General features: G+C 72.5%; 413 protein-coding genes, 5 tRNA genes, 5 pseudogenes and 2 riboswitches (2 of these 425 cut by a window edge). Of the genes and pseudogenes, 184 read left to right on the plus strand and 239 right to left on the minus strand.

Going from position 1 to position 452,687, the window contains the following annotated elements; all coding sequences use genetic code 11:
* The 3 genes from B446_RS15780 to B446_RS15790 all read left to right on the plus strand — a co-directional run.
* Positions 1 to 449 carry the 3' portion of a TIGR03089 family protein gene (locus tag B446_RS15780; protein ID WP_020940445.1) on the plus strand. It extends 307 nt beyond the left edge of the window, so only the last 449 of its 756 coding nucleotides appear in the window; its start codon lies beyond the left edge, outside the window; it ends in the stop codon at positions 447 to 449.
* A gap of 381 nt (positions 450 to 830) precedes the next feature.
* A complete protein-coding gene (locus tag B446_RS15785; protein ID WP_043478401.1) occupies positions 831 to 1,997 on the plus strand; it encodes an LCP family protein in 1,167 nt (388 codons plus the stop codon).
* A gap of 229 nt (positions 1,998 to 2,226) precedes the next feature.
* The gene (locus tag B446_RS15790; protein ID WP_020940447.1) at positions 2,227 to 3,987 is read left to right on the plus strand and encodes an LCP family protein; all 1,761 of its coding nucleotides are present in this window, start codon (positions 2,227 to 2,229) and stop codon (positions 3,985 to 3,987) included.
* Positions 3,988 to 4,062: 75 nt separating this feature from the next.
* Here the strand turns inward: B446_RS15790 and B446_RS15795 are convergent, their stop codons facing one another.
* Positions 4,063 to 5,097, minus strand: coding sequence for a glycosyltransferase family 2 protein (locus B446_RS15795; RefSeq protein ID WP_020940448.1), 1,035 nt, complete (start codon positions 5,095 to 5,097; stop codon positions 4,063 to 4,065).
* Positions 5,098 to 5,348: 251 nt separating this feature from the next.
* Between B446_RS15795 and B446_RS15800 the strand changes: the two genes are divergently transcribed.
* Positions 5,349 to 6,722, plus strand: a complete 1,374-nt coding sequence (locus B446_RS15800) for an LCP family protein (RefSeq protein WP_020940449.1) — start codon at positions 5,349 to 5,351, stop codon at positions 6,720 to 6,722.
* A 56-nt stretch (positions 6,723 to 6,778) separates the two neighbouring features.
* Here B446_RS15800 and B446_RS15805 read toward each other — a convergent pair whose 3' ends face one another.
* Positions 6,779 to 7,327, minus strand: coding sequence for an acyl-CoA thioesterase (locus tag B446_RS15805; RefSeq protein ID WP_043475677.1), 549 nt, complete (start codon positions 7,325 to 7,327; stop codon positions 6,779 to 6,781).
* A gap of 119 nt (positions 7,328 to 7,446) precedes the next feature.
* Between B446_RS15805 and B446_RS15810 the strand changes: the two genes are divergently transcribed.
* Together B446_RS15810 and B446_RS15815 are read left to right on the plus strand one after the other, a co-directional pair.
* A complete protein-coding gene (locus tag B446_RS15810) occupies positions 7,447 to 8,757 on the plus strand; it encodes an LCP family protein (protein WP_020940451.1) in 1,311 nt (436 codons plus the stop codon).
* Positions 8,758 to 9,440: 683 nt separating this feature from the next.
* On the plus strand, positions 9,441 to 11,063 hold the full coding sequence (locus tag B446_RS15815) for an LCP family protein (protein WP_020940452.1): 1,623 nt from the start codon (positions 9,441 to 9,443) through the stop codon (positions 11,061 to 11,063).
* 71 nt (positions 11,064 to 11,134) lie between these two features.
* Here B446_RS15815 and B446_RS15820 read toward each other — a convergent pair whose 3' ends face one another.
* Both B446_RS15820 and B446_RS15825 read right to left on the minus strand, forming a co-directional pair.
* Complete coding sequence (locus tag B446_RS15820) at positions 11,135 to 11,497, minus strand: four-helix bundle copper-binding protein (protein ID WP_020940453.1); 363 nt, start codon at positions 11,495 to 11,497, stop codon at positions 11,135 to 11,137.
* A gap of 197 nt (positions 11,498 to 11,694) precedes the next feature.
* Positions 11,695 to 12,852, minus strand: a complete 1,158-nt coding sequence (locus B446_RS15825) for an acyl-CoA dehydrogenase (RefSeq protein ID WP_020940454.1) — start codon at positions 12,850 to 12,852, stop codon at positions 11,695 to 11,697.
* 180 nt (positions 12,853 to 13,032) lie between these two features.
* Between B446_RS15825 and B446_RS15830 the strand changes: the two genes are divergently transcribed.
* Positions 13,033 to 14,376, plus strand: coding sequence for a UDP-glucose dehydrogenase family protein (locus B446_RS15830; RefSeq protein ID WP_020940455.1), 1,344 nt, complete (start codon positions 13,033 to 13,035; stop codon positions 14,374 to 14,376).
* Between the two features lie 119 nt (positions 14,377 to 14,495).
* Here B446_RS15830 and B446_RS15835 read toward each other — a convergent pair whose 3' ends face one another.
* Positions 14,496 to 15,002: a CGNR zinc finger domain-containing protein gene (locus B446_RS15835; RefSeq protein WP_020940456.1), complete on the minus strand. Its 507-nt coding sequence runs from the start codon at positions 15,000 to 15,002 to the stop codon at positions 14,496 to 14,498.
* 124 nt (positions 15,003 to 15,126) lie between these two features.
* Here B446_RS15835 and B446_RS15840 point away from each other — a divergent pair, with 124 nt between their 5' ends.
* Both B446_RS15840 and B446_RS15845 read left to right on the plus strand, forming a co-directional pair.
* On the plus strand, positions 15,127 to 15,486 hold the full coding sequence (locus tag B446_RS15840) for a VOC family protein (RefSeq protein WP_020940457.1): 360 nt from the start codon (positions 15,127 to 15,129) through the stop codon (positions 15,484 to 15,486).
* Between the two features lie 15 nt (positions 15,487 to 15,501).
* Entirely contained in the window at positions 15,502 to 15,885 is a 384-nt protein-coding gene (locus B446_RS15845) for a VOC family protein (RefSeq protein ID WP_020940458.1), read from the plus strand.
* A 102-nt stretch (positions 15,886 to 15,987) separates the two neighbouring features.
* Here the strand turns inward: B446_RS15845 and B446_RS38210 are convergent.
* The 4 genes and pseudogenes from B446_RS38210 to B446_RS15860 form a co-directional block, all read right to left on the minus strand.
* Positions 15,988 to 16,107 (minus strand): annotated as a pseudogene (locus tag B446_RS38210) (membrane dipeptidase); the annotation flags it as partial.
* A gap of 264 nt (positions 16,108 to 16,371) precedes the next feature.
* Positions 16,372 to 17,559 (minus strand): dipeptidase, encoded by a 1,188-nt coding sequence (locus B446_RS15850; RefSeq protein WP_020940459.1) that lies wholly within the window; start codon positions 17,557 to 17,559, stop codon positions 16,372 to 16,374.
* A gap of 5 nt (positions 17,560 to 17,564) precedes the next feature.
* The gene (gene purE / locus B446_RS15855; protein ID WP_078614717.1) at positions 17,565 to 18,089 is read right to left on the minus strand and encodes a 5-(carboxyamino)imidazole ribonucleotide mutase; all 525 of its coding nucleotides are present in this window, start codon (positions 18,087 to 18,089) and stop codon (positions 17,565 to 17,567) included.
* The gene (locus B446_RS15860) at positions 18,086 to 19,225 is read right to left on the minus strand and encodes a 5-(carboxyamino)imidazole ribonucleotide synthase (RefSeq protein WP_043475678.1); all 1,140 of its coding nucleotides are present in this window, start codon (positions 19,223 to 19,225) and stop codon (positions 18,086 to 18,088) included. The genes purE and B446_RS15860 overlap by 4 nt, the downstream gene beginning before the upstream one ends.
* A gap of 181 nt (positions 19,226 to 19,406) precedes the next feature.
* On the opposite strand from B446_RS15860, the gene B446_RS15865 reads away from it, so the two are divergent.
* On the plus strand, positions 19,407 to 19,910 hold the full coding sequence (locus B446_RS15865; RefSeq protein ID WP_043475680.1) for a GtrA family protein: 504 nt from the start codon (positions 19,407 to 19,409) through the stop codon (positions 19,908 to 19,910).
* Between the two features lie 23 nt (positions 19,911 to 19,933).
* Here B446_RS15865 and B446_RS15870 read toward each other — a convergent pair whose 3' ends face one another.
* Positions 19,934 to 21,208 (minus strand): ATP-binding protein, encoded by a 1,275-nt coding sequence (locus B446_RS15870; RefSeq protein WP_020940463.1) that lies wholly within the window; start codon positions 21,206 to 21,208, stop codon positions 19,934 to 19,936.
* A gap of 41 nt (positions 21,209 to 21,249) precedes the next feature.
* Positions 21,250 to 21,927: a response regulator transcription factor gene (locus B446_RS15875; protein WP_020940464.1), complete on the minus strand. Its 678-nt coding sequence runs from the start codon at positions 21,925 to 21,927 to the stop codon at positions 21,250 to 21,252.
* 491 nt (positions 21,928 to 22,418) lie between these two features.
* On the opposite strand from B446_RS15875, the gene B446_RS15880 reads away from it, so the two are divergent.
* A complete protein-coding gene (locus B446_RS15880) occupies positions 22,419 to 23,924 on the plus strand; it encodes a peptide MFS transporter (protein WP_020940465.1) in 1,506 nt (501 codons plus the stop codon).
* A 72-nt stretch (positions 23,925 to 23,996) separates the two neighbouring features.
* On the opposite strand, the gene B446_RS15885 is transcribed toward B446_RS15880, so the two are convergent.
* The 6 genes from B446_RS15885 to B446_RS15910 all read right to left on the minus strand — a co-directional run bounded on the left by B446_RS15885 (position 23,997) and on the right by B446_RS15910 (position 29,460).
* On the minus strand, positions 23,997 to 25,310 hold the full coding sequence (locus B446_RS15885) for a hypothetical protein (RefSeq protein WP_052352158.1): 1,314 nt from the start codon (positions 25,308 to 25,310) through the stop codon (positions 23,997 to 23,999).
* 2 nt (positions 25,311 to 25,312) lie between these two features.
* Entirely contained in the window at positions 25,313 to 26,398 is a 1,086-nt protein-coding gene (locus B446_RS15890; protein ID WP_020940467.1) for a hypothetical protein, read from the minus strand.
* Entirely contained in the window at positions 26,395 to 27,261 is an 867-nt protein-coding gene (locus tag B446_RS15895; protein ID WP_020940468.1) for a hypothetical protein, read from the minus strand. The genes B446_RS15890 and B446_RS15895 overlap by 4 nt, the downstream gene beginning before the upstream one ends.
* 28 nt (positions 27,262 to 27,289) lie before the next feature.
* The gene (locus B446_RS15900; protein WP_043475684.1) at positions 27,290 to 27,991 is read right to left on the minus strand and encodes an LPXTG cell wall anchor domain-containing protein; all 702 of its coding nucleotides are present in this window, start codon (positions 27,989 to 27,991) and stop codon (positions 27,290 to 27,292) included.
* 216 nt (positions 27,992 to 28,207) lie between these two features.
* Positions 28,208 to 28,777, minus strand: coding sequence for an ATP-binding protein (locus B446_RS15905; protein ID WP_020940470.1), 570 nt, complete (start codon positions 28,775 to 28,777; stop codon positions 28,208 to 28,210).
* A 305-nt stretch (positions 28,778 to 29,082) separates the two neighbouring features.
* Positions 29,083 to 29,460: an STAS domain-containing protein gene (locus B446_RS15910; protein WP_020940471.1), complete on the minus strand. Its 378-nt coding sequence runs from the start codon at positions 29,458 to 29,460 to the stop codon at positions 29,083 to 29,085.
* Positions 29,461 to 29,706: 246 nt separating this feature from the next.
* Here B446_RS15910 and B446_RS15915 point away from each other — a divergent pair, with 246 nt between their 5' ends.
* Together B446_RS15915 and B446_RS15920 are read left to right on the plus strand one after the other, a co-directional pair.
* Complete coding sequence (locus B446_RS15915) at positions 29,707 to 30,609, plus strand: RNA polymerase sigma factor SigF (protein ID WP_020940472.1); 903 nt, start codon at positions 29,707 to 29,709, stop codon at positions 30,607 to 30,609.
* Between the two features lie 308 nt (positions 30,610 to 30,917).
* Positions 30,918 to 32,471, plus strand: coding sequence for an RICIN domain-containing protein (locus B446_RS15920; protein WP_020940473.1), 1,554 nt, complete (start codon positions 30,918 to 30,920; stop codon positions 32,469 to 32,471).
* A gap of 21 nt (positions 32,472 to 32,492) precedes the next feature.
* Here the strand turns inward: B446_RS15920 and hutI are convergent, their stop codons facing one another.
* From hutI to hutU, 4 genes are read right to left on the minus strand one after another with little or no spacing between them, the layout of a single operon-like run.
* Complete coding sequence (hutI, locus tag B446_RS15925) at positions 32,493 to 33,668, minus strand: imidazolonepropionase (protein ID WP_020940474.1); 1,176 nt, start codon at positions 33,666 to 33,668, stop codon at positions 32,493 to 32,495.
* A gap of 38 nt (positions 33,669 to 33,706) precedes the next feature.
* Entirely contained in the window at positions 33,707 to 35,044 is a 1,338-nt protein-coding gene (locus B446_RS15930) for a formimidoylglutamate deiminase (protein WP_020940475.1), read from the minus strand.
* Positions 35,041 to 36,258 (minus strand): allantoate amidohydrolase, encoded by a 1,218-nt coding sequence (locus tag B446_RS15935; RefSeq protein ID WP_020940476.1) that lies wholly within the window; start codon positions 36,256 to 36,258, stop codon positions 35,041 to 35,043. The genes B446_RS15930 and B446_RS15935 overlap by 4 nt, the downstream gene beginning before the upstream one ends.
* Positions 36,255 to 37,919, minus strand: a complete 1,665-nt coding sequence (hutU, locus tag B446_RS15940; protein WP_020940477.1) for a urocanate hydratase — start codon at positions 37,917 to 37,919, stop codon at positions 36,255 to 36,257. Before hutU ends, B446_RS15935 begins: the two co-directional genes overlap by 4 nt.
* A 110-nt stretch (positions 37,920 to 38,029) precedes the next feature.
* On the opposite strand from hutU, the gene B446_RS39215 reads away from it, so the two are divergent.
* The 5 genes from B446_RS39215 to B446_RS15960 all read left to right on the plus strand — a co-directional run bounded on the left by B446_RS39215 (position 38,030) and on the right by B446_RS15960 (position 40,470).
* The gene (locus B446_RS39215) at positions 38,030 to 38,179 is read left to right on the plus strand and encodes a hypothetical protein (RefSeq protein WP_158506760.1); all 150 of its coding nucleotides are present in this window, start codon (positions 38,030 to 38,032) and stop codon (positions 38,177 to 38,179) included.
* 178 nt (positions 38,180 to 38,357) lie between these two features.
* Positions 38,358 to 38,747, plus strand: coding sequence for a hypothetical protein (locus tag B446_RS15945; RefSeq protein ID WP_020940478.1), 390 nt, complete (start codon positions 38,358 to 38,360; stop codon positions 38,745 to 38,747).
* Positions 38,744 to 39,562: a hypothetical protein gene (locus B446_RS15950; RefSeq protein WP_043475692.1), complete on the plus strand. Its 819-nt coding sequence runs from the start codon at positions 38,744 to 38,746 to the stop codon at positions 39,560 to 39,562. The genes B446_RS15945 and B446_RS15950 overlap by 4 nt, the downstream gene beginning before the upstream one ends.
* A gap of 31 nt (positions 39,563 to 39,593) precedes the next feature.
* A complete protein-coding gene (locus B446_RS15955) occupies positions 39,594 to 40,088 on the plus strand; it encodes a roadblock/LC7 domain-containing protein (RefSeq protein ID WP_020940480.1) in 495 nt (164 codons plus the stop codon).
* Positions 40,089 to 40,098: 10 nt separating this feature from the next.
* Positions 40,099 to 40,470, plus strand: coding sequence for a hypothetical protein (locus B446_RS15960; RefSeq protein ID WP_020940481.1), 372 nt, complete (start codon positions 40,099 to 40,101; stop codon positions 40,468 to 40,470).
* Positions 40,471 to 40,499: 29 nt separating this feature from the next.
* Here the strand turns inward: B446_RS15960 and B446_RS15965 are convergent, their stop codons facing one another.
* The 3 genes from B446_RS15965 to B446_RS15975 all read right to left on the minus strand — a co-directional run bounded on the left by B446_RS15965 (position 40,500) and on the right by B446_RS15975 (position 43,658).
* Complete coding sequence (locus B446_RS15965; RefSeq protein ID WP_020940482.1) at positions 40,500 to 41,054, minus strand: hypothetical protein; 555 nt, start codon at positions 41,052 to 41,054, stop codon at positions 40,500 to 40,502.
* 226 nt (positions 41,055 to 41,280) lie between these two features.
* Positions 41,281 to 42,153, minus strand: a complete 873-nt coding sequence (locus B446_RS15970) for a MurR/RpiR family transcriptional regulator (RefSeq protein ID WP_020940483.1) — start codon at positions 42,151 to 42,153, stop codon at positions 41,281 to 41,283.
* Positions 42,150 to 43,658, minus strand: a complete 1,509-nt coding sequence (locus B446_RS15975; RefSeq protein ID WP_043475694.1) for an aromatic amino acid ammonia-lyase — start codon at positions 43,656 to 43,658, stop codon at positions 42,150 to 42,152. The genes B446_RS15970 and B446_RS15975 overlap by 4 nt, the downstream gene beginning before the upstream one ends.
* 210 nt (positions 43,659 to 43,868) lie before the next feature.
* Between B446_RS15975 and B446_RS15980 the strand changes: the two genes are divergently transcribed.
* Positions 43,869 to 44,294, plus strand: a complete 426-nt coding sequence (locus B446_RS15980; protein ID WP_020940485.1) for an integral membrane protein — start codon at positions 43,869 to 43,871, stop codon at positions 44,292 to 44,294.
* Between the two features lie 309 nt (positions 44,295 to 44,603).
* On the opposite strand, the gene B446_RS15985 is transcribed toward B446_RS15980, so the two are convergent.
* Positions 44,604 to 45,995 (minus strand): cystathionine beta-synthase, encoded by a 1,392-nt coding sequence (locus tag B446_RS15985; protein ID WP_020940486.1) that lies wholly within the window; start codon positions 45,993 to 45,995, stop codon positions 44,604 to 44,606.
* Between the two features lie 163 nt (positions 45,996 to 46,158).
* Between B446_RS15985 and B446_RS15990 the strand changes: the two genes are divergently transcribed.
* The 3 genes from B446_RS15990 to B446_RS16000 all read left to right on the plus strand — a co-directional run bounded on the left by B446_RS15990 (position 46,159) and on the right by B446_RS16000 (position 49,683).
* Entirely contained in the window at positions 46,159 to 47,178 is a 1,020-nt protein-coding gene (locus B446_RS15990; protein WP_193384464.1) for an SGNH/GDSL hydrolase family protein, read from the plus strand.
* 166 nt (positions 47,179 to 47,344) lie between these two features.
* Positions 47,345 to 48,565, plus strand: coding sequence for an acetyl-CoA C-acetyltransferase (locus tag B446_RS15995; protein WP_020940488.1), 1,221 nt, complete (start codon positions 47,345 to 47,347; stop codon positions 48,563 to 48,565).
* Between the two features lie 308 nt (positions 48,566 to 48,873).
* Complete coding sequence (locus B446_RS16000; RefSeq protein WP_043475696.1) at positions 48,874 to 49,683, plus strand: hypothetical protein; 810 nt, start codon at positions 48,874 to 48,876, stop codon at positions 49,681 to 49,683.
* Positions 49,684 to 49,714: 31 nt separating this feature from the next.
* Here the strand turns inward: B446_RS16000 and B446_RS16005 are convergent, their stop codons facing one another.
* Positions 49,715 to 50,026: a hypothetical protein gene (locus B446_RS16005; RefSeq protein ID WP_078614718.1), complete on the minus strand. Its 312-nt coding sequence runs from the start codon at positions 50,024 to 50,026 to the stop codon at positions 49,715 to 49,717.
* 99 nt (positions 50,027 to 50,125) lie between these two features.
* Here B446_RS16005 and B446_RS16010 point away from each other — a divergent pair, with 99 nt between their 5' ends.
* Positions 50,126 to 50,356 carry a DUF4287 domain-containing protein gene (locus B446_RS16010; RefSeq protein WP_020940491.1) on the plus strand — a complete coding sequence of 77 codons (231 nt, stop codon included), beginning with the start codon at positions 50,126 to 50,128 and terminating at the stop codon, positions 50,354 to 50,356.
* Positions 50,357 to 50,411: 55 nt separating this feature from the next.
* Here B446_RS16010 and B446_RS16015 read toward each other — a convergent pair whose 3' ends face one another.
* Together B446_RS16015 and B446_RS16020 are read right to left on the minus strand one after the other, a co-directional pair.
* Entirely contained in the window at positions 50,412 to 51,272 is an 861-nt protein-coding gene (locus B446_RS16015) for a Bax inhibitor-1/YccA family membrane protein (protein ID WP_020940492.1), read from the minus strand.
* 389 nt (positions 51,273 to 51,661) lie between these two features.
* Positions 51,662 to 51,745, minus strand: a tRNA-Leu gene (locus B446_RS16020).
* Positions 51,746 to 52,136: 391 nt separating this feature from the next.
* On the opposite strand from B446_RS16020, the gene B446_RS16025 reads away from it, so the two are divergent.
* Together B446_RS16025 and B446_RS16030 are read left to right on the plus strand one after the other, a co-directional pair.
* Positions 52,137 to 52,907: an ABC transporter ATP-binding protein gene (locus B446_RS16025; RefSeq protein ID WP_020940493.1), complete on the plus strand. Its 771-nt coding sequence runs from the start codon at positions 52,137 to 52,139 to the stop codon at positions 52,905 to 52,907.
* Complete coding sequence (locus tag B446_RS16030) at positions 52,907 to 55,435, plus strand: ABC transporter permease (protein WP_020940494.1); 2,529 nt, start codon at positions 52,907 to 52,909, stop codon at positions 55,433 to 55,435. Before B446_RS16025 ends, B446_RS16030 begins: the two co-directional genes overlap by 1 nt.
* 67 nt (positions 55,436 to 55,502) lie before the next feature.
* Here B446_RS16030 and B446_RS16035 read toward each other — a convergent pair whose 3' ends face one another.
* From B446_RS16035 to B446_RS16105, 15 genes are all read right to left on the minus strand, one after another.
* Complete coding sequence (locus tag B446_RS16035) at positions 55,503 to 56,792, minus strand: SAM-dependent methyltransferase (protein ID WP_020940495.1); 1,290 nt, start codon at positions 56,790 to 56,792, stop codon at positions 55,503 to 55,505.
* Between the two features lie 175 nt (positions 56,793 to 56,967).
* Positions 56,968 to 58,350, minus strand: a complete 1,383-nt coding sequence (locus B446_RS16040; protein WP_020940496.1) for an NAD(P)/FAD-dependent oxidoreductase — start codon at positions 58,348 to 58,350, stop codon at positions 56,968 to 56,970.
* A 445-nt stretch (positions 58,351 to 58,795) separates the two neighbouring features.
* Entirely contained in the window at positions 58,796 to 59,737 is a 942-nt protein-coding gene (locus tag B446_RS16045) for a Ppx/GppA phosphatase family protein (RefSeq protein WP_020940497.1), read from the minus strand.
* Complete coding sequence (locus B446_RS16050; protein WP_020940498.1) at positions 59,734 to 60,291, minus strand: DUF501 domain-containing protein; 558 nt, start codon at positions 60,289 to 60,291, stop codon at positions 59,734 to 59,736. Before B446_RS16050 ends, B446_RS16045 begins: the two co-directional genes overlap by 4 nt.
* A gap of 47 nt (positions 60,292 to 60,338) precedes the next feature.
* Entirely contained in the window at positions 60,339 to 60,815 is a 477-nt protein-coding gene (locus B446_RS16055; RefSeq protein ID WP_020940499.1) for an FtsB family cell division protein, read from the minus strand.
* Between the two features lie 104 nt (positions 60,816 to 60,919).
* Positions 60,920 to 62,227, minus strand: a complete 1,308-nt coding sequence (gene eno, locus B446_RS16060; RefSeq protein WP_043475700.1) for a phosphopyruvate hydratase — start codon at positions 62,225 to 62,227, stop codon at positions 60,920 to 60,922.
* Between the two features lie 332 nt (positions 62,228 to 62,559).
* Positions 62,560 to 63,246 carry a transglycosylase family protein gene (locus B446_RS16065; protein ID WP_020940501.1) on the minus strand — a complete coding sequence of 229 codons (687 nt, stop codon included), beginning with the start codon at positions 63,244 to 63,246 and terminating at the stop codon, positions 62,560 to 62,562.
* A 4-nt stretch (positions 63,247 to 63,250) separates the two neighbouring features.
* A riboswitch (cyclic di-AMP (ydaO/yuaA leader) is annotated at positions 63,251 to 63,419 on the minus strand.
* 186 nt (positions 63,420 to 63,605) lie between these two features.
* Complete coding sequence (locus B446_RS16070) at positions 63,606 to 64,664, minus strand: transglycosylase family protein (protein ID WP_020940502.1); 1,059 nt, start codon at positions 64,662 to 64,664, stop codon at positions 63,606 to 63,608.
* 168 nt (positions 64,665 to 64,832) lie between these two features.
* Positions 64,833 to 66,101: a cytochrome P450 family protein gene (locus B446_RS16075; RefSeq protein WP_020940503.1), complete on the minus strand. Its 1,269-nt coding sequence runs from the start codon at positions 66,099 to 66,101 to the stop codon at positions 64,833 to 64,835.
* Between the two features lie 104 nt (positions 66,102 to 66,205).
* Positions 66,206 to 67,198, minus strand: a complete 993-nt coding sequence (locus B446_RS16080) for a nucleoside triphosphate pyrophosphohydrolase (RefSeq protein ID WP_043478414.1) — start codon at positions 67,196 to 67,198, stop codon at positions 66,206 to 66,208.
* A gap of 85 nt (positions 67,199 to 67,283) precedes the next feature.
* Complete coding sequence (locus B446_RS16085) at positions 67,284 to 67,928, minus strand: SurA N-terminal domain-containing protein (protein WP_043475704.1); 645 nt, start codon at positions 67,926 to 67,928, stop codon at positions 67,284 to 67,286.
* 138 nt (positions 67,929 to 68,066) lie between these two features.
* The gene (locus tag B446_RS16090; RefSeq protein WP_020940506.1) at positions 68,067 to 68,894 is read right to left on the minus strand and encodes a glycoside hydrolase domain-containing protein; all 828 of its coding nucleotides are present in this window, start codon (positions 68,892 to 68,894) and stop codon (positions 68,067 to 68,069) included.
* A 123-nt stretch (positions 68,895 to 69,017) separates the two neighbouring features.
* Positions 69,018 to 70,511: a serine/threonine-protein kinase gene (locus B446_RS16095; protein WP_268825441.1), complete on the minus strand. Its 1,494-nt coding sequence runs from the start codon at positions 70,509 to 70,511 to the stop codon at positions 69,018 to 69,020.
* A 38-nt stretch (positions 70,512 to 70,549) separates the two neighbouring features.
* Positions 70,550 to 71,179: a hypothetical protein gene (locus B446_RS16100; protein ID WP_020940508.1), complete on the minus strand. Its 630-nt coding sequence runs from the start codon at positions 71,177 to 71,179 to the stop codon at positions 70,550 to 70,552.
* Between the two features lie 151 nt (positions 71,180 to 71,330).
* Positions 71,331 to 73,628, minus strand: coding sequence for an N-6 DNA methylase (locus tag B446_RS16105; RefSeq protein ID WP_020940509.1), 2,298 nt, complete (start codon positions 73,626 to 73,628; stop codon positions 71,331 to 71,333).
* Between the two features lie 188 nt (positions 73,629 to 73,816).
* Here B446_RS16105 and B446_RS16110 point away from each other — a divergent pair, with 188 nt between their 5' ends.
* Positions 73,817 to 74,050: a hypothetical protein gene (locus B446_RS16110; RefSeq protein ID WP_020940510.1), complete on the plus strand. Its 234-nt coding sequence runs from the start codon at positions 73,817 to 73,819 to the stop codon at positions 74,048 to 74,050.
* A gap of 122 nt (positions 74,051 to 74,172) precedes the next feature.
* Positions 74,173 to 74,925: a hypothetical protein gene (locus B446_RS16115; RefSeq protein WP_020940511.1), complete on the plus strand. Its 753-nt coding sequence runs from the start codon at positions 74,173 to 74,175 to the stop codon at positions 74,923 to 74,925.
* 230 nt (positions 74,926 to 75,155) lie between these two features.
* Here B446_RS16115 and B446_RS16120 read toward each other — a convergent pair whose 3' ends face one another.
* The 4 genes from B446_RS16120 to B446_RS16135 form a co-directional block, all read right to left on the minus strand.
* Positions 75,156 to 75,875, minus strand: a complete 720-nt coding sequence (locus B446_RS16120) for an HNH endonuclease family protein (RefSeq protein ID WP_043475706.1) — start codon at positions 75,873 to 75,875, stop codon at positions 75,156 to 75,158.
* Between the two features lie 258 nt (positions 75,876 to 76,133).
* Positions 76,134 to 79,667 carry a transcription-repair coupling factor gene (gene mfd / locus B446_RS16125; RefSeq protein WP_020940513.1) on the minus strand — a complete coding sequence of 1,178 codons (3,534 nt, stop codon included), beginning with the start codon at positions 79,665 to 79,667 and terminating at the stop codon, positions 76,134 to 76,136.
* A gap of 230 nt (positions 79,668 to 79,897) precedes the next feature.
* Positions 79,898 to 82,477 carry an ABC transporter permease gene (locus B446_RS16130; RefSeq protein ID WP_020940514.1) on the minus strand — a complete coding sequence of 860 codons (2,580 nt, stop codon included), beginning with the start codon at positions 82,475 to 82,477 and terminating at the stop codon, positions 79,898 to 79,900.
* Complete coding sequence (locus B446_RS16135; protein WP_020940515.1) at positions 82,474 to 83,262, minus strand: ABC transporter ATP-binding protein; 789 nt, start codon at positions 83,260 to 83,262, stop codon at positions 82,474 to 82,476. The genes B446_RS16130 and B446_RS16135 overlap by 4 nt, the downstream gene beginning before the upstream one ends.
* A gap of 460 nt (positions 83,263 to 83,722) precedes the next feature.
* Between B446_RS16135 and B446_RS16140 the strand changes: the two genes are divergently transcribed.
* From B446_RS16140 to B446_RS16150, 3 genes are all read left to right on the plus strand, one after another.
* On the plus strand, positions 83,723 to 85,219 hold the full coding sequence (locus B446_RS16140) for an MFS transporter (protein ID WP_020940516.1): 1,497 nt from the start codon (positions 83,723 to 83,725) through the stop codon (positions 85,217 to 85,219).
* 192 nt (positions 85,220 to 85,411) lie between these two features.
* Positions 85,412 to 85,819 carry a DUF485 domain-containing protein gene (locus B446_RS16145; RefSeq protein WP_020940517.1) on the plus strand — a complete coding sequence of 136 codons (408 nt, stop codon included), beginning with the start codon at positions 85,412 to 85,414 and terminating at the stop codon, positions 85,817 to 85,819.
* The gene (locus B446_RS16150; protein ID WP_020940518.1) at positions 85,816 to 87,456 is read left to right on the plus strand and encodes a cation acetate symporter; all 1,641 of its coding nucleotides are present in this window, start codon (positions 85,816 to 85,818) and stop codon (positions 87,454 to 87,456) included. Before B446_RS16145 ends, B446_RS16150 begins: the two co-directional genes overlap by 4 nt.
* Before the next feature lie 24 nt (positions 87,457 to 87,480).
* Here B446_RS16150 and B446_RS16155 read toward each other — a convergent pair whose 3' ends face one another.
* The 3 genes from B446_RS16155 to B446_RS16170 form a co-directional block, all read right to left on the minus strand.
* A complete protein-coding gene (locus tag B446_RS16155; RefSeq protein ID WP_043475709.1) occupies positions 87,481 to 88,365 on the minus strand; it encodes a hypothetical protein in 885 nt (294 codons plus the stop codon).
* 220 nt (positions 88,366 to 88,585) lie between these two features.
* Entirely contained in the window at positions 88,586 to 91,606 is a 3,021-nt protein-coding gene (locus B446_RS37065) for an SUKH-4 family immunity protein (RefSeq protein WP_078614719.1), read from the minus strand.
* A gap of 10 nt (positions 91,607 to 91,616) precedes the next feature.
* Positions 91,617 to 92,642, minus strand: coding sequence for an SMI1/KNR4 family protein (locus B446_RS16170; RefSeq protein WP_043475714.1), 1,026 nt, complete (start codon positions 92,640 to 92,642; stop codon positions 91,617 to 91,619).
* A gap of 253 nt (positions 92,643 to 92,895) precedes the next feature.
* Here B446_RS16170 and B446_RS16175 point away from each other — a divergent pair, with 253 nt between their 5' ends.
* Positions 92,896 to 93,420 carry a YwqJ-related putative deaminase gene (locus tag B446_RS16175; RefSeq protein ID WP_043475716.1) on the plus strand — a complete coding sequence of 175 codons (525 nt, stop codon included), beginning with the start codon at positions 92,896 to 92,898 and terminating at the stop codon, positions 93,418 to 93,420.
* Between the two features lie 52 nt (positions 93,421 to 93,472).
* Positions 93,473 to 93,967 (plus strand): SUKH-3 domain-containing protein, encoded by a 495-nt coding sequence (locus B446_RS16180; protein ID WP_020940523.1) that lies wholly within the window; start codon positions 93,473 to 93,475, stop codon positions 93,965 to 93,967.
* Between the two features lie 301 nt (positions 93,968 to 94,268).
* Here B446_RS16180 and B446_RS16185 read toward each other — a convergent pair whose 3' ends face one another.
* Positions 94,269 to 95,570: a sensor histidine kinase gene (locus tag B446_RS16185; protein ID WP_043475719.1), complete on the minus strand. Its 1,302-nt coding sequence runs from the start codon at positions 95,568 to 95,570 to the stop codon at positions 94,269 to 94,271.
* Positions 95,571 to 95,736: 166 nt separating this feature from the next.
* Between B446_RS16185 and B446_RS16190 the strand changes: the two genes are divergently transcribed.
* From B446_RS16190 to B446_RS16220, 7 genes are all read left to right on the plus strand, one after another.
* Positions 95,737 to 96,606, plus strand: a complete 870-nt coding sequence (locus B446_RS16190; RefSeq protein ID WP_043475722.1) for a hypothetical protein — start codon at positions 95,737 to 95,739, stop codon at positions 96,604 to 96,606.
* A gap of 14 nt (positions 96,607 to 96,620) precedes the next feature.
* Positions 96,621 to 96,696 (plus strand) — tRNA-Gln (locus B446_RS16195).
* 124 nt (positions 96,697 to 96,820) lie between these two features.
* The gene (gene glmU, locus B446_RS16200; protein ID WP_078614720.1) at positions 96,821 to 98,269 is read left to right on the plus strand and encodes a bifunctional UDP-N-acetylglucosamine diphosphorylase/glucosamine-1-phosphate N-acetyltransferase GlmU; all 1,449 of its coding nucleotides are present in this window, start codon (positions 96,821 to 96,823) and stop codon (positions 98,267 to 98,269) included.
* A gap of 152 nt (positions 98,270 to 98,421) precedes the next feature.
* On the plus strand, positions 98,422 to 99,402 hold the full coding sequence (locus B446_RS16205; protein WP_020940527.1) for a ribose-phosphate diphosphokinase: 981 nt from the start codon (positions 98,422 to 98,424) through the stop codon (positions 99,400 to 99,402).
* A gap of 207 nt (positions 99,403 to 99,609) precedes the next feature.
* Positions 99,610 to 100,206: a 50S ribosomal protein L25/general stress protein Ctc gene (locus tag B446_RS16210; RefSeq protein WP_020940528.1), complete on the plus strand. Its 597-nt coding sequence runs from the start codon at positions 99,610 to 99,612 to the stop codon at positions 100,204 to 100,206.
* A 69-nt stretch (positions 100,207 to 100,275) separates the two neighbouring features.
* The gene (gene pth, locus B446_RS16215) at positions 100,276 to 100,878 is read left to right on the plus strand and encodes an aminoacyl-tRNA hydrolase (RefSeq protein WP_043475725.1); all 603 of its coding nucleotides are present in this window, start codon (positions 100,276 to 100,278) and stop codon (positions 100,876 to 100,878) included.
* 51 nt (positions 100,879 to 100,929) lie between these two features.
* The gene (locus tag B446_RS16220; protein WP_193384465.1) at positions 100,930 to 101,436 is read left to right on the plus strand and encodes a hypothetical protein; all 507 of its coding nucleotides are present in this window, start codon (positions 100,930 to 100,932) and stop codon (positions 101,434 to 101,436) included.
* A gap of 74 nt (positions 101,437 to 101,510) precedes the next feature.
* Here the strand turns inward: B446_RS16220 and ppc are convergent, their stop codons facing one another.
* Complete coding sequence (gene ppc / locus B446_RS16225; RefSeq protein ID WP_020940531.1) at positions 101,511 to 104,243, minus strand: phosphoenolpyruvate carboxylase; 2,733 nt, start codon at positions 104,241 to 104,243, stop codon at positions 101,511 to 101,513.
* Positions 104,244 to 104,552: 309 nt separating this feature from the next.
* Between ppc and B446_RS16230 the strand changes: the two genes are divergently transcribed.
* Positions 104,553 to 105,560, plus strand: coding sequence for an acyl-CoA desaturase (locus B446_RS16230; RefSeq protein WP_043475728.1), 1,008 nt, complete (start codon positions 104,553 to 104,555; stop codon positions 105,558 to 105,560).
* A complete protein-coding gene (locus tag B446_RS16235) occupies positions 105,557 to 106,234 on the plus strand; it encodes a TetR/AcrR family transcriptional regulator (RefSeq protein WP_043475731.1) in 678 nt (225 codons plus the stop codon). The genes B446_RS16230 and B446_RS16235 overlap by 4 nt, the downstream gene beginning before the upstream one ends.
* A gap of 31 nt (positions 106,235 to 106,265) precedes the next feature.
* On the opposite strand, the gene B446_RS16240 is transcribed toward B446_RS16235, so the two are convergent.
* Positions 106,266 to 106,625: a VOC family protein gene (locus tag B446_RS16240; RefSeq protein WP_020940534.1), complete on the minus strand. Its 360-nt coding sequence runs from the start codon at positions 106,623 to 106,625 to the stop codon at positions 106,266 to 106,268.
* 2 nt (positions 106,626 to 106,627) lie between these two features.
* On the minus strand, positions 106,628 to 107,446 hold the full coding sequence (locus B446_RS16245) for a trans-aconitate 2-methyltransferase (protein ID WP_020940535.1): 819 nt from the start codon (positions 107,444 to 107,446) through the stop codon (positions 106,628 to 106,630).
* An 89-nt stretch (positions 107,447 to 107,535) separates the two neighbouring features.
* Between B446_RS16245 and B446_RS16250 the strand changes: the two genes are divergently transcribed.
* On the plus strand, positions 107,536 to 108,033 hold the full coding sequence (locus B446_RS16250; RefSeq protein WP_020940536.1) for a MarR family winged helix-turn-helix transcriptional regulator: 498 nt from the start codon (positions 107,536 to 107,538) through the stop codon (positions 108,031 to 108,033).
* On the opposite strand, the gene B446_RS16255 is transcribed toward B446_RS16250, so the two are convergent.
* Entirely contained in the window at positions 107,992 to 108,759 is a 768-nt protein-coding gene (locus B446_RS16255) for a response regulator transcription factor (RefSeq protein ID WP_020940537.1), read from the minus strand. The genes B446_RS16250 and B446_RS16255 overlap by 42 nt on opposite strands.
* A 265-nt stretch (positions 108,760 to 109,024) precedes the next feature.
* Here B446_RS16255 and B446_RS16260 point away from each other — a divergent pair, with 265 nt between their 5' ends.
* Positions 109,025 to 109,480, plus strand: a complete 456-nt coding sequence (locus B446_RS16260) for a GNAT family N-acetyltransferase (protein WP_193384466.1) — start codon at positions 109,025 to 109,027, stop codon at positions 109,478 to 109,480.
* Positions 109,481 to 109,487: 7 nt separating this feature from the next.
* Here B446_RS16260 and B446_RS16265 read toward each other — a convergent pair whose 3' ends face one another.
* The 4 genes from B446_RS16265 to galT all read right to left on the minus strand — a co-directional run bounded on the left by B446_RS16265 (position 109,488) and on the right by galT (position 113,258).
* Complete coding sequence (locus B446_RS16265) at positions 109,488 to 109,979, minus strand: hypothetical protein (RefSeq protein WP_020940539.1); 492 nt, start codon at positions 109,977 to 109,979, stop codon at positions 109,488 to 109,490.
* Between the two features lie 62 nt (positions 109,980 to 110,041).
* Positions 110,042 to 111,208 carry a galactokinase gene (gene galK / locus B446_RS16270; protein WP_020940540.1) on the minus strand — a complete coding sequence of 389 codons (1,167 nt, stop codon included), beginning with the start codon at positions 111,206 to 111,208 and terminating at the stop codon, positions 110,042 to 110,044.
* On the minus strand, positions 111,208 to 112,170 hold the full coding sequence (gene galE, locus B446_RS16275; RefSeq protein WP_020940541.1) for a UDP-glucose 4-epimerase GalE: 963 nt from the start codon (positions 112,168 to 112,170) through the stop codon (positions 111,208 to 111,210). The genes galK and galE overlap by 1 nt, the downstream gene beginning before the upstream one ends.
* Entirely contained in the window at positions 112,167 to 113,258 is a 1,092-nt protein-coding gene (galT, locus tag B446_RS16280) for a galactose-1-phosphate uridylyltransferase (RefSeq protein WP_020940542.1), read from the minus strand. The genes galE and galT overlap by 4 nt, the downstream gene beginning before the upstream one ends.
* 181 nt (positions 113,259 to 113,439) lie before the next feature.
* Between galT and B446_RS16285 the strand changes: the two genes are divergently transcribed.
* Together B446_RS16285 and B446_RS16290 are read left to right on the plus strand one after the other, a co-directional pair.
* A complete protein-coding gene (locus B446_RS16285; RefSeq protein ID WP_020940543.1) occupies positions 113,440 to 115,131 on the plus strand; it encodes a sodium:solute symporter family protein in 1,692 nt (563 codons plus the stop codon).
* Positions 115,132 to 115,152: 21 nt separating this feature from the next.
* Positions 115,153 to 115,500, plus strand: coding sequence for a hypothetical protein (locus tag B446_RS16290; protein ID WP_020940544.1), 348 nt, complete (start codon positions 115,153 to 115,155; stop codon positions 115,498 to 115,500).
* A gap of 96 nt (positions 115,501 to 115,596) precedes the next feature.
* Here the strand turns inward: B446_RS16290 and B446_RS16295 are convergent, their stop codons facing one another.
* The 11 genes from B446_RS16295 to rsmI all read right to left on the minus strand — a co-directional run bounded on the left by B446_RS16295 (position 115,597) and on the right by rsmI (position 130,109).
* Complete coding sequence (locus B446_RS16295) at positions 115,597 to 116,283, minus strand: helix-turn-helix transcriptional regulator (RefSeq protein ID WP_020940545.1); 687 nt, start codon at positions 116,281 to 116,283, stop codon at positions 115,597 to 115,599.
* Between the two features lie 228 nt (positions 116,284 to 116,511).
* Positions 116,512 to 118,329 carry a PQQ-binding-like beta-propeller repeat protein gene (locus tag B446_RS16300; RefSeq protein ID WP_020940546.1) on the minus strand — a complete coding sequence of 606 codons (1,818 nt, stop codon included), beginning with the start codon at positions 118,327 to 118,329 and terminating at the stop codon, positions 116,512 to 116,514.
* A gap of 124 nt (positions 118,330 to 118,453) precedes the next feature.
* Positions 118,454 to 120,262 (minus strand): PQQ-binding-like beta-propeller repeat protein, encoded by a 1,809-nt coding sequence (locus B446_RS16305; protein ID WP_020940547.1) that lies wholly within the window; start codon positions 120,260 to 120,262, stop codon positions 118,454 to 118,456.
* Between the two features lie 235 nt (positions 120,263 to 120,497).
* A complete protein-coding gene (locus tag B446_RS16310; RefSeq protein WP_020940548.1) occupies positions 120,498 to 122,306 on the minus strand; it encodes an ABC-F family ATP-binding cassette domain-containing protein in 1,809 nt (602 codons plus the stop codon).
* 1 nt (position 122,307) lies between these two features.
* Entirely contained in the window at positions 122,308 to 123,624 is a 1,317-nt protein-coding gene (locus B446_RS16315; protein ID WP_020940549.1) for an ankyrin repeat domain-containing protein, read from the minus strand.
* Positions 123,625 to 123,989: 365 nt separating this feature from the next.
* A complete protein-coding gene (locus tag B446_RS16320) occupies positions 123,990 to 124,898 on the minus strand; it encodes a 4-(cytidine 5'-diphospho)-2-C-methyl-D-erythritol kinase (protein ID WP_020940550.1) in 909 nt (302 codons plus the stop codon).
* Positions 124,895 to 125,764 (minus strand): 16S rRNA (adenine(1518)-N(6)/adenine(1519)-N(6))-dimethyltransferase RsmA, encoded by an 870-nt coding sequence (rsmA, locus tag B446_RS16325; RefSeq protein WP_020940551.1) that lies wholly within the window; start codon positions 125,762 to 125,764, stop codon positions 124,895 to 124,897. Before rsmA ends, B446_RS16320 begins: the two co-directional genes overlap by 4 nt.
* A gap of 70 nt (positions 125,765 to 125,834) precedes the next feature.
* The gene (locus B446_RS16330; protein WP_020940552.1) at positions 125,835 to 127,400 is read right to left on the minus strand and encodes a resuscitation-promoting factor; all 1,566 of its coding nucleotides are present in this window, start codon (positions 127,398 to 127,400) and stop codon (positions 125,835 to 125,837) included.
* A 171-nt stretch (positions 127,401 to 127,571) separates the two neighbouring features.
* A complete protein-coding gene (locus B446_RS16335; RefSeq protein ID WP_020940553.1) occupies positions 127,572 to 128,471 on the minus strand; it encodes a TatD family hydrolase in 900 nt (299 codons plus the stop codon).
* Positions 128,472 to 128,551: 80 nt separating this feature from the next.
* Positions 128,552 to 128,977: a hypothetical protein gene (locus B446_RS16340; RefSeq protein WP_020940554.1), complete on the minus strand. Its 426-nt coding sequence runs from the start codon at positions 128,975 to 128,977 to the stop codon at positions 128,552 to 128,554.
* Positions 128,978 to 129,257: 280 nt separating this feature from the next.
* Complete coding sequence (gene rsmI, locus B446_RS16345; protein WP_020940555.1) at positions 129,258 to 130,109, minus strand: 16S rRNA (cytidine(1402)-2'-O)-methyltransferase; 852 nt, start codon at positions 130,107 to 130,109, stop codon at positions 129,258 to 129,260.
* A 105-nt stretch (positions 130,110 to 130,214) separates the two neighbouring features.
* Between rsmI and B446_RS16350 the strand changes: the two genes are divergently transcribed.
* Entirely contained in the window at positions 130,215 to 131,963 is a 1,749-nt protein-coding gene (locus tag B446_RS16350) for a dolichyl-phosphate-mannose--protein mannosyltransferase (RefSeq protein ID WP_020940556.1), read from the plus strand.
* Positions 131,964 to 132,128: 165 nt separating this feature from the next.
* Entirely contained in the window at positions 132,129 to 133,787 is a 1,659-nt protein-coding gene (locus B446_RS16355) for a penicillin-binding transpeptidase domain-containing protein (RefSeq protein ID WP_020940557.1), read from the plus strand.
* 9 nt (positions 133,788 to 133,796) lie between these two features.
* On the opposite strand, the gene B446_RS16360 is transcribed toward B446_RS16355, so the two are convergent.
* Complete coding sequence (locus B446_RS16360; RefSeq protein ID WP_043475739.1) at positions 133,797 to 134,135, minus strand: SsgA family sporulation/cell division regulator; 339 nt, start codon at positions 134,133 to 134,135, stop codon at positions 133,797 to 133,799.
* Positions 134,136 to 134,308: 173 nt separating this feature from the next.
* Between B446_RS16360 and B446_RS16365 the strand changes: the two genes are divergently transcribed.
* The 6 genes from B446_RS16365 to B446_RS16390 all read left to right on the plus strand — a co-directional run bounded on the left by B446_RS16365 (position 134,309) and on the right by B446_RS16390 (position 139,228).
* On the plus strand, positions 134,309 to 135,358 hold the full coding sequence (locus tag B446_RS16365) for an energy-coupling factor ABC transporter permease (protein WP_020940559.1): 1,050 nt from the start codon (positions 134,309 to 134,311) through the stop codon (positions 135,356 to 135,358).
* Between the two features lies 1 nt (position 135,359).
* Positions 135,360 to 136,121 carry a cobalt ECF transporter T component CbiQ gene (gene cbiQ / locus B446_RS16370; protein WP_020940560.1) on the plus strand — a complete coding sequence of 254 codons (762 nt, stop codon included), beginning with the start codon at positions 135,360 to 135,362 and terminating at the stop codon, positions 136,119 to 136,121.
* On the plus strand, positions 136,109 to 136,870 hold the full coding sequence (locus B446_RS16375; protein ID WP_043475741.1) for an energy-coupling factor ABC transporter ATP-binding protein: 762 nt from the start codon (positions 136,109 to 136,111) through the stop codon (positions 136,868 to 136,870). The genes cbiQ and B446_RS16375 overlap by 13 nt, the downstream gene beginning before the upstream one ends.
* A complete protein-coding gene (locus B446_RS16380) occupies positions 136,867 to 137,343 on the plus strand; it encodes a MarR family winged helix-turn-helix transcriptional regulator (protein WP_020940562.1) in 477 nt (158 codons plus the stop codon). Before B446_RS16375 ends, B446_RS16380 begins: the two co-directional genes overlap by 4 nt.
* 167 nt (positions 137,344 to 137,510) lie before the next feature.
* A complete protein-coding gene (locus tag B446_RS16385) occupies positions 137,511 to 137,966 on the plus strand; it encodes an organic hydroperoxide resistance protein (protein ID WP_020940563.1) in 456 nt (151 codons plus the stop codon).
* 89 nt (positions 137,967 to 138,055) lie between these two features.
* Positions 138,056 to 139,228 carry a serine hydrolase domain-containing protein gene (locus tag B446_RS16390; protein WP_043475743.1) on the plus strand — a complete coding sequence of 391 codons (1,173 nt, stop codon included), beginning with the start codon at positions 138,056 to 138,058 and terminating at the stop codon, positions 139,226 to 139,228.
* A gap of 49 nt (positions 139,229 to 139,277) precedes the next feature.
* On the opposite strand, the gene B446_RS16395 is transcribed toward B446_RS16390, so the two are convergent.
* The 5 genes from B446_RS16395 to B446_RS16415 form a co-directional block, all read right to left on the minus strand.
* A complete protein-coding gene (locus tag B446_RS16395; protein WP_020940565.1) occupies positions 139,278 to 139,553 on the minus strand; it encodes a DUF1876 domain-containing protein in 276 nt (91 codons plus the stop codon).
* A gap of 55 nt (positions 139,554 to 139,608) precedes the next feature.
* Complete coding sequence (locus B446_RS16400) at positions 139,609 to 140,514, minus strand: NAD(P)-dependent oxidoreductase (protein WP_020940566.1); 906 nt, start codon at positions 140,512 to 140,514, stop codon at positions 139,609 to 139,611.
* A gap of 187 nt (positions 140,515 to 140,701) precedes the next feature.
* On the minus strand, positions 140,702 to 141,211 hold the full coding sequence (locus B446_RS16405; protein ID WP_020940568.1) for a YbaK/EbsC family protein: 510 nt from the start codon (positions 141,209 to 141,211) through the stop codon (positions 140,702 to 140,704).
* Positions 141,212 to 141,380: 169 nt separating this feature from the next.
* Complete coding sequence (locus B446_RS16410; RefSeq protein ID WP_020940569.1) at positions 141,381 to 143,621, minus strand: MMPL family transporter; 2,241 nt, start codon at positions 143,619 to 143,621, stop codon at positions 141,381 to 141,383.
* Between the two features lie 157 nt (positions 143,622 to 143,778).
* Positions 143,779 to 144,384: a TetR/AcrR family transcriptional regulator gene (locus B446_RS16415; RefSeq protein ID WP_020940570.1), complete on the minus strand. Its 606-nt coding sequence runs from the start codon at positions 144,382 to 144,384 to the stop codon at positions 143,779 to 143,781.
* Between the two features lie 148 nt (positions 144,385 to 144,532).
* On the opposite strand from B446_RS16415, the gene B446_RS16420 reads away from it, so the two are divergent.
* The gene (locus tag B446_RS16420; protein ID WP_043475747.1) at positions 144,533 to 148,105 is read left to right on the plus strand and encodes a S41 family peptidase; all 3,573 of its coding nucleotides are present in this window, start codon (positions 144,533 to 144,535) and stop codon (positions 148,103 to 148,105) included.
* Positions 148,106 to 148,250: 145 nt separating this feature from the next.
* On the opposite strand, the gene B446_RS16425 is transcribed toward B446_RS16420, so the two are convergent.
* From B446_RS16425 to B446_RS16440, 4 genes are all read right to left on the minus strand, one after another.
* Positions 148,251 to 148,472, minus strand: a complete 222-nt coding sequence (locus B446_RS16425) for a hypothetical protein (protein WP_043475750.1) — start codon at positions 148,470 to 148,472, stop codon at positions 148,251 to 148,253.
* A 94-nt stretch (positions 148,473 to 148,566) separates the two neighbouring features.
* Positions 148,567 to 149,451 carry an SDR family oxidoreductase gene (locus tag B446_RS16430; RefSeq protein ID WP_020940573.1) on the minus strand — a complete coding sequence of 295 codons (885 nt, stop codon included), beginning with the start codon at positions 149,449 to 149,451 and terminating at the stop codon, positions 148,567 to 148,569.
* Entirely contained in the window at positions 149,448 to 150,446 is a 999-nt protein-coding gene (locus B446_RS16435; protein ID WP_020940574.1) for an alpha/beta fold hydrolase, read from the minus strand. The genes B446_RS16430 and B446_RS16435 overlap by 4 nt, the downstream gene beginning before the upstream one ends.
* Entirely contained in the window at positions 150,443 to 152,065 is a 1,623-nt protein-coding gene (locus B446_RS16440) for a flavin-containing monooxygenase (RefSeq protein ID WP_043475753.1), read from the minus strand. Before B446_RS16440 ends, B446_RS16435 begins: the two co-directional genes overlap by 4 nt.
* Positions 152,066 to 152,266: 201 nt before the next feature.
* On the opposite strand from B446_RS16440, the gene B446_RS16445 reads away from it, so the two are divergent.
* The 3 genes from B446_RS16445 (at position 152,267) to B446_RS16455 (ending at position 154,168) form a co-directional block, all read left to right on the plus strand.
* Entirely contained in the window at positions 152,267 to 152,887 is a 621-nt protein-coding gene (locus tag B446_RS16445) for a MerR family transcriptional regulator (RefSeq protein ID WP_043478429.1), read from the plus strand.
* 155 nt (positions 152,888 to 153,042) lie between these two features.
* Positions 153,043 to 153,444 carry a recombinase family protein gene (locus tag B446_RS16450; RefSeq protein ID WP_043475756.1) on the plus strand — a complete coding sequence of 134 codons (402 nt, stop codon included), beginning with the start codon at positions 153,043 to 153,045 and terminating at the stop codon, positions 153,442 to 153,444.
* Between the two features lie 19 nt (positions 153,445 to 153,463).
* A complete protein-coding gene (locus tag B446_RS16455; RefSeq protein ID WP_043475759.1) occupies positions 153,464 to 154,168 on the plus strand; it encodes a recombinase family protein in 705 nt (234 codons plus the stop codon).
* A 42-nt stretch (positions 154,169 to 154,210) separates the two neighbouring features.
* On the opposite strand, the gene B446_RS16460 is transcribed toward B446_RS16455, so the two are convergent.
* Positions 154,211 to 155,005 (minus strand): exodeoxyribonuclease III, encoded by a 795-nt coding sequence (locus B446_RS16460; protein WP_020940577.1) that lies wholly within the window; start codon positions 155,003 to 155,005, stop codon positions 154,211 to 154,213.
* Positions 155,006 to 155,085: 80 nt separating this feature from the next.
* On the opposite strand from B446_RS16460, the gene B446_RS16465 reads away from it, so the two are divergent.
* Positions 155,086 to 155,562, plus strand: coding sequence for a GNAT family N-acetyltransferase (locus tag B446_RS16465; RefSeq protein ID WP_020940578.1), 477 nt, complete (start codon positions 155,086 to 155,088; stop codon positions 155,560 to 155,562).
* A gap of 48 nt (positions 155,563 to 155,610) precedes the next feature.
* On the opposite strand, the gene B446_RS16470 is transcribed toward B446_RS16465, so the two are convergent.
* From B446_RS16470 to galU, 7 genes are all read right to left on the minus strand, one after another.
* Positions 155,611 to 155,684: transfer RNA gene (locus B446_RS16470), tRNA-Ala, on the minus strand.
* Between the two features lie 93 nt (positions 155,685 to 155,777).
* Entirely contained in the window at positions 155,778 to 156,971 is a 1,194-nt protein-coding gene (gene glpR / locus B446_RS16475) for a gephyrin-like molybdotransferase receptor GlpR (RefSeq protein WP_020940579.1), read from the minus strand.
* Positions 156,972 to 157,143: 172 nt separating this feature from the next.
* Positions 157,144 to 157,782, minus strand: a complete 639-nt coding sequence (locus B446_RS16480) for a GNAT family N-acetyltransferase (RefSeq protein WP_020940580.1) — start codon at positions 157,780 to 157,782, stop codon at positions 157,144 to 157,146.
* Positions 157,783 to 157,802: 20 nt separating this feature from the next.
* Positions 157,803 to 158,318: a MogA/MoaB family molybdenum cofactor biosynthesis protein gene (locus tag B446_RS16485; RefSeq protein ID WP_020940581.1), complete on the minus strand. Its 516-nt coding sequence runs from the start codon at positions 158,316 to 158,318 to the stop codon at positions 157,803 to 157,805.
* On the minus strand, positions 158,315 to 158,827 hold the full coding sequence (moaC, locus tag B446_RS16490) for a cyclic pyranopterin monophosphate synthase MoaC (RefSeq protein ID WP_020940582.1): 513 nt from the start codon (positions 158,825 to 158,827) through the stop codon (positions 158,315 to 158,317). Before moaC ends, B446_RS16485 begins: the two co-directional genes overlap by 4 nt.
* 113 nt (positions 158,828 to 158,940) lie before the next feature.
* Positions 158,941 to 160,263 carry a gephyrin-like molybdotransferase Glp gene (gene glp, locus B446_RS16495; RefSeq protein WP_020940583.1) on the minus strand — a complete coding sequence of 441 codons (1,323 nt, stop codon included), beginning with the start codon at positions 160,261 to 160,263 and terminating at the stop codon, positions 158,941 to 158,943.
* Positions 160,260 to 161,171 (minus strand): UTP--glucose-1-phosphate uridylyltransferase GalU, encoded by a 912-nt coding sequence (gene galU, locus B446_RS16500; protein ID WP_020940584.1) that lies wholly within the window; start codon positions 161,169 to 161,171, stop codon positions 160,260 to 160,262. Before galU ends, glp begins: the two co-directional genes overlap by 4 nt.
* A 75-nt stretch (positions 161,172 to 161,246) precedes the next feature.
* On the opposite strand from galU, the gene B446_RS16505 reads away from it, so the two are divergent.
* A complete protein-coding gene (locus B446_RS16505) occupies positions 161,247 to 161,900 on the plus strand; it encodes a 5-formyltetrahydrofolate cyclo-ligase (RefSeq protein ID WP_106960581.1) in 654 nt (217 codons plus the stop codon).
* 76 nt (positions 161,901 to 161,976) lie between these two features.
* On the opposite strand, the gene B446_RS16510 is transcribed toward B446_RS16505, so the two are convergent.
* Positions 161,977 to 164,832 (minus strand): penicillin acylase family protein, encoded by a 2,856-nt coding sequence (locus B446_RS16510; protein ID WP_020940586.1) that lies wholly within the window; start codon positions 164,830 to 164,832, stop codon positions 161,977 to 161,979.
* 218 nt (positions 164,833 to 165,050) lie between these two features.
* On the opposite strand from B446_RS16510, the gene B446_RS16515 reads away from it, so the two are divergent.
* The 6 genes from B446_RS16515 to mscL all read left to right on the plus strand — a co-directional run bounded on the left by B446_RS16515 (position 165,051) and on the right by mscL (position 171,031).
* Positions 165,051 to 166,604 (plus strand): potassium/proton antiporter, encoded by a 1,554-nt coding sequence (locus B446_RS16515; RefSeq protein WP_020940587.1) that lies wholly within the window; start codon positions 165,051 to 165,053, stop codon positions 166,602 to 166,604.
* Between the two features lie 335 nt (positions 166,605 to 166,939).
* On the plus strand, positions 166,940 to 168,238 hold the full coding sequence (locus tag B446_RS16520; RefSeq protein WP_020940588.1) for an MFS transporter: 1,299 nt from the start codon (positions 166,940 to 166,942) through the stop codon (positions 168,236 to 168,238).
* Positions 168,239 to 168,305: 67 nt separating this feature from the next.
* Positions 168,306 to 168,632 carry an FmdB family zinc ribbon protein gene (locus B446_RS16525; protein WP_020940589.1) on the plus strand — a complete coding sequence of 109 codons (327 nt, stop codon included), beginning with the start codon at positions 168,306 to 168,308 and terminating at the stop codon, positions 168,630 to 168,632.
* A 135-nt stretch (positions 168,633 to 168,767) separates the two neighbouring features.
* On the plus strand, positions 168,768 to 169,601 hold the full coding sequence (locus B446_RS16530; protein WP_020940590.1) for an S-methyl-5'-thioadenosine phosphorylase: 834 nt from the start codon (positions 168,768 to 168,770) through the stop codon (positions 169,599 to 169,601).
* A gap of 155 nt (positions 169,602 to 169,756) precedes the next feature.
* Positions 169,757 to 170,404 carry an RcpC/CpaB family pilus assembly protein gene (locus tag B446_RS16535; protein ID WP_078614724.1) on the plus strand — a complete coding sequence of 216 codons (648 nt, stop codon included), beginning with the start codon at positions 169,757 to 169,759 and terminating at the stop codon, positions 170,402 to 170,404.
* A 138-nt stretch (positions 170,405 to 170,542) separates the two neighbouring features.
* Entirely contained in the window at positions 170,543 to 171,031 is a 489-nt protein-coding gene (mscL, locus tag B446_RS16540) for a large conductance mechanosensitive channel protein MscL (RefSeq protein WP_020940592.1), read from the plus strand.
* Between the two features lie 19 nt (positions 171,032 to 171,050).
* On the opposite strand, the gene B446_RS16545 is transcribed toward mscL, so the two are convergent.
* Positions 171,051 to 171,230 (minus strand): hypothetical protein, encoded by a 180-nt coding sequence (locus B446_RS16545; RefSeq protein ID WP_020940593.1) that lies wholly within the window; start codon positions 171,228 to 171,230, stop codon positions 171,051 to 171,053.
* Between the two features lie 94 nt (positions 171,231 to 171,324).
* On the opposite strand from B446_RS16545, the gene B446_RS16550 reads away from it, so the two are divergent.
* The 4 genes from B446_RS16550 (at position 171,325) to B446_RS16565 (ending at position 175,956) form a co-directional block, all read left to right on the plus strand.
* Positions 171,325 to 172,578 (plus strand): low temperature requirement protein A, encoded by a 1,254-nt coding sequence (locus B446_RS16550; protein ID WP_020940594.1) that lies wholly within the window; start codon positions 171,325 to 171,327, stop codon positions 172,576 to 172,578.
* A gap of 22 nt (positions 172,579 to 172,600) precedes the next feature.
* On the plus strand, positions 172,601 to 173,632 hold the full coding sequence (locus B446_RS16555) for a P1 family peptidase (protein ID WP_043475762.1): 1,032 nt from the start codon (positions 172,601 to 172,603) through the stop codon (positions 173,630 to 173,632).
* Between the two features lie 199 nt (positions 173,633 to 173,831).
* Positions 173,832 to 175,052 (plus strand): L,D-transpeptidase, encoded by a 1,221-nt coding sequence (locus B446_RS16560; RefSeq protein ID WP_020940596.1) that lies wholly within the window; start codon positions 173,832 to 173,834, stop codon positions 175,050 to 175,052.
* Positions 175,053 to 175,209: 157 nt separating this feature from the next.
* Positions 175,210 to 175,956 (plus strand): DUF6227 family protein, encoded by a 747-nt coding sequence (locus B446_RS16565; RefSeq protein ID WP_020940597.1) that lies wholly within the window; start codon positions 175,210 to 175,212, stop codon positions 175,954 to 175,956.
* A gap of 207 nt (positions 175,957 to 176,163) precedes the next feature.
* Here the strand turns inward: B446_RS16565 and B446_RS16570 are convergent, their stop codons facing one another.
* The 5 genes from B446_RS16570 to B446_RS16590 form a co-directional block, all read right to left on the minus strand.
* Positions 176,164 to 176,418 (minus strand): hypothetical protein, encoded by a 255-nt coding sequence (locus tag B446_RS16570; protein ID WP_020940598.1) that lies wholly within the window; start codon positions 176,416 to 176,418, stop codon positions 176,164 to 176,166.
* Between the two features lie 110 nt (positions 176,419 to 176,528).
* Positions 176,529 to 178,742: a PTS fructose transporter subunit IIABC gene (locus B446_RS16575; protein ID WP_020940599.1), complete on the minus strand. Its 2,214-nt coding sequence runs from the start codon at positions 178,740 to 178,742 to the stop codon at positions 176,529 to 176,531.
* Positions 178,743 to 179,134: 392 nt separating this feature from the next.
* Entirely contained in the window at positions 179,135 to 180,082 is a 948-nt protein-coding gene (gene pfkB / locus B446_RS16580; protein ID WP_020940600.1) for a 1-phosphofructokinase, read from the minus strand.
* Positions 180,079 to 180,840: a DeoR/GlpR family DNA-binding transcription regulator gene (locus tag B446_RS16585; protein WP_020940601.1), complete on the minus strand. Its 762-nt coding sequence runs from the start codon at positions 180,838 to 180,840 to the stop codon at positions 180,079 to 180,081. Before B446_RS16585 ends, pfkB begins: the two co-directional genes overlap by 4 nt.
* Positions 180,841 to 181,029: 189 nt before the next feature.
* On the minus strand, positions 181,030 to 182,547 hold the full coding sequence (locus tag B446_RS16590) for an MFS transporter (RefSeq protein ID WP_020940602.1): 1,518 nt from the start codon (positions 182,545 to 182,547) through the stop codon (positions 181,030 to 181,032).
* Between the two features lie 62 nt (positions 182,548 to 182,609).
* Between B446_RS16590 and B446_RS16595 the strand changes: the two genes are divergently transcribed.
* Positions 182,610 to 183,581: a helix-turn-helix transcriptional regulator gene (locus tag B446_RS16595; RefSeq protein ID WP_020940603.1), complete on the plus strand. Its 972-nt coding sequence runs from the start codon at positions 182,610 to 182,612 to the stop codon at positions 183,579 to 183,581.
* A 120-nt stretch (positions 183,582 to 183,701) separates the two neighbouring features.
* Here B446_RS16595 and B446_RS16600 read toward each other — a convergent pair whose 3' ends face one another.
* The 3 genes from B446_RS16600 to B446_RS16610 form a co-directional block, all read right to left on the minus strand.
* A complete protein-coding gene (locus B446_RS16600) occupies positions 183,702 to 184,592 on the minus strand; it encodes a TetR family transcriptional regulator (protein ID WP_419184157.1) in 891 nt (296 codons plus the stop codon).
* A gap of 523 nt (positions 184,593 to 185,115) precedes the next feature.
* Complete coding sequence (locus tag B446_RS16605; protein ID WP_020940605.1) at positions 185,116 to 186,114, minus strand: sigma-70 family RNA polymerase sigma factor; 999 nt, start codon at positions 186,112 to 186,114, stop codon at positions 185,116 to 185,118.
* A gap of 479 nt (positions 186,115 to 186,593) precedes the next feature.
* Positions 186,594 to 187,382 carry a dioxygenase gene (locus tag B446_RS16610; protein ID WP_020940606.1) on the minus strand — a complete coding sequence of 263 codons (789 nt, stop codon included), beginning with the start codon at positions 187,380 to 187,382 and terminating at the stop codon, positions 186,594 to 186,596.
* Between the two features lie 96 nt (positions 187,383 to 187,478).
* On the opposite strand from B446_RS16610, the gene B446_RS16615 reads away from it, so the two are divergent.
* Entirely contained in the window at positions 187,479 to 187,988 is a 510-nt protein-coding gene (locus B446_RS16615) for a MarR family winged helix-turn-helix transcriptional regulator (RefSeq protein WP_020940607.1), read from the plus strand.
* 321 nt (positions 187,989 to 188,309) lie between these two features.
* Here B446_RS16615 and B446_RS16620 read toward each other — a convergent pair whose 3' ends face one another.
* Positions 188,310 to 189,848, minus strand: a complete 1,539-nt coding sequence (locus tag B446_RS16620; protein ID WP_043475765.1) for an MFS transporter — start codon at positions 189,846 to 189,848, stop codon at positions 188,310 to 188,312.
* Positions 189,849 to 190,102: 254 nt separating this feature from the next.
* Positions 190,103 to 190,744: a TetR/AcrR family transcriptional regulator gene (locus tag B446_RS16625; RefSeq protein ID WP_020940609.1), complete on the minus strand. Its 642-nt coding sequence runs from the start codon at positions 190,742 to 190,744 to the stop codon at positions 190,103 to 190,105.
* A 291-nt stretch (positions 190,745 to 191,035) separates the two neighbouring features.
* On the opposite strand from B446_RS16625, the gene B446_RS16630 reads away from it, so the two are divergent.
* Complete coding sequence (locus B446_RS16630) at positions 191,036 to 192,331, plus strand: M6 family metalloprotease domain-containing protein (protein ID WP_043475768.1); 1,296 nt, start codon at positions 191,036 to 191,038, stop codon at positions 192,329 to 192,331.
* Between the two features lie 87 nt (positions 192,332 to 192,418).
* A tRNA-Arg gene (locus B446_RS16635) sits at positions 192,419 to 192,494 on the plus strand.
* 76 nt (positions 192,495 to 192,570) lie between these two features.
* Here B446_RS16635 and B446_RS16640 read toward each other — a convergent pair.
* The 10 genes from B446_RS16640 to B446_RS16685 all read right to left on the minus strand — a co-directional run bounded on the left by B446_RS16640 (position 192,571) and on the right by B446_RS16685 (position 199,364).
* Positions 192,571 to 193,725 carry a tyrosine-type recombinase/integrase gene (locus B446_RS16640; protein WP_020940611.1) on the minus strand — a complete coding sequence of 385 codons (1,155 nt, stop codon included), beginning with the start codon at positions 193,723 to 193,725 and terminating at the stop codon, positions 192,571 to 192,573.
* A complete protein-coding gene (locus tag B446_RS16645) occupies positions 193,725 to 193,907 on the minus strand; it encodes a helix-turn-helix domain-containing protein (protein ID WP_020940612.1) in 183 nt (60 codons plus the stop codon). The genes B446_RS16640 and B446_RS16645 overlap by 1 nt, the downstream gene beginning before the upstream one ends.
* Positions 193,900 to 195,180, minus strand: coding sequence for a replication initiator (locus B446_RS40255; protein WP_078614725.1), 1,281 nt, complete (start codon positions 195,178 to 195,180; stop codon positions 193,900 to 193,902). Before B446_RS40255 ends, B446_RS16645 begins: the two co-directional genes overlap by 8 nt.
* Before the next feature lie 156 nt (positions 195,181 to 195,336).
* A complete protein-coding gene (locus B446_RS16655) occupies positions 195,337 to 195,582 on the minus strand; it encodes a hypothetical protein (RefSeq protein WP_020940614.1) in 246 nt (81 codons plus the stop codon).
* A 24-nt stretch (positions 195,583 to 195,606) separates the two neighbouring features.
* Complete coding sequence (locus B446_RS16660; protein WP_020940615.1) at positions 195,607 to 195,801, minus strand: hypothetical protein; 195 nt, start codon at positions 195,799 to 195,801, stop codon at positions 195,607 to 195,609.
* A gap of 16 nt (positions 195,802 to 195,817) precedes the next feature.
* Positions 195,818 to 196,009, minus strand: a complete 192-nt coding sequence (locus tag B446_RS16665) for a mobile element transfer protein (protein ID WP_020940616.1) — start codon at positions 196,007 to 196,009, stop codon at positions 195,818 to 195,820.
* A gap of 11 nt (positions 196,010 to 196,020) precedes the next feature.
* A complete protein-coding gene (locus B446_RS16670) occupies positions 196,021 to 196,641 on the minus strand; it encodes a DUF2637 domain-containing protein (RefSeq protein ID WP_020940617.1) in 621 nt (206 codons plus the stop codon).
* 33 nt (positions 196,642 to 196,674) lie between these two features.
* The gene (locus B446_RS16675; RefSeq protein ID WP_020940618.1) at positions 196,675 to 198,051 is read right to left on the minus strand and encodes an FtsK/SpoIIIE domain-containing protein; all 1,377 of its coding nucleotides are present in this window, start codon (positions 198,049 to 198,051) and stop codon (positions 196,675 to 196,677) included.
* A complete protein-coding gene (locus B446_RS16680) occupies positions 198,051 to 198,407 on the minus strand; it encodes a hypothetical protein (RefSeq protein WP_020940619.1) in 357 nt (118 codons plus the stop codon). Before B446_RS16680 ends, B446_RS16675 begins: the two co-directional genes overlap by 1 nt.
* 168 nt (positions 198,408 to 198,575) lie before the next feature.
* Complete coding sequence (locus B446_RS16685; RefSeq protein WP_020940620.1) at positions 198,576 to 199,364, minus strand: GntR family transcriptional regulator; 789 nt, start codon at positions 199,362 to 199,364, stop codon at positions 198,576 to 198,578.
* Positions 199,365 to 199,473: 109 nt separating this feature from the next.
* Between B446_RS16685 and B446_RS16690 the strand changes: the two genes are divergently transcribed.
* From B446_RS16690 to B446_RS40260, 6 genes and pseudogenes are all read left to right on the plus strand, one after another.
* Entirely contained in the window at positions 199,474 to 199,881 is a 408-nt protein-coding gene (locus B446_RS16690; protein ID WP_043475774.1) for an NUDIX hydrolase, read from the plus strand.
* A gap of 46 nt (positions 199,882 to 199,927) precedes the next feature.
* Entirely contained in the window at positions 199,928 to 200,356 is a 429-nt protein-coding gene (locus B446_RS16695; protein WP_043475777.1) for an ATP-binding protein, read from the plus strand.
* On the plus strand, positions 200,356 to 200,733 hold the full coding sequence (locus tag B446_RS16700; RefSeq protein ID WP_043478445.1) for a hypothetical protein: 378 nt from the start codon (positions 200,356 to 200,358) through the stop codon (positions 200,731 to 200,733). Before B446_RS16695 ends, B446_RS16700 begins: the two co-directional genes overlap by 1 nt.
* 470 nt (positions 200,734 to 201,203) lie before the next feature.
* The gene (locus B446_RS37075; RefSeq protein ID WP_078614726.1) at positions 201,204 to 202,616 is read left to right on the plus strand and encodes an AAA family ATPase; all 1,413 of its coding nucleotides are present in this window, start codon (positions 201,204 to 201,206) and stop codon (positions 202,614 to 202,616) included.
* 4 nt (positions 202,617 to 202,620) lie between these two features.
* Entirely contained in the window at positions 202,621 to 203,553 is a 933-nt protein-coding gene (locus tag B446_RS39225) for a DUF4435 domain-containing protein (RefSeq protein ID WP_158506764.1), read from the plus strand.
* A gap of 1,536 nt (positions 203,554 to 205,089) precedes the next feature.
* Positions 205,090 to 205,269 (plus strand): annotated as a pseudogene (locus tag B446_RS40260) (ATP-binding protein); the annotation flags it as partial.
* A gap of 21 nt (positions 205,270 to 205,290) precedes the next feature.
* Here B446_RS40260 and B446_RS38225 read toward each other — a convergent pair.
* Complete coding sequence (locus B446_RS38225; RefSeq protein ID WP_237751124.1) at positions 205,291 to 206,031, minus strand: class I SAM-dependent methyltransferase; 741 nt, start codon at positions 206,029 to 206,031, stop codon at positions 205,291 to 205,293.
* 161 nt (positions 206,032 to 206,192) lie between these two features.
* Between B446_RS38225 and B446_RS16715 the strand changes: the two genes are divergently transcribed.
* From B446_RS16715 to B446_RS16730, 4 genes are read left to right on the plus strand one after another with little or no spacing between them, the layout of a single operon-like run.
* The gene (locus B446_RS16715) at positions 206,193 to 206,600 is read left to right on the plus strand and encodes an SseB family protein (protein ID WP_043475780.1); all 408 of its coding nucleotides are present in this window, start codon (positions 206,193 to 206,195) and stop codon (positions 206,598 to 206,600) included.
* Positions 206,600 to 207,247 carry a hypothetical protein gene (locus B446_RS16720; RefSeq protein ID WP_020940628.1) on the plus strand — a complete coding sequence of 216 codons (648 nt, stop codon included), beginning with the start codon at positions 206,600 to 206,602 and terminating at the stop codon, positions 207,245 to 207,247. The genes B446_RS16715 and B446_RS16720 overlap by 1 nt, the downstream gene beginning before the upstream one ends.
* Positions 207,248 to 207,253: 6 nt before the next feature.
* Positions 207,254 to 211,960 carry a putative T7SS-secreted protein gene (locus B446_RS16725; protein ID WP_020940629.1) on the plus strand — a complete coding sequence of 1,569 codons (4,707 nt, stop codon included), beginning with the start codon at positions 207,254 to 207,256 and terminating at the stop codon, positions 211,958 to 211,960.
* Positions 211,961 to 211,967: 7 nt separating this feature from the next.
* A complete protein-coding gene (locus tag B446_RS16730; RefSeq protein WP_020940630.1) occupies positions 211,968 to 212,363 on the plus strand; it encodes an immunity 7 family protein in 396 nt (131 codons plus the stop codon).
* Between the two features lie 48 nt (positions 212,364 to 212,411).
* On the opposite strand, the pseudogene B446_RS16735 reads toward B446_RS16730, so the two are convergent.
* Positions 212,412 to 212,900, minus strand: a pseudogene (locus B446_RS16735) (alpha/beta hydrolase); the annotation flags it as partial.
* Positions 212,901 to 213,620: 720 nt separating this feature from the next.
* A complete protein-coding gene (locus B446_RS16740) occupies positions 213,621 to 215,174 on the minus strand; it encodes an alpha/beta hydrolase (protein WP_043475783.1) in 1,554 nt (517 codons plus the stop codon).
* A 520-nt stretch (positions 215,175 to 215,694) separates the two neighbouring features.
* On the opposite strand from B446_RS16740, the gene B446_RS16745 reads away from it, so the two are divergent.
* Positions 215,695 to 216,210, plus strand: coding sequence for a DinB family protein (locus B446_RS16745; RefSeq protein WP_043478461.1), 516 nt, complete (start codon positions 215,695 to 215,697; stop codon positions 216,208 to 216,210).
* Between the two features lie 49 nt (positions 216,211 to 216,259).
* Positions 216,260 to 216,901: an SIMPL domain-containing protein gene (locus B446_RS16750; RefSeq protein ID WP_020940634.1), complete on the plus strand. Its 642-nt coding sequence runs from the start codon at positions 216,260 to 216,262 to the stop codon at positions 216,899 to 216,901.
* Between the two features lie 91 nt (positions 216,902 to 216,992).
* On the opposite strand, the gene B446_RS16755 is transcribed toward B446_RS16750, so the two are convergent.
* A complete protein-coding gene (locus tag B446_RS16755; protein ID WP_020940635.1) occupies positions 216,993 to 217,451 on the minus strand; it encodes a hypothetical protein in 459 nt (152 codons plus the stop codon).
* Between the two features lie 109 nt (positions 217,452 to 217,560).
* Complete coding sequence (locus B446_RS16760) at positions 217,561 to 218,187, minus strand: hypothetical protein (protein WP_020940636.1); 627 nt, start codon at positions 218,185 to 218,187, stop codon at positions 217,561 to 217,563.
* A 219-nt stretch (positions 218,188 to 218,406) separates the two neighbouring features.
* On the opposite strand from B446_RS16760, the gene B446_RS16765 reads away from it, so the two are divergent.
* The 3 genes from B446_RS16765 to B446_RS16775 all read left to right on the plus strand — a co-directional run bounded on the left by B446_RS16765 (position 218,407) and on the right by B446_RS16775 (position 221,374).
* Complete coding sequence (locus tag B446_RS16765) at positions 218,407 to 219,912, plus strand: helix-turn-helix domain-containing protein (protein WP_020940637.1); 1,506 nt, start codon at positions 218,407 to 218,409, stop codon at positions 219,910 to 219,912.
* A gap of 113 nt (positions 219,913 to 220,025) precedes the next feature.
* Positions 220,026 to 220,610: a sigma-70 family RNA polymerase sigma factor gene (locus B446_RS16770; RefSeq protein WP_020940638.1), complete on the plus strand. Its 585-nt coding sequence runs from the start codon at positions 220,026 to 220,028 to the stop codon at positions 220,608 to 220,610.
* Entirely contained in the window at positions 220,607 to 221,374 is a 768-nt protein-coding gene (locus B446_RS16775) for an anti-sigma factor (protein WP_020940639.1), read from the plus strand. Before B446_RS16770 ends, B446_RS16775 begins: the two co-directional genes overlap by 4 nt.
* Positions 221,375 to 221,433: 59 nt before the next feature.
* Here B446_RS16775 and B446_RS16780 read toward each other — a convergent pair whose 3' ends face one another.
* Positions 221,434 to 222,093, minus strand: coding sequence for a fasciclin domain-containing protein (locus tag B446_RS16780; protein WP_020940640.1), 660 nt, complete (start codon positions 222,091 to 222,093; stop codon positions 221,434 to 221,436).
* A gap of 478 nt (positions 222,094 to 222,571) precedes the next feature.
* Between B446_RS16780 and B446_RS16785 the strand changes: the two genes are divergently transcribed.
* Positions 222,572 to 223,477: a slipin family protein gene (locus B446_RS16785; RefSeq protein ID WP_020940641.1), complete on the plus strand. Its 906-nt coding sequence runs from the start codon at positions 222,572 to 222,574 to the stop codon at positions 223,475 to 223,477.
* A 31-nt stretch (positions 223,478 to 223,508) separates the two neighbouring features.
* A complete protein-coding gene (locus B446_RS16790; RefSeq protein WP_020940642.1) occupies positions 223,509 to 224,033 on the plus strand; it encodes a glutathione peroxidase in 525 nt (174 codons plus the stop codon).
* Between the two features lie 111 nt (positions 224,034 to 224,144).
* Here the strand turns inward: B446_RS16790 and B446_RS16795 are convergent, their stop codons facing one another.
* The 3 genes from B446_RS16795 to B446_RS16805 form a co-directional block, all read right to left on the minus strand.
* Complete coding sequence (locus B446_RS16795; protein ID WP_020940643.1) at positions 224,145 to 224,336, minus strand: DUF397 domain-containing protein; 192 nt, start codon at positions 224,334 to 224,336, stop codon at positions 224,145 to 224,147.
* A gap of 190 nt (positions 224,337 to 224,526) precedes the next feature.
* Positions 224,527 to 225,384: a helix-turn-helix domain-containing protein gene (locus tag B446_RS16800; protein ID WP_020940644.1), complete on the minus strand. Its 858-nt coding sequence runs from the start codon at positions 225,382 to 225,384 to the stop codon at positions 224,527 to 224,529.
* A 241-nt stretch (positions 225,385 to 225,625) separates the two neighbouring features.
* Entirely contained in the window at positions 225,626 to 226,375 is a 750-nt protein-coding gene (locus tag B446_RS16805) for a GOLPH3/VPS74 family protein (RefSeq protein WP_020940645.1), read from the minus strand.
* Positions 226,376 to 226,541: 166 nt separating this feature from the next.
* On the opposite strand from B446_RS16805, the gene B446_RS16810 reads away from it, so the two are divergent.
* Positions 226,542 to 229,100: a D-alanyl-D-alanine carboxypeptidase gene (locus tag B446_RS16810; protein WP_234967501.1), complete on the plus strand. Its 2,559-nt coding sequence runs from the start codon at positions 226,542 to 226,544 to the stop codon at positions 229,098 to 229,100.
* Positions 229,101 to 229,285: 185 nt separating this feature from the next.
* Complete coding sequence (locus B446_RS16815; protein WP_020940647.1) at positions 229,286 to 231,319, plus strand: integral membrane protein; 2,034 nt, start codon at positions 229,286 to 229,288, stop codon at positions 231,317 to 231,319.
* A gap of 31 nt (positions 231,320 to 231,350) precedes the next feature.
* On the opposite strand, the gene B446_RS16820 is transcribed toward B446_RS16815, so the two are convergent.
* Entirely contained in the window at positions 231,351 to 232,196 is an 846-nt protein-coding gene (locus B446_RS16820) for a hypothetical protein (protein ID WP_020940648.1), read from the minus strand.
* Positions 232,197 to 232,282: 86 nt separating this feature from the next.
* Between B446_RS16820 and B446_RS16825 the strand changes: the two genes are divergently transcribed.
* Entirely contained in the window at positions 232,283 to 233,068 is a 786-nt protein-coding gene (locus B446_RS16825; protein ID WP_020940649.1) for an SDR family oxidoreductase, read from the plus strand.
* A 127-nt stretch (positions 233,069 to 233,195) separates the two neighbouring features.
* Positions 233,196 to 234,752, plus strand: a complete 1,557-nt coding sequence (locus B446_RS16830; RefSeq protein ID WP_020940650.1) for a sodium:solute symporter family protein — start codon at positions 233,196 to 233,198, stop codon at positions 234,750 to 234,752.
* 8 nt (positions 234,753 to 234,760) lie between these two features.
* Here the strand turns inward: B446_RS16830 and B446_RS16835 are convergent, their stop codons facing one another.
* The 4 genes from B446_RS16835 to B446_RS16850 form a co-directional block, all read right to left on the minus strand.
* A complete protein-coding gene (locus B446_RS16835; RefSeq protein WP_020940651.1) occupies positions 234,761 to 235,876 on the minus strand; it encodes an ADP-ribosylglycohydrolase family protein in 1,116 nt (371 codons plus the stop codon).
* 187 nt (positions 235,877 to 236,063) lie between these two features.
* On the minus strand, positions 236,064 to 236,324 hold the full coding sequence (locus tag B446_RS16840) for a hypothetical protein (RefSeq protein ID WP_043475786.1): 261 nt from the start codon (positions 236,322 to 236,324) through the stop codon (positions 236,064 to 236,066).
* Positions 236,321 to 236,668, minus strand: a complete 348-nt coding sequence (locus B446_RS16845; protein ID WP_020940653.1) for a hypothetical protein — start codon at positions 236,666 to 236,668, stop codon at positions 236,321 to 236,323. Before B446_RS16845 ends, B446_RS16840 begins: the two co-directional genes overlap by 4 nt.
* A 74-nt stretch (positions 236,669 to 236,742) precedes the next feature.
* The gene (locus B446_RS16850; RefSeq protein WP_020940654.1) at positions 236,743 to 237,522 is read right to left on the minus strand and encodes a hypothetical protein; all 780 of its coding nucleotides are present in this window, start codon (positions 237,520 to 237,522) and stop codon (positions 236,743 to 236,745) included.
* A gap of 428 nt (positions 237,523 to 237,950) precedes the next feature.
* Here B446_RS16850 and B446_RS16855 point away from each other — a divergent pair, with 428 nt between their 5' ends.
* Positions 237,951 to 238,484: a DUF2165 domain-containing protein gene (locus B446_RS16855; protein ID WP_020940655.1), complete on the plus strand. Its 534-nt coding sequence runs from the start codon at positions 237,951 to 237,953 to the stop codon at positions 238,482 to 238,484.
* Here the strand turns inward: B446_RS16855 and B446_RS16860 are convergent.
* Genes B446_RS16860 through B446_RS16870 form a run of 3 tightly spaced genes read right to left on the minus strand, consistent with a single transcriptional unit; the run spans position 238,477 to position 242,582 of the window.
* Positions 238,477 to 239,052 carry a hypothetical protein gene (locus B446_RS16860; RefSeq protein ID WP_020940656.1) on the minus strand — a complete coding sequence of 192 codons (576 nt, stop codon included), beginning with the start codon at positions 239,050 to 239,052 and terminating at the stop codon, positions 238,477 to 238,479. The two genes, B446_RS16855 and B446_RS16860, sit on opposite strands and share 8 nt — an antisense overlap.
* Before the next feature lie 59 nt (positions 239,053 to 239,111).
* Positions 239,112 to 241,697 (minus strand): bifunctional FO biosynthesis protein CofGH, encoded by a 2,586-nt coding sequence (locus B446_RS16865; protein WP_043475789.1) that lies wholly within the window; start codon positions 241,695 to 241,697, stop codon positions 239,112 to 239,114.
* 24 nt (positions 241,698 to 241,721) lie between these two features.
* On the minus strand, positions 241,722 to 242,582 hold the full coding sequence (locus tag B446_RS16870) for a TIGR03619 family F420-dependent LLM class oxidoreductase (protein WP_020940658.1): 861 nt from the start codon (positions 242,580 to 242,582) through the stop codon (positions 241,722 to 241,724).
* A 45-nt stretch (positions 242,583 to 242,627) separates the two neighbouring features.
* Between B446_RS16870 and B446_RS16875 the strand changes: the two genes are divergently transcribed.
* Positions 242,628 to 244,070, plus strand: a complete 1,443-nt coding sequence (locus tag B446_RS16875; protein ID WP_078614730.1) for a CehA/McbA family metallohydrolase — start codon at positions 242,628 to 242,630, stop codon at positions 244,068 to 244,070.
* Between the two features lie 174 nt (positions 244,071 to 244,244).
* Complete coding sequence (locus B446_RS16880) at positions 244,245 to 244,652, plus strand: nitroreductase/quinone reductase family protein (RefSeq protein ID WP_020940660.1); 408 nt, start codon at positions 244,245 to 244,247, stop codon at positions 244,650 to 244,652.
* A gap of 8 nt (positions 244,653 to 244,660) precedes the next feature.
* Here B446_RS16880 and B446_RS16885 read toward each other — a convergent pair whose 3' ends face one another.
* The 6 genes from B446_RS16885 to B446_RS16910 all read right to left on the minus strand — a co-directional run bounded on the left by B446_RS16885 (position 244,661) and on the right by B446_RS16910 (position 252,108).
* Positions 244,661 to 246,112, minus strand: a complete 1,452-nt coding sequence (locus tag B446_RS16885) for an aldehyde dehydrogenase family protein (RefSeq protein ID WP_020940661.1) — start codon at positions 246,110 to 246,112, stop codon at positions 244,661 to 244,663.
* Positions 246,109 to 247,839 (minus strand): N-acyl-D-amino-acid deacylase family protein, encoded by a 1,731-nt coding sequence (locus B446_RS16890; protein WP_020940662.1) that lies wholly within the window; start codon positions 247,837 to 247,839, stop codon positions 246,109 to 246,111. Before B446_RS16890 ends, B446_RS16885 begins: the two co-directional genes overlap by 4 nt.
* Before the next feature lie 94 nt (positions 247,840 to 247,933).
* Complete coding sequence (locus B446_RS16895) at positions 247,934 to 249,052, minus strand: LLM class flavin-dependent oxidoreductase (protein WP_078614731.1); 1,119 nt, start codon at positions 249,050 to 249,052, stop codon at positions 247,934 to 247,936.
* 120 nt (positions 249,053 to 249,172) lie between these two features.
* A complete protein-coding gene (locus B446_RS16900) occupies positions 249,173 to 249,943 on the minus strand; it encodes an SDR family NAD(P)-dependent oxidoreductase (protein WP_020940664.1) in 771 nt (256 codons plus the stop codon).
* Positions 249,944 to 249,952: 9 nt separating this feature from the next.
* Complete coding sequence (locus B446_RS16905) at positions 249,953 to 250,876, minus strand: LLM class F420-dependent oxidoreductase (RefSeq protein WP_043478470.1); 924 nt, start codon at positions 250,874 to 250,876, stop codon at positions 249,953 to 249,955.
* Positions 250,873 to 252,108, minus strand: coding sequence for an amidohydrolase family protein (locus B446_RS16910; protein WP_043475796.1), 1,236 nt, complete (start codon positions 252,106 to 252,108; stop codon positions 250,873 to 250,875). Before B446_RS16910 ends, B446_RS16905 begins: the two co-directional genes overlap by 4 nt.
* A gap of 189 nt (positions 252,109 to 252,297) precedes the next feature.
* On the opposite strand from B446_RS16910, the gene B446_RS16915 reads away from it, so the two are divergent.
* Together B446_RS16915 and B446_RS16920 are read left to right on the plus strand one after the other, a co-directional pair.
* Complete coding sequence (locus B446_RS16915; RefSeq protein WP_020940667.1) at positions 252,298 to 255,267, plus strand: AfsR/SARP family transcriptional regulator; 2,970 nt, start codon at positions 252,298 to 252,300, stop codon at positions 255,265 to 255,267.
* A gap of 196 nt (positions 255,268 to 255,463) precedes the next feature.
* Entirely contained in the window at positions 255,464 to 255,652 is a 189-nt protein-coding gene (locus B446_RS16920; RefSeq protein ID WP_020940668.1) for a hypothetical protein, read from the plus strand.
* 87 nt (positions 255,653 to 255,739) lie between these two features.
* Here the strand turns inward: B446_RS16920 and B446_RS16925 are convergent, their stop codons facing one another.
* Entirely contained in the window at positions 255,740 to 257,332 is a 1,593-nt protein-coding gene (locus tag B446_RS16925; protein ID WP_020940669.1) for a FadD3 family acyl-CoA ligase, read from the minus strand.
* Positions 257,333 to 257,415: 83 nt separating this feature from the next.
* Here B446_RS16925 and B446_RS16930 point away from each other — a divergent pair, with 83 nt between their 5' ends.
* From B446_RS16930 to B446_RS16940, 3 genes are read left to right on the plus strand one after another with little or no spacing between them, the layout of a single operon-like run.
* Entirely contained in the window at positions 257,416 to 258,570 is a 1,155-nt protein-coding gene (locus B446_RS16930) for a lipid-transfer protein (RefSeq protein ID WP_020940670.1), read from the plus strand.
* Positions 258,571 to 258,576: 6 nt separating this feature from the next.
* The gene (locus B446_RS16935) at positions 258,577 to 258,984 is read left to right on the plus strand and encodes a Zn-ribbon domain-containing OB-fold protein (protein ID WP_020940671.1); all 408 of its coding nucleotides are present in this window, start codon (positions 258,577 to 258,579) and stop codon (positions 258,982 to 258,984) included.
* Positions 258,981 to 259,757, plus strand: a complete 777-nt coding sequence (locus tag B446_RS16940) for an enoyl-CoA hydratase/isomerase family protein (protein ID WP_078614732.1) — start codon at positions 258,981 to 258,983, stop codon at positions 259,755 to 259,757. The genes B446_RS16935 and B446_RS16940 overlap by 4 nt, the downstream gene beginning before the upstream one ends.
* Before the next feature lie 4 nt (positions 259,758 to 259,761).
* Here B446_RS16940 and B446_RS16945 read toward each other — a convergent pair whose 3' ends face one another.
* The 3 genes from B446_RS16945 to B446_RS16955 all read right to left on the minus strand — a co-directional run bounded on the left by B446_RS16945 (position 259,762) and on the right by B446_RS16955 (position 263,595).
* Complete coding sequence (locus B446_RS16945) at positions 259,762 to 260,286, minus strand: hypothetical protein (RefSeq protein ID WP_234967503.1); 525 nt, start codon at positions 260,284 to 260,286, stop codon at positions 259,762 to 259,764.
* Between the two features lie 64 nt (positions 260,287 to 260,350).
* Positions 260,351 to 262,672 (minus strand): PQQ-binding-like beta-propeller repeat protein, encoded by a 2,322-nt coding sequence (locus B446_RS16950; protein WP_020940674.1) that lies wholly within the window; start codon positions 262,670 to 262,672, stop codon positions 260,351 to 260,353.
* Positions 262,673 to 262,872: 200 nt separating this feature from the next.
* Positions 262,873 to 263,595: a VOC family protein gene (locus tag B446_RS16955; protein ID WP_193384467.1), complete on the minus strand. Its 723-nt coding sequence runs from the start codon at positions 263,593 to 263,595 to the stop codon at positions 262,873 to 262,875.
* A gap of 134 nt (positions 263,596 to 263,729) precedes the next feature.
* Here B446_RS16955 and B446_RS16960 point away from each other — a divergent pair, with 134 nt between their 5' ends.
* Complete coding sequence (locus B446_RS16960; protein ID WP_043475805.1) at positions 263,730 to 264,365, plus strand: TetR family transcriptional regulator; 636 nt, start codon at positions 263,730 to 263,732, stop codon at positions 264,363 to 264,365.
* Positions 264,366 to 264,440: 75 nt separating this feature from the next.
* On the opposite strand, the gene B446_RS16965 is transcribed toward B446_RS16960, so the two are convergent.
* Complete coding sequence (locus B446_RS16965) at positions 264,441 to 264,896, minus strand: Lrp/AsnC family transcriptional regulator (RefSeq protein WP_020940677.1); 456 nt, start codon at positions 264,894 to 264,896, stop codon at positions 264,441 to 264,443.
* Positions 264,897 to 264,978: 82 nt separating this feature from the next.
* On the opposite strand from B446_RS16965, the gene B446_RS16970 reads away from it, so the two are divergent.
* Positions 264,979 to 265,599 carry a LysE family translocator gene (locus tag B446_RS16970; protein ID WP_020940678.1) on the plus strand — a complete coding sequence of 207 codons (621 nt, stop codon included), beginning with the start codon at positions 264,979 to 264,981 and terminating at the stop codon, positions 265,597 to 265,599.
* A gap of 3 nt (positions 265,600 to 265,602) precedes the next feature.
* Here B446_RS16970 and B446_RS16975 read toward each other — a convergent pair whose 3' ends face one another.
* Together B446_RS16975 and B446_RS16980 are read right to left on the minus strand one after the other, a co-directional pair.
* Positions 265,603 to 266,079, minus strand: coding sequence for a nitroreductase family deazaflavin-dependent oxidoreductase (locus B446_RS16975; protein WP_020940679.1), 477 nt, complete (start codon positions 266,077 to 266,079; stop codon positions 265,603 to 265,605).
* Entirely contained in the window at positions 266,079 to 267,281 is a 1,203-nt protein-coding gene (locus B446_RS16980) for an acyl-CoA dehydrogenase family protein (RefSeq protein WP_020940680.1), read from the minus strand. Before B446_RS16980 ends, B446_RS16975 begins: the two co-directional genes overlap by 1 nt.
* Before the next feature lie 128 nt (positions 267,282 to 267,409).
* Here B446_RS16980 and B446_RS16985 point away from each other — a divergent pair, with 128 nt between their 5' ends.
* Together B446_RS16985 and B446_RS16990 are read left to right on the plus strand one after the other, a co-directional pair.
* Positions 267,410 to 268,582, plus strand: a complete 1,173-nt coding sequence (locus B446_RS16985; protein WP_020940681.1) for a thiolase C-terminal domain-containing protein — start codon at positions 267,410 to 267,412, stop codon at positions 268,580 to 268,582.
* Positions 268,583 to 268,661: 79 nt separating this feature from the next.
* The gene (locus tag B446_RS16990) at positions 268,662 to 269,330 is read left to right on the plus strand and encodes a pyridoxine/pyridoxamine 5'-phosphate oxidase (protein ID WP_043475808.1); all 669 of its coding nucleotides are present in this window, start codon (positions 268,662 to 268,664) and stop codon (positions 269,328 to 269,330) included.
* Positions 269,331 to 269,340: 10 nt separating this feature from the next.
* Here B446_RS16990 and B446_RS16995 read toward each other — a convergent pair whose 3' ends face one another.
* Positions 269,341 to 269,736 carry a Zn-ribbon domain-containing OB-fold protein gene (locus tag B446_RS16995; RefSeq protein ID WP_020940683.1) on the minus strand — a complete coding sequence of 132 codons (396 nt, stop codon included), beginning with the start codon at positions 269,734 to 269,736 and terminating at the stop codon, positions 269,341 to 269,343.
* Complete coding sequence (locus tag B446_RS17000) at positions 269,733 to 270,185, minus strand: DoxX family membrane protein (RefSeq protein WP_020940684.1); 453 nt, start codon at positions 270,183 to 270,185, stop codon at positions 269,733 to 269,735. Before B446_RS17000 ends, B446_RS16995 begins: the two co-directional genes overlap by 4 nt.
* 157 nt (positions 270,186 to 270,342) lie before the next feature.
* On the opposite strand from B446_RS17000, the gene B446_RS17005 reads away from it, so the two are divergent.
* From B446_RS17005 to B446_RS17020, 4 genes are all read left to right on the plus strand, one after another.
* Entirely contained in the window at positions 270,343 to 271,521 is a 1,179-nt protein-coding gene (locus B446_RS17005; protein ID WP_020940685.1) for a flavin-containing monooxygenase, read from the plus strand.
* A gap of 114 nt (positions 271,522 to 271,635) precedes the next feature.
* On the plus strand, positions 271,636 to 273,882 hold the full coding sequence (locus tag B446_RS17010) for an acetate--CoA ligase family protein (protein ID WP_020940686.1): 2,247 nt from the start codon (positions 271,636 to 271,638) through the stop codon (positions 273,880 to 273,882).
* The gene (locus B446_RS17015) at positions 273,873 to 274,667 is read left to right on the plus strand and encodes an enoyl-CoA hydratase/isomerase family protein (RefSeq protein WP_020940687.1); all 795 of its coding nucleotides are present in this window, start codon (positions 273,873 to 273,875) and stop codon (positions 274,665 to 274,667) included. The genes B446_RS17010 and B446_RS17015 overlap by 10 nt, the downstream gene beginning before the upstream one ends.
* Before the next feature lie 85 nt (positions 274,668 to 274,752).
* Positions 274,753 to 275,364: a flavin reductase family protein gene (locus tag B446_RS17020; RefSeq protein ID WP_020940688.1), complete on the plus strand. Its 612-nt coding sequence runs from the start codon at positions 274,753 to 274,755 to the stop codon at positions 275,362 to 275,364.
* On the opposite strand, the gene B446_RS17025 is transcribed toward B446_RS17020, so the two are convergent.
* Entirely contained in the window at positions 275,361 to 276,665 is a 1,305-nt protein-coding gene (locus B446_RS17025; RefSeq protein ID WP_043475811.1) for an MFS transporter, read from the minus strand. The two genes, B446_RS17020 and B446_RS17025, sit on opposite strands and share 4 nt — an antisense overlap.
* A 70-nt stretch (positions 276,666 to 276,735) precedes the next feature.
* Between B446_RS17025 and B446_RS17030 the strand changes: the two genes are divergently transcribed.
* A complete protein-coding gene (locus tag B446_RS17030; protein ID WP_020940690.1) occupies positions 276,736 to 277,842 on the plus strand; it encodes a GlxA family transcriptional regulator in 1,107 nt (368 codons plus the stop codon).
* Here the strand turns inward: B446_RS17030 and B446_RS17035 are convergent.
* The 3 genes from B446_RS17035 to B446_RS17045 are packed head-to-tail and all read right to left on the minus strand — an operon-like array spanning position 277,764 to position 280,892.
* On the minus strand, positions 277,764 to 278,813 hold the full coding sequence (locus B446_RS17035) for a Zn-dependent alcohol dehydrogenase (protein WP_020940691.1): 1,050 nt from the start codon (positions 278,811 to 278,813) through the stop codon (positions 277,764 to 277,766). The genes B446_RS17030 and B446_RS17035 overlap by 79 nt on opposite strands.
* Positions 278,813 to 279,961 (minus strand): acyl-CoA dehydrogenase family protein, encoded by a 1,149-nt coding sequence (locus B446_RS17040; protein ID WP_020940692.1) that lies wholly within the window; start codon positions 279,959 to 279,961, stop codon positions 278,813 to 278,815. The genes B446_RS17035 and B446_RS17040 overlap by 1 nt, the downstream gene beginning before the upstream one ends.
* 19 nt (positions 279,962 to 279,980) lie before the next feature.
* Complete coding sequence (locus B446_RS17045; protein WP_020940693.1) at positions 279,981 to 280,892, minus strand: SDR family NAD(P)-dependent oxidoreductase; 912 nt, start codon at positions 280,890 to 280,892, stop codon at positions 279,981 to 279,983.
* Positions 280,893 to 280,978: 86 nt separating this feature from the next.
* Between B446_RS17045 and B446_RS17050 the strand changes: the two genes are divergently transcribed.
* Positions 280,979 to 281,914, plus strand: a complete 936-nt coding sequence (locus B446_RS17050) for a cyclase family protein (RefSeq protein ID WP_020940694.1) — start codon at positions 280,979 to 280,981, stop codon at positions 281,912 to 281,914.
* 302 nt (positions 281,915 to 282,216) lie between these two features.
* Here the strand turns inward: B446_RS17050 and B446_RS17055 are convergent, their stop codons facing one another.
* The 5 genes from B446_RS17055 to B446_RS17070 all read right to left on the minus strand — a co-directional run bounded on the left by B446_RS17055 (position 282,217) and on the right by B446_RS17070 (position 286,446).
* Positions 282,217 to 282,687, minus strand: a complete 471-nt coding sequence (locus B446_RS17055; protein WP_020940695.1) for an ATP-binding protein — start codon at positions 282,685 to 282,687, stop codon at positions 282,217 to 282,219.
* A gap of 18 nt (positions 282,688 to 282,705) precedes the next feature.
* Entirely contained in the window at positions 282,706 to 282,843 is a 138-nt protein-coding gene (locus B446_RS39235; protein ID WP_158506766.1) for a hypothetical protein, read from the minus strand.
* Between the two features lie 392 nt (positions 282,844 to 283,235).
* The gene (locus B446_RS17060; RefSeq protein ID WP_043478473.1) at positions 283,236 to 284,117 is read right to left on the minus strand and encodes an acyl-CoA dehydrogenase family protein; all 882 of its coding nucleotides are present in this window, start codon (positions 284,115 to 284,117) and stop codon (positions 283,236 to 283,238) included.
* A gap of 2 nt (positions 284,118 to 284,119) precedes the next feature.
* Positions 284,120 to 285,253 (minus strand): acyl-CoA dehydrogenase, encoded by a 1,134-nt coding sequence (locus B446_RS17065; protein WP_020940697.1) that lies wholly within the window; start codon positions 285,251 to 285,253, stop codon positions 284,120 to 284,122.
* Entirely contained in the window at positions 285,253 to 286,446 is a 1,194-nt protein-coding gene (locus tag B446_RS17070) for an amidohydrolase family protein (RefSeq protein ID WP_020940698.1), read from the minus strand. The genes B446_RS17065 and B446_RS17070 overlap by 1 nt, the downstream gene beginning before the upstream one ends.
* Positions 286,447 to 286,592: 146 nt before the next feature.
* On the opposite strand from B446_RS17070, the gene B446_RS17075 reads away from it, so the two are divergent.
* Complete coding sequence (locus tag B446_RS17075) at positions 286,593 to 288,110, plus strand: class I adenylate-forming enzyme family protein (protein ID WP_020940699.1); 1,518 nt, start codon at positions 286,593 to 286,595, stop codon at positions 288,108 to 288,110.
* On the opposite strand, the gene B446_RS17080 is transcribed toward B446_RS17075, so the two are convergent.
* Positions 288,094 to 288,606, minus strand: coding sequence for an EF-hand domain-containing protein (locus B446_RS17080; protein ID WP_020940700.1), 513 nt, complete (start codon positions 288,604 to 288,606; stop codon positions 288,094 to 288,096). The genes B446_RS17075 and B446_RS17080 overlap by 17 nt on opposite strands.
* 292 nt (positions 288,607 to 288,898) lie before the next feature.
* Positions 288,899 to 289,279: an STAS domain-containing protein gene (locus B446_RS17085; RefSeq protein ID WP_043475820.1), complete on the minus strand. Its 381-nt coding sequence runs from the start codon at positions 289,277 to 289,279 to the stop codon at positions 288,899 to 288,901.
* Positions 289,280 to 289,613: 334 nt separating this feature from the next.
* On the opposite strand from B446_RS17085, the gene B446_RS17090 reads away from it, so the two are divergent.
* Complete coding sequence (locus B446_RS17090; RefSeq protein ID WP_020940702.1) at positions 289,614 to 290,216, plus strand: sigma-70 family RNA polymerase sigma factor; 603 nt, start codon at positions 289,614 to 289,616, stop codon at positions 290,214 to 290,216.
* Positions 290,217 to 290,350: 134 nt separating this feature from the next.
* On the plus strand, positions 290,351 to 291,604 hold the full coding sequence (locus tag B446_RS17095; RefSeq protein WP_106960697.1) for a zf-HC2 domain-containing protein: 1,254 nt from the start codon (positions 290,351 to 290,353) through the stop codon (positions 291,602 to 291,604).
* Positions 291,605 to 291,617: 13 nt separating this feature from the next.
* Here B446_RS17095 and B446_RS17100 read toward each other — a convergent pair whose 3' ends face one another.
* From B446_RS17100 to B446_RS17110, 3 genes are all read right to left on the minus strand, one after another.
* Entirely contained in the window at positions 291,618 to 292,397 is a 780-nt protein-coding gene (locus tag B446_RS17100; protein WP_020940704.1) for an SDR family NAD(P)-dependent oxidoreductase, read from the minus strand.
* A gap of 57 nt (positions 292,398 to 292,454) precedes the next feature.
* Entirely contained in the window at positions 292,455 to 293,339 is an 885-nt protein-coding gene (gene purU, locus B446_RS17105) for a formyltetrahydrofolate deformylase (protein ID WP_020940705.1), read from the minus strand.
* Between the two features lie 131 nt (positions 293,340 to 293,470).
* On the minus strand, positions 293,471 to 293,971 hold the full coding sequence (locus B446_RS17110) for an SCO4402 family protein (protein ID WP_043475822.1): 501 nt from the start codon (positions 293,969 to 293,971) through the stop codon (positions 293,471 to 293,473).
* 117 nt (positions 293,972 to 294,088) lie between these two features.
* On the opposite strand from B446_RS17110, the gene B446_RS17115 reads away from it, so the two are divergent.
* Positions 294,089 to 295,417, plus strand: a complete 1,329-nt coding sequence (locus B446_RS17115) for an ABC transporter substrate-binding protein (RefSeq protein WP_078614904.1) — start codon at positions 294,089 to 294,091, stop codon at positions 295,415 to 295,417.
* Positions 295,418 to 295,448: 31 nt separating this feature from the next.
* Here B446_RS17115 and B446_RS17120 read toward each other — a convergent pair whose 3' ends face one another.
* A complete protein-coding gene (locus tag B446_RS17120; RefSeq protein WP_020940708.1) occupies positions 295,449 to 297,062 on the minus strand; it encodes a hypothetical protein in 1,614 nt (537 codons plus the stop codon).
* Positions 297,063 to 297,263: 201 nt separating this feature from the next.
* Positions 297,264 to 298,649, minus strand: coding sequence for a hypothetical protein (locus B446_RS17125; RefSeq protein WP_020940709.1), 1,386 nt, complete (start codon positions 298,647 to 298,649; stop codon positions 297,264 to 297,266).
* A gap of 276 nt (positions 298,650 to 298,925) precedes the next feature.
* Here B446_RS17125 and B446_RS17130 point away from each other — a divergent pair, with 276 nt between their 5' ends.
* From B446_RS17130 to B446_RS17140, 3 genes are read left to right on the plus strand one after another with little or no spacing between them, the layout of a single operon-like run.
* Positions 298,926 to 299,579 (plus strand): bifunctional DNA primase/polymerase, encoded by a 654-nt coding sequence (locus tag B446_RS17130; protein ID WP_020940710.1) that lies wholly within the window; start codon positions 298,926 to 298,928, stop codon positions 299,577 to 299,579.
* A gap of 55 nt (positions 299,580 to 299,634) precedes the next feature.
* Positions 299,635 to 300,411, plus strand: a complete 777-nt coding sequence (locus B446_RS17135; RefSeq protein ID WP_043475824.1) for an ABC transporter ATP-binding protein — start codon at positions 299,635 to 299,637, stop codon at positions 300,409 to 300,411.
* Positions 300,408 to 301,997, plus strand: coding sequence for a hypothetical protein (locus tag B446_RS17140; RefSeq protein WP_020940712.1), 1,590 nt, complete (start codon positions 300,408 to 300,410; stop codon positions 301,995 to 301,997). The genes B446_RS17135 and B446_RS17140 overlap by 4 nt, the downstream gene beginning before the upstream one ends.
* 27 nt (positions 301,998 to 302,024) lie before the next feature.
* Here the strand turns inward: B446_RS17140 and B446_RS17145 are convergent, their stop codons facing one another.
* Positions 302,025 to 302,885 (minus strand): alpha/beta fold hydrolase, encoded by an 861-nt coding sequence (locus B446_RS17145; protein ID WP_020940713.1) that lies wholly within the window; start codon positions 302,883 to 302,885, stop codon positions 302,025 to 302,027.
* A 348-nt stretch (positions 302,886 to 303,233) separates the two neighbouring features.
* Entirely contained in the window at positions 303,234 to 303,926 is a 693-nt protein-coding gene (locus tag B446_RS17150; protein WP_020940714.1) for a metal-dependent transcriptional regulator, read from the minus strand.
* 214 nt (positions 303,927 to 304,140) lie between these two features.
* Between B446_RS17150 and B446_RS17155 the strand changes: the two genes are divergently transcribed.
* Positions 304,141 to 304,896 carry an SIS domain-containing protein gene (locus B446_RS17155; RefSeq protein WP_020940715.1) on the plus strand — a complete coding sequence of 252 codons (756 nt, stop codon included), beginning with the start codon at positions 304,141 to 304,143 and terminating at the stop codon, positions 304,894 to 304,896.
* A 25-nt stretch (positions 304,897 to 304,921) separates the two neighbouring features.
* On the opposite strand, the gene B446_RS17160 is transcribed toward B446_RS17155, so the two are convergent.
* The 3 genes from B446_RS17160 to pdxH all read right to left on the minus strand — a co-directional run bounded on the left by B446_RS17160 (position 304,922) and on the right by pdxH (position 307,950).
* Positions 304,922 to 306,367, minus strand: coding sequence for a PAS domain-containing protein (locus B446_RS17160; protein ID WP_020940716.1), 1,446 nt, complete (start codon positions 306,365 to 306,367; stop codon positions 304,922 to 304,924).
* An 87-nt stretch (positions 306,368 to 306,454) separates the two neighbouring features.
* The gene (locus B446_RS17165; protein ID WP_020940717.1) at positions 306,455 to 306,940 is read right to left on the minus strand and encodes a GNAT family N-acetyltransferase; all 486 of its coding nucleotides are present in this window, start codon (positions 306,938 to 306,940) and stop codon (positions 306,455 to 306,457) included.
* A gap of 323 nt (positions 306,941 to 307,263) precedes the next feature.
* Positions 307,264 to 307,950 carry a pyridoxamine 5'-phosphate oxidase gene (gene pdxH, locus B446_RS17170; RefSeq protein WP_020940718.1) on the minus strand — a complete coding sequence of 229 codons (687 nt, stop codon included), beginning with the start codon at positions 307,948 to 307,950 and terminating at the stop codon, positions 307,264 to 307,266.
* 166 nt (positions 307,951 to 308,116) lie between these two features.
* On the opposite strand from pdxH, the gene B446_RS17175 reads away from it, so the two are divergent.
* A complete protein-coding gene (locus B446_RS17175; protein WP_020940719.1) occupies positions 308,117 to 309,217 on the plus strand; it encodes a citrate synthase 2 in 1,101 nt (366 codons plus the stop codon).
* 94 nt (positions 309,218 to 309,311) lie between these two features.
* Here B446_RS17175 and B446_RS17180 read toward each other — a convergent pair whose 3' ends face one another.
* The 11 genes from B446_RS17180 to B446_RS17230 all read right to left on the minus strand — a co-directional run bounded on the left by B446_RS17180 (position 309,312) and on the right by B446_RS17230 (position 324,923).
* Positions 309,312 to 310,343, minus strand: coding sequence for an isopenicillin N synthase family dioxygenase (locus tag B446_RS17180; protein WP_020940720.1), 1,032 nt, complete (start codon positions 310,341 to 310,343; stop codon positions 309,312 to 309,314).
* Positions 310,344 to 310,634: 291 nt separating this feature from the next.
* Positions 310,635 to 311,240: a TetR/AcrR family transcriptional regulator gene (locus tag B446_RS17185; protein WP_043475833.1), complete on the minus strand. Its 606-nt coding sequence runs from the start codon at positions 311,238 to 311,240 to the stop codon at positions 310,635 to 310,637.
* Positions 311,228 to 311,965: an enoyl-CoA hydratase family protein gene (locus B446_RS17190; RefSeq protein ID WP_020940722.1), complete on the minus strand. Its 738-nt coding sequence runs from the start codon at positions 311,963 to 311,965 to the stop codon at positions 311,228 to 311,230. Before B446_RS17190 ends, B446_RS17185 begins: the two co-directional genes overlap by 13 nt.
* Positions 311,962 to 313,530, minus strand: a complete 1,569-nt coding sequence (locus tag B446_RS17195) for a 4-coumarate--CoA ligase family protein (protein WP_020940723.1) — start codon at positions 313,528 to 313,530, stop codon at positions 311,962 to 311,964. The genes B446_RS17190 and B446_RS17195 overlap by 4 nt, the downstream gene beginning before the upstream one ends.
* Positions 313,531 to 313,576: 46 nt before the next feature.
* Positions 313,577 to 314,737, minus strand: a complete 1,161-nt coding sequence (locus B446_RS17200) for an acyl-CoA dehydrogenase family protein (protein ID WP_020940724.1) — start codon at positions 314,735 to 314,737, stop codon at positions 313,577 to 313,579.
* Between the two features lie 84 nt (positions 314,738 to 314,821).
* Positions 314,822 to 316,663 (minus strand): acetyl/propionyl/methylcrotonyl-CoA carboxylase subunit alpha, encoded by a 1,842-nt coding sequence (locus B446_RS17205; RefSeq protein ID WP_020940725.1) that lies wholly within the window; start codon positions 316,661 to 316,663, stop codon positions 314,822 to 314,824.
* A gap of 8 nt (positions 316,664 to 316,671) precedes the next feature.
* Positions 316,672 to 318,270, minus strand: coding sequence for an acyl-CoA carboxylase subunit beta (locus B446_RS17210; RefSeq protein WP_020940726.1), 1,599 nt, complete (start codon positions 318,268 to 318,270; stop codon positions 316,672 to 316,674).
* Positions 318,267 to 319,943, minus strand: a complete 1,677-nt coding sequence (locus tag B446_RS17215) for an acyclic terpene utilization AtuA family protein (RefSeq protein ID WP_043475836.1) — start codon at positions 319,941 to 319,943, stop codon at positions 318,267 to 318,269. Before B446_RS17215 ends, B446_RS17210 begins: the two co-directional genes overlap by 4 nt.
* Complete coding sequence (locus tag B446_RS17220) at positions 319,940 to 320,734, minus strand: TIGR03084 family metal-binding protein (protein WP_020940728.1); 795 nt, start codon at positions 320,732 to 320,734, stop codon at positions 319,940 to 319,942. The genes B446_RS17215 and B446_RS17220 overlap by 4 nt, the downstream gene beginning before the upstream one ends.
* 192 nt (positions 320,735 to 320,926) lie before the next feature.
* Positions 320,927 to 321,880 (minus strand): EamA family transporter, encoded by a 954-nt coding sequence (locus tag B446_RS17225; protein WP_020940729.1) that lies wholly within the window; start codon positions 321,878 to 321,880, stop codon positions 320,927 to 320,929.
* A 202-nt stretch (positions 321,881 to 322,082) separates the two neighbouring features.
* Positions 322,083 to 324,923, minus strand: coding sequence for an FAD-binding and (Fe-S)-binding domain-containing protein (locus B446_RS17230; RefSeq protein WP_043478482.1), 2,841 nt, complete (start codon positions 324,921 to 324,923; stop codon positions 322,083 to 322,085).
* A 157-nt stretch (positions 324,924 to 325,080) separates the two neighbouring features.
* On the opposite strand from B446_RS17230, the gene serC reads away from it, so the two are divergent.
* Positions 325,081 to 326,199, plus strand: coding sequence for a phosphoserine transaminase (gene serC / locus B446_RS17235; protein WP_020940731.1), 1,119 nt, complete (start codon positions 325,081 to 325,083; stop codon positions 326,197 to 326,199).
* Between the two features lie 112 nt (positions 326,200 to 326,311).
* On the opposite strand, the gene B446_RS17240 is transcribed toward serC, so the two are convergent.
* Complete coding sequence (locus B446_RS17240) at positions 326,312 to 327,292, minus strand: hypothetical protein (RefSeq protein ID WP_020940732.1); 981 nt, start codon at positions 327,290 to 327,292, stop codon at positions 326,312 to 326,314.
* Positions 327,293 to 327,405: 113 nt separating this feature from the next.
* Between B446_RS17240 and B446_RS17245 the strand changes: the two genes are divergently transcribed.
* The 3 genes from B446_RS17245 to B446_RS17255 all read left to right on the plus strand — a co-directional run bounded on the left by B446_RS17245 (position 327,406) and on the right by B446_RS17255 (position 329,765).
* Positions 327,406 to 328,089: a GDSL-type esterase/lipase family protein gene (locus B446_RS17245; RefSeq protein ID WP_020940733.1), complete on the plus strand. Its 684-nt coding sequence runs from the start codon at positions 327,406 to 327,408 to the stop codon at positions 328,087 to 328,089.
* Positions 328,090 to 328,163: 74 nt separating this feature from the next.
* Positions 328,164 to 328,724, plus strand: a complete 561-nt coding sequence (locus B446_RS17250) for a Uma2 family endonuclease (protein ID WP_020940734.1) — start codon at positions 328,164 to 328,166, stop codon at positions 328,722 to 328,724.
* Positions 328,725 to 328,772: 48 nt separating this feature from the next.
* Positions 328,773 to 329,765 (plus strand): aldo/keto reductase, encoded by a 993-nt coding sequence (locus B446_RS17255; RefSeq protein ID WP_020940735.1) that lies wholly within the window; start codon positions 328,773 to 328,775, stop codon positions 329,763 to 329,765.
* Positions 329,766 to 329,919: 154 nt separating this feature from the next.
* On the opposite strand, the gene thpR is transcribed toward B446_RS17255, so the two are convergent.
* The 3 genes from thpR to B446_RS17270 all read right to left on the minus strand — a co-directional run bounded on the left by thpR (position 329,920) and on the right by B446_RS17270 (position 333,216).
* On the minus strand, positions 329,920 to 330,492 hold the full coding sequence (gene thpR / locus B446_RS17260) for an RNA 2',3'-cyclic phosphodiesterase (RefSeq protein WP_020940736.1): 573 nt from the start codon (positions 330,490 to 330,492) through the stop codon (positions 329,920 to 329,922).
* A 919-nt stretch (positions 330,493 to 331,411) separates the two neighbouring features.
* Positions 331,412 to 332,683 (minus strand): MFS transporter, encoded by a 1,272-nt coding sequence (locus B446_RS17265; RefSeq protein ID WP_020940737.1) that lies wholly within the window; start codon positions 332,681 to 332,683, stop codon positions 331,412 to 331,414.
* 95 nt (positions 332,684 to 332,778) lie between these two features.
* Positions 332,779 to 333,216: a MarR family winged helix-turn-helix transcriptional regulator gene (locus B446_RS17270; RefSeq protein WP_020940738.1), complete on the minus strand. Its 438-nt coding sequence runs from the start codon at positions 333,214 to 333,216 to the stop codon at positions 332,779 to 332,781.
* A 154-nt stretch (positions 333,217 to 333,370) separates the two neighbouring features.
* Between B446_RS17270 and B446_RS17275 the strand changes: the two genes are divergently transcribed.
* On the plus strand, positions 333,371 to 333,553 hold the full coding sequence (locus B446_RS17275) for a ribbon-helix-helix protein, CopG family (protein ID WP_043478484.1): 183 nt from the start codon (positions 333,371 to 333,373) through the stop codon (positions 333,551 to 333,553).
* Between the two features lie 10 nt (positions 333,554 to 333,563).
* On the opposite strand, the gene B446_RS17280 is transcribed toward B446_RS17275, so the two are convergent.
* Positions 333,564 to 335,015: an NCS2 family permease gene (locus B446_RS17280; protein ID WP_020940740.1), complete on the minus strand. Its 1,452-nt coding sequence runs from the start codon at positions 335,013 to 335,015 to the stop codon at positions 333,564 to 333,566.
* Between the two features lie 150 nt (positions 335,016 to 335,165).
* Between B446_RS17280 and B446_RS17285 the strand changes: the two genes are divergently transcribed.
* Entirely contained in the window at positions 335,166 to 335,432 is a 267-nt protein-coding gene (locus B446_RS17285; RefSeq protein ID WP_078614734.1) for a DUF2530 domain-containing protein, read from the plus strand.
* Between the two features lie 125 nt (positions 335,433 to 335,557).
* Entirely contained in the window at positions 335,558 to 337,954 is a 2,397-nt protein-coding gene (locus tag B446_RS17290; RefSeq protein ID WP_020940742.1) for a cation-translocating P-type ATPase, read from the plus strand.
* A 4-nt stretch (positions 337,955 to 337,958) separates the two neighbouring features.
* Here B446_RS17290 and B446_RS17295 read toward each other — a convergent pair whose 3' ends face one another.
* Complete coding sequence (locus B446_RS17295; RefSeq protein WP_234967506.1) at positions 337,959 to 339,530, minus strand: FG-GAP-like repeat-containing protein; 1,572 nt, start codon at positions 339,528 to 339,530, stop codon at positions 337,959 to 337,961.
* Positions 339,531 to 339,618: 88 nt separating this feature from the next.
* Positions 339,619 to 340,098 (minus strand): hypothetical protein, encoded by a 480-nt coding sequence (locus B446_RS40270; RefSeq protein WP_020940744.1) that lies wholly within the window; start codon positions 340,096 to 340,098, stop codon positions 339,619 to 339,621.
* A gap of 567 nt (positions 340,099 to 340,665) precedes the next feature.
* Here B446_RS40270 and B446_RS17305 point away from each other — a divergent pair.
* Both B446_RS17305 and B446_RS17310 read left to right on the plus strand, forming a co-directional pair.
* A complete protein-coding gene (locus B446_RS17305) occupies positions 340,666 to 344,226 on the plus strand; it encodes an ALF repeat-containing protein (protein WP_020940745.1) in 3,561 nt (1,186 codons plus the stop codon).
* Positions 344,223 to 344,582: a DUF6086 family protein gene (locus tag B446_RS17310; protein ID WP_020940746.1), complete on the plus strand. Its 360-nt coding sequence runs from the start codon at positions 344,223 to 344,225 to the stop codon at positions 344,580 to 344,582. The genes B446_RS17305 and B446_RS17310 overlap by 4 nt, the downstream gene beginning before the upstream one ends.
* A 74-nt stretch (positions 344,583 to 344,656) precedes the next feature.
* On the opposite strand, the gene B446_RS17315 is transcribed toward B446_RS17310, so the two are convergent.
* The 4 genes from B446_RS17315 to B446_RS17330 form a co-directional block, all read right to left on the minus strand.
* A complete protein-coding gene (locus B446_RS17315) occupies positions 344,657 to 345,439 on the minus strand; it encodes a hypothetical protein (RefSeq protein ID WP_020940747.1) in 783 nt (260 codons plus the stop codon).
* A 216-nt stretch (positions 345,440 to 345,655) separates the two neighbouring features.
* Positions 345,656 to 346,516 (minus strand): hypothetical protein, encoded by an 861-nt coding sequence (locus tag B446_RS17320; protein ID WP_043475842.1) that lies wholly within the window; start codon positions 346,514 to 346,516, stop codon positions 345,656 to 345,658.
* Positions 346,517 to 346,699: 183 nt separating this feature from the next.
* On the minus strand, positions 346,700 to 349,867 hold the full coding sequence (locus B446_RS17325; RefSeq protein WP_043475846.1) for a sacsin N-terminal ATP-binding-like domain-containing protein: 3,168 nt from the start codon (positions 349,865 to 349,867) through the stop codon (positions 346,700 to 346,702).
* A gap of 540 nt (positions 349,868 to 350,407) precedes the next feature.
* The gene (locus tag B446_RS17330; RefSeq protein ID WP_020940750.1) at positions 350,408 to 351,334 is read right to left on the minus strand and encodes a DUF3027 domain-containing protein; all 927 of its coding nucleotides are present in this window, start codon (positions 351,332 to 351,334) and stop codon (positions 350,408 to 350,410) included.
* Positions 351,335 to 351,714: 380 nt separating this feature from the next.
* Between B446_RS17330 and B446_RS17335 the strand changes: the two genes are divergently transcribed.
* The 4 genes from B446_RS17335 to B446_RS17350 all read left to right on the plus strand — a co-directional run bounded on the left by B446_RS17335 (position 351,715) and on the right by B446_RS17350 (position 355,214).
* Positions 351,715 to 353,115, plus strand: coding sequence for an MFS transporter (locus B446_RS17335; protein WP_020940751.1), 1,401 nt, complete (start codon positions 351,715 to 351,717; stop codon positions 353,113 to 353,115).
* 62 nt (positions 353,116 to 353,177) lie between these two features.
* Positions 353,178 to 353,651, plus strand: a complete 474-nt coding sequence (locus B446_RS17340) for a hypothetical protein (protein WP_043475849.1) — start codon at positions 353,178 to 353,180, stop codon at positions 353,649 to 353,651.
* Positions 353,624 to 354,376, plus strand: a complete 753-nt coding sequence (locus B446_RS17345; RefSeq protein ID WP_193384469.1) for a futalosine hydrolase — start codon at positions 353,624 to 353,626, stop codon at positions 354,374 to 354,376. Before B446_RS17340 ends, B446_RS17345 begins: the two co-directional genes overlap by 28 nt.
* Positions 354,366 to 355,214 (plus strand): 1,4-dihydroxy-6-naphthoate synthase, encoded by an 849-nt coding sequence (locus tag B446_RS17350; RefSeq protein ID WP_020940754.1) that lies wholly within the window; start codon positions 354,366 to 354,368, stop codon positions 355,212 to 355,214. The genes B446_RS17345 and B446_RS17350 overlap by 11 nt, the downstream gene beginning before the upstream one ends.
* A gap of 31 nt (positions 355,215 to 355,245) precedes the next feature.
* On the opposite strand, the gene B446_RS40760 is transcribed toward B446_RS17350, so the two are convergent.
* Complete coding sequence (locus B446_RS40760; protein ID WP_020940755.1) at positions 355,246 to 355,629, minus strand: cold-shock protein; 384 nt, start codon at positions 355,627 to 355,629, stop codon at positions 355,246 to 355,248.
* Between the two features lie 184 nt (positions 355,630 to 355,813).
* Here B446_RS40760 and B446_RS17360 point away from each other — a divergent pair, with 184 nt between their 5' ends.
* Entirely contained in the window at positions 355,814 to 356,065 is a 252-nt protein-coding gene (locus tag B446_RS17360) for a hypothetical protein (protein ID WP_043475854.1), read from the plus strand.
* Here B446_RS17360 and B446_RS17365 read toward each other — a convergent pair.
* On the minus strand, positions 356,041 to 356,676 hold the full coding sequence (locus B446_RS17365; RefSeq protein ID WP_020940757.1) for an HAD family hydrolase: 636 nt from the start codon (positions 356,674 to 356,676) through the stop codon (positions 356,041 to 356,043). The genes B446_RS17360 and B446_RS17365 overlap by 25 nt on opposite strands.
* Before the next feature lie 371 nt (positions 356,677 to 357,047).
* The gene (locus B446_RS17370; protein WP_020940758.1) at positions 357,048 to 358,085 is read right to left on the minus strand and encodes a hypothetical protein; all 1,038 of its coding nucleotides are present in this window, start codon (positions 358,083 to 358,085) and stop codon (positions 357,048 to 357,050) included.
* A gap of 170 nt (positions 358,086 to 358,255) precedes the next feature.
* Here B446_RS17370 and B446_RS17375 point away from each other — a divergent pair, with 170 nt between their 5' ends.
* The gene (locus tag B446_RS17375; RefSeq protein WP_020940759.1) at positions 358,256 to 360,793 is read left to right on the plus strand and encodes a helicase C-terminal domain-containing protein; all 2,538 of its coding nucleotides are present in this window, start codon (positions 358,256 to 358,258) and stop codon (positions 360,791 to 360,793) included.
* A gap of 87 nt (positions 360,794 to 360,880) precedes the next feature.
* Here B446_RS17375 and B446_RS17380 read toward each other — a convergent pair whose 3' ends face one another.
* On the minus strand, positions 360,881 to 361,426 hold the full coding sequence (locus tag B446_RS17380; protein WP_043475857.1) for a hypothetical protein: 546 nt from the start codon (positions 361,424 to 361,426) through the stop codon (positions 360,881 to 360,883).
* 154 nt (positions 361,427 to 361,580) lie between these two features.
* Between B446_RS17380 and B446_RS17385 the strand changes: the two genes are divergently transcribed.
* Positions 361,581 to 363,230 (plus strand): DNA repair helicase XPB, encoded by a 1,650-nt coding sequence (locus B446_RS17385; RefSeq protein ID WP_020940761.1) that lies wholly within the window; start codon positions 361,581 to 361,583, stop codon positions 363,228 to 363,230.
* Here the strand turns inward: B446_RS17385 and B446_RS17390 are convergent.
* Positions 363,182 to 364,264 carry a glycosyltransferase 87 family protein gene (locus B446_RS17390; RefSeq protein ID WP_078614907.1) on the minus strand — a complete coding sequence of 361 codons (1,083 nt, stop codon included), beginning with the start codon at positions 364,262 to 364,264 and terminating at the stop codon, positions 363,182 to 363,184. The genes B446_RS17385 and B446_RS17390 overlap by 49 nt on opposite strands.
* Positions 364,265 to 364,369: 105 nt before the next feature.
* The gene (locus tag B446_RS17395; protein ID WP_043475863.1) at positions 364,370 to 364,552 is read right to left on the minus strand and encodes a hypothetical protein; all 183 of its coding nucleotides are present in this window, start codon (positions 364,550 to 364,552) and stop codon (positions 364,370 to 364,372) included.
* A gap of 369 nt (positions 364,553 to 364,921) precedes the next feature.
* Between B446_RS17395 and B446_RS17400 the strand changes: the two genes are divergently transcribed.
* Positions 364,922 to 366,886, plus strand: a complete 1,965-nt coding sequence (locus B446_RS17400) for a HelD family protein (protein ID WP_234967636.1) — start codon at positions 364,922 to 364,924, stop codon at positions 366,884 to 366,886.
* A gap of 30 nt (positions 366,887 to 366,916) precedes the next feature.
* Here B446_RS17400 and B446_RS17405 read toward each other — a convergent pair whose 3' ends face one another.
* Positions 366,917 to 367,618 carry a copper homeostasis protein CutC gene (locus B446_RS17405; RefSeq protein WP_020940765.1) on the minus strand — a complete coding sequence of 234 codons (702 nt, stop codon included), beginning with the start codon at positions 367,616 to 367,618 and terminating at the stop codon, positions 366,917 to 366,919.
* Between the two features lie 118 nt (positions 367,619 to 367,736).
* On the opposite strand from B446_RS17405, the gene B446_RS17410 reads away from it, so the two are divergent.
* Together B446_RS17410 and B446_RS17415 are read left to right on the plus strand one after the other, a co-directional pair.
* The gene (locus tag B446_RS17410; RefSeq protein ID WP_020940766.1) at positions 367,737 to 368,381 is read left to right on the plus strand and encodes a hypothetical protein; all 645 of its coding nucleotides are present in this window, start codon (positions 367,737 to 367,739) and stop codon (positions 368,379 to 368,381) included.
* A 26-nt stretch (positions 368,382 to 368,407) separates the two neighbouring features.
* Positions 368,408 to 369,484, plus strand: coding sequence for a GNAT family N-acetyltransferase (locus B446_RS17415; RefSeq protein ID WP_043475872.1), 1,077 nt, complete (start codon positions 368,408 to 368,410; stop codon positions 369,482 to 369,484).
* On the opposite strand, the gene B446_RS17420 is transcribed toward B446_RS17415, so the two are convergent.
* Both B446_RS17420 and B446_RS17425 read right to left on the minus strand, forming a co-directional pair.
* Entirely contained in the window at positions 369,466 to 369,744 is a 279-nt protein-coding gene (locus tag B446_RS17420) for a DUF4031 domain-containing protein (protein WP_020940768.1), read from the minus strand. The two genes, B446_RS17415 and B446_RS17420, sit on opposite strands and share 19 nt — an antisense overlap.
* 7 nt (positions 369,745 to 369,751) lie before the next feature.
* Positions 369,752 to 370,135, minus strand: a complete 384-nt coding sequence (locus B446_RS17425; RefSeq protein ID WP_020940769.1) for a hypothetical protein — start codon at positions 370,133 to 370,135, stop codon at positions 369,752 to 369,754.
* Positions 370,136 to 370,190: 55 nt separating this feature from the next.
* Between B446_RS17425 and B446_RS17430 the strand changes: the two genes are divergently transcribed.
* The 5 genes from B446_RS17430 to B446_RS17450 all read left to right on the plus strand — a co-directional run bounded on the left by B446_RS17430 (position 370,191) and on the right by B446_RS17450 (position 374,651).
* A complete protein-coding gene (locus B446_RS17430; RefSeq protein ID WP_020940770.1) occupies positions 370,191 to 371,096 on the plus strand; it encodes a MurR/RpiR family transcriptional regulator in 906 nt (301 codons plus the stop codon).
* A gap of 45 nt (positions 371,097 to 371,141) precedes the next feature.
* Positions 371,142 to 372,065, plus strand: coding sequence for an N-acetylmuramic acid 6-phosphate etherase (murQ, locus tag B446_RS17435; RefSeq protein WP_020940771.1), 924 nt, complete (start codon positions 371,142 to 371,144; stop codon positions 372,063 to 372,065).
* Between the two features lie 16 nt (positions 372,066 to 372,081).
* A complete protein-coding gene (locus tag B446_RS17440; RefSeq protein ID WP_020940772.1) occupies positions 372,082 to 373,491 on the plus strand; it encodes a PTS transporter subunit EIIC in 1,410 nt (469 codons plus the stop codon).
* Between the two features lie 294 nt (positions 373,492 to 373,785).
* Positions 373,786 to 374,010, plus strand: coding sequence for a hypothetical protein (locus B446_RS17445; RefSeq protein WP_020940773.1), 225 nt, complete (start codon positions 373,786 to 373,788; stop codon positions 374,008 to 374,010).
* A 68-nt stretch (positions 374,011 to 374,078) separates the two neighbouring features.
* A complete protein-coding gene (locus B446_RS17450) occupies positions 374,079 to 374,651 on the plus strand; it encodes a hypothetical protein (RefSeq protein ID WP_020940774.1) in 573 nt (190 codons plus the stop codon).
* A 24-nt stretch (positions 374,652 to 374,675) separates the two neighbouring features.
* Here B446_RS17450 and B446_RS17455 read toward each other — a convergent pair whose 3' ends face one another.
* Positions 374,676 to 375,803, minus strand: a complete 1,128-nt coding sequence (locus tag B446_RS17455; protein WP_020940775.1) for an NADH:flavin oxidoreductase — start codon at positions 375,801 to 375,803, stop codon at positions 374,676 to 374,678.
* Between the two features lie 114 nt (positions 375,804 to 375,917).
* Positions 375,918 to 376,220 carry a hypothetical protein gene (locus tag B446_RS36475; RefSeq protein WP_020940776.1) on the minus strand — a complete coding sequence of 101 codons (303 nt, stop codon included), beginning with the start codon at positions 376,218 to 376,220 and terminating at the stop codon, positions 375,918 to 375,920.
* Positions 376,221 to 376,334: 114 nt separating this feature from the next.
* Between B446_RS36475 and B446_RS17465 the strand changes: the two genes are divergently transcribed.
* From B446_RS17465 to B446_RS41140, 4 genes are all read left to right on the plus strand, one after another.
* Positions 376,335 to 377,174, plus strand: coding sequence for a helix-turn-helix domain-containing protein (locus tag B446_RS17465; protein WP_020940777.1), 840 nt, complete (start codon positions 376,335 to 376,337; stop codon positions 377,172 to 377,174).
* Positions 377,158 to 377,358 (plus strand): DUF397 domain-containing protein, encoded by a 201-nt coding sequence (locus B446_RS37110; RefSeq protein WP_020940778.1) that lies wholly within the window; start codon positions 377,158 to 377,160, stop codon positions 377,356 to 377,358. The genes B446_RS17465 and B446_RS37110 overlap by 17 nt, the downstream gene beginning before the upstream one ends.
* A gap of 244 nt (positions 377,359 to 377,602) precedes the next feature.
* Positions 377,603 to 378,427: a hypothetical protein gene (locus tag B446_RS17470; protein ID WP_020940779.1), complete on the plus strand. Its 825-nt coding sequence runs from the start codon at positions 377,603 to 377,605 to the stop codon at positions 378,425 to 378,427.
* Positions 378,424 to 378,672 carry a type II toxin-antitoxin system Phd/YefM family antitoxin gene (locus B446_RS41140; protein WP_078614736.1) on the plus strand — a complete coding sequence of 83 codons (249 nt, stop codon included), beginning with the start codon at positions 378,424 to 378,426 and terminating at the stop codon, positions 378,670 to 378,672. Before B446_RS17470 ends, B446_RS41140 begins: the two co-directional genes overlap by 4 nt.
* Before the next feature lie 25 nt (positions 378,673 to 378,697).
* Here B446_RS41140 and groL read toward each other — a convergent pair whose 3' ends face one another.
* The 4 genes from groL to thrC all read right to left on the minus strand — a co-directional run bounded on the left by groL (position 378,698) and on the right by thrC (position 382,782).
* On the minus strand, positions 378,698 to 380,320 hold the full coding sequence (gene groL / locus B446_RS17475; protein ID WP_020940780.1) for a chaperonin GroEL: 1,623 nt from the start codon (positions 380,318 to 380,320) through the stop codon (positions 378,698 to 378,700).
* Positions 380,321 to 380,593: 273 nt separating this feature from the next.
* Positions 380,594 to 380,797 (minus strand): cold-shock protein, encoded by a 204-nt coding sequence (locus B446_RS17480; RefSeq protein WP_004986573.1) that lies wholly within the window; start codon positions 380,795 to 380,797, stop codon positions 380,594 to 380,596.
* A 429-nt stretch (positions 380,798 to 381,226) separates the two neighbouring features.
* On the minus strand, positions 381,227 to 381,502 hold the full coding sequence (locus tag B446_RS17485; protein ID WP_020940781.1) for a MoaD/ThiS family protein: 276 nt from the start codon (positions 381,500 to 381,502) through the stop codon (positions 381,227 to 381,229).
* Positions 381,499 to 382,782, minus strand: coding sequence for a threonine synthase (gene thrC, locus B446_RS17490; protein ID WP_043475874.1), 1,284 nt, complete (start codon positions 382,780 to 382,782; stop codon positions 381,499 to 381,501). Before thrC ends, B446_RS17485 begins: the two co-directional genes overlap by 4 nt.
* 17 nt (positions 382,783 to 382,799) lie before the next feature.
* A riboswitch (SAM riboswitch) is annotated at positions 382,800 to 382,961 on the minus strand.
* A gap of 159 nt (positions 382,962 to 383,120) precedes the next feature.
* Between thrC and B446_RS17495 the strand changes: the two genes are divergently transcribed.
* Complete coding sequence (locus B446_RS17495; protein WP_020940783.1) at positions 383,121 to 384,092, plus strand: glucosyl-3-phosphoglycerate synthase; 972 nt, start codon at positions 383,121 to 383,123, stop codon at positions 384,090 to 384,092.
* A 96-nt stretch (positions 384,093 to 384,188) separates the two neighbouring features.
* The gene (locus B446_RS17500) at positions 384,189 to 385,616 is read left to right on the plus strand and encodes an alpha,alpha-trehalose-phosphate synthase (UDP-forming) (protein ID WP_020940784.1); all 1,428 of its coding nucleotides are present in this window, start codon (positions 384,189 to 384,191) and stop codon (positions 385,614 to 385,616) included.
* A 54-nt stretch (positions 385,617 to 385,670) separates the two neighbouring features.
* Here B446_RS17500 and otsB read toward each other — a convergent pair whose 3' ends face one another.
* From otsB to B446_RS17515, 3 genes are all read right to left on the minus strand, one after another.
* The gene (gene otsB, locus B446_RS17505; protein WP_020940785.1) at positions 385,671 to 386,504 is read right to left on the minus strand and encodes a trehalose-phosphatase; all 834 of its coding nucleotides are present in this window, start codon (positions 386,502 to 386,504) and stop codon (positions 385,671 to 385,673) included.
* A 62-nt stretch (positions 386,505 to 386,566) separates the two neighbouring features.
* Positions 386,567 to 386,791 (minus strand): DUF3263 domain-containing protein, encoded by a 225-nt coding sequence (locus tag B446_RS17510; protein WP_020940786.1) that lies wholly within the window; start codon positions 386,789 to 386,791, stop codon positions 386,567 to 386,569.
* A 35-nt stretch (positions 386,792 to 386,826) separates the two neighbouring features.
* Complete coding sequence (locus B446_RS17515; protein ID WP_020940787.1) at positions 386,827 to 388,089, minus strand: extracellular solute-binding protein; 1,263 nt, start codon at positions 388,087 to 388,089, stop codon at positions 386,827 to 386,829.
* 139 nt (positions 388,090 to 388,228) lie between these two features.
* Between B446_RS17515 and B446_RS17520 the strand changes: the two genes are divergently transcribed.
* From B446_RS17520 to B446_RS17530, 3 genes are all read left to right on the plus strand, one after another.
* Positions 388,229 to 389,182 carry an ROK family protein gene (locus tag B446_RS17520; RefSeq protein WP_043475881.1) on the plus strand — a complete coding sequence of 318 codons (954 nt, stop codon included), beginning with the start codon at positions 388,229 to 388,231 and terminating at the stop codon, positions 389,180 to 389,182.
* The gene (nagA, locus tag B446_RS17525; protein ID WP_043475883.1) at positions 389,182 to 390,363 is read left to right on the plus strand and encodes an N-acetylglucosamine-6-phosphate deacetylase; all 1,182 of its coding nucleotides are present in this window, start codon (positions 389,182 to 389,184) and stop codon (positions 390,361 to 390,363) included. The genes B446_RS17520 and nagA overlap by 1 nt, the downstream gene beginning before the upstream one ends.
* Positions 390,364 to 390,481: 118 nt before the next feature.
* Positions 390,482 to 391,411: a 1-phosphofructokinase family hexose kinase gene (locus tag B446_RS17530; protein ID WP_020940790.1), complete on the plus strand. Its 930-nt coding sequence runs from the start codon at positions 390,482 to 390,484 to the stop codon at positions 391,409 to 391,411.
* 15 nt (positions 391,412 to 391,426) lie between these two features.
* Here the strand turns inward: B446_RS17530 and B446_RS17535 are convergent, their stop codons facing one another.
* Positions 391,427 to 392,377 carry a hypothetical protein gene (locus tag B446_RS17535; protein WP_020940791.1) on the minus strand — a complete coding sequence of 317 codons (951 nt, stop codon included), beginning with the start codon at positions 392,375 to 392,377 and terminating at the stop codon, positions 391,427 to 391,429.
* Between the two features lie 118 nt (positions 392,378 to 392,495).
* Positions 392,496 to 394,151 carry a diguanylate cyclase CdgB gene (cdgB, locus tag B446_RS17540; RefSeq protein ID WP_020940792.1) on the minus strand — a complete coding sequence of 552 codons (1,656 nt, stop codon included), beginning with the start codon at positions 394,149 to 394,151 and terminating at the stop codon, positions 392,496 to 392,498.
* A gap of 350 nt (positions 394,152 to 394,501) precedes the next feature.
* On the opposite strand from cdgB, the gene B446_RS17545 reads away from it, so the two are divergent.
* Positions 394,502 to 395,074: a flavin reductase family protein gene (locus B446_RS17545; protein WP_078614738.1), complete on the plus strand. Its 573-nt coding sequence runs from the start codon at positions 394,502 to 394,504 to the stop codon at positions 395,072 to 395,074.
* A gap of 119 nt (positions 395,075 to 395,193) precedes the next feature.
* Here the strand turns inward: B446_RS17545 and arfB are convergent, their stop codons facing one another.
* The gene (gene arfB, locus B446_RS17550) at positions 395,194 to 395,631 is read right to left on the minus strand and encodes an alternative ribosome rescue aminoacyl-tRNA hydrolase ArfB (RefSeq protein ID WP_043475886.1); all 438 of its coding nucleotides are present in this window, start codon (positions 395,629 to 395,631) and stop codon (positions 395,194 to 395,196) included.
* A gap of 165 nt (positions 395,632 to 395,796) precedes the next feature.
* Here arfB and B446_RS17555 point away from each other — a divergent pair, with 165 nt between their 5' ends.
* The 3 genes from B446_RS17555 (at position 395,797) to B446_RS17565 (ending at position 398,939) form a co-directional block, all read left to right on the plus strand.
* Positions 395,797 to 396,372 (plus strand): TerD family protein, encoded by a 576-nt coding sequence (locus B446_RS17555; protein ID WP_020940795.1) that lies wholly within the window; start codon positions 395,797 to 395,799, stop codon positions 396,370 to 396,372.
* Positions 396,373 to 396,450: 78 nt separating this feature from the next.
* Positions 396,451 to 396,957 (plus strand): GNAT family N-acetyltransferase, encoded by a 507-nt coding sequence (locus B446_RS17560; RefSeq protein WP_020940796.1) that lies wholly within the window; start codon positions 396,451 to 396,453, stop codon positions 396,955 to 396,957.
* A gap of 425 nt (positions 396,958 to 397,382) precedes the next feature.
* A complete protein-coding gene (locus B446_RS17565) occupies positions 397,383 to 398,939 on the plus strand; it encodes a M4 family metallopeptidase (protein ID WP_078614909.1) in 1,557 nt (518 codons plus the stop codon).
* Positions 398,940 to 398,976: 37 nt separating this feature from the next.
* Here B446_RS17565 and B446_RS17570 read toward each other — a convergent pair whose 3' ends face one another.
* Complete coding sequence (locus B446_RS17570) at positions 398,977 to 400,368, minus strand: M1 family metallopeptidase (RefSeq protein WP_020940798.1); 1,392 nt, start codon at positions 400,366 to 400,368, stop codon at positions 398,977 to 398,979.
* A 69-nt stretch (positions 400,369 to 400,437) separates the two neighbouring features.
* Here B446_RS17570 and B446_RS17575 point away from each other — a divergent pair, with 69 nt between their 5' ends.
* The gene (locus tag B446_RS17575) at positions 400,438 to 400,938 is read left to right on the plus strand and encodes a hypothetical protein (RefSeq protein WP_020940799.1); all 501 of its coding nucleotides are present in this window, start codon (positions 400,438 to 400,440) and stop codon (positions 400,936 to 400,938) included.
* Positions 400,939 to 400,966: 28 nt separating this feature from the next.
* On the opposite strand, the gene B446_RS17580 is transcribed toward B446_RS17575, so the two are convergent.
* Complete coding sequence (locus B446_RS17580) at positions 400,967 to 401,656, minus strand: pentapeptide repeat-containing protein (RefSeq protein WP_052352160.1); 690 nt, start codon at positions 401,654 to 401,656, stop codon at positions 400,967 to 400,969.
* A 253-nt stretch (positions 401,657 to 401,909) separates the two neighbouring features.
* On the opposite strand from B446_RS17580, the gene B446_RS17585 reads away from it, so the two are divergent.
* Entirely contained in the window at positions 401,910 to 403,424 is a 1,515-nt protein-coding gene (locus B446_RS17585) for an MFS transporter (protein WP_020940801.1), read from the plus strand.
* A gap of 75 nt (positions 403,425 to 403,499) precedes the next feature.
* On the opposite strand, the gene B446_RS17590 is transcribed toward B446_RS17585, so the two are convergent.
* Genes B446_RS17590 through B446_RS17600 form a run of 3 tightly spaced genes read right to left on the minus strand, consistent with a single transcriptional unit; the run spans position 403,500 to position 406,093 of the window.
* Complete coding sequence (locus B446_RS17590; protein ID WP_020940802.1) at positions 403,500 to 403,982, minus strand: GNAT family N-acetyltransferase; 483 nt, start codon at positions 403,980 to 403,982, stop codon at positions 403,500 to 403,502.
* Between the two features lie 48 nt (positions 403,983 to 404,030).
* Positions 404,031 to 405,437: an NAD(P)/FAD-dependent oxidoreductase gene (locus tag B446_RS17595; protein WP_020940803.1), complete on the minus strand. Its 1,407-nt coding sequence runs from the start codon at positions 405,435 to 405,437 to the stop codon at positions 404,031 to 404,033.
* The gene (locus B446_RS17600) at positions 405,434 to 406,093 is read right to left on the minus strand and encodes a rhomboid-like protein (protein WP_234967507.1); all 660 of its coding nucleotides are present in this window, start codon (positions 406,091 to 406,093) and stop codon (positions 405,434 to 405,436) included. Before B446_RS17600 ends, B446_RS17595 begins: the two co-directional genes overlap by 4 nt.
* Before the next feature lie 199 nt (positions 406,094 to 406,292).
* On the opposite strand from B446_RS17600, the gene B446_RS17605 reads away from it, so the two are divergent.
* Positions 406,293 to 407,387 (plus strand): right-handed parallel beta-helix repeat-containing protein, encoded by a 1,095-nt coding sequence (locus tag B446_RS17605; RefSeq protein WP_020940805.1) that lies wholly within the window; start codon positions 406,293 to 406,295, stop codon positions 407,385 to 407,387.
* Between the two features lie 59 nt (positions 407,388 to 407,446).
* A complete protein-coding gene (locus B446_RS17610) occupies positions 407,447 to 408,475 on the plus strand; it encodes a methyltransferase (protein ID WP_043475889.1) in 1,029 nt (342 codons plus the stop codon).
* 85 nt (positions 408,476 to 408,560) lie between these two features.
* On the opposite strand, the gene B446_RS17615 is transcribed toward B446_RS17610, so the two are convergent.
* From B446_RS17615 to B446_RS17645, 7 genes are all read right to left on the minus strand, one after another.
* The gene (locus B446_RS17615) at positions 408,561 to 408,884 is read right to left on the minus strand and encodes a TcmI family type II polyketide cyclase (protein WP_020940807.1); all 324 of its coding nucleotides are present in this window, start codon (positions 408,882 to 408,884) and stop codon (positions 408,561 to 408,563) included.
* 22 nt (positions 408,885 to 408,906) lie between these two features.
* A complete protein-coding gene (locus tag B446_RS17620; protein ID WP_020940808.1) occupies positions 408,907 to 409,386 on the minus strand; it encodes an SRPBCC family protein in 480 nt (159 codons plus the stop codon).
* A gap of 1 nt (position 409,387) precedes the next feature.
* Positions 409,388 to 409,642, minus strand: coding sequence for an acyl carrier protein (locus B446_RS17625; protein ID WP_020940809.1), 255 nt, complete (start codon positions 409,640 to 409,642; stop codon positions 409,388 to 409,390).
* Between the two features lie 22 nt (positions 409,643 to 409,664).
* Positions 409,665 to 410,909 (minus strand): beta-ketoacyl synthase N-terminal-like domain-containing protein, encoded by a 1,245-nt coding sequence (locus tag B446_RS17630; RefSeq protein ID WP_020940810.1) that lies wholly within the window; start codon positions 410,907 to 410,909, stop codon positions 409,665 to 409,667.
* Positions 410,906 to 412,174: a beta-ketoacyl-[acyl-carrier-protein] synthase family protein gene (locus tag B446_RS17635; protein WP_043475893.1), complete on the minus strand. Its 1,269-nt coding sequence runs from the start codon at positions 412,172 to 412,174 to the stop codon at positions 410,906 to 410,908. Before B446_RS17635 ends, B446_RS17630 begins: the two co-directional genes overlap by 4 nt.
* A complete protein-coding gene (locus tag B446_RS17640) occupies positions 412,171 to 412,617 on the minus strand; it encodes a cupin domain-containing protein (protein WP_043478500.1) in 447 nt (148 codons plus the stop codon). Before B446_RS17640 ends, B446_RS17635 begins: the two co-directional genes overlap by 4 nt.
* Before the next feature lie 87 nt (positions 412,618 to 412,704).
* Positions 412,705 to 413,787: a SchA/CurD-like domain-containing protein gene (locus B446_RS17645; RefSeq protein ID WP_043475894.1), complete on the minus strand. Its 1,083-nt coding sequence runs from the start codon at positions 413,785 to 413,787 to the stop codon at positions 412,705 to 412,707.
* A 202-nt stretch (positions 413,788 to 413,989) separates the two neighbouring features.
* Between B446_RS17645 and B446_RS17650 the strand changes: the two genes are divergently transcribed.
* Entirely contained in the window at positions 413,990 to 415,657 is a 1,668-nt protein-coding gene (locus B446_RS17650) for an FAD-dependent oxidoreductase (RefSeq protein WP_020940814.1), read from the plus strand.
* Between the two features lie 56 nt (positions 415,658 to 415,713).
* On the opposite strand, the gene B446_RS17655 is transcribed toward B446_RS17650, so the two are convergent.
* Positions 415,714 to 415,787 (minus strand) — tRNA-Thr (locus B446_RS17655).
* A gap of 217 nt (positions 415,788 to 416,004) precedes the next feature.
* Between B446_RS17655 and msiK the strand changes: the two genes are divergently transcribed.
* The 3 genes from msiK to B446_RS17670 all read left to right on the plus strand — a co-directional run bounded on the left by msiK (position 416,005) and on the right by B446_RS17670 (position 418,661).
* Entirely contained in the window at positions 416,005 to 417,141 is a 1,137-nt protein-coding gene (msiK, locus tag B446_RS17660; protein WP_020940815.1) for a diacetylchitobiose ABC transporter ATP-binding protein MsiK, read from the plus strand.
* A gap of 206 nt (positions 417,142 to 417,347) precedes the next feature.
* On the plus strand, positions 417,348 to 417,809 hold the full coding sequence (locus tag B446_RS17665) for a hypothetical protein (protein ID WP_020940816.1): 462 nt from the start codon (positions 417,348 to 417,350) through the stop codon (positions 417,807 to 417,809).
* A gap of 120 nt (positions 417,810 to 417,929) precedes the next feature.
* Entirely contained in the window at positions 417,930 to 418,661 is a 732-nt protein-coding gene (locus B446_RS17670; RefSeq protein ID WP_043475895.1) for a nucleotidyltransferase family protein, read from the plus strand.
* A gap of 643 nt (positions 418,662 to 419,304) precedes the next feature.
* Here the strand turns inward: B446_RS17670 and B446_RS17675 are convergent.
* From B446_RS17675 to B446_RS17705, 7 genes are all read right to left on the minus strand, one after another.
* The gene (locus tag B446_RS17675; protein WP_193384470.1) at positions 419,305 to 421,044 is read right to left on the minus strand and encodes a DoxX family protein; all 1,740 of its coding nucleotides are present in this window, start codon (positions 421,042 to 421,044) and stop codon (positions 419,305 to 419,307) included.
* A gap of 128 nt (positions 421,045 to 421,172) precedes the next feature.
* Positions 421,173 to 422,114: a 23S rRNA (guanosine(2251)-2'-O)-methyltransferase RlmB gene (gene rlmB, locus B446_RS17680; protein WP_020940819.1), complete on the minus strand. Its 942-nt coding sequence runs from the start codon at positions 422,112 to 422,114 to the stop codon at positions 421,173 to 421,175.
* A gap of 99 nt (positions 422,115 to 422,213) precedes the next feature.
* A complete protein-coding gene (gene cysS / locus B446_RS17685) occupies positions 422,214 to 423,614 on the minus strand; it encodes a cysteine--tRNA ligase (protein ID WP_020940820.1) in 1,401 nt (466 codons plus the stop codon).
* Positions 423,615 to 423,699: 85 nt separating this feature from the next.
* Complete coding sequence (locus tag B446_RS17690) at positions 423,700 to 424,104, minus strand: PPOX class F420-dependent oxidoreductase (RefSeq protein WP_020940821.1); 405 nt, start codon at positions 424,102 to 424,104, stop codon at positions 423,700 to 423,702.
* 48 nt (positions 424,105 to 424,152) lie between these two features.
* Positions 424,153 to 424,764, minus strand: a complete 612-nt coding sequence (ispF, locus tag B446_RS17695) for a 2-C-methyl-D-erythritol 2,4-cyclodiphosphate synthase (protein ID WP_020940822.1) — start codon at positions 424,762 to 424,764, stop codon at positions 424,153 to 424,155.
* Positions 424,754 to 425,506, minus strand: a complete 753-nt coding sequence (gene ispD / locus B446_RS17700) for a 2-C-methyl-D-erythritol 4-phosphate cytidylyltransferase (RefSeq protein WP_020940823.1) — start codon at positions 425,504 to 425,506, stop codon at positions 424,754 to 424,756. The genes ispF and ispD overlap by 11 nt, the downstream gene beginning before the upstream one ends.
* A 312-nt stretch (positions 425,507 to 425,818) precedes the next feature.
* On the minus strand, positions 425,819 to 426,301 hold the full coding sequence (locus tag B446_RS17705) for a CarD family transcriptional regulator (protein ID WP_003953493.1): 483 nt from the start codon (positions 426,299 to 426,301) through the stop codon (positions 425,819 to 425,821).
* A 614-nt stretch (positions 426,302 to 426,915) separates the two neighbouring features.
* Here B446_RS17705 and B446_RS17710 point away from each other — a divergent pair.
* Complete coding sequence (locus B446_RS17710; RefSeq protein ID WP_020940824.1) at positions 426,916 to 427,608, plus strand: hypothetical protein; 693 nt, start codon at positions 426,916 to 426,918, stop codon at positions 427,606 to 427,608.
* Positions 427,609 to 427,714: 106 nt separating this feature from the next.
* On the opposite strand, the gene B446_RS17715 is transcribed toward B446_RS17710, so the two are convergent.
* On the minus strand, positions 427,715 to 428,395 hold the full coding sequence (locus B446_RS17715; RefSeq protein ID WP_010358452.1) for a response regulator transcription factor: 681 nt from the start codon (positions 428,393 to 428,395) through the stop codon (positions 427,715 to 427,717).
* A complete protein-coding gene (locus tag B446_RS17720; protein WP_020940825.1) occupies positions 428,392 to 429,645 on the minus strand; it encodes a sensor histidine kinase in 1,254 nt (417 codons plus the stop codon). The genes B446_RS17715 and B446_RS17720 overlap by 4 nt, the downstream gene beginning before the upstream one ends.
* A gap of 180 nt (positions 429,646 to 429,825) precedes the next feature.
* Here B446_RS17720 and phoU point away from each other — a divergent pair, with 180 nt between their 5' ends.
* Positions 429,826 to 430,515 (plus strand): phosphate signaling complex protein PhoU, encoded by a 690-nt coding sequence (gene phoU / locus B446_RS17725; RefSeq protein WP_020940826.1) that lies wholly within the window; start codon positions 429,826 to 429,828, stop codon positions 430,513 to 430,515.
* A 121-nt stretch (positions 430,516 to 430,636) separates the two neighbouring features.
* Positions 430,637 to 430,792, plus strand: a complete 156-nt coding sequence (locus B446_RS39665) for a hypothetical protein (RefSeq protein WP_020940827.1) — start codon at positions 430,637 to 430,639, stop codon at positions 430,790 to 430,792.
* Positions 430,793 to 430,855: 63 nt separating this feature from the next.
* Here the strand turns inward: B446_RS39665 and B446_RS17730 are convergent, their stop codons facing one another.
* From B446_RS17730 to B446_RS17740, 3 genes are all read right to left on the minus strand, one after another.
* On the minus strand, positions 430,856 to 432,040 hold the full coding sequence (locus tag B446_RS17730) for an STAS domain-containing protein (RefSeq protein ID WP_020940828.1): 1,185 nt from the start codon (positions 432,038 to 432,040) through the stop codon (positions 430,856 to 430,858).
* A 77-nt stretch (positions 432,041 to 432,117) separates the two neighbouring features.
* Positions 432,118 to 432,870, minus strand: coding sequence for a GAF and ANTAR domain-containing protein (locus tag B446_RS17735; protein ID WP_020940829.1), 753 nt, complete (start codon positions 432,868 to 432,870; stop codon positions 432,118 to 432,120).
* Entirely contained in the window at positions 432,867 to 433,724 is an 858-nt protein-coding gene (locus tag B446_RS17740; RefSeq protein ID WP_020940830.1) for a GAF and ANTAR domain-containing protein, read from the minus strand. The genes B446_RS17735 and B446_RS17740 overlap by 4 nt, the downstream gene beginning before the upstream one ends.
* Before the next feature lie 376 nt (positions 433,725 to 434,100).
* Here B446_RS17740 and B446_RS17745 point away from each other — a divergent pair, with 376 nt between their 5' ends.
* Positions 434,101 to 434,553 carry an SHOCT domain-containing protein gene (locus B446_RS17745; protein WP_020940831.1) on the plus strand — a complete coding sequence of 151 codons (453 nt, stop codon included), beginning with the start codon at positions 434,101 to 434,103 and terminating at the stop codon, positions 434,551 to 434,553.
* 29 nt (positions 434,554 to 434,582) lie between these two features.
* On the plus strand, positions 434,583 to 435,023 hold the full coding sequence (locus B446_RS17750; RefSeq protein WP_020940832.1) for a DUF7144 family membrane protein: 441 nt from the start codon (positions 434,583 to 434,585) through the stop codon (positions 435,021 to 435,023).
* A 329-nt stretch (positions 435,024 to 435,352) separates the two neighbouring features.
* Here the strand turns inward: B446_RS17750 and B446_RS17755 are convergent, their stop codons facing one another.
* The gene (locus B446_RS17755) at positions 435,353 to 435,505 is read right to left on the minus strand and encodes a hypothetical protein (protein WP_234967508.1); all 153 of its coding nucleotides are present in this window, start codon (positions 435,503 to 435,505) and stop codon (positions 435,353 to 435,355) included.
* 93 nt (positions 435,506 to 435,598) lie between these two features.
* Complete coding sequence (locus B446_RS17760) at positions 435,599 to 435,820, minus strand: hypothetical protein (RefSeq protein ID WP_020940833.1); 222 nt, start codon at positions 435,818 to 435,820, stop codon at positions 435,599 to 435,601.
* 258 nt (positions 435,821 to 436,078) lie between these two features.
* Here B446_RS17760 and B446_RS41145 point away from each other — a divergent pair, with 258 nt between their 5' ends.
* The 4 genes from B446_RS41145 (at position 436,079) to B446_RS17780 (ending at position 438,346) form a co-directional block, all read left to right on the plus strand.
* Positions 436,079 to 436,153, plus strand: coding sequence for a 50S ribosomal protein bL37 (locus B446_RS41145; protein WP_106960698.1), 75 nt, complete (start codon positions 436,079 to 436,081; stop codon positions 436,151 to 436,153).
* 273 nt (positions 436,154 to 436,426) lie between these two features.
* Complete coding sequence (locus B446_RS17770; RefSeq protein WP_020940835.1) at positions 436,427 to 437,185, plus strand: SDR family NAD(P)-dependent oxidoreductase; 759 nt, start codon at positions 436,427 to 436,429, stop codon at positions 437,183 to 437,185.
* 26 nt (positions 437,186 to 437,211) lie between these two features.
* Positions 437,212 to 437,598: a MerR family transcriptional regulator gene (locus B446_RS17775; protein ID WP_043478512.1), complete on the plus strand. Its 387-nt coding sequence runs from the start codon at positions 437,212 to 437,214 to the stop codon at positions 437,596 to 437,598.
* Between the two features lie 436 nt (positions 437,599 to 438,034).
* Positions 438,035 to 438,346 (plus strand): hypothetical protein, encoded by a 312-nt coding sequence (locus B446_RS17780; RefSeq protein ID WP_020940837.1) that lies wholly within the window; start codon positions 438,035 to 438,037, stop codon positions 438,344 to 438,346.
* A 175-nt stretch (positions 438,347 to 438,521) separates the two neighbouring features.
* Here B446_RS17780 and B446_RS17785 read toward each other — a convergent pair whose 3' ends face one another.
* Positions 438,522 to 439,046, minus strand: coding sequence for a hypothetical protein (locus B446_RS17785; RefSeq protein ID WP_020940838.1), 525 nt, complete (start codon positions 439,044 to 439,046; stop codon positions 438,522 to 438,524).
* 135 nt (positions 439,047 to 439,181) lie between these two features.
* Between B446_RS17785 and B446_RS17790 the strand changes: the two are divergent.
* The 4 genes and pseudogenes from B446_RS17790 to B446_RS17810 all read left to right on the plus strand — a co-directional run.
* Positions 439,182 to 439,376 (plus strand): annotated as a pseudogene (locus B446_RS17790) (DUF1877 family protein); the annotation flags it as partial.
* Positions 439,377 to 440,581: 1,205 nt separating this feature from the next.
* A complete protein-coding gene (locus B446_RS36125) occupies positions 440,582 to 441,553 on the plus strand; it encodes a restriction endonuclease (RefSeq protein WP_020940841.1) in 972 nt (323 codons plus the stop codon).
* Positions 441,554 to 441,578: 25 nt separating this feature from the next.
* Positions 441,579 to 442,136, plus strand: a pseudogene (locus B446_RS40280) (replication initiator); the annotation flags it as partial.
* Positions 442,137 to 442,176: 40 nt separating this feature from the next.
* A complete protein-coding gene (locus tag B446_RS17810; protein ID WP_020940843.1) occupies positions 442,177 to 442,452 on the plus strand; it encodes a ribosomal protein L7/L12 in 276 nt (91 codons plus the stop codon).
* 103 nt (positions 442,453 to 442,555) lie between these two features.
* Here B446_RS17810 and B446_RS17815 read toward each other — a convergent pair whose 3' ends face one another.
* Complete coding sequence (locus B446_RS17815; RefSeq protein WP_020940844.1) at positions 442,556 to 443,317, minus strand: phosphoglyceromutase; 762 nt, start codon at positions 443,315 to 443,317, stop codon at positions 442,556 to 442,558.
* 186 nt (positions 443,318 to 443,503) lie between these two features.
* Here B446_RS17815 and B446_RS17820 point away from each other — a divergent pair, with 186 nt between their 5' ends.
* A complete protein-coding gene (locus tag B446_RS17820) occupies positions 443,504 to 444,826 on the plus strand; it encodes an MDR family MFS transporter (RefSeq protein WP_020940845.1) in 1,323 nt (440 codons plus the stop codon).
* 135 nt (positions 444,827 to 444,961) lie between these two features.
* Here the strand turns inward: B446_RS17820 and B446_RS17825 are convergent, their stop codons facing one another.
* Positions 444,962 to 445,387 (minus strand): DUF2000 domain-containing protein, encoded by a 426-nt coding sequence (locus B446_RS17825; protein ID WP_020940846.1) that lies wholly within the window; start codon positions 445,385 to 445,387, stop codon positions 444,962 to 444,964.
* Positions 445,388 to 445,436: 49 nt separating this feature from the next.
* Here B446_RS17825 and B446_RS17830 point away from each other — a divergent pair, with 49 nt between their 5' ends.
* On the plus strand, positions 445,437 to 446,246 hold the full coding sequence (locus B446_RS17830; protein ID WP_020940847.1) for a helix-turn-helix transcriptional regulator: 810 nt from the start codon (positions 445,437 to 445,439) through the stop codon (positions 446,244 to 446,246).
* Here the strand turns inward: B446_RS17830 and B446_RS17835 are convergent.
* From B446_RS17835 to mshA, 3 genes are all read right to left on the minus strand, one after another.
* The gene (locus B446_RS17835) at positions 446,225 to 447,940 is read right to left on the minus strand and encodes a glycosyl hydrolase family 28-related protein (RefSeq protein ID WP_020940848.1); all 1,716 of its coding nucleotides are present in this window, start codon (positions 447,938 to 447,940) and stop codon (positions 446,225 to 446,227) included. The genes B446_RS17830 and B446_RS17835 overlap by 22 nt on opposite strands.
* 195 nt (positions 447,941 to 448,135) lie before the next feature.
* Positions 448,136 to 448,636 carry a YbjN domain-containing protein gene (locus B446_RS17840; protein ID WP_043475902.1) on the minus strand — a complete coding sequence of 167 codons (501 nt, stop codon included), beginning with the start codon at positions 448,634 to 448,636 and terminating at the stop codon, positions 448,136 to 448,138.
* Positions 448,629 to 449,966 carry a D-inositol-3-phosphate glycosyltransferase gene (mshA, locus tag B446_RS17845; protein WP_020940850.1) on the minus strand — a complete coding sequence of 446 codons (1,338 nt, stop codon included), beginning with the start codon at positions 449,964 to 449,966 and terminating at the stop codon, positions 448,629 to 448,631. Before mshA ends, B446_RS17840 begins: the two co-directional genes overlap by 8 nt.
* 187 nt (positions 449,967 to 450,153) lie before the next feature.
* Here mshA and B446_RS17850 point away from each other — a divergent pair, with 187 nt between their 5' ends.
* From B446_RS17850 to B446_RS17860, 3 genes are all read left to right on the plus strand, one after another.
* Positions 450,154 to 450,999, plus strand: coding sequence for a class I SAM-dependent methyltransferase (locus B446_RS17850; protein WP_419184159.1), 846 nt, complete (start codon positions 450,154 to 450,156; stop codon positions 450,997 to 450,999).
* 246 nt (positions 451,000 to 451,245) lie between these two features.
* The gene (locus B446_RS17855) at positions 451,246 to 452,385 is read left to right on the plus strand and encodes a C40 family peptidase (RefSeq protein WP_020940852.1); all 1,140 of its coding nucleotides are present in this window, start codon (positions 451,246 to 451,248) and stop codon (positions 452,383 to 452,385) included.
* Positions 452,386 to 452,671: 286 nt separating this feature from the next.
* Positions 452,672 to 452,687 carry the 5' portion of a PP2C family protein-serine/threonine phosphatase gene (locus B446_RS17860; RefSeq protein WP_020940853.1) on the plus strand. 1,289 nt of this gene lie beyond the right edge of the window, so 16 of the gene's 1,305 nt are visible here — the first part of the coding sequence; it begins with the start codon at positions 452,672 to 452,674; the stop codon falls past the right edge of the window.

The following is a 452,687-nucleotide window of genomic DNA, read 5'->3' on the forward strand; positions in this document are numbered from 1 at the left end:
TCAGCGGCCCGGACTCGCTGGAGGCGGCGCGGGCCTGCCGCGGGGAGCGGGTCGCCCTCGCCCTGCGTCCGCTGGGCGGCCGCTTCCCGCAGCCGCCGGCCGGCTTCGCCGACTACGCCGTGGAGGTGCCCGGTCAGGGCGACCGGTTCGCGCCGTTCGCGCCGGTGGACGCCGAGGAGCCGGCACTCATCGTCGCGGGGGCCGAACTGAGCGGGGCCGAGGTCGTCGAGCGCGCCCGGGCCGACGCGCCCGCGCTGGATCTGACCGGTCCGGGATCGCGGCTGCTGTCGGGGCTGTCGTACGACACCTGGGAGGGGCTGAGCGCGGGGCTGTACGCGCCGCTGGCGGTCGGCGGGTCCGTGGTGCTGTGCCGGAACCTGGACCGGGTGGACGGTGAAGTGCTCGCCAGGCGGATCGAGGACGAGCGGGTGACCGCCGCGCGGCACTGAGGCGGCGGGCGACCGCTGCGCGGCACTGAGGCGGCCGTTCTCCCCCACGCGGCACCGATGCGACGTGCGACCGCTGCGCGGCACTGAGCCGACGGGCGACCGCCACGCGGCACTGAGCCGACGGATCTCCCCACGCGGCACCGAGCCGACGGGCAACCGCCACGTGCCGAGGCGACGGCGGGGTCCCCCACTCGGAGTAGCTGAGGGGGCCTTGCCCCACCGCCCCCGCCATGGTCGTAGGAGCAGGACGTGACGCTCGTACGCCGTGAGGGGGCCCGCACCGTGTCCGACAGCGTTCGCCCGTCCCCCGGCCCGGATCCCGGTCCCGGTCATGGCTCCGGTCACGGGCTCGGGAACGGCTCGTCGGCGACCGGCGAGGGGCTGGCGCGCCGGCGCCGGCGGCGCTGGACGCACGGGACCGCGCTGGGCGTGGCCGTGTTCGTCGCGGCGGCGGCCGGGACCGGCTGGGCGCTGTACGCGAAGCTCAGCGCCAACATCACCCCGGACGAGCGGGCCGCCGCCGAACTCGCGCGCTACGAGCGGGAGCGGCCCACCGCACTGGTGCGGGGCGCGCAGAACATCCTGCTGATCGGGTCGGACACCCGGGCCGGGGACGGCAACCGGGAGTACGGGCGGGACCTGGGCAGTGAGCGGTCCGACACCACGATCCTGCTGCATCTGGCCGCCGACCGGCGCGATGCCACGGCCGTCTCGCTGCCCCGGGACCTGATGGTGGACATCCCCGGCTGCCGGCGGCAGGACGGCAGTCAGGGCGCACCGGTGTTCGCGATGTTCAACCACGCCTTCCAGCTGGGTGGTTCGGCCTGCACCGTGCGGACCGTCGAGAAGCTGACCGGCATCCGCGTCGACCATCACATGGTGGTCGACTTCAGCGGGTTCAAGGACATGGTCGACGCGGTCGACGGCGTGCGGGTGTGCCTGAAGGAGCCCATCGACGACAAGGCGGCCCGGCTGAAGCTGCCGGCGGGCCCGGTGACCCTCGACGGGGAGCAGGCCCTGGGATTCGTACGGGCCCGCGAGTCGCTCGGCGACGGCAGCGACACCGAACGGATGGAGCGGCAGCAGCGGTTCCTCGGCGCGCTGGTCGACAAGGTGCAGAGCGACGACGTGCTGCTGAACCCGGTGAAGCTCTACCCGGTGCTGGACGCGGCGACCTCCTCGCTCACCACCGATCCGGAACTGGCGAGTCTGCGTGGCTTGTACCAGTTGGTCCGCGGACTGCGCGACATCCCCACGGAACATGTGCAGTTCCTGACGGTGCCGCGGGAGTCGTACGTCTACGACTCCAACCGCGACCAGCTCGTGGAGCCCGAGGCGGAACGGCTGTTCGCGCGGCTGCGGTCGGACCAGCCAGTGGTGGTGGCCCGGGACACCGCACCGCGGAGCCCGGACGGCGGGCCCTCCGGCAGCCCTTCCGGCAGCCCCTCGGGCGCCCCCTCGCGGGGAGGCCCGCAGGAGTCGGCGCAGAGCCCCTCGCCCGCCCCGACCTTCCGCGGCAGCACGGCCGCCGAGCACGCCTGCGAGTAATGCGCTGACCAAAACAGCGAACTTGTGTTCAGGAAAATGGCATGGATTGCCCAGTTGTAGGGATGCGCAATTTGTCATCGGCGTCGCTTCCGGCTGAACTGGGCCGATAGTGTGAGCGATCCGGTGCACCCGGCCACGAGGTCCGTCCTGGGGTCGCGCACTGATTCACCGAGACCCGAGCGCCTTGGGGGAAGGCGCCGCGTGGCCCCGACGGAGGATTCGGACAACCGTGGACGCGCAGAGCCGTGGGCGGGCGGAGAACATCGACCCCGCAGACCAGTGGGTACTCAATCCGAACACCGGCGAATACGAACTGCGACTGAACAATTCCGCAGCGCAGTCGCCGGTACCCGGGCCCCGTAGACCGAATCCGCGTGGCGGCAACGGCTCGGCGCCGCGCCGTCGCCCGGACCCGGCGGCCGACGGGACCCGTGAGACGGGCCGGCAGCGCGGCGGCGAGGTACCGCCGCCGCGGTCGGGCCGACGCCGGGGCACCGAGCCGGAGCAGCCGCAGGGGCGGCGCACCCGGCGGCCGGTGAAGAAGAAGGGCAAGGCCAAGAAGATCCTCGCCTGGACCGCCGGCGGCACGGCGTTCGTGGTGATCGCCGTCGGCGCCGCCGGTTACCTGTACCTCAAGCACCTCGAGGGAAACGTCACGACGACGGACGTCGGCAACGCGGCCAAGGACGGCTTCAGCAAGGACGACGCCTTCAACATCCTGATCATCGGCACCGACAAGCGCACCGGCAAGGGCAACAAGGGCTACGGCGACGCGAACAGCGTCGGGCACGCCGACACCAACATCCTGCTGCACGTCTCCAAGGACCGTACGAACGCGACCGCGCTGAGCATCCCGCGCGACCTGGTCGTGGACGTGCCGGACTGCCAGACCATCCAGCCCGACGGCTCCGAGAAGGTCATCCCCGGCTCCCGCCAGGTCCGCTTCAACGAGAGCCTCGGCCAGGAGGGCCGCGACCCGGGCTGCACGATGCGCACGGTGAAGGAGGTCACCGGCATCACGCCCGACCACTTCGTCATGGTCGACTTCAACGCCGTGAAGACGCTCACGACCGCGGTCGGCGGCGTCGACGTGTGCCTCGCCCACGCGGTGAACGACAAGGACTCGCACCTCAAACTGCCCGCCGGCCCCTCGAAGGTCGAGGGCGAGCAGGCGCTGGCGTTCGTCCGCACCCGGCACAGCTGGGGCAACCAGGGCGACCTGGACCGCATCAAGGTGCAGCAGCAGTTCATGGCCTCCCTGATGCGCAAGATGACCTCCGGTGACACGCTCACCGACCCGTCGAAGCTGCTCGACCTGGCGGAGGCGGCCACCAAGGCGCTCACCGTCGACAAGGGCATCGGCAAGGTGAGCACGCTCAAGGACGTCGCGCTGGAGCTGAAGAAGGTACCGACGAAGAACATCTCCTTCGTGACGGTGCCCGTCCTCGACAACCCGGCCGACGGCGTCGTCCACAAGACGGTGATCGTCAACCCGAACGCCGCCCCGCCGGTCTTCGACGCGATCAGGAACGACGTCTCCTTCACCGAGGTGAAGAAAAAGAAGAAGGCGGCCAAGGACGCGGCCGCCGCGCGGCTCAAGGGCAGCAGGTCCGCGCCCTCCGAGGTGCGGGTGCGGGTGTTCAACGGCGGGGCCCAGGGCGGCAGCGCGCAGAGCACGCTCCAGTGGCTGCAGAACGACAAGGGCGTGCTCAAGTCGGAGAACGCGGGCAACGCGCCCGAGGCACTCGACAAGACCACGCTCGAGTACGCACCGGCCCAGGCGGCGCAGGCACGGGAGCTGGCCCATCTCATGGGCCTGCCCGGCTCGGCACTCGAACCCGGCAAGAGCGTGACCAACGCGCAGGGGCTGCCGGAGATGACGCTGACCCTGGGCAAGGACTTCAAGGGCGCGGGCGTCTCGCTCACCACTCCGGCCAAGGCGCCCTCGGTCGACAAGTCCACGGCGGACAAGCAGAAGTGCGCCGGCTGAGGCGGGCATGAACGACGACGGCCTCCGGGACCCGAACGGGTTCTGGAGGCCGTCGCCCTGTCGTGCGGGGGAACGCTAGACCGCGGGCTCCGTCCGCACGGACGGCCGCCGCGACGCGATGACCTTGCGCGCCAGCGCCTTCGGGCTCGTCAGGAACCCCCAGCCCCAGGTCATGTGCATGGTGGCGAGGGCCACCGGGATCTGCAGCCGGGCCTTCGCCGGCAGGCCCCTGCCCGCCGGGAGGGAGCCCGCGACGATCGCCGCCAGGTAGCCGCCCGGGACCACCAGACCCCACGGGGTCAGGGCCACGCCCACCACGAGGCCCGCCGCGATCGCGCACACCGCGGTCGGCGGGGCGAGGTAGCGCACGTTGATGGAGCCGGAGTGGTAGCGGGCGACGACGTGCCGCCAGCGGCCGTAGTCCTTGTACTGCTTGGCCAGCGCCCGCACGGAGGGACGCGGCCGGTACGACACCCGCAGCTCGGGCGAGAACCAGATCAGCCCGCCCGCCTCACGGATGCGGAAGTTCAGCTCCCAGTCCTGGGCGCGGATGAACTCCTCGTTGTAGCCGCCCTGTTGCTCCAGCGCCTCACGCCGGAAGACACCGAGGTAGACCGTCTCCGCCGGACCCGCCTGGCCACCGGTGTGGAAGGCCGCGTTGCCGACGCCGATCTTCGAGGTCATCGCGGCGGCGACCGCGTGCTCCCAGTCGTTCTCGCCCTCGGCGTGCATGATGCCGCCGACGTTCTGCGCGCCGGTCTCCTCCAGGAGCCGGACGGCGGTGGCGATGTAGTTCGGCGACAGCATCCCGTGGCCGTCGACACGGACCACGATCGGGTGCCGGGACGCCTTGATCGCCGCGTTCAGGGCGGCGGGCGTGCGGCCGGTCGGATTCGGGACGGTGTGCACACGCGCGTCCTCGGCCACGAGCTCGGCGGCGATCTCGTCCGTGCGGTCCACGGACGGACCGAGGGCGATCACGACCTCCATCTCGCCGGCGTACTCCTGCGCGAGGATCGCTTGGACGGCCCCACGCAGATGCCGCTCCTCGTTGAGGACGGGCATGATCACAGAAACGGCGGGGAGCGGCACGTCGGGCTTGGCGTTCATAAGACGCTCACGTTACCGCGAACGGGGGACACCGGTGCGCGCCGCCGGGGCCGGGACGCGGGATGGAGATCGTATCGGCCTACCGTGCTCACGGATCCCACGTACGGCCTCGTCCGGAGGTGTCCTCCTTGCCCAGCCCGTCTCGGTCCCCTGAGCGTCCCCAGCGGCGTCCGCAGCCACCCCGCAGGGTGCCGCGTCCGCCCGAGCGGCCCACGCGGTCCGTCCCGCCGCCGCGACGGCCGCGCTGGGCCATGCGGGCGGTCTCCACGCTGTCCGTCGTGGTGCTCGCCTCCGCCGGCATCGGGCACGCGGTCGTGACCAGTCTCGACTCCGGCATCGCCCGCGTCGACGCGTTCAAGGACATGAAGAACCGGCCCAGCGCCGGCCATGGCATGAACATCCTGCTGGTCGGCACCGACGGCCGGGACCGGATCAGCGAGCAGCAGCGGCGCGCCTACCACCTGGGCGGGCAGCCCTGCCACTGCACGGACACGATGATGATCGTGCACATCTCGGAGGACCGGGAGCGGGCCACGGTGGTGAGCCTGCCGCGCGACTCGTACGCGGAGGCTCCCGCGCACGTGGACGCGACCACCCGCAGGCAGCACGGCCCGCACCCGATCAAGCTGAACGCCGCCTACGCCGAGGGCGGCCCCCAGCTGACCGTGCGCACGGTCGAGAACATGACCCACGTGAAGATCGACCACTACCTGGAGGTCGACTTCACCAGCTTCATGAAGACCGTGGACGTCCTCGGCGGGGTCCGGCTCTGCACCACGACACCGCTGAAGGACTCGTACACGGGGCTCGACCTCTCCCCCGGCACCCACACCCTCCTGGGCGGGCAGGCACTGCAGTACGTGCGCGCCCGGCACCTCGACAGCGCGAGCGACCTCGGGCGGATGAAGCGACAGCAGCGGTTCCTGGCCGCCCTGATCGAGAAGGCCACCTCCTCCGGGGTGCTGCTGAACCCGATGAAGTTCCGCGACGTGACCCGCGCGGTGCTCGGCTCGGTCCGCGCCGACGAGGGCTTCGGCACCGACGAGCTGCTCGACCTGGGCCGGGCGATGCGGTCCTTCTCCCCCTCCTCCTCCGAGTTCACCACGGTGCCCATCGCGCAGATGAACTTCGCGGTCAAGGGCATCGGCTCGACGCTGAAGTGGGACGCGGCCAGGTCGGCCGGCCTCTTCCGGGCGCTGCGCGACGACAGGCCGCTGACCGCGGAGCGCCCGCACCGCGGCCCGGTTCCGGCGCCGGTGGAGGTGGACCCGCGGCAGATCCGGGTGCAGGTGGCGAACGGCACCGGCACCATGGGGCTGGCCAAGCGGGTCGACGCCGCGCTCGCGGCGGCCGGCTTCGCCGCCACGCACCAGCCGGTGACCGCGCCCGCCCACGTGGCCCGCACGGTGATCTTTTACGACCCCCGCTGGGACCGCTCGGCCCGCTCCCTGGCCGCGGCCCTGCCCGGCAGCGAGCTGCGTCCGGTGCCCGGCCAGGGACCGCTGCTCAAGGTGACCGCGGGCGCCGACTTCAAGGGCGTCCACCAGGTGCGGTTCGAGGACCCGTCACGGCCGGAGGCGAACGTGCTGCGCGGCAACGAGGTGGTGTGCTCGGGGGACGCGTGAGGACGTCGGTCCACGCGTGAGGACGTCGGTCCTCGATGCCCCCGGTCCTCGATGCCTCAGTCCTCGATGCCCTCCGCCGCCCGCTTCTCGCGCAGCTCGCGGATCGCGCGGCGGCGGGCGAGGCGGTGGGTGCGGCGGATCTGCGCCTCCTGGTTGCGGCGGCGGTCGCGCTCGGTCTCCGGTATCACCTGGGGCACCCGGCGCGGCTTGCCGTCGGCGTCGACGGCGGCGAAGACCAGGTAGGCCGAGCCGACCTGGGTAGCGGGCGCGGACTCGTTCCAACGCTCGGCGAGCACCCGGACGCCGACCTCCATGGAGGTCCGGCCGGTCCAGTTGACCTGGGCCTTCACATGCACCAGGTCACCCACGCGCACCGGCTCCAGGAAGGCCATCTCGTCCATGGAGGCGGTGACGGCGGGACCACCGGAGTGCCGGCCGGCCACCGCGCCCGCCGCGTCGTCGACCAGCTTCATGATCACCCCGCCGTGCACCGTACCCAGCAGGTTGGTGTCGTTGTGGGTCATGATGTGGCTGAGCGTGGTGCGGGAAGCGGACGTCGGCTTGCCCGGGATGTCCTGATCCACGTCAGGGGCCTGGTCTGTCATGGCCCCCACCTTATGCCGAAGCGACATTCACGGAATTTGTGTCAGCTTCGCAACAGCGGCGCTCTGATTTTCCGACATCCCTTGTAAGGCACACAGCGGTGCCCTGCACACTGGGGCCCATGAATGACTGGCCCGAGGGATCCGACAACAACCGCGGCCCGCGTTACGGACGCGGCAGCGCCGGGGCGCAGCCGGAAGGCGCCCGCGTGATGCGTCAGGTGCAGCGCGGCGGACCCGTGCCGCCCGGGCAGCGCGGGTACGGCACCCCGGGCCCGTCCGCACCGGCCTACGGCGGCGGAGTCCCGTCGCAGCCGTCGTACGTCGACGGCCAGGGATACGACGACGGCTACGGCGACTACGACAGCGGCTACAACACGGGCCACGTCTACGGCGGCGGCCCGGGCGGCCCCGACGGCCCGGAGGGCACCCGCACCCGGGGCCCGCGGCCCGCGCCGAACTGGCGGCGCCGCATCAAGTGGACGGCGATCACGCTGGCGAGCGTGCTCATCGTCACATCGGTGGCGACCTACTTCTGGGCCGACTCCAAGCTGCACCGGGACGTCGACCTGTCCAAGGTCATCGACCGGCCCGACGCCGGCTCGGGCACCAACTACCTGATCGTCGGCTCCGACAGCCGCAAGGGCATGACGAGCGACGACAAGAAGAAGCTGCACACGGGTTCCGCGCAGGGCCAGCGCACCGACTCGATGATGATCCTGCACGTCGGCGACAACGGGGACACCCTGCTCTCGCTGCCGCGCGACTCGGACGTGGAGATCCCGTCGTACAAGGGGTCGACGTCCGGGAAGGTCTACCCGGGCACCGGCCGCCGCACCAAGCTGAACGCGGCCTACGCCGAGGACGGCCCGACCCTGCTGGTGCGCACCATCGAGTACAACACCGGTCTGCACATCGACCACTACGTGGAGATCGGCTTCGGCGGCTTCGCGAAGATCGTCGACGCGGTCGGCGGGGTCGAGATCACCATCGACAAGGGCTTCAAGGACAAGGACTCGGGCGCGGACTTCAAGTCCGGCAAGCAGACGCTGAACGGCGAGGAGGCGCTGGCCTTCGTCCGCACCCGGCACGCCTTCGCGGCGCAGGACCTGCAGCGCACCAAGAACCAGCAGAAGTTCCTGGCGGCGCTGGCCCATCAGGTGGCCACCCCGTCCACGGTGCTCAACCCGTTCACGTTCTACCCGACCATGGGCGCGGGCCTGGACTCGCTCACCGTGGACAAGGACATGGGCCTGTGGGACCTGGCGTCCATGTTCTGGGCCATGAAGGGCGTCAGCGGCGGTGACGGCACCTCGCTGAACATGCCGATCGCAGGTTCCAGGGGCGGCAACCTCGTCTGGGACAGGACGAAGATGAAGACGCTGGTGAACGAGCTCAAGAACGACGAGAAGGTCACCGTCTCCGGCAACTAGGAGCGCACGGCCCCGCCTCGGGGGCGGGGCGCCGCACCCGGTCCAAGTCCCCGAAGAAGGAACGTTTCTGACAACCCATTATCCGCAATGGGTAAAACACGAATCAAGACGCGATCCCCATTCCCCAGATATCGGGCCAATCGACCGGTTGTACGGGAGTGGGGATTGTCACCGCTATGACCAGGCACCACATTGTGCCGATAATGTGTGCGATCCGGTGCTGAACAGCCGTGACGCCGTGCACCGTTCGATCGACTGAACCGAGGGTCTTGGCTGGGGGCGACTCGTCGTGCGGCCCCGACGGAGGACGAAGCGACCGTGGACACGCAGGGCCGTGTGTGGGGGGACCACATCGATCCGTCGGACCAGTGGCGTCCGGATCGACATCTCCGGTTCGGGCGTTGCGCCCCTCGGCCGGCCGAGGCGCCGTCCGCCGCCGGGCACTGTCCGGCCGACGAAGTTTGATTGCTTCTCGTGACGTCAGGGCTTTGTTCTGCGTCTAACTGAGCGCAGGAGCGAGGCAACGCCACGGGAACTCCCCGGGCCGACCCCGCGCTTCGGCCTGGTGCCCGGCAACGCATGGCACACGGCCGAGAGAGAACCGACAGGGCGCCGCAGGCCTCCCGGGGGGACGGGCGCGCAACGAAGCCGCGGTATGGGTGCCGAGGGCGGGAGGGCTGGAGATGACGCGCAGCAGCGTGGACGACGAAGGGGTGGTACCGCGCGCTCGGCGCGCCCGCCGACCCGAGGCGGAGAACGAGGCGGAGATCGCGGGCGGCCGCTCGCGCGACAGCGGCCACCGGCGCCGCACGGACCAGGCGCCGCCGCGGCCCAAGCGGCGGATACTGCGCTGGTCGGCGCTGACCCTGTCGGTCGTCATACTCGGCACCGCCGGCGCGGGCTACCTCTACTACCAGCACCTCAACGCCAACATCAAGAAGGACAAGCTGAACCTGGGCGACTCCGACGTACCGCAGGCGACGCCGAACGCGGCCGGCCAGACGCCGCTGAACGTCCTGCTGATCGGCTCGGACAGCCGGAACACCGCCAAGGACCTCAAGCTCGGCGGTTCCAAGGCGGACGTGGGCCGCCCGCCGCTCGCCGACGTGCAGATGCTGGTGCACGTGTCGGCCGACCGCAGCAACATGTCCGTGGTCAGCCTTCCCCGCGACACGATGATCCCGATCCCCAAGTGCACCGACCCGCACACCGGGCACGTGTACCCGGCGAGCACGCTGGCCATGGCGAACGACTCGCTCGGCCGTGGCGGACCCGGTTGCACGGTCGCCACCTGGCAGCACCTCACCAAGATCCACATCGACCACTTCATGATGGTCGACTTCTCCGGCGTGGTGGACATGGCGGACGCCATCGGCGGCGTCCCCGTCTGTGTGCAGCAGAACGTCTGGTCGCACACCTCCGACGGTCACGGCTCGGGCCTGAAGCTGAAGAAGGGCACCACCTACGTCAAGGGCCAGCAGGCCCTGCAGTGGCTGCGCACCCGCTACGGCTTCGAGGACGGCACCGACCTCGGCCGCACCCACGCCCAGCACATGTACATGAACGCGATGGTGCGCCAGCTGCGCGAGAACGCCACGCTGAGCAACCCGGGCAAGATGCGCAGCCTGGCGGAGACGGCGACGAAGGCGCTCCAGGTCGACGAGAGCCTGGGGACGATCAAGAAGCTGTACGACCTGTCGGAGGAGTTCAAGAAGGTCCCCACCAAGCGGATCACGATGACGACGCTGCCCACCGTGCAGTGGTCGCAGGACCACAACCGCCTGGTGCCCGCACCGCAGGACTCCGACCAGCTGCTCTCCATGGTGCGCGACGACTCCGCGCTCGACGGGCGCGGCGCGAAGCACAGGACCGAGCAGAAGTCGAAGGACCCCGCCGCCGCGGACGACCGGATCGCGGTGCAGGTCCGCAACGGGACCGGGGCCGACGGTCAGGCCCCGGTCCCGCAGCGGGCCGGTGTGATCGCCCAGGTCCTGCAGGGCAAGGGGTTCACCGAGGCCGCCAAGGACACCACGGCCGCGGCGGAGGCCAAGACCACCCTGCTCTACCCGAGCGCCGATCTCGAAGGCGACGCCCAGGCGGTGGCCAAGGCACTCGGTGTGCCGCTGAAGCAGGTGCGCAAGTCGACCGACGTCTCGGGCGTCACCCTGGTCGTCGGCGCCGACTGGCGCACCGGCGACGCCTACAAGGCGGCGGCCGAGCCGACGGCGGCGCCCTCCTCGGCGGCCGTGCTCCACGGGGACAAGAAGGACGCCTGCATGCCGGTCCAGAAGGGCTTCACCTGGTGAACGGCGACGGGGCCGCGACTCCGTGAGGGGTCGCGGCCGCGGACGCCCTCCGGTGCTTCACGCGCGACGGCTCACATGCTCGCGCCCGCCATGGCGCGGCACATCTCGGCGCAGCGGCGACACGCCTCCGCGCAGCGCATCGTCTGGGGGTCGTCGGGCATGGACATACACGCCTCGGCGCACATGTCGCAGGCCCTGGCGCACATCGCGCACATCTCGGCGGCCAGCGGCGAGCGCCGCATCATCATGTCGGCGCACATGCGGGTCATCTCGGAGCAGTCCATGAGCGCGCGCATGATCTGCATCTGGGCCTGACCGCCCATCTGCAGGCAGGAGCTCATGGTCTCCTCGCAGATGGTGTGGCAGTTCATGCAGGCCTCGACGCAGTCCTGCATCTGCTTGGTCATGGGGGGCATCATTCCGGACTGGGTCATGTCTCCTCCTCGGAGCAGGGGGTACCACGGCACGGACCCCGTGTGCTTCCGTCCTACGCCCGCTCGCACCTCCCCGCATGTGACCGACCGGTCGGGAGGCGACCACCGGAGACCTGCCGGACGGACCGCCGAACGGGTCCGCCCGGAACGCCGGAAGGCGCCCCGCGGGACGCCTTCCGGGAACCGGCCGGGGACCGCTACGGGAGATTGCGGGCCATGACGATCCGCTGCACTTGGTTCGTGCCTTCGTAGATCTGGGTGATCTTCGCGTCGCGCATCATGCGCTCGACCGGGTAGTCACGGGTGTAGCCGTAGCCGCCGAGGAGCTGGACGGCGTCGGTGGTGACCTCCATGGCGATGTCCGAGGCGTAGCACTTGGCGGCGGCGCCCTGGAAGGTGAGGTCCTTGTCGCCGCGCTCGGAGGCGGCCGCGGCCTGGTAGGTCAGGGCGCGGGCGGCGGCGATCTTCATGGCCATGTCGGCGAGCATGAACTGGATGCCCTGGAAGTCGGCGATCGGCTTGCCGAACTGCTTGCGCTCCTGGACGTAGCCCTTGGCGTAGTCGAGGGCGCCCTGGGCGACGCCGAGGGCCTGGGCGGCGATGGTGATGCGGGTGTGGTCCAGCGTCTTCATCGCGGTGGCGAAGCCGGTGCCCTCCTCGCCGATCATGCGGTCGGCGGGGATGCGGACGTTGTCGAAGTAGACCTCGCGGGTCGGGGAGCCCTTGATGCCGAGCTTCTTCTCCGGGGCGCCGAAGGAGACGCCCTCGTCGGACTTCTCGACGACGAAGGCAGAGATGCCCTTGGTGCGCTTGGCCGGGTCGGTGACGGCCATGACCGTGTAGTACTCGGAGACGCCCGCGTTGGTGATCCAGCGCTTCACGCCGTTGAGGACCCAGTGGTCGCCGTCGCGGACCGCCTTGGTCTTCATGCCGCCGGCGTCCGAGCCCGCCTCCGGCTCGGAGAGGCAGTACGAGAACATCGCGTCGCCCTTGGCGAGCGGGCCCAGGTACTTCTTCTTCAGGTCCTCGGAGCCGGAGAGGATCACCGGGAGCGAGCCCAGCTTGTTCACCGCGGGGATGAGGGAGGAGGAGACGCAGGCGCGGGCCACCTCCTCGATCACGATGACGGTGGCGAGGGCGTCGGCGCCGGCGCCGCCGTACTCCTCGGGGACGTGCACCGCGTGCAGGTCGTTGGCGACGAGGGCGTCCAGCGCCTCCTGCGGGAAGCGGGCCTCCTCGTCGACCGCCGCGGCGTACGGCGCGATCTTCGCCTCGACCAGCGAACGGACGGCGTCCCGGAGCATGTCGTGCTCCTCGGACGGGCGGTACAGGTCGAAGTCAGCCGATCCGGCCACGGTCTCTCACGCTCCAAAGACGCAGTGATACTGACGCTAATTACCGTTAAGTAACTCAAATTTTAGAGGGCGGCTCTCGGGACGCCTACGTGACCTTGGCGACAGCGGGGAATTTGCCCGGTGGGCGGCCCGACTATGCTCGGCTCCGCATCCCCGACGTACCCCCGATGTGGAGCACCCATGAGCTTGAAGATCACCGTGATCGGCACCGGATACCTCGGCGCCACGCACGCCGCGGCCATGGCCGAGCTCGGCTTCGAGGTGCTGGGTCTGGACGTCGTGCCGGAGAAGATCGCGATGCTGGAGCGCGGTGAGACCCCGATGTACGAGCCGGGGCTGGAGGAGCTGCTGCGCAAGCACGTCGCGGGCATCGAGGGTTCCTCGGGCCGGCTGCGCTTCACCCAGGACTGGGCGGAGGTCGGGGCGTTCGGCGACGTGCACTTCGTGTGCGTGAACACCCCGCAGCGGCACGGGGAGTACGCGGCGGACATGTCGTACGTCGAGGCCGCCGTCGCCTCGCTCGCCCCGCACCTGCGCGGGCCCGCGCTGGTCGTCGGCAAGTCGACGGTGCCGGTCGGCTCGGCCGACCGGCTGGCCGCCTACCTGGCCGAGCACGCGCCGGCCGGCGGGGACGCCGAGCTGGCCTGGAACCCGGAGTTCCTGCGCGAGGGCTTCGCCGTGCAGGACACCCTGCACCCGGACCGGATCGTGGTCGGGGTGCGCAGTGAGCGGGCCGAGAAGCTGCTGCGGGAGGTGTACGCCACGCCGACCGGCGAGGGTACGCCGTTCGTGGTGACCGACTTCCCGACCGCCGAGCTGGTGAAGACCGCGGCGAACTCCTTCCTGGCCACCAAGATCTCCTTCATCAACGCGATGGCGGAGGTGTGCGAGGCCGCGGGCGGTGACGTGGCGAAGCTGGCGGAGGCGATCGGCTACGACGACCGGATCGGGAAGAAGTTCCTGCGTGCCGGGATCGGCTTCGGCGGCGGCTGCCTGCCGAAGGACATCCGGGCGTTCATGGCGCGCGCCGGTGAGCTGGGCGCGGACCAGGCGCTGACCTTCCTGCGGGAGATCGACTCCATCAACATGCGCCAGCGCGGCCAGATGGTGGAGCTGGCCCGGCAGGCGCTGGGCGGCGGCCCGTTCCTCGGCAAGCGGGTCGCGGTGCTCGGTGCCACCTTCAAGCCGGACTCGGACGACGTGCGGGACTCGCCGGCGCTGAACGTGGCCGGGCAGATCCACCTCCAGGGTGGTCAGGTGACCGTGTACGACCCGAAGGGCATGGAGAACGCCCGCAAGGTCTTCCCGACCCTCGGCTACGCGGAGTCGGCCCTCGACGCGGTCCGGGCGGCCGACGTGGTGCTGCACCTGACGGAGTGGCGGGAGTTCCGTGAGCTGGACCCGGCGGCGCTGGGCGAGGTCGCGGCGGCCCGGCTGATCCTGGACGGGCGCAACGCGCTGGACCCGGAGCTGTGGCGGCGGGCCGGCTGGACGTACCGGGCGATGGGCCGCCCGACCGCCTGATCGCACGATCGCCCGTGGGCGCGAGGACGCCGGTTCGGCCGAGGCTCAGTCGGCCGAACCGGCGTCTTCCCGCATTCTGCACCACCGGGCACATACGTGGCCGATGAACCCCCGGCGCCCTACGGCTCCTTGGCCCGGTAGCGGCGCATCTTCGCGCGCGCCCCGCACACCTGCATCGAGCACCAGCGGCCCCGTCCGGCGGGGCTGCGGTCGTAGTACGCCCAGTGGCAGGTGTCGGCCTCGCACGCCTTCAGCCGGGCCCAGGTGCCCGCCACGAGGGCCTCGGCGACGGCGGCGGCGACCCGGGAGGGCAGGGGGCCCGCGTCGGCCGGGGCGAGGCGCGCGGAGCCGTCGTGATCGTCGACGGCGACATGGAGCGGGGCCTGCCGGAGCAGCTCGCCGAGCGGGGTCACCTCGCGGTGCGGCGGGTGGCCGGCGTGGGCGAGCAGCACGGCCCGCAGGGACTCGCGCAGGGCCTTGGCGCCGGGCAGGTCGTGCTCGGTGAGCCCGAAGCGTGCCCGGCCGTCTGCGGTGTCGAGCGAGTCGCGGCCCGTCTCGATGTCCAGGGTGTTCACCAGGGACTCGACCAGCGCCAGGCCCGCGGGGGCGGGCGATCTCTCACTCATGCGTGCAAGTTACCTCCCGAATCCGGTTGCGGCGTTACCGCTCATGCACGAGCATGGGGTAACTGTTACCGGTTATCCGCTTCCAAAGGTAACGCGGGTGGCCCCGTACCCCGAGGAGGAAGTCATGGCTCTCGCCAAGCTGGGTGTGGTCGTCCTGGACTGCCCGGACCCCCGCGCGCTCGCCGGCTTCTACGCCGAGGTGCTCGGCGGCGCCGTCGAGGGCGACGGCGACTGGATCGACCTGAAGGTGCCCGGCGGGCAGGCGCTCGCCTTCCAGCGGGCGTCCGGGTTCGTCGCGCCGCGCTGGCCCGCGCCGGACGACTCCCAGCAGTTCCACCTGGACCTGGTGGTGGAGGACCTGGACGCGGCCGAGAAGGGCGTGCTGGAGCTGGGGGCGAAGCCGCTGGACGCCGAGGACCGCTCGCGCGGCTGGCGGGTTTACGCCGATCCGGCCGGGCACCCGTTCTGCCTCTGTGCCTGCTGACTCCGGGAGGTCCCCATGTCCGCCGTCGCCCGCCTCCGTTCCGTCGTCCTGGACTGCCCCGACCCGCGGGCGCTCGCCGATTTCTACGCGGCGGTGGCCGGCGGCACCCCGGAGCAGGAGGACGCGGACTGGGTGGTGCTGAACGTGCCGGGCGGGCCGCGGCTCGCCTTCCAGCGGGCGGAGGGCCACACCCCGCCGCAGTGGCCCAGGGCGGACCGGTCGCAGCAGTTCCACCTGGACTTCGACGCGGGGGCGACCTGGGCGGAGGTCGACGCGGCCCATGAGCGGGTGCTCGCGCTGGGCGCCCGCCCGCTGGACCTGGAGGACCGGGAGAAGAAGGACTTCGTGGTGTACGCCGACCCGGCCGGCCATCCGTTCTGCCTGTGCCGGATCGCCTAGCCGTCTCCGCCCGCGCCGGGACGCCCCGCCGGCTCCAGCCGCGTGGCTCGCCCGGCTGTCTCGGCCCGTGCCGGGACGCCCCGCCGTCGCGTCCCGCGGCCGCTACCCGTCGAGGTGCGCGATCCGCGCGGCCGACGGGTAGCGGCGGTGCTGGGCGGTGCGGGCCGTGAAGTCGGCGGCGCGCAGGACCCGCTGGACGTTGCCCCAGGTCAGCAGGGACAGCTCGGTGTCGGACCAGCGACGCCGGTCGTGGTGGGCCTGTCGTCGTTGAGGTCGGCCATGTGCGGGCTCCGTGCGTCGTCGTGAGCTGCGTCGGTCGTGGCTTACGTCGAGGTGTGGCTGGTGTACGGCCACGGTCGCACGGGGCGTGGGGGTCTTTCCTGGTGAGTGGGGCGTTCGGGGGTGGCGGGAGGGGGTGGGCGGCCGCGCCGTCCACCACCTCTCCATGTCTTCCGCGGGCCGTCCCGGCCCGTTGGTCCCGGGCGGTCAGCCCTTGATGCCGTCGAGGGACTCGATCGTGGCGAGGGACGGGGCGCGGGTGGTCTGGAGGTCCCGGGCCACGTCCTCGGCCGCGCCCAGCACCCGTACCGCGTTCTGCCAGGTCAGCTTGGCCAGGTCGGCCCGGGACCAGCCGCGGTCGAGCAGTTCGGCGATCAGGTTCGGGTAGCCGGAGACGTCGTTCAGGCCGTCCGGGGTGAACGCGGTGCCGTCGTAGTCGCCGCCGATGCCGATGTGGTCGACGCCCGCCGCCTCGCGCATGTGGTCCAGGTGGTCGGCGACCGTGGCGACGGTGGCGACCGGGCGCGGGGTGCGCTCCTGGAAGGCGCGGTGGACGGCCATCGCCTCGGCGGTGGTGTCGAGGTGGTGGAAGCCGTGCGCGCGCATGTTGGCGTCGGCCGCGACCGTCCAGTCGACCGCGGCCTGGAGCACGAACTTCGGCACGAAGGTCACCATGGCCATGCCGCCGTTGGCGGGCAGCCGCTCCAGGACGTCGTCGGGGACGTTGCGCGGGTGGTCGCAGACGGCCCGGGCGGAGGAGTGCGAGAAGATCACCGGCGCGGTCGAGGTGTCCAGCGCGTCCCGCATGGTCGTCGCCGCCACGTGGGAGAGGTCCACGAGCATGCCGAGCCGGTTCATCTCGCGGACGACCTCGCGGCCGAACGCGGTCAGGCCGCCCGCCTTCGGCTCGTCGGTCGCCGAGTCCGCCCAGTCCACGTTGTCGTTGTGGGTGAGCGTCATGTAGCGCACGCCGAGCTCGTACAGGCCGCGCAGGGTGCCGAGGGAGTTGTCGATCGAGTGGCCGCCCTCCGCGCCCATGAGGGAGGCGATCCGGCCCTCGGCGCGGGCGGCCTCCATGTCGGCGGCGGTCAGCGCGCCCCGCAGCTGGGTGGGGTAGCGCTCGATGAGCCGCCGTACGCAGTCGATCTGCTCCAGCGTGGCGGGCACCGCGCCGGGCAGGTCGGAGCGCACGAAGACCGACCAGTACTGCGCGCCGACGCCGCCCTCGCGCAGCCGGGGCAGGTCGGTGTGCAGGTGGTCGTCCTGGCGGGCGGCGATGTCGCGGGCGGCGAGGTCGTAGCGCACCTGCTCGCGCAGGGCGTACGGCAGGTCGTTGTGGCCGTCGACGACGGGGAACTCGCGCAGCAGGTCGCGGGCTGTGTCCAGGGAGGTCACGGGCGTCACTTCCCGAAGCCGAAGCCGCTGCCCGGTCCCTCGACCTTGGAGCGCAGCCGCTTGCCCTTCTCGGTGGCCTGGTCGTTGAGGTCCTGCTGGAAGTCGCGCATCCGCTGGAGCAGTTCCTCGTCGTGCGCGGCCAGCATGCGGGCCGCGAGCAGCCCGGCGTTGCGGGCCCCGGCGACGGAGACGGTGGCGACCGGGACACCGGCCGGCATCTGCACGATCGACAGCAGGGAGTCCATGCCGTCGAGGTACTTCAGCGGCACGGGGACGCCGATGACCGGCAGCGGGGTGACGGAGGCGAGCATGCCCGGCAGGTGGGCGGCGCCGCCCGCGCCGGCGATGATCGCCTTGAGGCCGCGGTCGGCGGCCTGCTCGCCGTAGGTGATCATCTCGCGGGGCATGCGGTGCGCGGAGACGACGTCGACCTCGTAGGCGATCTCGAACTCGTCCAGGGCCTTGGCCGCGGCCTCCATGACGGGCCAGTCGGAGTCCGACCCCATGACGATGCCAACTACAGGGCTCATTCGGTGATCGTGCCTCTCAGGTAGCCGGCAGCGTGACGGGCGCGCTCCAGCACGTCGTCCAGGTCGTCGCCGTAGGTGTTGACGTGTCCGACCTTGCGACCGGGCTTCACGTCCTTGCCATACATGTGGATCTTGAGCTTGGGGTCGCGAGCCATGCAGTGCAAGTACGCGGAGTACATGTCCGGGTAATCGCCACCCAGGACGTTGACCATGACCGTCCACCTGGCGCGCGGGCGCGGGTCGCCGAGCGGCAGGTCGAGGACCGCGCGGACGTGGTTGGCGAACTGGGAGGTGATCGCGCCGTCCTGGGTCCAGTGACCCGAGTTGTGCGGGCGCATGGCCAGTTCGTTGACGAGGATGCGGCCGTCGCGGGTCTGGAACAGCTCGACGGCGAGGTGGCCGACGACGCCGAGTTCCTTGGCGATGGACAGGGCCATCTCCTCGGCCCGCAGCGCGAGGTCCTCGTCGAGGTCGGGCGCCGGCGCGATCACGGTGTCGCAGACGCCGTTCACCTGCTGCGACTCCACCACCGGGTAGGCGACGGCCTGGCCGTGCGGGGACCGTACGACGTTGGCGGCGAGTTCGCGGACGTAGTCGACCTTCTCCTCGGCGAGGACCGGGACGCCCGCCCTGAACGGGTCGGCGGCCTCCTCCTCCGAGTCGACGACCCACACGCCCTTGCCGTCGTAGCCGCCGCGGACGGTCTTCAGGACGACGGGGAAGCCGTCGCCCTCCGCCGCGAACGCGGCGACGTCCTGCGGATCGGCGACGATCCGGTGCCGTGGGCACGGGATGCCGATCGCGTCGAGCTTCGCCCGCATCACGCCCTTGTCCTGGGCGTGCACCAGGGCGTCGGGGCCTGGGCGCACGGGGATGCCGTCCGCCTCCAGGGCCCTGAGGTGCTCGGTGGGTACATGTTCGTGATCGAAGGTGATCACATCGCAACCGCGCGCGAACTCTCGCAGCGTGTCCAGGTCGCGATAGTCGCCGACGACGACTTCGTTCACCACCTGGGCCGCGGAATCCTGAGGGGTGTCACTGAGGAGCTTGAACCTGATGCCCAACGGGATGCCGGCTTCGTGCGTCATACGCGCGAGCTGCCCCCCGCCGACCATGCCGACTACCGGGAACGTCACCCCCCTAGCGTATCGGCCACGGCGACCGGACCGGATTGCGTCCCTCACGTCGCCTCTTACCCGGGGCTTTCCCGCCTCTTTCCGATCCGTTTCCGAGCTGTGGCCCCGTCCACGGGCGCGGGCGGGACCGCCTGGCTAGCATGGCTGGGTGACGAAACCTACGGACGGGGGCTTTACAGCCATGGAACGCGGTTCCTCGAGGCTGCAACGACTCGTACGCGAGGTGGCCAAGTTCGGCGCGGTCGGCGGCGCCGGCGTCCTTGTCAATCTCGGCGTGTTCAACCTGGTCCGGCACGTCTCCGACCTGCCGGTGGTGCGCGCCAGCATCATCGCGACCGTCGTCGCGATCGTCTTCAACTACGTCGGTTTCCGCTACTGGACGTACCGGGACCGCGACAAGGGCGGGCGCACCAGGGAACTCACGCTGTTCCTGGTGTTCAGCGCGATCGGTCTGGTGATCGAGAACGGCGTGCTCTACCTGGCGACCTACGGCTTCGGCTGGGACTCCCCGCTGCAGAGCAACGTCTTCAAGTTCGTCGGCATCGGCGTCGCGACCCTGTTCCGGTTCTGGTCGTACCGCTCGTGGGTGTTCCGGGCGATGCCGGCCCAGGGGGCCGCGGCGGGCGCCGCGCCGGTGCTGCGGCACGAGCCGGGCGAGCCCACGCCGCGCCAGCGCGTGCCGTAGGGGCTCTCGGGGTCACAGCGGCCCTAGCGGACGGTCGGCCGGTCCTCGTCCTCCAGCTTGCGCGCCGGGGGGGTGCGGGACAGGAACAGGCCGAAGACCGGCGGCTGCGCCTGGAGCAGTTCGAGCCGGCCGCCGTCGGCCTCCGCGAGGTCCCGGGCGACGGCCAGGCCGATGCCCGTGGAGTTGCGCCCGCTGATCGTGCGCTCGAAGATCCGGGCGCCGAGGTCGGCCGGCACCCCGGGCCCCTCGTCGGTGACCTCGACCACGGACTGGTTGCCGGTGACGCGGGTGCGCAGGGCGACCGTGCCGCCGCCGTGCATCAGCGAGTTCTCGATCAGCGCGGCCAGCACCTGGGCGACCGCGCCGGGCGTGCCGACGGCCTGGAGGTGCCGTTTGCCGGAGCTGACGATGGCCCGGCCGACCCCGCGGTAGGCGGGCCGCCACTCGGCGAGCTGCTGCTGGATGACCTCGTCGAGGTCGAAGGTGACGGCGGAGCCGGTGCGCGGGTCCCGTGAGTTGGTCAGCAGCCGCTGCACCACGTCCGTCAGCCGCTCGACCTGGGTGAGGGCGACGTTGGCCTCCTCCTTCACCGTGTCCGGGTCGTCGGTGAGGGTGATCTCCTCCAGCCGCATGGACAGCGCGGTCAGGGGGGTGCGCAGCTGGTGGGAGGCGTCGGCGGCCAGTCGCCGTTCCGCGGTGAGCATCCGTCCGATGCGCTCGGCGGAGGAGTCCAGCACGTCGGCGACCCGGTCGAGCTCGGGGACGCCGTAGCGCTTGTGCCGGGGGCGCGGGTCGCCCGAGCCGAGGCGTTCGGCGGTCTCGGCGAGGTCGGTCAGCGGGGAGGCGAGCCGGTTGGCCTGGCGGACGGCGAGCAGCACGGCGGCGACCACGGCGAGCAGGGCCACCAGGCCGATGATGAGCAGGGTCCGGCCGACCTCGCGGGTGACCGCGGAGCGTGGCTCCTGGACGGTGACCGTCTCGCCCTCCTCGCCGCGCTGCGTGGAGTGGATGACGTCGCCCCGGGGCCGGGTGCCGATCCGGATCGGGTCCCGGCCGGGCATGCGGATCTCGGCGTACTGGTCCTTGCTGACCGGGTTGCGCAGCACGTCCGCGTTGACGTGTTCCGCCGCGAGGATGCGGCTGTCCACGATGCTGGCCAGCCGCAGCGCCTCGGACTCCACCCGCTCCTGGGCGCTGTTGCTGATGGTGCGCGTCTCGACGATCACCAGGGAGACCCCGAAGACCGCGATCACCACGAGGACGACGGCGAGGGTGGACTGGATGAGACGTCGGCGCATGTCCTGCTACCCGTAGTGACCGCTGGGCCCCGGGGCGGGGCTCAGCTCTTCTCGAAGCGGAAGCCGACGCCGCGGACCGTCGCGATGTAGCGGGGGTTCGCCGCGTCGTCGCCCAGCTTCTTGCGCAGCCAGGAGATGTGCATGTCGAGGGTCTTGGTCGACGACCACCAGGTCGTGTCCCAGACCTCGCGCATGAGCTGGTCCCGTGTGACGACCCGCCCGGCGTCCCGGACGAGGACCCGCAGCAGGTCGAACTCCTTCGCCGTGAGCTGGAGCTCCTCGTCGCCCATCCACGCCCGGTGGGACTCGACGTCGATCCGCACGCCGTGGGTGGCCGGCGGCTGCTGCGGTTCGGCGGCGCCGCGCCGGAGCAGGGCCCGGACCCGGGCGAGCAGTTCGGCGAGCCGGAAGGGCTTGGTGACGTAGTCGTCGGCGCCCGCGTCCAGGCCGACGACGGTGTCCACCTCGTCGGCGCGCGCGGTCAGGATCAGGATCGGCACGGTGTGGCCGTCGGCGCGCAGCCGGCGGGCGACCTCGAGGCCGTCCATGCCGGGCAGGCCGAGGTCCAGCACGACCAAGTCGACACCGCCCTGCATTCCGGCGTCGAGTGCGGTGGGGCCGTCCTCGCGCACCTCGACCTCGTACCCTTCCCGGCGCAGGGCGCGGGCCAGCGGCTCCGAGATGGACGCGTCGTCCTCGGCGAGCAGTACACGGGTCATGAGGTGATGGTAGACCGCCCGCGCGCAGTGCTGGGGTGTGATCGCTTCGAGGGATTCTTACCCGGCCGCGCTGGTGGTACGGACCATTGCCCCGGAGGTGGGATCGTAGGAGAGACCTTCGAAACAGGCGGCTCGGTTCCTCCGACACCTGTGATCCGCGTCTCAAGTCCTTCCATATCAGGCACTGTCCTGCCGTATGGTGATCTGAACGCCTGTAGCACACCGGGGACCTTTGGCGGGCAATGACGCTGAAGGTCTCTTTCGTGTGCGGGCCGACGAACGTCGGCCCTGAAAGGAATGACCTCTGGCCGGGCCCCGGACGCATCGCCGCGTCCCGGGGCGTGGATCCCGGTGGTCGCCGTCCGCCGCTCCGCGATCCGGGGCGGACTCCCCCTGGGCGTGGGGGTGGACGCGGGACCCTGCCGGTGCCGGCCGCACCCCCACCGGGCGCGCAGCGCTCCAACGCGCGTCTTGACCAGCAAGGAACGACCATGGCGTCCAGCCTGACGAAGGACTCGGTCCGCCCGGGCACCCCCGGGTCCGAGAAGACCTTCTTCGGCCACCCCCGCGGACTGGCCACTCTCTTCATGACCGAGATGTGGGAGCGTTTCTCCTACTACGGCATGAGGGCCCTGCTCCCGCTGTACCTGGTGGCCCCGGGTGGCCTGCACATGAACGCGGGCACGGCGACCGCGATCTACTCCGTGTACGTGTCGCTCGTGTACCTGCTCGCCCTGCCCGGCGGCTGGGTCGCCGACCGCTTCCTCGGTCCCCGCAAGACGGTGGCCGTCTCCGGTCTGATCATCATGCTGGGCCACCTGTGCCTGGCGCTGCCGGTCGCGGCCAGCTTCTTCGTCGGTCTCGGCCTCGTCGCGATCGGCTCCGGTCTGCTCAAGGCCAACATCTCCACGATGGTCGGCCACCTGTACAACGGGCCGGACGACGCGCGCCGTGACGGTGGCTTCACGCTCTTCTACATCGGCATCAACCTCGGTGCCTTCGTCGCCCCGCTGGTCATCGGCACCGTCGGCGAGAACGTCAACTGGCACTTCGGCTTCGCGCTGGCCGCGGTCGGCATGGCGCTGGGTCTGGCCCAGTACCTGCTCGGCAGCCGCCACCTGAGCGCGCAGAGCGACGTCGTCCCGACGCCGATGTCCCCCGCGGAGAAGTCCGCCACCCTGCGCAAGGGCCTGATCTGGCTCGCGATCGCCGCCGTCTTCTACGGTGTCGTCGGCTTCACCGGCCACTTCACCCTGAACTGGGCGCTGATCCCGCTCACGCTGATCGGCCTGATCGTCCCGATCCTCGTCATCGCCCGCATCCGCCGCGACAAGGACCTGGACGCGGCCGAGAAGTCGAAGGTGTCGGCGTACGTCTGGTTCTTCGTCGCCGCGGCCGTCTTCTGGATGATCTACGACCAGGGCGGCTCGACGCTGTCGCTCTTCGCCGACGGCAAGGCCGAGAACTCGGTCTTCGGCTGGGGCTTCCCGGTCTCCTGGTACCAGTCGGTCAACCCGGTCATGATCATGGCGCTCGCCCCGGTCTTCGCCTGGCTGTGGCTGTGGCTGAACCGGCGCGGCAAGGAGCCGAGCACGATCGTGAAGTTCTCCTCCGGCCTGGTGCTGGTGGGTGCGTCGTTCTTCCTCTTCCTCGCCCCGCTGTCGATCGCCGACGGCGGCCACAAGGCCGCGGCGATGTGGCTGGTCGCGATCTACTTCGTCCAGACCGTCGGTGAGCTGACGCTGTCCCCGGTGGGTCTGTCGGTGACGACGAAGATGGCGCCGAGGAAGTACGCCTCGCAGATGATGGGCGTCTGGTTCCTCGCGGTCACCGCGGGCGACTCGATCACCGCGCTGCTGTCCAACCCGGCCGTCGGCGGGGTGAACCTCGACCGGACGGGCTTCGTCGCCCTGGAGGCGGCGCTCGCCGTGGTCGCCGGTGTCGCGGTGTGGATGTACCGCAAGAAGGTCAACCGGCTGATGGGCGACGTGCGCTAGTCGTCAGGAACCGGCCGGGAGGGCCGCCGCACCCCAGGGGTGCGGCGGCCCTCCCGTCGTGTGCGGGGCCTGCTACCGCGTCCTGCGGCCGGGCAGGAACGTGAACACGGCCACGCCCAGCAGGATCGCGGTGCCCGCCACCAGGCCGAGCGCCTTCAGGGCGCCGTGGTCGCCCGCACCGGTCTCGGCGAGGCCGCCCGCGCCACTGCTGCCGCCGGTCGACGAGGACGTACCTCCGGACACGGAGGACCCGCCGGAGGTCGACGTGCCGCCCGAGGCGCCGCCCGGCTGCTGGGCGGTGTCCAGGGTGAGCGAGACCTCGGTCCTCGTCGGCGTGCACGTGGTGGTCGTGCCGAGCGCCTTGACCGTGAGGACGCCCGGGGACAGGGTCGACGTGCCGCTCGCGCCGGGCTTGTAGGTGCCGGTGAGGTCGGGGATCGCGATCGGGTCGCCGGACTTGATCGGGGCGGCGTTCGCCGGGCCCTCGACGTGCACGGTGCCCTTGTCGGCGCCGCCCAGCACCACCTCCATGGACGGCTTCACGGAGTCCTTGGGTATGTCGGCGGGGCTGTCCATCACCGACTTCCCGAACCGCACGGTGAGGCCGTAGCTCCCGCCGTCCTTCCTGGCGTCGATCCGCACCGGAGAGGTCGCGTTCTTGTCGCCGATGGGCGTCTTGCAGGCGTACGGGATCAGCACCTCCTTGCCGGTGAAGTCGGTCCGTCCGGTGCCGCCGGTGTCCGTCGGGGTGGCCGTGGGGGTCTTCGTCGGTGTCGCCGTCCCGGTGGGCGTCGTGGTGGGTGTGGTGGTGGGTGTGGTGGTGGGCGTGCCGCCGCCGCCCGCCGTCACCTGGATGGTCGCCGCCTTCTGCACGGTCTCCTTCGGCGCGCACCTGGTGTCCGTGGACATCGCGTTGACCGTGTACGCGTCGGGGGTCAGGGTCACCTCCCCGGCCGCGGTCAGCTTCAGGCTGCCCTTCATGTCGGACAGCACCATGGCGCCGCCCTTGGGGATCGCCGGGTTCTTCCGGGTCCCCCGCAGGGCGATGTCGGCGGTCTGCGCCCCGGCCGCCTTCAGGACGCCCGAGGGCTGCACCGAGTCGGCGGGCAGGTCGATGATGTCCGGGTTCCTGGACGCGGCCTGGACGAACTTCCACACGACGTCCACGGTGTCGCCCACCTTCGCGGTGGCGGGCGCGGTGATCTCGACCTTCGTGGTGCCGTCGACCGGGTCGATGCCCGCCGGCGGCACGCAGTGGGTGGCGAACGACACCTCGGCGGCCTGTGCGGGCGCGGCGGCCACGCCCAGCAGCACGCCTGCCGAGCAGAGCACCAGTGCGGCGCCCGCGGCGCCCGTCCGGCGGGCCGTGGTGCCTCTCCTTCGCATGCTCACGTGGGTCCCTTCGGGGTGGGAGTCGGAGGACTCGTCGGACTGTCGTGGTGCGGTGCGGAGAGCCGGCCGGCCGGGCCGCCCGGGACGGAGTCCGGGGTGAACCACGGCAGGGTCGGAGCGGGATCGGGCCCGGGGGCGCGGGAGCGGACGCGGGCCGGGCGCGGGACGGGCCGTGGCAGGCGCCGGTGCCGGACGCCGCCCGGGCGGCGCGGACGTACCCGGTCCACGACGGCCATCCCGGCGCGGGACAGGGCGGCCGGGACGACCAGGCAGAGCAGGAGCAGGAACAGCGTCACGCCCCAGGGACGGCCCACCCCCCAGGGCTGCTCGGCGATGACCTTGCCCTGGTAGCCGAGGGACACGGTGTAGTCGCCGTGCGCCCCCGCGGACAGCTCGACGGGCAGTCTGACCAGCGCCTTGCCGCCGGGGGCGAGGGTGCCGTGCCACTGCTGCTCGTCCCACTGGGGGGCGAAGACGCCGTGCGCGGTGCCGACCCGGAAGACGGGGTCCTTGACGGGGGTGGTGCCGACGTTGCCTGCGGTGAACTCCAAAGTGCGCGCGGGCGGGGCCCCGAACCAGGTCAGCACGCCGCCGGAGCCGGTCAGCCGGGTGTCGGAGAGGATCGACAGACGGCCGCCGGAGGTCTCGGCGGGCAGCGGGGCGACAGGGTGCCCGGCGACCTGGAGGACGGCGTCCGCCTCCGCCTTCGCGCCGGTCACGGTGGCGACGTGCACCACGCAGGGGCACGGCACGGGCGGCTCGGCGACCGGCAGCCTCCTGGTGAAGGAGCCGCGGGTGTCCGTGGTCACGGCCCGGCCGTCGCCGTTGGCGCAGGAGTTGGTGCCGCCGATCACCCCGCGGGACGGCGTGGCCCGCCCGCAGACCAGCAGCATCAGCAGGGTGCCGGGCCGCCAGCCGCCGCCCCGGACGGTCACCGAGCCGCCCGTGCCCGCCTGGGCGGCGGACAGCCTCACGACGGGGCCGTCCGCCGCCGCAGCGGGGCCGGTCAGTGGCAGCAGGAGCAGCGCGAGCACCGCCGCCAGGGCGGGGATCCGGGCCCTGCCGCGCAGGTCAGCGCTCATGTCCTCGCTCCCCCCACCGATCCCGCGGGCTCGGCCGGTGCGCCGGCCGAGGCGCGGACGGGCGTGCCGTCCCGGGCCGCGTCGCGGCGCCGCCGGTGCCGTCGCACGGCCGGCAGCGCGGCGGCCGCCGCGGCCGCGCCGAGGACGCCGGACACCGGGCCCCACGGCACGAACCGGGCGGAGGTGTGCGCGCTGTCGTGGGCGCCGCCCGCGGCGGTGACCGTCAGCCGCAGGTCGACGGCGTCGAGTGCGGGCCGGCCGGGCCAGGGTTCGCCGAGGGTCCGGCGGGTGCCCGGTGGCAGGCGCAGCGGCAGAGTGCGGGCGGGGCGGTCGAGGACCGGGCCGAGGACTCCGTCCGCGTGGACCGCGAGCCGTGGCACGAGGACGGTCGTGCCGCGGTTGACCAACTGGTAGGTGATGCGGCCGCCGCGCACCGCCACGTGTTCGACGGTCAGCGCGGCCAGGGCGGGGCCGCCCACGCGCAGCCGGACCGCGACGGTCGCCGTGCGGCCGGCCGTGTCCCGGGCGGTGATCGTGCCCGCGCGGTCGCCGGGGGCGGCGTCGGCGGGCACGGTCAGGGTGAAGGGCACCTCGGCGCGGGTGCGCGCGGGGACGCGGACGGTGGTCCGGGCGAAGGCGATGCGCACGCCGGTCGCGCGCAGCCGTACGGTGAGCGGCCCGCGGCCGGTGTCGGTCACGGACACCGTGTCGGTGAGGACGGTGCCCGGGGTTCCCTCGGCGTAGAAGGAGGGACGCCCGGCGCCGGCCGGCGCGACCGACCAGCCCGCGGCGGCACGGGCGGCCGGTGCGGACGCCAGCAGCAGGAGCAGGGTGAGGCCGAGGACACGGGCGGCGGGCGGCATGAGCGGCTCCACGGTCGTGGACTGCGGTTCAGCGGCGTACGGCCGGGTTCCGCCGGGTCAGCCACAGCGCGCCGGCGGCGCCCGCGAGCAGGACCGTGCCGCCGAGGGTGCCGAGGGCGACGGCGGAGTCCGCGGGGCCGGTCTGCGGGAGCCGGCCGGCGGAGCCGCCCGACGAGGAGGACGAGGAGGACGACGAGGACGACGACGAGCCGGATCCGCCCGCCGCCGTCACGCTCAGGGTCAGGGACGGCCCCGGGTTGTTGCTGGGGTCGCAGGTGGTCGTCGTGCCCAGCGCCTTGATGGTGAGCGTGGCCGCCGTGAAGGTGACTTTGCCGGTCTTCCTCGGTGTGTAGGTGCCGCTCAGGTCGCTGATCTTGATGGGGGTGTCGGCGGGGATCGCGGCCGCGTTGGCGGGCCCGGTGACCGCGAGGGTGCCGCTGTCGGCGCCGCCGAGCCTGATGGTGGCGCTCGGGTTCATGGCGCCCTTGCCCAGCTCGACCGGGCTGGAGGAGACGCCCTTCTGCCAGGACATGGTGATCCGGTAGCCGCTGCCGCTGCGGACGGCCCTGATGTCGATGGGCGAGACGGCGCTCTTGGCGCCGATCGGCGTCTTGCACCGGTAGTCGACGTTCACGACGTCGGCACGGGCCGCCGGTGCGCTGAGCAGCAGCACCGGGCCGGCCAGGGCCGCCGCGGACACGAGCGCGGCGGTTCGTTTCGGGTACGACACGGTCGGTCCACCCCATTCATCCACGGCGAGGCACCTGACGGCACATCAGATTCGGCCGTCAAGGTACGCCGGGGGTCGTGAGGAAGGAAGACGCGTCACACGCCGGAGTTGTGTCGATCCGGCGCGCGTGAAGGGTGGTTCGGGTGGAGGCGGGGGCCCGGGAGGGGGCTCATGCGGCGCGGCCGCCGGTCCAGGGCCGGACCGGCGGCGTCCCGGTCAGGCCGGGGCGCCCAGCTCCGCCCACACGGTCTTGCCCGTGCGGCCCGTCGTGCGGACGACGCCCCAGTCGAGGCACAGCCGCTGCACGATGAACATGCCGTGACCGCCGGGGCGGCCGGCACGGTGCGGGGTGCGGGGTGCCGGCTGGCCGCTGCCGCGGTCGGACACCTCCACCCGGATCACCTTGTTGTCACGGGCGAGGAACAGCTCGTCCGGGCCCTCGGCATGCAGGCAGGCGTTGGTGACCAGCTCGGACACGACGAGCAGCACGTCCTCGGCGGCGGCCCGCAGGTCCGCGGAGGCGGCGGGCAGCCATCCCCAGGCGTACAGCGCCTGGCGGGTGAAGTCGCGGGCGAGCGGGACGACCCCGCTCTCGCCGTCCAGCCGCAGTCTGCGGGTCTGCCGCCCGGGGGGACCCTGCGCACCCTCGGACGCCACGGACGGCTCGGACGGCACGGCCGTCCCCGCGGACGCGCCTGCCACCGGCGCACCCCCCTCGGACGTCCCGGAAGCGCCGCTCGGCTCCGGGCCGCGGTCGCCCGGCGAGTAAGGCCGGGTGGTGCTCATCAGCGCTTCACCTCACCGATTCACCAGTTCACAATTGAAAGTTCCGGCGCCTTCCGGCACCGTACGGTCCATTCGCCGTCCACCCGTGGTCCGCACGCGGTTCCTCCGTCGTCCCTCCGTGGTCGACCCTTCGGCACTTACGTCGCATCCGGGCCGTCCTCCGGTTCCCGGTGCGGCCGGCCGCGCCGCGGAGCGCCGGGGCTCAGGATGTCTCCTGCCCGACGGATCCGGCGAAACACCCCCGCATGGGACGTGACTCGTGCGACGCGCGGGATTCACCCCGCGGGGACGGCCGGGAGGCGAGGTCAGTCGGCCTCGGCGGCCAGGGCCGCCTCCACGGAGTCGTGGACGGTGAAGACCGCCTCCGCTCCGGTGATCTCGAAGACGCGGGCGACCACGGGGAGCATTCCCGCCAGGTGGACTCCCCCGCCGGCGGCCTCCGCCTTGAGGCGCGCCCCGAGGAGGACGTTCAGCCCCGTGGAGTCGCAGAACTCCAGCCGTGAGCAGTCCACCACGAGCCGTGCGAAACCCTTGTCGAGGAGGTCGTCGAGTGGCTCGCGCAGAAGATCGGCGGTGTGGTGATCGAGTTCACCCGCCGGTGTCACTACGGCGCTGGAGCCCTCTTCCCGCACCTCCACCAGAAGCCGGCCCGACTGTGCGCTGCCGACCGTCCCGTGGTCCATGCCGTCTCTCTCCCGAGTCGTGGCTGCTGATGCCCTCGAACATTACGCCTTCCTTCCGCACTCCGACACCCGAACAACCTCACACAATCGGACATACCGTTACAGAACGTACTTGCGATCGGCTCGGAGAAGCAGGTAGGGCTAGTAGGGACACCTGCCCCTACACGCCGGCTTCGGAGGCGCCGCACACCGCAGTGCACCTTTCTGGCTTCGGCAGCCATAAGCCGAGAACGATGGAGGACACCCATGTCACCCCGGCTCGACGAATCGCATACCCCGGTCGCGACGTCGACACCCCCACCGGACCAACTGGATCCCATCGATCCGTTCGACGCCCTCGACCCGCTCGAGGGCCTCCCGGAGATCCCCCCCTTCCACGAGGTCGGCCCGGTCGACGCGCGGGCCCTGTCCAAGACCCTGTTCGAGCGACTGGAGTCGCTGGAGGAAGGGACGTACGAGTACTCGTACGTCCGCAACACGCTCGTCGAGCTGAACCTCGCGCTCGTCAAGTTCGCCGCCTCACGCTTCCGCTCCCGCAGCGAGCCGATGGAGGACATCGTCCAGGTCGGCACCATCGGCCTGATCAAGGCGATCGACCGCTTCGAGCTCGCGCGCGGTGTGGAGTTCCCCACGTTCGCCATGCCGACCATCATCGGCGAGATCAAGCGCTTCTTCCGTGACACCTCGTGGTCCGTGCGCGTACCGCGCCGGCTGCAGGAGCTGCGGCTCGACCTGGCCAAGGCCGGGGACGAGCTGGCCCAGCAGCTGGACCGCGCCCCCACCGTCGCGGAACTCGCCGCACGGCTCGGCATCTCCAACGAGCAGGTCGTCGAGGGCATGGCCGCCTCGAACGCCTACACCGCCTCCTCGCTGGACGCCCAGCCCGAGGAGGACGACTCCGAGGGCGCGCTGGCGGACCGCATCGGCTACGAGGACCACGGGCTCGAGGGCATCGAGTACGTCGAGTCCCTGAAGCCCCTGATCGCCGAGCTCCCGACCCGCGACCGCACGATCCTGTCGCTGCGCTTCGTGGCGGGCATGACCCAGTCCGAGATCGGCGAGGAACTCGGCATCTCGCAGATGCACGTGTCCCGGCTGCTGTCGCGGACGCTGGTGCGGCTGCGCAAGGGACTGACCCTGGAGGAGTGAGGGGCGGCCCTCCTCCGCACGCGGGCGTGGGGCGGCTCGGCGAAGGCGCCGGGCCGCTTCGGCGTGCACGGGCGGGACTCCCTCGGGTGGCCGGTACCCGGGCACCCGGACCTCATGCCGCGGTCCCCGTGCGGGGGGCTCGGTGGCCTGAAACCGCTGTCCCCGGCAGGAAAGCGCTCTCAAGGGCCGGTGAGCGGCTCCGTCATGCGGTTACCGCGGGAAACGTCTTTCCCGAACCGGCCCCCTGCATCACGATGGGCCCCCGAACCGGCTGGTACGGCAGTGGTTCCGGTGACGGAGGGGGCGGCATGGACCAGGGCGGCGACGGGGCCGACGCGGGAGACGGACTCGCACAGGCCCCGGACACGCGGCTGACGGAACTGCTGCGCGCCCCGACCCCGGTGGCGTACCCGGCACTCCAGGAACTGCGCCGCAGGCACCACCCGGCGGTCCTCGCCCACGCCCGGCTGCTGACCGCGAGCGAGTCCGCCGCGCGCCGGCTGACGGCCGAGACCTTCACCACGGCGGCCCGTGAGACGGCCCGCGGCACCGAACCGACCGTCCCGCTGCGCCACCACCTGCTGCTCCTGGCGGCCCGGCTCGCGGCCGGCTGGGCCCGCGACGAGCGCGCCGCAGGCGTGCGGCCCGGGCTGCTGCTGGTGATCGACTCCACCGGCCTGCCCGACGGACCCGCCCCCGCGCTGCTCCCGGCGTTCCAGACGCTGCCCTCCCGCGCCCAGGGCCTGCTCTGGTACGGCGTCCTCGAACAGGAGCCGGTGGAGCGCACCGCCGCGTACCTGGGGCTGGGTCCGGCTGACGTCGCGCACGGTGCCCCGCAGGCGCTCAAAGCCCTGGCCCAGGCGTGCGTGCGGCTGCGCCTGGCCGCCTCCGACGACCCGCGCTGCGCCGACTTCCGCCGTCTGATCGAGGAGGCGGTACGGCAGGACGGCGCCCGCCCCAGCCCCGACCTGGACGCCCACAGGGCCCGCTGTCCGCACTGCACTGCCGCGTACGAGGACCTGACGGCGCTGCGGGACAGCCCGCGGCAGACGCTGGCGGAGGGTCTGCTGCCCTGGGACGGGGTGTCGTACCTGCACCGGTCCGAGCCGGTCCCGGCGCCGCAGCCGCCCCCGCCGGCCCCGTACTGGCCGGCGAGCCGCCGCTATCTGCTGGCCTCGGCGGCCCTGGGCGTGGCCCTGGTGCCGCTGCTGGTGTTCCTGCTGTCCGCGCCGGACGGGTCCGACCGGCAGCCGGTGGCGGCCACGCCGGCGCCCCCGCCGGTCACGGTGACGGCCACGGTGTCCGTCCCGCCGTCCTCCTCCGCGCCGCCGTCCCCGACTCCGTCCCGCACTCCGTCCCGCAGCAGCGCCTCGCCCGCGCCGAGCAGGACCACGCACCGGCCGGCCACGTCCGCGCCGCCCCGGCCGGCCCCGAGCCCCTCCCCGACGTTCGCCGCCCCGGGCAGCCGCTACGCGGAGGTGGTGAACCTCGCCACGGGCCTGTGCCTGGACATCCGGGACGGCGACCTCTACGAGGGCAACGACGTCGTCCCGGCACCCTGCGACTCCACCCCCAGCCAGCGCTGGCGCGTCGACGCGGGCCTGGGAGTGCTGCGCTCGGCCGCCGACTCCGGCTTCTGCCTGGACAGCCGCGGCTCGACCGACCGGGGCGTGGGCATCTGGGGCTGCGACTCGGTCTACGGCCGCAACGGGCGGAGCCTCCGCTTCACCGTCGACCCCGACGGCACGATCCGCCCGGCGATCGCGATCGAGACGGCGCTCACCCCGGACGGCGGTGACGGCCTGGAACTCGACCCGCTGGACGGGAGCGCGGCACAGCGCTGGCGGGCCGGGGCGGCCTGACCGGCTGCCCGGCCCGGCCGGTCACACGACCCGCTCGCCGCCGCGCCAGACGCCCGCGACCAGCGGTACGCCCGGCCGGTACGCCAGGTGGACGTGGCTCGGGGCGTCGAGCAGGGTCAGGTCGGCGCGGGCACCCGGGGTGAGGCGGCCGACGTCGGTGCGGCGCAGGGCCGCGGCGCCGCCCGCCGTGGCGGACCAGACCGCCTCGTCGGGGGTCATGCCCATGTCCCGGACGGCCAGGGCGACGCAGAAGGGCACCGACGAGGTGAAGGACGAGCCCGGGTTGCAGTCGGTGGAGAGGGCGACCGTCACGCCCGCGTCCAGCAGACGGCGGGCGTCCGGCCACTCGGCGCGGGTGGAGAACTCGGCGCCGGGCAGCAGGGTGGCCACCGTGTCGCCCTGCGCGAGCGCGTCGACGTCCGCGTCCGTGAGGTGGGTGCAGTGGTCGGCGCTCGCGGCGTCCAGTTCGACGGCCAGCTGCACGCCGGGGCCGTAGGAGAGCTGGTTGGCGTGGATGCGGGGGTGCAGGCCCTTCGCCTTGCCGGCGGTGAGGATCGCGCGGGCCTGGTCGCCGTCGAAGGCGCCCTTCTCGCAGAAGACGTCGATCCAGCGGGCGTGCGGCGCGCAGGCGTCCAGCATCTCGCCGGTGACCAGGGCGACGTAGGCGGCCGGGTCGTCGGCGTGGTCGGGGGAGACGATGTGGGCGCCGAGGTAGGTCACCTCGTCGGTGTGGCGGGCCGCGATGCGCAGGGCGCGTGACTCGTCCTCGACGGTGAGCCCGTAGCCCGACTTGGTCTCGAAGGTCGTGGTGCCCTGGCGGAGCGCCTCCGCCAGGTACCGGGTGAGGTTCGCCTCCAGTTCCGCGTCGGTGGCGGCGCGGGTGGCCGCCACCGTGGTGCGGATGCCGCCGGCGCTGTAGGAGCGGCCGGACATGCGGGCGTTGAACTCCTGTGTGCGGTCGCCCGCGAAGACCAGGTGGGAGTGGGAGTCCACGAAGCCGGGCAGCACCGCCCGGCCGGCCGCGTCGACCCGGTGGTCGGCGGCGGGTGCTCGGCCGGCCTCACCGGTCCAGACGACCCGGTCGCCGTCGACGACGACGGCCGCGTCCTGGATCAGTCCGAGGGGCGATCCGTCACCGAGGGAGGGGTCGTTGGTGACCAGCGTGGCGATGTTGGTGACGACGGTGCTGCTGCTCATGGTGTCCTCAAGGGTGGCCGGATGGGGGTCGGCGGGGGTCAGCCCCGCAGGGCCTCGATGGCGTCCGCGAGGGCCGACGGCACGTCCGGTACGAGCGTGTGGGCCCCGTCCCGTACGACGTGGCGGCCGCCCACGACGGTGTGCCGGACGTCCGCCGCGGTCGCCGCGAACACGGCTGTCTCCGCGCCCAGCCGGGGCAGCGGGCCCGCTGTCCTGACGGAGTCCAGGGCGATCGTCGTGAAGTCGGCGAGTGCCCCCGCCGTCAGCTCGCCCGCGTCCTGCCAGCCGAGCGCGGCGTGTCCGTCGGCGGAGGCCGCGCGCAGCAGGGCGGCGGCGGTCCAGTGGCCGCGGGTGCGGGTGCGCAGCCGCTCGTTCAGCTCCATGGCGCGCGCCTCTTCGAGCAGGTCGACGACGGCATGGCTGTCGGAGCCGAGGGAGAGCGGCGAGCCCGCCCGCTGGAGGGCGACGGCCGGGCCGATGCCGTCCGCCAGGTCGCGTTCGGTGGTCGGGCACATGCAGGTGCCGGTGCGCGAGCCGCCGAGCAGTGCGATGTCCTCGTCGGTGAGGTGGGTGTTGTGCACGCCGGTGGTGCGCGGGCCGAGGACGCCGTGGTCGGCGAGCAGCCGAGTGGGCGTGCGGCCGTGCGCGGCCTGGCAGGCGTCGTTCTCGGCGGTCTGCTCCGACAGGTGGACGTGCAGCGGGGCGTCGCGCTGTGCGGCCCACTCGGCGACGGTGGCGAGCTGCCCCGCGGGCACGGCCCGTACGGAGTGGATCGCCGCCCCGATCCGCGCGTGGTCGCCTTCCTTGAGGAGGGCGGCGCGTTCGGCCCAGGCGTCCGCGGTGCCGTCGGAGAAGCGCCGCTGGTGGGTGTTGGGCGGCTCGCCGAAGCCGGCGGACAGGTAGGCGGTGTCCAGCAGGGTGATGCGGATGCCGGCCTCGGCGGCGGCCGCGAGCAGGGCCTCGCCCATCGCGTTGGGGTCGGCGTACGGGGTGCCCCCGGGCGCGTGGTGCACGTAGTGGAACTCGCCGACGCAGGTGATGCCGGCCAGGGCCATCTCGGCGTACACCGCGCGGGCGAGCGCGTGGTAGGTCTCCGGGGTCAGGTGGTCGGCGACGGAGTACATCACCTCGCGCCAGGTCCAGAAGGTGCCGCTGCCCACCTGGACCGTGCCGCGCAGGGCCCGGTGGAAGGCGTGGGAGTGGGCGTTGGCCAGCCCGGGCAGGGTCAGGCCGCGCAGGATCTCGGCGCCGGGTGGCGGGGTGGGCACGCCAGCGCGGACGGCGGCGAGGCGGCCGTCCGCGACCTCCAGCACGACCCCCGGCTCGACGTTCGTGCCGAGCCAGGCGTGCTCCGACCAGTAGGTCCGTGTCGTCACCGGCAGGCCAGTCCTTCCAGTACGTCGGCGAGCGCGTCCACCCCGGCCAGGCAGTCGTCCTCGGCCGCGGACTCGGCCGGGGAGTGCGAGACGCCGGTGGGGTTGCGCACGAACAGCATGGCGGTCGGGACGCGTCCCGAGAGGATTCCGGCGTCGTGTCCGGCGCCGGTGCCGAGGACGGGCACCTTCAGACCGGTGTCCTTGCCGAGGATCCGGCCGAGTTCGTCGCGCAGCGCGTGGTCGAACTCCACCACCGGGGTGAAGGACTCCCGGACGACGTCCAGGTCGGCGCCCTGTGCGGCGGCGTACTCGCGGGCGGCCTTCTCCACGGCGGTGACGACCGTGTCCAGGGTCTCCTGGTCGGCTGCGCGGGAGTCGAGCCAGCCGCGCACCAGGGACGGGATGGCGTTGACGCCGTTCGGCTCGACGGAGATCTTGCCGAAGGTGGCGACGGCACCGGCGAGTTCGGCCTCCCGGCGGGCGGCGAGCACGGTCTCGGCGTACGACAGCATGGGGTCGCGCCGGTCGGCGAGCCGGGTGGTGCCCGCGTGGTTGGCCTCGCCCCGGAAGTCGAACCGCCAGCGGCCGTGCGGCCAGATGGCGCTGGCGACGCCGACCGGGTCGCCGGACAGGTCCAGCGCGCGGCCCTGTTCGACGTGGAGTTCGACGAAGGCGCCGATGCGGGCCAGCCGCTCGGGGTCGGCCCCGATGGCGTCGGGGTCGTGGCCGGCGGCCTCCATGGCGCGCGGCAGGGTGACGCCCTCGCCGTCGGTGAGCCGGTGGGCCTGTTCGACGGTCAGCTCACCGGCGGTCAGCCGGGAGCCGACGCAGGCGAGGCCGAACCGGGCGCCCTCCTCGTCACCGAAGTTGACGATGGCCAGGGGCTTGGTGAAGCCCACTCCCCTGGAGCGCAGTTCGTCCAGGGCGGCGAAGGAGGAGACGACGCCGAGGGGCCCGTCGAAGGCGCCGCCGTCGGGCACCGAGTCCAGGTGCGAGCCGGTGACGACGGCGTCCCCGGCGGCCGGGTCGCCCAGCCAGGCCCACTGGTTGCCGTTGCGGTCGACCTCGTAGGCCAGCCCGCGCGTCTCGGCCTGCTCACGGAACCAGGCCCGGCAGTCGGCGTCGGCACCGGTCCAGGCGAAGCGGCGGTAGCCGCCGGAGGCGGAGCTGCGGCCGACCGGCAGCAGCTCCGCCCACATGCTGTGGAAGCTCACGCCTCGTCACCCTCGCGCATCGGCACCCGCACCCCGCGCTCCTGCGCGACCGAGTCGGCGATGTCGTAGCCGGCGTCCACGTGCCGGATGACGCCCATGCCGGGGTCGTTGGTGAGCACCCGGCGGATCTTCTCGCCGCCGAGCCTGGTGCCGTCGGCCACCGTGACCTGGCCGGCGTGGATGGAGCGGCCCATGCCGACGCCGCCGCCGTGGTGGAGGGAGACCCAGGAGGCGCCGGAGGCCACGTTGACCATGGCGTTGAGCAGCGGCCAGTCGGCGATCGCGTCGGAGCCGTCGAGCATGGCCTCGGTCTCGCGGTACGGGGAGGCGACGGAGCCGCAGTCGAGGTGGTCGCGGCCGATGGCCAGCGGGGCCGCCAGCTCGCCCGAGGCCACCATGTCGTTGAAGCGCTCGCCGGCCTTGTCGCGCTCGCCGTAGCCGAGCCAGCAGATGCGGGCGGGCAGGCCCTGGAAGTGGACGCGCTCGCCGGCCATCTTGATCCAGCGGGCCAGGGACTCGTTCTCCGGGAACAGCTCCAGGAGCGCCTTGTCGGTCTTGGCGATGTCGGCCGCCTCGCCGGACAGGGCGGCCCAGCGGAAGGGGCCCTTGCCCTCGCAGAACAGGGGCCGGATGTACGCCGGGACGAAGCCGGGGAAGGCGAAGGCGCGGTCGTAGCCGGCCAGCTGGGCCTCGCCGCGGATGGAGTTGCCGTAGTCGAAGACCTCGGCGCCGGCGTCCATGAAGCCGACCATGGCCTCGACGTGCTTCGCCATCGACTCGCGGGCGCGGGTGGTGAAGCCGGCCGGGTCCTTGGCGGCCGCGTCGGCCATGTCCTCGAAGGCGACGCCGACCGGCAGGTAGGCCAGCGGGTCGTGGGCGGAGGTCTGGTCGGTGACGATGTCGATCGGCGCGTTCATCGCGAGCAGCTGCGGGACCAGCTCGGCGGCGTTGCCGAGGACGCCGATGGACAGCGGCCTGCGCTGGTCGCGGGCCTCGGTGGCGAGCTGGAGCGCGTGGTCGAGCGAGTCGGCCTTGACGTCCAGGTAGCGGTGCTCGATGCGGCGCTCGATGGCGCGCGGGTCGCAGTCGATGCAGAGGGCGACGCCGTCGTTCATGGTGACGGCGAGCGGCTGGGCGCCGCCCATGCCGCCGAGGCCGGCGGTGAGGGTGATGGTCCCGGCGAGGGTGCCGCCGAACTTCTTCGCGGCGACGGCGGCGAAGGTCTCGTAGGTGCCCTGGAGGATGCCCTGGGTGCCGATGTAGATCCAGGAGCCGGCGGTCATCTGGCCGTACATGGTCAGCCCGAGGGCCTCCAGGCGGCGGAACTCCTCCCAGTTGGCCCAGTCGCCGACGAGGTTGGAGTTGGCGATGAGGACGCGCGGGGCCCACTCGTGGGTCTGCATCACGCCGACCGGGCGGCCGGACTGGACCAGCATGGTCTCGTCCTGCTTGAGGGTCCGCAGCGTGCGCACCATCGCGTCGAAGGAGCGCCAGTCACGGGCGGCCTTGCCGGTGCCGCCGTAGACGACGAGCTTGTCGGGGTGCTCGGCGACCTCGGGGTCGAGGTTGTTCTGGAGCATCCGCAGGGCGGCTTCCTGCTGCCATCCCAGGGTGCTCAGTTCCGTGCCGCGCGGTGCTCGTACGGGGCGGGGTCCCGACATCGTCTGCCTCCTGATGTTGCTGCGTCTATTCACATCCTGAACGCCTGAATAGAACTAGTCAATACGTAGGGACGACCGCGTCGGCGCGCGCGGGGTGTTCGGCCGGAAGCGTGCGGCGGCCGACGGGAGGCAGGGCCGGGGAGCGCGACACGCGTGCCGGCGCCGACGCCGGGGCCCGGGAGCGGGCGGAGATCATGGCCGAGTCCCAAGGGGCGCGCGCGTCCGCGCTCGCCACCCTGCGCGCCTCCGCGAGCCGTTGACCCGCTCCGGCCGCTTCTCGAACAAATGGTTTAACCGCCTGAAAGCAGTCCTCAGTCGGCCAACACTAGTACGCCCGGCGCACGTTCCACTGGAAAATGCCAAAGCACTCACCCCTGTCGCACACGTTGCGTAGTGTCTCTGTCACTCAACCGGAGTCACAGGCGGAGGGGAGCCACGGTGCCCGGAATCGACGAGTGCCTACTGGAAGCCATGCGGCTGCCCGGGGCCCGGGGGGCCGCGCTGGTGGACTGGACGAGCGGACTGGCCCTCGGCACGGTCGGGGAGGCCCCCGGCGGTGACCACGAGACCACCGCGGCCGAGGCCGCCGAACTGGCCCGACTGGCCGCGGAGCACGGCGCCTTCGCGGCCGGGGGCGCCGAGGACGGGCGCCCGCCCGTGGAGGACGTGATCGTCAGCAACCACGACAGCTACCACCTGCTGCGGTTCGTCGACACGTCCTTCGACAGCAGCGTCTTCCTCCACCTGTGGCTCGGCCGCGAGGAGGGCAACCTCGCCCTCGCCCGCATACGGCTCGGCGACATGGCGTCCCGGCTGGTGCTGGGATGACCATGGTCGGAACACCCCCGCCGCTGCCGGTGCGGGACAGAACCACCGCACAGGAGCGGACGGCCGGCGCTTTGTCGCCGATGCTCCGGCGGCTCGCCGAGGAGCAGGCCACCGGGGTCCTGGTCCGCGAGCACGGCACCCTGCACCTCGCCGAGGGCCGGGTGGTGCACGCCGAGAGCCCGCACGCCCCCGGCCTCGACGTGCTCCTCACGGCCCACGGCACGCTGGCGGGCGCCGCCTGGCAGCAGGCCGCCGGGCGGACCGGCGACGCGCGGGAGGCGGCGCGCAGGCTGCTGGCCGCCGGACTGCTGCCGGAGGGCGCCCTGGAGCTGTGCCACCTGGACGCGCTGTACGACGCGGGGTACTTCGCGCTGACCCCGAGCAGCACCCCGGGCCGGTTCCGTTACGACAGCGGACCCCGCCTCGGACCGCTGCCCTCGGTGCCGGTCGTCGCGCTGGAGCGCGAGACCCTGCGCCGGCGGCTGCTGCTGCACCGGCTGTGGCCGGACCCGACGGCCGACGACGCCCCGCTGGTCCGCACCGCCCCGGCCGCCTCGGCGCCCGTCACGCCTCGCCAGCGGGCCGTGATGGACCTGGTGGACGGCGTGCGCACGGCCCCGCGGATCGCCCGCGACCTGGGCCGGCAGGCGTTCCACACGCTGGTGGACGTGCGCCGGCTCGCGGCGGCCGGGCTCGTCCGGCCGGCGGTCGCGGTCCCCGCGCCGCCGCCGGGTCCGCCGACTCCCCCGCTCACGGTCACCGACCCCGACATCGCGCTGCTGAAGAGGCTCAGGGATGCGCTGGAGGCGCTTTGAACGGCACCGCCCCGCCGAAGGGAGAGAGCTGATGGTGCCCGAGGAGGACCTGGCCGCCGTCCGCGACGAACTGCACCGGCTGCGCACCAGGGTGCCGCAGCTCACCGGCGCCCTCGCGGCCGGCGTCGACGGCCTCGTCGTCGCCCACGACACCCCGGGCCTCGACCCGGAGGGCCTGGCGGCGCTCACCGCGGCCTCGCTGGGCGTGGCCGTACGGGTCGCCGACGCCACCGGCAACGGCGACTTCCGGGAACTGCTGGTGCGCGGCGCGCAGGGCTACGTCGCCACCTACGCGGCCGGCCGCACCGCCGTGCTGACGCTGCTCACCAAGGACCGGGTCAACGTCGGCCGGCTGCACCTGGAGGGCCGTCGGGCCGGCGCCCGCATCGGGGAGCTGCTCGACGCCGCCGAGGCCGCGGCCGCGGCCGCCCGGCCCGTCACCCGGCCCACACCCCCACCACGTAACCGAACGACGCGCGTGCCACGCACCACGGCCACCGAAGCGCGCACTGCAACCGACAGCTGAGAGGACCACCATGGCCAACACCGAGACCGCACTGAAGGAAGCCCTGACCACCATCGAGGGCGCGACCGGCGTCGCGCTCGTGGACTACACCAGCGGCATGGCGCTGGGCACGATGGGCGGCAGCAAGAGCTTCGACCTGAACGTGGCCGCCGCCGGCAACACGGACGTGATCCGCGCCAAGATGCGCACGATGGAGCACCTCGGCCTGAAGGCCGAGATCGACGACATCCTGATCACGCTGTCGGACCAGTACCACCTGATCCGCCTGCTCAAGGGCCGCGGCGGCAACGGCCTGTTCCTCTACCTGGTGCTGGACTCCCGGGCCAACCTGGCGATGGCCCGGCACCAGCTGAAGAAGATCGAGGAGGAGCTGGAGGTCTGAGGCGGGTCCCGGGCGGCTCCGGCCCCGGGTCAGACCAGTTCGGCGGTTCGGCGGCGGGCCCCACCCGGGGCCGCGTCGCCTGCCGCGATGCCCGTACCGCGCAGACCCTTCACGGCCTTGCCCGCGGGGCTCCCGCCCCGCGTGTCCAGCCAGTCCACGCACACCCACAGCAGCGCGTCCCCGGCCCGCTCCCGGCGGCCGAGCCAGGCGGCCTTCAGCCGCAGCCCGGTGCCGGCACCGGCCAGCAGCATGCCGCCGGCGGCGGGCACCGCGAGGGAACTGCCGAGGGCGGCGGCGAAGGCCAGCAGCAGCCACCAGCGGTGTCCGCGGCGCCAGGCGCGCACGGTCACCGCACGGTCCTGCAGCACGTCGTACCGGCCCGCGCGGACCGCCCCTCGGGCCAGTGCGGTGTACCGCCCGCGCCGCACCAGCGCCACCACGGCCGCCGTCACGAGGAACAGCGCGGCCCCCGCGAGGACCCCGATCCGGCGCCCGGTCCACCCGGGCACCAAGGCCCCGATCCCGGCGGCGCACACCCCGAACCAGCACAGGGGTGCGGCCCCGGCCCGGACGACGACGGCCACCCGGGCCAGTCCCCGTCCGCCCCGTCCGCCCCGTCCTCCGCCATCTCGCTGTTCGCCGCGTTCTCGCTGTTCTCCGCGTGCTCCGTGCTTCCGGCGTTCCTCACGTCCGTCACGTCCGCGTTCCGCGCGCGCCACGTCGGCCTCCCGTGTCACGTGTCCACCCAGTTCCTGGGCCTCGGCACGAAGCTAGCGGCGGAACGTGAGACGAGTCTGAGAACGCGGCGGGTCACTCCACGAACAGCCCCCGCGCGGCGGCGTGCGCGTCGAAGTCCTCCAGCCGGGCCTGCGCGTCGGGCAGATCGTCGCACAGGGCCTCCAGCAGCACCCGCCCCAGCAGCATCGGCGCGCACGCGGTGTCGAAGGCGAGCCCGGTGCCGACGGCGGCGGGCAGCAGCAGGTCGGAGTGGCGGGCGACCGGCGCGAACGCGGAGTCGGCGACCGTGACCACGGTCAGGCCCGCCTCCCGGGCGTAGGCCAGGGTGTCGACGACCTCGCGCGGGTGCCGGGGCAGCGCGAAGCACAGCAGGGCCGTGGCGCCCGCCCGGACGGCCGCGTCGATGCGGTCGTGGATCATCGTGCCGCCCTCGTTGAGCAGCCGGACGTCCGGGTGGACCTTGGCGGCGAAGTACGCGAAGCCGTACGCCTGGGAGGCGGCGGCGCGCAGGCCCAGCACGGGCAGCGGGCGGGAGGCGGCGAGGATCCGGCCGGCCTTCTGCACCGGGCGCGGGTCGGCGAGCAGCTCGGCGAGGTGCCTGAGGTTCTCGATCTCGGCCTCGACGGCCTGCTGGTACTCGTTGAACGAGCCCGCCTCGGCGGCCGGTTCGGCGGGCACCACCTCGCGCAGGTGCTTGCGCAGGGCGGGGTAGCCGTCGAAGCCGAGGGCGACCGCGAACCGGGTCACCGAGGGCTGGCTGACCCCGGCCAGCTCGGCCAGCTCCACGCTCGACAGGAAGGGCACGTCGGCGGCCCGCCGCACCATGCTGTGCGCGATGCGGCGCTGGGTCGGTGTGAGCCGGTGCCCCTCGAAAAGGGCCTGCAGCCGGGTGGCCGGACTGTCCGTCGTACCCGGCGCGGCGGCCGGGCTCCTGTCCACGCTCATGACGTGCTCCCCCTCCAGATGTCGGTGAACCGGTCGAGCAGTACGGACGCCGTGGTCACGTCGTCCGTGAGCGGCCGGTCGGCCAGGTCGTCGTCGAGGGCCGCGTCGGCGAGCGCGAACGCCCGCCCGGCCCCGAGCCCCGGATCGGGCCGCAGGCCGCGCAGGCGCAGGGCCCGGACGGCGGCCACGAGTTCGCAGCCGACCACCAGACGGTACGCACCGCACGCGCGCAGGGTCTGCCGCGCGGCGAGCGAGGCGAAGCTCGCCTGTTCCTCGACGCCCCGGGAGAGTACAGCGTGCCCGAGTGAGGCGGGGGCGGAGAAGGCCCGCAGATCGCCGAGGGCGGCCGCGGCCGCGTACTCCAGGATCATCACGCCCGAGGCGGCCGGTTCGTGGTCGGTGAGGAACGGGCGCAGCCGGGTGTAGGCGGGCTCGTTCAGGGTGGACAGGCGGGACGTGGAGAGCCGGGCCACCTGGGTCACGGCGAGCCGGAAATGGTCCAGTGCGAGCGCCAGTTGGGCCTGGTAGAAGCCGCCGTGGTGGTAGGCGGCCAGGTCCTCGACGGCGATGAGCGGGTTCTCGGCCGCCGCGTTGAACTCGATGTCCAGGACCTGTTCGAGGGCGTCCGCCGCGTCGAGCGCGGGGCCGTGGATCTGGGGCAGGCAGCGGAAGCCGTAGGGGTCCTGGATCCGGCCCAGCGGCGGGGCCGGGCGGTCCGCCGCGCCGATCAGCTCACGCATCCGGCGAGCCACCTCGGTGCTCCCGCGGTGCGGGCGGGCGGCGTGCACGGGCGCCGCGTACGCCTCGTGGGAGCCGTCGACGGCGAGCAGGGAGAGCGCGGCGACGACCTGGGTGGCCCCGATCAGCCCGCGCAGTTCGTGCAGGGCGAGCGCGGACTGGCCGAGGACGAGGGCGTTGCTGCTGATCAGGGCGAGGGCGTCGTTGTTGTCGAGGGACTGGGGCGCGGGCGCGCCGGTGCCGCGCCAGGAGTGCTCGCCGGCGAGCGCGAGCCCTACCTGGGCGAGCGCCGCGATGTCCCCGGTGCCGACGGAGCCGAACTCGTTGACGACCGGGTGGGCGCCGTTCGCCAGTGCCTCGCAGAGCGCGCCGACCACACCGGGCCGCAGTCCCGCGCCGCCGGCCAGCAGCTGGTTGGCGCGTATGGCGAGCATCGCGCGCACCTGCCGGGCGGGCAGCTCCGCGCCGATGGCGCCCGCGTGACTGCGCAGCAGGCGCAGGCCGTGGCCGGCGGCGGCCTCGGTGGGCACGTCCACGTTCCGGTTCGCGCCGACGCCGGTGGAACGGCCGTAGACCCGGCCGGTGGCCGCGATCCGCCGGGCGGCGTTCCAGGACGCCTCGACCCGGCGCAGCGCGTCGGCCCCGGGGACCGGGCGGACGGCACCGTCGGCGAGGCGTACGACGTCCTCGACGCCGAGTCCGGCGCCGTCGAGGACCACCGTCGCGGTCCGCGCGGACTCCGGCGCGTCCACGGTGCGAGACGTCATCAGGCCCAGACTCCCTCGATTATTCAGTCACCTGAAACTCTGCATGAGCCTATGCAGAGAGGCAAGGGACGTCTCATGATCCGGCGCGCGAGGCGGCGCGTGATCCCGCGCGCCACGCGGCGGCACGCGGGGGCACCCCCGGGTGCCCGGAGGGGAAGAGGGGGGTTGTCCCCAGTGCGGCGGCCGGGACCGGTCCCTAGGGTGGGGCGCATGAGCGCACTGGACCCCCGGGACGTCGACCTGAAGAAGGATCTGGACGCCACCGTACGGGCACGCAGGGAACTGGGCGAGGAGTACGACTCCGCGCTCGTCGACTCCTTCCTGGAGAAGGTCGAGCAGCGCATCGACGACACCGTGGAGCGGCGGGTGCGCCGGCACCTGGCCGAGCAGCGGATGGTGGACGTGCGCGGCGCCCGGCGGCCCAAGGGGGCCGAGAACTGGGCCGAGCGGTTCGGCTTCGCCGTCATCACGCTGGTCCTCGCGATCCCGCTGTCCGCGATCGGCGGGGCGCTCGCGGGGATGTCCGGGATGGTGGCCGCCTGGGTCGGCATCGTCGGCGTCAACGCGGCCCAGGCCGTGCGGCTCAACCCGGAGATCGTGTCCGGGCGCCGCGGCAGGTCCGCCCACGACGACTGAGCGGACTCGGCGGACGGGCGGACCGCCCGGGGCAGAGGTGTGCGCGGGGACCGCCGCACCCCCGTCACCGGGGGGCGGGACGACGGCGGTCCCCGCGCGGGGACGCGGGCCGGGTCAGGGCCGGGCATCACGCGTCCGTGGCGTCGATGGAGGTCCGGGAGCCGCTCCGGAGGCCCTTGACGCCGTTCGGCGCCGGCCGGGACGGGGAGCCGCTCCCGCCCTGCCGACGCCGACTACTCTGCCGGACCCGTGTTAAGCGGGTGCTGCGCGCACGTGACACCCGCGTACCGGTTCCGCACCGCGGGTTCGTTACTTGTTCCCGCCCTTGGCCAGGAAGGCCAGCAGGTCCTGCCGGCTGACCACACCGGTCGGCTTGCCCTCGACCAGCACGATCGCCGCGTCGGCCGAGCCCAGCACCTGCATCAGGTCGCCGACCGGCTCGCCGGAGCCGACCTGGGGCAGCGGCGCGGACATGTGCTTCTCCAGCGGGTCCTCCAGCGAGGCGCGCTTGCTGAACAGGGCGTCCAGCAGCTCGCGTTCCACCACCGAGCCGACGACCTCGGCGGCCATCACGTCCGGGTGACCGGCGCCGGGCTTGACGACCGGCATCTGCGAGACGCCGTACTCGCGCAGCACCTCGATGGCCTGCCCGACCGTCTCCTCCGGGTGCATGTGGACGAGGGACGGGATGCTGCCGTGCGCCTTGTCCTCCAGCACGTCGGCGACGCGGGCGGAGGGGCCCTCGTCCTCCAGGAAGCCGTAGTCGGCCATCCACTCGTCGTTGAAGATCTTGCTGAGGTAGCCGCGGCCGCTGTCCGGCAGCAGGACCACGACGACGTCGTCCGGGCCGAGCCGCTCGGCGACGCGCAGCGCGCCCACCACGGCCATGCCGCAGGAGCCGCCCACCAGCAGGCCCTCCTCCTTGGCGAGGCGGCGGGTCATCTGGAAGGAGTCCTTGTCGGAGACCGGGACGATCTCGTCGGCGACGGTCCGGTCGTAGGCGCTCGGCCAGAAGTCCTCGCCCACGCCCTCCACGAGGTACGGGCGCCCGGAACCGCCGGAGTACACGGAGCCCTCGGGGTCGGCGCCGATGACCTTGACCTTGCCGTCGCTGACGTCCTTCAGGTAGCGGCCGGTGCCGGAGATGGTGCCGCCGGTGCCGACACCCGCGACGAAGTGGGTGATCTTCCCCTCCGTCTGCTCCCACAGCTCGGGGCCGGTCGAGTGATAGTGCGAGAGGGGGTTGTTGGGGTTGGAGTACTGGTCGGGCTTCCAGGCGCCGGGGGTCTCCCGCACCAGCCGGTCGGAGACGTTGTAGTACGAGTCCGGGTGCTCGGGCGCGACGGCGGTCGGGCACACGACCACCTCGGCGCCGTAGGCGCGCAGCACGTTGATCTTGTCCGTGCTGACCTTGTCAGGGCACACGAAGATGCACTTGTAGCCCTTCTGCTGGGCCACGATGGCCAGGCCCACACCGGTGTTGCCGCTGGTCGGCTCGACGATGGTGCCGCCCGGCTTCAGCTCCCCGCTCTGCTCCGCGGCCTCGATCATGCGCAGGGCGATGCGGTCCTTCACGGAGCCGCCCGGGTTGAAGTACTCGACCTTGGCCAGGACGGTGGCCTGGATGCCCTTGGTCACGCTGTTGAGCCTCAGCAGCGGGGTGTTGCCGACGAGGCTGATCATCGAGTCGTGGAATCGCACCGTTGTCTCCGGTCGCTTGCAAAAAAACAGTGGTCGTAGTTGGTGTCGCCAGCCTAAGGCCCCCGGGTGAAGCCGGGCGGGCGTTCACTCCCCGTCGAGATTGGCGCACGGTCCGTACGGGGCAAGGAGTGGATGTACGGCTACGAGGAGGTGGCGGCGACGTATGACGAGCATGTCGAGGGCGAGGGTGGCCCGGCGGATCGCGGCCGGAGCGGCGTACGGCGGCGGCGGGGTCGGACTGGTCGGGGCGGCCGCGGTGGGCCTGCTGCTGGCGGAGGTGCGGCTGGCCCGGCGCCATGTGGGGAACGGCAGCGGCGGCCGGGTGCCGACGGCGCAGGGCGTGTACGGGCACGCGTACGACGTGCCCGGTGAACCGCCGCTCAGGCTGGCCATGCTGGGGGACTCCACGGCGGCCGGGCAGGGCGTGCACCGGGCGGGTCAGACACCGGCGGCGCTGCTGGCCTCCGGTCTCGCGGCGGTGGCGGAGCGCCCGGTGGAACTGCGGAACGTGGCCCTTCCCGGGGCCCAGTCGGACGATCTGGACCGTCAGGTGGCGCTGGTCCTCTCGTCCACCGACCCGCTTCCGGACATCTGCGTGATCATGATCGGCGCGAACGACGTCACGCACCGGATGCCGCCGACCCGCTCTGTACGGCACCTCTCGGCGGCGGTACGGCGGCTGCGCACGGCCGGCGCGGAGGTGGTCGTCGGCACCTGCCCCGACCTGGGCACCATCGAGCCGGTCCAGCAGCCGCTGCGGTGGCTGGCCCGCCGGGCCTCGCGGCAGCTCGCGGCGGCCCAGACGATCGGGGTGGTCGAGCAGGGCGGGCGGACGGTGTCGCTGGGCGACCTGCTCGGGCCGGAGTTCGAGGCGAACCCGCGGGAGCTGTTCGGGCCGGACAACTACCACCCCTCCGCCGAGGGGTACGCCACGGCGGCGATGGCGGTGCTGCCGACGGTGTGCGCGGCGCTGGGGCTGTGGCCGGCGGAGGAGGAGCGGCCGGACGCGTCCCGCCGCGAGGGCTTCCTGCCCGTGGCCCGCGCCGCCGCCGAGGCGGCGTCGGAGGCGGGTACGGAGGTCACGGCGGCGATGCCCACCGGGCCCCGGGGGCCGTGGGCGCTGCTCAAGCGCAGGCGGCGGCGCCGGGTGACGGAGGCCGAGCCCGCCCGTCCGTCGCTGTGACCACGGCTGTCACCGCGGGCTCGGCGGAAGATCCCCGCCCGGGGGGTTCAAAGCAAGCGCTTAGTAAATTGCGGCCAGTGTCACACCGCAACACCGGTGACCCGGGCCATACGTACGGGTAACTTCCGAACCGGCCCTGCCCGCAATCCCGTTCTCTGGAGCCGTGATGCCCGAAGCCGTGATCGTCTCGACCGCCCGCTCCCCGATCGGCCGCGCCTTCAAGGGCTCCCTGAAGGACCTGCGCCCCGACGACCTGACCGCCACGATCATCCAGGCGGCGCTGGCGAAGGTCCCCGAACTCGACCCGCGGGACATCGACGACCTGATGCTCGGCTGCGGCCTGCCGGGCGGCGAGCAGGGCAACAACCTCGGCCGGATCGTGGCCGTGCAGATGGGCATGGACCACCTGCCGGGCTGCACGATCACCCGGTACTGCTCCTCCTCGCTGCAGACCAGCCGCATGGCCCTGCACGCCATCAAGGCCGGCGAGGGCGACGTCTTCATCTCGGCCGGTGTCGAGATGGTCTCCCGGTTCGTCAAGGGCAACTCCGACAGCCTGCCCGACACGCACAACCCCTTCTTCGCCGACGCCGAGGCCCGCACCGCCGCGGTCGCGGAGCAGGAGGGCACGACCTGGCACGACCCGCGCGAGGACGGCCTGGTCCCGGACGCCTACATCTCCATGGGCCAGACCGCGGAGAACCTGGCCCGCTGGAAGGGCGTCACCCGCCAGGACATGGACGAGTTCGGCGTGCGCTCGCAGAACCTCGCCGAGCAGGCCATCAAGAACGGCTTCTGGGAGCGCGAGATCACCCCGGTGACCCTCCCGGACGGCACGGTCGTCAGCAAGGACGACGGCCCGCGCGCCGGCGTCACCCTGGAGGGCGTCCAGGGCCTCAAGCCGGTCTTCCGCCCCGACGGCCTGGTCACCGCCGGCAACTGCTGCCCGCTCAACGACGGCGCCGCCGCCGTCGTCGTCATGAGCGACACCAAGGCCCGCGAGCTGGGCCTGACCCCGCTCGCCCGGATCGTCTCCACCGGTGTCTCCGGCCTCTCCCCCGAGATCATGGGCCTCGGCCCGGTCGAGGCCTCGCAGCAGGCGCTGCGCCGCGCCGGCCTCACCGTCGGCGACATCGACCTGGTCGAGATCAACGAGGCGTTCGCCGCCCAGGTGATCCCCTCCTACCGGGACCTCGGCTTCGACCTCGACAAGGTGAACGTCAACGGCGGCGCCATCGCCGTCGGCCACCCCTTCGGCATGACCGGCGCCCGCATCACCGGCACCCTGATCAACTCGCTCCAGTTCCACGACAAGCAGTTCGGCCTGGAGACGATGTGCGTCGGCGGCGGCCAGGGCATGGCGATGGTCATCGAGCGCCTCAGCTGATCCACCGCTTCCGCGCACCCCCGGTCCACCAACGGTCACCGGCCGGGCACGGCAGGTCACGGAACGGCCCGGAACCCGGAAAACACCAGGGTTCTGGGCCGTTTTGTGATCCAATCTCCCTCAGGATGTGACCTATCTCCCCCACCGGGGAGAACACCGCAGGTCAGCGCAGGTCAGCGGGGCGGCCCACGAAGCCACGGACCCAAAGTCCCGTCCGTTTCGTGACGTTACGCACTGACAGCTGCTTAGTCCGCCCTTCAAGCTGATGTAGGAAGTCGGGGGTCGACTTTGAACCTGGGAGTACGTCAGTGAGCGCCATGCCGATCGCCCTGCTGCTCACCACGGCCGCCACGGGCGCCGTGGGCGTCGCCGTCCTGCGCACCGTGCTGAAACTGCGCCGCCAGCTCACCGAGCTGCAGGCCCAGCTGACCGGTGACCAGGCCGCGGCCGTGGGCGCCCTGCTGCCCGCGGCCCGGGCCGCGGACGCCGACGAGATACGCGCGGCGGTGGCCGAGGCGCTCGCCGAGGAGCGGGAGCGCGAGCTCGCCGAGGCGCGCGCCTTCTGGGCCGCCCAGGAGGCCCGTGACGCCTCCGATGCGCCCTCCCTGCTGGGCCTGCCCGACAACGACCTGTTCCTGCCCCGGCAGGCGGACTTCTCCGGCCTGGAGCCGATCACCGGGCCGGCCGCCGAGGCCGAGGAGCTCTCCGCCAGGGACTTCGCCCAGGGCGGCACCCCGACGGAGTCCGCCGAGCTGGCCGCGGCCCGCCGCCGCCACCCCTCGCACCCCGACTTCGTCCCGGTGCAGTCGCCCGCCGTGAACGACCACGAGCGCACGGTGACCGCCCTGGAGCAGCTGGCCGCCGGGCAGGTCGAGCTGTCCGACGTGCGCCCCGGCCCGCTCGGCACCCTCGACGTGTACGTCTTCGCCGACGGCACCACGCTGTGCATGACGCCGGGCCACCGCGAGACGGCCGAGCGGCTGGCGGCGGCGCTGGGCGAGGGCGAGACGCCGTACCTGCTCGGCGGCTCGGGCATCTCCGGCGCCTACACGCTGACGTTCGCGTGCGGCGAGGACACGGTCTACATCCTGGCGGACCGGGTCATCGCGTCCTTCTGACCGCGGTCGCGTCCCGGTCCGCCGGGACGTCTCACACCCCCGCCTTCTTGCGCGCCTCCTCCACCAGCCGCACGGCCTCGGCGACCTCGTCGTCGCTCTCCAGCACCACGGCCAAGTCGTGCGCGGCCACCAGGATTTGGTCGGCCGCGGCGAACATCCCCGCGTCCGGCATCTCCCGCGGCTCGGCGGACGGCTCCTCCACGCGCTGCGCCCACCGCGCCAACTCCCTGGCCAGCGCCAGTGCCTCGGCGGCTGCGCTGCGCTGGAGGCGGCTCTGGGGTGCCGCCCGCAGACGGTCGGCGAAATGATCCACTGCTCGGGTCAACGGCGTCGTATCAACCACGCGCCGAGCGTAACGCGCCGCACTGTTGCCAATACGCGAACGCTCAGGCACGGTGACGTGAAGGACCGGCTTACATCCCCTTTGCGTTCGGAGGCGCCGATGTCCCAACTCTTCTCCGAGGAGACCCACCGCAACCTGCTCGCCCGCATCCCGCACTGCACCGGTCGTGAGGTCTCCGACTGGCTGCGCACCGTCGAAGAAGGCCCCGCACTGTTCCGCTTCGAGGAGAAGGTCAGCTGGCTCCGGCACGAGTACGACCTCGCGTACGGCCACGCGAAGGCGATCGTGCACGAGTACGACCTGCGCAGGGCGGCCCGCAAGCTGCTCTGAGACGCCGGAAGGGCCCCGGGGGAACCCGGGGCCCTTCCGCGCGTGCGGGGTACCGCTAGTCGTTGCTGCTGAAGATCGCGACCAGCCGGAGCATCTCCACGTAGATCCACACCAGGGTCATGGTGAGGCCGAACGCGGCGAGCCAGGACTCGTTGCGCGGGGCGCCGTAGGCGATGCCGTCCTCGATCTGCTTGAAGTCGAGGGTCAGGAAGAACGCGCCGAGCAGGATGGCGATGATGCCGACGATCGCGCCGAGCGGGCCGAAGCTGCGCAGGCCGCCGTCGGCGGCGACGCCGAACGCCACCAGCAGCAGGTTGACCGCCATCACGAGGATGAAGGCCATGGCGATGGCCATGCCGATGCGGGCGTAGCGCGCGGTGACGCGGATCCAGCCGGCCTTGTAGACCAGCAGCGTGGCACCCGAGACGGCCAGCGTGCCGAGCACCGCCTGGAAGGGGGCGCCGCTCCAGCGGCTGTTGAACATCTCGCTGATGACACCCAGGAAGACGCCCTCGAAGGCGGCGTAACCCAGGATCAGGGCGGGCGAGGGGGTGCGCTTGAAGCTCTGCACCAGTGCCAGGACCATCGCCACGATCGCGGCGCCGAACGCCAGCGCGTAGCTGGTCCCGGAGACCGGCAGCAGCGTCCAGGCGAGGACGGCGCCGACGGCGACCGTGCCGAGCGTCAGGGCCGAACGGGTGACGACGTCGTCCATCGTCATCCGGTCGGTGGTGGCCGGGGCCTGCGGCGGGGCGCCGTGCTGCACGCCCTGCTGGGCGTACGGGTTCTGCGCGTAGGGGTTCTGCGCGTACGGGTTGCCCTGGGCGTACCCGGCCTGCGCTGCGGTGTTGAAGCCGGCGTAGCCGTTGTCGCGGCTGAACCCCCGTCGCGAGAAGACCGGGTTGCTGCTCCTCATTTCACTCCTCCATGGCCACCCTGCGCGGCCTTGGCCTCAAGGGTAATGGATTGGCAAAAGAACGACGTGATACCTGGGGAGGATCTTTCCCTGGTCCTCCTGCGGCGCAACACGCTACGCGGAAGCCTCATTCCCGGTCACGGAGGCCCCCATTCCCCCTCGGGGGCGGCACCTGCCCGGTCGGCCCAGCGGGAATCCCGTGTGCGCCCCGGCGAGGCCGGTCCCGGCCGACCGGGTCAGGCGGTCCGGGCAGGGGTTCGAACGAGTTCTCGCCAACGGGAGGAACCGGCCCGGGAACGGGGAGGTGAGCACCGCCGGAGGCACGACCGGCGGGGCCGCTGCCGGGGCGGTTCGGGAGGCGCCCGCGCCCTCGGTCGCTGGCGAGGAAGTGCCCGGAGCCGGACTTGAACCGGCACGCCCGCGAAGGGGCAGCGAGGTTTAAGCTCGCCGTGTCTGCATTCCACCATCCGGGCAGGCCATGGGCACCGCGTCGAGGGTCCGAGCCTATCGGGACGCGTCCCTCGGACAGCGGACGGGACGACCCGATGTTGTCTTATTTTATTGACGTCTGAGGGTGCATCAGCCCGCGGAACGGGCCATCCGCACTTGCCAATAGCGTGACGTGGCGTGGGCGCGCGCGTACGCGGAATGACGAGATTTCACCTACCGAACGAGGGCGGTCAGCCTGTTCTGAACCTCGCGGCAGTCGGGGTCGCCGATCCTCCCCAGGTATGACACGGGCCCCTCCCGTCCGACCGCAGTCGCCCTCCGGAACCGGATCAGCGACTGACTACACGGGCGCCGGCGGCCGGGACGATTGACAGGTCCCCACGAACCACGCCGTCCCGACAGGAGCACCTTCCCGTGACCACCACACCCACCGCCGGCCGAACCACGGCCGTGGCCGCACGCGCCACGGAGCTGTCGAAGATCTACGGGCAGGGCGAGACCCGGGTGGTCGCCCTCGACCGGGTCTCCGTCGACTTCCGGCAGGCCGAGTTCACCGCGATCATGGGTCCGTCCGGCTCCGGCAAGTCCACGCTGATGCACTGCGTGGCCGGCCTGGACACCTTCTCCTCGGGCTCGGTGCGGATCGGCGAGACCGAGCTGGGCTCCCTGAAGGACCGGCAGCTCACCAAGTTGCGCCGCGACAAGATCGGCTTCATCTTCCAGGCCTTCAATCTGCTGCCGACGCTGACCGCGCTGGAGAACATCACCCTGCCGATGGACATCGCCGGGCGGAAGCCGGACAAGGCGTGGCTCGACCAGGTCATCCAGATGGTCGGGCTGTCGGGACGGCTGAGCCACCGGCCGTCCCAGCTGTCCGGCGGCCAGCAGCAGCGGGTCGCCGTGGCCCGGGCGCTCGCCTCCCGGCCCGACATCATCTTCGGTGACGAGCCCACCGGAAACCTCGACTCGCGCTCGGGCGCCGAGGTGCTGGGCTTCCTGCGCAACTCCGTGCGCGAGCTGGGCCAGACCGTGGTCATGGTGACGCACGACCCGGTGGCCGCCGCCTACGCGGACCGGGTCGTCTTCCTGGCCGACGGCCGGATCGTCGACGAGATCCACGCCCCCACGGCCGACTCCGTCCTCGACCTGATGAAGCAGTTCGACGCGAAGGGCCGTACCAGCTGATGTTCCGCACCGCCCTGCGCAACGTACTCGCGCACAAGGCCCGGCTCCTGATGACCGTGCTCGCCGTCATGCTCGGCGTGGCGTTCGTCTCCGGGACCCTGGTCTTCACCAACACCATCTCCGACGCCTACCAGCGGAGTTCCGCCAAGGGCTTCGACCGGGTCGACGTAGCCGTGACGCCCGAGTACCAGGACTCGGCGGGCGACCGGGTCGGCGGGAGGGCCGACCTGACCCAGGCCATGCTCGACAAGGCCGGTCACGTCCCGGGCGCCGCCTCCGCGACCGGTGTCGTCAGCGGCTTCACCGCGGTCGCCGACCAGGACGGCAAGCTCGTCGGCGGAGACTGGCAGTCCGCCGGCGGCAACTACTGGGGCACGAAGGACGCCCGGTACCCGCTGGTCGACGGCCACGCCCCGCACGGCAGGGACGAGGTGCTGCTCGACTCCAGGACCGCCGAGCGCGGCGGCTACAAGGTCGGCGACACCGTACGGCTGTCCGTGGACGGACCGGTCCTCACCCCGACCCTCGCCGGCGTCTTCACCACCGACGACGGCAACGTCTCCGCGGGCGGCAGCCTCGCCCTGTTCGACACCCCCACCGCACAGGCCCTGTTCCACAAGAAGGGCACCTACGACGAGATCGACGTGCGGGCCGCGGCCGGCACCGGCCAGGCCGCGCTGAAGTCCGAGCTGGACAAGGCGCTGCCCGCCCGCCTGGTGCAGACCACCACCGGCGAGAAGCTCGCCGCCGACCAGGCCACGCAGATCGCCGCCTCGATGAGCGGTCTGAAGCAGGCCCTGCTGGTGTTCGCCGGCATCGCGCTGTTCGTCGGCACGTTCATCATCGCCAACACCTTCACCATGCTCGTCGCCCAGCGCACCCGGGAACTCGCCCTGATGCGTGCGGTCGGCGCCTCCCGCCGCCAGGTCACCCGCTCGGTGCTCATCGAGGCGTTCGCGGTCGGCGCGGTCGCCGGTGTGACGGGACTCGCCGCCGGCATCGGCATCGGCGCGGGCCTGCGCTCCCTGCTCGGCTCCTTCGGCGCGAGCGTGCCCGACGGGCCGCTGGTGATCAGCCCCGGCACCGTGGTCGCCGCCCTCGCGGTCGGCATCCTCATCACCATGCTCGCCGCCTGGCTGCCCGGCCGCCGGGCCGCGAAGATCCCGCCGGTGGCGGCGATGAGCAGCGTGCACGCCAAGGCCACCACCAAGTCGCTGGTGCTGCGCAACACGTTCGGCGCCCTGTTCTCGGCGGCCGGTGTCGCCACGGTCCTCGGGGCCACGACGATGGACGCCGACGCGGCGCAGGCCCCGATGGGGCTGGGTGCCGTCCTGCTGATCATCGGCGTGTTCATCCTGACCCCGCTGCTGTCCCGGCCGCTGATCGCGGCCGCCGCCCCGGTGCTGCGCGTCTTCGGCGTGTCGGGCAAGCTGGCCCGGCAGAACTCGGTGCGCAACCCGCGCCGTACGGCGGCCACCGCCTCCGCGCTGATGATCGGCCTGACCCTGATCACCGGCATGACGGTGATGGCGGGCAGCCTGCAGACGGCGATCGACAAGATGGCCTCCTCCGCGATCCGCGCGGACTACGTCGTCTCGATGGCCAACCGCGGCCCGCTCTCCCCCGACGTGGCGGACAAGGTCGCCGCCGCCGACGGCGTGACCGCCAGCAGCCCGCTGCGCAACGCCGAGTCCCGCATCGACGGCAGGACCGAGTTCCTGACCGGCGTCAACGGCTCGTCCATCGCGAAACTGACGGACCTGAAGGTGGACGACGGCGCCTTCGAGGTCGGCGGCTCCCGGGTCGTCGTCGACAAGGACCGGGCGAAGGACTTCGGCTGGCGCACCGGCTCGCACTTCACCGCGCACTTCGAGGACGGCAAGGCGCGGCGGCTGACCGTCGCCGGGATCTACGAGGGCAACGAGATGATCAACGGGATCATGCTCGACGACAAGGTCCTCACCCCGCACCTGAAGGACCCGGCCGACATGCAGGTCATGGTCAAGACGGCGGGCGGCACCTCGAAGACGGCCAGGGACACGCTGACCAAGGCCCTCGGCCTGAACCCGGCGATCAGGATCCAGGACAAGCAGGACATCTCCAACGACATCGCGAAGATGTTCACGACCATGCTGAACATGCTCTACGGCCTGCTCGGCATGGCGGTGATCGTCGCGGTCCTCGGCGTCATCAACACCCTGGCGATGTCGGTCTTCGAGCGCTCCCAGGAGATCGGCATGCTCCGCGCCATCGGCCTGGACCGCAAGGCGGTCAAGCGGATGGTGCGCCTGGAGTCCCTGGTGATCTCCCTGTTCGGCGGTGTCCTCGGCATCGGCCTCGGCGTGTTCTTCGGCTGGGCGGCCGGTCAGCTGCTGGGCACGAAGATGCCGACGTACGAACTGGTCCTGCCCTGGGCCCGGATGGCGCTGTTCCTGCTGCTGGCGGCCCTGGTCGGGGTACTGGCCGCGCTGTGGCCGGCCCGGCGCGCGGCCCGGCTCGACATGCTGACGGCGATCAAGGCCGAGTAGCGGTACGAGCGCACCGGGGCCCCGTTCCGTGACCGGAGCGGGGCCCCTCGCGTGCCAGGGGGGCTGGTCAGGTGTTCCAGGTGCGGGTGCGCAGCGGCAGCCCCGAGGTGCCCGGGTCCGGGGTGCGGATCGCCAGGACCTGGTTCACGCCGATGCGGTTGCGCTCGAAGGCGAGTGCGGAGGCGGCCATGTAGAGGCGCCAGACGCGGGCGCGGCCGGGGCTGGTGAGGCGGACCGCGCGGCCCCAGTCGTCCTCCAGGTTGGTGACCCAGCGGCGCAGGGTGCGGGCGTAGTGCTCGCGGAGGGACTCCACGTCCCGGACCTCGAAGCCGGCCCGCTCCAGCTGCGTGACGGTGGTGCCGATCGGCGCCAGCTCGCCGTCCGGGAAGACGTAGGCGTCGATGAACGGATCCACCTCGTACGCCGACTCGTCGCGCTGCGGGCGGCGGGCGATCTGGTGGTTGAGCAGCCGGCCACCGGGGCGCAGCAGGCCGTACAGGTCCCTCGCGTACTCCAGGTAGCGTTCGGCGCCGACGTGCTCGGCCATGCCGATGGAGGAGATGGCGTCGTAGGGACCGTCCACGACGTCCCGGTAGTCCTGGACGCGGATCTCCACCCGGTCGGTCAGCCCCTCGTCGGCGACCCGCTTGCGGGCGAAGGCGGCCTGCTCCTGCGAGAGGGTGATCCCGACGACGCTCACGCCGTGCTCACGGGCCGCGTGGATGGCCATCGAACCCCAGCCGCAGCCCACGTCCAGCAGCCGCTGTCCCGGCGTCAGGCCGAGCTTGCGGGAGACGAGTTCGAGCTTGTCGCGCTGGGCGGACTCCAGTGAGCCCCCGTCCTCCCAGTAGGCGCACGAGTAGACCATGGACGGTCCGAGGACGAGTTCGTAGAAGTCGTTGCCCACGTCGTAGTGGTGGCTGATGGCCCGGCTGTCGCTGCGCCGGGTGTGCAGATGGCGGCGTCTGCGGACCTCCTCGCGCGGCGGGGCGGGCGGGATCGGCGGGCCGACGAGCCGCAGCAGCTCGCGTCCGGCGGCCCGCACCTCGGGGTCGCGCAGCGCCTGGGTCAGGGTGCGGGCGTCCTCACCGCGCTCCCAGACGGACCCGGCCATGGCCTCGAGGGCCGTGTACAGGTCCCCCTCGACGTCCAGGTCCCCGGCGACCCAGGCGCGGGCCAGGCCCAGTTCACCGGGTTTGAACAGCATGCGGCGCAGGGCGCGGCGGTTGCGGATGACGAGGGCCGGGGCCCCCGGCGGGCCGGCCTGCGAACCGTCCCAGGCGCGGATCCGCAGCGGGAGCGGTGCTCCCAGCATCCGCTCGGCAAGACTCCCCAGCCGCGACGCGGCGTCGGCCATGGCGCACACCTCCAAGACGACGATCCCGGATGTCCGTTCACCACGTAAACACCGCGGAGCGCTCAGCGCAGTCCCGCAAAGGAGTTACACGTGGACGAAAAAGCCGAAGGGCCCCCCGCACCACGGATGGCGGGAGGCCCTTCGGTTCGTTCGGTTCGTGCGCGACCGGGAGGGGTCAGGAGGCCTTGGCCTTCTCCTCGGTCTTGCTCGCGGCGGCGACCGGCGCGGGCTTGGCGGCCTCGTAGAACTCCTCGCGGGGGTTCTCCATGGCGCCCAGGGACACGACCTCGCGCTTGAGGAACATGCCGAGGGTCCAGTCGGCGAAGACGCGGATCTTGCGGTTCCAGGTCGGCATCGCCAGACCGTGGTAGCCACGGTGCATGTACCAGGCGAGGCGGCCCTTGAGCTTGATCTTCATCTTGCCCATGACGATCATCGCCACGCCCTTGTGCAGGCCGAGACCGGCGACCGCACCCTTGTTGGCGTGCTCGTACTCCTTCTGCGGGAAGCCCCGCATGCCGGAGATCACGTTGTCGCCGAGGGCGCGGGCCTGGCGCAGCGCGTGCTGGGCGTTCGGCGGGCACCAGGCGTTCTCGTTGCCGGCCTTGCGGCCGACGAGGTCCGGGACCTGGGCGTTGTCGCCGGCGGCCCAGATGTAGTCCGTGCCCTTGACCTGGAGCGTGGGCTCGCAGTCGACGTGGCCGCGGGGGCCGAGGGGCAGGCCGAAGCGGGCGAGGGCCGGGTTCGGCTTGACGCCGGCGGTCCAGACGATGGTGTTGGAGTCGACCTCGAGGCCGTTCTTCAGCACCACGTGGCCGTCGACGCAGGAGTCCATGGAGGTGGAGAGGTAGATCTCCACACCGCGGCTCTCCAGGTGCTCCTTGCCGTACTGGCCGAGCTTGGGGCCGACCTCGGGGAGGATCTTGTCCGCGGCGTCGACGAGGACGAACCGCATGTCCTCGCGGGAGACGTTCTTGTAGTACTTGGCCGCGTCCCGGGCCATGTCCTCGACCTCGCCGATGGTCTCCGCGCCCGCGAAGCCACCGCCGATGAAGACGAAGGTGAGCGCCTTGCGGCGGATCTCCTCGTCGGTCGTGGAGTCGGCCTTGTCGAGCTGCTCGAGGACGTGGTTGCGCAGGCCGATGGACTCCTCGATGCCCTTCATGCCGATGCCCTGCTCGGCGAGGCCGGGGATCGGGAAGGTGCGGGAGACCGCGCCCATCGCGATGACCAGGTAGTCGAACGGCAGCTCGTACGCCTCGCCCACGAGCGGGGCGATCGTGGCGACCTTGCGGTCCTGGTCGATGGTGGTGACCCGGCCGGTGAGGACCTCCGCCTTCGGCAGCACGCGTCGCAGCGGGACGACGACGTGCCGAGGGGAGATGCTGCCGGCGGCGGCTTCGGGGAGGAAGGGCTGGTAGGTCATGTACGACCGGGGGTCGACGACCGTGACGGTCGCCTCTCCGTAGCGCATCTTCTTGAGAATGCGCCGAGCTGCGTACAGGCCTACGTACCCACCGCCTACTACGAGGATCCTGGGACGCTCCGTGGTGCTCATGCCATCGAGTATCCACCTGCCTCGGCAGGGGTGCTCGTGCGCCCCTTCACAAGGTTGGACAGGGCCTGTGCTAAACTCCGCGACCCGCGTGACGCAGGTCATGGTCACGAACGGGAACCGGTGGGCGGTCTGACCCGTTGTCAAGGCCGCGTGAGCTGCCCCTCTTGGTGTTCGGCGGAGCGGTGAGCCTCCCGTGACACCCCCGGAACACCCCCTTCCACGGTCCCCTCACACTCACCGTCTGAACATGTTCAAACGGGCGGGGAGCCCCCGGAAGGGCCTGTCGGCCCCTTTTCCGGGTTCCACGAGGCGGAATTCCTTGTGAAGAACTTCACGAACTTTGCCGGGAGGCCGCGCCCGAGGGGCCCCAGGAGGGCCCCTCAGACCCGCTCAGACGTTATCCGACCTGCTCAGCCGATGGCTACCGATCGGTAACAAAAGAGAGCTAGGCCACCGACCAGGCGATGCCGTCGAGGATGTCGTGCTCGCTGACGACGACCTCCCGGGCACCGATCCGCTCCATGATCGCCAGCAGCACGAGGGCGCCCGCGCCGATGACGTCGACCCGGCCCGGGTGCATCGACGGGATCCGCGCGCGCTCGGCGTGCGTGGAGCGCAGCAGCCCCTCGGTGATCTCGCGGACACGGTCGTGGGAGATCCGGGAGTGGTGGATGCGCGCGGAGTCGTACTCCGGCAGGTCCTGGGCGATCGCGGACACCGTGGTGACCGAGCCCGCGAGCCCCACCAGGGTGTGCGCCTCGCGCAGCGGGACCGTCCGTTCGGCGAGGTCGAGGGCGGCCTCGATGTCGGCCTTTATCGCGGCGACCTGCGCCTCGGTGGGCGGGTCGCTCACCTTGCCGTCGTGCACCAGGTGACGCTCCGTCATCCGCACGCAGCCCACGTCCACGGAGCGCGCGGCCCGCACGTGGTCGTCGCCGACGACGAACTCGGTGGAGCCGCCGCCGATGTCCACGACGAGGTAGGGCCGGGCGAGGTCGTCACGGCCCGTCAGCTCCCTGGTGGCACCGGTGAAGGAGAACTCGGCCTCCTGGTCGCCGGTGATGACCTCGGGCTCGACGCCGAGGATGTCCACGACCCCGCGGACGAAGTCGTCCCGGTTCTCGGCGTCGCGGGAGGCGGAGGTGGCGACGAAGCGGAGCTTCTCGGCGCCGTGCTCCTTGATGATCTCCGCGTACTCGCGGCAGGCGGCGAAGGTGCGCTCCAGCGCCTCGGGGGCGAGCCGGCCGGTGCGGTCGACGCCCTGGCCGAGCCGCACGATCGTCATGCGCCGGTCCAGGTCGACGAGTTCACCCGTCGCGGGGTCGGCGTCGGCGACCAGGAGCCGGATGGAGTTCGTACCGCAGTCGATGGCGGCGACCCGGGTCACTCGGCGCCCCCTTCGGCGGGCTCGGCGGACCCGGCGGCGTCGGCCGGCGTCACGCACGGCCCCTTGGCCCACCACTCGGGCAGCATCGCGATGGCCTCGTCGCCCAGCGGGTTCACGCCCGGCCCCGCGGCCAGCGAGTGGGCGACGAGCACGTGCAGGCACTTCACCCGGTCCGGCATGCCGCCGGCGCTCGGGAAGCCCTCCAGGACCTCGATCTCGTCGCGGCGCCGGATGTAGTCCTCGTGCGCGGCGCGGTAGGCGGCGGCCAGTTCCGGGTCGGTGGCCAGCCGCTCGGTCATCTCCTTCATGACGCCGTTCGCCTCCAGCGTGCCGATCGCCGAGGCGGCGCGCGGGCACGTCAGGTAGTACGTCGTCGGGAAGGGCGTGCCGTCGGGCAGGCGGGGTGCCGTCTCGACGACGTCCGGCTGACCGCAGGGGCAGCGGTGCGCGATGGCCCGAAGGCCCCGCGGCGGGCGGCCGAGCTGCTGCTTGAAGGCCTCGACGTCCGCGTCGGTGGGCTCGGTGTGCGGAGTGGTCGGCGGAGGCGTTTCCATGACTGCTTTCAGGGTGGCTTTCTGTCGGTCACCGGCCGGGGGCCGGCTCACTGGTCGGAGGCGTCGGACTTGTCGACCCCGTCCCAGACGTTCGCGTACCAGGGCCGGTGGGCGGCCCCCAGGTCGGCGCGGGACTGCTTGGCCGCGCCCGGGTCGATCACGACGTACCCGGTCTCCCCGGGCATCACGTAGTGCAGCCGGCGCCGGATCTGCTGCTCGGCGTAGGCGTCGTCCTGCCAGCGCGCCTTCAGGTCGCGCAGCTGCTCGACGCGTCTGCGGGCCTGTTCCTGCTGCCGCTGCTGGTCGGCGATCTCGGCGCGCTGCGAGACGTACTGCCGCATCGGGTAGGCGAGCGCGACGATCATCGAGCACAGGACCAGCGCGAGCAGAGCCGCGCGGCCCGTGAGCCGGGAGCGGCGCGCCTGCCGCTTGGTCTGCGAGCGGTAGACCCGGGCCGCCGTCTGCTCGCCGAGCAGCCGCAGCCTGGTCGCGGTGGAGAAACGGTCCCGGTCCTTCACGGCCATGTGGCTTGCCGCCTCCCCTTCCACGTGCGTACGTCCCCGGACACGGTACGGGACCGGGTACGGGGACGTACGTACGACTGGCTAAGACTTAGCCCGGTGGGAGGTCAGCCCTTGGAGACCCCGGCGTGGCCGCGGAAGCGCGGGAACGCGCTGCGACCGGCGTAGACGGCGGCGTCGTCGAGGATCTCCTCGATGCGCAGCAGCTGGTTGTACTTGGCGACACGCTCGGAGCGGGCCGGGGCGCCGGTCTTGATCTGGCCGCAGTTGGTGGCGACGGCCAGGTCGGCGATGGTGACGTCCTCGGTCTCGCCGGAGCGGTGCGACATCATGCACTTGAAGCCGTTGCGCTGGGCCAGCTCGACGGCGTCCAGGGTCTCGGTGAGCGAGCCGATCTGGTTCACCTTCACCAGCAGGGCGTTGGCGGTGCCCTCCTCGATGCCGCGGGCGAGGCGCTCGGGGTTGGTGACGAACAGGTCGTCGCCGACGAGCTGGACCTTGTCGCCGAGCTTGTCGGTGATGACCTTCCAGCCGGCCCAGTCGTCCTCGAACAGCGGGTCCTCGATGGAGACGAGCGGGTAGGCCGCGACGAGCTCCTCGTAGTACTCCGTCATCTCGGCGGCGGAGCGCTCCTTGCCCTCGAAGAGGTACTTGCCGTCCTTGTAGAACTCGGAGGCGGCGACGTCGAGCGCGAGGGCGATCTGCTCGCCGGGCGCGTAGCCGGCTTCCTTGATCGCTTCGAGGATGAGGTCGAGGGCCTCGCGGTTGGAGCCGAGGTTCGGGGCGAAGCCGCCCTCGTCGCCGAGGCCGGTGGCCAGGCCCTTGCTCTTCAGGACCTTCTTCAGCGTGTGGTAGACCTCGGTGCCCCAGCGCAGGGCCTCGGAGAAGGACTCCGCGCCGATCGGGGCGATCATGAACTCCTGGATGTCCACGTTGGAGTCGGCGTGCGAGCCGCCGTTCAGGATGTTCATCATCGGCACCGGGAGCAGGTGCGCGTTGGGACCGCCCAGGTAGCGGAACAGCGGCAGGTCGCTGGCCTCGGAGGCGGCGTGGGCGACGGCGAGGGAGACGCCGAGGATGGCGTTGGCGCCGAGCGAGCCCTTGTTGTCGGTGGCGTCCAGGTCGAACATGGCCTGGTCGATCAGGCGCTGCTCGGTGGCGTCGTAGCCGACCAGCTCCGGGCCGATCTGCTCGATGACGGCCAGGACGGCCTTCTCGACACCCTTGCCCTGGTAGCGGTTCGGGTCACCGTCGCGCAGCTCGATGGCCTCGAAGGCGCCGGTGGAGGCGCCGGACGGGACGGCGGCACGACCCGTGCTGCCGTCGTCGAGGCCGACCTCGACCTCGACCGTGGGGTTGCCTCGGGAGTCCAGGATTTCCCGGGCTACGACGACGTCGATGGACGGCACGAGCATCTCCTTCATGGATGTGACGCTGGTTGTGCGGGGCTGGTGTGCCGCGCGCCTAGAGCCTAACCGTCCAAGGGGCGTCGGCCACCGACCGACCGTCCCGTGGACAGGCGAGGACTGGGAGGGACAGGGGGAACCGTACCCATTGTTTCCGTCCGGAACAAAGGGGCGTGCGCATGAGGCCCGGCCGAACACCCGGCAAACAGCAGAACCCCGCCCCGGCGCGTACGGGGGACGACGCGCCGGGGCGGGGAGCCCGTGGGGACGGGGGCGACTCTCACGGGCCCTCAGGTCGGGGCCCCGGGTGAGAGCGCGGTGCTCCCGGAGGGAGCCGGGGGTCACTTCAGGTGGAGCTGCTGACCCGGGTAGATGAGGTTGGCGTCCTGGACGATGTCCTTGTTCAGCTCGAAGAGCTTCTTCCAGCCGCCCTGGACGTGGTGCTTGCCGGCGATGAGGCTGAGGGTGTCGCCCTTGACGACCTTGTACTCGCCGTCACCCTTCTTGACCTTCTTGCCGGTCGGGGTGGTGACGGTCTTGCTCGCCGACGGGGCGGTGCGGGTGGCCGAGCGGTTGGCGGCCTGCTGGTCGGTGGAGCGGGTGGTGGTGGTGGTGCTCTTGCTCGTGCCGGCCGAGGCGGCGGCACCGGAGTACGGGGTGCCGGACAGGCCCGTGCCGCAGACCGGCCAGGCGCCCTTGCCCTGCGCAGCCAGCACCTTCTCGGCGACGGCTATCTGCTGCGCCTTGCCGGCCTGGTTGGCCTGCGGGGCGTAGGCGGTGCCGCCGTACGCGGCCCAGGTGGAGGCGGAGAACTGCAGACCGCCGTAGTAGCCGTTGCCGGTGTTGATGGACCAGTTGCCGCCGGACTCGCACTGGGCGACCTTGTCCCACTCGGAGGCGGTGGCGGCGGAGGCGTTGCCGGCCGCCATCAGCGGGGCGGCGACGACGGCGCCGGTGACACCGGCGAACGTGATGGCGCGGACGGCCTTGGACGGACGACGGTGCTTGCCCTTGCCGGAAAACAGCATGGATCGATCCCCTCACCGACGCCTGCGAGGTGAGCTGTCGGGTTCGGGCCGGTTGAGTTGCCCGGCCGCGCCTCCCTGGGAGGCACGGCTCCACCCCTAGCCGGTTCCAGCTCGACTGCTGGGCCCGGCACTTACCTTGGGTCCCCCGCTCCTGCCTGCGGCGCTTGACGCGACGACTGTTCCCGGGCAACCGCTGGCAGGATTCGGCGTTGCGACTGCCGGGGCTCGTGGTGACGAGCGGCCTTGACCGTAGACAGGCGATCGACGGAATTTCAAAGACGATCAGGGCTTCTGAGACTCATCCCACACTTTCACCAAACCGGACATTAGTGAGTGAAGTGGGGCGCCAACTCCCGTCGCTATTCGCCCGTTTCGGCACCGACTCGCAGGGTCTGACCGGCACTGATGTCGTCCGGGTCGGCGCCGATCGCCTTCTTGTTCCGGTCGTAGAGCGCGTGCCACCCGCCGTCGACGTCAAGGGACTCGGCGATGGAGGCGAGGCTGTCCCCCTCGTGGACCGTGTAGGTGTCGGCGGTGCGGGAGGCGTGACGGCCCGAAGAGGCGTCACTCTGACCGTTTGTCACGCTTTCGTCCGCACTGGTGCCGCGATGACGCCCGCCGCTGCTGACGGCGCCGGTGTCGACCAGGCTCCAAGAACTCCCGGCCTGCCATGAATGGTCCGAGTCGTCCGTGGCGGGTTCCACAGGGGAGGCCCCGGCCTCCTGTGTGTCACCGGAGCCAGGAGAAGCTGATTTGTCCGACTTGGGGGTGTCGGCCCCCTTGCCGGAACCGCGGGATTCGCCGCCCTTGCCCTTGTCCTTGCCCTTGCTCTCGCCCGGCGACGGCTTGGCGCTCGCGTCGGAGGAGGACGAGGAGCCGGAGGGCGCGGAGGGGCCGGACGAGGTGGACGAATCCGGCAGGCCGGACGAGTCGGCATCGCCGTCGGAGTTGACCTGCGAGTCGTCCGTGGTGCCGGAGTCACCCTGGCCCGACGAGCCCTTGCCGGAGCCGCCGACGCCCGTGTCGACGTCCACCGAACCGGAGTTGGAGGTCAGGCCCGACAGCAGGGCGCAGGTCGCCCAGGGGGTGGTGCCCCGGTCGGCGAGGATCTTCTCGGCGACCGCGATCTGCTGCGAGCGGCTGGCCTGGTCGGCGCTGGAGGCGTACTGGCCGCCGCCGTACTTGTCCCAGTCGTCCTGGGATATCTGGAGACCGCCGTAGTAGCCGTTTCCGGTGGCGGCGCTCCAGGAGCCGCCGCTCTCGCACTCGGCCACCTTGTCCCAAGTGGTGCCGTCGGCCGCGTTGGCGCTCGCGGCGCCGAGGAGCGGGATCGCGATGGCGGACCCGGTCACCCCCGCCGCTACGAGCAGGGCCGGGGCCTGACGGGGGCGACGATGGCGGCCGTTCCCGGAGAGCATGCGGAGACCTTTCGTGCGACAGCAGGACCGGCGCGGCGCAAGGAGCTCCGCGCCACGCTGATGGGTGAACGTATAGGCAGACGATCACTTGTCACAAGTTAATGCCGCGTAGATCACGTGAAGATCACAGAGTTGAACACCGCATGTATGTCGGCCCGTACCACTGCGTCAGGGAACGGGCGTGAACTCCACGGGCAGGGTGCGCAGACCGCGCATGATGAGCCCGCCGCGCCAGCGCAGCTCCGCCGGATCCGCCGCGAGCCGCAGGTCGGGCAGGCGGGTCAGCAGCGTGGCGAGCGCGGTCTGCCCCTCCAGCCGGGCGAGCGGGGCGCCGAGGCAGTAGTGGATGCCGTGCCCGTACCCGAGGTGCTGGTTGTCCCGCCGGGACAGGTCGAGCACGTCCGGGTCGGCGAACCGCTCCGGGTCCCGGTCGGCGGCGGCGAGCACGACGAGCACCGGGTCGCCGGCGGCGATGTCCTGCCCGCCGACGGTGAGCGGACGGGTGGCGAAGCGCCAGGTCGCCAGCTCCACCGGGCCGTCGTAGCGCAGCAGTTCCTCGACCCCGGTCTCCAGCAGGGCGCGCTCGCCGAGGGCCAGGGAGTCCTGCAGCCGCCGGCGCTGACCGGGGTGGGTGAGCAGGGCGTACGTCCCGTTGCCGATCAGGTTCACCGTGGTCTCGAACCCGGCGAACAGCAGGATGAAGGCCATGGCCGCGGCCTCGTTCTCGGTGAGGTGCTCGCCGTGGTCGGAGGCGCGGATGAGTCCGGAGAGCAGGTCCTCGCCGGCGGCCGGGGTGTCGGGCAGCGCCTCGCGCTTGCGGTGGATCAGCTCGGCGAGGTAGCCGCGCATCTTCTTCACGGACCGCGCGACACCGCCGCGCGGGCCCCCGCCGTGCCGGATCATCATGCCCGCCCAGTCCCGGAAGTCGTCCTGGTCCTCGCGCGGGACGCCGAGCAGGTCGCAGATGGCGTAGATGGGGAGCGGGAAGGCGAACTCGTGGATGAGGTCGGCCGAGCCGGTCGCGGCGAACCGGTCGATGAGCTGGTCGGTCAGCTCCTGCACCCGGGGCGCGAACTCGGCGACCCTGCGGGGCGTGAACGCCTTGCTGACCAGCCGGCGCAGCCGGGTGTGGTCCGGCGGGTCGATGTTCAGCAGGTGCGTCATCAGCTCGGCCTTGCGCTCCCCCGGGATACCGGTCTTGCCCTTGGCGTGCGCGGGCTCGTCGTGATGCGCCGGGTTCTTGCTCAGCCGCTGGTCGGCCAGCGCCTGCTTGGCGTCGGCGTACCGGGTGACCAGCCATGCCTCCACCCCGCTGGGCAGTCGCGTGCGGTGCACGGGCGCGTGCTCGCGGAGCCAGGCGTAGGCGGGGTACGGGTCGCTGGCGAACTCCCACGTGAAGAGTTCGGGAGCCGTCGGGGGGTGGGGCTGGTCGGTCACTCCCCGACGGTATCCGGCCCGCCCGGGCTCGCGCCGGGCGCGCCGTCCTTCTCGTCCTCACGCCGGGCCTGCGCGGGCGGCCGCCCGCTCGGGTCCCTGCGTCGTCAGTCCCCGGCGCCGCCCGTGCCCTGGCCCTCCGTCCGTTTGATCGCGTCCCGGTACACCCGGGCCGCCGCGCGCAGTGCCGCCTCCGGGTCCACTCCGTCGGCCTCGGCGCGGACCGCGAGGGCCAGCAGTTCGTAGCCGATGCCGTCCCCCTCGGGCAGCGGGACGTCGAGGCCCGCCGTACGCACGCGGGAGGCGAGCTTGGCGGTGAGGGCGAGGCCGGGCTGGCCGAGGGGGACGCCCTCGGTGACCGAGCTGCGCCGCTTCTCCTCGGCCTTGGTGCGCAGCCAGTGCTCCTTGACGTCCTCCGGGGTCTCGGCCGTCTCCTCGCCGAACACGTGGGGGTGGCGGTGGATCAGCTTGGCGACGATGCCGCCGGCCACGTCGTCCACGGAGAACGGCGCGTCCGGGTCCTCCTCGGCGATGCGGGAGTGGAAGACGACCTGGAGCAGCACGTCGCCCAGTTCCTCCCGCAGCTCCTCGCGGTCGCCGGCCTCGATCGCCTCGACCAGTTCGTACGCCTCCTCGATGCCGTACTTGGCCAGGCCCTCGTGGGTCTGCCGGGAGGACCAGGGGCATTCGAGGCGGATGCGGTCCATCACCTGGACGAGGTCGAGGAGGCGGGCCCCGGGCAGGTCGTAGGAGGCGGGCAGCAGCTCCAGCTCGGGCATGCGCACCCGGCCGGAGCCCGCCAGGCGGGCCAGTCCGTCGGTGAGGGCGGGCTCCCCCTCACCCGTGGCCACGACCACCGCGGTCCGCCCGCCCGCGCACGCGTCGACCAGCTCCCGCGCGGTGGGGGACGCCTCCGTCACCGCTATCCCGGCCTCCCGCAGATACGGCAGCTGCGGGTGCGCGCCGTCCGCGCACAGCACGGTGTCGGCGGCGCGCAGCGCCTGCCACGCGGGCCAGGACAGCAGCCCGGGGGCGACGCGGTGGCTGGTGGTGAGCAGGACGATGCGGCCGGGGACGGCCTCGGGGCTGGTTGCGTTCACCATCCGAACGTAACCCACGGCACGGACGCACGGGATCGGTTGTCCACAGGCCCGGGATCACCGTGTGATCGTAGGACCGGCAGTACTAGGCCGGCTGCTGCCGCGCGGTGGTCGTGACCTCGTGCACCCACGGCGTGCCGGCGTCCACGCGGCTGCTCTTCTGCACGTCCCAGGAGCCGTAGCGCGGGTTGAGGTCGATGTGCAGCTCGCCGGACGCCTTCGACAGGGCCTTCCAGAAGGCGGGCTGGCTGGTGTCGGTGCCGAGCTTCGCGGCGAGCTTCTGCGCCTCCAGCTGGAGGCGGAGGTTGTCGTCCAGGCGCTCGGGCGCGATGCCGTACTTCTGCAGCCAGGTCGTCTGCAGTCCCTTGGCGCCGCCGGCCTGCTGCTCGAGGCCCGCGCGCATCTGCAGGACCTCCTTGCGGCTGACCGCGATCCCCTCGTCCTGCGCCGCGCGGTGCAGCACCCGGTCCAGGACCATGTTGTGCAGGGTGTCGCGGGTGAGGCTGCCGGTGGAGGCGAGGACCTGCTGGTACTGGGTCTCGTCCGGCACCGCGGCCCGCTGTGCCTCGCGAACCTCGTTGACCCGGCCCTCGAGCTGGGCGACGGTGATGCGCTGCCCTCCCACCACGGCGGCCGCGCCCGGATGGGCCTCGCTTCCGCACGCGGTGAGCAGGGGGGCCGCCGCGGCGATCGCGGCGGAGAGGACGAGCGCGGTGCGACGGCGGTGCAAGGAGACCTCCAAGGGGAGATTGTGCGGCGGTGCACAAAGTCTTGCGGTGATCGATGGTAGGCAGTCGGCACGCTGTGGCCAACCCATTCGACCAACGATTCACGCGCGCTTCGGGCACCGCCGCGCGTCCCGCCCGGATCAGCCGGTGACGGCCACCGGCGCGTCCCACGCGTCACGGTCGACCGTGAGCGTCACACCGCCGTGCGCCTCCTTGCTGTTGACCATGTACTGGTGGGCCCGGCTGTGGTCGGTGAACTGGGTCGCGCCCCACGGCCAGTCCGTGGTGGTGGTGTTCTCCTTGTCCCACAGCGCGTACCAGAGGTTGCCCGGCAGGTCCGTCTTGTCCGACGCGGTGGCGATCGCCTTGGCGCTGGAGCTGGTGAAGCCGTAGTAGCCGGCGCGGTACGTCTTGGCGTGCAGGCCCTTGTCGAAGGCGCGCACGTAGGTCAGCACGGCGTTGTTGCACGACGTGTTCGTGCTGTCGTACGCCTCCATGTCGAGGTAGATGGCGCTGCCCGCCTTCATGCCGAGCGCGGATGCCTTGGCCACGGCGTCGGCGGCGTCCGTGGCGCCGAGGGAGGCCGCGGTGGAGGCGGTCAGCTTCTCCGGGTTGGAGCCGGACTGGCAGGGCGGCTGGGCGCCGACGTAGAGCGGGATGAGCTTCCAGCCGAGCCCGCTGACGTACTTCACCCAGGAGGAGGTCAGGTTGGGCTGGGCGCAGCCGCGGTTCCTGCCGCCCACGTAGACGGCGGCGGCGCCGTAGAAGCCGGTGTGCCAGGCCTTCATCGTGGACTGGGAGGGCGCGGTGCAGGTGTCGAAGGTGCGGCCGGTGAAGGTCTTCTGCGCCGGCCAGGCCGTGGCCGCCATGGAGGTCTGTGCCGCGATGCCGGCGCCGGCGGCGACCGCCGCCCCGACCACCGCCCACGTGACGTATCTGCGCTTCTTCGACTGGCGATGGCCGGCCATGAAACCCCACCCCTGCTCGTGCGTGCCGTGGCAAAACGAACGGCAACCTATCCCGGCGCGTTGCCGGCTTCGGAAAACGCGGTCCCCTGAAGATCACAAGAATCGGCCAGGGACCGGCAAAATCTAGCCGCGCACCTGCCCCAGCCACTGCAGGGTGCGGCGGATCTCCCCGGCCAGCGGGTGGCCGGGGCCCTGGAAGCGCTCGACGTCCACCAGCAGCCGCGCGAGCGTGTCGTGGGCGGCGGGCCGGTCCCCGACGGCGAGCAGCAGGTGGCCGATGCGGCGCCGGACGTCGTGCGCGAGCTGCGGGTCCCCGGAGACGTACTGGTTCTCGTAGTACGGCAGCAGGGCGCGGTACTCGGCGAGCGCGGCCGCCGGTTCGCCGAGCTGCTCCAGGCACTGGGCCGCCTCGTAGCGGTAGCGCAGGGACTGCGGGTCGGCCTGGCCGGCCTCGGCGGCGCGCTCGTCGGCCAGCCGGCGCAGCTCGGGCAGCGCGCGCCGGTACTGGCCGTCGTCCATGAGGGTGGCCGCGTACTGCTTGCGCAGGGTGCGCACCACCGGGGAGTGCTCGCCGTGCTGCTCGGCCGCGGTCGGCAGGATGGCGCCGAGGATGTCCACGGCCTGGGTGATCCGGCCCTCGCCGAGCAGCCGCTTGACCTCGTCGACGGCGGCGGCCACGTCGGGCTTGCCGGTCACCGCCGGTGCGGGCGCGACGGGTGCGGGCTGCGGCGCGGGCGTCCGGGCGCGGTCCGGCCAGGGGGCGTGCGGGCGCAGGAAGGGGCGGGTGGGGTCCAGGGGCGCGCCGGTCGGCATGCCCCGTGCGGGCAGCAGCAGTTCGAGGTGCTCGTAGACCTCCTGCGCGGAGGCCGGCCGGTGCTGCGGGTCCTTGGAGAGCAGGCGCAGCACGAGCGCCTCCAGGGCCTCGGGGACCTCCGGGCGGATGCGGCGCACGGGCACCGGCGGCTCGTACAGGTGCCGGTGCAGCACGCCGAGCGCCGTGGAACCGGCGAACGGCACCTCGCCGCTGAGCAGTTCGTGCAGCAGCACGCCGAGCGCGTACAGGTCGGTGTACGGGCCGACGGCGCCGCCCATCGCCTGCTCGGGCGCCATGTAGGCGGGCGAGCCGATGGGTGAGCCGGTGTGGGTCAGGCGCGTGGTGTCGGTGTCCATCACGGAGGCCACGCCCAGGTCGAGGACGGTGACGGTGCCGTCCTGCTTGACCATCACGTTCCGCGGCTTGAGGTCGCGGTGCACGATCGGCACCGCGTGCACGGCGCTGAGCACGGCGCAGAGCTGCGCGGCCACGGCGACCGACCACTGCCACGGGTAGGGGTCGTGCTCGGCGAGGTGGTCGGAGAGGTCGGCGCCGTCGACGTACTGCATGACGAGGAACAGCTCCTCGCCCTCGCTGCCGGCGTCGTGCACGGTGACCAGCCCGGGGTGGTCGACCTGCGCGGTGACCCGGCACTCGCGCACGAACCGGCGGCGCAGTTCGTCGGCCTCCTGGCCGGCCACCTTGTCGGGGCGCAGCAGCTTCACCGCGACGCGCCGGTCGAGCCGCTGGTCGTACGCCGTCCAGACCTGGCCCATGCCGCCCTGGCCGATGAGGGTGGACAACTCGTAGCGACCGGCGACGACACGTCCTGCCGCCACGCTCACCGTCCGCCCTCGTGACCGGCGCCCGGCATCCCGTCGGGGTGGCCGCCCTGGTGTCCGTCGTGGTGGCGCAGGTAGTCGCTCAGCTCGTCCAGTTCGGCGCGGACCTGGTCGATCCGGGCGGGCGCCGGGCGCTGCGGCGGGGGCCCGGGGACGGGGGTGTGCGTCAGGGGCGGCGTGGTGGGCGGCGTCCGCAGCCCGTCGGGGTTGTGCGGCGCGGTCGTCGCGGTGAACGGCGACGCCGGCTGCGGGTAGCCGTAGGCCGGGCCGGGTCCGTGGACCGCGCGCAGGCCCTGGTAGTGCCGGCTCTCGGCCACCAGGTAGTACACGACCGCCAGGGCCAGGGTGATGAGCAGGATGCTCAGGCCCAGGTAGCCGCCGGGGGTGTGGATCTCGTCGCCGGGCTCGCTGCCCAGCAGCACGATGCTGAGGATGTCGGCCGCCAGCACCGCCACGAACAGGCCCCAGTCCAGGGACTTGCGCGTGACGACGGCCAGCCGCAGCAGGACCACCCAGGCCAGGAAGCCGATGCTGAAGACCGCGACCGCGACGAACAGCACACGCAGGAAGACGAGCCACGCGAGGTGCGGTGGCTGCTTCGCCGGCTGTGCGTAGCCGTGGCCTTGCATGGCTGCTCCTGATGCCTGAAATGGGCGTACCTGTCCGCCCGGTGTGCTCCACCGGGCCGACGACACCACTCGTGCGATGGTCGCATCGAGCATATGGCCCGACACGGACAAGCGGTCCGGGTTGTACCGAACCGTTGTCCGGCCGCCGCCGTCAATCCGGCGCGACGGTGCCGTCCGTGAGCCCGTCGTACATCCCGCGCACCAACTGCTCCCCCAGCCGGCTCGCGTGACGCAGCGCCCGCTCGAACTCGTCGAGGGCCCTGAACCGCGCGCCGTAGCGCAGCTGTTCGTCCAGCGGGAGCCGGGGCAGCTGGAGGCGGCGGACGTCCAGGCGGGTGGCGGTGGAGGCGTAGCTGCTGGCCCGGCGGTGGTTGGCGGTGCCGCGCAGGAAGCCGGCGAGGAACCAGGGGTCGAGCGCCGCGGGATCGGGGCGCAGCAGCACGAGGTTGCGGCCCAGGGCGGCGCCCCCGGTCGTTCCGTCGATCACGCGCGCCACCGAGCCGCCGCCGAGCACCGGCAGGACGACGTCGCCCGGTTCGGTCAGCACGGCCTCCTCGTCGCTCTCCGGAAGCGTCCCGGAGGGCGCGGTCCCGGCGAGCACGTCGTGGTCGGTGAGCACGGGCACGCGCGTGTGGCCGCCGGTGCCGCCGGTGCGCAGCACCAGCGCGCCGCCGCGCGCGAGTTCGCCGACGGTGGTGAGCGGCCGGCGCGCGGGCGCCACCGGTTCGGCGGGCGGCGGGGTGAGGTCGGCGGTCAGCCGCAGGGTCACGCCGAGGCGTTCGCGCACCGCCGTGAGCTGTTCGACGCCGTCGGCCGGCCCGGACGGCGGCAGGTGCCGGGCGGGCGCGAGGTCCACGTCGTCGTCGAGCAGTTCGATGACCGGTACGGCACGTGCCAGGCCCGGCCGTTCCGCCGACCGTTCCCCGCGTGCGAAGGCGCGCCAGGCCTCCAGGACGGCGTCCCGCACCGCCTGCCAGTCCGGGCCGCCGCGCGCCTCGCCCGCGAACCGCCCGGTGTCGGCGAGCAGCACCTCGGGCGCCGCGGGCGTCCGGCCCGGCCTGCGCAGCACCCACAGGTGGAGCGGGATGTTGTACGGCGGTGCCGCGCCGACCGGCAACGCGACCACGGCCCGCAGCGCGCCCCGGCGCAACAGGTCGGCGCGGATCCGGCGCCCGGACCGGCGGGAGGCGGCGGCCGGCGGCATGAGCAGGACGGCGGTGCCCTCGTCGGCCAGGCGGGCCAGCGCGTGCTGGACCCAGGCCAGCTCGGACTCGGTGCGCGCGGGGAAGCCGTACTCCCAGCGGGGGTCGTAGGCCAGTTCGTCGTGGCCCCAGTTGCGCTCGTTGAACGGCGGATGGCACAGGACGGCGTCGGCCCGCAGCCCGGGGTGGGCGTCGCCGCGCAGGGTGTCGCCCGCGGCGGCGCGGACGGTGGCCCGGGACCGCAGGGCGAGGCGCAGCGCGGTCAGCGCGGCGAGGTCGGCGGAGCTGTCCTGGGCGTACAGCTCCTGGTCGGGGCGCGGGTCCACGGCGCGCAGCAGAGCGCCGGTGCCGCAGGCCGGGTCCAGGACGGTGCGGGCGGGTCCGGCGAGGTCGGCCATCAGCCGGGCCAGCTCGGCCGGGGTGAGCGTGTACTGGCGCGGGTTGGCGTCCAGGTGCCGGCCCAGCAGGAACTCGAAGGTCTGCCGCGCCCCCGTCCCGGCGGCCAGCTCGGCCGCCCCGCGCAGCAGGGGGGCGGAGGCGAGGAGCCGGTCGCCGGCCGGGACGGGGATCGCGGGGGCCGGGGCCGCTGGGGCCGGGGCCGCGGGGGTGGCGGGGGCGGGCGGGGTCGCGCCGGGCGCGGCGGGTACGGCGGCGGGCGCGGGGGTCGCCGTGTGCTCGGGGGTCACGGCGTGCGCGGGGCTCGCGGCGGGTGCGGTCGCGGCGTGCGCGGGGCTCGCCGGGGGCGTCTGGCCGGTGTTCACAGCGGGCCCGCCGCCCCTCGCCGGCGAGGGGGCTCCGGCCTCGCCGGTGTGAACACCACCCCCTCCGGTGTGAACACCGGAGGCGTTCGGGGCACCGAAGCGCGGGGTGAGCACCTGCTCCAGGGCACCGGGCAGCAGCTCGGCCAGCCGCTCGTCGGAGCCCGCGCTCACGTCGAGCCAGACGGTGGGGCGCTCATGGATGAGCAGCAGGACGCAGCCCGTGTACGCGAGGGCGGTGACCGGGCCCTCCGGATGCCCGGCGAGCTGCTGCCAGACGCGTTCACGCAGCGGGACCTCGGCGAGCTTGCCCTGCCGACGCAGCCACGCCTCCACCTCGGCGAGCGCGAAGGAGGGGCTGGTCTCGGTGCCGCCCACCGGCTTGGGGAAGTCGGCGTGCCGGCGACGCCAGTTGCTGACCGCCGCCCGGCCCACTCCGGCGAGCCGCGCGATACCGGCGGCGGTCACCTCTGTCGCGTTGTCCTGCACCGGCCCAGCTCCCCTCGTCCCGCGTGTGCGCCGAGCATACCGGCGTACACACGATCACGGCATTCACGACCGTGTACTCGACTCCAAGTGTGAACCGTGTTGACTCGGTTCACAGGCTCTGGTCTCATTGACCCAGCGAACGAGCGGCTGGCCGGAGGGGGCGGCCGTCGTGCCGGAGGGGGTCCGTCATGGGCATGAAGGGCAAGATCGCGTTCCGCGCCGTCGTGGGGGTCGTGGTCATCGGAGTCGTGTCGGCGAACGCCGGCACCGACGGCAAGGGCGGCGGCACGGGCACCGGGGGCAAGGGTTCCGCGGCACACCACGCCGACGACGACGTGACCGGCACGGCCGTGGTCACCGTCCGCGCCACGGACGCCTACTTCAGGACGACCGGCTGCGGCGACCGGAAACCGACGGGCTGACCCCGGGGGGTCACCGCTCCGCCTCGCCCGACACCTCCGCCCGACACCTCGTCCGGCACGCTCGTTCGCGCCTCACTTCACCTCACTTCACCTCATTTCACTTCTCGCAGCAAGGAACTCCCATGCGCCGTACCGCAATCGCCGCCCTCTGTCTCGCCGCCGCGGCCACCGCGGGGCTCACCGGCTGCCACTCGGGGCAGGACAAGGCGGACGGCAAGCCGAAGGGCCCGTTCGCCGGGCTGAGCGGCGGGCAGATCGCCGACCGCGCGCTGAAGGCCACCACGGGTGCCTCGTCGCTGCGGATGAAGGGCGACGTCGCCGACGACGGGAGCAAGGGCACCATCGCCCTCGACATGGCCCTGAACAAGAAGGGCGAGTGCGCCGGCACCATGAGCATGGGCGGTCAGGGCAAGGCCGACCTGGTCAAGACCGGCGACACCGTCTACATGAAGTACGACGAGGCGTTCCTGCGCGCCCAGAGCGACGGCGAGTCCAAGGCGGACACCGACGCCGCCGTCGGCATGCTGGCCGGCAAGTGGGCCAAGATGGCGGTGAAGGGGCAGGACGCCAAGGACATCGCGGGCTTCTGCGACCTGGACTCGGTCCTCGCCGGCGCGGACGACGTCAGCTCGGACGCCACCCGCGGCAGGACCGCCACCGTCGACGGCACCCCGGCGATCGTCCTGCACGAGAAGGACGGCAAGGACCGGTACACGCTGTACGTGGCGACCGAGGGCAAGCCCTACCTGCTGCGCGTGGACAGCTCCTCCGGAGCGAAGGAGCCGGTGCACCTGTCCTTCACCGACTACGAGAAGCCGGTCCCGGCGCGGAAGCCGGCCGGGAAGGTCGTCGACCTGGACGCCCTGGGCGGCTGAGCCGGACGGCGGCCCGCGCGGCCACCTCGACGTCCCCGCGTGTGCCGAAGGGCAGGCCGGCCCAGCGGCGCCACTCGTCCAGGGAGGCGCCCACGGTCATGGAGGCCGGGGCGACGCAGTCGGGTACGGGCCGGGGAACCGGATTCGGGACCGCCCACCTTGGCCCACCCGGGCTCGCCCGGGTGGGCCCACCCCGTCCGGTTCACCGCGCCCGGCTCACCCGTCGCGGCTCACCGCGCCCGGAACCGCTTCGGTGCCTCGGTCGGGTTGCCGCCCGACGGGAGCTTCTGGTCCGGGCAGGTGGCGAGGACCTTCTTCATCGCGGCCTTCTCGGCGGCGGTGACCCACAGCTCGTACTTCTTCTTCACGGCCACCTGGGCGGCCACGTAGGAGCAGCGGTAGGACTTGTTGGGCGGGACCCAGGTGGCGGTGTCTCCGTCGCCCTTGCCGCGGTTGGTGCTCGCGTCGACCGCGATGAGGTTGAGCGGGTCGTTGGCCAGGGCTATCCGCTTGCCAACGGTCCAGTACTTCGCGCCCTTCTGCCAGGCGTCCGACAGGGCGACGACGTGGTCGATGTCGACCTGGCTGCGGCCGCGCCGGTAGGTGATGTCCTTGCCCGAGTACGGGTCCGGCTCCAGCAGGCCGTAGCTGACCTTGCAGGTGCCACCGGTGAACCTCACCTCCTTCAGGTCGCGCTTGAGTATGTCGTCGCGGGTGTCGCAGGAGTTGGAGTCGGTGTCGGCCCAGGCGGTGCCGAAGCGCTCGCGCGCGTAACCGGTCTTCGGGGCCCGTCCCTTGACGGTCAGCGCGTCGGCGGCGGCCAGGGCCGCTCCCCCGCGCCCGGTCTCCCGCGGACCGGAGGATCCCGTGATCTGCCCGTTCTTGCAGCCGGTCACGGCGACCGCCATGACGGCCACCAAGGTGATCGTCCCGCCCCTCAGACGCGTCACGGTGCGCCCCCCTCGCTCGCGCCGGCCGCCGTGCTGTTCGGGCGGACCGTTCCTGCTTCCACGGTAACGGGCCGACGGCGTCCAGCAGATGGTCCGATAAGGGGGTCAACCAGGGCAAGAAGGACGTGACTTGTCGTGAGCGGCGACGCGGGGAGCGGGGCGGTACGGCCGAAGCCCCGGATCCGGTGGATCCGGGGCTTCGGTGGTCATGACGCCGGCGGCGGTCGCCGGGGAGCGCCGGTCAGGGCCGGCCGGGCGTCACGAGCCGAGGATCGAGGCGAGGAACTCGCCCACCCAGCCGAGCAGTTCACGGCCGACGAGCGGCTTGCCGCCGACCTTGGCGGTCTTCGGGCGCGGAACCAGCACCTGGTGCACGGACGGCTTGATGACCGTGCCCGGGTACAGCCGCTTGAGGCGCAGCTCCTGAGACTCGCGCAGCTCGACCGGGGCGAACCGGATGTTGGTGCCCTGGAGCACGACCTCGCCGACGCCGCACGCGCGCGCCAGCATCCGCAGCCCGGCCACCAGCAGCAGGTTCTCCACCGGCTCGGGCAGCTTGCCGTAGCGGTCGGTGAGCTCCTCGCGGACGGCCTTGACGTCCTCCTCGGAGTTGGCGGAGGCGATGGCGCGGTAGGCCTGCAGGCGCAGCCGCTCGCCGGGCGCGTAGTCGTGCGGGACGTGCGCGTCGACGGGCAGTTCGATCTTGACCTCGAGCGGCGGCTCCTCCTCGATCTCGCCGGTCTCCAGCTGCCGCCGGTAGTCCGCGACGGCCTCGCCGACCATGCGGACGTAGAGGTCGAAGCCGACGCCCGCGATGTGCCCGGACTGCTCGCCGCCGAGCAGGTTTCCGGCGCCGCGGATCTCCAGGTCCTTCATCGCCACGTACATGCCCGCACCCATCTCGGTGTGCTGGGCGATGGTGGCGAGCCGCTCGTGCGCGGTCTCCGTCAGCGGCTTCTCCGGCGGGTAGAGGAAGTACGCGTAACCGCGCTCCCTGCCGCGGCCGACGCGGCCGCGCAGCTGGTGCAGCTGGGAGAGGCCGAAGGTGTCGCCGCGCTCCACGATCAGCGTGTTGGCGTTGGAGATGTCGATGCCGGACTCGACGATCGTGGTCGACACCAGCACGTCGAACTTCTTCTCCCAGAAGTCCACGACGACCTGCTCCAGCGCGCCCTCGGACATCTGGCCGTGGGCGGTGGCGATGCGTGCCTCGGGGACGACCTCGCGCAGCCGCGCGGCCGCCCGGTCGATGGACTCGACCCGGTTGTGGATGTAGAAGACCTGTCCCTCGCGCAGCAGTTCGCGCCGGATGGCCGCGCCGATCTGCCGCTCCTCGTACGGCCCGACGAAGGTGAGCACCGGGTGCCGTTCCTCGGGCGGGGTGGTGATCGTGGACATCTCGCGGATGCCGGTGACCGCCATCTCCAGGGTGCGCGGGATCGGGGTGGCCGACATGGTCAGCACGTCGACGTTGGCGCGGAGCTTCTTCAGCTGCTCCTTGTGCTCGACGCCGAAGCGCTGCTCCTCGTCGACGATGACCAGGCCGAGGTCCTTGAACTTCGTCTCCGAGGAGAACAGGCGGTGGGTGCCGATGACGACGTCCACCGCGCCGTCCTTCAGGCCCTCCAGAACGGCCTTGGCCTCGGTGTCGGTCTGGAACCGGGACAGGGCCCGCACGTTCACCGGGAACTGTCCGTACCGCTCGGAGAAGGTGCCGTAGTGCTGCTGCACCAGCAGGGTGGTGGGGACGAGCACGGCGACCTGCTTGCCGTCCTGCACGGCCTTGAAGGCGGCGCGGACCGCGATCTCGGTCTTGCCGTAGCCGACGTCGCCGCAGATCAGGCGGTCCATCGGGACCGACTTCTCCATATCCTCCTTGACCTCGGCGATGGTGGTGAGCTGGTCGGGGGTCTCCGCGTACGGGAACGCGTCCTCCAGCTCGCGCTGCCAGGGGGAGTCGGGGCCGAAGGCGTGGCCGGGGGCGGCCATGCGGGCGCTGTAGAGCTTGATCAGGTCGGCGGCGATCTCCTTGACCGCCTTCTTGGCGCGCGCCTTGGTCTTGGTCCAGTCGGCGCCGCCGAGGCGGTGCAGGGTGGGTGCCTCGCCGCCGACGTACTTGGTGATCTGCTCCAGCTGGTCGGTGGGGATGTAGAGGCGGTCGCCGGGCTGGCCGCGCTTGGCGGGGGCGTACTCCACGACCAGGTACTCGCGGGTGGCGCCCTGCACGGTGCGCTGCACCATCTCGATGTAGCGGCCGACTCCGTGCTGCTCGTGCACGATGTAGTCGCCCGGCTCCAGGGTGAGCGGGTCGATCGTCTTGCGGCGGCGGGCCGGCATGCGGGCGCCGTCGCGGCCGGCGGCCTTCTGGCCGGTGAGGTCGGTCTCGGTGAGGACGGCGATCTTCAGCGCCGGGTCGACGAAGCCGTAGTCGATGCAGCCGCAGGCCACGTGGACGACGGAGGGGCTGATCTCGCCGAGGTCGACGTCCAGGCGGGCGGCGATGCCCTCGCCGCCGAGCACCTCGACGGTGCGGGCGGCCGGGCCGTGGCCCTCGGTGACGTAGACCGTGCGCCAGCCGTCGGCGAGCCAGCCCTTGGTGTCGGCGAGCGCCCGCGCGGTGTCGCCGCGGTAGGTCTCGGTGGCGTGCATGCCCAGCTTGAGGGTGCCCGCGTCCAGCTCCTCGTCGGCGGCGAACGGCGAGATGGACCACCACATCATGTCCAGTTCGCGCGCGCGGTCGCGGACGTCGGCGATGGACCACAGGGAGGCGGCGCCCACGTCGATCGGGGCGTCGCCGCCGCCCGCGGTGGCCGCCCAGGACGCCTGGAGGAACTCCTGGCTGGTGGCGACGAGGTCGGCGGCGCGGGTGCGGACCCGCTCCGGGTCGCAGACCACGGCCATGGCGCCCTTGGGCAGGACGTCGAGGAGCAGTTCCATGTCGTCGACGAGGACGGGGGCGAGGGACTCCATGCCCTCGACCGCGATGCCCTCGGCGATCTTGTTGAGCAGTTCGCCCAGCTCCGGGTGCTCCTCGGCGAGGGCGCGCGCGCGGGCGCGCACGTCGTCGGTGAGCAGCAGCTCGCGGCAGGGCGGGGCCCACAGGCCGTGCTCGGCGACTTCGAGGGAGCGCTGGTCGGCGACCTTGAAGTAGCGGATCTCCTCGACGTCGTCGCCCCAGAACTCGATGCGCAGGGGGTGTTCCTCGGTGGGCGGGAACACGTCCAGGATGCCGCCGCGCACGGCGAACTCGCCGCGCTTCTCGACCAGCTCCACGCGCGCGTAGGCGGCGGCCGCGAGGGCCTGCACGATCTCGTTCAGGTCGGCGGTCTGGCCGGTCCTCAGCGCCACGGGCTCCAGGTCGCCGAGGCCCTTGACCTGCGGCTGGAGCACGGAGCGCACGGGCGCGACGACGACGGAGACCGGGCCGGTCTCGGGGTCGTCGGGGCGGGGGTGGGCGAGGCGGCGCAGGACGGCGAGGCGGCGGCCGACGGTGTCGCTGCGGGGGCTGAGCCGCTCGTGCGGGAGGGTCTCCCAGGAGGGGTACTCGACGACGCCCTCCTCGGGCAGCAGCGAGCGCAGGGCCGCCGCGAGGTCCTCGGCCTCGCGGCCCGTCGCGGTCACGGCGAGCACCGGGCGGGCGGCCTCGCGGGCGAGGGCGGCGACCGCGAAGGGGCGGGCGGCCGGGGGACCGACGAGGTCGACGTGCATGCGGTTGCCGTCCGCCGCCGCCTCGATCGCTTCCGCGAGGGCGGGGTCCTTGACGACGGCGTCGAGCAGACCGTGCAGGCTCATGGAGGAGGCTTTCCGTCCGGGTGTGGGCAACGCGAAGAGCCCGACTCGGGTGAGGGCCGGGGGGTCTCCAGCCTACGTCGCCGGGCTCGCGGGCGCCCGAGCCTGTGGACAACTGCGGACCGGTGGAGGACCCGGGGAGCGCGACGACCCGGTGCCGGGAAGTCCTGGCAGGACTTCCCGGCACCGGGTCTTCCCCCGCAACCCCCGTGTGCGGTGGCCGTGCCGTCGGGCTAGTCGGTCGCGATGGCGTTCAGGACGTTCATCCGGCCGGCCCGGAAGGCCGGGACCAGGGCGGCGAACAGGCCCACGAAGGCCGAGGCGACGAAGACGGTGATGATGGTCGGCCACGGGATGTCCAGGACCTTCAGGCCCTCCAGCGCGAGCAGCTTCTGGGCGGTGGCGCCCCAGCCCATGCCGAGGCCGAGGCCGAGCAGGGCACCGAAGACGGCGATCACCACGGACTCCAGGCGGATCATGCGGCGCAGCTGGCGGCGGGAGAGGCCGATCGCCCGCATCAGGCCGATCTCGCGGGTGCGCTCGACCACGGAGAGGGCGAGGGTGTTCACCACGCCGAGGATCGCGACGATGATCGCGAGCGCCAGGAGGCCGTAGATCATGTTGAGGAGCTGGCCGATCTGGTCCTTCAGCGCCTTCTTGTAGTCGGTCTGGTCGCGCACGGTGTACTGCGGGTAGGCGTGCAGGGCCTGCTTCAGCGCCTTGTAGGCGGCCGCCTGCTGCCCGTCCTTCGCGGTGGCGAAGACCAGCTGGTCGAGCGGCATCTTGTCGGCGGGCACGTACTTCGCCAGGGTGGCGATGGAGGTGTACATGGCACCCTGGTCGATCACCTCGTCGCTGCTGGTGACGGCGCGGACGGTCAGGTGGGCCGTGGAGCCGTCCTTGAAGGCGACGGTGATCTTCGAGCCGAGGTGGATGCCGTGGGCCTTGGCGAACTTCTCGTGGACCGACATCGAGTCGGGCCGGTAGGCGTCCTCCAGGTTGCCCGCGACGGTCTTCTTGCGCAGGTCGCGTGCGTAGGTCGGATCGGCCGCGGTGATGTCGGTGTCCTTGAGGGTGCGGCCGTCGGGGGTGGTGTAGTCGGCGACGGTGCTGCGGTACTCGGTGACCCGCGCCAGGCCCGGCGTGGCCTTGACGGCCTTGACGGCCTGCGGGTTGATGACCTGGCCGTGGTCCTCCTGGATGATGAAGTCGGTGCCGACGGTCTTGTCGAGCTGGTCGGTGGCGGAGGCCACCATGGAGGAGCCGACCACCGACAGGCAGGCCACCAGGGCCAGGCCGATCATCAGGGCGGCGCCGGTGGCGCCGGTGCGGCGCGGGTTGCGCAGCGCGTTGCGCTCGGCCATGCGTCCGACGGGGCCGAAGACCCGCAGGATGACGGCGCCGAGGACGCGGATCAGGCCGGAGGCCAGCAGCGGGCCGATGACGACGAAGCCGATCAGGGTGAGCACCACGCCGAGGCCGAGCCAGGCGGAGCCGCCGGTGGCCTTGTCGGCGGTGCCGGCGACGTACAGGCTCGCGGTGCCGGCGCCGGTGAGGACCAGGCCGATCACGGCCCGGACGATCCCGGCCCGGGCGTCGGCGGGGGCGCCGGCGTCGCGCAGGGCGGCCATCGGGGAGACCTTGCCGGCGCGGCGGGCCGGCAGGTAGGCGGCGAGGACGGTGACGACCACGCCGAGCAGCAGGCCGAGCGCGGGGGTGGTCCAGGCGACGGTCAGGTCGTCGGTGGACAGGTGCATCCCCATGCTGCCCATGAGCTTCATCAGGCCGACGGCGATGCCGACGCCGGCGCCGACGCCGAGCGCGGAGCCGATGACGCCGAGCAGCAGGGCCTCGACGAGCACGGACCGGTTGACCTGGCGGCGGGAGGAGCCGATGGCGCGCATCAGGCCGATCTCGCGGGTGCGCTGGGCGACCAGCATCGAGAAGGTGTTGATGATGAGGAAGATGCCGACCAGGAAGGCGATCCCGGCGAAGCCGAGCATCGCGTACTTCATGACGTTCAGGAAGCTCTCGACGTCCTTCTGGTTGGCGTCGGCGACCTCCTTGGCGGTCTGCACCTTGTAGCCGCCGCCGAGGGCGGCGCTCACGTCCTTCTTCAGCCGCGCGTCGGTGACGCCCTTGGCGGCGGTGACGTTGACGTTGGTGTACACGCCGGTGCGGCCGACGAGGGTCTGCTGGGCGGTCTTCGTCTCCAGGTAGAAGATGGCCGCGCCGGGGTTGGTGACGGTGAAGGTGGCGATGCCGGACACGCGCGCGTGGTGCGTGCCGAGGGCGGTGATCACGCCGATGTCGTCACCGAGTCCGAGGTGGTGCTTCTTGGCGGTGTCCGCGTCGAGCATGACCTGGCCCGCGTCCTTCGGCGCCGTGCCGGAGGTGATCTTCATGGTGCGGGCGTCGTTGTGGTTCCAGTTGCCGACGATGGTCGGGGCGCCGCTGGTGGGCGACAGCTTGTCGTTGTGCCCGTCGACGACGGTGACCGAGGTGGAGAACACGGTGCCCTCGGCCGACCGGACGCCCGGGGCCCTGCGGATCTCGCCGAGCACCGAGGCGGGCATGACCGGCGGCTTGCCGGTGCGGGAGGTGGTCTCGCCGGTGTCGGAGGACCCCTTGGCGCTGACCGTGACGTTCGAGGACGTGGCCTGGAAGAGCTTGTCGAAGGTGGTGTTCATCGTGTCGGTGAACACCAGGGTGCCGGTGACGAAGCCGACCGACAGCAGGACGGCGACGGCGGACAGGGCCATCCGGCCCTTGTGCGCGAGGAAGTTGCGCAGGGAGGTCTTCAGGACGGTCATGACGTACGCCCCCGGGCGTCGAAGTCCTTCATGCGGTCCAGGACCTGATCGGCCGTCGGCTGGTACATCTCGTCCACGATGCGGCCGTCGGCGAGGTAGAGCACGCGGTCGGCGTAGGAGGCGGCGACCGGGTCGTGGGTGACCATCACTATCGTCTGGCCCAGTTCGTCGACGGACCTGCGCAGGAAGCCGAGGACCTCGGCGCCGGCGCGCGAGTCGAGGTTGCCGGTGGGCTCGTCACCGAAGATGATCTCCGGGCGGGCGGCGAGCGCGCGGGCCACGGCGACGCGCTGCTGCTGGCCGCCGGAGAGCTGGGTGGGCCGGTGCTTGAGCCGCCCGGCGAGGCCGACGGTCTCCACCACCCGGTCCAGCCAGGCCCGGTCGGGCTTGCGGCCGGCGATGTCCATGGGCAGCGTGATGTTTTCCAGCGCGTTCAGCGTGGGAAGCAGGTTGAACGCCTGGAAGATGAAGCCGATCCGGTCCCGGCGCAGCCGGGTGAGCTTCTTGTCCTTCAGTCCGGTGATCTCGGTCTCGTCCAGGTAGATCTGCCCGGAGGTGACGGTGTCGAGACCGGCGAGGCAGTGCATCAGGGTGGACTTGCCGGACCCGGAGGGGCCCATGATCGCGGTGAACTGACCGCGGGCGATGTCCACGTCGACGTGGTCCAGGGCGACGACCCGGGTCTCGCCGGACCCGTACGCCTTCACGACCTGCCGGGCCCTCGCGGCAACGGCCGTCGTTCCTCCAGTGCCCCCGTGCCTGGGAATGGTCACAGCCGATGTCACGGTAAGTCTCCTATGTCGGTCGGCAAGTCGCGGATGCGCCCCGGCGGGCCGGTGCGTTTGCTCTGGGTACGTCGACGAGTCTGGCGTGCGGCGGCGGGCCGCGCGCTGGTGTGAGGACCCCTCTTGTACGGGGGCTAACCCCACCCCCGCCGGTTCGTTCTGCCGCCCCCCAGCGGCGTAAAGCCAGATTAAGGACGGCACCGGGCCCTTCTCGTCCTCCGGCGGGACGAACCCTCCCCGAGCCCTGATACGGAGGTACCCCTAGGGGTGGTCCACCGCCGGGTGGAGAGGTTCTCGGGGTCGGCTCCACCCTCCGGCCCGGCAAGGCTCCACCCTCCCGCCGCGTCAGGGTCAAGTGCGAAGCTGTCGCGGGGCACTTCACCTCGCGGGACGCGGGGTGCGGGCAGGCGCGCGCGGCAACGCGGGTGCGGGGCACGGGGTACGGGGGAAGGGGGATCGGGTGGGGAGCACGACACCCGCGACACGTGGGGGAGCCACCGCGCGGCGGGGCGGCCGGGGCCGGGGCGCGGTCGTCGCCGCGCTGATGCTCTCGATGGCGCTGGCCGCGCTCGACGCGACGATCGTCTCCACCGCGGTCCCGCAGATCGTCGGCGACCTCGGCGGGTTCTCCGTCTTCTCCTGGCTGTTCTCCGGCTATCTGCTCGCCGTCACCGTCACCCTCCCCGTCTACGGCAAGCTGTCCGACACCTTCGGCCGCAAACCGGTGCTGGTGGCCGGGGCCGCCGTGTTCCTGCTGGGCTCGCTGCTGTGCGCGGGCGCCTGGGACATGGGGGCGCTGATCGCGTTCCGGGTCGTGCAGGGCCTGGGCGGCGGGGCGTTGCAGGGGACTGTGCAGACACTGGCCGCCGACCTGTACCCGCTGAAGGAACGCCCGCGCATCCAGGCCCGGCTGTCCACGGTGTGGGCGGTGTCGGCGGTGGCCGGGCCCGGTCTGGGCGGGGTGCTCGCCGCGTACGCCGGCTGGCGCTGGATCTTCCTGGTCAACCTGCCGATCGGCGCGGTGGCGCTGTGGCTGGTCGTCCGTCATCTGCACGAGCCCGCGCGGGAGCGGGCGGCCCGGGTGCGCGTGGACTGGGCGGGCGCGGCGGCGGTCTTCGCCTGCGGCGGGGTGCTGCTGACCGCGCTGGTGCAGGGCGGGGTGGCCTGGCCGTGGCTGTCGGCGCCCTCGCTGGCGCTGGCCGGCACCGGGCTCGCGCTGGCCGGGGCCGTGGTGGGGGTGGAGCGGCGGGCGGCGGAGCCGATCATCCCCGGGTGGGTGTGGCGGCGCCGTACGATCGCGGCCGTCAACCTGGCGCTGGGCGCGCTCGGACTGCTGATGGTGGCGCCCTCGGTGTTCCTGCCGACGTACGCCCAGTCGGTGCTGGGGCTCGGCCCGGCGGCCGCCGGTCTGGTGCTGTGCGTGTGGACGCTGACCTGGTCGGCGTCGGCGGCGCTGAGCCAGCACGTGTACCGGCGCATCGGCTTCCGCGACACCGCTCTGCTCGGCATCGGCCTGGGCGCGCTGATCCTGTTCGCGTTCCCGTTCCTGCCCTACCCCGGCTCCTGGTGGCAGCCGATGCTGCTGATGCTGCTGCTCGGCGGCGCGCTGGGGCTGTTCCAGCTGCCGCTGATCATCGGGGTGCAGTCGACGGTGGGCTGGTCGGAGCGCGGGACGACCACGGCGTCGGTGCTGTTCTGCCGGCAGACCGGGCAGACCGTGGGCGCCTCCGTGTTCGGCGCCGTCGCCAACGGCGTGCTGGCCGCCCGCCTCGGCGGATCCGGCGACCTGGAGTCCGTCACCCGCGCCCTGGCCGCCGGCACGGCGCCGGAGACCACCCGCCGGGCGATCGCCGCCGCGGTGCACGCGGTGTACCTGGGCGCGGCCGGCGCGGCGGCCCTGGCGTTCGTGGTGCTGCTCGTGGTGGCGCCCCGGCGGTTCCCGGTACGGCCGGATTGAGCCCCGGCACTCCGGGTTAACGCGGGTAACAACCCAGGCCGGAGCCCGTGTTCGCGAAGTAAGCGCATACCGACCGGCCAGTTTGGTGAAATCGCCGCGCGTTCCCCGGCCCGCGAGTAGCGTGCGTGGCTCCGCCCCCCACCTCCCTGCGGTCCGCCGCCACGGACCCGAGCCACGCAAGGAGCCAACGGGATGTCCTATGACCCGCCGCGCCCGCCATCCCACCTCACCTACCCCTGGCAGCCCCCGCCGCCAGAACCGCCCCGGCCGTACCGTGCCCGCGTCCGCGAACCCCTCGGACACCACAGCGACCTGAGAGTGCTGCGCAGCGCCTACCGCTGGCAGCGCCGCACCGCCACCCTCACCGCGCTCGGCTACTTCACCCTGTTCCTCGCCCTGTCCGCGTTCGCGCCCGGCGTCATGACCCGGACGGTCGCCGACGGCATCCCCGCGGGACTGCTGCTGGCCCTGCTCCAACTCCCGGTCACCTGGCTGGCGATCGCCCTGTACGAGCACACCGCGCACCGCCACGTGGACCCGCTCGCCGACCGCATCCGCAAGGAGACCGAACTCAACGCGCGCCGGGGAGCGACCCGATGACCACCGCCGCCCAAGCACCCGCCGGCATCACCGGATTCAGCGGCTCGAGCCAGACCCTGTCCCTGGTCGCCTTCTGCGCCGTGGCCACCCTGATCCTGCTGCTGTGCGTGATGACCGGCCCCGACGGCGACGACCTCGACGAGTTCTACACCGGCTACGGCACCCTGTCCCCGCTGCGCAACGGCCTCGCCATCGCGGGCGACTACATCTCCGCCGCCACCGTCCTCGGCACCGGCGGAGTGATCGCCCTGTGCGGCTACGACGGGGTCGTCCTCGCCCTCAGCACCACCCTCTCGCTGCTCCTGCTGATGTTCCTGCTCGCCGAACCGCTGCGCAACGCGGGCCGGTTCACCATGGGCGACGCGCTTGCCCGCCGGATGCCCGGCCGGTCCGTGCGGATCACCGCCTGCGCGGTCACCATCGCCTCGCTGCTGCCGATGATGCTGGTCCAACTGGCGGGCGCCGGGCAGCTCATGGCGTTCATCCTCGGCTTCTCCAACGCATCGCTGAAGACCGGCTGCGTCATCGGCATCGGCACCCTGATGATCAGCTACGCGGCCATCGGCGGCATGAAGGGCACCGCCCTCATCCAGATCGCGAAGATCGTGCTGCTGGTCGGCTCCGGCGCCGCCGTCGCCGTACTGATCCTGCGCCGCTTCGACTGGGACCCGGGCGCCCTGTTCACCGCGGCCGCGCGGCAGAGCGGCGCCGGACCCGCCTTCCTGCACTCCGGACTCCAGTTCACCGGGCACTCCGGCGCCCGCCTGGACATGATCACCTCGGAGCTGACCATCGTGCTCGGCGGCGCCTGCCTGCCCCACATCACCATGCGCATGTACACCGCCTCCAGCGCCCGCCAGGTGCGCCGCTCCCTGTCCTGGGCGGTCTCCCTCGTCGCCCTGTTCGTCCTGGTCCTCACCGTCGTCGGGTTCGGCGCCACCGCCCTCGTCGGCCGCGCGGCGATCGGCGCCGCCGACCCGCAGGGCAACACCGCCTACCTGATCGGCTCACGGGCCGCGTTCGGCACCGACGTGTCGGCGGGCGAGACCTTCCTCTTCACCCTGGTGACCACGGCGATCTTCCTCACCCTGCTCGCCTCGGTGGCCGGGATGATCCTCGCCTGCGCCAACTCCCTCGCCCACGACGTGTTCGCGAGCTGGGCGCGGCGGATGCCCGCCCGCCGGGAGATACTCCTGGCCCGCTTCTCCGCCCTCGCCATCGGAGCCCCGACGATCCTGCTGGCCACCCTGGCGCAGCACCACAGCCTGCAGCCCCTGGTGACCCTCTCCTTCTGCCTGGGCGCCTCCGCCCTCGCGCCCGCCCTGGTCTACGGCCTCTTCTGGCGCCGCTACACCCGCGCCGGGCTGATGGGCACCCTGATCGGCGGCTCGCTGACCGTGCTGCTGCTCATGCCGGGCACCAACCTCGTCTCCGGCTCGCCCGCCTCCGCCTTCCCGGACGCCGACTTCAACTGGTTCCCGTTCACCACCACCGGCATCGTCTCCATCCCGGCCGGCTTCCTCTTCGGCTGGCTCGGCACGGTCGCCTCCGGCCGCCACCGGGCGGAGGAGCAACGGCACCAGTACGAGGCCGTGGAGGGCCGCATCCTGGCGGGGGCGGTACGCGAGGGCGACTGAGCGGCCGTACCGCGCGCGCCGCCGCTACTCCACGACCGCCCGGCCGGTCAGCGAGACGAGACTGTCACGCACCGAGTCCATCTGCGTCTGCACCACGTCCCAGGTCTCGCCGTGCTCCCGCAGCAACCGCTCGGTGTCCCGGGCGATCCGCTCCTCGCGCGCCCGCGCCTCGGCGACCAGCGCGACGGCGTGCGCCCGCGCCTCCTCCTCGCGGGAGCGCGCCCACTCCCGGGCCTCGGCGAGTGCGCGTTCCGCCGCGGCCAGGGCGGCCTCGGCCCGGGCCGTGCGCTCGGCGTCGGCGGCCTCGAACGCGGCCAGCCGTCCGGCCTCCTCACGCTCGGCCGCGGCCCACCGCCCGGCGTGCTCCCGGGTCAGCCCCGTGAGCACGTCCGCGGTGCGCTGCCGCACCTCGCGCAGCGCGCCGAGCGTCTCCCCGCGCCTCTCCTTCACCTCGCGCCGGGCGCCGACGCGCAGTTCGTCGGCCTCGGCGCGCGCCGCGAGCAGACACCGGCGGGCATGCTCCTCGGCCTCCGCGCGCAGCGCCCGCGCGTCCTCCCGCGCCGCCTCGCCGAGCTCCCGGGCGTACGACTCGGCCCGCGCGCGCCACTCCTCCGCCTCGCCCCGGGCACGTTCGCGGACGGCCGCCGCCTCCCGCAGCACGAGCCCGTAGAGCTCGTGCGCCTGCTCGCCGAGCGTCTCGTACGCCTGCGGCTCCAGCCCCGCGACCACCTCACGCAGCCGCGCGGCCTCCGCTTCCATGTCCTTGGCCAGCACGGTCAGCCGCGCGGCCCGCTCCCAGGCGGCGTCCCGGTCCCGCCCCAGCGCCGCCAGGTACGCGTCCACCTGGGCGGGACGGTAGGCACGTCCCCGGACCGTCGCGAAACGGTGCGGCGTCACTGCGCTGCTCACCCTGGAGACCCCTCTCCGCCGGACCTGCACACCACGTCATGTGGCGCACATCCTGAGGGATCGGGCACAAGCGGTCATAACGCGACACTCCGCGCGCAAGCCACGGTCGCGAACCTCCGACATGCGGCAACTCCGGTCGGAGCGGCCCGCGCACCCCCGACAAAAAACTCATGCCCTTCACGCTCAGGCGTGAAGGGCATGAGGCGATCGGACGCGCCCGCTACAGCAGGCCGTCCCACATCTGCTCCAGCAGCACCGACCACCAGCTCTCCGGCGAACCCAGCGCCGCCGGGTCGAGGGCGGCCAGCTGCGCCTGGAAGTCCACCGTCCAGCGGCCCGCCTGCTCCTGGTTGAGACCGAACCTCAGCCGCCACATCCGGCCCAGCAGCGCCAGGCACCGCGCGAACTCCGGCAGCCCCGTGTTCACGAACTGCGGCGGCACCGGCGCACCACCAGGCCCCGCCTCCACCGGCACCGCGACGATGTTCGCCGTCCCGTACTGCACACACAGCGCCTTGCCGAAGTCCGTACCCATCACGAGGTACGAGCCCGCGTCCGCGGCCGGCTGCACACCGCGCTCGGCCGCCAGCTCCGCCAGCGTCGGCACCGGACGGCCCGGCTGGGCCTGCGCCCAGAAGAACGGACCCATGTCCACCGGCAGACCGGCCACCACCAGCGTGTGCGCCACGACCGGCGGCACCCCCTGACGCGACACCGCCTGCTGGTCGAACCGGAAGACCCCCGGCCCGAACGCCGCAACCAGCTCCTGCGCGACGGCCTCCGGCGGAACCGGCGCGGCGGCCTGCACCGGCGTCAGCGGAGCCCGCACCGGCGCCGGCCGCGCGGGACCGTCCGCCACCTGGTGCAGCTCGCCCTGGTGCGCCAGCAGCTGCTGCATGCCCTGCTGCCGGCTCGCGTGGTCCGTGCCGTACGGCGCGATGCTCGCGATCCGCGCCTGCGGCCACTGCTCCCGGATCATCCGCGCGCAGTACGCACCCGGCAGCTCGCACGACTCCAGCTCGGTGTGCAGCTCCAGCACCTGGTCCGGCGGCACGTTCATCGCCCGCAGCTCGTGGAAGATCTGCCACTCCGGGTGCGGCGTCCCCGGCGCCGAACGCCGGATCAGCTGCTGCTCCGAGCCGTCCTGCGCGCGGTAGCGCAACACGGCCTGATACCCCGGGCCCACCGTCGGCTGCCCCGGCGGCGGATAGCCGTACGCCTGCGGCTGCCCCGGCACCGGCCCACCCGGCGGCGGCACCGCACCGGGCGGTACCGCACCTGGCGGTACCGCACCCGGCGGCATCGGCTGCGGGGCGCCGGGCATGCCAGGAGCACCGGGAGCGCCGTGCGGCATGCCGGGACCGGGCGGCGGCGGAGGCGCGCCGGGGCCGGCCACGGGAGGCGCGGCCAGCACGGTCTCCGCGTGGTGCACCGCACCACGCGGACCACCGGGGGCGCCGGGCGGCTGAGGTGCGCCGGGGGCGCCCGCGAGGTGCGGTGCCCCGGGGCCCGGAGGCATGCCGGGGGCGCCCGGAGCCGCCGGGGCGCCGGGCGGGTTCGGCATGCCCGGGGCACCCGGAACGCCCGGAGCGCCAGGGACGGGAGGCTGGGGTACGGCTCCCCTCAGGCTCGGGTCGGCGAACACCGTGGCCGCGTGGTGCACACCACCGGGCGGCGTGCCGCCCGGAACACCGGGAACGCCGGGGGCACCGGGAGCACCCGGCGCGTGCGGAGCACCGCCCGGGCCCTGACCCTGGGCAGCGTCGCCACCCACCGGACCACCGGGAGCACCGGGAGCACCGGGTCCTTCAGGCCCCTCGGGCCCGAGCGCCGACACGAGCTGGGTCGGGATGTACCCGCCCGCGGGCGCACCGGGCGGGGGCGGCGGCATGCTCCCCGGACGCGCGCCCGGCGCACCCGGGGCGCCCGGCGGAGGCGGCGGAGCGCCCGCCCCACCGCGCGCCTTGCGCGGCGGCGGAGCGGCCTTGCTGGTCGCCGCGTCGGCGATGTCACCGGCGTGGGGCGGAAGCGGACGCCCCGGCCCGGCCGGCGGCTGCGGCGCGTGCGCACCGGCGCCCGGCCCCTGCGGATAGCCGTAGGCCGGGGCACCCGGCGGGACCCCCGGGCCGGCGGGCCCCTGCGGATAGCCGTACGGCTCGCCGCCCGGCGGCGGAGGCGGAGGCGTGCTGCCCGGGGGGACACCCGGACCGGCGGGAGGCCCGGCCTGCGCACCGGGATGCGGAGCGTAGGAAGGGGCGCCCTGCGGGGGCGTGCCCGGAGGCGGCGGAGGCGTGCCGTGCGGCGGGGCGCCCGGCGCGTTCCCGGCGGACTGCGCCCCCGGCACGCCCGGCGCGTCCAGTGCCGGCGCGACCGCCGTGGCGGGCAACTGGCTGCCCCCCGACATCAGCGCCGTCTTCGCCTCCGGAGCGACCGCCGGAGGCCGCGGACCAGCCGCGTCCGGATCGCTCAACGGCGGCGCGAACACCGTCGCGGGCAGCGGCACCGACCGGTCCTCACCGGAATCCGCGTTGGTGTCCGTACCGGCCCACGGCGTGGCACCGTCCGGCACGTCCTGCGCGCCGGCGGCCGGCCACGAAGCACCGCTGCCCGGCCCACCGGCCGGCACCGGACCGGAAGCGGCGGCATCCGCCCCCACCGGCACCCCCGCCTGCGTCTCGGGCAGCCCACCGGCACCGGCAGCACCGCCACCGGAAACACCGGACGCACCGAACCCACCGGCCGCACCGGAAGCCGCCGAAGGCACCGAAGGCACCGGCGCGGGCGGCACCGCGTCGACCGGCTCGGACGGACCCGGAGCCACGGCACCCGCACCCGAACTCGCACCCGCACCCGCACGCCGGTCCGGAATCCCCAGCTTGTCCGCCGCCTCCTGCAACCACTCCGGCGGACTCAGCAGGAACGACGTCTGGTTCAGATCCACCCGGGCCGCCGGCGCCGGCACCGCGTCCTCGACCTCGTCGCCACGGCCGTACTCCTCCTCGTACCGGCGGATCACCTCACCCACCGGCAACGCGGGCCACAACGTCGCCTCACCGCTGTCCCGCGCGATGACGAGCCGCTGCGCGCCCGCGTCCGAACGCGGGCCCTCCGCACGGTCCTCGCCCCACACCACGAAACCCAGCTCGAACTCCCGGACCCGCACCTCGCGGTGCTGGTACGCCGGGACGTCCCCGTTGACCCACTCCTCGGCGCGCTCCTGCGCCTGCGCGAAAGTCACCATCGCTCGGACCTCACTCCCCCACCGGGCCGGACGACACCGCGACCGCACGCGCGAACCCGCCGTCCACCATCAGGTTCGCCACCGTCTCCAGCTCCGGCGGATTGCCCGCGAGCCGCGCCAGGAACCCGTCGAAGTCGTCACCGCACGGCACCAGCAACCGCTCCACCCGCTCCGCCGGCGACCACGACGGATCCACGTCCCGCACGTCGTCGTACGCGCAGAACCACACCGAACCGGCCCGCTCACCGCGCACCTTCACCGCGAGCAGCCCGCCCTGGACGAAACCGACGCCCAGGTAGTCCTTCGTCAGGTGGTCACGCAGGCACTTGTTCACGTACACCAGGTCGTTGACCGCCGCCTCGTCCCGCACCGTGAAGAACGGCTGGTCCAGCAGCAGGCCCAACTCGGCGTCCAGCGCCGCACCCACCGGCGCGCAACCGCCCGCCGCCTTCAGGAACGTCCGATAGGCACCCGGCAACCGGTAGCCCAGATCCTCCTCGACGGCCAGCACCTGCGACTCCGTCACCGCCACACCCGACTTCGGCAGCCCGAAGTGCGCCGGACGCGTCTCCTGCAACGGCCGCGTGCCCCGCTTGCCCTGGTCGACCCGGGCCGTCGCCACCCCACCGTGGTGCCGCAGCAACGCCTTCACCTCGACCGGGACCAGCTCCAGCCGCCGCGAACCGAGCACGTGGTGCCACGTCCAGCCGTGCGGCGTCGCCACGTACGGCACCGTGTCCCACAACTCGTGCCCCGAAGCCGCCAGCGCCGCGTTCGCCGACACGTAGTCCGTCAGCCGCAGTTCGTCGACCCCGAAGCCCTCCGGCGGATCGGCGATCTCCGCCGCCGCCCGCGCGTACGGCGAGAAATCCGGGTAACCATGCTCATCGACCCGTACCCCTCTGGGATGACGCGCCGCCCGGACCGGATCCGGGAAGTGCACGACCTGCCCGGCATAGGCCGCGTTCGGCGGCACGGCTTCTCCCCCGGCCTGGCGGCTGGGCGGCGCCCCCAGCCCGAGCCGACCTGTCGTCATGGCAGTTGCCCCCTGCGGCGTTCTCTCTGGCCTGAACGGCGGTGTCGATCGCGGACGCCGACAGCCTATGCGGTACCCGCACACCGGTCACCGGCCCGCCACCCCACCCCCGCACTTCCCCCCTCCGCTTCCGTGACCAGCCGTCACCCCACCGTGACGGCCCGAATCGCCACGGGCGTGTCGCGCCGCCCCAGCTTCCGCACCCGCCACGGCATTTGGCACTCTGTGTCCTTCGGGGGATGCCCGGGAGGGGATGACGATCATGAATACCTTGCAGACCGGAGGTACCGACGTGCGGGCCGGCGACCCTCGCATCGGCTGGAGCGGCACCGACACGCCCCCCGTCCCCACCCTCCTGCACCGGCGCGACGGCATCCTGCCCACCGTCGCCGCCGCCCTCTCCGTCCGCGGCGCCACCCTCACCGGCACCGCCGCCCGCGGCGACCAGCCCCCACCCCTGCACCCGCTCGTACAGGACTTCCTCGACACCCTCACCAGCGCCCAGCGCGACCGCTTCACCGGCCGCTGCGCCGAGACCATCCTCATCTCCCGGCAGATCGCCGCCGCCGACGCCGCGCGCAGCAAACGCGCCGCCCGCAGACCCATGACCAACGGCGAGGCCCGCAGGGCCCTCAAGCAGTCCAAGCTCACCGCCCGCCGCATACGCGAGGACGGCGACCCCCTCCACGGCAGCTTCGCCGCGCCCTGCCGCGCCTGCACCGCCCTCAGCGCCCACTTCGGCGTCCGCATCGTCGACCCCACCGCGACCGACGGCTGAACCACCCCCGGCGCCCACGGAACCACCAGGCACACCCGACGATCGAAGGCCGATGCACCCCGACCGCACCTCGACCACGCGCTTCCCCGTCCCCGTCGACGCCGCCCTGCGCACCGCCGGCTGGCAACCCGGCCGCTGGGACATAAAGCAGGCCGAGTACTGGGCCGACACCCTGCGCGAGCACACCTCGCCCGCCGGACACCGGCACACCGTCTTCCCCGCCGCCGTCGAGGCCTGGGCCGAGTTCGGCGGACTCCACATCACCCCCGGCGGCCCCGGCCGCCAGGTGGCCCCCGCCACCCTGCACATCGACCCCCTGCACGGCCTCCACCTCGCCCGCACCCTCGGCGACCTCGGCCGTGCCCTCGGCACCGAGGTCAGCCCCCTCGGCGAAGAGACCGACACCGCCGCCCTCCTCGCCATCGACGCGGAGGGCCGCGTCTATACCGTCGACCACACCGGCGACTGGTACGTCGGCCGCGACATCGACCATGCCCTGGCCACCCTCATCGCCGGCACCGAACCGGCCCGGCTGACCACGGGCTGACCACGGGCCGACGGCAGGCTGCCGACGAGGGGCCGAGCGCGGGCCGACCGCCACCCGGACAGGCCGAGGACGGGCCGAGCGCGGGCCGACCGCCACCGGCCGCCCCCCGCGACCGGACCGACGACCCGACAACCTGACGGCACGACGGTCGGGCAGTCGGACGGTCGGACGGTCGGACGACCCAACGGTCCGATGGCAGGTCGATCCGACGATCCGACAGCACGACGGCGCGACAGCACGACGACCCGACGGCACGACGACCGGCCGCACCGCTCGCCGGGCCAGCCCCCCCACCCCGCCGTCAGACCGCCGGAATCACCGCCGACACCCGGAAGCCACCCGCGTCGGTCGGCCCCGACACGAACACCCCGCCCAGCGCCAGGACCCGCTCCCGCATGCCCACCAGGCCGTTGCCGCCCGACGGCAACCGTGCCGCGGACCCCGAACCCGGCTCCGGCGGCTCGTTCTCCACCTGCATCGCGATCTCCGCACCCCGGTGCGCCAGCCGCACGTACGTCTTCGCGCCCGCCGCGTGCTTGTGGACGTTCGTCAACGCCTCCTGCACCACCCGGTACGCCGTCTGCTCCACCTCCGCCGCGTAACCGCGCGCCTCCCCCTCCACCGACAGGGCCACCACCATCCCCGCGGCGGCCGACTGCCCCACCAGCTCCTCCAGCTCGGACAGAGACGGCCCATCGGCCTCGTCCGCAGCCCGCGACGCCGCCTGCGCGACGGCCACCCCGACCGCCATCAGCGGCACCGCCGCCGCACGCCGCCCCGCGTCCTCACCCGCGCGCAGCACCCCGAGCATCTCCCGCAGCTCCGTCAGCGCCTGCCGGCCCATGTCCCCGACCAGCGCCGCGTTCTTCACGGCCTTCTCCGGATCCTTGCGCGCCACCGCCTGCAACGCCGCCGCGTGCACCACCATCAGGCTCACCCGGTGCGCGACGACGTCGTGCATCTCCCGGGCGATCCGCGTCCGCTCCTCGTTGCGCGCCCACTCGGCCCGCTCCTCGGCCCGCTCGGCGAGCAGCTGAAGCTCCCGCTCCAGACTGTCCGCCCGCTCCCGCAGGCTCTCCATCAGCCTGCGGCGCGCGCCGACGTACAGCCCGAGCAGCACCGGCGGTGCCGTCAGCCCCAGGGACGTCGTGATGGAGGCGAACGGGACGAACCAGTCGCCCAGGGTCAGATCGCCCCGTGCCATGTCCTGCCGCACCCGTACGAACGTCACGATCATCGTGCCCAGCAGACTCATGCCGGCCAGGGCCGCGATGATCCGGCGCGGCAACTCGCACGCCGCCAGCGTGTACAGGCCGACGATGCCCATCAGGAAACCCATCTGGGCCGGCGTGATCGCGATCGCGACCAGCACGACGGCGATCGGCCACTTCCGGCGCACCAGCAGCACCGAACCGGCGATCAGCCCGAACACGATCCCCACCGACACGGGGATCCCCGCGTCACGCGCGAACGGGATCCCCTCCGCACCGCACTCCACCGCGGACACCAGGGCGAGGCTCGCGTCGAGCACCGCACTGCGCCACCTGGCCCACCACCAGGGGCCGGTCAGGGCCCTGGCGTGCTCTTCCCCCGTCGTGGTCATGCGTCCAGCCTACGGGCGCGGGGGGAGGCATTTCCGGTGACTTTCGCCTACCGGCGTAGACCACACGCCGCGACCGGAGGCTCTCGAAAGCCGCCGATATCCCTCGAACTGCTGAACCACATCCGTTCGAGGCCGGAACTCGGCATTCCGCCCGGACGGTATGCGTATGACACATGCGAACGGCAAAAGCGGCAGGTACGAGGAGTTCGAGGCGTTGCGGGAGCGAGCGGTCGCCCTGCGCCGCGAGGGGCGCAGCCTCCGGCAGATCCGCGACGAGCTGAAGGTCTTCAACAACGACCTCCTCAACCAACTGGTGAAGGGGGAACCGCCCCCGGAATGGACGAAACGCCCGAACGCGAAGGACGACCTGAGGCGGAAGGCCCGCGAGCTGCGCCTCCAGGGCTGGACCTACGACCGCATCCAGGCGGCCCTGGGCTGCTCGAAGAGCTCGATCTCCCTGTGGGTCCGCGACCTGCCGAAGCCGGAGCCCCGGTACACCCCCGAAGAACAGCAGGCGCTCATGCGGGAGGGGCTGGCCAGGTGCCGCGCCGCGGAACACGACAGGCGCAGGAAGTCCAGGATCGCGGCGCTCCGGGACGTCGGTGAGCTGACGGATCGCGAGCTGTTCATGGCGGGCGTGGCGCTCTACTGGGCGGAGGGGGCCAAGAGCAAGCCCTACGACCGGCGCGAACGGGCGATCTTCGTCAACAGCGACGCCGGCGTCATCCGGACCTATCTCGCGTGGCTGGATCTCCTGGACGTGGACCGGGAGCGGCTGTCGTTCCGGGTGCTCATCCACGAGTCGGCGGACGTGGCCGCCGCGCACCGCTTCTGGGCCGAGGTGGCCGACGTGGACGAGTCGGTCTTCGCGAAGCCGACGCTGAAGAAGCACAACCCCAAGACGGTCCGCAAGAACACAGGGGACGACTATCACGGCTGCCTGGTCGTCACGGTGGCCAGGAGCGCCCATCTGTACAACCGCATCGAGGGCTGGTGGAGCGGAATCGTCGCTCAGGCACAGGCACGTCTCGGGTAAGGTCTGGAGCGCTGTCCCCCGTGGTGTAACTGGCAGCACACTGGTTTTTGGTACCAGCAGGACAAGGTTCGAATCCTTGCGGGGGAGCCACAGCACACAAGACCCAAGTTCGGGCCCTGACGCCGCTGTCAGGGCCCGCGCTCATTTCCCCCCGATGTCCCCCCGGTATCCTGCGGCTGTCACCCCCACCCATCCAGAGCCGAAGGGCAACCCCGTGAGCGCCATTCGCCCGGCAGCCGTCGTCGTTCTCGCAGCGGGTGAGGGCACCCGTATGAAGTCGGCCACACCGAAGGTCCTGCATCAGATCTGCGGCCGTTCCCTGGTCGGCCATGTGCTGGCCGCCTCTCGTGAGTTGGACCCGGCGAACCTGGTCGTCGTCGTGGGCCACGCCCGTGAGCAGGTCGCCGCGCACCTGACCGAGATCGACCCCGGTGTGCGCACGGCCGTGCAGGCGGAGCAGAACGGTACGGGGCACGCCGTACGGATGGGCCTTGAGGAGCTGGGCGGTTCCGTGGACGGGACCGTGGTCGTGGTGTGCGGGGACACGCCCCTGCTGACCGCGGACACGCTGAAGAAGCTCGCGGCGACCCACCACGCGGACGGCAACGCCGTGACGGTCCTGACCGCCGAGGTGCCGGACGCGACCGGTTACGGCCGGATCGTGCGGGACGAGGCGACCGGTGCCGTGACGGCGATCGTGGAGCACAAGGACGCGTCGGACGCGGTGCGGTCGATCCGGGAGATCAACAGCGGCGTGTTCGCGTTCGACGGCCGGCTGCTCTCGGACGCGCTGAAGAGGGTGCGGACGGACAACAGCCAGGGCGAGGAGTACCTGACGGACGTCCTGGGGATCCTGCGCGAGGCGGGGCACCGGGTCGGTGCGTCGGTGGCCGGGGACCACCGGGAGATCGCGGGGATCAACAACCGCGTGCAGCTCGCGGAGGCGCGCCGGATCCTCAACGACCGGCTGCTGACCCGCGCGATGCTGGACGGTGTGACGGTGGTGGACCCGGCGAGCACCTGGGTGGACGTGACCGTGACGTTCGAGCAGGACTCGGTGGTGCATCCGAACACGCAGCTGTCGGGTTCGACGCACATCGGCGGTGGTGCCGAGGTGGGTCCGAACAGCCGGCTGAAGGACACCCGGGTGGGCCGGGGGGCGCGGGTGGACAACACCGTGTCGGAGGGTGCCCGGGTCGGTGAGGGCGCGTCGGTGGGGCCGTACGCGTATCTGCGGCCGGGGACCCGGCTGGGCGCGAAGGCCAAGATCGGTACGTACGTGGAGACGAAGAACTCGTCGATCGGTGAGGGGACGAAGGTCCCGCACCTGTCGTACGTGGGTGACGCGACGATCGGTGACTTCACGAACATCGGTGCGGCGAGTGTGTTCGTGAACTACGACGGTGAGAGCAAGCACCACACGACCGTCGGGTCGCACTGCAAGACGGGTTCGGACAACATGTTTGTGGCTCCTGTCACGGTCGGGGACGGTGCGTACACCGCCGCCGGGTCCGTGATCACGAAGGACGTGCCCCCCGGTTCGCTGGCCGTGGCCCGTGGTCAGCAGCGGAATATCGAGGGTTGGGTGGCGCGCAAGCGTCCTGGGAGTTCGGCCGCGAAGGCGGCCGAGGCGGCGTCGCGGCAGGTCGAGCGCGAGGGCTGACCGGAAACGGGTGCGCCAAACACGGCGTACCGTGATAAGTGCACATCCGCACGAGTGCACCCTGCACCCCTACCAGCTGATACGGCCTCTCATGCCCAGCCGAGAGGTCGCCGAGCAGCCGGCTGGCTGAGAACCTCTGAGGAGACAGTGCTGTGACCGGGATCAAGACGACCGGCGAGAAGAAGATGATGTTCTTCTCCGGCCGCGCCCACCCCGAGCTTGCCGAGGAGGTCGCCCAGCAGCTGGGTGTCGGGGTCGTCCCGACGAAGGCCTTCGACTTCGCCAATGGCGAGATCTACGTTCGTTACCAGGAGTCGGCGCGTGGTGCGGACTGCTTCCTGATCCAGAGCCACACGGCTCCGATCAACAAGTGGATCATGGAGCAGCTGATCATGATCGACGCGCTGAAGCGTGCGTCGGCCCGCTCCATCACGGTGATCGTGCCGTTCTACGGTTACGCGCGGCAGGACAAGAAGCACCGTGGTCGTGAACCGATCTCGGCGCGTCTGATCGCGGATCTGATGAAGACCGCGGGTGCCGACCGGATCCTGACCGTGGATCTGCACACGGACCAGATCCAGGGCTTCTTCGACGGTCCGGTGGATCACCTGTTCGCGCTGCCGCTGCTGGCGGACTACGTGGGTGGCAAGGTGGACCGGGCGAAGCTGACCGTGGTGTCGCCGGACGCGGGCCGGGTGCGGGTGGCGGACCGGTGGTGCGACCGGCTCGGTGCGCCGCTGGCGATCGTGCACAAGCGCCGGGACAAGGACGTGGCGAACCAGGTGACCGTCCACGAGGTCGTGGGTGAGGTCGAGGGCCGGGTGTGTGTGCTGGTCGACGACATGATCGACACGGGTGGCACGATCTGTGCGGCGGCGGACGCGCTGTTCGCGCACGGTGCGGAGGACGTCATCGTGACGGCGACGCACGGTGTGCTGTCGGGTCCGGCGGCGGACCGTCTGAAGAACTCGCGGGTGAGTGAGTTCGTGTTCACGGACACGCTGCCGACGCCGGGTGAGCTGGCGGCGGACATGGACAAGATCAAGGTGCTGTCGATCGCTCCGACGATCGCGAGCGCGGTGCGTGAGGTGTTCCAGGACGGCTCGGTGACCAGCCTCTTCGACGAGCAGTGAGGTTTCTGCAGTCGCCCTGACGCGGGCTGACTGAAGATCCTTTTGGGTGCGGCCTCCCTTGCCGAGTAGACTGCTGCAGTTGCTCGGCGAGGGAGGCCGTACTCCGTTTCACGCGGGGACGGCTGTCCGTTATCGACGCGCTCTTCGTAGCAGGCCGTTCGTGGCCGGGTGACCACGTCCGTTTCTGTTTGACGAGGAGTGATCAACATGTCCGAGGTGAAGCTCACCGCCGAGACGCGTAGCGAGTTCGGCAAGGGTGCCGCCCGTCGTATCCGCCGCGAGAACAAGGTTCCGGGTGTGCTGTACGGCCACGGTTCCGACCCGCTGCACCTGACCCTGCCGGGCCACGAGCTGCTGCTGGCGCTGCGTACGCCCAACGTCCTGATCTCCCTGGACATCGACGGCAAGAGCAACGAGCTGGCGATCCCGAAGTCCGTGCAGCGTGACCCGCTGAAGGGCTTCCTGGAGCACGTCGACCTGCTGCTGGTCAAGCGCGGCGAGAAGGTCACGGTCGAGATTCCGGTCCAGGCCGAGGGCGAGCTGGCCCCCGGTGGCAACCTGCTCGAGCACGTGCTGAACGCGCTGCCGGTCGAGGCCGAGGCCACGCACATCCCCGAGGCCGTCACCGTCTCCGTCGAGGGCCTGGAGGCCGGCGCCTCCATCCACGCCAAGGACATCACCCTGCCGTCCGGCGTGACCCTGGCCGTCGAGGAGGACGCGGTCGTCCTGCAGGTCCTGGCCGCGCAGGCCGAGGAGGCCGTGGAGGGCGAGGAGACCGAGGCCGAGGAAGTCGCCGAGGCCTGATCCTCGTAGTCGTCGTTTCGCCAGCCGCTGTTCCCGTGGGGGACAGCGGCTGGCGCGTATCAAGGAGACATGGACGTGAGCACTCCCGCAGAGGGCCCCTGGCTGATCGTTGGGCTCGGTAATCCGGGGCCGGAGTACGCGATGAACCGGCACAACGTCGGGTTCATGGTGGTGGATCTGCTGGCGGAGCGGATCGGGGGGAAGTTCAAGCGGGCGGGCAAGGCCCAGGCGCAGGTGCTGGAAGGGCGGATGGGCCCGGTGGGGCCGGCCGGCCGGCGGGTGATCCTGGCGAAGCCGATGTCGTTCATGAACCTGTCGGGGGGTCCGGTGAACGCGCTGCGGGACTTCTACAAGGTGCCGGTGGCGAACGTCGTGGCGGTGCACGACGAGCTGGACATCGACTACGGCACGCTGCGGCTGAAGCTGGGTGGCGGCGACAACGGCCACAACGGCCTGAAGTCGATGACGAAGGCGATGGGGGCGGAGTACCACCGGGTGCGGTTCGGGATCGGGCGTCCGCCGGGCCGTATGCAGGTGGCGGACTTCGTGCTGAAGGACTTCTCGTCGGCGGAGCGCAAGGAGCTGGACTACTGCGTGGACCGGGCGGCGGACGCGGTGGAGAGTCTGGTGTCGGAGGGGCTGGAGCGGGCGCAGAGCGCGTACAACTCCTGACATGTGGTTCGACGCGGACACCTGGGTTGACCACGCGTGGGGGTTTGGCCAATGATCCCGGCCATGCCTGCCTCTGCCAGCCCAGCCCGCCGGGCGTCCGTGTCCGCTTTGCGGTTCGGGCGGGTCGCGACGACGGCTGTACTCGCCGCGCTGATCCTCTTCGCGGGGGTGTGGGGTTCCTGGGGGACCGCGCAGCACGTGATGCTGACCAAGGGGCGCGAGCGGGGCACGGTACGGGTGACCGGGTGTGCGGGTGACACGTGCAGCGGGCCGTTCTCGCCGGGGTCGGCGGGGGCGCGGGCGCACGCGCGCGTGGAGCTGGAGAAGTCGGTGGCGGTGCGTGAGGGGCGGACGTACGACGTCGTCCTGAAGCCGGGCACCGGGGACGCGGTGCGTTCGGGTCCGGCCGGGATCCTGTACGCGTGGCTGCCGCTGGGCGGGGCGTTGCTGCTGGCCGCGGTGGTGGTGGCCGGCGGGATGCGGCTGACGCGGGTGGCGTGGGTGCTGGGTCTCGCGGGTGCGGCTCTGCTGACGGCGGCGTTCGTGGCGGTGCGGTAGTCCGGCGCGGTGAGCGGATACGGGAGTGCCCCGGGGTCGCGGGACCCCGGGGCACTTTTCGTCCTGCGTGCGGATCAGCCGGTGTTGCGCAGGCCGGCGGCCACGCCGTTGACGGTGAGGAGCAGGGCGCGGGAGAGCAGCGGGTCGGGGGTGGCGCCGGCGGCGGCCTCGTCGCGCTGGCGCTTGAGCAGGGCGACCTGGAGGTAGGAGATCGGGTCCAGGTAGGCGTCGCGGATGCTGAAGGTCTGCCTGAGGACGGGCTGGGCGTCGAGGAGTTCCTGTTCGCCGGTGACCTTGAGGACCTCGCTGACGGTCAGCTCGTGTTCGGCCCTGATGGTGTCGAAGACGTGCTTGAGCTCGTCGGGGACGAGGGTGTCGACGTAGTGCTGGGCGATGCGCAGGTCGGTCTTGGCGAGGGTCATCTCGACGTTGGAGATGAAGTTGCGGAAGAAGTGCCACTGTTCGTGCATCTCGCCGAGCACGGTGTCCAGGCCGGTCTCCCGCAGCGCCTTGAGGCCGGAGCCGACGCCGAACCAGCCGGGCACGATCTGCCGGGACTGGGTCCAGCCGAACACCCAGGGGATGGCGCGCAGGCCGTCGAGCGAGACGCCGGAGCCGGGGCGGCGGGAGGGCCGCGAGCCCAGGTGCAGCTCGGCGAGCTGGTCGACGGGGGTGGAGGCGAGGAAGTACGTCGGCAGGTCGGGGTCCTCGACGAGCCGGCGGTAGGCGGCGTGGGCGGCGTCGGAGACGACGTCCATGGCCGCGTCCCAGCGGGCGAGGGCCTCGTCGGACTGGCGGGGCGCGGTGTGCAGGGCGGACGCCTGGAGGGTGGCGGCGACCGTCAGCTCCAGGTTCTCCCGGGCGAGGGAGGGGATCAGGTACTTGTCGGAGATGACCTCGCCCTGCTCGGTCACCTTGATCTCGCCCTCCAGGGTGCCCCAGGGCTGGGCGAGGATCGCGTCGTGCGAGGGGCCGCCGCCGCGGCCGACGGTGCCGCCGCGGCCGTGGAAGAGGCGCAGGCGTACGCCGTAGCGGTGGGCGACGTCGCGCAGCCGGCGCTGGGCGCGGTGGATCTCCCACTGGCTGGTGGTGATGCCGCCGAACTTGGAGGAGTCGGAGTAGCCGAGCATGACCTCCTGGACGTCGCCGCGCAGCGCGACGAGGCGCCGGTAGGACGGGTCGGAGAGCATGTCCTCGAGGATGGTGTCGGCGGCGCGCAGCTCGTCGGTGGTCTCCAGGAGGGGCACGATGCCGATCTTGGCCCAGCCGGCGTGGAGGTCGAGGAGGCCGGCCTCGCGGGCGAGGACGGCGGCGGCGAAGACGTCGTCGGCGCCCTGGCACATGGAGATGATGTAGGACTCGATGACCTCGGGGCCGAAGACCGCGAGGGCCTTCTTGACGGTCTCGAAGACGCCGAGGGTCTTCTGCCCGGCCGCGTCGACGGGGGCGGGGGTGGGGGCGAGGGGCCGGCGGGAGCGCAGTTCCTTGGCGAGGAGCTTGGCGCGGTAGTCGCGGGGCATGTCGGCGTAGCGCCAGGACTCCTCGCCGAGGCGGTCGAAGAGCTGGCCGAGGGCGTGGTGGTGGGCGTCGGCGTGTTCGCGGACGTCCATGGTGGCGAGCTGGAGGCCGAAGGCGGCGAGGGTGCGGATGGTGCGGTTGAGGCGGCCGTCGGCGAAGAGGGCGCCTCGGTGTTCGCGCAGGGATGCCTGGATGATCCGCAGGTCGGTGAGGAGTTCGCCGGTGCCGAGGTAGTCGCGGCCGTCCTCGTGGGCGCTGCCCTTGGCGAGGCGCTGCTTGGTGTTCTCCAGCTTCTGGCGGATGCAGGTGGCCTTGAGCCGGTAGGGCTCCTCGGCGTTGAGGCGCTTGTAGCGGGGGCTGATCTCGGGGAGCCGCTCGAGGTCGGTGTCGAGGGAGTCGAGCAGTTCCTGGGTGGCGCCGGTGTAGCGGATGGAGTTGGAGAGCAGTCCGCGCAGTTCGTCGATCATCTCCAGGGCGTCGTTGATGCCGTGTTCGTGCTGGAGGATGAGGACGTCCCAGGTGACCTGGGGGGTGACGTTGGGGTTGCCGTCGCGGTCGCCGCCGATCCAGGTGCCGAAGGTGAGGGGGCGGGCGTGGTCGGGGAGCTTGACCCCGACGCGTTCGAGTTCGGCGGTGAGGTCCTCGAGGACGTCGCCGACGGCGTCGGCGTGGAGTTCGTCGAGGTAGTAGATGGCGTTGCGGGCCTCGTCGGCGGGCTCGGGGCGCACGACGCGGAGTTCGTCGGTCTGCCAGACGAGGTCGATGTTCTCGGCGAGGCGGACGTCGTGGCGGCGGCGGTCGGAGTCGAGGACGGGGGTGTCCAGGAGGGCGGCGACGCGGCGGAGCTTGTTGAGGACGGAGCGGCGTGCGGCCTCGGTGGGGTGGGCGGTGAAGACGGGGCGCACGTTGAGGTGCTCGACGGTCTGCCGCAGGTGCTCGGGGTCGGCGTCCTTGAGGCGGTCGGCGGTGCGGGCGAGGAGGCCGCCCTCGGCGGCGCGCCGGGCGCGCAGTTCGCGGCCGCGGTGCACCTGTTCGGTGACGTTGGCCAGGTGGAAGTAGGTGGAGAAGGCGCGGACCAGCTTGGCCGCGGTGTCGAGTTCGGTGCCGCGCAGCAGCTCGGCGGCGGCCTCGCCGTCCTCGCGGGTGAGGCGGCGGACCTTCTCGACCAGGTCGAGGAGTTCGGGGCCTTCCTGGCGTACGAGGGTCTCGCCCAGGAGGTCGCCCAGCCGCCTGATGTCGGCGCGCAGCTCGGTGCTGGTCGTGGTGGCCTGGTCGTCGGCACTGCTCACAGGTGCGGCTCCTTGCAGTGTTGAAGCTCGTCCGGGAGGGAACCCGGGGCATCCGACCACCGGCGGCTGGTGCCGCTTACGGGCCGGATGATCCGGGAAGGAATCAGAGCGGACCGCGCTGTCCGACCGACTCCAAGGATAGGTGTCCATGGGGACGCGCAGGTTCTCGGGCTCTTGCCGCCGGGCGGCGCGCTGCCATACTTACGTCACCGTAGGTTACGGAACCGTAGGGAATGCACCGCTTCGAGTCCCGCCCGGTTCCGGCGGCCCCGGTATCTCTCTCTACCCTCGACCCCACAGGGGACGCGCATGACGTCAAGTTCCGATGTGATCGACGAAGCCCGTTCGGCCAACGACACCTCCACCCCTTCCGCCACGCTGGGCGGCGAGCAGAAGCGTTCGATCGAGCAGATCACGCTGCTCCTGTTCATCACCGTGCCGTTCCTGGCACTGGTGGCGGCCGTGCCGCTGGCCTGGGGCTGGGGGGTGAGCTGGCTCGATCTGGGCCTGCTGGTGTTCTTCTACTTCCTGGGGTGCCACGGCATCACGATCGGTTTCCACCGGTACTTCACCCATGGCTCGTTCAAGGCGAAGCGGCCGTTGCGGATCGCTCTGGCGATCATGGGGTCGCTGGCGGTCGAGGGCCCGCTGGTGCGCTGGGTGGCGGACCACCGCAGGCACCACAAGTTCTCCGACGCGGAGGGTGATCCTCACTCACCGTGGCGGTTCGGGGAGACGGTGCCGGCGCTGCTGAAGGGCCTGTGGTGGGCGCACATCGCCTGGATGTTCGACGAGGAGCAGACGCCGCAGGAGAAGTACGCGCCGGATCTGATCAGGGACGGTGCGATCCGGGCGATCTCCCGGCAGTTCGTGCTGTGGACGGTGGTGTCGCTGACGCTGCCTCCGCTGATCGGCGGGCTGGTCACGATGTCGTGGTGGGGCGCGTTCACCGCGTTCTTCTGGGGTTCACTCGTCCGGGTGGCGCTGCTGCACCATGTGACGTGGTCGATCAACTCGATCTGTCACGCGGTGGGCAAGCGGCCGTTCAAGTCGCGGGACCGTTCGGGCAACGTGTGGTGGCTGGCGGTGCTGTCGTGCGGGGAGTCCTGGCACAACCTGCATCACGCGGACCCGACGTCGGCCCGGCACGGGGTGATGCGCGGGCAGATCGACTCCTCGGCGCGTTTCATCCGCTGGTTCGAGCTGCTGGGCTGGGCGTACGACGTGCGCTGGCCGTCACGCTCGCGTATCGATTCGCGTCGTAACACCGGTGAAGACGGCTCTCGGCGCCGGAAGCAGGCCGTTGAACCGGCATGATTGACGCCGTGGCGACCGATCCCAGCAGCAATCCCGGAAATGACAAGCAGCGGCGGACCCGCCGGACGCGTATGACCGGTGCGGAGCGCCGCCAGCAGCTGCTGGAGATCGGTCGCACGCTCTTCGCGGCGAAGGGCTTCGAGGGCACGTCGGTGGAGGAGATCGCGGCGAAGGCCGGGGTGTCCAAGCCGGTGGTGTACGAGCACTTCGGCGGCAAGGAGGGCCTGTACGCGGTGGTGGTGGACCGCGAGATGCGGCGGCTGCTGGACATGGTGACCGGCTCGCTGACCGCGGGGCATCCGCGGGAGCTGTGCGAGCAGGCGGCGTTCGCGCTGCTGGACTACATCGAGGAGTACACGGACGGGTTCCGCATCCTCGTGCGGGACTCGCCCATCCCGCAGTCCACGGGGTCGTTCGCCTCGCTGATCTCCGACATCGCCACCCAGGTGGAGGACATCCTGGGGCGTGAGTTCAAGAGCCGCGGCTTCGACCCGAAGCTGGCCCCGCTGTACGCGCAGGCCCTGGTGGGCATGGTCGCGCTGACGGGGCAGTGGTGGCTGGACGTGCGCCGGCCGCGGAAGGCTGAGGTCGCGGCGCATCTGGTGAACCTGGCGTGGCACGGCCTGGACGGGCTGGAGCAGAAGCCGCGCCTGATCGGACACCGCAAGAGCTGAGGCCGGCGCGGCCGCACCGAGTACGCCGGAGTCAGTGGGGCTGGAGGAATTCCAGTCGGTTGCCGGCGGGGTCCTCGGAGTAGAAGCGGCGGTGGCCGGGCAGGTCGTCGTCCCAGGTCACCGGGGCGCCGTGGGCGGTGAGCCGGGCGGCCAGGGCGTCGATGCCGGTCACCCGCAGCCCGGGGTGGGCCTTCTTCGCGGGCCGGAAGTCCCGTTCGACCCCCACGTGCAGCTGTACGGATCCGGCCCGGAACCAGCATCCGCCCCGTGCGGCGAGCACGGGCGGCTTGGGGATCTCGGTCATGCCGAGTGCGCCGGTGTAGAACGCCCGCAGCGCGTCCTCCGTGCCCGGAGGTGCGGCGAGCTGTACGTGGTCGAGGGCGGCGAGCATCCTCACGCCTCCTTGGTGGCGACGGCGAATAGCCGGCGGAACGGCATGACGGTGCCGTAGGGGGCGCTCGGGTAGGCGCGGCGCAGCAGGTCCCGGTACTCGGTGACGAAGGCGTCGCGGGCCTCGGGGTCGTCGGCGAGCGCGGTGAGGGCGGGCCGCAGTCCGGTGCCCTTGACCCAGTCGAGGACGGGGTCCGGTCCCTGGAGGACGTGGAGGTACGTCGTCTGCCACACGTCGGTCGCGCAGCCGAGGCGGGCGAGGCGGTCCAGGTAGACGTCGGGTGTGTGCACCGAGTCGGTGGCGCGCAGCACGTCGCCGAGGAGGGGCTGCCAGCGGGGGCCGGCGGCCAGTTCGCGCATGAGGGCGTGCAGCGGGGCGTCGATGTTGTCGGGGACCTGGAAGGCGAAGGTGCCGCCGGGGCGCAGTCCTGCGATCCAGTCGGCGAAGCGGTCGGCGTGGCCGGGGACCCACTGCAGGGTGGCGTTGGAGACGATCAGGTCGTACGGCTCGGCGGGTGTCCAGGTGGTGACGTCGGCGTGGGCGAAGTCGAGCCGGCCGCCGCCGGGGGTGGGGCCCTCGTGTTCGGTGTGGGCGCGGTCGAGCATCGCGGGTGAGTTGTCGTGGCCGGTGACGTGGGCGGTGGGCCAGCGTTCGGTGAGCAGGACGGTGACGTTGCCGGGGCCGCAGCCGAGGTCGGCGATGCGGGGGCGGTCGGTGGGGAGGCCGGGGACCTGGGCGAGGAGGTCGGCGAAGGGGCGGGCGCGGTGGCCGGCGTGGCGGAGGTACTGGGCGGGGTCCCAGGCGGGTTTGGTGTGCGTCATGGGGTCCACTCTCCCCGCGCATTTCTCTCGATGTCAAGAGACTTGAGATCAAGAGACTTCATGTCGACACAACCACTACACTGATCCCCATGGAGGACGAGGTCGATCGGCTGGTCGCAGCGTGGCGCCGGGAGCGCCCGGACCTCGACGTGGACCCGCTCGAAGTGCTCAGCCGGGTGAGCAGGCTGGCCCGGCACCTGGACCGCGCGCGGCGGCTCGCCTTCGCCGAGCACCAGCTCGAGCCCTGGGAGTTCGACGTGCTGACCGCGCTGCGGCGCGCGGGGACGCCGTACCAGCTCTCCCCCGGACAGCTGCTCACCCAGACGCTGGTCACCTCGGGCACGATGACCAACCGGATCGACCGGCTCGCCAAGAAGGGCCTGGTCGAGCGGCTGCCCGATCCCAGCGACCGGCGGGGCGTGCTGGTCCGGCTGACCGGGACCGGTCAGGAACGCGCGGACCAGGCGCTGGCGGGCCTGCTGGACCAGGAGCGGGCGATCCTCGCCGAGCTGTCCCGCGCCCAGCGCGCCGAACTGGCGGCGCTGCTACGCCAGCTGACCGCCCCGTTCGACAACATCCCCGGTTAGGTCGGCCGGGCCCACGCCCGCCCGGCGCGCGAGCGCCACGGCGGCCAGGGTCGAGTGCACGCCCAGCTTGCCGAGGACGTTCTGCATGTGGGTGCGCACGGTGTGCGGGGAGAGGAACAGCCGTTCGGCGACGGCCTTGCGGCCCAGGCCCGCGACCATGCAGCGCAGCACCTCGCGCTCGCGCGGGGTCAGCGACTCCACCAGCCGCTCGCTCTCGGTGCGGTGCTTGCGCGCGGCCGTCAGCTCCTTGAGGACGCCGGTGAGCAGGGCGGGCGGCAGATGGGTCTCGTCGCGCAGCACCCCCCGGATCACCGTGAGCAGCCGGGACAGCGAGCTGTCCTTGGCGACCCAGCCGGAGGCGCCGGCCCCCAGCGCGAGGGCCGCGCGACGGGGGTCGTCCTTCTCGGCGATGACCACCGTGCGCACCGCGGGCTGGGCCGAGCGGACGCCGGCGACCAGGGAGATCCCGTCCACCAGGCCCTCCTCGTTGCCCTCCTGCACGGGGACGGCCGGACGGGCGCCGGGCAGGTGGCCGCCGAGGTCGGCGTCGACGAGCAGGACGTCGTAGCGGCGGCCCTCGGTAACCGCGCGCTCCAGGCAGCGCAGCGCGGCCGGGCCGCTGCCCGCGGCGGAGACGTCGACGTCGGGCTCGGCGGCCAGTGCCGCGGCCAGCGACTCGGCGAAGATGCGGTGGTCGTCGACGACCAGAACTCGGATGCGAACCACGAAACCCCCTTCCCCGGGCTCCTCGAGGAGCAGGGGATAGCCAAGGTCCGGAGAACGACGACGCGCGCGGACACGACACCCGCGGAAGGAACGCCCGACCGCACACGGCCGCCGCCGTTGCGGAAACTGCTACCCCCACCGCGGGCGCCGTACCCGCCTGTCTCGCCCCCTGATCAGCACCGGCCCCCACCGGTGCTGCTCATCAGAGTACGGATGGCGGCAGGGAGCGGAAGGCGATTTACAGAACTGGCCGTCCGGCACGTTTATGGTGTGCCGCATGTTTCGTATTGAGGCGGAAGTCGACAAAGGCCGACGTGATCTGCTCCGCTCGCGGCTGCGGGACACCAACACGGCGGCGTCCCCCGTCCTGGCGGCCCTGCGCGGCACGCCCGGCGAACGCGAAGTCCCCCTCCACGTCTGGGCACTGGACCCCGCGGGCGATCTGGCCGGCGGTCTGGTCGGCCACACCTGGACGAGCTGGCTGCACGTCACCTATCTGTGGGTCGACGCCCGCCACCGCGGCGCGGGCCTGGGCACCCACCTGCTCGCCCGCGCCGAACGCATCGCCCGCACCACCCGCGGCTGCACCGCGTCCCGCCTGGAGACCTGGGACTTCCAGGCCCCGGCCTTCTACACCAAGCAGGGCTACGACGTGGTCGGCGTGATCCCCGACTACCCCCCGGGCATCACGGAGTACACCCTGACGAAGCGGCTGGCCTGACGGCTGCTCATGCCTCCGGCGAGGGCGGCGGCGTCAGCGGCGGAGGCGGAGCGGGGGCCGGCGGGTAGGCCGGCCGGGGCGGGACCCTGGGCCGCGGCGCCCCCACCGGCGGGGCGGCCGGGGCTCCAGCGACCGCCGCGGGCCGCGGCCGGGGCGGGCGGGGGACGAAGGGCGGCGGGTCCGACGGGGGCGGCGGGGGCGGATCCAGCTCGTCGTCCGTGAGCACCGGGCCACCGGCCCGCAGCCGCGCGATGGTCAGCTCGGCCCGGCGCCGGGCCCGGGGATCGTCGTCGCGCCGGAAGACGAGCCTGTAGCCGCGGGCCGTGCGCAGGTCGATGGCGCCGAGGTCGATCGGACTGCCGCCCCGCTGCTCGACGGAGACGAGCTCGTAGCCGAGCGCGTGCCCGATGGCCTCGGCCGGCGCCCGCTGTCCCGCCCCGACCTGCAACTCGACATGACCGCGCCCGTCGAAGCGGGACCGTATCGTGTCGGCGTCCATCCGGTCCGCCCTCCGTGAAAGCCGTAGGCCCCGCACAGGTGTACGAGGCCGATAACGCACCGTCAGACCACCCGCCGCGCCCCCGCCGAGGGCACCGCCTCGAAGGTGCGCGGAGGGGTGAAGGACGCTGCCGTGAAGGCTTCCTCGATCGCCTTGGTCAGGGTGGTCACGTCGGTCGCCTCGGCCAGGACGATCGCGGAGCCGCCGAAGCCGCCGCCGGTCATCCGGGCGCCGAGGGCGCCGTGGGACAGGGCGGTGTCCACGACCAGGTCGAGCTCGGGGCAGGAGATGCGGAAGTCGTCGCGCAGGGAGGCGTGGCCCTCGGTCAGGACCGGGCCGACGGCGCGGGTCTCGCCGGCGTGCAGCAGGGACACCACCCGCTCCACCCGCTGGTCCTCGGTGACGACGTGCCGGACCAGGCGGGCGACCTCCTCCTCGTCGCCGAGCCGGGCCAGGGCCGCGTCGAGGCCGTCGTAGGGGATGTCGCGCAGGGCGTCGACGCCGAGCAGGGCGGCGCCCTTCTCGCAGCCGGCCCGGCGCCTGCCGTACTCGCCGCCGCTGTGGGCGTGCTTGACCTGGGTGTCGACCACCAGCAGGCGCAGGCCCTCGGCGGCGAGGTCGAGGGGGATCTGCCGCTGGGACAGGTCCCGGGTGTCGAGGAAGAGGGCGTGGCCGCCGGTGCAGCAGGCCGAGGCGGTCTGGTCCATGATGCCGGTGGGCGCGCCGACGTAGACGTTCTCGGCGCGCTGGCACAGGCGGGCCAGTCGCCACCGCTCAAGTCCCAGGCCGAACAGGTCGTCGAGGGCGAGGGCGATCACGACCTCGAGGGCGGCCGAGGAGGACAGGCCCGCGCCGGTCGGGACCGTCGAGGCCAGGTGGACGTCGGCGCCGGTGACCGGGTGACCGGCCTCGCGCAGCGCCCAGACGACGCCGGCCGGGTAGGCCGTCCAGTCCGGGTCGCTGCCCGGGGCGAGGGAGTCCAGGCGCAGTTCCACGACCGTGTCCCCGACGTCCGCCGAGTGCAGGCGCAGCACGCCGTCGGTGCGGCGGGAGACCGCCGCGGTGGCCTGGTGCGGCAGGGCGAACGGCATCACGAAGCCGTCGTTGTAGTCGGTGTGCTCGCCGATCAGGTTGACCCTGCCCGGCGCCGCCCACACTCCCTCGGGGCGCGTCCCGTACAGCTCGGCGAAGCGCTCCCGGACCTGCTGTGCGACCTGCTGTGCCCCCACTAGTGCTCCTTCGCGATGCTCTGCGCGAACTCCCACGCGTCCGCGACGATTCCCGCGAGATCCGCGCGGGACGGGTTCCAGCCCAGCTTCTCGCGGGCCGTGCCGGCGGCCGCGACCAGGACGGCCGGGTCGCCGCCGCGGCGCGGTGCCACCACTTCCGGGATCGGGTGGCCGGTGACCTTGCGGACGGTGTCGATCACCTCGCGGACGGAGAAGCCGCTGCCGTTGCCGAGGTTGCAGATCAGGTGCTCACCCGGGCGGGCCGCCGTCAGGGCCAGCAGATGGGCCTCGGCCAGGTCCGCGACGTGGATGTAGTCGCGGACGCAGGTGCCGTCCGGGGTCGGGTAGTCGTCGCCGTAGACGGAGATCGCCTCGCGGCGGCCCTGGGCGACCTGGAGGACCAGCGGGATGAGGTGGGACTCGGGGTCGTGGCGCTCGCCGCACCTGCCGTAGGCACCGGCGACGTTGAAGTAGCGCAGGGACACCGCGGCCAGGCCGTGGGCGGCCGCCTCGCCGGTGATCATGTGGTCGACGGCGAGCTTGGTGGCGCCGTAGGGGCTGGTCGGGGCGGTGGGGGCGGTCTCGACGATGGGGACCCGCTCGGGCTCGCCGTAGGTGGCCGCCGTGGAGGAGAAGACCAGCTTGCGCACGCCCGCCTCGCGCATCGCGCCGAGCAGGGCCATGCTGCCGCCGACGTTGTTGGCCCAGTACTTCTCCGGCTTCGCCACCGACTCCCCGACCTGGGAGGACGCGGCGAAGTGCAGCACGCCGTCGTAGGAGGCGTCGAGCCACTTGGCGGCGTCGCGGATGTCGCCCTCGACGAAGGCGGCGCCGGCCGGGACGCCCGCGCGGAAGCCGGTGGAGAGGTTGTCGAGGACGGTGACCTCGTGGCCGGCCTCCAGCAGGTGCTGGGACACGACACTGCCGACGTAACCCGCGCCACCCGTCACCAGGTACTTCATGAACTCGCTACCTCTCGCAGTCGCTCGGCCGCGCGTTCCGGCGGCACGTCGTTGATGAACACGTTCATGCCGGACTCGGAACCCGCGAGAAACTTCAGCTTGCCGGAAGTGCGTCGGATGGTGAAAAGCTCGAGGTGCAGGGCGAAGTCGTCCCGGGTGACCCCGTCGAACTCCTCCAGCGCGCCGAACGGGGCCTGGTGCCAGGCCGCGATGTACGGCGTACGGGGCTCGTCCGCCGTGCCCTGGCCCCTGCCACCGTCACCAGCGGCGAAGATCCGGTCGAAGCGCCTCAAGAGTTCCAGATAGACCTGGGGGAACTCTGTGCGTGCCGCCTCGTCGAGGGCGAGCAGGTCGGGCACCCGGCGCCGGGGATACAGGTGCACCTCGTAAGGCCAGTGGGCGGCGTAGGGCACGAAGGCCACCCAGTGTTCACCCTCGAGGACGACCCGGCGGTCGGCCGCCTCCCGGCGCAGGACGGCGTCGAAGAGGTTCTCCCCGCCGGTGGCCTCCTTGTGCGCGGCGGTCGAGCGGAGCATCAGCGCGGTGCGGGGGGTGGTGAAGGGGTAGGCGTAGATCTGGCCGTGCGGGTGACCCAGCGTCACCCCGATCTCCTCACCGCGGTTCTCGAAGCAGAAGACCTGCTCGACGGAGGGCAGATGAGACAGTTCCGACGTGCGGTCCGTCCACGCGTCCAGCACCAGCCGGGCCTGTTCCTCGGTGAGGTCGGCGAAGGACGCGTCGTGGTCGGAGGTGAAGCAGACGACCTCGCAGCGGCCGGAGTCGCCGGCGAGCGAGGGGAAGCGGTTCTCGAAGACGACGACGTCGTACGAGGAGTCGGGGATCTCGCTCAGGCGTTCGCCCCGGGTCGGGCAGAGCGGGCACTCGTCGGCCGGCGGGTGATAGGTGCGGCCCTGCCGGTGGGAGGCGATGGCGACCGAGTCGCCGAGCAGGACGTCACGGCGGATCTCCGACGTGGTGACCGTACGGTCCAGCGGGCGACGGTCGGCGGCGGTGCGCACGGTGTCGTCCCGGAGGTCGTAGTAGATCAGTTCACGTCCGTCGGCCAGCCGTGTCGAGGTCTTCTTCAACGCCGGACTCCTCTACGTCCCGCACCCAATCACTCAACACAATCAAACATAACAGATCACAACTCGACAACACCCCGGACGATCACAATCAAACAAAGAACACCATCAGAACTGTTCAATATCTGAACGCGGCGGCGTAGGTTCCGCTCTGGATCAGTTCGCGCGACGAAGCGAGTTCTTCATGCAAACCCCCACACATGCCCCCACCTACCTGGCGGCGGAGCTACGGCTCCCCACCAACTGGCTGGACTACACGATCCTGGCGATCTACTTCGTCGTCGTGCTCGGCATCGGCTTCGCGGCCCGCCGCTCGGTGAAGACCAGCCTCGACTTCTTCCTCTCCGGACGCTCGCTGCCCGCCTGGATCACCGGCCTCGCCTTCATCTCCGCCAACCTGGCGGCCACCGAGATCCTCGGCATGGCGGCGAACAGCGCCCAGTACGGCGCCTACACCGTGCACTGGTACTGGATCGGCGCCATCCCGGCCATGGTCTTCCTGGGCCTGGTGATGATGCCCTTCTACTACGGCAGCAAGGTCCGCTCGGTCCCCGAGTTCCTGCTGCTGCGCTTCGACCGGGGCGCCCACCTGCTCAGTTCGATCCTGTTCGCCTTCGCGGCCATCCTCATCGCCGGCGTGAACCTCTACGCCCTGGCGATCGTCGTCGAGGCCCTCCTCGGCTGGCCGCAGTGGGTGGCCATCGTCGTCGCCGGCGCCTTCGTGCTGGCGTACATCACGCTGGGCGGCCTGTCCTCGGCGATCTACAACGAGGTGCTGCAGTTCTTCGTGATCCTGGCCGCCCTCATCCCGATCACCATCCTCGGCCTGAGGAAGGTCGGCGGCTGGGGCGGTCTGACCGACAAGCTCACCGCCACCCACGGCGCCGACTTCACCACGGCCTGGGGCGGCACCGGCATCGGCAGCACCAACCCGCTCGGCGCCAACTGGCTGACCATCGTCCTCGGCCTCGGCTTCGTGCTCTCCTTCGGCTACTGGACCACCAACTTCGCCGAGGTGCAGCGCGCCCTGTCCGCCAAGAACCTCTCCGCCGGGCAGCGGACCCCGCTGATCGCCGCCTACCCGAAGATCTTCATCGTCTTCCTGGTGATGATCCCGGGCCTGGTCGCCGCCGCGATCATCCCCAAGTTCGGCACCGCCGGCTCCGGTTACCAGTACAACGACGCCATCCCGTTCCTGATGCAGGAACTGCTGCCCAACGGCGTGCTCGGCATCGCCGTCACCGGTCTGCTGGCGGCCTTCATGGCCGGCATGGCGGCCAACGTGTCGTCCTTCAACACCGTGTTCACCAACGACATCTGGGCCAAGTACGTGGTGCGCGGCCGCGAGGACGGCTACTACGTCCGCTTCGGCCGCCTGATCACCGCGATCGGCGTGTGCGCCTCCGTCGGCACCGCGTTCCTGGCCTCCTCGTTCTCGAACATCATGTCCTACCTGCAGACCCTGTTCTCCTTCTTCAACGTGCCGATGTTCGTGGTGTTCATCGTCGGCATGTTCTGGAAGCGGGCCTCGGCCAAGTCCGGGTTCTGGGGGCTGCTCGCGGGCACCGTGACCGCGATGGTCAACTACTTCGTGCTCTACAAGAGGGGCATCATCTCGATCCCCACCGACCAGGGCGCCAACTTCGTCTCGGCGATCGCGGGCTTCGTCGCCGGCGCCGTCGTGATGTTCATCGTGTCCCTGTTCACCAAACCGAAGCCGGAACAGGAACTGCGGGGCCTGGTGTACGGCACCCGCTCCCCCGGCATGGCGGAGCCGCCCGCCGCGGGCGACGACGCCTGGTACCGCAAGCCCGCCCTGCTCGGCTGGGGCGCGATCGTCCTGGCCGCCGCCTGCTACATCCCGTTCTCGTTCTGACCGCGGGAGGATGAGGAAACCATGACCGAGCACTCCGACCGCGAGCCCGAGCGGTTCCATTTCTCCGAGGACGACGTCCAGCGCGAAGTCACCGACCTGGAGGGCAGGTCCGAGACGGCCGCCCGCCTCTTCGACCTGCGCCGCATCATCGGTGGCCTGTTCGTGGTCTACGGCGTCATCGTCACGATCACCGGCATCACCGACTCCCAGGCCGCCATCGACAAGGCCCAGGGCGTCAACATCAACCTGTGGACCGGCATCGGCATGCTGCTCCTCGGCATCTTCTTCCTGGCCTGGCTGAAGCTGCGGCCGACCCCGCCGCCGCCGCCCCGCGAGGGGCTGCCCGAGGAGCCGGGGGAGAAGGCGTAACACCGGCCGGCCCGCGCCGTCCGCGCGGCGGTGCGGAGGCACCGGGGCCTGTCCGCAAAGTCGCGTCGTGGGGCAGGCGGGACTTTGCGGACCGGTCTACGACTCCGGTCCCGCCGGCGGCGGTCCGGCGCGGTCCAGCAGACCGGTCCGGGCCGCCAGCGCCGCCGCCTCCAGGCGGGAGCCCACCCCCAGCTTCATCAGGACCCGCTGGACGTGCGTGCGCGCCGTGCTGGGAGCGATGCCCATGCCCGCGGCGATCAGCCGGGTGTCCTCCCCCTCGGCCACCCTGACCAGCACCTCCACCTCCCGCGGGGTGAGCATCTGCAGCAGCCGCTGCCCCTCGTCGTCGGGCTGGGCCGCCGGGTTGAGCAGCTCGCCGAAGGCGCCCTGCAACAACTGCGGGGCCACCGCCGCCTCACCGGCCCGGGCCTTCATGATGGCCCGCTCGACCCCCTCGATCCGCTCGTCGTGCCGCACGTACCCCGACGCGCCGGCCGCGAAGGCCGCCGCGATCCCCCGCGGCGACGGCACCGGGCCCAGCACCAGTACCGCCACCTGCGGCCGCTCCCGCTTGATCTTCACCACCGGGTCGAACGCCCCCGGCTCGGCCGGCGCGGCCGTGCCCAGCAGGCACACCTCCGGCGCCCGCGCGATCACCAGATCCGCCGCGCCCGCGGCCGGCGCCGCCGCCGCGAGCACCCGGTGCCCGCGCAGCTTCAACGCCGACGCCAGCGCCTCCGCGAGCAGGCGATGGTCGTCGACGACCATGAGCCGCACTCCCATGCAGCAACCCCCAGTCCCCCCATGGATGCCCCACTATGGACGCCCACCGCGCACCACGACAGAGGGCCCCCCGGCACCCCGCCCTTCATGCCCCCGGAAGCTACACGCTTGTTCGACGTCGCGCTGCCCCTATGAAGGAGAAGTGCCCCGGATCGATGAAATCCGGGGCACTCCCTGGTAATCCCTGGCATTCACCCCGGGCGCCCTGAAGCGCCCCGGGGCGTGCGGTCAGCCGCCCGCGCCGAACGCGATCAGCAGGTACTCCTTGCCGTAGGACGAGGCCTTGTGCGCGTACACGGACGACATGTACAGCCGGCCCTGCCCGAACAGGATCTCCGCGTAGTCGGGGAGCATCGTGGTCTCCGCCTGCCGCACGTCCTGCGCCGCCGGGTTCTCCAGCAGCTCGGTCGCCTTGAAGGAGCCGCCGTCGATGCTGACGACCTGGCCGCCCTTGTCGTAGGGCGGCCGCTTGTAGGCGATCAGGTTGCCGCCGTCCATGCGCAGCGGGGCGAGCAGGTAGCCGTCGCCGGCCTCGGCGCGCTGGCCGGTCTCCTTGCCGGTGGCCAGGTCGAAGGCGACGACCTCGTTGGTCTTGCTGTACTTGCCGGTGCCGTCGTGCTCCTCGGTCGGCACGAACAGCTTGCCGCCCCCGGCGACGACCTCCCGGCAGTCCTCGATGCGGGTGATGCCGTCGCAGCGGCCGGCGTAGGTGTCGCCGGGCGCGGAGATGCGGGCCAGCAGCTTGCCGGTCCTGCCGTCGATGGAGAAGTAGTCGGAGATGCCGCTGCCGTCGCCGGCGCTGTCGCCGACGTCGGCGGCCACCACCAGCGGGTCGGTGGAGACGATGCTGGCGTACTCGATGCCGGAGGCCATCTTGTAGTCGGAGATCACCTTCCCGGAGGCCGGGTCGATGGTCTGGACGTGCAGCTGGCGGTCGCCGTAGCTGCCGCACTTGCGCATCGCGACCAGCTTGGCACCGCCGCCGTAGCCGGCGTCGTAGCAGGTGTCCCCCGGCTTCGGCTGCCACAGCGCCTTGCCGGAGTCGATGTCGAACGCGGCGCCGCCGTTGGTGCTGCCGACCGCGACGGTGTGCTGGGCGACCGTCACGTTGTCCAGGTTGATCGTGCTGTCAGCGTTCTTGACCGTCTTGGTCCACAGCTTGGTGCCCTTGGCGAGGTCGATGGCGGCGACCTGGCTGCAGCCCGCGCTGGAGTTCTTGGCGGGCGTCTTCGGCTGGAAGACGATCGCCGTCCTGCCGTCCGCCGTCACGTGCCTGGCGGCCGAGCACACCGGGCCCGGCAGCTCGACCGTCCACAGCTTGGTGCCCTTGACCGGGTCGTAGCCGACGATCTGCGCGATCCCGCTCTTGGCGTACACCTGGTCGGTGAGCCAGGAGCCCGCGGTGACGACGGTGTCGGAGGTCTTGGGCATCGGGGCCTGGAAGAGCACCTTCGCGGCGGGGTCCGCCGGCGCCTTCTCCTTGCCGCCGGCGGTCGTGCCCCCGGAGCCGTTCTTGCCGCCCGTGCCGCCGCTGGAGTGCGCGGTGTCGTCCTTCTTCCCGTCGCCGCCGGAGGACTTGGCGTACCAGACGCCGCCGCCGACGATCAGGGCGATCACGACGAGTGCCGCGGCGATGATGACGAAGGTGGTCGTGTTCCTGCCGCCGCCGCTCTGCGCGGGCGCCGGGCCGACGGGCACGGTCGGGTAGCCGTAGGGCTGCTGCTGGGCGTACGGGTTCTGCGGCGCGCCCGGGTAGCCGTAGCCGGGCTGCGGCTGCGTCGGCTGCGGGACCTGCGGCTGGCCGTAGCCCGGCTGCGGCGGCTGGGGTGCCGGTGCCTGCGGGTAGCCGTAACCGGGCTGCGGGGCAGGCGGCTGCGGAGGGCCGTAGCCGGGCTGGGGCTGCTGCGGTGCCGGGGGCTGCTGCGGGTAGCCGTACCCGGGCTGGGGAGCGGGCGGGGTGGGCGGGGCCGCGGGCGGCTGGTCCTGGGGCGGCCCGAAGCCGCCCTGCGGCGGCTGGTTCGGGGGCGGCGGGGGCGGCTGGCTCATGGCTGGGGTACCTCGGTGACGCTCTCCGGGCCTGACGGCCCGGGAGATGGGGGACGAAGGAGAGGGGGCGGAGAAGGAAGAGGGAGCGGGGAAGGGAGCGGGCGGCCGGGAGCCGGGCCCGGACTCACTTGCCGAACGCCATCATCAGCTTCTCCTTCGATTCGTCGTTGCCGTTGAGCCGGGTGGTGGAGATGTAGAAGCGTCCGCCGGCCCAGTCCACGGCCGAGCTGAAGAAGCCGTTCTCGATCGTCGCGGTGCCCGCGGGGTTCTGCAGCAGCTTGGTCGGCCGGTGCGAGCCGCCGGCGGTCGGGATCGACACCACCTGGCCGCCCGCGTCGTAGGACGGCCGCACGTACGCGATGAGCTTGCCGCCCTCGGTCCTCACCGGCGACATCGACTCGTCCGTGGGCGACTTGACCCGCCACTTCTCCTTGCCGGTGGCGAGGCTGACGGCGACGATCTCGTTGGCGCCGCCCGTCGCGTCGGTGGGCAGGTAGAGCGTGTCGCCGTCGACGGCGACGCCCTGGCAGCCCTGGAGGTCACGGGCGAGGATCGCCCAGCCGCACTGCGGCGCGAACTTCTCGTTCACCTTGACCTCGGACCTGAACTTGCCGGCCGCGGTGAAGGTGGAGATGTTCCACGCCTTCTTGTCCTCGTTGGTCAGGTAGACCACGAGCGGGTTCAGGGAGTAGGTGCGCGCGACCCGCCAGCCCTTCTTGACCGGCTGCGTCCACCTGACCTTGCCGTCGGCCGGGTTCAGCTCCCGGATCTCGTCGTGCTCGTTGCTGGTGCCGGCGCCGCAGGAGGCCACCTGGACCAGCCGGCCCGCGCCGCCCGCGAACGCGGTCGGGAAGCAGGCCGAACCGTACTTCTGCTTGTCGTACAGCTTGTGGCCGTTGTCGATGTCGTACGCCGTGCCCGACTGCGAGCGGCCCACCATCAGCGTCTTGCCGCTGACCGTCAGCTCGATGCTGATGGCGCTGTCGAACAGGGCGCCGTCGGCGACCTCGGCGCTCCAGCCCTTCTTGCCGGTGGCCAGGTCGATCTGCTGGAGCTGGTTGCACTTGGCGCGGTCGCTGACACCGCTCATGTAGGCCACGACGATCTTGTCGTCCGCCGACTTCTGCGCGGTGACCGCGCAGATCTTCTGCGGGAACGTGATCGGGTCCCAGGCCGCGCTGCCGGTGCCGGCGTCGTAGGCGAAGACCTGCTTGTACGCCGCCTTCACCGCCGTGCCGCCGGAGATCCACATGCCGGGGGCGTCGGCGCCGGAACCGGGGGCGTCGGGTGCGCTCTTGTACCAGAGCACCTTCGCCTCGCCGGGCTTGCGGCCCTCGTTGAGGTTGTCCGGGTCGGCGCCGCCGTTGCCGTTGCCGTCACCGGGGTCGACGGACGCGGTGGCGGAGGACTGCTTGCCGTCGTCGCTCTTCCCGGCGACCGGCGTCTTCTTCCCGTCGTCACCGCCGCTGGTCACGGCGTAGACGGTGCCGCCGATGACGAGCAGCGCGGCCGCCGCGGCGCCGATGATCAGCGCGGTGCGGCCCTTGGCCGGCGGCTTGCCGCCGTACGGGGCGCCGCCGGGCGCGGTGCCGGGGGCGCCGGGGTACTGGGGCGGCTGCTGCGGGTAGCCGTAGCCGGGCTGCGGTCCGTACGGGCCGGGCTGGGGCCCGCCGTAGGGACCGGGCTGCTGCGGCTGGCCGTAGGGGCCGGGCGCGGGGGCGCCGGGCGCCGCGTACGGGCCCGGCTGGGCGTAGGGGCCGGGCTGCTGGGGATAGCCGTAGCCGGGCTGGGGCTGCGCCTGGGGCGGCTGGGCCGGTGGCCGGCCCGGCGGCGGGGGCGGCGGCTGCGGAGCGCCGAATCCACCACCCTGCGGCGGCTGGTCCTGCGGTGCTCCGAAACCGCCCTGCGGCGGCTGGTCGGGCGGCTGAGTCATCAGCGCTCTTCCCCCTCGTTCACTGATTTTTAGCCACGCCCTGAGGTTCGCTCACGGACCCTGGGTCGTACTCAGACTGTTCTCAGACGGCTCTTTCTATCACCCGGTACCGACAGCGGACGGGGCCGTGCCCTCCCCTGTTCCCAAGGGAGAACCGGCCCGTGATGCCCCCGTTACGCGCCTTCACGCCCCCTTCACGCGACGCACGCGCCCCCTGCGCGGCTCGCGTGCGAGGTCAGGCGTCCTCCGCCAGTTCCAGCCAGCGCATCTCCAGTTCCTCCCGCTCGGCGCCCAAGTCCCTCAGCCGGGCGTCCAGTTCCGCCACCTTCGCGAAGTCGGTGGCGTTCTCGGCGATCTGGGCGTGCAGCTTGGTCTCCTTCTCGGAGACCTTGTCCAACTGCCGTTCGATCTTCTGGAGTTCCTTCTTGGCGGCGCGCTGGTCGGCGGCGCTCTTCTCGGTGCCGGCCGGGCGCGGGGCCGCGGCGGCGGTCTGCGCGGCGACCGCCTCCTCCATCCGCTGCCGCCGCTCCAGGTACTCGTCGATGCCGCGCGGCAGCATCCGCAGGGCGCCGTCACCGAGGAGGGCGAACACCCGGTCCGTGGTGCGCTCCACGAAGAACCGGTCGTGGGAGATGACGATCATCGAGCCGGGCCAGCCGTCGAGGACGTCCTCGAGCTGGGTGAGGGTCTCGATGTCGAGGTCGTTGGTGGGCTCGTCGAGGAAGAGGACGTTGGGCTCGTCCATGAGCAGGCGCAGCAGCTGGAGCCGCCGGCGCTCGCCACCGGAGAGGTCACCGACCGGCGTCCACTGCTTCTCCTTGTTGAAGCCGAACGTCTCGCAGAGCTGTCCGGCGGTCATCTCGCGGCCCTTGCCGAGGTCGACTCGCTCCCGTACCTGCTGCACGGCCTCCAGGACCCGCAGGGCGGGGTCGAGTTCGGCCACCTCCTGGGAGAGGTAGGCGAGCTTGACGGTCCGGCCGACGGCGACCCGGCCGCCGGCCGGCTGTGCCTCGCCCTCGGTGCGGGCCGCCTGCGCCATCGCCCGCAGCAGGGAGGTCTTGCCGGCGCCGTTGACGCCGACGAGGCCGATCCGGTCGCCGGGGCCGAGCTGCCAGGTGACGTGCTTGAGCAGCACCTTCGGTCCGGCCTGGACGGTGACGTCCTCCAGGTCGAAGACGGTCTTGCCGAGCCGGGTGGAGGCGAACTTCATCAGCTCGCTGCTGTCGCGGGGCGGTGGGACGTCGGCGATCAGCTCGTTGGCGGCCTCGACGCGGAAGCGCGGCTTGGAGGTGCGGGCGGGCGCGCCGCGGCGCAGCCAGGCCAGCTCCTTGCGGATGAGGTTCTGCCGCTTGGCCTCTTCGGTGGCCGCGATCCGCTCGCGCTCCGCGCGCGCGAAGACGTAGTCGGAGTAGCCGCCCTCGTACTCGTAGACGTCGCCGCGCTGCACGTCCCACATGCGGGTGCAGACCTGGTCGAGGAACCACCGGTCGTGGGTGACGCAGACCAGCGCGGAGCGCCGGTTGCGCAGGTGCGTGGCGAGCCAGGCGATGCCCTCGACGTCGAGGTGGTTGGTGGGCTCGTCGAGGACGAGCAGGTCCTGCTCCTCGATGAGCAGCTTGGCGAGCGCGATACGGCGCCGCTCGCCACCGGAGAGCGGGCCGATGACGGTGTCGAGGCCCTTGGGGAAGCCGGGCAGGTCGAGTCCGCCGAACAGCCCGGTCAGTACGTCCCTGACCTTGGCGTTGCCCGCCCACTCGTGGTCGGCCATGTCGCCGATGACCTCGTGCCGGACGGTGGCGGCGGGGTCGAGCGAGTCGTGCTGGGTGAGCACGCCGAGCCGCAGCCCGCCGGAGTGGGTGACGCGCCCGGTGTCGGCCTCCTCCAGCTTGGCGAGCATCCGGATGAGGGTGGTCTTGCCGTCGCCGTTGCGCCCGACGACGCCGATCCGGTCCCCTTCGGACACACCGAGCGAGACGCCGTCCAGCAGGGCACGGGTGCCGTACACCTTGCTGACGTTCTCGACATTGACCAGGTTGACGGCCATTTCACTCCTGCCCGGGGGGATGGATCGACCTTCCAGGGTAGTCGGAGGTCGGGTGCCGGTCCGGTGCCCGCTCCTCCTGACGCCGCTGGTAGTACCGGACGGCCAGCAGCGGCGGCTCCACCTCACCGAGGTCGGGGCCGACGGGGCCGATGCGTGTCTCGGCCTCCACACAGCGCGGGTCGTCCCGGTAAGCCAGTCCCGCGACGGCGTGGATGCGGGTGAGCTGCCGTTCGTCGTGTGTCAGCTCCAGCAGCGCGTCGCCCACCCCGGGCTCGGGGCCCCGGTGGTGTTCGAGCCAGTGGCAGGTCCGGGCGCGCACGTCGGCGTCCGGGTCGCGCACCAGGTCGTGCAGGACGGCCAGGCTGCGCGGGCCGAGGCTGCCGTCCGCGTCGGCGTCCAGCAGTTCCGGCGCCCAGGAGCGGATCCGGGGGTCCGGGTGGGCCGCGCAGCGCAGGCCGATGCCCCGGGGCTCAAGGTCCTCGGCCCACGTCAGCGCGTTGAGCAGGACGTCGAGCACCGGCACGTCCCGTTCCCGTTCGGCCCAGGGCAGCAGCTCCCGGGCCCGCCCGAGGAACGGCTGCGGCCTGGCGCTCGCCGGTGCTCCGACGACGAGTGCGAGCAGTACGTCGGCGGCGAACAGGCGGTTCACCGGATCGGGGTCGCGGCTCAGGTCCCACGCCTCGGCCCAGGTCTCGTCGTCGAGGCGGCCGCCCAGCACTGTCACCGACTCCGACCACGTCCGGTGGTTCCGGTCCGGGTGCGTCAGGGCGCGGGCCAGGAGTTCGGGGAAGGGGGTGCGCAGCCGGAGTTTCGCCTCCAGGCCCGTGAGGATCGCCAGGCTCCCGTCGCACAGCGTCTGTCCGCCGAGCGCGAGTTCCTCGTACCAGCAGCCGGTCTCGTCCTCCCGCCTGGTGCGTCCCGCCGGGCCGGGCAGGCCGGTACGGCGCCGCAGTTCGGCTTCCGCGCCGGTGCGCGCCCGGTGGCGGGCGCGGGCCAGCAGTTCCTCGCGGGCCGGGCCGGGCCGGCGCACCACCTCGGGGAAGACGGCCCACATCAGCCACGGTGAGCCGGTGTCCACCGCCCGCAGCAGGGGGGTGGTGCCGTCGGGCAGCCGGCGCAGCGGATCGGCCCCGTACTCCACCAGGACCTCGGCGACCGGCTCGTCGTGCGCGGCGATCGCCGAGCACAGCACGGGCAGGCCCGTGCGCGCGTCGAGCGCGTCCGGTCCGCCTCCGGCCTCCAGCAGCTCCCGGACCCGCTCGGCCTGCCCCTGCCGTACGGCCGCGGCGAGCCGCTCCCCGTCGTCCACCGTGGTCACGCCCACTCCTCCCCCGCCGAGCTCGCGACCGCTCCCCCACGGAACGGCCGACGCGCCGTCGAGTGAGCCTAGGGGGTTGCGGTGGGACGGGCAGGCCGGTCGAAGGGTGCGGAGTGCCCGGCGCCGGGACACGATGAGCGCGCGCGGCGGGCTGCCGGACGCCGGGCGCGCTCGCCGCGCGGCGGGACCGCCGGACACCGGGCGGCGATCGGCGCGCGGCGGGACTACCGAACACCCGACGGTGATCAACGCGCGGCGGGACTACCGAACACCCGACGGTGATCAACGCACGGCGGGACCGCCGGACACCGGCCGACGATCAACGCACTGCGGAGCTGCCGGACGCCGGGGGCGGCCGGGCAGGGTCACTGGTCCGTCCGGCCCGTCACCGTCGCGCCCGGTGCGGGTGCCGTCGCGGTGCGGACCGTGCGGCAGGTGCCGGAGGTGCGCAGGGCGTCGGCGATCTTCACGGCGGATTCGGGGTCGCGGGCGAGGAAGGCCGTGGTGGGGCCCGAACCGGAGACGAGCGCGGTCAGGGCGCCCGCGTCGCGGCCGGCGGCCAGGGTGTCGGCCAGTTCCGGGAAGAGGGAGAGCGCGGCGGGCTGGAGGTCGTTGGAGACGGTGGCGGCCAGCGCGTCCGGGTCGCCCTTGGCCAGTGCGTCCAGCAGCTCGGCCGAGGCCTCGGGCTCCGGGATCGTCCGGCCCTCGGCCATGCGGTCGAACTCCCGGAAGACCGCCGGGGTGGACAGTCCGCGCCGGGCCATCGCGAACACCCAGTGGAAGGTGCCGCCGACCTCGAGGGCGGTCAGCCGTTCGCCGCGCCCGGTGCCGAGGGCGGCCCCGCCCACCAGGCTGAACGGCACGTCGCTGCCCAGCTCGGCGCAGATGGCGAGCAGCTCGGCGCGCGAGGCGCCGGTGCCCCACAGCGCGTCGCAGGCGAGCAGGGCGCCCGCACCGTCCGCGCTGCCGCCCGCCATGCCGCCGGCGACCGGGATGTCCTTGGTGATGTGCAGGTGCACGGCCGGTTCGATGCCCCGGCGTGCGGCGAGCGCGAACGCCGCACGCGCGGCGAGGTTGGTGCGGTCCAGCGGGACCTGGTCGGCGTCCGGCCCCGCGCAGGTGACGCGGAGCTCGTCCGCCGGGGTGACGGTGACCTCGTCGTACAGACCGACCGCGAGGAACACGTTGGCGAGGTCGTGGAACCCGTCGGGGCGGGCGGCGCCCACCGCGAGCTGCACGTTCACCTTCGCCGGCACCCGCACCGTCACGCTCACTTGCCCGCCTCCCTCTGCTCGGCGATCCGAGCGAACTCCTCCACCGTCAGTGACTCGCCGCGCGCCTGCGGGGAGACCCCGGCCGCGACCAGGGCCGCCTCGGCGGCGGCCGCGGACCCGGCCCAGCCGGCGAGGGCCGCCCGCAGGGTCTTGCGGCGCTGTGCGAACGCCGCGTCGACGACCGCGAAGACCTCGGCCTTGGAGGCCGTCGTCTTGACCGGCTCGGTCCGCCGGACGAGCGAGACCAGGCCGCTGTCGACGTTCGGCGCGGGCCAGAAGACGTTGCGCCCGATGGCCCCGGCCCGCTTCACCTCGGCGTACCAGTTGGCCTTCACGGACGGGACGCCGTACACCTTCGAGCCGGGCGCGGCGGCCAGCCGGTCGGCCACCTCGGCCTGCACCATCACGAGCGTCCGCTCGATGCCGGGGAAGGTGTCGAGCATGTGCAGCAGCACCGGTACGGCCACGTTGTAGGGCAGGTTCGCCACCAGGGCCGTGGGCACGGGGCCGGGCAGCTCGGTGACGTGCATCGCGTCGGAGTGGACCAGGGCGAACCGGCCGGCGCGCTCGGGCATCCGGGCGGCGATGGTGGCGGGCAGCGCGGCGGCCAGCACGTCGTCGATCTCGACGGCGGTGACCCGGTCGGCGGCCTCCAGCAGGGCGAGGGTGAGGGAGCCGAGGCCCGGTCCGACCTCGACGACCACGTCGTCGGGGCGGACCCCGGCGGTGCGGACGATCCGGCGGACCGTGTTGGCGTCGATCACGAAGTTCTGGCCGCGCTGCTTGGTGGGACGGACACCGAGTGCGGCCGCGAGCTCGCGGATGTCGGCGGGGCCGAGGAGGGCGTCGGGGGTGGGGCTGGTCACGGGACAAGGGTACGGGGCCGCCGGGGACCCTCCGTCCTGCCGGCCCCTCACCCTCCGTCCTGCCGGCCCCTCACCCCCGCAGGCGTGCCCCGCAGTGCGGCCAGGGGGTGGCGCCCCGGCTCAGGTAGAGCTTCTTGGCGCGGAAGGTCTGCTCCTCCGCGGGCGCGTCCTGGGGGCGGCCGCTGCCGCCGAGGCTCTGCCAGGTGTGCGTGTCGAACTGATAGAGCCCGCCGTAGGTCCCGGAGGGGTCCACGGCGTCCGGGCGGCCGCCGGACTCGCAGGCCGCCAGGCCGCGCCAGTCGAGGTGCTCGGCGCCCTGCACGGAGTGCGGCCGCGGCTTGGTGCCGACCCGCACGAGCTGCCGGCGCGGTGCGCGCACCACCACCGACGTCTCCCTGCGCGGCTTCTCGCGTACGCCGTTGACGGTGCGCAGGTAGTAGGTGACCCGTCGCAGCCCGGGCCGGCCCGGGCGGTCGACGACCTCGGTGCCCTTGAACAGGGTGGGGTCGGCGGTCCGCCGCACGCCGAACGGGATCGGCTCCTCGCGGATCTCCCTGCCGCCGTTCACCCGCAGCACGGTCACCGTCTGCCCGTCGCGCGGGAAGCTGTCCGGCGGCACGGAGGTGGTGTCCTGGCCGTGCAGGGTGATGCCGGCCTCCTCGACGGCCTCGCGGACGGTGGCCGCGTTGGTGCGGATGGTGCGGGTGCGGCCGTCCGCCATGATCGTGACGGCGCGTTCGGTGCGCACGTCGAGCGCGAGACCGGCGCGTCCGATGCCCTGGGAACGGGAGGCCGACAGGTAGGCGCCCTCCGCGCGCACCCCCATCTCCCGCAGTGCCCCGTCCACGGTGTGCGCCGTCGTCCACACCTCCCGCTGCTCGCCGTCCAGCGTGAGCCGCACCGGGCGCCCGTAGCGCACGGACACCTCGTCGCCGCTGGCGAGGCGGGCGTCCCGGGACGGCGCGACCATGTCGTGCTCCCCGACCCGCACGCCCTCCTCGGCGAGCAGCTCCGACACGTCGCCGGCGAAGGTGTGCAGGGTGCGCGGCCTGCCGTCGACGCTCAGCTGGACGGCCTTGTCGTTGGCGACGAAGGCGGTGGTGCCGCCGGCCAGGAACGCGACGACCAGCGCCTGCGGCAGCAGCCGGCGCACGGCGGACTCGGGGCGCTCGGCGGAGCGGGCCCTGCGCCGCCGGGCGGCCCGGCCGCCCCCCGCGACCGCCCGGGCGGAGTCCAGCACCACCGTGGGCTCTCCGGACCCCGGGACGGCCGTGGGGTCACCGCGACGCAGGGCCACCGTCGGCTCCCCGTGATCGAGAACGACCGTGGGCTCACCGCCGTGCGGGGCCGCCGCGGGCTCGCCGCGGTACACGGCCACCATGGGCTCGCCGCGGTACACGGCCACCGTGGGCTCGCCGCGGTCAAGGATCACCGTCTCGGCGTCCGGCGCCGCCGCCCCGGGCATGCCCGGCACCTGGCGCGGCAGCGGCAGCGCGGGCTCGGTGACGAAGTACGCCTCCGCCTCGTAGGCGGGCCGGTACGTGTCCCGGTACATCCCGTACGGCAGCGTCTCCGCGGTGTGCACGGAGGCGTCGTGGCCGTGCGGGTCGTACGTCTCGAACTGCGGCTTGCTCACGCCGACACGCTCCAGAAGGGCCAGAGGGGTCCGGATCGGGCCCCCAGAACCTAGCGGAGCGACGGTTACTCTCCAAAGCGGCTCGACTACGTACAGTTGCCCACCGAACGCGCGCCCGGCGCCCTCGGCGGGCCAAGGGCCGGACGCGCCCTCGGCGGACCGGCCGCCTCCTCAGTAGCCGAACGCGCGGGCCGTGTTCGCGCCCAGGGCGGTCGCCAGGGCGTCCTCGTCGATGCCCCGTACGGCGGCCATCGCGCGCACCGTCACCGGGATCAGGTACGGGGCGTTGGGCCGTCCGCGGTAGGGCGCCGGGGTCAGGAAGGGCGCGTCGGTCTCCACCAGGACCAGGTCCAGCGGGGCGACGGCGAGCGCGTCCCGGAGGTTCTGGGCGTTCTTGAAGGTGACGTTGCCCGCGAAGGACATGTAGTAGCCCTCGCGGGCGCAGATCTCGGCCATCTCGGCGTCGCCGGAGTAGCAGTGGAAGACGGTGCGCTCGGGTGCGCCCTCCTCCTTGAGGACGCGCAGGACGTCGGCGTGGGCGTCGCGGTCGTGGATGACGAGGGTCTTGCCGTGCCGCTTGGCGATCTCGATGTGGGCGCGGAACGAGCGCTCCTGGGCGGCCTTGCCGTCGGGGCCGGTGCGGAAGTGGTCGAGGCCGGTCTCGCCGACGCCCCTGACCTGGGGCAGCGCGGCCAGCCGGTCGATCTCGGCGAGGGCCTCGTCGAGCGCCGCGTCGCCGCCGGGCTCGCGCGCGCCCTGCCGCGACCAGCCGTCGGGGTCGCCGTGGACGATGCGCGGCGCCTCGTTGGGGTGAAGGGCGACGGTCGCGTGGACGCCGGCGTGCGCCGCGGCGGTCTCGGCGGCCCAGCGGGAGCCCGCGAGGTCGCAGCCGACCTGGACGACCGTCGTCACGCCCACGGAGGCGGCCTTGGCGAGGCCTTCCTCGACGCTGCCGGACTGCATGTCGAGGTGGGTGTGAGAGTCGGCGACGGGCACCCGCAGGGGTGCCGGGAGCGGCGGAGCCGCAGTCTTGTCGTCCTTTTGTGCGGCGCGGCCGGCGTTCGAAGGCATGCTCCGATCCTACGAAAGGGGGACGCTCTCGAACGCCGGTGTCCCGCCCGGGCGGGGTGCTCCCGCCCGGGGTGCTGCGCTCAGCTCGCGCGGCGCTGGAAAGGGTGCAGGAGATCGGACAGGTGCCAGTGGTGCGGTTCCCTGGCCCGCTCCGGCACCTGCGGGGTGGACTGTCCAGGCACCTGCGGCGTCTCGACCGGCCCCGCCTGCGGCACCCGGTGCTGCCGTTCGGCGGCACCGCGCACCGACGAGACCTGGCCCGCGCGCATGATCCTGACGACGTGTCCGTCGCAGTTCTGGCACGCGGGCCGGCTCAACGGGGACGGGACGACCCGGTCGTCGGCCACGTACGTCACGAACGCCTGTCCGTGCAGGTCCGTGTGGTGCTCTATCGCGTACGACTGTTCCCACCCGTGCCCGCACCGCATGCAGGCGAACGCGTACGACTCGTGAACGACGGCGGCGGCGGTGCCGCGAAGGCCGGTCCGCCCTGCGATCTCACTCATGCCAGCTCCTCTTGTCCGCTGGACAAGCGCCCCGGGGCGGGTTCCCCCCGGAACCCTGGGGCGAGGGACGGGTGCGTCCCTTCGACCAGTGGACGCCTCCGCCGGCGCGAACGCATCAGTCCTGTGGAGTGTTGGAGGCGTTTTGGATGTTCCTTGCCGAAACGGTCCTCCGCGTGGGGTCCGGGCTTTGCCTTCGCAGGCCGCCTTTTGCCCGCGCATGGGGCGCACGCTCACCCGAGAAGAGTCCTGCTCAGAGGGCGTGCGCGCGGGTCGGGCGCGGTCAGAGCGCCCCCTCCTTCTTCGCGGCGACCACCGCGTCGAACACCGTCCGCTTGGGCAGTCCGGCCGCCGCCGCCACCGCCGCGATGGCCTCCTTGCGGCGCTCGCCGGCCTCTTCCCGGACGCGCACCCGCCGGACCAGTTCCTCGGCGTCGAGCTCCTCGGGCCCGGCCTCGGGGGCGCCCTCGACGACGACGGTGATCTCCCCGCGCACGCCCTCGGCGGCCCACCGCGCCAGCTCGTCCAGCGGGCCCCGCCTGACCTCCTCGTAGGTCTTGGTCAGCTCGCGGCAGACGGCGGCCCGCCGGTCGGCGCCGAAGACCTCGGCCATGGCGGCGAGGGTGTCGTCGAGCCGGTGCGGGGCCTCGAAGTAGACGAGCGTGCGCCGCTCGGCGGCGACCTCCCGCAGCCGGGACAGCCGTTCGCCGGCCTTGCGCGGCAGGAAGCCCTCGAAGCAGAACCGGTCGACGGGCAGCCCGGACAGCGCCAGTGCGGTGAGCACGGCGGACGGCCCGGGGACGGCGGTGACCCGGACGTCCTTCTCCACGGCGGCGGCGACCAGCCGGTAGCCGGGGTCGGAGACCGACGGCATGCCCGCGTCGGTCACCAGCAGCACGCGCGCGCCGCCGAGCAGCTCCTCGACGAGTTCGGGGGTGCGGGCGGCCTCGTTGCCCTCGAAGTAGGACACGACGCGGCCCTTGGGGGACACGCCGAGCGCCTGGGTGAGCCGGCGCAGCCGCCGCGTGTCCTCGGCGGCGACGACGTCGGCTCCCGCCAGCTCCTCGGCCAGCCGGGGCGGCGCGTCCGCGATGTCGCCGATGGGAGTACCTGCCAGGACAAGGGTTCCAGTCACGTCCCCATCCTCGCAGGCGCTCGCGGGCCGGGCGGAATGCGGCCGTGTCCCGACCGGTACCGCCATGCACGGGACTCACACAGATCGGTTCCCTACGATGGCGCGGTGACCAGTACCGCGTCCTCCACGGACCTCCGGCAGGGCCAGGCACCGCACGACCGGCGGACGCCGTGGCAGCAGCGGCTGCGCCGCTTCGGCTACACGCCCGCCACGGACGCGCCCGCCGGCGACGTACGGGACCGGCTGGTGCCGCCGTACACGGCGCCGAGCCCGCGCCTGTGGCAGGCCCTGGGGGCGCCGCCGGTGCTCGCGGACCGGATCACGCGCTGGTCGGGCTGGGCCGGTCCGCTGCTGGTCACCCTGATGGCGGGCGTGATGCGGTTCTGGAACCTGGGCAGCCCCCGGGCGGTGATATTCGACGAGACGTACTACGCCAAGGACGCCTGGGCGCTCGTCCACCGCGGGTTCGAGGTCAACTGGGACAAGAACGCCAACGACCTCGTGCTGCAGTCGCACGGCCACCTCACGATCCCCGCGGACGCCGCGTACGTCGTGCACCCGCCGGTGGGCAAGTACGTCATCGGCCTGGGCGAGCTGATGTTCGGGTTCGACCCGTTCGGCTGGCGGTTCATGACGGCGCTGCTCGGCACCCTGTCCGTGCTGCTGCTGTGCCGGATCGGCCGCCGCATGTTCCGCTCCACGTTCCTCGGCTGCCTGGCGGGCGCGCTGATGGCGGTGGACGGCCTGCACTTCGTGATGAGCCGGACCGCGCTGCTCGACGGCGTCCTGATGTTCTTCGTGGTGGCCGCGTTCGGCTGTCTGGTCGTCGACCGGGACCGCTCCCGGCGCAGACTGGCCGAGGCGCTGCCCGCCGGGCCGGACGGCGTGGTCCGCCCGGACGAGCGGGTGGCCGACACGTTCCGGTTCGGATGGCGGCCCTGGCGCTGGGGCGCCGGGCTGATGCTGGGCCTGGCCTTCGGCACCAAGTGGAACGGCCTGTACATCCTCGTCGCGTTCTGCGTGATGGCGGTGCTGTGGGACGTCGGCGCGCGCAAGGTGGCCGGCGCCCGGCACCCCTACGTCGCCGCGCTGAAGCACGACACGGGCATCACGTTCCTCGCGACGGTCCCGGTGACGATCGCGGTCTACCTCGCGTCCTGGACCGGCTGGATCCTCTCCCCGGCCGACGGCACCGGCGGCTACTTCCGCAACTGGGCGGCGACCGACGGCAAGGGCGGCCACTGGACCTTCCTGCCGGACTGGCTGCGCAGTCTGTGGCACTACGAGCACGAGGTGTACGACTTCCACGTGCACCTGTCGTCCCCGCACACCTACCAGTCCAACCCGTGGAGCTGGATCCTGCTGGGCCGCCCGGTGTCGTACTTCTACGAGTCCCCCTCGCCCGGCGCCGACGGCTGCCCGGCCGACGCCGGCCAGAAGTGCGCCCGCGAGGTGCTGGCCATCGGCACACCCCTGCTGTGGTGGGCGGCCTGCTTCGCGATCCTGTACGTCCTGTGGCGCTGGGCCTTCCGCCGCGACTGGCGGGCCGGCGCCATCGCCTGCGGCATCGCGGCCGGTTACCTCCCCTGGTTCCTGTACCAGGAGCGGACGATCTTCCTCTTCTACGCGGTGGTCTTCCTGCCCTTCCTGTGCCTGGCGGTGGCGATGATGATCGGCGCCATCGTCGGCCCACCGGGCTCCTCCGACACCCGCCGCGTCATCGGCGCCTCGGCGGCGGGCGTCCTGGTCCTGCTGATCGCCTGGAACTTCATCTACTTCTGGCCCCTGTACACGGGGCAGGCGATCCCGATCGACAGCTGGCGGTCGCGGATGTGGCTGGACACCTGGGTGTAGCCGGGGACACGCCGGCGGCCCCGGCCCGGCCCGGCCCAATGTCGCAAGCCTGCTACGGAGTGCCGGCCGGGGTTTCCCGCTGGGCGGGGGACCTTAGTGTGGGGGAATCGTTGGGGAGTGTGAGGGCTGCGGGGACCCTGGGGAAGGCGCGGAGGAACTGAGGCTGTGGGCAAGAGAAGGCGCGTCGCCGAGCGACGGAAGACCGGACCCGCCGTGCTCGGCGGGATGATCGCCGTGGTCGTCGGCGGCGCCGGCCTCGGTGCCTACGCGCTCTACGGCGGCGGTGCCGCGGCCGACGACCGTGCCTCCGGCCACAAGACCGTGAAGACCGGTCCGCCGACCGCGGCCGAGGTCCACACGGTGACCACGCGCTTCCTCACCGCCTGGCAGAAGGGCAGGGTGTCCGAGGCCGCGGCCGCCACCGACGACCCGTCCGCCGCCACCTCCCTGCTCACCGGCTACACCAAGGACGCCCACCTGAAGGACGTCACGCTCACCGCCGGCACCGCGACCGGCGCCAAGGTGCCGTTCTCCGTCAAGGCGACGGTGTCGTACCGGGACCTGAGCAAGCCGCTCGCCTACGGCAGCGCGCTGACCGTGGTCCGGCGGGCGAGCGACGGCAAGCCGCTGGTCGACTGGCACGCCTCCGTGGTCCACCCGGACCTCAAGGACGGCGACACGCTCGTCACCGGTGCGTCCGGCACCCCGCCGATCAAGGCGCTGGACCGCGAGGGCGCCGAGCTGACCACGGCCGCCTATCCGTCGCTGGGCACCGTGCTGGACGGTCTGCGCGAGAAGTTCGGCAAGACGGCGGGCGGCAAGGCGGGCGTCGAGCTGCGCGTGGTGCGCGGCAAGGCGTCGCAGACGGCCAAGCTGTCCGACAAGACGCTCGTGGAGCTGAGCCAGGGCACGCCGGGCACGGTGCGGACCACGCTGAGCCCGACCCTCCAGGCCGCCGCCGAGCGGCAGGTCGGCAAGCGGTCGCGGGCCTCGGTGGTCGTCATGCGGCCCTCGACGGGCGAGATCCTCGCGGTCGCCAACAGCGGGCACGGCTTCAACACGGCCTTCCAGGGCTCGCTGGCCCCCGGCTCCACCATGAAGATCATCACGTCGACGATGCTGTTCGAGAAGAAGCTCGTCACCCCCGGCGCCTCGCACCCCTGCCCCAAGACGTACAAGCTGGCGGGCTGGACGTTCCACAACGACGCCGACTCGGAGATCAAGAAGGGCTCGTTCAAGCTGAGTTTCGGGGCCTCCTGCAACAACGCCTTCATCAACTTCGCGCCGAAGCTGTCGGACAGCGACCTGACGAAGGAGGCCCAGCAGGTCTACGGCCTGGGGCTGGACAACTGGGCGATCGGCGTCCCCACGTTCGACGGCTCCGTGCCGGTGCAGAGCGGCGCGCAGATGGGCGCCTCGCTGATCGGGCAGGGCGGGGTCCGGATGAACCCGCTGAACATGGCCTCGGTGTCGGCGACGGTGGAGTCCGGCGTCTTCCGCCAGCCGTACCTGGTGGCGCCCTCGGTGGACCACCGCTCGGTGGCGAAGGCCGCGCGCAGGATGTCGTCGAAGACGCAGTCCCAGGTGAAGGAGGTCATGCAGTACACGGCGGCGTACGGCACGGCGGCCAAGGCGATGGCGGGACTGGGCCCGGACTACGGCGCCAAGACGGGCTCCGCCGAGGTCGACAGCCAGAAGAAGCCGAACGGCTGGCTCACCGCGTACCGGGGCGATCTCGCCGCGGCCGGCGTGGTCGAGGCGGGCGGCCACGGCGGCGACACGGCCGGTCCGATCGTGGCGGCCCTGCTGAAGCTCGGCGGCTGACCGGACGCGTCAGCCTCGTACGGGCTCTGCCGTGTAGGTCCGGCGCAGGAATCTGACCAGCGTCTTCGACTCGAACTGCACCACTTCCACCCCGTGCGAGGAGTGGAACTCGACCACGGCCTGGACGCGTCCGCAGGGCCAGACCCGGACGTCGCCGCTGGCGGCGGGCGCCCTCAGGCCCTTTTCGAGCAGTGCGCGGGAGAACGCCCACTCGTGCGGCCCGGGAAGGCCGACCCGGACGAGCCGGGGGTCCGTGTCGGGGTCCCAGCGCAGCACGACGGGCACCGCTCCGGGATCCTCTTCGTCCGTGACGATATGGGCGCGCGCGTACTGTTCGACCACAGACATCGGACCGCCCTCTCACACTCAGTGACAGAAGTGAAAGCTATGCATCCGCTTCCCCTCCAATGTCGCACATATTCCCGTGTGTGCCCTGGCGAGCGCGGGGTCACGGACCGCGACCGGCACCGAGACCGACTCTCTCTTGCAATTCGTTCGCAACAAGCCCCTAAAATCGTACGGTGCACGTACCCGACGGATTCATCGACGCCCCCACCTCCGCCGTCACCGGAGTGGTCGCCGCAGGCGCCCTCGCGGTGAGCCTGCGCGGCGCCCGCCGCGAACTCGACGAGCGGACCGCCCCGCTGGCCGGTCTCGTCGCGGCGTTCATCTTCGCCGTGCAGATGCTGAACTTCCCCGTGGCCGCCGGGACCAGCGGCCATCTGCTGGGCGGCGCGCTCGCCGCCATCCTGGTCGGCCCCTGCACCGGCGTGCTCTGCGTGTCGGTCGTGCTGCTCATGCAGGGCGTGCTGTTCGCCGACGGCGGGCTGACCGCGCTCGGCGTGAACATCACCGACATGGCGCTGGTCACGACCGTGGTGTCGTACGCCGTCTTCCGCGCGCTGCTCGCGGTGCTGCCCCGCAGACGGCGCTCGGTCACCGTCGCCTCCTTCGTCGCCGCGCTGGTCTCCGTGCCGGCCGCGGCCGTCGCCTTCACGCTCATGTACGCGGTCGGCGGCACCACCGACGTCGCCATCGGCAAGGTCGCGACCGCCATGATCGGCGTCCATGTGCTGATCGGTGTCGGCGAGGCCGTGATCACCGCCCTGACGGTGAGCGCCGTCGTCGCCGTCCGCCCCGACCTGGTGCACGGCGCGCGCGGGCTGCGGCAGCGCCTCAGGCTGCGGGTGAACGGCGAGCTGGTGGACGCGCCCGCGGCGGCCCCCGTCGCGGCCCGCACCTCCCGGCGCGGGCTGTGGCTCACCGGTCTGGCCGCCTCGCTGGTGCTCGCCGGGTTCGTCAGCTTCTACGCCTCGGCCAGCCCCGACGGCCTGGAGAAGGTCGCGCACGACCAGGGCATCGACAAGAAGGCCGGGAAGCACGCGTCGGACGGCTCCCCGCTGGCCGGCTACGGCGTCAAGGACGTCGCCGACGCGCGCCTGTCCGGGGGCCTCGCGGGTGTGATCGGCGTCGGCGTGACGGTCGTCGCGGGCAGCGCGGTGTTCTGGACGGTGCGCAGGCGGCGCACCGAGGACGTCCGGGACGTCTCGCCCGTGAACTCGGGCGTCTGACATGGGCGCAGGACACGCGCACCGGCTCTACCGGCACGGGCACTCGCCCGTGCACGCCCTGCCGCCGCACACCAAACTGGCCGCCGCCTTCGCCTTCGTGGTGGTCGTCGTGTCGACCCCGCGCGAGGCCATGTGGGCGTTCGCGCTGTACGCGGGCCTGCTCGGGTACGTCGCCCACCGGGCCCGCGTGCCCGCCGCCTTCCTGCTCAAGCGGCTGCTGATCGAGGTGCCGTTCGTCGCGTTCGCGGTGCTCATGCCGTTCGTGGCGGAGGGCGAGCGGGTGCACGTGCTGGGCCTGTCGCTGAGTGTCAACGGGCTGTGGGGTGCCTGGAACGTGCTCGCCAAGGGCACCCTCGGCGTCGCCGCCTCCGTGCTCCTGGCCGCCACCACCGAGCTGCGCGAACTGCTGCTCGGGCTCCAGCGGCTGAGGCTGCCGTCGCTGCTCGTGCAGATCGCCTCGTTCATGATCCGCTACGGGGACGTCATCACCGACGAGATGCGCCGGATGCGGATCGCCCGTGAGTCACGCGGCTTCGAGGCGCGGGGGGTGCGGCACTGGGGGGTGCTCGCCAAGTCCGCCGGCGCCCTGTTCATCCGGTCCTACGAGCGCGGCGAGCGGGTGCACCTGGCCATGGTGAGCCGCGGGTACGCCGGTTCGATGCCGGTCATCGACGAGGTGACCGCGTCCCGGGCCCAGTGGCGCCACGCCCTCGCCCTCCCCTGTGCCGCCCTTGTCGTCTGTCTGCTGGGATGGGTCCTGTGAGTACTGCTTCCCTGGAGGTCTCCGGCCTCGCGTTCGCCTACCCCGACGGCCACCAGGCCCTGTTCGGCGTGGACTTCTCCATCGCGCGCGGCGAACGGGTCGCCCTCCTCGGCCCGAACGGCGCGGGCAAGACCACCCTCGTGCTGCACCTGAACGGCATCCTGGGCGGCGGCACCGGCACGGTCACCGTGGCCGGACTGCCGGTCGGCCGGCGGCACATGGCCGAGATCCGGCAGAAGGTCGGCATCGTCTTCCAGGATCCCGACGACCAGTTGTTCATGCCGACCGTGCGCGAGGACGTCGCGTTCGGGCCCGCGGCGGCCGGGATCAGGGGCGCGGCGCTGGAGGAGCGGGTGAGCACGGCCCTGGAGCGGGTCGGGATGCGGGAGTTCGCCGACCGGCCGCCGCACCACCTCTCGTTCGGCCAGCGGCGCCGGGTCGCGGTGGCGACCGTGCTCGCCATGGAACCGGAGATCCTGGTCCTGGACGAGCCCTCCTCCAACCTGGACCCGGCCTCCCGGCGCGAACTCGCCGACATCCTGCGCTCGCTGGACGTGACGGTCCTCATGGTCACGCACGACCTGCCGTACGCCCTGGAGCTGTGCCCGCGCTCGCTCGTCCTCAGCGACGGCGTGATCGCGGCGGACGGCCCGACCGGCACGCTGCTCGGCGACGACACCCTGATGCGGGCCCACCGCCTGGAGCTGCCGTTCGGCTTCGACCCGAAGTCCGTGACAATGGGCGCGTGACGCGTCAAGACCACCGAGACGACGACGGCGCCGCCGGGTCGCTGCTGCTCGACGACCAGCTCTGCTTCGCGCTGTACGCGGCCCAGCGCGCCGTGACCGCCGCGTACCGCCCGCTCCTGGACGACCTGGGGCTCACCTATCCGCAGTACCTCGTGCTGCTGGTGCTGTGGGAGCACGGGGAGACCAGCGTGAAGGAACTGGCGGGCGCCCTGCGGCTGGACTACGGCACCGTCTCACCGCTGCTGAAGCGGCTGGAGGGGGCGGGCCTGGTGCGCCGGGAGCGGGCGGCGGACGACGAGCGCTCGGTCCTGGTCGCGTGCACCGGGCGCGGGGAGCAGCTCAGGGAGCGCGCGGCGCGCGTACCCGGCGCGCTGCTCGCGGCGACGGGGCTCGGCGGCCGGGAGGTGGAGCTGCTGCGCGCGGAGCTGTGGAAGCTCACCGAGCGCGCCGACGCGGCGGCCGACCGGCGCTAGCACCGGGCCACCCGCGGCCGGCCGGCGCTGATCCCGGGTTTTCCGTCGCCGGCCCGGTGTGCCGGGGTTACCGGCGGTTGCCACCCCCCGCCCGCACCTACCGACATACCGGCCGGTACCTTGTGCGCGATGTACTTGCGCGCCACTTTTCCTGGGGGAGGCCGACCATGACCGACGCCACCGCGGACACCGCCGTCGACACCCGTCCGACCAAGATCATGTACGTCGCCGAGGCCACCGCCCACGGGGGCCGGAACGGCTACGTCACCAGCCAGGACGGCGAGATCCAGCTGAAGGTCGCGATGCCGCCGGAGCTGGGCGGCGACGGCAGCGGCACCAACCCCGAGCAGCTGTTCGCGGCCGGCTACAGCTCCTGCTTCCACAACGCGCTGATCCTCGTCGGCAACCGCGCGGGCTTCGACCTGACCGGCTCCACGGTGGCCGCGAAGGTGGGCATCGGCCCCAACCGGCACCGCGGCTACGGCCTCGCCGTCGCCCTCAGCGTCTCGCTGCCGGTCCTGGACCGGGAGATCGCGGAGAGGCTGGTGGACGCGGCGCACGAGGTGTGCCCGTACTCCAACGCCACCCGCGGCAATATCGACGTGACGATCCTGCTGGGCTGAGCCACATCTCACCACCCGCCGAGGAATCCAAGGCCGCGCACCCGTGTTTCACTCATGGTCCGGGGTCACTGGAGGGATCAGGCGTGGATGTGGATGTGAACGGCACGGTGGCCGAGGGCTTCGAGCCGGTCGGGGAGGCGTTCGCGGCCAACTTCGAACTGCTCGGTGAGCGCGGCGCGGCCGTCACCGTGTACCGGGACGGGCACCGGGTCGTCGACCTGTGGGCCGGCGCCCGGGACGTGGACGGCACCGAGCCCTGGGAGCGGGGCACCGCGCAGGTGGTGCGCTCGGCGACCAAGGGGGTCGCCGCCGCCGCGCTCCTGCTGCTGCACCAGCGCGGCGAGCTGGACCTCGACGCCCCCGTCGGCACGTACTGGCCCGAGTACAAGACGGCCGGCAAGGAGCGCACGCTCGTCCGGGACCTGCTCGCGCACCGCGCCGGCGTGCCCGTGCTGGACCGGCCGCTGACCCCCGCCGAGGCGGCCGACCCGGACCTCGGCGCGGCCGCCGTCGCCGCCCAGGCGCCGGTGTGGCAGCCGGGGGCGGACCACGGCTACCACGCGCAGACCTACAGCTGGCTCACCGGCGAGCTGGTCCGCCGGGTCACCGGGCGTCCGGTCGGCGAATGGATCGCCCGCGAGATCGCCGCTCCCGTCGGCGCCGGCCTGTGGCTGGGGCTGCCGGAGTCCGAGCGGGCCCGCGTGGGCCGCGTCGGCCCGCTGGCGGCACCCGAGACGGCCGGGGTGCTGAAGACCCGCCCCAAGCGCGCGGTCGCCGAGGCGTACGCCGACCCCGGCTCGCTCACCCGGCGCGCGTTCGCCGCGATCACCCCACTGCCGGACGAGAACGACCCCGCCTACCGCGCGGCCGCCCTGCCCGCCTCCAACGGCATCGCGACCGCCGACGGGCTCGCCCGCTTCTACGCCTCGCTGATCGGCGAGGTGGACGGCGGCACCCGCCTGTTCACGCCGCGGACCGCCGAACTGGCCCGCGCGGAGAGGTCCGCCGGGCCGGACCGGGTCCTCGTCGTGGGCACCCGGTTCGGCCTCGGCTACATGCTGCACGGCAGCGCGTCGCCGCTGCTCTCCCCCGGCTCCTTCGGCCACCCGGGCCGGGGCGGCGCCCTCGCGTTCGCCGATCCCGAGTCCGGGATCGCCTTCGGCTACGTCACCAACGGCTTCCGCGCGAGCGTGACGGCGGACCCGAGGGCGCAGGCCCTGGTGCGGGCCGTGCGCACGGCGCTCGGCCGCGAGGCCGGCTGACCGGACGGCCGGACGCCCGGGCCGGCCGGGCCGGCCGGGTGCCGGGTTCTCACACGTTGATCGGGTGCGAGGTCCGTCCGGACACCGAGTCGATCTCCCCGTGCGCCTTGGTCAGCAACTGCATGGCGATCTCGTTGAGGGCGCGGGCACCCGCGATCTCCTCGCCGACCCGCGGCTGGTTGGAGTCGATGCGGTGACGGCTGGCGGCGCCGTGGGCGCGCACCTCGGTGCCGTCGGGCAAGCGCACCAGGGCGACCGCGCGCGTGTGCTGGTCGTCCTCGTGGAACTCCAGCTCGACGTGCCATCCCACCACGGTGTTCATCATGTCGACCACCTCCACGAAGTCCGTGGTTCCAGGGTGCTCCCGCGCGCCCGGAACGTCACGTGGAGGCCGGGCCGCCGCCCGGCGGCTCCTCGAAGCTGGCGAAGTAGGCGGCGACCATGTCCTCGTCGGCGTGCCCCTGCGCGGCGGCCCGGGCCAGCCGCTCCGCGGTCGCGGCGGCCACGTCGAGCCGTACGCCGCCCCGCTCACCGGCCTGGACGATGAGCCGGGCGTCCTTCTCGGCGGTGGACACGGCGAACGACGCCGGGGTCAGCTTCCCGTCGAGGACCAGGGCGGACTTGGCGCGCAGGTAACCCATGTCGAGCGGGCCGCCCTCGATGAGGTCGAAGAAGTCGTGCGGGTCGACGCCGAGGGCCCGGGCCAGGGCCAGCACCTCGCCGGTCGCCGCGGTGGCCGCGAGGACCCAGCTGTTGGCGACCAGCTTCAGCCGGCTGGCGCTGCCCGCGGCCCCGTCGTCGCCGGTCCACACGGTCCGGGTGCCGACCGCGTCGAAGACGGGCGCGAGCGTCTCCCGGCCCTCCTCGGGCCCGGCGGCCAGCACCACGAGTTCACCGGCCTCGGCGGGCTGACGGGTGCCCAGGACCGGCGCGTCGTAGAACACCAGGCCGTGCTCGCGGGCGAATCCGGCGAGGTCGGCGACGAGTTCGACGCCGGCGGTGGTGGACTGCGCCCACACGGTGCCCGGCCGCAGCGCCGGGGCGGCCTCGCGCATGACGTCCAGGGCGGCGCCGCCGTCGTACAGCATGGTCAGCACGACGTCGGCGCCCTCGACGGCCTCGGCGGGCGTGCCGGTGACCCGGATCCCGTCGGCGGCCAGCGGCTCGGCCTTCTCCCGGGTGCGGTTCCAGGCCCGTACCTCGAGTCCGGCGCGGGCGAGGTTGCGGGCCATGGCGGCACCCATGATGCCCGTACCCAGGACACTGACGGTCGGCTTGTCGGTCATGACGGCTCCTGTCCCTGAGGTTCCTGTCCTCCGAGTCCCCCGGGTGCCCCCGAAGTCCCCTCGGGACCCCCGCCGCCCGGGGTCGCGCGCGGCGCCTACCCAGCGTGCAGCATCAGCCCGATGCCCACGACCAGCAGGCCCGCCGCCGCGATCCGGGGAGCGCCGAAGGGCTCCTTGACCAGGGGTGTCACGCGGTCCGCTCGCGCACGTCCACGAGTGCGGCACCGGCGTGGGCCACCAGCGCCTCCGGTTCGATGGGGAACACCGCGTGCGGTGTCCCGGCGGCCGCCCACACCACGTCGTGCGCGAGCAGCGAGCGGTCGGCGAGGACGCGGGTGCGGGTGCGGTGCCCGAAGGGCGGTACCCCGCCGATGGCGTACCCGGTGGTCTCGCGCACGAGCCCGGCGTCGGCGCGGGTGACCTCCCCGGCGGCCAGTTCCTCGCGGACCCGCTCCACGTCGACGCGGGAGGCGCCGTCCATCAGCACGAGCACCGGCACACCGTCCGCCGCGAAGATCAGCGACTTGCAGATCTGGCTCAGTTCGCAGCCGACGGCGGCCGCCGCTTCGGCGGCGGTGCGGGTGCCCTCGGGGAAGCGCCGGGTCCGGGCGAGCACGTCCTGCAGACCGAGCCCGCGCAGGGCCTCGGCGAAGCGGGGGTGGGCTCCGGGTTCTTCGTCAGTGGCGGCTGTCGTCATGCGGGGCACGCTAGCGGTGGCCCCGCCGTGCGGGCGAACGGATTCACCGGCGACGAGGGCATGAAGCAGCCGGTGAGGGCAGCCCCGTCCCCACGGAATCCCTCACCGGCTGGTCCTCGTCGCGCGCGCCGTCCCGGGCGCCCTCGTGGCGCCGGTCGCGCGCGCCGGGTCAGGCGCGCACCAGCTCACGCTCCCCGTCGGGGTCGGTGCGCCGGTCCTCGGCGGTGCGCAGGCCCTCGCCCTCGACGTCGACGTTGGGCAGCGCCCGGTCCAGCCACCTGGGCAGCCACCAGGCCCGCCTGCCGAGCAGGGCGAGCACCGCCGGGACGATGGCCATGCGGACGACGAACGCGTCGAAGAAGACGGCGACGGCCAGGCCGAAGCCGATCATCTTGATCATCGACTCGCTGGAGCCGATGAAGCCGGAGAAGACGGCGATCATGATGACGGCGGCGGCCGTGACCACCCGTGCGCCGTGCCTGAAGCCGGTCACCACCGCCTGGCTGGGCTTCTCCCCGTGGACGTACGCCTCCCGCATCCGGGTCACGAGGAACACCTCGTAGTCCATGGCGAGACCGAAGACCACGCCGACCATGAAGATCGGCATCATCGACATGACCGGGCCGGTCTGCTCGACGTTCATCAGGCCGGACAGCCAGCCCCACTGGAAGACGGCGACCACGGCGCCGAGGGCCGCCATCACGCTGAGCAGGAAGCCGAGGGCCGCCTTCAGCGGGACGAGGACCGAGCGGAAGACCACGATCAGCAGCAGGAAGGCGAGGCCGACCACGAGGGCGAGGTAGGGCAGCAGGGCGTCGTTCAGCCGCTGGGACACGTCGATGTTCATCGCCGTCGAGCCGGTGACCAGCACCTTGGCGTCGGTCGCCGAGGTGAGGTCCGCACCCTTGCCGCGGATGGCGTGAACCAGGTCCTCGGTGGTGGTCGAGGACGGCTTGGAGTTCGGGATGACGGTGATCGTCGCGGTGTCGCCCGCCTTGTTGGGCACGGCCGGGGTGACCGTGACGACGTCCTTGAGCCCCTTGATCTCGTCGCCGACCTCGGTGAAGGCCTTCTTGGGGTGGGCGCTGTCCTTGGCGTCGACCACGACCATCAGGGGGCCGTTGAAGCCCGGTCCGAAGCCCTCGGACAGCAGGTCGTAGGCGCGGCGCTGGGTGGTGGACGTGGGCTGCGCGCCGTCGTCGGGCAGGCCCAGTTCGAGGGAGGCGGCCGGGACGGCCGCGGCGCCGAGGCCGATCACACCGAGCAGCAGCACGGCGACCGGGCGCCGTACGACGAAGCTCGCCCAGCGGGTGCCCATGTTCGGGCGGGGCTGCTTGCCGTGGCCGCCGGGGTTGCCGGCCTTGGCCTTGCGGCCGCCGCCGAGGAGCCTGCTCTTCTCGCCGGTCGGCTTGATCCGGCGGCCCGCGTAGCCGAGCAGCGCCGGGATCAGGGTGAGGGCGATGAGGACGGCGATGGCCACCGTGCCCGCGGCCGCCACGCCCATCTTGGTCAGCATCGGGATGTTGACCACGGACAGGCCGACCAGGGCGATCAGGACGGTCAGGCCCGCGAAGACCACCGCCGAGCCCGCGGTGCCGACGGCCCGGCCGGCCGCCTCCTCGCGCTCGCGGCCCTCGGCCAGTTCGGAGCGGTAGCGGGAGACGATGAACAGGGCGTAGTCGATGCCGACGGCGAGGCCGATCATCGACGCCAGGGTGGAGGTGGTGGTGCCGAGGTCCAGGGCGCTGGCGAGCGCGGTGATCGTGGAGACCCCGATGCCGACCCCGATGAGCGCGGTGAGCAGCGGGAACCCGGCCGCGAGCAGCGAGCCGAAGGTGATGACGAGGACGACGGCGGCGACCGCGATGCCGATGATCTCGCTGGAGCCGGTCTCGGGGGCCGCGGTGAGCGCGTCACCGCCGACCTCGACCGTGAGCCCGGCGTCCCGCGCGTCCTTCGCGGCCGCCTTCAGGGCGTCCCGGGAGGCGTCCTGGAGCTCCATGCCGGAGACCTTGTACTTCACCGAAGCGTAGGCGACCGTGCCGTCCCTGCTGACGGCGTGCGCGGTGTACGGGTCGGCGACGGAGGTGACCTCGGAGCCGGAGCGCAGCTCCTTGACCGTCGCGCGGACGGTGGCCTTGTTGGCCTTGCCCGTCATCTTCTCGCCGCTCGGCGCCTTGAAGACGACGCGTGCGGTGGCGCCGTCGGCGCTCATGCCGGGGAAGCGCTGTTCCAGCAGGTCGAAGGCCTTCTGGGCCTCGGTGCCGGGGATGGAGAAGGACGAGTTGCCGGCGGCCGGCGCCGAGGCGGCGCCCACTCCGGCGAGGGTCAGCAGCGCCACCCATATGAGGGCGACGAAGTGCCGTCGCCGGAAGGCGAGACGGCCGATCTTGTAGAGGAACGTGGCCATGGAGGCGTACTCCCGGTCAGGTCGTGGGGTTCATCAGGGCAGGGGAGATCAGCCCGACGACGTGAGCGGGTGACGTCAGGTGGTGGGCTTGCTGGGGATCGGTTCCGGCTGGGCTCGGCTGTGCTTCAGCTGGGTTTCAGCTGAGCTCGACCGGGCTTCAGCCGGTGGGCGCGCCGAGGGCGGGGAGGACCACGGCGTCGATGTACGACAGGAGGAAATCCTGGGTGGGGGGCTGCTCGTCGATCAGCGTGCGGGCGGCGAAGCCACCGATCATCATGTGCATCACGTACTGGATGGCGGGATTGTCCGCGCGGACCTCACCCCGGTCGATCGCCCGCTGCAGGACCCGGCGGAACTCCGCCAGCTCCGGCTCGATCAGGTGGTCCCGGAACGCCCGCAGGAGGTCCGGGTTGGAGTGGGTCGCCATGGCCAGGCCCCGCATCAGCGCGGAGTTCTGCTCCATCTCGCAGTCGTCCGCGCGCAGTGTGAGCGCGTGCAGGTCGCCCTTGAGCGACCCGGTGTCGATGTCGTCGGCGAACGCGCCCGGCTTGCCGTGCCGCACCGCCTTGGCGACCAGCTCGGCCTTCCCGCCCCACTGGCGGTAGAGGGTGGCCTTGCTGGACCGGGTGCGGGCCGCCACGGCGTCCATGGTGAGGGCGTCGTAGCCGACTTCCCGGAGCAGGTCGAGCACGGCCTCGTACAGCTCGGCCTCGCGCTCGGGCGTGATCCGACTGCGTCGCGTCGTCGCGGCAGCCTCGGTCATGCCAGTCACCTTCCCGCTCCGGAGCCTTCCTTCGTCGTACATCCATGAAGATACCCTGAGAGCAAGCGAAACGAAACCGTTTCGTACGTGTCCTGGCTCACGGCTGTCGGTTCCGCATAAGTTGCTGGCCCCTCTCCCCCGGAAAAGCATGGGGAGGGTGAGCTATCTGCGCCTGCCCCACCTCAGCGGCGACCTGCTGTGCTTCGTGGCCGAGGACGACCTCTGGCTGGCCCCCCTCGACGCGCCCGGCCGCGCCTGGCGGCTCACCGTCGACCGCACCAAGACCGGTCACCCCCGTTTCTCGCCCGACGGCCGCCGGATCGCGTACACGACCTGGCGCAGCCTGGTGCCCGAGATCCACGTCGTCGGCGTCGACGGCGGGCCCACGCGGCAGCTGACCTACTGGGGCAGCACCGACACCCAGGTGCGCGGCTGGACACCCCCGGACGAGGACGGCCGCAGCGACATCCTCGCCGTCGCCTCGCACGGCGAGCCCTTCTCCTACTTCACCTGGGCCTACAAGGTGACCACCGACGGCGACCCCGGCCGCAAACTGCCCTGGGGCCCGGTCTCCGACCTCCAGGTCGCCGACCTCGACGGCGTGCACAAGACCCTGCTGCTCACCGGCACCCCACCGCACGAACCGGCCTCCTGGAAGCGGTACCGGGGCGGCGCCATGGGCCGGCTGTGGCTGCACGGCGAGCGGCTCCTCGAGGACATCGGCGGCCATCTGGAGGCGCCCATGTTCGTCGCCGGGCGCATCGCCTTCCTCTCCGACCACGAGGGCGTCGGCAACCTCTACTCCTGCGCCTACGACGGCTCCGACCTGCGCCGGCACACCGACCACGACGCCTTCTACGCCCGCGCCGCCGCCAGTGACGGCACCCGCGTCGTCTACCAGTGCGCCGGCGACCTGTGGCTGGTGGAGGACTTCGCCCCGGGCGCGCGGCCGCGCCGGCTCGACGTCCGGCTGAGCGGCCCGTGCCCGGGGCGCCGCAGGTACCAGGTGCCGGCCGCCCAGCACGTGGACGGCATCTCCGTGGACGAGACCGGACGCGCCAGCGCCGTCGTCGTGCGCGGCAGCCTGCACTGGCTCACCCACCGGGACGGACCGGCCCGCACCATCACGGACACGCCCGGGGTACGGACCCGGCTGCCGGAGATGCTCGGCTCCACCGGCCAGGTCGCCTACGTGACGGACGCCGACGGCGCGGACGCCGTCGAGATCGCCCAGCTGCCCCGCGCCAGCGGCGACCGCCCACCGCACCGGCTGGCCTCCGGCGAACTGGGCCGGGTCCTGGAGATGGTGTCCGACCCGCTCGGCGAACGGATGGCGATCGCCTCCCACGACGGACGGCTCCTGCTGCTCGACCTGACCGGGGAGAAGGAGGCGGCGGAGGCGGCGGAGGCCGCGGCGGTGGAAGGCGGGGAGGAGACATCGGCCGACGGGGAAGCGGGCCCGGAGGCGGCGGAAGCCGCCGATGAGACGGGGACGGGCCCCGCGGACGGAGATGCCGGGGAGGCGGAGACGGGCTCCGCGGGCGGTGGTACCGGGGAGGCGGAGACGGGCTCCGCGCGGGAAGCCGCCGGGGAGACGGGCTCCGCCACGGAAGCAGCCGGGGAGACGGGGACGAGCGCCCCGGAAGCCGCCGAGGGCACGGGTGCCAGCGGGGTCACCGGGGTCACCGGGGTCACCGGGGCCAGGGGGGTCACCGAGCTGATCCGGTCCGTGAACGGCCCCGTCCGGGACCTGGCGTTCTCCCCGGACGGGGCCTGGCTCACCTGGTCCCACCCGGGCATCGGGCGCTCGCTGCGCCAGATCAAGCTGGCCCGCATCAAGGACCGGTTCGTCGTGGACGTCACCAACGGCCGCTTCGAGGACGAGAATCCCGTCTTCACCCGCGACGGCCGCTACCTCGCCTTCCTGTCCTGGCGCGGCTTCGACCCGGTGTACGACGTGCACACCGGCGACCTGTCCTTTCCGCTGGGCTGCCGCCCCTACCTGGTCCCGCTGTCCTCCGCGACGCCCTCCCCGTTCGCCCTGAACCCCGAGGGACGGCCGGCCGCGGGTGGGCTCGACCCCGTCGAGGACGAGGAGACCGGCGACGGCACGGTGACGGTGGAGGCGGAGGGCCTGGAGAGCCGGGTGACCCCGTTCCCGGTGGTCGCCTCCAAGTACTCGGCGCTCCACCCGGTGGCCGGCGGCGGCCTGGTCTGGCTGCGCTGGCCCATCTCCGGCGCGCTCGGCGAGACCTTCGCCAACCCGGCCGACATCAGCGGACGGCCGACGCTGGAGTACTTCAACATCGCCAAGGCGAAGAAGGCCGAACTCGTCGACCACCTCGACTGGTTCGCGGTGAGCGGGGACGGCACCCGCCTGGTGGTGGTCGACGAGGGCGACCTGCGGGCCGTGCCGTCGACCGAGTCCGGCGACTCCGACACCACCGTGTGGATCGACCTGCGCCGCATCCTGCACGAGGTCGACCCGCCCGCCGAGTGGCGCCAGGCGTACGAAGAGGCCGGCCGGATCATCCGTGCCTACTTCTGGGACCCCGGCATGTGCGGCATCGACTGGGACGCCGTGCTCGACCAGTACCGGCCACTGGTCGAACGGGTCGCCTCCCCCGACGAGTTCGCCGACCTGCTGCGCGAGGTCCTGGGCGAGCTGGGCACCTCGCACGCCTACGTCACCGCCGCCCGCCGCAACGAGGGCCCGCCCCACTACCAGCGCTGGCAGGGCCTGCTCGGCGCCAACCTCGTGCGCCGGGACGGCGGCTGGGCGGTCAAGCGCATCCTGCCCGGCGACTCGTCCGACTCCAAGGCGCGCTCACCGCTGGCCGGCACGGGCATCCGCGAGGGCGCCGTGCTCACCCACGTGGACGGCCGCCCCGTCGACCCGGTGACGGGACCGTACCCGCTGCTCGCGGGCTCCGGCGGGACGACGGTGGAACTGACCTTCACCCCGGCCGGGAGCCCCGGCGGCGGGACAGGACGACCCCGGCGGGTCGCGGTCGTCCCGCTCGTCGACGAACGGCCCCTGCGCTACCAGGACTGGGTCGCCAAACGCCGGGCGGTCGTCCGGGAGCTGAGCGGCGGCAGGTGCGGCTACCTGCACATCCCCGACATGGGCGGCTCCGGCTGGGCCCAGTTCAACCGGGACCTGCGCCTGGAGGTGTCCCGGCCCGCGCTGATCGTCGACGTGCGCGGGAACGCGGGCGGCCACATCAGCGAACTCGTCATCGAGAAGCTCTCCCGGAAGATCCTGGGCTGGGACCTGACCCGGGACGCGCAACCGGTGTCGTACACCTCCAACGCGCCCCGGGGCCCGGTGGTGGCCCTCGCGGACGAGGCGACCTCCTCCGACGGCGACATGATCACCGCGGCCTTCAAGCTCATGCGGCTCGGCCCGGTCGTCGGCCAGCGCACCTGGGGCGGGGTCGTCGGCATGACCGGCCGGCACCGGCTCGGCGACGGCACCGTGATCACCGTCCCGATGAACGCGGCCTGGTTCGACGCCTACGGCTGGTCCGTGGAGAACCACGGCGTCGCCCCCGACCTGGAGGTCGAGCGCACCCCCCTCGACTGGGCGGAGGGCCGCCACGCGCAGCTCGACGACGCGGTCCGACTCGCCCTGGACCTGCTCAAGGACAACCCACCGGCAACTCCCCCGACCCTGGCAGACGTACCGAACAGATCCCGCCCAAAGCTCCCCCCGAGGTAGGCGCCCCGTGAGGGGCGCGGGGAACTGCGCGACAAGCCCCCACGACGGGTCACCCGACAACGCACCGAGCCCGAACAAAAGGAGCGGGGTGCCCCCCAGGAAGGAAGGGCACCCCGCACAGACCGGCCGAAGCCGAGCGCAGCGACTAGGCGTCGTAGTCGTGGTCGAAGCGGTCGTCCATCTCCCGCTCCGGGTCCTTGATGTCGCGGGGGCTCTGCTGCCCGCGCTGCGGCTGCTGGCCACGCTGAGGCTGCTGGCCGCGCTGCTGACCCGACTGCGGGCCGCGGTGGCCGGCCTTCTCACGGGCCTCGCCGATCTTCTGCTTGGCCTGGTCCTGCATCTCGTTCGCCTTGTCCTTCATACCCATGTGGGTTCACTCCCGTAATGAGTGAGGTGGGGGATTCGGCCCCTCGGTGGGGCCTCGACCAGATTCACACGGGCGAACACGCTGCGCATGTCGATCAGTTACGGTGCGTAGCGCGCGCTGCCTCGTCGGCCTCCCCACCTGCGCCGACGAGCCCGGAACGCATCCCCTGCAACCTCGGCGCGAACCTGCGCATCTCGCGCTGGCCGACCGTGCCGATGAGGGCCGGCAGGTAGCCGCGCACCCCCTGCATGCCGCGCAGCCACCACTGCCCGTACACGTGCGCCGAGCGCCGCTCGATCCCGGCCACGATCCGCTCCACCGCGGGGCCCAGCGGGTACGTCTTGTTCGACGGCCACGGCAGCCGCTGCCGCAACTCGCGCATCACGTCGTCCTGGTCGGCGCCGCGCACCATGTCGGTGTCGGTCCAGGACAGGTAGCCGACGCCGACCCGGACGCCCTGGTAGCCGACCTCGGCCCGCAGACTGTGCGCGTACGCCTCCACCCCCGACTTGGAGGCGCAGTACGCCGACATCATCGGCGCCGGGGTGATCGCGGCGAGCGAGGCGATCTGCAGCAGGTAGCCCCGGCTCTCGACCAGCACCGGCAGGAACGCGCGGGCCGTCACCGCCGAGCCGATCAGGTTCACCTCGATCACCCGCCGCCAGGCCTCCGGGTCGGAGTCGATGAACGGCCCCCCGGTGGCCACACCGGCGTTGGCGACGACGATGTCCACCTTCCCGAAGTGGGCCTTCACCTCCCGCGCCACCCGGCTCATCGCCTCGTGGTCGGTGACGTCCGCGTACCAGTGCGCGCTGTCGCTGTGCAGCCGCTCGGAGACCTCCTTGAGCGCCTCCTCCTCCAGCCCGACCAGCGCCACCTTGGCGCCCCGTGCGGAGAGCTTGCGGGCGAGCAACTCGCCGACGCCGCGCGCCGCTCCGGTGACGACGGCGACCTGCCCTTCGAGACCGACCCTGCTCATGCGCCCTCCTTGATCTGCGGCACCGGGGTGCCGTGGGACTGCTGCGGTACGCCGGGGGTGCCCGACGTGAGGTCGTCCGGCGTGAGGTCGTCCGGCGTGACGTACGTGGTGACCAGTTCCCGGATCCTGCCGGTCACCTGGTCGGACGCCTCGACCGGGGTCATGTGGCCGACGCCGGGCAGTTCGGTCAGGCCGACGCAGTGCGGCAGCGCGGCCACCAGCGCGCGGGCGTGCACGGGCGGGGTGAGCCGGTCCCGGGCGCCGTGCACCACCGCGGTGGGCACCCGCAACTCCCGTACGCCGTGGTCGAGATCGAGCGCCGCGAGGACACCGGCCCAGGCGTGGCGCACGGCCCGGGGGCAGGCGTGCACGATGTGCGCGCACGCCTCCACCATGTGCGGGGCCGAACCGGCGCCCATGGTGCCGTACTTGAGGACGCGCTTCGCCAGCGGCGTGACCGGGCCCAGCGGCGCGCGCGAACCGAGGATGCGGCCGGTGATCCAGGTGCGCGCCCGTCCGGCGCGCAGCGGCACCACACGCGACTCGGCGACCAGCCGGGAACTGCCCGTGCTGCACAGCAGGACGGCGGCGGTGTGCTCGCGGAAGCGGGCCCGGCCGGCTGCGGCCATGACCGTCATCCCGCCCATGGAGTGGCCGACCACCAGGGCCTTCTCCCCGCGCTCCAGCGCCTGCGCGAGCACCGCTTCGAGGTCGTCGGCCAGTGCGTCGGTGGTGCAGGCGGGGCTCGCCGGGCTGCGCCCGTGACCCCGCTGGTCGTAGGCGATCACCCGGTGGTCACGCGCCAGTTCGCGGATCTGGGCCGCCCAGAAGGCGGTCGAACAGGTCCAGCCGTGCGCGAGCACGACCGCGGGTGCCCCCGCGGGCCCGTGCACCTCGACGTGCAGCCGCGCGCCGTCGGCGGAGACGACGGTGAGGGTGCGGGCGGGAGCGGGCGGCGCGTAGGGCCCGGAGGCCACGGAGAGGGCGCGGCTCATGCGGCGGCCCCGCTCTTCGGCGCGCCACCGGTGGCGGCCGAGGGAGTGGCCTCGGGCGAGGGGGTGGCCTCGGGCGTGGAGGCGGACGCGGACGAGGCGGCGGACGCAGGCGTGGAGGCGGGCGCCGGTCCGCCGGTCCCCCGCGTGCCGGCCTTGCGGACGACCTGGTACTCCGCCAGATCCACCCGCCGGGTCGCGCGCCGGAACTCCGTCGTCGTACCGGGCCAGATGGTGGTGTTGCGGCCGCTCGGGTCGAGGTACCAGCTCGTGCAGCCGCCGGTGTTCCACACGGTCCGCCGCATGCGCTCCTGCACCCGCTGGTTCCAGGCGTCGACGGCGGCGGGGCGGGCGTCGAGCGCGGCCCGGCCGCCGAGGACGTCGAGCTGACGCAGGTAGTCCGCCATGTAGTTCAGCTGGGACTCGATCATCAGGATCATGGAGGAGTTCCCGAGGCCGGTGTTGGGCCCGATGATCGTCATCCAGTTGGGGAACCCGGCCGCCGCGGCTCCGCGCAGCGCCTGCATCCCGTTCTTCCAGGTCTCCGCGAGGGTGACGCCGTCCGCGCCGACCACCCGCTCGGCGATGGGCATGTCCGTGACGTGGAAGCCCGTGCCGAAGACGATCGCGTCGGCCTCGGCCTCGCTGCCGTCGGCGGCGACCAGGGTCGAGCCGCGGATCTCGGCGAGCCCGCTCGCCACGACGTCCACGTTCGGTTGGGCCAGCGCCGGGTAGTACGCGCTGGACAGCAGGATCCGCTTGCAGCCGATGCGGTAGTCCGGGGTGAGCTTGGCGCGCAGCGCCGGGTCCTTGATCGCCCGGGCCATGTTGCGCTTGGCGAGCTGCTCGACCAGACCGAGTTCGTCGGGGTGTTTGGTGAACGCCTGCACCTGGAGCTCCCGGATGCCCCACAGCAGGCCGCGCCGGAGCTGGGTGGTGAAGGGCAGCGCCCGGTGCAGCCGGCGCTCGGCGCCGCTGATCGCCCGGTCCACCCGGGGCATCACCCAGGCCGGGGTGCGCTGGAAGAGGGTGAGCCGGCCGACCTCGGGCTGGATGGCGGGCACGATCTGGATGGCGGAGGCGCCGGTGCCGACCACGGCCACGCGCTTGCCGGCCAGGTCGTAGTCGTGGTCCCAGCGGGCCGAGTGGAACACCTCGCCCGGGAAGGTCTCCAGACCGGGGATCTCCGGTGTCTTCGGGTCGGACAGCGGTCCGGTCGCGGAGACGACGACGTCGGCGGTCAGCGTCCCGGTCGCGGTCTCGATCTCCCAGCGCAGCTCCTCGCCGTCCCAGCGCATCATCTTCACCTCGGCGTCGAAGCGGAGGTGCGGGCGCAGTCCGAAGACGTCGGTGACGTGCTCCAGGTAGGCCCGGATGTGCTCCTGCCCGGAGAAGGTGCGCGGCCAGTCGGGGTTCGGCGCGAACGAGAAGGAGTAGAGGTGGGACGGGACGTCACAGGCGCACCCGGGATAGCTGTTGTCCCGCCAGGTGCCGCCGACGCTGCCGGCCCGCTCCAGGACGACGAAGTCGGTGATCCCCTCCCGGCGCAGCCGCACCGCGGCCCCCAGCCCGCCGAACCCGGACCCGATCACCGCCACTCGAACATGCTCGTGCTCGGCCATCCCGAAGCCTCCACGCATCGCCTTGGACTCTGCCAGTGAACACTGGCGCAATTGGACTGTAGAGCAGCTCCGTACCGAGCGGTAGGGGGCGCGGGAAGGAAAGTTACCGGCGGTACAACATAGGCTGCGGGCGTGGCAGACGACGGCGGACACAAGGTCGAGCAGAGCCCCGGGCACACCGGCGGACCGCGCGAGTACCGCATGGAGGAACTGGCCGGCCTGGCCGGCATCACCGTGCGCACCCTGCGCTTCTACCGCGAGCGCAAGCTGATCCCGCCGCCCCGCCGCGAGGGCCGCATCGCCTGGTACGACGACCGCCACCTGGCCCGCCTGCGCACCATCGCGGCGCTCCTGGAGCGCGGCCACACCCTCACCGGCATCGCGGAACTCGCCGAGGCCCTCGACCAGGGCCGCGACGTGGCCGACCTGCTGGGCGTCGGCACCCCGACCGAGGAGGAGCCGGTCCGCCTCACCCCCGAGGAGCTCGCCGCCCGCTTCGAGGGCGAGGTCACCCCGGAGAACCTGGCCGCCGCCCTGGACCTCGGCTACCTCGGCACCGACGGCGGCGAGATCGTCCACATCAGCCGCCGCCTGCTGGACGTCTCCTCCGCCCTGGTCCGCGAGGGCATCCCGCTCGCGGAGGTCCTGGCGGCGGGCGAACGCGTCCGCGCACACGCCGAGGCCCTGGCGGACCTCTTCACCGACCTGATCCTGCGCCACGCCACCGAACACGACCTCCACCGCCTGCGCCCCCTGGCCCGCAGCGTGGTGGAGGCGGAACTGTCCCTGGCCCTGGACCGGCGGATCAACAAACGGGCGTAAGCGCCGACCCAACGCCGAACGTTCACTCGATGGGGGAACTTTTCAGCGAAACGCGTCGCAGTAGGTGGGCGCTCTCCGAAAGTGAAGGCCGACGAAACCCCGGCGGCTGTCCTACCAGCCCCGGGGCATGGCCGACACTGCCTAGGAGCGCCGACGTGGCCGAGCATAGCCCGCAACCGTCCCTGCCCACCGCCGCCCAGCTCGGATCACCGCGCGCCCTTGGCGTCGTCCGGCTCAGCACTGTGACCGGAGTGACCACGTCACCGGACAGGCAGCGCGCCGCGATCCTTCTGTGCGCCGAGCGTCTGCGACTGACTTTGATCGCCGAAGCCGCCGATCTCGGCGTCTCGGCACGTCAGACGTCCCCGTTCGATAGGCCGTCGCTGTCGTCGTGGCTGCAGCGTCCGGACGCGTTCGACGCCGTGGTGTGGTCACACGTGGACCGCGCCGTACGATCCGTCCCCCACATGTCCCAACTGCTCGACTGGGGGAAGAAACACACGACGACCCTGATCTTCGCAATGCCCGAAGGGCTGGTGCCTCACCCCAGACCCTGAAACCACCGGCATCGTGCGCATGATTGTGGACGACGCGCGCTCGGGCCTGTCACTGGTCGCCATCGCCCTCAAGCTCGAGACGGCGGGCATCCCCGTGCCGCGCGATCGCCACGCCCAGCTACAGGGACGCCCCATGGGCGGCCGACGCCACGGGCGCGACTTCGAGCGCTTCCGGTGGACGGCCGGCAGCCTGTCCAAGATCCTCCGCACACCGGCACTGATGGGGCATCGGGTGCACAAGGGGAAGACCGTTCGCGACTCCGAAGGCGCACCGGTCCTTATCGGCCCCCCACTCCTCACCGAGGCCGAGTACCAGGCCCTCCAAAGCGTCCTCGACGCTCGCTCGCAGGTTCACCCCAGGCGCCGCGAGACATCCTTGCTGATCGGAGTGGCGCACTGCGCAGGGTGCGACGGCCGGATGTACTTCGCGACCCGGAAGCAATACACCTACGGCGACTACGTCTGCCGCGCCTCCGCCCGCGGCACCACCTGTCCGGCACCGGCCGCAATGCGCGCCAGTTGGCTGGACGATTACACCGTCAGCCGCTATCGGGAGGTGCGCGCCGTGGAGGGCGACGTGACCCGTAAGCAACTCCTGGCAGACGGGGTGCGCGTCACCGTCAGCAAGGGTCGTTGCGGCGGTGGTCCCGAGCGACTGGCCGGCCCGGACACCTCGCGACTGACGTTCACCGTCAATGGTCGGCAGCGCACGGGCCAACCGTGACCAGGAGGGGCGCACAGCGCCGGTGCGCCCCTTCCGTTCCGCTCAGTGATCGAAGACGACTGTCACAGGAGCATGATCGGACCAGCGCTCTTCATGGCTGGCGGCTCGTTCCACGTACGCCTTGACGGCTCGCTCGGCGATCCCGGGGGTCGCGACGGCGAGGTCGATCCGCCACCCCGCATTGTTCTCGAAGGCCCGCCCTCGGTACGACCACCACGTGTACGGCCCCTCGGTGTCCGGGTGCAGGGCGCGTACGACGTCGACGTAGCCGCCGTCGGCCGGGGCGAGGACGCGGTCGAGCCAGGCCCGCTCCTCGGGGAGGAAGCCCGAGTTCTTGGTGTTGCCGCGCCAGTTCTTGAGGTCGGCCTGCTGGTGGGCGATGTTCCAGTCGCCGCAGACCACCACGTGACGGCCGTCGGCGGCGGCCTTCTCGCGCAGCACCTTGAGGTGGGCCAGGAACTCGGCCATGAAGCGGGTCTTCTCGTCCTGGCGCTCCGTGCCGACCTCGCCGGAGGGCAGGTAGAGCGAGGCGACCGTGACGCCCGGCAGGTCGGCCTCGACGTAGCGGCCGCTGCCGTCGAACTCGGCCGAGCCGAAGCCGATCCGGACGCGGTCGGGCTCGCGTCGGGTGTAGAGGGAGACGCCGGCGCGGCCCTTGGCGGCGGCCGGGGCGTGCACCACGTGCCAGCCCCCGGGCTGCCTGACCTCCTCGGGAAGCTGGTGCGGTTCGGCGCGCACCTCCTGGAGGCAGACGACGTCCGCCGGGGTCTGGGCCAGCCACTCCACGAAGCCCTTCTTGGCGGCGGCCCGCAGCCCGTTCACGTTCACCGAGGTCACAGTCAGCACCAGGGCACGATACCGGCACACTGGTGCAGGTCCGTCTTTCCCGCTGCCTGCATAGAAGTACGATACCCAGAATGATTATACGTCGCGTTCGTTTCGATCACCCTGACGCCGTCAAGCTCAACGACGAGGTCCAGGCCGAGTACCACCTGCGCTACGGCGACGGCGGCGACGCCACGAGCCTCGACGCCACCGACTTCGATCCGCCGCGCGGGGCGTACTTGATCGTCTACGACGAGCTCGACCGCCCGGTGGCCACGGGCGGCTGGCGCAGCCAGGACGACAACGACGAGGGCAACGCGGACGGCGACGCCGAGCTGAAGCGGATGTTCGTCGTCTCGCAGATGCGCGGCCGTGGTCTGGCCCGCCGCATCCTCGCGGCCCTGGAGGAGGACGCCCGGGCGGCCGGCCGGCTCCGCATGGTGCTGGAGACCGGCACCAAGCAGCCGGAGGCCATCGCGCTGTACACCTCGTGCGGTTACGAGCCGTGCGACAAGTTCGGCTACTACCGGCACTACGAGGACAGCCGCTGCTACGCGAAGGCCCTGTAGACGCGATGAAACCCCAGTCGGCTCTGCCGACTGGGGCTTCATGATGCGTGGACCTGAGGGGATTTGAACCCCTGGCCCCCTCGATGCGAACGAGGTGCGCTACCGGACTGCGCCACAGGCCCTTGCAACGAGTGAAACTCTAGCATCCCCGTCGGGGTGCTTGGAAATCCGTTCCCTGACTGGTCAGGGGCGGGCCTCCGGGGGCGTGACGGCTGTCACTCGTTCGCCGCGCGGGGGCGGTCGCCGTCCTCGTACTGGTCGAACAGGGGTGTGCGTCCGCGGCCGCGCGCCCTCCGGGCGGAGGCGGCGCGGCGCTGGTCGCCGCGGCCGTCGGCCGGCCGGTCCTCGGCGTCGGGCGCCGGGTCGCCCGCCTCGGGAGCCTGGCCGTTCTCCTGGTCCGGCGCGACCGTGCTGGAGCGGGCCGAGCTCCAGGTGTCGGGCGCGCCGAGGTCGACGTCGGAGGTGGCCCGGGGGGCGACGGGGGCGGTGACGTAGGTCGGCAGCGGCACCGGCACGGGGTCCCAGCTGTCCCCCTGCCCGGGGCGGCGCCGGCGCTCGCGCTGCTGGTCGACCCACTCGGCGTGGTCGGTCTGCTCGACGAGGGCGCGGCGGTCCGCGGCGAGCGCGGAGAGGCCGGAGTCGGTGTCCGTCTCGGCTCCCTCCTCCGGTTCGTCGGCGACGGGGCCGGCGTCGGGGAGGGGGCGGCGGCGCGGCTGGCGTTCGCGCAGCCGCTGGGCCGCGACCTCGGCGCTGCGGCGGTCCATCTGGTAGGCGAAGCGGCGGCGTTCCTGGGAGCGGAGGTACGCGATGTACCCGCTCAGCAGGATCGCGGGCACGCCGGGCGCCCAGAGGAAGGCGAGGCCGCCGACGGCCGCGACGATCGCGCCCAGGGTGAAGGCGAGGAAGAGCATCACGGTGGTGCGCCGGCGGCGCGCGAGCGCCTTGGAGCGCTGGGCGCGTGCCGCGGACGCCTGTGCCGAGGGCGTGCGCCGGGGGGCCGGCACCCGCTTCTGGGCGGGGGCGGGACCCGGGGTGTGCGCGGAGGGGGACTTGGGCGCCGGGATGACGGGCCGGCCGGTCGCCGGTTCCGTCCGTTCGGAGGTCTCCGGTTCGGCGTCGGCGTGGACCTGACGGCGGGTCGGGGGCACGGCGAAGGCCCGGACGTCGACCGAGTCGGTGACGTCCGGTTGGCCGGCGTCCTGCTCCCCCTCCTGGACGGAGCGCGCCCGCAGGTCCTTGGCGTACCGGCGCTCCATACCCGCCCGTCCGGACAGCAGCCGGATGGCGGTACTGAAGCGTTCCGTCGGACGGGCCTCGTTCAGCTCGTCCTGCCTACGGAGCCACATCGGCACCAAGTAGGCGGCCCAGGCCCCGACGATGACTGCGTAGATGAGGCCGCTGCTGCTCACGTCTCACACGGTAGAGGGGTTTGCGTGGGGCCATCCGCCAATTGGGCCGGTGTGTCGCACGATCTGGCTGATATTTCCAGCTTTTTTTGCGACCGATGCGATCACAGGACCGCCGAAGTCGCGAATTGAATGTCCGGAGCCGGTCGCCGAGCGGTCAATTTCGAACACATATTCAATTACCGGACTGCGCGTGATTCCCGGGGTGCTGGGTGTGCTGGTCGCGTGCGGAGCGCGCCCGCTTCCAGCGCCCGAGCAGCCCCTCGGGCACCTCCTCGGCGGTGAGCGCGAAGACGAGGTGGTCCCGCCAGGCGCCGTCGATGTGCAGATAACGCGGCCGCAGCCCCTCCTCGCGGAATCCGAGTTTCTCCACGACCCGGCGGCTGGGCCGGTTCTCGGGGCGAATGCAGACCTCGACGCGGTGCAGCCCGACCGCGCGGAAACAGTGGTCCACCGCCAGCGCGACGGCCGTCGGCATGACCCCGCGCCCGGCGACCGCCTCGTCCACCCAGTAGCCGACGTGCCCCGAGCACATCGACCCCCAGGTGATCCCGGCGACCGTCAACTGCCCGACGAGCTGCCCCTGGTACTCGATGACGAAGGGCAGCATCCGGCCCGCGTTGGCCTCGGACCGCAGGTGCCGGACCATCTGGCGGTAGGTCGGCCGGTGCACGACCGGACCGCTCGGCGTGGGCGGCGGGATGGTCGCCTCCCAGGGGCGCAGCCAGTCCCGGTTGCGCCGGTTCACCTCACGCCAGGCCCGCTGGTCGCGCAGCTTTATCGGCCGGAGGACGACATCGCCGTCCGCCAGCACGACCGGCCAGGATGGGCTGTTCAGCTCGCACCCCCACTGGTGGCGCCGGGCCGGGCGTGGTCGCCGCCGCGGATCTGGTCGACGGCGTGCGCCAGCAGGGGCTCCAGGACGGCCAGCCCGTCCCGCACCCCGCCGGTGGAACCCGGCAGGTTGACGATCAGCGTCCGCCCGGCCACCCCGGCCAGTCCCCGGGAGAGCGCGGCGGTCGGCACCTTGTCCCGGCCGAACGCGCGGATCGCCTCCGCGATGCCGGGCACCTCGTGGTCGAGCACGCTCCGGGTCGCCTCAGGGGTGCGGTCGGTGGGCGAGATGCCGGTGCCCCCGGTGGTGACGACGACGTCGAAGCCGGCCGCCACGGCCTCCCGCAGCGCGGCCTCGACCGGGTCGCCGTCGGGCACGACCCGCGGCCCTTCGACGGTGAACCCGAAGCCCCTGAGGCCGTCCGCGACCAGCGGCCCGCCCCTGTCCTCGTAGACGCCGGCGGCGGCGCGGTTGGAGGCGGTCACGACCAGCGCGCGGTACGGCCCGCCGCTCATGCCCGGCTCCAGTCGCCCGACTTGCCGCCCGTCTTCTCCTCGACCCGTACGTCCGTGATGACCGCTCCCTTGTCGACCGCCTTGACCATGTCGATCACGGTGAGCGCGGCGACCGTCACCGCGGTCAGGGCCTCCATCTCGACGCCGGTCCGGTCCGTCGTCTTCACGGTGGCCCGGATCTCCACGGCGTCGTCCGCGACCGACAGGTCCAGTTTCACACCGGACACCGACAACGGGTGACAGAGCGGGATCAGATCGGGGGTGCGTTTGGCGCCCATGATGCCCGCGATGCGGGCGGTGGCGAGGGCGTCCCCCTTGGGCATGCCCTCGCCGCGCAGCAGTTCCACCACGCGGGGCGAGACGAGGACCCGTCCGGCGGCGCGGGCGGTGCGGGCGGTGACGTCCTTGCCGGACACGTCGACCATCCGGGCGGCGCCCGCCTCGTCGATGTGCGTCAGCCGGTCCTGTGCGGAGGTTCCGGGGGTCTCCCCCCGGGATGGCACGGTCATGGTGTGTGGCGCTCCCGGTCCGGGCCCGGCGCGGTGCGGTGCGCGGACCTGTTGTGCGCGACACGGTACCGCCAAGTCGGGACGGGCACCGGGCCAGGACCCCGGACGGACGCTCAGCCGAGCAGCACGACCTCCACCTCGGTGCCCGGCTCGGCGGACTCCACGTCCTCGGGCAGGACGATCAGCGCGTCGGCGTGGGCCAGCGCCGCGATGAGGTGCGAGCCGGAGCCGCCCACGGGGGTCACCTCGCCGTCGGCGTAGGTGCCGCGCAGGAACTGCCGGCGCCCCCGGGGCGAGCCGAGCGCCTTGTCCGCGCGCAGGGTGGCCCGGGCGCGCGGCCGGTGGACGTCCGTCAGGCCCATGAGGGTGCGGATCGCGGGGCGCACGAACAGCTCGAAGGAGACGTACGACGACACGGGGTTGCCGGGCAGGGCCAGCAGCGGGGTGTGGTCGCGGCCGATGGAGCCGAAGCCCTGGGGCTTGCCGGGCTGCATGGCGAGCTTGCGGAAGTCGATGCCGCCGCCCGCCTCGTCCTCGTCGCCGGCGTACGACAGCGCCTCCTTGACGACGTCGTACGCCCCGACGCTGACCCCGCCGGTGGTGACGAGCAGGTCGGCGCGGATGAGCTGGTCCTCGACGGTGGACCGGAGGATGTCGGCGTCGTCGGCGACGGCGCCCACCCGGTAGGCGATGGCGCCCGCGTCCCGCGCGGCGGCGGTGAGGGCGAAGCTGTTGGAGTCGTAGATCTGGCCGTGGGCCAGTTCCTCGCCGGGCTGGACGAGCTCGCTGCCGGTGGACAGGACGACCACGCGCGGGCGCGGCCGCACCCGGACGGTGCCCCGGCCGATGGCGGCGAGCAGGGCGATCTGCGGCGGGCCGAGGATCGTCCCGGCCTCCAGGGCGAGGTCACCGGCCTTCACGTCGCCGCCCTTGGCGCGCACGTGCGCGCGTGCCTCGGCGGGGCGGTGCACGCGCACCTGCCCCTCGGAGCCCTCGGGGGCCAGGCTGCGCGCCCGCATCCCGTTCACCGGTCCCTCGCCGAGCCCGCCGTCGGTCCATTCGACGGGGACGACGGCCTCGGCGCCGGGCGGCAGCGGGGCGCCGGTCATGATGCGGGCCGCCTGGCCGGGGCCGACCCGCACCGGGTCGGCCGCGCCCGCCGCGACGTCCCCGACGACCTCCAGGACGGCCGGGAACTCCTCACTCGCGCCCGACACGTCCGCGACCCGCACCGCGTAACCGTCCATGGAGCTGTTGTCGAACGGCGGCAGGGAGACCGGCACCGTGACGTCGTCGACCAGGACGCAGCCCAGGGCGTCGAGCAGGTGCAGCTCGATGGGTTCGAGGGGACGGACGGTGGTGAGGATGTCGTCCAGGTGCTCGTCCACCGACCAGAGGTGGTCCGGGTCGTCGGGACGGGTCGCGGCGCTGCTCAACGTTGCTGCATCTCCTCGGCTACGTAACTGCGGAGCCAGGCCCGGAAGTCCGGGCCCAGGTCTTCACGTTCGCACGCCAGTCTGACAATGGCACGCAGGTAGTCGCCACGGTCGCCGGTGTCATAACGGCGGCCCTTGAAGACGACGCCGTGCACCGGGCCGCCGACCTTCTCGTCCTCGGTGAGCTGCTGGAGGGCGTCGGTGAGCTGGATCTCGCCGCCGCGTCCCGGCTCGGTCTTGCGCAGTATGTCGAAGATGTGCGGGTCGAGGACGTAACGGCCGATGACGGCGTAGCCGGACGGCGCGTCGGCCGGGTCGGGCTTCTCGACCAGGCCGGTCACCCGGACCACGTCGCCCTCGGCGGTGGCCTCCACGGCGGCGCAGCCGTAGAGGTGGATCTGCTCGGGGGCGACCTCCATGAGGGCGATCACACTGCCGCCGTGCCGCTCCTGGATCTCGATCATGCGCTGCAGCAGCGGGTCGCGCGGGTCGATCAGGTCGTCGCCCAGGAGGACGGCGAAGGGCTCCTGGCCGACGTGCGGGGCGGCGCACAGGACGGCGTGGCCGAGGCCCCTGGGATCGCCCTGGCGCACGTAGTGCATCGTGGCCAGGTCGCTGGACTCCTGCACCTTCGCGAGCCGCTCGGCGTCGCCCTTCTTCCCGAGCGCCGACTCCAGCTCGTAGTTGCGGTCGAAGTGGTCCTCCAGGGGACGCTTGTTGCGTCCGGTGATCATGAGGACGTCGTCGAGCCCCGCCGACACGGCCTCCTCGACCACGTACTGGATCGCCGGCTTGTCCACGACCGGCAGCATCTCCTTGGGAGTGGCCTTGGTGGCCGGCAGGAACCGGGTGCCGAGGCCTGCTGCGGGAATGACAGCCTTGCTGATCCTGGGGTGCGACTGAGTCATGCCCGAACCTTAACCGGTGCCTTTGCGCGGAATGTGTGGCTCCGGTTATTTGACTCTCATATGAGCACATTGAGCATGAGCACATCGAGAAAGGCACGAGAACGACCAGTGGAACACGACGGACGCACCGACGAGCCTGACAAGCGCACGTTGCGGCGGGAGTTCTTGGCGGTGAGGAACAGGTTGACGCCGGATGTCGTCCGGGAGGCGGGCGGCACGCTGGCCGGACACGCCCTGGAGCTGCCCGAACTCGCGGGCGCCCGCACGGTGGCGGCCTACGTCTCGGTCGGGTCCGAGCCCGGCACGGCCGCGCTGCTGGACGCGCTGCGCGCGCGGGGCGTCCGCGTCCTGCTCCCCGCGCTGCTGCCCGACAACGACCTGGACTGGGGCGAGTACGCCGGTGCGGGCTCGCTCACGCGGATTCAACATGGCGGAAAGATGGCCCTGTTCGAACCCTCGGGCGAGCGGCTCGGACCGGACGCGGTGACCGCGGCCGACGCGGTCCTGCTGCCCGGGCTCGCGGTGGACGCGCGCGGGATGCGCCTGGGGCGCGGCGGCGGGTCGTACGACCGGGTGCTCGCCCGTCTGGAGCGCGCGGGCGCCCGCCCCGCCCTGGTGGTGCTGCTCTACGACACGGAGGTCGTCGCGCGCGTGCCGGCGGAGCCGCACGACCGGCCGGTGCACGCGGTGGTGACCCCGTCGGGCGTGCGCCGCTTCCCCGGCGCCTGATCCGGCCGGTACGCCGACGGCGGGGGCCGCCACGCGCGCGCGTGGCGGCCCCCGCCGTCGATGTGGCGCCCTCGGCTCACGGTTTGAGGACGAGGGTGTCGCTCGTGCTCCCGTCGACCGCCTTGTCCGTGAACGACCAGGGCAGCAGCTCGCCCTTGGCCCACTTGCCGGTCTGGTCGACGTAGTGGGCGCTGTAGGCGTGCCCGGAGGCGCCGGTCAGGTTGATCCACCGGGACTTGTCGAGGTCCTTGAGGTTGACCACCATCCGCATGGACGGCACCCAGACCACGCCGTAACCGCCGGCCGCGTTCCAGCCGGAGGCGTTGACGGTCGCCTCGCCGCCGCTGAGCTTCCAGGGGCCGCGGTTGAGGACGTACTGCAGGAATCCGGGGCCCTCGGTGCCGAGCGTCTGGTTCTTCAGGAACAGGCGGTGCAGCCGGCCCCAGCTCCAGGAGTCGATGTCCTTGCCGAGCTTGGCGGTCAGCTCCCAGCGGGCGTCGACCATGGCGCGCTCGAAGAGCTGGTCCATGTTGTCGGCCTTCTTGCGGTCACCCGCCCCCGCCGGGGTCTTCCACCAGTCGCTGTCCGGCTTCTCCATGAGGGTGCGGACCACCTCGAACCAGCGGTCGCCGCCGTCCGGCTGGGCCTGGTCGGCGTCGCGCTCGCCGCACTCGCGCACCTTGCTGTCGTCGTCGACCGGACCGGTGCTGTCGATCTTGTCGACCCACAGGCACTGGCCCTTGACCCGCAGCTCCTTGGGCAGCTTGTTGCCGAAGGCGAGCTTGAGGATGTTGCGCCAGACCGCGTTGAAGTAGGCGGCCGCGGCGGAGTCGGCGTCCTGGGTGTAGTCCCAGCCCTCCAGGAGCTTCTGCGCCTGGCGGACGTCCTTGTCGTCGACGTTGATCTTCAGCAGCCTGGGCACGAGCAGCTTGGCGATGTCGCTGCTGTTGTCCAGCTGCATCTGGCGCATGTCCTCGGTGGAGATCTTGCCGCCGTCCTTGATCTTCGACTCGATCAGGTCGGTGATGCGCTGGCTGCGGGTGCCGTAGCCCCAGTCCGTGGTGAGCGTGTACGGGTACTTGTCCGGGTCGACCACGGCCTGGTTGGCGGTGACGATGTAGCCGCGCGCGGGGTCGTACTCGTAGGGCAGCTCGTTCTTCTTGATGAAGCCGGTCCAGCGGTACTTGGAGTCCCAGCCGGGAGCCGGGATCGAGCCGTCGTCCGCCGAGGAGCGCGTGGGGATCTTCCCGGGCAGGGTGTAGCCGATGTGCCCCGCGGTGTCGGCGTAGACGAGGTTCTGCGAGGGCACGTCGAACAGGGCGGCGGCGGAGCGGAAGTCGCTCCAGCCGGCTGCCTTGTCGAGGGCGAACACCGCGTCCATGGAGGTGCCCGGGTCGAGCGCCGTCCACCTCAGGGCGATGCCGTAGCCGTCGCCGCGGTCGGGTGCGGCCGTGTTGACCGTGGCCTTCCTGCCGACCTGGACGAGTTCGTCGTCGCGGTCGGACAGCAGCGGCATCCCGTCGGCGGTCTGGCGCACGACGATGGTCTTGGACTTGCCCCCGGCGACCTTGATGGTCTCCTGCCGGTTCTTGAAGGGCCGCACCTTGCCGTCGTACTGGTAGCCGTTGGCGGTGACCTTCTCCAGGTAGAGGTCGGTGACGTCCACCCCGGAGTTGGTCATGCCCCACGCGATGTCGGCGTTGTGGCCGATGATCACACCGGGCATCCCGGCGAAGGTGTAGCCGGCGACGTCGTACTGGCACTTGCTGGAGACGGTGCGGCAGTGCAGGCCCATCTGGTACCAGACGGACGGCAGCGACGCCGACAGGTGCGGGTCGTTGGCGAGCAGCGGCTTCTTGGTGATCGTGTACTTGCCGGAGACGACCCAGGAGTTGGAGCCGATGCCCTGGCCGTTCACGCCGACGGCGGTCGGCACGTCGTCCAGGACCTTGTAGAGGCCCGCGAGCTGGCTGGTGAGGGCCGAACCCGACGAGGTCGAGGTGCCGGACGACGTGGTGCCGGTCGTGCCCGTCGTGCCGGTGGTTCCCGTCGTGCCGGTGGTGCCGGTCGTGCCCGTGCCGGTCGAGCCGGTCGAGCCCGTGGAGCCGGTCGAGCCCGTGGCGCCGCTCTGCTGGAAGGAGTGGGTCAGCTCGCTGTACTGGCCCTCCTGCACGATCGGCTTGTGACGGCTGTACGGGTACCGCGGGTACAGGTCCTGGATCTGCTGCGGGCCGAGGCGGCCGGCCATCAGCGCGCGGTCCACCTCGTCCTGCATGTTGCCGCGCAGGTCCCAGGCCATCGCCTTCAGCCAGGAGACCGAGTCGACCGGGGTCCACGGCTGCGGCTGGTAGTCGTTGGTCAGCCCCAGCGCCGCGTACTCCAGGGAGATGTCCTTGCCGCTCCTGCCCTTGAGGTAGGCGTTGACACCCTTGGCGTAGGCCCGCAGGTACGCCTTGGTGGAGGACGACAGCTTGGTGTCGTACTCCTGCTTGGCGACGCGGTCCCAGCCGAGGGTGCGCAGGAACTCGTCGTTCTTGACCTGGCCCTTGCCGAACATCTCCGACAGGCGCCCGGAGGTCATGTGCCGGCGCACGTCCATCTCGTAGAACCGGTCCTGCGCCTGGACGTAGCCCTGCGCCATGAACAGGTCCGCGTCCGAGGAGGCGTAGATCTGCGGGATGCCGCTGCCGTCCCGCTTCACGTCGACGGGCCCGGAGAGGCCGTCGAGCGTGATCGTTCCCTGGGTCTGCGGGAAGGAGGCGCGGACGGTGCTGATCGACCAGTACGCCCCGTAGGCGACGCCAGCGACGAGGGCGAGGACCAGCACCAGCACGAGGAGTCGGGCTTTGCGCCCCTTCTTCCTGCCGGACTTGACGGGCGTGGCACCGGTCGTGGCGGTGTCACCCGTTGTGGCGGTGGTGTTGGGGGGCATCGCTGTCCTTGCTGTCCTAACGCGAGCGGCAGGTCGGGCTGTGACTTTGAATGAGCGCTGGGAGCAACCATAGGCGCAGGGCCCTGTCCCGCTTGACGCGGAGTCGGGAACCGGCGCGCACGAGCGTTCGATCTTGCCTCGCGAAGCGTCAAGAAAGCGTCAAGAATTAGGTAAGGTAACGAAGTACTTGGGTGCGGTGCGCCGCAGCCTCGGGTCTTGTGTACGCGAGCCCGCGCGTGCCCCGCGCGGGCCAAGGAAGGGAACCGCCGCTGACTGTCCACCACCTCAACCAGCTCCTGCTCGTCTGCTCCCTCGTCCTGCTCGTCGCCGTCGCGGCGGTCCGGATCTCCTCCCGCAGCGGGCTCCCCAGCCTGCTCGTCTACCTGGGGATCGGCGTCCTCATGGGCCAGGACGGCATCGGGCACATCCACTTCAACAGCGCCGAAGTGACCCAGGTGATGGGATACGCGGCCCTGGTCGTGATCCTCGCCGAGGGCGGTCTGGGCACGAAGTGGAAGGAGGTCCGGCCGGTCCTGTCGTCCGCCTCGGTCCTGGCGACGGCGGGAGTCGCGGTCAGCGTCGGCGTCACGGCGGCCGGCGCCCACTACCTGGTCGGGCTGGACTGGCGGCAGGCCCTCATCATCGGGGCCGTGGTGTCGTCGACGGACGCGGCGGCGGTCTTCTCCGTGCTGCGGCGCATCCCGCTCCCCGCGCGCGTGACCGGCACCCTGGAGGCGGAGTCCGGCTTCAACGACGCCCCGGTCGTCATCCTGGTCGTCGCCTTCTCCCAGGCGGGCCCGGTCGAGCACTGGTACACCCTGGTCGGCGAGATTGCCCTGGAGCTGGCCATCGGAGCCACCGTCGGGCTCGCGGTGGGCTGGATCGGGTCCTGGGCACTGCGGCGCGTGGCGCTGCCCGCCTCGGGTCTGTACCCGATCGCCGTGATGGCCATCGCCGTCACCGCCTACGCCGACGGCGCCCTGGCGCACGGCAGCGGCTTCCTCGCCGTCTACCTGGCCTCGATGATGCTCGGCAACGCCAAGCTGCCGCACTGGCCCGCCACCCGCGGCTTCGCCGAGGGGCTCGGCTGGATCGCGCAGATCGGCATGTTCGTCGTGCTCGGCCTGCTGGTCACCCCGCACGAGCTGGGCGACGACATCCTGCCCGCGCTGGTCATCGGGCTGGTGCTGACCATGGTCGCGCGCCCGCTGAGCGTGGTCTTCAGCCTGGCCCCGTTCCGGGTGCCGTGGCAGGAGCAGGTCCTGATGTCGTGGGCGGGCCTGCGCGGCGCCGTCCCCATCATCCTGGCGACCATCCCCATGGTGAACGGCGTCGCGGGCAGCCGGCGCATCTTCAACCTCGTCTTCGTGCTGGTCGTCGTCTACACCCTCATCCAGGGCCCGACGCTGCCCTGGCTGGCCCGCACGCTGCGGCTCGGCGAGCAGGGCGAGGCGTCCGACCTGGGCATCGAGTCGGCGCCCCTGGAGCGGCTGCGCGGGCACCTGCTGTCCGTCTCCATCCCCGAGGGCTCCCGGATGAACGGCGTCGAGGTCAACGAGCTGCGGCTGCCGCCCGGAGCCGCCGTCACGCTGGTCGTGCGGGAGGGGAAGTCGTTCGTTCCGCTGCCCACGACGGTGCTGCGGCACGCCGACGAACTCCTCGTCGTGGCCACCGACCCGGTCCGCGACGCCGCGGAACGGCGGCTGCGCGCCGTCGCCCACGGCGGCAAGCTGGCCGACTGGCTCGGGACGAGCGGCGCGGGCTCACGCTGAGATACGCCGAGCCCGTCGCCGCCCACGTCGCGGTCCAGGCGCTGTCGGCGGGCGGGCTCGCGCCGCGTCGGGCTCGTCGAAGGTGCGCACCCGCTGCCTTCCCAGGCGCACGCGCCCCGGGGTGCGCCTTTTCACAGGGGCACAAGCCCTTGATCCCTGTAGGATGAAGGCGCACCCTGATCGAACCAACTCTGCCTGACGCAGAGCTGGCGCGACCGTATGGCGGCCGGAACGCCCCTGGCAGTGGCCCCGGTATCTACCGCAGTTCCGCGCAAGAGGACAGCTCTCGGCGCCCCCGCACGGGCGCGCTACCAGGCGGTAGAAAGGCACGGGCCGTGGCGTCCACGGTCACCAGCGAGGCGGCGGAGAACCCGCAGTCCTCCCCCCGGCCGGGCTACGGACAGCTGCTGCGCACCCGCGGCGCCTGGACGTTCCTGCTTCCCGGCTTCGCGGCACGCCAGCCGTTCGCGATGCTCACCATCTCCATCGTGCTGCTCGTCCAGCACACCACCGGCTCGTACGGCGCCGCCGGCGCCGCCGCGGCCGCCACCGGTGTCTCCATGGCGCTGTTCGCGCCCTACAGCGGCCGTCTCGCCGACCGCTACGGGCAGCGCGCCGTCCTGATCCCCGGTGTCCTGGTGCACACGGTCTCCGGTCTCTCCCTGACGGCACTCGCGCTGGCGCACGCACCGCTGTGGGCGCTGTTCGCGGCCGCCGTCCCGACCGGCGCCTCGGTGCCGCAGGTCGGCCCCATGGTGCGCGCCCGCTGGGGCGTCCGGCTCCAGGGCTCGCCCCTGATGAGCACCGCGGCGGCCTTCGAGTCCGTCACGGACGAGCTGACCTTCGTCTTCGGGCCGCTGCTGGCGACCGCGCTGTGCACGACGGTGACCCCGTCCGCCGGCCTGGTGACCGAGGCCGCGCTCACCCTCGTCGGCGGCCTGCTGTTCGCCGCGCAGAAGAGCACGCAGCCCCCGGTGAGCGCTGCCGAGGGCGGCCACGCGCGCGTGGAGCACACCTCGGCGCTGCGCGTCCCGGGCGTGCGGGTCCTCATCGTGACGTTCCTCGGCATCGGGTCCGTCTTCGGCGGCATGCAGGTGGGGCTGGCCGCGTTCACCGAGTCGATCGGCGAGCCCGGTCTGAACGGCGTCCTGTACGGCGTCTTCGCCGCGGGCAACATGCTCTCCGGCATCGTCTGCGGCGCCATCGCCTGGAAGGCGGCCCCGCAGCGGCGCCTGCTCGTCGGCTACACGGGGCTCGCGCTGACCGCGGCCGCGCTGTGGACGGCGCACTCGGTCCTGCTCCTGGCCGGGCTCGGCCTGCTGGTCGGCATGTGCATCGCCCCGGCCCTGATCACCGGCTACACCCTGGTCGAGGGCCTGGTGCCGGCCGGGGCCCGCACCGAGGCGTTCACCTGGCTGACCGGCGCCGTGGCGCTGGGCCAGGCGGCCGCCGTCACGGTCGCCGGACAGCTGGAGGACCGGCTGTGGGACGGCGCCGGGTTCCTGGTGCCGATGGCCGGCACCCTGCTCGCTCTGGCCACCCTCGTCGCCCTGCGTTCACGGCTGGTCCCCCCGGCTCGGAACCGGACCGTCGCGCGTGGCGTCGGTCACCGCGTACCGGTGACGGTGGACTGAAGCCCTGGAATACGTCACTATGGATCGTCGTTAGCACTCATCGAGTGAGAGTGCCAGGAGGAAGACAGTGCCGACCTACCAGTACCAGTGCACCGAGTGCGGCGAGGGCCTCGAGGCGGTGCAGAAGTTCACCGACGACGCCCTGACCGAGTGCCCCAACTGCGGTGGCCGCCTGAAGAAGGTGTTCTCCGCCGTCGGCATCGTCTTCAAGGGCTCCGGCTTCTACCGCAACGACTCCCGCGGCTCCACGTCGAGCAGCAGCCCGGCCTCCAAGCCGGCCGGCTCGTCGTCGTCCGACTCGAAGTCGTCCTCCGCGTCGGCTTCCTCGACCTCGTCGGCGTCGTCGAGCTCGTCGTCCTCGTCGTCGAGCTCCTCCAGCAGCTCCGCGGCCTGACGTCCCGCTTCCCGGGCCCCGCCGTCCTACGACGGCGGGGCCTGAGGCGTACCCGGGGCACGCCCGCACGCCGGTGCCCGAGGCGTACCCGGGCACGCCTCCCCGCCGGTGCGGCGGGCGACTAGTGTGCTCGTCATGGCGAACGCAGAGATCGGCGTGATCGGGGGCTCGGGTTTCTACTCGTTCCTCGACGACGTGACCGAGGTCCAGGTGGACACCCCCTACGGGCAGCCCAGCGACTCCCTCTTCCTCGGCGAGATCGCCGGCCGGCGGGTCGCCTTCCTGCCCCGGCACGGCCGCGGCCACCACCTGCCGCCCCACCGCATCAACTACCGCGCCAACCTCTGGGCCCTGCGCTCGGTCGGCGTCCGGCAGGTCCTCGGCCCCTGCGCGGTGGGCGGGCTGCGCCCCGAGTACGGCCCGGGCACCCTGCTCGTGCCCGACCAGTTCGCGGACCGGACGAAGTCCCGGACCGGGACCTACTTCGACGGACTCCCCCTGCCCGACGGCACGGTGCCGCACGTGGTGCACGTGTCCATGGCCGATCCCTACTGCCCCTCCGGGCGGGCCGCCGCGCTGAAGGCGGCGCGCGGACGGGACTGGGAGCCGGTGGACGGCGGCACGCTGGTCGTGGTCGAGGGCCCGCGCTTCTCGACCCGAGCCGAATCGCTATGGCACCAGGCGCAGGGCTGGTCGGTGGTGGGCATGACGGGCCACCCCGAGGCGGCGCTCGCCCGTGAGCTGGAGCTCTGCTACACCTCGCTGACCCTGGTCACCGACCTGGACGCGGGCGCCGAGACGGGTGAGGGCGTCTCGCACGAGGAGGTGCTGCGGGTGTTCGCGGCGAACGTGGACCGGCTGCGCGGCGTGCTGTTCGACGCGGTGGCGGCACTGCCGGAGACCGCGGCGCGGGACTGCCCGTGTGTGAACGCGCTCGGCGGGATGGACCCGGGCTTCCCCCTGCCGTAGTCGTCTCGTCCCGGTGGGCCGCCGACGGGGTTCACCGGTTCGGGGGGCGGGGTTTTCCACAACCGGCGGGTAGTGCACAGGCCCCGGCGGGGATCGGCGCGGGGCGCCATCGTGGCAGGGCAAGCCCAGGCCCTCGTCGCAGGTGGTGACACCCCATGCCCTCGACCTCGTCGTCCCCGACGCCTCCCGCCCTCTCCCCCGCTCGCGCTGCCTCTCCTTCCCCGTCGCCCGCGCACGGGCCGGTTCCGTTCCGTCTGCCGCGTCCGCCGGGCACCGACGCCCCGGCGACCTGTGAGGTCCCGCCGTTCGGTCCGGTGCGGGTGCGCGGCGGCCGGTACCGGTTGCAGCGGCTGGCACACCGGCGAGGGCGCGCCCTCGCGGCCGGCCTGGCCGTGACCGCCGCGGCGCTCGTCGCGGCCGGTCCGCGGACCGGCGCGCCGCCGACCCACTCCGCCCGCGCCCCGGGCCGGCCGGTCGCGGAGCCGCCGGGACGGCACCACCGGGCGGAGGACATGGTGACGGCGCCGGTGCGGATCGCCGACGCCGCCACCGTCCGGCTGCTCCGGCCCGGCGACCGGGTGGACGTCATCGCCGCCGGGGATCCGGCGACCGGGGGCGAGGCCCGGGTGCTGGCCCGCGGGGTGCGGGTGAGAGAGGTGCCGGAATCCGGGGAGGGCGCGGAGGGCACGGGCGGGGGCTCGGACGGAGGCGGGGCGCTGGTCGTGCTCACGGTGCCGCGCGGCTCGGCGGCCCCGCTCGTCGGCGCGAGTGCCACGGCCCGGCTCGCGGTGACGCTGTGCTGACCGGCCCTGGCCGTGCGCACGGCGACGCGCCGCGCTGTCGCCCGACCGAGCCCCGGAATCCGACAGGACGGCGGCATGGTGGCGTAGGTTGCGGAGCGTTTCGTTCCACAGCCTGTGCATACGAGGAGAGTCCCCGAGGTGAGCGCGAAGAAGGAACCGAGCGTCTGGCAGGGCTTCAAAGCCTTCCTGATGCGCGGGAACGTCGTCGATCTGGCAGTCGCGGTGGTCATCGGCGCCGCCTTCACGAACATCGTCAACTCGGTGGTGAAGGGGCTCATCAACCCGCTGGTCGGAGCGATCGGCACGCAGAACCTGGACCACTACTACTCCTGCCTGCAGGCACCGTGCGCGGTGAACCCGGACGGGTCCGTCAAGAACGGTGTGCCGATCCTGTGGGGCACGGTCATCGGCGCCACGCTGACGTTCGTGATCACTGCGGCCGTCGTGTACTTCCTGATGGTCCTGCCCATGTCGAAGTACCTGGCGCGGCAGGAGGCCCGCAAGAAGGCGCGGATGGGCACGCAGGAGGTCATCGAGGTGACCGAGCTGGAGGTGCTCAAGGAGATCCGCGACGCGCTGCTCGCGCAGCGCGGGACGGAGCGCGGGACGGAGCGCGACACCCGCTAGCGGGGCCGCCCCGGGCGGCTCAGATGTGGTGGGGCGGCTTCTCGTCGAGGAAGCGCTTGAGGTCGGCGGCGCTGTCGCGGCCGTCCGGGCGCTCGCCCCACCCGCCGTCGGTGTCGTCCGAGGACTGCTGGCTCAGCGGGTCGTCGAAGACCAGCGCCGTCTTCGGGTCGCGCGGCTCGGGGGCGGGGGCTGTACTCATGCGTCAAGGGTACGGCGCGGGCCCCAAGGGCGGGCACAGCCCTTGTGAATGCGTTCACAAGATTTCGCCGGGGATTTCTGCTGTCCTGGGGAGCATGACGTCGAGTTCCGCTCCGGCGCCCGCCTCACCGGGCGCGCAGTCCGAGGGTCCCCTGCGGCGGCTCACCGCGCGCGGCCGCCATGAGGCGCACCGGGTCTCGTCACCGCTCGAGCTCCTCTTCGACCTGTGTTTCGTCGTGGCCGTCGCCCAGGCCGGCGCGCAGCTCGTGCACGCCGTGGCCGAGGGGCACCCGGGCGAGGGGATCCTCAACTACGCGCTGGTGTTCTTCGCCATCTGGTGGGCGTGGATGAACTTCACCTGGTTCGCCTCGGCGTACGACAACGACGACGCGCTCTACCGGGTCGTGACCCTGGTTCAGATCGCCGGCGTGCTGGTGCTGGCCGCGGGTGTCTCGCGGGCGTTCCAGCAGCACGACTACCTGGTGGTCTGGCTCGGGTACGCGATCATGCGGCTGGCGATGGTCGCGCAGTGGCTGAGAGCGGCGCGGTCGGCCGAGGGGGCGGAGCGGACCGCCGCGGTCAGATACGCGGGTGGTGTGCTGCTGTGCCAGGTCGGCTGGCTGGGGCTGGTGCTGCTGCCCGGTCCCGCCCGGGTCTGGGCCTTCGTGGTGATGGCGGTCGTGGAGCTGTGCGTGCCGCTGTTCGCGGAGCGGCACCACGAGACGTCCTGGCATCCGCACCACATCGCCGAGCGGTACGGCCTGTTCACCATCATCGTGCTGGGCGAGACGATCGCCGCGGCGACGGTCGCCGTGAAGTCGGCGGTGGACGAGCACGACGCGCTGGGCGAGCTGCTGCCGATCGCGGCGGGCGGCCTGCTGATCGTCTTCTCGGCGTGGTGGATCTACTTCGTGGTGCCCATCCACGATCATCTGCGGTCCAACGCGCAGGCGTTCCTGTGGGGCTACGGCCACTATCCGATCTTCGCCTCGGCCGCCGCGATCGGCGCGGGTCTGGAGGTGGCGGTGGAGCAGGCGGTCGGCAAGGCGCACATCTCGGCACTGGCCGCCTCGGCGGCGGTGACCCTGCCGACGGCGCTGTACCTGCTGACGGTGTGGGCGCTGCACGCGCGGCACTTCAAGGTGGGCATCGCCCAGCAACTGGTGCTTCCCGGGACCGCGCTGCTGGTGGTCTGCTGCACCTTCCTGGGCTCCTGGGCGGTCCTGGCGGCGGGGCTCGTGACGGCGGCCGCTGTGGTGGCCGGGGTCACGCTGACGGCCCGCGGGGCCTTCCGCCGACGGCACGCGGACGAGGCGGAGCCGGCCCGCCGAACTCCCCTGACACCGTGAGGGGGTGGGCCAGACTGGCCCCATGACAGTTGACGCTCTGACGGATGTCGCCGGGCTGCGGGTGGGTCACGCCACCCGGACCGGGGAGGGCCGGCTCACCGGCACCACGGTGGTCCTCGCGCCGGAGGGCGGAGCCGTCGCCGCGGTGGACGTGCGCGGAGGCGGCCCCGGTACCAAGGAGACCGACGCCCTCGACCCGCGCAACGTGGTGCAGCGGGTGGACGCCGTCGTGCTGACCGGCGGCAGCGCCTACGGGCTCGACGCGGCGTCGGGCGTCATGGCCTGGCTGGAGGAGCGGGGGCGCGGGGTACGGGTCGGGCCGGGTCCGGCGCACGTCGTACCGGTGGTCCCGGCCGCGTGTGTCTTCGACCTGGGGCGCGGTGGGGACTTCCAGGCCCGGCCGGACGCGGCGACGGGACGCGCGGCGGTGGAGGACGCGGCGGCCGGCGCGCCGGGCGCGGCCGTGCCCGAGGGGTGCGTGGGCGCGGGCACGGGCGCGGTGGCGGGGCGGCTCAAGGGCGGGGTGGGGACCGCGAGCACGGTCCTCGGCTCGGGGATCACCGTGGCGGCCCTGGTGGTCGTGAACTCCGCGGGCGCGGTGGCCGACCCGCAGACGGGGGCGCTGTACGGGGAGTTCTTCCAGGGCCGGGTGGCCTACCCGGAGCGGGCCGTGCACGAGGCCGCGCGCCGGCGCCTCGACGAAGTGGCCTCCCGCACCCCGCTCCCGCCGCTGAACACGACGCTCGCGGTGGTGGCGACCGACGCCGACCTCACCAAGGCGCAGGCGCAGAAGACGGCGGGCACGGCGCACGACGGCATCGCACGCGCCGTACGGCCGGTGCACCTGCTGCACGACGGCGACACGGTGTTCGCGCTGGCGACGGGCGCGCGGCCGCTCGCCACCGCGGACCCGTCGGCGCTCAACGAGATCCTGGCGGCGGGCGCGGACCTGGTGACCCGGGCGATCGTCCGTGCCGTGCGCGCCGCCGAGCCGGTCGAGGGGCCGGGCGGAGCGTGGCCGTCGTACCGGGAGCTGTACGGCGACGGCCGGTAGGCGCCCGGCAGGCACCCCGGGTGGCGGAAGCCGGGTGGTGAAAACCGGGTGGTGAAAGGACCCGAAGGGGTCCTGATTGTCGCGGTTCTGTCACGCAACGGCGTTCTCGGGCCCGAGGTGGAACCTTCCCCCGGGCCGTGTCCCTCTCTTCCCACGCACTGGAGCGGATCACCCACCTCACACGAACCTGGAGCAGCCCGTGACTACGCCGGACCTCGCAGCGCGGCGCGCACTGCTGGCCTGTGCCGCCCTGATGGCCGGCAGCCTGACCCTCACCGCCTGCGGCGGCGACGCCAACGCGACCGACGACAACGGCAAGGGCGGCGGCAAGTCGTCGCAGACGTCGGCGGCCACGATCACGATCTCGGCGAAGGACGGGGCGACGAACGCGTCCATCAACGCGACCGGCGTGAAGGTCAGCGGCGGGAAGCTGACGGACGTGAAGATGACCGTGGCGGGATCCGGGCAGGCGGTGCCGGGGGCGATATCGGCCGACGGCGGCAGCTGGAAGCCGAAGGCGCAGCTGGAGCGCGGGACCAAGTACGAGATCGACGCGACCGCGAAGGACGCCACCGGGCACACCGCGGCGGCCAACTCCATCTTCACCACCGTCACCACGGCGAACAGCTTCATCGGCACCTACACCCCGGACAACGGCACCACGGTCGGCGTGGGCATGCCGGTGTCGTTCACCTTCGACAAGTCCATCACCGACAAGAAGGCCGTGCAGTCGCACATCACGGTCGGCACCAGCAGCGGCCAGCAGGTCGTCGGGCACTGGTTCGGGGACCGGCGGCTGGACTTCCGGCCGCAGGAGTACTGGAAGGCCGGCTCCAAGGTCACGATGAGGATCGACCTGGACGGCGTGCGGGGTGCGAGCGGCGTCTACGGGGTGCAGAAGAAGACGGTGTCCTTCACGGTCGGGCGCGCGCAGGTGTCCACGGTCGACGCCCGCACGCAGACCATGACGGTGGTGCGCGACGGCAGGACGCTCAAGACGGTGCCGATCTCCGCGGGCAGCCCGCAGCACACCACGTACAACGGGCAGATGGTGATCTCCGAGAAGTTCACGCAGACCCGGATGAACGGCTCGACGGTCGGCTTCGGCGGGGAGTACGACATCTCGGACGTGCCGCACGCGATGCGCCTGACCTCGTCCGGCACCTTCATCCACGGCAACTACTGGTACAACAAGGGCAACCCGCCCTTCGGCCGGGAGGGCACCAGCCACGGCTGCGTGGGCCTGGCGGACGTGCAGGGCGCGCAGGGCGCCACGACGGCCAAGTGGTTCTACGACAACTCGCTCATCGGGGACGTCGTGATCGTGAAGAACTCCCCGGACAAGACGGTCTCGCCGGACAACGGGCTCAACGGCTGGAACATGGCGTGGAGCGCCTGGACCGCGGGAAGCGCCGTCTGACCGGCGGGTTTTGACGGTACGTGGGGCCGCGCGGGAACTTCTCGCGCGGCCCCCGCGTTTTCCGGGCATACGTTTTCTCGGTTCGGGGACATGATGTCCGACCGAGGGGCTACGGTATGCACCCACCAGGTGACATGCAGCAACGCCGGGAGAAGCCTTGAGCGTTCCGTACGAGACGGCAGCGTACGAACCAGCCGAGTCGCCGGAGTCTCCGGAGGAGCATCTCGCGCGGCTTCTCGGCCGTGCCCTGAACTCCTTCGAGCTCCCCGACGAGGTGATACGGCGGCTCGACTGCGCGCTGGCGCACGACGGCTGCCTGCTCTCCGCCCATCACAGCGCGGGCCTGCACCGCGAGACGTACCGGCACACCTGGCTGCTGGCGGACGGCTCGCCGGTGACCCTCTGGGAGCTGGTGCACAACACCGCCCCGGGCGGCGACGCGCAGCACGAGGTGTACGTGGACGAGGAGGAGCTGCACGCGGCCACCTCCCGGCTCCCGTTGCCGCCGGAGGCGCCGGACTTCGAGCTGCCCGCGCTGACGCAGCTCTGGGCGGTCCCCGAGCCCCGGCACGTCTTCGCGCCGGACGACTCCGCCGACCACGCCCGCCGGTTGCTGCGCCGGGCGGAGAACCCCGACCGGCCGGGCGCGGAGACGGCGGCGCTGCTGGCGACGGCGGCCGCCCACCAGATCACCCAGGCGTTCGGCCGGTCCGGGCGGTCCGCCCGCGCCGGGCTGAGCTTCGCGCTGTACGAGCACGCGTTCCTGCTGCCCGACGGCCGGGAGATCTCGCTGTGGGAGGTCGAGCACACGGCGACCCCGGACGGACGGCACATGTGCGAGGTCTACGCGACGGAGGACGCGGCCCGGGAGGCCATGGACCGGCGCGCGGCCCGGCGGTCCTAGCGGGCAGTCGGCGGACGGAGCCGGGGCGGGTCCTCGACGGACCACCCGATCAGCGGACGGAGCCGGAGCCGGGGCTCAATGGGCCGCCAGATCAGCGGACGGGAGCCAGGGCCGGAACTCGACGGACCACCCGATCAGCGGACGGGAGTCAGGGCCGGGGTTCAACGGGCCGTCCGATCGGCGGTCGTGCGGTCGGCGGCCGCCCGATCAGCGGTCGCCGAGTCGGCGTATCAGGCCCGCGAAGGCGTCCTGTTCGGCCGGGGTCAGCTCGACCGACTCGCGCGCGGGACCGGCCTTGGGCTGTTCCGGCAGAGCCGGCAGCACGGCCGCGGCCCGCCATTCGGCGACGGCCTCGACGCGGGCACGGCGCAGCAGGCGCATCACCACGACGGCCCAGGCCAGCCCGGCCACGGTGAGCGCGGCCAGGCCGATCAGCTGAAGAGTCGAGACGTGCTCAGGCATACGCCCCAGTACACACCACGGTCCGGGACTTTGGTCCCGGACCGTGACGTATCTCGCAGGTGCCGTGAACAACTCACAGTGCGCCAAAGGGACAAGGGGCGGCGGTGCCGTCAGGCGGCCACCGTGTGCTCGGCCTCCCGCGCCGCCGTGGCCGGGCCCGCGGCGGGGTCGGTGCCGGCGGCCGCGGCCTCGGGGGCCTGCTTGCGCATGCCCTTGAGGACGACGACCAGGGCGGTGGTGACGCACACGCCCGCCGCGATGGCGATCAGGTAGAAGAACGGGTTGCCGATCAGCGGGACCACGAAGATGCCGCCGTGCGGGGCGCGCAGGGTGGCGCCGAAGGTCATCGACAGGGCGCCGGTGAGGGCACCGCCCACCATCGCGGACGGGATGACCCGCAGCGGGTCGGCGGCGGCGAACGGGATGGCGCCCTCGGAGATGAAGGAGGCGCCCAGCACCCAGGCGGCCTTGCCGTTCTCGCGCTCGGTCTGGGTGAAGAGCCGGCCGCGGACGGTCGTGGCCAGGGCCATCGCCAGCGGCGGGACCATGCCCGCCGCCATCACCGCGGCCATGATCTTCATCGCGGAGTCGCTCGGGCTGGCGACCGCGATGCCGGCGGTGGCGAAGGTGTAGGCCACCTTGTTCACCGGACCGCCGAGGTCGAAGCACATCATCAGGCCGAGCAGCGCGCCGAGCAGGATCGCGTTGGTGCCGGTGAGGCCGTTCAGCCAGTCGGTCATGCCCTTCTGGGCGGACGCGATGGGCTTGCCGATGACGACGAACATCAGGAACCCGACGATCGCCGAGGAGATCAACGGGATCACCACCACCGGCATGATGCCGCGCAGGGCCGCCGGGATGCGCACCCTCTGGATCGCCATCACCACCCCACCGGCGACCAGACCGGCCACCAGACCGCCCAGGAACCCGGCGTTGATGGTCAGGGCGATCGCACCGCCGACGAAGCCGGGGACGAGTCCGGGGCGGTCGGCCATGCCGTAGGCGATGTACCCGGCCAGGACCGGGACCAGGAACCCGAAGGACACCACACCGATCTGGAACAGCAGCGCGCCCCAGCTGTCGGCCTGGGTCCACAGGAAGTGGTCCATCACCGAGGGTGCCTTGTTGACGGTGTAGCCGCCGATCGCGAAGCCGAGGGCGATCAGCAGACCGCCGGCGGCGACGAACGGCACCATGTAACTCACACCGCTCATGAGCCACTTGCGCAGTTTGGTGCCGTAGCCCTCGGTGGAGTCACCGGCCCGCTCCACGGGGGTGGCGGGTGCCGCGCCCGAGGTGGCCTCGCCGCGCTCGGCCTTGCCGCGCACCTCGCCGATCAGCTCGGCGGCGCGGTTGATCCCCGCCTTCACCCCGACGTCGACCGTCGGCTTGCCCGCGAAGCGGTCCTTGTCGCGTACGGGGACGTCGTGCGCGAAGATCACGCCGTCGGCCGCAGCGATCACCGCGGGGTCGAGCCGGGTGAAGCCGGCCGAGCCCTGTGTCTCGACGAGGACCTCGACGCCGGCCTCGCGGCCCGCGTTCTCCAGGGACTCGGCCGCCATGTAGGTGTGGGCGATACCGGTCGGGCAGGAAGTGACGGCGACGACCCGGAACGGCCGCTCACCGGCACCGGCACCGGACCCGCCGGCCGGGCCCTCGGCGGCACCGGCCCCGGTGCGCTCCGTGGCACCCGCCGTGGCGTCAGCGGTCTGGGCGGCCGCCGCCGGACCAGCCGGAGCCGGTACGGCCGCGGGTGCCGCTGTCGGTGTCGGTGCCGGTGCGGCCGTGTCCTGCGCGGTGCTGCCCGCCGCGGCGTCGGCGGAGGCCGCCCCCGACGCCGCGGCGGTGTCTTCTGCGGCGCCCGGGGCCGTGGCGGCGGGCGCGTCCTCCCCGCGGATCAGCGCGGCCGCGGTCCGTGCGTCCCCCGCCGACCGCAGCGCGTCCGTGAACTCGGTGTTCATCAGCTGCCGGGCCAGCGAGGAGAGGATCGTCAGATGCGCGTCGTCGGCGCCGGCCGGAGCCGCGATCAGGAAGATCAGGTCGGCCGGGCCGTCGGGAGCGCCGAAGTCGATCCCGGCGGAGCTGCGGCCGAAGCCGAGCGTCGGCTCGGTGACGTGGGCGCTGCGGCAGTGCGGGATGCCGATGCCGCCGTCCAGGCCGGTCGGCATCTGAGCCTCGCGGGCGGCGACGTCGGCGAGGAAGCCCTCCAGGTCGGTCACCCGGCCCAGGCTCACCATGCGCTCGGCGAGGGCACGCGCCGCCGCTTCCTTGGTGTCGGCGGACAGGTCGAGATCGACCAGGTCCGCGGTGATCATGTCGCTCATCGCGGGCTCCTCTGCACGCGTATCGCCCGGGGGGGTGAGGTGGGCGGGGGTGGGGACGGGGATGCTGCGGGGACGGACGGCGGGCCCGGGTCCGGCGGAGACGGGGCCGGGTCCGGCGGAGACGGAGCCTGACCCGGCGGAGGCGAGGCCGGGTCCGGCGGAGACGGGTCCTGGCCCAGCGGAGGCGGATCCGGGTCCGATGGAGGCGGGGCCGATTCCGGCGGAGGCGAGGCCGGGTCCGGCGGAGACAGGTCCTGGCCCAGCGGGGGCGAGGCCGGGTCCGGTGGAGGCGAGGTCGGGGAGTCCTCGCCTTTCGGGGGCGGTTGGTCCGAGCGGGTCCACGAAGCCGAGCGGAGCCCCGTGTCCGGTCAGGCCCGGTGCGGCCCCGGCGTTCATGACACCGGCTCCGTCAGCTCGCGGTCCATCGGGATGTCGTCCGTGACAGTGACCGCGGCCGGGTCCAGGTCGGCCGGGGTGGGCATCACGCTCCCGGGGAGCCGGACGGCGGCGGCGCCGTGGGCGACGGCGGAGGCCAGGGCCTCAGGGCCGCTGCCGCCGGCGACCAGGAAGCCGGCGAGGGAGGAGTCGCCCGCGCCCACGTTGCTGCGTACGTCGTCCACGCGGGCGCTGCCGAACCAGGTACCGGCGCCGTCCACGAGCAACTGCCCGTCGGCACCCAGGCTCGCGAGCACGGCCCGCGCACCCATGCCGCGCAGTTCCTCGGCCGCCTTCACCGCGTCGCCCACGGTCGCCAGGGGGCGCCCGACCGCTTCCGCGAGTTCCGCGGCGTTGGGCTTCACCACGTCCGGCCGCGCGCGCAGCGCTTCGAGCAGCGCGCGCCCCGAGGTGTCCAGGGCGATGCGGACGCCCGCCGCGTGCGCCCGGACGACGAGATCGGCGTACCAGGAGGGGGCGAGCCCGCGGGGCAGGCTCCCGCAGCAGGCGATCCAGCCGGCGCCCGGGGACTGCGCGCGGACGGTGTCCAGAAGGAGTTCCTGCTCGGCGGGCAACAGCTCGGGACCCGGGGCGTTGATCTTCGTCAGCACCCCGTCCACCTCGGCGAGCGCGATGTTGGACCGGGTGGTCCCGGCGATCGCCACCGGTGCGACCTCGATGCCCTGGGCGTCGAGCAGTTCGGCGACGAGGGCTCCCGCCGCGCCGCCCAGCGGCAGCACCGCGACCGTGCGCCGGCCGGCGGCCGCGACGGCGCGCGAGACGTTCACGCCCTTGCCGCCCGGGTCGGTGCGCTCGGTCTCGGCGCGGATGACCTCGCCCCGCTCCAGGGCGTGGACCTCGTAGGTGCGGTCGAGGGAGGGGTTGGGGGTGACGGTGAGAATCATGCGCGCACCACTTCCGTGCCGCCGCGCTCGATGGCGGCGCTGTCCTCGGGGCTCAGCCTGTTGTCGGTGATCAGCAGGTCCACGTCGTTCAGGCCGCCGAAGCGGGCGAAGTGCTCCTGGCCGTGCTTGGCGGAGTCGGCGAGCAGCACGACACGGCGGGCGGCGGTGACGGCCGCGCGCTTGACCGCCGCCTCGGCGAGGTCGGGGGTGGTCAGACCGTGCTCCACGGAGAAGCCGTTGGCGGCGACGAACGCGACGTCGGCGCGGATCTCGGCGTAGGCGCGCAGCGCCCAGGCGTCGACGGCGGCGCGCGTACGGTGCCGTACCCGGCCGCCGACCAGGTGGAGCTGGATGCCCGGGTGGTCGGCGAGGCGGGCCGCGATCGGCAGGCTGTGGGTGACGACGGTGAGGGATGCCTCCAGCGGGATGGCCGCGGCCAGGCGGGCCACGGTCGTACCGGCGTCGAGGACCAGGGTGCCCTCGACGGGCAGTTCGGCGAGGGCCGCCTTGGCTATGCGGTCCTTCTCGTCGGCGGCGGTGGACTCGCGTTCGGCGAGGTCGGGCTCGAAGTCGAGGCGTCCGGCCGGGATGGCGCCCCCGTGCACCCGGCGCACCAGGCCGGCGCGGTCGAGGGCCTTCAGGTCGCGGCGGATCGTCTCCGCCGTCACCTGGAACTCCTCGGCCAGCGACAGCACGTCCACCCGGCCGCCGTCCCGGGCGATCCGGAGGATCTCCTGCTGCCGCTCCGGTGCGTACATGTCTGTTCGCCTCCGAGTCATGCCCGAACGTGTGGTTTCGATTCGAGGCTACGCCCGGATTTTCGGAAAGTAAACAGGTTCGGATTTGAATCGGGCATGAACGGACTTTCGGGCCTGTCCGTGTGTCCGGCCGCACGACGAAGGGCCCGGCACCTGTGCGGTGCCGGGCCCCCGTCCTGCCAGCCGGTCTCAGCCCACCAGCTCGGGATCCCGCTCGGTCGCCGGGACCTCGTCGTCCGCCGCGCCCTCCACGTGCTGCGCCGGACGCTTCGGAAGGGCGGACATCAGCAGGAAGATCACGCCCAGGACCGCGGCGACCCACCACAGCGCGTGCTGGAAGGCGTGCACGAAGGCCGGACCCACCTGGGCGCGCGTCAGCCGGTCGCCGATCACCCCGAAGAACACCACGGAGACCAGCCCGAGGCCGAGCGCGTTGCCCATCTGCTGCACGGTGTTGATGAGACCGGACGCCGATCCGGCGTGCTCGCGCGGGACCTCCGAGAGCACCGCGTCCGTCAGCGGGGCGACGATCAGCCCCATGCCGGCCCCCATGACGACCAGCGGGAGGGCCATCTGCCAGGAGGCGATGGCGAGGCCGTACCGGTGGGCCTCCCAGATGTAGAGGAGCACACCCGTCGCCATCACCAGCGCGCCCGCCTGGAGCACCTTGCGGCCGAACCGCGGGACCAGCTTCTGCACCGACATCCCGGCCGCCGTGGACACCGCGAGCGAGAACGGCACGCCGGTCAGGCCGGCCCGCAGCGGGCTCCAGCCGAGGCCGAACTGCATGTACAGCGTCCAGACCAGGAAGAAGATGCCGAGCGCGACCCCGAAGACGGTCTGCACGGCGATGCCGGCGGCGAAGCTCTTGACCTTGAACAGCGACAGCTCGATCAGCGGGGAGCCGTCGCGGGCCGCCTTGCGCCGCTCGTAGGCCACCAGCGCCGCGAACACCACGAGCGCGCCCGCCATGCACAGGTGGCCCCACAGCGGCCAGTGCAGCTCACGGCCGCGGGTGAGCGGGTAGAGCAGCATCAGCAGGCCGAGGGTCACGAGGGCGACGCCGACCAGGTCCAGCTTCAGTGCCTTCGGCGCGCGGGACTCGGTGATGTAGCGACGGCCGAGCAGGAAGGCGACGACGCCGACCGGCAGGTTGATCAGGAAGATCGGCCGCCATTCGAGACCGAACAGGTTCCACTCCGTCAGCAGGGCGCCCAGCAGCGGCCCGGAGACCGCGCCGAGGCCGACGACCGCGCCGAACAGCCCGAAGACCTTGCCGCGTTCGTGGGCGGGGAAGGTGGCGTGCACGATGGACAGGACCTGCGGGACCATCATCGCCGCCATGCCGCCCTGGAGGAGGCGGGAGGCGACCAGCATCTCCGGGTTCGCGGCGAACCCGCACAGCGCGGAGGCCAGGGTGAAGCCGCCGATGCCGACGAGGAACAGCCGGCGGCGGCCGTGGATGTCGCCGAGACGGCCACCGGTGATCAGGCCGGCGGCGAAGGCCAGGGCGTACCCCGCGGTTATCCACTGGATCTGGCTGAGCGAGGCGTCCGCGTCCCGCTGGATCGAGGGGATCGCGATGTTGACGATCGTGACGTCGACGAGGTCCATGAAGGCCGCCGCCATGACGATCGCGAGCGCGAACCAGCGGCGGCGGTCGCCCGGTACCTGCTGCGTGCTGAGGGTTGGTTCCGTGGAGGTCATGCGTCCAAGCTAGGACCCCAGTAGGTCAGATCATGTCCTAGTGGTACGCCATCCTCGTAGGCATGACGACGGACACTCCGGCACGGCTCCTCCAGCTGCTCTCCCTGCTCCAGACGCCGCGCGAGTGGCCCGGCGGCGAGCTCGCCGACCGGCTCGGGGTGTCCCGCCGTACCGTCCGGCGGGACATCGACCGGCTGCGGGAACTGGGCTACCCGGTGCAGGCCACGATGGGCGCGGACGGCGGGTACCGGCTGGTCGCGGGCAAGGCGATGCCCCCACTGGTGCTCGACGACGAGGAGGCGGTGGCGATCGCGGTCGGCCTGCGGGCCGGTGCCGGGCACGCGGTGGAGGGCGTGGACGAGGCGTCGGTGCGTGCGCTGGCGAAGCTGGAGCAGGTGCTGCCGGCCCGGCTGCGGCATCGGGTGTCCACACTGCAGGCCGCGACGACCCCGTTGACCAGCGGGGACGGGGCGAGCATCGCGCCGGAGACGCTGACCCTGATGGCGTCGACGGTGGCGGGCCGGGAGCGGCTGCGCTTCGCCTACCGGGACAAGGAGGGCGGTGAGACCCGGCGGCTGACCGAGCCGCACCGGCTCGTCTCGACCGGGCGCCGGTGGTACCTCGTCGCCTACGACCTCGACCGGGAGGACTGGCGCACCTTCCGGGTCGACCGGGTGCGGGAACCGTTCGCCACCGGGGTGCGGTTCGCACCGCGGGAACTGCCGGAGGGCGGCGCGGCGGAGTACCTGCGCCGGTCCATCGGGCAACGGCAGGACCGGTACGAGTTCGAGGTCCGGTTCGCCGCCCCCGTGGAGACGGTGTCCGCACGACTGCCGGAGTGGCTCGGCGCACCGGAGGCGGACGGGGAGGGCGGCTGCGTACTGCGCGGCGCGGGCGGGGACCAACCGGAGTGGCTGGCGGTGCGCCTGGCCATGGTGGGCTTCGAGTTCACCGTACGATCACCGGCCGAACTGGCGGCCTGCGCACGGAAACTGGGCGACCGGCTGAGCCGCGCGGGTGGGGCGGCCGGGTGAACTGTGCGGGTGGGACGGCCGGGTGAGCCGCGCCGGGCAGTGCGGCCCGGTGAGCCGCGCCGGGCAGTGCGGCCCGGTGAGCCGCGCGATCGCATGGGGGCAACTGGACGTCACCTGGGGCTAGTCGGCCTCCTCCCAGGCGAAGTGAGCCAAGGCGTCGAGGTTGTGCAGGGCGAGCGTCGCCGGGCCGTTGGCGCCCGTGGGCGGCTCGGTGGTGGCGGCCCAGGACTCGACGGCGACCCGGATCGCCGCCCCCGCGACCGCCGCGGCGAAGCGCAGGCGGGGCGGGGCGGAGGCGGGGGCCGCCGGGTCCTGGTTCGGGTTCGGGTTCGGGTCCTGGTTCGGGTTCGGGTTCGGAGGCAGGGTCGGGTCTGCGTCTGGGGCCGGGTGCGGGTCCGGGGAGGGGTGCGGCTCCGGGTGGGAAACGTTGTCGCGAGTGTCCTCGCATCCGTCGGTGCGGCTCGTTCCGGCAGAGGCGGCGACCTCTCCTACGGCCGCCGCCTGCCTCGCGTGCGTCGACAGCCGGTGGGCCAGGATCTCCGCGAGCGCCCCCTCCTCCGCCTGGCAGACCTCGGCCCAGACCTTGCGCAGGGCGGGGCTGGCGTCGGCCAGCCGGATGAGGGTGCGCACCCACTCCCAGGCCGACGCCGAGACGCCGAAACCGGGGGTGAGGGTCTCGCGGACCGCGTGCCGCAGGGCCTCCAGGACGCCGAGGGAGGCCGGGGCTGCGCGGACGGCCTCGGTCCAGCGCTCGGCGCCGGCCGCGTACAGCGGGGCCACCGCCTCTTCCTTGGAGGCGAAGTAGCGGTAGAAGGTGCGCGGGGCGATGCCCGCCGCCTGGGCGATGTCCTCGGCGCGGGTGGCGCGCAGGCCCTGGCGGACGAAGAGGGCCGCCGCCGCGCGGGCGATCTCCATGCGGGTCTCCGCCTTGCGGCGTTCGGTGAGGGACGCCGCGGGAGACACGGGAACGTGCTGGTGGGCGGTGTTGCCGGCAGTACGGGGGGTGCTCACCTCGGCAGGCTATGCCGGTGTGGCAGAATCTGCCATCCGGCGGGCCACCCCGTGGTTCAGGTACGGGGTGGCCCACCACTCCACCCGCGGGAGACCGCCCGGCGACCTCATCATCGCGCCGCGAACCCGCCCCGGCAGCACGAAGCCCGCGGCGCGAAGCCTGCCGTAAGAAGGCCGCGGCGCGAAGGCCACCGTACGAAGGCCGCGGCACCCGGCTCCGGGTCTCGGCAGCACGAAGAAGCCGGACCCGGCGCCCAGGGGGGGGTGGGGCGCCGAGCCCGGCTCGGGAACGTCCCGGCGCTGGGGGGGTCGCGTCAGGACGTGGCTCACTCGCCCGGCCGGACCAGGTGCGGCCGGCCGGATGTGGGGGTGGGTGCGCGGGGCGGGGAGTGCGGTCCAGGACCCCTGCTGCGGGGCCCGGAATGGTTTTTCCCTCGGGACCGCGCCTTGAAGCGACGGTACCGCGCCATGTTTGCGCCGTCTTTCGCCACGGCGCACGCGCACCGCGGTGCCGTACCCCCGGTTACGCCGCCGCGTCGAAGCCGGTCTGGCGGGCCAGCTTCTTCAGTTCCAGCAGCGCGTGCTTCTCGATCTGCCGGATGCGCTCGCGGGTCAGGCCGTGCTCCTTGCCGACCTCGGTCAGCGTGCGCTCGCGGCCGTCGTCGATGCCGTAGCGCATCTTGATGATGGACGCGGTGCGCTGGTCCAGACGGCCGATCAGGTCGTCCAGTTCCTCGCTGCGCAGCAGGGTGAGGACCGACTGCTCCGGGGAGACCGCGGAGGTGTCCTCCAGCAGGTCGCCGAACTGCGTCTCGCCCTCGTCGTCCACCGGCATGTTCAGCGAGACCGGGTCACGGGACCAGTCGAGCACGTCCGTCACGCGCTCCGGCGTCGAGCCCAGCTCGGCGGCGATCTCCGCGGGCTCCGGCTCACGCCCGTGCTCGCGGTTGAACTCGCGCTGCACGCGGCGGATGCGGCCCAGCTCCTCCACCAGGTGGACGGGGAGCCGGATCGTGCGGGACTGGTCGGCGATGGAACGGGTGATGGCCTGACGGATCCACCAGGTGGCGTACGTGGAGAACTTGAAGCCCTTGCGGTAGTCGAACTTCTCGACGGCGCGCACCAGACCGGCGTTGCCCTCCTGGATGAGGTCGAGGAGCGGCAGGCCGCTGCGCGGATAGCGCCGGGCCACCGCCACGACCAGGCGGAGGTTGGAGCGGATGAAGACGTCCTTGGCCCGCTCGCCGGCGGCGAACAGGGACTCCAGCTCCTCGCGGGTGGCGTCCGTGGCGGACTCCTCCTCGCCGTCGAGGACCTGCCGCGCGAACACACCCGCCTCGATGGTCTGGGACAGCTCGACCTCCTTGGCGGCGTCGAGCAGCGGCGTACGCGCGATCTCGTCGAGGTACATGCCGACCAGGTCGCGGTCGGCGATCTCGCCGCCATGGGCGCGAACACTGCTTGCCGAGTCGACCGTCTCGCCGGAGGCGGTCTTACGACGGGCGACGGCACGGGTTGCCATGCGTGCTCCCTTGCGATGGTGGGCTGGCGGGTGGTCCTTGTGAACGCTCGGCTCTCCGGAAACTGTCTCTGGGGACTCTCCTCGAGTGCCCTGCATCCGTGGGAAACAACGACTGGAATCCGGACAGAATTCCCAACCCGTCCCTCTATTTTTCTGATCATGCAGTACCCTGTCGGCCGCACAGTGATCCGTGAGGTCGTACGGACGTACAGAGGTGCAGGTCAGGGCGGGAGTCGAGGCCGGTACCGGCAGCCTCGGCATCCCCTGGGGTCACTGCGTGGATGAGACGGTCATCACGTTCCGTACAGCGGTCGTCACCACCGAGGAGCGCCGCCCTTGACCGCTCCCACCCCGGAAGACGACGTCAGCGGCCCGAAGGTTGCCAGGGGGACACCCCCCGGCCCAGCCATCGGCGCCCATCGGCGCCCACCGACCGTCACGGACGGACCCGCCCCCCACGGCCCAGCCCGGTCCGCCCGTCAGTCGAACTGCACCGACCGCTTCGCCATTCCCATCCAGAACCCGTCGATCACCGACCGGTGCGCGCTCGGCCGGCCGCCCGCCTCCGCCGCGCCCATGGTCACGAACAGCGGGGCGAAATGCTCGGTGCGCGGGTGGGCGTAGCGGCCGGCCGGCGCCTTGTGGAGGAAGTCGAGCAGGGCGTCCCAGTCCCGGGCCTCCAGGGCCCGCCTGCCCCAGTCGTCGAACTCGGAGGACCAGCTCGGCACGCCGCCCGCGTGCCGCAGGGCGGCCAGGTTGTGCGTGAAGAAGCCGGAGCCGACGATCAGCACGCCCTCATCGCGCAGCGGGGCGAGCTTGCGCCCGATGTCCATCAGCCGGACCGGGTCGAGGGTGGGCATGGAGATCTGCAGCACCGGGATGTCGGCGGCCGGGAACATCTCGACCAGCGGGACGTAGGCGCCGTGGTCGAGGCCCCGGTCGGGGATGTCCTGGACGGGCATGCCGGGGGCGCGCAGCAACTTGCGCACGGAGTCGGCCAGTTCAGGGGCGCCCGGGGCGGCGTAGCGCACCTGGTAGTAGTGCTCGGGGAAGCCCCAGAAGTCGTAGACGAGGGGGACGGTGTGCGTGGCCCCGAGGGCGAGGGGCGCCTCCTCCCAGTGGGCGGAGACCATCAGGATGGCCTTGGGGCGCGGCAGGTCGGCGGACCAGGCGGCGAGCTGACCGGGCCAGACCGGGTCGTCGGCGAGAGGCGGGGCGCCGTGGCTGAGGTACAGCGCGGGCATGCGTTCCTGGGTGGCGGCGGACATGACGGCGACTCCAGATGTTTTAACTCTCAAGCTTTCCGGCACAGCCTACGCCCGACTTGTTCAACTTTCAAGGAGACGGCTCGTACAGTGGGACCCATGAACAGGGCAACGGACTCCGCAGGCCGGCACCGCTGGCTCACCGACGAGGAGCAGCGCGTCTGGCGCGCCTACCTGCACGCCACCACCCTCCTGGAGGACCACCTCGACCGGCAGCTCCAGCGCGACGCGGGCATGCCGCACATCTACTACGGCCTGCTCGTGAGCCTCGCCGAGGCGCCGCGCCGCCGGCTGCGGATGACGGAGCTGGCGATGCTGTCGAAGATCACCCGCTCCCGGCTGTCGCACGCGATCGCCCGCCTGGAGAAGAGCGGCTGGGTCCGCCGCGAGGACTGCCCGTCCGACAAGCGGGGCCAGTTCGCGGTGCTCACCGACGAGGGCGCCGAGGTGCTGCGCCGGACCGCGCCGGGCCATGTGGCCGCCGTACGGCAGGCGTTGTTCGAACGGCTCACCCCGGAACAGCAGAAGGCCCTCGGCGAGATCATGGAGATCGTCGCCGAGGGCCTTCAGCCCAACGAAGCGGGTGCGGACCTGCCCTGGCTCCGCTAGCGGCCCGTTGTCAGCTCCGGTCCGCGCCTGGACCGGGGCTGGGTCAGCGGACCAGGCCCGGGTCCGGGGCCGGGGCCGGGCCGAAGACCACGGATCGGGCCCCGGGCCGGAGATTAGAGGCCGGGTCTCGGGCCGAAGACCGGGGGCCGGGTCCCGGGCCGAAGACCCCGGCCCGGCGAACCACGGGTCGGTCCGGGCCAGCGGCCCGGCGCCCGGGGTCAGCGGGCCAGAGCCGGGGTCAGTGGGCCAGAGCCGGGGTCAGCGGGCCAGAGCCTGCGGTCAGCGGGCCAGAGTCTGCGGTCAGCGGGTTAAGACCCGGGATCAGTGGGCCACCACCGGCACCGGCAGCTCGTCCTCGACGCCCTCGCCGGAGGCGACCGGGGTGCTGCCCGGCCGGCCCGCGTTGACGAAGGTGAAGGCGATCACCGAGGCGAGCGCCAGGATGCCGACGGCGAACCAGATCGCGGTGCTGTAGCCGTGCACCATGCCCTGGAGCTTGACCAGCTCCTGCTGCGGCCTGGCGGCGGCACCGCCGATGTGGTCCGTGATGTACGAGGTGGTCGCGGACGCGGCGATCGTGTTCAGCAGGGCGGTGCCGATCGCGCCGCCCACCTGCTGCGAGGTGTTGACCATCGCGGAGGCCACACCGGCGTCCCGGGGCTGCACGCCCTGGGTGGCCAGCGACATGGCCGGCATGAACGCCGTACCCATACCGAGGCCGAGCAGCAGCATCGCGGGCAGCAGCTGGGTGCTGTACGTCGAGTCGATCTTCAGCTGGGTCAGGATCAGCATGCCGAGCGCGGCGACCAGGAAACCGGGGCCCATCAGGAAGCGGGCCGGGACCCGGGTCATCAGCCGGGCGCCGATCTGGGTGGAGCCGGTGATCATGCCCGCCACCATCGGCAGGAACGCGAAGCCGGTCTTGACCGGCGTGTAGCCCTTCACGACCTGGAGGTAGTAGGTCAGGAAGAGGAACAGGCCGAACATGCCGATGATCGCGAGGCCGAGGGAGAGGTAGATGCCACCACGGTTGCGGTCGGTCACCACGCGCAGCGGCAGCAGCGGGGCCTTGACCCGCGACTCGACGAGGGCGAAGGCGACCAGCAGTACCGCGGAGGCGACGAACATCGAGACGGTCACGGCGTCGCCCCAGCCGTCGCTCTCGGCACGCGTGAAGCCGTAGACGAGGGAGACCAGGCCCAGGGTGGACAGGACCACGCCGGGGATGTCGAGCGGGGAGCGGTTGCGGCCGCCCTCCGGCTCACGGATGACGAAGTAGGCACCGGCGGCCGCGACGACGGCGAACGGGACGTTCACGAAGAAGGTCCAGCGCCAGTCCAGGTACTCGGTGAGGAAACCGCCGAGGATCAGGCCGACGGCACCGCCACCACCGGCGATGGCGCCGTAGATGCCGAACGCCTTGGCGCGCTCCTTGGCGTCGGTGAACATCACGGCCAGCAGCGAGAGCGCGGCCGGGGCGAGCAGCGCGCCGAAAACGCCCTGGAGGGCGCGGGCGCCGAACATCATCGACCCGCTGGTCGCGGCACCGCCGAGCGCGGACGCGGCGGCGAAGCCGGCCAGGCCGAGCACGAACGCGCGCTTGCGGCCCCACAGGTCGGCGATGCGGCCGCCGAACAGCAGCAGACCGCCGAAGGCCAGGGCGTAGGCGGTGACCACCCACTGGCGGTTGCCGTCGGATATGCCGAGGTCCTGCTGGGCGGAGGGCAGGGCGATGTTCACGATGGTGGCGTCGAGGACGACCATCAGCTGGGCGAGCGCGATGAAGACGAGCGCTTTCCAGCGGTTGGCGTCACCGCTCGGAGCGGCGGCGCCGCGAGCCTTGAGGGCTGTTTCGGACATGGAGGTACCCACTTCGGGACTTCGTGACGGAAAAGAGCAGAAGAGAGGGAGGCCGGACGGAAGGAAGGACCGCCGAGCCGTTCGGAACTAAGCGATATGGAACCGAGCGAAACGGAACTGAGCGAAACGGAACTGAGTGAGACGGAACTGAGTGAGACGGAACTGGGCGATGGGGAGCCAGGAGATGCGCAGCCGGTCGGTACGGAATCGGCCGATGCGGGACCGGGCGAGGGGGTAGGCGATCGCGGAAGCGGTCAGGACTGACGCAGCTCCTTCATGGTCACTGCCGTGCCCGGCAGGGTGGAGCGGGCCGGGGCCCGCAGGCCGTCCAGGAACAGCTGCAGATGACGGTGCACGAAGCGGTCGCCGAACAGACAGCCCGTACCGGCCGGAGGCCGGCTGAGCTGGGCCGCGGCGACCATCAGGTCACCGACTCCGACATCGGTCCTGAGCTGCCCGGCCGCCTTGGCGCGGCCCATGATCTCGTCGACGAGCTGCTCGACGCGCTCCCGGGACGCCTCCAGGTCGGGGTGGTGCTGGTCGAAGGTGCTGGAGACCATCGGGCACAGGGCGCTGATCCGCTCGTCGGCGGCGGCGTGCACGAAGCGCTCCAGTGCGGCGAAGGCGTCTCCGGTCTCCGCGAGGGCCTGCTCGGCCGCCTCGGCCGTGCGGTCCATCACGGAGCAGACGACCTCGCGGACGAGGGCGTCGCGGTCGGGGAAGTTGCGGTACAGCGTGGCGTTGCCGACACCGGCCCGGCGGGCGATCTCGTCGAGCGGCACGTCCGGGCCGTGCTCGACGAACATCTCCCGGGCGGCGGTGACGATCCGCTCCCGGTTGCGCACGGCATCGGCGCGCGGCCGGGGCACCTTGCGCTCGGGGGCTGCGGTCTGCACGGCGTCCTCCTCAGGTCTCGACGGTGTCCGGGCGGTGAGGGGATCCGGGGAGTGACTCCCCGTTTCACTCGGACACAGGTCTAAACGGGGAGAGGTTCCCCGGTTATTTCCCGCCGCCGAAAAGAATTCCCGTGACCTGGCTCACACCCGCCGCCTGGGCGTCCCACCCGCCCGCGCCGGGATTTCCCACGATCGGTCTCCTCCAGCGCGCGGCCGTCACCCCGGCGACACAGGGTGATCGCAAGGGTGCAGTCGGAGACCGGCGGCTGCCGTGGAGCGAAAGGTCCATGCATGCAGCCGCAGTCGCCCCGCAGCCGCCGCATACGCCCGCGTCGCATACGCCCGCGCCGTGTGGCCGCCCTCGCCGCGGTGACCGTCCTGACCCTCGCGGTCAGCACCTCGGCCGGAACCGGGCGTCTGACGGCGCGCACCACCGCGGGGCCGGTCGGCCTGGCCCGCTCCTCCGCACTCTCCCCCTGTTTCCTCCGCGGCGGCCTGGACGTGCAGATGACGGAAGGTCTGCCCACCCCCACCGGCTACTCGCACTCCACGGGCACGGTCCACGCCCTGACCCTGATGGTCGACTTCTCCGACGCGCCCGGACAGGGCAGCGCGCTCGACCGCTTCCACGAGTTCTTCCCGCAGACCCAGGAGTGGTTCCGCACGGCGTCCTACGGCCGGCTCGACTACCGCCCCGAGACGCCGATACCCACCTGGCTGCGGATGCCGAAACCCTTCAAGGCGTACGGCATAGAGCGCGGCGCGCCCTTCGACCCCGGCTACCGGGAACTGGTCCAGGACATCGTCGCCGCCGCCGATCCCGACGTGGACTTCCGCTCGTACGACCTGCTGAACGTGCTGGTCACCCCGAACGCCGGCCCCTCCGCCCTGGACACGGTGCTGTCCGTGACCTTCGCCGGCAACTCCGACGCCCCGGTCGCCGACGGCGTCCCCATATCCAACGCGTCCTTCGTCTACTCCCGCCAGGACGACGGCTCCGGCTCCTACGCCCGCACCGGCTACCGGGTACTGCCGCACGAGAACGGCCACACCTTCGGCCTGCCCGACCTGTACACCCAGGAGGGCGGGGGCGCGGTCGGGCACTGGGACATCATGAGCGAGGACTGGGGGGCCAACAACGACCTGCTCGGCTGGCACAAGTGGAAACTGGGCTGGCTGGACGGCACCCAGGTGGGCTGCGCGGGGGCCCGGGGCAGCGTCGAGTACACGCTGACCCCGCTGTACAAGGCGGGCGGCGGCAAACTCGTCCTGGTGCCGGTCGACTCCCGCAGCGTGTACGCGCTGGAGCTGCGGGCACCGGGCGGCAACGACGAGGACGTCTGCGAGCCGGGCATCCTCATCTACCGCGTCGACTCCACCGTGGACACCGGGCGCGGCCCCATCACGGTCTTCGACGGCCACCGCGACAGCGGCGGCTGCACCCGCAGCCCCAACGTCCACGCGGAACTCTCCGACGCCCCCTTCTCCGTCGGCCAGACCTTCAAGGACCCGCGCCACCGGATCACCATCCAGGTACTGAGCGGGACGCCCGGCGGGGCGTACCGGGTGCGCATCACTCGGGGGTAGGCGGGGGGGGACAGCGGGCCCCGCCTGACCGAAGATCACCCCGCACACACCTCGGCCCGATCCGGTACCCTGTGGACCGAGTACCGCGCCTTCGTAGCTCAGGGGATAGAGCACCGCTCTCCTAAAGCGGGTGTCGCAGGTTCGAATCCTGCCGGGGGCACCAGTTCAAAGGCCCCTCACCTACGGATTTCCGTAGGCGAGGGGCCTTTGACATCCACTTCTGACATCAACGAGGGCAGTCACCCCCGCTCGGGCCGCCTCTTCCGGAGCAGCCGGTCCATGTGACTCATGGCCTCCCGCTGGGTGTCCTGCACGACGTGCGTGTAGACATCCATGGTGATGCTGATCTGAGAGTGGCCCAGGATCTCCATCACCACGCGGGGCGCGACACCGGCCGCCGTGAGGAGGGTGGCCGTCCCGTGACGGGCATCGTGCAGCCGGATCACGCGGAGGCCGGCGGACCGGGCGACGCGGGTGAAGGAGCGGTAGACGTTGCGCGGCTCGACCGGGCGACCCGTCCGGGTGGTGAAGACGTAGTCCGACTCGTTCCACCCCTCCCCCGCCTTGGCGCGGGCGTCCGCCTGCCGCATGCGGTGCCACCGCAGGGGCGCGATGCAGAGGGCGGGCAGCGGGACGGCCCGGCGCCTGCGGCTCTTCGGGTCGTCGTCGTAGAGGACGCCCCGGCGGCGTTGGGTCTGCTGCCGGACGTACAGGACACGGTTGTCGAGGTCGAGGTCCGACCAGCGGAGCCCGATGATCTCGCCCCGCCGCAGGCCCATGGCGATGGCGAGCACGAACGCCGCGTATAGCGGGTCCTTCCGGGAGGCGGCCAGGAAGTCGAGCGTTTCGTCCAGGGTCCAGGGCTTGAGTTCCCGGTTGTCGGTGCGAGGCGGCTCGACGAGCTTGGCGACGTTGCGCGTGATCAGTTCCTCGCGGCAGGCGGAGGACAGCGCCGAGCGCAGAACCCGGTGTGACTCCTTGGCGGTCGCCGCGGTGGCCTCCTTCTCCAGGCGGACGATGAACCGGCGGACGTCGGCGACGCTGAGGGATTCGAGGCGCTTGGCGCCGAGCAGTGGCACGAGATAGATCCGGACGTGTGCCTCGTACTTGTCGTAGGTGCTGAGCTTGCGTCGGGGCTTGATGACGTTGTCCAGCCAGTAGGGCAGCCACTCGGAGAGCTTGGCGGAGCGAGTGGGCACGGGCACTCCTTGGTCGACCTTGTCGAGCAGTTCACGGCGCTTGGCGTCGCACTCAGCCCACGTCTTGCCGTAGGCGAACTTGCGAGCGCGGGTGCCGTCCGGCTGGAGGACGTAGACGGCGCACTGGTAGCGCCCGTCCTTGCGCTTGGTGATGGTGCCCGCGCCGTTCGGGTTGCGCTTGCGTTGACTGGCCATCAGGCCACCGCCTCCAGTTCGTTGGTGATGTACTCGCGGACGGCGCGCGCCGGAATGCGGCGGCAGCGGCCGATGGTGAGCGAGGGCAGCCGCCGGGAGCGGATGAGGTCGTAGACCGTGGAGCGGCCAAGCTTCAGCCGTGCCATCACGTCGGGCACCGTCAGCAGCTCGTCGTCATGCATGCGTCGGTTCTCCTTCGGTTCCGGGTGCGGGTTCGAGAGAAGCGGCCAACCAGGCTTCGGTGTCGGACAGGCCGGTGCCGGCGAACACCCAGTGAGCAAGGACGAACGTCGTGTCCGTCGGCCGTTCGTCGGTTGTTGCCTGGGCTCGGCGCCATTCGGCGCGGGCGTCGCGGAGGGCGCCGAGGGTGGTGGAGTAGCGGCGGGACTTGGTGGAGAAGTGGCCGCGGAACCCGAGCATGTGAGCCCAGGCGCGCAGGCGGAGGTGTTCGAGGTCCTTGCGGGCGCCGAGGGTCCAGGCCGTGCGGATGAGGCGGCGGGCGTGGTCGCTGATGTCGAGCTGGGCGAGTTCGGCGGCGAACTTGAGCGGGCGGTCGAGAGCTCCCGTGGCGGTCTCGGCGCCCTTGGTGGCGTACTTGGCGATGTACGCCGCGACGGCCCGCTCGGTCAGCTCCTGGCCGCCGTCGAAGTCGGCCGAGCGGATGGTGCGGACGTCGAGCTGTCGGCCGAAGGCGAAGGTGTGCGCACGGCCGTCGATGACCGGGCCGTCGACGCGGACCTTGGCGGCGGCGGCCTCGATGGCGTCCGTGAGCAGTTCGGCGGTCGCCCAGGCCGGGGGCGGAGTGTCGCCGCCACCGGGGCCGTCGATACGGATGACGGCGTGGAAGTGGACGGCTCCGCGCTTCTGGTACTCGGCGACCTTGGCGAAGGAGATGCGGGCGTGCTGGCGGAAGTGGCGCTGTGACAGGCCCGCGCGCTTAGCGGCCTCTCGGCGGAGGTAGATGGAGAAGCGCCGCCAGAGCTGTCCGGCGTGCGCGTTCCAGAGGACGGCCGCTTCGTAGTCGTAGGTGTCCGGGGCGAGCGGTGTGCCAAGGGCGTCGTCGTCCTGGTCGTGGTGGGTGCCGCAGCGGCAGGGGCGGCCGTCTGTGCGGCGGTTGTGGACCGGGCCGAAGCCGGGGGCGGTGAAGGTGGCGAAGACGCGAGGGTGGGCGGCGACGTGTTCCGGGGTGCCTTTGCCGCCGCGTAGTCCGGCGGTGATCAGGTGGAAGGTGTCGCGGCGGTAGACCTCGGCGCACGCCGGACAGCGGGTGGTGCGGCGGTTGTTGCAGCGGACGAGGAGCTGACCGGCCGGGAGGGCGGCCGAGTCGAGGTGCTGGAGGACGCGGCCGATCTCGCCGGTCGTGATGTCGACGTCGTACTCGGTGCGGTGGCCGTCCAGCCGGATCGGGTGCGTGCAGCCGCCCAGCCCGGAGAGCTGACGGAGGATACCCGGCAGGGTGCCGTCGGCGGCGAGGTTGCTGAGTTCCGGGAGTGGCGGCGGGGTGATGCGGGCGAAGATGGCGGTCTCCTTCTGACGGGCACTGTCGGGAGGGATCGGCCTCCGGGGCGGCGGATGCTGGCCGTGTCTCGCCGCCCCGGAGGTCTGGGCGCCTCAGCGCCGGTTGTGCTCACGGAGCAGCGAGCGCAGGACCACAGCGGCGATGGCTACAGAGATGGCCGTGACGGCGACGGCGGCCAGGAGCGCGGTGAGGACCACGCCCGCGACGACCACGGCCGCGACCGTCTTCTGGTCGATGGAGATCGACGGCAGGGCGCGTCGGGCGGGAGCCGGGTCGGTCGGGGCATGCGTGTGAACCGGCGGCGGGGTCGGGTTGTCCGGGTACTTGGGCAGAAACACGGCGGGCTCTCCTTACCTACTCGTCTAGTCATGTGAGCCGTTTACGACACCCACGCCGGACCGCGTGCCGGACTCGATGGCGGGCGCCAGGAAGGTGTGCGAGAGCCAGAAGCCGAACAGGGCAATGAGGACGACGATCCAGGTGCGGACGCCGAGGAACTTGATCGCTCCCCAGGCGAAGAAGCCGAGAACGACGACGAGCGGCAGGCTGACGGTCACGGTGGTCCGGGTCCTTTCAGCGGATGGGGCAGCGATGGGTGCGGGCGGCCAGTTCGGCGGCGGCGCGGCTGTCGTAGTCGGCGGAGAAGCCGCAACGCGGTGCGGTGCAGGCGGCGGTGTGCTTCTCGCGGCCGCGGTTGTCGTAGGCGGTGCCGACCTGGACGGGGCCGATGCGGGTGACGTTGCGGAAGCTGCGGTTGGCGGACATTCGGTCTCCTTTCAGAGGTGGGCGGCGATGGCTTCGGCCATGGGCACCGGGACGCCGAGGCGGGCGCGCAGGGTCGGGGTGTCGATCGGGGTGCCGGTTCGGGCGTGATGCTCGGCGGCGACCTTGCGGGCGTGGGCGACCAGAGCGGACGGCACGGATACGGGCGGGGGTTGAGGCGGTGCCTCGATGGCGGGTTGGGCGGGCGGTTCGGGCGCGGTTTCGGGCTCGTCCTCCTGGTCCTCGACGACCTCCGCACCGGGGCCCGTCTTCGGCGCGGTGTGCGCGAGGAGGGTGCCGCCGAGGAAAGCGACGGCGGGCCAGCCCGCGACGAGGATGCGCAGCCAGGCCGGGACGTTTCCGAGGTCGAGGAGGCCGGCGGTGGCGACGTTGGCGCCGAGGGATGCGGTGAGTGCGACGACGAACCAGCACCAGGCCGCCGTTTTGGTTGTACCGGAGCGCAGTCGACGCCAGGCGGCGACGAGCAGCAGGTCCACGGAGACGGGGTAGGCCCAGGCCTTCCAGCCGTCCTGTCCGGCCGCCACGGCGACGTCGTGCAGGTGGGCGAAGGACAGCGCGGCGGCGATGAGCGCCTGGACGAGCACCGCGTCGACGCGGACCAAGCGGGCGCGCATGATGCGGCTCCTTCCGGAGTCGAACGGAGGGAATCAGTCGATGACCGGGCGGGGCAGGAAGACCGGGGCCGCGGTCTCGACCGGGCGCACGGGTACGTCGGGCCGGAAGGGCTTCAGCGCGGGCAGGTCGGGCACCAGGTGGGCCGACTCGCGGCAGGTCTCGGCAGCGTCCCCGAGGGAGAGGTACGGCGTGCGGATGCGGGACCAGCCGCCAGAGGTGTCGCCCGCTACGGCCAGGCCGGGCCGTTCGGGAGCGATGGAACAGGCTGCCTGGACGGCTTCCGGTGCGATGTCGCCGAGAGCCATCTTCGCGGAGGCCTCGTCGTTGACGCGATGGCAGACGCGGCCGGTGAGCTGGGCGCGGAGCATGGTGGCGCCTTTGCCGAGTTCGGCGCCGAAGCGTTGCCCGCAGACCTCCAGATAGATGCCGGCGGCGCGGCCGAGCTGGGCGAGCCGGATGAGCTGGGTGACCATCTCGTCGCGGCGTTCCTCGTCCTTCTTGGTGGCGATGAGGAAGAGTTCAGCGACCTCGTCCACGAACAGGACGATTGGCACGGGGCGTTCGTGGTCGGGTAGGCCCCAGATGTCGGAGGTGATCTCCTCGTCCGGAGTGCCAGGGGTGATGCCTTGCCGGGCCTTGATCAGGTCGTACCGGTCCTCCATCTCGTCGACCAGCACGGGCAGCAGCTCGGCCGCCTGCTCCGGGTGGGTGGCCAGCGCGGAGAGCCGGGGTGCGAAGGGGGCCAGTTCGACGCCCCGCTTGCAGTCGATGCCGACCAGGGCGACGGACTGAGGAGCGAGCCCGGCGACCAGGTGCCGCAGGTACATGGACTTGCCCGACAGGGTGGCGCCGAGAGTGAGTTGGTGGGGGATGGTGCGGTAGTCCCGGACGAAGGGGGTGGCGTCTTCTCGCAGTGCGACCGGCACTTTGAGGGGGCCGTGCGCGGCCTTGCGAGGCATGCGCACCCGCCGTAAGACGTCGTAGCCGACGAGCCGCAGGTCGACGACCCCAGGCTTCACGGTGGTGACGTAGACGGCGTGGACACCCCAGGCGTGCCGCAGTCGCTCGGCGGAGGCCGCAAAGTCGGCGGGCTCCTGGCCCGGCGCCAGGCGAAGACGGATCCGCAGTCCGGTCGTGGTGGGTCGGATGATGCCCCGGCGCGGCGGTACGGGCCGCACTTCGCGCTGGGTCGTGGCCTTGACGGCGAGGACCCGCAGCCGGGAGGGAGCCACGGTCAGGCCGCATGCCTCCATGACCGAGCCGTAGGAGCTGAGCAGCCGGACCGTGGACACCGGAAGGCCGACCGTGGACCAGTACGCCGCCGGGTGCTTGGCCCGGGCGTAGGCGGCCCCGCCGCCGAGTGCGGCGACAGGACCACCCACTTCGAGGAGCGTCGTCAGGTCGGACATCAGGCGGCGGCCCCGGAGACGGCCGGGAAGGCGGCCGGGGTCACGGCGGCGGCCCGGTAGGCGATGCCGTGGCGCTGCTGGCCGTTGAAGACGGACTCCCACGGCCGGGCGATGAGGCCGGGCAGCGACACCGGCGAGCCGAGGATCAGGCCCTCGGAGACGCCGCCCTCGGGAACGGTGACCTTGATGAGCGAGGACTCACCGTCCTCGATGTAGACGACGCCGATGGTCATCAGCGCCTCGCCGCTGGTCGCGTCCTTGGCGATCTCGCCGGTCTGCCGGTCACGGACCTTCGGCTCGGGAGCCTCCGTGAGGAGGATCGTCGCGGCGGAGGTCTCAACGCGGATGGTGCGCAAGGTACTACCCCCATCTACTCGTCTATACAAGAGTCGATCCGTGAGCCCGATCTCCGGGATCACGTCGATCACCTTGCCACACAACTTGCCCACTCGTCTATACGAGTAAGCGTGTCGGTGTGTACGAGTTCGGAGAAGCGTCCCCGCGCACTACCGCCGCTCCCGGGATCAGGTCGCCGGGAGCTGGTACGACAGGACGTACGCGTCCGCTGCCATGACCGTGTCGCAGACCTCGACGGCGCGACCCTCGGTGTCGAAGGCGGTCCGGATCAGGTGGATGACAGGCACGCCGGCCGCCAGGTGCAGGAGCTTCACCTCTGCGGGCGAGGGCATGCGGGCGCGGATCTCTTCCTCGAAGTGGTCGAGGTGGTGCCCCAGCTCTTCGAGGCGGGCGTAGATGCCGCCGGGACCCGGGTTGGGCTCGGCGATAGGAGTGCCGCGGGCGATGTCGAGCGGGAGGTAGGAGGTCGCGAACTCGACCGGCCGCCCGTCGAGGAGATACCGGCGCCGACGAGCGAGGACGCGCCGCACCGACCCGAGCCGGGTGGAGATGTCCTGACTGGGCTTCTCCTCTTTGACCTCAAGGCTGTCGACCGTCGGATGACTGCCTGCGGCGTCGGCCTCCACGATGAAGGCGGACTTGCCCTGCTCGCGGTGGCGCCGGGCGAACCGGTCGGAGGCGAGCCGGCGCACCGGGGGACGCGGCCGGACGAAGACACCCTTGCCGTGTTCGGCGTGCACCAGGCCCTCACCCGTGAGGACGGAGAAGGAGTTCCGGACGGTCATCCGGGAGACGCCGTAGTGCTCGACCAGCTCGGCTTCGGAGGGCAGCTTCTCGCCCTCACGGAATCGCCCACGGTCGATGGCCTCGCGCAGCTGGTCGGCGATCTGCCGGAAGACCGCACGATCGCTCGTGGGGTCGAGATCACCGAGGAGGCCCGAAGGAAGAGGGCTCACGTGAGTACTCCTTTAGGTATCTAGACGAGTGGGCGACTTCTGTTGCTACGGTGGAGAGCCTAGCCAGCCGAGAGGGCCGAGGAACGTGAGCACTGAACGCCCGCACTCCGTGAGCGTCGCCGGGGTCGTCGTGGACGACCAGGGCCGGGCCCTCCTGATCCAGCGCCGGGACAACGGTCACTGGGAGCCGCCGGGCGGCATCCTCGAACGCGAGGAGACCATCCCGGAAGCTCTTCAGCGCGAAGTCCTCGAAGAGACCGGCATCAAGATCGCGCTTCCCGCGACTCTGACCGGCGTCTACAAGAACATGACAGGCTTGATCGTCTCGCTGGTCTTCCGCTGTGAAGCCGCCGACGGTGTGCCCACCACCGGTGACGAGACCCGCGCGCTGCGCTGGGCCACCCGCGAAGAGGTCACCGAGCTTGCCGACGAGGCGTACTCGATCCGCGTCCTGGACGCACTCGATGCGACGACCCCGCCGACCATCCGCGCCCACGACGGCGTGAAACTCGTCTAGCCCGAACCCGCTGCACATGGCGGCCTACCAGCGTAAAGGGACTTGTATGCACGAGTATACGAGTAAGGCTCGGGTCTGGGGGCTGAGTTGCCCAGGATTCCCCGAAGAGGTGAGCCGGGCCCGCCGATGGACCCGTGACATCCTGCGCGGCTCCCCTTTAGCCGACGACGCCGAACTGATCGTGAGCGAGCTGAGCGCGAACGCGATCCTCCACACGGCGAGCGGACGGGAGTACGGCAGCTTCCACCTGGCCGTCGCGGTCTCCGCTCAGGTGGTGGCGGTCTCGGTCACGGACGACGGCGGTACGGGGACGGCCCCAAAGGCCGAGCACCAGGACCAGGACGCCGAGCACGGCCGGGGCCTGGGCATGGTCAGCGTCATCGCTCACCGGGTCGTCGTGCACGACAGCGACCAGGGCCACACGGTCACCGCGGAGCTGTACGCGGACGCCCGGCGGGGAGGCGGCCCGTGCTGATGACGCCACCGCAGCGGGGCTACTGGTGCGAGTGCTGGACCGAGGACCTGACCGAGGAGTGGCCGCCGGCACTGCTGGCATCCTTCGACGCCTACTCCGCGCCGCAGGCGGACCGTTGGGTAGCGGTCGTACTCCGCACGATCTCACCGGCTCTGGACGCGGATGCCTCCGATGAGGCCTGGGAGTGGCTGTACGAGGGCCGAATCGAGACCCGACGAGCCCTGCTGCGTGCGGAGCCGTGCACGGTGTCTGTCACCCACGCCGGAACCCGGATCACGTGGACGATCCGACCGGTGCTCTTCCTGCCGCTGGCTCACCGCCAGGGCACCGAACTACCGGCGTGCGCATACTGTTTCAAGGCCCACGCGACCGACTGAGTTACAACTTTCTCTACTGGTTCAAGGCGGCTCGCTCCGCTCCCCGCGCGCGGCCCGGCCCCCGGCCGGGCCTGCGCTCCTGCCTCCGTCCCGCTCCAGCCCGGCCGGCACCCGTGCCGCGCTCATGGCAATGAGTCGCCTGATGCCAAAGAAGGGATACGTCGTGGCTGGGGCGGTCGGCTCCACGGCTTTAGCCACCTCCCCGGTCCGGGTCCCGCGTCGAGCAAGACCAGGGGGCCACTCGTGCACATTGCGGTCAGGCCCAAAGCCTGCCCGAGTTGCCAACCAGCGTACGGCCCCCTGATCATGCTCGACCCCAGACCGGGCAGGCCACCGGCCAAACCCGCTCCACCGACCTTGCTGCCACCCTGCGCCGGATCGCCAATACTTCCGTCTAAGTAGCGAACCCATGGCGCGTTGTGACCAGGAGCATATATCTTCTGGCCAGCAGCCGACTCGGGGAGGAAGGCATGGCAGACGGTCGCCCGGACGACGCCGAGGACCAGGATCGCAAGCTAGTGCGCGTTGAGGTGTCACAACTCCTCGGGCGATTCGATCACGAAATCCCCTTCTCCCCCCAGAAAGACTTTGTAATTCTTCATGGCCCTAATGGAATCGGCAAGACTAAACTGCTGGAACTCATCGATGCCACCTTTTCAATGAACCTGCAGCTAATCTCCGAAATTCCATTCCGATCGGCCGTCTTCGAATTCAATGATGGCAGCGCGATCATAATCGAGCGCACAGGGCAGGAAGCCCTCCCCGGAATGGGGGAAGAGGAAAGCCTTAGCGAGGAACTTAAGTTTCAGCTCAAACAGCCCGGCGGCAGAACAATTCCCTGGAATGCGTCGAAAGCCCTCAGGCGGGGAGAATTCTCTCCCGGATTCCTTCGCTTGATGGAGAGCGAACTTCCCATTAGGCGAGTTACCGGCACTAAGTGGCGTGACCTATCCGTCGGTGACATTGTACCTGCGCGAGAGATCTATCAGAGGTATAGCGAACTACTTCCTCGCGCGCCACTAGTTCCACAATTGGATGAAATTCCAGCGGAGATTTCCGATACGCTCTCCTCGATCACAGTCCATCTAATTGAAACTCAACGCCTGATTAACCTTCAGGCTATGCGCCCAAGCCGTTCATCACGTGATCCAGACAACGTCCGCCAGCCAACAGTGGTGCGCTTTTCCGAGGATTTCTCTCGCAGGCTCGGTGAGGCCATGGCTCAGAATTCTCGGGTCTCACAAGGATTGGATCGGTCGTTTCCTCGTAGGCTCCTCTCTGAGACCAACCTGCATCCCGAGATCACCGAGGACGCGATCCGCAGCCGTTACTCAGAGCAAAATGAGATCAGGCGCAGGCTGACTCAAATTTCGGTATTGGACGCATCCGGTGAACTACCGCTACCTGATCGCCCGCTTGAAAACTGGGAGCGGAGGGTTCTTTGGACCTACCTCGACGACACGGAAGAAAAGCTCAACACCTTCAAAGAGCTGCTGAATCGCGTTGACCTTCTTCGGGAAATCGTCAACTCTCGCTTCCTGTACAAGGAACTAGTCCTCGATCGAGAGGGCTTTCACGTCGTAACGGCAGGCGGAAAGGAAATTCCTCCGAGCAAGCTTAGTTCAGGCGAACAGCATGAACTGGTACTTGCCTACGACTTGCTGTTTAACGTGAAACCTAACAGTCTTGTTTTGATTGACGAGCCAGAAATCTCACTGCATGTAGTATGGCAAAAGGAATTCCTCAACGACATCGTGCGCATCGCAGCAATTAATTCCGCACGATTCATGGTCGCCACACACTCCCCCCAAATCATTCATAAATACTGGTCGGAAACTGTAGGACTCGAACCAGGCTACGAGAATGAGGAGATGTGGAGTTAAGGGGATGCTGCAGAATCTCACGGGCGACGACCTATTCTCCTACCTCATCCTCTTGGGCGCTGGTTCCAGTGACCGTAGATACCTGATTTGCGAAGGTGACTCCGACTGTGCAGTCCTGGATCCCCATCTCCAGGAAGACGCATGTGAAACGGTTCCGGGATACGGAAAAGATTCCGTTGTCGTTGCGATCAGCCTGGTTGAGCAACAGGGACTTCGCAATGTTGGAGCACTCGTAGATCGAGACTGGAATAAGTCGCGTCATTCGATAAGCTCGTTGGCCGCCCGGACTGACTTCTATGACATAGATGCCACGGTCTTCTTCTCGGGTACCGTTTGCCGCCGAATTGTTTCGGCCTTCTGCGATCGCGAAAAGGTACGGGAGTTTCTCAGTATTCACAAACTTGCTTCACCGGCAGATGCAGCGGTCAGACTTGCTCTTCCTCTCGGTGTGCTCCGCAAGCTCTCGTACGATCACGGATGGGGCCTACGCGTTGCTGGGACACCGATCAAGGAAGTAGTGCGTGAGTCAGGTGACGCTGTCGACACCAACCAGCTATTTGACCTGTGTCTGAAGCGGTCGAAGAAGGCGCGCATCAGCCAGAATGACAAAGCTCATGTTCTGGCGCTCTTCGAGACGGAAATGGCGTCCGTAGCAAATTCCTCAGAGTACTGCTGTGGCCACGACCTCAACTCCGTGCTGGCATATTTGATGCAGGCACACTGGGGTGGACGAGTAAGCAAGGACATGCTGGAGCGTGCCATGCGAGGAGCCCTCTCTTGTGCAGAGCTCGCGTCAACTCGACTCTATGGTCAGATTCATTCCGTGCTGCGTTCCCCGGAAGGGAGCTTGTTTAATTGTGGAACCACTCGAATAAACCACCCAGGAGTGCCGCAGGCACGGGCAGCAGCGGAGGACCACCTGGGGGAGGTGCCCTGAAACGCTGACACCCTGAACGAACGATGGCTCGGGCAGCTTCCAGCGGATCCTCTTCAGATCGATCGCCTGGTCTGTCAGAAAGTCGTGCTCGTCCTCCAGGTCCTCCCAGCTGTACCGGTGGAGCTGGCCGGCTGCGGTCAGCTCGGCCTGCTATGACGACCGACTCACCGCGGTCACGGACGGCCTCGATGGCCTCCCCCTCGTCAGCGTGGCGGAAGTGGTGCCGCTGGGGCGGCTTCATCGAGTGCTTTGAAGTACGCCACGGTTTCTGCTTTGATGCGTTCCAGGTCAACCACGGAACCATCGTGCCGACGCACGCGGTTGCCCCGTTCTGACATCCACGAGTGACATCAACGACGCCGGACGCCAGCACTCTTAGGCGGTCCGGCACGGCCAGCGTGGCCGGGTGGCTCCCCGACGGTGCCGTGGAGCGATCGAACTCCTAAAGCGGGTGTCGCAGGTTCGAATCCTGCCGGGGGCACAAGGTCTGACCAGCGCGTTTACCTCTCTGAGGTAGGCGCGCTGTTCGTCGTAGCCATGGCATTAACCATGAATAGGTTCCAGAACCATGGCGAACACCAAGAGCAAGCGACGTCAGCGCGGCAGCATCCGCCCCAACGGGGCCGGCTTCCAGGTCCGGGTCTACGCCGGACGTGACCCGCTCACGAAGAAGGACCTCTACCTCCACGAGCAGGCCGACACGGAGGCCGAGGCCGAGAAGGCCCGCACGAAGCTCCTCCACCAGGTCGACGAGAACCGCCACCCCAAGACCCAGGTGACCATGTCGTTCCTGCTCGACCGGTGGCTGGGCGTCGCCGAGCTCGACGAGACGTCGTACGAGCGGGCCGAGGGCATCATCCGCAACTACCTCAAGCCGACGTTCGGCGACCTCAAGGCGGGCAAGCTGACCGCCGAGATGCTGGAGCTGTTCTACGCCCGCCTCCGGCAATGTCAGGAACAGTGCGAAGGCCGGCGCAACGGCAAGGCCGACCCCAAGACGAAGCGGAAGCACGTCTGCGAGCCGCTCTCCGCAAACTCAGTCCGCAAGGTTCACTTCATCTTGCGGCCTGCGCTCAACCGCGGCCTGCGCTGGGGCTACGTGACGACGAACGTGGCGGCCCTCGCCGAGCCGCCATCCCAGCCCAAGCCGAACCCCGATCCGCCCACCCCCGAAGAGGCAGTTCTAGTTCTGAACACTGCCTGGCAGCGAGACCTGGACTGGGGAACGTTCCTGTTCATGACGATGGTCACCGGCTCACGCCGCGGCGAGATGTGCGCTCTGCGCTGGTCGGACATCAACCTCGACCGCCTCGAACTCTTCGTGAAGCACTCCAACAACGGTCGCAGGATCAAGGACACCAAAACCCACCAGCGTCGCAAGCAGGCCATCGACGTGATCACGCGTTCCGTCCTCGCCGCCCACCGAGCCCGCGCCGAGGAACGCTGCAAGGCGCTCGGCGGTGAACTCGCCCGTGATGCCTTCGTGTTCTCCGGTGAAGCCGACAGCTCCGACCCACTCGTGCCCGCAAGCGTCAGCCAGCGATACCGCCGCCTCGCGAAGAAGCTGAAGATTCACGCCAGCATGGCCTGGAGATCGTCATGGCGGTCTGCCAGGGCTTCGAAGCGCAGCGGGAACCGGTCGGCAAACGCATCACCGCCCGCATCGCCCTGCTGGACGACCCGGCCGGTGCGGTCACCGGACGACGTCCCTTGTAAGGAGGGCGCTCACACGCCGGTCTACTGATCACCGGTCCCGCCCCCAGCGAGACTGACGAAGCCCACGGCATCCGACCCGGTCGGGTGCCGTGGGCTTCTGCCGTCGACACGGCACTTCGCGTCACGCTCGGCGCAGGACGCCCAGCTGCCCCACCCGGCATCCGCCTCGACGCTGTGCCACTCTCCCGGCAGAGCGGCCGCCACAGCGGTCGCGGGCAGATACAGCGGGCCGTCCTCGCCGAGCTGGTTGATCCACAGGAGCACGCCGTCCTGGGCCAGCACGCGTGCCGTTTCCGGGGGGAACAACAGCATGTCGATGGCAGCGACCGCCGCGACCTGCCCGTCCGCGAGCGGAAGCGCACCGGCATCCGCCCGCACCCGCCAGGGCGAGCGTCCTGAGGCCCGGCAGAGCATCTGCTCGGAGAGGTCCAGACTGATCACACGCCGGAAGGCGTGTTGCAGCAGTCCGGTGTACAGGCCGGTGCCGGATCCGAGTTCCAGGCATCTCCTGTCGGGGATCGGGCCGCCTCGTCGCAGTGCGTCGCGCAGCGGGTCGTCCCGTCCGGTGGCGCGGGTGCTGTCCCACTCGGCGGCCAACTGGTCGAACCGGGCCGCGATGAAGCGAGCGGTGTCGGCGTCCCAGAGGCGGCGGCCGGCAGCCAGGTCGCGGGCGAAGGCGCGGAAGACCGCAGCCGTTTCCGCCGGTGGGACCGGTTTGCTCACGGGGCTGGGCCGTTCCCGAGGCAACGTGGCAATCACCACTTCATTGCACCAGACGGATGCGGGACAGCGGACCGGCCCTGAGGTGGAGAGTTGAGCTCCACCTCGAGGTGGAGACAGCGGGGCGGCAACCGCCTGTTCCTCATATGCGTGTTGTCCTACGGTGCTGGAAGCATCCAGGCGTCGACGGGGCGGAGGTTGCGGTGGGGAACGGAGCCACCCTTGCGGAGCGGATAGCCGAGAGACGAGCCGGGACGGGGGATCCGCGAGCTCTCGTGGGCGAGTTGCGGCGAGCGCCCCTGCTCGTGCCGCTGGGCGGCGACGGCCTGTGGACGGCACACTTCCGCGGGGTCCGCTGGGTCTGTGCCTTCACCGACGAGGACGCACTGGCCCGGTTCCTGAGCCGCCAGGGTCCTGGCGACCGGGCATGGGAGTACGCCGTACTGCTCGGTGCCAGGTTGCTCGACGAGATCATTCCGGCGATGGCCGAGCCGGCCGGTGTCGCGGTCGACGTGGCGGACGAGGACGGGGCGATGCTCTTCCCGCCCGTCGTGGGCATCGTGCCCGAAGCCGTATCGGTGGACGCCGAGGCAAGGGAAGGTGGGCACTGATGGGAGACAGCGCCAAGGACCTGCACGTCGACGAGTTCAGCGTCCGCCGTCTCACCCAGGGACTGCGGGACGCCATCGGGGAGCTCAAGGACATCGGCTCCGCCACGGGCGCCGTCCTCGGCAAGGGTTTCTCCGACTTGGCGATGACCGGCATGGAGGCCGGCCACCACGGTCTTTCCGTCGACTTCGAGGATTACTGCGAGCGCTGGGAGTGGGGCGTCCGGGCGCTCATCCACGACGCCAACGCCATCGCCGCGAAGCTCGGGCTGGCGGCCGGTGTGCTGTGGGAGGAGGACCAGTACGTCGGGACCTCGCTGAAGGTCGGCGTGAACGCTCTCGCCGGCGGCGATCCGCATGCCTCCGAGGAGGAGATCGGACAGCAGAGCTGGGGCGATGTGTTCACCCCCGACTGGATCCACCCGGACTACAGCCCGGAATCCTTCCGGCGGGCAGGCGACGACATCGAGCAGACCTGGAAGGACACCGGGCGCGACCTGCTGACCGAGGGGCGCGGCGGGCAGCAGTCCCGCATGCTCAACGACCTCCTGGGTGTGGACCAGAAGGACTTCGACCAGGCGGTGGACAAGACCTTCGGGCCGTCGCCCGAGGAACGCGCGGCCCAGCAGCAGGAGAACAACGGGGGGTGACCGGTCGTGGGAATCGGCGACTTCATCAGTGACATCACGCCCGACTCCGTGGAGAACGCGGTCGAGGGCGCCACCGAGTGGGCCGGCAACCGGGTCGAGGACGTCGGCGACTGGAGTGCCGACCGGCTCGACGACGTGGGCTGGGAGTCCGGCGCGGACTGGGTACGGGAGAAGTCCCGCTCGGTCGCCAACCGCTTGGGCGCCGAGGTCGACGAGATGGACCTCGGACAGACCGAGGACAAGACGAAGCTGATCTACGGCAGTCCCGGCACTCTCCGCTCCACCGCCGGCCATCTGCGGGCGTTCCAGAAGGGGTTCAACAACGTCGGCCTCGGGCTCGAGGGCCTCGACTCGGACTCGCTGAAGGGCCAGGCGGCCGACGCCTTCCGAAGCGCGGTGAAGATCCAGCCGCCCAAGTGGTACAAGGGCGCCGACGCCTTCGAGGATGCCGCCAAAGCGCTGGAGGCGTTCGCCGACACGGTCACCTGGGCGCAAGGCCAGGCGCAGCTCGCCATCGACAAGTGGAAGCAGGCGGAGAAGGCGTCCCAGGACGCCGCGGACGCGCACAACCGGAAGGTCGAGGACTACAACAAGGCCGTCACGCACTACAACGCCCAGCCCGCCGACAAGCGCGACCTGTCGCAACTGCCGCCGAAACCGGGGGACACGTTCCCGGATCCCGGCGAGGGCGTGCGGAAGGAGGCGCAGGAGCTCCTCGCCGAGGCGCGCCGGCAGCGCAACGCCGCCGCCGAGACCGCCCGTTCTGCCATCACCCGTGCCCGCGACGCCGCCCCGCCGAAGCCGTCGTACGCCGAACAGGCCGGCGACGGCCTGGACGAGCTGGACATCATGCAGACCCACTTCGGCGGCGGCATCGTCAAGGGCACCGTGGGGCTCGTCAACTTCGTCCGCGGTCTCGACCCCATGGACCCGTACAACCTCACGCACCCCGCCGAGTACGCGATGTCGCTCAACAGCACGGCGGCCGGCCTGGTCCAGGTGGCCAACGACCCCTGGGGCGCCGGCAAGCAGATGCTGGGCGACTTCATGAAGGATCCCGCCGAGGGCTTCGGGCGGCTGGTCCCCGACGTCGTCCTCACCGTGGCCACCGGAGGTGCGGGCGCTGGGGTGAAGGGCGCGCGGGCCGCCGAGGAGCTGGCCGACGCGGCGAACGCGGCACGGCGCGCGGAAGGGCTGGAAGACGCCGGCTCCGGAGCGCGGCGCGCGGACGACGTCGCCGATCCGAGCCGTCCTCCGAAGGTCAAGTGCTCCGGCCGCGAGCCGGTCGACTTCGCCACCGGCCGTATGTTCCTGCCGCAGGTGGACGTCTCGCTGCCCGGCTCCCTGCCCCTGGACTTCCGGCGCGACTTCGAGTCGTCCTACCGGGGTGGGCGCTGGTTCGGGCCCACCTGGTCCTCGACGATCGACCAGCGGCTGACGGTGGACGCGATCGGCGTCGTCTTCCACGGCGAGAACAACGTTCTGCTGTACTTCCCGCATCCGGCGCCCGGCACCCCGGTCCTGCCCGAGGCGGGCCCCCGCCACCCGTTGGAGCGCCACGCGGACGGCGGCTACACGCTCACCGATCCCGAGACCGGCCTGATCCGCCATTTCCTCGCCCCGCCCGGCGTCGAACCGGGCGGTGACGGCACGGCTCCGCTGGCCGAGATCACCGACCGGCAGGGGCGTACCGTCACCGCCGAGTACGGCGAGTTCGGCGACCCGCTCGCGCTCACCCACTCCGGTGGCTACCGCCTGGAGTTCAGCACCGAGAACGGCCGGATCACCGCACTCAGCGCCCAGGGCACCGAACTGGTCCGCTACGGCTACACGGACGGCCACCTCACCGAGGTCAGCCGGTCCTCCGGCGTCCCCACCCGCTTCGAGTACGACGGCGAGGGCCGCATCCTCGCCTGGACCGACACCAACGGATCCCGCTACACGTTCGTCTACGACGACCAGGACCGGTGCGTCAGCCAGACCGGTGCCGAAGGACACCTGGCCTCCGAGTTCCACTACAGCGAGCCGGATCCCGGCACCGGCCTGCGCACCACCACCGTCACCGACTCCCTGGGCCACACATGGCGGTACGCCGTGAACCACCGCTTCCAGGTGGTCGCCGAGACCGACCCCACGGGGGCGACGACGTGCACCACGCAGGACCGCTACAACCGTGTGCTCGCCCGCACCGACGCGCTCGGCGCCCGGACGGAGTTCGCGTACGACGACGCCGGCCGGCTCGTGAGCGTCACGCACCCCGACGGCAGTGTGCAGCGGGCGTCGTACGACGGCCTGGGCCTGCCGGTCGAGCTCAGCCTGCCGGGCGGGACCCGCTGGCGCCAGCAGTTCGACGAGCGCGGCCGGCGTACCGCGGTCACCGACCCGGCCGACCGCACCACGCGGTACACGTACGACGAGCGGGGCCATCTCACTTCGGTGACCGACCCCCTCGGAGCGGTCACCCACCTGCGCCACGACCCGGCGGGGCTCCTGGTGGAGCGCAGGGATCCGGTCGGCGGCTCGACGACCTACCGACGTGACGCCTTCGGCCGCATCGTCGAGAAGACCGACCCGGGCGGGAACACCACGTCCTACGACTGGACACCCGAGGGCCACCCCGCCCGCGTCACCCACCCCGACGGCGCGACCGAGTGCTGGACGTACGACGGAGAGGGCAACTGCCTCTCCCACACCGACGCTCTGGGTGCCACCACCCGCTTCGAGTACACACATTTCGACCTTCTCGTCGCCCGCGTCGACCCCGACGGCACCCGCCACGCGTTCGTCCACGACACCGAGCTGCGCCTGACCTCGGTCACCAACCCCTGTGGTCTGCGGTGGAGCTACCGCTACGACGGCGCGGGCCGACTGGTCGAGGAGACCGACTTCGACGGGCGCACCACTCGCTACGAGGTCGACCCGCTCGGTCACGTCTCCTCGCGGACAACCCCGCTGGGGGCCACCGTCCGCTACGAACGGGATGTGCGGGGCAGGGTGGTCCGCAAGGACGCGGCGGGTGCCGTCACGTCCTACACCTACGACCCGGCCGGACGTCTCCTGCAGGCCGTCGGCCCCGACGGCGAACTCGCCTACCAGTACGACCGATGTGGTCGCGTCAAGGCGGAGCTGTCCGACGGCCGTCCACTCACCTTCGCGTACGACGCGGCGGGCCGCCGGACCCGGAGGATCACCCCCGGCGGGCAGGTGACGTCGTACGCGCACGACGCCGCCGGACGCACCGTCCGGCTGACGGCCGGCGGACACGAGGTCGCGTTCACCCGGGACGTGGCCGGCCACGAGCTGTCCCGGAACTTCGGGGAGGCGCTCACCCTCACCTCGTGCTGGGACGAGTCCGGGAGGATCACCGGGCAGGAGGTCGCCCACGGCGACCGGAGCGTCAGCCGCCGCAGTTACGCCTACGACCGCAACGGACACCTGGTCGGCATGGACGACACCCTGCGCGGCCGGCGTCGCTTCGCCCTCGACCCGGCCGGCCGGGTCACCGGCGTCGTCGCCGACCGGTGGAGCGAGACGTACGCCTACGACCACGAGGGCGGCCGGGCGACGGCGGCGCGCTGGCCCGACGCGCACGCGGGTGCCGACGCCCAGGGTGAGCGGGTGTACGAGGGCACCTGCATCATGGGAGCCGGCGCCAACCGGTACGCCTACGACGAGGCCGGGCGGCTGGTCCGGCGCACACGGACCAGGCTGTCCCGCAAGCCCGACACCTGGCACTACGCCTACGACGCCGAAGACCGGCTCACCTCCGTGACCACGCCGGACGGCACCGTCTGGCGGTACCGCTACGACCCGCTGGGCCGCCGCACGGCAAAGGAGCGGCTCTCGGCCGAAGGCGATCGGGTCGTCGAACGCACCGAGTTCGTCTGGGACGGCCCCGTCCTGGCCGAGCAGTCCACGACCCCGACCGGTCAGGTGCCCCACCGCACCACCCTCACCTGGGACTACGATGGTCTGGCACCCGTCGCCCAGACCGAGCGGCTCACCGACGCGGCCACGCAGGACGAGATCGACGCCCGCTTCTTCGCCGTCGCCACCGACCTGATCGGCACCCCCACCGAGCTCATCGACGAACAGGGCCGCATCGCCTGGCACAGCCGCACCACGCTGTGGGGCATCACCACGTGGAACGCGACCGCGACCGCGTACACCCCCCTGCGCTTCCCCGGGCAGTACTTCGACCCCGAGACCGGACTGCACTACAACCACCACCGCTACTACGACCCGCAGACCGCCCGCTATGTCACCCCGGACCCGCTCGGTCTGGCGCCCGCCCCCGACCCGGCCGGCTACGTGCACAACCCGCACACCACCAGCGACCCGCTCGGCCTCGCTCCGTACGAGAACAACGGCGGCCTCGGCAACCTCGTCAAGGTCAACAAGCCCGACCCCGCCGCAGACGCTCTGGCCGAGCGGCTCGGCGGCGAGTCCCGGGTGAAGTTCGAGCACGACCCGAAGGGCCGGGAGATCGACGCGATCAGCGACGACTACGTGGCGCAGTCGAAACCGGGGGGCATGCAGATGGGCAGCGCCCTCAGAAACCAGGCAAAGGCCACATTCGAGTACGCGATACAATCCGGCCGCACTCCTTACTTCCACTTCGACGGCGAGCCGGGTCCCGGAGTGATCGCCAAGCTCCAGGAGTACGGCAGGCGGTACGGGATCGAGCCCGTGATCGACACGAAACCGCTGTGAGAGGCACATGTACGAGTTCCATGGCTGGTTCGGCATCGCCGAGTCCCCCGAAGAAGCGGACACGGGAACCCTCGAAGAGGGAGTGACCGAACTGCGGGCAGCCATCGACCGCATCGACTGGGCGACCGGCGAGGCGACGCTGAAGATCCACAATGGGGAGTACTTCGTGCGCACCGACGGCCTGGTGAACCGGCGCCGTGACGAGGCCGAGGAACTGGACGCCCTGATCCACTTCATCGCTCACCGCTTCCCCGGCTCCTGGGGCCTGCTCTACGAGCGCTCCGCGGACATGGACCACCCGCCGGGCCCGGGAGCCTTCCGGGTGCGCGTCATGGCCAGGGGGCAGATCCAGGACCGGCTCGATCCCTTCCTGTCACCGGTCCGCCCGGTCATCGAGGACTGACCCGCGGCTCATGGGTCCCGGGTGGGTGTCGCACCCGGGACCCCGCCGTCATGAACAGACCGTCCCGTTTTTCGGCACCGTCCCGGTCAGCAGGTAGGCGTCCACCGCGGAGTCGACGCAGTCGCTGCCGCTGCCGTAGGCGCCGTGGCCCTCGCCCTTCCAGGTGAGTTCCACGCCCACGCCTCTGCCCAGCTCGTCGGCCATCCTGCGGGCGCCCTCGTACGGGGTCGCCGGGTCGCCGGTGTTGCCGACCAGCAGGATCGGCGCCGCGCCCGGCGCGCTCACCTCCGGGGTGTCGTACTGCCCGGCCACCGGCCAGTCGTGGCACCACCCGGCCGTGTCCCAGCCGAGGAAGTCCGCGAAGACCGGGGAGATCCGCTCGAACCGGGGCAGCAGCCTCTTCGTCTCGGCAGGAGTGGGCCGCTGCCTGTCGTCCAGGCACGATATGACCCGTTGGGCGTGGCTCGTCGTGCCGTAGTGGCCCGAGGAGTCCCGCTCGTTGTAGTCGTCCGCGAGCGACAGCAGTGGTGAGCCGTCACACCAGGGGCCTGACGGCCGTGCGGAGCGCGCCTCGCCTGCCGACTGGTGTCGCGTCGCCCCCAAGAGGTGCGCGGTGCTCACCGCTTCGTCGACCGCGGCTGACCTCAGCGGACTCCCCAGCCCCTCGTTTCCAAGGGTGCGTGGAAGCTCTGCGGGAACGTCATGGGAACGGGAGGCCGAGTAAAGACGGGGAACGATCAGGCAAGGGCGGAAGGCTGCACCCCGCTGACCAGTAGGAACGGTGAAGCCAGGGAGAGACCATCACAGACAGGGGACGTCATAGGCCCTCTCCTGAAGCGGGTGTCGCAGGTTCGAATCCTGCCGGGGGCACCAGTGCAAAGGCCCCGGACCGATCACGGTCCGGGGCCTTTGACAACCACCTCTGACATCGGCGATGCCGACCCGGGCCCCTGTCCGTTGCGCGGCGGGGGGACTGCTCAGCGTCACGCCCGTGTGCGGACTCCTGGGCGGTGGTCGACATCGCTTCCCCTCCTCAACCACGGGCGCGGCAATGTGTTCCGACCCACGCCAAGCCGAGCACAGCTGCCAGGCCTCCAGGCAGTCGGGGCGATCGCCCTGTGGGCGATGAGGATCGGCGCGACCGCTCGGGCATCGCACACAGCGCTAGGCGAAGTCGGTGAACGCCTTCTTGCTTGTTGCACGCGAGCGCAAGCTCGATGCGCTGTTGCTGCGTTGCCCGGTGGATCCGTACGGGCCTCAGGACATGCTGCCCCGGCAAACCGTCCCAGGGGCCGGCGTGCGGCCCGTGCGGAGGTATTGGTCGACCGTCTTCTTGACGCAGCGGTTCTGCGAATACGTGCCGTGGCCCTCCTCCTGGGCCGTCAGGAGCACGCCGACACCGTCGCCCAGGGCGCGGGCCATGTGGCGGGCGCCGGGGTAGGGGGTGATCGGGTCGCCGGTGCCGCCGACCACCAGGACGGGGGCCGCGCCGTCGGCGTTCACCTGGGGCGTGGTGCGCTCGCCGTCGAACGGCCAGCCGTAGCAGAGGTAGACGCCGGTGGACCAGGCCGCGCCGAAGACAGGTGAGGCGGCTTTGATGCGGGCCTCGTCCCGGTCGAGGCGTTCAAGGCCGGGGCGCAGGCTGGAGTCCGCGCAGGTGATCGCCGTATGGGCGACGCGGCTGTTGTCGCGTGGGGCCGCCGCGCGGTCGGCGGAGCCGATGTCGTCCGCGCCCTTGCTCAGCGGACGGCCGTCGTTGTGGTCGATCAGCGCGGTGAGGGCCTTGGCGAGTGGCGACCAGCCGTCCGTGCCGAGGCGGAGATGCTCGCTGACGGCGTACGCGAGGTCGTCGGCGTCGAGGTGCCTTCCACCGCCGGCCGGGGCGGGTTTCTTCTCCAGGCGGTCGGCCAGGCGCGCCATGCGTCGCGCGGCCTCATCGGGCCCGTCGCCGGTCGGGCAGTGGCGGATATGGGCCGCGCAGTGCACGGCGAACCGGTCGAACGCCGCCTGGACCGCCTTGACCTGCGACAGCTTCTTCTCGTCGAGGTCCTCGGTCGGATCGATGGACGCTTCGAGGACGAGCCGTCCGACGTGCGACGGGTACAGGTGGGCGTAGACCGCACCGAGCGCCGTTCCGTACGAGACGCCGAAGTAGTGCAGCCGCTCGTCGCCGAGGAGGTAGCGCATCAGGTCGAGGTCACGCGCGGTGTGCGAGGTGCCGATGTACGGGAGGAGCGCCCCGGAGTGCTTGACGCAGGCGTCGTCGCCGTCGTAACCGGTGTCGTCCGCGGTCTTCCCGCAGCGCACGGGGATGGTCGCGCCGACGCCGCGCGGGTCGAAGGAGACCAGGTCGTAACGGTCGAGGAGCGACTCGTACTGGTTGAGGAAGTCGGGCAGTCCGCTCACGCCGGACACGCCGGGGCCGCCGAAATTGAAGACGAGCGAGCCGATGCGCCGGGCGTTCGGGCCGGTGGCCTTGCGGCGGATCAGGGCGACGTCGATCGTCCTGCCGTCCGGTTTCCGGTAGTCGAGGGGGGCCTTCATGGTCGCGCAGTCGTAGCCCGTACGCGCGGAGGGCGGCGAGGTGCAGCTGGACCAGTGGAGGTGCTGGCCGGTGGTGAGCGCGGTGGGCAGACCGGCGGGCGGGTTGTGCGCGGTGAACTCCGTACGCGGCTCCGCACTCCGGCCGGGAGCGTCGTGCTGGAGCCAGGCGCTTACGGCCCCGATCGCGGCGAGGACGACCACGGCGATGATGCGCGCGCCGAGCGAGAGGCTCGGTCTGCGGCTTTGTTTCGGATGTGCGTCACTCATCGAATTCCCCGCGTCCCGCCCCTGGGCGCCCGCCCCGTGCCCGCATGCCCGCATGCCCGCATGCCCGCATGCCCGTATCCGTGATCGTCCGATCGTCGAATGCGTGCAGGATACAAGCCGCCTCCGACATGGGCATGTACGCCAGCAGCTCTCCCCAGCCCTCACACCAGTCGACGGCTGCAGTCGGATCGGACTCGGATCGAATTCCTAAAGCGGGTGTCGCAGGTTCAAGGGCTTCTGCTCGGCCTCGGACCTCTCGTCCGGGGCCGTTTGCGTGGGGGGATGGGGGTCGTCCCACGGCGCGTCCACAGCGAGACGGCCGCTGGGTATGCGATGGCGGTCCTCTCTTCGATCCCTGTGACCACGACAGGCGTGGCCGGATCGTCGTGCACCGTCCCCAGGTGCTCGCCCGGCTGCCCAAGTCGCTGTCCAGCAGCGGTAGTAGGGCACGGTCGGGCGTCTGCGTCGCTTTCCTTAAATCACGCGACACCATCTCCGGGCTGTGCGAATCTCGCCCGTGATGACACAACGAACCGATACACCTCCCACGTGGGACGAGCGTACGCAGCTGGCCACCTTTCTGGACTACGCCCGTGACACGGCGGTGGCCAAGTGCGAAGGCGTGTCCGCGGAAGACGCCCGCAAGGCACCGCTCCCGAATTCACCGTTGATGACGATCTGCGGGCTGATCAGCCACCTGCGGTGGGTCGAACATCACTGGGTTCAGGTGATGTTCCTCGGTGAGGAGCCCGAGGGGCCGCTCGCGACGGCTACCGACGACGACCCCGACCCCGAGATGCGGACGGCGGTCGACGTCCCGTTGCCCCGGCTTCTCGCCGAGTACGAGGAACAGAGCGCCCGTTACCGCCGCCTGGTGGCCGACAGCGACCTGGACTCGACGGCCAAGCGTCCTATCGGTGACGGCCGCCACGTGGACCTGCGCTGGGTGGTCCTCCACCTCATCGAAGAGATCTCCCGCCACAACGGTCACCTCGATATCGTGCGCGAGCTCGTCGACGGACAGACCGGCGTCTGACTCCCGCAAGTCTGTTGCGGTGAGCCCCTCTTGTTGATTCCATCCCCGGATGGCAGAGATCAAGGAGCCCTGGGGGCTCAGTGTGCTCGGTGCGGGGAACGTGTCTGCGGAACCCCGGATCGCTCAGGTGAAGCTTGCGGTCGACCTCGTGGCGCCGACGCCCAAGGAAGCCTTCGAGCAGGCCGGTGCGGCGGTCGTCCGGCTGCGGGCTGTGCTGCGCGAGCACGGGATACCCGATTCCGAGGTGTCCGGGTCACGCCTCGCCCTCGAGTCGGAGTTCGCCGGTTACGGCGCGGAACGGACGTTCCACGGCTACCGCTGCGAGGCGACGTACACCGTGCAGACCGAAGCGCTCGACCAGCTCGAACTCCTGATCGAGGACGCCGTCCAGGCCGGGGCCAACCGGGTCGACGAGGTGCACTTCGACGTGCTCGACAAGCCCGCGCTCCGGGACGAGGCCCGGCGTAGGGCCGTCGGGACCGCACGACGCAAGGCCGAGGTCTACGCGGACGCCTGCGGTGTGCGGCTCGGCCCCGTCGTGCACATCCAGGACGTCGACCCGGAGTCGGTCGGACGGCGCAGTCACGGGGGTCGTCTCGGGGGCGATCCCGAGTCCGACGGCGTCTTCGCGCCCGGGACCGTACGGGTCGAGGCCGCGGTGCTGCTCGGGTTCGGTCTGCTGCCGGGCTAGGCGTGGCAGCACAGCGCGCAGACGAAGGGCCACCCACGGATCCTGCGCGGATCCGTGGGTGGCCCTTCGGCCGGCCCGGCTCGGGTGACTGCTAGCGGCCCGTGCTCTTCTCGCTGATGTGGTAGATCCGGTGGGTGTCGCGGGTCATGTCGACGACCAGCTTGGTGGTGGTGTTGCGGCTCCAGGTCAGGGTGACGATGGCCTCCGTGTGGTTGCGGGCGGTGCCGTTGTCCGTGACCTTCCAGGCGATCGGGACGTTCTGGGCGCGCAGGACGCCGTCGGCGTGCTCCCGGTCCTCCCAGGCCGCCAGGGTCCTCTGGAAGGCCGGGGTCAGGTAGTGCTTGCGCAGGGTGTCGCCGAGCTTGCCGCTGTCCTCGTCGTACACCGCGTCGATGTAGGTGCCGTAGAAGTCGGCGATGCGCGTGATGTTGTCGTTCGCCTTGCCGCTCACGCTGCGCGGGGCGCCGGCGGAGGCCTGGGCGGTGGCGCCCAGGCCCAGGGCGACGGCGAGGACGCCGGCGGTCAGGACGGTGCGGGTCTTGCTGTTCATGTGTGATTCCCCGTTTTCTCGGTCGTTTCGGAGTCGGTCGGTCGTGCTGTTCGTGGTTCGCGGGCCGCTCTCCCCACCCCCGTGACGGAGAGCGGTCCCAGTCGTGCGGTCAGTGGAGCTTGTTCACGGCCGTGACGGTCGTCTTCCTGAACGCCTTCACCGGCGCGTCCCGGAAGCCGCCGAGCTGTCCCCAGTCGACGACCGTGACGGTCCTGCCGTCCCGGCCGACGGAGAGCAGCCGGACGTCGGCGGCACCCCTGGAGGTCACCGTGTGCAGGCCGTACACGTGGGCGCCCTCCTCGACGCGCAGCGCGCCGTAGTCCTTCAGCCTGGCCTCGGTCTCCGGGTCGGCCTTCTCGACGCGTGCCGCGCAGGACCTGATGTCCTTGTTCAGCCGCGCGAAGCGTCCCTTGGCCGCGGCCGTCGTGGACAACCGCACGCTGACCTGCCGTGCGCTCGTGTCCAGGTCGGTGTGGAACTCCCGGTACCAGGTGGCCGAGCCGTCGCCGCCCAGCGCCATGCCCAGGCAGCGGTCCTGTTCCACCGCCTCCGGCACGCCGGCGGTCACCTTGCCGGCCGTCCAGGCCGAGCCCGGGTGCGGTGGGAGATCGGCCGCTTTGAGGAAGCCGGGCGCCTGGGCCGCGGCGGCCTGGGCCGGTGTGGCGAGCGTCGCGCCGAGGGCGAGGCCCGTGACGGCGAGTGCGAGGAGCGTGCCGGCTCGGGTGCGCTTGGGCATGGTTGTCCCCCGTGGATGAGTGCATGGGTGTCGTTCGTCGCTCGCCGCCGGCTGGTCGGCCTGGCCTGGTCGGTGCGACACCAAGAGCATTGGCCGTCGGGGCGCCTCGGCGCAACGCCACAAGCCCCTTCGCCGACGGTGGAACCATCCCAGCCCATCTGACGTGCAGGTATATGGACCGCCTGGGATACGGGGACACACGGCAGGACGGGGGGAACGGTGGCGACCGGGGACGACGTCGAGCAGTTCGCGGCGCTGCTGCGCCGGCTGAAGGACCGCACGGACCGGAGCTACGGCTCGCTGGCCCGGCGTCTCAACATGAACACCTCCACGCTGCACCGCTACTGCGCGGGCGACGCGGTCCCGCAGGACTACGCCCCCGTGGAGCGCATGGCCGCCTTCTGCGGGGCGACCCCGGAGGAACGTCTCGAACTGCACCGCCTGTGGCTGGTGGCGCTGACGGCACGCCAGCGGCCGAGGTCCGAGGAGGGCCAGGAGGCCCACGAGGCCCAGGAGGCCCAGGAGCCGGAAACGGCCGGTGGTGCTGGTGCTCCGGAGACGGCGAGCCTCGGCGTGGGGGCGGCACCCGTAACGGCCGACGTGGCACCGGAGCCCGCACCCGCCGGTGCGACGGCCGCACCGACCTCGGCCGCACCGGCAGTGGCAGCTGCGTCGGCCGACACGGCCGACGGTTCACCGCAGCCGGCGGACGCCGAGCCGGGTGCCGACGCCGGCGGTGCCGGGCCGGCGGTCCCCCGGGACGCGAGCCGCTCGGCCGGCGGCCCCTGGTACCGGCGTCGCCGGACCGTCGTCGGTGCCGCCGCGGCGGCCGTGCTGCTGGTGACGCTGGGCAGCCTGGCCGCGCTGCCGGCCGACCGGCCCCACGACGGACCGGCCGCCGCCAAGGACCCCGGGCGGTCCCGTACCGCGGCGGCCGGCGCCTCGCACCGGCCCACCGCCGCCGCGAGCGGCAGCCCGTCCCCCAGCCGTTCTTCGCCCTCGGCCTCCGCCTCGCCGGGTGTACGGGCGTCGGGCGGCGCCGGGCCGAAGGGCCGGCCGTCGGCGGGCGGGACGAGCGACGGCCCCGCGCCGACCGGTGTGCCGCTCGCCTGGAGTGCCGACTCACAGGTGTGGCAGGGCGGTTGCGGGCACGACTACGTCATCGGGAAGGACCCGGCGCAGGTGCCCCCGCCGCCGGTGCAGCAGGACGCGGAAAGGTGGGCGGCGACCCAGGGGGCGGTGCACGGGCACCAGACGATGGTGCAGGTCTCGGTGCAGGGGAAGTCGTCCACGGCCGTCGTCCTCACGGCGCTGCGGGTCCGTGTCGTCAGCCGCGGCACGCCGGTCGCCGGCACCGCGTACGACATGGAGCAGGGTTGCGGCGGCGGCCTGACGCCCCGCGACTTCTCGGTGGACCTGGACATCGACCGGCCGATCGCCCATGCGCGCCCCGGCAACGACGGCGGAAAGGCCCTCCCCGCGGTGCGGTTCCCCTACCGCGTGTCCGCCGAGGACCCGGAGGTGCTGCTGGTCACCGCGACGACCGACGCGTACGACTGCGCCTGGTACCTGGAGCTCGACTGGTCCTCCCAGGGCCGCTCCGGCACCGTCCGCGTGGACGACCACGGCCGCCCCTTCCGTACCAGCGGCATCAAGGGACTCCCCCGCTACTGGTACGGCACGAACGGCCAGGGCGAGCGTCAGTGGGTGCCCGCCGACGCGTGAGACGCGCCTACCGTGGGACGGCCGGGAAAACCCGGGGCGCGACCAATCCGCGGGCGTCCGGGCCCCGGATTACGCGGGGACGTAACGTCCGTCGCACCCTGGGGAGATCTCTGGTGAAGGAAGCCGTCCACATCGGCACGAACCCGGCGTCCAAGCCGGACCTGCAACAACTGGTGCGCGAGGTGGCCCTCGGCGACCAGGAGGCGTTCGCCGCGGTGTACGACGCGGTGGCCGGCTCGGTGCTCGGCGTCGTCCGGGCGGTACTGCGCGACCAGGCGCAGTCGGAGGAGGTGGCACAGGACGTCCTGGTGGAGGTGTGGCGCACCGCGCCGCGCTACCGGCCCGACCGCGGTACGGCGATCAACTGGATCCTGACCCTCGCCCACCGGCGGGCGGTGGACCGGGTCCGGTCGGTGGAGGCGGCCGCCGCCCGCGACAGCAAGGCCGCGCTGCTGGCCCGGACGCCCGAGTACGACCAGGTGACCGAACAGGTCGAGATCCGGCTGGAGCAGGAGCAGGTGCGGCGCTGTCTGCGGACCCTCACCGAGCTGCAGCGGCAGTCGGTCACGCTGGCCTACTACCGCGGCCTGACCTACCGGCAGGTCGCCGAGGCGCTGGCGCTGCCGCTGGGCACGGTGAAGACCCGGCTGCGGGACGGGCTCATCCGGCTGCGGGACTGCCTGGGGGTGACCGCGTGAGCACGGCCGATCCGCACCTGCTGACGGGTGCCTACGCGCTGCACGCGCTGCCCGACGACGAGCGCACCGACTTCGAACGCCACCTGTCCGGCTGCGAGTCCTGCGCGGTGGAGGTCGCGGAGTTCACCGCGACGGCCGCCCGGCTCGCCTCGGCGGCCTCCGAGCCCGTCCGCGCCGCGCTGCGCGGGGAGGTGCTGCGCCGCGTCACCGGGGTCCGCCAGGTGGCCCCGGGCAAGGCGGCCCCGGCGCAGGCCCGGCGTTCCGTACCGCGGGGGCGTGGCCCGGCCCGGTGGGCGCTGGCCGCCTGCGTGGCCGCGGCTGCGGTGTTCGGCGGCACGGCGGTGTGGCAGTACGAACGTGCCCAGGACGCGCGGCAGCAGGCGGCGCTCGCGGAGCGGCACGCGGACCAGGTGGCCGGGGTGCTGGGGGCGCCGGACGCGGCGACGAGGTCGGCGCGGATGGCGGGGGGCACCGGCACCCTGGTGGTCTCCGCGGGCCGGGACCGGGCCGTGTTCGTGGCCTCGGGCATGGCGGCACCGCCCGAGGGCAAGGTCTACCAGCTGTGGTTCGCCGACGGCGGCCGGATGCGGCCGGCCGGTCTGCTGGGCACCGGCCGGGCCGGGCAGACGGTGCTGATGCGGGGGCGGGTGGACGGCGCCTCCGGGGTCGGCGTCACCGTGGAGCCGGCCGGGGGGTCACGGCAGCCGACCACGAAGCCGCTCGGCCTGCTGTCCGTTCCCGCACGCCCCTCACACGTGAGCTGAACACACGAAGGGGCCCGGCGCGCGACCGAGGTGGTCGCGGGCCGGGCCCCTTCGTCGGGTCAGCTCTTGGGCATCAGCACGGTGTCGACGATGTACACGTTGGCGTTGGCCGTCTTGACGTCGCCGCAGACGACCTTCGCGGAGTCGTCGACGGTGTAGGACTCGCCCGAACCGGCGGTGGTCAGCTTCGACTTCTCCAGCGTGGCGAAGGAGCCGTGCTCCAGGTCCTTCGGCGTCAGCTTCTTGCCGACGACGTGGTAGGTGAGGATCTTCGTCAGCGTGGCCTTGTCGGCGAGGACCTTGTCCAGGGTCGCCTTCGGGATCTTCTTGAAGGCGTCGTCGGTGGGGGCGAACACGGTGATGTCCTGGGCGTTGTTGAGCGTGTCGACCAAACCGGCCTTCTTCACCGCGGCCACGAGCGTGGACAGCGCGGGGTTGTGCGAGGCGGCCGTGGCCACCGGGTCCTTGGCCATGCCGTCGAAGGAGCCCGCGCCGTTCTTCGGGACGGCGGAGCAGGCGGAGCCGAACGGCTGGTCCACGGCGGTGGTGTCGCCGGCCGAGCCGCCCATGTCGCCGCCGCCGCGCGAGGCCGACGCGGGGCTCGACGAGTCCGGCTTGCCGGAGTCACCGCCCTTGGAGTCGGAACAGGCGCTCAGGGCCAGGGGCAGCACCGCGGTGGCGGCGAGGGCGACGGCCAGACGACGGGCACGGGCGTTCATCACGGTTCTCCTGAGGGGGTGTTGGGGTGTCGTTGGGGTGTCGGGGGCGTCGGGGGTGTCGAGTTGTAGGGGTGTCGGGGTCGGTCGGTAGTCGGGTTGGTGGGTCGCCGATGGTCCGGCGACCGGGCCGGCCTCGGGGCGGACGGCGGCGCGCGGCGGCCGCCGCTCCGCCCGCGAGTCCTTCTCCTCGTCCGTCACGCGGGGAATCCGGTGCCGCGGCCGGGCCGGATGGGTGGGTTGCCCTGATCAGGTGAAACACGGTCCGGGGCCAATCCGGCCCCGCTCCCGGCGGCGTATTTCGTGTTCGTCTCGCGTGTCCGCCCGGGGCCGGCCGCCCTCGCGGACCGACGCCCCGTCTGTTTCTTTACGTTTCCCTGACGCTTCCGCCGCATCCGGCGGCTCCCGCCGCGGTGTCCTCCCCGGTGTCCGGACCGTCTGGTCGGGACAGGGCGTAAGTCGCGTCGGAGAATGGAGTGCCATGGAAGGCACCGTCGTCGCAGTGGTGGTCGTGGCCGTGTTCCTGCTGCTCGTGCTGAAGAGCGGCATGCGGGTCGTCAACCAGGTGGAGCGCGGGGTGGTGTTCCGGTGGGGCAAGGCCCTGCCGAGCCACCGGCAGCCCGGGATCACCTTCCTCATCCCGTTCGCCGACCGGATGCGCAAGGTGAACGTGCAGGTCGTCACCATGCCGGTGCCCACGCAGGAGGGCATCACCAAGGACAACGTGTCGGTGAAGGTCGACGCGGTCGTCTACTTCCGGGTGACCGACCCGCTGCGGGCCGCCATCGAGGTGCAGGACTACGTCTTCGCCGTCGGCCAGGTCGCCCAGTCCTCGCTGCGCTCGATCATCGGCAAGAGCGACCTGGACGATCTGCTGACCGACCGGGAGCGGCTGCACGAGGGGCTGGCCCTGATGATCGACAGCCCGGCCGCCGCGTGGGGCATCCACATCGACCGCGTCGAGATCAAGGACGTACAGCTGCCCGAGTCGCTGAAGCGGTCGATGTCCCGGCAGGCCGAGGCCGAGCGGGAGCGGCGGGCCCGGGTCATCACCGCCGACGGTGAGTTCCAGGCGGCGCAGCAGCTCGCCAACGCCTCGCGGATCATGTCCGACACCCCCGAGGCGATGCAGCTGCGTCTGCTCCAGACCGTCGTGGAGGTCGCGGCCGAGAAGAACTCCACGCTCGTGATGCCGTTCCCGGTCGAGCTGCTGCGGTACTTCGACCGGGCCGCGCAGCACATCGGCGCCGACCTCACGAAGAGTGTGCCGCCGCAGCCGTCCCAGCCGGCTCGGCAGCCCTCGGAGCCCCAGCCGGCCCAGGAGGCCCAGGAGGCCCAGCAGGCCCAGCAGGCCCAGCAGGCCCAGGAGAGTGCCGAGCTGCCGTAGCCGCGCGAGCGGGCCGGGCTAGCATCCGCTCATGACCACTACTGACCACAACGGCTCCGCGCTGGACGTCGAGATCGGCGCCCTGCGCGGCGGCTCCGCCGGTCTGCCGGACTACGCCGGCAAGACCGTGCTCATCGTGAACGTGGCCTCCAAGTGCGGCCTGACCCCGCAGTACACGGGCCTGGAGCGGCTGCAGGAGCGCTACGCCGAGCAGGGCTTCACCGTGCTCGGCGTGCCCTGCAACCAGTTCCTCGGGCAGGAGCCCGGCACCGCCGAGGAGATCGCCGAGTTCTGCTCGGCGACGTACGGGGTGTCCTTCCCGCTGACCGAGAAGGTCGAGGTGAACGGGGAGGGCCGGCACGCGCTGTACGAGCGTCTGGTGGGCTTCGCCGACGCCGAGGGCCACAGCGGGGACATCCGCTGGAACTTCGAGAAGTTCCTGATCGGCCGGGACGGACAGGTCGTCGCCCGCTTCTCCCCGCAGACCGAGCCCGAGTCCGCCGAGGTCGTCGCGGCCATCGAGGCGCAGCTGGCCCAGCCGGCCCCGCGCGGCTAGGCATGCCCGAGCCCTCTCGGCAAGGACGGCGACTGGTCGAGAGGGCTCCGGGGTGGTGCTTGTGCAGTTGTCGTCGTGCGTGCCTGCCGGCGAGGGTCAGAGAAGGCCCCCCTACGCCTTGACCGAGGCCACGAAGGCGTTCCACGCGTCGGCGGGGAAGGCCAGGACGGGACCCTCGTGGACCTTGGAGTCGCGCACGGCGAGTTCCGCGGTGGTGGGCGACTTGACCTCGACGCAGGCGCCGTTGCCCGCGGAATAAGAAGACTTCATCCACGTCTCCGAAGCGCCCTGAATCAGTGCCATGTCCACTCCTGTTGCGAGTTGCTGGTGGTGCGGTTCACGCCAACCTTGTCGACCGATTGGCGTGATCGACGCTACCGGGCAACCGCCCCTGCCGGAGTAGTCGTTCACTCAAGCGGATGGCATATTCCAGATGAGCCTTCCACTTGAGTGGACCACCGTGTACGATCCGGCGCTTCCCGTGGACCAGGGGTCAGTCGGCGTAGGTTTTCGCCACATCAGAGATGCATTGCCGGGATTGCTCCACATTGAGGGACTGTGCCCGCAGATGCTCGTACATCACGGCGTACTTCTGCACGTCCAGCGCCTTCTCCAGGTAGAGGTCGCTGGTGACGCCCTCCAGGTAGACCACGCTGGAGTCGGCCGCGTCGGTGAACTCCAGGATCGCGTACTGGCCGTTGAGCCCCGGATGGGCGCCCACCTCGAAGGGCAGCACCTGCACGGTGACGTGCGGCAGGTGGGACATCTCGATGAGGTGCTCCAACTGCTCGCGCATCACCAGCTTGTTGCCCACGACCCGGCGCAGCGCCGCCTCGTCGAGCACCACCCACAGCCTGAGGGGGTTGGCCTCGGCGGTGATACGTTCCTGTCGGCGCATGCGCACCTGGACGCGCTTCTCGATCTCGGCCGTAGAGGTCTCCGGCAACGCGCCCTGCACCAGGGCCTCCGCGTAGGCGCGGGTCTGCAGCAGGCCCGTCACCAACTGGGGTTCGTACACCCGCAGCGACTCGGCGTCCGTCTCCAGACCGATGTACACGCTGTACGGGATGTCCCCGAACGTGTGCCACCAGCCCTGCTGCCGCGAGTCCCGGGCCATCTCCATCAGCGAGTCGACGATCCGCTGGTCCTCGACCTCGTACACCCCGCACAGGTCCCGCACGTCGCGCTGGCTGATGCTCCTGCGGCCGTTCTCCAGCCGGCTGATCTTCGACTGCGACACCAGCAGCCGCTCCGCCACCTCTTCGGCGGTCATGCCCTTGAGCTCACGGAGCCTGCGCAGCTCCTGGCCCAGGCGGCGTCGCCTGACGGTGGGATTGACATTGGACGCCACGTGACGCGCACCTCCGGCTGACTGCCTGTACCTGGCACTTTCCGTATCTGCTGCTGAGCAGATTGCCACCAAGGTGCTTTCTACCGCTGGCAAACAGTGGATATGCGGCGCGTACGCGTCAGTTCGGGCACGGAACCGCGTAACCCGGACGCGACCGGGCGGGGTGGTGGGACCTCGGAGGTCTCACCACCCCGCCCGGACCAGCGGCTCCCGTAACGGGCTTCGGGGACTGGGGTGCGGCTCAGTGGGCCACGGCGCGTGCCATGGACCCGTGGCGCGGCTGCATCGGAACGCCGCGCGCGGGTTCGGGCCGCGCTCCGGGCCCCGCCGGGCGGCCGGGTGCGGCCGGACCGCGGCGCGGCTGGGCCGCGGCGCCGTTCTGCACGTCCATCACGGCGTGCGCGACCAGCCCGCCCATGGGGTCGTGCCGGATCAGGTCCCGCAGCCGGGAACGTGAGGAGCGCCCCTCGTTCCCCGGATACAGGTGCTTGCCGAGCCCGACGGCGTGCGCCAGGGCGGCGAGCGCCGCGGTCCGCGGGTCCGGCGGCACGCCGGTGCGGATCGCGGTGTCCAGCCGGGACCGGATCTCCCTGCTGATGGTGGTGTCGGTCGCCTGGTACCGCGTCGTCGGCAACACCCCGCACATCTGACCCGGTACGGCGGCGACCATGCCGCACCGCTCCAGATGCGACAGGTACGTCTGGCGAAGCCCCAGTCGTGGCCCGCCGATCCAGTGGACGGCCCGTACCGGAGCGCCGCGCCTTCGCAGCAACTCCAACGCGCAGTCCAGAGTCGGATCTCCTGTCGGCCGTGGCACCACCACGGCGATACGATCCCCGTCTGGGGCTATCCGTCCGGCCAGCGCCAGCTCCACTAGCTGTGCTCCGGCCAGACCGAGGTCGAGCGACTGCGGCTGCGCAGTGGTACCCGTGGCCGGGTCCAGTGCGAGCAACAGAAGCTCCTCCGGAATTGTTCTGCGGCTCCTGCCCATCCATGCCTCCCCGCGTGGATGAATGACAGGGTGACCCCTCTCACATTCATCTGTCGAGGGTGCGTGACCGGTTCGTGAGGGAACCGGTAGGTATGTCGTTCTCGTCTACCGCAGGGGCCAGGCCCTCACACAGGACACTGGTACATGGTTCGGACAGGGCGCGCGCATGCGCGTGCGGCGCATGGAGGAGGCATCGGTGGCGGGCGAGTCCCCCGACAGGTCGAAGCAGCAGGAGTCGTCGGTGGAACCGACGTCGGGGAGCGCGGGTTCGGTTCCCGGGGCTCGCGATCCGCGGCTCACGGTGTCCCGCGAAAAGGATTCCTCGAGCGGCACGAAGGACACCGCGACGAAGGTTCTCTCGGTCCGGGACGTGAAGGCCGCGGCCGCCTCCGGGGCCCCGGACTCCGCCAACTCCCCCGAGTCCGGCACGTCCTCGAAGCCGGCCGCCGGCTCCGCCGAGGATGACGCTTCCACCGAGCCCGAGGCCGAGCACGAGGCCGCCGCCGAGGACGGGGACGCCGACCTCCGCGAGGCCGTCTCGGCGTGGGTCCGCTCGGCCGGGGACGCGAAGAAGCCCGGGTCCGGCGCCGACGCGACTGCAAAGAAGCCCGAGAAGCCCGAAGGGGCCGTGGCCGAGGGCGAGTCGGCGGACGCCGAGGGCATGGAGGAGACCGAGCCCGAGAAGGAACCGGCGGGGAAGGCCGGGAGAGAGCCGGCCGACGGCACGGACGCGACCGCCGCCGCCGCTGACGACCACGTGGACGCCGAAGCCGGCACCGACGCGAACGCGAACGCGAAGACGAGCCCGGCGAACGGCTCCGACGACGACAACGACAACGAGTCGTCGGACGGCGAGGACACGGCCCCGGCCGCGAGCGAGGACCAGGACGACGACGCGCCCGCGGACGAGGAGGCCGACGCCGCTCCGGACGCCGCCGCGGAAGCCGACGCACCGCAGGACGCGAAGCCGGAGCCCGGGCCCCGCCCGGAGCCGGAGGACGCCAAGCCGGAGGACTCGAAGTCCGAGTCCGAGCCGGAGGACGCCAAGCCGGAGGACGCCGAGCCGGAGGACGCCGAGCCCGGGTCCGAGCCGGAGGACGCCGAGCCGGCGTCGAAGTCCGGCGCGAAGCCCGCCCCCGGGTCCGACCCGGACTCCGCCCCGCGGCCCGGCCAGGACGGGGAGGACGGGAAGGACAGCGACGGGGAGGACGCCCCCGAGGCGCCGCGGGCGAAGGTCGTCGACCAGCCGACCACCGCTCTCAAGGCCCTGAGCCCGAAGAAGCCCGCGGTCGACCAGCCGACGACCATGCTGAAGCTCGGCTCCAAGCCCCGGCCCGCCACCCCGGAGGCCGAGCGCACCAGCAAGTTCGTCGCGCTGAAGCCCGACGTGACGACCGCCGTGCCCCAGGTGGGCCCGGAGCGCACCACCCAGCAGCCGCTCCCGCCCAAGCCGCCGCTCGACCTGCTGGCCGAACTGACGAACACGCCCCCGCCGCCGGAGACCCCGGTCCGCACCATCGTGCGCCGGGTCAAGATCTGGACCCCGCTGGTCATCCTGCTGGTGATCGTCCTCGCGGTGGTGCAGGAGTTCCGGCCACTCCCGCAGCCGACCCTCGGCCTCACCGCGAAGGACAGCTACACCTTCGCCGGCGGCAAGGCCGACATCCCCTGGCCGTCCCAGGGGCAGGCCGCGCTCGACGTCCAGGGCATCGGCTCCTTCGGCTCCTCCGGGACCCAGAAGCCCGTCCCGATCGCCAGCCTCGCGAAGGTGATGACCGCGTACCTCGTCCTGCGCGACCACCCGCTCAGGAGCGGCGAGGCCGGACCCAAGATCACGATCGACAAGCCCGCCGAGCAGCAGTCGGACGCCGGCCAGGAGTCCACCGTGCCCGTCAAGGCCGGCGACCGGATCTCCGAGCGCGAGGCCCTGGAGGCCATCCTCCTGCCCTCCGCCAACAACGTGGCCCGGCTCCTGGCCCGCTGGGACGCGGGGTCGGAGAAGGCGTTCGTGACGAAGATGAACGCCGCCGCCAAGGGCCTCGGCATGACCAACACCACGTACACCGACCCCTCGGGTCTGACGGACTCGACGGTCAGCACGGCCGTGGACCAGGTCAAGCTGGCCAAGAAGGCGATGGAGAGGCCCGCCTTCCGCGAGGTCGCGGCGATGATGTCGTACGTCGACTACAAGGGCGTCAAGCACAACAACTACAACCGGCTGGTCGGCTACAACAACGTCGTCGGCATCAAGACCGGCACGACCACGTCCGCCCTCGGCAACCTCGTCTTCGCGGCGAAGCAGCAGGTCGGCGGCGAGACGCGGACCATCATCGGGGCCGCGATGCGCCAGCCCGCGGGTGGTTCCGACAACACCATCATCAGCGGGGTCCTGGACGCGGGCGACAAGCTCATCCGGGCCGGGCAGGGCGCGCTGAAGTCGGCGACGATCCTGAAGAAGGGCGATGTCGTCGGGTACGTCGACGACGGCCTCGGCGGCCGTACCCCGGTCGTGGCCACGAAGGACGTGACGGCGGCGGGCTGGGCCGGGCTGAAGGTGAAGCTGTCCTTCGCCGCCGACACCGTGCCGCACACGGCGAAGGCCGGCACCAAGGTGGGCACGCTCACCGTGGGTGACGGCGGGGTCGGCGCGGTGAAGGTGCCGGTGGCCCTGAAGGCGGACCTGGCCGAACCCGGCTTCGCGGACAAGCTCACCCGCCTCGGCTGACCCCGGGTCCCTCTCCGGCAGTACCGCACCCCGCCGACGGAGCCCCGCGGCGGGGTGCGTGCTAGCGTCACGAAACGGGGCAGCTCGCCGGTCACGGGACGGGGCCGCGAACTGGACGGGAAGCGGCCGGGATCACCGAGGGACACGGCCGAGAACAGAAGACGGGACACGGGGAGTGCCTTCAGGTGGCCACAACCGAGCCGACACGCGCCGACGACGCCGACCCGGACCCGGGGTCGGGCCCGCGAATACGCCTGTCCGCGGCTGACACGGACGGTCATCACGAGGACCGCCCGGCCGGCCGCGCGACTTCTCATGCGGACGACCAGGCGCACGACCACACGGACGGCCACGCGCACGACCACGCGGGCGGCCGGACCGACGACCACGCGGGCGACCGGGGCGGCGACCACTCGCGCGACCACGGCGGCGGCCACGAGGCCAGTCGCGCCGGCCACCCCACCCCGGAGCGCCCCGGCCTGCTCGGCCGTCTCCTCGCCGCCGCGGAGCCCGTGCGGCAGCGGTTCCTGCTGCACCCGGTGCTGTCCTTCACGGTCCTCGCGGGCGCCCTGCACATCATCTGGTTCTTCACGTTCGCGAATTCCGGTGGCGACCTCGCGGCGCAGGACGCCTGGGCGGAGTTCGTCGGACGGCACCCTGACTCGGCGTACAACCTCGCCTGGTACGGCGGTATGCACCCGGTCTCGTACAGCGTGGTGTCGCCGTACCTGATGTCGGTCCTCGGCGTCCGTACGACGATGATGATCGCCGGCACGGGCTCCGCGGCCCTGCTGACGCTGATCCTGATCCGCAGCCGGGCCGTGCGCAACCCGCTGTGGGCGTCGCTCGCCGGGGTCTTCGCGCTGATCTGCAACGCGGTGTCGGGCCGGGTGACCTTCGGTCTCGGCACCCTGTTCGCGCTCGGCGCGGTCGCCGCCGTCTTCTGCTGGCCCTACCGGTGGCGGTACAAACGGTGGGCGAAGGCGCTGGTCGCCGCCCCGCTGGCGGCGCTCGCCACGATGGCCTCGCCGGTCGCGGGGCTGTTCGTGGGTCTGGTCGCCGCCGCGCTGTTCCTGCAGAAGCGGCGGCCGGGCGCCTGGGCGCTGGGGCTCGCGCCGACGGCGGTGGTCGCCGTCTCGGCGCTGCTGTTCCCGTTCTCCGGCACCCAGCCGATGACCATCGGCTCGGTGATACTGCCCCTGCTGTACGGCCTGCTGTGCCTGTTCCTGGTGCCGAAGGAGTGGAGGACGGTACGGCTGACGGCCGCCGTCTACAGCCTCGGTGTCGTCCTGGTGTGGCTGATCAGCTCGCAGATCGGCTCGAACATATCGCGGCTGCCGATGCTGTTCGCGGGTGCGACGCTGGTCGCGGCCCTGCCGTTCACGGTGCCGCGCTCGCGCAAGTGGTACGCGACCGTGCTGGCGTGCCTGGGGATGCTCGGCTGGCTGGGTTTCAAGACGGTCGACGACATCATGCACACGACCCCGGCCGCCTCCTGGGCCCGGGAACTGGCCCCGCTGGTCAACCAGCTCCAGAACGTCGGCGCCGAGAAGGGCCGGGTCGAGGTGGTCCCGGCCCGCTCGCACCGCGAGGCCTCGGCGCTCGCGCCCTACGTCAACCTGGCCCGCGGCTGGAACCGGCAGGCCGACATGGAGCGCAACCCGCTCTTCTACGACGACACGCTCAACTCGGCGAACTACCACGAGTGGCTGCAGCGCTGGGCGGTGCACTTCGTGGTGCTGCCGAAGGACAACCCGGACGGGGACGGCGGGGTGCGCGAGCGCGCGCTGCTCCGGCGCGGGATGCCGTACCTGCGGCAGATCTGGGGCGACGCCAACTGGCAGCTGTTCAAGGTGACCGACCCGGCGCCGCTCGCCGAGCCGAACGCGGTGGTGGACCGGGCCGAGCAGGGCGAGATGACGCTGGAGGTGCGCAGGCCGGGACGAATCCTGATCAAGATCCCGTACTCGCCGTGGCTGAGCGTCGTCGACGCCCGGGGCAAGAGCCTGAAGCCGCCGCAGGAGACCGAGGAGTCCAGGCACCGGGCCGACGGCGCGCCGAAGACGTACGACAACGTCAACGGGTGCCTGCGGGAGACCCCGGAGGACGCCAAGGGCGACAGGTGGACGATGCTGATCGCCCCGCGCGCCGGGACGTACCACCTGGCGGCCCCCTACCAGCTCCCCCGCGGGACGCCCTGCCCCGACGAGCTGAAGTGACCCTCCGGGGGCGGTGCCCCCGCGAGGTCGGTCAGTCGCGGAGCTCGGCCACGTAGCGGTCCGTGCCCGGGACCGTCGGGACGAACGGCGCCACCAGTTCGACCCGGCCGAGACCGGCCCGTGCCACCTGCTCGTCCAGGCCCGTGAAGTGCCGCTCCCAGCACGCGCGCGGGTCGCTCTCCAGGAACCACAGCAGGGTCAGCCGGGTGTCGACGCCCTCGACCTGCTTGACGTAGGTCATGCGGTCGCCGGGCAGGGGCGTGGGCCGGAAGACGGTCACCAGGGCGGCCGGGGAGCCCGCGAGGCGGCGGGGCAGGTGGCGGGTGCGCAGCCACTCCGCCAGCTCGGTCCGCCCGGCCGATTCGGCGTCGATCACCTGTAGCACCAGGCCGGCGTAGGGGTGGTCGAGGGCGTGGAAGTCGCGGGGGCCGGCCGCGCCGTCCCGGTAGACCGTGGCCTCGTGGTCCTGGAAGGCCGTGAAGACGTGGGTGCGGGCCTGGTGGACGCGGGCGTCGCGGTTGAGGCGCTTGTTGATGGCCACGGTCCACCGCATGTGGTCGTCGTAGCGGCCGTCGGTGATCCAGTACGTGGAGAGGTAGCAGCCGGCGGTGACGGGCTGGGCGACGGCCGACTTCTCCGGGTAGCGCAGGAGCTGGAGGTCGCGGGTGGCGACCCAGCGGCGGCCGGCGTACATCCAGGGCATGGCCATGGCGCCGGCGTAGTAGTGGTCGTCCTCGTACCAGCGGTTGTAGGCGTACTCGTGGCCGGGGTGCGGCTCGACCATGGTGATCAGGGCGTGGCCGGGGTGGACGCCGTACGGGCCCACGGCGGCCAGTTCGGCGTAGGTCTCGCTGCGGGTGCCGGTCTCCTCCGTCATGGCGCTCCCCTTCCGTCCTCCGGTGCTCGCCCATACTCTGACGCTCCGTCAGATGATGCGCCAGAGTCAGGACGCTGGAGGTCGCGATGGCACTGCTCGCGGGCAAGACCGTGGTCGTCTCGGGGGTCGGGGCCGGACTCGGCCACCAGGTCGCCGCCGCCGTCGTACGGGACGGCGGGAACGCGGTGCTGGGGGCGCGCACCGAGGAGAACCTGGCCAAGAGCGCGGCCGGGATCGACCCGGAGGGCGCGCGCACGGCGTACCGGGCGACCGACATCACGGACGAGGGGCAGTGCGCGGCGCTGGCCGCGCTGGCCCGGGAGCGTTTCGGCGGGCTGCACGCCGTGGTGCACGTGGCGGCCTGGGACTCGTACTTCGGCGGGGTCGAGGACGCGGACTTCGCGACCTGGCGTTCGGTCATCGACGTGAACCTGCTGGGGACGCTGCGGATGACCCGGGCGTGCCTTCCGGGGCTGAAGGAGGGCGGCGGTGCGGTGGTGTTCATCGGGACGCAGTCGGCGGTGGCCGCGCCCACGCAGGTGAAGCAGGCCGCGTACGCCGCCTCGAAGGGCGCGCTGACCAGCGCGATGTACTCGCTGGCGCGGGAGCTGGGGCCGTACCGGATCCGGGTGAACACGGTGCTGCCGGGCTGGATGTGGGGGCCGCCGGTGCAGGCCTACGTCCGGTTCGCCGCGCAGAGCGAGAGGGTGCCGGAGGCGGAGGTGCTGGGCCGGCTGACGGAGCGGATGGCGCTGCCGGAGCTGGCGACGGACGGGGACGTGGCCGACGCGGTGGCGTTCCTGGCGTCGGACCGGGCGCGGGCCATCACGGGCCAGTCGTTGCTGGTCAACGCGGGTGAGCTGATGCACTGACCGCTGAAGCCGGCCCCAGCCGACTGTTCAGCTATATGAACAAAGGTCATTCCCCCGAACGATTTTACCTCGCCTTGACCTGTAGCTTGCTTGTCGTGTTCACGTAGCCGCACCCACGATCGGGCACATGAACAGTCTCGACTGGGCCGTGCTCATCGGCTACTTCGGAGTGATGGTCGCGATCGGCGTCTGGTCGCACAAGCGCGTGGACAACGTCAGCGACTTCTTCACGGCCGGCGGCAAGATGCCCTGGTGGCTCTCCGGCATCTCGCACCACATGTCGGGCTACAGCGCGGTGATGTTCACCGGGTACGCGGGGATCGCCTACACCTACGGCGTCACCTCCTTCATCACCTGGTCCTTCCCGATCGCGCTCGGCATCGCCATCGGCTCCAAGCTGTTCGCGCCCCGCATCAACCGGTTGCGGTCCCGGCTCCACGTGGCCTCCCCGCTGGAGTACCTGAAGAACCGCTACAACCTGCAGACGCAGCAGGCGCTCGCGTGGTCGGGCATGCTGCTGAAGATCGTGGACGTCGGCGCCAAGTGGGCGGCGATCTCCACCCTGTTGTCGGTGTTCACCGGTGTGTCGCTCGACCAGGGCATCCTGATCACCGGTGCGATCACCGCCGTGTACTGCACCATCGGCGGTCTGTGGGCGGACGCGCTGACCGAACTGGGCCAGTTCGTCATCCAGTTGCTGGCGGGCGTCTCGATGTTCGTCGCGGTCGTGATGAAGCTGAGCGACAAGCACATCGGCTTTCTCGGCGCCTGGGACGAGCCGGCGCTGCACGGCCACGGCAAGCCCCTGGTCGGCCCCTACGGCACGGTCTTCCTCCTCGCGTTCCTGTTCATCAAGCTGTTCGAGTACAACGGCGGCATGCTGAACCAGGCCCAGCGCTACATGGCGACGGGCAGCCCGCACGAGGCCGAGCGCTCGGCGCGGCTGTCGTCGGTGCTGTGGCTGGTGTGGCCGGTGGTCCTCTTCTTCCCCATGTGGATGTCCCCGCTCCTCGTCCACGCGCAGAAGCCGGACGGCTCGGACTCCTACGCCCTGATGACCGAACAGCTCCTGCCGCACGGCCTGCTGGGCCTGGTGATCGTCGGCTTCTTCTCGCACACGATGGCCATGTGCTCCTCCGACGCCAACGCGATCGCCGCGGTGTTCACCCGGGACGTGGCGCCGGTGCTGTCCTCGCGGGCGCGGGCGTGGGGCGAGCGTTCGGGCCTGGTCGCGGCCCGTGTGACCACGGTCGTCTTCCTCGGTCTGTCGATGGCGGTGGCGACCCAGGTCGACTCCCCCGCGTTCAAGGACATCATCACGGTCGTCATCAAGTGGGTGGCCGGTCTCATGGGCCCCATCGCCATCCCGATGATGCTGGGCCTGCTGCGCCCGTTCCGCCGCTCGGGGCCGACGGCGGCGCTCACCAGCTGGGCGGCCGGTCTGCTCGCCTTCTGGCTGGTCAACTACCCGATCAACTGGAACGTCGACGGCGGGGTCCCGCTCCAGTACCAGGTGTCGATCCCGCTGGCGGTCTCCCTGGTGCTGTACGTGCTGATCGGTCACCTGAAGCCGGAGGACACCCCCGAGCGCCTGGCGATCATCGAGCGGGTCAACTCGGACGGCGACGCGGCGGCGGTACCGGTGCCCGCGGCGGCCGGGGACGACGTGGTCGGGGCGCCCTGAGGCGCGGTTCAGGCCCGCGGGTAGCGGGCCAGCCAGCCCGGGGACGAGCCGGCCGGGCCGTGCAGCGCGGGGCCCTGGGTCATCTCCATCGCGAAGTCGTCGGCGAGTTCGAGGAGCGTGGGGCGGCCCTCCAGTTCGGCCAGCCAGGCCGGCGGGAGGGCCGTCTCGCCGTGCAGGGCGCCGAGCAGGCCCCCGGTCAGCGCGCCCGCGGCGGCCGAGGGGCCGCCCTGGTTCACCGCGAGGCACAGGCCGTGCCGTACGTCCTCGCCGACCAGGGCGCAGTACACGGAGGCGGCGAGCAGCCCGTCCGCGGTGCCGTCGCCGGCCAGCTCCTCCACCCGGGCCGGTCCCGGCAGGCCCTGGCGAACCGCGCCGAGCGCGTGCTGGAGGGCGTCGGAGACCGGCTGGTGGCCGGGGCGGGCGGCGAGCAGGGCGAGGGCGCGCTGCACGGCGCCGTCCAGGCTGTCGCCGCAGGCCAGGGCGTGCACGATGACGGCGTACGCGCCGGCCGAGAGGTAGGCGATGGGGTGCCCGTGGCTCTGGGCGGCGCACTCGACCGCGAGCTGGATGACGAGTTGGGGCTCCCAGCCGACCAGAAGGCCGAAGGGCGCCGACCGGGCGACCGCCTCGGGGCCCAGCTCGCCGGGGTTCTTCGGGCTCTCCAGGGTGCCCATGGTCTCGTCGCCGAACCCGATGAGCAGCGGCCGGGTCGGCTCGCGGCGGACGTACAGCCACTCCTCCCGCGCCAGCCAGCCGTCGTCCTCGCGGCGCTCGTCGGGTCCCCAGTCGCGCTGGGTGGCCGCCCACCGCAGGTAGGCGCGGTGCAGATCGGTCGGCGGGTGCCAGGCGCCGGTGTCGCGGCGCACCTGGGCGCGGATCAGCCCGTCCACGGAGAACAGGGTGAGCTGGGTGTGGTGCGTGACCGTACCGCGCCGGCCGGACCCGAAGGCCAGGTCGAGCAGCCCCTCCGGCCCGTAGGCGGAGCGGATCTCGTCCAGGGCGAGCGCGTCGGCGGGCCCGCCGAGCGCGTCCCCGACGGCCACCCCGAGCAGCGTGCCGCGCACCCGGCTGCGGAAGTCCTGCTGCTCGGCGCGGCCCCAGACGGGACCGGACGTGGCGTCCACCCCGACCTCCTCACGGCAACCGTCCGTACGTACGACGCCCAGCACTGTAATCGACCGGGGACATCCGGTTCACGAGGGCGAATCGGCTCCACCGGGTCATTCCGGTACAGCTGGGAGCGCTTCGTCTCCGTCTCGGGACCGGCCCACCCCTCTTCGAGGTGAGGACAGCGGTGCGCGTCGGGACGGGTCAGCCGTACCAGGTGACGTTGCAGACGTAGACGCACTCGTGGCGGGGTACCGCGAGGAAGCTGATGAAGCCGCGTCCGGCGAGGATGTCGAACTCGCGCAGTCCGCCCTCACGGTCGAGGGGCCGACCCACCTTGATGGCGTCACGGCCGAGAGCGGCCAATTCCGCGGCGAGGCGCTCCACCTCGGCCACTACTCCTGGTGGCAGCCCTCCCGTGACGTACTCGGCACTCGGGTTGTAGTCCCAAGCCCAGTCCGTCACAGTCCGGCCTCCGCCTCTGCCGCCTCGCGGATCATGCGGATCTCCGCGACGGCCGCCGTCGGGTCCTGCTCCCCCGCATCCACGATGCCCTCCAGTTCACGTAGGCGGGCCGCGCGTTCCGGGTGCCGTTCGATGGCGACGAAGACGGCCCAGGAGTGCACGAAGGCCCGCAACGGCGCGAGGCTCTGAGTCTGCTGGGCATGGGTCGTCGCTTCGAAGAGATGCTGCGTGAGGGCCGGTACCCGGCTCGGAGCGATTCGCGCGACAGCCACCCGCAGGCCGTCAGGCGTCAGCTCGGGCATGGGGATCAGCGGGCCGTACGGGCCGTCGGTCTGGGCGCTCACGGTGACCTCCGGTACGGGTGGCTCGGTCCTCGTACGGTACCCGCGGACTCGGTGGTATGCAGGCGCCGTGGACTTCACGCCGCGGTCGCAGGTGCCGGGCGGCAGTCTCGGCAGTGGCCCGGGTGGGGGGAGCGGAAGGCTCGTTCGCAGCCGTCGCAGGTCTGGAGGGGGGCCGGGCGGGGTTGCGCCGGTGGCGGCGGGGCCGTGGGGAGGTGAGGCGGGAGCTGGGTGGTCAGGCGGTGTCGCAGGAGGGCCGCCGGGTGCTTGATCGGGTCCTGGGGCAGGTCGGACGTCAGGGTGCGCACCACGGCCGTGGGCGGCACGCCCCGTTCCAGCCACTCGGAGACGGCCGGTGCCAGGCGCAGGACGTCCCGGTCGGTGAGGAGCAGGCGGGAGTCGTGGGCGCGGAGGCCGGCCAGCAGGTCGGTCGCGGCCGAGCGGTGCGGCGCCGGCGCGGGCCCGTCGGTCTTGTCCGGTACGGGCGGGGCGGCCGCGGTGATCGCGAGACGCGGCTTGTTGAAGGAGGTCGTCCGGGTCGTCACTCGGCCCGATTGAAGACGCTCCTTGGTGCGTGAGAGGTAGCCGTGCTCCTCCAGTTCGCGCAGCGCCGCCGCGATCCGGATCTCGCCCTCGCGGAACTTCGCCGCCAGTGCCTTGATGCCGATCGAGGAGCCCTCGGGCAGCGACTGGATGTGCGTGGCCAGGCCGATCGCGGTCAGCGACAGCTCCGGGTGCTGCGCCAAGTGGTTGCCGATCACGGTGAAGTTGTCGTGATGGGGCTCGTTCACGTGGGTGACGCCGGAGGAATGCCCGGTCTTCGGGCGCGTGGGCGCGTTACGCTGCTTCTCAGTCACGGGGAAGGTGCTTCTTCCTTGGTGATCAGGCCCTCGCACGGGATGCCAGTCCCGCCGGGGGCCGATTCATGTCTGCGGTTGTCGCGGCTGACGTTGCACCACAACTGCCTCGCCGCGCCAGTTGCGTTGGGCATATTCACTCCGGCGGGTGACAGCCGGGGGCGGCGGGGGTGGGTTCGGTTCTTTCCCCGGTCCTTTGGTCTTTGGCGTCGGGCGTCACCGGGTCGCGATCCGCCGGGTCCCGGTGCGGGCGCGGACGCCGGTGGCCGCCGGTCGGCGGGCGGCGGGCGGTGCGGCCCCGTCCGCCGGGTCGTGGTCGCGCGGGACCCGGTGACGCCGGGTGCGGGCCACCAAGTCGGCGTGAACGCGGCGGGATTCTGGCGCAATGCGCACCGCCGGAGGCGGGGTGCGGCGGGGAGAATCCAGCCATGACCACCACCCCCACCACAGCCACCACCTCCACCAGCCGCACCTCCGGTACGGCGCTGCCGCTGGCCGCCGGTGTGCTCACCGGGATACTGGGGCTCTACATCGCCCTGGTCGCGCTCGGGAACATCACCGACTTCGGGACCAACCAGCAGTTCGTGCGGCACGTGCTCGCGATGGACACCACCTTCAAGGACGACAACCTGATGTGGCGGGCCGTCACGAGCACCGCGCTGGAGGACACCGCCTACGTCGCCATCATCGTGTGGGAGACGGTCGCGGCCCTCGTCCTGGTGTGGGGGACCTGGCTCTGGGCCCGGCGCGACTTCGCGCGGGCCCGGCGCTTCTCGACGTACGGGCTGCTGATGCTGGTGCTGCTGTTCGGGGCCGGGTTCATCGCCATCGGCGGGGAGTGGTTCGCCATGTGGCAGTCGAAGACCTGGAACGGGCTGGACGCCGCGACCCGGGTGTTCCTGCTCAGCGGGGTGGCGCTGATCGTCAACCAGCTCCCGGGCGGCCGGCGCGAGGCTACTTGACCACGACCACCTTGGTGTTCAGGTCGCCGAAGCCCCACAGCGCGGACCCGTCCGCCTTGTTCGCGCGGATGCCGCCCAGCTTCTGGCCGTTCGCCGGGGGCGGGGAGGCGCCGTCGAGGGCGTTGGAGAAGGCCACGTTCACACCGGACGTCCGGGTGATGTACATCACGTGCTCGATCTGGACACCGTCCGAGCCGGTGAGGGACTGGGTGCGCTTGATGACCGAGTAGCCGCCGGGCCGCGGGTCCACCGTGCCCGGCCAGACCGTGAAGGTGCGGGACGCCTTGCCGGTCGCGTCGACCAGCCACACCCGCTTCTCGCCGAGGGAGTAGACGATCCGGCGGCCGCTGCCCGAGGCGTCGGGCAGCGCCGGGGGCCCGGACGGCTTGTCCGACGCGGGCCGGTGCGCACCCGGCGACGGCGCCGCCGACGCCGACGGGCCGGGCCGGGCCGACGCGGTGGGATGCGGCCCGTGGGATGCCTGCAGGGCGAGGGCGACGACGGCAGCGGTCGCCCCCACCGTCAGGCCGGAGACCCAGGCCCACGAGGGCAGCAGTCGGGCAGGCACCGGTACGCATCTCCTCCGCTACGGGTCCCCCATTCGGAGCTGGGGTCGGATCATCGTACTCAGTCCAGGACGGGCAGCAGGTCGGGCAGGTGCCCGTCGGACGCCTCGGCGGCCCGCCGCCGCTCCTCGGGCACCTCGCCGTACAGCGTGGTGCGCGGCCGCGCCGGCCGGCCGGCCGCCTCGGCCACCGCCACCAGGTCCCTCACCGACTTGTACGAGCCGTACGAGGAGCCCGCCATGCGGGAGATCGTCTCCTCCATCAGCGTGCCGCCCAGGTCGTTCGCCCCGGAGCGGAGCATCTCCGCCGCGCCCTCGGCGCCCAGTTTGACCCAGCTCGTCTGGATGTTGGGGATGTGCGGGTGCAGCAGCAGCCGGGCCATCGCCGTCACCGCGCGGTTGTCCCGGACCGAGGGCCCCGGGCGGGCGATGCCGGCCAGGTACACCGGGGCGTTGGTGTGGATGAAGGGCAGCGTCACGAACTCCGTGAAGCCGCCGGTGCGCTGCTGGATCCCGGCCAGCGTGCGCAGGTGGCCGAGCCAGTGGCGGGGCTGGTCCACGTGGCCGTACATCATCGTGGACGAGGAGCGGATGCCCAGCTCGTGGGCCGTGGTGACGACCTCGATCCAGGTCGCCGCCGGCAGCTTGCCCTTGGTCAGCACCCAGCGGACCTCGTCGTCGAGGATCTCCGCCGCCGTCCCCGGGATGCTGTCCAGGCCGGCCTCCTTGGCGGCCGTGAGCCACTCCCGGACCGACAGACCGGTCCGGGTCGCGCCGTTCACCACCTCCATCGGCGAGAAGGCGTGCACGTGCATGCCCGGGACGCGCTCCTTGACCGCCTTCGCGATGTCGAAGTACGCCGTCCCGGGCAGGTCCGGGTGGATGCCGCCCTGCATGCACACCTCGACCGCGCCGACGTCCCACGCCTGCTGGGCGCGGTCGGCGACCTGGTCCAGGGACAGCGTGTACGCGTCGGCGTCCGTGCGGCGCTGCGCGAAGGCGCAGAAGCGGCAGCCGGTGTAGCAGACGTTGGTGAAGTTGATGTTGCGCGTGACGATGTACGTCACGTCGTCGCCCACGGCCGACCTGCGCACGTCGTCGGCCAGCCGGCACAGCGCGTCCAGCGCCGGGCCGTCCGCGTGCAGCAGGGCCAGCGCCTCGGCGTCGGTGAGCCGGGTCGGATCGTCGGCCGCCGTGCGCAGGGCCTGCCGCACGTCGGTGTCGATGCGCTCCGGGACCATGCCGGGGGCCGCCGCCTCGCGCAGCGCGTCCCAGTCGCCGTACACCTCGTCGAAGTCCGCGCGCCGGTCGGAGGTGCGGCCGACGGTGTCGATGGTGTGGTGCAGGTCCGTGCGGCCGGTGGCCTCGAACGCCTCCTCCGGCTCCTGCCACGGGCGGCCCTCCACCACCGCGTCCGGACGCGCCAGTCCCGTCTCCGGGTCGGCGAGCGCGTTCACGTGCGGGCGCAGCCGCGGGTCGAGCCAGGGTTCGCCGCGGCGCACGAACTCCGGGTAGACGCAGAGGCGTTCGCGCAGCTCGAAGCCGGCGGCGCGGGAGCGCTCGGTCAGCTCCTCGATCTGCGGCCAGGGGCGTTCGGGGTTGACGTGGTCGATGGTCAGGGGCGAGACCCCGCCCCAGTCGTCGATGCCGGCGCCGATCAGCCGCTCGTACTCGGCGTCGACGAGGTTCGGCGGGGCCTGGAGGCAGGCGCCCGGGCCCATGATGTGCCGGGCCACGGCGACGGTCGCGACCAGCTCGTCCAGTTCGGCGTCGGGCATGCCGCGCATCGCCGTGTCCGGCTTGGCGCGGAAGTTCTGGATGATCAGTTCCTGGATGCCGTGGTGGGCCCGGGAGACCTTGCGCAGCGCGAAGAGGGACTCGGCGCGCTCCTCGTGGGTCTCGCCGATGCCGATCAGCAGGCCGGAGGTGAAGGGCACGGAGGAGCGGCCGGCGTCCTCCAGGACGCGCAGGCGTACGGCGGGTTCCTTGTCCGGGGAGCCGTGGTGCGGGCCGCCGGGCTCGGACCACAGCCGGGTCGCGGTCGTCTCCAGCATCATGCCCATCGACGGGGCGACCGGCTTCAGACGCTGGAAGTCGGTCCAGGTCAGCACGCCGGGGTTGAGGTGGGGCAGCAGGCCCGTCTCCTCCAGCACCCGGACGGAGATCGCGCGGACGTAGGCGATGGTGTCGTCGTAGCCGTGCGCGTCCAGCCACTCGCGCGCCTCGGGCCAGCGGTCCTCGGGCTTGTCCCCGAGGGTGATCAGGGCTTCCTTGCAGCCGAGGGCGGCGCCCTTGCGGGCGATGTCGAGCACCTCGTCGGGGGACATGAACATCCCGTGGCCCGCGCGGCGCAGCTTGCCGGGGACGGTGACGAAGGTGCAGTAGTGGCACTTGTCCCGGCACAGCCGGGTGAGGGGGATGAAGACGCTCTTCGAGTAGGTGATGACACCGGGCCGGCCCGCCGCCTCCAGGCCGGCGTCACGGACCCGGGCGGCGGACGCGGTGAGGTCGGTGAGCGCCTCGCCGCGGGCCTGGAGCAGCACCGCCGCCTCGGTGACGTCGAGGGCGACGCCGTCCCGGGCACGTTTGAGAGCGCGACGCATGGAGTTCTCGGTAGGGCCGGTTCCGGAGGTCGCGGAAGTCGTCATCCCCTGAGCATACGTTCGGGCTGATCAACCGGCCGTGGATGGCAGGAAGGCCGCGTACCCGTCCAGGGTGCGCAGCACCTCCCGCTCGGAGGCCGACGGGAGTTGGACGACGGTCTCCTCGATGCCCAGGGCGGCGTAGTGGGCGAGTTTGCCGGGGGTGGGGTGGACGGCGTACGGGACCACCTGGAGGCCGGCCGGGTCGCGGCCGGCGTCCGTCCACACGGAGCGCAGCACGGGCAGGGACCCGGTCAGGCCGCCGCCGCCGATCGGCAGCCAGCCGTCGGCGTACTCCGCGATGTGCGCGAAGAGCTTCGGCCCGGCCGCCCCGCCGATCAGGGTGCGGGGGCCGACGACCGGTCCGCGCGGCTTGCGGACCGGCTTGGGGAAGGCCGAGCTGGGCCGCACCCCGCCGAACTCGCCCTTGTGGCCGACCGGTTCCTCGGACCACAGGGCCCGCATCAGGGCCATCCGGTCCCGGACCAGTTCCCGGCGGCGGCGCCACTCGACGCCGTGGTCGGCGGCCTCCTCGACGTTCCAGCCGAAGCCGAGCCCGACGGTGAAGCGGCCGCCGGAGAGGTGGTCGAGGGTGGCGATCTGCTTGGCCAGGGCGATCGGGTCGTGCTGGGCGACCAGGGTGATCCCGGTGCCGAGCGCCAGCCGCTCGGTGACGGCCGCGGCCTGGCCGAGGGCGACGAAGGGGTCGAGGGTGCGGCCGTACTCGCGCGGCAGCTCGCCGCCGACCGGGTACGGGGTGGTGCGCTCGACCGGGATGTGGGTGTGCTCGGGCAGGTACAGCCCGGCGAAGCCGCGCTGTTCCAGTTCGCGGGCGAGACGGGTGGGGGTCACCGTCTCGTCGGTGAGGAAGATGGTCACGGCGATCCGCATGGGTCATCTGTACCGGGGGCGGTCAAAGAAGTCGATACCGACTGGTTGGCCTGTCGTGGCGTTCCCGGTGCGGCCGGGGCGGCCTACGGTGGCGGGGTGACGACGTTGCGCGGCACCCTGCCCCCCGGCTCACCCGACTACGTCTACCTGCCGTTCGGCGTGCCGCCCGGTACGGCCGAGGTGCACGTCTCCTACCGCTACGACCGGCCCGCCGTCCCGGCCGGCACCCCGGGCAACGCCCTCGACATCGGGCTCTTCGACGAGCGCGGCACCGAGCTGGGCGGCCGGGGCTTCCGGGGCTGGTCGGGCGGCGCCCGCACGGAGTTCTTCGTCCGGGCGGACGACGCCACGCCCGGCTACCTGCCCGGCCCGCCACGGCCCGGGACCTGGCACGTCGCACTGGGCCCGTACACGGTCGCGCCGCAGGGGCTGACGTACGAGGTGACCGTCACGCTCACGCCGGGGGACCCCGGCAGGACCCCCGCACCGGTGTACCCGCCGGGCCGGGCCCGCGGCCGGGGCCGTGACTGGTACCGGGGCGACTGCCACCTGCACTCCTGGCACTCCGACGGCCGACGCACCCCGGCCGAGATCGCCGCGCTGGCGCGTGCGGCCGGGCTGGACTTCATCAACAGCTCCGACCACAACACGACGTCGGCGCACCCCCACTGGGCCGCGGCGGCGGGCGACGACCTGCTGGTCATGCTGGGCGAGGAGATCACCACGCGGAACGGCCACGTGCTGGCCCTCGGGACCGATCCGGGCACCTTCGTCGACTGGCGCTACCGGGCCCGGGACGGCCGCTTCGGCCGCTTCGCCCGGCGCGTGCGCGAGGCCGGGGGCCTGGTCGTGCCCGCCCACCCGCACGCCACCTGCGTCGGGTGCGCCTGGAAGTTCGGGTTCGGCGAGGCGGACGCGGTGGAGGTGTGGAACGGGCCGTACACCCCGGACGACGAGGTGGCCCTGGCCGCGTGGGACGCCCGGCTCGTGGCGTCCGTGCGGCAGGGGCGGGGGTGGCTGCCGGCGATGGGCGACAGCGACGCCCACCGCGACCCGGACGCGGTCGGCCTGCCCCAGACGGTCGTCCTCGCCGACGACCTGACCCGCGAGGCGATCCAGGACGGCCTGCGCGCGGGCCGCTCGTACGTGGCCGAGTCCCGGGCGGTGACCCTCGACTTCGGCGTGACCGGGCCGGACGGCCGGCGGGCCGGGACCGGAGAGCGGCTGGCGGTGCCCGACGACACCCCGGTGACGGTGCGCCTGGACGTCACCGGCGCCCCGCGCTGCTCCGTCCGCCTCGTCACCGACCAGGGCGTGCTGTTCACCGGCGACCCGCTGCCGGTGTCGGGCGCGGGCACGGTGGAGTGGCGCACGACACCGGCGTACGCGGCCTACGTGCGCGCCGAGGTACGGCACGAGGCGGCCGCGGGCCCCCTGCCCGGGGCCCTGGCCGCGTTCACCAACCCGGTGTTCCTGGGGCGCACTTGAGCCGGATCGCGCCCGGCGGGGTCGGCGGACCGTGATCGTGTGGACGAGGAACACGGAACCGGGTCCCGTCGCCGCCGTTGTTGTCGCTTTCCCTCCTCCTCTTGTTGCACCGGCTCGTGATCGCGAGGAGGCTGACACGCGCCGGCCGCCGCAGAGAGCAGGAGAGTCACGGACATGTCGCCCCAGCCACAGACACAGCCCGGTGCCAAGCAGCGGATCGTCACCCGTTTCCAGCGCCTCGTCGCCAACCCGCTCAACCGGCGGCTGCCGTTCCAGACGCTGCTGGAGACCACCGGCCGCACGTCCGGGGAGCCGCGGCGGACCCCGGTGGGCGGACGCCGGACCGGGGACTCCTTCTGGATCGTCTCGGAGTTCGGGTTCACGTCCCAGTACGTCCGCAACATCCAGGCCGACCCCCGGGTCCGTGTGCGCCTCCGCGGCCGCTGGCACCACGGCACCGCCCACCTGCTGCCGGAGGACGACGCCGTGGCCCGGTTGCGCACCCTGCCCCGCTTCAACAGCGCGGTCGTCCGGGCCCTCGGCTCCGGTCTGCTGACCGTCCGGGTGGACCTGGCGGACTGAGGACCGGCTCACCCCGGCCAGACGATGGACTGGACCTCGCTGTAGGCGTGCAGGGCGTAGGAGCCCACGTCCCGGCCGACGCCGCTCATCCGGAACCCGCCGAACGGGGCCTCCATGTTGCGGCCGACCGTGTTGACGCCGACGCCGCCCGCCCGCAGCCGCCGCGCCACCCGGAAGGCCCGGGCCACGTCACCGGACCAGACGTAGTCGATGAGCCCGTAGTCGGAGTCGTTGGCGAGGGCCACGCCCTCCTCCTCGTCGTCGAACGGGATCACCACGACCACCGGCCCGAAGATCTCCTCCCGCGCCACCCGCATGTCGTTGGTGCAGTCGGCCAGCAGCGTCGGCGCCACGAAGAACCCGCGTTCCCGCGGCGGCCGTTCACCACCCGCGACGACCACCGCGCCCTCCTTGCGGCCGAGTTCGACGTACGACTCGACGCGCGCCCGGTGCTCTGCCGAGATCACCGGCCCCACGACGGTGTCCGGCTCCCGCGGGTCGCCCACCTTCAGCCGGGACGCGTAGCCGCCCAGCAGCTCCACCAGCCGTCCGTACACGCCCCGCTGGGCCAGCACCCGGGTCGGCGCGGTGCAGATCTGGCCGCTGTAGAAGGAGAAGGTGGTGCCGATGCCGGCGACGGCCGAGCCGAGGTCGGCGTCGTCCAGGACGAGCGCGGCGCCCTTGCCGCCCAACTCCATGAGCTGGCGTTTCATGTCCCGCCCGCAGACCTCGGCGATACGGCGGCCGACGGCCGTGGAACCGGTGAAGCTGACCATGTCGACGTCGCCGGAGGCCACCACCGCCTCCCCCACCGCGACCTCCCGCCCCGAGACGACGTTCACCACCCCGGGGGGCACCCCGGCCGCCTGGAGCGCCTCGGCCATCCGGTAGACGGAGAGCGGGTCCTGCGGGGCGGGCTTCACCACCACCGTGTTGCCCATGGCCAGCGCCGGAGCGATCTTGCCCGCCGGGTTGGCCCACGGGTTGTTGTACGAGGTGACGCAGGTGACCACGCCGACGGGCTGGCGCACCGCGAGCGCGCCCGTCACGCCGGCCCGGCCCATCGGCCCGGCCTCGTTGATCTGCGGGGGGACGGCCCACTCGGCGGGCTCCGTGCAGGCGTACCGTCGGAAGCGGGCCGCGGCCACCCCGACCTGCATCGCCCGGGCGGTCGCGGTCGTCGCGCCGGTCTCGGCGCGGGCGAGGTCGGCGTACGGCTCCAGGGAGCCGCGGATGATCCCGGCCGCCCTGCCCAGCACGGCCGCCCGCTCCTCCGGCCGGGTCCGCGACCACGTCCCGAACGCCTCCCGGGCCGCCGCGCAGGCCGCCCGCGCCTGCCCCGGCGAGGCCTCCGGGGCCCAGCCGACGGTCTCCTCGGTGGCCGGGTCGGTCACCGGGTAGTGCCCGCCGTCCGGCTCGGTCCACTCGCCGCCGATGAACAGCCGCTGCCCGTCGCTCACCTGGTGCTCACCGTCCTGGTGTCCCGTCCGGACCGCAGCACCCGGCCCGGCACGGCCCCGCTCACCTCGTCGTCCCGGATCGCCTCGACGCCGTTGACCCACACGGCCCGCACGCCGAGCGCCCTGGAGTCCAGGCGCGGGCTGTCACCCGGCAGGTCGTGCACCAGGGTGGCCGGGGCAGCGTCGATCCGCTCCGGGTCGAACAGCACCAGGTCCGCATGCCAGCCCTCCCGCACCCGTCCCCGCTCGCGCAGCCCGAACAGCCGTGCCGGGTCGTCGGTCAGCATCCTGACCGCCTGCTCCAGACCGACCAGCCGGCGGCGGCGCAGGCAGTCCCCGAGGAACCGGGTGGTGTACGGCGCCCCGCACATCCGGTCCAGGTGCGCGCCGGCGTCCGAGCCGCCGAGCAGCACGTCCTCGTGGCTCCAGGTCTCCGCGCGCAGCGCCCAGGAGGCCGGGTCGTTGTCGGTGGGCATCGGCCACAGCACGGTGCGCAGGTCATCGGCGGCGCAGATCTCCACCAGGCAGGAGAACGGGTCCTGCCCGCGTTCGGCGGCGATGTCCCGCACCACCCGTCCGGTCAGCCCCCGGTTGGCCTCGCTGTAGGTGTCGCCGATGACGTAGCGCCCGAAGTCGGCGAGCCGCCGGAAGACGCCCGCCTCCTTCGAGCCGGCGCGGCGCAGCAGCTCCGCGCGGACGCCGGGGTCCCGCAGCCGGGCGATCCGCTCGGGGACCGGGAGCCCGAGGACGGGGCCCCAGCCGGGGATGAGGTTCAGGGCGCAGAAGGTGCCCAGGGACATGTTCATCGGGGTGAGGATCGGCATGGTGAGGGCGACCACCCGGCCGCCCGCCTTGCGGGCCCGCTCGCTCGCGCTGAGCTGCCGGGGCACCCGTTCCGGCACGGCCGCGTCGACGGTGAGGACGTTCCAGTTCAGGGGCCGTCCGGCGGTCGCGCTCAGCTCCACCAGGAGGTCGATCTCGGCGTCGCTGAACTGGTCGAGGCACCCGGCGACGATCGCCTCGAGCTGGGTGCCCTCGTGCTCGCCGACGGCCCGGGCGAGGGCGAGCAGTTCCGCCGGCCGCGCGTGCCGGGACGCCACCGGCTGCCCGTCCCCGTCCGAGTGGGTGCCGGACTGCGTGGTGGACAGGCCCCAGGCGCCCGCGTCCATCGCCTCGCGCAGCAGCCGCACCATCGCGTCCAGCTGCTCGCCGGTCGGCTGTCCGCCGACGGCCCGCGGTCCCATGACGTACCGGCGCAGCGCGCAGTGCCCCACCATGAACCCGGCGTTGACGGCGATCCGCCCTTCCAGGGCGTCCAGGTACTCCCCGAAGGAGTGCCAGGTCCAGGGCGCCCCCCGCTCCAGGGCCACCAGGGACATGCCCTCCACCTTGGACATCATCCGCCGGGTGTAGTCGGCGTCCCCGGGGCGGCCGGGGTTCAGCGGCGCGAGGGTGAACCCGCAGTTCCCGGCGGCGACGGTGGTCACCCCGTGGTTGAGCGAGGGGGTGGCGTACGGGTCCCAGAAGAGCTGGGCGTCGTAGTGGGTGTGCGGGTCGACGAAGCCGGGGGTGAGGACGAGTCCGGTGGCGTCCTCGGTGGTGCGGGCCTTCTCGGTGACCTTGCCGACGGCGGCGATCCGGCCGTCGCGCACGCCGACGTCGGCGGTGTACGCGGGTGCGCCGGTTCCATCGACGACCGTCGCGCCGCGGATGACGTGATCAAGCATGCGGTAACTCCTCGACGTACGTGGCGGCATGCGTACCGAGGGGCGCGGGGAACTGCGCGACCAGCCACACGCGACCCGCACCCCGCGAGGGCGCTCAGACGGCGGCCCGGAACCGCGAGGTCCGGTGGACGGGGTCCGTGTCGATCTTCGGGATCACGTGCTCCCCGATGAGCCGGATCGTCTGCAGCGTCGCCTCCTTCGGCACGCCCACCGGCAGCCCGAAGCTGAGCTGGTCCGCGCCGGCCTGCTCCCACCGCTTGCACTGCCGCAGCACCTCGTCCGGGTCGCCGCAGATCAGCAGCTCCTCCTCGATGAGCAGCTCCACGAACTCCGGGGTGTACGCGGGCAGCGTCTCCGGCCACACCGGGAAGCCCTCGGGGCGCGGGAAGGTGTCGTGGTAGCGGAAGACGAGCGAGGGCAGGTAGTGCAGGCCGCCGTCGACGGCGATCTCGATGGCCTCGGCGTGGGTCGGCGCGCAGATGGCGGTCGTCGTCACCATCACGTTGTCGTTGACGAAGTCGCCGACCGGCTCCGCGTTCACGACCGCCGTCTTGTACTGCTCCAGCACCCATTCCATGTCGGAGACCTTCTGGATGCTGAAGCCCAGCACGCCGAGGCCCTTGCGGGCGGCCATCGCGTAGGAGGGCGGTGATCCGGCGGCGTACCACATCGCGGGGTGCGACTTGCCGTACGGCTTGGGGAGCACCTTCCTCGGCGGGAGCTGCCAGTGCTTGCCGTGGAAGCCCTCGTACTCGTCCTGGAGCCACATCTTGGGGAACTCCGCGATGGTCTCCTCCCAGATCTCCTTCGTGTGGTTCATGTCGGTGATCCCGGGGAGGAAGCCGAGGATCTCGTGGCTGCCGGCGCCCCGGCCGCTGCCGAACTCGAAGCGGCCCTCGCTGAGGTGGTCGAGCATGGCGACCTTCTCGGCGACCTTCACCGGGTGGTTGACCTGGGCGAGCGGGTTGAAGATGCCCGAGCCCAGGTGGATGCGGTCGGTCGCGTGGGCCAGGTAGCCGAGGAAGACGTCGTTGGCGGACAGGTGGGAGTACTCCTCCAGGAAGTGGTGTTCGGAGGCCCAGGCGTACTTGAAGCCGGACCTGTCCGCCTGGATGACGTACTCGGTCTCCTCCATCAGCGCCTTGTGCTCGGCCAGCGGGTCGGTCTCGGCGCGCTTGCCCACGTATCCCTGTACAAAGAGCCCGAATTCCACGGCGGTTCACCGTCCCAGTTTCACTGACGATCCGTCAGACAAGTGTGTCGGCCGACTGTCGCACCGGCGGCCGCGACCGTCAATAGCTGACGGTCAGTCAGATAAGGGCGGAGCCGGAGGTCAGATGACGCTGACGCCCGCCAGCCATCCCCCGTCGATCACGAACGGCTGGCCCGTGATGTACGAGGAGTCGTCCGAGGTGAGGAACAGGGCCAGCCGGGCCACCTCCTCCGGCTGCCCGACCCGGCCGAGCGGCACGAGCCCCCGGTACAGCTCGTCCAGGGCCCGGTTCATCTCCTCCGGGTCCGCGGCCGGGTCCAGCCGGGCCGGGTTGGACATGGCGGTGTCGATGGCTCCGGGGCAGATGGCGTTGACCCGGATCCGCCGGCTCGCCAGCTCCAGCGCGGCCACCCGGGTCAGCCCGAGCACCGCGTGTTTGGTCGCCGCGTACGTCCCGACGGCGGCCATGCCGGTGAGCGCCGTGTAGGAGGCGGTGTTGACGATCGTGCCCCCGTCCGCGAGCTCCGGCGCCACGGTCTTCATGCCCAGGAAGCAGCCGACCTGGTTGACCTGCACGACCTGCATGAACTCGGCCAGCGGGGTGTCCACCAGCGCGTTGAAGCGCAGGATGCCCGCGTTGTTGACCAGCCCGTCGATCCGCCCGTACGCCCGCTTGACCGCGCCGACGGCCTCCCGCCAGCCGTCCTCCGTGCCCACGTCCAGGTGGACGTAGAGGGCCCCTATCTCCTTGGCGAGCGCCTCGCCCCGGTCGTCCAGCACGTCGGCGACGGCCACCCGCGCCCCCTCCTGCCGGAAGAGCCGCGCCTCCTGCTCGCCCTGTCCGCGCGCCGCCCCGGTGACGATGACGACCCGCCCGTCCAGCTTGCCCATGTCCGCTCCTCAGTGAAGGCGGGGCCCGACCTCCGCCCCGAACGCCGCGATCTGGTCCAGGAGTTCGGCGCGGCCGCGGCTGCGGAACCGCACCTGGACCTGGTGCACGCCCATCGCGCGGTACGCCCGCAGCGACTCGGCGATCTCCTCCGGTGGCCCGGTGAGGGTGCGCCGCCCCACGTCCCAGCCGGCGCGGCCGACGTACAGGGGCTCGGTGATGGCGCCGACGGTGAGCGGCGCCCCGACGCCGTGCTCCTCGCGCAGCCGCCGCAGCCGCTCGATCTGCCCGGGCAGCCGGTCCCGGGGGTCCCCCTGCGGCAGCCAGCCGTCGCCTCTCAGAGCCGCCCGGCGGACGGCGGCCGGCGAGGAGCCGCCGACCCAGATCGGGACGTGCGGCTGGGCGGGCCGGGGCCGCTGCCCGAGCCCGGCGAAGTCGTAGAACCTGCCGTGGTGCTCGGGGAACTCCTCGGGTCCCAGGGCCGCGCGCAGCGCGTCGATCGCCTCGTCGAGCACGGCACCGCGCCGCTCGAAGTCGACGCCCAGCGCCTCGAACTCCTCGCGCACGTGTCCCGCGCCCACCCCGAGGACGAGCCGCCCGCCGGAGAGGTGGTCGAGGGTGGCGTACTGCTTGGCGGTGAGCAGCGGGTGCCGCAGCCCGACCACGGCCACGTGGCTGAGCAGCCGGACCCGCTCGGTGACGGCCGCGAGGTGGGCCAGGGTGGCGACCGGGTCGTACCAGACGGTGCTCATCGCCGGGGCCAGCCGGCGCGGGACGCCCACGTGGTCGCAGGCGGCGAGGTAGTCGAACCCGGCCCGCTCCACGGCCCGCGCGATCTCCACCAGGTCGGGCGGCCCGGCGGCGGCCTCCCAGGCCTCCGTGTAGAGGGTGCTCTGCGACTGGACGGGCAGCTGGATGCCGTACGCGAGGCTCACCGGGCACCCGGCCACAGCCCGTCCGGGGTGAGCCCCAGCAGGTCGATGGCGTTGCCCCGCACGATCCGCTCGACCACGTCCGGGGGCAGGTGCCCCATCTGCGCCTCGCCCACCTCGCGGGACTTGGGCCAGGTGGAGTCCGAGTGGGGGTAGTCGGTCTCGTAGAGCACGTTGCCGACCCCGATGGCGTCCAGGTTGCGCAGCCCGAAGGCGTCGTCGAAGAAGCAGCCGTACACGTGCCCGGCGAACAGCTCGGACGGCGGCCGGCGCACCTTGTCGGCGACCCCGCCCCAGCCCCGGTTCTCCTCCCAGACGACGTCCGCGCGCTCCAGGATGTACGGGATCCACCCGATCTGCCCCTCGGCGTACATGACCCGCAGGCCGGGGAAGCGCTCGAACTTGCCGCTCATCAGCCAGTCGACCATCGAGAAGCAGCAGTTGGCGAAGGTGATCGTGGAGCCGACGGCGGGCGGGGCGTCCGCCGAGGTGGAGGGCATCCGGCTGCTGGAGCCGATGTGCATGGCGACGACGGTGCCGGTCTCGTCGCAGGCGGCGAGGAACGGGTCCCAGGCGTCGGTGTGCACGGACGGCAGGCCCAGATGCGGGGGTATCTCGGAGAAGGCGACGGCCCGGACCCCGCGCTCGGCGTTGCGCCGGACCTCGGCCGCGGCCAGTTCGGCGTCCCACAGCGGGATGAGGGTGAGCGGTATCAGCCGTCCGCGCGCCGACGGCCCACACCATTCCTCCACCATCCAGTCGTTGTAGGCACGGACGCAGAGCAGGGCCAGCTCCTTGTCCCGGGCCTCGGTGAACGTCTGGCCGCAGAAACGGGGGAAGGTGGGGAAACAGAGCGCGGACTGCACGTGGTTGACGTCCATGTCGGCGAGCCGGTGCGGCACGTCGTGGGAGCCGGCGCGCATCTGCTCGTAGGTGATGACCTCCAGCCTGATCTCGTCCCGGTCGTACCCCACGGCGGTGTCGAGCCGGGTCAGCGGCCGGTGCAGGTCCTCGTACACCCACCAGTCGCCCACGGGCCCCTCGCGGCCGCCCGGCTCGCCCATGACCGGCGCGAACCGCCCGCCGAGGAAGGTCATCTCCTTCAGCGGGGCGCGGACCACGCGTGGCCCGGTGTCCAGGTACTTCTTCGGCAGCCGGTCCTGCCAGACGTGCGCGGGCTCCACCGTGTGGTCGTCGACGGAGATGATCCGGGGGAATGCGCTCGGGGCGTCCATGGCGTTCACGGTAGCGCCGATCTGACGGTCCGTCAGCCAGCGATGCCGGCCGACTCTGTGCGAAGACCGTGTGAGCACCTTGTGAACCCGGGAGGCGCCGGCTGTGACGGGCGTCTCCCACGGCTGACGCAACCGGCCTGAACAAGGCAAACTGACGGAGTGTTTCGTGATGCCTAGGGGGGCGAACGCATGGACGGTGGGCCGCGAGTACCCGAGCAGCGGCGTGCCGGCGCCGCGGCCGGAGCCATCGCGGAGCCGGAACCGCTGCGCTTCGGCGTGCTCGGTCCGGTACGGGCCTGGCGCGGCGCGCAGCCGCTGAACACCGGCTCGCCCCAGCAGCGCGCCCTGCTGGCCGCACTGCTGCTGCGCGAGGGCCGCACGGCGACGGCGGCGGAGCTGATCGACGCGCTCTGGGGCACCGAGCCGCCGTCCCAGGCACTGGCCGCGCTGCGCACGTACGCCTCCCGGCTGCGCAAGGTGCTGGACCCCGGGGTGCTGGTCAGCGAGTCCGGCGGCTACGCGGTGCGCTCGCTCGGCGAGGGCGCGCTGGACCTCGCGGTCGCGCAGGACCTCGCGGCGCAGGCGGAGAAGGCGCGCGGCGCGGGTGACCTGGGCGAGGCGCGCGAGGTGCTGAACCGCGCGCTGGCGCTGTGGGACGGCGAGCCGCTGGCGGGCGTGCCCGGACCCCACGCCGACACCCAGCGGGTCCGTCTGCAGGAGTGGCGGCTCCAGCTCCTGGAGACCCGCCTGGACCTGGACCTGGACCTGGGCTGCCACGCGGAGGCCGTCTCCGAGCTGACCGCCCTGACCGCGGCGCACCCGCTGCGCGAGCGGCTGCGCGAGCTGCTGATGCTGGCGCTGTACCGCAGCGGCCGCCAGGCGGAGGCGCTCGCCGTGTACGCGGACACCCGCCGCCTGCTGGCGGAGGAGCTGGGCGTGGACCCGCGGCCGGGCCTGCGGGAGCTCCAGCAGCGGATCCTCCGGGCGGACCCGGCACTCGCCGAACCGTCCATCCCGGCCGCGGAGCCCGCCCTGGTCCCGGTGCGCCCGGCCCAGCTCCCGGCCTCCGTACCGGACTTCACCGGGCGCTCCTTCTTCGTCTCCGAGCTGAGCGAGGTGCTGGCCTCCGCGTCCGAGGCGGAGGGCCGCGTGATGGCGGTCTCGGCGCTGGCCGGGATCGGCGGCGTGGGCAAGACGACGCTGGCGGTGCACGTGGCCCACCGGGCCCGCCCCGCCTTCCCCGACGGCCAGCTGTACGTGGACCTCCAGGGTGCCGGGCCGCGCCCCGCCGAGCCCGAGACGGTCCTCGGCTCCTTCCTGCGCGCCCTGGGCACGGCGGACTCCGCCATCCCGGACTCCCTGGAGGAGCGGGCGGCGCTGTACCGCTCGGTCCTCGACGGCCGCCGGGTCCTGGTGCTGCTGGACAACGCCAAGGACGCGGCGCAGATACGGCCGCTGCTGCCGGGCACGGAGGGCTGCGCGGCCCTGGTGACCTCCCGGGTCCGGATGCTCGACCTCGCCGGGGCGCACCTGGTGGACCTCGACGTGATGTCGCCCGACGAGGCGCTGTCCCTGTTCACCAAGATCGTGGGCGAGGAGCGGGTGGCGGCCGAACGGGAGGCGGCCCTGGACGTGGTGGCGGCCTGCGGCTTCCTCCCCCTGGCCCTGCGTATCGCGGCGTCGCGGCTGGCCGCCCGCCGCACCTGGACGGTCTCGGTCCTCGCGGCCAAGCTCGCGGACGAGCGGCGCCGGCTGGACGAGCTGCAGGCGGGCGACCTCGCGGTGAAGGCGACCTTCGAGCTGGGCTACGGCCAGTTGGAGCCGGCGCAGGCCCGCGCCTTCCGGCTGCTCGGCCTGGCCGACGGCCCCGACATGTCCCTCGCGGCCGCCTCCGCCGTCCTCGACCTGCCGCCGGAGGACACCGAGGACCTGCTGGAGTCCCTGGTCGACACGTCCCTGCTGGAGTCCGCGGCACCCGGCCGCTACCGCTTCCACGACCTGGTGCGGCTCTACGCGCGTGCCTGCGCGGAACGGGACGAGCAGCCGCCGAGCGAGCGGGCGGAGGCGATGTCGCGGTTGCTGGACTTCTATCTGGCCTCCGCGACCCGGGTGTACGCCATCGAGCGCCCGGGCGACCGCACGGTGGACCACCTGGAGACGACACGGCGGGCGGCCCAGGAGTTCGTGGACGACGCACGGGCACTGGACTGGCTGCACGCGGAGGCGGCGTGCATCCTCGCCTGTGTCCAGCAGTCGCTCGCCGCGCCCACCCTGCGCAAGGCCGTTGATCTCCTGCTCGCGTCCAAGGACCTGGCCGAGTCGGGGGCCAGCGCGCTGCGGTACGAGGCGGCGACGCGGGCCGCCCGTGACGCCGCGGCCGAGCTGGGCGACGCCTTCGCGGAGGGCCGGGCGAGGACGACGCTCGCCCAGGTGCTCGGTCACGGCGGCCGGTTCGAGGAGGCCGGCGTCGAGACGGCGCGTGCCATCGAACTGGGCCGCAGCACGAAGGACCCGTGGACCTGCGGCAACGCCCACAACGAGCAGGGCATCGTCGCCAACTGCCTGAACCAGCGGACCGTCAGCGAGATCCACCTGCGCGAGGCGATCAAGGCGTTCCGAGCCGACGGCAATCGCCCGGGAGAGGCCAGCGCGCTGTGCAACCTCTCGCGCGTGCTGGTCTCCCTGGACCGGGTCCCGACCGCCATCGACCTGGTCCGTGAGGGCATCGCCATCTACGACGAGCTCGGGCTCACCTTCCGCCTCGCGAACGCCCGTTACGCCCTGGGCATCGCGCTCAGCCACGGCGGACGCAACGACGAGGCGCTCGACGAACTCACGGCCGCCCTGGAGACGTTCGCGGTGAACCGGCAGCGCCTGTGGGAGGGCACCACCCACTTCCGGATCGCCCAGGTCCACCTGTCCGCAGGGCGCCCGGCCCGGGCCGCGCAGCACGCCGAGCAGGCACTGACCACCGGATACATCGGTGGCGAGTGGATGCGTGCCAACATCCTCACCCTCCTGGGCCGCTCCCTCGAGAACCTGGGCCAGACGGACCGGGCGAGGGCCTGCTGGCGCGACGCGCTCACCGTCTACGAGGGCGCGGGATCGCCCGAGGCCGACGAACTGCGCCGTCTGCTCCACTCCGTGGCCGTCCTCTGAGCACGTCCGGCGCCCCGTTCATCAAACGTTTATGGGCACCTGACACTCTCAAGTGGTCGGTCCGCCGCAGCGGGGGAAGCGGAGGCGGATCGCGCGGGGCCCACGGGTAAGGTGAGCGCCCCGGAACGCCCGTTCGACAACCACGGGGGAGTTGCTGAGCGGGCGTTCCCGTCAGCTCTGCCACAGGGGAGTTCTCATGAGCAACACCGAAGAGTCCAAGAACCTGGACGACGTCACGACCCTCGACAGCCACATGCCGGCTCCGCCGAAGGACGGCACTGTGACGCCTCTCGACAGCCACATGCCGGCTCCGCCGAAGGACGACACCGTGACGACCCTCGACAGCCACATGCCGGCCCCGCCGGCCCTGGACCTCAAGGGCTAGTAGGTCACCACCCCGACAGGGGATTTCGGCCGCGGCGGCGCGGAGGGGGAGCCGTCGCGGCCGAGGTGTGTGCCGGGGGGGGGTGGGTCAGGGGGACCGCAGCTCCCCCTTCACCACCTTGCCGCTCGCGTTGCGCGGCAGGGCCGCGACGAAGCGGACGGCGCGGGGGACCTTGTAGTTGGCCATCTCGCGGCGGGACCAGGCGATCAGGTCGTCGGCGGTGAGGACCGCGCCGGGGCGGCGGACGACGTACGCCTCGCCGACCTCGCCGAGCCGGGCGTCGGGGACCCCGACGACCGCCACGTCCGCCACCTCGGGGTGGGTGGCGAGGAGTTGCTCTATCTCGGCCGGGTAGGCGTTGAAGCCGCCGACGATGAACATGTCCTTCAGGCGGTCGGTGATGCGCAGGTTGCCCGCGGCGTCCAGGACGCCCACGTCCCCGGTGCGCAGCCAGCCGTCCGCCGACACCGCCTCGCGGGTGGCCGCCGGGTCCTCGAAGTAGCCGCGCATGACGTGGAATCCGCGGACCAGCACCTCCCCGGCGCTGCCGGCCGGCACCGGCGCGCCGCCGGAGTCGACGACCTTCACCTCCGTACCGGGGATCGCCCGGCCCGAGGTGGCCGCGATGACCGACGGGGCGTCGCCGCGGCGGCACATCGTGACGATCCCGCTCGCCTCGGAGAGGCCGTAGGCGGTGAGGACGGTGTCCACGCCCAGTTCCCCGCGCAGCCGTTCCACCAGCCGCAGCGGTACGACGGCCGCGCCGGTCACCACCAGGCGCAGGGCGGACAGGTCGTGGGCGCCGCGGGCCGGGTGGTCCAGCAACGACTGGTGGAGGGTGGGCGGCCCCGGGAGGACCGAGACCCGTTCCGCGGCGATGTTCGCCAGTACCGTGTCCACGTTGAACACCGGCTGCGGGATCATCGTCGCCCCGCGCATCAGGCAGGCGATCACTCCGGCCTTGTAGCCGAAGGTGTGGAAGAACGGGTTGACGATCAGGTAGCGGTCACCGGCCCGCAGCCCGGCCAGGGCGGCCCAGATCTCGTAGGCCCTGAGCGTCTGCCGGTGGGTGGTCATCACGCCCTTGGGGCGGCCGGTGGTGCCGGAGGTGAAGACGATGTCCGAGAGGCTGTCGCCGGTCAGCCGGGCGGCCCGGGCGCGTACCTCGTCCGCTCCGGTGCCCTCCCCCGCCGCCAGGAAGTCCTTCCAGGTCAGGAAGGAGCGCGGGGCGTCGTCCGAGAGGACCACCACGTGTTCGAGGGCCGGCAGTCCGGGCAGCGGGCGGTCGGCGCCGTCGGTGGCGCCCGCCGCCCGGCGCAGGGCCGCCACGTACGACGTGCCGAGGAAGGTGCCGGTGACGAACAGCAGCCGGGCCCCGCTGCGGCGCAGCACGTCGACCGCCTCGGCCCCCTTGAAGCGCGTGTTCAGCGGTACGAGCACCGCGCCGGCCGACACCGCGCCCAGGGCCGCGACGATCCAGTCGAGGCAGTTGGGGGCCCAGACGGCGACCCGGTCGCCCGGCCGTACCCCGCTCGCCAGACAGGCCGCGGCGGCCCGCTCCACCCGGGCCCCCAGTTCGGCGTAGGTCGTCCGGGTGCGGCCCTCGACCACCGCCTCGGCGTCGGCGTACCGCTCGGCCGACCACCGCACCAGGCCCGGGATGGTGCCCCAGTCACTCATAGCAGCCCCCTGCACCGTAGCTGACTGTCCGTCAGATTAGCTGTAACCTGACGGGCTGTCAGCAGCAGAAGGGTGGGCGCAGCATGGCCGGTACGGGACTGAAGGACGCCACCGCCATCGTCGGGATCGGGCAGACCGCCTTCGCCCGGCAGCTTCCGGAGGACGAGCGGACCCTCGCCTGCCGGGCCGTTCTCGCCGCTCTCGACGACGCCGGGATCGCGCCCGGCGAGGTCGACGCCCTCGCCTCCTACACCATGGAGGAGACCGACGAGGTGGAGCTGGCGAAGGCCGTGGGGCTCGGCGACCTCACTTTCTTCAGCAAGGTCGGGTTCGGGGGCGGCGGTTCGTGCGCCACCGTCGCGCACCTGGCCGCCGCCATCGCCGCCGGGCAGGCGGACGTCGGGGTCGCCTGGCGCTCGCGCAAGCGGGGCAGCGGGCCCCGGCCGTGGACCGGCACCGCCGTCCAGCTCCCCACCCCGGGGCAGTGGACCCGGCCCTTCGGGCTGCTCCGGCCCGCCGACGAGATCGCCATGCTGGCCCGGCGGTACATGCACGAGTACGGGGCCACCCGGGACCACCTGTTCAACGTCGCCCTGGCCTGCCGCAACCGGGCCAACCAGAACCCGGCCGCGATCATGTACGACCGGCCGCTCACCCGCGAGATGTACATGACCTCGCGCTGGATCAGCGAGCCGCTCTGCCTCTACGACAACTGCCTGGAGACCGACGGTGCCCTCGCCTGCGTCGTCGTCTCCGCCGAGCGCGCGCGGGACTGCCGGCGGCGGCCGGTGTACGTCCACTCCGCCGCCCAGGGCCTGCCCGCCCAGCACCACGGGATGGTCAACTACTGGAACGACGACCCGCTCACCGGCCCCGCCTGGACCGCCGCCCGGCACCTGTGGAAGCACGCCGACCTCACGCCCGAGGACGTGGACGTGGCGCAGATCTACGACGCCTTCACCGCCCTGGTGCCCCTCTCCCTGGAGGGCTACGGCTTCTGCGGGCGGGGCGAGGGCGGCGCCTTCACCGAGCAGGGCGCCCTGGAGATCGGCGGCCGGCTGCCCCTCAACACCGGGGGCGGCGGGCTCTCCGAGGCCTACGTGCACGGCTTCAACCTGATCAACGAAGGGGTGCGGCAACTGCGCGGCACCAGCACCGCGCAGGTCCCGGGAGCCGCCACCTGCCTGGTCACCGCCGGCGAGGGTGTGCCCACCTCCGCCCTGCTGCTGAGGAGCTGAACCGCGATGCTGACCCCCGTCACCGACGCCGACGGCGCCCCCTTCTGGGAGTACGCCGCCCAGGGCGAACTGCGCGTGCAGACCTGCGCCGACTGCGGCGAGCCCCGCTTCCCGCCCCGCCCCTGCTGCCCGCACTGCCAGTCCTTCGCCGGGGAGTGGCGTCCGGTGTCGGGACGCGGGCGGGTGTGGTCGTACGTCGTGCCGCATCCGCCGCTGCTGCCGGACTACGCGGAGCAGGCGCCGTACAACGTGATCGTGGTGGAGTTGGCGGACGCTCCCCGGATCCGGCTGGTCGGGAACCTGGTCACGCACGCCGGAGCGCCGCTCGGCTCCTTCGACCCGGACCGCGTCCGGATCGGCACCCGGGTGCGGGTGGTCTTCTCCGGCGGGCTCCCGCAGTGGGTGCTCGCGTGAACGGAGTGCGCCTGGACACGGACAAGGACACCGGGGTCGCCGTGGTCACGCTGGACCGGCCCGAGCGGCTCAACGCCATCGACCTGGAGACGGCCCGCGAACTCGCCGACGTGTGGCGCGGGTTGCGGTTCGACGACTCGGTGCGGGCCGTGGTGCTCACCGGGGCCGGGGAGCGGGCCTTCTGCACCGGGATCGACCGGGACGCGGTGGTGCCCCAGCCGTCGTCGCCGTACATGCAGGACGATCCGCTGCTGACGGCCGGACCGAAGGCGAACGACCTGTGGAAGCCGGTCGTCGCGGCGGTGCGCGGGATGGCCTGCGGGGGCGCCTTCTACCTGCTCGGGGAGAGCGAGTTCGTCGTCGCCGACCCGACGGCCGAGTTCTTCGACCCGCACACCACGTACGGCATGGTCAGCGCCTACGAGTCGGTGCTGATGGCCCAGCGGATGCCCTACGGGGAGGTGGCCCGGATGATGCTCATGGGGACCGCCGAACGGATCTCCGCGCGGCGCGCCCACGAGATCGGGCTGGTGTCGGAGGTCACCGAACCGGGCGGGGCGCTGGACGCGGCCGTGCGGTGCGCCACCGTCGTCGCCGGGTGCCCCGCGGAGGCGGTGCAGGGGACCGTGCGGGCTCTGTGGGCGGCCAAGGAGGCGGCGCGCGCCCAGGCGTTCGCGCAGGCGCCGCACCTCATCGCACTCGGGAATCTGCCGCCGGGGCAGCAGGCGGAGCTGTTCGGGGGGCGGCGCCGGGGCGGGTTCGGGACGCGGTGAGCCGTCAGCGCGCGGCGGGGGCGTTCGGCCCGGGCTCGCAGTGGTCCAGCCGGGGCAGGTCCGCCTTGTCGACCGGGATCCGGGCGGTGCGGCTGCCGCGGGCGGGCACGGTGACGTCCAGGTCGTCGAAGTCGATGCCCTGGTCGCTGCGGTCCTTGAGGTGGACCGTCACCGAGAAGGTGGCGCCGGTGGCGTTCGGATTGGTGACCTGGACCTTCGTGTACGGGTCCCGCTTCGTGGCGCAGCTCAGCAGCCGGACCGTGGCGTCGTCCAGGTAGGCGCTGGGGCTGGGCGAGGTACCGGCGGAGCCGCTGCTCGTGGCGCGCGACGAACTGCCGTACGAGCGGCGGTAGGACGACGAGGTCTCGTCGTGGTCCTGGTGCGAGCTGCTGCACCCGCCGCCGCTGCCGTGGCCGCTCCTGTAGTGGTGGCCGCGGCCGCGGCCCGTGGAGAAGCCCGTCAGGGCGAGGACCACGAGCACGAGCACGGCCGAGAACCTGAGCACGCGCTTCTGTCTTTGCATGTGCATGCCTTCACCCTAGCGGCCGGGGGGACGGCCCGGCAGGCCGTCGTCGGCCCGGGCCGTCGCCCGTTCAGGAGGTCCGCGCCGTCCCCGTGCCCTTCTCCGCGTCCAGCGCGTACACGCAGCGGTCCTTGCTGCACGCGTACACCACTCCGTCCCGGACGACCGGAGAACCGGTGATCTCGCCACCGGTGGCGAGCTTCCAGCGCAGCCGGCCGTCGTCGGCCTTGAGGGTGTACAGGAGGTGGTCGGTGGAGCCGAAGTGGATCCGGCCCTCGGCGACCACGGGGGAGCCCACGACGTCACCGCCCGCCTGGAAGCGCCATTTCGGGGTGCCGGTGACCGCGTCCAGGGTGTACAGGCCCTTGCCGCTGCCGACGTGCACGTGCCCGGCGGCCACCAGGACCGGCTCGACGGAGGAGCGCGTCTCGGTGGCGATCCGCCAGCGGTCGCGGCCGTCGGTGGCGTCCAGCGCGTAGACCGTGCCGAGGTAGTCGGCCAGGTAGACGCCGCCGCCGGTGACGGCGGGCCCCGGCGTGAAGGCCGGCGGGCACAGGAAGACCGCCGGGGCCTCGAAGTGCCAGCGCACCATGCCGCTCACCACGTCGATCGCGAGGACCCGGGTGCCGGCCGAGACGTAGACGTAGCCGTCGGGCGCCGGGGCGAGGCGCACCGGGACGCCGCCGCAGGAGGCCGCGTCGCCGATGGGGTACGACCAGCGCTCCTCGCCGGTGCGGGCCTCCAGGGCGCGCAGCCGGGCGTCCTGCCACACGTAGACGGTGCCGTCGTGGACGGCGGGCCCGGCCTCCGGGGACTCGAAGTCGGTCTGGCAGCCGGAGATCTCCCACAGCTTCCGGCCGTTCGTGGCCTCCCACGCCTGCACGCCGCCGCCCCGGGTGCCGGTGACGACGGTGCCGTGGTCGGCCTGCAGGGAGTAGACCCAGGCGTCCGTGGACAGCCGCCACAGGTCGTTGCCGTCGCGGGCGTCCAGGGCGAACAGGGTGGGGCCGTCGGAGGCGTGGACGCGGCCGTCGGCGACCGCCATGGACCAGGCCACGTCCCGGGTCTTGAACCGCCGGCGGCCGGTGGCCACGTCCAGGGCGTGCACCTCGAAGGAGGTGACGTAGACGAGGTCGCCGTCCACGGACGGGGTGCCCCAGACGTCGTTCGACATGCGGAAGCGCCACGGGCGCCAGCCACCGGCCGGCTCCGGGGGCAGCGCCGGTACGGCGGGGTCGGCGCCGTTGACGCCGGGCCGCGGGCGGGACCAGCTCGCGACCAGCCCCGCTTCCGGCGGGGGCGCCTTGACGGCGGCGGCCCGGGCGTCGGCGACCCGGGGGCCGGGGCCGATGGGCACCTGGGCGCCGGCCAGCCGGATCGGGCCGGTGCCGCTGACCGGGGACGGGACCGGGGGGTCGTAGGAGGGGGGCGGCGGCACGGCGGCACGGCCGGTGCCGCGCGGGCCGGGGGCGGTGGGCGCCGGCTTGGCGGCGGGGCGGCCGCCGCGGCGGGTCTCGATGAGACCGACCGCCTTCTCGGGCAGCCAGGCGGAGGCGGTGCCGCTGTCGTCGGAGCCGGAGCCGAAGAGATGGGGGGCGAGCTGGGCCTGGAGGTCGGCCGGGGAGGGGCGGCCGGACGCCTCCATCTGCATGCAGACCTCGATGAGCGGGCGCAGCTCGTCGGGCAGGCCGGTCAGGTCCGGCCCCTCGCGCAGCAGCATGAAGACCGTCTCGACCGGGTTGGCGCCGTGGAAGGGCGGGTGGCCGGTGGCCGCGAAGACCAGCATGGAGCCGAGCGAGAAGACGTCGCTGGCGCCGGTGACGCTGCGGGAGTCCTTGGCCTGCTCGGGGGACATGTAGGCGGGGGTGCCGACCGCGACGTTCGTCATCGTCAAACGGGTGTTCGAGACGCCGGAGGCGATACCGAAGTCGATCACCCGGGGTCCGTCCTCGACGACCAGGACGTTGGAGGGCTTCAGGTCGCGGTGGACCAGGCCCGCGCCGTGGATGGACTGCAGCGCCTCCGCCACACCCGCGGCGAGCCAGCGCACGGCCTGGGCCGGGAGCGGCCCGCACTCGTTCACTATCTCCTCGAGGGAGGGCGCCGGGACGTAGGCGGTGGCCAGCCAGGGCACGGCGGCCCGCGGGTCGGCGTCGACCACGGCGGCCGTGTAGAAGCCGGAGACCGCACGGGCCGCCTCCACCTCGCGGGTGAAGCGGACCCGGAAGAGCTGGTCCTCGGCCAGCTCGGTGCGGACCGTCTTGATCGCCACGCGCCGGCCGGACGCCGAGCGTGCCAGATAGACCAGCCCCATGCCGCCGGCACCCAGCCGGCCCAGCACCTCGAACGGCCCGATCCGCCGCGGATCGTGCTGCGTCAGCTGATCCACCACTTGCCTGCCACCTCCCCGTACGAGCCGCGCCACCCACTTATGTACGCGACCGAAGTGCAGCGTCTCACCACCGCACCGCCATGGCGGCACGCACCCTGATTCTTCCTGGCCGGGCCGCTGGTTGCGAACCCGGTGACGAATCGGGGTGTCTCGTGCCGAATACGGTCATCTCATCGCAGTGGTGCCGGACCGCGAACGCGTCACCGCCGCAGCACCGCGAACGACGCCCCCTGATTGTCGGTGACGACGGCCACGCGTCCGTACGACGTCTCGAAGGGCGGGACCTGGACCCGGCCGCCGAGCCGTTGCACGGCCCCGACGGTGTCGTCCAGGTCCGTGACCCGGAAGTGGGTGAGGAAGTGCGGGGGCATCTCCGCCGGGAACACTTCGGACACGTCGGCGCGGCCGAAGTCGGGCTCGGCGCCGGAGCCGAACAGGGCCTCGTGGAAGAGCTCGCCGTAGAAGGTGTTCGCGGCGGCGGTGTCCCGGGTGTACAGCTCGGCCCAGACGAAGGTGCCCGGCTCGTACCGCCGCTCGAAGCCCGGGTGGGTGCCGGCCTGCCACAGGCCGAAGACCGCCCCGTCCGGGTCGGTGGCCAGGGCGGCGACCCCGAGGCCGGCCACCGGGAACGGGGCCATCACCACCTGGCCCCCGGCCGCGGTGATCCGCCGGCCGAGCGCCGCGGCGTCCGGGGTGGCGAAGGAGACCGTCCAGACCGTGGGCATGCGGCCGTCCGTCTTGGGGGCCAGCGAGGCGACCAGGTCGCCGTCCAGCCGGGCCCACACCGAGGAGCCGAACGCCTCCTCGAAGGTCCACCCGAAGAGCTCACCGTAGAACCGCTTGCCCGCCTCGACGTCGGGAAGCTCGGCGTCCACCCAGCAGGGAGCGCCCTCCGCGTACACCGGTGCCCTGTTTTCGGCCATGGGGTCAAAGTAACCGCGTCGCACGCACCCCGCAGACCAGCCACACCACTGCGAACACCCCCGTGCACCCCATTTGCAGTCGGCCGAATCGCGCTCTCATCCCCCCTCGGTAAGCTGACGACATGACAGGACAAGTGCGTACCGTCGACGGCCGCGTGGCCGGCCGGCGTGGGCAGGCGACCCGGCAGAAGCTGCTCGACTGCCTCAGCGAGATGCTCAGCTCCTCCCCCTACCGGGACGTCAAGGTCATCGATGTCGCCCGGAAGGCGGGCACTTCGCCCGCGACCTTCTACCAGTACTTCCCGGACGTCGAGGGCGCCGTCCTGGAGATCGCCGAGCAAATGGCCACCGAGGGCGCCGGGTTGACCGAGCTGCTGGAGGGGCGCACCTGGGCCGGCAAGGCGGGGTGGCAGACCGCGCAGGAACTGGTCGACGGGTTCCTGGAGTTCTGGCGGAGGAACGACGCGATCCTGCGTGTGGTGGACCTCGGGGCGGCCGAGGGGGACAAACGGTTCTACAAGATCCGCATGAAGATCCTGAACTCGGTGAACAACTCCCTCGCGCAGTCCATCACCGAACTGCAGGCCAAGGGCCGCATCGACAAGGACGTGAACCCGGCGGCGATCGCCGGCTCGCTGGTCGCGATGCTCGCGGCGGTGGCCTCGCACCAGAAGGGCTTCTCCTCCTGGGGCGTCAAGCAGGCCGAGCTCAAGCCCAACCTGGCGCTGCTGGTCCACCTCGGCGTGACGGGCAAGAAGCCGACGAAGTAGCGGACGGCCCCATTTTCCAGGTCCCAAGTCCTGTCTGGCAGGCGGTGGTTCACCCGTGGTGAGCCACCGCCTGCTTCACTGTGCGGGCAGCGCCCGGTCCCGCACCACGTGCTTCATCACCAGCGTCGAGGTCAGCCGCTGCACGCCCGGCAGGGTGGCGAGCCGGTCGTCGTACAGCCGCTGGAAGGCGGCGAGGTCGGCGGTGGCCACCCGCAGCAGGTAGTCCGGCTCGCCGAACAGCCGCTGGGCGTCCAGCACGTGGTCCAGCTCGCCGACCGCCCGCTCGAACTCCGCGACCGTGTCCCGGTCCTCCTGCCGCATGGAGACGAAGACCAGCGCCTCGAAGTTCAGGCCGAGCGCGGCCGCGTCCACCACCGCCCGGTAGCCCTGGATGGCGCCGGACCGCTCCAGCTCGCGCAGCCGCCGGTGGCAGGGCGAGACGCTCAGGCGCACCCGGGCGGCCAGCTCGGTCACGGTCAGTCGCCCGTCCTGCTGCAGCTCGGCAAGGATTTTCCGGTCCACGTCGTCCATGAGGAAGATTCTCCCTCACAAGCCGCGATCACGAGCAAACTTCGGGAACACTTTCGGGCCATTCACGCCTAATGTCCCCGGTATGAACTCCGGACTGCTCCTCTCCTTCCTCGCCGTGGACCTGCTGCTGGTGTGCGTGCCGGGCGCGGACTGGGCGTACGTCATCGCGGCCGCCCTGCGCGGGCGTCCGGTGCCGCGCGCGGTGGCGGGCCTGGTCTGCGGGTACGCCCTGCACACGGTGCTGGCGGCGGCGGGCCTCGCGGTCCTGGTGGCGGGCTCGCCCCGGCTGCTGACGGCGCTGACGGTGGCGGGCGCCGGGTACCTGCTGTGGCTCGGCTGGGGGGTGCTGCGCCGCCCGGCCGTCCCGGGGGCGGCCCGTCAGGCGGCGGACGACGACGGCCGCCTCTTCCTGCGGGGTGCCACCATCAGCGGGCTGAACCCGAAGGGGCTGCTGCTCTACCTCTCGGTGCTGCCGCAGTTCCTCACCCTGCGCGGTGGCCACCTCCCGGTGCCCGTGCAGACGGCCGCCCTCGGCCTGCTCCACATGGCGTGCTGCGCGGCCGTCTACCTCACCGTGGGCCTGCTCGCCCGGGTTTTGCTTGCGGCCCGCCCGGCGGCGGCCCGCGCGGTCACCCGCACCTCGGGCGCCGCGATGCTCGGCATCGGCGCGTTCCTGCTGGTGGAGCGTCTCGCGACGCTGTGACGCTCACCCGGGGTCGAGCCGGAAGAGCCTGATCTCGCGCGCCACCCGCGCCTGGTAGGCGGCGTACGGCGGCCAGAACACCAGGAGTTCGCGCCAGACGGCGGCCCGTTCCGCGCCGGTGAGCAGCCGGGCCGTGACGGGGACGTCCCGCCCCTTCCAGCTGACGAAGGCGTCCGGGTGGGCGAGCAGGTTGTGGGTCCAGGCGGGATGCCCGGGCCGCCCGAAGTTGGAGCCGACCAGGACCCAGCCGCGGCCGTCCGCCGCGGGCATGCAGGCGAGCGGGGTCCTGCGGGGCAGTCCGCTGCGGGCGCCGGTGGAGGTGAGGATCACCCCGGGCAGCATCAGGGCGCTGAGCAGCACCCGGCCCCCGGTGAGCCGGTGCACGGCCCGGTCGAGCGCCGGGACCACGTGCGGGGCGACCTTCGCGAAGGCCCGGCCGGCGGACACCCGCTGCACGCACCGCACCGCGAGGCCGGGCATCAGACCGCCACCTCGCCGCGGCCGAACAGCCCGGCCCCGCCGAACAGCCCCGCCTCCTCGGCGGCCCGGTCCCGCAGCCGGTGCGCGGGGCCGAACAGCAGCTCGTCCCCGGCCGCCCGTTTGAAGTACAGGTGGGCCTCGTGCTCCCAGGTGAACCCGATCCCGCCGTGCAGCTGGATCGCCTCCCCGGCCGCGGAGCGCGCCGCCTCCAGCGCCTGCGCGAGCGCGAGCCGGCCCGCGCGCCGGCCGTGGGCGGCGGCCCAGGCCGCGTAGCACGCGGCCGAGCGCGCGGCCTGCACCCGCACGTAGACGTCCGCGAGCCGGTGCTTGACCGCCTGGAAGGAGCCGACCGGCCGCCCGAACTGCTCGCGCTGCCCGACGTACTCGACGGTCCGCTCCAGCGCCCGCCCCGCGGTGCCCACCGCCTCGGCGGCGAGCACGGTGGCCACGCCGTCGCCGAGGTCCGCGAGTGCCGTGAGCACGTCCGCGTCGTCGGTCCCCAGCAACCGGGCGGGTGTGTCGCGCAGTTGGACACGGCCCTGGGGCCGGGTGACGTCGAGCGCGGTCTGCCGCGCCCGCGCCAGCCCCTCGGCGTCTCCGTCGACCAGGAACAGCAGGGTCCGGGACCGCGTGAACCCCCCGGTGTGCGCGGGCACGAGGAGCAGGTGCGCGCTGTGCCCGTCGAGCACCTGGTCGGCCTGGCCGTACAGCCGCCAGCCGTCGCCGCCGCGCCGGGCCTGCACCCCGCCGGCCCGCCCTCCACCTGCCCAGGGGCCGTCGTTGCCGCCGGTCAGGGCGAGGGCGGTGGCGAGGGCGGGGCCGGGGACGGCGAGGGCCGCGGTGCGGACGCCGGCGGCGAGCGGGGGCAGCAGTGCGGCGCGCTGCGCCTCGGTGCCGAGGGCGAGGACCAGCGGGGCGGCGAGGACGGAGGTGGCCAGCAGCGGTGAGGGGGCCAGCGCGCGTCCGGTCTCCTCACAGGCGAGGGCGAGTTCGGTGACCGAGCAGCCGACACCGCCGTAGCCCTCCGGGACGGCGAGCCCGGGCAGGCCGAGCCGGCCGGCCAGGGCGGACCACAGGGCGGGGTCGTACCCGGCCGGGCTGTCGGCGGCGGCCCGCAGTTCGGCGCCGCCGCAGCGCTTGCGCAGCAGCTCGCGCAGGGTGCGGCGGATCTCGTCCTGCTCGGCGGTGAGGCGGGTGTCCATGGCTGATCCGATCCCTCCGGCCCGATGCACCCTGAACTGACGGACCGTCATGTTAGGCCCGCCGGGCGGGGAAACCCAGGGGCGCGACACCTGCCGCGCTCCGGCTCATCTGATGTACCGTCAGATTCATGAAGCCCGGGAACCGGAAGGTCGCCGTGGCCGGGGTGGCCCTCTCCGACTGCGGCCGCGTGGACGACGCGACCCCGTACGCCCTGCACGCCCAGGCGGCCCGCCGGGCCCTGGCCGACGCGGGTCTGGACCGCGCCCTGGTGGACGGCTTCGCGTCGGCCGGCCTCGGCACGCTGGCACCGGTGGAGGTGGCCGAGTACCTGGGCCTTCGCCCCACCTGGGTGGACTCCACCTCCGTCGGGGGCTCGACCTGGGAGGTCATGGCGGCGCACGCGGCGGACGCGATAGCGGCCGGCCACGCCGAGGCCGTCCTGCTGGTCTACGGGTCGACGGCGCGGGCGGACATCAGGGCGGGCCGCCGGACGGGCGAGCTGTCCTTCGGGGCGCGCGGCCCGCTCCAGTTCGAGGTCCCGTACGGCCACACGCTGATCGCCAAGTACGCGATGGCGGCCCGCCGGCACATGATCGAGCACGGCACCACGATCGAGCAGCTCGCGCAGGTGGCGGTGCAGGCCCGGGCCAACGCCGCCCTCAACCCGGAGGCGATGTACCGCGACCCCGTCACCGTGGACGACGTGCTGGGCGGCCCGCTGATCGCCGACCCGTTCACCAAGCTGCACTGCTGTCTGCGCTCGGACGGCGGCGCGGCGGTCCTGCTGGTGGCCGAGGAGTACGCGCGGGACTGCCGCGCGCGGCCGGTGTGGATCCTCGGCACCGGGGAGCACGTCTCGCACGCCGCCATGTCCGAGTGGCCGGACTTCACGGTCTCCCCGGCGGCCGTCAGCGGCCGGCTGGCCTTCGGCCGGGCCGGGGTGCGCCCCGCCGACATGGACTTCGCCGAGATCTACGACGCCTTCACCTACATGACCCTGGTGACCCTGGAGGACCTGGGCTTCTGCGCCAAGGGCGAGGGCGGGGCGTTCGTGGAGAAGGGGCGGTTGCTGGTGCGCGGCGGGGAGCTGCCGGTGAACACGGACGGCGGCGGCCTGTCCGCCCAGCACCCGGGCATGCGCGGCCTCTTCCTGCTGGTGGAGGCGGTACGGCAGCTGCGGGGCGAGGCCGGCGAGCGCCAGGTCCGCGCCCGGGACGGCGGCCCGCCACGCCTCGGCGTGGCCTCCGGAACGGGCGGCTGGTTCTGCTCCTCGGCGACGGTGGTACTGGGCCGGGACTGACGAGCAGCGTGACGGGTCGGCGGGCGCGGCGGCGTGCCTTCCGGGCGGGTGGTGCGCCGCCCGGGGCGATACTCGCCCCATGGCACAAAAGGATCTCCACGACATGCTGCGGTCCCTGCGGGTGTGGGCACCCGGAGTGACGGAACTGCGGCCCTTCGACCCGGACAAGGCCCCGCCGGCCCCGCTGCACCTGTTCACCACCTGGTTCGCCGAGGCGGTCGAGGCGGGCCAGCCGGAGCCGCACACCATGTCGCTGGCCACGACGGACGCGGACGGCCGGCCGGACGCCCGGATCGTGATGCTGCACGGCGCCGACGCGGACGGCTGGTCCTTCGCGAGTCACGCCACGAGCCGCAAGGGCCGGGACCTGACCGCCCGCCCGTACGCCGCCCTGGTCTTCTACTGGCCGGTGCTGGGCCGCCAGGTGCGGGTGCGGGGCACGGTGGCGGCGGCGCCGTCCCCGGAGAGCCAGGCGGACCTGCACGCGCGCTCGACGGGGGCGCTGGCGGCCGCGCTCACGGGACGGCAGAGCGAGGAACTGGCCTCGCTGGAGGAGCTGCGCGAGGTGTCGCTGGCCGCCTGGGAACGGGCCCGGGACAACCCGGCGGAGCCGTCCCCCACCTGGACCCTGTACCGGCTGCGCCCCGATGCGGTGGAGTTCTTCCAGGGCGAACCGGAGCGCCGGCACGTCCGGCTGGAGTACCGGCGCACCGAGTTCGGCTGGAGCAGGCGGCTGCTGTGGCCGTGACGGGCGCGGCTCAGCGGCCGGGCGCGAACACCGGCACGCCGTCCCGGAACGTGACCCGCAGGGCCATGCCGGCCACCGCGTCCTCCCCCGCGCACCCCACCAGCTCGGTCATCATCCGCGGCCCCTCGGCGAGATCCACCACCGCCGCCACGTAGGGGGTGCGGCCGCCGAAGGGCGGGAGGTCGTTGCGGTGGACGGTGGACCAGGTGTAGAGCACCGCCCGGCCGCTCGCCTCCTCCCAGGCCACCTCGGCGCTCCAGCAGTGCGGGCAGAACTCACGGGGGTAGTGGTGGGCCCGGCCGCAGTCCCGGCAGCGGCGGATCAGCAGGCGGCCGGCGGCGGCCGCCTCCCAGTAGGGGCGGGTGAAGGCGTCGGCCCCGGGGACGCCGGAGCCGTCCGCGCTCATCCGAACCACCCCAGCACCGCGTCCAGCGACCAGGTCTGCCAGGCCATGGCGAAGAACCCGACCAGCGAGATCAGCGCCATCATGGAGTTCTGGCCCTGCTCCGCCCAGTCGTGGATCATCAGCACGAAGTAGAGGACGTTCAGGACCAGGCCGCCCAGCAGGGCCACCGGGGTCAGGAAGCCGAGGACCAGGCCGAGGCCGAGGGCGAGTTCGGCGTAGGCCACGACGTACGCCATCAGCTTCGGCCGCGGCCTCACCACTCGCTCGAAGCCCGTCCGCACCGGGGCCCAGCGGTGCTCCGCGGCCACGTCCGCCGCCCAGGCGATGCCCGTCCCGCGCTCGAACCACGCCTTCTTGTCCTTGTGCCGCCAGCTCTCCAGCCACCACAGGCCGAGCCCCATCCGCAGCACCGCGAGCCACTCCGCGCCGTCGAGCCAGATCGCGTCCATGGCATCTGACGGTACGTCAGATCCGTGGGATTGCCGAGGGGTCGCGACGCCGCTCTTCACCGTGCGCGCGCCGTTCCCGTACACCCGTGATCAATCCGCAACCAATTCCGGTCTTGACCGAGACCCATCAACGGAGTGCGTGATTACGCTCGCGCTCATGGCCGACTCCCGTCCCTCCTCCGTGCACCTCTCCCCGACCCCCGCCGACCGCCCCGTCTACGTCATCGGCGCGGGCCCCGGCGGGCTGGCGGCCGCCCACGCGCTGCGGTCCCGGGGCATACGGGCGGTGGTCCTGGAGAAGTCCGACCAGGTGGGTTCCTCCTGGCGACGGCACTACGACCGGCTGCACCTGCACACCACCCGCCGGCTGTCCGCCCTGCCGGGCCTCAGGATGCCCCGCAGGTTCGGGCGCTGGGTGTCCCGGGACGACGTGGTGCGGTACCTGGAGAAATACGCCGAGCACCACGAGCTGGAGATCGTCACCGGGGTCGAGGTGTTCCGGATCGAGCGGTCGGCGGACGGCGCGGGCTGGCTGCTGCACGCCTCCGGGGGCCGGGAGCTGACCGGCAGCGCGGTGGTGGTCGCCACCGGCTACAACCACACCCCGCGGGTGCCCGACTGGCCGGGCTTCGACGGCTTCGGCGGGGACTTCACCCACGCCGCCCACTACCGCAACGCCGAGCCCTACGCGGGCCGGGACGTGCTCGTCGTCGGCGTCGGCAACACCGGCGCCGAGATAGCCGTGGACCTGGTGGAGGGCGGGGCCGCCCGGGTGCGGCTCGCGGTACGCACCGCCCCGCACATCGTGCGCCGCTCGACCGCCGGCTGGGCCGCCCAGTACACGGGCGTGCTGGTGCGGCGGCTGCCGGTGCGGCTCGTCGACCGGCTCGCCCGGCCGCTCGCCCGGATCAGCACCCCGGACCTGTCCGCGCACGGGCTGGCGCGCCCGGAGACCGGGCTGTACAGCAGGGTGCGGGAGGGTGCCATCCCGGTCCAGGACGTCGGCCTCATCGACGCCGTCCGCAAGGGGAAGGTGGAGGTCGTGGCCGCCGTCGAGGGCTTCGAGGACGGGAAGGTGGCCCTCGCCGACGGGAGCCGGATCTCGCCGGACGCGGTGATCGCGGCCACCGGGTACGTCCGGGCGCTGGAAGGACTGGTCGGGCACCTGGAGGTGCTGGACGGCCGCGGCAGGCCGGTGGTGCACGGGCCGCGCACCCCGGCGAACGCGCCCGGCCTGTACTTCACCGGGTTCACCAACCCGATCAGCGGCATGTTCCGCGAGCTGGCGATCGACGCGGAACGGATCGCCGGAGCGGTGGCCCGCGCGCTGGCCTAGCCTCCACAACTTTCCCGCTCACGACCCATTCCTGACGCTCTGTCAGTTCAGTAATCTGACAGAGCGTCAGTTATGGGCGCCTGTCATGGCTGTCACACAGGAGCGGGCGGACCGATGCTTGGATCAACCCACGGCACCCTCACCACCGACTCCCGCCGGGCCCGGGTCATCGCCTGCGGCGAGCAGCGGCCCGGACCCGCCGTCCACGGCCGGGCCGATTCCCCGGACGGCGCGGCGGACGGCGCCGACGTCGACGTCAGCGGGCGGCCGCTGTCCGCCGCCGTACCGGACCTGGCGCGGCTCTTCCGGCCCGAGTCGGTCGCCGTGATCGGCGCCTCGGACACCGAGGGCCGGCCGAACACCGGGATCACCCGGCAACTGCTGGACTGGGCCGGGCGGGTCGGGGCCCGGGTGCATCCGGTGCACCCCACGCGGCCGTCCGTGTTCGGCGTCCCCTGCCACGCCCGTGTCGCCGACCTGCCCGAACCGGTCGACCTGGCCGTCCTGCTGGTGGCGGACCCGCTGCCGGTCGTCGAGGAACTCGCCGAGGCCAAGGTCAGGTTCGCCGTCGCCTTCGCCTCCGGGTTCGCCGAGACCGGCGCGGCGGGGGCCGAGGCGCAGGAACGGCTCGCGGAGGCGGTGCGGCGCTCGGGACTGCGGCTGCTCGGGCCGAACACCAACCTGAACGCCTTCGAGCGGTTCCGGGAGGACCTGGACGGACCCGCCATCGCGCTCATCACCCAGTCGGGGCACCAGGGCAGGCCGGTCTTCGCCCTGCAGGAGCTGGGCATCCGGCTCTCCCACTGGGCGCCCACCGGCAACGAGGCCGACCTGGAGACCGCCGACTTCGTCTCCTGGTTCGCCGAGCGGCCCGAGGTCGGCGCCATCGCCTGCTACGTGGAGGGCCTGAAGGACGGCCGGGCCTTCCTGCTGGCCGCCGACCGCGCCGCCCGCCGCGGGGTGCCGGTGGTGGCGGTGAAGGTGGGCCGCACGGAGGCCGGGGCGCGCACGGCCGCCTCCCACACGGGCAAGCTCACCGGCGCCGACGAGGTGGTGGACGCGGCCATGCGGCAGTACGGCGTGATCCGCGTGGACGGACTCGACGAACTCCAGGACACCGCGGCCCTGCTGGCCCGGGCCCGGGCGCCGCTGGCCGACGGGGTCGCCGTCTGCTCCATCTCCGGCGGCACCGGCGCGCACGTCGCCGACCTGGCCGCCGGGCACGGACTGCGGCTGCCGCGGCTGTCCGCCGAGAAACAGGCCGAGCTGCACCAGTGGATACCCGGGTACCTGGACGTGGCCAACCCGGTGGACACCGGCGGGCACCCGGTCGGTGACGCGCGCGGCCGCCGGATCATCGACGCGATCCTCGCCGACCCGCAGGTGGGCGTGCTGATCTGCCCGGTGACCGGGCCCTTCCCGCCGCTCAGCGACCGGCTGGTGCGCGACCTGGTCGAGGCCGCCGAGGAGACGGACAAGCTGGTCTGCGTGGTGTGGGGGTCGCCGGTCGGCACCGAGCCGGCGTACCGGGAGGTGCTGCTCGGCTCCTCCCGGGTGGCCACCTTCCGGACCGTGGGCAACTGCCTGGGGGCCGTGCGGGCGTGGCTCGACCACCACCGCTTCGCCGACGGCTACCGCTCCCCCTTCGACGAGGCACCGCGCACCCCCTCCCCCTCCTTCCGCAAGGCCGAGGCCCTGATGCGGCCCGGCCAGCAGCTCAGCGAGCACGGCGCCAAGCAGCTGCTGCGCGCCTACGGCATCCGGGTGCCGCGCGAGCAGCTCGTGACCAGCGCGGCGGCGGCCGTGCGGGCGGCCGGGCAGGTCGGCTACCCGGTGGTGATGAAGGCGTCCGGCGCCCGGATCGCCCACAAGACCGAACTGGGCCTGGTGAAGATCGGCCTGACCTCGGCCAGCCAGGTCCGGGACGCCTACCGCGAGCTGACCGACATCGCCCGCTACGAAGGCGTCCCGCTGGACGGCGTCCTGGTGTGCCAGATGGTCGAGCAGGGCGTGGAGATGGTCGTCGGGGTGACCCACGACGAGCTGTTCGGGCCGACCGTGACGGTGGGGCTCGGCGGGGTGCTGGTGGAGGTGCTGCGCGACGCGGCCGTACGGGTGCCGCCGTTCGGCGAGGAGCAGGCCCGGGACATGCTCGCCGAGCTGCGCGGACGGGCCCTGCTGGACGGTGTGCGGGGGCGGCCGCCCGCCGACCTCGACGCCCTCGTGGAGGTCGTCCTGCGGGTCCAGCGCATGGCGCTCGAACTGGGCGGGCGGATCGCCGAGCTGGACGTCAACCCGCTGCTGGTGCTGCCCCGCGGGCAGGGCGCGGTGGCGCTGGACGCGCTGGTGGTGTGCCGGTGAGCGCGCCCCTGCGGCAGGAGGTCCGTGACGGCGTCTCGTACGTCACCCTGGACCGGCCCGAGGCCCTCAACGCCCTCACGCCCGCACTGCGGGACCGGCTGATCGAGCTGCTGGCTCAGGCGTCGGCGGATCCGGACGTCCGGGCCGTCGTCCTGACCGGCACCGGGCGCGGCTTCTGCGCGGGCGCGGACCTCAGCGGGGGCGCGGGCGGCGGGGAACGCGTGCCGGGGGACGTGGCCCGCACCCTGCGGCTCGGCGCCCAGCGGCTGGTCGCCGCCGTGCTCGACTGCGAGAAACCGGTGATCGCGGCCGTGAACGGCACGGCGGCCGGGCTCGGCGCCCATCTGGCGTTCGCCTGCGACCTGGTGCTGGCCGCCGAGTCGGCGCGGTTCGTCGAGGTGTTCGTCCGGCGCGGTCTCGTCCCGGACGGCGGCGGCGCCTATCTGCTGCCCCGGCTGATCGGCCCGCAGCGCACCAAGGAGCTGATGTTCTTCGGCGACGCGGTCACGGCGGCGGACGCGCGGCACCTCGGACTGGTCAACCGGGTGGTGCCGGACGGCGAGCTGGAGAAGACCGCCCGGGAGTGGGCGGCCCGGCTGGCCACCGGCCCGACCCGGGCGCTGGCGATGGCCAAGCAGCTGGTGAACGCCTCCCTGGACGGCGACCGCGCCGGCGCCTTCGCGGCGGAGGCGGCCGCCCAGGAGATCAACCTGACGACCCGGGACGCCCAGGAGGGCCTGCGGGCGTTCACGGAGCGGCGGGCGGCCGGGTTCCGGGGCCGCTGAGCTTCCGCCCGGCCCTTCCCCGGGTCTTCCCCGACCCTCCCCGGCTCTTCCTATCTGACGAGCCGTCAGCTTCAATGGAAGGGTGATGGGACACGCAGGGGCGGCGGCCGCCGCCGTCCGGTACCTGGGGTCGGCCGCTTCGGCGGGGCCGGTGGAGGCGCTGCCGCGCCCGGAGTTGCGGTGTGTGCGCGCGGACGAGCGGGCGCCGGTCGACCCGGCGGTGTTCCGGCGGGTGCTCGGGAGCTTCCCGACCGGGGTGACCGTGATCACCGCACCGGCCGCGGCGGACGGGGAGTCCCCGGCCGGCTTCGCCTGCCAGTCGTTCTCCTCCCTGTCCCTCGACCCGCCGCTCGTCTGCTTCATGGTCGGCCGCACGTCGGCCACCTGGCCGCGGATCGCCCGCGCGGGCGTCTTCTGCGTCAACGTGCTGAGCGCCGGGCAGGGCGGGCTGTGCCGGGCCTTCGCGGTGAGCGGCGCCGACAAGTTCGCGGGGGTGGCGTACGACGCGGCCCCCGTCTCCGGCGCCCCGCGGCTCGCCGGGGCCGCCGCCTGGATCGACTGCGTGGTGCATGCCGTGCACACCGGGGGCGACCACCTGGTCGTCGTCGGACGGGTGAGCGCCCTCGGTGCGGACGGGGCGGCCGATCCGCTGGTCTTCCACCGGGGCAGGTTCGCCCGGCTCGGCGACGGCTTCTAAGCGGCCGCGAGGACGGGGACCGCCGGACGCCGCCTGATCACCAGGGCCATCAGGGCCGCCGCCGCGCACAGGGTGCCCGCGGCGTACCAGACGATGTCGTAGGAGCCGAAGACGTCCCGGGCGACGCCGCCGAGGAAGGCGACCAGGGCCGCGCCGACCTGGTGCGAGGCGAGCACCCAGCCGAAGACGATGGCGCTGTCCTCACCGTAGTGCTCCCGGCACAGGGCCAGGGTGGGCGGGACGGTCGCCACCCAGTCGAGGCCGTAGAAGACGATGAAGAAGATCATGGGCGGGTGGACCGACGGCCCCAGCAGCATGGGCAGGAAGAGCAGCGAGACACCGCGCAGGGCGTAGTAGACGGCGAGCAGCCGGCGCGGTTCGAAGCGGTCGGTGAACCAGCCGGAGGCGATGGTGCCGACGACGTCGAACACCCCGACCACCGCGAGCAGCGAGGCCGCCGCCGTGACGGGCATGCCGTGGTCGTGGGCGGCGGGCACGAAGTGCGTCTGGACCAGGCCGTTGGTGGAGGCGCCGCAGATCGCGAAGGTACCGGCGAGCAGCCAGAACGGGCCGGTGCGGACGGCGGAGCCGAGCACCGCGAGGGTGCGCCGCGCGGCACCGGTGACCGGCGCCGGCTTGGGCACGAACTCCTCGGCGCCGTACGGCCTCTGGCCCACGTCGGCGGGGTGGTCGCGCAGCAGCAGCCAGACGAAGGGGACGACGGCGAGCGCGGCCAGGGCGACGGTCACGGCGGCCGGGCGCCAGTCGTACGCCTCGACCATCCACGACAGCAGCGGCAGGAAGATGAGCTGCCCGGAGGCGGAGGCGGCGGTGAGGATGCCGCTGACCAGCCCGCGCCGGGTGGTGAACCAGCGGTTGGTGACGGTCGCGGCGAAGGCGAGCGCCATCGACCCCGAGCCGAGGCCGACCAGCAGGCCCCAGCACAGCAGCAGCTGCCAGGCCGCCGTCATCCACACGGTCAGACCGGAGCCGATCGCTATCACCGTCAGCGCGACGGCGACGACCTTGCGGATGCCGAACCGGTCCATCAGCGCGGCGGCGAACGGCGCGGTGAGCCCGTACAGCGCGAGGTTGACCGAGACGGCGGCGCCGATCGTGCCGCGCGACCAGCCGAACTCCTGGTGCAGCGGGTCGATGAGCAGTCCCGGCAGGGAGCGGAAGGCCGCCGCGCCGATGATCGTGACGAAGGTGACGGCGGCGACGAACCAGGCCCGGTGCACACGGCGGTGCCGGGCGGGCGGTGCCTGGACGGGGACGGCGGCTTCGGTTGTCTGAGTCACGTCACAAGAGTGCGGTCACCGGCTCCGCGCAACGAGTGGCCCGGTGGACAGTGTTCGCTAGGATCGGGCCATGAATCTCGGCCAGGACATCCGCCCGCACCGGATCGTCGTCCTCGCGCTGGACGGCCTGCTCCCCTTCGAGCTGGGCATTCCGCACCGGATCTTCGGCCGCCCCCACGACGCCGAGGGCCGGCCCCTGTACGAGGTCGTGACCTGCTCGGTCCGGCCGCCCGGCCCGGTCGAGACCGACGCCGACTTCACGGTGCACGTCCCGAACGGCCCCGAGGCCCTGGCGACGGCCGACACGGTGATCGTCCCGGCGTCGTACGAACTGGGCCCGGTCTACGAGGAGGGCCGGCTCACCGAGGAACTGGCGGCCGCGCTCGCCCTGGTCCGTCCCGGCACCCGCATGGCCTCCATCTGCACCGGCGTCTACGTCCTCGCCGCCGCCGGGTACCTCGACGGCCGCCCGGCGACCACCCACTGGGCCGACGCCGAGCGCTTCCAGCGCCTGTTCCCGCGGATCAGGACGGACGCGGACGTGCTGTTCATCGACGACGGGGACGTGCTCACCTCGGCCGGGGTGGCCGCCGGGATCGACCTGTGCCTGCACATGGTGCGGCGCGACCACGGGACGGCCGTCGCCAACGACGTGGCCCGCCGCACGGTCGTGCCGCCGCACCGCGACGGCGGCCAGGCCCAGTACATCCACCGCCCGGTGCCCGACCCCCAGCTCGCCACGACCACCGCGGCGCGCGCCTGGGCCCTGGGGCGGCTGCACGAGCCGATCCAGCTGCGGGACATGGCGGAGCAGGAGGCGATGTCGGTGCGCACCTTCACCCGCCGCTTCCGCGAGGAGGTCGGGGTGAGCCCCGGCCAGTGGCTCACCCAGCAGCGGGTCGAGCGCGCCCGCCACCTGCTGGAGTCCACCGGTCTCTCGGTCGACCAGGTGGCCCAGGAGGCCGGTTTCGGCACCGCCCAGTCGATGCGCCAGCACCTCCAGGCCGCGCTCGGGGTCACCCCCACCGCCTACCGGCGCACCTTCCGGACCGGCGGCGGCGCCGAGGACCCGGACGGGTTCGCGGCCGCGGTCCCGGCTCAGAAGGTCAGCACCGCCCGCGCCACCCGCCCCGCCTCCGCGTCCGCCCGCGCCTTCTCGAAGTCCTCCACCGGGTAGGCCGCGGTCACCAGCTCGTCCAGCAGCAGGCGGCCCTGGCGGTACAGCTCGGCGTAGAGGGGGATGTCCCGCTGGGGACGGGAGGAGCCGTAGCGGCAGCCGAGGATCGCCTTGTCCAGGAACATCGCGGAGACGACGAAGGACGCCTCGGCGCCCGCCGGTGGCATGCCGAGCAGGACGGCCTGTCCGTGCCGGTCCAGGAGGTCGACCGCCCGGTGGACCAGCTCCACCCGGCCGACGCACTCGAAGACGTGGTCGGCGCCCGTCGGCAGGACGTCCCGCACGCCCTCCGTGGAGGTCAGGAACTCGGTGGCGCCGAACCGCCGGGCCACCGCCTCCTTGGCCGGGTTGGCGTCCACGGCGACGACGGTGAGCGCCCCGGCGAGCCGCGCGCCCTGGAGGACGTTCAGGCCGATGCCGCCCGTGCCGATGACGACGACGCTGTCCCCGCGGTCCACCCGGGCCCGGTTGAGCACAGCGCCGACGCCGGTCAGCACCCCGCAGCCGATCAGCGCGGCCGACGTCAGCGGGACGTCCGCGGGGATCCGCACCGCCTGCACGGCGCGGACGACCGTGCGTTCCGCGAAGGCCGAGTTGCAGGCGAACTGGTACAGCGGCCGGTTCCCCCGGCTGAAGGGCCGGCCGGGGCGGCCGATCGCCTCGCGGCACATCGTCGGGCGGCCCCGGTCGCACTCCGGGCAGGTGCCGCAGTTGGCGAGCGTGGACAGGGCCACATGGTCACCGGGGACGACGTGGGTGACGCCCGCGCCGACCGCCTCCACCACGCCGGCGCCCTCGTGGCCGAGCACCACCGGCACCGGGAACGGGATGGTGCCGTCCACCACCGACAGGTCGCTGTGGCACAGGCCGGCCGCCGCGACCGCCACCCGCACCTCGCCGGGACCCGGCTCCCGCACCGCGAGGTCGTCCACCACCTCGACCCGCGTGCCGTCGAACACCACACCGCGCATCACACGGCCCCCTTCGGCTCTCTGGGCAGGCCGAGCACCCGCTCGGCGATGATCGTGCGCTGGACCTGGTCGGAGCCGCCGTAGATGGTGTCGGCCCGGGAGAAGAGGAACAGGTGCTGCCCGGCGTCGAGTTCGTACGGCGCCTCGGGCGACCAGTCGGCCGGGCCGGCCGCCGCCGCGGCGCCCCGTACCCCCACCGCCAGCTCCCCGAGCCGCTGGTGCCAGTCGGCCCACAGCAGCTTGGCCACGCTGGGCGCGCCGGAGTCCGCGGAACCGCCGAGGGTGCGCAGCGCGTTCCAGCGCATGGTGCGCAGTTCGGCCCACTGGCGCACCAGCCGGGCGCGCATCACCGGGTCGTCGGCGGCGCCGGTGCGCACGGCCGTCTCGACGACCCGCGCCAGCTCCTCGGCGAACCCGATCTGCTGCGCCAGCGTCGACACCCCGCGCTCGAAGCCCAGCAGGCTCATCGCCACCCGCCAGCCCTGCCCCTCGCCGCCGACGACGTGCCCGGCGGCCGCGTGCGCCCCGTCGAAGAAGACCTCGTTGAAGTCGCTGGTGCCGGTCAGCTGGCGGATGGGCCGGACCTCGATGCGGCCGGGCTGGTCCATGGGGACCAGCAGGAAGCTCAGCCCGTGGTGGCGGCGGCTGGCCGGGTCCGTGCGGGCCAGCACGAAGCACCAGTCGGCCTCGTGCGCGAGGGAGGTCCAGATCTTCTGGCCGGTGATCCGGTAACGCCCGCCCTCGCGTACCGCCACCGTGCGCAGGGCGGCCAGGTCGGAGCCCGCGCCGGGTTCGCTGTAGCCCTGGCACCACAGTTCCTCGCCGGCCGCGACGGGCGGCAGGAAGCGGTTCTTCTGCTCCTCGGTGCCGTGGGCGATGAGGGTCGGGGCGAGCAGGTTCTCCCCGATGTGCCCGGAGCGCGGGGGCGCGGCGGACCGGGCGTACTCCTCGGCCCAGGCGACCTGCTGGGTGAGCGGGGCGCTGCGGTTGCCGTACCCGGCCTCGGGCCAGCCGAGGCCGATCCAGCCGGCGGTGCCGAGCGTCCGCTCCCAGCCGCGGCGCTCCGCGCCCGGAGCCGCGTGCGCCGCCAGCCAGGCCCGGGCCTCGGCCCGGAACGCCTCGTCCTCGGGCGTGAATCCAAAGTCCACAGCGCCTCCTCGGCGTCGGTCAGGCGTTGGGCCGGGAGCCCTCCCGGGCCGCCTGCTCCATCGCCTCCAGGCGGGCCAGCATCGGCATCGGGTCCACCCCCACCGAGCCCGGCAGGAACCGGGCGATGGTCTGCGGCGTCCAGCCGCCGGGGGCGTACGCGGCACGCAGCTCGCGGGGCTGGGCCCACACCGCGAGCTTCGGCCCGGCGATCGTGTACACCTGGCCCGTGATCCGCTGCTCCGCCGCCTGCCGGGACAGCAGGTAGACCACCAGCGCGGCCACGTCCGCCGGCTCGCCGATCTCCGCCAGCTCCATCGGCACGCCGGCCGACATCCGGGTACGGGCCACGGGCGCGACGGCGTTGGCGGTCACCCCGTACTTGTGCAGCCCCAGGGCGGCGCTGCGCACGAGCGAGATGATCCCGCCCTTCGCGGCGCTGTAGTTGGCCTGCGCGACCGAGCCCTGGTGGTTGCCGCTGGTGAAGCCGATCAGGGTGCCGGACCGCTGCCCGCGCATGACGGCGGAGGCGGCCCGGAAGACGGTGAAGGTGCCCTTGAGGTGGGTGGCGACCACCTGGTCCCACTCCTCCTCGGACATGTTGAACAGCATGCGTTCGCGCAGGATGCCGGCCACGCAGACGGCCCCGTCGATGCGGCCCCAGGCGGACAGGGCGGCGTCGACGACCCGCTGCCCGCCCGCCATCGTGGAGATGTCGTCGGCGACCGCGACCGCCTCGCCGCCGGCCGCCTCGATCTCCTTGACGACCCCGTCGGCGATCTCGCTCGTCGGCGAGGACCCGTCGGTGGACACCCCGTAGTCGTTGACGACGACCCTGGCTCCCTCGGCCGCCGCCGCGAGGGCGACCGCGCGTCCGATGCCCCGTCCGGCGCCCGTCACGGCGACCACCTTGTCGGTCAAGAAGTTCCCCACGCCCGGCCCCTTCCCGAAGTTTCTGACGGACCGTTAGATTTTATGGCGCGTCAGCTGCGCGGACACAAGCCCCGGGGAGGCACCGGATGTCACGGCCGACACTGCATCCCGCGTTCGACGACATCGCCAAGCGCGTGAACAACTGGGGGCGTTGGGGGGCGGACGACGAGATCGGCACGCTCAACCTGGTCACCGGCGAGGTGGTGCGCGAGGCGGCGGCCTGCGTGCGCTCCGGGCACCGGGTCCCGCTCGCCCTGCCGCTGCGCCAGGACGGGGTGCAGACGGGCGTGATCCCGGGGCGGGTCAACCCGCTGCACGCCATGGTGCAGATCAACCAGGAGGTCTTCGGGCCGGGCACGGTGGCGTGCAGCGACGACACGGTGACGATGGGCCTCCAGGCAGGCACCCACTGGGACGCGCTGACCCACGTGTCGCACTCGGGCACGCTCTACAACGGCCGCCCGGCGCACACGGTGACCGCGCACGGGGGTGCGGAGTTCGCCGGCATCGACAAGGCCCGGCACGTCGTCTCGCGCGGGGTGCTGCTGGACGTGGCACGCGCGCACGGCACGGACCGGCTGCCGGGCGGGCACGCGGTCACGCCGGAGGACCTGGAGGCGGCGGAGGAGTTCGGCCGGGTGCGGGTGCGGGCCGGGGACGTGGTCCTGGTGCGGACCGGGCAGGTGCGGGCGTACCTGGCCGGGGACCGGCACGGGTACGGCTATCCGTCCCCGGGCCTCTCGGTGCGCTGTCCGGAGTGGTTCCACGCGCGCGACGTGGCGGCGGTCGCGAACGACACGCTCACCTTCGAGGTGTTCCCGCCCGAGATCGAGGACCTGTGGCTGCCCGTGCACGCCCTGGACCTGGTGGAGATGGGGATGCTCCAGGGCCAGAACTGGAATCTCGAAGAGTTGTCCACAGCCTGTGGAGAAGCGGGCCGGTACGCGTTCCTGCTGTCGGCGATGCCGGAGCCGTTCGTCGGCGCGACGGGCACACCGGTGGCGCCGGTCGCCGTGCTGTGAGGTCCGCCGTGCTGTGAGGTCCGCAGCACCGTGCAGTCCGCAGCGCCACGGGATCAGGCGGATTCGGAGGTCCGGTCGGCGGCGCGCCCCCGCCTTCCGGCCTCGCGCCGCCCCCGGTGCGACCCGCACTCGACGAGGACCACCGCCGAGCGGGCCCTCGCCGTCCCCTCGCGGCGAATCGACGCCCACCAGCGTGTTCGATCACTCACGAGCCGTCAACAGCGGTGAGGTGAATCGTCACTTATGGCCGTTTCGCAGGGGCAGCGCACGGATGCACCCCCGGCGCACACCGCGCCGGGCGCCTACACCGCCTCGAAGGCGAAGTCCTCGTACGCGGACAGACCGCCCCCGTACGCCGCGGCCGCACCCTGCCCGGGCCGTGAGCAGCGGTCCAGCTCGCACCAGATGCTCTTGCCCGAACCCTCCGGGCTCCAGCCCCAGCGGTCGGCCAGGCAGTCGACGAGGGCCAGGCCCCGGCCGCCGGTGGCGTCACTGCCCGCGCAGCGCGGGACGGGCGCGCGGGAGCTGCTGTCGGCCACCTCCAGGCGCACCGTGGCGGCGGCCGGCTCGGCCGCGGCGCCGGGCAGGGAGAGCCGCAGCACCGCCGGACGGCCGGTGTGCACCACGGCGTTGGTCACCAGCTCGGAGACGAGCAGGACCAGTGTCTCGGCCAACGCCTCGTCGGCCTGTATCCCGAGCCCGGCGAGACGCGAGCGGGCCCACCGCCTCGCCCGCCCCACCTCCGTGGGGTCGGGCCGGATCTCCAGCTGCACTTGAAGCACCTGCACCGCTCACACCATCCGAACCGGCGGACTCATGGCCCCGCGCCACGCGGACACCACGGCGGAAGCCGTGACGCACAGCACGACGAGGGCCACGATCGTAGCCATTTTCTGCATGGCCAGGACAACGGCCAGAGCAAGGGTCACGGAACGTGATTTCCTTGCGAGACAGCATGGTTGACGTACAGTCACCCCAACAAGCGCTTCGGGCATATTCCAGCGCGAAGGAGTACGCGTGCGGCATACTGTGCGACGCGTGTGCCGGGGAGTCGAACAGGCGGCGCGACAAGCCCTTACCGCCCTGCGAGCAGCGGCGCGCACCGGGCGTCCCGGGGACGCCCCAGGGGCATCACCGGCACGGTTCGTGCTCGTAGCCACTCGCATCTCACCCAAGGTACCCGAGCGGGCACCCGACTCCGGGCCGTGACGAGTCGCGCGAAGGACACAACCCGGTATCGACGCTCCGTGATGCGGGCGCGCCACGATCCGCGACATCCTGGGCCATCACCTCACCGGCCGTTCCGCCGGGGCGCCCCGCGCTACGGCCCGGACAGCAGATCGGCGGCAAGCGCTTCCTCGGCGACCGCCCCGCCGCCGCCCCGCCGCGCCCGCACCCAGGCACGCTTGAGATGCAGATGGACCTCCGCCTCCCAGGTGAAGCCCATGCCGCCGTGCACCTGGAGGCAGTCGCGGGTGCCCCGCAGGGCGGCCTCGTCGGCGAGCAGCCGGGCCGCGGCGACGTCCGCGGGAGCGGCGGTCACGGCGGCCGCGTAGACGGCGGCGCGGGCCGTCTCGGCGCGCACCAGCATGTCGGCGCACAGGTGTTTGACCGCCTGGAAGGCCCCGATCGGCCGCCCGAACTGTTCCCGCGCCCGGGCGTGTTGCACGGCCATTTCGCACGCGCGCGCGGCCGTGCCGAGCTGCTCGGCGGCGGTGAGCAGCACGGCCACCGGCTCCGCCGTGCCGCCGCCGGCCGCCCCGGGCACCCGGTGCAGCGGGGTGAGCGGGTCGGCCGAGCGCAGCGGCACGGCCCCGGTGGGGTCCCCGAGCACAGCGTCCGCCGCGTCCAGCCACTCCACCAGCGGGCCGTCCACACCGGCCACCACGGTCCGACCGGTGGCGGCCCCCGGCACGGTCCCCGCCGCGAGATGGGTCGCCAGCAGCGGGCCCGGCAGCAGGGCGCGGCCGGTCTCCTCGAAGACCAGCACCGCCTCGGGCAGCCCGAGGCCGGCCCCGCCCTCGGTCTCGGGCAGCCGCAGCGCGAACAGGCCCGCCGCGCCCAGCTCCCGCCACAGCTCCCGGTCCAGCCGGGCCGGCCCGGCCGCCGCCGCGCGCAGGGCGCCCGCGTCCCACCGGCGCTCCAGCAGCCGCCGTACCCAGGTCCGCAACGCCTGCTGGTCCTCGGTGAGTCGGAAGCGCACGGTCATCGTCCCTTCGGCAGGCCGAGCACGCGCTCGGCGACGATGTCGCGCTGGATCTGCGAGGTGCCCGCGGCGATGGTGTACGACAGCGAGGAGAGCCGGTCCAGGACCCAGGGCCGGTCCAGGTCGAGTCCGTCGGGGCCGAGCACGTCGGCGGCGGTGTCGTAGAGCTCCTGGCGGGCGTGCGAGTACCTGAGCTTGAACACGGAGCCGCCGGCGCCCGGCACGCCTCCGCTCGCCTCCGCCTCGCTGACGTTCCACTGGGTCAGACGCCACAGCGCGCGGAACTCGGCGGCCAGCCGGCCGATCCGGCGGCGCAGCACGGGGTCGTCCCAGCGGCCGTTGTCCCGTGCGGCGCGGGCGAGTTCGCCCAGCACCCGGCGGCAGGCGACGACCTCGCCGACGAAGGCGGTGCCGCGCTCGAAGGACAGCGTCACCAGGGTGACCCGCCAGCCGTCGTTCTCCTCCCCCACCCGGTTGGCGGCCGGCACCCGGACCTCGTCCAGGAACACCTCGGCGAACTCGGCCGATCCGGCGAGGGTGCGCAGCGGCCGTACGGTGACACCGTCGGCGTCCATGGGCATGGCCAGCCAGGTGATGCCCCGGTGCCGGGGCGCCCGGGGATCGGTGCGGACCAGCAGTTCGCACCAGTCGGCGACCTCGGCGTGCGAGGTCCAGATCTTGGACCCGCTCACCACGTAGTCGTCGCCGTCGCGCCACGCGCGCGTGCGCAGCGCGGCGAGGTCGGATCCGGCGTCCGGTTCACTGAACCCCTGGCACCACACCTCGTCGCCGCGCAGGATGTGCGGCAGCCAGCGGGCCCGCTGGGCGGGGGTGCCCTCGGCGGCGATGGTGGGTCCCGCGTGCAGCAGTCCGACGAAGTTCGCGCCCACGTAGGGGGCGCCGGCCCGCTCGGTCTCCTCCAGGAAGATGAGCCGGGTGGTCGGGGAGGCGCCCCAGTGCACGTCGGCGTACCCGGCGTCGTGGAGCGTGCGCTGCCAGCCGAGGTCGTAGGCGCGGCGGCCGGGCCAGTCGTCCGGGGACGGCCGGGCCGGCAGGGTGGGCAGCACCTTGGCCAGCCACTCCCGCAGCCGGGCCCGGAACTCCTCCTCCTCGGGCGTGTCCGACAGGTCCATCAGTCGTCGAGGTCCAGGCCGAGCATGCGGATGGCGTTGCCCCGCATCAGCTTGCGCACGGTCTCGTCGTCCAGGCCCTTCACGTGGTCGAGGGCGACCTCCTTGGTGTGCGGGAAGGTCGAGTCGACGTGCGGGTAGTCGGTCTCGAAGGTGGCGTTGTCCCGTCCGACCACGTCCAGGGACGCCACCCCGTGCCGGTCGCGGAAGAAGCAGCAGAAGATCTGCCGGTAGTAGTACGTCGACGGCGGCTCCGGGACCAGGTCGCGCACCCCGCCCCAGGCGCGGTGCTCCTCCCACACGTCGTCGGCGCGCTCCAGGGCGTACGGGATCCAGCCCATCTGCCCCTCGGAGTAGGCGAGTCTGAGGGCGGGGAAGCGCACCAGCACGCCGCTGAAGAGGTAGTCCGTCATCGAGGCCATCGCGTTGTTGAAGCTGAGCGCGGCCTGGACGGCGGGCGGCGCGTCCGGGGAGGCGGCGGGCATCTGGGAGCTGCTGCCGATGTGCATGTTGACGACCGTCCCCGTCTCCTGGCACACCGCGAAGAAGGGGTCCCAGTGGCCGGAGTGGATGGACGGCAGCCCGAGGTGGGTGGGGATCTCGGAGAAGGTCACCGCCCGCACCCCGCGCCGGGCGTTGCGGCGGATCTCCGCGACGGCCAGCTCCACGTCCCACAGCGGGATCAGGCACAGCGGGATCAGGCGGCCCCCGCTGTCCCCGCACCACTCCTCCACCATCCAGTCGTTGTAGGCCCGGACGCAGGCGAGGGCGACCTCCTTGTCGTGCGCCTCGGCGAAGGTCTGCCCGCAGAAGCGGGGGAAGGTCGGGAAGCAGAGGCTGGCCTCGACGTGGTTGAGGTCCATGTCGGCGAGCCGGGCCTTCGGGTCCCAGCAGCCGCGCCGCATCTGCTCCCGGGTGATCCCCTCCAGGGTCATCTCGTCGCGGTCGAAGCCGACGGCGGCGATGTTGCGCTTGTACGGGAACTTGAGGTCCTCGTAGATCCACCAGTCGGTCGGCTGGCCGTCCGGGTCCATGGTGATCTGGTACTTGCCGCCGACGTAGGCCAGTTCCCCGATCCCGGCGGTCAGCGGCTTGGGCCCGCGCTCCCGGTACTTCGCCGGGAGCCAGGTCTCGAAGAGGTGGGCGGGCTCGATCACATGGTCGTCGACGCTGACGATGCGCGGCAGTTCGGTCATGGGTCCCCCACCTGTCGATCCGCTTGATCTGATGGGCCGTCAGATACTCCGTCGCCAGCAGGCTAGCCCGCACCCCCTGGACCGACAAGGCGCACGGCCCTACGCTCTGCGCACGATCTGACGCATCGTCAGCTTTGGGGGCAGACGTGAACGACACCGCACACGCCCTGAGCGCCTCGCGCACCCTCTGGGAGCTGGTGGACCGCCGGGCCCGCCTCACCCCCGCCCTGCCCGTGCTGCTCCAGGACGAGCGCCGGCTGACCTTCGGCGGGCTGCGGAGCCGTGCCGAGCGGGTCGCGGCCGGGCTGTACGGCATGGGCGTGCGCCCGGGCACGGTGGTCGCCTGGCAACTGCCCACCCGCATCGAGACGGCCGTGTTGTCCTTCGCGCTGGCCCGGCTGGGCGCCGTGCAGTCCCCGGTCAACCCGTTCTACCGGGACCGCGAGGTCGGCTTCGCGCTGCGGGAGTCCCGCGCGGAGTTCTTCGCCGTACCGGGCGTCTGGCGCGGCCACGACCACACGGAGATGGCCCGGCGGCTCGGCGCCAAGGGCGTCTTCGAGGCGTACGACGACCTGCCCGACGGCGACCCGTCGGTGCTCCCGGCCCCGCCGGCCGACGGCACCTCGGTCCGCTGGATCTACTGGACCTCCGGGACGACCTCCGACCCCAAGGGCGTGCTGCACACCGACCGTTCGCTGATCGCGGGCGGCTCCTGCCTGGCCCACGCCCTGCGGCCGCGCCCGGACGACGTGGGCTCGATGGCCTTCCCCTACGCCCACATCGGCGGGCCCGACTACACGGTCATGCTGCTGCTCTACGGCTTCCCGGCGGTGATGTTCGAGCAGTTCGCGCTGCCGGACGCGCTGGAGGGGTACCGGCGCCACGGGGTGACGGTGGCCGGGGGCTCCACCGCCTTCTACTCCATGTTCCTGGCCGAGCAGCGCCGGCGGCCGGGGGCGAAGGTGATCCCCACCCTGCGCCTGCTCGCGGGCGGCGGGGCCCCGAAGCCCCCGGAGGTCTACCACGCCGTCGTGCGCGAGATGGGGGTGCAGCTCACCCACGGGTACGGCATGACGGAGGTGCCGATGATCACGATGGGCGACCCCGAGGACACGCCGGAGAACCTCGCGACGACCGAGGGGCGCCCGCCCGCGGGCATGCGGATCCGGATCGTGGACGGCGAGGTGCGGCTGCGGGGCGAGGCCGTGTGCCGGGGCTATCTGGACCCCGCCCAGACGGCGGCGGCCTTCGACGAGGAGGGCTACCTGCGCACCGGCGACCTGGGCCGGCTGACCGGCTCCGGGCACCTCGTGCTCACCGGGCGGCTGAAGGACGTGATCATCCGCAAGGGCGAGAACATCTCGGCCAAGGAGATCGAGGACCTGCTCGCCGCGCACCCGCGGGTGGCGGACGCGGCGGTGATCGGCCTGCCGGACGCCGAGCGCGGCGAGCTGGTGTGCGCGGTGGTCGAACCGCCGCCCGGCGCACCGGGACCGACCCTCGCGGAGACGGTCGCGTACCTGCGGGCGGCGGGGCTGTCCGTCCACAAGCTGCCGGAGCGTGTGGAGGTGGTGGACGCCCTGCCGCGCAACGAGACGCTGCGCAAGGTGCTCAAGTACAAGCTGCGCGAGCGGTTCGCGCGGCCGGCTACTCGGGAACCGTGAAGTACCGCGCGAACGCCGGCACGATCTCCGCCTCGCCGACCCTGCCGTCGCCGTCCGCGTCGAGGGCGGCGGCGACCGTGTGGGCGACGTTCTCCGGCACGTGGAAGACCCGCAGGACGCGGACGGTGTCGGAGACGGTGGCCCGTCCGTCGCCGTCCGGGTCCGCCACGGCCAGGGACGCGTGCAGGAAGGGGCGGGCGATCTCGGCGAAGCGCTCGGGGTTGTCGCGCAGCCGCTTGACCGCGCCGGTGACGAACTCCTCGCGGGAGATGCGCTGGTCGCCGTCCCGGTCCGCGATGCCCGCCATGCCCTGCCAGAACGCCTCGGCACCGGCGTACAGCGCCTGGCCGCGGTCGGAGCGGGCGGGCACGGCGAACTCGGCGAGCAGGGCCTTGGCCGCGGCGTTGAAGTCCGCGCGGTCGATCCAGCCGTTGCCGTCCTGGTCGAAGGTGGCGAACCGGGCGGCGATCCTGCGCTCGTACTCGGTGCTGACCATGTCTGTTCGGGCCGCCTTAGGTAGACGTGGGGGTCGATCTGGCAGGGAGCGTACGACGTGGGCGGCGGCCAGGTGACGAAAAGGCGGCCGTTGTGCCAAGACCGGGGGAATTCCGCGACGACTTCGTGCCGATCGGCGCGGGGGCGGCGGACGCGGGGCGAACGGGCACGGCCCGGCTCGCGGGGAGGGCCTGGAGAGGCCGGGAAGGTTCGGGAAGGACCGGGAGAGGAGAGGGCCCGGCGGGGCTCGGACGAACCCGGGAGGGCCCGGACGGGAGGGTCCGGGTGGAGGGTCAGGCGGAGAGCGGGTCCGCCTCGTCGGTGACGGCGGACGCGACGTCCGGGCGGACGTCGAACAGGCGGCGGACGCCGAGCGCGCCGAGCACCCGGTTGACGTGGGAGCCGTCCTCGGCGCCCCGGTCCGGCAGGATCAGCCGCAGCCGGCCCTGACAGGAGCGGATCAGCCGGCGCGCCGCGATCAGCACGCCGACCCCGCTGGAGTCGCAGAAGAAGACCTCGGAGAGGTCGAGGACCAGGCTGTGGTGGCCCTCCGCGACCACGTCGTGCACGCGCTGGCGCAGGGCCGGGGAGGTCACCAGGTCCAGTTCCCCGGACACCTGGAGCACGGCCCACTCGCCTTCTTCGACGCCGGTCACCCTGAATGTCACGGCCACGCCCCTCCGCTCGCCGGAACTCTTGGAACCGCCCGGAAACGGAAGCAGTTCCTACGTTTCTTTCCGCGCGGCTGCCCAGCGGCCGTTCCCTGAAACTTTCCGCAGCAAACCGCGCGCGATCAACAAAGGGCTTCTTTCAGTCACTATCGATCCCGTTCGATCGCAGATTGGCCCGCATTGCGTGAAGGTTGTGTGAAGGGGGCACTATCACCTGCGACGCTTCCAGGGGCGCACATTGACACAAAGGGGCGTGCGCTGTCGGACGTGCCGACTACATTCGAGAGGGCAGTACGGAGACGCTGGACGAGCCGGACGAGACCGAGGGGAGGGCAGCATGGCGCACAAGGACGTACCGCCCCGCTGGGACCGCAAGATGCAGCAGCGGCTCGCGCGGGGTGAGGCGGCGGCGCTCGGCGAGCTGTACGACCGGTTCGCCTCGCTGGTGCACAGCCTCGCCCACCGCGTCCTGGGGGACGAACGGGCGGCCGACGGCGTCACCCGGGAGGTCTTCGCCCATGTCTGGGAACACCCCGACAGCTACGACCCCAAACAGGGCCCGCTGCGCTCCTGGGTGGCCGCCGTGACCCACCGGCTGGCCGTGCAACGGCTGCGCGCCACCGAGACGGCCGCGCTCACCCGGGGCGGCAGCGACCGCGCCGACGACGGTGCGGACGAACCCGGGAGGCTGGAGAGCCTGGAGAGCAAGGTGCGCCGCGCCTCGGTCGCCGCCCGCGCCGACTACATCGTCCACTCCATGCCCGCCCCGCTGCGCGCCGCCCTCGAACTGGCCTACTTCCAGCGCCGCGACTACCGCCAGACCGCGGCCGACCTCGGGGTCACCGAGGACGAGGCCCGCCGCCGGCTCCGCCTCGGCCTCCAACTGCTGTCCACCGCCCCCGACGCGGGCACCCCGCCGGGCTACGGGGGTGCGGTGTGAGCGGCACCGGAGGCTTCGGGGCGCACGACGGCCACGAGCGGGACGGCCACGACGAGTGGACCGAGTGGCACCAGGGACCCGACGAGCGCGGCCCGTTCGGCGACGCGCGCGGGACGGACCACGGCGCCGGTGCCGTGCCGCCCGGCGCCGGCGGCTTCGGACCCGACCGGTCGCCGCACCGGATACCGCTGCCCCGCGCCTCCGTCGAGGACGGCGGACAGCCACTGCCCGACCTGGCCGACCTGGGGGACCCCGCAGCCGTGCCGCTCGACCTGTCGCACGACGTCCTGAAGTCGCTCCTCGGCGCCTGGGCCCTGGCCGCCTGCTCGGCCGCCGAGACCGCGGCCGTGGAGGAACACCTGGGCGCCTGCGGCGCCTGCGCGGAGGAGGCGCTGCGGCTGCGCGAGGCGGTCGGACTGCTGCACCAGCCCGAGAGCCTGGACCTCGACCCCGCCCTGCGCACCCGCGTCCTGGAGAGCTGCCTCGACCGCCGGCCGCCGCACATCCCGGTGCCCGAGTGGGCGGCCGCCTACGACGCCGAGACCGCGCGCCTGGACGCGCTGCTCCAGGACTTCGGGGACGCCGAGTGGCACGCGCCGGTGCGCCTGCGCTGGTTCGAGGCCGACGCGGCCACGAGCCGGCGCACCACCGTCGCCGGGGTGATCGCCCATCTGCTGACGGTGGACGGGCTGGTCGCGGTGGCGCTCGGCCTGGAGGACCCGCTGGCCGGACTCGCCGGGGGCGCGCCGGAGGCCGTGGGCCCGGCGGCCCGGACCGAGGCGTTCTGGCGCGCCTCCCACTTCCCGCCGACACGTTCGGTGCGCGGGCCCTGGCGCGAGCAGAGCCACGGCATCGTACGGACGGTGTCCTTCACGGGCAGCACCGCCGGCGGACTCGAAGTCCCCTACGGCGAGTTCGCGCTGCCGCTGCACGACGCCATGCTGGACCGCGCCTTCGAGTGCTGGATGCACGCCGAGGACATCGCCGAGGCGGTGGACTACCCCTACGAGCCGCCCGCGCCACGGCACTTGAACAAGATGATCGACCTCGCGGCCCGGATGCTGCCGGTCGCGCTGGCCGAGCGGCGCCGGACCGGGCTGTCCGCCCCCGGCCGCACCCCGCACCTCGTACCCGCGGGGGCACCGGGGCGCAGCCTGCGGCTGGAGATCGAGGGCGCGGCCGGCGGGGAGTGGCTGATCCCGCTGGACTCACCGGCCGCGGTGGGCTCCGCCGACCACGAGGTGGCCCATGTCGCCCTGGACGGTGTGGAGTTCTGCCGCCTGGCGGCGGGCCACGTGCCACCGGAGGAGGCCGCGGCGGGACAGCTGGGCGACCGCGAGGCGATCAGGGACGTGCTGTTCGCCGCGGCGGGCCTGAGCCGACTGTGAGTCGGGGGCGGGTTCAGTGGACGGAGAAGCCGCCGTCCACGAAGACCGACTGGCCGGTGACGTAGGCGGAGGACGGACCGGCGAGGAAGACGGCCGCGCCCGCGAAGTCCTCGGCCAGTCCGTTGCGTCCGACCAGGGTGCGCTCCGCGAGTGCCGCCACCTTCCGCTCGTCGGACGACAGCCGCGCGTTGAGCGGCGTCATGACGAAGCCCGGCACCAGCGTGTTGCAGGTGACGCCGTGCGGCGACCACGCCTCGGCCTGGGAGCGGGCCAGCGACTCCAGCGCTCCCTTGGAGACGCCGTAGGCGCCGCTCTGCACGAAGGCCCGGTGCGCCTGCTGCGAGGTGATGTGGATGATCCGGCCGTAGCCGCGCTCGGCCATGCCGGGCCCGAACCGCTGTCCCAGCAGGAAGGGCGCCTCCAGGTTCAGGGTCATGGTGGCGTCCCAGACGTCCTCGCCCAGCTCGCCCATCGGCGGCCGCAGGTTGACCCCGGCGCAGTTGACCAGGATGTCCGGCTCGCCGAACACCCCGGCCGCCTCGTCGGCCGCCGCGCGGATCCCGTCCCGGGTGCTCAGGTCACCGCTCACCCAGGCCGCCCGGCAGCCCCCGGCCACCAGCTCGTCGACCGTCTCGGCCAGCTGCGCCTTCCCGCGGGCCACGACCACCACGCTCGCGCCGGCGCGGGCCAGCGCCCCGGTGATGGCCCGGCCGATGCCGGAACTGCCGCCGGTCACCACGGCGACCCGGCCGTCCAGCGAGAACAGGTGGGAGAGGTAGGCGGCTGACGTCATGGGCGCAGCCTAGACGGCACGGGACGGGCGGCGCCGACGGGGCGGGCGGCCCCGCGCTCAGGCGAAGACGACCGTGCGGCGCCCGTTGAGCAGGATCCTGCGCTCCGCGTGCCACTTCACCGCGCGCGCCAGCGCCTGGCACTCCACGTCCCGCCCGATCGCGACGAGCTGGTCCGGGGTCACACCGTGCCCCACCCGCTCGACCTCCTGCTCGATGATCGGGCCCTCGTCGAGGTCGGCGGTGACGTAGTGCGCGGTCGCGCCGATCAGCTTCACGCCCCGGGTGTGCGCCTGGTGGTAGGGCTTGGCGCCCTTGAAGCTCGGCAGGAACGAGTGGTGGATGTTGATGATCCGGCCGCTGAGCCGCTTGCACAGGTCGTCCGAGAGGACCTGCATGTAGCGGGCGAGGACGACCAGCTCGACGTCCTCCTCGCGGACGATCTCCAGCAGCCGCGCCTCGGCGTCCGCCTTGGTCTCCCTCGTCACCGGGATGTGGTGGAAGGGGACGTTGTAGGAGCCGACCAGCTCCTGGAAGTCGGTGTGGTTCGACACCACGGCCGCGATCTCGACCGGCAGGGCGCCGATCCGCGTCCGGAACAGCAGGTCGTTCAGGCAGTGCCCGAACTTGCTGACCATCAGGACGATGCGCATCTTCTCGTCGGCCCGGTTGATCTGCCAGTCCATGTGGAAGGAGTCGCCGATCGCCGCGAAGCTCGCCCGCAGTTTGTCCACCGTGACCGGCGCCTCGCCGGAGAAGTGGACGCGCATGAAGAACAGGCCCGTGTCGTGGTCGCCGAACTGCTGGCTGTCCTCGATGTTGCAGCCGGTCATGAACAGGTAGCTGGACACGGCGTGCACGATGCCCTGTTTGTCCGGGCAGGAGAGGGTGAGGACGTACTGGTCCGCCGGGTCGTCGGCGGCGCGCGCGGGCTGCTCGTTCATGCGCTCGTTCATGCACCAAAGGGTCCCACAAGGACCCCCCGCCACGGGCACTCGTCCGCAGGGCGGACGGGTGGCCGGACGGGACGGACGGCCCGGCGGCCGGCGACCGCGGGCCACCGGGCCGCGGGCCGCTAGGCCGTCCTCGTCATGATCCGCAGCACTTCCAGGCTGCGCGGCGTCGCCTCGGGGTCGTCGCCGTCACTGGCCGCCAGGCGCAGGTGCGCGTCCCGGGCCGCCCGCACCGCCTCCGGCCACGCGTGGTGGTCGAGGTAGGCGGAGACCGGCGCGTCCGGGCCGACCTGGTGCATGATCCGCAGCACCCGCAGCACGGCGGTGTCGACGAGCGCCGCCTCCTGGGAGTCCCGGAAGATCGTGCCGACGTACTTCTCCGCGGACCAGTTGTCCAGCCAGGTGTCCTCCACCAGCCGGTAGACGGCGTCCGTGACGTCGCCGTACCCGTCCACGCCGGCCAGCCAGACGTCCCGCTGGAACGCCGGATCGGAGAGCATGTGCAGCGCCGAGCGCACGTTGCTGCGCCAGCGCCACCACGGCATGTCGTTCAGGGGCATGCCGCCCATGGTGGAGGAGCGACGGCCGCGACGGGAAGTGTTCTCCGAACCTTGCACGGTCATCGATCGTACGTTCCTCGCCGCACCGGCCACACGGGCCCCCGTAATTCACCTCGGTGTCACCTTTCGTTGACCGAGGGTCACTCCCGGGTTCGCGGTGTGAGGGAATCGTGCATGTGCATGACCGGCAGGCGACGCTTCCGCAGCACCTTCCCCCTTCCCTTCACCCGGCCCGTCAGAGCCACGGCCCTCGGAGCGGTCGCACTGACCGCCTGTGCGGCGCTCACCGCCGGATGCGGGGTCATCCCCGGTGCCACGGGGGGCTCCGGGGGTGACCCGATCAAGGTCATGACCTGGGCACCGCAGAACACCGACGCCACCAACAAGCCCGGCATGCCCGCCATGGCCCGCGCCTACGGCAAGTGGATCAACGCCCACGGCGGCATCAACGGCCGCAAACTCGAGGTCCTGACCTGCAACGACCACAACGACAGCGTCGGCGCGGCGAAGTGCGCCCGGCGCGCGGCGGCCGAGGGCGCGGTCGCCGTCGTCGGCTCCTACAGCCAGTTCGGCGACTCCTACCTGGCCCCGCTGGAGAGCGCCGGCATCCCCTACATCGGCGGCTACGGGGTCACCAACGAGGAGTTCACCGGCTCCATGTCCTACCCGGTCAACGGCGGTCAGCCCGCCCTGCTGGCCGGTCTGGGCCGGGCGCTGGCCGGCGCCTGCGGCCCGGTCGCGCTGGTCCGCCCCGACAGCATCGCCGGCGACCAGCTGCCCGCCCTGCTCGACTCCGGCCTGAAGGCGGGCCGGCACGCGGCGGCCGAGGACCAGCTCGCCGCCGAGAACGCCACCGCGTACGACGGCCAGGCCGACCAGGCGCTGCGCTCCGCCACCCGGGACACGGCCAGGAAGGGCTGCGTGGTCCCGGCGCTCGGCGACCGCACCGACACCTTCATGGACTCCTTCCGGCGGGCCCGCGACGGCTTCCCCGCCGTGCGCACGGCGACCGTGCTGGGCAGCGTCGACCAGAGCCTGATCGACGCCACCGGCGGGTCGAGCGGCCCGTACGAGGGCGCGTACGTCACCAGCTGGTACCCGCCGGCGTCCGACTCGCGCTGGGACCCGATGAAGAAGGTGATCAGCGAGGAGGCGTTCGGCGACAACCGCATCGACCCCGCCGACGCCGGCGTCCAGACCACCTGGATCGCCTACCTCGTGCTGAAGGCCGTCCTGGAGCGGATCGGCAGCGGCGAGGCGAGCGCCGACACCGTGCGGCACGCCCTCGACGACGACCTGAAGGTGTCCACCGGCGGCCTCACCCCGGCCCTGCACTGGCCCTACGAGGGCAAGCTCGCCGGGCTCGGCCTGCCGCGGCTCGTCAACGCCGACGTGACCCTCCAGGTGGTCCGGGACGGCCGGCTGGTCGCCGCGAGGCGGACCGCGGAGACGGGACTGGAGGGCGGGACCGACATGACGGCCACGCTGGAGAGCGCCGACCTCGACTGAACCGGGCGGCCCGGCCCCGCCGCCCGGACCCTCAGAGCTGGGTCGGCTGGCGCCGGGTCAGGCCGTACTTCTGCGCGATGGCGTTCCACAGCCCCGCCGCCTTCGCCTTCTGCGTGCTGGCGGTGCCGCTCTCCCGGTTGCCGGCCTGGGTCTCGCCGGTGACCCGGGCGTGCCCCTTGTGGCAGCCCTTGTGGCCGCTCCCGACCTGGTCGGCCCAGGCCGCGTAGTGGTTGTCGGCGGCCGCGGACGCCTGCCAGGCCCGGTTGAGCGCGGCGGTCAGCTCGGCGTTGCCCGGCAGCTTGTCCACGGACAGCTTGCCGAGCCGGGTGACCAGGTCGCCGCGCTGCTTGGCCGCGCCGCGCAGGTCGGAGGCCGCCTGCCCGAGGTTGTCGCACTGCCGGACGTTCGCCACGGCCTGGATCACCGAGGCGCGGCTGCTGCCGCTGTCGGCGAGCAGCTTGTCCAGGGCGACCGCCTGCTCCCGGGCGGGGTCGGCGGCGGCCGACGACGGGGAGTCCTGGGCGGCCGGCGAGGTCGCGGCGGCGGTCTTGTCGTCGCCGCCCTTGTCCCCGCCACCGCCGCTGAGCAGCGCGCCGGCGCCGACACCGAGGACGACGATCGCCACGCCCACGGCGGCGATCAGCGGCACCCGCGAGCCGGAACGGCCGCCGCGCCGCTCCTCGTCCTCGTCCACGGGCGGGGCGTACGACTGCTGCTGCGCCGGGTGCGGATAGGGGTCCGCCGCCGGGACGCGCGGCATCTGCTGGGTGGCGCCGGCCGGGCCGTCACCGCCCCCGGGTCCGCTGCGGAAGAGGTTGTCGAACTCGGCGGGCGGCTGCCGGTCCCCGCCCTGCGCCTGACCGGTGTAGGGCGGTATGTACTGGGTCGCCTGCGCGTCCGGGTGCGCGCCCGGCGCGGGCTGCTGCTGGGCGCGCCCCAGGTACCGGGTCTCCTCACCGGGGGACTCGGGCGGCATCCCGCCGGCGGCCACGGGCGGGATGTACTGCGTGGCGCCCTCGTCGGCGGGCGCCGGGGCGGCCGGGACCGGGGGCAGGTACTGGGTGGCGCCCTCGTCCGCGGGGGCCGCCGGGACCGGCGGGATGTACTGGGTCGCGCCGTCGGCCGCCGGGGGCAGCGGTGCGCCCTGCGCCGGGTACGCGTCCGGCAGCGGACCGGGGCCGCCCGGGTACGGCTGGGCCGGGTACTGCTGCTGGGGCTGCTGGTACGCGTCGTGGGCGCCGTAGCCGGGCTGTCCGTGCTCGCCGTGGGCCGGCTGCCCGCCGCCCGCGCCGTAGCCGCCGCCCTGGTCGCCCGCGCCGTAGCCGCCGCCCTGGTCGCCGGCACCGTAGGACCGACCGCCGTACGACGGGGCCGGCGCTCCCTCCGGAGGCAGCGGGCCGGGGCCCGTGGGCTGCTGCTCCGGGGCGCCCCACTGCTGGGCGGCCGCCGGCGGCCACTCCTGCTGCGGCTGCTGCTGGGGGCCGGGGCCCCACGGGTCACCCCATGCCTGGCCACCGGCCGGCGCCGCCGAGGCGGCGGGGCCGGTCATGCCCGGCAGCAAGGGCTCGCCGCCGTCCGAGGGCAGCACGATGCCTTCGCGCGCGGGCCGCGCCGAGGGCTCCTCGCCCTGTCCACTCTGCGTCACCGGGACTCCTACGAATGGGGGACCTTCGGAATCGTCGGCTCACGCTACCGGGTCCCCCGAGCCGCGTGCCACGCAGCTCCGGGCGCGATCTCCTTCCCTGTGACAGCGGTAACAGAACTGCCCCGCGGCACGCTGTTCCAGGTGCCCGTCGTGCGACCGGGCGCCGTTCGCCGTGCGTTCACGTGACCGCGGGGACAGTGTTCAGGCGGCGGGCTGCAGGTCGAGCCGGGCCCCGAACTCCCGGACGACCGCCTCGTCCCGGAAGGGTTCGAGCCGCTGCTGGAGGTCCTCCAGGTACTCGGCGCCCCGGTTGGACCGCAGCGTCTCCAGCAGCTCCACCGCCTTCGTGCCCGTGCTGCACGCCTGCTCGATCTCGCGCTGCTGCACCTGGGCCGTGGCGAGGAGCACATATCCGATGGCCCGGCGCCTGGCCCGGGTCTCGGGGTGTCCGGCGAGCGACTGCCCGGCGTACCGCGCCGCCGCCTCCGGCTGCCCCAGGTCGCGGTGGCAGTGCGCCAGCTCGTCGGCGAGGTAGGCCTCGTCGAAGTGGGCGATCCACACCGGATCGTCCCCCGAGGCCGCGTCCGCCTGTTCCATCGCCGAGATCGCCCGCCCGGCGGCGGCCTGCGCCGACCGGACGTCACCGAGCAGGGCGTGCCCACGCGCCTCGGCCGCGTGGAACATCGCCTCCGCCCGCGGGGTCACCCGCCCGCGCGCCCCCTCCTGCGCCGCCCGCGCCAACTGGGAGATCTCGCGCGGGTTCCCGAGCTGTGCGGCGAGGTGGCTCATGGAGGCGGCGAGCACGTACCCGCCGTAGCCGCGGTCCCCGGCGGCCTGCGCAAGGCGCAGGGACTGGATGTAGTACCGCTGGGCCAGGCCCGGTTGACCGGTGTCGACCGCCATGTACCCGGCCAGCTCGGTCAACCGGGCGACCGTGGCGAACAGTTCGCGCCCGACGGCCTCCCGGTAGGACCCCGCGAGCAGCCCGGAGACGACGCTGTTGAGGTAGTGCACCAGGACCGGGCGCACATGCCCGCTGCCGTACTGGTGGTCGAGGTCCACCAGCGCCTGGGTCATGGCCCGCACCGCGGCCACGTCGGACTGGCCCACACGCGGGCCCGCCTGCCGGGCCACCTGGGTGTCCGGCACCGAGATCAGCCAGTCGCGGCTGGGCTCGACCAGCGCGGAGGCGGCGACGGACGAGCCGGACAGGAAGTCCCGTCGCCCCACGTCGCTGCGCCACAGCTCGCAGACCTGCTCGATGGCCCCCAGTACCGTCGGCGAGAACTGGAGACCGACCCCCGAGGCGAGGTTCTTGCCGTTGGCCATGCCGATCTCGTCGATCGTGACCGTGCGGCCGAGCTTGCGCCCGAGCGCCTCGGCGATGATCGCCGGCGCCCGGCCCCGCGGCTGCTGTCCGCGCAGCCAGCGGGCCACGGACGTCTTGTCGTAGCGCAGGTCGAGACCGTGCTCGGCGCCGCACATGTTGACCCGCCGGGCCAGCCCGGCGTTCGAGCACCCCGCTTCCTGGATGAGTGCCTGCAGCCGTTCGTTCGGCTGCCTCGCCACGAGAGGCCTTGCGGCCATTGCTACCCCCTGCGAACCCCTGGAGCGTGACGTTCCGGCCGGAAGGTTCCCGGCCCTGACGATCACTGCCCAGCTGACATACCGTCAATGCGTGACATGTGCGGTTTGCCGGGGTAAAGGCAGATGCCACCCCCACCTCTGGTTACCCACCCCACGCCGCGGTTCCTCCCGCGCGCCCCCGCACATGCACCCATGCGCCCCGGGCGAGGGACCGGTGCTCCTCCCCCGCGCGCGCCACGGCCGTAACCCCGGGTGAGTGCGGGAGTTGAGTGGGACGTGGAAGAGACGATCGTGGGGACCGAAGCCGCTCAGATTCCGCAGCAGCGCGGGGAATCGCTGCTGGACACCGCCGTGCGCTACGTCGAGGAACGCCACTGGGACGTGTTCCCGGGCACCTGGCTGGAAGCCGTCGACGGGCTGCAGTGCTGCTCGTGCGGCGACGCCTCCTGCCCCGCGCCGGGTGCGCACCCCGCGCGCCCCGACTGGGCGACGCAGGCGACCGGCAGCGCGACCGTCGCCCGCCGGATGTGGCAGAAGCAGCCGACGGCGTCGATCCTGCTGCCGACGGGGCGCACGTTCGACGCGCTGTCCGTCCCCGAGAGCGCCGGGTTCCTGGCCCTGGCCCGCATGGAGCGGATGGAACTGACCCTCGGCCCGGTGACGCTCACCCCCGACCGCCGGATGCACTTCCTCGTGCTGCCGGGCGCCGCCGCGAAGGTCCCCGACCTGGTGCGCACCCTGGGCTGGACGCCGTCCTCGCTGCGTCTGACACCGCTCGGGGAGGGCGGCTACGTGGCCGCTCCGCCGACCCGCTTCGGGTCCCGGGGCGCCGTGCAGTGGGCCCGCCGGCCGACCCATGCCAACCGGTGGCTGCCGGACGCCGAGGAACTGGTGTCGCCGCTCGCCTACGCCTGCGGCCGGGACAGGTAGCGCACCCGGTTCCCCGCCCCCCGCGGCCGCCGGCGGGCGCCGTAGGGTTCGGTGCATGACCGAGGCTGCGGTGCGTGTGCGGGGACTGTGGAAGCGATTCGGGCAGCAGGTCGCCGTCGGCGGCATCGATCTCGACCTGCCCGCCGGGAAGTTCATCGGGCTCGTCGGGCCGAACGGGGCCGGCAAGACCACCACCCTCTCCATGGTCACCGGGCTGCTCCGCCCCGACCAGGGGTCCGTCGAGGTCGTCGGGCACGACGTCTGGCGCGACCCGGTGGCCGTCAAGGCGCGGATCGGCGTACTGCCCGAGGGCCTGCGGCTGTTCGAGCGGCTCTCGGGACGCGAACTGCTCGGATACGCCGGGCGGCTGCGGGGGCTGCCGGGCACCGAGGTCGACAAGCGGGCCACCCAGGTGCTCGACGTGCTCGACCTGGCCGGGGCCCAGCACAAGCTGGTCGTCGACTACTCGACCGGCATGCGCAAGAAGATCGGGCTCGCCGCCGCGCTCCTCCACAACCCTCAGGTGCTCTTCCTGGACGAGCCGTTCGAGGGCGTCGACCCGGTGTCCGCGCAGACGATCCGGCAGGTGCTGGAGCGGTACACCGCCTCCGGCGCCACCGTCGTCTTCTCCTCCCACGTGATGGAGCTGGTCGAGTCGCTGTGCGACTGGGTGGCCGTCCTCGCGGCGGGCCGCATCCGCGCCACCGGGACCCTGGCCGAGGTGCGCGGCGAACACCCCACGCTCCAGGCCGCCTTCCTCGATCTGGTGGGGGCGCGCGGCCGGGACGCCGGGACCGATCTCGACTGGCTGGGCGGCGGGGCCGCCCGATGACGCACCTGACCGCCACCGTCGTACGGCTGAAACTGTCGCTGCTGCGCAACGGGCTCAGGCAGTCCGCGGGCCGGCGGGCCGCCTTCGTCGCCTCCGCGGTGGTCGCGGTGCTGTTCGCGCTGCTGCAACTGGCGGGCCTGCTGGCGCTGCGCGGGCACGCGCACGCCGACGCCGTCGCCGTACCGGGCACGGCCGTGCTGGCCCTGGGCTGGGCGGTGCTGCCGCTGTTCCACCCCGGCGGCGACGAGACCATGGACCCCACCCGTCTGGTGATGCTGCCGCTGCGGCCCCGCCCGCTGGTCCGCGCCCTGCTGGCGGCCTCCCTGGTCGGCATCGGGCCGCTGTTCACCCTGCTGGTGCTGGCGGGCTGCGTCCTGTCGGTGGCGCACGGCACGGCCGGATACGTCGTCGCCGTGGTCGCCGCCGCCCTCGCCCTGCTGGCCTGCGTGGCGCTCGCCCGGGCCGTCGCCACCGCCAACGTACGGTTGCTGACCAGCCGCAAGGGCCGCGATCTCGCCGTGCTCAGCGGGCTGGTGATCGCGGTCGGCGCCCAGCTCGTCAACTTCGCCGCGCAGCGCCTCGGTTCCGCGGGGGCCGGGCAGCTGCGGCCGGTCGCGGACGTCCTGTCGTGGGTGCCGCCCGCCTCGGCGGTGGCGGCGGTGCGGTCGGTGAGCGGGGGTGCCTACGGGGCGGCGGCCGGACAGCTCGGGCTGACGGTGGCCGGGCTCGCGCTGCTGATCGCCTTCTGGGCGCGGAGTCTGGACCGGCTGATGACCTCGCCGGACGGCTCCACCGTGCAGGCCCTCGACGCCGGCACCCCCGACCGCGCCGCCACCGGCGGGGCCCGGCGGCTGCTGCCGGGCGGGCGCACCGGTCCGGTCCTGGAGCGCACCCTGCGCTACGTCTGGCGCGACCCCAAGACCAAGGCCGCGTGGGTCACCTCGCTGGCCATCGGTCTGATCGTGCCGGTGTTCAACGCCCTGCAGGGCACCGGCTCGGTCTACTTCGCGTGCTTCGCCGCCGGCATGCTCGGCATCCAGATGTACAACCAGTTCGGCCAGGACACCTCCGCCTTCTGGATGGTCGCACTGACGATCTCCACGCCCCGGGACGCCTACGAGGAGCTGCGCGGCCGGGCGCTGGGCCTGCTGGTGATCACCCTGCCGTACGCCACCCTCGTGACCGTCCTGACCACGGCCCTGCTGGACGACTGGGCCCGGCTGCCGGAGGTCCTGGGGCTGTCCTTCGCGCTGCTCGGGGCGATGCTCGCCACCGGGGCGTGGACCTCGGCCCGCTTCCCGTACTCCATCCCCCAGGAGGGCCACAAGAACGTGGCCCCCGGCCAGGCCGGTCTCGCCTGGATCTCCATCTTCGGCGGCATGGTCGCGGCGGCCCTGCTCTGCTCGCCCGTCGTCGCCCTCACCATCGCGCTGCACGCGAGCGCGGGCGGGGACGCCTGGACCTGGGTACTGCTGCCGTCCGGCGCGGCATACGGCGCCACGGCCACGTTCCTCGGCCTGCGGCTCGCGGCACCACGAGCGGCGGCCCGCCTGCCGGAGATCCTGACGGCGGTCAGCAAGGGCTGACGCCCCGGTCCACCCCGGGGTCCGCCCTCAGCCCACCAGGACGCGTTCCAGGAAGGGCTCGACCGCCGCGCGCCAGGCCGGTGGCCGGTCGTAGTGCACGAGGTGACCGGCGTCGGCGACCTCGGCGTACTCGCCCCGGGGCAGCACCCGCACCATCTCCTGCGCCTCCGCCCGGCCCAGCTCGCCGTCGAGGCCGCGCACGACCAGCGCGGGGCACCGCACCTGGGCCAGCTCCTCCCAGTGCGCGTCGTACACCCAGCTCTCCCGGGTGCGCAGCATCTGCTCCGGCAGGAAGACGGGGCGCCAGCCGTCGGCGGACTCCTGCATGACCTCGGCGTAGAAGGCGCCGCGGGCGGGGCTCGGCCGCTCCACCCAGGGATCGTCCTCGCCGAACCACTTGCGGACGTCGGCGAGGGTGGCGAAGGGGACGGGCCAGGACCGGAACCACTCGGTCCACTCGCGCTGGGAGGTCGCGCCGAGCGCGGAGGCCCGCATGTCGCAGATGACCAGGCCGCACACCAGGTCGGGGCGTTTCGCGGCGAGCTGCCAGGCGGTGAGCGCTCCCATGGCGTGGCCGATGAGGACCGCGGGGGCGAGACCGAGCTGTTCCAGGGCCGCCTCGGCGTCCTCGACGTACGCCTCGCGCGTGTAGGCGGCCCTCGGCGGTTTGTCGCTCTGCCCGTGGCCGCGCTGGTCGAGCGCGACGGCCCGGTGCCGCTCGGCGAGCCAGCGGGCGGTGGGCGCCCAGTGCGAGGCACGGCCCATCAGGCCGTGGAGTAACAGCACGCCCGGAGTGCCGGGCTCAGCCTCCGCCTTGGGCGGGTCCGCGAACTCCCAGGCGGCCAGGCGCACCCCGTCCGCTCCCGCCACGTCGATACGCCGTGCCATCGGCCTGGTACCCCCCAGCTCCGCCTGCCTCGTACCGGTGTACTGCCGTTCCCGTGTCGAAATGCCGTCGCACTGCCGCCGGAGCGCCGTGGTGCCGCGGCCGGCCCGCGGTCGCGCCGCCGACGCAGACTATCGAATGCGCATTCGAAAATACTGCCTCTGCGGACAACACCCCTCCTTCGAGTGACACCCCTCAAGGAATGATCGCCGCCGCCGAGGGGATCTTTCAGGCGGGAGGCGGACCACTCGGGGAAAAGCGGTCCGAGGGGATGACCCTGAGAGCTCGGGGCTCCGGGTCAGCACAGGGGAGGACAGGCCCCGGCGCGAAAGCGCCGGGGCCCTCTCCGTTCAGCGCTTGGCGACGAACACGTGCGAGGCGACGTCGGCCTCCAGCTCGGCCGCCTCACCGCCACTGCCCACCAGCACCCCGCCGGCCGACTCCGTCACACTCACCACCGAGCCGGGCTGCACACCCGCGCGCCGCAGCGTGTACATCAGCTGCGCGTCCGTCTGGATCGGCTCACCGATACGACGGACCACGACCGTCTTGCCGTCCGTGCCCGCGTCCAGGTCGGCCAGCGACACCATGCCCTCGTCCAGGAACGGATCGGCCCCGTCCTTCTCGCCCAGCTCCTCCAGACCCGGGATCGGGTTGCCGTACGGCGACTCGGTCGGATGCCGCAGCAGCTCCAGCACCCGGCGCTCCACCGCCTCGCTCATCACGTGCTCCCAGCGGCACGCCTCCGCGTGCACCTGCTCCCACTCCAGGCCGATCACGTCCACCAGCAGACACTCCGCGAGACGGTGCTTGCGCATCACCCGCGTGGCCAGCCGGCGGCCCTCGTCGGTCAGCTCCAGATGGCGGTCGCTGGCCACGGAGACCAGGCCGTCGCGCTCCATGCGCGCCACCGTCTGACTCACCGTCGGCCCGCTCTGGTCGAGCCGCTCCGCGATGCGGGCGCGCATGGGGACGACGCCTTCCTCTTCGAGCTCGAGGATGGTGCGGAGATACATCTCCGTGGTGTCGATCAGTCCGGACATACGTGCCCCTCGATTACCTCTGCCGGAAGCCCGGCGCGTGCGCTGGCCCTGCCATCAATTCTGCCGTACCCCACTGACAAGCGGGCGGTACCGGGAAAACGGGGGTCACGGCGCGGGACGCCCGGCCCGACGCGCACCGTAGCGGCCGTATTGACACCGCATTGGTCCAGACCGCAGGGTGATCCGCGACACAGACGCTGCGAAGGGGCACCGCATGAGCGACGGCACGCCTGCCGACCTGTTCTTCGACGCCGCCATCGGCCTGCTGCAACGGGTCCGCGAGGAGGAGGCCGAGGCGATCACCGCGGCCGGCACCCTGCTCGCCGACACCGTCGCGGCCGGCGGCCGGCTGTTCGCCTTCGGCGCCGGGCACTCCTCGCTCGCCGCCCAGGACGTCGTCTACCGCGCCGGCGGACTCGCCCTGATGAACCTGCTCACCGTCCCCGGGGTCGTCGGCGTCGACGTCACGCCCGCCACCCTCGGCTCCGCCCTCGAACGCGTCGACGGACTCGCGAGCGCCGTCCTCGACACCTCACCCCTGCGCGCCGGCGACACCCTCGTGATCATCTCCCTCTCCGGGCGCAACGCCCTCCCCGTGGAGATGGCCCTGGGCGCCCGCGCCCTCGGCGTCAAGGTCGTCGGCGTCACCTCCGTCGCCTACGCCACCGAAACCAGCTCCCGGCACAGCTCCGGCACCTTCCTGCGGGACCACTGCGACATCGTCCTGGACTCCAAGATCGCCGTCGGCGACGCGGAACTCACCCTCGACACCATCCCGGCGCCCTTCGCCCCCGCCTCCACCGTGGTCACCAGCGCCCTCATGCAGGCCGTGATGGCCACCGCCGCGGCCGCCCTCGCCGACCGCGGCATCGAACCCCCGCTGCTGCGCTCCGGCAACGTCGACGGCGGCCACGACTGGAACGGCCGCGTCATGACCGAGTACGGCGACCGCATCTTCTACCGGCACTAGGGCCTGTTGCGGCGGCCGGGGCGCATCAGTCCCCCGGCTTCTCCCGCACCGCCTCCGCCAGATCCAGCGCCGCCCCGATCCGCAGCGCCACGTCCTCCGCGTACGCCGCGTCCGACCGCTCGAAACGGCTGCGCCCGGCACCCCGCAGGAAGGTCACCACACCCAGCGTCCGGCCCCGGCTGCGCAGCACCGCGCACAAGGCGTGCACCACGTCGCCCGGCCACTGCCGCGCCAGCGCCCACTCACGCGCCCGCTCGGCCGACACCGACCCCGCGTCCGCGCGCACCGAGCCCGCCCGCTCGACGCAGCTCAGCGCCGGGTGCCCCGCCTCGTAGCGCACCGGCAGCCCCGCCGCGCCCGTGAGCAGACTCGGCCCCGGAGCACCCGCGGGCGTCGCCGCGAGCCGCACCAGCCGCACCGGAACCGCGTCGTCGCCCTCCCCGCGCGCGGGACCCGCCAGCCGGTCCAGCAGCGCGTGGTCGGCGAAACCGGCCAGGGCGAAGTCGAGATGGACCACGGCCGCCTCCGCCGGGTCCTCGCACTCGGCCGCCGCGCGCGCCGCGCGGTGCGACTGGTTGCTGCGGAACCGCAGCAGCGCCGCCTCCTGCTCGCCCTGCTTGGCCTCCGTGACGTCCTGGAACAGCCAGCCCACCCCGAGCGGCACCGGCTCCTCCGCCAGCGGCGAGGCCAGCCGCACGAAACCGCTGCGCCAGCAGCGCCGCGCCTCGCCCTCGGACGTCCGCACACTCACCCACATCTCGGCGGGCGCCGGCGGCGCGCCCTCCGACAGCACGTGCGTCAGCGCGCTCTCCAGCTCCTCCACGCCCTGCGTCAGCAGCTCACCGAGCGGCCGCCCGAGCGCCGACGTGCGCCCGATGCCCAGCGCCCGCGCCGCGTGCCCGTTCACCACCGCGGGCCGCAGATCGGCGTCCACCAGGACCACACCCCAGGACGCGTCCTCGAACAACGCCTCGCTGAGCGCGATGGACCGCTCCAGGTCGATCTGCGCGTGCACCTCGCTGAACGCGCAGTACACCCCCGCAGGCTCCCCGTCGGGCCCCCGCACCGCGGCGGACTGGGTCCGCACCAGGACACGGCCGCCGTCCTTCGTGACCAGCGCGAACTCGTGCACCTGCCGGCCCGGCGCCCGCATCGCGGACATCAGCCGGCCCTGCACCTCCTCGGCGTCGGCGCTGCGCACCGCCCACCCCGCGAACCCGTGCCGGCCCACCGCCTCGGCCGCCGTCCAGCCCAGGATGCGCTCGGCCTCGCGGTTCCAGTGCGTCACCGTCCCGTCCGCGTCGAAGGCGCACAGGGCCGCGTCCATGCCGTCCAGCAGCGCGGCGAGCAGATCGGAGCCGCCGGGGTCCTCCGCCGGACCGTCCGCACCGGCAGCACCGTGCGGACCGTCCCGCTCGGGCTCGTCCGGCCCCAGCTCGTCGGTGGTCCCACTCCGCCGCGAAGCACTCACCTGGACCCCCTGAGGCTGCGTCCGCGCACGTACGGCGCTCGATTCGCTCACTGGTCTTCATTCAACTGGAACGTGACGCAGCCCACATCATGTTCCCGCAATCTTGCGGGAATCCATGTCCGGCCCCGGAACCCGGTCCAGGCGCAGATCGACCCATTCGTCGCTCTTCCCGTCCAGCACATACCGGTCGACCTCCACGAACCCCAGCCGCCCGGCGAACCGCAGCCCGTCCTCGTTCACCGCCAGCACGCACGTCTCGACCGCCGCCGCCCCCAGCGCCCGCGCGTGGGCGAGCCCGTTCCCGTACAGCGCGGCACCGAAGCCGCGCCCCCGGAACCCGGGCAGCACCCGCGCGATGACGGTCGCCACCCGCCCCTCCCCCGCCGGCGGCCGCACCGTCGAGCAGCCGACCAGCTCGTCCCCGAGATAGGCGTTCTCCAGCCGGTACCGCCCCACCCGCTCCCGGGCGTCCTCCACCGACATGGCGGCAGGCGGCACGACCACGTTGTGCACATACCGCCACTGCTCCAGCATGCGGTCCCCGGCGACGGGCTCGATTCGAAGATCGGTCATGGACGGAACCGTAGGAGGAGGGAGTGCGGATCGTCATGCGAAAAAAACAGTTGAGCCCCGGCCGCGCCGCTTCCTATGGTGTGCATACACGAGAAGGGAGGTGGTTCGGCAGATGTATGAGAACCGGACGCGTGAGGTGACTGCGGGCTAGCGGCTCGCCACCACATTCAGTGCGGTGCCGGACCGGCACGTGACAGACGCGTGCAGCCGGCCCAATCCCAGCAGTCACCCGACCCGCGAGCTCGCCGGTACGTCCGGCCGGCTCCTTCGCCGAGCAGGCGGAGGGACCGAGCTCGCGGGTCGTCTGCGTTTCCGGAGCGGTTTCAGGGGCTGAGGCGTTCCGTGCGCCAGGTTCCGTCCGGGCGGGTGACGTAGCGCAGGCGGTCGTGCAGGCGGTTCTCGCGGCCCTGCCAGAACTCGACGGTCTCCGGGGCGACGCGGAAGCCGCCCCAGTGGGGCGGGACCGGGATCTCCTCGCCCTCGGGGTGGCGGGCGCCGAGTTCGGCGTAGGCCGCGTCCAGGTCGTCGCGGGAGGCGATCACCGAGGACTGGGCGCTGGCCCAGGCGCCGAGCCGGGAGCCGTGCGGGCGGGTGCGGAAGTAGGCGGCGGTCTCCTCGCGGGAGGTACGCCGGGCGACGCCGGTGACGATGACCTGGCGGGCGATGGGGTGCCAGGGGAAGAGCAGCGAGACGTACGGGTTCTCGGCCAGCTCGCGGCCCTTGCGCGAGTCGTAGTTGGTGTAGAAGACGAAGCCGTCGGTGTCGTACTGCTTCATCAGGACCGTGCGGGAGCTGGGGCGGCCGTGGGCGTCGGCCGTGGAGACGACCATCGCGTTGGGTTCGTACAGCGTGCCGTGCAGGGCCGCCCGCGCGGCGTCCTCGAACCAGCCGGCGAACAGGTCCATGGGGTGCGCGGGGAGGTCCTTCTCGTCCAGTCCCGCGGCCCGGTACTGCTTGCGCATGGCGGCGGGGTCCACGAGGGGGTCGAGGCTGGGGTCGCGGTCGGTCACGCGGTCATCCTGCCGCATCGAACGCGCGTGGCACTCAGTGTCGCGTGGGCTGCCCAAAGCTGGCACTCGGGGTTATCGTGCTGGTTCCGCAGCGGTTTGGGTGACCACCGGCCGATCGGGGCATCACCGGGGTGACCGCCGCCGAACCTTCACTAGGAGCCGCCTGATGTCCGACTTCGTACCCGGGCTCGAGGGAGTCGTCGCGTTCGAGACGGAGATCGCCGAACCCGACAAGGAGGGTGGCGCGTTGCGCTACCGCGGGGTCGACATCGAGGACCTCGTCGGGCACGTCTCGTTCGGGAACGTGTGGGGGCTGCTGGTCGACGGCGCCTTCAATCCGGGCCTGCCGGCCGCCGAGCCGTTCCCGATCCCGGTCCACTCCGGTGACATCCGGGTGGACGTCCAGTCCGCGCTCGCCATGCTGGCCCCGGTGTGGGGGCTGAAGCCGCTGCTCGACATCGACGAGGCGCGGGCCCGTGACGATCTCGCGCGTGCCGCCGTCATGGCGCTGTCGTACGTCGCCCAGTCGGCGCGCGGGCAGGGGCTGCCCATGGTGCCGCAGCGGGAGATCGACAAGGCGGGTTCGGTGGTCGAGCGGTTCATGATCCGCTGGCGCGGCGAGCCGGACCCGAAGCACGTGGCGGCCGTCGACGCGTACTGGACGTCGGCCGCCGAGCACGGCATGAACGCGTCGACGTTCACGGCGCGGGTGATCGCCTCCACGGGCGCGGACGTCGCGGCCGCGCTGTCGGGCGCGGTGGGCGCGATGTCCGGGCCGCTGCACGGCGGTGCGCCGTCGCGGGTCCTCGGGATGATCGAGGAGATCGAGCGGACCGGTGACGCGGTGGGGTACGTCAAGCGGGCGCTGGACCGCGGTGAGCGGCTGATGGGGTTCGGGCACCGGGTGTACCGGGCGGAGGACCCCCGGGCGCGGGTGCTGCGCCGTACCGCCCGTGAGCTGGGCGCGCCGCGGTTCGAGATCGCGGAGGCGCTGGAGAAGGCGGCGCTGGAGGAGCTGCACAACCGGCGGCCGGACCGGGTGCTGGCCACGAACGTGGAGTTCTGGGCGGCGATCATGCTGGACTTCGCCGAGGTGCCGGCGCACATGTTCACGTCGATGTTCACGTGTGCCCGTACGGCGGGGTGGTCGGCGCACATCCTGGAGCAGAAGCGCACGGGCCGGCTGGTGCGGCCCTCGGCGCGGTACGTGGGGCCGGGTGCGCGGCGGCCGGAGGAGATCACGGGGTACGCGGACATCGCCCGCTAGGGAGCGGACACGGCCGGGCGGAGCCGCGACGGGACCGGGCGGAGGCGCGCCGGGGCGTGGCTCCGCCCGGTCCGGTCGAGGGGCTTCGGGTGGTTCAGGCCGGGATCAGTGCGTCGCGGTGGTGCCGTTCGGCGACCAGCGGGTGTGCCCGGAGCTTTCCCTTGAGCTCGTTGTAGCCGTACTCGGCGTGGAGCGGGTTGGACGGGTCGCTGGTGATGCCCGGCGCGGTGGCGGCGTGCGGGAAGGGCAGGGGTTCGACCCGTGCGTCCAGACGGGGGTTGTAGAAGAAGGGGACGGAGAAGCGCTCGGTCGCTCCGGGCGGGCTGACGACGCGGTGGTTGGTGGCGACCAGGTAGCCGTTGGTGGCGACTTCGAGGAGTTCGCCGAGGTTGACGACGAAGGCGCCGTCGAGCGGCGGGACGTCGTGGAAGTGGTGGTCGTCGCGCTGGACCTGGAGGCCGCCGACGGTGTCCTGCAGGAGCAGGGTGAGGAAGCCGTAGTCCTTGTGGGCGCCGACGCCCTGGTCGGTGCCGTCGCCGGCGCTGCCGGGGTAGCGGACGAGCTTGAGGTGCGGGTGGGCGTGCTCGCCGAAGATCGGGTCGTAGAAGTCGGCGGGGGCGCCGATGGCGGTGAGGAGTTCGCGCAGGAGGCGCTGGGCGACGGCGCTGAGCCGGTCGATCCAGTGCAGGGCGGCGGTGCGCAGTTCGGGGAGAGCGGCGGGCCACTGGTTGGGGCCTTCGAGCCACCAGTAGGGGGGTTCGCCGGGGCGGGGGGCGTGCGCGGGGCGTTCGGCGCCGATGTCGAGCTGGTCGCGCCAGTCGCGGGCGCCCTGGGTGCGTTCGTCGCCGATGCGGGTGTAGCCCCGGAAATGCGGGGAGTTGACGTTGTCGAGGGCGAGCCGGTCGGCCTCGGGGAGGTCGAAGAAGGCGCGCATGGCGGTGAGGAGCGCGTCGGTCTCGGCCTGGGTGACGCCGTGCCCGACGAGCTGGAAGAAGCCCACGTCGTGGGCGGCGCTGTGCAGCTGGGCGTGGAGCAGGGCGCGGGCCTGGGGACCCCGGTCGGCTGCGGACAGGTCGATGATGGGGAGCTGGGCGTACGACGGGGTCGTCGCGGTGTGCGTCGTCATGGGTGCGTCCACAGGGTGGGTGGAGATGTGGGTGGGCCGCGGGCGGGCCGCCGGAGGGTGGGGCGGTGCCCGGGATGCCTGTGCGAGCGCGACAGGCGGGAAAGGCGAGAGGAGAAAGGGGCTGAATCAGGCAGAAGGCCGACAGCCCATGCTCGTGACGCGCACGTAGTCCACGTGGCGGCGTCGGACGAGCATCGGAAGCATGGAGCAAGGATACTGCCCCGGGCCGGATCCGGATGTGGCCTGGCTCACTGGCTCAGGGCTCGACACGGGGCCGCCGCTGACAGCGGCTCAGCGCAGGGCTCGTTCCAGCAGGTCGGACCACTGGGCGACGACGCGTCGGCGGCGGGCGGTGTCGTCGGTGAGGAGGTTGGCGAGGCCGAGGCCGCGGGCCATGTCGAGGAAGCCCTGGACGGTCTCGCGGACGCCGGGGCGGGTCTCGTCGGCGTGCAGCAGGTCGATGGCGATGCGGTGGGTCTCGCGGCCGACGCGGGCTTCCAGTTCGGTGACGCGGGAGCGCAGTTGTTCCTCGTTGGAAGCGGCGACCCACAGGTGGAGGGCGGCGCGGAAGAGCGGGCCGGTGTAGAGGTCGACGACGGCGGTGACGACGGCCCGGCGGTCGGCGGCGCCCTCGGGGAAGAGTTCCCTGAGGGCGTTGGAGCGTTCTTCGGCGACGTACTCGACGGCGGCGGTGAACAGGTCCTCGCGGGTGGGGAAGTGGTGCTGGGCGGCGCCGCGGGAGACGCCGGCGCGCTCGGCGACGACGGTGACCGTGGAGCCTGCCCAGCCGTGTTCGGCGAGGCAGGCGACGGCGGCTTCCAGCAGCCGCTGCCGGGTGGCGCGGCTGCGGTCCTGCTTGGGTACGCGGTCGCGGTCCGCCGTACTCACACCACCCATGCCGCATCCCGTCTTTCCAGGAAGGCCGTCATCCCCTCCCGGGCCTGGGCGGAGGCGAACAGCCGGGCCGAGAGCGCGGTCAGTTCCGCCGCGTCCCGGTCGAACGTCTCCAGCACCCTAGCCGTGAGCAGCCGTTTCGTCTCGGCCAGGGCCTGCGGGGCGGAGCGGCGCAGGCCGTCGAGGAGGGGGGCGAGGGCGTCGTCGACGTCGTCGGCGGTGACGGTGAGCAGGCCCAGGCGTACGGCGTCGGCGGGGGTGAAGCGTTCACCGGTGAGGTAGTAGCGGGCGAGGGCGCGCGGGTCGGTGCGCGGCAGGACCGGCAGGGAGATGACCGCGGGGGCGACGCCGATGCGGACCTCGGTGAAGGCGAAGGTGGCCTCGGGGCCCGCGGCGGCCATGTCGCAGGCGGCGAGCAGGCCGAAGCCGCCGGCGCGGACGTGTCCGGTGATCCGGGCGAGGACGGGCGTGGGCAGTTCGACGATCCGGCGCAGCAGCCCGACGAGGGCGTCGGGGTCGGGCGGGTCGCGCAGGTCGGCCCCGGCGCAGAAGGTGGTGCCGGTGTGGGTGAGCACGACGGCGCGGACGTCGGGGTCCTTGCCGCAGTCGGTCAGGGCGCCGTCGAGTTCGGTGACGAGCGCGGCGGACAGGGCGTTGCGGGTGGCGGTGGAGTCGAGGCTGAGGGTCTCGACCCCGCGCGCGCGGGTGCGGCCGACGAGTGCGGTCATGTGCGCTCCCTGAGCTGGCGTCGCAGGATCTTTCCGGAGGCGGCGCGGGGCACGTCCTCGATGAAGGTGACGGCGCGGACGCGTTTGTAGGGGGCGACGCGTTCGGCGACGTAGGCGGTGACGTCGTCGCCGGTGAGGCCGTCGGCGGTGGGCTGGCGGACGACGAAGGCGTGCGGGATCTCGTTGCCGTCGTCGTCGTGGGCGCCTATGACGGCCGCGTCGGCGATGCCGGGGTGGGTGAGCAGCAGGGCCTCGAGTTCGGCGGGCGCGACCTGGAAGCCCTTGTACTTGATGAGTTCCTTGACGCGGTCGACGACGAACAGCCAGCCGTCCTCGTCGACGCGGCCGACGTCGCCGGTGTGCAGCCAGCCGTCGGGGTCGATCATGTCGGCGGTGGCGTCGGGGCGGCCGAGGTAGCCCTTCATCACCTGGGGGCCGCGGATGAGGATCTCCCCGGGTTCGCCGGCCGGGAGGTCCTTGTGCGGGTCGTCGAGGGAGACGACGCGCATCTCGGTGCCGGCGATGAGCCGGCCGACGGTGCCGGGGGGTGCCCGGTGGAGGGCGTCGAGGGGGACGACGTGGGTGCCGGGTGACAGTTCGGTCATGCCGTAGGCCTGGCCGATGGGGGGCAGGCCGAGGCGTTCGGAGCAGGCGGCGGCGAGGGCCGCGTCGAGGGGGGCGGCGGCGCTGATGACGTGCTTCAGGGAGGAGAGGTCGTAGCGGGCGACGGCCGGGTGCTTGGCGAGGGCGAGCACGATCGGGGGTGCGACGTACAGGCCGGTGATGCGGTGGTTCTCGATGGCGGCGAGGAAGGTGTCGAGGTCGAAGCGGGGCAGGACGACGACGGTGGCGCCGTGGCGCAGGGGCGCGTTCATCAGGGCGGTCAGGCCGTAGATGTGGAAGAAGGGCAGGACGGCGAGGATGCGGTCGCCGGGTCCGGCCGGTACGGCGGGTTCGAGCTGGGCGAGGTTGGTGGCGATCTGCCGGTGGGTGAGCATGACGCCCTTGGGGACGCCGGTGGTGCCGGAGGAGTACGGCAGTGCGGCGACGTCCTCGGCCGGGTCGAAGGCGAGGTCGGGTTCGGGGGCGGTGGTGGCGAGCATGTCGCGGAGCGAACGGTGCCCGGGCGCGCTGTCGCAGACGAAGATCTCCCTCACGCCGCCCGCGAGTTCGGCCGCCCGGCGGGCGGACTGCAGCAGCGGGGAGACGGTGACGATCCAGCGGGCGGCGCTGTCGCCGAGTTGCTTGGCGAACTCCTCGGGGGTGGCGAGCGGGTGCACGGTGGTGACGGAGGCGCCCGCGCGGGTGGCGGCGTAGAAGGCGGTGGGGAAGGCGATGGTGTTGGGGCTGTGCAGGGCGAGGACGTCGCCCTTGCGGACGCCCGCCTCGGCGAGTGCGGCGGCCAGGCGCCGGTGGAACCGGTCCACCTGCGCGTACGTGAGGGTGGTGCCGTCCGTGCCGTCGATGAGGGCGGGCAGGTCGCCGCGGTCGGCGGCGCCGCCGAGGACGGCTTCGTGGATGGGGAGTTCTACGGGCGGGACGTCTGCGTACGCGCTGCGGAACACGGTTCCTCCAAGCGGCTGCGGCGGCCTGAACCGAACGGAACGGTCTCTAGTAGGACTTGGGCAGGCCCAGGGTCTGGTGGGAGACGTAGTTGAGAATCATCTCCCGGCTCACCGGGGCGATACGAGACACGCGCGCGGCGGCTATCAGTGAGGCCAGGCCGTACTCGCGGGTGAGGCCGTTGCCGCCGAGGGTGTGCACGGCCTGGTCGACGGCCTTCACACAGGCCTCGCCGGCCGCGTACTTGGCCATGTTGGCGGCCTCGCCCGCGCCGATGTCGTCGCCCGCGTCGTAGAGGTGGGCCGCCTTCTGCATCATCAGGCGGGACAGCTCCAGGTCGATGTGTGCCTGTGCCAGGGGGTGGGCGATGGCCTGGTGGGCGCCGATGGGGGTCTTCCACACGGTGCGGTCGCGGGCGTACTCGACGGCCTTGGCGAGGGCGTACCGGCCCATGCCGATGGCGAAGGCGGCGGTCATGATGCGCTCGGGGTTGAGGCCGGCGAACAGCTGGAGCAGACCGGCGTCCTCGTCGCCGACAAGCGCCTCGGCGGGCAGCCGTACGTCGTCGAGGACCAGCTCGAACTGGCGCTCCGCGGCCTTGAGTTCCATGTCGATCGCCCGCTTCTGGAAGCCGGGGGCGTCGGTGGGGACGATGAACAGGCAGGGCTTGAGGCGTCCGGTGCGGGCGTCCTCGGTGCGGCCGACGATGAGCACGGCGTCGGCCATGTCCACCCCGGAGATGAAGACCTTGCGGCCGGTGAGGAGCCAGTCGGCGCCGTCCCTGCGGGCGGTGGTGGTGATGCGGTGGCTGTTGGAGCCGGCGTCGGGTTCGGTGATGCCGAAGGCCATCAGGCGGCTTCCGTCGGCGAGTCCGGGGAGCCAGGTGCGCTTCTGGTCCTCGGTGCCGAAGCGTGCGATGACGGTGCCGCAGATGGCCGGGGAGACGATGAGCATGAGCAGCGGGGAGCCGGCGGCGCCCAGTTCCTCCAGGACGATGGACAGTTCGGTGATGCCACCGCCGCCGCCTCCGTGCTCCTCGGGCAGGTTGACGCCGAGGTAGCCGAGTTTGCCCGCCTCGGCCCAGAGTTCGGTGGGCGGGCGGCCCTCGGCGACGGTGCGGGCGACGTAGTCGCGTCCGTAGCGCCTGCCGAGTGCGGCGACCGCGTCTCGGAGTGCCTTGTGTTCCGCTGTTTCGATGAGGGTGGTCATGCGGTCCTCCGGGTGCGGGTGGTCCGTGGCGGGGCGGTCCGCGGTCGGGCCGCCCATGGTGGGGCGGGCGGTGCGCCGTGCCCGTCAGGTCGGCTGCACCACCGCCAGCAGCAGCCCCGGCTCCACCTGCTGTCCGGGCCTCGCGTGCAGGGCGGTGAGCGTGCCGGCGACGGGTGCGGTGATCTGGTGCTGCATCTTCATCGCCTCCAGCCAGATCAGCGGCTGGCCCGCGGTGACGGTGGTCCCCTCGGCGAGGCCGTCGGCGACGCGTACGACCGTGCCCGGCATCGGCGCGAGCAGGGAGCCAGGGGCGAGCTGGGCGGCCGGGTCGGGGAAGCGGGGCAGGGCGGTGAGGCGGGTGGCGCCCACGTACACCTGGTCGCCGTACCGTGCGATCTCGAACTTCCGCCGCACGCCGTCCACTTCGAGGACGACGGTGCGCGCGTCCGCGTGCACGACCCGGACGCCGTCGGCCACGGGGCCCTGCCGGGTGTGCCGGTAGCGGACCTCGACCTCATCGCCCGCCATCTCGTAGCGCTTGGTCTGCGGCTGCGCGGGGACGTTGCGCCAGCCGCCGAAGCGTGAGCGGCCGTGCGCGTCGGCGAGGGCGGCCGCCAGGGGGGCGTGGACGTCGGGCGCGGGGCGGGTCAGTTCGGCGAGGTGACGGTCGTAGAAGCCGGTGTCCACGGGGCCGGCGGCGAACTCGGGGTGCCGCAGGGAGCGGATCAGCAGGTCGCGGTTGGTGACCGGGCCGTGGACCTCGGCCCGCTCCAGCGCGCCCGCCAGCCGGCGCAGCGCCTCGGCGCGGGTGGGTGCGTGGGCGACCACTTTGGCGAGCATCGGGTCGTAGTGCACGCCGATGGTGTCGCCGCCGGTGTAGCCGGTGTCGAGACGGACCCCGGCCGGTACGGCGAGGCGGTGCAGGGTGCCGGTCTGCGGGGCCCAGTCGTGGGCGGGGTCCTCCGCGTACAGGCGGGCCTCGACGGCGTGGCCGCGTGCGGCGGGCGGTGCGGCCGGCAGGGGGTGGCCCTCGGCGACGCGGAGCTGTTCGGCGACCAGGTCGAGGCCGAAGACGGCCTCGGTGACCGGGTGTTCCACCTGGAGACGGGTGTTCATCTCCAGGAAGTGGGCCCGGCCGTCGGCGACCAGGAACTCGACCGTGCCGGCGCCCACGTAGGAGACGGCCCGGGCCGCGCGCACCGCCAGGGCGTACAGCTCCTCGGTGAGCCGGGGGCCGAGGCCGGGTGCGGGGGCCTCCTCGATCACCTTCTGGTGGCGGCGCTGGAGCGAGCAGTCGCGGGTGCCGAGGGTCCAGACGGTGCCGTGGGTGTCGGCGAGGATCTGCACCTCGACGTGGCGGCCGCGTTCGACGTACGGCTCGACGAAGACCTCGCCGTCGCCGAAGGCGCTCGCGGCCTCGGCGGCGGCGCTATCCAGCGCGGCCGGCAGGTCCGCCAGGCGGCGCACGACGCGCATGCCGCGGCCACCGCCGCCCGCCGCCGCCTTCACCAGCACCGGCAGGTCGTCCTCCGTGACCTCGCCGAGGGGGGCGATGCCCATGAGTTCCTTGGCGCGTGTCTTGGACGCCATGGCCTCGATGGCGGCCGGCGGCGGCCCGATCCAGAGCAGTCCGGCGTCGAGCACCGCGCGGGCGAAGTCCGGGTTCTCGGAGAGGAAGCCGTAGCCGGGGTGGACGGCGTCCGCGCCGGCGGCCAGGGCCGCCTTCACGATCAGGTCGCCGCGCAGGTACGTCTGCGCGGGCGTCGCGCCCGGCAGCCGTACGGCCGCGTCGGCCACGCGCGCGTGCAGCGCGTTCTCGTCCGCGTCCGAGTGCACGGCGACCGTCCGGATCCCCAGTTCGGCGCAGGTGCGGAAGACGCGGTGGGCGATCTCGCCCCGGTTGGCGACGAGGAGTGTCGAAATCACTGGGTCCCTCACATCCGGAAGACGCCGAAGCCGCCGCGCGCGCCCTCGTAGGGGGCGGTGTGGATGGCGGAGAGGCACAGGCCGAGGACGGTACGGGTGTCGCGCGGGTCGATGACGCCGTCGTCGTACAGCCGCCCGGACAGGAACATGGGCAAGGACTCGGACTCGATCTGCTGCTCCACCATGGCGCGCAGGGCGGCGTCCGCGTCCTCGTCGTAGGGCTGCCCCTTGGCCGTCGCCGACTGGCGGGCGACGATCGACAGCACGCCCGCGAGCTGCTGCGGGCCCATGACGGCCGACTTGGCGCTGGGCCACGCGAACAGGAAGCGGGGGTCGTAGGCGCGCCCGCACATGCCGTAGTGCCCGGCGCCGTACGACGCCCCCATGAGCACGGACAGGTGCGGGACCCTGCTGTTGCTGACGGCGTTGATCATCATGGCGCCGTGCTTGATGATCCCGCCCTGCTCGTACTCCTTGCCGACCATGTAGCCGGTGGTGTTGTGCAGGAACAGCAGCGGGATGTCGCGCTGGTTGGCGAGCTGGATGAACTGGGCCGCCTTCTGCGACTCGGCGCTGAACAGCACGCCCTGGGCGTTGGCGAGGATGCCGACCGGGTAGCCGTGCAGGGTCGCCCAGCCGGTGGTGAGGCTGGTGCCGTACAGCGGCTTGAACTCGTCGAAGTCGGAGGCGTCGACGATCCGGGCGATGACCTCGCGCGGGTCGAAGGGGATCTTGAGGTCGCCGGGGACGATGCCCAGCAGCTCCTCCGGGTCGTACTCGGGCGGCGCCGCCGGCCCCGGGTCCTCGTACGCCTTGCGGTGGTTGAGGCGGGCGACGACGCGGCGGGCCTGGCGCAGGGCGTCGCGCTCGTCCACGGCGAAGTGGTCGGCGAGGCCCGAGACGCGCGCGTGCATCTCCGCGCCGCCCAGGGACTCGTCGTCGCTCTCCTCGCCGGTCGCCATCTTCACCAGCGGCGGTCCGCCGAGGAACACCTTGGCCCGCTCCTTGACCATGATCACGTGGTCCGACATGCCGGGGACGTAGGCGCCGCCCGCGGTGGAGTTGCCGAAGACGACGGCCACGGTCGGGATGCCGGCGGCGGACAGCCGGGTCAGGTCCCGGAAGACGGCCCCGCCGGGGATGAAGATCTCCTTCTGGGAGGGCAGGTCGGCACCGCCGGACTCCACCAGGCTGATGCAGGGCAGCCGGTTGGCGAGCGCGATGTCGTTGGCGCGCAGCGCCTTCTTCAGGCTCCAGGGGTTGCTGGCGCCGCCGCGCACGGTCGGGTCGTTGGCGGTGATCAGGCACTCCACGCCCTCGACCACGCCGATGCCGGTGACCAGCGAGGCGCCGACGGCGTAGTCGCTGCCCCAGGCGGCCAGCGGGGACAGCTCCAGGAAGGGCGTGTCGGGGTCGAGGAGCAGCTCGACGCGTTCGCGGGCGAGCAGCTTGCCGCGCCCCCGGTGCCGCTGGACGTACTTCTCACCGCCGCCCGCGAGCGCCTTGGCGTGCTCGGTGTCGAGGTCGGCGAGCTTGGCGAGCATGGTCTCGCGGTGGGCCCGGTAGTCCGGGTCTTCGGTGTCCAGGGTGGAGCCGAGGACGGTCACAGGAGGGCCTCCGGGAGGTCCAGGTGGCGGGAGCGCAGCCATTCGCCGAGGGCCTTGGCCTGCGGGTCGAAGCGGTGCTGGGCGGCGACGCCGGCACCGAGGATGCCGGTCACGACGAAGTTGAGGGCGCGCAGGTTCGGCAGCACGTGCCGGGTGACGGGCAGCTCCCGGCTCTCGGGGATCAGCTGCCGGAACCGGTCCACGGTCAGCTCGTGGGCGAGCCACCGCCAGGCGTCCTCGGAGCGCGCCCACACGCCGACGTTGGCGTCGCCGCCCTTGTCGCCGCTGCGGGCCCCGGCGACGCGGCCGAGGGGTGCGCGGCGGGTGGGCCCGGCCGGCAGGGGGTCCGGGAGGGGTGGGCGGGTCGGGTCGGTGAGGGGGGCGGTGTCCCGGGGCGGGGCCACAGGGACGCGCCGCCCGTCGTGGAGGACGGCCACATGGTCGACGGCACCATGGTCGACGAACACATCCTCGAAGACTCCATAGGGCGCGCCCCTCCCCGGTGGGGCCACCACATGGAAGCCGGGGTAGCTGGCGAGGGCCAGCTCGATCGCGGCACCGCTGAGCGCGCGCCCCACGACCGCCTGGTCGGGGTCGCGCACGACGAGCCGCAGCAGTGCGCTGGCGGTCTCCTCGGTGCCGGCGTCAGCGTGGTCGGTACGGGCCAGCTCCCAGCGGGTCTCGGCGGGCGGGGACTTGGCCAGCGCGTCGGCCATCTGTTCCCGGACGAGGGCGGCCTTGGCCTCGATGTCGAGCCCGGTGAGCACGAAGACGACCTCGTTGCGGAACCCGCCGAGGCGATTGAGCCCGACCTTGAGGGTGGGCGGCGGCGCCTCCCCGCGCACCCCCTCGACACGCACCCGGTCGGGGCCGTCCTGGGTGAGCCGCACGGTGTCGAGGCGGGCCGTCACGTCGGGCCCGGCGTACCGGGCCCCCGCCGTCTCGTACAGGAGCTGCGCGGTGACGGTGCCGACGTCGACGAAGCCGCCGGTGCCGGGGTGCTTGGTGACGACGCAGCTGCCGTCCTCGTGGATCTCGGCGAGCGGGAAGCCGGGGCGGCGGACGTCTCCGTCGCCGAAGAAGGCGTAGTTGCCGCCGGTGGCCTGCGTCCCGCACTCCAGCACGTGCCCGGCGACGACGGCGCCGGCGAGGCGGTCGTACTCCCCCGGCCGCCAGCCGAAGTGGGCGGCGGCGGGCCCGGTGACGAGCGCCGCGTCGGTCACCCGGCCGGTGATCACGACGTCGGCGCCCCCGCGCAGGCACTCGGCGATGCCGAAGCCGCCGAGGTAGGCGTGGGCGGCGAGGCTGCCGGGGTGGCGGGCGGTGAGGTCGTCGCCCTCGACGTGGGCGACGCGGACGGGGACACCGAGCCGGCCGGCCAGCTGCCGTACGGCGTCGGCGAGCCCGGCGGGGTTGAGGCCGCCGGCGTTGGTCACGATCTTGACGGAGCGCTCCCGGGCGAGGCCGAGGCAGTCCTCCAGCTGCCGCAGGAAGGTACGGGCGTACCCGGCGCCGGGATCCTTCAGCCGGTCCCGGCCGAGGATCAGCATGGTCAGCTCGGCGAGGTAGTCGCCGGTGAGGACGTCCAGCTCGCCGCCGGTGAGCATCTCGCGCAGGGCGTCCGCGCGGTCGCCGTAGAAGCCGGAGAAGTTGCCGATGCGCAACAGGTTCACCGGCTTCCCTCCTTCGGCGGGCGCCCGGTGCCGGGCGGGCCCGCGAACGCCTGCGCGAGGTCGAGCCAGCGGCCGGCGTCCGGACCCTCGGCACGCAGGTCGAGGTCGGCGCGGTGCGCGCGCTGGGTGACCAGGAGACAGAAGTCGAGGGCGGGGCCGGTGACGCGTTGCGGGGCGTCTTCGGGGCCGAAGGCCCACAGGGCGCCGGAGGGCGCGGTCAGTTCGACGCGGAACTCCTCGGCCGGCGGGGTCAGTCCGTGCGCCCCGAAGGCGAAGTCGCGGGTCCGCACCCCGAGCCGGGCCACATGCCGGAGCCGGTCGGAGGGGTGGCGCACCACACCGAGGGCGTCGGCGACGTCGAGTGCGTGGGCCCAGGTCTCCATGAGCCGGGCGGTGGCCATGGAGGCGGCGGACATGGGTGGGCCGTACCAGGGGAATCGAGCGCCCGGTGGTGCGGCGCGCAGGGACCGGTCGAGGGCGGCGCGGCCCTCGCGCCACGTCGACAGCAACTCCGCGGTCGGCAGCCGAGCGCCCTCCTCCGCCCCTTCGTCGACGAACGAGTCGGGGCGGGTGAGCGCCTTCTCGACCAGTGCGCGGAAGGCGTCTGCGTCGGTGACGGCCAGCAGCGCCGAGCGGTCGGTCCAGGCGAGGTGTGCGATCTGGTGGGCGACGGTCCAGCCGGGGGCGGGAGTCGCGAGCCCCCACTGTTCGGCACTCAACTCAGCTACCAGCAGGTCGAGTTCTTCGCTTTCGGCACGCAGGTCGTCGATGACGGGCGTCGGGTCGGCCATGGCAGGGAGCATGGCAGCGGCCCGAGAAACAATCAAGCGTGCTTGCATTAATTTGTCGCCGCGGCTCGATCCGCCGACTGATCAGCCCCCGCCGGGAAACCCGGCGGGGGCTGGGACAGGTGCGTCGCGGTCGGGGCGCGCTCCTTGGCCGTGGTCAGCGGGCGGGCGCCCCCCGCGTCCTGGTGCCCCGGGTCACTGCCCCTCGACCGGCAGGGTGACCTTGCCCCGGCCGATCTGGGTGCGTACCGCGCCGATGCTCGCGGCGATGACGAGGGCGATCGCGGCGGCCTCCACGGCGGACAGGGCCTGGTCGAGGATGAGGAAACCGGCCGTCGCCGCGATGGCCGGTTCCAGGCTCATCAGGATGGCGAAGGTGGAGGCGGGCAGGCGGCGCAGGGCCAGGAGTTCGAGGGTGTAGGGCAGCACCGAGGAGAGCAGGGCCACCGCCGAGCCGAGGGCGACGGTGGTGGGGTCGAGGAGCCGGGAGCCCGCCTCGGCGACGCCCAGCGGCAGGAACAGCAGGGCCGCGACCGCCATGGCGAGGGCGAGCCCGTCCGCCTGCGGGAAGCGGCGGCCCGTGCGGGCGCTGAAGACGATGTAGGCCGCCCACATGGCGCCGGCGCCCAGGGCGAAGGCGACACCGACGGGGTCGAGGTCACTGAAGCCGCCACCGCCCAGCAGGAAGACGCCTCCCAGGGCCAGACCGGCCCACAGCGCGTTGATCAGCCGGCGGGACGCCAGGACGGACAGGGCCAGCGGGCCGAGGACCTCCAGGGTGACGGCCGGGCCCAGCGGGATCCGGGCGACCGCCTCGTAGAAGAGGCCGTTCATCGCGCCCATGGCGATGCCGAAGACGACCACGGTGCCCCAGTCGGCGCGGGAGTGGCCGCGCAGCCGGGGCCGGCAGACCAGCAGCAGGACCACGGCGGCCGCGAGGAGCCGGAGGGTGACGACGCCGAGCGCACCGGCCCTGGGCATCAGGGTCACCGCCAGCGCTCCGCCGAACTGGACGGAGATGCCGCCGGCGAGCACCAGCCCGACGGGCCCGAGCGAGCCGAAGCCCCGCGGGCGGCGCGGGCCACCACCGCCACCCGGGGGTGCGGGCGCGGCTTGCGTCGGGGGTGCGGTGGCGCTGGGCGTGCTCACGGGCGGTCCTGGGGGCTGGCTCGGATCAGATCATGTTCATCTCGATGTACTACCGAGTCCAGGGTAATAGACCCCGTCAGGAGTGTGAACCCTTTATGTAGCTGTCCTGGATGGTGAGATGCACCGCGGTCACCTGCCGGACGACTGCTCCTGTTCGAGCACCCCCGGGGCTGAGAGTTCCCGCGTGAACCTGGGAAGTGGCTTATGCATCGGCGCCCTCCTCCAGTGCCTCCGCCAGCACCTCGGCCAGGTGCCGACCCCGTACGCCGGCGAGTTCTCGCAGCTGGGTCCGGCAGGAGTAGCCGTCCGCCAGGATCACGGCCTGCTCGGGGGCCCCGGTCACCGCCGGCAGGAGCTGCTCCTCGGCGCAGGCGCGTGACACCTCGAAGTGGCCCGGCTCGAAGCCGAAGTTGCCCGCCAGGCCGCAGCAGCCGCCGCTCAGTTCGCCGGTCAGGCCCGCGGAGGCGCGCAGCGCGCGGTCGGCGCTGTCGCCCAGGACGGCGTGCTGGTGGCAGTGGGTCTGGCCGGCGACCGGGCGGTCCACGGCGGGCGGTGTCCAGCCGGGGGCGTGCTGCTGGAGCGTCTCGGCGAAGGTGCGGACCGCCGCCGCCAGGCGGGCCGCGCGCGGGTCGTCGTGCAGCAGCTCCGGGAGGTCGCCGCGGAGGGCGGCCGCGCAGCTCGGTTCCAGGACGACGACCGGGGCACCCGTGCGCAGCACCGGCTCCATCAGGTCCAGGGTGCGGCGCAGCACCGCGCGGGCGCGGTCGAGCTGCCCGGTGGAGACGTAGGTCAGGCCGCAACAGACCCCGGCGCCCAGCGGCCGGGAGGGCGGCAGGACCACCCGGAGTCCGGCGGCCTCCAGCACCCTCACGGCCGCCCGCCCGACGGAGGGCGAGAGGTGTTCGGTGAAGGTGTCAGGCCACAGGACAGCCAGGTCGCCCGTGGTCCCCGTGGTCCCCGTGGTCCCCGTGGTGCGCGGGGTCCGCCGCCGCCACCAGCGGCTGAAGGGCTCCCGCGCGATCCGGGGGATCTCCCGCTCGGCCGCGATCCCGGCCAGTCGTTTCGCGGCCCGTGCGGGCGGGCCGGTCCGCGCGAGCGCGTTGAGCAGCGGGGCCGTGCGGGTCCGGGCCACCCAGCGCAGCCAGACCGGCAGCCGGCCCAGGGTGTGGTGGGCGGCCGGGCGGCGCCGGCCCGCGTAGTGGTGGTGCAGGAACTCGGCCTTGTAGGTGGCCATGTCGACGCCGACCGGGCAGTCCGAGCGACAGCCCTTGCAGGACAGGCACAGGTCCAGCGCGTCCCTGACCTGCGGGGACCGCCAGCCGTCCGTCACCAGCTCGCCCGCGAGCATCTCGTGCAGCAGCCGGGCCCGCCCGCGCGTGGAGTGCTCCTCCTCGCCGGTCGCCCGGAAGGAGGGGCACATGACGGCGGGTCCGGCGGCCGTCGTCGTACGGCACTTGGCGACGCCGACGCAGCGGCGGACGGCCGCGGAGAAGTCGCCGCCGTCGGCCGGGTAGCCGAAGGCCACGTCGACCGGGCGGCGGGGCAGGGCGGCGAAGCGCAGGTTCGCGTCCAGCGGGGCCGGGCGGACCAGCATGCCGGGGTTGAGGAGGTCGTCGGGGTCCCAGACCGCCTTGGCCCGCTCGAAGAGCCGCACCGTCTCCTCGCCGTACATCCGCGGCAGCAGTTCCGCGCGGGCCTGGCCGTCGCCGTGCTCCCCGGAGAGCGAGCCGCCGTGCGCCACCACCAGGTCGGCCAGTTCCTCGGAGAAACGCCGGAAGCGGCCGACGCCCGCCTCGGTGAGCAGGTCGAAGTCGATACGGACGTGGATGCAGCCGTCGCCGAAGTGGCCGTAGGGGGTGCCGCGCAGGCGGTGGGCGGTGAGCAGGGCGCGGAAGTCCCGCAGGTAGGCGCCGAGCCGGGCGGGCGGCACGGCGCAGTCCTCCCAGCCGGGCCACGCCTCGGTGCCGTCCGGCATCCGGGTGGCGGTCCCGCTCGCGTCCTCCCGGATCCGCCACAGGGTCCGCTGGGCCGCCGGGTCCGTGACCACGAGGGAGTCGACGACGTCGGCCGCGCGGACGACCGCCTCCGCACGCGCGCGTGCCTCGGCCGGCGCGTCCCCACCGGTCTCCACGAACAGCCAGGCACCGCCCCCGGGCAGCCCGGCCGGTGAGCGCACCAGGTCGGCCGCCATGCCCTCGACCGTCAGGGGCCGGTGCGGCAGCAGGCCCGCCGCGGCCTCGGCGGCCGCGCTCTCGTCGGCGTACCCCAGCACCGCGAGGGCACGCGCGCGGGGCGCCTCCACCAGCCGGACGACCGCCTCCGTCAGGATGCCGAGGGTGCCCTCGGAGCCGCAGAAGGAGCGGGCGACGTCGGCGCCCCGCTCGGGCAGCAGCGCGTCCAGGGCGTACCCGGAGATCCGGCGGGGCAGGTCCGGGAAACCGGTGCGCAACCGGGCCAGTTCGCCCTCCGCCAGCTCCCGCAGGCCCTCCGGCGCTCCGGCCCAGTCCCGTCCGAGCCGCAGCCGCCGCCCGCGCGCGGTGACGACGGACAGCTCCCGCACGGCGTCCGCGGTGGTCCCCCAGGCGACCGAGTGGGAGCCGCACGAGTTGTTGCCGATCATCCCGCCGAGCGTGCACCGGCTGTGCGTGGAGGGGTCGGGGCCGAAGCGCAGCCCGTGCGGGGCGGCGGCCTCCTGGAGGCGGTCGAGGACGAGACCCGGCTGGACCACGGCGGTGCGGCCGCCCGGGTCGAGCTCCAGCAGGCCGTTCATGTGCCGGGTGAAGTCCAGCACCACGCCCGTGCCGGTCGCCTGCCCGGCGATGGAGGTGCCGCCGCCGCGCGCCACCACCGGCACACCGCGCCCGCGGCACACCTCCAGCACCGCCGCCACGTCGTCGGCGTCCCGCGGGGACACCACCCCGGCGGGGACCCGCCGGTAGTTGGACGCGTCCATGGTCACCAGCGCCCGGGCGGTGACGTCGAAGCCGACCTCGCCCCGGACGCTCGCGCGCAGCTCCGCCTCAAGACCCGAGAGATCCGTCATGCGTTCCAGGATGCACACGACCACGGACAGTCACCGTCCGTTGTCCACAACCACCCCGAATCAGTCGTACGACCTCACAAGTCCAGGGGGCGGTGAACTCGTCTCATCGGACGGACATGGTTCCGTCCCGTTTCGTCTAGCGGATACCCTCCGACTCGTGGCCGACATCCAGATTCCCGCTGACATCAAGCCCGCCGACGGTCGATTCGGCGCTGGCCCCTCCAAGGTGCGCACCGAGGCGCTCGACGCCCTCGCCGCCACCGGAAGCTCCCTGCTCGGCACCTCCCACCGCCAGGCCCCCGTGAAGAACCTGGTGGGCCAGGTCCGCGAGGGCATCGGCTCCCTGTTCTCCCTGCCCGAGGGCTACGAGGTCGTCCTCGGCAACGGCGGCTCCACCGCCTTCTGGGACATCGCCACCCACGGGCTGATCGAGAACAAGTCCCAGCACCTCACGTTCGGCGAGTTCTCCTCCAAGTTCGCCAAGGCGGCCAAGCTCGCCCCCTGGCTGGCCGAGCCCACCGTCATCGCCGCCGACCCCGGCACCCACCCCGAGGCGCGCGCCGAGGCCGGTGTCGACGTCTACGCCTACACCCACAACGAGACCTCCACCGGTGTGGCCATGCCGATCGAGCGCGTGTCCGGCGCCGACGAGGGCGCGCTGGTCCTGGTGGACGCCACCTCCGGCGCGGGCGGCCTCCCGGTCGACATCGCCGAGACGGACGTCTACTACTTCGCCCCGCAGAAGTCCTTCGCCTCCGACGGCGGCCTGTGGATCGGCGTCTTCTCGCCGGCCGCGATCGAGCGCGCCGAGCGCGTCCACGCGAGCGGCCGCCACGTCCCGGAGTTCTTCTCGCTGCCCACGGCGATCGACAACTCCCGCAAGAACCAGACGTACAACACCCCGGCCCTCGCCACGCTCTTCCTGCTCAACCAGCAGCTCGAGTGGCTCAACGGGCAGGGCGGCCTGGCCTTCGCCACCGGCCGCACCAAGGACTCCTCGACCCGCCTGTACACCTGGGCGGAGGAGTCCAAGTACGCCACCCCGTTCGTCTCCGACCCGGCCAAGCGCTCGCAGGTCATCGGCACGATCGACTTCTCCGACGAGATCGACGCCGCGGCCGTGGCCAAGGTGCTGCGCGCCAACGGCGTCGTGGACACCGAGCCGTACCGCAAGCTCGGCCGCAACCAGCTGCGCATCGCCATGTTCCCGGCGATCGACCCGGCGGACGTCGAGGCACTCACCAAGTGCGTCGACTACGTGATCGAGAGGCTCTGACCTCCCGTCAACTCAGGTCGGAAGGGCGCCCGGTGCCACACCGGGCGCCCTTCGCGTCTCCGGACGCCCTCCGCGCCCTCGGCCCCGACCCGGCGCCGGTCCCCGGGCCGTGTCAGTTCCGGCGCCGCAGCCGCCGCAGTCCGAAGAGGGCGGCCGCGCCCACGACGACCACCACGGCACCGATCTTCAGGGTGCCGTTGCCGTCGGCCCCGGTGCCGCCGCCGGAGGCCGAACTGCCGCCGCCGGTGGTCGCCTTGTCCGACGCCCCGGCCGGCGCGTCCTGCGCCAGCACCTCGCTGTCGGCGCCCTCGGTGCCGTACATCAGCTTCGTCCCGTCGGCGGAGTACGAGACCGACTCGCCCTGGCCCTGCAGGGGCACGTCGAGCCGCCCCACCCGCTTGATCCTGCCGCCGTTCCAGTCGTACTGGATGCCGCCGAAGTAGCCCCGCACCACGAGTTGTTCGCCGTTCGGCGAGAAGGCCGCGTCGGTGGCCCACAGGTCCACGGCGGCGATCGGCTTGAACACGTTCGTGCCCGAGGTGCTCAGGTGCGCCGGTCCCTCGTACAGGTGACCGCCGTCCTCCTTCTTGTCGATGATGTACACGCGCCCGGTGCGGGGGTGCACGAGCAGTGACTCGGCGTTGCGCGCACCGTTCGCGTACTTCACGACGTACTGGGTGGCCCGCACGGTCTGGTCCTTCAGCACCTTCGGCTCGGGCAGCCGGTAGATCCACACGTACGGCCACTTGCCGTCGAGGTTGTCGCCGATGTCACCGACGTAGATCTGGTGGTCGGGCCCGATGGAGATGGCCTCCACGTCGCGCGGGGCACCGATACCGCGCAGGGTCACCGTGGCGACGGTGCGGCCCGTCCGGCTGTCGATCGCGTAGATGTACGGCCCGTCGTCGCTGTCGTTGTGCGTCCAGTAGATGCCCGGGTGCAGATGGGAGGCGGCCAGGCCGCTCGACTCCGTGATCCGCGGGTCCTTGATGGTGAACCCTTCGTCACCGGTGCCGCCGTCGGCGGCGGAGGCGGGCAGCGCGCAGGCGCCCAGGAGGAGGACCCCGGCGAGCAGGGCGAACGGTCGACGCATGCCCCAAGCCTGCCATTCACGCCGGGTGTTTACGGGGTGTGCGCCCGCGTCGGTGCACCGAGGGTGGCGGGCTTCACACCCCACCGGTCCGCGTGATCGTTCATCATGAGCGGATGCTCAGGTTCATGCCCGTAGGTGACTCCATGACGATCGGGAGCGCCGGCGAGCACACGTGGCGTTACCGACTGTGGCAGCACCTGTGCACGTCGTACGACGGACCCTTCACCTTCGTCGGCCCGCGCGAGACCCTGTACGACAAAGAGGCCGACGCCCCGACCTCCCTCGACTACGCCGAACCGCGCTTCCCACGGGCCCACCTGGCCGGCTGGGGCGAGGGCTGGCTGCACATGGCCCCGCTGATCGGCGAAGCGGTGCGCACCTGCAGGGCGGACGTGCTGCTCGTCTCCCTCGGCCTCATCGACCTGGGCTTCTACACCAACGCGGAGCAGACGGCCGAGAACGTGCGGGCCTTCGTCGCCGAGGCGCGCGCGGCGGCCCCACGCACCCGGATGGTGCTGCTGCCGGTGATCCCGAACGTCCGCGCCGAACTGGACGCCCCCTTCGCCGAGCAGGTGGACCGGTTCAACGTCCTGCTCGCGAAGGCGGTCGCCGACCTGGACGAGCCCCGGTCCCCGCTCCTGCTGGCCTCGCCGCCGGAGTCGTACGACATCCACGCGGACACGTACGACGGCACGCACCCCAACGAGAGCGGCGAACACCGGATCGCGGGGGCCTTCGCGGGGGCGATGTGGGAGGCGTGGGGATTCGGACAGGCGTACGCGGCTGGAACGGACTGACCTGATCCCGGCGCTTCCCGGTCACCGTGCGTATCGTTGAACAGCGCGGCCGCAACAAGGGAGACAGGATCGCGATGGCCGAGAGCGTCAACCCGATCAGGCTCGACGATCTGTTCGAGCGGCTCGAGAGGATGCCCGTCCCCGAGGGATACAAGGTCGAGGTCGTCGAAGGGACCGTCTACATGTCGGTCCCGCAGGACACCCACTGGGAAATCATCATGTGCATCATCGAGCAGTTGCGCACCAAGTACCCCCGGAAACAGGTGAAGTCCGACGTCCGGATCGACTACCCGGGCCACCTCAACGGCTTCGCCACGGACGTGACGGTGATCTCCGAGGGCGCCGAGCAGACGCCGGCCGGCCGATGGCGGCACAGCGACGTCGAGTTCGCCGCCGAAGTGATTTCCAAGGGCACCGCGGTCAACGACTACGGTCCCAAGAAGGCCGCCTACGCCGCGGCGGAGGTCCCGGTCTACCTCGTCGCCGACCCCTACCAGCGCCGGTGCCACGTCTACACCCAACCCAAGGAAGGCGGCTACGAGATCGAGACCACGGTGGCCTTCGGCAACGACCTGGACCTCACCGGCACGGTCGTGGGTCTCACCCTCAAGACCGACGAGTTCCCCCAGGACTGACCGGCCGCCCTTGCCTTGAGCGCACTCCAAGCCGTTGGCTGGGACACCATGAAGTACACGCAGCTAGGACGCACCGGACTCAAGGTCAGCCGACTCGTCCTCGGCACCATGAACTTCGGCCCGCAGACCGACGAGGCCGACAGCCACGCGATCATGGACGCGGCGCTGGACGCGGGCATCAACTTCTTCGACACCGCCAACGTCTACGGATGGGGCGAGAACAAGGGCCGGACCGAGTCCATCATCGGGAACTGGTTCGCCCAGGGCGGCGAGCGCCGCGACAAGGTGGTGCTGGCCACCAAGGTGTACGGCAACATGGCCGCCGACGGCGGCGCCTGGCCCAACCACGACAAGCTGTCCGCGGTGAACATCCGCCGGGCCGTCGACGCCAGCCTCAAGCGTCTGCGGACGGACTACATCGACGTCTACCAGTTCCACCACGTCGACCGGAACACCCCCTTCGAGGAGATCTGGCAGGCGATCGACGTCCTCGTCCAGCAGGGGAAGATCCTCTACGTCGGCTCCTCCAACTTCCCCGGCTACAAGATCGCCCAGGCCAACGAGGCCGCCGCCCGCCGGGGCGGCACCATCGGCCTCGTCAGCGAGCAGTGCCTGTACAACCTCGCCGAGCGGCGCGCCGAGATGGAGGTCATCCCGGCCGCGCAGGAGTACGGCCTCGGGGTCATCCCCTGGTCGCCGCTGCACGGAGGTCTGCTCGGCGGTGTGATCAAGAAGGAGGTGCAGGGCGGGCGCCGTGCCTCCGGGCGGGCCGCCGACACCCTGGCCGACCCCACCGCACGCGCGCAGATCCAGTCCTACGAGGACCTGCTCGACAAGCACGGTCTGGAGCCCGGCGAGGCCGCCCTGGCCTGGCTGCTGACCCGGCCGGGGGTGACCGGCCCGATCGTCGGCCCGCGCACCGCCGAGCAGCTCGCATCCGCCCTCAGGGCCGTCGAGCTGGAACTGTCGCAGGAGCTGCTGACCGGCCTGGACGAGATCTTCCCGGGCCCGGGGCCGTCCCCGGAGGCGTTCGCCTGGTAGCGCCCGGCGGCGGGGAACCGCAGGACGACAGGCGGTTCCCCGGCGTCCGGCCGGGTCTCTACCTGACCGCCGCCGCCACGGCCACCACCACGAACATCAGCACGAGCACACCGGCCATGATCCGGTTCCGGGATTTCGGGTCCACACGACGAGCCTAACCGGTCCGCCCGAGTGCCCAGCGGGCGACCGCCTCGTACCGGGGCTGCTCCCCGGGCACCCCGGAGGTGGGCAGGTTGCTGCGCACCAGCACCAGATCGGCCACGGACCAGGTGCGGCTCGTGAAGTCGCGCAGGCCCTCCACGTACGGCCGCGCGTCCACCCCGTCCCGGCTGCGTGCCACCGTCAGGTGGGCCTTGTAGCGGCGGTGCTCGCCCATCGGCACACCCGCCCTGCGGGCCGCCGCCTCCGCCCGGTCGGCCAGCAGCCGCAGGGCGTCCAGGTCACCGCGGGCTCCCGCCCACAGCGCCCGGCCGTGCCCGAACTGCCCGCCGCCCGCGACCGCCAGCGGGAACGGGTCGGTGCGCCGGGCCGCGTGCTCCAGCCGGTCCGACAGGTCGGGGACGAGTCCGTCGTCGACCTCGCCGTAGAAGGCGAGCGTGAAGTGCCAGCCGGGCCGGCCGGTCCAGCGCAGCCCGTCGGCACCCGGCAGCCGGCGCAACACGGCCACCTCGGCCGCCAGCTCGTCCGTCACGTCCGCGGGGGGCAGCACGGCGGCGAAGAGTCTCATGGCGTCACCCTGGCAGGGAACGGATCACGGGGCCAGCCGCCCGCCGGAAGCGGTGCGCGGGCGTCCCCGGGTCACCGGACCCGGCGCGCGGGCGGGCCCCCGGCACCGCCGGACGCGGTGTGCGAGCGTGCTGCGCGGGCGACCGGCGAGCGCGGAAGAAACCGTTGCCCCGGCGTCCCCGACCCGGCGTCATCGGCGGCATGGAGACCACCGGGAAGCCCGGCGTCAGAGCGGGCGGCCCCGACGACATTCCACTGGTCCTCGGCATGCTCGACAGCGTCGTGACGTGGCTGGTCGCGCGGGGGCGGACCCGGCAGTGGGGCAGCGGGTCCTGGTCGGGCGACCCGCGGGCGGTGGCGCTGGTCGAGCGGCACGTCACCGGGGGCTCGCCCGGGATCGCCGAGGCGGACGGGGGCCCGGCCGCCACGCTCACGCTCACGGACGGCCCCGCCCCCTGTCTGACGCCGGCGGACGAACCCGAGCGGCACATCCACCTGCTCGCCCGCGCCCGGCGCGCCCCGGGCCGCGGCACCGGTGCCGCCCTGCTCGCCCACACGGCCGCGGAGACGGGCCGGGCCGGGATCTCCCTGCTCCGGGTGGACCGCTGCACGGGCGGCGACGGCGGGCTGGTCGCCTGCTACGAGCACAACGGCTTCGTCCGCACCGAGTCCTTCCGCCACGGCGCGGACGACCGGCCGGGACAGGTGCCGGCCCGCAGGGTCTGGCGGAGCCCCACGCGCCGGGCGCTCCGGGCGCTCCGGGCCCACAGGACCCCGCGGGCCGGAGCCATAGGGCTCAGCGAAACCCAGCGAGCCCGACCCTCACCGCTCGGCGAAACCCAGCGAGCCCGACCCGCACCGCTCAGCGAAACCCAGCGAGCCCGGCCCGCAGGGTCAGGCGAACCCCGCGGGCCGGGCGCTCACGCTGCGGTGGCCAGCCGTTCCCGCTCGCGCGGGACGAACCGCACCTGCGGATGGCCGCGGTGCCAGCCCACCGAGAGGCGCAGACCGCCGACCCGGGCGAGGGCCAGGCCGACCGAGGCGGCCGCCGCGGCCGAGATGAGGCCGCCGAGGGCGAAGCCGACACGGGGGCCGTAGGTGTCGGTGATCCAGCCGACGACGGGCGCGCCGATCGGCGTACCGCCCATGAACACCATCATGAACAGGGCCATCACCCGGCCGCGCATGGCCGGGTCGGTGGCCATCTGCACGGAGGTGTTCGCGGTGACGTTGACCGTGAGCCCGCACACCCCGATCGGGACCATGAGCAGCGCGAACAGCCAGTACGACGGCGCCAGCGCGGCCACGGTCTCCAGGGCGCCGAAGGCCAGCGCGGCGGCGATCAGCAGACGCAGCCGGGCCGTGCCGCGGCGGGCCGCCAGCAGGGCGCCGCCGAGCGAGCCGACGGCCATCAGCGTGTTGAAGAGGCTGTAGGCGCCGGCTCCGGCGTGGAAGACGTCGTCGGCGTAGGCCGACAGCCACACCGGGAAGTTGAAGCCGAAGGTGCCGATGAAGCCGACCAGGACGATCGGCCAGATCAGCTCCGGGCGGCCCGCCACGTACCGCAGCCCCTCCCGCAGCTGGCCCTTGCCGCGCGGTGCGCGCTGGACCACGTGCAGCTCACGGCCGCGCATCAGGAGCAGGCCGGCCAGCGGGGCGACGAAGGACAGTCCGTTGAAGAGGAACGCCCAGCCGGTGCCCACGCCGGTGATCATGACGCCCGCGACGGCGGGACCGACCAGACGGGCGGACTGGAAGTTCGCGGAGTTCAGGCTGACCGCGTTCTGCAGCTGGTCCGGGCCGACCATCTCGGAGACGAAGGACTGCCGGGCCGGGTTGTCGACCACGGTGGCGAGACCGACGGCGAAGGCCGCGACGTAGACGTGCCACACCTGCACATGCCCGGAGAGGGTCAGGAAGGCGAGCGCGAGTCCCGTGAGCGCCATGGCCGACTGGGTCACCAGCAGCGTGGGGCGCTTGGGCAGCCGGTCCACGAGGACGCCGCCGTACAGGCCGAACAGCAGCATCGGCAGGAACTGGAGGGCCGTCGTGATGCCCACGGCCGCGGAGGATCCGGTGAGGCTGAGCACCAGCCAGTCCTGGGCGATGCGCTGCATCCAGGTGCCGGTGTTGGAGACGACCTGCCCGACGAAGAAGAGGCGGTAGTTGCGGATCCTCAGCGAGCTGAACATCGAGGACTTGCGGGATACGTGGGTGGACGTCGGTGCGGGGGCGGAAGGTGTTCCGGATCCCGAACTCAAAAGGGTTCGCCTCCTTCGGGGGCTGGTTACAGGTGGGCGAGCTTCTCCAGCACGGGGGCCGCTGCGCGCAGCTTGGCCCACTCGTCCTCGTCGAGGCCGTCGACCAGGCCGGCCAGGAACGCGTTGCGCTTGCGGCGGCTCTCCTCGAGCATCGCCTCGGCCTGTTCGGTCCTGGTGACGACCTTCTGGCGACGGTCGTCGGGGTGCGGCTCCAGACGGACCAGACCCTTGCCCTCGAGCAGCGCGACGATGCGGGTCATTGACGGCGGCTGGACGTGTTCCTTGCGGGCGAGCTCGCCCGGCGTGGCACTGCCGCAGTTGGACAGCGTGCCCAGCACCGACATCTCGGTGGGGCTGAGGGACTCGTCGACCCGCTGGTGCTTGAGCCGACGGGACAGCCGCATCACGGCGGAGCGGAGGGAGTTCACGGCGGCAGCATCGTCGCCATGGGTGAGGTCCGGCATGTTCCTTAGCGTAACTCATTACTCTGACTAAAGACCAACCCGACACGCCCAGTTGCCCGTGACGCCCGCCACGGAACCCCTCGATCACCCGAACGAGTGACACGGTTCCGGAAAGCGACGCATGGGACGACCCGATGTGGCGACCCTCGTACCCATGGGGACCACTGTGCTCAGCCTGCGGATGGACGGGGAGCTGCTCGAGAGGCTCCGGCACCACGCGGCCAAAAGGGGAATGAGCGTGCAGGACTATGTGGTCCGCACGCTCATTCGGGACGACTTCGACGAACGGTTCCAGACCGCCGTCGAGGAGACGGAGAGGTTCTACGGCGTCACGTGACGCCCCCGTCTCAGGTCAGGCCGAGGGCCGGCATCAGGTAGTAGAAGGCGAACACCGCCGAGACGACGTACATCGGGACCGGGATGTCCCGGGGCCGGCCGGCCGCCAGGCGCAGCACGACGAAGGTGATGAAGCCCATGCCGATGCCGTTGGTGATCGAGTAGGTGAACGGCATCATGAGCATGGTCACGAAGGCCGGGATCGCGATGGTGTAGTCCGCCCAGTCGATCTCCTTGACGGAGTTCGACAGGATCAGGAAGCCCACCGTGATCAGCGCCGGGGTGGCCGCCTGCGAGGGGACCATCGTGGCGATCGGCGTGAGGAAGAGGGCCACGGCGAACAGGCCGCCCGTGACGATGTTCGCGAAGCCCGTGCGCGCGCCCTCGCCGACACCGGCCGTGGACTCCACGAACGCGGTGGTGGCCGAGGAGGAGCTGGCGCCGCCCGCCGCGACGGCGAGGCCGTCGACGAAGAGGACCTTGTTGATGCCGGGCATGTAGCCCTGGGCGTCGGTCAGCTTGGCCTCGTCGCTGATGCCCATGATCGTGCCCATGGCGTCGAAGAAGCACGACAGCAGGACCGTGAAGACGAAGAGGACGCCGGTCAGCACGCCGACCTTGCCGAAGCCGCCGAAGAGGCTGACCTGGCCGACCAGGCCGAAGTCGGGGGTGGCCAGCGGGTTGCCCGGCCACTTCGGGACCGTCAGGCCCCAGTTCGGGACCGTGGCGACGGCGTTGATGATCAGCGCGAGGACGGTCATCCCGACGATGGAGATCAGGATGGCGCCCGGCACCTTGCGGACGATCAGGGCGAAGGTGAGCAGCGTGCCCAGGATGAAGATCAGCACCGGCCAGCCGGTGAGGTGACCGTTGACCCCGAGCTGGAGCGGGACGGTGGTCTGGGCGACGTCCGGGATGCGGGTGACGAAGCCGGAGTCGACCAGGCCGATCAGCATGATGAACAGGCCGATACCGATCGAGATCGCCTTGCGCAGGCCGAACGGGACGGCGTTCATCACGCGCTCGCGCAGACCCGTGGCGACCAGCAGCATGACCACGAAGCCGGCCAGGACGACCATGCCCATGGCGTCCGGCCAGGACATGCGGGGGGCGAGCTGGAGCGCGACGACCGAGTTCACGCCGAGACCGGCGGCGAGCGCGATCGGCACGTTGCCGATGACCCCCATGAGCAGCGTGGTGAAGGCGGCCGTCAGGACGGTCGCGGTGACCAGCTGGCCGTTGTTCAGGTGGTGTCCGTACATGTCCTTCGCGCTGCCGAGGATGATCGGATTCAGCACGATGATGTACGCCATCGCGAAGAAGGTGGCGAAACCGCCACGGATCTCACGGCCCAGAGTGCTGCCGCGTTCCGAGATCTTGAAGTAGCGGTCGAGAGCGCCGTACGCGGGCGAGCCGCCCGGCATCTCGGGGGTGGGGACCTTGGCAGGCGCCGAGGTGGACATGCGGGACCTCATCACCGACGGGGTTCCCCCGAGCCCCATTGGAGTTTCATACGAGCAGAAGTGGTCAAAGGCAAACGGTTTCAGTATGAAGGTATGAGTCGGAGATCGCTATCTCCGCGCGTAGACCCGCCAGGCGCTTAAGCTGTGCCCATGGCTAAGTGGACCCCCAAGCACGAGGCGCCGGAGCCCCTGGAGGGCCCCGTGGTCGCCACCATCACCGGCGGCACGATCGTGTGGTTCGTCCTCTTCCTGGTCCAGCTCCCCTTCTACGGCTGGTTCGCGGACCACGGGCACGCCTGGTGGGTGTGGACCTGCCTGGCCGGCGGCGGGCTCGGCCTGATCGGTGTCTGGTACGTCCGCAGGCGGGACGCGGCGCTCAAGCGGTCGGCCGCGCTGGAGTCGGCGTCCGTCGAATAGCCCCGTACGGCGGACGGCCGCACCGGCCGGCCGTACGACCTGGGCAGGACCACCGGTCATCCCCTGGTCGGAAATTCACCCCACTCGGCAGGTGAACCGACAAAAGCGCACGTACCGTCGAATGCATGACGCACATCGACGCGGGCGCCGAACTCGACCCCGTGCACCCGGTGGCCCTGCCCGAGAGCCGCTCGGGCGGGCTGACCGGCGCCGAGGTCGCGGAGCGCGTCGCGCGCGGGCAGGTCAACGACGTGCCGGTGCGCAGCAGCCGCTCGATGGGCGAGATCGTCCGCGCGAACGTCTTCACCCGGTTCAACGCGATCATCGGTGTGCTGTGGCTGGTCATGCTGTTCGTCGCGCCGATCCAGGACAGCCTGTTCGGCTTCGTGATCCTCGCCAACACCGGCATCGGCATCGTCCAGGAGTGGCGCGCGAAGCAGACCCTGGACTCGCTCGCGGTGATCGGCGAGTCCCGGCCGACCGTCCGCCGCGACGGCACCGCCGTGGAGGTCCCCACCAGCGGGATCGTCCTGGACGACCTGGTGGAGATAGGCCCCGGCGACAAGGTCGTCGTGGACGGCGTGTGCGCGGAGGCCGACGGTCTGGAGATCGACGAGTCGCTGCTCACCGGCGAGGCCGACCCGGTGGTCAAGCGCTTTGGCGACCCGGTCATGTCCGGCAGCTTCGTGGTCGCGGGCGGGGGCGCGTTCCGGGCCACCAAGGTGGGCCGTGAGGCCTACGCCGCCCAGCTCGCCGAGGAGGCCTCCCGCTTCACCCTCGTCCACTCCGAGCTGCGCACCGGCATCTCCACGATCCTCAAGTACGTGACCTGGATGATGGTGCCGGCCGCGATCGGCCTGGTCGTCACCCAGCTGGTGGTCAAGAGCGACGGGCTGAAGGACGCGGTGGCCCGCACGGTCGGCGGGATCATCCCGATGGTGCCCGAGGGCCTGGTGCTGCTGACCTCCGTGGCCTTCGCCATCGGCGTCATCCGGCTGGGCCGCAAGCAGTGCCTGGTGCAGGAACTGCCCGCCATCGAGGGGCTGGCCCGGGTCGACACCGTCTGCCTGGACAAGACCGGAACCCTGACCGAGGGCGGCATGGACGTCACCGGCCTCCAGCCGCTGGGCGGCGCCGACGAGACGTACGTGCGCAGGGTGCTGGGCGCCCTCGGCGAGTCCGACCCGCGGCCCAACGCCTCCCTCCAGGCGATCATCGACGCCTACCCCGACAGCGAGGAGTGGCGCTGCGTCGAGTCGCTCCCCTTCTCCTCCGCCCGCAAGTACAGCGGCGCCACCTTCAGCGAGGGCGACGGCGAGGCCAGCACCTGGCTGCTGGGCGCCCCCGACGTGCTGCTCGCCGACGGCGACCCGGCCCTGGCCGAGACCGAGCGGCTCAACGAGCAGGGGCTGCGGGTACTGCTCCTCAGCCGCGCCACCCGGGACCTGGACGACCCCGAGCCGGCCAGGGGCGCCCGTCCCACCGCCCTCGTCGTCCTCGAACAGCGGCTGCGGCCCGACGCCGCCGGCACCCTCGGCTACTTCGCCCAGCAGGACGTCCGCGCGAAGGTCATCTCCGGCGACAACGCGGTGTCCGTCGGGGCGGTCGCGGCCAAGCTGGGCCTGTCCGGCACGGCGGTGGACGCGCGCCGGCTGCCCGCCGAGCGCAAGGCGATGGCGGACGCGCTGGACGAGGGGACCGTCTTCGGCCGGGTCACCCCGCAGCAGAAGCGGGACATGGTGGGCGCGCTGCAGTCGAAGGGGCACACCGTCGCGATGACCGGCGACGGCGTGAACGACGTCCTCGCGCTCAAGGACGCGGACATCGGCGTCTCCATGGGCTCCGGTTCGGAGGCCACCCGGGCGGTCGCGCAGATCGTCCTGCTGGACAACAGCTTCGCCACCCTGCCCTCGGTGGTGGCCGAGGGGCGCCGGGTCATCGGCAACATCACCCGCGTGGCCACGCTGTTCCTGGTCAAGACGGTGTACTCGGTGCTGCTCGCCGTGCTGGTGGTGTGCTGGCAGGTGGAGTACCCCTTCCTGCCCCGGCACCTGACCCTGCTCTCGACCCTCACGATCGGCGTCCCGGCCTTCTTCCTCGCCCTCGCCCCCAACGGGGAACGGGCCAGGCCCCACTTCGTCCGCAGGGTCATGCGCTACTCGATCCCGGGCGGGGTGGTGACCGGCGTGGCGACCTTCGCGACGTACCTGATCGCCCGCCACCACTACACCGGCCCGGACTCCCTGGAGGCGGAGACCAGCGCGGCGACCCTGACCCTGTTCCTGGTCTCGATGTGGGTCCTGGCCATCATCGCCCGCCCCTACACGTGGTGGCGCGTCGCCCTGGTGGCGTCGATGGGCCTCGCCTTCCTCCTCGTCCTCGCGGTCCCGGCCCTGCAGACCTTCTTCGCCCTGAGACTGGTCGGCCTGGCGATGCCGTGGACGGCGGTGGGCATCTCGGTGGTGGCGGCGGCCACCCTGGAACTCGCCTGGACATGGGTGGACCGCCGCTTCCCGGCGTGACCGGTCAGACCGAGGGCCACATGGTCCGGCCGGCCGCGAGGCCCCCCTTGCCGTCGCCGGCGTAGAGGCGCAGGTCGCCGCTGGAGGTCAGGGCGGCGAGGTCGGCCTTGCCGTCCCCGTCGAAGTCACCGCCGAGCACGCGGCGCATGCCGCCCCAGGTCTTGTCGGGCCACATGGAACGGCCCTTGTCGAAGGTGCCGTCGGCCTTGGCCGGGTAGAGGCTCAGGGAGCCGTCCGCGGCGACGGCGGCGACGTCGTCCCGTCCGTCCCCGGTGAAGTCACCCGTGGCGATCTGCTTCTTCTTCCAGGTCTTGTCCGGCCACATGGACTTCTTCTGGTTCACCAGGTTCCCGTCGCCGTCCCTCTTGTACGTGTAGAGGGAACCGTCGGGCCACTGGAACAGCGGGGTGTCGCGTCCCGGGGTCGTGCTGTGCAGGGTGGCGACGGGCAGGCCGTCCTTCCAGGCGGTGTCGTTCCACAGCTTGGCCCGCGTCCAGACGGTCGGGATCAGGGAGTGCTTCGAGGCCAGGTAGAGATCCCCGCCGTCCTCGACGGTGATCGCTTCGAGCCCCGTCGCCGCCTGGAAGTCGCCCGCGACCATCTCCTTCACGCCGGCGCGGCCCAGGGAGTCGAGGTGACTGCCGTACTCCAGCGTGCCGTCGGCGCGGCCCAGGAAGACGTGCGCCGTGCCGTTGACCAGGACGGCCGCGATGTCCGTGCGCCCGTCGTGGTTGAAGTCGGCCGCCGTGACGGCGTCGCCGACATGGTCCTTACGGGACTTCAGGCGCACCTGCTGGACCCACCCGGCGATGTCGTCGACCCGGGTCGCGACGGCCCCCGTGCGGGTCTCCGTGGAACCGAAGCAGCCACCGCTCCAGGAGCGGGCGACGACCGCCACCAGTCTGCCCCGGCCGTCGAGCACCGGGCCGCCGGCGTCTCCCGGGCACAGGGCGCCGGAGTCGGAGCCGGGTGAGACGGTGAGGGTCGACGCGTCCACGGCGTCCACGCCGAAGGACGCGGTGTGCGCCCGCCCGGGGACCCACTCGTTCCTGGTGCGCCCGTACCCGACGGCTCTGAGCCGGTCCCCCGTGACCGGAGCGGTGGTGCCCACCGGGGCCGCCGTGATGCCGGGGAACGGCCCGTCCAGCGGGTTGTCGATGGTGGCGGGGTTGCCGATCCGCGCCATGACCAGGTCGCGATCCGGGTGCGGGACGAGTTCCAGGACCTTCTGCTTGGCGGTCTCGGCCGCGTCGGGCCCGTTGCCGTCGGCGGTCACGACCGTGGTGTGCGCCGGTGCCCCCGCGGGGATCCGGGTGCCCTGCTGGGGGTCGGCGGCCAGGCAACTGGCGGCGGTGAGCACCCACTGGGCGTCGACGAGGGTGCCGGAGCAGGCGCGTTCGTCGTCACGGCCGACGTTGATGTGCACCTTGAGCGTGTACTGGTCGGCGCTGTCGGCGACCTGGTCGCCGACGACGGACCGGGCCGGGGGTGCCAGCAGCAGTCCGGTGGTGAGGCCCGCCGTCAGGACCCCGGTCACCCACACCGTGCGCTTCCCGCGCGTAGGGGGCTGTGTCACGTCTTCCTCGAATCACAAGGTCTGTTCTGCGAAGGCAGATGTCGGATCCGTGCACGCCTCGCGCACGGACAGGGGCGGTGGTGGCGGGTCAGCCGGTGACGCGCAGTTCGACGAGCACCGACCTGGCCCCGCCGACGGTGCCTTCCCCGACCGATTCGAAGCCGCCCTGGGGCACGTTGACGGTCGTGGTCTCGCCGTTGGCCGTCAGGTCCGCGCTGACCGGGTGGTCGGCGGCCTCCACCGCGAAGACCCTGGGGAGTTCGAGCGTGAGCCGGCCGGTCTTGGCCAGCGCCTCGAAGCAGTAGGTGCCCTGGCGGCCGACGGAGTCGTCCTTGACGGTCTGCACTCGGATCTGCTGCGCCGTCTGGTCGCAGTCGACGAGGAGGATGTGGCCGTCGCCCTTCTTCAGCTTGATCCCCTTCTCCGTCAGGATGCGGTCGGCCTGGGGATACCCGTAGTCCTCGACGGCGACGGGCGGGGCCGAGGCGGGCGGGGTGGTCGGCGGGTCGTCGGCGGCGGCGACGGACACACCGGCCAGCGTGGCGAGGCCGGCCACGGCTGCGGACACGATGAGTTTTCGGGCAGGAGAAAACACAGAGGGATACCTTCCAAAAAAGGATTTCTCAAAGTGGCGAGGACCTCGTAGCGAGGCTGACGGAGACGCCAGGAATCAACCCCCGTAATCCATGAAAGGCCCCCGAGGCCGATGCTTCACAGAGAGGAAGATGCGGCAATTAAAAGCCTTGAACAAGAGACACCGCTGGTCAGGCAGTGGTAAAGGCGGGACACAGAATAGTCAAAGACTTCCCATGCGTCAACGCCGTTTTTTCACATCTGACCCGCCCAACAGCCTTACTACGTAGCCCAGTTGATCACATAGGGAGTCAAACCGGGCGACTCATCCGGAGGGTCGGTGTGGCTGATTTCACGGCCGGAAACCGGATTCGATCGCAAAGAACACAGGCGTTACGCTGCCTTCTCCATTATTCGGCGACTCGCAATCGGGGGTGTCGTCGATGACCAAGACAGGTGTTCAGTGAATCGAAGAACTGACCAGCTCGATTACGCTGGAAGAACGGCGCGCCTGATACGCCGTACAGCACTGGGGCTACTGCCTCTCGCTCTCACCGCCGGCTTGCTGGGTGCGGCACCCGCGGCAGGCGCCCAGCCGTCCGGGACGAGCTTCCGGACGGCCGCGCAGTCCGAGACCACGGCCGAACAACGGGGCCGGATCGTCGACTACTGGGAGGAAGGCGGACCGGGCGTCAAGGCTGCCGCGGAGGCCGCCCTCACGGGCAGCGACGCCGACGTTCAGGCGTTCCTGGCCACGGTGGACGACCTCTCCTTCCAGGACGAGCGGGTCTCCGCAGCCCAGCTCGCCTCCGTCGGAGGCCCGGAACTGCTGACCGCCGCCCGCCAGGCGCTCGCCGGAACCCCGGAGCAACTGCACGACTTCCTGGACGACGGCTGGGAAGACCCGATGGAGCAGGACAACCGCGTCCGGGCCGCCCAGATCATCGACACCGCCGGCCCCAACGTGCAGAGCGCCGGCCGGGCCGCGCTGGCCGGTACCGCCGAAGACGTACGGACGTTCCTCGCCCAGGGCCAGTACACCCAGCAGGAAGAGGACGAGCGGGTCCAGCTCGTCCAGATCATCAGCGTGGGCGGCACCAACGTACGGGCCGCCGGCCGGATCGCCCTGGATGGAACCGCCGCCGACATCCACGAGTTCCTGGAGGTCGGCCAGTTCGTCGCCCGGGACAAGGACCAGGAACACGCCTCGGTCGCGGAACTCGCCGAGCAGGCGAAGGAGGCGGGGCGACAGGCCGCCAAGGAGACCGCGGCCGCCAAGACGGAGTCCGCCAAGGCGGTCAAGGCCGCCGACCTCGCCAAGGACGCCGCGCTGGAGGCCCAGGCCGAGGCGAAGGCCGCCAAGAACGACACCGATCGGGCCGGGCGTGCCGCCAAGCGGGCCGCCACGGCGGCGGCCCAGGCCGCGGCTTCCGCGCAGCGGGCGATCGACGCCGCCAACGCGGCGAACAACTCGGCACGTGTCGCGGCCAACGCGGCCGCACAGGCCGCCGCAGCGGCGGCGGGTGCCGCACAGGCCGCTTCCCGCGCCCGCAGCTCCGCCGCCGACGCCGCGGTGGACGCGAAGAAGGCGGACGCCGCGCGCAAGGCGGCCGAGGACGCCGACAAGGCCGCCAAGGGAGCCGATCTGGCCGCCGACGCCGCCGATCAGGCCGCCAAGGCCGCCGACGCGGCCGGTGACGCGGCCCACTCCGCGGCCAGCGCGGGAGCCAACGCCAATGCCGCCGCCGACGCGGCGACCGAAGCCGGCAACTACGCGGGCCAGTCGAGTGCCGAAGCGGCCGAGGCGCGCGCCGCCGCCGCGGCCGCACGGCGACACGCCGCGGAGGCCAACCGTGCCGCCGACGCCGCCGAGTCGCTCGCGCGCAAGGCGGGCAAGGCGGCCCGGGAAGCCCGTGACGCCGCGAAGTCAGCGGCCACGCACGCACGGAACGCCGCCAAGGCAGCCCGGGAATCGGCCGATCACGCCGGCGAGTCGGCGAAGGCCGCGACCCGGTCCACGGAACACGCCAACGCCGCGACCGAGGCCGCGAACGCGGCCACGGCCGCCGTGACCAAGGCTCAGGAGATCTACACCCTCGCCCGTCAGGTGGAGGCCGAGGAACTGCAGGGCCGCACCAACGCCGGCATCGAACGCGCCCGGGACGCCAAGGCGCAGGACGACGCTCGTACGACCGCACAGGCCACACTGGAGAAGGCCACGAAGGACCGGCAGGACGAACGGGATCGGCTGGTGACCGTGGCGGCCAAGCCCGACGCCGACCTCTCCGCCGTCGCCAAGCAGGGCCGGGCCCTGGCCGTACGCGTGATGAAGGAAGGCGGCACGCCTTGGGGACGCGCCGCTGCCGAAGCGGCCCTGGCCGGGACCGACGAGGTCGTCGTCGACTACCTGCGGAACGGATGGAGAACCGCCGAGCAGCAGGACCAGCGGTCCTACGTGGAGCGCCTCGCCGAGGAGAGTGAGGACAAGACGGTACGGGACGCGGCCGAGGCCGCTCTCGCCGGTGACGACGCTTCTGTCAGCGAGTTCGTGAACGACGGTCAGTACCGGGTGGGCAGCGAAAGCATGCGCGTCGCCATCGCCCAGGTGCTCGACGGGGCCGGTCCCGTGCTCACCGACACCGGCCGCAAGGCCCTCGCCACGGGTGACCCGAAGAAGTACAGCGAGTTCCTCATCACCACGCAGAACACCGCGCGGACGCAGGACGAACGGGTCCGGGCGGCTCAACTGATCGACAGCGGCAGCCCGGAGGTGAAGTCCGCCGCGCGGATCGCTCTGGAGGGCTCGCCGCAGACCCTGCACGCCTTCGTCGTCGCCGGCCAGTATCAGGCGCTGCGCAAGGACCAGCTGTCGGCCACCCATGTGGCCGAAGTGCAGAAGATGATCGCGGACGCGGGAAAGGTGGCCGCCACCGCACGGAAGAACGCGGCCACGGCCCAGCAGGTGGCCGCGCACGCCCGTAACGCGTCGGACGCGGCGAAGGAGTGGGAGAAGAAGGCAGGCGAGGCGGCGACCGACGCGAACAACTACGCCAAGAAAGCCGACCGGTACGCCAAGGAGGCGGAGGCGTCGGCGGACCAGGCGGCGTCATCGGCCAGGACGGCCCGTGACGCGGCACGCCGCGCCGATGCCGACGCGGCCGACGCGGCGAGGTCGGCGGCGGACGCCACGCTGTCATCGGAGACCGCCCAGACGGCAGCATCGAACGCCTCGTACTACGCCGACGAGGCGTGGAAGTCGGCGGTCGCGGCCAACAAGGACGCGGACGCCGCCCTCAAGGCGGCTGCCGACGCGTTCAAGGTCTCGCTGAAGAAGTACCGGGAGGAGGCGGAAGCGCGGCGCAAGGCCGCCGTCGAGGCGAAGGAGAAGGCGAAGAACGACCCGGGGGCTCGCGCCCGGGAGATGTACCGCTGCCAGCAGGGTTTCATCCCCTGCGACCCGCAGGGCTTCGCGCGCTGGTGCCAGCACCAGGAGACCTACTGCGACATCCTGGCGCACTCCAAGGAGTTCAGCGACGCCGCGGACATGCTCTGGAACGTCGAGAAGGAGCTGCTGGGCCTCGGTAAGTACGAGGAGTGCATGGCGAGGAAGGACTTCGACTCCTGCAGCGGTCTCGCCGTGGACGCCCTGCTCAGGAGCAAGTTCAAGTGGATGGAGCGGGTCTACGAGGAGCTGAAGCTGCTGAAGCGTGGCTGCAAGTTGGTCTCCAAGGCCTCCTTCGCCTCGTTCCGGCCCGCGGCACGGGCCGCCTCCTCCGGGAACAACCCCGTCAAGTGCCTCGAAGGCCTGAGGGACCACGATGTCTACGACCCCGTCAACGGGAACAGGATCACCGACATCGACCTCTTCGAGAACGGTGTGATGTGGGAGGAGAAGTCAGCGATCTACGCTGACGGCAAGTGGCTCGACGACAAGGTCGACAAGAAGCTCGCCGCCTACCTGAGGTGCCGTAAGTTGCTCCCCGGCTACGAGAACGCACCCATCGGATTCCGCTTCACGACGCCGGGCATGGACCCCCGCTTCCGAACGGCGCTGGAAGAACGCTTCAAGCAGCTCAGGGAGAAGTACCCGGACCTCGACCTCAGGCTGGAGATCGCAGATTGAGCTACCCCTTCGAACACGGCGACGAGACACTCTGGGACGCGGGATATCGCAGCGGTCGGCTGTACCACGCCCTCGCCGAGGGAGCGGCCGGGGTCCTCGACGTGCCGTCCGGGCTGACGCACACACCGCAGGGCTCGTGTGCGGTGGACCGCGAGGTGTTCCGGGTCTTCACCGGCCGGCTGTACGACCTGTACGCGTCCACTCGCAACGAGATGCTGCGGGAGCTGGGGCACAGCGTGCTCGTCACCTCGCTCGTCCTCCTGGACCGGGTGGGCGGGCAGGTCGCCGTGTCGCCGCGGGACGCGGCGGCCCTCGATGAGGCGAAGGCGGCGTACGCGCGGTCCATGGCGCGCTAGGAGCGCGTCCGTCACCTCGTGACCGGGGGCCGTCCGATCGGACGGCCCCCGGTTCCATGTCCGGTGGGACCGGACTACTGCACGTCGACGTAGTCGCCGGTGGCGCTCACGGAGGACGTCGTGGAGGTGCCCGCGAAGCTGTAGCGGTAGTAGCCGTCGGAGCCGGCCGTCACCGTGGTCTTCAGGGCGCCGGTGGAGGACGACGTGACGGTCTTCAGCGTCGTGTAGGTGGTGGTGCCCGCCTTGCGGAACTGGAGCTTGACCGACTGGCCGCCGAAGCCGGCGTACTTTCCGGTCTCCCAGTTGGCCCGGGTCAGGGTGCCGGTGACGGTGAGGGTCCTGCCCTTCTTGACCGGCTCGGGGGCCGCGTCCGCGGTGAGCTTGGCGAGGCGGCGGACCGGGAGGGTGCCGAGGTCGTTCTGCCAGGTCGGCGCCTGGGTCTTCTTGTCGACGGCGAGCCCGCCCGTCTTCCAGGTGCCGGCGTCCGAGTTGTACAGCTCGGACGCGGGGAGGGTGATCGTCGCCGTGCAGTTCGCGGTGGTGGAGTTCACCGTGGTGCAGGTGCCCGGGTCGTCGCTGATGACCTGCGTGTCGGCGTCCTTCGCCGAGGTGCCGCGGTAGAGCACCGGGCCGGTGTCGACTCCTGCGAGGGAGACGGTGGAGGGGTGCGTCACGGTGTAGGTCGCCTTGACCTTGGCCGTGGTGGTCGCGCCGAGGGAGAGGGCCTTGCCGCCGTTCACCTTCATCGCGGAGAAGGTGACGTTCGGTCCCGCGGTGGCCGCGTGCGCGGCCGGGACGGCGAGGGCGGACAGGGCGAGGGCGCCGGAGACGGCGGCCACGGTGGCACGTATGCGCATGTGCGGTTCCCCTGGAGGGCGAGATGATCAAGGAGTCGGTCGACTCACGTGATCAGATCCGCGAGACCTGGCTCCGGTTGTACGGCGTGAGCCGTTCCCGGCCATTCTTTGTCCGCCGATTGCCTGCTCGTGGCACAAGTGGGAGGAAACGTTCCGGCCCCGGAGGCGGCGTGCGCTTCCGGGGCCGGACGGTACTGCTGTCTACTTCGTGACCGCTTACTGCACGTCGACGAAGTCACCCGTGGCGTTGACCGCCGGGGTGGTCGAGGTGCCCGCGAAGGAGTAGCGGAAGTAGCCGTCTTCCTTGGCGGTGGTCGTCGTCTTCAGGTTGCCCGTGGAGTCCGACGTGATGGTCTTCAGCGTGGTGTAGGCGCTGGAGCCCTTCTTGCGGAACTGCAGCTTGACCGACTGCTTGGTGTAGCCGTGGTACTTGTGGTCCTCCCAGTTGGCGCGGGAGAGCTGGCCCGTGACCGTGATGGTCTTGCCCTTCTTCACCGGCTCGGGCGAGGCGTTGACCGTGAGCTTGGAGTAGCGCTGGACCTGCGTGGTGCCGAGCCCGAGCGTCTCGGCGCTGGCGCCGGTGCTGTACTGGAGGGCCAGGGCACCCGCCTTCCAGGTGCCGGCGTCCACGTTGAGCAGGTCGTTCTCGGCCGGGTAGACGTCGATGAGGCCCTTGCAGCTCGCGGTCGTCGCCGAGGTCGCGGTGCAGGCGGCCGGAGCCTGGCCGAGCAGCATGCCGCCCGTGGACTCCTTGTAGATGAACGGGCCGTTGTCGAAGTCGTCCGAGCCGAGGACGTAGCTGGAGTCGTAGGTCATCGTGTACGAGACCGAGGCGGTGACGTGGTTGGTCGTACCGACCTTGATCGCCGAGGCGATCTTGAGGTTAGAGAAGGTGACGCCCAGGTCCGCGGGCTCGGCGGCGGCCTTCAGGGCGCTCTTGCCGGCGGTGTGCGAGAGCACCTTCGCGGCGGCCGCCTTGTACGACGGCGCGGAGTCGGCCGCCTGCGCGGCCGGCACGACGAGGGCGGAGAGGGCCAGGGCGCCGGAGACGGCGGCCACGGTGGCACGAATGCGCATGCGTTCCCCTGTGTGAGGAGTGGGGCCGGCGGCCGCACCACGCGGGTGCGTCATCGTCGCCGGCCCCAACTGATCTTGGGAGCCTGCTGGCTCACATGATCGGATGCGCGACCCCTGCGAAAGGTTGTACGGATTTCGAAAATTGCACGATGAACCAGTGAAGTGGTGCGGTGAGGCGGTGCCTCAGTCGAACCACCGGTCGCGCGCCAGTTCCTCCGTGCGGGTCGGGTCCTCCAGGAGGGCCGCCACCTCGAAACGGCGGGGCCACTGGCCGGCCGCCCAGGCGAGGCCCGCGGCGACGCCCTCCAGGGTGGCCGCGTGCAGAACGCCGTCGTCGGTGAGGCGCCAGTCGATCTCGACGCCGTCGACGACCAGTTCCTCGTGCTCGACGTAGGTGGCGGGGGTGCGCGGGCCGAGCAGCACCCGCACCGGGTCCGGTACGTCGTGCTCGGCGCCCTCGGAGTGGATCTCACCGGTGACCGACTCGCTCAGCCGCCGCACCTGGAACAGCTCGGCCAGCTCGGCGGCGCGGGCCGGGCGGACCGGGAGCAGCGGGACGCCGGCGGTGAAGGGGAGCAGGTCCGGGGAGTCGACGACCACCGCGTCGGCCGCGTCCACGACCCGTACCTGCCCGTCGACCACGGCCCGCAGCTCGTCGGGCAGGGTCACCTGGTCCGGGTCCAGCTCCGCCAACGCGCCGTACAGCCCGTGCAGTTGGGCCGGGCCGACCCTGCGCTCGGGATCGGCGAGGCGGTCCAGCAGTTCGGCCGCGCCACCGGGCTCGTCGAGCAGCGCGGACACCGAGGTCCGCACGCCGAGCGCGCGCAGCACCTGCTCGTCGTCGAAGCCGGTGGCGTCGGCCTCGTCGTACAGGCCGCGCAGCAGCGGGTCGCCGCCCGCCGCGAGCAGCCCGGCGGGCCGGCGCCCGGCGAGGACCGGGTGCCCGCGCAGCCACCAGGCGGTGTACGGGCGGACGACCTCGTGGGTGCCGTCGGGCAGCAGGACGCGCACCGGCTGGGTGAGCGCGTCCCGCAGCGGCGGCCGGGCGAGCAGCGCGAGCGCCTCGGGCCAGTGGTCGTCGTCCACCAGGTCGAGGTCGCGCACGGCGACCAGTTCGGTGGCGACCGGCGGTACGGGGGTGTCCGGGAAGCGGTCGAGGATGTCCTCGCACCAGACGTCGACGGCGTCGAGCAGACCCGCGTCGTCAGGCTCGGCGAAGTCGCCCTCCCGGGGCTCCAGTTCGTCCGGGTCGAGGACGACGTCCGTGGCGCGGACGAGCGCGAAGTCCGCGAGCACGCCGCAGGCGGTCAGCGGCTGTTCGCCCCACCGGTCGGCCAGTTCGGCGTCCACGGCGGCCAGTTCGCCGGCGCGCAGCACCCGCGCGAAGGCACTGCCGGGCAGCACCAGCTCACCCGCCGGGGCGAGTTCGCCGTCCTCGTCGGGCAGCGCGAGGGCGCCGAGCCACGGCTCGTCACCGGGCTCCAGGGCCGCGTCGCGCACCAACGCCAACACGGTGTCGGCCAGTTCCTCCGCGTCGAGGGCGTCCTCCTCCCACAGCGCGCCACCCTCGTCGTCCAGCGACGCCGCCACGGCGGCCCGCACCTGCGGGGTGGTCAGCACCGCGCGCGGGGTCGCGGGCAGCGCGCCCAGCTTCTCCAGCAGCGGGTGCGCCGCGTCCTCGTGGGCGACCTTCAGCCCGAGCCGGCCGAGCACGTCGGGGTCGATCCGGGCGCCGTCCGCGGTGGGCAGCAGGATCTGCCGGGGTCCGACGGCCGTGCGTCCCGCCCCGGTGCCGAACTCCTCGGCGGCGGTGCCGGCCAGCGGCACGGGCAGTCCGGAGAGCCGGTCCGGGTCGATCCCGGCGAGGCTGTCGTACAGCCGCCACCACCAGCCGGGGGCCTTCTCGAGACCGGCCAGCCGGTCGACGGCGTCGGCGAGCGGGAGCCGGGCGACGCCGAGCACGCGCAGTTCCGCGCGCCGTTCGAGACCGGCGGGCAGCAGGGTGGGCAGCACCTCCGCGAGCACCCGTACGGTGTCCGCGCCCGCGCCCTCCACGACCTCGGCGTCCCGCGGGCGCAGCGCCTCGGGGAGGTCCTCGTCGTGCTCGTCGCCCTCGGCCTCGACCGCCGGCGGCAGGAAGGCGGTGCGCGGCAGCCGCTCCAGGATCGCCTGCCGCAGCGCGCCGTCCAGCTCGCCCTGGCCCAGCGGGCCGGGTACGAGGTCGATCGTTCCCTCGGTCACCGGACGCCAGGCGGCCAGCAGCTCGGCGTAGGCGTCCGCCGCCCGCTGCACCAGGAAGTCGGTGAGCGGGCCGGGGGCGGCGTGCCGGCGGGTGGTGTCCAGCGGGAACGACGCGATGAGCAGCGCGGGGACGCCGAGGGGCTCGTCGCTGGGGGTGGGGGCGTGCACGACGGGTGTGGTGCGCGGGCGGGCCGGGCGGCCGTCGGCGTCGGCGGGGACGGCCCAGGTCACCGACCAGTGCGGGCGCAGGCGTTCCTCCACCGGCCGGTCGGCGAGCAGGTCGGGGGTGAGCGGGCCGTGCGCGGCGGCGGTGCGCCAGCGGGTGGTGCCGTCGCGGGAGTCCTCCACGACGGTGACGGCGTCCTCGGTGCGGCGGCGCAGGGTGCGCGGGGCCTCGTCGTTGACTTCGACGACGACCTCGTCGAGCCCGGGCAGGGCGAGCAGCAGGGCGTCGTCGACGGCGTCGAGGAGGCGTTCGGCGAGGTCGGTGGCGGCGGCGTCGCGCAGCGGCAGGATGACGGCGGTGTCGTACGGCTCCGGGGCGGAGCCCTCGGCGGCGAACGGCAGCCGCAGCAGCGGGACATGGCCGTCGCGGCGCCGGATCTCGTCCCCGAGGCCGGGGCTGTGCCGGGCGGTGTCGGCGGCCAGGGCGCGGGCCTCGGCGAGGGACCAGCGGACCCCGCCGTGGCGGCCGATGATCGCGGGCTCGTCGGTGACGGAGAGGACGGCGGCGAAGCCGACGCCGAACCGGCCGACGGCGCCGTGGGTGTCCTGGGCGTCGCGCTTGGCGGAGGCGCGCAGGGTGGACAGGGACTCGACGCCGGTCGCGTCCAGGGGGGCGCCGGTGTTCGCGGCGACCAGGACGCCGTCGCGGAGGGTGAGCCGCAGCCGGCCGGGGGCGCCCGCGCGGGCGGCGGCGTCCGCGGCGTTCTGCGCCAGCTCGACCACGAGGCGGTCGCGGTAGCCGCCGAGGACCAGGTCCTCCTCGGCGTTGGCGTCCTCGCGGAACCGGGCGGGGCTGGTCGCCCAGGCGTCGAGGACCCCGCGGCGCAGGCGGGCGGTGCCGAAGGGGTCGGCGCCCTCGGCCGCGGGCCGCACGTACTTGCTCACGTTCACTCTCCTCGTCGACGTGAGGACGAAGGTACAGCGAGTGCGGCGGGGAGACCGAAGGGCGAGGTCAGGCGGGGTGTGGGGCGGGGGTGGTCCGGCGGGGCCGGGGAGTGACGGTCCTGCGGAACCGGGCGGGGTCACGGGGCGGCGGGGCCGGGCGGGGTCGGGCGGCCGACCCGTACGCCCCTCGGCCGGTCCGGCGTGGCCGAGCGGACTCGCCGGGTGCCCGTGGTCCCCAGTCGGCCAGGTGCTCCCGGCCGGACCCCCGGGGGCGGCCGACCCGCCCGGTCGGCCCGCTTCGTCCAGCCGCTCCGGCGTGGCCGACCCGTCCGGCGGAGCCGCCCCGCAGGGGCAGCCGACTCGCGTGGCCCGACGGTCCAGCCACCCGCGGAGGGCAGCCGACCCGCCCGGGCCAGCCGACGCGCGGTGGGCCACCGCCCCGTACGGTCCAGCCGGCCTCCGGCCCGCAGCCGCTCCGGAGGCGGACAGCCGCCCCGCAGGGGAAGGCCACCCCGGACCCGGCCGGCCGGCCGGCGGAGCCTACGAGTGGCCGAGTTCCGCCGTCTCGTCGTCTCCCGTCGCCGGGACCGAGCCCGAGTCGCGGGACGGGCGGAGCGGGAAGGGGTCCACCCGGGTCTCGTCGATCACCGGCGCCGGCGGCTGGGGCGGCTTGGGCATGACCGCCGCCTCCGAGTGGGCGCCGCAGCCGTAGCCGAGGGAGACCACGTGGCCGTCGGCCGGGGAGAACTCGTTGGCGCAGACGCCGAAGGCCTGGCCGAGGGAGCCGCCGATGGGAGTGAGGAAGCCGCAGGTCACGCAGGTGGCCGGGGCCGCCTGGGCCATCGGGGTCTTGGGACCGAACGCCTCCTCCCAGCGGTCGGCGGCGACGTGCAGGCCGTAGCGGGACAGCACACGGGCGCGGCGCAGGCCGAGTTCCTCGGCGAGCGCGGCGATCGTGCCGCGGGCCGGCGCGGTCTGCTGGACCGCCGGGGTGCCGGGGGTGACCTCGGCGTCCTCGGCCTCCGCGAGTTCCGCGATCTCCTCGGACAGGATCGAGTTCGGCGGCGGCTCCTCCTCGCCCGTGTAACCGGGCTCCAGGCGCAGGTCCTCCTGGTCGGTCGGGAGCAGGTCGCCGGGGCCGAGGTCACCGGGGCGCAGACGCTCGCTCCACGGGACCCATTCGGGGGCGAGGAGGGCGTCGGGGCCGGGGAGCAGGACGACCTCGTCCAGCGTCACGATCTTCGCGCGGGAGGCGCGGGCCACCGTCGCCGCCCAGCGCCAGCCGCGGTAGCCGGGCTCCTTGCACTCGAAGAAGTGCGTGACAACACGGTCGCCCTCCGACACCAGGCCGGCGTGCTCGCCGACCACTCCGGGTGCGGCGGCCTCCTCGGCGGCGGCCCGCGCGAGGTCGACGGCCTCGGCGCACAGGCGGTCGGGGGTGCGGCTTCGCGTTGTCGCTGCGCTCACAGGTATCGCTTCTCTCCTACGCCGTCTACACGAGTGCTGCTGCCTCCGGCGGTGAAGCGGACGGAGCGGACCTGTGGGCCGCATCGACGTCCGCGTCCGATCGCGCTCGGGCGCACCTCTGCCATCCATTCTGCGTTATGGCTGAGATACGCACGCTACCCCGTCGCCGGTGGTCGGGGACAGTCCGCCGCCGCGCGGCGATGTCCCGGGCCCGTCCACCGGTCGCGGACGGCCCGCCGACCCACCCGGATTCCGGCCCCCTCGGCCGGTACACGACGGTCCCCCGGACACCCGGCCGGGCGCGGGAGGGGCGGGGGACGAGCCGGGCGTTCGACTCGCTTGAATTCAAACCGCACTATCGGGCGGTGTCTCGGGGCACTATGAACGACGTGGCAGCCGCGGACAGGGGAGGCGTTCGGGGTGGCGGTTCGGGCCGGGTCGGCGGTGCCGTCCGCTCGGTCGGCCGTGCCCTGCACTTCCCGGTGACCGGCACCGCGCGCGGGATCCGCAGGGCCACGCACGCCCACGGGGCGGGTGAGTCCGGTCTGGGCAAGCTGATCGAGCTGCACGCGGTGAACGGCGCCGGGGACGTCATGATCACCGTGGCCCTGGCGTCCACGGTGTTCTTCTCCGTGCCCACCGACGAGGCCCGCGGGCGCGTCGCGCTCTACCTGGCCATCACCATGGCCCCGTTCACCGTCCTCGCCCCCGTCATCGGTCCGCTGCTCGACCGGCTGCCGCACGGCCGCCGCGCGGCGATGGCCGGGGCGATGCTGGCGCGTGCGCTGCTCGCGCTGATCATCTCGGGGGCGGTGGCGAGCGGGAGCCTGGAGCTGTATCCGGCCGCGCTCGGGGTGCTGGTGGCCTCCAAGGCGTACGGGGTGGTGCGCAGCGCGGTCGTGCCGCGGCTGCTGCCGCCGGGGTTCTCGCTGGTCAAGGCCAACTCGCGGGTGACGCTCGCCGGGCTGCTGGCCACCGGCGTGGCCGCGCCGATCGGGGCGGGGCTGCACGCCGTCGGGGACCCGTGGCCGCTGTACGGCGCCTTCGTGATCTTCGTGGCGGGAACGTTCCTGTCGTTCTCCCTGCCGCGCAAGGTGGACTCGGCCAAGGGTGAGGACTTCGCGCTGCTCGCCGCCGACGAGGAACACCTGCACGGCCCACGACAGAAACAGGCCAAACGCCCCGGTCTGCGGACGGTCGGGCCGGCCGTCACGCACGCCCTGGGCGCCAACGCCGCCCTGCGCTGCCTGTCCGGCTTCCTGATCTTCTTCCTCGCCTTCCTGCTGCGCGAGCACCCGCTGGCCGGCGAGAGCGCGGCGGTCTCGCTCGGGATCGTCGGGGTCGCGGCGGGCACGGGCAACGCGCTCGGCACGGCCGTCGGCGCCTGGCTGAAGTCGAAGGCACCCGAGGTCATCATCGTGACCGTCGTCGCCGTGGCGCTCGGCACCGCGGTCGTGGCCGCCCTGTTCTTCGGGCCCTTCCTGGTGGCCGCTCTGGCCGCGGTCGCCGGGTTCGCGCAGGCGCTGGCCAAGCTGTCCCTGGACGCGCTGATCCAGCGGGACGTGCCGGAACTGGTGCGGACCTCGGCGTTCGCCCGGTCGGAGACACTGCTCCAGATGGCCTGGGTGTTCGGCGGCGCGATCGGCATCGTGATGCCGCTCAACGGCACGCTCGGCCTGGTCGTCGCCGCCGCGATCGTGGCCGTCGGCTGGCTGACCACGCTGCGCGGCCTGCTCGCCTCGGCCCGGCACGGCGGCCGGACACGGGCGCGAGTGGCGTAACGAACCGGGCACGCCGTACCCCACATGGGCAGACGGCTGCGGGGGCCCGATAGCCTTCGGCCATGACCACGCTGCAATCCGTTGTGCGACGCCGCCGCGCCGTCGCCGCCGCCGGCGCCGTTTCCGCCGGACTGCTAGTCCTGTCGGGCTGCGAGAAGCCGACGCCCGTCGCGACCGTCACCGTGGGCCGAAGCTCGGTCAGCTCCGAGGCGGTCTGCTACAACGACGGCAAGGCGCTGGACGCCGCGTCGCTCACGAAGTGCGCCAAGAACGCCGGCGACATCGAGTCCATCAAGGTGGACCAGGACGAGACCGTGCGCTTCGGGGTCGACCCGAAGATCGCGGACAGCGGCTGGACGATCCTGGTGAACGGCCGCCAGTTCACCGAGGCCAGCAAGAAGACGTACCGCACCATCCCGGGCAGCGCGTTCTTCAACTCCCAGTACGGCACCCAGGGCGACACCAACACCGTCTCGATCCAGATGGGCACCAACCCGGCCAAGGGTCTGTGGTCCTTCAAGCTGAAGAAGGCCTGATCACGCCTTCCGTACGCGTCCTCGTAGCCACCGCGGTCCCGGCCGAACGGGACGCGGTGGCAGGGGCGTTCCCCGGCCCTGGAGCCGGGGAGAGCGCACTGCCCGGAACGGTCCGCGTGGTGCACGCGGCCACCGGGTTCGACCTGCTGGCCGCCGGTGTGGGACCGGCTCTCGCCGCCGCCTCCACCGCCACGGCGCTCACCGCCGCGGCCCTGGCCGGCCGCCCCTACGGCCTGGTCGTCTCGGCCGGGATCGGCGGCGGCTTCCAGCCCGCCGCGCCGCTCGGCTCACTCGTCGTCGCCGACGCGATCACCGCGGCCGACCTGGGCGCCGAGACGGCCGACGGCTTCCTGCCGGTCACCGAACTCGGCTTCGGCACCGTCACCCACCGGCCGCCGAAATCACTCGTACGAGTCGCGTGCGGGGCCACCGGCGCACGCGCCGGCACCGTCCTGACCGTCTCCACCGTCACCGGGACCGCCGCCCGCGCCGCCGAGCTGCGCGACCGGCACCCCGGCGCCCTCGCCGAGGGCATGGAGGGGTTCGGGGTCGCCGAGGCCGCCGCCGCGCACGGGGTGCCCGTCCTGGAGGTCCGCGCGGTCTCCAACCCGGTGGGCCCCCGCGACCGCGCCGCCTGGCGCATCGGCGACGCGCTCACCGCCCTCACCGAGGCGTTCGGGAAGCTCGCGCCCGCACTGGAGAGTTGGAACCCGCATGACCACTGAACCCCTGCAGATCGCCTACTCCCCCTGCCCGAACGACACGTTCGTCTTCGACGCCCTCGCCCACGGCCGGATCCCCGGCGCGCCCGCGCTCGACGTCACCTTCGCCGACATCGACATCACCAACGGCATGGCCGAGCGCGGGGAGTTCGACGTACTGAAGGTGTCGTACGCCGTGCTGCCGTACGTCCTGGACGACTACGCGCTGCTGCCGTGCGGCGGCGCGCTGGGCCGGGGCTGCGGGCCGCTGGTGCTGACCCGGGAGGACGGCGCCGAGCTGACGGGCCGTACGGTCGCGGTGCCCAGCGAGCGGTCGACCGCGTACCTGCTGTTCCGGCTGTGGGCGGCGGACACGCTCCCCGGCGGGGTCGGCGAGATCGTGGTCATGCCGTTCGACGAGATCATGCCGGCCGTGCGCGACGGCAAGGTGGACGCCGGGCTCGTCATCCACGAGGCCCGCTTCACCTACCAGAACTACGGGCTGCACAAGCTCGCCGACATGGGCGAGCACTGGGAGCGCACCACCGGGCTGCCGATCCCGCTGGGCGCGATCATCGCCAGGCGCTCGCTCGGCGCCCCGGCGCTCGGCCGGATCGCCGACGCCGTCAAGGCGTCCGTACGGGCCGCCTGGGACGACCCCGAGGTCTCCCGGCCGTACGTGATGGAGCACGCCCAGGAGATGGACCCGGCCGTCGCGGACCAGCACATCGGGCTGTACGTCAACGAGTTCACCGCCGACCTCGGCGAGGACGGCTACGCGGCGATCCGCGGGCTGCTCACCCGCGCGGCGGCCGAGGGACTGGTGCCGCCCCTCGGCCCGGACGCGCTCGCCTTCCCCTGAGGGTCACCGCTCCCCCGGGGCCGGCCGAGGGTCACACGTCGAGCTGGTCGGCGACCGCGCGCAGCAGGCCGGCGATCTGCTTGCCGGAGGTCTTCTCCGGGTAGCGGCCCCGCTCGAGTCCCGGGGTGATGTTCTCCAGGAGAGTCGTCAGGTCCTGCACGATGGAGGCCAGCTCGTCGGGCTTCTTGCGCTGGGCCGCCGCGACGGACGGGGTGGGATCGAGCACGGTCACGGAGAGTGCCTGGTCACCGCGCTGGCCGGCGACCACGCCGAACTCCACGCGCTGGCCCGGCTTGAGCGCGTCGACTCCGGCGGGGAGGACCGAGGAATGCACGAAGACGTCACCGCCGTCGTCGCGGGAGAGGAAGCCGAAGCCCTTCTCGCTGTTGAACCATTTGACCTTGCCGGTAGGCACGTCTGTCCTCGTCCTCGTCCTCGTCGGGAAAATGCTTCGTAATCGGCTCTCGACAGCCCCGGGGCGGATCGATCGTGACCCGCCGACACCATGCGCTACCGAGCGCTACCAAGGCTAATGGTCTTCGGGCGGGTGACAAGACGTCCCCCGGTTGTTCTCTCGGGCTGGGAACTACCCTGGTCCGGTGCGTGACAAAACCCAAACGAATTCCACCGGGCCCGGTGACCGGCTGATCCGCGCCGGTGCCGTCGTGTTCTTCCTCGGGGCCCTGGCCACGATGGTCACCATGGCACCGCTGTTCTTCGGCGCGAAGCCTTTCCCGACCTACATGTTCGGATTGAGCATGCTCATGGCCGTCGGATTCCTCGTCGCCGCCGCGGGCGTGCTGCGTTCGGTCGCCGCCGGCCGGCGTCAGGCGCGGGGCGCCGCCCGGTGACCGGCCAGCCAGCGCGGGAAGGCGGACAGGTCGTCGAGCACGACGTCCGCCCCGGCCGCCCGTAGCTCACCGCCGTCGCACGGCCCGGTGGCCACGGCGACCGACAGCGCGCCCGCCGCGCGGGCACCGCGCACGTCACCGACGTGGTCGCCGACGTACACGCTCGCGCCGTACGCGCGCAGGGCCTCCGCCTTCTGCTCGGCCCACAGGTCGCCCACCACCACGTCGGGCGAGATGCCCAGGTGGGCGAGGTGCAGCTTGGCGTTCGGCTCGTACTTGGCGGTGACCACCATGGTCCGCCCGCCGGCCGCCCGCACCGCCTCGACGGCCTCCCGCGCCCCCGCCATGGCGGGCGTCGCGGCGATCGCGAACGACGGGTACATCTCCCGGTACAGGTCGGCCACGGCGGCGACCTCCCCGGCCGGGAACCAGTTCACCAGCTCCTCGGCGAGCGGCGGCCCGAGCCGGGTCACCGCCAGGTCCGCGTCGATGTACGTCCCGGTCCGCTCCGCCAGCGCCACGTAGCAGGCGCGGATGCCCGGCCGGGAGTCGATGAGCGTCATGTCGAGGTCGAAGCCGACGGTGAGGGCGGGGAGCGTCATGCGGGCCATTGTGCCGGGCCCTCCCGACGGCACGGCCCGCGCCCCTGGGTGCCAGGGTCCGCGCTGGGAGCGCCGGATCGCGCCCCTGCGCGTCAGTGCCCGCCCCGGGAACGCCGGACCGCACCCCTGGGCGTCACGGCCCGGCCCCCACCCAGAACGCCAGATCCCGCCCCCGGGGCATCAGGGGCCGCGCCCAGAACGGCAGACCACGGCCCCGGGGCATCAGGGCCGCACCGTGAACGCCGAACGGCGCCCCCGGGCACCATGGCCCCACCCAAAACGCCAGACCACGCCCCCGGGGCATCACGGCCCCCACCCGGAACCACACCCCCGGAGCATCAAGGGCCGCGCGCCCAGAGCGCCGAACCGCGCCCCGGGCATCACGGCCGGCGCTGGGAGCGCCAGACCAGGAACAGGGCCGAGGCCAGCGCCGCGCCGCGTACCACCCAGGGCCAGGTCTCGGCCAGGGCGTCGTTCATGTGGCCGTGCGCGATGGGTTCGCCCCAGCGGCCGTTGTCGCGGCCCCAGAGCCAGACCAGGCCGGCCGCGAGCGCCAGGGAGGGCACGCCCAGCACGGCCCACTTGGTCTCCGCCGGGGTCAGCCGCCGGGAGCCGTAGGCGATCAGCCAGCCGAGGAGCAGCGCGAACCAGTTGCCGAGCGCGGCGCCCGCGACCAGCGCGGCCGCGGCGAGCAGCAGCAGCGGGTTGGTCCAGCCGGCGGCGGGGCGCGGCAGCAGCCGGCGCGCAGGGGCGGCGGGGACGGCGGGGACGGCGCGCCCGAACAGCCGGCGGCGGGTGGTGGCCGGATCCGCCGCGGGTTCCTCGGCCACCGCCTCCGCCGCCTCCTGCGGCCGCGCCTGGGCGCCCGGTTCCTTCCCGGTCTCCTTCGGGGGGCGTCTGAGCAGGTCGGGGATCTCCACCCCGCCCGTGAACCCGGGCACCTCGTCACCGGCCGGCGACCCGAACGGACTGCCCTGCACCCGCCACCAGTCGGGCTCGGCCGCGCTGTCCCCGAGTTCGTGCGCGGCGGCCAGGTGCGGCGGGGCCGCGGCGTCCTGCCGGGCGGGCTGCTCCGGCTCGGCGGGACGCGGCCGCGGCACGACCCGGCGCAGCCCCTTGGGGCGCGGTGCCGGTTCGGGGGCCTCGGGCTGGACGGGCACGGCGGCGGCCGGCGGCTGGGGCGTGCCCCCCGTGCCGCCCGCGGCCTCGACCACCTGGTCGGGGGTGCCGAGCCGGTCCAGGATGCGGCGGACCGCGGCGGGGCTGTCCACCGCCGTCCTGGCCCGGTGCCGGTCGATCTCGTTGCGCAGCTCCGACACCAGCCGCATGCGCGTGGCCGACGGCAGCTGCCGCTGCTGGGCGACGTCCCCGACGCGGCTCAGATACTCGTAGACGACCTGGTCGCTCTCGATCCCCACGGAAAACCCCTCCGGGGCAGCGGTGGTGAAACCCCGTCGGACGAAGGTACCGCGTACGGCCCCCGAGGGCGGCCCGGGTGGGCCCGGGGCCCGCCGCCGGGCCCGCCCGTGGCGGCGAGGCCGCCCGCAACACCCCTACGACCGGCCGCCCTGCGAGTACCGTGGGCAGGATGAGCAGCGCCCACACGACCCCGTCGGCCCCCCGCTCCCTCGCGGAAGCGCTCCGCGCGCGGGACGACGCCTCGCTGGCCGCGCTCCTGCGCAGCCGACCCGATCTCATCACGCCCGTCCCCACCGACCTCACCCAGCTCGCCACCCGCGCCGGCACCCGTGCCTCGGTGCTGCGCGCGCTGGAGCGGCTCGACCGGTTCGCGCTGCAGACCGCGGAGGCGCTCGCGGTGGCCCCGGACCCGGCGTCGTACGGGACACTGCTCGGACTGATGGCGGGGGACGCCGGAGCGGCGGGCGTGGCCGCCGCGCTGCCCCGGGCCCTCGCCACCCTGCGCGAACAGGCCCTGGTATGGGGGGACGACGAGCGGCTGCGCCTGGTGCGCACCGCCCGGGAACTGCTCGCGCCGACCCCGCAGCACCCCTCCCCGACCGGTCTCGGCCCGACCGTGCAGGAGGCCACCTCGGGCATGTCGCCGGGGCGGATCCAGGAGATCGTCACCACCGCCGGGCTCACCACGACCCACGACTCGGTCTCCGCCGTGGCCGCGCTCACCGCCCTGTTCACGCACCGGGGGAAGATGGCCGCGCTGCTCGCCGACGCCCCGGAGGCCGCCCTGGAGGTGCTGTCCCGGCTGGTGTGGGGGCCGCCGTACGGGCAGGTCACCCCCGAGCCGGCCGCCCATCTGCGCTGGCTGCTGGACCGCGGTCTGCTGCTGCCCACCGCGCCGGGCACGGTCGTGCTGCCCCGCGAGGTCGCCCTGCACCTGCGCGAGGGCCGCGCCCACCGCGAGCCCGAGCCGCTGCCCCCCGCCGTGGAACCGGCCGCGGTGCACGGCCCCCAGGTGGTGGACGCCACCGCCGCCGGGCAGGCCTACACCGCCCTGGCCACCGTCGAGGAACTGCTGAAGGACTGGGACGAGGGCGGCCCGGCCGTGCTGCGAGCCGGCGGGCTCAGCGTGCGCGACCTGAAGCGGACGGCCGTCGCCCTCGACGTGTCCGAGCCGGTGGCCGCCTTCTGGGTCGAGCTGGCGTACGCGGCGGGCCTGCTCGCCTCCGACGGCGAGGCCGACGAGCGGTTCGCGGCCACCCCCGGCTACGACGAGTGGCTCGAGCAACCCGCCGCCGAACGCTGGGCCCGGCTGGCCGAGGTCTGGCTGACGGCCACCCGGACGCCGGGGCTGGTCGGCGGGCGGGACGCCAAGGACCGCACGCTGTCCGCGCTGGGCCCGGGCCTCGACCGGTCGGCGGCGTCCGAGGTACGGCACCGGGTACTGACCCTGCTGGCCGGGCTGCCGCACGGCGCCGCGCCCGGCACCGAGTCGGTGCTGGCCCGGCTGCGCTGGGAACGCCCGCTGCGCGGCCCGCGCACCGACGACGACCTGCGCTCCCGGCTGGCCCGCTGGACCCTGGAGGAGGCCGAGCTGCTCGGCGTCACCGGGCGGGGTGCGCTCTCGGCCCACGGGCGGGCGCTGCTGGGGATGCCCGCCGCCCCCGCGGCCGCCGCCCCCGAGGAGTCCTCCGGTCCCGGCGACAAGCTGCCCGTCCACCATCACCACGTGCCCCCGGCCGCCGAACCCCTCCCCGGCCCCGAACGGGCCGCCGCAGCGGCGGCCGCGGCCCGGCTGCTCGCGCCGCTGCTGCCCGAACCGCTGGACCACGTGCTGCTCCAGGCCGACCTGACGGCGGTGGCCCCCGGCCCGCTCCGGCGTCCGCTCGCCGACGTGCTCGGGGTCCTCGCGGACGTCGAGTCCAAGGGCGGCGCGACCGTCTACCGGTTCACGCCGGCCTCCGTGCGGCGCGCCCTGGACGCCGGCCGCACCGCCGCCGACGTGCACGCCTTCCTCGCCGCGCACTCCCGCACGCCGGTCCCGCAGCCGCTGGCGTACCTGGTCGACGACGTGGCGCGCAGACACGGGCACCTGCGGGTGGGCGCCGCCTCGGCGTACGTGCGCTGCGACGACGACGCCCTGCTCAACGAGATCCTCGCCGACCGGCGGGCGGCCGCGCTGGGGCTGCGCCGGCTGGCCCCGACCGTCCTGGCCACCCGGTCGGACCCGGCCGCGCTCCTGGAGGGCCTGCGCGCGATGGGCTACGCGCCCGCCGCCGAGTCCGCCGAGGGCGATGTGCTCATCGCCCGGGCCCACTCCCACCGCACCCCGCCGCGGACCGCGCCCGAACCGGTGCCGGACGGCCCGCCGGCGCCCGACGCCACCCTGCTGGGGGCCGCGATCCGCGCGATCCGGGCCGGTGACCTGGCCGCGACCGCGCCGCGCAAGCCCTCGGGCGACCGGCCGGCCGGCGGCGAGCTGCCCCGCACCTCCTCCGCCGAGACCCTGGCCACCATGCAGGCCGCCGTCCTGACCGGCGAGTCGGTGTGGATCGGCTACGTCAACGCGGAGGGCAGCGCCAGCCAGCGCGTCATCGCCCCGATCCGGGTCGAGGGCGGCTTCGTGACGGCGTACGACCACACGGCCGACGAGGTGCGGACGTACCCCCTGCACCGGGTCACGGGGGTCGCCGAGCTGGCCGAGGACTAGGGCCTGCCCAGCGGGCCCGCACCAGCGGGCCGGGGACGGCCGAGGACCGGTGGGACGACCGGGCCGACCGGCCGGGACGGCCCCGGGTCAGCAGTCGGCGACCGGGGCGTCCGGGGGCAGGTGGAAGTGGGCGCGGGCGGCCTTCTCCAGAACGTCGGACGGCACCACGTCGCCGGGGCCGGGCTCGGACAGGGGGCCGAAGTGGCTCGCCACCCAGGCCCCGCCGCCCTCGCCGTCGGGCGCCTCCTCCCGCGACACCACCCGGAAACCGCCGGGCGCGGCCGCGTCCCGCTCGAGGCGCACCACCTGCGGAACCTCGTCTCCGCTGCACTCCACCAGGGTTCCGCGGCGCACCCCGTACTCCGCGCACCGCGTGGTCACCCCGGCCCGTACGACGCCGTCCCGCTCGTCGAGGTCCCGCGGCTCGGCCCCGCAGAACCACCGCGCGCGCAGCGCGGGCACCGTCTCCCCGTACCCGCTGCCCCGCTCGTCGGCCACCAGCCGGGCCTCGATCACCGGCCGCACCTCGTCCCACAGGTGCCGGTCCAACCGCCCCGGCCCCGCGGCCCACAGCCCGGTCAGCACCAGCACCACCGAGGCTCCCCCACCGGTCAGCCACCTGCTCGTGGACATCGCCGCGCCCCCTCTCCCGGTCGACGGGCCGCGCCCCGGCGCCGCCCCCGCAGGCAAGACTCGCGGCCGGGGCCCATGGTTGCGGCGGCCCCGGCCCGATCACCCGCCGGTAGGGCACACTGGACGTTTGGCCGTGCCGAAGGGAAGTGCGTAGGTGAACGGACCGCTTATCGTCCAGTCCGACAAGACCCTCCTGCTCGAGGTGGACCACGAGCGCGCCGACGACTGCCGTCGCGCCATCGCGCCGTTCGCCGAGCTGGAGCGCGCCCCGGAGCACATCCACACCTACCGGGTCACGCCGCTGGGCCTGTGGAACGCGCGGGCCGCCGGGCACGACGCCGAGCAGGTCGTGGACGCGCTGGTGCAGTACAGCCGCTATCCCGTGCCGCACGCCCTGCTGGTGGACATCGCCGAAACCATGGACCGGTACGGGCGGCTCACCCTCAGCAAGCACCCCGCGCACGGCCTCGTCCTCACCACCACCGACCGGCCGGTGCTGGAGGAGGTGCTCAAGTCCAAGCGGATCGCCCCGCTGGTCGGCGCCCGCCTCGACCCGGACACGGTCGTGGTGCACCCCTCCGAGCGCGGGCAGATCAAGCAGGTGCTGCTGAAGCTCGGCTGGCCGGCCGAGGACCTCGCCGGGTACGTCGACGGCGAGGCCCACCCGATCGACCTGCTGGAGGACGGCTGGACGCTGCGCCCCTACCAGAAGCAGGCCGTGGAGAACTTCTGGCACGGCGGCAGCGGCGTGGTCGTGCTCCCCTGCGGCGCCGGCAAGACGCTGGTCGGCGCCGGGGCGATGGCCCAGGCGAAGTCCACCACGCTGATCCTCGTCACCAACACGGTCTCCGCCCGGCAGTGGAAGCACGAGCTGGTGAAGCGGACCTCGCTCACCGAGGACGAGATCGGCGAGTACAGCGGCACCCGCAAGGAGATCCGCCCGGTCACCATCGCCACCTACCAGGTGCTGACGACCCGGCGGAAGGGCGTCTACCCGCACCTGGAGCTGTTCGACTCCCGGGACTGGGGCCTCATCGTCTACGACGAGGTGCACCTGCTGCCCGCGCCGGTCTTCAAGTTCACCGCCGATCTCCAGGCGCGCCGCCGCCTCGGCCTGACCGCGACCCTGGTGCGCGAGGACGGCCGCGAGTCCGACGTGTTCTCGCTCATCGGCCCGAAGCGGTTCGACGCCCCCTGGAAGGAGATCGAGGCGCAGGGCTACATCGCACCCGCCGACTGCGTCGAGGTCCGCGTCAACCTGACCGACTCCGAGCGGCTGGCGTACGCGACGGCCGAGACGGAGGAGAAGTACCGGTTCTGCGCCACCACCGCGACCAAGCGGAAGGTCACCGAGGCGATCGTCCGCCGGTTCGCCGGGCAGCAGATCCTCGTCATCGGGCAGTACATCGACCAGCTCGACGAGCTGGGCGAGCACCTGAACGCCCCGGTGATCAAGGGCGAGACGTCCAACGCGCAGCGCGAGAAGCTCTTCGACGCGTTCCGTGAGGGTGAGATCAGCGTGCTGGTCGTCTCCAAGGTCGCCAACTTCTCCATCGACCTGCCCGAGGCCACCGTCGCCATCCAGGTGTCCGGCACCTTCGGCTCCCGCCAGGAGGAGGCCCAGCGCCTCGGCCGGGTGCTGCGCCCCAAGGCCGACGGCCACCAGGCCCACTTCTACTCGGTGGTCGCCCGCGACACGATCGACCAGGACTTCGCCGCGCACCGCCAGCGGTTCCTGGCCGAGCAGGGCTACGCCTACCGGATCGTGGACGCCGACGACCTCCTCGCGGAGGGCACCGGCTGAGGAGCCGGTGGCCGGGCGGCCGGTCGTCCCCGTACCGCCGCTGCCGCCAGCAGCGCGAGGGCCAGCAGCGGGTAGGGGGCGGCGAGCGGCTGCTGCCACCAGGGCAGCCGCAGGTCCAGGTCGCCCTCGTGCGGGAGCAGCCACATGGTGCGGGCGGTGAAGACGACGGCCGTGAGCACCGCGAGCCGGACCCGGCCCTCGGCCAGCAGCACCGCCAGCAGCGGCACGCACCACACCCAGTGGTGGGTCCAGCTGATCGGGGAGACCAGCAGGGCCGTGCCGGCGGTCAGGAGGACGGCGTGCCGTTCCTCCCGGGCGCGTGCCGCCAGCCACAGGCCCGCGGTCCCCACGGCCAGCGCGGGCAGCAGCCAGGCGGGGTCCGGTGCCGGGCCGTGCAGCGCCCGGTCGACCAGGCCGCGCAGCGACTGGTTGTCCACGATCCACGCCTTGCCCACCCGCCCGGTCTCGAACAGCCGCCGGGTCCAGAAGTCGGTGCTCGCCGCGGGCAGGACCAGCAGGCCGAGAGCCGCGGTGCCGGCGAATCCGGTGGCCGCCGTGGCCGCCTCGCGGCGGTGGCCGCGCAGCAGCAGGTGGACGGCGAAGACGGCCGGGGTGAGCTTGATCCCGGTGGCGAGGCCGATGGCCAGGCCCCGGGCGCGGGCGCCGGGCGGACGGGTCAGGTCCCACAGGACCAGGCCGGCGATCGCCAGGTTGACCTGGCCGAACAGCACCGTCTGGAAGACCGGTTCGAGCCAGAGCGCGAGGGCGGTGGCGGTGCGGAGCCGGGCCGGGGACGGCCGGCGGCCGGCCAGCCGGGCGGAGAGGGCGACCAGGACGGCGAGCAGGAGCGCGTTGCCCGCCAGGAAGGCGGCCTTGAGGACCGGGACCGGGAGCCGGGAGGCCGGGACGAAGAGGATCGCCGCGAAGGGCGGGTAGGTCGCCGGGAGCCGCCACTCGGTGACGGTGAGGCCGTACAGGTCAGCGCCGTGGGACACGGCGGCACCCTCGGCCCGGTAGACGAGCAGATCGGCCATCGGGGCCCGTTGCAGGACGCACAGGGCGGTGAAGGAGCAGAGGGAGACCGCGAGGAAGACGTAGGACACCACCGTCCGTTTCGGCACGAGGGCGACCCTATGCGGTCATTTGCGGCGTACGCCCGCCTCCTCGCCGTACTCGCCGAGGATCACCACGCCGAACGCGGCCTCGGCGAAGACCTTGACGGCCCGCAGGGCGTCGCCCAGGAAGTGGCGGTGGGGGCCGTCCACGGCCGTGGCGCCCGACGGGGGAGGGGCTGGATGCGGATGGATGGTTGCTGCGCTCATGTCTCCATGGTGGATCGCCGGACACCGATCCGGCATCGCCCCAGGGACCGGGTCCGCGGGCCCGCGCGTAGCTCTCCGGACGGACTCCCACCCCCGACCTGGGTGGACCCCGTCCCCTAGGGGGCGTAAATCCATTGGCCCCGGCCCCGTCCCTTCGCCTAAAATCTCCGCTCTTGCCCGCCTCCCCCCGCGGAGTGCCGCCGCCCGGACGGAAACCGGGAGGCCCGTCATGCCCCCAGTCATGGAAGAGCCGACCCGGAAGGCACCGCCGTGTCCACGTCCGCCCGCGAACCGCTCGACGCCCCCCTCGACGACCCGCTCGCCCGGGAACGCACCCACCTCGCCGCGTCCCGCTCCGCGCTGCGCGCCATGCGCGAGGACGTGGAGGCGCTGGACATCAGCGACGTCACCGCGAACTGGGTCAACGCCGCGGTGCTGGCCCGGCAGATCGACGAGCGCATCAAGGCGCTGGCCGACCTCAGCGACACCCCGCTCTTCTTCGGGCGGCTCGACTACCTGCACGCGCCGGGCGCCCAGCGGGCCGAGGGGGCGGAGGGCGAGCGGTTCTACATCGGGCGGCGGCACGTGCACGACGCCGGCGGCGACCCGATGGTCATCGACTGGCGCGCCCCGGTCTCGCAGCCGTTCTACCGCGCGTCGAAGAAGGACCCGATGGACGTCGGGCTGCGCCGCCGCTTCGGCTACACCGGCGGCGCGCTGACCGCGTACGAGGACGAGCACCTGTCCGACCCGGCCGAGGCAGCCACCACCAGCAAGCTGCTCCAGCGGGAGATCGAGCGGCCGCGCGTCGGTCCCATGCGGGACATCGTGGCGACGATCCAGCCCGAGCAGGACGAGATCGTCCGCAGCGGTCTCGGCGGCACCGTCTGCGTGCAGGGCGGGCCGGGCACCGGGAAGACGGCCGTCGGCCTGCACCGGGTCGCCTACCTGCTGTACGCCCACCGGGAGCGGCTCGCCCGCACCGGCACCCTGGTCATCGGGCCGAACAAGTCCTTCCTGCACTACATCGAGCAGGTCCTGCCGGCGCTCGGCGAGCTGAGCGTGCGGCAGGCGACCGTGGACGACCTGGTCGGGCACGTGGAGGTGCGGGGCACGGACGACGCGGCCGCCGCGATCGTCAAGGGTGACGCCCGGATGGCCGAGGTGCTGCGCCGGGCCCTGTACGCGCACGTGACCATGCCCACCGAGCCGGTCGTCGTGGTGCGCGGCTCGCGGCGCTGGCGGGTGCCGGCCTACGAACTGGAGGAACTGGTCCGCGAGTTGCTGGACCGGGACATCCGGTACGGCGCCGCCCGCGAGGCCCTGCCGCAGCGGATCGCGCACGCGGTGCTGGTGCAGATGGAGCGGGCCGGGGAGGCCCCGGACGACCGGGTGCAGGACACGGTGGCCCGCAACAGCGCGGTGAAGGCGGCCGTGAAGGCGGTCTGGCCGGCCGTGGACCCGGCGAAGCTGGTGCTGCGGCTGCTGACGGACGCCGACTTCCTCGCCGAGCACGCCGAGGGCCTGCTGGACGAGGACGAGCAGAAGACGGTCCTGTGGGCGAAGCCGGTGCGCAGCGTGAAGTCGGCGAGGTGGTCGGCGGCGGACGCGGTGCTGGTCGACGAGGCGACCGACCTGATCGAGCGCACGCACTCGCTCGGCCACGTCGTCCTGGACGAGGCGCAGGACCTGTCCCCCATGCAGTACCGGGCGGTGGGCCGCCGCTGCACCACCGGCAGCGCGACCGTCCTCGGCGACCTGGCGCAGGGCACCACGCCCTGGGCCACCCGGAGCTGGGACGAGGCGCTGGCCCACCTCGGCAAGCGGGACGGTGCCGTCGAGGAGCTGACGGCCGGTTTCCGCGTGCCGACGGACGTCATCGCGTACGCGTCCCGGCTGCTGCCCCACATCGCGCCGGGCCTCGCCCCGGTCGCCTCGGTCCGGGAGAACCCGGGCTTCTTCGAGGTCCGCACGGCCGACGGCACCGCCGACGTGGTCGCCGCCTGCGAGGAGTTGCTGGGCAACGAGGGTTCGACGGGCCTGATCGCGGCGGACGCCCGGGTGCCGGCGCTGGCCGAGGCGCTGGCCGCGGCCGGCATCGCCTGCCTGGCGCCGGGCGAGGAGACCACCAGCGAGAGCCGGCTGACGCTGGTGCCCGCCTCGCTCGCCAAGGGTCTGGAGTACGACTACGTCGTGCTGGACGAGCCGCAGGCGGTGGTGGACGGCGAGCCGGACGAGCGGACGGGGCTGCGCCGGCTGTACGTGGCGCTGACCCGTGCGGTGTCCGGGCTGATCGTGACCCACGCGGCACCGCTGCCCGCACAGCTGGGCTGAGCCCGCCCCGCCGCAGGGCCGGGACCGGTGCTAGACCCCGTCCAGCACCGTCCGCCACTCCCGTACCGCCGTCTCGGAGACCGGGCCGGTCCAGCCCGCGGTGCGTGCCGCGCCGCCGATGTGGAAGGCCTCGATCCCGGCGGCCCTGAGCGTCGGCACGTGGGCGAGCCGCAGCCCGCCGCCGACCATGATCTGCTGCTCGTAGCCGGGTTCCCCGCCGTGGGCGGCCTCGGCGACCAGCGTGCCGAGTCCGCCGTCCACGCCGTCCGCCGAGCCGGCCGTCAGATAGGTGTCGAGGCCGGGCAGGTCGGCGAGCTGCTTGCGCAGGGCGTCCCGGTCGGCGGCGCGGTCGATGGCCCGGTGGAAGGTCCAGCGGCAGCCGTCGAGGGCGGCCACCACCCGCTCCACCGCGGCCAGGTCCACGCAGCCGCCGGTCTCGAGGAAGCCGAGCACGAACTGGTCGGCGCCCGCGTCCCGCAGCTGCCCCGCCAGCCGGACCAGCAGGTCCAGGTTCTCGGGGCCGCCCGCCGCGAACCCGTCCGTCAGCCGGAGCATCACGCGCAGGTCGATGTCGACGGCGGCCCGGATCCCGGCGAAGGTCCGCACGGACGGGGTGAGACCGTCAGCCGCCATCTCGGTGACCAGTTCGAGGCGGTCCGCGCCTCCCGCCTGGGCCGCGACCGCGTCCTCGGTGTCGAGGGCGATCACCTCCAGGACCGCACGCTTGCTCATGGCACCCCATTCATCGGCGACTACAGGTCTAGTCCAATCCAAGACTACGCCTCCCCGGGGCCGCCCCTCACCCGAAGACGTCCGGTTCCCCCTTCGCCGCATCCGGAAGAATGAGCCCATGGCCGACCTCGACGCCCTGCGTCTCCGCTTCGCCCGCGCCCTGGAGGGAGCCCGCGCCCCCGGCGACGGCCCCGACCCCACCCCCTACGCGGACAACCTCCTCGCCCGCTGGCAGGAGCCGCAGCGGCACTACCACACGCTGACCCACCTCACGGCGGTCCTCGACCACGTCGACGTGCTCGCGGATTCCGCGGCCGACCCGGACGTCGTACAGCTGGCCGCCTGGTTCCACGACGCGGTCTACCTGCCCGACCGCTCGGAGAACGAGGAGCGCTCCGCGCACCTCGCCGAGCGGGCGCTCCCGGAGGCGGGCGTACCGGCGGCGAAGACCGCCGAGGTCGCCCGGCTGGTCCGGCTCACCGTCACCCACGACCCGGCCGCCGACGACCGCGACGGGCAGGTCCTGTGCGACGCGGACCTCGCGGTCCTGGCCGCGCCCCCGTCCGCGTACGCCGCCTACACCGCCGCCGTCCGCGAGGAGTACCACTTCGTGCCGAACGACGTCTTCCGCACGGGACGCGCGTCGATTCTGCGTCAACTCCTGGACCTGCCCAGCCTGTTCCGCACCTCCTACGGACAGCGGCACTGGGAGGCCACGGCCCGCTACAACCTCGCGGCCGAGCTGGAAATGCTGTCGCCCTGACCGGGTGCGGCCCTTACTGTTCGCCCATGCGACGGATAAGCGGGGACGACGTGAACAGGGCCGTGGCGGGATGCCTGGCGACGCTGCGGCCGGCGGTGGACCGCGACTGGGCGGACACCACGGCCGGGCGGCTGGAGTGGGACTGCCGGCGGACGGCCGAGCACGTCGCGAGCGACCTGATCGCCTACGCGGGCCAGTTGGCGGGCCGCGCCCAGGAGACGTACGTCCCGTTCGGGATCGCGCTGGACGAGGGCACCGACAACACCGGTCTGCTGCACGTCATCGAGACGACCGGCGTGCTGCTCGCCACCACCGTCCGCGCCACCCCGCCCCGCGTCCGCGCCTTCCACCCGTACCCGTTCGGCAGCGCGGACCGCGAGGGCTTCGCCGCGATGGGCATCGCCGAGGTGCTGCTGCACACCCACGACATCGCCGAGGGCCTGGGCATCGCGTACACGCCGGAGGAGGACCTGGCCGAGTCCGTCCTCGGCTGGCTCTTCCCGCACGTCCAGCCCGGACCGGCCGCCTGGCCGACGCTGCTGTGGGCGACCGGCCGCGGCGAGCTGCCCGGCCGCGCCCCGGTCACCGGGTGGGCCTGGCGCAACAACCTGGTCGTCCCCGCCGAGCGGGTCACGCTGACCGGCGTGCGCCCGGCCGTCGCCCGCGACCTGCGCATGGGCGGCGACGGCGGCTTCGACTGGGCCGGCGACGGGCCGTTCGAGGGCACCCGGGAAGCCTGCGGCTTCCTGCTGAAGGCGTACGAAGCGGGCGTGCACCGCCCCGAGTTCGGCGTCTTCGTCCTGGTGCGCGAGGAGGACGGCCGCGCGGTCGGCGGCATCGGCTTCCACGGCGCCCCCGACGAGGAGGGCCGGGTGGAGATCGGCTACGACCTCGCCGAGGAGGCCCGCGGCCACGGCTACGCCACCGAGGCGCTGCGCGCGCTGGCCGAGTGGGTCCTGGCCCGGGAGGACGTCCGCTCCCTGTTCGCCACCGTCGAGCGCGCCAACACCGCCTCCCGGGCGGTCGTCGCCCGGGCCGGCTTCGTCCAGGTGAGCGACGACGGCGAGGAGAGCGGGGAGCTGGCCTACGAACTGCGCCGCTGAACGAGGCCCTTGGGCCGGCGCAGCCCCGACGCCCGCAGCAGCCGCACCACCTCGCGGCTGCTGACCTCCACCGCCCCGGCGGCCACCGCGTCCGCGTACCGGTGCGAGGGGAGGTCGTAGTGGTCGCGCTCGAACGCCCGCCGGGGCACGCCGAGACCGGCGGCGAACGCGTGCAGCTCGTCGTACGACGCGTCGCTCACGAGGTGCGACCACAGGCGCCCGTGGCCCGGCCAGGCCGGCGGGTCGACGTACACCGTCACGGGCGCCTCACGAGGACCGCGCCCCGCCCGTGGCCTGCGCCAGGGAACCGACCGCCGCCACCTTCACGCCCGCCTGGTGGCACACCCAGTGCGGGTCGGGGCCCAGCTCGGGCTCCACGTCCAGCGCGTGCGGGTCGCCGGAGGGGCACACCGGGCACAGCGGCCAGCGGCCGTACCGCTCCAGCAGCGCGTCCTGCACGTCCTGGGCGACCAGCCCGGCCACGTACCCGACGCCGTCCGGCCACTGCTCGACCCACCAGCGGCGCTGCGCCACGGAGTCCTCGACGAGGGAGACCACGTCGGCCTCGGCGACCCGGCCCGCGACCAGATCGGCGAGCACGAGCGCGCGGGCGGCGTGCAGGGCCTGCTCGATGGGGCTCAGGGACTTCATGGTCCCATTGTGCGCACTCTTGACCGCGAACCCGAACCGAAAATATCTTTCATTGGTGACCAACGACGTGAAGGAAATTTTCGGCGGTCCGGGTGGCTCGCTCGCCGCCAAGGTGCGCACCCTCGCCCCTTCCATGACCCGCTCGATGCAGCGGGTCGCCGAGGCGGTCGCGAACGACCCGGCCGGCTGCGCCGCCCTCACGGTCACCGGTCTGGCCGAACTCACCGGGACCAGCGAGGCGACGGTGGTGCGGACCGCCCGCCTGCTGGGCTATCCCGGCTACCGCGACCTGCGCCTCGCCCTCGCCGGCCTCGCCGCGCAGCAGCAGTCGGGCCGGGCCCCGGCCATCACGACCGACATCGCGGTGGACGACCCGCTGGCCGACGTCGTCGCCAAGCTCGCCTACGAGGAGCAGCAGACGCTCGCCGACACGGCCGCCTCACTGGACACCGGCCAGCTCGGCGCGGCCGTCGCCGCGCTCGCCGGCGCCCGCCGCACCGACGTGTACGGCATCGGGGCCTCGGGTCTCGTCGCCCAGGACCTGACGCAGAAGCTGCTGCGCATAGGGCTCATAGCCCACGCGCACAGCGATCCGCATCTCGCCGTGACCAACGCGGTGCAGCTGCGCACGGGCGACGTGGCGATCGCCATCACCCACTCCGGCTCGACGGGGGACGTCATAGAGCCGCTGCGGGTCGCCTTCGAGCACGGGGCGACGACGGTGGCCATCACCGGCCGCCCGGAGTCGCCGGTCACCCAGTACGCCGACCACGTCCTGACCACCTCCACCTCCCGGGAGAGCGAGCTGCGGCCCGCCGCCATGTCCTCCCGGACCAGCCAACTGCTGGTGGTGGACTGCCTGTTCGTCGGAGTCGCGCAGCGGACCTACGAGAGCGCGGCGCCCGCGCTGGCCGCCTCCTACGAGGCGCTGGCCCACCGGCACCGCACCCGGCCCAGGTGAGTGAACGCACGAGAACCGGCACCCGAACCGAGGAAGCCACCCCCCATGACCTCCCATGACCTGCGCAGTGAGCTGGAGTCCCTCACCACCGAGGCGTTCCGGCCCGACCTCGCCGAGATCGATCGGCTGTCCACCCTCGACATCGCGCGCCTGATGAACGGTGAGGACGCGGGCGTGCCCGCCGCCGTCGCCGCCCGGCTGCCGCAGATCGCCGCCGCCATCGACGCCGTGGCCGCCCGCATGTCCCGCGGCGGCCGCCTGGTCTACGCCGGCGCCGGCACCGCCGGACGCCTCGGGGTGCTCGACGCCTCCGAGTGCCCGCCCACCTTCAACACCGACCCGGCCCAGGTCGTCGGCCTGATCGCGGGCGGCCCGCAGGCCATGGTCACCTCGGTCGAGGGCGCCGAGGACTCGCGCGAACTGGCCCGCCGGGACCTGGCGGCGCTGGGGCTCGGCCCCGACGACACCGTCGTGGGGATCTCCGCCTCCGGCCGGACCCCGTACGCCATCGGCGCGGTCGAGCACGCCCGCGCGCTCGGCGCCCTGACCGTCGGACTCGCCTGCAACGAGCACAGCGCCCTGGCGGCCGCCGCCGAGCACGGCATCGAGGTCGTGGTCGGCCCCGAGCTGATCACCGGCTCGACCCGGCTGAAGGCCGGCACCGCGCAGAAGCTGGTGCTCAACATGCTGTCGACGATCACGATGGTCCGCCTGGGCAAGACCTACGGGAACCTGATGGTCGACGTGCGCGCCTCCAACGACAAGCTGCGGGCCCGCTCCCGCCGGATCGTCGCGCTGGCCACCGGAGCCCCCGAGGAGGAGATCGAGAAGGCGCTCACCGAGTCGGGCGGCGAGGTGAAGAACGCGATCCTCGCCCTCCTCACCGGTGTCGACGGCCCGACGGCCGCCCGCCTTCTGGAGGACTCCGGCGGCCATCTGCGCGCCGCGCTGGCCGCGGCGGCCACCTGACGCGCACGCTCGGGGCGTGCGCAACGACCCCGCCTCCACCGCAGCCGCCGTCCTCGCCCGGGCCGGCGGCCCCGGGAACGTCACGTCCGTCGCCCACTGCATGACCCGGCTCCGCCTCGGCGTCGCCGAACCGGCGGCGGTCGACGCGGAGGGGCTGCGCGCACTGCCCGGGGTGCTCGGGGTGGTGACGGACGGCGCCGGCGTGCAGATCGTGCTGGGTCCTGGGGTGGTCGAGGAGGTCACGGCACGCGCCGAGGCCCTGGTACGGGAGGCCGGTCCCGCGCCCGCGCGGCCGGCCGGCCCGGACGCCGGGGCGGGCGCCGGGGCGGGCGCTGCGGCTCCCCGGCCCGAGGCGACGCCGGTCAAGGCCCTGCTGCGCCGCGTCGCGAACGTCTTCGTCCCGCTCATCCCCGCCCTGATCGGCTGCGGTGTCCTCGCGGGCCTGAACGGTCTGCTGCTCAACTCCGGCCTGCTGCCCGCCCTCACCCCGGCGCTGACCGCCGTCGCCTCCGGCTTCATGGCGCTGATCGCCGTGTTCGTCGGGCACAACACGGCCAAGGAGTTCGGCGGTACGCCGGTGCTCGGTGGCGCGGTGGCGGCCGTGGTCGTGTACCCGGGCGTGGCCAAGGTGACGGCGTTCGGGGTGCACCTGGTGCCGGGCCAGGGCGGGGTGCTCGGCGCGCTCGCGGCGGCGCTGCTGGCCACGCGGGTGGAGAAGTGGTGCCGGGGCCGGGTGCCCGGTGCGCTGGACGTCCTCCTCACCCCCACGGTGACCGTCCTGGTCTCCGGCCTGGCCACTCTGTACGGCCTGATGTACGCGGCCGGGGTGGTCGCCGCCGCCATCGGCGTGGCGGCGGACTGGCTGCTGGCCACGACCGGGCCCGCCGCCGGGCTCATCCTCGGCGGCCTGTTCCTGCCCCTGGTCATGCTGGGCCTGCACCAGGCCCTCATCCCCATCCACACCACGCTCATCGCCCAGCAGGGCTACACGGTCCTGCTGCCCCTCCTCGCCATGGCGGGCGCGGGCCAGGTGGGCGCGGCGCTCGCGGTCTACGTCCGGCTGCGCCACGACGTCCCGCTGCGCACGACGATCCGCTCGGCGCTCCCGGCCGGGCTGCTGGGCGTGGGCGAGCCGCTGATCTACGGGGTCTCGCTGCCGCTGGGCCGCCCGTTCGTGACCGCCTGTGCGGGCGGGGCGGCGGGCGGGGCCTTCGTCGGCTTCTTCGCGATGCTCGGCGACAAGGTGGGGGCGACGGCCATCGGCCCGTCGGGCTGGGCACTGTTCCCCCTGCTCGCGGGCAACCGCGGCCCCCTGACGGCGGCGGCCGTCTACGGCGGCGGCCTGCTCACCGGATACGCGGTCGGCTTCGCGGCGACGTACCTCTTCGGCTTCACCGACCGCTCCCGCACGGCGACGCCGGCGTGAGGCACCGAGGGGTCCGGTCCCCGAGCACGACGTACCCGTCGGCTTCACCGACCGCTCCCGCGCGGCGACGCCGGCGTGACACACCGCGGGGTCCGGTCACCCGAGCACGACGATATGCCGCCCCCCTCACCGGCCGCTCCCGCGCTGCCGCGTCGGCGTGACGCGCCGTAGGGCCGTAGGGCCGTAGGGCCCGGTCGCCCCGAGCACCACCCACCCCGTCGGCTTCACCGCCCGCCCCGCCTCACTCGGCCACATCCGCGTGACGGACCGACGGGCCCGGTCGTTGGCCCGGGCATGATGAAGACGCTCCTGACCACCGCCGCCCTCACGGTGTGCGCCGCCGCCCTGGCCGCGCCCGCCCACGCCGACGGCAGGGCCGACGGCCACTGGACCGCCACCGGCACCGCACGCTGCGCAGGGGACCTCGCGCTGCCCGCGCTGGCGAGCGTGGCGCCGCTGCCCAAGTCGGACGCCGCCCCCGCGTGCGGCGCCGACAGCCTCCTGCACCACGGCCGCTGACCGGCGCACGACTCCGCGTTCGCGACCGCGCGGCACGCCCCGGCTCCCCGGCGCGCTACCGTCGAACGATGAACCACGCCCAGCTCACCGCCCTGGGCCGTGCCCTCCGCCTGGTAGGGGAGCACGGGGAGGCGCTCTCGGCCGACACACCGGACGCGCGGCTGCACGAGATCAAGGCAGATCTCAGGCGCGCCCTCGACCTGCTCGACGAGAGCGTCACGGCCGGCGCGCCCACGACCCGCTGCCCCGAGCACCCGCAGGGCCCCGTCGACGAGAGCGCGCCCGACCGGTGCCTGCTCTGCGAGACCAGGCGCCGGGCCGCCCGGCGGTCGGAGTTCCAGGGCGGCAGGCCGCGGGCGACCGAGGCGCCCGCCTCCGGCCAGTCGCGGTACGGCGTCCGCGCCGACCGGCCCCAGCCCCAGCAGCGGTGGCTGCCGGAGGCGTGGAACGGCCGCGAGTGGCAGCTGTGCGGGACGCCCCGGCGGGACCGGCACGAGGCGGAGGCCTATCTGGCCGCCCAGCGGCGCGGGTCCCGGCCGGCGATGGCGTACCGGCTCGTGCACGAGTTCACCGACTACGAGGTGCTCCGGATCTGGGGCACCCCGGTCCAGGTCGACATCGAGCCGATGGGCAACCTCTAGGCGCCCCTCTCCCGGGGCCCCGGCTCAGCTCAGGGTCTTCAGCGCGGCGGCGTCGTAGGGCTTGAGGTCCTCGAAGCGGTCGGCGAGCACCTTGGCCGCCCAGTCCGGGTCCTGGAGCAGGGCGCGGCCGACGGCGACCATGTCGAACTCGTCGGACTCCATGCGGTCCAGCAGGTTGTCGATCCCCTTGACCGGGGATCCCTGGCCCTGGAAGGCGCCGGTGAAGTCGCCGTCGAGGCCGACCGAGCCGACGGTGATGACGGGCTTGCCGGTCAGCTTCTTCGTCCAGCCCGCGAGGTTCAGGTCGGAGCCGTCGAACTCGGGCAGCCAGTAGCGGCGGGTGGAGGCGTGGAAGACGTCGACGCCCGCGGCGGCCAGCGGGGTGAGTATGGCCTCCAGCTCCTCGGGGGTCTCGGCGAGCCGGGCGGTGTAGTCCTGCTGCTTCCACTGGGAGTAGCGGAAGATCACCGGGAACTCGGGGGACACGGCAGCGCGGACCGCCGCGACGATCTCCGCGGAGAACTTCGCCCGGGCGACGGGGTCACCGCCGTAGGCGTCGGTACGGCGGTTGGTGCCCTCCCAGAGGAACTGGTCGAGGAGGTAGCCGTGGGCGCCGTGGATCTCCACGCCGTCGAACCCGATGCGCTCGGCGTCGGCGGCGGCCCGGGCGAACGCGCCGATGACGTCGTCGAGGTCCTGCTGGGTCATCGCCTTGCCGGTGGCCTCGGCGCCCGCGGTGACGAGACCGGAGGGGCCCATCGCGGGGGCGTCGGGGAAGGGGTTCTGGCCCTGCTCGCGGACCATGCCGATGTGCCAGAGCTGCGGGACGATCGTGCCGCCGGCCGCGTGCACGTCCTCGGCCACCTTCGCCCAGCCCGCGAGCTGCTCCTCCCCGTGGAACCGCGGGACGCGACCGCTGTTCCCGGCGGAGTCGTGGCCCACGTACGTGCCCTCGGTGACGATCAGCCCGACACCGGCGGCGGCACGGCGCGCGTAGTACGACCGCACGTCCTCACCGGGTACGCCGCCCGGCGAGAACATCCGGGTCATGGGCGCCATGACGATCCGGTTGGGCACCGTGAGCCCGTTCAGCGCGATCGGACGGGAGAGGATCTGGGCCGCGCGGGAGGTGGCGGGAGGCGTGACGGTCACGTGGGAGCTCCTCGTGAGTGACAGGGTCAACCGGTCGGTATGTGAGCATGCATTGTTGCAGCTCCTTAAGTAACGGTCTCCCCGCCGCCCCCCATTCCGCAACGGTGGGACCCGTCAGGTGACGCCTCTCACGCTCTCGTGGTTCAGCCGCCGCACCCGCTCCCGCAGCGCCTCCCCCGGCGGGGCCGGCTCGACGGGCACTCGGTCCAGCGCGGCCGCGAGCCGGGACGCCACGGTGAGATTGCAGCGGCCGAGGTCGACCAGGGCGTACGGGTCCTCGTCCGAGACGCTCAGCGGGTCGACCCGGAGCGAGGGCAGGACGATGCCGACTCCACACAGGGCTGCGCGCAGCCGTTCGACCGCTTCCCCGGCCGTCCGGGCGGGCCGCTCGTCCATGTCCTTCTTCGTCGTCTCCACTGGGCCATTTCCTCCACGCTGAGTGCCGGTGTTCACCACACAGCGTGGCCACCGACGCCTAACCTGGCCAGACGCGGCGTCCCAACAGCAGTGTTTGTAGGACGAGGAGTTGCCATGCCGGGACCGAAGGACCTCGACCCGTCGTCGTCACCGCGCGCCTTGCTGGGCGCCGAGTTACGGCACGCCCGTGAGCGGAAGGGGCTGAGTCAGGACCAGTTGGGCCATCGGCTGTTCGTGAGCGGGTCCTTCATCGGGCAACTGGAGGCGGGAACACGACGGATGCAGCCGGACTGCGCGCGCATGCTGGACGAAGCACTGGAGACGGACGGCTTCTTCCAACGGAACTGCGGGGCGGCGGCCAAGTCGAAGTTCGAGGAGCACTTCGAGGCGGTGGCGGAGGCCGAGGCTCAAGCCACCGCGATCAGGGAGTACACCCCACTCCTGATCCCCGGGCTGCTGCAGACGCGCGCGTACGCACAGGCCGTGAACCGCGCGCACGACCCGATGGCACCGGAGGAGACCATCGAGGAGTGGACGGAAGGCCGGATGGAGCGGGTCCGTCTGCTCGACCATCCAACAAAGCCGCTGTTGTGGGCCGTGCTCGACGAAGCGTCGTTGCGACGGGAGACGGGAGGTCGGGCGGTGATGGCGGAGGTTCTGCGCCACGTCGCCGGGCTGGCCCGCCGGAACCGGGCCATCGTGCAGGTACTCCCGTTCAGCGCGGGGGCGCACGCGGCGATGCAGAGTGACCTGAAGCTGATGGAGTTCGCGGACGCCCCTCCGTTGGTCTATCACGAGGGGGTGCGCACGGGGCGGGTGGAGGACGACCCTGCCACCGTCGCCCACCTCAGGTTCAGGTACGACCTCCTCGTGGCCTCTGCGCTCTCGCGGGACAAGTCCCTGGCTCTCCTTGAGGCGTTGGCGGAGGATTACGCCCATGAGGAACACCCCTGACCGCGACCTGAGCGCGGCGGTATGGATCAAGTCGAGTTACAGCGGTGGCGGCAACAACTGCCTGGAAGTCGCCACCGGTCACCCCACCCTCGTCCCCGTCCGCGACTCCAAGACCCCGCAAGGCCCGAGGCTCTCGTTCCGTCCGCAGGCGTGGTCGGCGTTCGTCGCGGGTCTCAAGCTTTGAGCTTCGAGCCCTCTTCGCATGGAATGGGTAGGGCTTCAACCCACCCTCCCACCCGGCGAGTTGACGCAACGCAGCCGATTTGCCACGCACGGTCACGAGGCTCTAGCGTCCCGCATAACGAACAGCCCCCGCCAGGTGCGCCAACACCTGCGGGGGCTTGACCTCCGAGATCGGAAAAGGCGATCCCGTGGCTGACACCAAGACTAACCCTGCCCTCCCGCCCGCGCACGCGTCCTCGCACCCGATGGCCAATCCGGGTTACGGCAAGCGCTCCGCGCCGGACCAACACCGGCGCACCAAGCACGACTTCGGGCACCTTCCGCCCCGCGAGGCGGCCGTCGCCGCGTACGTCGACCGGCTCCCCCAGGGCGCCGACATCTCCGTGAAAACGCTGGCCAAGCAGCTTCCCTACGGCCAGTGCGCACTGCGTACGGCCCTCAACCGCATCCAGGCGGCGGGGCACTTGCGGCGTGGCAGGGAGCGGCTGGAGACGCAGGACGGGGGTTCGCGCTGGATCACCCGATCGTGGTGGTCCCGTACCGCACGCGACGACGCCTGGTGGGCGGCGTTCACGCGCGGCGCCGTACCGGAGGACCCGCGGCCGCCCGAAAGGGCCGGGCCCACCCGCTCCCGCGCCCACGTCCTCCTCGCCGCCCTCGGGCGCACGGCACCCGTACTGTCCCTCTCCGCCGCCGAGTGCGCCGCGCTCGCCCCGCTCCTCACGGAGTGGTTCGCGCGTGGGGCCACCGACGAGGCCGTGCTCCGCGCACTGAGCGAGGGACTGCCGACACCGGTCCACCACCCGGCCGCCCTGGTCCACCGCCGCCTGGTCGACAAGCTCCCACCGGAACCGGTCCCCCACCCGGCACCCCGCCGGATCCTGGAGTGTGCGGAATGCGGGGTGCCGGGACGGCCGGAGGCCCTGCCGGGAGGCGTCTGCGGCGGCTGCCGGAGCGAACGCGCCCCCACGCGCCTCCCCACGCCCCTGACCGCCCCGGCAATCCACGCCCACGCAGACGCGATCCGGGCCTCGATGTCCCAGCGGCGGCGTGAAAGGGCACGGGGATGAGGACGTATCCGCTCGCGGAGGCACGAAACCAGCTCGGCAAGCTGGTCGGCCGGGTCCGACACGGCCAGGAGCACATCCTGATCACCGCGTACGGCAGACCTGCCGCCGCGCTCATCCCCGTAAGCGAACTGGAAGAGCTGCAGCGACTGCAGGACGATGCCTGGCCCCGCTCCGTGGCCGGCCCCGGACACGCCCGAGGGCGGTACCCCCCGCCAGAAGCTGGGGGTACCGCCCTCGGTCCGTAGGACAGGCGATCAACCGTCAGGTCGATCAGAAGTCCATGTCACCGCCCGGCATGCCGCCCGGGGCGGCCGCGGCGGCCTTCTCCGGCTTGTCGGCGATGACGGCCTCGGTGGTGAGGAACAGCGCGGCGATGGAGGCGGCGTTCTGCAGCGCGGAACGGGTCACCTTCGCCGGGTCGATGATGCCTTCGGCGATCATGTCGACGTACTCGCCGGTGGCGGCGTTCAGACCGTGGCCGACGGCCAGGTTGCGCACCTTCTCCACGACGACGCCACCCTCGAGACCACCGTTGACGGCGATCTGCTTCAGCGGGGCCTCGAGCGCGAGCTTCACGGCGTTGGCGCCGGTCGCCTCGTCACCCTCCAGGTCCAGCTTCTCGAAGACCGAGGAGGCCTGCAGCAGGGCCACGCCACCACCGGCGACGATGCCCTCCTCGACGGCGGCCTTCGCGTTGCGGACGGCGTCCTCGATGCGGTGCTTGCGCTCCTTGAGCTCCACCTCGGTGGCGGCACCGGCCTTGATGACCGCGACACCGCCGGCGAGCTTCGCCAGGCGCTCCTGCAGCTTCTCGCGGTCGTAGTCCGAGTCGCTGTTCTCGATCTCGGCGCGGATCTGGTTCACCCGGCCGTTGACCTGGTCCGAGGAACCGGCACCGTCGACGATGGTGGTCTCGTCCTTGGTGATGACGACCTTGCGGGCGCGGCCCAGGAGGTCCAGGGTCGCGTTCTCCAGCTTGAGGCCGACCTCCTCGGAGATGACCTCGCCGCCCGTGAGGATGGCGATGTCGCCGAGCATGGCCTTGCGGCGGTCGCCGAAGCCCGGGGCCTTGACGGCGACGGACTTGAAGGTGCCGCGGATCTTGTTCACGACCAGGGTCGACAGGGCCTCGCCCTCGACGTCCTCGGCGATGATCAGCAGCGGCTTGCCCGACTGCATGACCTTCTCCAGCAGCGGGAGCAGGTCCTTGACGGAGCTGATCTTGGAGTTCGCGATGAGGATGTACGGGTCCTCGAGCGACGCCTCCATGCGCTCCATGTCGGTGGCGAAGTAGGCGGAGATGTAGCCCTTGTCGAAGCGCATGCCCTCGGTGAGCTCGAGCTCCAGACCGAAGGTGTTGCTCTCCTCGACGGTGATGACGCCTTCCTTGCCGACCTTGTCCATGGCCTCGGCGATCAGCTCGCCGATCTGGGTGTCGGCGGCGGAGATGGACGCGGTGGAGGCGATCTGCTCCTTCGTCTCCACGTCCTTCGCCTGCTCCAGCAGGGCGGCGGAGACGGCCTCGACGGCCTTCTCGATACCGCGCTTCAGGGCCATCGGGTTGGCACCGGCGGCGACGTTGCGCAGACCCTCCTTGACCAGGGCCTGGGCGAGCACGGTGGCGGTGGTCGTACCGTCACCGGCGACGTCGTCCGTCTTCTTGGCGACTTCCTTGACCAGCTCGGCGCCGATCTTCTCGTACGGGTCCTCGAGCTCGATCTCCTTGGCGATGGAGACACCGTCGTTGGTGATCGTGGGGGCGCCCCACTTCTTCTCGAGGACGACGTTGCGGCCCTTGGGGCCGAGCGTCACCTTGACGGCGTCCGCGAGCTGGTTCATGCCGCGCTCGAGGCCGCGCCGCGCCTCCTCGTCGAACGCGATGATCTTGGCCATGTGAAGTGGTCCCTCCAGGACTGGGGGTGATTCCTTCGGACCGCGCCCGCGCCCGCGACGGACGGCTCGCCGGCCCCGTGGTTCCTTGCACCACTTGACCCGCGGGCCTCACCGACCCGGTCCTTCGTTGTCACTCTCACCTTCAGAGTGCTAACGCCAATGATTAGCACTCGGGCATGGCGAGTGCAAGCGCCTCCGGGGGATCAGCCCGGGGCGAACAGGACGAAGGGCCCACACCCCGGACGGGGTGTGGGCCCTTCGCGTGAAGAACGTTCAGGCGGTGACGCGAACCATGTCGGCCTGCGGGCCCTTCTGGCCCTGCGAGATCTCGAACTCGACCCGCTGGCCCTCTTCCAGGGTGCGGTAGCCGTCCATCTGGATCGCGCTGTAGTGGACGAAGACGTCCGCACCACCGTCGACCGCGATGAAGCCGTAGCCCTTCTCCGCGTTGAACCACTTGACGGTGCCCTGAGCCATGCCTAACTCCCCTATTACTGGCCCTTGCACAGATCCACACTTCGCGGACCCGGGTCAGACCTCACCCCCCATTGATCGGGGGCGTGCGCCGGAACGCGTCGACCGCGGCTGAATGTATCTGTCCAACTGCCGTCTGCAACAGGTCAATCGGACGAGAATTCTGGACGCGCCCGATCCGGAATCTGCCGAGAATTCAGGCGAATTCAGGGCAAGTCGGGCCCCGCAAATGGCTTAAAAGCCGCAAAAAAACCGCGCACTTTGGCTGTTTCTCGACGGGCGCGCGGCATGATTCCGGGGCCCGCGACCCGCGGACCCGGAACGCGTTCCCCAACTCTACCGCGCTCAATCACACAGAATGGCCCCCTCCGTTTCTCTCACGGAGGAGGCCATTCCATGAACAATCGGTAACCGCGATTACCGAAGGTAATGTCAGCCGCCGGCGACCGCCGGAATGATGGAGACGCCGGCCCCGTCGGGGGTCGCGGTCTGCAGCCCCTGCTCGAAGCGGACGTCGTCGTCGTTGACGTAGACGTTCACGAAGCGGCGCAGCTTGCCCTGGTCGTCCAGCACCCGGGCGGCGATGCCGGTGTGGTTCTTCTCCAGGCTCTCGATGACCTCGGCGAGGGTCGCGCCCTCGGCGGCGACCTCGGCCTGGCCACCCGTGTAGGTGCGCAGGATGGTGGGGATGCGAACGGTCACGCTCATGCGAGGCCAGCCTCTCGGAAGGAGTCCAGGGTCGGGCGGATGGTGGCGGACAGGCCGGTGCCGGCCACCGCGTCGAGGGTCTTGAGGCCGTCGCCGGTGTTCAGCACGACCGTCGTCTTCGCCGGGTCCAGGACCCCGTCCTTGAGCAGCTTGCGGGTGACCCCGACGGTCACCCCGCCCGCCGTCTCCGCGAAGATGCCCTCGGTGCGGGCCAGCAGCTTGATGGCGTCCACGACCTCCTCGTCCGTCACGTCCTCCACCGCGCCGCCGGTGCGGCGCGCGATGTCCAGGACGTACGGCCCGTCGGCCGGGTTGCCGATGGCCAGGGACTTGGCGATGGTGTCCGGCTTCTGCGGCCGCACCACGTCGTGACCCGCCTTGTACGCGGTCGACACCGGCGAGCAGCCCTCCGCCTGGGCGCCGAAGATCTTGTACGGCCGGTCCTCGACCAGACCGAGCTTGATCAGCTCCTGCAGCCCCTTGTCGATCTTCGTGAGCTGGGAGCCGGAGGCGATCGGGACGACGATCTGGTCCGGGAGCCGCCAGCCGAGCTGCTCGCAGATCTCGTACGCGAGGGTCTTGGAGCCCTCCGCGTAGTACGGGCGCAGGTTGACGTTCACGAAGCCCCAGCCCTCACCGGCCGGGTCGCCGATCAGCTCGGAACAGAAACGGTTCACGTCGTCGTAGTTGCCCTCGATGCCGACGAGCTCGCCCCCGTACACCGCGGCCATGACGACCTTGCCCTGCTCCAGGTCGTGCGGGATGAACACGCAGGAGCGGAACCCGGCCCGGGCGGCCGCCGCACCGACGGCGCCGGCCAGGTTGCCGGTGGAGGAGCAGGAGAGGGTGGTGAAGCCGAAGGCCCGCGCGGCCTCCAGCGCCTGGGCGACGACCCGGTCCTTGAAGGAGTGGGTCGGGTTGCCGGAGTCGTCCTTCACGTACAGGCCGCCGGTGACGCCCAGTTCGCGCGCCAGGTTGTCGGCCTTGACGAGCTTGGTCCAGCCCGGGTTGATGTTGGGCTTGTCGGCCACGTCCGCGGGGACGGGCAGCAGGGGGGCGTAGCGCCAGATGTTCGCGGGGCCGGACTCGATGCGCCGGCGCAGTTCCTCGGTGTCGTACGCGGAGAAGTCGTAGGCGATCTCCAGCGGGCCGAAACACTCCTCGCAGGCGAACACCGGCCCGAGGGGTACCCGGTGGCCGCACTCGCGACAACTGAGGGCGGCGGCGGGACCGAGATCGACGACGGGATTGCTGGTGCTTGCAACTGTCTGCGCAGCCATGGAGGCGAGGCCCTTTCTCCTCATCTTCCTCACGACGCACTTCGCCGTGAGACGGATTTGGCACCTTCCCTAGCCGGGAGCCTCGCGGAGACGATCAGATCTGGTCTGGTCTACGAGTACCGACTGGAGGGTTGCCGGGGCTTCATCGGGCCGTTTCCCTCTGCCCCTCTGGATGAGCTGTATGTGGTTGTGGGCGCCGGCGACCCCCGACATGCGATGGTCATCGGCGTTGTTCAAGACTGTAACCGAAGGCCAGGACAGTTGAGATAGTCGTCCGTACCGCGAGATGGATCACACCGCGTCACCGGGGTGATCGCGACAGTGAGGAGCCGCAGACCGTGCTGGAAGAAGTCGAGCGCTGGCTGGCCACCCGCTCCTGGTCCGTGGCCGATCGCCCGCTGCACCGGATCCTGGCCGCCAAGCAGCGCACCGGCCAGTCCGTCTCCGTGGTCCTGCCCGCGCTGAACGAGGAGGAGACGGTCGGCGACATCGTCGCGATCATCCGTCACGACCTCGTGCGGCAGGTCCCGCTGGTCGACGAGATCGTCGTCGTCGACTCCGGCTCCACCGACCGCACCTCCGAGGTCGCCGCCGCCGCGGGCGCGCGGGTCGTCCACCGCGACGACATCCTGCCGCGCCTGCCCGCCGTCCCCGGCAAGGGCGAGGTGCTGTGGCGCTCCCTGCTGGTGACCGGCGGCGACATCGTCTGCTTCGTCGACGCCGACCTGCGGGAGTTCTCCTCCGACTTCGTCTCCGGGATCGTGGGCCCGCTGCTCACCGACCCGCACGTCGACCTGGTCAAGGCCATGTACGACCGGCCGCTCCTCACCGGCCCCGACGGGCCCGGTGCCGGCCGGACGGCGGGGCAGGGCGGCCGGGTCACCGAGCTGATGGCCCGCCCGCTGCTGAACATGCACTGGCCGCAGCTCGCCGGATTCGTGCAGCCGCTGGGCGGCGAGTACGCGGCCCGCCGCTCGCTGCTGGAGCAGCTCCCCTTCCCGGTCGGCTACGGCGTGGAGCTGGGCATGCTGGTGGACGCGCTGCACCTGGTGGGCCTGGACGCGCTGGCGCAGGTCGACGTGGGCGTGCGCAAGCACCGCCACCAGGACGGCCAGGCGCTGGGCCGGATGGCCGCCGCGATCTACCGCACGGCGCAGCTGAGGCTGGCCCGCGGGCATCTGCTCCGGCCGTCCCTGACCCAGTTCGAGCGGGGCGCGGACGGGTTCGAGCCGCGCACCTACTCGGTGGACACCGAGGAGCGGCCGCCGATGGCGGAGATCGCGGAGTACGCGCACCGCCGGGTGGCGTGAACGCGCGGTGACCGGACGGCCGTATACGGACAGCGCCGCAACCGACGGGGCGGTACGTACGTTTGAGTATTTCCGGGCCGGGCTAGGTTGAGGCTTATGGCTTCCAGGCACGGTGCTGAGGTGCTGGTCGCGTCCAATCGCGGACCGGTTTCGTACGAGGTGCGCCCCGACGGCGCGGATGGCTCACTGCACGCCAAACGGGGTGGTGGCGGCCTGGTCTCGGGCCTGTCGGCCATCGGCTCCGACGCCAGCGCGGTGTGGGTGTGCGCCGCGCTGGGCGACGGCGACCGGGAGGCGGTGCGGCGGGCGGCCGGCGGGCTGCTGCCGGAGGAGGACACCGGCGGGCAGCGGGTGCGGATGCTCGACATCGACGCCGCCGTGTTCGCCGACGCGTACAACGGCATCGCCAACTCGGTGCTGTGGTTCGTGCACCACATGCTGTACCAGACCCCGCTGGAGCCGGTCTTCGACGCCGGATTCCGGCGGCAGTGGGCGTCGTACCGGGCGTACAACGAGGCGTTCGCCCGGGCGCTGGCCGAGGAGGCGGCACCGGGCGCCGCGGTGCTGATCCAGGACTACCACCTGGCCCTCGCCCCCCGGATGCTCCGCGAACTCCGCCCCGACCTGCGCATCGGCCACTTCTCGCACACCCCGTGGGCCCCGCCGGACTACTTCCGGCTGCTGCCCGACGACATCGCGGCCGAGCTGCTGGAGGGCATCCTCGGCGCGGACCGCGCGGCGTTCCTCACCCGGCGGTGGGCGGACGCGTTCACCGACTGCTGCCGGGCGGTCCTGGACTCCGGCGTGCCGTCCGGGACCCGGATCGGGGTGCACGGTCTCGGGGCGGACGCGGACTTCCTGCGCGAGCGGGCGCACCGCGAGGACGTGGGCGAGCGGATGGCCGCGCTGCGCGCGGAGATCGGCGAGGGGCGCCGGGCGATCGTCCGGGTGGACCGCACCGAGCTGTCCAAGAACATCGTGCGCGGTCTGCTGGCGTACCGGGAACTGCTGGAGGACCACCCCGAGTGGCGCGAGCGGGTGGTGCACGTGGCGTTCGCCTACCCGTCCCGGCAGGACCTCGCCGTCTACCGCGACTACACCGCCGAGGTGCAGCGGGTGGCGGACGAGATCAACTCCACGTTCGGCACGCCCGGCTGGACCCCGGTGGTGCTGCACGTGAAGGACGACTTCGCGCGCTCCCTGGCCGCGTACCGGCTGGCCGACGTGGCCCTGGTCAACCCCATCCGGGACGGCATGAACCTGGTCGCCAAGGAGGTGCCGGTCGTCTCCGACGAGGGCTGTGCGCTGGTGCTGTCCCGGGAGGCCGGGGCGTACGAGGAGCTGGGCGAGAGCGCGATCGTGGTGAACCCGTACGACATCGGGGGCACGGCACGCGCCCTGCACGAGGCGCTGACCCTGCCGCCGGCCGAGCGGGCGGACCGCTCCAAACAACTCGCGGCCGCGGCCACCGCCCTGCCCCCCACCCGCTGGTTCCTGGACCAGCTGACCGCCTTGGACGACTGACGGCCGGCGGTCGGTCGGCGGCGGGCCGCTGCCCGCCGGCCGCCGGCCGTCCGGTCAGCTGAGCCGGGCTGCCAGGCCCCGGAGCAGTCCGACGACTCCCTCGGGGCCGTTCACGACGAGGTCCGCGCGTTCCGCCAGTTCGGTGACCTCCGTGCTGCCGCTGCAGACCAGCAGGCCGGGTACGCCGTCCGAGCGGAGTTTCCCGACCGCGGCGAAGGCGGGGAGGTCGCCGAGGTCGTCGCCGGCGTAGAGGACGGCTCCCGCGCCGGTGGCGCGGACGTGGTCGAGCAGGGCCACGCCCTTGTCCATGCCGGGCGGGCGCAGTTCCAGCACCAGCCGGCCGGGTTCGACGATCAGGCCGTGCCGGGTGGCCAGGTCGGTGAGGGGGCCGCGCAGGGCGTCGAAGGCGGCCTGGGGGTCCTGCGCACGGCGGGTGTGCACGGCGACCGCGCGCCCCTTCTCCTCGATCCAGGTGCCCTGCCCGGCGCCGGCCCGGTCCAGCAGGCCCGGCAGCTCGGCGCGGACGGCGGCCACGCCGGGGTGCGGCGGCGGTGCGGTCAGCTCGCCGGTCGCGGCCTGCCAGCGCTCGGCACCGTAGTGGCCGAGGACGACGAGGTGTTCCAGGCCGGGCACGTCCGCGAAGCCGCCGTGCCGCACCGCGACCTCGGCCGGCCGGCCGGTCACCACGGCGACGGAGGCGACCCGGGGGGCGAGCGCGGCGAGCGCGGGCACCGCCCCCGGGTGGGCGCGGGCCTGTTCGGGATCGGCCACGATGGGGGCGAGCGTGCCGTCGAAGTCGAGGCCGATCACCGCGGTGCGCGGCTTGGCGAGCAGTGCGGCGAGCCCGTCCCGTCCGGCCCGGGTCGCCGGGGTCGGCAGAAGGTCCATACAGCGACACTATCCAGCGGGGGCCGGGGTCACGCCTGGTCGGTGTGCGCGAGCGCGGAAGGTCAGCGCTCGGAGCGCCGTGCCTCCCGGACCCGGCGCAGCCGGTTCACGGTGACCGGGTCGAACGCCAGCGCCCGCTCGTCGTCCAGCAACGCGTTGAGGAGCTGGTAGTAGCGCACCGGCGCCAGGCCCAGTTCCTCGCGTATCGCCCGTTCCTTCGCGCCGGGGCCGGCGAAGCCCCGGCGCTCCAGCGCGAGGATGGCCTTCTCGCGGCTGCCCAGTTCCATGGGGGCCACCGTAGCGCCGGGCACCGACAGCCGGCTCAGTTCGCGTCGCTGCTGTCGGCAGCCGTCGCCGCCGCCTGCAGACGGGTCAGGACCCCGGCGGGGCTGCCGCCGGGCGCGACCGCCTGGCCGATGTCCTTCTTGACGGCCGCGCTGACCGCGGCCCACGAGGTCTTGCCGACGGGGTAGAGCTGGGAGGTGGGGAGCTGGTCGAGGAAGGGGCGCAGGCTCTTGTCCGCGGCCACGTCGGACTGGGACATCGCGCCGGACGCCGAGTCGGTGACGGGGAGCAGCCCGTAGGCGCGGGAGAAGGCGAGGACGTTCTTGCGCGCGTAGACGTAGTCGAGGAAGTCGCCGATCTGCTCGGCGTGCCCGTTCTGCTTGAAGCCCATCATCCAGTCGGCGACGCCCATCGAGGCCCTGGCCGTGCCGTTGCGGCCCGGCATCGGGACCATGCCGAAGCTCACGCCCTTCTTGGCGGCCTGCTGGATCAGCGCCGGATGCCCGTTGAGCATGCCGACGCTGCCGTCGGCGAAGGCGGTGAAGGCGTCCGCGCGGTTGAGCTTGCCGGGGGCGACCGGACCGGTCAGGCCCTTGTCGACCAGCTCGTCCTTGAGCCAGGTGAAGGTCTGGATGTTCTGCGCGGAGTCGATCGTGTAGGTGCCGATGTCGTCGGTGTAGCCGTTGCCGCCGTTGTCGGTGTAGCCGCCGCTGAGCAGCCACTGCATGGTCTCGGCCTGGGCCTCCTCGGGGCCGAGCGGCAGGGCGTAGGGGTACTTCACGCCCTTGTCCCGCAGCGCCTTGGCGTCGGACGCCAGCTCGGCCCAGGTGGTGGGCGGGGTGATGCCGGCGCGCGCGAAGAGGGTCTTGTTGTAGAAGAGCACCCGGGTGGAGGCCGCGAAGGGGATGCCGTACTGCACGTGCTTCCACTGGCCGGCGTCGGCGAGCTGGGAGAGGAAGTCGGCCTGGGTGCGTATGGAGAGCAGGTCGGAGACCTGGTACAGCTTGCCCGCGGCCGCGTAGTCGGCGTAGGCGCCGATCTGGGCCAGGTCGGGGGCGTGCCCGGCGTCGACCATCTCCTTGACCTTGCGGTCGACGTCGTTCCAGGAGTAGACGCTGACCTCGACCTTGACGCCGGGGTGCCCGGACTCGTAGGCGGCGGCCAGCTTGTCCCAGTACTTCTTCGAGCTGGTGGCCGCCGAGTCGCCGTAGTCGGCGGCGACGAGTCTGAGCGTCACGTCGGAGGAGCCCGTGCTCCCGCAGCCGCCGAGAACCGCCGTCATGCCCAGTGCGGACACCACCGCGATCGTTCCTGCCGTACGCCGACGCACCGTCAAAGCCCCAACCCTGCTGTCTGACCGTTCAATATGTGGACACATAAGGTCTACACCACGTGAGTGGACTAGACCTCTTACGGGTCCGCGGGCCACACTGTCTCCCGTGAGACATGTCATCGCCCTGGACGTGGGCGGTACCGGGATGAAGGCGGCCCTCGTCGGCGACGACGGCGCGCTGCTGCACCGCGCCCGCCGGGCCACCGGCCGCGAGCGCGGGCCCGGCGCCGTGGTCGAGACGATCCTCGGTTTCGCCGCCGAGCTGCACGCGTACGGCCTGGAGCGCTACGGCGAGCCGGCCGCCGCGGCCGGCATCGCGGTGCCCGGCATCGTCGACGAGGAGCACGGCACCGCCGTCTACGCGGCCAACCTCGGCTGGCGGGACGTGCCCCTGCGCGACCGGCTCACCGAACGGCTCGGCATCCCCGTGGCGCTCGGCCACGACGTGCGCACCGGCGGACTCGCCGAGGGCCGCATCGGCGCGGGCAAGGGCGCCGACCGCTTCCTGTTCGTCGCCCTCGGCACCGGGATCGCCGGCGCCATCGGCGTGGACGGCCGGGTGGAGTCGGGCGCGCACGGGTTCGCCGGCGAGATCGGGCACGTCGTCGTACGGCCCGGCGGCACCGCCTGCCCCTGCGGGCAGCACGGCTGCCTGGAGCGCTACGCCTCCGCGTCCGCCGTCAGCGAGGCGTGGGCGGCGGTCTGCGGGGACCCGGACGCGGACGCCGCCGACTGCGCGAAGGCCGTCGCGTCCGGTGACCCGAACGCCGTCCGGATCTGGCAGGGGGCGGTGGACGCCCTCGCCGACGGGCTGGTGACCGCGCTCACCCTGCTGGACCCGCGCACCCTGATCATCGGTGGCGGCCTGGCCGAGGCGGGGGAAGTGTTGTTCCAGCCGCTGCGGGACGCCGTCCGGCGGCGGGTCACCTTCCAGAAGCTGCCGTCCATCGTTCCCGCCGCCCTCGGCGACACCGCCGGCTGCCTGGGCGCGGGACTGCTCGCCCGGGATCTCCTCGACTCCACCGACCCCACGACCGACCCCTCGGAGGTAACCGCCTGATGGCTCCCAGCTTGGTTCTCACAGGTGCCCGGGTGGTGCTGCCCACCGGCGTGGTGGACGACGGGCGCGTGGTCGTGGAGGGCACGAAGATCACGCAGGCCGCGGCGGCGGACTCCGCGGGCACGACGGCCGCGGGCCCGGCTCCCGCGGACGCCGAGGTCCTCGACGTCGGCGGCCACTGGCTGGTGCCGGGCTTCGTCGACATCCACAACCACGGCGGTGGCGGCGCCTCCTTCTCCGGCACCGCGGACGACGTGCTGACGGCCGTCCGCGCCCACCGGCTGCACGGCACCACCACCCTGGTCGCCTCCACGGTCACCGACGAGATGGACCTGCTGGTCACCCAGGCGGGGCTGCTGAGCGAGCTGGCCGAGCAGGGCGACATCGCCGGCATCCACTTCGAGGGTCCGTTCATCTCCCCGTGCCGCAAGGGCGCGCACTCCGAGGAACTGCTGCGCGACCCGGACCCGGCCGAGGTGCGCAAGCTGATCGACGCGGGCCGCGGCAGGGCCCGCATGGTGACGCTGGCCACCGAGCTCCCGGGCGGTGTCGACTCCGTACGGCTGCTCGCGGAGCACGGCGTGATCGCCGCGATCGGGCACACCGACGCCAGCTACGAGCAGACGGTCGCGGCGATCGACGCGGGCGCCACGGTCGCCACCCACCTCTTCAACGCCATGCCGCCCCTCGGCCACCGCTCCCCCGGCCCGATCGCCGCGCTGCTGGAGGACGAGCGGGTCACCGTCGAGCTGATCAACGACGGCGTGCACCTGCACCCGGCCGCCCTGGAGCTGGCGTTCCATCACGCCGGCGCCTCCCGGGTCGCGTTCATCACCGACGCGATGGACGCGGCCGGCAGCGGTGACGGCCGCTATCTGCTCGGCCCGCTGGAGGTCGAGGTCAGCGAAGGCGTGGCGCGACTGGTGGAGGGCGGCTCGATCGCGGGCTCCACGCTCACCCTCGACCGGGCCTTCAAGCGGGCGGTGACCGTCGACGGACTGCCGGTCCAGGACGTGGTCGCCGCCCTGTGTGCCAACCCCGCGCGCCTGCTCGGCCTGTCCGACCGCGTCGGCTCCCTGGAGCCGGGCAAGGACGCCGACCTGGTGCTGCTGGACGCCGACTTCGACCTCAAGGGCGTGATGCGGCAAGGAGAATGGGTCGTCACGCCCCAACTGCCCTGATCCGTCCGGGCGTCCGAGGACGGCTGCCGACCCGCGCACTGGGCCGGCCGCCGTCTCTTTGGCATGATCAGGGCCCCGGTAACCGATGGCGACGCCATTCGAGGGGAGGTCGGCCCGGGTGATCCTCACGGTCACACTGAACACCGCACTCGACATCACCTATCGCGTGGGCGCCCTGCGGCCGCACGCCTCGCACCGCGTCTCGGACGTCACCGAACGGCCGGGCGGCAAAGGCGTGAACGTGGCCCGGGTGCTGGCCGCGCTCGGCCACGAGGCGACGGTCGCCGGCTTCGCGGGCGGCGCCACCGGACAGGTGCTGCGCGAACGGCTCGCGCGCGTGCCGGGGGTGACGGACGCGCTGGTGCCGTGCGCGGGACCCACCCGCCGCACCATCGCCGTGGTGGACGAACTGACCGGCGACACGACCCAGCTCAACGAGCCGGGACCGCAGATCGAGCCGGCCGAGTGGAGCGCCTTCCTCGACCGCTACGAGGAACTCCTGCCCACCGCCTCGGCGGTGGCCCTGTCCGGCAGCCTGCCGCCGGGGGTCCCGGTGGGCGCCTACGCGGGCCTGGTCCGCACCGCCCGGGCCGTCGGCGTCCCGGTGCTGCTGGACACCAGCGGGGAGCCGCTGCGCCGCGGGGTCGCCGCCCGCCCCGACATCATCAAGCCGAACGCGGAGGAACTGGCCGAGCTGACCGGTTCCCACGAACCGTCGCGCGCCACCCAGGACGCCCGGCGCCGGGGCGCCCACGCGGTCGTGGCCTCCCTCGGCCCGCAGGGCCTGCTCGCCGCGACCCCCGAGGGCCGCTGGCGCGCCGCCCCGCCCGCCCGCGTCCACGGCAACCCGACCGGCGCCGGCGACTCGGCGGTCGCGGGACTGCTGTCGGGCCTCGTGGAACGCCTCTCCTGGCCGGAGCGGCTGGCCCGGGCGGTCGCCCTGTCGGCGGCGACCGTACGGGCACCGGCGGCGGGCGAGTTCGACGCCGCCGCCTACGAGGACCTGCGCGCCCGGGTCACGGTGGCCGGGGTGGTCAGCGTGGCCTAGGCCGCGTCCGCGGACCTAGCTGCTCCGCTGGACCTGGCCCTTCTTGAGCCACATCTGGTCGAGGAGGACGTTGCACTTGTCCCCGGCCTGGCAGGAGACGGCGATGGTGTTGGTGCCCTTCTTCAGGGTCGGCCACACGAAGGAGGTGGTCCAGCCCTTGGCGAAGTCCCCGTCGGCCGCGTGCCGGTAGTTCTTCATGCCCAGCTTGCTGCCGAACTCCTTGCCGTTGACGGTGACCGTCATCGACTGGTCCTCGCCACCGGTCGCGCTGTAGTTCACGAAGAGGGTGTACGGGCCGTCCTCGGGGATGTCGTTGACCGTCCAGGTCACCGAGGAGCCGACCGTGTTCAGACCGCCCACGTAGGTGCCGCCGGCGGCCTCCGCGCCCTTGACGTCCGAGGCCTTGGCCGCGCCGCCGGTGAGCTGGAGCGCGCTGGCGTCCGTCTTCGGCAGCTCGCCCGGCGCCGCCGACGTGCTGCTCGACGCGCTCGGCTCGCTGCTCTGCGCCTGGGTCGGGGAGGCCCCCGCCTGGCTGCCGGACTTGTCGTCGGAGCTGTCGTTGAGCATCGCGACGCCGATACCGATGACGACCACGGCGACCACGGCGATCGCGCCGGTCAGCAGGCCCTTGGTGTTGGGACCGCGCCGGCCGCCGCCACCGCCGGACGGGGCGGACTGCCGGCCCGTCGGAGCACCGCCGGGCAGCGTCTCGGGAGCCTGGTAGTGGGCGTTCGGCTGACCGTAGGCCGCCTGCTGCGGGACGGTCTGCTGCTGGCCGTACGGAGCCGCCTGCGGCGCGCCGCCGTAGGTGCGCTCGCCGACCGCGCGCACTCTGCTGACCGAGTTCGGGTAGCCGTAGCCACCGCCGGACGGCGGCTGGGCCCCTCTGGCCTGTCCGTCGGCGTACAGGTAGCCGAACGGGTCCTCGTCCTCGGGCGTGCTCGCGCCGTTGTCGCCGGGCGTCATCCCTTGGTACTCCTCAACAGGTGCGGGCGGATGCGATACGCGTGTGGAATGGCGAGCCTACCCGCTCCGGCTGCCCCAAACGGGTGAGTCACCTCGCATCAACTCACTGACCTGGAGGTCATCCCGCACGGCGGTGCTGTTTGGGACGAGATCGTTTCTCTACGTACATCCGCTCGTCGGCCGACTTCAGCACTTCGTCCGCCGTCATGCCGCAGTGGGCCCAGCCGATGCCGAAGCTGGCGCCCACCCGGACGGCCCGGCCCTCGGCGCGGATGGGCTGGATGATCTCGTTGCGCAGGCGTACGGCGAGGTCCTGGGCGTCGGCCTTGCCCAGTCCGTCGGCGAGGATCACGAACTCGTCGCCGCCGAGCCGGGCGACGGTGTCCCCGTCCCGCACGCCCCTGCTGAGCCTGCGGGCGACCTCGATGAGGACGGCGTCGCCCGCGTTGTGCCCGAACCTGTCGTTGATCGACTTGAAGCCGTCCAGGTCGCAGAAGAGGACCGCGAGACCCTTGGTCCCGTCGTCGCGGCCGTCCTCGGGGGCGATGGTGTGGACGTGGTGGTCGAAGCCGTCGAACGCCTCGCCGGCCTGCGCGAAGTCGAAGCCGTGCCCGGTGGGGGCGTCGAAGGCGGGGTGGCCGTAGGCCGCGTCCAGGGACTCCAGGACGCCCGGCTGGGCCTGGCGCCGGCACAGCCGGGACGAGAGGCGCGAGCGCAGCTCGGCGGAGTTCGGCAGGCCGGTGAGGGAGTCGTGGGAGGCGCGGTGGGCGAGCTGGAGCTCGCGGCGCTTGCGCTCCTCGATGTCCTCGACGTGCGTGAGCAGGAAGCGGGGGCCGTCGGCGGCGTCGGCGACGACGGAGTTGCGCAGGCTGACCCAGACGTAGCTGCCGTCACGGCGGCCGAGGCGCAGCTCCGCGCGGCCGCCCTCCGCCGAGGTGCGCAGCAGGGTGCCGATGTCCTCGGGGTGGACCAGGTCGGAGAAGGAGTAGCGGCGCATGGCGGAGGCGGGCCGGCCCAGCAGGCGGCACAGGGCGTCGTTGGTGCGCAGGATCCGCCCGTGCTGGTCGCCGCCCATCTCGGCGATGGCCATGCCGGAGGGGGCGTACTCGAACGCCTGCCGGAAGCTCTCCTCGCTGGCCCTGAGGGCCTGCTGGTCCCGCTCGAGACGGACCAGGGCGCGCTGCATGTTGGCACGTAGACGCGCGTTGCTGATGGCGATGGCGGCCTGGAAGGCGTACATCTGCAGGGCCTCGCGGCCCCAGGCGCCGGGGCGGCGGCCGTTGCGCGGCCGGTCGACGGATATGACCCCGAGCAGCTCACCGGAGGAGCCGCCCTGCACGCCGGGCGTGTACATCGGGGCGAAGAGCCGGTCGGAGGGATGCCACTCGTCCTCGAAGCGGGGGGCGGGCCCGTCGGTGTACCACTGCGGGACGTCGTCGTCGTCCAGCACCCAGCCCTCGGTGTGCGGTATGAACACGAGGTCGCCCCACTGCTCGCCCATGCCCAGCCGCCGGTCCCAGGAGTCGCGCGAGCCGACCCGGCCGGTGATGAGGGACTCGGCCGCGGAGTTGCCGGAGAAGGCGGCGACGACGAGGTCGCCGTCCTGGCGCACCAGGTTGACGGCGGCCATCTCGTAGCCGAGGGCGCCCACGACGCCGTCGGCGACCGACTGCAGTGTGTCCGCCAGGCTGCGGGCCGTGTTCATGTCGGCCATGACCTGGTGCAGCTGTCGCAGGGACGCAAGGCGGACATACGGCTCCGACTCGGTCTCCATGCTCGCCCTCCCCCCGAGACCTCGCAGCGAATCAAGGGTTGTCGTCGGCGCTTCTGTCAGGTGTGCTTCCAGTCGTGGTCCTGCGGCTCCTCCGCCACTGAATCACAGCGCGCTCCCCACTCGGTACACAGGGTCAACAATTCCTGCCCCTTGTGACTCAAGTCACAGGCGAACATGAACAATTGGGTGGAGTTTCCGCGTTTTCCCCGTGCGTTTACCCGGGAGAGGCTTTCTCGTCGTGTTCACATGATGCACCGCGGGGCCGTCCCGGCGTGGTCCCCCGGACCTAGGACCAGGCTCGGGCGGAGGGCCGATGCGGCGCGTACGGGGCGGAGATTAGCGTTTCCGGTGTGCTGAAGACTCCCTCACCCACCGCCACCTCCGCTTCCGGGCATGCTGAGGGGGTGAGCAACGACGAGTTCCGGGCCGCGATGTCCCGGCTGGGCGCGGGCGTGGTCCTGGTGACCGCGCAGGAGCCGCCGCTGGATCCGGACGACCCCACGGCGCCGGGCGTCGAGGACGTCGGCATGACCGCCACCGCCTTCCTCTCCGTCTCGCTGGACCCGCCGCTGGTGCTGGTCAGCCTGCGGACGGGCGCCCGCATGGACGACCTGCTCGACGAACAGCCGCTGTGGGCCGTCTCCGTCCTCTCCGAGAGCCAGCGCCACATCGCCGGCCGTTTCGCGATGAAGGGACGGATCAGCGACCGCCTGCTCTTCGAGGACCTGCCCTACGTCCGCGGCGAGGTCACCGGCGCCCCGCTGATGGGCGGCGCGCTGGCGACCCTGGAGTGCCGCACCGAGCAGCGGGTGGCGGCCGGCGACCACACCCTCGTCATCGGACGGGTGCTGACCGCGCGGGTGCCGAGCGCGGAGGGCGGCCCCCTGCTGTATTTCCGGGGGCGTTACCGGCAGTTGGGCTGACCGCGCGGCCGCCGAATTCCACGGTCACGGAATTCGGCGGTCGCGACCGGGGGAAATCGGTTTCGGAATGCGCGCGGCCGGCGCTCCGTCCGCGCGGCCGGCTCACCGCCGTGAAGCGGTCATCCCCAGTCGCGGCCCGAGCGGCCGCGCTTGGTCTGCGAGCGCTCCTTCTTCTGGCGCAGCCGGCGTTCGTTGATGCCCCGCGGGACGCGGGTCGGGCGGCGGGGCTTGGGCGGGGGCGCGGTCGCCTCGGCGAGGAGGGCCGCCAGCCGTACGGCGGCGGTCTCCCGGTTGCGCCACTGGGAGCGGTGCTCGGAGGAGCGCACCACCACGACCCCGTCGACCAGCCGCCCGGCCAGCCGCTGCAGCGCCCGCTCCTTCCAGACCGCGGGCAGGGCCTCGGTGGCGGCCAGGTCGAAGCGCAGCTCGACCTGCGAGTCACTGGTGTTGACGTGCTGGCCGCCCGGACCGGACGACCTCGAGAAACGCCACGCCAGCTCGGCCTCGGGGAGCGAGACGGAGCCGCGGATGAGGTAGGGACCGGACATGTGTCCCATGTTCCCGGCCGCGGCCCTCCCACGTCATCCGGTTTTCGCCGTCTGGACCATCCGGGTAAAAAAGGTAAAGGGATCCGGAACCGCCGGGACCCCCCTCGACGTTCTCCCCGGTGACGGTAGCTTCATCGGCACAGATACACGGATACAAGGGAAGGGACTCCCAACATGGCTGTAAGCCTGTCCAAGGGTGGCAACGTCTCGCTCACCAAGGAGGCTCCGGGCCTGACCGCCGTCACCGTGGGCCTCGGCTGGGACGTCCGCACCACCACCGGCACGGACTTCGACCTGGACGCCTCCGCCATCGCGGTGAACACGCAGGGCAAGGTCTACTCCGACGCCCACTTCGTGTTCTTCAACAACAAGCAGACCCCGGACAACTCGATCGTCCACACCGGTGACAACCGCACCGGCGAGGGCGCGGGCGACGACGAGGCGATCAACGTCAACCTGGCCGCCCTCCCGGCCGACATCGACAAGATCGTCTTCCCGGTCTCCATCTACGACGCCGAGAACCGCGGCCAGAACTTCGGCCAGGTCCGCAACGCCTACATCCGCATCGTCAACCAGGCGGGCGGCGCCGAGATCGCGCGCTACGACCTCTCGGAGGACGCGGCCACCGAGACCGCGATGGTCTTCGGCGAGCTGTACCGCAACGGCGCCGAGTGGAAGTTCCGCGCCGTCGGCCAGGGTTACGCCTCCGGCCTGGTCGGCATCGCCCAGGACTTCGGCGTCAACGTCTGACCGGCAGGGCCTTCGGCGGGGAGCCCCGGGACGCGGCGAACAGGCCGCGGGCCGGGGCTCCCGCGCTACCTTGCCCGGGTGATCCTCCAGCCGCTGCCGCCCGGCCGTGACCTCCCGGCCCCGCTGCTCACCGAACTGACGGCGCTGTACGCCTCTCACCGCGACTTCCTCGCGCTCAGCGGGGACCTGCCCGATCCGGACGACGTACGGCCCGAGCAGGTGGCCGCCCTGCTGGCCGATGAACGGGCCCACCCGGGCGCCGAGGTGCTGCTCGCCCGGTCCGGGGGCCGGCTGGTCGCGCTCGTGATCACCCTGTCCCGGCACCCGGACCCGGCCGACCCGGACCCCTGGATCGGGCTGCTGCTGGTGGACGCCTCCGAGCAGGGCAGGGGCTACGGCCGGCGGGTCGTCGGCGAGGTCGAGGGGCGCTTCCGGGCCGCCGGCCGCCGGGCCGTGCGGCTCGCCGTGCTCGACGGCAACACCAGCGGGCTGGCCTTCTGGACCGCCCTGGGCTACGAGGTGGTGGGCCATCGCAGCGACCACGCGCTCGGCCGCCCCTGCGCCGTGCTGCGCAAGGTGCTGTGAACCCGGGAGCACGACTTCACGCACACCGGCATCCGCCGGTGTGGCCCCCGGGCCTTGCCCGCATGCCGGACGAGCGGGAGGGCTGAGGCGGGCGCCGGCGGGGGCTGCGACGGTGTGCCGAACCACGCCCCAACTGCGCTGTGCAAGCGGGCAGTTGATCACCGCAGTCGTGTCCGCATAACGGTTTCCGTCGCACGTCTTTCGGAAACGAACACGTAAAATGTTGTCGGCGCCCTGTCAAACAGGACGTGCTGCTGTCACTCTCTCCTCACCCGCCGCAACTCTGTGCATCCCCTGTGTTCCGCCTGTGTCTCCACCCCACGGAGACCAGTCCCCAAGGAGATCGAGTGACACAGCAGCCCCACGCGTCCCGCACCTCGCGCAAGACCGCCCTGCGCGCGGCCGCCCTGGCCGGTTCGGCCGCGATGGTCGTTCTCGCGCTGCAGAACGGCTCGGCCACCGCCGCCCCCACGCACACCCCCGGCGCCACGGCCCTCCCGCTCAGCGCGAGCGCCCGGGTCACCGCGCTGAGGACCGCCCAGCAGCACGCGGGCGCGGCGGCCCGTGAACTGGGCCTCGGCGGCAAGGAGAAGCTGGTCGTCCGGGACGTGCTCAAGGACGCCGACGGCACGGTCCACACGCGCTACGAGCGCACCTACGCCGGTCTGCCCGTCCTCGGCGGTGACCTGGTCACCCACGTCGCGAAGAACGGCTCGCTCAAGGGCGTCGACAAGGCGTCCAAGGCCCGGATATCCGTGCCCACCACCACCGCGGCCGTCTCCCCCGCGAACGCGAAGAAGACCGCCCTCAAGGCCGCGGGCACCGCGAAGGCCACCGCCTCGTCCTCCCGCAAGGTCGTCTGGGCGGCCGGCGCCAAGCCGGTCCTGGCCTACGAGTCCGTCGTCAAGGGCGTCCAGCACGACGGCACCCCGAGCGAGGTGCACGTCGTCACCGACGCGCGCACCGGCAAGAAGCTCTACTCCTACCAGGCGATCGACACCGGTACCGGCACCAGCCGGTACAGCGGCACGGTCACGATCGGCACCACCGCCTCCGCCTCCGGCGGCTACGACCTGATCGACGGCGGCCGCGGCGGTCACAAGACCTACGACCTGAACGGCGGCACGACCGGCACCGGCACCCTGTTCCACGACGCCGACGACACCTGGGGCGACGGCACCGTCGGCAACCGCCAGACCGCGGCCGTCGACGCCGCCTACGGCGCGGCCGTCACCTGGGACTTCTACAAGTCCGCGTTCAACCGCAACGGCATCGCGGGCGACGGCAGGGCCGCCTACTCGCGCGTCCACTACGGCAACGCCTACGCCAACGCCTTCTGGGACGACAGCTGCTTCTGCATGACGTACGGCGACGGCACGGCCAACGCCGACCCGCTCACCTCGCTGGACGTGGCCGGCCACGAGATGAGCCACGGCCTGACCGCGGCCACCGCGAAGCTCAACTACAGCCGGGAGTCCGGCGGCCTGAACGAGGCCACCTCCGACATCTTCGGCACCTCGGTGGAGTTCTTCGCCAACAACGCCTCCGACCCCGGTGACTACCTCATCGGCGAGAAGATCGACATCAACGGCGACGGCACCCCGCTGCGCTACATGGACAAGCCCAGCAAGGACGGCGGCTCCGCCGACTACTGGTCGAAGACGGTCGGCCGCCTCGACGTGCACTACTCGTCGGGCGTCGCCAACCACTTCTTCTACCTGCTGAGCGAGGGCAGCGGCGCAAAGACGATCAACGGCGTCTCGTACGACTCGCCCACCTACAACGGCGCCGCGGTCACCGGCATCGGCCGGGCCAAGGCCGTCCAGATCTGGTACAAGGCCCTGAGCACGTACTTCACGTCGACCACGACCTACGCGGGCGCCCGCACCGGCACCCTGCAGGCCGCGGCCGCCCTGTACGGGTCCGGCAGCGCCGAGTACAACGCGGTGGCGGCGGCCTGGACGGCGGTCAACGTCAAGTAACGGCGCCCTTCACGCGGTTCCACGGCCGGGCCACCCGTCACGGGCGGTCCGGCCGGCCGTCTCCGTACAGCCAGTCCCGCCAGATCCCGGAGAAGTCCTCGCCCGGCGCCCGCTTCTCGACGTACGCGGTGAAGTCGGCGGTGCTCGCGGTGCCGTGGCGGTGGGCGGCGGCCCAGCCCCGCAGGACGGCGTGGAAGGTGTCGTCGCCGACCTTCTGGCGGATCTTCTGCAGGACCGCCGCGCCGCGCTGGTAGACGGGGGCGGCGGAGATGTGCGCGGCGTCGGAGGGCTTCGCCGGCGGGAAGGACCACACCTCCTTGTCGTCCGCCGCGTACAGGTCGTCGAAGGTCCGCTGTGCGCTCGGGCCGCCGTGGTCCTCCTCGTAGAGCCACTCCGCGTAGGTGGCGAAGCCCTCGTTGAGCCACATGTCCTGCCAGCTCGCGGGGGTGACCGAGTCGCCGTACCACTCGTGGGCGAGCTCGTGCACGAGGGTGGAGGTGGCGGGGGCGCCGGGGAAGACGGGGCGGGTCTGGGTCTCCAGCGCGTAGCCGGCGTCGTCCGGGCGGTCGACGATCGCCCCGGTGGAGGAGAACGGGTACGGGCCGAAGTTCCGCTCCTCCCACGCGATGATCCCGGGCAGCTTCGCCAGCACCCCCGCGCTCGCCCGGACCTGGGTGGGGTCGACGGCGGTGAGGACCGGCAGGCCGTGCGGTCCCGTGGTGCGGGTGATGACGAAGCGGCCGACGGCGACCGTGGCGAGGTAGCTCGCCATGGGCTGGGCCATGTGCCAGGCGTAGGTGGTCCGCCCGCCGTGGGTGCGCCGGCTCGTGAGCTCCCCGTTGGAGACCGCCTGGAGGCCCTGCGGGACGGTGACCGTGATGTCGTAGGCCGCCTTGTCCGAGGGGTGGTGGTCGCCGGGGAACCAGGCCATGGAGCCGACCGGCTCGCCCAGGCCGAGCGCGCCGTCGGCGGTGGGCAGCCAGCCCTCCTCGGAACCGTCGGGGTCGGTGAGGGTCCGCGGGGTGCCCGAGTAGCGGACGGTGGTGCGGAAGGTCCGGCCCCGTCGGAGGTCGTCGTGGGGGCGGACGGTGAGTTCCTGGCCGGCCCGGTTCCAGCGGGCGTCCCTGCCGTCGACGGTGACCGAGGCGACGTCCAGCCCGTCGAGGTCGAGGTCGAAGGCGGTCAGGTCCTGGGTGGCGCGGGCCGTGATCACCGCCGTGCCGGTCAGATGGCGGCCGTCCGGCGTGTAGTCGAGGGTGAGGCCGTAGTGGGTGACGTCGTAGCCGCCGTTGCCGGCCCTCGGGAAGTAGGGGTCGCGCACGCCGTGGCCGCCCGGGGTGCCGTGCACGCCGCGGTCGCACCCGGTGCCGGTGAGGGCGAGGGCGCACAGCGCGGCGGCGGCCGGGACGAGGCGCGCGGATCTGGACATGTCAGTGATCCTAGGTCGGGGAACCGGCCGGGGCCCGGTGCGGGGCGCGGGCGTGACACCATCTCTCCCGTGCTCGACATCGGCTACGCCCTCTCCAACCGCTTCCCGGACCCGCCGCAGACCGACTACCGCCGCGCGGACGTCCACGCGCTGCGGCACGACCTGTTCTGCGGGGACGTCTACCTCGCGGACACCAAGGCGGACCGGGAGCTGTCCACAGCCTGGGGATGGGTGCCGGTGCTGGACTTCGCGTGGGCGCTGTGCGACATCGCCGAGCGGCTGGACCGGGACCCGATGGGCTCCCGTGCCTCGCGCCCGCAGCGGGCGGAGCTCGACTTCACCGAGTCCACCGACCGGATGCTCTTCGAGCGCCGCTTCGGCTGGGTGGACATCGAGGCCGACTGGATGCCGGCCGAGGAGGCCCCGCTCACCTTCTCCCACGCCGAACTCCGGCGTGAGGCGCGGGACTTCCTCCACGACCTGATCGCCGACCTGACCGATCTGCACGAGGACCTGGCGGAGAACCCGGCGGTCTGGACCCTCCAGGCACGCTTCCCCCGGGTCTCCTGACCCGCGCCTCTGCGCACGCCCCTCGCGCTCAGCCCTCCACGCGGATGCCCAGCTCCGCCGCCAGCACAGGGGCCAGGTCCAGCAGCTGACCCGTGCTGATCACCGCTCCGGACAGCCGGTCCAGGCCCCGGGTGATCTCCAGCGGAGCGGCCCCGCGCAGGTCGACGTCCTTCAGCGTCACGTTGCCGAAGTCGGCCTCCCTGAGCGCGCAGTCCACGAACTCCACCCGCTCCAGCCGGGCCCCGGCGAAGTCGGGCTCGACCAGGACGCAGGACTCGAAGACGACGTCCTTGAGCCGGGCCTCGCGCAGGTTCAGGAAGTCGATCTTGCCGCCCCGGACCACGACCCGCTCCATGACGGCTCCGTGCAGCTGGGTGCCGCCCAGGCGGGGGTCGCGCAGCTCGACGTCGCGCCAGGTGGACTCGGCCAGGTTCGTGCCGACCCCGCGCAGGCCGGTGAGGACCGAGTCCAGCACCCGGGCCCGGGGCAGCGCCGCCTCGTCCACCGCGCAGCCGGTGAGCGCGCAGTCCATGAAGCGGGCGCCCGCCCCGTCCTGCCCGGACAGGTCGGCGTCCCGGAACTCCAGCCCGTCGTAGTCGCCGTCCGGCTCCAGCGCGCCGCCCGCCCAGGGCTCCAGCGGTGGCAGCCGCACCTCCGGCCGGCGCGCGCTCTTCGTCCCGGTCCTGCCCGGGCCCGTGCCCGTCGTTGTCCTCGCCATGGCCCCCATGCTGCACCGCGCCACTGACAATCCGCCCGGCCCGCGGGGACCGGCGGCGCCCCGGGCCGATGTCACATTCCCCGGGGCCCCCGTCGTCAAGGGAACAGCGCGGTCACCGCGCCGTCACCGGTCACCGGGCGTCCCGCCCTCGACATCGAACACGCCTGAAGGTGGTGCTCCCGTCATGCACGACGAACGCCGCAACCCCGCACACCCGGATGCGATACATCACGATTCATGGTCTTCTGGCCAGATGAGCATCGGCCGAAAGGGTGAACCCGCGCCGACCGCGGCCAGGACCGTGGAAGCCGATCCCCATCGCTGGTGGGCGCTGGTCGTCATCGCCCTCGCGCAGCTGATGGTGGTCCTGGACGCGACGATCGTGAACATCGCGCTCCCCTCGGCGCAGCGCGCCCTGAACATGTCCGACGGCAACCGGCAGTGGGTCATCACCGCCTACACCCTCGCCTTCGGCGGGCTGCTCCTGCTCGGCGGCCGGATCGCCGACCTCGCCGGCCGCAAGAAGACCTTCGTCGTCGGCCTGATCGGCTTCGCGGCCGCCTCCGCGCTCGGCGGCGCGGCGACCAGCTCCGCCATGCTGTTCGGCGCCCGGGCCCTGCAGGGCGCCTTCGCGGCCGTCCTCGCGCCCTCCGCGCTGAGCCTGCTGACCACGACGTTCACCGACGTCCGCGAGCGCGGGAAGGCGTTCGGCATCTACGGCGCGCTGGCCGGCAGCGGCTCGGCCATCGGGTTCATCGTCGGCGGCCTGCTCACCGAGTACCTCAACTGGCGCTGGTGCCTGTACGTCAACGTGCCCATCGCCGTCGTCGCGGTGCTCGGCGCCCTCACCCTGCTGCACGACCGCCCCGGCCACGGCGACGTCCGCCTCGACGTGCCCGGCGCGGTGCTCGGCTGCGGCGGACTGGTCGCGATCGTCTACGGCTTCAGCGAGGCCGAGCCGCGTGGCTGGACCGACCCGCTGGTGATCGCCCTGTTCGCGGTCGGTGTCGCGCTGCTCGTCGGCTTCGTGTGGTGGCAGAACCGCGCCCCGAGCCCGCTGCTGCCGCTGCACATCGTCCGTGACCGCAACCGCGCGGGCTGCTTCCTGACCATGATGCTCGCCGTGATCGGCATGTTCGGGCTGTTCCTGTTCATGACCTACTACCTGCAGGTCATCCTCGGCTACTCGCCGGTGCGGGCGGGCCTTGCGTTCCTGCCGCTGACCGCCGCGATCATCATCGGCTCCACCCAGATCTCGGCCCGGCTGCTGCACCGGGTGGCCCCGCGCGTGCTCATGGTGCCCGGCATGCTGCTGGCCGCGTCCGGGCTGCTGCTCCTGACCCGGATGACGGTCGACTCCTCCTACGGCGGCGAGATCCTGCCCGCCCTGCTGCTGATGGGCCTCGGCATGGGCCTGACCTTCATGCCGGTGTTCGCCACCGCCACCGCGGGCGTCGCCCCGCGCGACGCGGGGGTCACGTCGGCGACCGTCAACACCGCCCAGCAGGTGGGCGGCTCCATCGGCACGGCGCTGCTCAACACCATCGCCACCACCAGCAGCGCCGCCTACGTCGCCGCCCATCTGCACAGTCCGGCCGAGAAGGCCGCGGTGATCCCGGCCGGCGTGGTGCACGGCTACACGGTCGCCATCTGGTGGGCGGCGGGTGTGATGCTGCTGGCCGGCCTGGTGGCGGGCGTGATGGTCACCGCCAGGGCTCCCGGCCACGGCGCCCCCACCGAGACCCCGGTCGCGGAGCCGGTGGTCTGATCGCCGGCGGTCCCTCGGCGGTCCCCCGGCGGACTCCCCGCGGCTCCCGCGGCCGGGAGCCGTCGGCCGCGGCCGTCAGCCGGCCGCGCGGCCCAGCTCGGCCAGGGCGTCGTCCGTCAGGCGGTACACCGTCCACTCGTCCTGCGGGCGGGCGCCGAGTGCCTCGTAGAAGCCGATCGCGGGGCGGTTCCAGTTCAGGACCGACCACTCCAGGCGCTCGTAGCCGCGGCTCACACAGATGCGGGCCAGTTCGGTCAGCAGGGCCCGGCCGTGGCCGCCGCCGCGCACGGAGGGGCGGACGTACAGGTCCTCCAGGTAGATGCCGTGCACCCCGCGCCAGGTGGAGAAGTTCAGGAACCACAGGGCGAAGCCGACGGGCTCCCCGGTGGTCTCGTCCTCGGCGATGTGCGCGAACGCCGCCGGCCGCTCGCCGAACAGCGCCTCGCGCAGCTGCTCCTCGCTCGCCCGTGCCTCCTGCGGCGCTTTCTCGTACTCGGCCAGCTCGCGGATCAGGGCGTGGATGACGGGGACGTCGGCGGGGGTCGCGGAGCGAATCATGAGGGGAGGGTAACCAGCGGCCGCCCTCCTCCCGTCACCCGGTCGGCGTCAGTGCCGGCCCGCCACCCGGTCCGCGGCCCGGGCCAGCCGCGAGGACCGCGCGCTCGGGTGGAGCAGTTCGCGCCGGTCGGCGGCGCGGTACGTGGCGTACATGCCCTGGACGCCCAGCCAGCGCAGCGGCTCCGGCTCCCACCGGCGGACCTTGTGGTTCACCCAGGGCAGATCCGTCAGCCCGGTGCGACCGCCCTGGCCCGAGTCCTGCTGGACGAGGTCGCGCAGGGTACGGGCGGCCAGGTTGGTGGTGGCGACGCCGGACCCGACGTACCCGCCCGCCCAGCCGAGTCCGGTGGTCCGGTCGAGGGTCACGGTGGCGCACCAGTCGCGCGGGACGCCGAGGACGCCGGACCAGGCGTGCGCGACCCGCACGCCGGCCAGGGCGGGGAAGAAGCGGGTCAGGATCTCCCGCAGGGCCTCGACGGTCTCCGGCTGGGTACGCCCGTCGTTGTCGGTGCGCGAGCCGAAGCGGTACGGCACCCCGCGCCCGCCCAGCGCGATCCGCCCGTCGGCGGTGCGCTGCGCGTACATGTAGGCGTGCGCCATGTCGCCGAGCGTCTCCCGGCCGTCCCAGCCGACGGCCGCCCACTGCTCCTCGGTGAGCGGTTCGGTGGCGATCATCGAGGAGTTCATCGGCAGCCAGGTGCGCCGCTGGCCCTTGAGGGAGGCCGTGAAGCCCTCGGTGCAGCGCAGGATGTAGGGGGCGCGGACGGTGCCGTAGGGGGTCACGGCGTGCCGGGGGCGGATCTCGGTGACCGGCGTCGACTCGTGCAGGGTCACACCGAGCGCCTCGACGGCCGCCGCGAGGCCCTTGACCAGCTTCACCGGGTGCAGCCGGGCGCCGTGCGGGGTCCAGGCGGAGCCCACCGCGCCGGCCACCCTGATCCGCTCGGCGGTCTCCCGGGCGCCGTACAGCTCGCGGTCCTTCTCGCCGTAGGACAGCTCGTGCTCGTGGAACGCCTTCAGCCGGGCCAGCTGAGCCGGGGTGGTGGCCACCTCCAGCACCCCGCCGCGGTGCACGTCGGCGTCGATGCCCTCCGCCTCCGCCACGGCGACGACCTCGGCGACGGTGTCGTTCATGGCCTTCTGCAGGCGTACGGCGGCCTCGTGCCCGTGCAGTTTCGCGTACCGGTCGCGGCCCGCGACGCCGTTGTACAGCCAGCCGCCGTTGCGGCCGGAGGCGCCGTAGCCGCAGAACTTCTGCTCCAGGACGGTGATCCGCAGGAAGGGGGCGGCCTTCTTCAGGTAGTACGCGGTCCACAGTCCCGTGTAGCCGCCGCCGACGATGACGACGTCCGCGGTCGCGTCCCCGGCCAGCGGCTCCCGCGCCACCGGGAGACCGTCGTCCGCGTACCAGAAGGAGATGCCGCCGTTGACGGCACTGCTCGCCGAGCTGCTCATGCGCGGACGTTAACCCACAGGGCGGTCAGTGTCTCCTTCGGATTCCATGCTTTTCCGCGGCCTCTGACCAGCGGATAGCAGCAGAGTCCGATGAGAACGGCCAGGAAGTGGCCGAAGTCGGTGAAGGTGCGGCCGGTGACGAGCGGGACCGTGTAGACCGCGAGCAGCACCGCCAGGTACCCGTACCGCCAGGGCGCCGTGATGTGGTACGTGAGCACCGCCGTGACGCCGGCCAGCGCGTAACTGACGCCGATGTCGAGGGAGTTGACGGCTGAGTGCGGGGCGATGCCGTCGTGGATCGCCTTCAGCAGGGCCAGTTCGCTGATCAGCGTGGCGAGCACGTGCGCGGCCACGCACACCGCGAGCCAGCGCAGGGTGCCGAGCCAGCGTTCGGCCGGGGCGTGGAAGACGGTGTACAGCACCGCGTACGGCAGCCAGCGCCCGCCGTCGATCCACATCGCGCTGGTGATCAGCACCCGTACCGGGTTCTGCGACAGCTCGTGGATGTTGGTGGAGCGCTGCCGCAGGAAGTCCTGCTCGAAGTCGGGCGACATGTGGTGCAGGGCGACGGTGGTGAAGAACAGGATCAGCAGCCAGATGTACGTCCCCGGGGCGCTGCGGATCCAGGCCGCGACCGCCCGGAGCCCACGACGCACGCGCCTGTCCCGGTTCACACCCGCCAGTATGGTCGGCGGTCGGCCGCCCGCGCACGGCGGCCGACCCGGCGCGGGCCGGGTCGGCGGAGCCGGCGCGGACGGGACCGGCCGGCGGCCCACGGGCGCCCCGCACCGACTGACACGCCGCCGATCGGCCTATACGGCAACAAGGGGATTATTCGGTCATACCGTACGCGATATGAAGAGATGTCACCTCGTATATCTCGCCTGCACCGCCGCCCTCGTCGGCGCCGGCGTGGGCGCCGCACCCGCCTCGTCCGCCCACCGGACGCTGGTCGTCCACCCGGGCCAGTCGATCCAGAAGGCGGTGGACTCCGCACGGGCCGGGGACACCGTGCTCGTGCTCGCCGGCACCTACCACGAGAGCGTCAAGATCGGCACTCCCGGCCTGACGCTGCGCGGCGTGGGCCCCCGTACGGTGATCAAGCCCGTCGGCACCAAGCCCGCGCCCAAGCCCCCCACGTCGGCCGCCAAGGCCGCCGAGAGCTGCTCGGAGGGCGGCAACGGCATCTGCGTGGTGGGCACCAAGACCAAGGACGTCGCGGGCGTCACCGTCTCCGACCTGACCGTGACCGGCTTCAGCCGGACCGGGGTGTTCGGCATGGCGACGGACGGCATGACCGTCCGCAGGGTGTACGCCTACAAGAACGGCGTCTGGGGCATCGCCCAGGAGCGGTCCGTGCGCGGCCTCTTCAGGAGCAACTACGCGCGTGACAACGGCGACGCGGGCCTGTTCCTCGCCAACACCATCAAGGAGGAGGCGGGCGCCTACGACGCCGCGGGCACGCGGGTCGAGCACAACCGCCTGGAGGGCAACCGGATCGGCGTGACCGTCCGCCGGCTGCGCAACGTCACCGTCGACCAGAACTACGTCACCGGCAACTGCGCCGGGGTGTTCCTCGTCGGCGACGAGAACAAGCCGAAGGCCGGTCACGTGGACGTGATCGCCAACCGGGTCGAGCGGAACAACAGGTCGTGCCCGAAGACCGAGCGGCTGCCCGCGCTCCAGGGCTCCGGCATCGTCCTGACCGGCACCGAGAGCAACCGCGTGGCCGGCAACCTGGTCACCGGCCACGCGGGCAAGTCCCCGCTGTCCGGCGGGATCGTGCTCTTCAAGAGCTTCGTCGGGGTGACCAGCGACAAGAACGTCGTCGAGGCGAACCGGCTGGACGGCAACTCCCCGGCCGACCTCGTGAACACGGAGACCAAGGGCAAGGGCAACACCTTCCGGAGCAACGCCTGCCGGGTCTCGCGCCCCGCGGGTCTGTGCTGACCGCCCGACCCCTGCCCCTGCTGGACCGACGAAGGCCGAAGAAAGAGAGAGGGCGGCAGATGACGTCCGCTGAAACAGCCCCACCGCCTCCCATGCGCCTGCGCGAACTCGTGTTCGGCGCGGCCGTCTCCGCCGCCGTCCGCGCGGCCGCACGGCTGGGCGTCGCCGACGCCCTCGACGACAGCCCGATGGCCGTGGAGGACCTCGCGGCCGCGGTGAAGACCGAGCCGAAGCCGCTGCGCCGGCTGCTGCGGGCCCTGTCCTGCTACGGCGTCTTCGCCGAGGGCCCCGACGGCACGTTCACGCACACCGACATGTCCCGGCAGCTGCGCGAGGACGCTCCCGACAGCCTGCGCGCCATCGCCCTGTGGTGCACCGAACCGTGGACCTGGGACGCCTGGCCCCGCCTCGACGAGGCCGTGCGCACCGGCAAGAACGTCGTGGAGGACCTCTACGGCAAGGAGTTCTTCACCTACCTCAACGAGGACGCCCCCGAGTCCGCGGACGTCTTCAACCGCGCGATGACCCGCTCCAGCGAGCAGTCGGCGCGGGAGGTGGCGGCGCTGCTCGACCTGTCCGGCGCCAAGTCGGTCGCCGACGTCGGCGGCGGCCAGGGCCACGTGGTGGCCTGCCTGCTCGACAAGTACCCGCGGATGCAGGGCACCCTGCTCGACCTGCCCCGGGTGGTCGAGAACGCCCTGCCGCGGCTGCGCGAGGGCGGCGACCTCGCCGACCGCGCGCGGATCGTGCCCGGCGACGTCCGGGAGGCGATCCCCGTCGAGGCCGACGTCTACGTCATCAAGAACATCCTGGAGTGGGACGACGAGAGCACGGCCCGCACGCTGCGCAACGTCGTCGAGGCGGGCGGCCCGGGCACCCGGGTGATCGTCATCGAGAACCTGGTGGACGACACCCCCTCGATGCGCTTCAGCACCGCCATGGACCTGCTGCTGCTGCTCAACGTCGGCGGGGCCAAGCACACCACCGACTCCATGGTGAGCAGGCTGGGCGCGGCCGGCCTGCTGGTGGACGAGATCCGGCCGGTCAACCCGTACCTGCACGCGTTCGAGTGCCACGTGCCCGGGTGACGCAGCCGCGCACAGGCCACCGGCCGCCGGGCCCGCGACGCTGCGGGCCCGGCGGCCGGTGGCCGTCCGGAAGTCGCCGTACGGCTCAGTCGCGCTCCCAGACGTAGAAACGCTGTGCCATCGCGTCCTTCGGGGACCGCCAGGTCTCCGGGTCGTACGCGCTGACGTACGCCGTCAGACGGTCGCTGACGTCCCGGAACTGGGGGTGCTCCGTCACCTTGGCGATGGCCGGTCCCGGCTCGCGCTCGGACTCGATGAGATGCAGGTACACATCGCCGAACTGGAAGAGGCTGCGCCGCACGACACCCACGAGGTGCGGCAGCTCCCCGCGGTCGGACTCCGCGAACACCTTGGCGATGTCCGGGGCGGAGCCCGGGGCCATCCGGGCGACGATCAGGGCCTGGTGCATGCGTCTTTCTCCTCGGTCCGGTTCAGTCGGCCAGGGCCGGGGCGGGCCGGTGTCCGGCGGCGGCCTTCTCGACCTTGTCCCGGATGAGGGCCATCTGGACCTTGGAGTTGCGGTTGATGTTGTCGGTCATCCAGTCGTCGTCGACCGGGGCGTCCGGCTTCATCGCGAAGTCCTGCGTCCAGACCATGCGGGTACCGGCCGGGACCTCCTCGTACTGCCACAGGATGTCCATGTGGGCGAACGGTCCGGTCTCCACGCGGCGGGCGCGGACGGTGAGCGAGCCGCGGTCGGGCTCGCGCTCGGAGACCCAGCTCCAGACGGTGCCGTTCTCGTCCGGGTGCATGGTCAGCCGGAACGTCGTCTTCTTCCCCTCCTGGGAGAGGATCTCGACGGAGGCGTACTCGCTGAACAGCTGCGGCCACCTCTCCAGGTCGTTGGTCATGTCCCAGACCAGGTCCAGCGGAGCGGCGATCGTGATCTCGTTCTGGGTGTGTCCTGCCATGTCAGGCTCCTGCCATCAGGGTGCTGTTGACGAGGTTGAGGAACTGCTGGGGCGTCTTGCAGCGCTCCGCGTCGACCGGCATCGGGGTGCCGTGCGAGTTCTCCAGCTCGCCGACGATGCCGAGCAGGCCCAGCGAGTCGACACCGAGGACGTCGAAGCCGGTGTCCGGCCTCTCCTGGAGCTGCTGCGGGCTGACGGTGACCCCGGCGGCCTTCTTCATCAGCGCGGCGAGTTCTTCCACCGTGATCTGGGACATGCGCTTTCCTCCTTTGCTGTGCTCACTGCGTGGCGCCGTGCCGCAGCACCAGCGCCGAGTTCGACCCCATGAGTCCGCGGCTGAGGACCAGCGCCGTCCGCACTTCGGCGACGCGGGCGTGGCCGGTGACGAGGTCGAGGTCGTGGCAGACGTCGACGACGTTCGGCGTCGGCGGGATCACCCCGTGCTCCATCGCGAGCACGGCCGCCGCGGTGTCCAGCACCGGCGCCGCGCAGTAGCCCCGGCCGGTGCCGGCCTTGGGCGCCGTGACCGGCACCCGGGCGCCGTGCGCGCCGAGGGCGTCGGCCAGGGCGAGCGCCTCGGCCCGGTCCGCCTCCGGCACCCCGAGGGCGTCGGCGAAGACCACGTCGATCTCCTCGGGGGCGCAGCCGGCCTCGTCCAGGGCCTGCCGTACGGCCTGGGCCAGGCCGTCGCGGGACTCCGCCCAGCGGGAGGCGCCGGTGAACGTCGCCGCGTGTCCCGCGACGAAGGCCCGGACCGGCACACCGCGTTCGCGGGCGGACCGCTCCGCCTCCACCACGAGCATGGCGCCGCCCTCGGCCGGCACGAACCCGCAGGCGGTGTCCGTGAACGGGCGGTAGGCGCGGGACGGGTCGGTCTCGCGGCTCAGTTCCTCGTAACCGAGCTGGCAGACCACCGAGTACGGCGCCAGCGGTGCCTCGGTGGAGCCGGCCACGATCACGTCGGTGCCGCGCCGCACCGCACGGGCGGCGTGCGCGAGGGCGTCCAGACCGCCGGCCTCGTCGGAGGCGACGACCGAGCAGGGGCCCTTGAACTTGCGGCGGATGGAGATCTGCCCGGTGCTCGCGGCGTAGAACCAGGCGATGGACTGGTAGGGGCCGACGAAGCGGCTGCCCTTGCCCCACAGCTGCTGCAGCTCGCGCTGGCCGAACGCGCCGCCGCCGGAGCCGGCGGCGGTGACCACCCCGATGGAGTACGGCTCCGCCGAGGTCTCGGCCTGCCCGAGCCGGGCGTCGTCCAGCGCGAAGTCGGCCGCGGCCATCGCGAAGTGCGTGAACCGGTCGGTCTGGACGAGGAAGCGCTCCTCGATCGTCACGCCCGGATCGAAGTCGCGGACCTCGCCGGCCACCTTCAGCGGAAGGTGCTCGCAGCCCTCGCGGGTGACCGGGCCGAGGACGCTGAGACCTTCCTGGGTGGCCTTCCAGAAAGTGTCGGTGCTGGTGCCGTTGGGCGCGACGACCCCGATGCCGGTGACGGCCGCGCGCCGGTCGTGCGGTTCGCTCATCGTGTCCTCTCCCTCGTCCGGGTCAGGACCACCGCGGACTGGAAACCGCCGAACCCGCTGCCCACGGACAGGACGCTGTTCAGCTTCCGTTCGCGGGCGACACGCGGGACGTAGTCCAGGTCGCACTCGGGGTCGGGGGTCTCGTAGTTCGCGGTCGGCGGTACGACCTGCTTGGCGAGGGCCAGCACACAGGCGACCACCTCGATCGCCCCGATCGCCCCGAGGGAGTGCCCCACCATCGACTTGATGGAGCTCATGGGGGTGCCGTAGGCGTGGTCGCCGAGCGCCCGCTTCACGGCCGCCGTCTCGTGGCGGTCGTTCTGCCGGGTGCCGGAGCCGTGCGCGTTGACGTAGTCGATGGCCGTCGGGTCGAGCCGGGCGTGGTCCAGTGCCAGGTCGATCGCCCGGGCCATCTCCAGGCCCTCGCTGGTCAGGCCGGTCATGTGGTAGGCGTTGCCGAAGGTGGCGTAGCCGCCCAGTTCGCAGTACACGTGCGCGCCGCGGGCCCGCGCGTGTTCCAGTTCCTCCAGGACGAGCACCGCGCCGCCCTCGCCCATGACGAAGCCGTCACGGTTGTTGTCGAAGGGCCGGGAGGCGTGTGCGGGGTCGTCGTTGTTCGGGGAGGTGGCCTTGATCGCGTCGAAGCAGGCCATGGTGATCGGGGAGATCGGCGAGTCGGAGGCCCCGGCTATGCAGATGTCGGCCCGGCCCTCCTCCACCGTGTGGAAGGCGTACCCGACCGCGTCGAGGCCCGAGGTGCAGCCCGTGGAGACGGTCTGCACCGGGCCCTGCGCGCCGAAACGTTCCGCCACGGCGGAGGCGACCGTGCTCGGCGAGAACGCCCGGTGCAGGTGCGCCTCCGCCTCCCGGTGATCGACGTCCCAGCGCCGGCCGCCCTGGCTGACCAGGACGTAGTCGTGCTCCAGCCGGGTCGTGCCGCCGACCGCCGTGCCCAGCGAGACGGCTATCCGCCAGGGGTCCTCCGAGGCGAGGTCGAGCCCGGAGTCCCGGACCGCCTCGTCCCCGGCGACCAGGGCGAACTGGATGTACCGGTCCGCCCGTGCGACCTGCTCCGCGTCCAGGCCGTGCGCCGCCGGATCGAAGTCGCACTCGGCGGCTATCCGCGACCTGAGACCCGTGGGATCGAAGAAGGTGATGCCCCGCGTCGCGGTCCGGCCGTCGGCCAGCAGATCCCAGAATGCCGGTACGCCGATGCCGCCCGGAGCAACGATGCCTATGCCGGTGACCGCCACGCGCCGGGTCATGACCGAACCCGGCCCCGGCCGGCCGCGTGCGCGGCACCCGCCTCGGCGGGCTCGGTCATCACCGCGGCGGCGCCGATGACCTCCGTCTCCTCCGTGTCGACGTGACCCAACTGCGGCCGTGGGGCCAGCGGCCCGAGGTGGAAGACGATCCGCGCCTCGGCCGTGCCCACGTTGCGGAACCGGTGGCGCATGTGGGCGGGGATCATCAGGCCCTGCTCGGGCCGCAGCGGGTGCGGCTCGCCGTCCAGGTCCACCTCCAGCTCCCCGCAGACGACGTAGACGAACTCCTCGGAGTACGGGTGGTAGTGCTCACCGATGCGGTCACCGGGCTGCACGATGGCCACGCCCATGAAGCCGCTCGTGGAGCCGACGGTGGCCGGGGTGAGCATGGCGCGCAGGTCGCCGCCGCGGCGGACGTTGGGCTCGACCTCGCTGAGGTCCACGATCTTGGGACGGGGTTTGATGGACAACGTTTCCTCCGTTTTGTCTGCTGCGTCGCCGCTGGGCGCTGTCGGGGCCGGGCGGCCGGGTCAGGCGTCCGGCGACCGGCGGTCGGTGATCAGGTCCATGGGGGTGGCCTCGGCCTCCAGCAGCTCGCGCACCTCGGCGGCCAGCCGGGCGTCGGCCGGCAGCGCCTCCGCGCCCCGCTCGTCGCGCACGTCCACCAGCCGGACCACGACGTCGTCACGCTGGAAGACCGTGCTGCGCAGCAGCGGGCTCGCCGGGTCCTCGGCGGCCGCGGAGTCCGCCTTCGCCAGCAGCTCGGCCAGCCGCATGCCGCGGCCCGGCCGCGCCGGGTAGCACAGGGCCTGCCGGAAGCCCTCCGGCTGCCCCTCCGCGCTCACGTGGTGCACGGCCGGCAGCGCCGCCCGGGTGAAGAACATCCGGGCCGACTCCTGGTCGTCGAGGTCCCGGTCCTGCTCCAGATACGGGTTGATCGCCGCCTCCACGGCCCGCACCTCGGGCTGCCGGGCCACGTGCCTGAGCGCCGCGAGCAGGTCGCCGCGCACCTCGATGGCCCGCACCACCCGGTTGCCGTGCATGAACAGCGAGGTCCGGCACAGCCGCGTCGTCGCGTCCACCTCCGCCTTGGGCGAGGCGTAGTCGGAGAGGATCTTCGCGACCTTCTCCTCGGTGCCCGGCTTGACCGTGAAGGTGAGCGCGTGCCGGATCACCCCGTCGCCGATGCGCGGGTGCGCCTGCAGCCGGCGCTCGCCCGCCCGGGTCTGGTCCGCGGCCCCGCCGGTCTCCCGCACCACGTGGAAGCGCAGCGAACGGGTGTCCCGGACGCAGCTGTGCAGCGGCTCCACCATCCGCACGTGCTCCTCGCTGTTCACCCAGGTGAGGAACGGCGGGGCACTCTCCCACTCGCTCGTGATGAGCCATTGGGAGGGATTCTCGATCGACTGGCAGAGTTGGTCGCTGACATGGCCGGGCACGGACGCAACCTGGTTGCAGAGCTGCTCGTACGCCTCGAGGAACTGCTGCTGCGCGCCGTCGTAGACGTCGACCAGGAGGACGACCCGGAGCCGGGAGCCGTCGAACACGGACTGGGAGACACGCTTCGACACCTCGCGTGCCGTTGCTGAAAGACGTTCAGACGTCGTGGTCATCCTGCACACATCTCCTTCGCGGGGGGCAGAGCCGTCACCGGGCGCACAGGACGCGACGGCGGCGTTCCTTGATCCTGTGCCGGTCCCCACAAGCCCGCGACTCGTATGAACCACGTGGGTGATTGGCCACGCGAAGCCGGCGCCACCGGGCAAGAGAACTCACAGGCGCCCCACACGCTCATCCCTGCCTCTGGAGGCTTCGATGCATCAAAAAGCCGACCACCGCGTCCCCGTCCTCATCGTGGGCGGCTCTCTGGTGGGCCTGTCCATGTCCGTGTTCCTGGGCCGACTCGGTGTCCGGCACATGCTCGTCGAACGGCACTCCGGGACCTCGATCCACCCACGCGGACGCGGCAACAACGTGCGGACGATGGAGCTGTTCCGGGTGGCGGGCGTCGAACCGGACATCAAGGCGGCGGCGTCGCTCCTGGCCGAGAACCACGGCATCCTGCAGACCCCGACCCTCGTCGGCGACGCGGGCGAATGGCTGTTCAAGCACATCGACCCGGGCGGCGGGCTCGCCCGGTTCAGCCCCACCGCCTGGTGCCTGTGCAGCCAGAACGACCTCGAACCCGTGCTGCTGGACAACGCCCGCGAACTCGGCGGCGAACTGCGCTACTCCCACCAGATGGAGTCCTTCGAACAGGACGCCGACGGAGTGACGGCGGTGATCCGCGACCGCGCCACCGACCGGTGCCACACCGTCCGGGCGGACTACCTCGTCGCCGCCGACGGCCCGCGCAGCCCGGTCCGGGGCGCCCTCGGCATCGGCCAGAGCGGCCCCGGCGACCTGTTCGCCAACGTCAGCGTCACCTTCCGCTCCGCCGCCCTGGCCGACGTCGTCGGCGACCGGCGCTTCATCTGCTGCTACCTCACCCATCCGGACGCCGACGGCGCGCTGCTGCCCGTCGACAACAAGGAGCGCTGGGTCTTCCACGCCCCCTGGCACCCCGAGCGCGGCGAGTCCCTCGACGCGTTCACCGAGGAACGGCTGCGGGACCACATCCGGCGGGCCGTGGGCGTGCCCGGCCTGGACGTCGAAATCACCGGAAAGGCCTCCTGGCGGGCCGCCGAACGGGTCGCCGACCGCTACGCCGACGGCCGGGTCTTCCTCGCCGGCGACTCCGCCCACGAGATGTCCCCCACCGGCGCCTTCGGCTCCAACACGGGCATCCAGGACGCCCACAACCTCGCCTGGAAGCTGGCCGCCGTCCTCGACGGCTGGGCGGAGCCCGGCCTCCTCGCGTCCTACGACACCGAGCGCCGCCCGGTCGCCCTCGCCACCAGCGCCCGCGCCTCCGCCCGGTCCGTGGAGCACAGCCACCCCGGCTTCGCCCCGGCCCCCGGCGTCGGCGGCGGCAAGCGCGGCGGCATCCTCAACGTCGTCCTCGGCTACCACTACCCGCACGGCGCCGTCGTCGGCACCGACGAGGACCAGCCGGTGGTCCCCGACGGCCTCGCCCTGAACGGCCGCCCCGGCACCCGGGCCCCGCACCTGTGGCTGCGCCGCGCCGGAGCCCGCCTGTCCACGCTCGACCTGTACGAGCGCTCCCTCGTGCTGCTCACCGACGCCCCGGACGACGCCGGCTGGTACGAGGCGGCCCGCCGGGTCGCCTCCCTGGACGGCGTGCGCCTGGACGCCTACCGCATCGGCCCGGGCGCCGACGCCGACCTCACCTACGACACCGGCGCCCCAGGTGCGGCGGACGCCCCGGACTGGGCGGAGGCCCACGGCACCACGGCCGACGGCGCGGTCCTGGTCCGCCCGGACGGCTTCGTGGCCTGGCGCGCGACGGGCGCCGTCCCGGACCCGGAGGGCACCCTGCGCGAGGTGCTGCGCACCCTGCTCCGGCCGGCCCGGCGGCCCTGACCCGGGCAGACAGAAGGCCACCCGCACCGGACGGTGCGGGTGGCCTCGGTCTACGGAGCCCCCTGTCGGATTCGAACCGACGACCTACGCATTACAAGTGCGGTGCTCTGGCCATCTGAGCTAAGGAGGCCTGCACGCGCGTACCGCGTACGTGCCTGTGCAGTGTACCCACGTCCCACCGCGGGCCCGTCGAAAATCTCCGCGAAGTTCACAGGGGCCGGGGTGCTGACAGACGGGTGAACGGCAGGTACCGTCCAGAACCGGTTCACTCGCGTGGACTACACCAACCACCTTCCTACAACGGATCGTCCGGCACGTTCCTGCCGGTAGAAGGGGGCCCATTCACCATGGCCACTGTGACGTTCGACAAGGCGACCCGGATCTACCCGGGTTCCACCAAGCCCGCCGTCGACGGACTCGACATCGCGATCGAGGACGGCGAATTCCTCGTCCTGGTCGGCCCGTCGGGCTGCGGCAAGTCCACCTCGCTCCGGATGCTCGCGGGGCTCGAGGACGTCAACGGCGGAGCCATCCGCATCGGTGACCGCGACGTCACCCACCTGCCGCCCAAGGACCGGGACATCGCCATGGTGTTCCAGAACTACGCGCTGTACCCGCACATGACCGTCGCCGACAACATGGGCTTCGCGCTCAAGATCGCCGGCGTCAACAAGGCGGAGATCCGGCAGAAGGTCGAGGAGGCCGCGAAGATCCTCGACCTGACCGAGTACCTGGACCGCAAGCCGAAGGCGCTCTCCGGCGGTCAGCGCCAGCGTGTCGCCATGGGCCGCGCCATCGTGCGTGAGCCGCAGGTCTTCCTCATGGACGAGCCGCTGTCCAACCTGGACGCCAAGCTCCGTGTCTCGACGCGTACGCAGATCGCGTCCCTGCAGCGCCGCCTCGGCATCACCACCGTCTACGTCACCCACGACCAGGTCGAGGCCATGACGATGGGCGACCGGGTGGCCGTGCTCAAGGACGGTCTGCTCCAGCAGGTCGACTCGCCGCGCAACATGTACGACAGGCCCGCGAACCTCTTCGTCGCCGGCTTCATCGGCTCCCCGGCCATGAACCTGGTCGAGGTCCCGATCACCGACGGCGGCGTGAAGTTCGGCAACAGCGTCGTCCCGGTCAACCGCGACGCCCTGAAGGCCGCCTCCGACAAGGGTGACCGCACGGTGACCGTCGGTGTCCGCCCCGAGCACTTCGACGTGGTCGAGCTGGGCGGCGGCGCCGCGACCACCCTGTCCAAGGACACCGAGGACGCTCCGGCCGGTCTCGCGGTCTCCGTGAACGTGGTCGAGGAGCTGGGCGCCGACGGCTACGTCTACGGCACCGCCGAGGTCAGCGGCGAGGTCAAGGACCTGGTCGTCCGGGTGAACGGCCGCCAGGTGCCGGAGAAGGGCTCCACGCTGCACGTGGTGCCGCGTCCGGGCGAGACCCACGTGTTCTCCACCTCCACCGGCGAGCGGCTCTCCGACTGAGCGGCTGAGCAGCGCTTTCACGCACGGTTGACGGAAGGGGCCCCGCGGATCGCCGCGGGGCCCCTTCCGCTGCCGGGAGATACCCCGGCACGGCGAGCATTTCGGGCGGGGTGCGTCAACCCTCTACCCAGAAAGGGACGCCACTTCATCCCCCATAAGGGTGACCAAATGTCGCCATATGGTTACCGGGCGCTACCCTCACTCGCGTGAAGCACTCCACCAACCCTCAGACGCGACGCGGCCACCGGGGCGGCCCTGCCCGCCGGATCGGCCGCACTCTCGCCCTCGTCCTGCCCGTCGTCCTGGTGCTCTCCGGGACCCTCGCGGTCACCCGGGTCAACTGGACGGGGAGCCCTTCCAGCTCGGTGCTCACCGCCTCGGACATCTCCGCGGCGGAGGTCTCCACCCGGACGGTCACCCACGCCCCGCAGGACGTCCTGCGCGACCGGCTGATGACCGAGCTGCAGGACCGGAACCCGGGGGTGGTCCTCACCCACCTCCAGCAGGCCGTCAACGGGCACCCGTCACTGGCGAAGCACTGCTCCTCCATCGCGCGGGCCCTGGGCCAGGCGGCGGTCCGCATCTACGGGGCCTCCCGCGCGCAGTCCTACGCCCGGCCGGTCTGCGACACCGCCTTCGCCTCCGGCGTGCTGGCCGCGCACAGCTAGGCGCGGCGCGCGGGCTCGACGCGGCGCGCAGACTAGACCCGGTTGGGAAGTCGGTAACGGCTCCTTAAGGAGCTTGTTGCGGCCGGATTCCCGGCCGGGGCGCCACGTACAGTTCGGGTCATGACCCATCCGAACGCCGCGTCGCGCCCCACTCAAGCCGTAGTCCTGGCCGGTGGCCAGGGCTCACGGCTGCGTCCCTACACCGACGACCGGCCCAAGCCGATGGTCGAGATCCCCGGCACGGGCACTCCGATCATCGGGCACCAGCTGGCCTGGCTCGCCGAAGAGGGCGTGACGGACGTGGTGGTCTCCTGCGGCCACCTCGCCGAGGTGCTGCAGAAGTGGCTGGACTCGGCCGAGCTGCCGGTGTCCGTCACCACCGTCGTGGAGACGGAGCCCCTCGGCCGGGGCGGCGGACTCAAGTACGCCGCCGCGCACCTGCCCCACCCCGACCGGCCCTGGTACGCCACCAACGGCGACATCTGGACCCGCTTCTCCCTGCGGGACATGGCCGACTTCCACACCGAGCGGGACGCCCTCGCCACGCTGGCACTGGCCCGGCCCCGGATCCCCTGGGGCGCGGTGAAGACCGACGGCTTCGGTCACATCACCGACTTCATCGAGGCCCCGCCGTCGACGTTCGAGATCAACGCCGGCGTCTACGTGTTCTCCGCCGACTTCAACGACCTGCTGCCCGACCGCGGGGACCACGAGCGCACCACGTTCCCGCGCCTCGCCCGCGAACGGAAACTCGCCGGCTTCACCATCCCGCAGGGCGCCTACTGGCGAGCCATCGACACCGCCAAGGACCTCACCGAGGCAGCCAAGGAACTGGCGGCCCTGGGCCGCTAGGGAACGCCGGACGCTGTGCCCGGGACCGCCGGCCCGGGCACACGCTCCCCGCCCCGGACGGACGGCCCGGCCCACCGGCGGACGCGGAGCGCAGGAACCCCGGTGCCGCCCGGACCTCCAGGCGCACACACCCAGGAGCTCCGGGCGCCCAACGACGGCACCGTGCCGACAGCCGGGCGCCGGACCGGCCCCAAGCCGACCGCCCCCACGCCTCCGGGCCACATCCAGGCGCACGCCGACGGATCCAGGGCCGGCAGCCGGACGCCAGACCGGAGAGACCAGCGGAGCCTGCGGTCGCCCCACCACGGCTGCGGACCGCAGCCAGGACCAGTCGCCGCGTGCCTGCCGCCGAGCACCTGACCGACGGACGGCCCCGGGCCCACGGCCAGGCGGACAGCGGCAGCCTCGGGCCGGCGGCCGGACGCCGATCCGGTGGTCCCGGCGGGCGGTCGGGCGCGCCTCCGCTCGCGGCCTCCGGCCGCCTTCGCGGGCCCGCTCCCCGGCCCACGGGCCGTACGCCGAGGCGCCGTGGCGCCGTGGCGCCGTGGCCCGAGCCTCGGACCTCGCACACCGGCCTCACGCCGAAGGGCCCCGTACCTTGCCGGTACGGGGCCCTTCCGTGGTGCGTCGGCTGTGCTGTCCGCTAGCCCAGCAGGCCGCCCACCAGGCCCGGCTGGCCGGTGGAGGAGGTGCCGCCCGAGCCGCCGCCGTTGCCGCCGGTGGACGTGCCGCCGCCCGTCGCCGTGCCGCCCGTGCTGGTCGGGCCCGCCGTGGTGCTGGGGGCGCCGCCCGTCGGGGCGGAGCGGCGGGGCGGGACCTGGCCCGAGGTGCCCTGGGTCTGGCTGGGGGTCGTGGTGGTGGAGCCGGTGCGGCGGCTCGCGCCGGGGGTCGTCGCCGCACCGGAGGGGCTGGCGCCGGCCGTCGCGCCGCCGGACGGCGAGCTGGAGGCCGACGGGGTGCGCCGGTGCGGCTGACCGGGCTCCTGCGGCAGCGGGGAACCGGGCGCGTTGTTGCGCGGGGCCTCGCCGGGGCCGGGCACGACCACCCGGCTGGAGTCGCGCACGGCGCCGCCCAGCAGGGAGCCGACGAGCAGGGTGAGACCCACGGTGACCGCCGTGACCAGCGCGCCGCGGCGCAGGACGTAGCGGCGCAGCTCCCAGATGTCCGCGCGGGGGCCGAGCGTGCGCCAGGCCCTGCCGGCGAGTCGGCCGTCGACCGAGTAGACCGGGGCGCCCGCGATGATCAGCGGGGACCAGGCGGCCAGGTAGATGATGTCCGGGGTGTCGTAGGCGGGGACGCTCTTCCAGCTCACCGTGACGATCAGCGCGGCCGAGAGCAGGGCGCCGACCACGGCCGCGACACGCTGCCAGCAGCCGAAGACGGTCAGGACGCCGACGACCACCTGGAGGAAGGCGATGACCAGCCCCGAGCCGACCGGGTGGTGCAGCGCGAACTGGCGCAGCGGCTCGGCGACGTCCCACGGGTGCAGGGTGTTGAGCCACTTGACCATGGAGCCGCGCTTGCCGCCGTCGAAGTAGACGGGGTCGCACAGCTTGCCCATGCCGCCGTAGATGGAGATGAAACCGAGGAAGATGCGCAGCGGGAGCAGGACGACGCCGAGGTTCATCCGGCGGCCCGGGTAGTAGGCGTGCCGCGCCGGGTCGTCGCCGTGGCGCCTGCGCAGGCGCTCGCCCGTCTCGGCGGTGTCCTCGTAGTCGCCGTAGTCGTCGTAGTCGCCGTAGTCGTCGTGGTCGCCCTGACCGGCGTACTCGTCGTGACCGGCGTACCCGGCGTGGTCGCCGTACCCGCCGTCGAACTCCTGCGTCGCGTAACCCGGTTCGTCGTAGGCGCTGCCCGCGCTGCGCATGGGCGGCAGGAGCCGGGTGCCCTCGTCGGGGGCGGTGCGCTGGTGGCCGACGACCGGCGTCTCCACCGTCTGGTCGAGCCCGGGGTAGGCGTCCGGGTAGCCGGTTCCCACGCGCGGGATGACCTGGGTGGCGCCGGCCTCGACGGGCTCGTCGGCATGGCGGACGCTGCCCCGGACGGCCTGGAGCAGCCGGTGGGCGCCGGTGTCGTCGGGCGCGGACCTGCCGCTCCACACGACGGGGCGCCGGCGGCCGGCCGCGGCGGTGGCGCCGGCCCGTCCCCCGGTGCCCATGACCGGCATACGGCCGGGTTCCTGGGTGGCGCTCAGGTGCCGGGCGATCCGCGGGGATAGGCCGCGCTTGGCCGACGCGCCCAACTGCACGCGGAAGCTGGCGTGACTGACGATGACCTGCGCCGGATCGCTCGGCACCTTCACCATGCTCAGCGCGGGAGCGTCGTCGAATCCCGACGAGCGGTCCCCCGTGGGTGTGCGGGGTGTTCTGGTGTCCACACTCATCTAACCGAGTGACGTGGAGTTAGGACACTGCTTTGACCGCCCGGATGTGTCCGGACCCCGTCAAAGCGGCTCCTGACGCCACATGGACGCCGTAATGACCCCGCACGGGTGAAGTGCCGGACGGGTGTTCAGCTCCGCCTGCGCGCCGCCTCGTACAGCACGATGCCCGCGGCCACACCGGCGTTCAGGGACTCCGCGCCACCCGGCATCGGGATCCGCACCCGGTGGTCGCAGGTCTCGCCGACCAGGCGGGACAGGCCCTTGCCCTCGCTGCCGACCACGATGACGACGGGTCCGCCGAGCGCCTCCAGGTCGCCGAGCTCCACCTCGCCGTCCGCCGCCAGGCCCACGACCGTGATGCCGGCCTTCTTGTAGGCCTCCAGGGTCCGGGTGAGGTTGGTGGCGCGGGCGACCGGCGTCCGGGCGGCCGTACCGGCGGAGGTCTTCCAGGCGCCGGCGGTCATGCCGGCCGAGCGGCGCTCGGGGACGACCACGCCGTGGCCGCCGAAGGCGGAGACGGAGCGGACGACCGCGCCGAGGTTGCGCGGGTCGGTCACGCCGTCGAGCGCGACGATCAGCGGGTCGGCGGCCTCGTCGTAGGCGGCCTCGGCGAGGTCCTCGGGGTGCGCGTACTCGTACGGCGGGACCTGCAGGACCAGGCCCTGGTGGTTCAGGCCGTTCGTCATGCGGTCCAGCTCGGGCCGCGGGGCCTCCATCAGGTTGATGCCGCCGCGCTCGGCGGCGAGCTGGAGGGCCTCGCGGACGCGCTCGTCGTTGTCGACGAACTGCTGGACGTAGAGCGTGGAGGCGGGCACGCCCTCGCGCAGCGCCTCGACCACCGGGTTGCGCCCGACGACCAGTTCGGAGGGGGACTTGCCGCCGCGGCCGCGCGCCACGGGGCGGCGCGCCGTCTGCTTCGCCTTCGCGGTGGCGATGCGGTTCTTCTTGTGGCCCTTGCGCATCTCGGCGGGCGGGGTCGGGCCCTTGCCCTCCAGGCCCTTGCGCCGCTGGCCGCCACTGCCGACCTGCGCGCCCTTCTTGCCGGACATGCGACGGTTGTTCGCGGCCATGACCTACCTGTCTCTGTGGTGCGTGCGGATGTGTACGTCTATGCAGTGTGCCGCCCGGAGGTCCGGGCGGCACAATCGATCATCGGATCGCGGGCGCGCTCAGCGCTGGCCGAGGCTCCAGCGGGGCCCCTGCGGGCTGTCCTCGATGACCAGACCCGTCTCCTTGAGCTGGTCGCGGATGGCGTCCGCGGTGGCCCAGTCCTTGCGGCCGCGGGCCGACTCGCGCTGGTCGAGGACGAGCCGGACGAGGCTGTCGACCACACCGTGCAGGTCCTCGCCCCGGTCGGTGTCGCCGGCCCAGAGCGGGTCGAGCGGGTCGAGGCCGAGGACGCCGAGCATGGCGCGCACCTCGGCGAGCCGGGCCACGGCGGCGTCCTTGTCGTCGGCGGCCAGCGCGCTGTTGCCCTGCCGGACGGTGGTGTGTACGACGGCGAGGGCCTGCGGGACCCCCAGGTCGTCGTCCATCGCCTCGGCGAAGGCGGGCGGCACCTCGGCGGCGGGCTCGACGGCCCCGCCGGCCGTCTCCACCACGCGCTGGATGAAGCCCTCGATACGGGCGAACGCGGACTCGGCCTCGCGCAGCGCGTCCTCGCTGTACTCGATCATCGAGCGGTAGTGCGGGGTGCCGAGGTAGTAGCGCAGGACGATCGGGCGCCACTGCTTGACCATCTCGGAGACCAGGACGCTGTTGCCGAGCGACTTGGACATCTTGTCGCCGGCCATGGTGACCCAGGCGTTGTGCACCCAGTACTGCGCGAAGTCGTCGCCGTAGGCCTTGGCCTGGGCGATCTCGTTCTCGTGGTGCGGGAAGATCAGGTCGAGACCGCCACCGTGGATGTCGAAGGCGCTGCCCAGGTACTTGTGGGCCATCGCCGAGCACTCCAGGTGCCAGCCGGGGCGGCCGGGACCCCAGGGGGTCGGCCAGGTCGGCTCGCCGGGCTTGGCGGACTTCCACATGGCGAAGTCGCGCGGGTCGCGCTTGCCGGTCTCGCCCTCGCCGGAGGGCTGGAGCAGGTTGTCCAGCTCCTGCCGGGACAGCTCCAGGTACCCCGGGAAGGACCGCACGTCGAAGTAGACGTTGCCGTCGGACTCGTAGGCGTGGCCGCGCTCGATGAGGCCCTGCATCATCTCGATCATCTCGGTGACGTGGCCGGTCGCGCGGGGCTCGTAGGTGGGCGGGAGGCAGCCGAGGGCGGAGTAGCCGTCGTTGAAGGCGCGCTCGTTCTCGTAGCCGATCGACCACCAGGGCCGGTTCTGCTCCTGGGCCTTCTTGATGATCTTGTCGTCGATGTCCGTGACGTTGCGGATGAACGTCACGTCGTAGCCGCGGTGGGCGAACCAGCGGCGCATGATGTCGAAGTTGAGGCCCGAGCGGATGTGCCCGATGTGCGGGGCCGCCTGCACGGTGGCGCCACAGAGGTAGATCGAGACACAGCCCGGCGTGAGCGGGGTGAAGTCACGGATCTGCCGGGCGCTGGTGTCGTACAGGCGAATGGTCACCACTCCAGGGTAGTGGGCGCCAGGCAGTGCCTCACGCCCCTTCCCCACAATGCCCGTGTGACGAGCGCGCCGTACCGCCGGCGCCTCAGAGCATGCCGACCACCTTGGCCGGGGTGATGCGCACCACCACCCGCTCGGCGTCGTTCACGGAGGCCGGGTTGAAGTCCGCGTACTTCTTGCCGGTGTACTTCTCGCTCAGTTCGTCGATGAGTTCCGCGGCGCCGTCGGTGGTCATCTCGGCGGTGCCGCGGATCTCGGCGTACTCGTAGGGCTGCTCGGGGTTCATGACGACGACCGTGACGCGCGGGTCGCGGTCCAGGTTCTTCTTCTTGCGGCGGTCGGCCGTGGTGGAGAAGAGGATGTCGTCACCGTCGCGCTTCACCCAGACCGGGGACATCTGCGGGCTCCCGTCGGGCTGGATGGTGCCGACGACGATGAACACCTTGTCGTCCAGCAGGGACTTGACCCGGTCGGGCAGTACGGCGGGCATGGGTACCTCCTCGGTCAGCGGTGACTGTGCGGGTACCCTCGCACGCCGTCAGCCCACCCGCACCACGAGTGCCGTGGCCACCGCCATGAGTCCCTCCTCGCGGCCGGGGAAGCCGAGACCGTCGGTCGTGGCGCCGGAGACGGACACCGGGGCGCCGGCCGCCTCGGAGAGGATCTTCTGCGCCTCGTCCCGGCGCTTGCCGATCTTCGGCCGCGGTCCGACGACCTGGACGGCGACGTTGCCGATGGTGAAGCCGGCCTCGCGGACGATGCGGGCGGCCTCGGTCAGCAGGGTGGTGCCGGAGGCGCCGGACCACTCGGGGCGCCCGGTGCCGAAGTGCTGCCCGAGGTCGCCGAGCCCGGCGGCGGAGAAGAGCGCGTTGCACGCGGCGTGCGCGACGACGTCGGCGTCGGAGTGCCCGGCCAGGCCGGGACCCGCGTCCTCCCACTTCAGGCCGGCGCACCACAGCTCGCGGCCTTCCTCGAAGGCGTGGATGTCGGTGCCGATGCCGACCTGGGGCAGCGCGAACGGGAGGGCGGCGGCCGGGCCCCGGGCGGGCCGGTCCCCGGAAGCCGCGGGCCGGTCGCCGGAAGCCGCGGGCCGGTCGCCGGAAGCCGCGGGCGGGTTCTCCGCGGCCGGGGGCAGGTTCTCAGAAGCCATCGTTGAGCCTCCTGCGGGCCAGGACCGCCTCGGCGAGGACCAGGTCGAGGGGGCGGGTGACCTTGAAGGCCTCCTCGTGCCCGGGGACGGTGACGACCCGCAGGCCGAGCCGCTCGACCATGCTCGCGTCGTCCGTGACGTCCTCGGTGACGGTCTCGTGGGCGCGGACCAGGGTCGCGCGGTCGAAGCCCTGGGGTGTCTGCACGGCGCGCAGCCGGGCCCGCTCGGGCGTGGCCACGACCGGCTCGGGGTCGCCGTGGACGGCCGCGGGCTCGACCTCCTTGACGGTGTCGGCGAGCGGCAGCGCGGGCACCACGGCGGGCGCGCCCTCGCGTACGGCCTCGATGACCCCGTCCACGGTGTCGACGGGGACCAGCGGGCGGGCCGCGTCGTGCACGAGGACGACCCCGTACTCGGGCGGCAGGGCGTCCAGGCCCAGCCGGACCGACTCCTGGCGGCTGTCCCCGCCGGGCACGACGAGGAAGTCGGTGCGGTCGGGCAGGGCGTGCGCGTCGAGCAGGGACTTCACCTCGGCGGCGCCGTCGGGCGGGGCCACGACGATCACCAGGGCGACGTGCCGGGAGGCGGCGAGGGCGCGGACCGCGTGGATCAGCATGGGTGTGCCGTTCAGCGTGCGCAGCGCCTTGGGGGCGCCGGGGCCCAGGCGGACGCCCCGGCCGGCGGCGGGAATCACGGCGGCGACGGGGATCTGCGCGGGTGAGGGGCGCGAATCGTCAGACATCGGTTCCTGTCAGGTTTGTGTGCTCGACCCAGGTGGGTATGGCCTGGAGGAGTGCCGGGCGCGACGCCTTGACCGGACCCTTCCGTGACCCTGGTCGAGCCATCTGCCCGGGCCCGGCACACCAAGTATCGGGGGGCTTCCCCCGAGATGAACGACAGGCGTCGTACCGGCCCGTCGCCCCGGCCGCACCGCGGCCGGAGTTCCGGGGACGAACATGCCGCAGCGCCCGGCGACAGGATCAGTGTCATCGGGCACCGCGGCAGTTTCGCTGTGTTGCGCGTGCTGCGGGCGGCGGTTGCCGCCGCGGGCGCGTCAGGAGGCGAGTACCTCGTCGAGCAGAGCCTCGGCCTTGTCCTCGTTCGTGTTCTCCGCGAGGGCCAGCTCGCTCACCAGGATCTGGCGGGCCTTGGCGAGCATGCGCTTCTCACCGGCGGAGAGTCCGCGCTCGCGCTCGCGACGCCACAGGTCACGCACGACTTCCGCGACCTTGATGACATCGCCCGAGGCGAGCTTCTCCAGGTTTGCCTTGTAACGACGGGACCAGTTCGTGGGCTCCTCGGCGTACGGAGCGCGCAGCACCTCGAAGACCCGGTCCAGCCCGTCCTGACCGACCACATCACGCACGCCGACGAACTCCGCATTGTCCGCTGGCACACGTACCGTCAGGTCACCCTGGGCGACCTTCAGCACCAAGTAGGTCTTGTCCACGCCTTTGATCTGGCGAGTTTCGATAGCCTCGATCAGCGCGGCCCCGTGATGGGGATAGACCACGGTGTCGCCAACCTTGAACGTCATGTGACAGGTACCCCTTCCGTGGCTATCCAGGGTAACACGGATACGGCGGGTTCTGAATGGCGTTTTCGCAGGTCAGGGCATATCTCGGGGCTTGACAACAGCGACAGGAACGTGCTGCGGAGGGCCTGCGGAACCAGGTATTCGCAGGTCGGAGGGGCTCTCCGGGCGGAGGGAAACGCGCACGCTACACGCCCCGGAGGGCGCTTCCAAGCGGATGAACATCCCGATTTGTCCGCTTCCAGACGTGCGACTTCCGCTACTCCGTTCGGAGGCCCGGCGCCGGCGCGAGCCGTTTCCGGAATTGATCAACGCGGGCCGGACGGGTGATCGGTGATCCATTTCCGGGGCGATCACGCATTCCTTCACGAAAATGTCGCCGGCGGTCCCGGGAGCGCTCGCACGCGCGTTATGTGAATGCCGGACGTGGCCTCCGGCAAAGTGACCGGCGGGTCACTCGCGGGCCTCGCGGTACCCCCACCCGGAGGGATGCGGGGGGCTTGGGGGAGGGTCGGGTGCGGCGGCGCCGGAACGGCTCGGTAACCTGAGGTCGCTGACAGACACTTAGGGTGGCTTTATAGAGGAGCCGCCCCTGCGTTCAAGGAGTTGCCGCCGCCGTGAGCAGCAGCCTTCGACGCGGCGCCCTCGCCGCCTCCGCCATCGCCTTCTCGATCGCCTCGCTCGCCGCCTGCGGCGCCGGAAACAACTCCCAGACGCTGGAGATCAAGCCGGACAACGCGGCCACCAGCGTCGGCGCCATCAAGGTCCAGAACGCCACGATCATCACCCAGCCCGACCCGCAGGCCACCGGCCCGGCCGTCGTCTCCGCGACGATCTTCAACGGGGGCAAGACCGACGAGACGCTCCAGTCGGTCACCGTCGCGGGTGCGAGCCAGCCGCTCAAGCTCTCCCCGGCCAAGGGCCAGAGCCTGACCGTCCCGGCCCACGGCTCGCTGATCCTCGGCGGCAAGGGCAACGCCTCCGCCGTGCTGGCCAGCGGCCGCGAGGCGGTCCAGAACGGCAACGTGCAGAAGGTGACCTTCACCCTCAGCTCGACCGGTGCGGTGAGCCTGAACGCCTACGTGGTCCCGGCCACCAGCTACTTCAGCGGCTGGGGCCCGAGCGAGATCCCGACCGCCTCGGCCACCGCCTCCCCCGCGCCGGGCGCGTCCGCGTCGGGCAGCGGCAAGCCGCACAAGGGCGGCAAGGCCACCGCCTCGGCGACGGCCACCGGCACCGCCTCCGCCGGCGACGCCGCCAACAGCGGCGCCACCCCGAGCGACTCGGCGTCCCAGTCGGCCGGCAACTGAGCGAGCGCACGCACGAAGGGCGGCACCCCGCACGGGGTGCCGCCCTTCGTCGTCCTTCGCCGGTCCCTCGCGGCCGCGCACCGGGCCGCCGCGGGGACGGTGCGGCCTACGGCTCGAACTTGTACCCGAGGCCCCGCACCGTCACCAGATACCGGGGCGCCCCCGGGTCCGGCTCGATCTTGGCGCGCAGCCGCTTGACGTGGACGTCCAGCGTCTTGGTGTCCCCGACGTAGTCGGCGCCCCAGACCCGGTCGATGAGCTGCATGCGGGTCAGCACACGGCCGGCGTTGCGCAGCAGCATCTCCAGCAGGTCGAACTCCTTGAGCGGGAGGTCGACCTTCGAGCCCGAGACCGTGACCACGTGGCGGTCGACGTCCATGCGGACCGGCCCCGCCTCCAGGGCGGCCGGGGTGACCTCCTCCGGCTCGCCGCGACGGCGCAGCACGGCCCGGATGCGGGCGACCAGCTCACGCGAGGAGAAGGGCTTGGTGACGTAGTCGTCGGCCCCTATCTCCAGGCCCACGACCTTGTCGATCTCGCTGTCCTTGGCGGTCACCATGATCACGGGGACGTTGGAGCGGCCGCGCAGCTGCCGGCACACCTCCGTGCCGGGCAGCCCCGGCAGCATCAGGTCGAGGAGCACGAGGTCGGCGCCGTTGCGCTCGAACTCGTCGAGTCCGTCGGGGCCGGTGGCCGCGACGGCGACCTCGAAGCCCTCCTTGCGGAGCATGTACGACAGGGCGTCGGAGAAGGACTCCTCGTCCTCGACGACGAGCACTCGGGTCACGGAAGGACCTCCGGGGCGGGAAGCGGTTCGTACGGAGATGTGTCGGTGGGGCCGCCGTCCTCTTCGTCGAGGTCGGGGTGGTGCAGCGCGCGGTCACGGGCCACGCCCGCCTCCGGCAGCCTGAGAGTGAACGTGGAGCCCTGCCCCTCGGCGCTCCACACCGTGACCTCCCCGCCGTGCGAGGCGACCACGTGCTTGACGATGGCGAGTCCGAGGCCGGTGCCCCCGGTGGCCCGCGAGCGGGCCGGGTCGACGCGGTAGAAGCGCTCGAAGATGCGCTCCTTGTCCTTGTCGGAGATGCCGATGCCCTGGTCGGTGACGGCCAGTTCGATCATGTCGCCGCCCGGGGCGACCACCCTGCGGGCGGCGATGCCGACCCGGGTGCGGGCCGGTGAGTAGTTCACGGCGTTCTCGACCAGGTTGCCGAGGGCGGCGGCGAGCTGGCCGCGGTTGCCCCAGACGTGCAGGTCGGCGGTGCCCCCGGCGGCCATGATGATCTGCTTGGCGCCGGCCTGGTGGCGGCAGCGGTCGACGGCCTCGGCGACCAGCTCGTCCACCCGGACGGGCTCGGCGTCCTCCAGCGGGTCGTCGTTCTGCACCCGGGAGAGGTCGATCAGCTCCTGGACCAGGTTGGTCAGCCGGGTCGCCTCGATCTGCATGCGGCCCGCGAAGCGCTGCACGGCCTCGGGGTCGTCGGAGGCGTCCATCACGGCCTCGGAGAGCAGGGAGAGCGCGCCGACGGGCGTCTTCAGCTCGTGGCTGACGTTCGCCACGAAGTCGCGCCGTACGGCCTCGATCCTGCGCGCCTCGGTGAGGTCCTCGACCAGCAGCAGGACCAGCCGGGAGCCGAGCGGGGCCACCCGCGCGGAGACGGCGAGGGCCTCGCCCCGTCCGGTGCCGCGCCGGGGCAGGTCCAGCTCCACCTGGCGTATCTCGCCGTCGCGTCTGGTGTCCCGGGCCATCTGGAGCATCGGCTCGACCGAGAGCTTGCCGCCGCGGACCAGCCCGAGGGCGTAGGCGGCGGAGCTGGCCTTGACGACGGCGTCGGCCTCGTCGAGGACGACGGCCGAGGAGCGGAGCACGGACAGCACGGTGTCCACGCCGGGCGGGAGTACGGGATCGGTGTGCAAGGAAGTCCTGGTGGGTCGCTTCTGGTCGCGTTCGCTCCAGCGGAACGCCAGCATGGCGATGACACCGGTAAGCACCCCGGCGATCGCTGCCGCTGCGGCGACCGCCGCGTTCACGTCCATGCCTCAAGGTTAGGCATGTCGAACGAGCTGGCCACAGCCGTCGAGGTGCGACCTCGAACACTCGTCGCCCAGAGTTCACCTTGGAGCCAGTACCGGTTCATTTCAGAGGGCAGAAACCGTCGCGTGCGGGACAGAACGTGGGAGCGTGGGGACCAAGCACACCTATGAGAGGGAACCCTGATGCGGGACGCGTACCACGAGGAACTGGACTCGATCGGCGACGGTCTGGTGGAGATGGCCCGGCTGGTCGGCTCCGCCATCGGGCGCGCCACGACGGCGATCCTCGACACCGACCTGAAGCTGGCCGAGAGCGTGATCGAGGCCGACCAGAAGGTCGACGAACTCCAGCACGACCTGGAGGCGCGGGCGATAGCCCTGCTCGCGCGCCAGCAGCCGGTGGCGACGGACCTCCGTATCGTCGTCACGTCGCTGCGCATGTCCGCCGACCTCGAGCGCTCCGGGGACCTCGCGCAGCACGTGGCCAAGCTGGCCCGGCTGCGTTTCCCCTCGCGCGCGGTGCCGCACGACCTGCACGCCACCATCCTGGAGATGGGCCAGCTCGCGCAGCGCCTGATGGCCAAGGCGGCCGAGGTGATCGTGACGAAGGACGTCGACCTCGCCCTCCAGCTGGAGCAGGACGACGACGACATGGACCTGCTGCACCGCACCCTCTTCCAGCACCTGATCGACGAGCGCTGGAAGCACGGCATCGAGACGGCCGTCGACGTGACCCTGCTGGGCCGCTACTACGAGCGGTACGCCGACCACGCCGTGGCGGTCGCCAAGCGTGTCGTCTACCTCGTCACCGGCGAGCACGCGGACGACCTCCAGCAGGACATCAAGCCGGTCACCGGTCTCGAAGGAGTCTGAGGCCGGGGGGCTCGAAGGCCGCCGGGCGGGCGCGCGGGCGCCTCTGTGCGCCGTTGATGCGCCCAGGGAAACGGGCATGCAATGGGCGAGGGCACCAGGCCCCCGTGTCGAGGAGGGACCCATGGCCGAATCCCCCAGCACCACGCCCGACCCCACCCAGGAGCGCGACACCGACCAGTCCGGCGAGATCAGGAGCCTGCCGCTCGTCGCCGCGTGCGGCTGCGGCTCGGGCTGCGGCTGCGGCTGCCAGTCGGGCGCTCCCTGCCAGTGCGGCTGACGGCGTACGACCGCTGAGGGGCCCCGGGACTCCCGGGGCCCCTCACGCGTGCCGGGGGCGGCCTCAGCGCAGCCGGGCGGCCCGGTGCAGGTCCTCCAGGGCGTCCGTCACCGTGGTCGCCCGGTACCAGTCGAGCCATGCCCCGGCCTCCCGGGCGGCGGTGTCCAGGGCGCCGAACTCGGCCTCGGTGTAGGCGTGGCCGGGCCTGGTGTGGAGGGTGGAGAACATACCCTGCGGACGGTCGTCGGGGCCGGGGATGGGCGTGCACTGCAGGGAGCGACTGTGCGCGGCCAGCATCACCGCCCGGGAGGGTTCGTCGTACTCCGGGGCGGTGGCGACGTCGTCGACGACCACCCGTTGGCCCTTGCGGGCGGCCTGGCCGCAAGCGCTGCAGACGTCGTCCACGACGGCGAAGAAGCGCACGAAGTCGGCCGGGAGGCCGCGGTGGGACTCCAGCCGCAGCGTGTGGTCGCCGGCGTCGATGAGCTGGACGTCGGCCATGTCCGCGTGGGTGATGGCGCAGACGGCGTCCCGCAGCGCGTCCAGGAACGCGGACAGCGACGGCGGCCGGTGGCCGGCCGGACGGGCGAAACCGACCGCGGGCTCGGCGGGCCGGGGGTGGCCGGGGAACCGGACATGGCCGGGACGGGGCGCGGTCTGCCGGACGAAGGCCGAGGCCAGGTGGACGGGCCGGAGGCCGTGCCGCCGCGCGACGCCCACCAGCAGGGCGTCGGCGGTGTCCGCGTCGCGCAGGCCGTAGCGCTCCATGAGCATGCCCTGGGCCCGGCCGGTCAGGGCCTGCGTGTGCAGGGCGTGCCGCAGTTCCACCGCGTCGGTGCGCAGGTAGGGCGCGGCGGCGGCCGGTCCGGGCAGCGCGGCGGCGACCGCCAGCGCGGCGGCGAGCGCGTCGGCGACCGACCGGTACAGCTCCGGCCCGGTCCGGCCCGCCCTGGTCCTGGCCAGCAGGGTCGCGGCCTCGGGGGCACAGGCGACCAGGCGCAGCGGGCGGCCGTGGGCGGCCGCGGCCTCGGCGCAGGCGTGCAGCACCTCGGCGCAGGCGAGGTCGAGCCGGTGCAGACCGCTGAGGTCCACGACGAGCTGGGCGGATCCGTGCGCGGCGAAGGCCGCGGCGAGGACGGGGCCGGTGGCGGCGTCCGTGGCGCCGTACAGGGCGATGACCGCCAGCCGGCCGGTGGCCGGTCCGGGGACCGTCAGGTCGGCCAGGGTCTCGCAGGAGAACTGCTGCATGCCCGCGCTCCCCGCGCTGGGAGGCCGCGTGATCCGGCGGACCCCGCGGCCGGGTGCTTCTCCCGGATCCTCCCAGCCTAGTCGCGTGCGGGCGGCGCGTCAGCGTCCGCGGTCAGCACGTCCCGCGGCGACAGGGTGCGCCGGACGAGGGCCTGCGCGGTGTCCAGCAACCGCCCGCGGTGGCCGCCGGCATGGGCGCGCAGGGCGGCACGGGCCTCGGGCAGGGACAGGCCGCCGACCTCGGCGATCATGCCGGACGCCATGTCGACGGTGGCCTTGGCGGCCAGGGCGGCCTGGACCCGGCCGCTGACGTCGGCGGGCCGCACCCGGTCCGCGGACCAGGTGACCAGGGAGACGGCGGTGACGTCGGCGAGCGTCTGGGCCAGTTCCAGGTCCAGCGGCGGCAGGCCGCCGGGTTTCCGGATCAGCATGTTGACCGCGCCGACGGTCTGCCGGTGGACGCGCAGCGGGACCGCGTGCACCGAGCCGAAGCCGCTGCGCAGCGCGAAGGGTGCCACCTGGGGCCAGCGGTCGCTGCAGGCGCTCATGTCGCGGGCGTCGACGCGCCGGCCCTCGCGGTAGCAGTCGAGGCAGGGGCCCTCGTCGGTCTGGAGCTGGAACAGCTCCATGAAGGCCGCCCGTTCGTCGGTGACCGCCAGAGTGCGCAGGTCGCCGCGGGCCGAGGCGACCATGACGCCCACGGCGTCGGCGCCGGCGATGTCGACGCAGGCGCGGGCCAGCCGGTCCGCGAGCACCACGGGGTCGACGTCGTCGGCGAAGGGGTCGGCCAGCCCGACGACCGCCTCGGCGAGCTGCTGTTCCCGGCTCATGACCGGTCACCGTCCCTTCCCTCTCCGTCGCGCCGGCCGTCGTCCTGAGGGCCGTCGTCGCCGTTCTCGCCGCCGGGCTCCGGCTCGAAGCGGAGCTTGCGTGCCAGGACCTCCCGGGCCACCTGGCTGACGGTACGGCCCTCGACGAAGGCGCGGGCCCGCATCCGGTCCAGGGCCTGCTCCGGGTCGACGTCGAGCTGCACCATCACCATGCCGACCGCCTGGTAGACCTCGGTGTGGTCGGCTTCCGACGCCTCCACCCAGGACGCTACCTCCTCGTCGGTGGCCTCCTCGGTGCCCGGGTGCGCCGGCTGGGTGCTCATCAGGGCGTACGTGACGGCGTCCCGCACCCACAGCGCCGTCCGCAGGTCCGGTTCGGACAGGCCGCCGACCCGGTCGCAGTACAGGTCGAGGGTGCCGAGGGCGGCCCCGCTGACGCCCAGGGGCAGGGAGAACACCGCGGACACGCCGAGCCCGACCGCCTCGTGCGCGAAGATCGGCCAGCGCCGCGCGTCGCGGCCCGCGGTGAGGTCGGACGCGAGGACCGGGGCGCCCTGTTCGAGGGCGGAGTGGCAGGGCCCGTCCCCCATCGTGTACTGCAGCTCGGCCAGCCGGGCCGCCACCCGGTCGCTGGCGCACCAGGTCATCTGGACGCCCCGGCCCCCGGAGATGGACACCGAGGCCCCGCTGACCGGCAGCAGCCGTACGCAGGCCGCGCACAGCGCGTCCGGGACCCGCCGCGGGTCCGTGACCTCCCGGGCCGCCGCGGCCAGCGCCTCGCTGACCCGCAGCCGTCCCCGGTAGTCCGCGGACGCGCCGCCACCCGCCCACTCGTCGGGCCGATCGGGTGGCATGGTCATCACCCCCGTGGTGGCGTTCGCGTTCGGTCAACGGCCATGATCTGTCAGTATCCCCTTGTGTTCCCCTGAAGCACGCCCGGCACGGGTGCCCGGCGGGCTCTCGGCGGCCGAGTTCCCCGGTCGCGAAGGGTCATGACATCGGGGTGCCGGGGTGTTCCGCCGCTGGTGCGCCGTCGCCGCCGGCCGGCCACGCGGTCGCCGGGCGTGGGGTGCGCGCGCAGGCGGCGGGCGGCCGACGCGGACGTCCGGAGCGGGCCCCGACACGAAATCACCCGGCCGGTGTGAGGCCGGCGGCCCCCCTTCGGGCGCAGCGTGGACCCAGGACACCATCCGGGTGAGGACCCGGGCGGGAGACGAAGGGAACACGCAGATGTTTCTCGCGTACGACTACCCCCTGCTGAGCGCCTTCTGGACCATGCTCTGGTTCTTCCTCTGGATCATGTGGTTCTTCCTGCTCTTCAAGATCGTCTTCGATATCTTCCGGGACGACTCGCTGGGCGGCTGGGGGAAGACCGGGTGGCTCGTGTTCGTGATCGTGCTGCCGTTCCTCGGCGTCTTCGTGTACCTGATCGCCCGGGGCAAGGACATGGGCCGCCGCGACATCGAGCAGGCCCAGGCCCAGAAGCAGATGTTCGACTCCTACGTCCGCGAGACGGCTGCCACCAGCCGGCCCAGCAGCACGGACGAACTCGCCAGGCTCGCCGAGCTGCGCAAGCGCGGCGACATCACTCAGGAGGAGTTCCAGCGGGCCAAGGCCCTGATCCTGTCCGACGCCCGTCCGGCGAACAGCGACACCCCGGTCAGGACGCCCAGCTCCCACTGAGCGCCGGCCGGAGCAAGCGAGGCTGAGAGATGACCACGACACACACCACACAGACGCACGCGCGCAAGCAGCAGTGGGCCGGCGGACTGATGCTCTTCGGAGCCGTCATGCTGATGGTCGCCGGAGTGATCGACATCTTCCGCGGCATCATGGGGATCGCCAAGGACGACGTGTTCGTAGCGGCCAACGGCTACGTCTTCCGGTTCGACCTGACCGGCTGGGGCTGGGTCACCCTCATCCTGGGCGCCGTCGCCGTGGTGGTGAGCCTGGGACTGTTCCAGGGGGCGATGTGGGCCAGGATCTCCGGCATCGTCATCGCCGGCCTGATCATCATCGCCAACTTCCTGTCCCTGCCGTACGCACCCCTGTGGTCCACCCTGATGATGGCCTTCTCCGGAGTGGTCATCTGGGCTCTGTGCGTGGCGCAGCCCCAGGAGTCGACGCCCCCGAGGACCCCGACGGGCGTCTGACCGCGCTACGACCACAGACCGCAGACCGCGGGCCGACCCCAGACCGATCGCCCGGCAGACGCCTCCCCGGCCACCAAGTATGGCCGGGGACCGCCGTGTTGCGGGCGGGGCGGACAAGGTCCTGCCGTCGACGGTGGCCGGTGCCACGGGGAACGTCCGCGCCGACGACGGCTCGCGCCCCGCACGGCGCAGGGCGTGCGGCGCATCGCGTGTGATGCACCGCGTGTGATGCATCGCGTGTGATGCATCGCGTGTGATGCACGGCGGGTGGTGCAGGGCGGGTGGTGCAGGGCGGGTGGTGCAGGGCGGGTGGCGTGTGGCCTGGGGAGCTAGGCCGCCCTGGACCGCGAGGCGCGGAGGCCCGGGGCGGGCTCCTCCACGTCCTCGAACGCGAACGCCTCGTCCCCGAAGTCGGGGGCCTGGAAGGGGTTCGTCGCCGGGGGCGGCGAGGCCGCGGCGGAGCGGCTGGGCTGGCCTTCCACGGCGGAGAACAGCGATGTCGTTTCGATGAGAGGACTCTCTTTCGTTACAAGTCCCGGACGGGACCTGGTGTGCCGTGACCGGGCACTGCGGTCCTACAACTTGGTCATCTTGGCGTACGGGCTCAAGATCCGCATCTGCGCCGAGCCGAAGTCCACCATGGCGGCGATCCCGTCCTCGACACCGATCACCCGGCCGAGTCCGTACACGTCGTGCGTGACCTGGTCCCCCACGGCGAAGTGCTTGGGAACCGGTGCGACCGGAGCCTTGAAGGGGCTGGTGGGCAGGTGGCGCCTAGGCGCGGCAGGCTTGGTCATGGCTCAGTATGCGCCTCCGCGCAACCCCTCCGCTGTGGCGATCGGCACAGATCCACTTCGCCAGGGCCCTTTCACCCTCCTGACCTGCGCTTTCGCAATTCGACCCGGCTTCGCCCGAGTACCCCCCGAACGCGACCGCGTGGAGCCGGTCGCGCCGGGTACCCCTCCTCCCCGGTCGGCCGCGCTGATGCGGTCGGCCCCGCGCCGAACCTAGACTGACGAAGTCACCGAACAGGTCACATTAGGGAGAAATGCGCCATGGCGAAGCGAGGCAACAAGCGACGCGCCCGCAAGAAGAAGAAGTCGAACCACGGCAAGCGCCCCAACGCCTGAGCCGACCTGCGCGACAGGCCCAGCACCGGGCCGAGCCCCCTGCCACGGGATCCCCGGGCAGGGGGCTCGGTCGTCACCGGCGCGATCACCCTCGCCGTGACGCGACCGGTTTGTCCCATGTCGACAGCACCACGCCACCCCGCGCGCGCCCCCTTCCCTGTACTCGGCACTCCGCGCGGAGGTCGTCACGGAGGCGTGAGGCGCGGGCGGGGCGGTACTTGTTCCGCCGGGACGTTGACCTTGCCACTGGCGGCAGGGTTGAACGATGCCGCCATGAACAACACAGCACCGCGAAGCGGCAGGGTCGTCGCCGTCACCGGAGCGGGCAGCGGCATCGGCCGGGCGACGGCCCGCGCCTTCGCCGCCCAGGGCGCCCGCGTGATCGCGATCGGCCGACGTGACGAACCGCTGAAGGAGACCGCGGCGGGGGACGACCGGATCACGCCGCTGCCCGCCGACATCACCGCCGAGAGCGAGCCGGAGCGGATCACCCGGACCGTGCTGGAGAGGTGCGGCCGGCTGGACGTACTGGTCAACAACGCCGGCATCGTGCGCAGCGGCACCCTCGGCACGCTGACACCGGAGGACGTCACGGCCCAGCTCGCCACCAATCTCGTCGCTCCCGTCCTGCTGGCGCAGGCGGCGCTGCCGCTGCTGGAGACCTCGGGCGGAGTGATCGTCAACGTCAGCACGTCGGTGGGACAGCGAGCCTGGCCCGGCAACTCGGTCTATGCGGCGACGAAGACCGCTCTGGAACTGCTGACCCGCAGCTGGGCGGTCGAGTTGGCACCCCACGGCATCCGTGTGGTGGCGGTCGCCCCGGGCGCGATCGACACCCCCATCGGGGACCACCAGGGCCTGACGCCGGAGCAGAGGTCCGCGGTGCGGCGGTGGCAGGTGGCGCACACCCCCATGGGCCGGATCGGCCGCCCTGAGGAGGTGGCCTGGGCGATCACACAACTCACCGCCTCGGACGCGTCGTTCGTCACCGGCGTCGTCCTTCCGGTCGACGGAGGAGCCGTCGTGGCGTGATAGGAGTGGCCCGGGAGGTGCAACGGGTGCGCATCGGTGAGCTGGCCAGGGCGACGGGGGCGACCGCTCGTGCGCTGCGGCACTACGAGCAGGCCGGGCTGATCTGCTCCGAGAGAGCTTCCAACGGCTACCGCGTCTACGACGACCTGACCGTGACGCGAGTCCGCAACATCCGCTACCTGCTGTCCGCCGGACTCGTCCTGGACGACGTACGCGTGTTCCTGCCCTGCCTGGACGGCGACATGGCTGCCGCCCCGCCCTCGGACAAGGGACTACAGGTCGCGCTGGAACGGCTGGCCGTCCTCAACGAACGCATCGCCGCCCAGACCGAGACCCGCGACCGCCTGTCAGCCGCCCTCCGCGAGAAGACCGGCGCCCGCCCCGGCCACCCCTCATCGCCTGACGTTACATAAGCGGCCCCTGCTCCACGCGCCGATGCGCGCCACCCGCCTATGACGGTATGGGGCCCGGTCCGAAAGGAGGCCGACCCCCGCTTCGACGCCCGTGAAGCAGCCGTGCCGAAGGCCAGGGGGGTCAAGCAGCCGTGCGCCTCGGGATCACCGCTTGAAGAGCGGTGCGTCAGCGCTCGCGGCCCTCAGGTGGGGACGTCAGGCGGCCCGGGGCGCGATGCTCACCGCACGGTAGTCGTAGCCGTCCAGCTTGTGGCCGGGGGCTTCCCATGGGATCCGCGTGGCCGACTACACCCTCTCCTCACCGAGGCAGGATCCTACGGACGGGCGCAGGCCCGCAGGGGATGGCGTTCGGCGCCTAGAGTTTTCCTCCGACAGGAGCCGGATCCCGGCGAGCGCACGGCCCCATCTTCCTGACGGCCCGAAGGCAGGCGACGTTGTGACAGCTCGAAGCCAGGACCACCACCAAGCGGTCTTCGAGCGTCTGCCCGGGATCGTTCGCGCCCTGGTCGCCGATCACACACCGCACCTCCCCGCCTTCAAGGGGCTGGTGATCACCGGCACCGACCGCATGCGGCTGTACCTGACAGCACCCGACGGAAGCCTCACCTACGGCGCCGACGTGATCATCAGCCACACCGGCCCCGGCCTGCTCGCCGGAATCACATCCGGCTACCTCGACAATGAGCACGCCCAAAAGCCGACCGACGACCCCCTGTGCGACGTGGTCGTGGACCTGACCAGCTACTGAACCGGGCGCGGGGAATCCTGGGAGCCTGCGTTTTCACTGTTCAGAGGCGGTGGACACGTGCGCTTGGTGGTCGCGTTTGGCCACTGCCGAGCGGCCCCTCGGACGGCCCTTGGGCGATGACCCCTTCGTCCCGAAGCAACCGGGAGCCCTGGGAAGTCGGGAATCCCTCGTCCGCCTAGGGATGTGCGTGGTCGTGGGCCAGGCCGCAGGCGTCGTCACGCAGATGCAGTCTGCGGAGATCCTGGACCAGAGCGACGGGAAAGGGATGGAGCATCCACTTGGCCTGGTAGCCGGCCTCGCCGTGCTCTGTGAACACAGTCTGAGCGGCGTTCAGCACGGCGTGGGAGAACAAGCGACGCGAGTGTGCCGACTGCCAGATCACCGTGCCGGCGCTGTCCGGTAGGTCGGGGCTGACCGAGACATCGGGGAACTCGTAGATGGTCACGTCGATCAGGGCATCCTCGGCACGGAGCACCCAGCGGATTTCCTGCGGTTCGGCGTCGAAGAAGAATCGGGTCGTGCGCTGCTGCCCGTACAGCCCTCCTGCAGCTGCCACGAGATCCGCCAACGCATCGGTGCAGTAGCTGACTACGAGCGAAGCCTGAGAAAAGTCGTTGGCCAGGTGGCACCTCGCCCAACCATGGTCCCGGAGCTCCCACTTCAGCTGAAGGGCGCCCGTTGGCGCCTGAGCGAACGGCACAGGAAACAGGCTATCGGGCAGCGTTCGGCCCTCAGCTTGGGAACCTTTACCGGGCTGCCACGTGCCGCCGTCGTTGCGGTCAGCGCTGCCGTCGGCTCGGCGGTCCAACCATGAGACCCGAAGCTCGCAGCGGAGGCTCTGCGGGCTACCAACTATGACCAGCTCCTGAGAGGTGTGGATCCTGCCGAACTGACCAGCGCCGAGGTGTACCCCCTCGGATGGGGCGAGCCTGGCGCACTGGAGTGGGGTCGTCACTGGTACGACGACCTCACTCAGTTCTTCGAGGCCGCCGCCAGAGCGGACGACGCGGTGCTCGTCTGGTTGGACTGATAGGCAGATACAGGGGTGAGACCTCAGCTTGGGAAGCTTGGGTCTTCTGGCGGCGAACACTGGTGTGACCAGCATCGATATGGTGCTCGGATCTCTCGGATGCGCAGCCAAGTCCCCGCTGTTCCCCGTGATTCTCCGTAGAATCTGGCACACGAATGGCACACTGCCCCTCCTGCTTACCTGAGTGCTGGGCTGGCTGCCGCGCAGGACTTCCTTGGGCTCGGTGAGGGTCTGCGCTAGCCAGGCGCCTCCCAGCCCACCGCGTCCCTGGCTCAGGCGCAGGCGGGGTACTTCGTCAAGGAGACAGCGACATCCACGCAAGCTGTGCCGGCGTTGAAGTCCGTGCCCATGAACGTCTCACGAGAACTCGGCGCCGCAACAGGGTAGAGCCTTCGCATGAAGCTGTGTGCTCGGTCCTCAGCCTGCCTTCCGCTGTGCTTGTCACTCAGTGGCTCAGAGACATGGGCCCTGATCAATGTGTGGTACCAGCGGTTCATCTCCCCGATGTGCTGGGTCAACCGCCCCCACGGATCGGAGCTGTAACCGATTTTGATGTGAGGGTGGCTGCCAGCAATCTCCAGGACATAGAGGCGATGCTCACGGAACCCGTCCTCGCTGAGGAAGGCCCGAACCTCCTCTCGGGCTCGGCCCTGTACGCGCATCGCCAGAGCGGGCAAGGGTCCATCCCCAGCGTTGCGCATCAGCCGGCGAGCGACCGTGTGCGGGTTCTTGATCAGAACTACCCTGCGCGGCGGTACAGGGAGAGGCGCGAGAGGAGCGAACGTAAGGGAGGGGGGAGTGCTCACCGGCATAGCCTGAGTCTGGCCTAACTGGCCGCTACAAAAAGCCAGTTGGACCGATTGCAACCGCGCTGGTATGAAGCCCCCGGCATCACCGATTCCCGCTAGTGAGGGGCCTCCGGGCACCCTCAAGCGGTATACCCCGGCAGGGTGCGAACCTGCGCGCACGGCTCCGGAGGCCAGGTCTGGACGAGTCCACGGGTGACACGAGCGCCACGTGAGGAGCGAGGCTGCGTGTCAGGGGGCGACCTGCGGTTATGTCTGTCGAGTTGGCGGGCGTGAAACGCCCGCAGTCACCCTGGTTGACTGCTGATGACCTTCGCGTCTGGCACAACTGTGGCACACAACGGCGCTGGGCTGGAGACGCTGAGTCTTGAGCCATGCCTACACAGGTAGCCTGCGCGCATGGAGCACTTCGACTTGCTCGCGGTCCGGGGGATTCTGGCCGATGAGATCGACACCGGCGGTAACCACGTTGCTGTCATGGTGGAGATGCTGAAGAGCATCGCAAACGGAGCCGACGAGCCCTACCCCGTACCATCGTTTGGCGAACAGATCACCAGACTCGCTGCTCTCCTCGACGCTGTCTTGGTGATCGCCGATCTTCTTGACGCCGCGATGGACGATGCGCTAGTGGAGGGTGTCACGGAGATCTCGTTCCTGTATGCAGATCACCTGATTAGTCTTAGTACTGAATTCCAAGCTTTCCTGAACGCTCAGAAACTCGACGTGCTGCGCATTCGGCGACAACTCGTGAATGTGGAGCGTCGCTTCTGGGGTTCGCTATTGGCTAGACATGAAGACATAGTGCGGGACGATATGCTTTTCGGCGCCAGAATGCGGACTGTCGTGATTGCTCCGGACGAGCTCAAGCGACAGCTAGACGCCGTTCAACGGATCGCCGGCCAGGTCGTCGAGATGGTACAGAGGCAGCCTGAAGCGCTCTTTGCTTCTGTCTCCACGATCCCGATGGAGGCGGTTGACCAGCTCGACCATGGCGCTTTCGAGAGGCTGATAGTAGCGCTCCTGAAGCGAGATGGGTTTTCAGTCCTTCAGGCGGGAGGTCGCAAAAACGACCGAGCGGCCGACGTGATCGCCTCCGGGTACTTCGGGCAACGCTTCGTTTTTCAATGCAAGCACACTGCAGGCCGCCGAAACGTCGGTGCGCCTGACCTTTATGAGGTGAACGGAACTGCGAAAGACATCCATAAGGCTGACATTGCCTTTGCCGTTACCAATGGCGGCTTCACGAAGGATGCAGTTGAGTTTGCCAACCATGTCGGCATCCGTCTGATCGGTCGTGACCGCCTCCGACAGTGGGCGGAGGCGGGACAGCCGCTGACCGGTGTCATGGAGGAAATACCTCCCTCATCCTGACTACCCGAGTTCATGAATGAGACGGCGGACGCACTTCGCCAAGGTCGCCGAGTACCAGAAGCGCGGAGCCGTCCACTTCCACGCCGTGATCCGCCTCGACGGCCCCGGCGGCGGCGACACTCCGCCCCCAGCCTGGGCGACCGCCGAACTACTGAGCGGATGGTGCGCACGTCGAGCTCTCGGCCGAAGGCGAAGGTGTGCGCACGGCCGTCGATGACGGGGCCGTTGGCCGACTTCGACGGCGGCCAGGAGCTGACCGAGCGGGCCGTCGCGGCCTACATCGCCAAGTACGCCACCAAGCGCGGAGACCGCCACGGGAGCTCTCGACCGCCCGCTCAGGAAGCCGGGCGGGTCGTACGCCGAGGCACGCGAGAACGGCATGCACGCCCTGCGGCACTTCTACGCCTCGGTGCTCCTGGACGCGGGCGAGAACATCAAGGCCCTCGCCGAGTACCTCGGCCACTCGGACCCTGGACTGACTCTCCGCGTGTACGCGCACCTCATGCCGTCGAGCCAGGAGCGGACCCGCAAGGCCGTGGGCGCTGTCTTCGACGCCGCCAAAAGGATGCGACACGACGGTTGAGGGCTCGTACGCTCCGGACCGGAGAAGGGCGGGGAGAGCAATGGCCGACGAGTACTTCGTGCTGGTGTGCGACGAGGTGCCGCATGACGTGGTGCTCACCGATCCTGGTGTCCGCGTGATGGACGTCGTCCAGGTCGTGCGTCGGCTGACGGGGCTGAGCCTCTGGCGAAGCAAGGTTCTGGCGGCGCAGGCGCCCGCCGTCATTCTGGCCGGCGTGCCCCAGGAAGACGCGGCGGCAGCCGTCTCGGCCCTTCGTGATGTGGGGGCCCGGGCAGAGGAGAGAGAACAGCCGCAGCCGGGCTTCCTGGAGCACTGAGCACGGCCCGATCAACCGGCTGACGGCCCGGAGACGGCCCAGAGGCAGCAACAAGCCCCCTACTCGCGGAGAAACCGCAGGCAGGGGGCTTGAGCGTGCGGGCTTACTTCTTCTTGCCCTGGTTCTTGACCGCCTCGATCGCCGCCGCCGCGGCCTCCGGGTCGAGGTACTTGCCGCCGGGGGTGACCGGCTTGAAGTCGGCGTCCAGCTCGTAGTAGAGGGGGATGCCCGTCGGGATGTTCAGGCCCGCGATGTCGGCGTCCGAGATGCCGTCCAGGTGCTTGACCAGGGCGCGCAGGCTGTTGCCGTGGGCGGCGACGAGGACCGTGCGGCCCGTCAGGAGGTCGGGGACGATGCCGTCGTACCAGTACGGAAGCATGCGGACGACGACGTCCTTCAGGCACTCCGTGCGCGGGCGCAGCTCCGGCGGGATCGTCGCGTAGCGGGCGTCGTGCGCCTGGGAGAACTCGGAGTCGTCCGCGAGCGGGGGCGGCGGGGTGTCGTACGAGCGGCGCCAGAGCATGAACTGCTCCTCGCCGAACTCGGCCAGCGTGGCCGCCTTGTCCTTGCCCTGCAGCGCGCCGTAGTGCCGCTCGTTCAGGCGCCAGCTGCGGTGGACCGGGATCCAGTGGCGGTCCGCGGACTCGAGGGCGAGCTGCGCGGTGCGGATCGCGCGCTTCTGGAGGGACGTGTGGACCACGTCGGGGAGCAGGCCGGCGTCCTTGAGCAGCTCACCGCCGCGGACCGCCTCCTTCTCGCCCTTCTCGTTGAGGTTGACGTCCACCCAGCCGGTGAACAGGTTCTTCGCGTTCCACTCGCTCTCGCCGTGGCGGAGGAGGATCAGCTTGTACGGTGCGTCGGCCATGCTTCAGAGCCTAATCGACGGATTCCGCCCCCAGGGCGCCCGCCCAGCAGCCGGACAGTTGACGTCATCTGCTAATTGAGTGGCCCCGGCCTGATCCCCGCTTGTAAGTTCCAGGTGCCGCTTCAGCCGCTTACACCGCCGTCCGTCTCGCCGCGTCTCGCCGTACATCTCCGTGGGGGTCCTGTCATGTCCGAAGCCCGTCTCAGACGTGCCGCACGGGAGACCGTCTCCGGTCTCCCCCGCGAGTTCTGGTGGCTGTGGACCAGCACCCTCGTCAACCGGCTCGGCGCCTTCGTCGCCACCTTCATGGCGCTCTACCTCACGCTCGACCGCGGCTACTCCGCCACCTACGCCGGTCTCGTCGCCTCCCTGCACGGGCTCGGCGGCGTCGTCTCCTCGCTCGGCGGCGGAGTGATGGCCGACCGGCTCGGCCGGCGGCCCACCCTGCTGATCGCCCAGTCCGCCACCGCCGGCTCGGTCGCGCTCCTCGGCTTCGTGCACGACCCGGTCGCCATCGCCGCCGTCGCCTTCCTCGTCGGCATGGCCTCCAACGCCTCCCGGCCCGCCGTACAGGCGATGCTGGCGGACATCGTCCGGCCCGAGGACCGGGTGCGGGCCTTCTCGCTCAACTACTGGGCCATCAACCTCGGCTTCGCCGTCTCGTCCATGGGCGCCGGCTTCATCGCCCAGTACAGCTACCTCGCCGGGTTCCTCATCGAGGCCGGCATGACCCTGGCCTGCGCGATCGTCGTCTTCCTCAAGCTGCCCGAGTCGCGGCCCACGGCCATGGCCAAGCAGGCGGGCGAGGACGACGTCCGGCTCGGCACGGTGCTGCGCGACGGGCGGTACATGGCCGTCGTCGGGCTGTGCTTCCTGGTCGCGCTCGTCTTCCAGCAGGGTTCGGTCGGGCTGCCGGTCGCCATGGGCCGCGCCGGGTACTCCCCCGCCGACTACGGCCTCGCCATCGCCGTCAACGGCTTCCTGATCGTCGCCCTGCAGATCCCGGTCACCCGCTTCATCGAGCACCGCGATCCGCGCCGGCTGCTGGTCGTGTCGTCCGTCCTCGCCGGGTACGGCTTCGGGCTCACCGCCTTCGCCGGATCGGTCGGCGTGTTCGCCCTCACCGTGTGCGTGTGGACGCTCGCCGAGATCGTCAACGCCCCGACGCAGACCGGGCTCGTCGTCGCGCTCTCGCCGGTCCACGGGCGCGGCCGCTACCAGGGCGTGTACACCCTGTCCTGGTCCGTCGCGGCACTCATCGCCCCGCTGATGTCCGGTGCGGTCATCGACCGGTTCGGCGCGGAGTGGCTGTGGGGGATGTGCGCGCTCGTCGGCACGGCGGCCGGCGTCGGGTACGCGGTGCTCATGCGGGGGCTCCCGGAGGAGCGGGCGCTCGCGGAGGAGCCGGGGCTCGCGGAGGGGCGGGCGGCGGACGCGGACGCGCCGGTCGCCGCGGCGGCCGGCCCCGAGGCCCACACACCGGTGCCGGTGCCGGTGCCGGAGCCATGACCGGCCCCCAGCCCGAGCCCGAGGTCAGCACGGCCTGAAGGGCGGACGGGGCCGGCCGGGGCGGTGGCCCCAGGGGGCGGGCGACGCAGCAGACCGAGGCCGGGTGAGGGAGAACCGGCGCGGCCGGCGGTCACCTCACGGATGCATCCGCGCCCCCTTCAGCACCTTGTCCACCGCGTTGCGCGGCCCGTGCACGGCCAGGCCGACCACGTCCAGGTCCGCCGTCGGGACGGCCCGTACCGCCGCCCGGTTGTCGCGGTCGTTGCCGGTGCCGAAGAGGTCGGCGGTGAAGACGGCGCGGGGCAGGGCGCGGGTGAGGGCCTTGGCGTGGGCCGCCTTCAGGGTCTCCTTCGTGCCCTCGAAGACCAGCACCGGCTGGCGGAACATCGGCAGGTAGGCCACGCCGTCGGCGTCCTCGTAGGGCTCGCCGACCAGCTCGGGCAGCCGGCTGCCCAGGCCACTGACGAGGAACGCCGTCACGTTCAGGCGCTGCCAGGGCTCCAGGTCCTCGCGGAGCAGCACGGCGATCTTGGTGTCGAAGCGGATCGGGTCGGTGTCCATGCGATGAGACTGCCGCTCGCGGCGCGGGACCGTCTTGTACGTTCTTTGCGTGGCCGCAGTCGCTCAGCCGGACGTCTCCGCCTGGCGCCCGCGCATCCCGGGCGTGGTGGAGGTCTTCCACGCCCACTTCACCGAGTACGCCTATCCGATGCACGTCCACGACGCCTGGACGCTGCTCATCGTCGACGACGGGGCCGTACGGTACGAGCTCGACCGGCACGAGCACGGCACCCCGCACGACACCGTGACGCTGCTGCCGCCGCACGTCCCGCACAACGGCTCCCCCGCCACCCCGCACGGCTTCCGCAAGCGGGTGCTGTACCTCGACGCCAGCCACCTGGGCGACGAGCTGATCGGCCCGGCGGTGGACGGGCCCGACCTCCGGGACCCGGTGCTGCGGCTGCGGGTCGGGCAGCTGCACGGCGCGCTGTCCCGGGCCGGTGACGAGCTGGAGGCGGAGAGCAGGCTGGCCCTCGTCGGGGAGCGGCTGCGGGACCACCTGCGGCGGCGATCCGCCGGCGCCGACCGCACCCACCGTCCCGACCCGGTGCTCGCGCGCTCCCTGCGCGAACTGCTCGACGAGCACCTCGCCGACGGGCTCGCCCTCGCCGACGCCGGGCGGGTGCTGCACGCCCATCCCGCCCATCTCGTACGGGCGTTCAGCACCGCCTACGGCCTTCCCCCGCACCAGTACCTGACGTCCCGCCGGGTCGGGCGGGCCCGCCGGCTGCTGCTGGACGGGCGGTCGCCGGGCGAGGTGGCGGCGGCGACCGGGTTCTGCGACCAGGCCCATCTGACCCGGCACTTCAAGAAGCTGGTGGGGGTCACCCCGGGGCGCTACCGGCTCAGCGCGCGCTGAGCGTCGTACAGGTTGCGCGGGCGTACGACGTCCGTGGTGCCGTACAGCTCCAGGCGGGAGCGCAGGTCGCCGGTGAAGTCGGGGACGTCGGTCTGGTCGAACTCGCGGACCTCGTTCAGGCCGACCGTCGCCGAGCGGGGCGCGAGACCGTCGATCTTCACGAGTCCGGCGCGGCCGTTGGTGACCCGGATGTTCCAGTGGGTGAAGCGGGCCCCGAAGAGCGGGCCCGCGCTGGCGTCGCCGCCGTGGCGGCCGTCGTTCTCGACCGTGATGTCCGTGCGCACGTTGGCGAAGGGCAGGCCGCGGTGGCTGTCGAAGGTGCCCATCCGCATGTCGCCGCGCGACCAGACGTTGTGGGAGGACAGTCCCTCGACGTTGATGCCGTGCAGCTGGGTGCCGGCGGGCGCGGGGACGGTGCGCCGCTCGACGGTGAAGTCCTCGACCAGGTTGTCGTGGGAGCCCTCTCGGCAGAAGTAGGGGTGGTGGGAGCCGCGGCCGGCGACCCGGGTGCGGCGCAGGGTGCAGGCGGAGGCGGCGACCAGGCCGAAGCCGTTGTCGACGTGCCGGACCGTGACGTCGTCCACCCAGCAGTCGTAGGCGCACTGCAGGACGACGCCGTTGTAGCCCTTGTCCAGGAGGTGCGGGGACTGCGGGGTCTGCACCGCCTCCAGGGTCAGCCCCTCCACCCCCGAGCCGGTCAGCTCCGGGACGTGCGTGGTCAGCCGGGGGTCCCACTCGGGGCGCAGGTCGAGCGGCAGCGGGCGTTCGAGGGTGACGCGGCGGCCGCGCACCCGGGTGATCCGTACGGGCCACTCGTAGGGGACGTACGAGGTCAGCTTGGTCTTGTCGGCCCAGGAGTAGGCCGCTGGGCCGGGGCCACCGCCCGACATGTGCTGCAGCAGGGTGTGGGTCTCGTCGTCGGCGAGGCGCAGCAGGACCAGCCGGCCGGGCCGGAGGCGGTGCGCGTCGGCGACGGTCACCGTCCAGGAGCCCTGGCGGGCCGGTTCGACCGTCGTGAGGGTCGTCCACTCGTCCCGCGCGTTGCCGGTCCAGCCCTCGAAGGGCCAGGCGCGGGATCGGATCGCCGCCACCAGGGAGTCCAGGCGGGCCCTGGGGGCCAGCCAGATCAGTCCTCCCGCCCAGGACCAGGACGACTTGTCGCCGCCGTAGCGCGAGCCGTAGGGGCCGATCAGTTCGGTGAGGTTCCTGGTGGCGTACAGGGTGGTGCGGCCGCTGCCGGCGCCGCGCAGGACGACGCCGGAGTCGCCGACGCGGATCACGTCGTCGATGCGGAAGGTGCCGGGCGGGATGGTGACCGTGCCACCGCCGGCCTCTCCGGCGGCGGCGATGGCACGGTTGATCGCGGGTGCGCAGTCCGTGGTGCCGTCCGGCACGGCGCCGAAGTCGGTGACGTCGGCGACGGTGCGGGGGCGGGGGAGGCGGCGGGTTCCGGCGCGGCACCCCGCCCGGCCGACGAACGGCACCTGCGGGTGGGTGAACGGGGTGCGGGCGAACTCATGCCACAGGGCGGGGATTTCACCCCTCGCATCGGGTGTTCCGGCTGCCCCGGGGGCGGCGGCCCGGGAGGCGGGTGCCGCTGCCGCCGTGCCCGTCGCCGCGCCCGTCACCGCCCCCAGGGCCACGGCGGTGGCGCCGGCGAGGAGTGCGCGTCTGCCGATGTGCTCGTGGTTCATGTCCGGCCACCCCTTCGTATTCATGGATATGAACGACGTTCAGGAATGCGTCGCCGGCGAGCATGCCACGGAGCCCCGGGGCGGGGAAGGGGGCGTGCGGCGAGAAGACGCGGGAGCGGCCAGGCGCTGCCGGAGACCGGGAGGCCCGAGGGCCAGGAGACCGGGAGGCCCGAAGGCCCGAGAGGTCCGGGCGCGCTAGTCGGCCGGGCGCTCGATCAGGCTCTTGAACGCGTCCAGGTTCTTGGTCGACTCGCCCCGGGACACCCGCCAGGCGTGCTCCTTGCGGATCGCGGTGGCGAAGCCCAGCTCCAGCAGGGTGTTGAAGGCGCCGTCCGCGGCCTCCAGCACCTGGCCGAGCAGACGGTCGGTCTCCTCGGGGGTGACGGCGGCGAGCGGCAGGCGGGCCGTGACATAGATGTCGCCGAGCCGGTCGACGGCGTAACCCACGCCGAACAGCTTGAGGTTGCGCTCCAGCAGCCAGCGGTGGACGCCCGCCTCGTTCTCGTCCGGGTGGCGGACGACGAAGGCGTTGAGGGAGAGGGTGTGGCGGCCCACGAGGAGCGAGACGGTGGTGGAGAGCTTGCGCGTGCCGGGGAGTCTGACGACGTAGTTCCCGGTCTCCGGGCTCTCCCACTCCAGTTCGGCGTCCTTCAGCACGCCCTCGATGACCTGTGCGGCCCTCTCCACATCACCCATGCTGGGAGCGTACGCGACGGCGGTGGGACTGGGTCGCGGCCGTGTACACGTCCGCGGTGACGGCCGCCGCGGTGTCCCAGCCGAAGCCCTGCGCGTGCCGGGCGGCGGCCGCGCCCATGTCCGTGGCCAGGGAGGGCTCGTCGGCGAAACGGCGCAGCACGCGCGCGTAGGCGGCGGGGTCGTGGCCGTCGACGAGGAAGCCGGTGACGCCGTCGCGCACGGCCACCGGGAGCCCGCCGACCGCGGCCGCGAGGACCGGGGTGCCGGCCGCCTGCGCCTCGATGGCGACCAGGCCGAAGGACTCGCTGTAGGACGGCATGACGAGGACGGAGGCGGCGCGGAACCAGTCCGCGAGCCGCTCCTGACCGACCGGCGGGCAGAACCGTACGACGTCGGCGATGCCGAGCCGCGCGGCGAGCTTCTGCAGCCCCTCGGGCTTGGCGAGGCCGCTGCCGCTGGGGCCGCCGACGACGGGCACGACGATCCGGGAGCGCAGTTCCGGGCGCTCGTCCAGCAGCACCGCGACCGCACGGAGCAGGATGTCGGGGGCCTTCAGGGGCTGTATGCGGCCCGCGAAGAGCGGGACCAGCGCGTCCTGCGGCAGGCCGAGGCGGGCGCGGGCGGCGGCGCGGCCGTCGCCGGGGCGGAAGCGGTCGAGGTTCACTCCCGGGTGGACCACGGCGACCTTGGCGGGCTCGGCCGCGTAGTGCCGGGCGAGCTCGGCGGCCTCCTCCGCGGTGTTGGCGATGAGCCGGTCGGCGGCGGCGACGATCTGGGTCTCGCCGATGACGCGGGCGGCGGGCTCGGGGGTGTCGCCTGCGGCCAGGCTGGCGTTCTTCACCTTGGCCATGGTGTGCATGGCGTGCACCAGGGGGACGCCCCAGCGCTGGGCGGCGAGCCAGCCGACGTGGCCGGAGAGCCAGTAGTGGGAGTGGACGAGGTCGTAGTAGCCGGGGCGGTGGCCGGCCCACGCCTGCATCACGCCGTGCGTGAAGGCGCAGAGCTGGGCGGGCAGCTCCTCCTTGGCGAGGCCCTCGTAGGGGCCGGCGTCGACGTGCCGGACGAGGACGCCGGGGGCGAGCGGGACGGTGGGCGGAAGGCCGCCGGCCGTGGCCCGGGTGAAGATCTCGACCTCGATGTTGATCGCGGCGAGCCGCTGGGCCAGCTCCACGATGTAGACGTTCATGCCGCCGGCGTCGCCGGTGCCGGGCTGGTGCAGCGGCGAGGTGTGCACGGAGAGCATGGCCACGCGCCGGGGCCTGCGGTGCAGCCTGAGGCGCGAGGGGGCCGACGGGGAGCGACGCCCGAGCCTGGCGGCGTACTGGCTCACGTGGCGGTCCTCCTTGCTGCGGGCATGCCGGACGGAGGACCGGTCTCGCCCTCCACGGGGGTGCAACAGTGGCGCGTTCGGCTCCCATTCCCGATCAAGACGCTTTAACGAATCATTACCCTTGCTCGCTCAACCGTTCGACGACGTGTCGTCTTGGCCCACCGGGTACCCGCCTACCCTCGTAGCCATGGCACCCCGCGCGACGACCCTCCCCCCCGCCCGGCTCCGCTCGGGCGGGCCCGTCGTGGGAACGGTGACGCGCGGCACGACGAACCCCAACCGGCTGCGCCGCATGGACCGCTGGATCGCGGCCACGCACGGCGCCGAGCTGCGCCGCGCCGTGGACCCGGTGGCCGTGGACCTCGGCTACGGGGCGGCGCCGTGGACCGCCGTCGAGCTGCTGGGCCGGCTGCGGACCGCCGCCCCGCGCACCCGCGTGGTCGGCGTCGAGATCGAACCGGAGCGGGTGGCCGCGGCCAAGCCGTACGAGCGCGAGGGGCTGACCTTCCGGCACGGCGGCTTCGAGGTGCCCGTCCCCGGCCGGCCGGCCCTCGTCCGGGCCGCCAACGTGCTGCGCCAGTACGACGAGGAGCAGGTCGCCGCGGTGTGGGAGCGGCTGTGCGCGCGGCTCGCCCCGGCGGGCGGCGGCTCGCGCGGCGGGCTGCTGGTCGAAGGCACCTGCGACGAGATCGGGCGCCGGCACGTGTGGGTGGCGCTCGGGCCCGAGGGGCCCCGGACGGTGACCTTCGCGACCCGGCTGGGCTCCCTGGACCGCCCCTCCGACCTCGCCGAGCGGCTGCCGAAGGCGCTGATCCACCGCAATGTGCCGGGCGAGCCGGTGCACGCCTTCCTGCGCGACTTCGACCGCGCCTGGGCGGCCGCCGCGCCCTACGCCTCCTACGGCGCCCGCCAGCGCTGGATCCGCACGGTCCGCGCGCTGCGCGCCGACTGGCCGGTGACGGACTCCCCGGCCCGCTGGCGCCAGGGGGAAGTGACGGTCTCCTGGGCGGCGTTGGCACCGCGCACCCGCTGACCGGCGACACGCCGGGCGGGGCGGGGCGGAACGATCTCCGTGCGTCGTTCGTCACATCGGCGGGGAGATCGTCGTAGCGGGCGGACGCCCCGGGGAGAAGTGCGGACGGGCGGGGAGGGCGCCGGCGGGCCGGGTGCGGACGGGTGATGATCCGACTTCCGACGACCTCTGTCGTTTTGCGCGAGTCCGTGGCACGATCCCTCAGGCCACGTAAGTTACTGACGGTAAATCAGGTTGGGGGAGAGTATGGGTACGGGCAAACGCGGCCTGCTCACGGCAGCCGTCACCGTGGTCTGCGCGGTGACCGTGCTGGCGGCACCCGGCACGGCCTTCGCCGCCCCGAAACCCACCCCGAGCACGAGCACGAGCACCGTCCCCGGCACCGTCCCCGGCACCGGCGCCGCCCCGCGCGCGGGCGCGACCCCCGGCGCGGTGCCGACTCCCCCGCCGGACAAGGACCTTGAGAAGGTCCGCGAGAGACTCGACCGGCTCTACCACGACGCGGCGGTGGCCACCGACTCCTACAACGCGGCCGAGGAGCGGGCGAAGGAGCAGTCCGCCCGGATCGTCGCGCTGGCGAAGAAGATCGTCGCGGGGCAGCGGAAGCTGGACCGCCTGAAGGACCAGGCGGGCGCGTCGGCCCGCGCCCAGTACCGCGGCGGCGGACTGCCGCCCACGGCCCAGTTCCTGCTCAGCGACGACCCGCAGCAGTTCCTCGACGGCGCCGGCACGGTGCTCAACGGCCAGCGGGCGACGACCAAGCTGATCGGTGAAATGACCCGCACCCAGCAGGAGTTGCGCGAGTACGCCGACGACGCCTCCGCCCAGTGGCGCAAGCTCGACGCCAACCGCAAGGCCAAGGCCGTCGCGAAGAAGAAGATCAAGCGGCAGATCGCGGAGGCCGAGCAGCTGGAGTCCCGGCTGGAGAAGAAGCAGAAGGAGCGGCTCGCCGAACTGGAGCGCCAGGCCGCGTACAAGGCGCAGACCCAGTGGCTGGACACCGGCATCCTCAAGGAGATCGACGGCAAGGCATCCCAGCAGGGCAGGAAGGCGGTCGCGTTCGCCACGGCCCAGCTCGGCAAGCCGTACGTGTGGGGCGCCGAGGGCCCGGACTCCTTCGACTGCTCGGGCCTGACCTCCCAGGCCTGGGCGGACGCCGGGCACCCCATCCCGCGCACCTCGCAGGAGCAGTGGCGGCAGCTGAAGCACGTCGACGTCAAGGACATGCGCCCCGGCGACCTCATCATCTACTTCGACGACGCCAGCCATGTCGCGATGTACGTCGGGGACGGCGCGATCATCCACGCGCCGCGTCCGGGGCGCACCGTGACGGTCGCGGGCGCGGGCACCATGCCGATCCTCGGGGTCGTCCGGCCGGACGCGTGAGCCACGTCATGTGACGGCCCCCACGCGCGCCCGCCGGGCCGCCGTGTGACCCACCGCACCCCCAATCCCCGGCGAAACCCGGGGGGTACGTGAGCTTCGTCATTCGCCCCGCCGGGGCGGCCTGTCCAACTGCGGTACGGAACGCGGCATATGACGGTGGCCTGCACTGGAGCGACGGGGCTCACACCATTCCATCGGGGCGGGCTGTACCGCTAGGGTCACCCGTCGGTGGGTCGAGGTCCCTCGCACCCGCCATGCCCTCGGGGGGAGGGAAGGAACCAGGACGATGCCCGTACCCGTAC

Source organism: Streptomyces collinus Tu 365, assembly GCF_000444875.1.
In the GTDB taxonomy this organism is placed as follows: domain Bacteria; phylum Actinomycetota; class Actinomycetes; order Streptomycetales; family Streptomycetaceae; genus Streptomyces; species Streptomyces collinus_A.

Excerpts from the sequence above, each read along its gene's own strand:
- B446_RS15970 (WP_020940483.1), bottom strand. The coding sequence starts at position 42,153 with ATGAGCGTGGACAGGAGCCCGGCCGCCGCGCCGGGTACGACGGACAGT.
- B446_RS16410 (WP_020940569.1), bottom strand. The coding sequence starts at position 143,621 with ATGGCCACGTTCCTCTACAAGATCGGCCGTCTCGCCTTCCGGCGACGG.
- B446_RS16595 (WP_020940603.1), top strand. The coding sequence starts at position 182,610 with ATGACGACGGACACTCCGGCACGGCTCCTCCAGCTGCTCTCCCTGCTC.
- B446_RS16790 (WP_020940642.1), top strand. The coding sequence starts at position 223,509 with ATGACCACTACTGACCACAACGGCTCCGCGCTGGACGTCGAGATCGGC.
- B446_RS17415 (WP_043475872.1), top strand. The coding sequence starts at position 368,408 with ATGCGACGGATAAGCGGGGACGACGTGAACAGGGCCGTGGCGGGATGC.
- B446_RS16585 (WP_020940601.1), bottom strand. The coding sequence starts at position 180,840 with ATGTACGCACCGGAGCGGCAGCAGGAGATCCTCCGGATCGCCCGGGAC.
- B446_RS16985 (WP_020940681.1), top strand. The coding sequence starts at position 267,410 with ATGAAGCCCGGGAACCGGAAGGTCGCCGTGGCCGGGGTGGCCCTCTCC.
- B446_RS17625 (WP_020940809.1), bottom strand. The coding sequence starts at position 409,642 with ATGTCCCAGATCACGGTGGAAGAACTCGCCGCGCTGATGAAGAAGGCC.
- B446_RS16530 (WP_020940590.1), top strand. The coding sequence starts at position 168,768 with ATGGCGAACGCAGAGATCGGCGTGATCGGGGGCTCGGGTTTCTACTCG.
- B446_RS16385 (WP_020940563.1), top strand. The coding sequence starts at position 137,511 with ATGACCGACGCCACCGCGGACACCGCCGTCGACACCCGTCCGACCAAG.
- B446_RS17390 (WP_078614907.1), bottom strand. The coding sequence starts at position 364,264 with ATGGCCGATCTGCTCGTCTACCGGGCCGAGGGTGCCGCCGTGTCCCAC.
- B446_RS17190 (WP_020940722.1), bottom strand. The coding sequence starts at position 311,965 with ATGACCGCACTCGTCGGCCGCACCCGCGCGCGCGGGGTCGAGACCCTC.
- B446_RS17825 (WP_020940846.1), bottom strand. The coding sequence starts at position 445,387 with ATGGACACCGACCCGATCCGCTTCGACACCAAGATCGCCGTGCTGCTC.
- B446_RS17400 (WP_234967636.1), top strand. The coding sequence starts at position 364,922 with ATGCGCGAGGACGTGGAGGCGCTGGACATCAGCGACGTCACCGCGAAC.
- B446_RS17350 (WP_020940754.1), top strand. The coding sequence starts at position 354,366 with ATGACCACTGAACCCCTGCAGATCGCCTACTCCCCCTGCCCGAACGAC.
- B446_RS16090 (WP_020940506.1), bottom strand. The coding sequence starts at position 68,894 with ATGGCCGGCCATCGCCAGTCGAAGAAGCGCAGATACGTCACGTGGGCG.
- B446_RS16175 (WP_043475716.1), top strand. The coding sequence starts at position 92,896 with ATGACGATCATGAATACCTTGCAGACCGGAGGTACCGACGTGCGGGCC.
- B446_RS15840 (WP_020940457.1), top strand. The coding sequence starts at position 15,127 with ATGGCTCTCGCCAAGCTGGGTGTGGTCGTCCTGGACTGCCCGGACCCC.
- B446_RS16695 (WP_043475777.1), top strand. The coding sequence starts at position 199,928 with ATGCACGAGTATACGAGTAAGGCTCGGGTCTGGGGGCTGAGTTGCCCA.
- B446_RS16430 (WP_020940573.1), bottom strand. The coding sequence starts at position 149,451 with ATGAGCAGGGTCGGTCTCGAAGGGCAGGTCGCCGTCGTCACCGGAGCG.
- B446_RS17180 (WP_020940720.1), bottom strand. The coding sequence starts at position 310,343 with ATGACGACGCACACCGCGACGACCCCGTCGTACGCCCAGCTCCCCATC.
- B446_RS16675 (WP_020940618.1), bottom strand. The coding sequence starts at position 198,051 with ATGTCCGACCTGACGACGCTCCTCGAAGTGGGTGGTCCTGTCGCCGCA.
- B446_RS16285 (WP_020940543.1), top strand. The coding sequence starts at position 113,440 with ATGCAAACCCCCACACATGCCCCCACCTACCTGGCGGCGGAGCTACGG.
- B446_RS17705 (WP_003953493.1), bottom strand. The coding sequence starts at position 426,301 with ATGACGTTCAAGGTTGGCGACACCGTGGTCTATCCCCATCACGGGGCC.
- B446_RS17820 (WP_020940845.1), top strand. The coding sequence starts at position 443,504 with ATGTCCGAAGCCCGTCTCAGACGTGCCGCACGGGAGACCGTCTCCGGT.
- B446_RS17150 (WP_020940714.1), bottom strand. The coding sequence starts at position 303,926 with ATGTCCGGACTGATCGACACCACGGAGATGTATCTCCGCACCATCCTC.
- B446_RS16615 (WP_020940607.1), top strand. The coding sequence starts at position 187,479 with ATGAACAGGGCAACGGACTCCGCAGGCCGGCACCGCTGGCTCACCGAC.
- B446_RS15820 (WP_020940453.1), bottom strand. The coding sequence starts at position 11,497 with ATGACCCAGTCCGGAATGATGCCCCCCATGACCAAGCAGATGCAGGAC.
- B446_RS16375 (WP_043475741.1), top strand. The coding sequence starts at position 136,109 with ATGGGTCCTGTGAGTACTGCTTCCCTGGAGGTCTCCGGCCTCGCGTTC.
- B446_RS16035 (WP_020940495.1), bottom strand. The coding sequence starts at position 56,792 with ATGGCCGACGCCGCGTCGCGGCTGGGGAGTCTTGCCGAGCGGATGCTG.
- B446_RS17145 (WP_020940713.1), bottom strand. The coding sequence starts at position 302,885 with ATGGCACGGCGTATCGACGTGGCGGGAGCGGACGGGGTGCGCCTGGCC.
- B446_RS16755 (WP_020940635.1), bottom strand. The coding sequence starts at position 217,451 with ATGAACAGCAAGACCCGCACCGTCCTGACCGCCGGCGTCCTCGCCGTC.
- B446_RS16620 (WP_043475765.1), bottom strand. The coding sequence starts at position 189,848 with ATGTCCGAAACAGCCCTCAAGGCTCGCGGCGCCGCCGCTCCGAGCGGT.
- B446_RS15910 (WP_020940471.1), bottom strand. The coding sequence starts at position 29,460 with ATGGACCACGGGACGGTCGGCAGCGCACAGTCGGGCCGGCTTCTGGTG.
- B446_RS16915 (WP_020940667.1), top strand. The coding sequence starts at position 252,298 with ATGGACGGTGGGCCGCGAGTACCCGAGCAGCGGCGTGCCGGCGCCGCG.
- B446_RS17030 (WP_020940690.1), top strand. The coding sequence starts at position 276,736 with ATGAATCTCGGCCAGGACATCCGCCCGCACCGGATCGTCGTCCTCGCG.
- B446_RS16970 (WP_020940678.1), top strand. The coding sequence starts at position 264,979 with ATGAACTCCGGACTGCTCCTCTCCTTCCTCGCCGTGGACCTGCTGCTG.
- B446_RS16910 (WP_043475796.1), bottom strand. The coding sequence starts at position 252,108 with ATGGACGCCCCGAGCGCATTCCCCCGGATCATCTCCGTCGACGACCAC.
- B446_RS16575 (WP_020940599.1), bottom strand. The coding sequence starts at position 178,742 with ATGAGCGACATGATCACCGCGGACCTGGTCGATCTCGACCTGTCCGCC.
- B446_RS17250 (WP_020940734.1), top strand. The coding sequence starts at position 328,164 with ATGGCCGAGAGCGTCAACCCGATCAGGCTCGACGATCTGTTCGAGCGG.
- B446_RS15870 (WP_020940463.1), bottom strand. The coding sequence starts at position 21,208 with ATGCGCCGACGTCTCATCCAGTCCACCCTCGCCGTCGTCCTCGTGGTG.
- B446_RS17395 (WP_043475863.1), bottom strand. The coding sequence starts at position 364,552 with ATGAGCGCAGCAACCATCCATCCGCATCCAGCCCCTCCCCCGTCGGGC.
- B446_RS16360 (WP_043475739.1), bottom strand. The coding sequence starts at position 134,135 with ATGTCTGTGGTCGAACAGTACGCGCGCGCCCATATCGTCACGGACGAA.
- B446_RS17535 (WP_020940791.1), bottom strand. The coding sequence starts at position 392,377 with ATGACGCCCGGCGACAACGGCGCGAGCACGCCCGAGGACGAGGACCCG.
- B446_RS16720 (WP_020940628.1), top strand. The coding sequence starts at position 206,600 with ATGGGAGACAGCGCCAAGGACCTGCACGTCGACGAGTTCAGCGTCCGC.
- B446_RS16295 (WP_020940545.1), bottom strand. The coding sequence starts at position 116,283 with ATGGGAGTGCGGCTCATGGTCGTCGACGACCATCGCCTGCTCGCGGAG.
- B446_RS16865 (WP_043475789.1), bottom strand. The coding sequence starts at position 241,697 with ATGACGACTTCCGCGACCTCCGGAACCGGCCCTACCGAGAACTCCATG.
- B446_RS17630 (WP_020940810.1), bottom strand. The coding sequence starts at position 410,909 with ATGAGCGAACCGCACGACCGGCGCGCGGCCGTCACCGGCATCGGGGTC.
- B446_RS15845 (WP_020940458.1), top strand. The coding sequence starts at position 15,502 with ATGTCCGCCGTCGCCCGCCTCCGTTCCGTCGTCCTGGACTGCCCCGAC.
- B446_RS15885 (WP_052352158.1), bottom strand. The coding sequence starts at position 25,310 with ATGCGAAGGAGAGGCACCACGGCCCGCCGGACGGGCGCCGCGGGCGCC.
- B446_RS16010 (WP_020940491.1), top strand. The coding sequence starts at position 50,126 with ATGTCCCAACTCTTCTCCGAGGAGACCCACCGCAACCTGCTCGCCCGC.
- purU (WP_020940705.1), bottom strand. The coding sequence starts at position 293,339 with ATGAACGAGCAGCCCGCGCGCGCCGCCGACGACCCGGCGGACCAGTAC.
- B446_RS17275 (WP_043478484.1), top strand. The coding sequence starts at position 333,371 with ATGGGGACCACTGTGCTCAGCCTGCGGATGGACGGGGAGCTGCTCGAG.
- B446_RS17635 (WP_043475893.1), bottom strand. The coding sequence starts at position 412,174 with ATGACCCGGCGCGTGGCGGTCACCGGCATAGGCATCGTTGCTCCGGGC.
- B446_RS16265 (WP_020940539.1), bottom strand. The coding sequence starts at position 109,979 with ATGGACGCCGACACGATACGGTCCCGCTTCGACGGGCGCGGTCATGTC.
- B446_RS17750 (WP_020940832.1), top strand. The coding sequence starts at position 434,583 with ATGACCACGACACACACCACACAGACGCACGCGCGCAAGCAGCAGTGG.
- B446_RS16535 (WP_078614724.1), top strand. The coding sequence starts at position 169,757 with ATGCCCTCGACCTCGTCGTCCCCGACGCCTCCCGCCCTCTCCCCCGCT.
- B446_RS17760 (WP_020940833.1), bottom strand. The coding sequence starts at position 435,820 with ATGACCAAGCCTGCCGCGCCTAGGCGCCACCTGCCCACCAGCCCCTTC.
- B446_RS15905 (WP_020940470.1), bottom strand. The coding sequence starts at position 28,777 with ATGAGCACCACCCGGCCTTACTCGCCGGGCGACCGCGGCCCGGAGCCG.
- B446_RS17610 (WP_043475889.1), top strand. The coding sequence starts at position 407,447 with ATGACGTCCGCTGAAACAGCCCCACCGCCTCCCATGCGCCTGCGCGAA.
- B446_RS17480 (WP_004986573.1), bottom strand. The coding sequence starts at position 380,797 with ATGGCTCAGGGCACCGTCAAGTGGTTCAACGCGGAGAAGGGCTACGGC.
- B446_RS16040 (WP_020940496.1), bottom strand. The coding sequence starts at position 58,350 with ATGAGCACCACGGAGCGTCCCAGGATCCTCGTAGTAGGCGGTGGGTAC.
- B446_RS17165 (WP_020940717.1), bottom strand. The coding sequence starts at position 306,940 with ATGACCGATCTTCGAATCGAGCCCGTCGCCGGGGACCGCATGCTGGAG.
- B446_RS17675 (WP_193384470.1), bottom strand. The coding sequence starts at position 421,044 with ATGAGTGTGGACACCAGAACACCCCGCACACCCACGGGGGACCGCTCG.
- B446_RS17125 (WP_020940709.1), bottom strand. The coding sequence starts at position 298,649 with ATGGCCGCAAGGCCTCTCGTGGCGAGGCAGCCGAACGAACGGCTGCAG.
- B446_RS16670 (WP_020940617.1), bottom strand. The coding sequence starts at position 196,641 with ATGCGCGCCCGCTTGGTCCGCGTCGACGCGGTGCTCGTCCAGGCGCTC.
- B446_RS15960 (WP_020940481.1), top strand. The coding sequence starts at position 40,099 with ATGGCCAACACCGAGACCGCACTGAAGGAAGCCCTGACCACCATCGAG.
- B446_RS16400 (WP_020940566.1), bottom strand. The coding sequence starts at position 140,514 with ATGACCGACAAGCCGACCGTCAGTGTCCTGGGTACGGGCATCATGGGT.
- B446_RS16145 (WP_020940517.1), top strand. The coding sequence starts at position 85,412 with ATGTCCTATGACCCGCCGCGCCCGCCATCCCACCTCACCTACCCCTGG.
- B446_RS39665 (WP_020940827.1), top strand. The coding sequence starts at position 430,637 with ATGGCCGAATCCCCCAGCACCACGCCCGACCCCACCCAGGAGCGCGAC.
- B446_RS16420 (WP_043475747.1), top strand. The coding sequence starts at position 144,533 with ATGGGGAGGGTGAGCTATCTGCGCCTGCCCCACCTCAGCGGCGACCTG.
- B446_RS17090 (WP_020940702.1), top strand. The coding sequence starts at position 289,614 with ATGGCGCACAAGGACGTACCGCCCCGCTGGGACCGCAAGATGCAGCAG.
- B446_RS17585 (WP_020940801.1), top strand. The coding sequence starts at position 401,910 with ATGAGCATCGGCCGAAAGGGTGAACCCGCGCCGACCGCGGCCAGGACC.
- B446_RS15990 (WP_193384464.1), top strand. The coding sequence starts at position 46,159 with ATGACGAGCATGTCGAGGGCGAGGGTGGCCCGGCGGATCGCGGCCGGA.
- B446_RS16955 (WP_193384467.1), bottom strand. The coding sequence starts at position 263,595 with ATGGCCGAAAACAGGGCACCGGTGTACGCGGAGGGCGCTCCCTGCTGG.
- B446_RS15815 (WP_020940452.1), top strand. The coding sequence starts at position 9,441 with ATGACGCGCAGCAGCGTGGACGACGAAGGGGTGGTACCGCGCGCTCGG.
- moaC (WP_020940582.1), bottom strand. The coding sequence starts at position 158,827 with ATGACCGTGCCATCCCGGGGGGAGACCCCCGGAACCTCCGCACAGGAC.
- pth (WP_043475725.1), top strand. The coding sequence starts at position 100,276 with ATGGACGTGAGCACTCCCGCAGAGGGCCCCTGGCTGATCGTTGGGCTC.
- B446_RS16890 (WP_020940662.1), bottom strand. The coding sequence starts at position 247,839 with ATGCTTGATCACGTCATCCGCGGCGCGACGGTCGTCGATGGAACCGGC.
- B446_RS17200 (WP_020940724.1), bottom strand. The coding sequence starts at position 314,737 with ATGACCACCCTCATCGAAACAGCGGAACACAAGGCACTCCGAGACGCG.
- B446_RS16110 (WP_020940510.1), top strand. The coding sequence starts at position 73,817 with ATGGGCATGAAGGGCAAGATCGCGTTCCGCGCCGTCGTGGGGGTCGTG.
- B446_RS17740 (WP_020940830.1), bottom strand. The coding sequence starts at position 433,724 with ATGCCACCCGATCGGCCCGACGAGTGGGCGGGTGGCGGCGCGTCCGCG.
- B446_RS16825 (WP_020940649.1), top strand. The coding sequence starts at position 232,283 with ATGGCACTGCTCGCGGGCAAGACCGTGGTCGTCTCGGGGGTCGGGGCC.
- thpR (WP_020940736.1), bottom strand. The coding sequence starts at position 330,492 with ATGAGACTCTTCGCCGCCGTGCTGCCCCCCGCGGACGTGACGGACGAG.
- B446_RS16700 (WP_043478445.1), top strand. The coding sequence starts at position 200,356 with ATGACGCCACCGCAGCGGGGCTACTGGTGCGAGTGCTGGACCGAGGAC.
- B446_RS15795 (WP_020940448.1), bottom strand. The coding sequence starts at position 5,097 with ATGAACGCCAAGCCCGACGTGCCGCTCCCCGCCGTTTCTGTGATCATG.
- B446_RS16555 (WP_043475762.1), top strand. The coding sequence starts at position 172,601 with ATGACAGTTGACGCTCTGACGGATGTCGCCGGGCTGCGGGTGGGTCAC.
- B446_RS17595 (WP_020940803.1), bottom strand. The coding sequence starts at position 405,437 with ATGAGCAGCTCGGCGAGCAGTGCCGTCAACGGCGGCATCTCCTTCTGG.
- otsB (WP_020940785.1), bottom strand. The coding sequence starts at position 386,504 with ATGGACCTTCTGCCGACCCCGGCGACCCGGGCCGGACGGGACGGGCTC.
- B446_RS17570 (WP_020940798.1), bottom strand. The coding sequence starts at position 400,368 with ATGTCCAGATCCGCGCGCCTCGTCCCGGCCGCCGCCGCGCTGTGCGCC.
- B446_RS15895 (WP_020940468.1), bottom strand. The coding sequence starts at position 27,261 with ATGCCGCCCGCCGCCCGTGTCCTCGGCCTCACCCTGCTCCTGCTGCTG.
- B446_RS15915 (WP_020940472.1), top strand. The coding sequence starts at position 29,707 with ATGTCACCCCGGCTCGACGAATCGCATACCCCGGTCGCGACGTCGACA.
- ispD (WP_020940823.1), bottom strand. The coding sequence starts at position 425,506 with ATGTCTGACGATTCGCGCCCCTCACCCGCGCAGATCCCCGTCGCCGCC.
- B446_RS16745 (WP_043478461.1), top strand. The coding sequence starts at position 215,695 with ATGACACAACGAACCGATACACCTCCCACGTGGGACGAGCGTACGCAG.
- B446_RS17450 (WP_020940774.1), top strand. The coding sequence starts at position 374,079 with ATGAACCACGCCCAGCTCACCGCCCTGGGCCGTGCCCTCCGCCTGGTA.
- B446_RS17265 (WP_020940737.1), bottom strand. The coding sequence starts at position 332,683 with ATGTTCAGCTCGCTGAGGATCCGCAACTACCGCCTCTTCTTCGTCGGG.
- B446_RS16455 (WP_043475759.1), top strand. The coding sequence starts at position 153,464 with ATGATTGTGGACGACGCGCGCTCGGGCCTGTCACTGGTCGCCATCGCC.
- B446_RS16395 (WP_020940565.1), bottom strand. The coding sequence starts at position 139,553 with ATGATGAACACCGTGGTGGGATGGCACGTCGAGCTGGAGTTCCACGAG.
- B446_RS16220 (WP_193384465.1), top strand. The coding sequence starts at position 100,930 with ATGATCCCGGCCATGCCTGCCTCTGCCAGCCCAGCCCGCCGGGCGTCC.
- B446_RS15810 (WP_020940451.1), top strand. The coding sequence starts at position 7,447 with ATGAATGACTGGCCCGAGGGATCCGACAACAACCGCGGCCCGCGTTAC.
- B446_RS17410 (WP_020940766.1), top strand. The coding sequence starts at position 367,737 with ATGGCCGACCTCGACGCCCTGCGTCTCCGCTTCGCCCGCGCCCTGGAG.
- B446_RS16805 (WP_020940645.1), bottom strand. The coding sequence starts at position 226,375 with ATGGGCAGGAGCCGCAGAACAATTCCGGAGGAGCTTCTGTTGCTCGCA.
- ispF (WP_020940822.1), bottom strand. The coding sequence starts at position 424,764 with ATGGCTTCTGAGAACCTGCCCCCGGCCGCGGAGAACCCGCCCGCGGCT.
- B446_RS17485 (WP_020940781.1), bottom strand. The coding sequence starts at position 381,502 with ATGAGCGTGACCGTTCGCATCCCCACCATCCTGCGCACCTACACGGGT.
- B446_RS16975 (WP_020940679.1), bottom strand. The coding sequence starts at position 266,079 with ATGCCCGGCCTCGCGGTGCGGTGCGTGCAGCGGGTGTCCGCCGGCCGG.
- phoU (WP_020940826.1), top strand. The coding sequence starts at position 429,826 with ATGCGGGACGCGTACCACGAGGAACTGGACTCGATCGGCGACGGTCTG.
- B446_RS17035 (WP_020940691.1), bottom strand. The coding sequence starts at position 278,813 with ATGCGCGGTGTGGTGTTCGACGGCACGCGGGTCGAGGTGGTGGACGAC.
- B446_RS15975 (WP_043475694.1), bottom strand. The coding sequence starts at position 43,658 with ATGACGTCTCGCACCGTGGACGCGCCGGAGTCCGCGCGGACCGCGACG.
- B446_RS17465 (WP_020940777.1), top strand. The coding sequence starts at position 376,335 with ATGCCGGGACCGAAGGACCTCGACCCGTCGTCGTCACCGCGCGCCTTG.
- B446_RS16030 (WP_020940494.1), top strand. The coding sequence starts at position 52,907 with ATGTTCCGCACCGCCCTGCGCAACGTACTCGCGCACAAGGCCCGGCTC.
- B446_RS16465 (WP_020940578.1), top strand. The coding sequence starts at position 155,086 with ATGATTATACGTCGCGTTCGTTTCGATCACCCTGACGCCGTCAAGCTC.
- B446_RS15980 (WP_020940485.1), top strand. The coding sequence starts at position 43,869 with ATGAGCGCACTGGACCCCCGGGACGTCGACCTGAAGAAGGATCTGGAC.
- B446_RS15800 (WP_020940449.1), top strand. The coding sequence starts at position 5,349 with ATGCGGGCGGTCTCCACGCTGTCCGTCGTGGTGCTCGCCTCCGCCGGC.
- B446_RS17020 (WP_020940688.1), top strand. The coding sequence starts at position 274,753 with ATGGGACACGCAGGGGCGGCGGCCGCCGCCGTCCGGTACCTGGGGTCG.
- B446_RS16445 (WP_043478429.1), top strand. The coding sequence starts at position 152,267 with ATGGAGGAACTGGCCGGCCTGGCCGGCATCACCGTGCGCACCCTGCGC.
- eno (WP_043475700.1), bottom strand. The coding sequence starts at position 62,227 with ATGCTCGTGCCGTCCATCGACGTCGTCGTAGCCCGGGAAATCCTGGAC.
- B446_RS17240 (WP_020940732.1), bottom strand. The coding sequence starts at position 327,292 with ATGCGTCGACCGTTCGCCCTGCTCGCCGGGGTCCTCCTCCTGGGCGCC.
- B446_RS17850 (WP_419184159.1), top strand. The coding sequence starts at position 450,154 with ATGGCACCCCGCGCGACGACCCTCCCCCCCGCCCGGCTCCGCTCGGGC.
- B446_RS17155 (WP_020940715.1), top strand. The coding sequence starts at position 304,141 with ATGAGCGACGGCACGCCTGCCGACCTGTTCTTCGACGCCGCCATCGGC.
- B446_RS17185 (WP_043475833.1), bottom strand. The coding sequence starts at position 311,240 with ATGGGTGGTGTGAGTACGGCGGACCGCGACCGCGTACCCAAGCAGGAC.
- B446_RS39225 (WP_158506764.1), top strand. The coding sequence starts at position 202,621 with ATGCTGCAGAATCTCACGGGCGACGACCTATTCTCCTACCTCATCCTC.
- B446_RS16945 (WP_234967503.1), bottom strand. The coding sequence starts at position 260,286 with ATGCACATGCAAAGACAGAAGCGCGTGCTCAGGTTCTCGGCCGTGCTC.
- B446_RS17555 (WP_020940795.1), top strand. The coding sequence starts at position 395,797 with ATGGCTGTAAGCCTGTCCAAGGGTGGCAACGTCTCGCTCACCAAGGAG.
- B446_RS17070 (WP_020940698.1), bottom strand. The coding sequence starts at position 286,446 with ATGACCGAACTGCCGCGCATCGTCAGCGTCGACGACCATGTGATCGAG.
- B446_RS16435 (WP_020940574.1), bottom strand. The coding sequence starts at position 150,446 with ATGAGCCGCGCCCTCTCCGTGGCCTCCGGGCCCTACGCGCCGCCCGCT.
- B446_RS16830 (WP_020940650.1), top strand. The coding sequence starts at position 233,196 with ATGAACAGTCTCGACTGGGCCGTGCTCATCGGCTACTTCGGAGTGATG.
- B446_RS16185 (WP_043475719.1), bottom strand. The coding sequence starts at position 95,570 with ATGACCACGACGGGGGAAGAGCACGCCAGGGCCCTGACCGGCCCCTGG.
- B446_RS17255 (WP_020940735.1), top strand. The coding sequence starts at position 328,773 with ATGAAGTACACGCAGCTAGGACGCACCGGACTCAAGGTCAGCCGACTC.
- B446_RS16855 (WP_020940655.1), top strand. The coding sequence starts at position 237,951 with ATGACCACCACCCCCACCACAGCCACCACCTCCACCAGCCGCACCTCC.
- B446_RS16665 (WP_020940616.1), bottom strand. The coding sequence starts at position 196,009 with ATGTCCGCCAACCGCAGCTTCCGCAACGTCACCCGCATCGGCCCCGTC.
- B446_RS15955 (WP_020940480.1), top strand. The coding sequence starts at position 39,594 with ATGGTGCCCGAGGAGGACCTGGCCGCCGTCCGCGACGAACTGCACCGG.
- nagA (WP_043475883.1), top strand. The coding sequence starts at position 389,182 with ATGGCTCCCAGCTTGGTTCTCACAGGTGCCCGGGTGGTGCTGCCCACC.
- B446_RS17650 (WP_020940814.1), top strand. The coding sequence starts at position 413,990 with ATGCATCAAAAAGCCGACCACCGCGTCCCCGTCCTCATCGTGGGCGGC.
- B446_RS15995 (WP_020940488.1), top strand. The coding sequence starts at position 47,345 with ATGCCCGAAGCCGTGATCGTCTCGACCGCCCGCTCCCCGATCGGCCGC.
- B446_RS17735 (WP_020940829.1), bottom strand. The coding sequence starts at position 432,870 with ATGAGCCGGGAACAGCAGCTCGCCGAGGCGGTCGTCGGGCTGGCCGAC.
- B446_RS16485 (WP_020940581.1), bottom strand. The coding sequence starts at position 158,318 with ATGAGCGGCGGGCCGTACCGCGCGCTGGTCGTGACCGCCTCCAACCGC.
- B446_RS16230 (WP_043475728.1), top strand. The coding sequence starts at position 104,553 with ATGACGTCAAGTTCCGATGTGATCGACGAAGCCCGTTCGGCCAACGAC.
- B446_RS16570 (WP_020940598.1), bottom strand. The coding sequence starts at position 176,418 with ATGCCTGAGCACGTCTCGACTCTTCAGCTGATCGGCCTGGCCGCGCTC.
- B446_RS16065 (WP_020940501.1), bottom strand. The coding sequence starts at position 63,246 with ATGCTGTTTTCCGGCAAGGGCAAGCACCGTCGTCCGTCCAAGGCCGTC.
- B446_RS17140 (WP_020940712.1), top strand. The coding sequence starts at position 300,408 with ATGACGCACCTGACCGCCACCGTCGTACGGCTGAAACTGTCGCTGCTG.
- B446_RS17470 (WP_020940779.1), top strand. The coding sequence starts at position 377,603 with ATGGCCAATCCGGGTTACGGCAAGCGCTCCGCGCCGGACCAACACCGG.
- groL (WP_020940780.1), bottom strand. The coding sequence starts at position 380,320 with ATGGCCAAGATCATCGCGTTCGACGAGGAGGCGCGGCGCGGCCTCGAG.
- B446_RS16250 (WP_020940536.1), top strand. The coding sequence starts at position 107,536 with ATGGAGGACGAGGTCGATCGGCTGGTCGCAGCGTGGCGCCGGGAGCGC.
- B446_RS15835 (WP_020940456.1), bottom strand. The coding sequence starts at position 15,002 with ATGAGTGAGAGATCGCCCGCCCCCGCGGGCCTGGCGCTGGTCGAGTCC.
- B446_RS16405 (WP_020940568.1), bottom strand. The coding sequence starts at position 141,211 with ATGACGACAGCCGCCACTGACGAAGAACCCGGAGCCCACCCCCGCTTC.
- B446_RS16440 (WP_043475753.1), bottom strand. The coding sequence starts at position 152,065 with ATGGCCGAGCACGAGCATGTTCGAGTGGCGGTGATCGGGTCCGGGTTC.
- B446_RS16780 (WP_020940640.1), bottom strand. The coding sequence starts at position 222,093 with ATGAACGCCCGTGCCCGTCGTCTGGCCGTCGCCCTCGCCGCCACCGCG.
- B446_RS16990 (WP_043475808.1), top strand. The coding sequence starts at position 268,662 with ATGGCACAAAAGGATCTCCACGACATGCTGCGGTCCCTGCGGGTGTGG.
- B446_RS37065 (WP_078614719.1), bottom strand. The coding sequence starts at position 91,606 with ATGGTGACTTTCGCGCAGGCGCAGGAGCGCGCCGAGGAGTGGGTCAAC.
- B446_RS16740 (WP_043475783.1), bottom strand. The coding sequence starts at position 215,174 with ATGAGTGACGCACATCCGAAACAAAGCCGCAGACCGAGCCTCTCGCTC.
- B446_RS17670 (WP_043475895.1), top strand. The coding sequence starts at position 417,930 with ATGACCCATCCGAACGCCGCGTCGCGCCCCACTCAAGCCGTAGTCCTG.
- B446_RS17380 (WP_043475857.1), bottom strand. The coding sequence starts at position 361,426 with ATGTCCACGAGCAGGTGGCTGACCGGTGGGGGAGCCTCGGTGGTGCTG.
- B446_RS16190 (WP_043475722.1), top strand. The coding sequence starts at position 95,737 with ATGACACATGCGAACGGCAAAAGCGGCAGGTACGAGGAGTTCGAGGCG.
- B446_RS17590 (WP_020940802.1), bottom strand. The coding sequence starts at position 403,982 with ATGATTCGCTCCGCGACCCCCGCCGACGTCCCCGTCATCCACGCCCTG.
- B446_RS16260 (WP_193384466.1), top strand. The coding sequence starts at position 109,025 with ATGGTGTGCCGCATGTTTCGTATTGAGGCGGAAGTCGACAAAGGCCGA.
- B446_RS17340 (WP_043475849.1), top strand. The coding sequence starts at position 353,178 with ATGACCACGCTGCAATCCGTTGTGCGACGCCGCCGCGCCGTCGCCGCC.
- B446_RS17365 (WP_020940757.1), bottom strand. The coding sequence starts at position 356,676 with ATGGCCCGCATGACGCTCCCCGCCCTCACCGTCGGCTTCGACCTCGAC.
- B446_RS17000 (WP_020940684.1), bottom strand. The coding sequence starts at position 270,185 with ATGGACGCGATCTGGCTCGACGGCGCGGAGTGGCTCGCGGTGCTGCGG.
- B446_RS17445 (WP_020940773.1), top strand. The coding sequence starts at position 373,786 with ATGATGAAGACGCTCCTGACCACCGCCGCCCTCACGGTGTGCGCCGCC.
- B446_RS17620 (WP_020940808.1), bottom strand. The coding sequence starts at position 409,386 with ATGGCAGGACACACCCAGAACGAGATCACGATCGCCGCTCCGCTGGAC.
- B446_RS16760 (WP_020940636.1), bottom strand. The coding sequence starts at position 218,187 with ATGCCCAAGCGCACCCGAGCCGGCACGCTCCTCGCACTCGCCGTCACG.
- B446_RS17050 (WP_020940694.1), top strand. The coding sequence starts at position 280,979 with ATGTCACGGCCGACACTGCATCCCGCGTTCGACGACATCGCCAAGCGC.
- B446_RS17375 (WP_020940759.1), top strand. The coding sequence starts at position 358,256 with ATGAGCAGCGCCCACACGACCCCGTCGGCCCCCCGCTCCCTCGCGGAA.
- B446_RS16510 (WP_020940586.1), bottom strand. The coding sequence starts at position 164,832 with ATGCCCCCCAACACCACCGCCACAACGGGTGACACCGCCACGACCGGT.
- B446_RS17005 (WP_020940685.1), top strand. The coding sequence starts at position 270,343 with ATGGCCGACTCCCGTCCCTCCTCCGTGCACCTCTCCCCGACCCCCGCC.
- B446_RS16995 (WP_020940683.1), bottom strand. The coding sequence starts at position 269,736 with ATGAGCGCGGACGGCTCCGGCGTCCCCGGGGCCGACGCCTTCACCCGC.
- B446_RS15830 (WP_020940455.1), top strand. The coding sequence starts at position 13,033 with ATGAGCTTGAAGATCACCGTGATCGGCACCGGATACCTCGGCGCCACG.
- B446_RS15880 (WP_020940465.1), top strand. The coding sequence starts at position 22,419 with ATGGCGTCCAGCCTGACGAAGGACTCGGTCCGCCCGGGCACCCCCGGG.
- B446_RS17230 (WP_043478482.1), bottom strand. The coding sequence starts at position 324,923 with ATGACGGATCTCTCGGGTCTTGAGGCGGAGCTGCGCGCGAGCGTCCGG.
- B446_RS17280 (WP_020940740.1), bottom strand. The coding sequence starts at position 335,015 with ATGTCCACCTCGGCGCCTGCCAAGGTCCCCACCCCCGAGATGCCGGGC.
- B446_RS15890 (WP_020940467.1), bottom strand. The coding sequence starts at position 26,398 with ATGAGCGCTGACCTGCGCGGCAGGGCCCGGATCCCCGCCCTGGCGGCG.
- B446_RS17855 (WP_020940852.1), top strand. The coding sequence starts at position 451,246 with ATGGGTACGGGCAAACGCGGCCTGCTCACGGCAGCCGTCACCGTGGTC.
- B446_RS16070 (WP_020940502.1), bottom strand. The coding sequence starts at position 64,664 with ATGCTCTCCGGGAACGGCCGCCATCGTCGCCCCCGTCAGGCCCCGGCC.
- B446_RS15805 (WP_043475677.1), bottom strand. The coding sequence starts at position 7,327 with ATGACAGACCAGGCCCCTGACGTGGATCAGGACATCCCGGGCAAGCCG.
- hutU (WP_020940477.1), bottom strand. The coding sequence starts at position 37,919 with ATGTCGGGACCCCGCCCCGTACGAGCACCGCGCGGCACGGAACTGAGC.
- B446_RS17645 (WP_043475894.1), bottom strand. The coding sequence starts at position 413,787 with ATGACCACGACGTCTGAACGTCTTTCAGCAACGGCACGCGAGGTGTCG.
- B446_RS16335 (WP_020940553.1), bottom strand. The coding sequence starts at position 128,471 with ATGCCTTCGAACGCCGGCCGCGCCGCACAAAAGGACGACAAGACTGCG.
- B446_RS17510 (WP_020940786.1), bottom strand. The coding sequence starts at position 386,791 with ATGGAACTGGGCAGCCGCGAGAAGGCCATCCTCGCGCTGGAGCGCCGG.
- B446_RS17810 (WP_020940843.1), top strand. The coding sequence starts at position 442,177 with ATGGCCGACGAGTACTTCGTGCTGGTGTGCGACGAGGTGCCGCATGAC.
- B446_RS17565 (WP_078614909.1), top strand. The coding sequence starts at position 397,383 with ATGGTCGTTCTCGCGCTGCAGAACGGCTCGGCCACCGCCGCCCCCACG.
- B446_RS15920 (WP_020940473.1), top strand. The coding sequence starts at position 30,918 with ATGGACCAGGGCGGCGACGGGGCCGACGCGGGAGACGGACTCGCACAG.
- B446_RS17500 (WP_020940784.1), top strand. The coding sequence starts at position 384,189 with ATGGCTTCCAGGCACGGTGCTGAGGTGCTGGTCGCGTCCAATCGCGGA.
- B446_RS17720 (WP_020940825.1), bottom strand. The coding sequence starts at position 429,645 with ATGGACGTGAACGCGGCGGTCGCCGCAGCGGCAGCGATCGCCGGGGTG.
- cbiQ (WP_020940560.1), top strand. The coding sequence starts at position 135,360 with ATGGGCGCAGGACACGCGCACCGGCTCTACCGGCACGGGCACTCGCCC.
- B446_RS16880 (WP_020940660.1), top strand. The coding sequence starts at position 244,245 with ATGTCGCCCCAGCCACAGACACAGCCCGGTGCCAAGCAGCGGATCGTC.
- B446_RS17285 (WP_078614734.1), top strand. The coding sequence starts at position 335,166 with ATGGCTAAGTGGACCCCCAAGCACGAGGCGCCGGAGCCCCTGGAGGGC.
- B446_RS17110 (WP_043475822.1), bottom strand. The coding sequence starts at position 293,971 with ATGACCGTGCAAGGTTCGGAGAACACTTCCCGTCGCGGCCGTCGCTCC.
- thrC (WP_043475874.1), bottom strand. The coding sequence starts at position 382,782 with ATGGCTGCGCAGACAGTTGCAAGCACCAGCAATCCCGTCGTCGATCTC.
- mfd (WP_020940513.1), bottom strand. The coding sequence starts at position 79,667 with ATGAGCCTGCACGGTCTGCTCGACGCCGTCGTCAAGGACCCCGCCCTC.
- B446_RS16015 (WP_020940492.1), bottom strand. The coding sequence starts at position 51,272 with ATGAGGAGCAGCAACCCGGTCTTCTCGCGACGGGGGTTCAGCCGCGAC.
- B446_RS17745 (WP_020940831.1), top strand. The coding sequence starts at position 434,101 with ATGTTTCTCGCGTACGACTACCCCCTGCTGAGCGCCTTCTGGACCATG.
- B446_RS17690 (WP_020940821.1), bottom strand. The coding sequence starts at position 424,104 with ATGCCCGCCGTACTGCCCGACCGGGTCAAGTCCCTGCTGGACGACAAG.
- B446_RS16925 (WP_020940669.1), bottom strand. The coding sequence starts at position 257,332 with ATGAGTGACTGGGGCACCATCCCGGGCCTGGTGCGGTGGTCGGCCGAG.
- B446_RS17080 (WP_020940700.1), bottom strand. The coding sequence starts at position 288,606 with ATGGTCAGCACCGAGTACGAGCGCAGGATCGCCGCCCGGTTCGCCACC.
- B446_RS16340 (WP_020940554.1), bottom strand. The coding sequence starts at position 128,977 with ATGAGTGAGATCGCAGGGCGGACCGGCCTTCGCGGCACCGCCGCCGCC.
- B446_RS16640 (WP_020940611.1), bottom strand. The coding sequence starts at position 193,725 with ATGGCCAGTCAACGCAAGCGCAACCCGAACGGCGCGGGCACCATCACC.
- B446_RS16630 (WP_043475768.1), top strand. The coding sequence starts at position 191,036 with ATGCAGCCGCAGTCGCCCCGCAGCCGCCGCATACGCCCGCGTCGCATA.
- arfB (WP_043475886.1), bottom strand. The coding sequence starts at position 395,631 with ATGGGACACATGTCCGGTCCCTACCTCATCCGCGGCTCCGTCTCGCTC.
- B446_RS16965 (WP_020940677.1), bottom strand. The coding sequence starts at position 264,896 with ATGGACGACGTGGACCGGAAAATCCTTGCCGAGCTGCAGCAGGACGGG.
- B446_RS16290 (WP_020940544.1), top strand. The coding sequence starts at position 115,153 with ATGACCGAGCACTCCGACCGCGAGCCCGAGCGGTTCCATTTCTCCGAG.
- B446_RS16100 (WP_020940508.1), bottom strand. The coding sequence starts at position 71,179 with ATGCAAGGCCACGGCTACGCACAGCCGGCGAAGCAGCCACCGCACCTC.
- B446_RS16170 (WP_043475714.1), bottom strand. The coding sequence starts at position 92,642 with ATGACGACAGGTCGGCTCGGGCTGGGGGCGCCGCCCAGCCGCCAGGCC.
- B446_RS17580 (WP_052352160.1), bottom strand. The coding sequence starts at position 401,656 with ATGGCGAGGACAACGACGGGCACGGGCCCGGGCAGGACCGGGACGAAG.
- B446_RS17175 (WP_020940719.1), top strand. The coding sequence starts at position 308,117 with ATGTCCGACTTCGTACCCGGGCTCGAGGGAGTCGTCGCGTTCGAGACG.
- B446_RS16150 (WP_020940518.1), top strand. The coding sequence starts at position 85,816 with ATGACCACCGCCGCCCAAGCACCCGCCGGCATCACCGGATTCAGCGGC.
- B446_RS36125 (WP_020940841.1), top strand. The coding sequence starts at position 440,582 with ATGGAGCACTTCGACTTGCTCGCGGTCCGGGGGATTCTGGCCGATGAG.
- B446_RS16550 (WP_020940594.1), top strand. The coding sequence starts at position 171,325 with ATGACGTCGAGTTCCGCTCCGGCGCCCGCCTCACCGGGCGCGCAGTCC.
- B446_RS17405 (WP_020940765.1), bottom strand. The coding sequence starts at position 367,618 with ATGAGCAAGCGTGCGGTCCTGGAGGTGATCGCCCTCGACACCGAGGAC.
- galU (WP_020940584.1), bottom strand. The coding sequence starts at position 161,171 with ATGACTCAGTCGCACCCCAGGATCAGCAAGGCTGTCATTCCCGCAGCA.
- B446_RS17730 (WP_020940828.1), bottom strand. The coding sequence starts at position 432,040 with ATGCAGCAGTTCTCCTGCGAGACCCTGGCCGACCTGACGGTCCCCGGA.
- B446_RS17835 (WP_020940848.1), bottom strand. The coding sequence starts at position 447,940 with ATGAACCACGAGCACATCGGCAGACGCGCACTCCTCGCCGGCGCCACC.
- pfkB (WP_020940600.1), bottom strand. The coding sequence starts at position 180,082 with ATGATTCTCACCGTCACCCCCAACCCCTCCCTCGACCGCACCTACGAG.
- B446_RS16820 (WP_020940648.1), bottom strand. The coding sequence starts at position 232,196 with ATGACGGAGGAGACCGGCACCCGCAGCGAGACCTACGCCGAACTGGCC.
- B446_RS16050 (WP_020940498.1), bottom strand. The coding sequence starts at position 60,291 with ATGGAAACGCCTCCGCCGACCACTCCGCACACCGAGCCCACCGACGCG.
- B446_RS15865 (WP_043475680.1), top strand. The coding sequence starts at position 19,407 with ATGGAACGCGGTTCCTCGAGGCTGCAACGACTCGTACGCGAGGTGGCC.
- B446_RS17100 (WP_020940704.1), bottom strand. The coding sequence starts at position 292,397 with ATGACGTCAGCCGCCTACCTCTCCCACCTGTTCTCGCTGGACGGCCGG.
- B446_RS16300 (WP_020940546.1), bottom strand. The coding sequence starts at position 118,329 with ATGAGCCAGCCGCCCCCGCCGCCCCCGAACCAGCCGCCGCAGGGCGGC.
- murQ (WP_020940771.1), top strand. The coding sequence starts at position 371,142 with ATGACCTCCCATGACCTGCGCAGTGAGCTGGAGTCCCTCACCACCGAG.
- hutI (WP_020940474.1), bottom strand. The coding sequence starts at position 33,668 with ATGAGCAGCAGCACCGTCGTCACCAACATCGCCACGCTGGTCACCAAC.
- B446_RS16545 (WP_020940593.1), bottom strand. The coding sequence starts at position 171,230 with ATGAGTACAGCCCCCGCCCCCGAGCCGCGCGACCCGAAGACGGCGCTG.
- cdgB (WP_020940792.1), bottom strand. The coding sequence starts at position 394,151 with ATGGAGACCGAGTCGGAGCCGTATGTCCGCCTTGCGTCCCTGCGACAG.
- B446_RS16605 (WP_020940605.1), bottom strand. The coding sequence starts at position 186,114 with ATGGCAACCCGTGCCGTCGCCCGTCGTAAGACCGCCTCCGGCGAGACG.
- B446_RS16305 (WP_020940547.1), bottom strand. The coding sequence starts at position 120,262 with ATGACTCAGCCGCCCGACCAGCCGCCGCAGGGCGGTTTCGGAGCACCG.
- B446_RS17315 (WP_020940747.1), bottom strand. The coding sequence starts at position 345,439 with ATGCGCATACGTGCCACCGTGGCCGCCGTCTCCGGCGCCCTCGCCCTG.
- rlmB (WP_020940819.1), bottom strand. The coding sequence starts at position 422,114 with ATGGCCGCGAACAACCGTCGCATGTCCGGCAAGAAGGGCGCGCAGGTC.
- B446_RS15875 (WP_020940464.1), bottom strand. The coding sequence starts at position 21,927 with ATGACCCGTGTACTGCTCGCCGAGGACGACGCGTCCATCTCGGAGCCG.
- B446_RS16245 (WP_020940535.1), bottom strand. The coding sequence starts at position 107,446 with ATGACGCACACCAAACCCGCCTGGGACCCCGCCCAGTACCTCCGCCAC.
- B446_RS16130 (WP_020940514.1), bottom strand. The coding sequence starts at position 82,477 with ATGACCGTCCTGAAGACCTCCCTGCGCAACTTCCTCGCGCACAAGGGC.
- B446_RS16115 (WP_020940511.1), top strand. The coding sequence starts at position 74,173 with ATGCGCCGTACCGCAATCGCCGCCCTCTGTCTCGCCGCCGCGGCCACC.
- msiK (WP_020940815.1), top strand. The coding sequence starts at position 416,005 with ATGGCCACTGTGACGTTCGACAAGGCGACCCGGATCTACCCGGGTTCC.
- B446_RS17220 (WP_020940728.1), bottom strand. The coding sequence starts at position 320,734 with ATGGCCGACCCGACGCCCGTCATCGACGACCTGCGTGCCGAAAGCGAA.
- B446_RS17425 (WP_020940769.1), bottom strand. The coding sequence starts at position 370,135 with ATGAAGTCCCTGAGCCCCATCGAGCAGGCCCTGCACGCCGCCCGCGCG.
- B446_RS17615 (WP_020940807.1), bottom strand. The coding sequence starts at position 408,884 with ATGCACCAGGCCCTGATCGTCGCCCGGATGGCCCCGGGCTCCGCCCCG.
- B446_RS17270 (WP_020940738.1), bottom strand. The coding sequence starts at position 333,216 with ATGCCGGACCTCACCCATGGCGACGATGCTGCCGCCGTGAACTCCCTC.
- B446_RS16180 (WP_020940523.1), top strand. The coding sequence starts at position 93,473 with ATGCACCCCGACCGCACCTCGACCACGCGCTTCCCCGTCCCCGTCGAC.
- B446_RS17065 (WP_020940697.1), bottom strand. The coding sequence starts at position 285,253 with ATGGACCTGTCGGACACGCCCGAGGAGGAGGAGTTCCGGGCCCGGCTG.
- B446_RS16870 (WP_020940658.1), bottom strand. The coding sequence starts at position 242,582 with ATGCGGATCGCCGTGACCATCTTCCTCACCGACGAGACGGTGACCCCC.
- galE (WP_020940541.1), bottom strand. The coding sequence starts at position 112,170 with ATGAAGTACCTGGTGACGGGTGGCGCGGGTTACGTCGGCAGTGTCGTG.
- B446_RS17320 (WP_043475842.1), bottom strand. The coding sequence starts at position 346,516 with ATGCGCATTCGTGCCACCGTGGCCGCCGTCTCCGGCGCCCTGGCCCTC.
- B446_RS16920 (WP_020940668.1), top strand. The coding sequence starts at position 255,464 with ATGAGCAACACCGAAGAGTCCAAGAACCTGGACGACGTCACGACCCTC.
- B446_RS37110 (WP_020940778.1), top strand. The coding sequence starts at position 377,158 with ATGAGGAACACCCCTGACCGCGACCTGAGCGCGGCGGTATGGATCAAG.
- B446_RS16055 (WP_020940499.1), bottom strand. The coding sequence starts at position 60,815 with ATGGCCGTGAAGGACCGGGACCGTTTCTCCACCGCGACCAGGCTGCGG.
- B446_RS17815 (WP_020940844.1), bottom strand. The coding sequence starts at position 443,317 with ATGGCCGACGCACCGTACAAGCTGATCCTCCTCCGCCACGGCGAGAGC.
- B446_RS16900 (WP_020940664.1), bottom strand. The coding sequence starts at position 249,943 with ATGGGCAAGCTGGACGGGCGGGTCGTCATCGTCACCGGGGCGGCGCGC.
- B446_RS17840 (WP_043475902.1), bottom strand. The coding sequence starts at position 448,636 with ATGGGTGATGTGGAGAGGGCCGCACAGGTCATCGAGGGCGTGCTGAAG.
- B446_RS17290 (WP_020940742.1), top strand. The coding sequence starts at position 335,558 with ATGACGCACATCGACGCGGGCGCCGAACTCGACCCCGTGCACCCGGTG.
- B446_RS16935 (WP_020940671.1), top strand. The coding sequence starts at position 258,577 with ATGCTGACCCCCGTCACCGACGCCGACGGCGCCCCCTTCTGGGAGTAC.
- B446_RS16810 (WP_234967501.1), top strand. The coding sequence starts at position 226,542 with ATGCGCGTGCGGCGCATGGAGGAGGCATCGGTGGCGGGCGAGTCCCCC.
- B446_RS16645 (WP_020940612.1), bottom strand. The coding sequence starts at position 193,907 with ATGCATGACGACGAGCTGCTGACGGTGCCCGACGTGATGGCACGGCTG.
- B446_RS16610 (WP_020940606.1), bottom strand. The coding sequence starts at position 187,382 with ATGTCCGCCGCCACCCAGGAACGCATGCCCGCGCTGTACCTCAGCCAC.
- B446_RS16415 (WP_020940570.1), bottom strand. The coding sequence starts at position 144,384 with ATGACCGAGGCTGCCGCGACGACGCGACGCAGTCGGATCACGCCCGAG.
- B446_RS16425 (WP_043475750.1), bottom strand. The coding sequence starts at position 148,472 with ATGGGTATGAAGGACAAGGCGAACGAGATGCAGGACCAGGCCAAGCAG.
- B446_RS15950 (WP_043475692.1), top strand. The coding sequence starts at position 38,744 with ATGACCATGGTCGGAACACCCCCGCCGCTGCCGGTGCGGGACAGAACC.
- B446_RS41140 (WP_078614736.1), top strand. The coding sequence starts at position 378,424 with ATGAGGACGTATCCGCTCGCGGAGGCACGAAACCAGCTCGGCAAGCTG.
- B446_RS17770 (WP_020940835.1), top strand. The coding sequence starts at position 436,427 with ATGAACAACACAGCACCGCGAAGCGGCAGGGTCGTCGCCGTCACCGGA.
- B446_RS16730 (WP_020940630.1), top strand. The coding sequence starts at position 211,968 with ATGTACGAGTTCCATGGCTGGTTCGGCATCGCCGAGTCCCCCGAAGAA.
- B446_RS17605 (WP_020940805.1), top strand. The coding sequence starts at position 406,293 with ATGAAGAGATGTCACCTCGTATATCTCGCCTGCACCGCCGCCCTCGTC.
- B446_RS16240 (WP_020940534.1), bottom strand. The coding sequence starts at position 106,625 with ATGCTCGCCGCCCTCGACCACGTACAGCTCGCCGCACCTCCGGGCACG.
- B446_RS16310 (WP_020940548.1), bottom strand. The coding sequence starts at position 122,306 with ATGGCCGTCAACCTGGTCAATGTCGAGAACGTCAGCAAGGTGTACGGC.
- B446_RS16210 (WP_020940528.1), top strand. The coding sequence starts at position 99,610 with ATGTCCGAGGTGAAGCTCACCGCCGAGACGCGTAGCGAGTTCGGCAAG.
- B446_RS37075 (WP_078614726.1), top strand. The coding sequence starts at position 201,204 with ATGGCAGACGGTCGCCCGGACGACGCCGAGGACCAGGATCGCAAGCTA.
- B446_RS17115 (WP_078614904.1), top strand. The coding sequence starts at position 294,089 with ATGACCGGCAGGCGACGCTTCCGCAGCACCTTCCCCCTTCCCTTCACC.
- B446_RS17135 (WP_043475824.1), top strand. The coding sequence starts at position 299,635 with ATGACCGAGGCTGCGGTGCGTGTGCGGGGACTGTGGAAGCGATTCGGG.
- B446_RS16750 (WP_020940634.1), top strand. The coding sequence starts at position 216,260 with ATGGCAGAGATCAAGGAGCCCTGGGGGCTCAGTGTGCTCGGTGCGGGG.
- B446_RS16930 (WP_020940670.1), top strand. The coding sequence starts at position 257,416 with ATGGCCGGTACGGGACTGAAGGACGCCACCGCCATCGTCGGGATCGGG.
- B446_RS16795 (WP_020940643.1), bottom strand. The coding sequence starts at position 224,336 with ATGGCACTGATTCAGGGCGCTTCGGAGACGTGGATGAAGTCTTCTTAT.
- B446_RS16590 (WP_020940602.1), bottom strand. The coding sequence starts at position 182,547 with ATGACCTCCACGGAACCAACCCTCAGCACGCAGCAGGTACCGGGCGAC.
- purE (WP_078614717.1), bottom strand. The coding sequence starts at position 18,089 with ATGAGCCCTGTAGTTGGCATCGTCATGGGGTCGGACTCCGACTGGCCC.
- B446_RS16785 (WP_020940641.1), top strand. The coding sequence starts at position 222,572 with ATGGAAGGCACCGTCGTCGCAGTGGTGGTCGTGGCCGTGTTCCTGCTG.
- B446_RS17010 (WP_020940686.1), top strand. The coding sequence starts at position 271,636 with ATGCTTGGATCAACCCACGGCACCCTCACCACCGACTCCCGCCGGGCC.
- B446_RS17245 (WP_020940733.1), top strand. The coding sequence starts at position 327,406 with ATGCTCAGGTTCATGCCCGTAGGTGACTCCATGACGATCGGGAGCGCC.
- B446_RS17335 (WP_020940751.1), top strand. The coding sequence starts at position 351,715 with ATGAACGACGTGGCAGCCGCGGACAGGGGAGGCGTTCGGGGTGGCGGT.
- B446_RS16235 (WP_043475731.1), top strand. The coding sequence starts at position 105,557 with ATGATTGACGCCGTGGCGACCGATCCCAGCAGCAATCCCGGAAATGAC.
- B446_RS16505 (WP_106960581.1), top strand. The coding sequence starts at position 161,247 with ATGAGCACATCGAGAAAGGCACGAGAACGACCAGTGGAACACGACGGA.
- B446_RS16980 (WP_020940680.1), bottom strand. The coding sequence starts at position 267,281 with ATGGACACCCGCCTCACCGCCGAGCAGGACGAGATCCGCCGCACCCTG.